This is a genomic window from Pseudoxanthomonas sp. JBR18 (assembly GCF_028198165.1).
Classification (GTDB): domain Bacteria; phylum Pseudomonadota; class Gammaproteobacteria; order Xanthomonadales; family Xanthomonadaceae; genus Pseudoxanthomonas_A.
The window spans coordinates 3,484,232-3,945,604 of the sequence record NZ_CP116339.1; the positions used below are offsets into that span (position 1 = coordinate 3,484,232).

A 461,373-nucleotide genomic window follows, 5' to 3' on the forward strand; every position below is an offset into this window, starting at 1 on the left:
CGTCGATTCGCGCGACGAGGACACCGGCTCGCGCCTGGATGACCTGGAAGACCCGTTCAAGCTGTACCGCTGCCACACCATCATGAACTGCGCGCGCACCTGCCCGAAGGGCCTGAACCCGGCCAAGGCGATCGCCGAGATCAAGAAGCTGATGCTGGCCCGCGCGGCCTGATCGCGGCGCCGCGACCGCACCACGCAACGCGCCCTCCGCCGGAGGGCGTTTTGCGTTCTACCGACTGGATACGCCCAATGAGCGAAGCTTCCGAGCCCACTTTCGACCCGGTCATCAAGCGCCTGCGCTGGCGCAGCCGACGCGGCATGCGCGAGCTGGACCAGCTGTTCGAGCGCTACCTGGACCATGCGTGGGCGAGCGATTCCGAAGCGCAGCGGGCGGTTTTCCTACGGCTGCTGGATTGCGAGGACGATAAGCTCTGGCGCTGGTTCATGGGCTACGAGGAGTGCCCCGATGCCGCGCTCGACCAGCTCATCGAACGGATCCGTCAGTTGCCGACTTGAGTGGCGGCCATCGCGGCTGTTGGCCGCTGCGCTGGTCCTGATCGGCGCGCTGGCCGTGCCCGCCGTACTGGCCAGTGCGTTGCCACGCGCGCTGGCGTGGGGCATGGCAGCCGTCGCGTTGGGCTACGCGATCTACATGGCGTGGCGCGAGCTGCACAGGCCCGGGCGCTGGCTGGTGATCCCGACGGGGGAGGGCGCGGTGCCGACGCTGGGCGGCGAGCCGCTGGTCCGCTGCCTGGTTCGGTGGCGCGGTCCGCTGGCGATCCTGGCCTGGCGCCTGCGTGATGGCCGGCGGGGCCGGCTGGTGTGGTGGCCCGATACACTCGCCCTGGCGCAGCGACGTGAACTGCGTCTGGCCGCTGGCGGCCTGGGGTTAACCGTCGACGCGGTGGCAATGGCACCATAGCGGGCCAACTGGGCCATGCGGCCCGATCACCTCGTCTTCCGCGGGACGCAATGTTCAAACCCATTTCTGTCGCCATCGGCCTGCGCTACCTGCGCGCCAAACGGCGCAACGGCTTCATCTCCTTCATCTCCATGGCCTCGATCATCGGCATCGCGCTGGGCGTGATGGTGCTGATCACCACGCTGTCGGTCATGAGCGGATTCCAGAAGGAGATCCGCGACCGCCTGCTGGAGATGACCGCCCACGCCACGGTGGAAACCGCCGGACAGCCGATGCAGCACTGGCAAGGCGCGGTGAAGCTGGCGATGGAAGACCCCCGCGTCGCCGGCGCGGCGCCCTACGTGGACAGCGAGAGCCTGCTGACAGGCAACGGGACCCAGAACATGGGGGCCATGGTGCGCGGCATCGTGCCGGTACAGGAAGCCCATGTCTCGGTGCTGGCCAAGAAGATGGACGCCGGTTCGGTCGATTCGCTGCAGCCGGGAAAGTTCAACATCCTGCTCGGCAGCGAGCTGGCCGCCTGGCTCAACGTGCGGGTCGGCGACAAGGTCACGGTGATCACCAAGAACATCCAGGGCTCGGTGGTCGGCGCATTGCCGCAGACCAAGCGCTTCACGGTGAGCGGGATCTTCACCGTGGGCTACAACGACATCGACAAGGGCATGGCCTTCGTCAACATGCAGGACATGCAGCGCCTGATGCGCATGGGTGATGGCGTGACTGGCGTGCGCCTGATGCTGCACGACATGGACCAGGCCTATGCGGTGGCGCGTGACCTGGCCGGGCACCTGCAAGAACTGGGTCCGTACCCGTATCGCATCCGTGACTGGAGCGAGGAAAACGCCAACCTCTACCAGTCGCTGAAGATGGAAAAGACCGTGATGGGCGTGCTGCTGTCGCTGATCATCCTCATGGGTGCCTTCACCCTGGTCAATTCGCAGGTGATGCTGGTCACCGACAAGCAGGCCGACATCGCCATCCTGCGCACATTGGGACTTACCCCGCGCGGGGTGATGCAGGTCTTCATGGTGCAGGGCTCGTTGATCGGGATCATCGGCACGGTGGTCGGCGTGATCAGCGGCATCGTGCTGACCATGAACCTGGAGCGGATCCTGGAATTGATCGAGCACACCTTCAACGTGGTGCTGCTGCCCTCGGACGTGTACTACATCACCGGCCTGCCGTACGTGCTGAATGCGCACGAGATCGTGGTGATTTCTCTCGTGGCCTTGACCATGAGCTTCCTGGCCACGCTGTATCCGGCCTGGCGCGCGGCCCGCACCGATCCGGCCGAGGCCCTGCGTTATGAGTGAGCCCATGCACGACAGCACCGTGATCCGCGCCGAGGCGCTGGCCAAGACCTACGCCGAGGGCAAGATGCGCACGCCGGTCTTCGACGGCCTGGGCCTGGCGGTGGAGGCCGGCGAAACCGTGGCCATTGTCGGAGCCTCCGGCGCGGGCAAGAGCACGCTGCTGCATCTGCTGGGTGGGCTGGATACGCCCACCTCGGGCGAGGTGTTCGTCGCCGGCCAGCGGATGTCCTCCCTGTCCAATGCCGCGCGCGGCAGGCTGCGCAACCGGTCGCTGGGCTTTGTCTACCAGTTCCACCACCTGCTGCCGGAGTTCACCGCGCTGGAGAACGTGATGATGCCGGTGGCGCTGGGCGGCGGCGACATGGCGCAGGCACGCGACCGCGCGGCCGCCTTGCTGGAGCACGTCGGCCTGGGGCATCGCCTGGAGCACAAGCCCGGCGAGCTGTCCGGCGGCGAGCGCCAGCGTGCCGCCGTCGCCCGTGCGCTGGTGAACAAGCCGGCCTGCGTGCTGGGCGACGAGCCCACCGGCAACCTGGACGAGAAGACCGCCGCCACCGTCTTCGAACTGATGCTCGAGCTCAATCGGTCGCAGAAGACCAGCCTGGTGCTGGTGACCCACGACCGCCGCCTGGCGTCCCGCCTGGACCGGACCCTGGAGCTGCATCAGGGACGTTTGCGGCCGCTGGCCGACTGAGCCGGTTCACCGGCGATGTTGGCAAGGCGCGCGCGCGGCCGGTAGAATGCGCGGGCCACGTGGGGCCATAGCTCAGCTGGGAGAGCGCGTCGTTCGCAATGACGAGGTCGGGAGTTCGATCCTCCCTGGCTCCACCATATTTCCGTCCTAGACGGTGCGACCAAGGCTGGAAAGTCCTGAAATCACAGGCTTTCCGGCCTTTTTCGTATCCAGAGCAGTCCAGCCCAGACCAGCCGAATCCGGCGGTAAGTGGCGGTAGATTTGGCGGTAGCCAGGGCACTCCCTTAGCCTGTTACCGTCAAGGAGCCGCCCAATGCCTCTCACCGATACCGCCATCCGCAAGGCGAAGCCCGCCGCCACGCCGCAGAAGCTGCGAGATGGCAACGGCCTGTACCTACTGCTACGACCTGATGGCGCACGCTGGTGGCGCTACGACTATCGCCGCCCTATCACGGGCAAGCGCAATACGATTTCATTCGGCACCTACCCGGAAGTGAGCCTTGCAGACGCACGCGAGAGGCTTGCAGAAGCACGCCGCCAGCTTGCAGCCAAGATCGACCCCGGCGAACAGAGGAAGGCCGTCAAGGCCGCTGGCGAGGCCGCAGCCGCCAACAGCTTCGAGGTCGTCGCCCGCGAATGGTTCGCCAAGCAGCAGAAGGAATGGAGCCCCCAGTACGCGGACAAGATCATCCGCCGTCTGGAGAGCGACATCTTCCCGTGGATCGGTACCCGCCCAGTTGGGGCCATCACTGCGCCAGAACTACTGAAGCATCTGGAGCGGATCGAGCAGCGCGGAGCCATCGAGACCGCCCATCGCGCCCTACAGACCTGCGGAGCGGTCTTCCGTTACGCCGTGAGGACTGGACGAGCCGACGGCGACCCGACCGGAGCCCTAAAGGGCGCGCTGACGCCCTGGCGCCCCATGCCATTCGCCGCCGCGACGACTCCGGCAGCGGCGACCGCCCTACTGAGGAAGATCGACAGCAGCACCAGCAGGCCGATTGTTCGGAGCGCGCTGCTCCTAGCCCCACTGCTGTTCGCCCGTCCCGGCGAACTTGTCCGCATGAGGTGGGCCGAGTTGTACTTGGATGTCGGCCAGTGGCGCTACTTCGTAACGAAGACCAAGCGCACCCACATCGCCGCGCTGTCCTCCCAGGCGGTGGAAATCCTGCGCGATCTACATCCCCTTACCGGGCGTGGTGAGTTCGTCTTCTCTGGCGGACGCGACCCGCGCAAGCACATATCCAGCAACGCCATCCTTGTAGCAGCACGACGCTGCGGCATCGAGAAGGGCGAAAGCACCATCCATGGCTTCAGGCACATGGCGAGCACGCTGCTCAATGAAATGGGCGGTTGGAACCCTGATGCAATCGAATCCGCGCTGACCCATAAGATGCCCGGAGTACGCGGCATCTATAACCAAGCGCAGTACCTAGACGAGCGCAAGAAGATGATGCAGACATGGGCAGATTGCCTTGATGCTCTGCGAGCAGAACCCGTTGACAAAATTGCAGGGCTCAAACGCAGAGCAGCGTAGCGGCCAGTCCGCCGACCTTGGAGTGCAACCGCTATGGACGGGGCTACCGAAGCGCGGTTTGCAGGCCTTATGATTGGGGCAAACGGACCATCTGGTGAGTTGACAAGACTCACCGCCACCGCATTAGGAATGCTGCGAGAAGGGGGGGATACATGGAATCAACGCGCCGTATAACTGTAGGCTTGGGGCAGCTCGACCTTGACGAATACAACCCTCGCCATGAGCCGGTGCAAGCCGAACGCGATGCCATTTCGATTCTCGTCGCGGACGAAAGGACTTTACCCTTAGCCAAGCACATCGCAAAACATGGTGCATTGAATCCGTTCCAGAACATCGGAGTTTTGCCGCATCCGACACTCGCTCGCCGCTACATCGTTGTAGAAGGTAATCGTCGAGTGGCTGCGCTGAAGATGCTGAACGACCCCACTAAGGCACCCGACGACGAGACACGTCGGGTAATCGAACGCGCACGAGCGAACGGAACTATTCCTGGCGGCCGCGTTGAGGTAGTCCTGTGCAGTGGCGAAGAAGAAGCCCATTTATGGAAAACGGTTCAACATCAAGGCCAGCAAGGCGGCATAGGTACGCGCCAATGGAACAGCAAACAGAAAACCCGAAATGCTCAGGCACTGGGAAAATCTCATCCCAACGCGCAGTCTGAGCAACTCCTGGCCTACGCGAAGGATCGCGGGTTACTCCCGGAAAATGATCTGGACGCCATCAAGATCACTACCATCACGCGATTCCTCAAAAACGCCGCACTCCGCAGTCAGATGGGGATTGCATCACGCCCTGATGCACTTGAAATTCATGTTGACCAATCGCAGTTCGACCGCGTCGCCACACAGTTCCTCAAGGACTCGATTGGACGAGGAGCTAAAGTCAATTCCCGCGCCAATGCACCAGAAATCGAGACCTACGCAGCCGGCTTGAAGGCAGGTGGATTTGCCCCGGCCACTTACGTGGATGAGCCATACTCCCCGCGCGCATCCCGAGCAGCCAGCAAAAGTCCCGCCCGTAGAAGAGCGCAACCGCACCCCGCTGACCGCGCCAAGGTCGTGCCTCCAATTTTCGTACCTCACTTTAAAGACAATCGCCTCGCCAGATTGTTCGTTGAACTGCGCAGCATCGATGCCGACCAATTTCCATACGCAGCTGCGTACCTATATCGCGCATTCTTAGAGACGCTGATTAAGCGATTCGCCATCAAGAAGGGCACGCCTGTTTCTGGCGACCTGGATGCATGGATGAAGGGCGTGTATCAGCACCTATTGAATGACGCCGCCCTTATCGCAACCCATGGAAAATCATCACTGAAGAACCGGCTTCATCCATTCTATTTGGCGGCATACCAACAGGATCATCGTAATAGCGCCAAGTACTTGGGCACACTGGTACATGGGGCAGTATTACCCACTAAAGCCGACCTCATTACCAACTGGGATGATCTGGATTTTCTGTGGCCGCTGCTTGTGGAAGGCCTGTAGCACATGCCAGTTACTGTCACCCCTCTTCGCTATCCTGGCGGCAAGTCACAGCTAATGCCGCTTCTGGTTGAAATATTGCGTGCAAACCAGCTGTTTCACTGCACCTACATTGAACCGTTCGCGGGCGGATGTGGACTTGCACTAGGACTACTACTAGAAGGCAAGGTCGCCCGACTTCATATCAACGACATTGATCCATCCATCCATGCTTTTTGGCATAGCGTCCTATACAAGACGGATGCCCTGCTAGATCGCATGTGGCGTACACCTGTCACCATAGAAGAATGGCATCGCCAGCGGCGCATCCAGACGGATGGGCGATCCTCAATGCTTACCCTTGGCTTTTCTACGCTATTCCTCAATCGTACAAATCGCTCCGGCATTCTCAAGGCTGGCGTGATCGGCGGATTATCGCAGCAGGGCAATTATCTGCTTGACTGCCGATTCAATAAGAATGATCTTGAACGAAAGATCGTTGAGATTTCTCAGTACAGAAATGCCATCGAACTCACGTCATTGGATGCGCTAGAACTAGTCGGTTCGCTGCAAAAAAAATACGGTGAACATACACTAGTTAATCTTGACCCCCCCTACTACAAACGCGGGCCCGAGCTATACACAAGCTTCTATGAGCATAATGATCATGCTTCATTAGCCTTCATGGTGCAGAAGCTCAAGCTGCCGTGGATGGTGACATACGATGACTGCGAGGCTATCCGCAATCTGTACGCTGAATCTTATTGCCAAACTATACCACTTCGATATAGCGCTCAAGAGAAGCGAAAAGCCACGGAACTACTAATAACGCCCCACGCACTTGCACTTCCGCTTGATTTTGCCTCAGAAAGAAGCCGGGCCGCCTAGTAATCGGCGGCCCTTCAATATCTTCGCATCTGAGAACCACCTATTGCCCGATGCAATAGAGCGAATGAATCGCGAGCACGCACAAGCCCCAGCCTTATTTCCGTGATGGCTTCCACAGGTTTATCCATGAAGTAAGCCACGTCTTCTGGTGATCCGATCATGCCTTCCAATACCTCAAGCTGCGTGCCGGCGATTAGTGAGTTTGCCACCTTGCCGTAACTGAGGGAGTCTGCGACGCTCTTGAGGCAGATTGCAATAAAGTAGATTTTCTCTGCAGCATCGGCCCCTGCTTTCGCAGCGACGAAATCCGCTTTGGACTTCACTGCGGAAGCAAGCACCTCCACCGCACTAATACTTTGACGGAATCTCCAGAAGCCCCAGAGGTAGCGCGCAAGCCAAAGGCCCGCTGCGCATATTGCCACTGTTCCTATGAACTCAAGCATTGCGCCTCCTGCGTCAACGGCATCTGTATCGTTTGGCGGCTACTGCTGACCGGGAGAGCCGGTGCACTGGAACTCGACTGTGACGCGCCTTGATCCGCAGTTTCCGAAGCCTCGGCGCGACAGGCACTCGGTGCTTTGCGATCCGAAAGGCTCCGCCGCTCTGTAGCCCCAGTTCTTGCACTTCTGCTCAGCAAGCTGGATTGCCTGCTGCTCGCTCATGTCGGGACGTTGGAACTCGTTGCGCTCGTACGAAAGCGCGACAACGCCGTCGGCCCGGCTGGCCTTGGTAACAAGCCAATCCGCATGAGTGGCGCACGCACTAAGAAGAAGCGCGGCCCCGGCCACGCTGCAAAGCTTCAACTTCATTGCTGACCCCCTTTTCCAGGATTTGTTGCGCAGGCGAGCGCTGACTGCGCTCGGATCGGATGATAAGGCGACCACGACCAAAATGTCACTTATAGAGGGTGAACTCATAGGGCGTGGCCCGATAGAGGGTGCACCGGCATCGTTTCCCAAAGCAGGAGGAAGCGATGCCCACAGATCCGCGTGTCCTGTTCGGACTGCGACTAGCCGAGGTCAGACGAGCCCGAGGACTCTCCCAAGAGCGCCTCGCGCTGGAGAGTGGGATTGCGCGCAGCTACCTGGGTGGCGTCGAGCGCGGGCAGCGCAACATTGCGCTGTTAAACATCCACCGCCTCGCCGAGGCACTGGGCGTACCTCCGGCCTCTTTGCTAGAGCCTCCATCCGAGGACAAACAAGCGAGCGGCGCCCCCCCCCGACCTCTCTAACTAGCTGATTTATATAGGCAGAGCGTTTTGGTACCCATACGACAGAGAAAAGCTCTCTCGTCGGCGCGCCTAGCCTAGGAAAAATCTGCTCCACGATGCCTACGTATGCGCGTCTCCCGTGACCTAACATGGAGACAGCAATGAATTACGACGCCACGCTTGAGCAATTCAGGCGCACCCCTCAGCAGCTTCTACCCACCGGCGACGTTCGGCTCGCTGACGCTTTGCAGCCCAGGGTGGCCCGCATCGTTCCGATTCGGGATAAGGGCCGGATTGAGCAGAGCCGCGAGCAGCACATCGCCACCCTTCGACTAGCGCTAGAAGTATCGGAACAGACACAACTTGACCCGGTGTGGATAGCGGACATCGGGCATGCAGAGCCTGTAGCCCCCGGCTTGTACCTAGTAGACGGACACCATCGCCTGACCGCCTATAGACAGGCTCGTCGAGATGCGATTCCCGCGAGCATTTTGCCGATGGACTGGCATGCCGCCGTCACCGTCTCGAAGCTGGTGAACTGCACTGGCAGATCGCTCGCCCTTCACAATGAGCAGCGCCGCGATGCGGCTTGGCAGTACCTTGCGATCCTGACACACCGAGGCGCCAACGAGCTTCCAAGGGGCGAGTCGTTACGCTCGGTCGCAGGCCGATTTGGCATCAGCAAGAACACAGTCAGCAGCATGCTGGCTTATTTGCCCCGCGTGGTCCCTACGGAGTTCAATTCACTGGCAATTGATCCTGGCACTGGCTGGCCGAGGTGGCGATGCGTGCGGGAGGCCAACAGCCCGTGGCAGACCAGCTTGCCCAGCTCTGACCAGCAGCAGCTAGACCGGGATGCGGAGAGGGTCGCGCGCAATATCGTCAAGCTGGTGGATGGCTCATCCCCAGCCGTACGTGCCAGGGCACTTGAGATGCTGGCAAACGACGAGGTGAGTGCCACCGACCAACTTGCGTCGGTGGAACTGCTCGTTCGCTTCAGCCCTGCACCATGTCTGCCCTGTCCCAATTGACCCACACGCTGTCCCAGCGCAACTAGCTCATCTGGACACCTGACAGCCCGGACCCGCGCTCGGCCGCCTTGCCGGCGGAAGAGTGCACCAGATTTTGTTGCGCAATTGCGCGGTACCCACTCCAACCACTGAAGGCTCCGTCGCCCCCGTGCCTCTCCATCAGACGGGGCCGGCGTCACCTACCAAAGGCTCGCTGCGCACCTGTGCAGCGGGCCTTTCTCATTTCAAGGAAGCCATGACAACTCAAACACAGACGACACTGTCGTATCACTTCATGCGCTTGCCCGAGGTCATCGCTACCGTCGGCGTGAGCAAGTCCACACTCTATGCCTGGACGGCTGCGGGCAAATTCCCGAAGCCAGTACAATTCCCTGGCGGCAACATCGCTGCCTGGGTGTCCACTGAAGTGGCGGCATGGATGGGCGCAGCGGTCACCGCGCGCGATGCCGGCCATAGCCTAGCCGCCTGACGTTGGCGGTAACTCTGGCGGTAACATCCAAGACGACAACCAAACAATCCCTTGCATTACAGCAAGTTGCAGCTATTATTTTGGAGACCCTGGCCCACCACGATTCAAGACAAAGCCGCCTTCGGGCGGCTTTGTTTTTTCAATGACTTAGCGTCTTTGATCGATGTTCTGGCGTGGACAGTGGCAGGACCAGGCTGATCCGCAGCCGAGCCCGCTTCGTCGAATGCTCCCGTTCTTGCACTTTCCGTGCACTTCGGAAACTCGCCCCGGGAATGCCGGGTGCCCTGACGAAGCGGGTCGTCGCTGGCGCGGGCCCGAGCCGGCGCACCTGAGAGATCCACGAGGGACCCGCTGTTTAGTGGCATCCGAGCGGACACAGCCTCGGTGGTCACCTGGGCGTGCGGGAAACGGCGGACTTTGGAGTTAACAGCGCATCTTTTGCTCTACCAAGCGAGGGATATGGCCTGGCAGACCGTCGCGGAGTGCGTTCAGGCAGCGGGGCTGGTCTGGCCAAGAAGCAGAAAGCCGGCATCAGGCTTCAGGGCTCCCTCGGTGAGCCATACGAAGGCCGGCCAAGGCTCGACCTAACAAGCGGAGCAAACGCGCTGCGGCGGCTGAAACAGGCCTGTTCTGCGCTGCCTTGATGCAGTGCGTCCGAATCGACGCGGCAAGGATGGGGGCTGATCGGCTTGCACAGCCGATGCATGTGGCCACGACGTTGCCGAAACTGAGAAGGCCGCCTTCGGCGGATCGGGATCGGGATGGAGCCACCTGCACGGCGCGCCTGCATGTGGCTGCATCGTGTGAGGATCGGCGGCGATTTGGCTCACACCTGATTACGGAAGCGTCCCTAGCTTCGATCCATGACTAGGACAACGCTTTCGTCCGAGCGCGTGGGGACCGCGCGCCCGGGCTTTCCCTCGCTGTCAGACCGAGTGCGGCAAGCGGTGCATTCGGTTCGTGACTTGCCCAGGCCCGGGGGTGGCGACACCTTGGGTCGCTGGCGTGCTCTAAGCGCATGGGGCGCCGAAAGCTTGCCGTTGGCCAAGATCCTGGAAGCGCATTACGACGCCCTCGCGATCCTCCAGGAAGCAGGAGAGCCTCTGGCGCCGCCCGGCACGGTGTGGGCGGTTTGGGCAGCAGGTGGCCCTGACGATTCGGTCCAGTTCGACGCAGGACGTGGGATCGTCAGCGGGATCAAGCCCTGGTGCAGCGCGGATGAGGCGGTGGTGACCCACGCGCTGGTCACTGTCCAAAGCGGGGCCAGCCGGCCGCTTTGCGCCGTCGCGCTCGAATCGCGTCACTTCCGGTTGAACGCCCACGAATGGCACGGCCCGGGGATGCGAGACGTTCCTACGGGGCAAGGGCGGTTCAGCGCCGCGCCCGCGCGCCTTGTGGGCGATGCAAGCTTTTACCTGGATCGACCGGGCTTCTGGCACGGCGGCGCCGGGATCGCCGCGTGTTGGTATGGCGCAGCGGCCGCCATCGCCAGCCGCGTCCGCGATTCCAATCGGGTCGCAAACAATCCTTTTTTCGCCGCACATCTGGGCGCGATGGACGAAGGGCTGACCGCCGCCCGCCTCATGCTCCATCACTTGGCTGGAGCCATCGATCGAAACCCGAGCGACAGCCACCGCCTGGCTGTCACCCGGCTGCGTTGCTTCGTGGATCGGATCTGCCGCGATGTCATGGAGCGTGCGGCCCTTGCACTGGGTCCGGCGTCGCTCTGCACCGATGCCGAGCACGCGCAGCGCTGCGCTGACCTTGCCGCCTTCATACGTCAGTGCCACGGCCAGCGCGACGAGCAGTGGATGGGCGAAGCCCTGCATCAGGACGGCAGCGAATGGGCGCTTTGAGAGGCGAGCGGATCGAGGGGCAGGGCGTGGATGAGGCGCAATGGGCGGCCTCGCGCCAGCTTGCCGCCCTCAAAAGCGTCACCCCGGACGCGTTGCTCGGCGATGCCAAGCGGCTGGTGGTCGTGGCTCCGCATCCGGACGACGAAGTGCTCGGCTGCGGTGGCTTCATGGCGCTTGCCCACCAGGCAGGCCTGCACGTCCTGGTGATATCCGTCACCGATGGAGAGGCTGCCTATCCGACCGAAACCGCCTGGCCGCCGGAACGGTTGGCCAGGGTGCGCCAGGCCGAGTTGATCACCGCGCTGGCGGCGCTGGGGATCGCGGAAGGCAGCATCGAGCGGCTCGACGCGGGCGACGGCGAGATTGGAGGGCAGGCCAGTGAGGTGGCCACGCGTTTGGCGCAGATCTTCGTTCCATCCGACCTGGTGCTGGTGACCTATTCGCGCGATGGGCATCCGGACCACGAAGCGTGCGCCGACGCCGCAGCCGATGCGGCGTCGCGATGCGGGGCGCGGCTCGTGCAATACCCGGTCTGGGCATGGCATTGGGACGATCCCGAGAACAGCTCGTTTTTGGATGCGGCGGTCCGACTGCCGCTTCCGGAAGCCACGCACCAGGCCAAATCGAAGGCCATCAAGGCCTTCGAATCGCAGACCGGTCACATCAGCCCCGCGCCTGGGTCTCCCGTCCTTCCCCCCTGGGCCCTGGCTCGGTTTCAGCGCCCGTTTGAGGTCTTCATCCGATGAACGCGCAAGAAAGAGCGGACTACTTCGACACGATCTACCAGCAGCAGGATCCGTTCGGATACGGCACCAGATGGTATGAATCGCGAAAGCGCGACATCTTGCTGGCCACCCTCCCACGTGCCGGATTTGCCCGAGCCTGGGAGCTGGGCTGCTCCAATGGCGAGACCACGCGCGGGCTCGCGGCCCGCTGCCAGACCCTGCTGGCCACGGATATGTCGGGCGAGGCGGTCGCGCAAGCCGCGCAACGGGTTGGCGCGCGCAGCAACGTGGAGATCGTGCAAGCGTGCCACCCCCAGCAGTGGCCCCACGGCAGTTTCGATCTCATTGTCGTGAGCGAGGTCGGCTATTACCTCCAGCCCGATGAACTGAAAGATCTGGTGGAGCGTGTGGAAGACAGTCTCACGCCGGAGGGCCTGCTGGTGGCCTGCCACTGGAAGCATGCGTTCGAGCAAGCCCACCAGGATGGCTTGGCCGTGCATCACTGCATTGGACACCTGCTATCGCTTCCGCTGGCCTACCGCTACGAGGACAACGACTTCCTCTTGGAAGCCTGGACAGCCCATCCCCTTTCGGTGGCCCAGCAGGAAGGCTTGAGGTGATTGGCGTCATCATTCCCGCCCACAACGAGGCCGAGTGCATCCAGGCCTGTTTGGCGTCGATCGGGGCCGCCATCGCGCATCCCAGACTCCACGAACGCGTGCAAGTCATTGTCGCCGTGGACCGATGCTGCGATGCGACTGCGGCGATTGCGATGTCCATGGGCGCGGCGATCGTGGACGTGGCGGCGCCAGGCGGCGTGGGCGCAGCCCGCGCAGCAGCGGCTGCCAAGGCCTTGGAACTTGGCGCGGATTGGTTGGCCGTGACCGATGCCGATTCGCGGGTGCCCGACGATTGGCTGGTTGGCCAGAGAAACACAGGCGCAGATGCCTTCTGCGGGATTGTCGAGGTTGAGGATTGGCTGGATTTCCCCGACGCCGTGCGCCTGGCTTTTGCTCACACCCAGGCGCGAGGCGTGGGGCACGGCCGGATCCACGGCGCAAACATGGGCGTCAGCGCCGCGATGTACAGCAAGTGCGGCGGGTTCCCTCTACTTGGATGTAACGAGGACGTCGGGCTGATCCGAGCCTTGGAGGCGCAATGCGCGCGGATCGCTTGGGCATCCGAACCGGTGGTGTGGACGAGCGCTCGCAGGAGCGCCCGCGCGCGTGGCGGCTTTGCTGACTTTCTCAAGACACTGGAGGCCGCCCAGATGCCGACGCTCAATGCTTCGACCCAGCCCATGTAAGGAGTAGCGCCATGAAGACCAGGAAATCGATGTCGAAATAAAGCGCAACGAAGCGCCGGCGGAAACCTTCCGCGCCAGCGCTTTCCCTTTCGGTCCCGCTCATAAGGAGAAACACGTGAACACGCCGACAACCGAACCCAACGACCACAGCGATCAGTCAAAGGGTCACACCCCAGACAAGGTTCTCAACGACGAAGAGGCCTTGAAGAAGAAGCGCGACAACCCGGACGATCCCGACCGACCCAAGGTCGATCCCGAGCACGATTACGCCGATCCAAGCGGTCAGCGCGATTGAGCGACTCCTTTTGCGCATCCCCTTGCGCCTGGATGGCGGCGACCGTCCTCAAACTTAGGAACATCCAATGAAGGCATTGACCTACCACGGATCGAAAGACGTTCGGGTCGAAACGGTCCCCGATCCCACGCTTGTCGAGTCAGACGACATCCTGCTCCGCGTCACCGCCACGGCCATCTGCGGCTCGGACCTTCATCTCTTTCATGGAAAGATCCCCGAAACCAAGCACGGGGACATTTTCGGCCACGAATTCATGGGGATCGTGGAAGACGCGGGCTCCGGGGTCTCGACGGTCAAGAAGGGAGACCGCGTGGTGATCCCCTTCGTGATTGCGTGCGGCAAGTGTTTTTTCTGCGAGAACGATCTCTTCGCGGCGTGCGAAACCACCAATCCCGATGAAGGCGCGAGCCTGCGCAAGCGGTCCAAGATGACACCGCCAGCGGCGCTCTTTGGCTATTCCCACCTTTATGGGGGCGTGCCGGGCGGCCAGGCGGAGTATGTGCGGGTTCCGAAAGCCAACGTCGGCCCGTTCGTGGTGCCCGGCAGCCTGGCCGATGAAAAGGTGTTGTTCTTGTCTGACATCCTGCCGACCGGCTACCAGGCCGTTCTCAATGCCAAGGTCAAGCCGGGGTCGACCGTTGCGATTTTCGGAGCAGGTCCGGTGGGCCTGATGGCGGCCGCGTGTGCCCGGATGCTTGGCGCAGAGCAGATCTTCATGGTCGATTCGGAGAAGTACCGCCTGGATTTCGCAGCTTCCACCTACGGCGTCATTCCGATCAATTTCGACGATGGCGACCCTTCGGAGCTGATTCTGGAGAAGACCCACGGACGCGGTGTCGCTGCCTCGATCGATGCCGTCGGGTTTGAAGCCAAGGGCAGTGCCACGGAGACGTTACTGGGCACGCTGAAGCTCGAAACAAGCTCGGGCGAAGTGTTGCGACAGTGCATTACGGCGACCCGTCGTGGCGGCGTCGTCAGCGTTCCGGGCGTCTATGCCGGCTTCATTCATGGCTTCCTGATTGGTGATGCCTTCGACAAGGGGCTGACCTTCGCCCTCGGCCAGACGCATGTGCACAAGTATCTGCCCGAGCTGCTTGAGTTCATCGAAAACGGAGACCTTGCGCCGGACATCATTATTTCCCACCGCATGAAACTGGCCGAAGCCGCCGAGGGCTACAAGCTCTTCGACGAGAAGAAGGACGACTGCCGCAAAGTGGTCCTGACGCCTTGAGTTGGCGTCAGCGGCGTTGGGAATGACTGCGCCGCAGAATGCGTGCGTCCAACGCAGGCAGGCACGTTGAAGCTAGCGAGTTCGGCGGCATGGAGCCAACACCTGCGTGGCCAATCTGTCGTATCGGCTGGATGAGGAAGCCGATACGATGGCGCTACAGCAGCTCAATGCCATCCATCAAAGGTGCGCCGGTCTGCTGTCCGGGCACGGTGCATTCCGGCCCGGGGTTGCTTAGTCGCCCGGTAGTGTCAGATCTGCAGGGGGCGCGCCGTCCGGGGCCTTGATTTCCTTGGTCACCACGTAGGTGTAGTAGCGCGCGATCCCGATCTCCTCGCTCAGCAGGCCCTCCATGAATTGCTGGTAGTGGTCGATATCGCGGCAGTGGATCATCGCGATGTAGTCGATGCCGCCACCGGTGGCGTAACAGAACGCCACCTCCGGCGCCTGGGCCATGCGCGCGGCGAAACGGCGCATGGCATCACCTCCGTGCATGCCCAGTTCGATCTGCACCAGGACCTGGCTGGTGCGGAACATCCGCTGCCAGTCGATCACCGCCTGGTAGCCCCGGATCAACCCGCGCTCTTCCAGCTTGCGGACCCGCTCCCAGGTCGCGCCGACCGAAAGGTTGACCGAGGCCGCCAGATTCGACTTGGTGACTCGCGCGTCGCTGGACAACACGCGCAGGATCTTCAGGTCGTAGCGATCCAGCCGCAGCGGAGCAGCGGAGCCGGGAGAGGGCGGTGTCGGGCGAGAGCTGGACATGAGGGCGTCGGTCAGGGGCCGAACATTGCGTTCGGTCCCCCCGGGCTCGGGCGGGCCTGCGCAGGCGGGGGGTGTGGCGTGGCGCGGAGGAAGGCGCGTGACATGGCGATTGGGGCGCAGCGCCCCTGTGCGTCCCGTACCCGCAGACTCAGCGCTGTGACAGCAGGGGCGCCAGCACCGGTTCAAGATGCTCGCGACGCCAGCCCGACAGCGCCGCCGGCCACTCGCCGCGCTCCATTAGCGCTTCCAGCCAGCGCCGCGACGCGAGGATGCCATCGGGCAGCTCCAGCTCGGCTGAAGTCCTGGAGACGGCGTCCTGCAGTTTCTTGAGGCGGTTGCGGTCGCTGTCGCTGGCCTTGGCCAGCGGCGCCTGGTCCTCGTCGGGCAGCGACGTATCCAGCGCCGTCCAGATCGGATCGGCGAGCTTGCGCGGCGCCTTGGGCAGGGTCTCGAAGAGCTTGGCCAGGGCCTCGCGGGTGGCCGGGGGCGTGCGCGCGAGGGTGGCGGCCAGCTCGTTGTCCAGGATCCAGCTCTTGGGCCGGTCGCTGCTGCGGGCCTGGGCTTCGCGCCAACGCAACAGGCGCAACAGACGCCGTTGCGCGGCGGCATCGAGGAACTGGGCGCTGCGCATGGACAGGTGTGGCCAGCGCTCGCCGTTGTCCTCGCTGGCCTGGGCGACCATGCGTGCGCAGTCGGCTTCCAACCAGGCGCTGCGCCCGCGCGCCTGCAGGCGGGAGGAGAGGGTCTCGTACAGTGCGCCCAGGTGGGTTACATCGTCGGCGGCGTATTCCAGCTGGGAGGCGCTGAGGGGACGCTTGAGCCAATCCGAACGGGTCTCGCCCTTGGACAGGGTGACGCCGGTGATCTCGGCCACCAGCTTCTGGTAGCCCATGCCGCCGGCCAGGCCGGACAGCGCCGCGGCGATCTGGGTGTCGAAGATCGGACTTGGCAGCACGCCGCAGGCGCAGCGCAGGGCGATCAGGTCCTCACTGGCGCTGTGCATCACCTTGACCACGCCGGTGTCGGTCAGCAGGGGGGCGAGTGCCTCGCACATCCCGGGGACCAGTGGATCGACCAGCAGCGTGGTGTCGCCGATCGCGATCTGGACCAATGCTAGCTGCGGCCAGAAAGTCTTTTCGCGGATGAATTCGGTATCCAGTCCCACCCAGGCGGGCAGCGTCTGCAGGTGCGCACGCAGCGCGTCGGGGGTGTCGATCCAAAGGGGCACGCGGGTCTCGAGTGGTGAATGCGGGGTTTGCCGGGTCAGGCGACAATAGCCTAACGTCCTTTGTCCGCCGGGACCCGGAAACATGATGGGAGGCACATTGCGGTACATCGCCCCGGGGCTGATCCTGCTGCTGCTGGCGGCCTGTGGCGAACGCCCGCAGGCCGTGGCGCCGGTCTCTTCGCCGCAGGCCTCGCCTGCCGCGCTGGTGACGACCTCGCGCACGCCCAGCGTCACCGTGCGCGACGACGACACCACCGATGCCGGCCTGAACTGGGATGCGCCGCAGGTGGAGATCGCCGACGACGCGGTCCGCCAGGCCCGACGCGACGCCGCCGCGGCGCTGCGTGCGGGAGATCTTTTCGAACAGCCGCGCGATGCGATCCCGCTGTATCTGGCCCTGTTGCGGCGCAATCCGGAGGACAAGGTCGCCAGTCGCGGACTGGCGCGTGCGGCCACCGCGCTGCTGGCCCAGGGTGCCAAGGCGGTGGCCGCGGCGGAGAACGATTCCGAGGCACTGGCCCGGGCGGTCAGGATCGCCGCGGTGGTGCGCACGGTCCTGCCGGACGACCCGCGCACCGATCCGTTCCTGTCCCAGGTCGACCTGGCCGAGCAGCTCGCCCGGCTCAACGCCACCGGAGAGAGCCAGTTGCGCCAGGGGATCCTGGGCGAGGCAGGAGGAGACGGCGCACTGACCACGTTCCGCAACGTGCTGCAGCTCGCGCCGGGACAGGCGCGGGCCACCCAGGGCATGGCGGCCACCGAGAGCGCCTTCATCGGACGCGCCGAGGCAGCCGCGCGGGCGTCGGATTTCGATGCGGCAGCGCGCTGGCTGGGGCTGGCGGCCAGCATCCGCAAGGACGCCCCGACCGTGGCCGATGCGCAGGCCCGGATCGAGCAGGAGCGCGCACGACAGATCGCGGCCCTGCGTGATGCGGGGCTGGCCGAACTGGGCACCCCCATGGGGCTGAAGAGCGCGCGGGAGAAACTGGCGGCCGCGCTGCGTATCGCCCTGCCGGGCGACCCGGTCGCCGCCGAGCTGCGCCAGCGCATCGACCTGGCCACCCATTACGGTCTGTTCCGTCCCGGACAGGCCTTCACCGATGCGATGTCCTCCGGTGGCCGCGCGCCGACCATGGTGGTGGTGCCGCACGGTGGCTTCCGCATGGGCGCCGAGGACGACGAGCCTGGCGCCAGCGACGCGGAGAAGCCGGCGCATTACGTCCGCTTCGATCGTGGCTTCGCGGTCTCGCGCACGCCGGTGACGGTGGCCGAGTTCCGGCGCTTCGTCCAGGCCACCGACTACCGCGCCCGTGCCACCCGGCGCGGGCATTCCATCGTCTACGACGAGCGCAGCGGCAACTTCGTGCGCCGCAGCGGGGTGGACTGGCAGTCCGGCTACGACGGCAGCAAGGCCGCCGACGACATGCCGGTGATCCATGTCAGCGTGCGCGATGCCGAGGCCTACGCCGACTGGCTGGCCGAGCAGACCGGGCGCGGCTATCGCCTGCCCAGCGAGGCGGAGTTCGAGTACATCCTGCGTGCCGGCAGCCAGGGGCGCTATCCGTGGGGCAATCAGTCGCCGCCTCCGGAGGGGGTAGCCAACCTGACCGGGGGCAACGATGCCTCGCCCAGCGGGCGCCACTGGGCCAACGCGTTCTTCGGCTATGGCGATGGGTACTGGGGACCGTCGCCGGTGGCGACCTTCAAACCCAACGCGTGGGGCCTGTACGACGTGGGCGGCAACGTGAGCGAATGGGTCGCCGACTGCTGGCATGCCAGCTTCCGCCGTGCCCCGGACGATGGCGTGGCGTGGTTCAATCCCGGCTGCCGGGCCCGTGTGGTCCGGGGAGGAGCCTGGGCCAGCTCGCCGCAGCAGTCACGCGCGGCCTGGCGCGGCTCGCAGGACTCGGACATGACCAGCGCCCGCGTCGGCTTTCGCGTGGTGCGCGGAATCTAGGGGAATCGCATGCAGAACCCGGCCTACGGCAACAGCGGCATGCGGCGTCGCCGCGGTGGGGGCATCCGCTGGTGGATCCTGCTGGCCTTTGCCGGCTATGCCGCCTTCAGCTGGTTCGGCAGCCGCCAGACCGATCCGTACACCGGCGAGGATGCCCACTATGGTGCCACCCCGGCCGAGGAATCCGAGCTGGGCGTGCAGGCCTACCAACAGGTGCTGGGCGAAGCCCGCCAGCAGGGCGCGCTGTTGCCGGCCAGTGATCCGACCAGCCAGGAGGTGGCGACCATCGCCCAGCGCCTGGTGGCGGTGGCCCCCCAGGTCGCGGCCGATCTGGCCAAGGCGCATGGTCAGCAGCCTCCGGACCTGTCCTCCTACCAGTGGCAGGTCAGCGTGCTGAATTCGGACCAGGCCAATGCCTTCTGCCTGCCGGGCGGCAAGATCGCGGTGTATACCGGGCTGATTCCGATCGCCCAGACCCGCGATGCGCTGGCGGTGGTGATGGGGCACGAGATCGCCCATGCGCTGCTGCGCCACGGTTCCCAGCGCATGGCCCAGCAGAAGCTGGTGCAGATGGGCCAGATCGCCGCGGGCATGTCTGGGATGGACCAGCAAACCATGGCCGCACTGGGCGCCGGCGTGCAGTACGGCGTGGTGCTGCCCTACGGGCGCGGGCACGAGACGCAGGCCGACGAGGTCGGCCTGATGCTGGCGGCGGCGGCCTGCTACGACCCGCGCCAGGCGATCCCGCTGTGGGAGCGGATGTCACAGCTGGACGGCGGCCAGCGCCCGCCGGAATTCGCCTCGACCCACCCCGATCCGGCCAACCGCATCGGCCACCTCCAGCAGCTGATGCCGCAGGCTCAGCAGTTCCATGATCGTTACTGCGGTGCAGGAGCCTTGCCGGCCGATCAGGCGCTGTAGATCGCCAGGGGTTTCAGAACCCCATGAACAAGCCGCCGTTGACCGGTAGGTTGGCGCCGGTGATGTAGCCGGCCGCGTCCTCGCAGAAGAACGCCACCGCGCGCGCGATGTCGGACGGCTCGCCCAGGCGCCCGACCGGGACGGCGGCCTGGGTCTTCTCCAGCACGTGCGCCGGCATCGCGGCGGTCATCGGCGTGCGCACATAGCCCGGCGACACGCTGTTGACGGTGATGCCCTTGGCCGCGACCTCGCGCGCCAGCGACATCGTCAGCCCGTGCAGTCCGGCCTTGGCCGCGGCGTAGTTGGCCTGGCCGAAGTTGCCGGTCTGCCCGCTGACCGAGCTGATGTTGACGATGCGGCCATGCCCGCGCTGGATCATGCCGTCGATGGCGTGATGGCACAGCTGGAAGGCACTGGTCAGGTTGACCTGCAGCACCGCATTCCACTGCGCCAGGTCCATCTTGCGCAGGGTCGCGTCGCGGGTGATGCCGGCGTTGTTGACCAGGATGTCGATGGCGCCTTCGGCGGCCTGGACGCGTGCAATCAGGTCGGCGCATTGCGCCTGGTCAGACACGTCGGCCGGTTCGAAGCGGACCGCGCCCCCGGTGGCGTCGGAAAAGGCGGCCACGCGCTCGGGCGCGGCCGGCAGGTCGGTGGCGATCACGCGATGGCCGGCATCGGTCAGCGCACGGCAGATGGCCGTGCCGAGGCCACCGATGCCGCCGGTGACCAGGGCGATGCGTTGGGTCATGGGAGTCCTTCTGTGCGGGGAAACAAAAAACCCGCCGTTGAGCGGGTCATGGAACGCGTGCGGGACGGGAGCGTCAGCGTCGCGACTTGCTGGACTCGCGCGGCGGCGGTTCCTTGGTGGCTGACGGACGCGCGGTGGGACGCCCCATGCCGGCGGTCATGTTGCGCTGGAACTCCTGCCAGATCTCCAGGTTGCGCTCGGTGAGCTGGTTCATCATCGCCCACGGCGTCTGCCCCAGCAGGTTGCCCATCTGCTGGCGGAACTGCGCCTGCTGGTCCATGAACATCTGCATGCTGCGCTCCAGGTAGTTGCCCATGAAGCCCTGCAGCGAGTCACCGTAGAAACGGATGATCTGGCTGAGCAACTGGGTGGAGAGCACCGGCTCGCCGTCCTGCTCCTGCTCGCTGATGATCTGCAGCAGGACCAGGCGGGTCAGGTCCTCGCCGCTCTTGGCGTCGCGGACTTCGAATTCCTCGCCGTCGACGATGAGCTGGCGGACGTCCTCGATGGTGATGTAGCTGGAAATTTCAGTGTCGTAGAGACGACGGTTGGGATATTTCTTGATGATTCGGGTCGCAGCCATGTAGCGGTCACCTCACTCAATGTGCGCGGAGCATGCGCCTGGGTTTTTTGCGGCGCAACCATACTTTTGGCGCGTCTGTGGTCCGGATGGTCCGGTTCCGATGTGCGTCGTGACAGGTTTCGGATGGGGCTGAGTCGGGCTCACCAGCCCATGTACTGGCCGCCATTGGCCGAGAGGTTGGCGCCGGTGATCCAGGCCGCCTCGTCGGGCACGAAGAAGGCCACCGCATAGGCGATGTCGTCGGGTGTGCCCAGGCGGCCAGTGGGGATCTGGGCGACGATCTTGTTGCGGATGTCCTCGGGGACGGCCATCACCATGTCGGTGCCGATGTAGCCGGGCGAGACGGTGTTGACGGTGATGCCGAACTTCGCGTTTTCCTGTGCCAGCGAGATGGTGAAGCCGTGCATGCCGGCCTTGGCTGCCGCGTAGTTGGCCTGCCCGTATTGGCCCTTTTGTCCGTTGATCGAGCTGATCTGGACGATGCGGCCCCAGCGACGCTCGCGCATGCCGCCGATCACCGGCCGGGTCATGTTGAACACGGAGGTGAGGTTGGTGTCGATCACCTCACTCCACTGGTCCGCTTCCATCTTGTGGAAGGTGGTGTCGCGGGTGATGCCGGCGTTGTTGATCAGGATGTCCACCGGGCCGAGCCGGCCGGTGACCTCATCGACCATGGCCTGGGCCTGGTCCCCATAGCGGACATCGCCAGGGACCAGCAGGATGTCTAGGCCTTCGGCGCGCATCTTCTCCTGCCAGGCCATGGCCCGGTCGCGATCGCGGTAGTTGGTGGCCACGCGGTGGCCCAGGGAGGAGAGCTTTCGGCAGATGGCCGTGCCGATGCCACCGGTGCCGCCGGTGACCAGTGCAACGCGAGACGTCATGGAGAGCAATCGCTGTAGAAAGGCGTGGGCCTGACGATTCTAGGGTGCGCCTGCAGCATGGCTATTGTGCGCTGCAGCGTAAAGGCCGGTGCTGCGCGGCAATAACGTCGGGTCAAAGTGCTCCGCCGCCGCTTGCAGTGCCTGCAATGGCCGCTCGGCGTGGTCCAGGGGGTAGGGTGCTTGCCCCAACTGCCGCCAAGCCGCGCGCAGGGCCGGCAGCGCCGTGGCCGGCATCAGGGCGTCGGCGCCATCGGACTTGGATAGCTTCTGGCCGTGCGCATCGAGCAGGAGCGGCAGGTGCAGATAGCGTGGCGTGGGCAGGTCGAGCGCGCGCTGGAGCAGGATCTGGCGCGGCGTGGAATCGAGCAGATCGGCCCCGCGCACCACGTCGGTGATGCCCTGCGCGGCATCGTCCACGACCACCGCCAGCTGGTAGGCCCACAGGCCGTCCGCGCGGCGCAGCACGAAATCCCCAACCTCATGCCCGACATGCTGTCTTTGGGGCCCTTGCAAGCCATCGTCGAAGGTGACAATGCAGTCACCGGGCACGCGCAGCCGCACGGCCGGATCAGGCCTGCGCCGGCGTGCCACGCAGTGGCGATGGATGCCGCCGGTGGCCGCCAGATCGGCGCGACTGCAGTGGCATTCGAAGGCCAGTCCACGCGCCAGCAGCGTGTCCAAGGCGGCTGCATAGGCGGCACTTCGGGTGTGTTGCCAGAGCACCGGCAGGTCGCTTGAAAACCCCATGATTTCCAGCAATTCCAGCTGTGCCCGGGCGGCCCCGGGCATCTCCCGCGGCGGGTCCAGGTCCTCGATCCGCAAGAGCCATTCGCCGTGTGCATGGCGGGCCAGCAGCCAGCTGCCGAGCGCGGCCAGCAACGAGCCGGCGTGCAGGGGGCCGGTGGGCGAGGGCGCGAAACGGCCGCGGTACGGAGCAGGGGACATGGCGGAAAACGGGCGGGAAATCGCTGAATGCGCGGTCAGCTTCCAGCTTGAAGTGAAAGGGGGGCGTCCACAAGATTCATGCCAGCCAACTTGCATTCCCGGAGTCCACCGTGTTCACCCGTATCGCGCTCTTCATGCTGACCAACCTGGCCGTGCTCGCGCTGGCCAGCGTCGTGATGTCGCTCTTGAACGTTAATCCGGCGAGCATGGCCGGGCTGCTGGTCGTGGCCGCGCTGTTCGGCTTTGGCGGCTCGATCATTTCCCTGCTCATGTCCAAGTGGATGGCCAAGCGCGCGACCGGCGCGATGGTCATCGAAACGCCACGCAACGAAGCCGAGCAGTGGCTGGTCCAGACCGTGCGCCGCCAGGCCGAGGCCGCGGGCATCGGCATGCCGGAAGTGGCCGTCTACGACGCCCCGGAGATCAACGCCTTCGCCACCGGCGCCAGCCGCAACAACGCGCTGGTGGCCGTCTCCACCGGCCTGTTGCGACAAATGAACCGCGACGAGGCCGAGGCCGTCCTGGGCCACGAAGTCAGCCACGTCGCCAACGGCGACATGATCACCATGGCCCTGCTGCAGGGCGTGCTGAATACCTTCGTGATCGTGCTGGCTCGCGTGATCGGCGGCGTGATCGACAGCTACCTGTCCGGCAACCGCGAAGGCAACAGCCGCGGCATCGCCTACTACGTCATCGTGTTCGCGCTGGAGATGGTGCTGGGGCTGTTCGCCACGATGATCGCGATGTGGTTCTCGCGTCGTCGCGAGTTCCGCGCCGACCACGGTGGCGCGACGCTGGCTGGCCGGCAGAAGATGATCGCCGCGCTGGAGCGTCTGCAGGCCAACCACGCCGCCAGCACGTTGCCCTCGCAGGTCGAGGCCTTCGGCATCGCCGGCGGCGTTGGCGAGGGGCTGAAGAAGCTCTTCTTGAGTCATCCGCCGCTGGAGCAGCGCATCGCCGCGCTGCGGGCGACGCAGGCGCGCGCGGCGACCGTGGCCTGAACCCCGTCTTCTTGATCCGAAAAATGAAAAGCCCGCCGATCAGGCGGGCTTTTTCGTACGCGGCCGCGATGCGGCGTCGACGCCGCCCAGGCACTAAAAGTCGAAGCTCATCTCGGGGGTGGCGTGTCCCACGAAATGCCCCTCCACGTAGTGCAGGCCGGCGCCGAACAGCAAGGACATGGTCGCCGGATCCTGCACATGCTCGGCGATGGTGAGCATGCCGTCGTTGGCCGCGCGCGCGGTGATCTCGCGGATCTTGTCCTGGCTTTCCACCGCGCGGGCGTGATCCTGGCTGAAGCTGCGGTCCAGCTTGAGAAAGCTCGGGGTGAAATGCGCCAGCAGCTGGAACGAGTCCAGGCCGGTGCCGAACTGCTCGAGGCCGACGCGGCAACCGAGACCCGCGGCGGTGGTCAGGAACTGCTGGGCGCTGCGCAGATGGGTAAACACCTTGGCCTCGGTGGTCTCCAGCCAAAGGCGCTCGCCCGGCACCCCATGGGCCGCCAACTCGCGGGCGATCACCTCGGTCAGGCGGGTGTCGGCGAAGGAGGCCTGGCTGACCTTCACCAGCAGTCGGGTGGGGCGCCCGGCGCGCTCGCGTTCGCCCAGGATGGTGATGGCGCGCGTGATCACCCACTGGTCGATCTGGGCCAGCAGTCCGGCGTCCTCGGCGATCGCCAGGAAGGTCACCGGGTTGACCTTGTCGCCGCCGCCCGATTCCAGGCGCAGGAAGGCCTCGTAGAAGTCGCCCGGCTCGCCCAGCAGCGGAATGATCGGCTGGAAGTGCAGGGAAAAGCCCTCGCCGGCCAGCGCGGCGTGCACCAGGTCCAGGATGCGCTGGATGCGTTCCTCTTCGGCGCGATCCACCGCGGAGGGGTCGAAGATCTGCACGCCGTTGCCACCCAAGCTGGCGACCGATGCGAGGTTCTCGCTGGCGCGGGCCAGGACCTGGCTGACGCTGGCGATCTTCTCGCCGATCTGCACGCCGCCCAGGCTGATGGTCACCGTGACCGAGCGCTGGCCGACCTCCAGCACATGGGAGGCGAAGGCCGCGCGCAGCGACTCGGCCAGCGCGGCGGTGCGTGCATGGTCGCCGCGGCACAGCACCGCGAAGCCATGCTCGGAGAAGCGGGCCGCGAGCATGTCCGGCTCCAGCGTGGCCGCGAACTTGGCGGCCATGGCCGCGATCAGCGCGTCGGCCGCGTCCAGGCCGATGTCCGGCAGCAGCCGCGCGTAGTGGTCCGGCTCGGCCAGCAACAGGCCGTACTGGCTGTCCTCGCCGACGCCGACCGCGGCCACGGCGTCTTCCAGCGCATGCAGGAAGGTCGGGCGATTCAGCAGGCCGGTGACCACGTCGCGCTGGCGCAGGTCCTCGACCTCGCGGGCCAGCTCGGTGTCCAGCTCGCGGCGGCGGAACACCACCTGCACGCAGGCCTCGCCCTCATAGGTGGCCGTGGCGAATTCCATCACCGCCGGGAACGCCTCGCCCTCCATCGTGCGGGCTTCGCATTCGTAGCGCGGCGGGGGCGGCTCGCCCTTGCCCAGGCGCTTGAGCAACTGCTTGAAGTCCTCCACGTCCTTGGGCGCGATCAGGTCGAGCAGGGACAGCCCCTCGACGTCCTCGAATTCCTGGAAGCCGAACATCTCCAGGTAGGCCTCGTTGGCCCGGATGTGCATGCCTTCGTGGATATAGGCGATCGGATCACGCGAGGAGGAAATCAGCGCATCGCAGCGGCGCTCGGTCTCGCGCAGCTGCGCTTCGAGCCGGCGCAGGCTGCGCCGGGACTCCAGGTCGCTCCATTCCTTGCGGGCCACCTTGAGTAGGTGGTCCGGGCGGCTGCGCATCGCCACGGCGCGGGCGCCGCCCACCAGGTCGTCGATCACGCTGGCATCGCCGACCGCATCGATCATCACGATGACCGGGATGTCCTTGCTGCCGGCGCCGACCTGGGCCAGCACGGTGGGTACCGGGATTGCCGAGGACCCCTTGGCCACCAAAATCAGGTCCACTGGCTGGTGGCTGAGCTGCTGGGCGAGCTCGGACGGGTCCAGGGGGCGCAGCGGCCGCACCGCAATGCCATCGTTGCGGAAGGTGCTCACGACGGCCTCGGCCGCTTCGCCGCTGTCGTCCACGATCATCAGCCGCACGGGGGTGTCTTTGCCGATCTGCATTGCGCTGGTTCTGTCGGGGGACGCCGTTTAATACAGCATGGCCGGCACAGCGTCCATTCCGGAACGGCCCGGGCGCGACCTGTCGCAGCGTCCGCCCGAGGCGCTCACAACGGGCGTTTGCCGGTGTCGCCGGGGATCTCTCGGACCAGTTTGGGCACCAGGTAGCCGGACAGCCTGGCCGACAGCTGGGCATGCAGCGCCAGCGCGGTCGCGTCATCGATCTCGAAGTGCGCCACGCCCTGGACCCGGTCGAGCTGATGCAGGTAATAGGGCAGCACGCCAGCTGCGAAGCCGCGTTCGGACAGGTCGGCCAGGGCCTGGACGCTGTCGTTCACCCCTCGCAGCAGCACGGCCTGGTTGAGCAGGCTGGCCCCGGTGCCACGCAACGCGGCCAGCGCCATATCGACCTCGGCGTCGAACTCGTTGGCGTGGTTGGCGTGCAGGACAAAGGCCACAGGCCACGGCAGCGCGGCCAGCCAGCGCAGCAGCGGCGCGTCCACGCGCTCGGGCAGGACCACTGGTAGTCGGCTGTGGAGGCGCAGGCGCTTGAGATGCGGGATCTGCTGCAGCGCGTCGGTGAGCTCGGCCAGCTTGGCGGTCGACAGCGACAGCGGATCGCCACCGGAAAGGATGACCTCCTCGATGCTGCTGTCCTGCCGCACGCGCGCCACGGCCTCGGCCCAGTGGCCGCGGGCGGCGGTCTGCTCGCCGTAGGGGAAGTGGCGGCGGAAGCAGTAGCGGCAGTGGATCGCGCAGCTGCCGGTGGACACCATGAGCGCGCGTCCCTGGTACTTCTGGATCACGCCGGTGGCCGAGCGCGCCGCGGCATCGCCCACGGCATCCAGGCCAAAGCCCTGTACCTGGCGCAGTTCTGCATCCAGCGGCAGGACCTGGCGCAGCAGCGGATCGTGCGGATCGCCGTGGCGCATCCGGCCGATGAAGCCGTGCGGCACCAGCAGCGGGAATTGCGCCGCCGCCTCGCCGGACATTGCCGGCACCAGGCCCTCCAGGCCCAGCAACGCCAGCAATTCGGCCGGGTCGCGGACGGCCTGGCGCAGCGCCTGCTGCCAGCCGGACGGCTGCAACGGGGCGGGCGAGGGAGCGGGCGTGGCCGGGACCGGCTGTCTGGAGACGTGTGCTGCGGGTATCATGGCGGTTTCAGAAAGCAAGCGCCCGCCGGTCGCGGCGGGCATTCCCATTGTATCCGGCCGGTCGCCCTGCGCGGCGGGTTAGCCACACCTCCAGGAGTTTTGCGCATGGCCAGTTACGGCATGAACGACGTCAAGAACGGGATGAAGATCCTGGTCAACAACGAACCCGCCATCATCACCGAAACCGACTACGTCAAGCCGGGCAAGGGCCAGGCCTTCACCCGCATGCGCTTCCGCCTGATCCGCTCGGGCCGCGTGCAGGAACTGACCCTCAAGAGCACCGATGCGATCGAAGCGGCCGACGTGGTCGATACCGACATGCAGTACCTGTACACCGACGGTGAGTACTGGCACTTCATGCAGCAGGAGACCTTCGAGCAGGTGCAGGCCGACGAGGCCGGCATCGGCGATGCCAAGAAGTGGCTCAAGGGCGAGGAGTCCTGCGTGGTCACCCTGTTCAACGGCAACCCGATCCAGGTGACGCCGCCGAACTTCGTCGAGCTGAAGATCACCGAGACCGACCCGGGCGTGAAGGGCGACACTGCCGGCACCGGCGGCAAGCCGGCCACGCTGGAAACCGGCGCGGTGGTGCGCGTGCCGTTGTTCGTGGGCACCGACGAGATCATCAAGGTCGACACCCGCACCGGCGAGTACGTTTCGCGCGTGAAGTGACCTGATGGCGCGGACGCCGCAGCGCGGCGTTCGCCTTTGCCATCACCGGCGGGGGCATGCCTCCGCCATCCCCGCCGACGTGGGGACGACGATCTGAAGGTTCGACGACGAACTGACTGCCTTCCGCTTCCTCGCCTTCCGCGGCCGGGAGGCACCACTTCCCAAGCGAGCCAGCATGAGCGAATCCACCGGCGTTCCCGAATCCTGTGACCTGTTGATCGAGGCCGGTTTCGTGGTCCCCGTGGAGCCGCATGCGGTGGTGCTGGAACAGCACGCCGTGGCCATTCGCGACGGGGCCATCGTCGCCATCCTGCCCACGGCGCAGGCCCGCGCCCGCTTCGAAGCCAAGCAGGTCGTGCAGCGTCCCGAGGCCGCGCTGATCCCAGGCCTGGTCAACGCCCACACCCACAACCCGATGACCCTACTGCGCGGCATCGCCGACGACCTGCCGCTCAAGGTCTGGCTGCAGCAGCACATCTGGCCGGTGGAAGCGGCGGTCATGGCGCCGGACTTCATCGCCGATGGCATCACCCTGGCGATCGCCGAGATGCTGCGCGGCGGCACCACCTGCGTCAACGAGAACTATTTCTTTCCCGACGTGCAGGCGGCCACCTACAAGCACCATGGGTTCCGCGCCCGCGTGGGCCTGCCGGTGATCGACTTTCCGACCGCCTGGGCCAGCAGCGACGACGAATACTTCGAGCGCGCCGGTGAGGTCCACGACCAGTGGCGCGACGATCCGCTGATCAGCATGGCCTTCGCCCCGCACGCGCCGTACACGGTCAGCGATGCCAGTTTCGAACGGGTCCGCATGCTGTCCGACCAGCTGGACGTGCCGGTGCACCTGCACCTACATGAGACCGCCCAGGAGGTGCAGCAGTCGCTGGACGACTACGGCCAGCGTCCGATCGCGCGCCTGGACCGCCTGGGGCTGTTCAACGACCGCCTGATCGCCGTGCACATGACGCAGCTGACCGAGGGCGAGATCCACCTGTGTGCCGAGCGCGGGGTGTCGGTGGTGCACTGCCCGGAGTCGAACCTCAAGCTGGCCTCGGGCTTCTGCCCGGCCTGCGCACTGGCCCGCGCCGGGGTGAACCTGGCCATCGGCACCGATGGCTGCGCCTCCAACAACGACCTGGACATGTTCAGCGAGACCCGCACCGCGGCGATCCTGTCCAAGGCCGTGGCCAAGGACGCCGCCGGCCTGGACGCCTTCGCCGCGCTGCGCGCCGCCACGCTGGGGGGCGCGAAGGCGATCGGCCTGGACGCGCAGGTCGGCACGCTGGAAGTCGGCAAGCGCGCCGACATCGCCTGCGTGGACCTGTCCGCGCTGGAGACCCAGCCCCTGCACCACGTGGTCAGCCAGCTGGTCTACGCCACTGGCCGCCACCAGGTCACCGATGTGTGGATCGATGGGCGCGCACGCCTGATCGAGCGCCAGCCGGTGGGGATCGACATGGCCGGCGTGGTCGCCAATGCGCGCCAGTGGCGCCAGCGCATCGCCGGCCTGCATCCGGGTTGATCACGCCTGGCGACGCGGCGACCCCGCATCCTGGTCGCCGTTTTCCGCAGCCACGCGCTGCGACGTTCCAAGAGGAATTGCGATGAATCCCGCTTCCAACGCCCACGCCAACTATCACCAGGCCGAGCTGGACAAGTTCGGCGCGCTGGCCACCCGCTGGTGGGACCCGGACGGCCCGCAGAAGCCGCTGCACGCGCTCAACCCGGTGCGCCTGCAGTACGTGGCCAGCCGCCTGCCGCTGGCCGGCAAGCGCGTGCTGGACGTGGGCTGCGGTGGCGGCCTGCTCAGCGAGGCCCTGGCCGCGGCGGGTGCACAGGTGGTCGCCATCGACCTGGCGCCGGAACTGCTGAAGGCCGCGCGTCTGCACAAGCTCGAATCCGGTGTTGAAGTGGACTACCGCGAGATCGCGGTCGAGGCCCTGGCCGAGGCCGAGCCGGAAAGCTTCGACGCGGTGACCTGCATGGAGATGCTCGAACACGTCCCTGACCCGGGCGCGATCATCGAGGCCTGCGCGCAGTTGCTCAAGCCGGGCGGGCAGCTGTTCCTGTCCACGCTCAACCGCACCCCGGCCGCCTTCGCCCTGGCCGTGGTGGGCGCCGAATACATCGCCAAGCTGCTGCCCAAGGGCACGCATCGCTATGCCGACTTCATCAAGCCCTCCGAGCTGGCCGCCTGGGTGCGCCGCAGCGGCCTGCAGATGACCGATGTCAGCGGACTGGTGTACGAGCCCTGGCGTGGCGTGGCCCGCCTGAGCCAGCGCACCGAGGTCAACTACCTGGCCTGCGCGAGCAAGCCCTGAGCCGGTCTTCGATGTCGCACGCCCGTTTTCCGAAGGTCGCCCTGTTCGACCTGGACGGCACGCTGCTGGACAGCGCGCCGGATATGCTGGCCACCGTCAACCGCATGCTGGCGATACGCGGGCGGGCGCCGATGACGCTGGACGCGATCCGGCCCCACGTGTCCAAGGGCGCAAGGGCGATGTGCGGGGCGGTGTTTCCCGAGCTGTCGATCGAGGCGCGTGACGCTCAGGTGCCCGAGTTTCTGTCGGTCTACGCCGAAGAGCTGGGCCGGCACGGCCGCCCCTTCGACGGGATCGCGCCGATGCTGGACGCGCTGGAGGCCGCCGGCAGCCGATGGGGCATCGTCACCAACAAGCCCGAAGGCCTGGCCCGCGACCTGATGCTGCTGCTGGGCTGGCAGGATCGTTGCGCGGTGTTGATCGGCGGCGACACCCTGCCCGAGCGCAAGCCGCATCCGCTGCCATTGCAGGAGGCCGTGCGCCGACTGGAGGCCGACATCGCCGACTGTGTCTACGTGGGCGACGACGAGCGCGATATCCAGTCCGCGCGTGCGGCCGGCATGGCGTCGATCGCCGCGCTGTGGGGGTATCGGCTGGCGCACGACGATCCGCGCAACTGGCAGGCCGATGTGATGCTCGAACAGGCCACCGAACTGCTCGACCCGACCGCCTGGCCGCAGGGCGGGGCGCACTGATGTCAGAAGCCCTGCATAGCTTCCTGGAGAAGTGGCGCAGCCGTTGGCCGGAGTGGCAGCTGGTGCAGACCTTCGTGCCCGAGCCGCAGCGCCGGCTGGCCGAGGCCTGGTTCGCGCTGTTGCAGGAGCTGTTCGACGCGATGAACATCGCCGGCGACCCGCTGCCCGCCGACGCCAAGCTGGCCTGGTGGGGCGAGGAGCTGCGCGACTGGTCCAGGCATCGCGCGAGGCATCCGCTGGGCCGCGTGCTCGAGCCGGTCACGGCCCCCTGGGAGGTGCTGGCCGACGCGCTGCCGGGCCTGTCGCTGATGCGCTCGCTGCCCGAATCCCCCGACGCGGCGCTGCCGCTGGTGATGCCGCTGGGCAGCGCCATCGCCCGGGTCGAAGCCGCGCTGTTCCCCGGCGCGCGCAAGACCACCGCCCTGGAGCCGATGGCCGCGCAGCTGCTGTTCGCGCGCTGGATGGAAGTGCCGCCGCATGCCGACACCTTCGCCTGGCGCGACGCGCTGCTGGCATGCTGGCCCGCCCGCATCGATGGCCCGCGCCCGCGCCGGCTGATGGCCGCGCTGCTGCGTCTGCGCCTGGCCAACCTGCACGCCGACGGGCAGGGCAGCACGCCGGCCAAGCCTTTCAAGCTGGTGTGGACCGCCTGGCGCGCGGCCAGTGGTGGGCAGTGACGCGACGGATTCGCGTAGAGCCGAGCTTGCTCGGCTGCGGCATGGCCGGTGGAACCCCAGCCGAGCAAGCTCGGCTCTACAGGAATCGACGAGTCCATGCATAGGCGTGCCCTGCGGGTGCGCCTACAACTTCATTCGCACTGCGCAAAATAAATAGGGTCCGATCAGTCCTCCGTCCCGAGCAGGAGGAAGTTGCCGGGCCTGGGGCCGTCATTGTCCAACAGGGTCGGCGCCTGCGCTTCGTCCTTGAGCTGCACGCCGGAGAGCTGGCGGCGCATGGCTTCGCCGAGCAGGTAGGCCAGCTTGTGCATGGCGGTGTCGTAAGACAAACCGGCCACGCGGATGTTGGAGATGCAGTTGCGGGCCGCGTCGGTCAGGCCCACGCGCGGGCCGAAGGTCAGGTAGGCGCCCAGGCTGTCGGGTGAACTCAGGCCCGGGCGCTCGCCGATCAGCACGACACAGGCCTGGGCGCCGAGCAGGTCGCCGATCTCGTCACCGATGGCCACGCGCCCCTGTTCGACCAGACAGATCGGTGCCAGCGACCACTGCTGCGCCAAGGCCAGGTCACGCAGGCGCAGCAGCATCGGGCCGGCGTGTTCGTGCACGGCCAGCGCGGACAGGCCGTCGGCCACCACGATGCACAGCGCGTGCGGCTGCTTGTCCAAGGCCGCGTGCGCACGCAGCGCCTGGGCGCCGTCCTGGTCCAGCTTGCGACCTAGATCCGGTCGCTGCAGGTAAGCATGCCGATCCGTCGCCGCGCTGTGCAGGGCGATGACCTCCAACCCCAGTTCGCCGATGGTGTGCTGCAGGTCAGCGACGTCCAGCGGCAGATGCACCGCGTCGCGCGCCTGCGCATGGGCGAACTGGAACTCCAGCTGGGCCTGGGTGGGCAGGCTGGTACCGGCGCGGCCCAGGGCGATGCGCGCCGGGGTGAGGCGTCGCAGCTGTGCCCAGGCGTCGGGCATGGCTAGGGGCGTTGGCGCGTCGCGCTCGCTCATAGCTGCGCCAGCGCCTTGCGGAATGGGGCAGGGACATCGCGCCCGAGCTCGAAGCGGCCATTGTCCAGCCGCAGGATCTGCATCTTTTCCAGCCAGGTCTCGAACTCCGGCGCCGGCCGCAGGCCCAGCACCTGGCGCGCGTAGAGCGCGTCGTGGAAGGAGGTGGTCTGGTAGTTGAGCATCACATCGTCGCTGCCGGGGATCCCCATGATGAAGTTGATCCCGGCCGTGCCCAGCAGGGTCAGCAGCACGTCCATGTCGTCCTGGTCGGCTTCGGCATGGTTGGTGTAGCAGATGTCGCACCCCATCGGCACGCCCAGCAGCTTGCCGCAGAAGTGGTCTTCCAGCCCCGCGCGGATGATCTGCTTGCCGTCGTAAAGATATTCCGGCCCGATGAAGCCCACGACGGTGTTGACGAGCAGCGGCTTGAACCGACGCGCGACCGCGTAGGCGCGCACCTCGCAGGTCTGCTGGTCCACCCCAAAGTGCGCATCGGCCGACAGCGCGCTGCCTTGCCCGGTCTCGAAATACATGACGTTGTCGCCGACGCTGCCGCGGCCCAGCGACAGGCCGGCCTCGTAACCCTGCTGCAGCAGCGCCAGGTTGACGCCAAAGCTGGCGTTGGCGGCCTCGGTGCCGGCAATGGACTGGAACACCAGGTCCACTGGGGCGCCGCGGTTGATCGCCTCGATGGTGGTGGTGACATGCGCCAGCACGCAGGCCTGGGTGGGAATTTCGTAGCCACGGATCACGCCGTCGAGCATCTTCAGCAGTTCGATGATGTCGCCGGTGCTGTCGCTGGCCGGGTTGATGCCGATCACCGCATCGCCGTTGCCGTAGAGCAGGCCGTCCAGCACGCTGGCGGCGATGCCGGCTGCGTCGTCGGTGGGGTGGTTGGGCTGCAGGCGCGTGGACAGCCGCCCGCGCAGCCCCAGCGTGTTGCGAAAGCGCGTGGTCACGCGCATCTTCTGCGCCACCAGGATCAGGTCCTGCACGCGCATCAGCTTGGACACCGCCGCGACCATTTCCGGCATGAGCCCCGGGGCCAGGGCCGCCAGGCTGGTCTCGGTGGCGTCCTCGCCCAGCAGCCAGTTGCGGAAGTCGCCCACGGTCAGGTGCGCGACCGGCGCGAACGCCGCGGCATCGTGGCTGTCCACGATCAGCCGGGTGACCTCGTCGTCCTCGTAGGGGATGACCACCTCGTCCAGGAAGTGTTTCAGCGGCAGTTCGGCCAGCGCCATCTGCGCGGCCACGCGTTCGCGGTCACTCTCGGCGGCCACCCCGGCCAGGCGATCCCCGGAACGCGCCGGGGTGGCCTTGGCCAGCAGGGTCTTGAGATCGGCGAACTGCCAGCGCTCACCGCCCGCGATCTGCTGGAAGCCGGACATCAGGCGCGGCTCATGCCCGTTCGACCATGGCATCGGGCTCCGGTCCGCCGCGGCGCAGGCTCAGCCAGCACACCAACATGCCCAGCGCCATCAGCACCACGAACACGCCGGCCACCTGCAGGTTGAACCACACCATCGCCACCAGGCAGACCACCGCCAGCGCCAGAGCGATGCCTGGCACCAGCGGATAACCGGGCGCCCGATAGCTGCGTTCGAGCGCCGGCTCGCTGCGGCGCAGCTTGAACAGGCTCAGCATGCTCATGATGTACATCACGATGGCGCCGAACACCGACATGGTGATCATCGCCGCGGTCAGGCTCATGCCCTGCAGGGTCACCACGCCGTCGCTGTAGATGGCGGCGATGCCGACCACGCCGCCGGCCAGGATCGCCCGGTGCGGGGTCTGGAAACGCGACAGTTTCGCGAGCCCATGCGGCAGGAAGCCGGCGCGGGCCAGGGCGAAGAACTGCCGCGAGTAGCCCAGGATGATGCCGTGGAAACTGGCGACCAGGCCGAACAGGCCGATCCACACCAGCATGTGTAACCAGCCCGAACTGTCGCCGACCACCGCCTTCATCGCCTGCGGTAGCGGGTCGTTGATGTTGCTCAGCGCCTTCCAGTCGCCCACGCCGCCGGCCATCACCATCGTGCCGAACGCCAGCGCCACCAGGGTCAGGATGCCGGCGATGTAGGCGCGCGGGATGGTGCGTCGTGGATCGCGGGCTTCCTCGGCGGCCATCGCCGCGCCCTCGATCGCCAGGAAGAACCAGATGGCGAACGGGATCGCCGCGAAGATGCCGGCGATCGCCGCGCCGCTGAAATGGTCCTGACCGGCCCAGCCGTTGGCCGCGAAGTTGGCGAAGCTGAAACCCGGCGCGACCACGCCCATGAACACCAGCAGTTCGATCACCGCCAGGATGGTCACCACCAGCTCGAAGGTCGCCGCGATGCTCACCCCCAGGATGTTCAAGGTCATGAACACCCCATAGGCGCCCACCGCAGCCAGGCGCGGATCCAGGTCCGGGAACTGCACGTTGAGATAGGAACCGATGGCCATCGAGATCGCCGGCGGGGCGAAGACGAACTCGATCAACGTGGCGATTCCGGCCACCATCCCTGCGGTATTGCCGAAGGCCCGCCAGCTGTAGGCGAACGGCCCACCGGCGTGGGGGATGGCGGTGGTCAGCTCGGTGAAGCTGAAGATGAAGCAGGTGTACATCGCCGCCACCACCAGCGTGGTGACCAGAAAGCCCAGTGTGCCGGCCACGCCCCAGCCATAGCTCCAGCCGAAGTATTCGCCGGAAATCACCAGGCCCACGGCGATCCCCCACAGGTGCAGGGTGCCCAGGGTGGGTTTGAGTTGTTCGTTCGACATCACGCGCATCTCCAAAGCAGGGGGGAGGAGATGGAGCGCGGCCCAGCCTGGACCGGCCCCGCGACGGCTGTTGCAACTGCGATAGGTCCCGCGCCGTGCCGGAGGTTCGTGGGGGAACGGCCAGGACGCGATGACATTTCGGTTATACAACCAAAGCGCCAGGCGTGCAGGCCCAGGCCGAGCCTTTAGGGCATCGGCGCCTGGTCAGCGTCGGGCTGGTCGCGACTGGCTACTGGCCCCGATCCAGAACCAGCAGCGGATCGATGCGGGTCTCGAACCAGCTCATGCCCCAGTGCAGGTGCGGCCCGGTCGCGCGTCCGGTGCTGCCGACCGCACCGATCACCTGGCCCTGTTCGACCCGATCGCCCACCTTCACGTCCAGGCGTGAGAGGTGCAGGAAGTTCGAGCTCACCCCGTAACCGTGGTCCAGCAGGATCGTGCCGCCGGTGAGGTACAGGTCCGGGTTGGCGAAGGTGACCACCCCGGCTGCCGGCGCCTTGACCGGGGTGCCGGTGGGCACGGCGATGTCCATGCCCGAATGGCCGGCCGGGGAGGGCTGTCCGTTGTAGACCCGGGCATTGCCGAAGCGGCCGCTGATGCGGCCGGTGACCGGCCAGATGAAGGGCTGGGCGAAATCGACGCGATCGTCATCGCGGTCGCGCGCGGCGCTGACTTCGGCCTGTTCGCGGGCGATGCGCGCGGCGATGGCCGGCGGCGGGTTGACGCTCTTGGGCGGCACGCCGTTGACGCGTTCGGTGGGCCAGTCGCGCGGGGTGACCGCGATCGACACGGTCTGCGGCGCGCCGCCGGGGGCGGTGACCTGGACCTGCAGCGGTCCGGCCTCGTTGCGGCCCACGCCGAACACCACGGTGCCATAGCCGGTCACCCGCAGGGTGCGTCCGGCGTAGCGCACATCGCTACCGGGCGCGACCTTGCCGAACACCAGCGCGCCCTGGGAGACCGAGGTCGGGAACACCACCTGCGCCTCGGCCTGTGCCCGTGCGGGCATGGCCGTGGACAGGGCCAGCGGGGCGCCGGCCGCGGCCAGCAGCAGGGCCAACAGTGCCGGCCTCATCGGTTGAACTCCAGCCGCATCCCGCGTGGGGTCCCCACCAGTTGCTCGCCGTTCCAGACCATGCGGCCGTTGACCCAGGTCGCCCCGATCCTGTGGTGGAAGGTGGTGTCTTCGAACGGCGACCAGCCACACTTGGACAGCACGTCCTCGCGCTGCACGGTGAAGTCCTCGTCATCGATCAGCACCAGGTCGGCCCAGTAGCCTTCGCGCAAGAAGCCGCGGTCGGCCACATCGAACAGCTGCGCCGGCGCGTGCGCGGTCTTGCGCACGACCTGGGTGATGCTGGTCTTCTTCTCGTGGACCAACTCGAGCGCGGCGACCAGCGCGTGCTGCACCAGCGGCAGGCCACCGGGCGCCTGGAGGTAGCCGGTCTGCGACTTCTCGTCCAGCGTGTGCGGCGCGTGGTCGGTGGCCAGCACGTCGATCACGTCGTCGTTCAGGGCCTTGATCAGCGCCAGGCGATCGGACCTGTCCTTGATCGCCGGGTTGCACTTGATGAAGTTGCCCAGGCGCGCGTAGTCGCCGCGTTCGAAATGCAGGAAGTGGATGCAGGTCTCGGCGGTGATCTGCTTGCGCGTGCCGTCCGCACCCACCAGCGGGCCCGCCTTGAACAGCGCCAGCTCCTCGGCGGTGGACAGGTGCAGCACGTGCAGGCGGGTGCCGTGTCGCTTCGCCAGCGACAGCGCCAGTTGCGTCGACTTGAGGCAGGCCTCGCGCGAGCGGATGTCCGGATGGAACTCCACCGGGATCTCATCGCCATACCGGGCCTGGTAGCGGGCGAGGTTGGCCTCGATCGTCGGGGTGTCCTCGCAGTGGGTGATGACCGGCACCGGCGTATCGCGGAAGATCGCCTCCAGCGTGGCCGGGTCATCGACCAGCATGTTGCCGGTGGAGGCGCCCATGAACACCTTCACTCCTGGGGTGGCCTTCGGATCGGTGCGCCGGATCTCGTCCAGGTTGTCGTGGCTGGCGCCCATGTAGAAGCCGTGGTTGCCCCAGGCGCGGCCCTTGGCCAGCGCGTACTTGGCTTCCAGCGCCTCGGCGCTGAGCGTGGGTGGGCGGGTGTTGGGCATCTCCATGAAGCTGGTCAGCCCGCCGGCGACCGCGGCGGCCGATTCGGTGGCGATGTCGCCCTTGTGGGTCAGCCCCGGTTCGCGGAAATGCACCTGACCATCGATCACGCCCGGCAGCAGCCAGCGCCCGCCGGCCTCGATCACCGTCTCGTTGGCCCCGACCTTGATGCTGGGGGCGATGCGGGTGATGCGACCGTGCTCGAACCGCAGATCAGCTTCGGCCACGCGGCCTTCGTTGACCAGGCGGGCGTTCACGATCACGGTGGCGGGCATCGGCAGGATCCTTTGGCTGAAGATGAATGGGGGGAGGGCGGCACTGGGTCGTAGCCGCCGGGATGCAGGGGGTGGCAGCGGCCGATGCGTTTGATCGCCATCCAGCCGCCGCGCGCCGGGCCAAACCGGTCGATGGCCTGCATCGCGTATTCCGAGCAGCTGGGCTCGAAACGGCAGCGTGGCCCCAGCAGGGGGCTCACGAAGCGCTTGTAGCCGCGCAATAGGGCGATGAGTCCGCGCCGGAGCATGCCCCCGATGATAAGCGATGCTTCCTCCACCCGGTTGCCCCCCCTGGCCGGGTAGGCTATAAAGGCCCGCTTTTCCCGGCCCGGGAATCATCAAGGACGCTGTTCGTGGCAGCCAAGAAACCCGCAAAACAGGCCGTCAAGGCCGCCAAGAAGCCCGCTGTTGCGAAGAAGGCACCCGTGGCCAAGGCTGCGGCCAAGCCGGCGACGCCGAAGAAGACCGCCCCTGTGGTCAAAAAGGCGGCGACTAAGGCGGCGCCTGCCAAGAAGGCCACGAGCACCGCGACCGCCGCCAGGAACGCGACGGTGAAGAAGCCGGCCCCCGCGCCGGCCAAGAAGGCCACGCCACAGACGGCCGCGCCCAAGTCCGTACCGAAGACGGCTGCAAAGTCCGCTCCGGCCAAATCCGCCACCGCCAAGGCCCCCGGCCGCAGCGAGGCCACCGTGGTCAAGAAAACCGCCGCGACGCCCGCGCCTGCTGCGTCCACCGCCAAGGCCGCCCCCGTAAAGAAGACTGTGCCTGCCTCCAAGACCCCATCCAAGACTGCCAAGCCCGCCGCCCCGGCCAAGCCGACCGCCTCGCGCGTGACCGGCAAGATCGCCGTGGCCGTCACCGCGCGCGCGGCCGAGCCCACCCCCAAGACCAAGCTGCGCAAGGTCGAGTACACCGTTGACGAGGCCACCGGCCGCCCCGTGCTGCCCGCCGGCTACAAGCCCAAGGCTGACGAGGAGTACATGAGCCCGTTGCAGCTGGAGTACTTCCGCCAGCGCCTGCTGGGCTGGCGTGCCGACCTGGTTGAAGAATCCAAGCAGACCATCGAGAACCTCAAGGACGAAGTGCGTGACGTCGGCGACGAAGCCGAACGCGCCACCCGCGAGACCGAGAACTCGCTGGAACTGCGCACGCGCGACCGCTACCGCAAGCTGATCGGCAAGATCGACAGCACCCTCAAGCGTCTGGATGCCGGTGACTACGGCTACTGCGTCGACACCGGCGAGGAGATCGGCCTGGAACGCCTGGAAGCGCGCCTGACCGCCGAGCGCACCCTGGATGCGCAGGAACGCTGGGAACACCTGCAAAAGCAGCAGGGCGATTGAGGTTTCGCCACGCCTCATGGCGTCTCAAACCCCTTTGGGGTCAATGAGATAGAGGATTTCTAAGGTTTCACTGAGTGTCACCGAAACCCATTAAATACCCCCAATCTGGGGGTATTTTTTGGGGTATCTCCCAGCCCGTTTCGCCGTAGCATCGAACGTCGTAGAGGACGTACGAGAGGTGGAGCATGGCCAGCGACAAATTGAACGCGCTCATGCTGCGGACGGCGCCGGTCGGCAAGCATTTCGACGGGGGCGGACTGTTCTTCGATGTCCAGCCCGGCGGTGGACGCTATTGGCGGATGAAGTACCGCTTCGGCGAGCTCGAGCGCCTGCTGGCGATCGGCGTGTACCCCGAGGTCTCCCTGGCCGAGGCGCGCCGACGCCGCGAACAAGCCCGCGCCTGCCTGCGCGATGGTCTCGATCCCATGGCCGCGCGCCGGGCCGAACAGCGCCACGCCGCCGCCCAGGTCGCGAACAAGTTCGAGGCCCTGGCCCGGGAATGGATCCTGGTCAAGGGCAAACGCTGGACCCAGGACTACCGCGTGGCGGTCCTGGACCACCTGGAGAAGGATGCCTTTCCCAAGCTCGGTCGCATGCCGGTCAGTGAGATCACGCCCGGCGACATCCTGGGCGTGGTCCGCGCGGTGGAGGCCCGCGGCGCGCTGACCGTGGCGGCCCGCGTGCTGGGGTGGATCCGCAACGTGCTCACCTACGGCGTGATCACCGGCCGCCTGACGGTTAATCCCGCGCGTGACCTTCAACAGGCGCTGGTCCCGCGAGAGCAGGGCCATCACGCGGCGCTGCCCTTCGAGGAAGTTGGCACCTTCCTGCCGGCGCTGGACACGCATCCGGGCAAGCTGGAAACGCGCATTGCCCTGGAGCTCGTCGTGCACACCTTCCTGCGTAGCCAGGAGGTGCGGCTGGCCCGCTGGAGCGAGTTCGACCCGGACGCGTGGAACCTAGCGGTGAAGGAACAGCAGTACTGGTGGATTCCTGGGGCGCGCATGAAGATGCGCCGCGACCACATGGTGCCGCTCTCGCGTCATGTCCGCCGGCTGCTGGCGCGGCTGCATCCGCTGACCGGGCAGGGCGAATTCCTGTTCCCGCACCGCTACGGGGGCAAGGGCATGTCCAAGTCGGGCTTGCGCAAGGCGATGGCCCATACCGGCTTCACCGAGGCGACCGTCCACGGGTTCCGCGCGCTGGCGTCTACCGAGCTCAACGAGCGGGGATTTCGGGAGGATGCGATCGAGCGGCAGCTCGCGCACGTGCAGATCAACAAGGTCAGACGAATCTACAACCGTGCCAAATACCGCCAGGAGCGTTGCGACATCATGACTATGTGGTCCGAGTTGCTGGAGCAGGAGAAGCAGACGGTGGCAATGATGCGGCACCTGAAGGCGATCGCGTTGGAGCCCCAGCCGGCCTGATGAGGTGACAGCGGGCGTTGATCGGCGCGTCAGCCGTAGGATTGCGTTGGCTCTGCTACGGAAGTACAATATGTACAGATTGTACAAAGAGGTGGATATGCGTACCGTGACAGCAAGTGAAGCGAGGCAGGGTTGGGCGGAGGTTATTGAGGCCGCCCGGCGCGAACCCGTTGTCATCCAACGCCAGAAACGAGACGTGGCGGTGGTGATGTCGATGGACGAGTACGAGCGTCTGGTACACCTGAACGTGGCCGAGTTCCAGCGCTTCAGTGATCGCGTGGGCGCCAATGCAAGGGAAGCTGGCATGACCGAGGACATGTTGCAGGATCTGCTGAGCGATGAGGGCTGACCGTAAGCTGGTGGTCGACACCAATCTCTGGATCAGTCGCCTGCTCATGCCGGGCGGAACCGCGGCCAAGGCAGTGGACCATGGGCTAGCTTGGGGCATCCCGCTGATGTCCGAGGAGACGCTGACGGAGCTGAGCGACGTCCTGTCCCGGAGCAAGTTCGACAAGTACGTCTCCCGCGAGGATCGGCAGCAGTTCCTGCGCCTACTGGGCGGGATCGTGCGAATAGTCCACATCACCCAGCGGATCGCAGCGTGTCGCGACCCTAAGGATGACAAGTTCCTTGATGTGGCGTTGAATGGAGGGGCGCAGGTCATCCTGACCGGAGACCAGGACCTGCTGGAACTGCATCCGTTCCATGGCCTTGAGATACTGAGGCCGGCCGACTTTCTGGATTGGCCTATCGATTGAGGAACAATTTGTTTCAGTCCGCCGCATGCTCGATACGACATGAAGAAAATACGCCCCTGTATCGAGCCAAGCCACCATGTTCATGGTGCCGCACGACAGTGCGGTCGAAGTGGAGGATCGCCAGGTAGTCGCGTCGCTGGATGATTGTGCACGGGTGTTGGGCTTTGTACCCAAGCACAGACGCTTGAAGTCCATGGTTTGTGCGTGCTCGTAAATCCAGAACGAGGAAGGCAGCGACGAAATCGAAAAGCTGATGATGCGGGCCTTCTCTTCCGGCAAAAGTGGCATTGCACTCGTAGTGGAAATTTGTTCTTGCGATGGTGCAGGTGGCGGGTAGTTTGAGACCTAGATAACAACCTCGACGATAGGTGCCCTATGCGAAGGTTCATCTTCTACGGCTGCATTGTGCTGGGCGCGAGCGTCGGGGGGCTCATTGGCGCCGACCAAGGAGGGTGGGGACTGGCGGTTATTTTTGGATTGAAGCTGGCGCTCGTCGGCCTTGCGCTGGGTGGACTGCTCACTTTTCTCGGAGGCAAAGCGATGAGTCGGAGGCAAGCCAAGTCGAATCACAGGCACGATGAGGGGTGGGAGCGCATAGCGGACGGGAGGCACGACGGGTTGGGCACCAGCCAGGAGGAGTTGGCTGGGAACGTCTCGATAGCCAAGGGGCACCATCCCATCAGCAACCCGGAGTACCTGGAGGATATTCGTAGGTCGGATGAGCTGATCAGGCACGCCACAGGAGACACAGGGCTTCCGCCGTTGATGGATCCATATGACTCCGATCCGGGGCGATGACGCACGAGGGCTTCATTCCTCGCCGAGTCTCTTCCTGATCGCTTCTCTGGCGCGTTGATAAAGCGATTGCGTTGCATCCTTGGCTTCTTCGGTCATGATGCGACCATCTTCGAATGCCTGCTTGCCAGACTGCATTCCCAATGACTTCCGGCTGGCGAGCGTGCCGTCCTCGGTCTCGACGATCTGCGCTTCGTCGTCGAACCCGTCTCGAACGCCCTCGGCCTGATGCCTGAGTCGCGCTCCCTGGCTGCGCACGTCATCGCGAAGGGTACTGGGCGCCGTGTCCATCTCGACGCTGTCGGGCGTATTGTCGAACGCGGAGACCGTCTTGCGATGCTGCTCGTGACTGCCGGCCACGCCGGTAGCCTGCGCGATAGCGTCGCGCTGCTCCGCGTGCCGTGCGTAGACGTTGTCGAAGGAGTCTGGTACTGCAGTTCCGTCGCTGAACGTCCGATTGGGCGATAGCCCTTGGCGTGCTAGTTCGAACTCCATCATCGCGAAGGCGGCGGCGCTATTGCCACCATATTCCTCCGCATACCGGCGGAACATCTCCAAGTTGTGGGGGTCCTGGGCGATGTCGATGGAGATTGATTCGCCGCGCTCGCGTGCGCTGGAGAGCCGCTCGGCATAGGTCAGGCGCTCGGCATAGCTGGCATCTGCGCGCTGTGACAAGGCAGTACTGGTGGAAAGTCGGGACGCCATTTCCTGTGCTTCGCGCCCATCGCTGGCAATAGCGTTGATCAGGCGCTGATCGTGGGACAAACGGTCGGCGAACTGTCGGAATTCCTGGATTTGTTCCCCCGTCATCGAATCTAGAACGTTGCGGTCGTCCTGGGATAGGCCCGATGTGTAGTTCTTTGCGGAGTTAGCGCTCATCCCGGAGGAGATACTGTGCGCTCCCTTCCGTTTGCCCCACTGATACGAGGTGGGCGTCCCAAACGCTGCGGTGGCGACCTGCATCTGCGTCAGTCCCGTCGTCTCAGCGACGCGTCGCGAGATGTTGTCCAATCGGTTGAGCGATTCGCCGAGTTGCTCGGAGCGACTGTCTGTGCGGCCTTCGCTGTGGCGGAAGGATTCGAGCTTGCTCAACCCACGGACGAACGTGTCGGTCAGCGCCGCGGATCGCTCGCGGTTGGCCGCGATTGCCTGGCTACGGGCGCTGTCAGCCATGTGGCTCGCCTCTGCGACGTCCTGTTCGGACACACGCATCGACACGACTCGCGAAGCGAAGCCTTCGTTGCGCAGCAGCGACATCGCGGCGCGACCGGTCAGGGCGTTGCTGGTCAGCGTATTGCCGCTGATGTCGTCCTGCAGGCTGCCCATGAACGCCGAGGTGCGGTTCGGAGACAGCCGAGTCTGGTCCATCGCAACGTTGCCCATGCTGACGTTCCCCGTGGCCGCAGCCCCGGTGGCGCCGGCGAGCGTGGCTTGCAGGCCGGACAGCCCGCCGACCAGCGCGGTGCCGAAGTTCTCCATGCGCTTGAGCGCAGACCAGGCGATGAAGGGAATGCTCATCGACAGGTAGCCGACTACCGCTTCGCCCGAGATCGCACGGGAGTAGATCGTCGATGCGGTCTGCAGTGCCAGCGACTTGGCGCCTGTCCCCAGATCGGCGGCGGCAGAAAGATCGTAGGCGGCATAGGTGGTCGCCTTGTAGTTCAGCACGGCGTACAGCGGCGGCCAGAGCTGGATCCAGATCAGGATGGCGGCATAGCCTTGAATGCCAGCATCGTTTCCTTGCCACTGGTCAGCAGCAACAACAGCACGAACAGCGGGAAGAGGATTGCCCGGCGCAGCAGCGTGCAGCACCTGGTCCCGCGTGCGCGGCCCAGCCTGGCGCAATTGCTGGAAGAGCTGATCTGATGTCCACCGTTGGCGACCGCCAGCGCTTCCTGATTCTCGGCCACGTCTATGCCATTGACGACCAGGGCTTCCAGGAAGCCTTGGCGCGCGTGTACGACAGTGGACCGAGGCCACGCTGCCTATGTCGCGGGGACGGCGTGGAAATGTACGTAGCGCGTCATGGTCGCTTCGTAGTCAAGCGCATGCCGGACACGGGTAGCCTGCACCATCCGGGTTGTCCCTCCTACGAGCCGGAAGCGGCACAGTCGGGGTTGGGCGAACTGGTGGGCGATGCGGTACTGGAACTGCAACCGGGTCAGGTCGAATTGCGGGTCGATTTCCCGTGGGCGCATACGCTGAGTACAGAATCCGCCCGCAATCGCGGCGAGCGGAGCGATCCGGGGGAAATTGAAGCGCCGCGGCGACGCATGAGCCTGCGGGCGGTGACCCACTATCTGTTCGAACGCGCCGGGTTCAATCGCTGGACGCCGGCGATGGCCGGGAAGCGCCGCCAGGCCGTCATCCAGAAATACCTGCTGGAAGCGGCGGCAGACATCTCGATCAAGGGCGAGCGCCTGGCGCAGCGGATGTACGTCCCCGAGGCGTTCAACGAGGCCACGCACGCCGAAGCGGCGCGACGGCGGCGCGAGAAGCTTGCGCTGCTGCAGCCGACGAACAACCGCATGCCGCTGGCGTTGTTGATCGGGGAGTTCAAGTCCGCCGAGGCTTCCGGCCCCAGCGTGCGAGTCTGGATCAAGCACATGCCGGACGTACCGTTATGGGCCGATCGCCAAGTCTGGGCGCGGATCGAGCGCACGTTCGCGGCTGTGTTCGAGGCCTGCGGTGCGGACGTGGAACCCAAGCCGCGGATGATCCTCAGTACGTTGATCCGAGCGCGCCGCGAGCATACCTACGAAATCGACACGGCCAGCCTGATGCTGACCAGCGAGCACTGGATCCCGGTCGAAGGCGTGCATGAGCTGTCGTTGATCCGGTCGCTGGTCGAGCAGGGACGGCGATTCGTCAAACTGCTACGCTACGATGCCGGCAATGCCGGGCGCTTTCCGAATGCATTGTTGCTTGATGCCGGCGCCAAGCCGGTGGCGCTGCACGTGACCAGTGCCTTCCTTCCGGCGGCCGAGCAGGCAGCGAAAACACGGACACTGGCGGCCGATTCGAATGCCAGCGACTTGCCGTGGGTATGGGCTTCGGATCAGCCGATGCCGCCGTTTCCGGCAGCAATGGAACATGCCTGAGCGAAAACTCCATTGGTCGTTTTCTACCGCAAGAAGAAATCAATCGGCGTACTCACCTCCACCGGGTTGCCGGGGATGTCTGTCGGGGGCGGGGGTAACGGACTCGCACGCTGTACGGCAGCCACAGCCTCGGCATCCAGCAGTTCGTGGCCACTGCTGGTGGCCAAGCGGACCGAGAGCACCTTGCCTTGCCGGTCCACGGCGTACTGCACGAGCACCGCGCCCTCGTAGCGACGGCGCTGCGCGGCGCGCGGGTAGCGCTTGAATTTCTCCAGGTGGCCAAGCAGCTGTGCCTGCCAGGTGACCATCGCCTGCTGGGAGATGCCGGAGAGGGACTGGCGGGCGGCATAGCGTGCGTCTGGTGGCGCTTGCAGGTTGGGCGGTGCGCTGGTCTGGGACACGTTGGTGTTGGCATTTTCCTCGTTCTGGCGTTCTCGTACCGGCTGAGGCAAGGCGACGTCGGCCCGTTCCTGTGGTTTCTGCTGCGGCTCCGGCTCGGATGTCGGTTCCGGTTGGACCTTGGGTTGGGTTTGACGTTGTTCTTGCTGTGGGGGGCCGGGCGCCAGATCGGTCGGCGGCGCTGGCGGCGCGCTTGGCAGGGGCGCCAGTTCCACCATCACCGCTTCGGCCGGTTCCGGCGGCGATTGCCGCAGCTCATACGAGCTCCACCAAAGGGCCGCGGCAATGATCGCCGCATGCGCAGCCAACACCAGGCCGAGACTGGCGCCCCAGCGCAGCGTCTGCCGATCCTGCTCCAGCACGATCATTCGCCAGCCTGCTCCAGCCCGACGAGCGCCACCTTGAGGTAGCCGGCCGTGCGCAGTGCGTTCATCGTCGACATCAACTCGCCATAGGGCACGCCCTTGTCGGCGCGCAGAAAGATACGCTCGTCGCGGTTGCCGTCCGTGAGCGCGTCCAACTTCGCGGCAAGCTCTGCCCCGACCACCTTGTCCTGATTGAGGCTGAGCGACAGGTCTTCCTGCACGGTCAGGTAGATTGGATCATTGTCCTTCTGCTGCGGTTGCGCGGTGCTGGCAGGCAGGTCGACCGGCACGTCCACCGTGGCCAGTGGCGCGGCGACCATGAAGATGATCAGCAGCACCAGCATCACGTCGATGAAGGGGGTGACGTTGATCTCATGGTTCTCGTCGAGATCGTCGTCGTCGCGGCTTGTCCGGATAGCCATCAGTTCGCCCTCAGTCCGCTGCCTGCACCGCGCTCAAGCCGGCCTTGGGCGATTCGCGCCGGTCCAGGTCGCGCGAAACCAACTGCTGCACGTCGGCCGACAGGTCGCCGAGGCTGCCCTTGGTGCCGCCCAGGGTGCGGGTGAAGTGGTTGTAGATCACCACTGCGGGAATCGCGGCGACCAGGCCCAGTGCGGTGGCCAGCAACGCTTCGGCGATGCCGGGCGCCACCACCGCCAGATTCGTCGTGTTCGATTTAGCGATGCCGATGAAACTGTTCATGATTCCCCACACGGTGCCGAACAGACCGACGAAGGGCGCAGTGGCGCCAATAGTGGCGAGGACGCCGGTGCCCACGCGCAAATGGCGCGTGTAGCTCAGCTCGATCCGCTCCAGCCGCGATGCGGTGCGCTCCTTGATCCCGGCCTTGTCGGTCAGGCCCGCCGACTGCTGCAGTTCCGTGCGTGCCTGTCCAAGCAGGTCGTGGGCGATACCCTCGGCCAAATGGGGGTTTGCCTCAGCCTCGGACAGATGCGATGCCTTCGCCAGTACCGCGCTGGCGGCACGCAGTGAACGCCCGATCCGGCGCAGCTCCCAAGTCTTGGCGACCAGCACGGTCCAAGTGACGATCGAGGCCAGCGCCAAGCCGATCATCACCGCCTGCACCACCCAGTCGGCGTGCAGGAACATCTGCCAGGGGCTGAGATCGGGGGATAGTTTTACGGTTGCAGTTTGCATGGTTCAATCCAATTCATCGGGACAGATAGGAAAAAAGGCGGGTGGCTGCGGCAGCAGTCCGGCAGGTCCGCTGCCCGCAAGATGAGTGCATGGGGCGACGGACCGATGCCGCAGGATGCGGCCAAGCCTGCACGAAGCCGGACCGGCCGTTTCCTGCTCACGGTTCCGGCCTGCACCACAGCCACAACAGCACGCAAGCCATGCAGCCGACGATGATCACCACGCTCGGCCGGTGCGGGATGGTCAGCGCCGCGAATATCCCGGCCAGGGCCATGGTCCCGGTCGCCGCCCACTTGGCCCGCCGCGGCAACCGGCCTGCCTGCCAGTGCGCCAGCAGCGGACCGAACACCCGGTGGCGCAGAATCCAGGCATGCAGCCGCGGTGAGCTGCGCGCCGCCGCCCAGGCCGCCAGCAGCACGAACTCGATCGTGGGCAGCCCGGGCGTCACCACGCCGACGAAGGCCACGCCCAGGCTGACCACGGCCAGAATCCGCAACAGGACGCGGCCCAGGCCACCGGTCGGCATCTGCACCGGAGCGGAGTCCAACGGTTTCATGGGCGCCCGGAAGCTGGAAACAGCCCGGCGGACGCCAGCGCCAGCCAGCCCAGGATGAAGCTCACCCCGCCTGCTGGCACCACATAGCGCGCGCTCCCCTGCGCCAGCGCCGGCCACCACAGATGCAGCGCGTAGATGCCGAACGAGAAGCCCACGATGGCGGCCAGGAACAGCACGCCGGCCAGGTGCAGCCAGGGACTGGACCGGATCTGGCCTGCCAGCGCCACGCCCAGCAGGGCCAGGGTGTGCACCAGCTGCTGCAATCCCTCCGAGCGGGCCTGCTCCAGCGCCCGTGGCAGCGGTTCCGGGGAAACCGACTGCGCCAGCCCGTGGCTGGCCCAGGCCGCAATCGCCACTGCCGAGGCCCCGGACAACCCAGCCAGGATGCTCCACAACCGCAGCGCGCCCGCGCCTTTCTCGTGCCGGCTCATCCGATCTCCTCCCGCACGTAGCCCTGCACGGCGCGGAAGGCGGCCTCGGCCCCCAGCACCATTTCACCTTCCTGCGCAGGCGACAGCGGCACGCTGTCCAGCACCTTGGTGAACTCGCGCCAATGCCGCGCCGCGCCGTCCGGATGCGCGGCGAGGTGGCTCGCGCCCAGGCCACTGCCCAATCCCAGCTTCTGGCTGGCCAGCTTGTAGAGGATGGTGCCGCCGAGGTTGGAGCCTTCCGCTACATACAGCCAACCCAATGCCGTCGGCAGTGACGTGCCATTGTCCAGCTTGCCCGGTACGGGCAATGGCAGCGCCTGTCTCAGGTCGCTCAAGTCAGTGGCGATCTTCAGGAGTCGGCGGCGTTCGCCCAGGTTTGGGATCAGCGCCACCAAGGCTTCGTTGCCATACAGCGCATCGATGTCGCGGTGGAAGCGGTACTGCACGCGCACGAACTTTGCGAACTTCTCACGGCTGGCGAAGATGTCGCGGGCCATGATGGTCTTGTCCAGACGGTCGTGGGTGGCGTGGGTGGCCGCCTTCAGGCGCTGGCTGCGGGCGGCGATGGATTCGAGGGCGGTTTCGTTCATGGCGGCGGCTCGTGGGAAAGCAGTGAATGGGAGGACGTTGGCGTACATGGGAGGAAGGGAGGACCGGTCATGAGGGGTCAGAACGTGCGTTCGAGCTTCAAGCTGACGACGTTCTTGTCGTAGCTGTAGAGCCAGTCGACGTTGCTGCTGACGTCGTTGCGGCGCAGGGTCAGCAGCGGCGTAAATCCGGCGAAAGACCAGCGCGTTGCCTTGACGATCAGAGTGATGTTGTCCTCGCGATCGTCGCGGCGAGCATCGAGCAGCGCGCTGTACGCGTCGTAGTCGCGCCAGCGGCGCGAGGAGAACAGCGTGCTGGTGAATCCCTCGGGCCACTGCAGCGACGCGCCCAGGCGCACGCCCTTTTGCAGGTAAGCATTCACCGCCACCGGGGCGTCGCTGTCGAGGATGTCCACACCACCGAAGACGGTCCAGCGCGCGCCCAGGCTGCGGAACCAGGTGGCATAGAGCGAGCGCAGTACACCGTCGTAGTTGCTGGCGAAATCGGCGCGGCGGTAGCGCAGGTCCTTCCAGTCGCCTTCGAGCTTCAACAACGACTTGGCCGAGGCGACATAGCTCCATTCGCCGTGCACGCCCCAGGCGCTGTATAGCGCCGCGTTGCCAAGCGCGTAGTAGTCGAACGACGGCGCCAGCGCGACAGTGTGGCGGCCGCTGCGGTAGGCGTAGCCGGCCTGGGCGTTGAAGTTGAGTTCGTTGTAGGCGCTGTTGTCGCGGTAGCTCTGACCGAACAGCAGCGAGCGCAAGTAAAGGCCGTGGTGGTCATGCAGCGCCCAGTGCTTGTCCAAGCTGGCGTCATAGTCGATGCCGGTCGAGACAATGGCATCGGGTGTGCGTCGTTCGATGAAACAGACGTCCTCGAGATTGAGCAGGCACATTCGGCTGGCCGACGTGCGGTTGACGTTGTCGCTCCAGGCTGGGCCGAGTGCGAAGGAGCCGTGCCAGGCGCTGCGGTTCTCCAAGGCATGGCGGAATGTGTCCAGGGTCCTGCGTACACCTTCGGTGGACGGATCAGCTGCGTCGATGCTCGCGGCGATGTCCTCGAACAGCGCGGTCGCTTCGCGGTCCTGTTGGTCCTCGAACAACACGCGCGCCAGTTCCAGGCGGCCGGGCAGGAAGTCCGGATGCAGTGCCAGCAGCGCACGGAATTCGCGTTCCGCCTCGCGGTAGCGTCCATGGATCCGGGCCAGCGCGCCTTGGGCGTAGTGGACCAGCTTCGGGTCGCGATCGGACAGGGTCAGATACTCGTCGAGAAAGCGTGCCGCCAGATCCCACTGCCGTTGCTGCAGCGACAGATACAGTGCGCGACCAACGTCGTTGGCATTGTGGTAGATGGTGTAGGTCTGACCATCGACGGTCAGGGTGGGGCGCGCGCCGTCCTGTTCGTTCTTGAGCAGTTCGCGCTCGCGCTCCAATGTTTGCCGCTGCAGGCGCTGGTCGAGGATGCGATGCATGTCGTCCTGGTCCTGGGCGTGCAGCGTCGAGCTCGCCAGGCAGGCCAGCAAGGTCAGGACAATCGCGCTTGCGCCAGGCGAGTGCGGGCGTGCCGTGGAGAAGCGAATTCGCATGCGTTGGGAGTACCGGGACAGTGGCAGGGGCTGGCAGAGACGGCTGACCCTTGCCGTATCGTCAAAAGAACTACAACTGGAAACGAATCAAGACCACCGATTCGTTACTTGGTGCCGCCAAAGGCGGTGTTGTAGGCGTGACCGGTGCCGAAGTTGGCGACACCTGCCAGCGCAGCGGCACTGGCACCGAAGAAGTTGCCGGTGGTCGTGCCGCTGGCGGCGCCCGCACTGCCCACGCCCGCTGCCGTCCCCGAGAAGCTGGCATTGGTGCTGTTGATGCTGGCGTTGACGGCGATAGACAACCCGCCGCCGGCCACGCTGCCGGTCAGGGTGTTGGTGCCGCCGAAGGTGGCGGTCAGCGTCCCGGTCAGGATGGTGCCGCGATTGGTGCCCTTGGCGACGTAGGTGGCCGTGCTGGTCGGCAACGTGGTGCCGGCGTTGTCGCCGACGTAGTACGCCTGGCGGTTGCTGTAGCCCGGGCTGCCGTCGGTGGACCACTCGCCGATCCAGACGTCGCCGGTGCCGACGCGGACGAAGTTGAAGTCGCCCAGGCCGTTGTGCGGCGGATCGTTCGGATCGCCGGGGGTGCCGGGCGTGGTCGGATCGTGCAGGTTGTACAGGGTGAAGTTGTTGCCCAGTGAGGTCGAGGTGCTGGAGGCGGTCAGGCCGTCGAAGTCCACCCTCAGGCCGCCGGCGAAGTTGGAGATGCCGATGCCTGCTTTGCCTGGCGTATGCGGGCCGCCAAGGACCTGCGACTCACCGACGGCGATCGACGGCGTGCCGCTGGTGGCGGTCTGTGTACCGACGATGGCGGCCTGGGCTGCACCGGCGATGGAGAAGACGGCGATGGCAGCCGCCAGCGTGGTCATGCGATTGCGGATGTTCATGGAAGGTTCCTTCCTTGTTTGATGGGAATGTCTTGCATGTTCCGATTGGATGAAGGATTGGGATGATTGATCTGGGCGGGGCTTTTCTCCTCTTTGGCGTCGGGGCGACGAAAATCAGAATCGGGCAGTCAGGCTCAACTTCAGCGTGCGGCCAGGAGCCGGCAGCAACGAGCGCGTGGCGGGATCGGCGTAGTACTGGTTGGTCAGGTTGGTACCGATCAGTTCAACCTGCAGCGCATCGTTGACGCGGTAGCTGGCGTAGGCATCCAGCAGCAGGGTGTCGTCCCACGAGAACGGCACGTTGAACACGCCCAGGTTCTGGTCGGTGACGGCAGCGAAGTTCTCCAGATCCTGGTTGGTCTTGCGCCTCTCGTAATAGGTGACGCGGCCACCGATCTCCAGGCGACGATCGAGGAAACGCCCGCCCAGCGACCAGTTGGCCGACAGCTCCGGGATGGCCTGGGTCAGCAGGTAACTGCCAATGAAACCCTGGTCCACGCAGGTGGGCACCCGCCCGAAGGTCGGGTCCAGCAGCAGCGCGGTGTTCTCGTCGCAGACCTCATTCTTCAGGATATGGGCCACGCCCAAGTCGGTGAAAAAGCGGCCGTTGTCGTAGCGGCCCTGGAACTCCAGTCCGCGTACGGTTTGCTTGTCGATGTTGTGGAAATAGAAGCTGTTGTCGCGTTCGATCAGGTCGTCGGTCTTGCGCGAGTACCAGGTCAGCTTGATGTCGGCGATGGCGTCGCTCGCCAGCAGGTGGCCGAGGTCGTGGATGTACGCAAGTTCGTAGTTGTAGACGTGCTCGGGCTTGAGTTCAGTAAATGGGTTGATGCTGGCGCTGAAGGCCAGCGTGCTCTCGAACATGCTGGGGTAACGCAGCAGCTCGTTGTAACTGAAGTAGCCGCGGCTGTAGTCGGAGAAGTGCGCCGTCGCGGAGAACGACGGCGTCCAGCCGTGGTCGCGATGCTTCCTGGCGGTGGCGTATCCGGACCAGACCAGGTTGGTGGCATAACTCATCCTGCATGGCCCCTCGGACATGACCGTGCTATTGACGTAGGGGTTGTCGGCCACACTGCCGTTGAGGCAGGCGTTGTCTTTGCGGTGGTAGTTGCCATTGGCGTCTGGCGTCCACGGGACAGAGCGCTCGATGCCATTCCAGTTGGCCAATGCGTCGTTAACTAAGGCATCAACCTGCTCATCGGTAAATCCAAAGAGGTCCTGGAAAATTTCCCACGTGGCACGCTGCGACGCTTCAAACTCGCCCAGCTCCTCCGGCGATTTGGTGTAGTAGCGGGCGCTGTAGCCGGAAATGGAGCTGCGAATCTCGTCCGGATGCGCGGCGACGAAATCGTCGTAGGCCCAGAACGAGGAGTAGCGTGCACCGGCCGTGACTGTCAAGAAGTCGACCGGCCGCCACTCGAAGTTGAAGTTGGCGTTCCATTCCTCGCGGCGGCCGGCGCGCGGGAACATGCGCCAGCTGGCGGTAGGGCCCAGGTACTCGTCGCGTGAGCGCAGTTTCTCGTGCTGGAAGTCGCCGCCGACGGTCAGGTCCAGCGTGTCGGCCAGGCGGAAGGTGTTGCTGAGGGTGAGGCCGTTGCGGGCGTTGTCGGTATCGGCAAGGCCGCCGTTGGTGATGACAGGATGGGTGCGGTCCCAGTAGTTGGGGTAGCTGCCGGCGGTGTAGGTGGCGCTGTCGGTTTCCGAGCGCCAGGCGTTGACGTACAGGTCGATCCAGCGGCTGTCTTCCGGATGCCACTTGTATTCCAGGTTCCAGGACTTGGCATCGACGCGGCTGAGCGGCCACTGCGGCAGGCCTTCTTCGGTCCGGTTGATGCGCGAAGGCATGATCTCCCCGGAGTGCGACAGGCTGTCGCGATAGCCCAGTTGCAGCTCCTGGTCGTCGCTGGGGCGCCAGGTCGCCTTGAACAGCCAGGACTCCATCTTGCTGGAGGTGTTGGTCACTTCCTCGCCGGGTCGCAGCCGGCTGGCCATTGTGGTGATGTAGTCGCCGATGCTGGCGTCTTCCGGCGGCTGCGAGTAGTAGCCGGCGTTGCGCTCGCCGGCGTAGTAGTTGCCGCGGTCGCGGTAGGCGTAGGCGGCAAGCAGGTCCACCGCGTCGGACTTCCAGCCCAGCGCCAGGCGGTAGGCGTAGTCCTCGCCGTCGAAGACGTTGTTGCCGCCACCGCCGGTGTGCGGCTGCACGCGCAGCGTCGGATCGTTGGCCGGCGTGGTCGTCGCCAGCTCGGGCACGTCGCGGTAGTCCTGGCCGGTATACAGCCGCGCCGGCGGTCGCGGCTCGACCGCGTTGCTGCTGCCCTCGACCTTGAACTCGCCGCCGAAGCGTTCGCCTTCGGGGACGATGTCGTCCACGTCCAGGGTCTCGATCACGACCGCGCCGCCGATGCCGCTGTTGACGTTGCGGGTCAGCGACGGCCCCTTGAAGATTTGCAGGCCGCCGATGAGGTTGGGGTCGATGTAATTTCGGTTGCTGACGCCGTTGTAGCCGCGCCACACGGTCAGCGCCTGCTCGGTGCCATCGATGGTAACCGGCACGCGGCCCGGCCCCTGGATGCCGCGGATGTTGACGTCCAGCGCGCCGCTGTTGCGGGCATCGCCGCTGAACACGCCGGCCACGCCGTTGAGCAGGTCCGAGGGCGTGGCGCCCTTGTAGCGTTCGATCTCCTTGCGGCCGACGTAGGCGGTCGACATGTCCAGGTCGTAGACGTTGTCATAGCCGCGGACGTCACGTTGCGCGCCGGTCGCACCTTCGTGCCGCGCGCCGGCCACACTCAGGGCGTTTGTGGCCACAACGCCGTGATCGCTGGCCTGTGAGGAAGGCACGTCCTGGCCGTTCTCCAGTGCCACGATGTCATCGTCCACGCGCCGCGCGACCAAGCCGGTACCTGCCAGGAGGCGTTGCAGGGCTTCGTCCGCGCTGAACTCCCCGACGACGGCGCTGGATCGCAGGTCGTCGGCGATCCGGCTCCGGAACACCACTTGCTGCCCAGAGACCCGGCCGTATTCGCGGGCGGCTGTGCCCAGCGGTTGGGCCGGGATGTCGTAATTGCGAACGGCGGTTTGCATCGTGGTCTGCGCATTGGCGGCAGGAGCGACGAAGGCTGGCGTCAGCGCAGCAGCGATGTAGACAGCAAGGACGACCGGCGCGATGGCGCGGCGGCGTGGCGCTGGAACGAACGGCACGGATGAAAGCTCCTCAAGCGATGGGACAGGGACACCTTCCGTGGGGATTGCCCATACGGAAGGTGGCGAGTTGTTTGGCTTGAGGAAACGCGGCGTTTTTCTCTGGCTATACCGTTAAAGACAAATGAGAATCGTTTTTGTCCACGCCGTACTGCGGGTGGAGTCGAGGGTCGTCCGGCCTGAATTTATCTTTCGTTCATTTCCGGATGATTCGTCCCCTCGCCCTGAACCGTGATGAGCGCGCGAGGCGGATCTGCGGGGCGAGCTGGTTCAGCTCGTCTGCTCAGCCCAATCCTGCGGTCAGCAGCAGCGCGCCCCCCGGCAGCTTGCGCACGGTCAGGCCTGCCTGATTGGCGACTGCCTGAATGGCCTCGTTCGGGCTGCGGGTATGGAAGATCGCGGTGATCGGCTCATCCGTGCCGTGGCTGCCGATGACCCAGACCGGTCCGCGCCGATAGCGGGCGATCTGGGCAATGGCCTGCCGGGCCGGTACGGTATCCAGCACGATTTCACCCTGCCGCCAGGGTGCGACGTCGTTGGTGGCGATCGCTTGCGGCGTCGAGGACATCAGTTCTCCCTTTCGGTACCGGATCTGCTGGCCCTGACCCAGTTGGACCCAAGGTCCTACGGGGACCGCAGCCACTTCGACCCGGCCCTCGCTGACGGCGGTGATGACTTGATCGTCCTCCAGCACGACCGAGAACGCCGTGCCGATGTCGTGGACGCTCCCGTCGAGGGCGGCCACCCGGAATGGCCGCGGTTCGTGGGAGACGTTGAACCAGGCCCGTCCGCGCAGCAGCTCGATGTCGCGGGCACTCTTGTCGAAGCGCAGGGCCATGGCGCTGTCGGCGTCTAGAAAGACCTCGCTGCCATCTTCCAGGGTGAAAGACTGCGGCTGGGCGCCGGTGCGCATGTCGCTGCGCGCCGCCAGCCACCATGCTGGCGACCACACGAATACCACTCCCAACGCCGCAGCGGTGGCCAACGCCAGCGCTGGCGAGCGCCAACGGCGCAGCCGGGGCGTGGGGCGTGCGGCGGTATGTGCCTCCCTCGCCAGATCCGGCAGCGCGGCCAGCACCACGGGGCGGGCCTGGTCAACTTTGTGCAGGAAGGATTTTTCCTGCTCAAAGGCGATGCGGTGGCGCGGATCGGCTTGCAGCCATGCTTCCAGTTGTCGGCGTTCGTGCGCGCCGAACTCGCCCGATCCTTGTCGGAGCAACCATCTCAAGGCTTGCCTGGCGTGACGCGGCGAGGGACGGGGCGTGTGATTCATGGACTGGAACCCGTTGGGCTGTCGGATGACAGTTCTATTGCTATGGACAGTTCAGTGAGGGGGTGTGTCCACACTTTTTTATGGGGCGATCGGCTCAACTGCCATGGTGCCGCCGGATTAACAGGGTGGCGCGCAGCACGTGTCTGGCGACCAGGCTCTTGGAAATGCCCATCCGGACTGCGATTTCTCGATCGGACAGGCCCAGGTAGCGGTTCAGGACGAACGCACGGCGGACCGGCTCGGGCAGGCCGAGGATGGTCTTGGCGATCTCGCGCAACTGGGCCTGGTCGATGCCGGTCTGCTCGCCGTCGAGACCTGGCAATTCGGCAAGTTCGCTGCTGTCGGACAGATGCTGGCGTTCGCGCGCCTCACTCTGTCCGCGGTTGATCGCGTGGTGGTAGGCCATCCGGTACAGATAGCCGCGTGTGTCCTGGATCGGCGGATCGCCCGGAACGGCGCAGGCCTTCAGGTACATGTTCTGAAGGGTGTCCTCGGTACTCGCCGGGTCGAGGTAGCGCCGGAGGAAGCGTGCCAGGGAACTGCGTTCGGAGATGAGCAACTCGACCAAGGCGAAGGCATTGGGCGACATGACGACGTCCTGCAGGCCGGATGGGTGGGGTGGGCGAGATGGCGATGATCCGGCAGTCGGGATTCTAGCCGATCCGCCTGATCGGGCTGCCTGCGACGCCGTCGGACCCGGCAATCGTTCGTCATAACGATATGTCCTCTGGCAGAGGCAGGCACGCGCCGTCGCGTGTTCTTGGGTTTGATGGGGCGAGAGGCCAAGAGAACATCGAATTGCCGATATGACTCGGTATTCCAGGCGTCACTCCATGAACACCATCCATCCGCTGGTTCCGTCCACGCTGCCGGCCACCGTGCTGGGGCAGGGGAACGTCCGTATCCCCACCGCCGGCAAGATTCGTGCGGGCATCAAGGTGTTGACCCAGAAGGCAGCGACGCAACCCAAGGCCCGCGCGCTGTATGAGCAGGGCGTGGCAGCCGGGAAGACGTTTGACCAGATCGAGCAGGCGATCGCGGCCACGTTGCCTGAATTGAGGCATCCGCTGGTGCCGCGCAACGTGCCGTGGTTCACCGTGCGCGGACAGGATTTTCCCAACCCGGTCTTGGCGCAGCAGATCCTCGATGCCTACGGCGAGGATCGCGGTGAGGGCCGGCATCTGTATCGCTTCCCGGTCGTGTTCCCGGCCGCGTCCTTGTCGACACGTAGCGCCCAGAGGCTTGAACGCTCGGATATGCGGGGCCATCGCTATGACCCCGGTCAAGCGGCTGCCGTTGTGTAACGCGTCTGCTGGAACCAATGTGTTGGGTTGATTAGGTCAGCGGACCCGCGTCGGATCGCTGGCGCTGCCGTCCCACAGGTTGGACATCGGTCCTTGTCGAACCGAATTCTGCACCACACCGTCTAGCCAGCAGCGGTGAGAGGGAAACCGGCTGCCTTGGATGAAAAGCGAAGTGATCAACGGGACCCCGCTGGAGACGTCGATCGTGCCGATGATCTCGTGCCAAATGAAAACCGAAGGACGCCGGCAGATCACATCGAACGGAGCTTTGGCCAACTGGTGCGGTTCGCCCTTGACGCCCCAGCGGAAGCGGATCCGCGAAGCATCGATGCGCCGTGTCGAGAATGGTTGATCGATGATCAGTGGTGGTGCCTGCAGACATGCCGGCAGGCTTGGCAAGCACTCCTTGCCAGCGTCGGTGTCCAGCGCACCGCGCAGTCCAACCGACAGCAGGTCGGCGCCACGGAAGGTGGCCTGCACCTGACCTTGGGAAAACAGCCGGTAACCCTTGCCCTCCGGCGGTGGCGCGCGGAACCGGTCCTGACTGGTCGGGTTCTCCTGGAATGACGCGTCGGTCGCCAGGGCCAGGCCATGCAGCGCAGCGTTGGCGGCGGTCGAGGAACCAGGAATGGGGATCGGGCCGATCGACGCGCTGCAGTCGAGCGAGCCGATGTTTGATCCGATCGTGGCGATGAAGCTCTTGCCGGTGATCTGGAACACCTTGGTTTGCGTTACTGGTCGCGGTGGAACTGGCACCGGAACAGGACGGCGCAGGCAGACCTGCACGCGGCGGTTGCGCGGACGATCCCCATCGGCGATCTGACTGCTCTCGCCACGGCTCAGCGGCATCATCGCCACCCCGGTGCTGCTGCCTGGCCGCATCCGTTCCAGGGTCTCCTGCAGTCCGCGCCTGACGCTTTCGGCGCGACGCAACCCCAGGGTGAAGTTGTTGATCTCTTCGCCCTCGCTGCTGGCGAAACCGGTAATCTCGACCAATCCGATCCGTTCGCGCTGGATACGCCGGGCCAGGGCGATGAGCTGGGTGTGGTGCGTCGGCAGCAGGGTGTCGCGTCCCTGAGCAAAGCCATCCAGGGTCGTGCAGTCGGTGGTATCACCGACGCCGCCGGAAGGTGCGGCCGGGACCAGCGACTGGTGGGTGGTGGCTGTCGATCCGCTGGCCTGGCGCAGGGCCGCTTCGGTCCGCGGCCCGACAATGCCGTCGGCGACCAGGCCCTGCTGTTGCTGAAAGGCAAGGATAGCCGCACGCGATTGCGCCCCGATGACGCCATCGACGGTGAGCTGGATCCCAAGCGCGCGGTTGAGCGCCTGCTGGATCCAACGCGCATCGACCGACTCGACCTCCTCGCTCCAGGAAGTCTGCTCATTGGGCAGGCGGGGCCGCAGCACCAGCGTGTCGGGAAGCACGCGTTGGGCGGTATCGGTGACCCTGCGCGCGAAGCGATCATCGCGCAGGGCCGGGCGGTGGCCTGGTTCGATGACATGGACAAAGCCGCCGTCACGATGCCTGCCTTCCAAGCGAAAGCCGTTTTCGCGCAGGGCCGGTCCACGCCACAGCCCTGGAGCGGCGAGCACCGACAGCTGTGCATGCGTACCGTCGCTGCGTCGTAACAGCCAATCACCGGTGGCCATGGCCGGTGCTTGTTGCCCAGGCGCGGCGACCAGGTCGAACTGCCTGGCCAAGGTGTCGGGCAGGCCCGGACGCCGACCGCTGAAATGATCGAACAGTCTGGCCGGCAGCCGGGCAGCGCCCGGCGCATCTGGATCGAATCGGTCGTGCTCGGCATGGGCGGCACGGGCCAGCAACTCGCTCACGAAGCGGGCAGACGATTGCGTTGGGGCCTCGGCTACCGCCGATTCGGCAATCTCGTCGTACTCGGCGGCCGGCACCGGCCAAGCGGTCGAGCGTGACCAGGCTTGGGCCTGGCGTCCATCATCGGCATCTTCGACTGCCTCGCCTGTGTACTCAAATGCATTGGCCGCCAGGTAGGAGTCCGCCGCCTGGGCGGCATCACGTTCGGTAACCAGCCACGGAGCCTCTTGCTCGACCGCGTCGGTGATGGTCGGTGCATCCGAGGCCACGGTCACCGGTACATCCGGGATCGGCGTGGGCGCGCCATGCGCGCAGGCGCATGGCGGCGGTGCGATGGGCGGACTTTGCGTCGGGGCCGTCGCCGGCGCTGCCGCTCCGACCGGGATGGCCAGTCCGATGCCTGATCCCATGGGCGTGACCAGCGCGGCGCCGACACCCCCGGGTCCGATCACCGGCGCGATGATCGGACCGGCCGCGCGCCGACGACGTACGACATACTCCACAGCGTCCTCCGGTGCGTCGTCGGCCTGCGTGTCGACCACGGCCTGGACCACTTCCAGCACCGCGCGTGCTTGCTGATCTGTCGGGATCGCGTCTGTCGGAGGGTGTGAGGGTGCAGCATTGTGGTCATCAGTCGGATGCAAGGTGTCCATGAGCTGCTCCTTGAGCAGGGAGGGGCGGGGAGTGGCGGTTGCGCGCAAGGCGGAGAGCGCGGCCCCGATATCCAGGCGTCCGGCGCCCGCGCGCAATCGATCGGCGGCGTTCAGCGTCCTGTATGGCGTGGCGCTGTCGCACAGCAGCGCGCGGATACGGGCATGGCCCAGGGTGGCGCCACCGGCCTGAAAGAGCAGCGCGGCCGCGCCGGTGACGTGCGGTGCGGCCATGCTGGTACCTGACATGCGCACCGCACGGGCCTGGCTCGGCTCGCGCCGGCTGGCCGAGCGCGCAGACAGCACGCGCACGCCAGGGGCGAGCAGATCGGGCTTGGTCCGACCATCGCGGGTCGGGCCAGAACTGCTGAATCGGGCGAGCGGAGCGTCGGCGGCACGTGCGTCGTAGGCACCCACCACCAAGGTGCGATGGCCATTGCAGATCGAGCCGGTGGTCGAGCCGGTCGCCGCGCGCGTGTCGGGAAAGTGGGACTGGCATGCGGCACATTGCGAATCGCGCTCGATCCACGCATGCCAGTGCCCATCGGCGATCTGGCGGCCATCCAGAGCGAGCGTCCATCGGCCGGCTGCGGCCGGCGCGTCCAGCCGCAGCGTGATCTGGTGGTCGCCGTTGTTGGGATCGTGGCGGCGATGGTAGAGCCGGCCTATTTCGATTCCGTTATCGATCACAGCGGCTTTCGCGCCGAGCGGGACGGTGCAGAGCATGCGGCCATCCGGCGCCATCACGCGCGCATCGACTGCGTCGCAGCCGCGGTACCAGATCTCGATGTCGTTGGCAGTGGTGTCGTTTTGATCGATCAGGATCGGAAGCAGCGCGGTCTGGCCATTTCCAAGGCGACCGCTGGCGTGGATCCGGCGCGCGAAATAATTGCCGGTGCTCTGCACCACGATGCGATCGGGTCGCGCCTGCAGAAACGCATCGATGCCTTGTTCGACCAGGGCAGTACCATCGTGCGGCCCGCAGTGGGTCCCCAGGCTCATGTTGATGCAGGCCGCGTCGGCGCCTGCCAAAGTGTCGATGAAGTGCAGGCCCTCCAGCACCGCAGGCGAGTCGGTGAGCGGTGCGCGGCCAGGCCGTCCATTGCTGGGAGCCAATTGGACGAAGGCAAGTTCGGCCTGCGGCGCCACCCCGACAGGTGCGACCCGTCCATTGCCTGCGGCGATCCCCATTACATGGGTGGCATGCGCGCCGGGGCCGTGGTCGCTGCGGCGCGGGTCGTAGCCCAGGGCGCGGAACGGAGCCTCGCTGGCCAGGGCACGGTCGATGTCCTGGCGCAGATGGATGCGGCCATAGCCATAGAGGTTAGGATGCGCCGGATCGTAGCTGGCGCTCTGATCCCACAACGCACGCAGACGCGTACTGCCATCGGGATGGCGAAAGTCCGGATGGGTGAAGTCAAACCCCCAGTCCAGTGCGGCGATCAGCACACCGTCTCCGGTCGGCCAGTCATCGCGGCGGCGCAGATCCGTTGCGTCGGCGACCGTGGTGTCGGTGGCCAGGCTTGCCGCCGGTTCGGGCATCAGTCGATACGGCGCCTTGAAGCTGGCCACCGCTTCGCAAGCGTAGGATTCGGCCACATCCCCGCGTCGCACGCGCACGGTGGCGATGTCACCGAAGCGGACGACGAGGCGGATGCGATCGGGCAGCGGGGCGAGTGGATCGAGACGGACGATCGCCGAGATCGCATCGTGCTCGTTGCCAACGCGGAGCAGTTCCTGCAGGGCCGGGTCCATTGCCGTGCTCGATGGTTGAAGGAAGGAAGTCGCGGGCGGCGCCAGGCCGCCCGCTGTGCGGTGCGCCGGGCCTGCCTCAGGACCGGGATGACTTGCCGGCCGGTGCGGGGAGCGTGCTTCCGGTCGCGGCCGAAGCCTCCGACGAGTCCTGATGCTCGGTCCCGGCCTTGCGCACGACCGGTGCTTGGCGATCGGCCATCGCATTGGCCAGGACCAGGCCAAGCACCGGCTGGGACATCAGCGCGGCGACCGCGCCGATGCGGAACTGGTCCGCCGGTTCCTCGATGCCCTTGCTGCGTGCGAGTTCCTTACCGATCAGTAACTGGATGAGCTGACTCATGGCGTGTTCCTCAGCGGTAGCGTGATGGGGCGGCTCACTTCTGCATCGCCATGACCAGCAGCAGCGGCAGGCCGATGCCGCCCAGCCCCGTGGTGTCGGTCGTGCCAGGCGATCCGGTCAGGCCGCCGCCGCCAGACATCAGCAGGATCGGCAGCATCCGGCTGAAGGTGTCGTTGGTCGGCACCAGGACCTCGGTGCCGCTGACATTGGCGGTCTTCTGGGTGCTCAGCAGCGGCAGCAGCATGGACACTTCGCGCAGGGACTTGACGTCGCCCTGGATTTCCTCCATCGCCTTGGCCTGGCGGCCGGTCTGCGTGGCGACGGTGTTGACCCGCGATTCGATCGACTTGATCGCGCGTGCGTTGGTGCCGATCTTCTCGTCCAGCCGGCGGCTGGCGTTGACCAGATCGGCATGGGTGACCGGACGGCTGGAATTGGCGGCGGGGACCACGTTGCCGCGACGTGGTACCGCGACCGGACGTGGCCGGAAGCGCGGCCTGGCCGCTTCGTCGTAGTCCTCGTATTCATCGTATTCGGCGATGGCGTCTTCGTACTCGTACATGGCAGATCTCCTTGCTGGGGAAAAGGCGCGGTGGCGCCGGTCAGTCGAGCGGCGCGGCGGCGGAGCCGCGGCCGGCGCGATCGGGGTCGGAATTGAAAGCGGGTGCTGCAACGAGAGCCGCGTCGCGGCTTGCCAGACGGCGCGCCGCGGGTGCCACCAGTCGTGCGTAGAGCGCCGGATCCGGCGGCTGCCAACCGCCACGACCACGGCCGGCGCAGTGTGGACAGTCGGTGCGCTCGCCCCAGCACGCCAAGCACGCGCCCAGCGCCGCGGCGCAGATCTCCAGGCGGTCCTGTTGATCCGTCAGCGCGCTACGCAGGGCCCGGGCGCTGCGGCGCAGACGATCATGGCGATCTTGCAGTTCCAGCAGGTCGTGCTCGCATTCGGTCTGGTCAGCTCCGTCCACGGCTTGCTGCGTTTGCAGTGTTTGCGCAGCCTGGGCCTGGCGTTGAGCGAACAATCGGCACAGCGCGGCCATGCGGGGATCCTCGCGCTCGAGCGTGGCCAATAGATCGCTCTGCATGTCCGGATCAATGCCGCCCTCGACTTGCGTGCCGGCCGACGATGCGTTGAGTAGATCGGCAACGTTCATGCGTAGGTCACCCGGTCATCGTCGTAGGCATCGGCCTGCTCCCAGTTGTCCTGCCAGTCTTCGTTCCATTGCTCGTCTGGGCCGGCCTGATCTTCGACGTAGAACGCTTCCTCGATCTGGCGGACATCGGCGTGTTTCGACGCAGATCGTGGTGGCCGCGTATTGGAAAAGAGCTGGGCGAGCCAATCGGCGCGCGCATCGGGATCGGCGGCATCCACGGCGAATTCGCCGGCGTCGTTCATGAGGTAGACCGGCATGGATTCGTCGGCGCCGCTCGACTCATGCGCGGCCTGTGCGAACAACGAGCCCAGCATGTTCATGACGGCGCTCGTTGGCACTGGCGTGCCACCGACGCTGACCTGCGTGCGGCCCAAGGGCCCAAGCAGTTGCGAGGTCAGCGCCCGTTGCACCTCCGGCCGCGCCAGCAAACCGGCGATCTGGCCACCGACGCCGCCGGGCCTTGACGCGATGGCCGCGCCGCCGGAAGTCATGCCGGCCAACGCGGGACCGGCAATCCTGGCGATCTGGCCGAGTTGTCCGGTGCGGGCCGTCGTTGCCGAGCGTGTCGCTCCGGCGATGCGCGCCGGACTGCCTGCGCCCGACGCACCGTGCCCGCCATCATGGCGTCCACCGCCACTGAGCGCGCTGCTGACGCCACCGATCGCCGCACCCGCCAGGGCGCCCCAAGGTCCGAGCGCGGCACCGGTCGCCGCGCCGGAGGCGATGCCGGGCAGCGCATTTCCCAGCACCGGCGCGGCCTGCCTGGCGACATGCGCCACACCGCGTCCGAAATTGGAGAACGCGTTGCCGATGCCGCCAAGGAAATCCTCGGCATCATTTGCGCTGACTCCCGGGCCATACAGATCGGTGACGACCTGTTCGATCACCTCATCGTCGACCTCGGCGTACTCGCTGCGCAGCGCGCCGCGCAGGATCTGGTAGTTCTGGCTCATCTGCTTGTCCTCGGTTGGAAAAGACCGGCACCGTGACCGCACCGGCGTGTGGTTCACGGCCGAACCGCGCCCTCAGGGGGTGTGCCCGTCGTCGGTGGGCTGGCGTGCGCGTTGATGAAGGCAAGTAGTCGTTCGTAGCAGCGGAAGTGCGTGGTGGCGCCGGTCGGAACGTGTTCGACATAGCCGCGCATGGCGGGCGCTCCGGTATCGCCGTGCTCGTGCCAGATCCTCACGATGAAGGCGGCACTGCGGTGTGGCGTCCCCGGCATCGGAAGGTCCTGCGCGATCCATGGCTTTACCCTGCGCCGCTTCGATCACCGCTCGATCACCGCGGGAACACCCCTGACTCACTTTTCGATCACCGCGCCGGCCAGCCGGCGTAAGGCACGCACACAAAAAGAAAGCGTCACGTAAGTGGCGCTTTTCCCGGGACCAGCGTGGTTCAGCGGCAGGAGATCGCCAGGACTTGGCGCAGTTGCATGTCAGCCGAATCCAGATGCTGACGGGCCAGGGTGACACAGGTACTCAACTGCGTCTGCGGCGCGATGTCGATAGCAAGGGTCGTTGCGACTGGCAACGGCACCATGTCCGCGACGCGGCAGACTGCCGCCTCGGCGATGTGCTGGTACATGGCGATCGTCTCGGGCATGGGTTGGATGGCCAACTCACGGCGCAGCAGCGCGCGACAGGTTTCGAACTGCAATAAGGCGGTCGCGCGTTGGCCGGCCGCCACATAGGCTCGCATCAAGGCGCGATGCACGTCTTCGCGCAATGGCTCGCGTGCCAGGATCGCCCGTCCGCATTCGATTACCTGACCATGTTCGCCAGCCTCAGCCGAGAGCGCCATCAGCCAACCCAACGCATCGAGCCAATTGCGCCGATAGCGCTCGCGTTCGCGCAGTGCCCAATCTTGGTCCATGCCGGTCAACAGATCCTCACCGCGCAGCGCGATCGCATCGCGCAGCCGCATACGGCGCTGAGCCGTGCTCAGGTCCGGAGCATGCGCTGCGGCCAGTGCCGATTCGAATGTCATCAAGTCCACCTGGACCTGCAAGGCTGGATTGAAGGACAAGGTGCGCCCATCGCAGTGCACGATGTCGCCGGCCCTGCGCAGTCGTTGGCGCAGGCGCCACAGTGCGGTATTGAACGAGCCCATGCGCGTGTCGTCGCCACGGTCGGCCCAGACCTGCTCAAGCAAGTCCGAGCGCGCCACCGCGCGTCCACGTCCGAGCGCGCCACCGCGCGTCCACGTCCGAGGGCGAGATAAGCCAGCAGATCGGCGCAGCGCCCGGCCAGCTCGATCGTGTGTGTGCCCATGGTCACGCTGACCGGGCCGAATAAGCGAATCGCCACGCACATTGCCGGATGACTCCTTGTAATGGCAATTCCTTGCGATTCGTGCCGCCCTCACGCTCGCTGTCGTTGCGTGGATAGTGACGTGGACATTGTGCAGAAGCGGACATCGCGGCCATGCGGCGATGCGTATTAGCGCAACGCAATGTGAGGTGCGCCTCAGTTCATGATGATGACCGTCATCATGAACTGAGCGTCGCGTGGCCGCCAGCGCCTGAGATGGGCGTCCGGCCACGCGTGGCAGCCGGTACAACGCGATCAATCCGGGTCGTAGTCCAGATTGGAGGCCAGCCAGCGCTCGACCTGGGTCAGCTCGACGCCCTTGCGCTTGGCGTAGTCCAGCGCCTGCTCCTTGGACACCCGGCCAACCACGAAATACTGCGACTTGGGATGGCTGAAGTAATAGCCGGAGACTGCCGCGGTGGGCAGCATCGCGAAGCTCTCGGTCAGGGTTATGCCGGCGTTGCCGGGCGCGTCGAGCAGGTCGAACAGCAGGCCCTTCTCGCTGTGTTCCGGGCAGGCCGGGTAGCCCGGGGCCGGGCGGATGCCGTGGTACTTCTCGGCGATCAGCGCCTCGTTGTCCAGCGTCTCGCCCGTGTCGTAACCCCAGAACTCGGTGCGCACGCGCTGGTGCAGGCGCTCGGCCAGGGCTTCGGCCAGGCGGTCGGCCAGCGCCTTGAGCAGGATCGCGTTGTAGTCGTCGTGCTGCGCCTCGAAGCGCGCCACGTGCGGCTCGATGCCGATGCCGGCGGTGACGGCGAACGCGCCGATCCAGTCCTGCTTGCCGCTGTCCTTCGGCGCGATGAAGTCGGCCAGGCAGAAATCCGGGCGATCGGCCGGCTTGTCGACCTGCTGGCGCAGGAAGCGCAAGGTCGACGGACCGCGCTCGTGCTGCAGCACCACGTCGTCGCCGATGCTGTTGGCCGGCCACAGGCCGAACACAGCCTTGGCCGTCAGCCACTTCTCCTTGACGATCTGCTTGAGCATGGCCTGGGCATCGGCGAACAACTCGGTCGCCTGCGGGCCGACGACCTCGTCGGTGAGGATGGCCGGATACTTGCCGGCCAGTTCCCAGGCCTGGAAGAACGGCGTCCAGTCGATCAGTGCCACCAGCTCGGCCAGCGGATAATCCTCGAACACCGTGATGCCCGGCTTGGCCGGCGTCGGCGGGGTGTAGCTGTCCCAGCCGCCATCGAATTTCTGACCGCGCGCCTTGCTCAGGGACACCAGGCGCTTGGCGTCGCCGCGGTTGGCGTGGCGCTGGCGGATCTCGGCGTAGTCTGCATCGTTGGCCGCGACGAAGGCCGCGCGCATGTCGCGCGAGATCAGTGACTGGGCCACGCCGACCGCGCGCGAGGCGTCCTTCACCCAGACCGTCGGCGCGCTGTAGTGCGGGTCGATCTTCAGCGCGGTGTGCGCGCGCGAAGTGGTGGCCCCGCCGATCATCAGCGGCATCTGGAAGCCCTGACGTTGCATCTCGCGCGCCACGTGGGTCATTTCCTCCAGCGAGGGCGTGATCAACCCGGACAGGCCGATGATGTCGGCGTTCTCCGCCTTGGCGCGGTCCAGGATGGTCTGGGTCGGCACCATCACGCCCAGGTCGACAACGTCGAAGTTGTTGCAGGCCAGGACCACGCCGACGATGTTCTTGCCGATGTCGTGCACGTCGCCCTTGACCGTGGCCATGATGATCTTGCCGTTGGACTGGCCGGCATCGCCGGTGCGCAGCTTTTCCTCCTCGATGAAGGGCAGCAGGTAGGCCACGGCCTTCTTCATCACCCGGGCGGACTTGACCACCTGGGGCAGGAACATCTTGCCGGCACCGAACAGGTCGCCGACCACGTTCATGCCATCCATCAGCGGGCCTTCGATGACGTCCAGCGGGCGGGTCGCCTCGGCCCGGGCTTCCTCGGTATCGGTCTCGACAAAAGCGTCGATGCCGTGGACCAGGGCGTGGGCCAGACGCTCGCGCACCGATTTGCTGCGCCAGGCCAGGTCCTCGACCTTCTTTTCGCCCTTCTTGCCCTTGTAGCGTTCGGCGATCTCCAGCAGACGCTCGGTGCCGTCCTTGCGGCGGTTGAGGATCACGTCCTCCACGCGCTCGCGCAGTTCCGGCTCCAGATCGTCGTAGATCGGCAGCGCGCCGGCGTTGACGATGCCCATGTCCATGCCGGCCTTGATGGCGTGGTACAGGAACACCGAGTGGATCGCCGCGCGCACGGTCTCGTTGCCGCGGAAGGAGAAGGACACGTTGGACACGCCGCCGGACACGTGGCAGTGCGGCAGGGTCTGCTTGATGATGCGCGTGGCTTCGATGAAGTCCACCGCGTAGTTGTCGTGCTCCTCGATGCCGGTGGCCACGGCGAAGATGTTGGGGTCGAAGATGATGTCTTCGGGCGGGAAGCCGACCTGCTCGGTGAGGATCCTGTAGGCGCGCGTGCAGATCTCGACCTTGCGCGCGCAGGTATCGGCCTGGCCGGTTTCGTCGAAGGCCATCACCACCGCGGCCGCGCCATAGCGCAGCACCTTGCGCGCGTGTTCGATGAAGGCGGCCTCGCCCTCCTTGAGCGAGATCGAATTGACCACGCCCTTGCCCTGCAGGCACTGCAGGCCGGCCTCGATCACGCTCCACTTGGAACTGTCGACCATCACCGGGATGCGGGCGATGTCCGGCTCGGAGGCGATCAGGTTGAGGTAGCGCACCATGGCCTTTTCCGAATCGATCAGGCCCTCGTCCATGTTGACGTCGAGGATCTGCGCGCCGCTCTCCACCTGCTGGCGGGCGACCTCGACCGCGTCTTCGTAGCGCTCTTCCTTGACCATCTTGCGGAACTGCGCGCTGCCGGTGACGTTGGTGCGCTCGCCGACATTGACGAACAGCAGCTGCGGGGTGATGACCAGCGGTTCCAGGCCGGACAGACGGGTATAGCGGGGAGAAGTCATACGGCGACCAGATTCGGGTAGCGGAGCAGGTGCATGAGGATCAGGCGGCGTCGGCCAGGCGCTGGGGCAGGGCGCGCGGGGCGATCCCGACCACGGCCTGGGCGATCGCGCGGATATGGTCCGGCGAGGTACCGCAGCAGCCGCCGACCAGGTTGAGCAGGCCGGCGGTGGCGAACTCGTGCAACGTCTCGGCCATTTCCTCCGGGGTCTCGTCGTATTCGCCGAAGGCGTTGGGCAGGCCGGCGTTGGGATGCGCGCTGACGTAGCAGTCGGCCACGCTAGACAGGGTTTCCACGTGCGGTCGCAGGTCCTTGGCACCCAGTGCGCAGTTCAGGCCGATCGACAGCGGGCGAGCGTGCATCAGCGAGGTGTAGAAGGCCTCGGCGGTCTGGCCCGACAGTGTGCGCCCGGAGGCATCGGTGATGGTGCCGGAGATCATCACCGGCAGCCGCGCGCCGCGCGCATCGAAGGCTTCCTCGATGGCGAACAGCGCGGCCTTGGCGTTGAGCGTGTCGAAGATGGTCTCGACCATGATCGTGTCGGCGCCGCCGTCGATCAGGCCGTCGACCGCCTCGCGGTAGGTCACGCGCAGCGCGTCGAAGCTGGTGTTGCGAAAGCCTGGATCGTTGACATCCGGGCTGATCGAGGCGGTGCGACTGGTCGGCCCGACCACGCCGATCACGAAGCGCGGCTTGTCCGGCGTCTTGGCTTCAATCGCGTCGCAGCATTCGCGCGCGATGCGCGCGCCTTCCTTGTTCAACTCGTAGACCAGGTGCTCCAGGTGGTAGTCGGCCTGGCTGACCGAGGTGGCGTTGAAGGTATTGGTCTCCAGCAGGTCGGCACCGGCTTCGAGATACGCGGTGTGCACCCCGGCGATGACCTGCGGATTGCTGAGCAGCAGCAGGTCGTTGTTGCCTTTGAGGTCATGGCCGTGGTCGCAGCCCGGGCCGTGCACGTGGCCTTCCTCGGCATGCTGGCTGTCGAAGCCGCCGGCGAAGCGTTCGCCACGGTAATCGGCTTCCTCCAGCTTGTGACGCTGGATCATGGTGCCCATCGCCCCGTCGATGATCAGGATACGGCTGGCCAGTGCGTCCAGCAGCTGCTGGGTACGGGCGGGGTTGAGCCAGGGCAGGGATTGGGTGGTGCTCATGCGGCGCTCCTCACGGCTTGATGCCGGTCAGCGAGATGACTTCGAAATGGGGCGGACGGCGTTCGCGGGTGACCACTTGCAGGCTGGCGACCTGCAGGCCGGCCTTGGTCGCGAAACGGCGCAGTTCGGCGTCGGAAAACCCCAGGTTGACGTGGCCGTAGGCGGTCACCACCGACTGGTGTTCGTGCTTGCCCAGGCTGGACAGCAGCAGCTTGCCGCCCGGGCGCAGCACGCGCGCGGCCTCGGCCACGGCCTTGGCCGGCTGCTCGGAATAGGTCAGGGCGTGCATCAGCACGACCAGGTCGAAGGTGTCGGCCTCGAAAGGCAGGGCATGCATGTCACCCTCGCGCACCTCCACATTTGGAAAGCGACGCAGGCGCTCGCCGGCGGCGGCGACCACGCGCGCGCTGGTGTCCACGCAGACATAGCGGTGCGAATGCGGGGAGAGCAGTTCGGCCAGCACGCCATCGCCGGAGGCGATGTCCAGCACGTCGCCGGTTTCCAGCAGCGGCAGCGCGGTCCGCGCCAGCGCCTCCCAGGTGCGGCCGGGCGAGTAATGGCGCTCCATGTCGCCGGCCACGCTGTCGGCCCAGTTCTGGGTGGCCGCGCGCGCGGCCAGGACTTCGGCCACGCGCTCTGCGTCCTGGCGCAGCAGAGGATCGTCGCTGCCGGCGCGCAGACTGCGCCACAGGTCGCGCTGGGACGGATCCAGGTTGTCCTCGTCGAAGCGGTAGTAGGCCGAGACGCCGGCGCGACGGTCGCGCACCAGGCCGGCATCCTTGAGCTTGGCCAGATGCGTGGACACGCGCGGCTGGGCCAGGCGGGTGATCGCCGAGAGCTCGGCCACGGTCAGTTCCTCGCCGGCCAGCAGGGCCAGCAGGCGCACGCGCGTGGCATCGGCAAAGACTTTGAGCCGGGCAGACCAGGCTTCGAGATCCATCATTTATCTCTATATCGCGATGGCGAGATATTTTGATGGCGAAGGCGCTCTGGGTCAATTCCATACGCAGCCGCATGGTGGTCGGCTACAATCGCGGCCACCGCAGCTTTTGGAAGGGAAAGACCGTGGATTTCGGATACACCGAAGAGCAGCTGATGATCCAGGACGTGGCCCGCCGGATCGCCCAGGAGAAGATCGCGCCCAGCGCCGAACATTTCGACAGGACCGGCGAGTTCCCGCTGGAGAACATCCAGCTGCTGGGCGAAAACGGCTTGATGGGCATCGAGGTGCCCGACGAGTACGGCGGCGCGGGCATGGATCCGATCTGCTACGTGCTGGCGATGATCGAAGTCGCTGCCGGCGACGCGGCGCACTCGACCATCATGTCGGTCAACAACTCGCTGTACTGCACCGGCCTGCTCAAGTTCGGCAGCGAGGCGCAGAGGCAGACCTATGTGCGCGCCATCGCCGACGGCAGCCAGATCGGTGCCTTCGCCCTGACCGAGCCGCAGTCAGGCTCGGACGCGACCGCGATGCGCTGCCGCGCAATCAGGCAGGCCGACGGGACCTTCGTGATCAATGGCAAGAAGAGCTGGATCACCTCCGGCCCGGTGGCCAAGTACATCGTGCTGTTCGCCATGACCGACCCGGACAAGGGCGCGCGCGGCATCACCGCCTTCATCGTCGATACCGAGCGTGCGGGCTTTGGGCGCGGCAAGACCGAGCCCAAGCTGGGCATCCGCGCCTCGGCCACCTGCGAGATCGAGTTCAACGATTACGTCGCCCAGCCGGCCGAAGTCGTCGGCGAGGAAGGGCAGGGTTTCAAGATCGCCATGGGGGTGCTGGACGCGGGCCGTATCGGTATCGCCTCGCAGGCCATCGGCATCGCCCGCGCCGCCTATGAAGCGACGCTGGCGTACGTGAAGGAGCGCAAGGCCTTCGGCGCGGCCATCGGCACCTTCCAGATGACCCAGGCCAAGATCGCCGACATGAAGTGCAAGCTGGATGCTTCGCTGCTGCTGACGCTGCGCGCGGCCTGGCTCAAGCAGCAGGGCAAGCCCTTCAGCAGCGAGGCGGCCATCGCCAAGCTCACCGCTTCGGAGAGCGCCATGTGGATTACCCACCAGGCCGTGCAGATCCATGGCGGCATGGGCTACTCAAAGGAAATGCCACTGGAGCGCTACTTTCGCGACGCCAAGATCACCGAGATCTATGAAGGCACTTCAGAAATCCAGCGCCTGGTGATTGCGCGCGGCGAGACCGGGCTGCGCTGAGCGGTTGCCGCGCGCCAGCACGTCGTCTTTCGACGACGTCTGCTGGAGCGCTCAACCGCGACGCCAAGATCACCGAGATCTACGAAGGCGCCAGCGAGATCCGGCGCCTGCTGATCGCCCGCGGAGAAACCGGGCTGCGCTGACACGCGCTTGTCATGATGGTGTGTCGATGGCGCCTGCGGGCGCCATCGGCGTGTCTGGGTGCTTGGAAACCGTGGTGCATTCGTGGGTTTGTGGCGACACGGCCGGACAGAATCGGCGGTTCCCCCGATGCAAAAGGAGTTGTCATGGCAACACGCACGACGCGTTCCACCCTCGCCCTGGCCGTGTTCCTTGCCCTCAGTGGGCAGGCGCATGGCGCGGTGTTCATCAACGAGCTGCACTACGACAACAGCGGCACGGACACCGGCGAGGCGGTCGAAGTGGTCGCCACCGCTGGTGAGTCGCTGGCCGGCTACCAGGTGGTCCGCTACAACGGTGGCACGCCGTACGGCACCGACACCTTATCCGCCGGCACGGCCGCCAGCTGCGGCAGTGCGACCATCGCCGCGCTCCGCTATCCCAGCAATGGATTGCAGAACGGCAGCGCCGATGGCTTGGCCCTGGTCGATGCGGCGGGCAATCTGGTCCAGTTCCTCAGCTACGAGGGCCAGATCACCGCCTCCAGCGGTCCGGCCGCCGGCGCGACCAGCACCAACCTGCCGGTGAGCGAAGGCAGCAGTACGCCGTCCGGCACATCGCTGCAACTGAGCGGCACGGGGTCGGAGGCTGCGGATTTCAGCTGGAATGCGGCGGTGGCCGAAACCTTTGGCGCCTGCAATGCCGGGCAAAGCTTCGATGGTGATGGGGGCGGTGGTTCGAGCAATACCGCACCGACGGTGGTCTCGACCACGCCGCTCGACGGCGCGACGGGCTTTCCGGCGGCGGGCGACCTGGAGGTCACCTTCAGCGAGCCGGTCACCCTGGGCAATGGCGCCCTGAGCCTGAGCTGCGCGAGCAGTGGTAGCGTCCCCCTGACTTATGCGAGTGCCAGTGGCAGCGGCTTTGCCGCCTCCACCGATACCGCGCTCTATGCGGGGGAAGCCTGCACCTTCACCGTCCTGGCCTCCGCGGTGAGCGATGCGGAGGGGGCGCATCCGGCGACGAACACGGTCGTCGATTTCACCGTGGCCGACGCCGGCGGCGGCGGCGGGAGCGACGGCTATTACAGCCGGGTCAACACCAGCAACGCGAGCCAGCTGCGGTGTTCGCTGCACGAAACCATCAAGGGCCACACCGCCTATCCGTACAGCGGCAGTGGGGCCAGCACCTGGTCGATCCTGGAGATCGCAGACGAGGACCCGACCGACAGCGGCAAGGTGCTGGACGTCTACAAGAACCATCGCTATACCAAGGGCAGCGACCGGGCAGGCACGGGCTCAGGGACGACCTACAACCGCGAGCATACCTGGCCCAACTCGTTGGGATTCGGTAGTGCCAGCGGCGACATGGGCCTGCCTTACGCGCCCTATACCGATACCCACATGCTGTTCCTGACCGACAGCAGCTACAACGCCAGCCGCGGCAACAAGCCCTATGCCGACTGCCCGTCGTCGTCCAACTGCAGCGAGCTGACCACCGAATCCAATGGTGGCCAGGGTGGGGGAAGCGGGACCTACCCGGGCAACTCCAACTGGGTGCGGTCGCCCGATGGCAATCAGGGCTCGTTCGAGGTCTGGGATGCGCACAAGGGCGACGTGGCCCGTGCGGTGATGTACATGGCGATCCGCTACGAAGGCGATGCCGATCCCAATACCGGTCAGTCCGAGCCGGACCTGGAGCTGACCGACGACCGCAGCAAGATCGTGATCACCTCGTCCTCGCCGGCCTACATGGGGCTGTTGTCCACGCTGCTGGCCTGGAGCGCGGCCGATCCGCCGGACGATGCCGAGCGCGCCCGCAACGAAGTGATCTACAGCTTCCAGGGCAATCGCAATCCCTTCGTCGATCACCCCGAGTGGGCCACCGCTGCCTTGTTCACCTCATCCAAGCCGGCGACCTGCCGGCTCGCCAACTGAGCGCTCGCCTGTTGCGCTGAAAAAGAAAGCCCCGGCTTGGCCGGGGCTTTTTTGTTTCTCGTCGGACCTGGCGATCAGTGGCCGCCGTGTCCTGGCGTGGCCTCGCCCGCATCCTGGTCGCGGTGGGTTTCCAGGTATTCCTTGGAGGGCTCGTCCATCTTGTCGCCCAGCAGGCGCCGCACCACGATGAAGAACATCGGGATCAGCAGCAGGCCCAGCACCGTGGCGAAGAGCATGCCGCCGATCACGCCGGTGGAGATGGCGTGGCGAGCATTGGCGCCTGCGCCGCTGGAGATCGCCATCGGCACCACGCCCATGATGAAGGCGAAGGACGTCATCAGGATCGGGCGCATGCGCAGGTGGGCGGCGTTGACGATGGCGTCGTGCAGGGTGCGTCCCTGCGCGCGTTCCATCACCGCGAACTCCACGATCAGGATCGCGTTCTTCGAGGCCAGGCCGATCACCGTGATCAGGCCGATCTGGAAGAAGATGTCGTTGGACAGGCCGCGCAGCATGGTGAAGGCCAGGGCGCCCAGGGCGCCCAGCGGCACCACCAGCAGCACCGAGACCGGGATCGACCAGCTCTCGTACAGCGCGGCCAGGCACAGGAACACCACCACCAGGGACAGCACCAGCAGCAAGGTCTGGCTGTTGCCGGCCAGGATCTCCTGGTAGCTCATGCCCGACCAGTCATAGCCGAAGCCGGCTGGCAGCTTCTCGTTGACCAGTTGCTCCATGGTGTTCATGGCTTGGCCCGAGGAGCTGCCCGGCGCCGCCGAACCATTGATGTTCACCGCCGAGTAGCCGTTGTAGCGCGCCAGCGACGGCGGCTCGGACTGCCAGCTGCTGGACACCACGTTGGACAGCGGGATCATCGCCGCGTTGCCGTTGGCATCGGTTTCGGTGGAACTGGGCGTGTAGAAGCGGTCCAGCGACTCGGGCCCGGTGCGGAACTGCGCATCGGCGCGCATGTTCACGCGCTTGATGCGGCCACCGTAGAAGAAGTCATTGACGTACACCGGGGCCAGCATCAGCTGGATGGAGGTGTAGATGTCGCTGACCGACAGGCCCATGGACTGCGCCTGCACGCGGTCAACCTTGAGCTGCAGCTGCGGTGCGTTCTCCAGCGTGTTGGGGCGGACCTGCATCAGGCTCTTGTCCTGTGCGGCCAGACCCAGCAACTGGTTGCGCGCGGCCATCAGCGCATCCTGGCCGGCGCCGGTGCGGTCCTGCAGCCACATGTCGAAGCCGCCGAACTGGCCCAGGCCCTGGATCGTGGGCAGGTTGACCACGAAGATCTGCGCGCCCTTGATCCCTTGCAGCGCCCCGTTGGCCTGGCCGATGAACTGGGTCACGCCACCCGGACGCTCATCCCAGGGCTTGAGCTTGATGAACGCCATGCCGACGTTCTCGCCCTGGCCCAGGAAGCTGAAGCCGGTGATCTGCAACATGCCCTCGAACCCGTCGATCTTGTCCAGCGTCCCGCGGATCTGGGTCATGACCTCGTTGGTCTTGTTCAAGGGCGTGCCCGGGGGCGCCTGCACGATGGCCAGCGCATAGCCCTGGTCTTCCTCGGGGATGAAGCTGCTGGGGATGCGGGTGAACAGGAACCCGGTCAGCACCACCAGCACTGCGAACAGGATCATCCAGCGCGGCGCATGCCGCACCTGCCGGCCGATCATGCCTACATAGCTCTTCTCGGTCTTGCCGTAGTACTTCTCGAAGGTGCGGAAGACGATGTTCTTCTTCTTCTCGTGGCTGTCGTGCGCATGCTGCTTGAGGAAGCTGGCGCACAGCGACGGGGTGAAGCCCAGCGCCAGGAACGCCGAGAAGGCCATCGAGATGGCGATGGTGAGCGCGAACTGCTTGTAGATCTCGCCCGAGGCGCCGCCCTGCAGCGCCGAGGGGATGAACACCGCCGCCAGCACCACGGTAATGGCCACCACCGCGCCGGTGATCTGCTCCATGGCCTTGATGGTCGCCTCCTTGGGGGGAAGCTTTTCCTCGGCCATGATGCGTTCGACGTTCTCGATCACCACGATCGCGTCATCGACCACGATGCCGATCGCCAGGACCATGGCGAACATGGTCAGCTGGTTGATGGTGAAGCCGATGATGTCCAGGCCCATGAAGGTGCCCAGCAGCGCCACCGGAATGACCAGGGTGGGGATGATCGTCGCGCGGAAGTTCTGCAGGAAGATCAGCATCACCAGGAACACCAGGATGATGGCCTCGATCAGCGTGTGGACCACTTCCTCGATGGAGATCGTGACGAAGGTGGTGGTCTCATAAGGCGTGAACCAGCTGACGCCGGGCGGGAAGCTGGCCGCCAGGTCGTTCATCTTGGCCTCGACCGCGTCGTACACGCTCAGCGCGTTGGCGCCCGGCAGCAGCTGGATGGCGAAAGCGCCCATCGGCTTGCCGTTGTACTGGGTGTCGAAGCCGTAGTTCTGCGGGCCAAACCCTACGCGCGCCACGTCCTTGAGCTTGACCGTGGTGCCGTCGGCATTGGCGCGCAGGATCACGTTCTCGAACTGAGACGGGTCGGTGAAGCGACCTTCCGCAGACACCGTGGCCTGGAAGGCCTGGCCGTCCGGCGCGGGGTCGGCACCGAGCGAGCCGGCGGCGAACTGCACGTTCTGCGCCTTCAACGCCGCCTCCACGGTGCTGGCCGACATGTTGTAGCCCTGCAGCTTCTCCGGGTTGAGCCAGATGTTCATGGCGTACTCGGAACCGAAGTGCTGGGTGCTGCCCACGCCCGGCACGCGCGCGATCTGGTCGAGCACGCGCGAGGCGATGATGTCGTTGAGGTGGTTGCGGTCGATGCTTGCGGTGTCGGAACGTACGCCAACCACCATCAGGAAGCCTGCGTTGGCCTTGGCCACCACCACACCCTGCGCGGTCACTTCCGAGGGCAGGCGTGGCTGGGCAAGCGAGACCTTGTTCTGGACCTGGACCTGGGCGATGTCCGCATCGGTACCGGTCTGGAAGGTCAGGGTGATGGTGACCCGGCCTGACGAACTGGAGGTCGAGCTGAAGTACAGCAGGTTGTCGATGCCGGTCAGCTGCTGCTCGATGACCTGGGTCACCGAGCGCTCGGCCGTCGAGGCACTGGCGCCCGGATAGCTGGCCGTCACCGTGATCTGCGGCGGGGCCACGTTGGGGTAGGACTCGACACCCATGTTGAGGATCGAGATCACGCCCGCAAGCGAGATCAGGATCGCCACGACCCAGGCGAAGACCGGGTGGTTGATGAAGAACTTGGGCATTGGGGGAATTCCTTACTGGGCCTGACCCTGGTCAGACTGCTTGGCGTCGCCGCCCGGCTGGTCGGAAGCGGAAGCATCGGCCGGAGCCGGTGCGCCGCCTGGCTGCTGGCCCTGTCCGGCACCGCCCGGCTGGGCCTGGGCCTTGGCCTGGTCGTAAGGAACCGCCTTGACCGGGGCGCCTTCGCGGGCCTTCTGCAGGCCCAGCGCGATCACCTTGTCGCCGGTCTTGAGGCCGCCGGTGACGATCCACTGGCCCTTGAGCGCGCGATTCTCGATCTGCACATCCTTGCGCGCGACCTTGCCATCGCTGCCCACCACCAGCGCATAGGCGCCGTTGGTGTCACGCTGCACGGCCGCCTGCGGTACCAGGAAGACGTCCTTGCGTGTCCCCAGGTTGACTTCGACGGTGACGAAGCTGCCCGGCAGCAGCACCTTCTGCGGGTTGGGCAGAGTGGCGCGCAGCGAGACCGCACCGGTGGCCTGGTCGACCACCACATCGGAGAAGTCCAGCGTGCCCTGCTGGTCGTAGCGAGTGCCGTTGTTCATCACCACATCAAGCTTGGTGTGGGCGGTATCTGACAGGTTGACCTCGCCCTGGCCCTGCGCCTGGCGCAGCGACTGCAGCTCGGACGAGCTCATCGAGAAGTTCACGTACAGCGGATCGATCTGATCGACGGTGGTCAGCAGGGTGACGCCCTCCGCGCCCACCAGCGCGCCCTCGGTGACCTGCTGCTTGCCAGCGCGTCCGGAAATTGGCGCGGTGACATCGGCATAGCCGAGATTGATCTTGGCATTGGTGACGGCGGCCCTGGCCTGCTGCAGCGAGGCAGCGGCGCTGCGCTCGGTGGCCTGGGCATTGTCCAGGTCGGACTGCGAGACATACTTCTGCGGCGCCAGCTGGCGCGCGCGCTCGGCGGCGACGTGGGCATTGGTGTAGGTCGCCTGGGCCGAGGCCAACTGGCCCTGCGCCGAGGAGAGGTCGGCCTGCAGCGGTGCCGGGTCGATCTTGAACAGCACCTGGCCTTCCTTCACGTCGGTGCCTTCTTCATAGGTGCGCTTGAGCAGCACCCCGGGCACACGCGCACGCACGTCGGCGCTGCGGACCGGCGCCAGACGCGCGCTGAAGTCGCGCACCAGCGGCACGTCCTGCGGCTGCACGGTGACCACGCCCACCTCCGGCGGCGGCGGGGCCTGCTGTTCTTCCTTCTTGTTGCAGGCGGCCAGTGCCAGCACGATGGCGGAGCCGAGCAGGAGCGAGCGGGTTGGGGCGGTCATGAGGAGGTGCTCCAGATAAAACGTTGGGTAGTGTTGTAATGAGTAGAAAGCCTGGCGTGGCGCTCAGCAGGCGGCCATGCGCGAGGTGGGGGCGAACGCTTTGAGGAAGGTGTCGGTGGCGAACTCCACCCAGGCCCGGCGTGCGGCCGGGTCGCGCTGGGACAGCGAGAAGCGCTGTCGATCCGCGTCCAGCCCGACGAGCATGCCCAGCAACAGCTCGGCTGCCGCGTGCGGTTGGTCATGCCGCAGCAGACCCGCGTCCATGGCCTGGCGCAGCCAGTCGGAGACGCGCGACACCAGCCGCTCGGCGCCTTCTTGCCAAAGGCTGCGCGCCTCGTCGGGATACTGGGGCGCCTCTGCACTGAGCAGCCGCAGGCTGGCGACCGCGCCCGGCTCGCTGATGCGCTCGATGTGCTCAAGGCCGAATCGGAGCAGTGGCTCGCGCAGGCGACCATCGAAGGACTCCAGTTGCGAGGTGGTCAATTCAAGGTGCTCGTGCATCAAGGCCTGCATCAACGCCTGCTTGCTGCCGAACTGTGCATACAAGGTCTGCTTCGAGCATCCCGCCCGCTGGGCCACCGCATCCATGCTCACGCGGAACCCGTGCTCGGCCATGAGCTCACGGGTGGCATCGAGCACCCGCTGGCGCCGCTCGGCGCCAAGAGGGGAGGGGTTAGGGGCGTTCATTGGGGCTGGACTATACCGTCCAGTTTAGAATTTGAATACCCCCAGAAGTCCTGACTTGGCGCCACTTCAGCCGGTTGTGAAACGCGCGTGATGTTGCCCTTACGACCCGGTCATCCGAGGTCAGTACCACTGGCAAAAAGGACCCTCACTTCATCGATCGGGCACCGCGTGTGCGGACCTTGCACGCAGATGAAAGCCCGTGCGTTTTTGATGCCGCGCAGCACGGTTGTCACGGGGGGCGGGCATACAATGGCCAATTACCTTCATTGTGTGTACGCACTGTTATGAGCACCACCGGCAGCAGCAGGCTCCGCGCGAAACCCGCCCCTACCGCCAAGGCCAAGCAGGCCGAGACCAAGGGCAGTCCCAAGGACACCAAGTCGAGCCGGCCGACGCCCGGCAAGCGGGTCGCCGATGCGGTGGCCCGCTCCACGCCCAAGGCGGGCGCGGCCCTGGTCGCCTTCTCCCTGCAACCCATCCATGACGCGCTCAAGGCGCGGTTGCCGGCGGCCAGACGCGAGCAGGCGCGTCTGTTCGCCGAGGCGTTCTACCGGCGCATGGAGCAGGACGAGTACCCGCACCACACGCCCGAGGGCTGGGCGGCGATGGCCACCGACATGCTGGAGTTCGCCCGGGTGCGCAAGCCGGGCACGGCGAACGTGCGCGTGTTCAACGCCACGGCCAAGGCCAATGGCTGGGAGTCGCCGCATTCGGTGCTGCAGATCGTCAACGACGACATGCCCTTCCTGGTCGACTCGGTGAGCATGGCGCTGGCCGCGATGGGCGTGGGTGTCCACGTGCTGGGCCATCCGGTGGTGCGCTTCGAGCGTGACAAGGCCGGCAAGATCACGGCGGTGGGCGAGGGCAAGGCCGAATCGCTGATGCTGCTGGAGATCGACCGGCAGCCGGCCGACGCCATGCCGCGCATCACCGCGCAGGTGCAGGCTGTGCTGGACGAGGTGCGCCAGATCGTGCGCGACTGGAGCGTGATGCGCGAGAAGATGCTGGCCGTGTCCGAGGACCTGGCCACGCGCCGCATGCCGGTTTCCGATGCGATGCGCCGCGAAACCCAGGAGTTCCTGCGCTGGGCGGCCAACGACCACTTCACCTTCTTCGGTTACCGCGAGTACCGCGTGCAGAAGCAGGGCGGCCAGGAGGTGCTGGTGCCGCAGGAAGACACCAGCCTGGGCATGCTGCGCGGCCACGCCTCCGGCCAGCCGCGACCAGTGCAATCGCTGGCCGCCAACCTGCTCAACGAGGCAGGCGAGGGCGAGGCGATGATCCTCACCAAGACCAACGCCCGCGCCACCGTGCACCGCAAGGGCTACATGGATTACATCGGCGTGCTGTCCTTCGACGGCAACGGCCGCATCACCGGCGAGCAGCGTTTCCTGGGACTGTTCACTTCCAGTGCGTACAACCGGCGTCCGTGGGAGATCCCGCTGGTGCGCGAGCGCCACGATCACGTGATGCGCCAGTCCGGCCTGTCGCCCAACAGCCACAGCGGCAAGGCGCTGCGCCATATCCTGGAGAGCCTGCCGCGCGAGGAGCTGTTCCAGTCCCGCCAGGACGAGTTGGCCCGCACGGCCATGGGCATCCTGGGCCTGCAGGAGCGCGTGCGCAGCAAGCTGTTCCTGCGGCGCGACCGCTACGGGCGCTTCTGGTCGGCGCTGGTGTACATCCCGCGCGACCGCTTCAACACCGAGCTGCGGCTGCGCATCGAAGCCTTGATGAAGCAGGCCCTGCACGGCGAGGCCGTGGACACCTCGGTCCAGCTGGGCGAGTCGCCCCTGGCGCAGCTGCACCTGACCGTGCGCCCGCGCGCGGGCGAGGAAGTCAGTGTGGACGCGGCCGAACTGGAATCCCAGCTGGCCCATCTGCTGCGCAACTGGCAGGACGATCTGCGCGAAGTGCTCATCCATCGCCATGGCGAGGCCCGTGGCCTGGTGCTGGCCTCCGCCTATGGTCGCGCGTTGCCGCAGAACTACATCGAGAACGTGTCGGTGCAGCTGGCTGCCGACGACGTGGAGCGGCTGGCCGCACTGGAAGGCCCCCACGACCTGCGCCTGAGCCTGTACCGCTCCAGCCTGCACCGCGCCGGCGAAGGCGCGCTGCGGCTCAACCTGTATCGCCTCGGCCACGACATTCCCCTGTCCGACGCGCTGCCGCTGATGGAGAACATGGGCCTGCGGGTCATCTCCGAGCACCCGTTCCGCCTGGAGGTCGACGGCCAGGTTGCCTATATCCAGGAGTTCGAGGTCGAGTCGGCCACCGGTGCCCCCATCGACGTGGTGGCCCGCGCGGCGGATTTCGACGAAGCCTTCGCCCGGGTCTGGCGCGGCGATGCCGAGAACGACCGTTTCAACCGCCTGGTGCTGCGCGCCGGTCTGGACTGGCGCCAGGTCGCGGTGCTGCGCGGTTACACCAAGTATCTGCTGCAGACCGGGGTGCCGTTCTCGCAAGGCTCGGTGGAAGACACCCTGGGCCGGTATCCGTTGCTGGCCGCGCTGCTGGTGCGGCTGTTCGAGGCGCGCTTCGATCCGGCGCTGGACCAGCCGGCCAAGGCACGCAACAAGGCGCGTGCCGAGGCGCTCGTCGCCCAGCTGCGGGCCTTGGGCGATGAAGCCGACGAAGACACCGCCAAGGTGCTGGCCCAGCTCGCGCAGGCGGCCGGCCAGGACCGCGCCGCGCAGGGCGAGGCCGTGCATGCGGCGCTGGTCAAGCTGCTCGACGGCGTCTCCAGCCTGGACGACGACCGCATCCTGCGCAGCATCATGGGCTGCATCGAGGCCACGCTGCGCACCAGTTATTTCCAGACCGGTGCCGATGGCGCGCCGGCGCACACCATCAGCTTCAAGTTCGACTCGGCCAACGTGCCGGACCTGCCGCGTCCGCGGCCGTATCGCGAGATCTTCGTGTGCGGACCCCGCGTGGAAGGCGTGCATCTGCGCTTCGGCGCGGTGGCCCGCGGCGGCCTGCGCTGGTCGGACCGGCGCGAAGACTTCCGCACCGAGGTGCTGGGCCTGGTCAAGGCGCAGATGGTCAAGAACACGGTCATCGTGCCGGTCGGCGCCAAGGGCGGGTTCTACGTCAAGCAGCCACCGGCCAGCGGTGAGCGCGAGGCGATCATGGCCGAGGGCATCGCCTGCTACAAGATGTTCATCCAGGGCCTGCTGGACATCACCGACAACATCGTCGGCGGCAAGATCGTGGCGCCGGCCGACGTGGTCCGCCATGACCAGGACGATCCCTACCTGGTGGTCGCGGCGGACAAGGGCACGGCGACCTTCTCCGATATCGCCAACGGCCTGGCCATCGACCATGGCTTCTGGCTGGGCGATGCCTTCGCCTCGGGCGGCTCGGTCGGCTACGACCACAAGGGCATGGGCATCACCGCCAAGGGCGCATGGGAGTCGGTCAAGCGCCACTTCCGTGCACTGGGGCGCGACAGCCAGACCCAGGACTTCACCTGCGTGGGCGTGGGCGACATGTCCGGCGACGTGTTCGGCAACGGCATGCTGCTGTCCGAGCACATCCAGCTGGTGGCGGCCTTCGACCACCGCCATATCTTCCTGGACCCCACGCCGGATGCGGCGCGCTCGTACGCCGAGCGCGCACGCATGTTCAAGCTGCCGCGCTCGTCGTGGGCCGACTACGACACCAAGCTGATTTCCGCCGGTGGCGGGGTGTATCCGCGCACGCTCAAGACCATCGCCATCACCCCGCAGGTGCGTGACGCCCTGGGCCTGGACGCGCAGGTCGCCAGCCTGTCCCCGACCGAGCTGCTCAGCGCCATCCTCAAGGCGCCGGTGGACCTGCTGTGGAACGGCGGCATCGGCACCTACGTCAAGGCCGCCTCCGAGTCGCATGCCGACGTGGGCGACCGCGCCAACAACGCCCTGCGCGTCAACGGTCGCGACCTGCGCTGCAAGGTGGTGGGCGAGGGCGGCAACCTGGGCCTGACCCAGCTGGGCCGCATCGAGGCCGCGCAGGCCGGCGTGCTGCTCAACACCGACTTCATCGACAACTCCGCCGGCGTGGACACCTCCGACCACGAGGTCAACATCAAGATCCTGCTCGACGGGGTGGTTCAGCAGAAGAAGCTGGCCGAGAAGGCCCGCAACACCCTGCTGGCACAGATGACCGACGAGGTCGGCCAACTGGTGCTCACCGACAACTACCGCCAGAACCAGGCGCTGAGCCTGATGGAGCGCATGAGCGTGCCGCGCCTGGGCTCCAAGCAGCACTTCGTGCAGGTGCTCGAGTCACGCGGCCTGCTGGACCGGCAGATCGAATACCTACCTTCCGATGCCGAGTTCGCCGAGCGCAAGGCGCGTGGTCAGGGCCTGACCCGTCCCGAGCTGTCGGTGCTGCTGTCCTACGCCAAGCTGGTGGCCTTCTCCGAACTGCTGGAGACCGACATCCCCGAGGATCCGTACCTGTCCAAGGAGCTGCAGCGCTACTTCCCGCAGCCGCTGCAGAAGAAGTACGCCGCGCAGATGGAGAAGCACCGCCTCAAGCGCGAGATCATCGCCACGGCGGTGACCAACTCGACCATCAACCGCATGGGCGCCACCTTCCTGATGCGCATGCAGGAAGACACCGGCCGCGACATCGGCGAGGTCGCCAAGGCCTATACGATCACCCGCGAAACGCTGGATGCGCGTGCCCTGTGGACCCAGATCGACGCGCTGGACGGCCAGGTCGCCGAGTCGGTGCAGATCGACGCCCTGCAGGTGATCTGGAGCCTGCAGCGCAGCTTTACCCGCTGGCTGCTGACTCGCCCAGGCGCGATTCCCGGCATCGCCACGGCGGTGGAGCGCTATCACGGCGGCTTCAACGACATCCGTGCGGCCGACGGCGTGCTGCCCGATTCGCTGCGTCCAGCCTATGAAGCCAGCCTGGCCGACTGGATCGCCAAGGGCGTGCCGGAGGCCCTGGCCGGCCAGCTGGCCGCATTGCCGTACCTGGAGCCGTCGGCGGACATCATCGAGCTGGCCCGTTCGCGCAAGCTCTCGCCGGTGGCCGTGTCCAAGGTCTACTACCGGCTGGGCGACGCGCTGCACCTGCCGTGGCTGTTCACCCAGATCGACGCACTGCAGGTCGATGGTCGCTGGCATGCCGTGGCCCGTGGCGTGCTGCGCGACGAGCTGGGTGCGCATCTGCGCGCGCTGACCCTGCAGGCCTTGGCCCTGCCGGGCGACACCGCCGAGGCCAAGGTGGCCCACTGGCTGGAGCGCGATGACCCGGCCCTGCGCTTCACCCTGTCCATGCTGGACGAGGTCGCCGCACAGCGGTCGCTGGACTATCCGACCGCCTCGGTGGCGGTGCAACGGCTTTCGCAGCTGACCTGATCGTCGCGGCCAGGGCGTGAACCAGCGCGGGGCGGGATGCGAGGCATCCCGCCCCGCGTGTTTGCGCGTGTCGGCCACACGTCATTGCACGCGTGGCGCGCTATCCTTCGCCGCATGACGCACCCCCGCCTTGCCTTCCTGGCCAGTCCCGCCCCCTCGGCGCAGCAGGCCCTCGAAACCCTGTCCGCCCGCTATGGGCAGCACCCGCCCGAGCAGGCCGACATCCTGGTCGCCCTGGGCGGCGATGGCTTCATGCTGCAGACGCTGCATCGGCACGCGCAGCTGGGCAAGCCAGTGTTCGGCATGAAACTGGGCACGGTGGGTTTTTTGATGAACCACCAGCGCGAGGCCGACCTGCACGAGCGCATTGCCGGCGCCGAGCCGACCAAGCTGCGTCCGCTGGAAATGACCGCCCAGACCGAGTCGGGGATCGAAGTGCAGTCGCTGGCCTACAACGAGGTCTCGCTGCTGCGCCAGACCCGCCAGGCCGCGCAGCTGCGCATTGACCTCAATGGCCAGACCCGTGTGGACGAGATGACCGGCGACGGCGTGCTGGTGGCCACCCCGGCCGGCAGCACCGCCTACAACTATTCGGCGCATGGCCCGATCCTGCCGCTGGCCAGCAATACCATCGCCCTGACCCCGATCGCACCGTACCGGCCGCGGCGCTGGCGCGGGGCCATCCTCAAGGCCGACACCGAGGTGCGCTTCACCGTCCTGGACCCCTACAAGCGGCCGGTCAGCGCGACCGCCGACTCGCACGAGTTCCGCGGGGTGACCGAGGTGACGATTCGCGAGTCGCGCGACCGTACCGTGACCCTGCTGTTCGACCCGGAACACAACCTGGAAGAACGCATCTTCAGCGAACAGTTCGTTTTCTAGCCTGATGCCCGACAACACGCCCCGCCTGCTGACCGTCGCAGTGACCTCGCGCGCGCTGTTCGACCTGGAGGAGAGCCACGCGCTGTGGCAGGCCGAAGGGCTGGAGGCCTACGCGGCCTACCAGCGCGCGCACGAGGACGACATCCTGCCGCCTGGGGTGGCCTTTACCGTGGTGCGCAAGCTGCTGGCGCTCAACCATGGTGCGCCCGAGGACAGTCCCCGAGTCGAGGTGATCCTGCTGTCGCGCAACTCGGCCGACACCGGGCTACGCATCTTCAACTCGATCCAGCACTACGGGCTGGACATCGTGCGCGCCACCTTCACTGCCGGCGAGCCGACCTGGCCCTACGTCAAGCCGTTCGGCACCGATCTGTTCCTGTCGGCCAACCCCGATTCGGTGCGCAGCGCGCTCAGCCACGGCATCGCCGCGGCCACCATCCTGCCCAAGCCGCCGGGCGAGCGCGCCGAGGAAGCCGCCGCCGCGGCCGGCGAATTGCCGGCCGGGCGCCTGTCCACCCAGCTACGCATCGCCTTCGACGGTGACGCGGTGATCTTCGGCGATGAGAGCGAGCGCATCTCGCGCGAGCAGGGCGTGGAGGCCTTCGGCCGGCACGAGCAGCAGAAGGCGCGCGAACTGCTCTCCGGCGGGCCGTTCCGCAACTTCCTCTCCGCGCTGCACCAGCTGCAGGCGGCGTTCCCGCCGGGCGAGGACGCGCCGATCCGCACGGCGCTGGTCACTGCACGGTCTGCTCCCGCGCATGAGCGGGTGATCCGCACCCTGCGCGAGTGGGGCGTGCGCTTGGACGAGGCGCTGTTCCTGGGCGGCCGCCACAAGGGGCCGTTCCTGGCCGCCTTCGGCGCGGACATCTTCTTCGACGACTCCCAGCACAACATCGACAGCGCCCTGCAGTACCAGAGCTTTGCCGGGCATGTCCCGCATGGGGTGGCAAATGAGTAGCGAGGCTGCTGCGTTAGTGGGCTTGCCGACGGGCAAGATGCAGCGTCATGGTCAGCAGTGCAATCAGGCCGCCAATGCTGCCGAGGATCAGGGCCAAGTCAGCACGTGTTGAAACAGAGAGCTGGTTGATGGGCATTTGCCATGGCAGGTAGACGCCTACGGCCGCTGAAGAAGCGGCCACAGCGAGGAAGGTGCCGCAAATACCCATTCCAAGCGCAGGCACAAAGCTCTGAAAGCGCAACGCAACCCAAAGCTGCAGCATCTGCAGCAAGAGAGACGCACCAACCACCTTGGCCAGTAGGGCGGCCTGCGCCAACATCTCCGAAAGCGAGAGCGCGGTAATGTCCGCGCCAAGCCGCGGTGCGAGCCACACATCCAGCAGCAAGCCGCCAAATAGCAGAGAACTCATGCACAGCACGATGGATAGCAGTGTGAGCGCTTTTGCTAGGAACAGGTGTGTCCGTTTTACTGGAAGTGCGAGCAGATAGTCCCAAGTAGCGTTTGTGTGCTCTATCTGGGCCAGTTGGCTGGCAATCGCGGTGGCAGCCATGGGGAGCATGAAGATTGCCCACAGCGCAGTTGCACCCTGTATGGCCTGTGGACCCGTCCAGGTCGTGCCTTGGCGCATCAGGTTGAACAGAGTGAACGCAATCAGCATGCCGGGTGCGACCATGATTAATAGCAGGATCAGCGAACGGCGCAGCTTGGCGAATTCGACTTGAAGCGCAATGATCATTGGGTGGCTCCCCCACGGCCTTCGGATTGAAGTTGGTTGTAGCGTGCTTCGAGCGCGGTTTCGCTGGGGGCGAGGTGCCAGATGGCAATGCCCGCCTTGACCAGCACGCAGGCCAACCTTTCGCACGCCGCATGTGGCGTCGTTTCGGGGGCAGACACCAGCATGCCTTTCGTATCGGCTTCTAGTGTTGTTTCCCATCCGAGTTGTGCCGTGACGAGTTCTCGCGTCTCGACGAGCCTGTCGGTTTGCAGCTCGATTCGGGTGCCATGAGATTGCCGAAGCCGATTCAGACTGTCCTGCAGCACGAGTTTTCCGCACCGGAGCACGCCAACGTGCGTGGCTGTCTGCTCAATCTCCCCGAGCAGGTGGCTGGAAAGCAGCACGGTCGTGCCGCACCTATTGGGAAGCGTGCGCAGGAAATGGCGCATGTCCGTAATGCCCTGAGGATCCAGCCCATTGCAGGGCTCATCCAGAATCAACAGTTTGGGCTGGCTGAGCAACGCCCTGGCGATCCCGAGGCGCTGGCGCATGCCAAGCGAATAGGTGGCCACAGGGCGCCTCAGATCCGCTGGGTGCAGTGACACGGTTTCGAGGACGCGGTTGATCGCATCCGGTCTGAGGCGGAGCAGGCGGCGGGCGAGATCAAGGTTCTCGCGGCCGCTCAGCCGCGGATAGAACGCACGCGCGTCAAGCAATGCGCCGCACTGTTGGGCGACCTGGGCATTTTGCCCGGTAAGCGGCTTTCCATCGAAGCTGATTTGCCCGGCACTGGGGCGGAGCAGTCCCAGAAGGAGTTTGAGCGTGGTGGTCTTGCCTGACCCGTTGGGACCCAGGAAGCCGTACACGGACCGCTCGGGAATCTGGAGCCTTAGCCGATCGAGAATAAGGCTGCCTCCTCGGCGGTAGGACAGGTCGCGCGTTTCAACCAGCAAGTCCATGCAGCACCAGAATTTAAGTCTTGATTAAATATCATTGCCGGAGCATCTTTAAGTCAAGCTTAAATTTAGGGGGTTGATCATGGCGCTTCCCGCCGCCTCATTGCGCTTGGCCCAGTTGCTCAAGCTAATGACCAGTGCTGTTCTGGTCGGGCTGCCGTTGTTGTTCATCCTGGTGGCTATTGCCTTCTGGAGGCAGGGCAATGAGCTTTCCGCTTCATTGCTCCTGCCTTTCGCCGTTCAGATGCTGCCCGCGTTGCCTTATCTGTGGGCGGTGTGTTCGGCGCGCCGGGCCGCGAATGGCCTTTTGAGGGGCGAACTGTTCGGGTCCGCGCTATCTGCGGGGCTGCATGGCATGGGTGCAGGCGTTTGCCTCGGCGCACTGATCAACCTGCTATTGGTGCCCAATGCGCTACGTTGGATGACGGGGCACGGCAGTTTTGCCTACTTCGACTTGTCCGGCATCGTGCTGACGCTCGTGGGCGTCCTGCTGTGGTTGCTGGGACAGGTAGTTGAGCGCGCTTCAAGGCTGCAGGCCGAGCTAGAGGGCTTTGTCTGATGCCAGTGGTGGTGACCTTGGATGCCGTGATCAGCGCATATGGGATCCGGGCCAAAGAGCTGGCCCGGCAGATCGGAATCAGCGAAACGCAGTTGTCACTCTTTCGATCTGGCAAGGTCAAAGGGTTGCGATTCCGCACGTTGGCTCGCATGTGTGCCGTACTGCAGTGTCAGCCGGGAGATCTGCTGAGATACCACTTTGATATTGCTGACCTCAGCGAGCAGAAGGATCCGGATAGTTAATCCTGGGACGCCAAGGGCAACCGGATATCCGTCAGCTTCCACACGACGCCTTGGCGGTCGAACACGAAGGTGAGCGTGCCGCCGCCGTCGGTCTGGGTGGTCGCGGTGAAGCGCGAGAGCGAGGTATAGCGGCCCTGGGCGTGCTCGAGCGGCTCGGCCGGGCGCGGTGGGCCGTAGGTGTCGCCGTTGGCGGTGTCGCCGCTGGCGCGCTTCCAGATCGCACGGCCCTGCAGGATCGCGGCGATGCCGGTCGGGGTGACCATCGCGTCCACGCCGAGCCCGGCGGCACCGCCGGCCAAGGACAGGGCTAGGGAGCCGAAGAAGCTGGATTGAGATTCAGCGCCGGCCGCGCGCACGATGCGGTCCTGCAGCTGCGCACGCAGGTTGGTGCGCAGGGTGGGAAAGTCCACGTAGCGCTCCAGCTTGTCGGTGTCCTGCTCGGCCAGGGCGGACTGGATGCCATGGATGGCGATGTACGGCCCGGCCGCGACGAAGCCGCCCAGGGCGAGCAGCACGACCAGCACCAGCGCGATCCACTTCTTCATCGTCCGCTCCGCTTCAGAATTCCAGGTCCAGCGCCGCGCATAGATAGTCCACGAACGGGCCCAGCGCAGCCAAGTCCGCAGCGAGGGTCTGGCGCAGCTTCGGCCCGGTCATCGTCGCATCATCCAGCGCCCGCCAGAACACGAAGTTCTTGTGTTTGAGGTCTTCGATGAACTCGAATTCGGCCGGAAATCCGCGCGGCGGACGGCTGAGCATCTCCGATTCCTCGAAATCGAAGCGCCTGCGGAAGGCCGGAGCATGCGCGGCGGCCTTCCAGGTCGCGGGGTTGTCGAAGATGAACTGGCGCAGCTTGCGCAGCGTGTCGCTTTCCGGATGCCACACGCCGGCGCCGACGAAGCTTTCGCCCGGCTGCAGGTGCAGATAGAACGACGGCGCAGGCACCTGCTTGCGGCGCTCGTGGTACAGGCGCGCGCCCTGCCACAGCTTGTAGGGCGACTTGTCGTTGGAGAAGCGCGCATCGCGATAGATGCGGAACAGTGAGCCGCCGACCGTCTTTGGGTCGGAGCGGAACTTGTCGCTGACCGCGGCCAGGTCCGGCTGCAGGTCGGTCAGCAGATGCAGGAACGGCTGGCGCACGTGGTCTTCGTACTGCTGCTTGTGCGCGTTGAACCAGGTCTTGTCGTTGTGGCGCGCCAGGGCCTTGAGGAACTTGAAGCTGGCGTCGGAGAAATAGGTACTCATGCAGCGCGGATCTTGAAGAAAGGGGACAGGGTGACGATGGCGGCAGCAAGGGCGCGTGGAAGGCTCAGAGCCCGGCCTGCAGCGCCCGTCCGTAGGCCTGCAGCTGGTCGAGCAGGGCCAGCCTGGCGCCATCGCCGGCGTGGGCCACGCGCAGTCCGTCGATTTCGGAGAAGAACTCAAGGAATCCATATTCGGACAGCGCGCTGCCTTCAGACAGGCGCTGTCTCCGGTAGTCGTCCCAGCGGGCGCGTTCGGCGGTCTCCAACGTGTCGGGCCAGTTGCGCGCGCGATAGCGGAACAGCAGTTCCTCCAGCCGCGCATCCTTGAAGCCGAACACGCGCGCGCCCAGTTGCGCCGGCGGGGTGCCGCGCACCTCGGCCAGCTTGCGTTTGTCGCCCTCGGCCAAGAAGCCGGCATAGATCGACGCATCCGGATCAGGCGTGTCGTGCGCGCGCTCGCTGGCGAAGACCTGGCGGACCTTTTCTGCCACCAGGCCGGCATGTTCGCGTAGCTGCGTAGCCTGGACCTCGATGGCGGTCGGGTCGATGCCCAGCCGCGCGAAGTCGGCCTCGCGCAGGTAGTGCCAGGGCACCAGGGCCGGGCAGCGGTTGAGGTGGACCTCCTTGAGCGGTACCCGGCGCACCCCTTCGGGCAGGTCGGCACGCGGCGTGTAGAGGCGATCGGCGATGTCCCCCGGGTCCAGGTCCAGCAGGGCCTGGCCGGCGTCATCCTCCAGGTCCAGCACGATCACCCGGCTGTCGATGTGCGGATGACGCGCCAGCGGCAGCACCGGCGCGGCGCACAGGCGCTGGGCGGGATAGCGCTGCGAGACGTGCAGCAGCGGCGTCATCGCCACGGTGTCCAGCAGGCTGGCGGCGAAGCGCTTGTTGCGCAGCTGCAGGGCGTAATCCCACAGTCGCGGCTGCGCGTTGCGCATGGCCCGGGCGATGCCCAGCGTCGCGCGCACGTCGGACATGGCCTCGTGCGCCTCGCCGACGCGCACCTCATTGGCCAGGGCCAGGTGTTCGAGTTTGAACGAGGTGCCCTTGCCGTCCTCGCGCTGCGGCCAGTGCACGCCCTCCGGGCGCAGGGCGTGGAACAGCCGTGCCACGTCCAGCAGGTCCCAGCGGCAGTTGCCGCCGCGCCACTCGCGTTCGTAGGGATCGAAGAAATTGCGGAACAGACCGTGGCGCACGAACTCATCGTCGAAGCGCAACGTGTTCCAGCCCAGCGTGCAGGTTTCCGGCCTGGACATTTCCTCGAAGATGCGTGCCATCGCCTCGCACTCGCGCACCCCGTCGGCCAACGCCTGCTGCGGGGTGATGCCGGTGATCAGCGTGGCGATCGGCGAGGGCAGCAGGTCGTCGGCCGGCTGCACGTAGAAGGTGACCGGGTCCTCGATGGGATTCAGCGCCGCATCGGTGCGCTGGGCGGCGAACTGGGCGATGCGCGTGCGGCGCGGATCCTGACCGAAGGTCTCCAGGTCGTAGAAGAAAAAACTCTCAGCCATTGCGGATACGGCGCGATGAACGGCCCCACAGTATGCCGCCGGCGCACACCGGCGGCCGAGCGAGCGATTTAAAGACTGAGATCAAACCTCAGTCCGGCGACCCAGGCATTGGGCAGGTCCCGCAGGCGACCCGGCGCGTTGAACTGGTCCGGATGCATCACGTAATGCAGGCTGGGGGCGATGCGCAGGTGCGGGTTGATCGCGATCCCGTAGCTCAGTTCCATCATCGTCTGTCCGCTGGGGGGCGTGCCGACGCCCCCGGCTGCGGCGCGGGCCAGGCGCAGGTTTTCCAGCGCCGCATCGCTGTACTGCTGGCGCGTGATCACAAACGCGACGTCGTCCTGCGGGCGGCGGGCGAATGTGCCCTTGTGCACTACGCCGGCCTGTGCGAACCAGTCTTCGATCAACTGGCCCGAGGTGCCCTTGAGCACGGCGCCGAACACGGTGAGTCCATGCGTGGCATCGGGCCCACTGACCTGCTGTTCGAAGCGCGCGTACATGCCGGAGCGGCCGTGCCGGCTGGCGTACTCCTGGCCGCTCTGCACGGCCGGCGTGCCGGTGGCGTCGTACAGCGGATCGCGGTAGGGGGCGTTGTCCTGCCAGCCGCCCAGTTCGTACATCGCCTTGTGGCGCGCGTCGGCCGGGCTCTGCCAGCCGACCGCATAGGGCACGATCCAGCCGGTGGCCTCGCGCGTGCTCCAGCGCAGGCCATGCTCACCGTCTTGCGCCTGGCTGGGGTCGATCTGATACGCACCGACGTGCACGTAGACCTGTGGGGTCACCCAGGCCTTGGCATCGGCCATCCAGCTGGACACCGGCCACCAGGTGAAGCTGCTGGTCCGGAACACATAGGTGGGATTGCCGCAGGCCGAGTTGCCCTGGAAGTACTGGCACAGGTCCGAGCCCAGGAAGTGGATGTTGGCGACGCTGCGCCCGGCCTCCAGCACCAGGCGGTCGTCGAGCAGCTTCTGTTCGATCGTCAGGTTGGCCAGGCGCGTGCCCTGGCCGCCGTAGATTTCCTGCACCGAGGTGCTGCTGCCCAGACTGCTGTTGACCAGGTTGGTCCCGTGCCGGTTGATGACGTAGGCCTTGAGCGTGGCGCCAGACCAGCCCATGGCCTTGTCCAGGTCGACGTCCATGCCGACCAGCGCCTGTCCAGCGTAGGCGCTGCCCGAGTCCTCGCCGCCGCCAAGCATCGCGGCGGCCTCGCCGGTGTAGGCCAGTTTGGGCGTCACGACGTCCTGCGCATGGGCCAGGGGGACCAAGGCCAGGGTCAGCGCGGCGGGCAAGGCGCGATGGAGGAGGGTGGACATGCGTGGGGGCTCCTGAAGAGAGAAAGGCGAAGAGAGAACGCGCGGCCGCGACGCCGCGCGAGGCAGTCGCTGCAAGCCGGGTTGGCGGGGGCGTCAGCCCTTGGCCGTGATCGGTTTCTTGAACAGGCCCAGGGCCAGGGCGGTGAGGACCACGCCAATGACCAGGGCCAGCAGGTAGATGCCCAGGTGCGTCACCGCGTTCGGGATCGGCAGCACGAACACGCCGCCATGGGGCACCTTGAGTTCGGCGCCGGCGGCCATCGAGATCGCGCCGGCCACGGCCGAGCCCAGCACCAGCGCGGGGATGGTGCGCAGCGGGTCGCGTGCAGCGTAGGGGATGGCGCCTTCGGTGACGAAGGCCAGGCCGAGGACACCGGCCGCGCCGGCGGTGCCGCGCTCCTCGGCGGTGAAGCGGCTGCGGAACAGCCAGGTCGCCAGCGCGATGCCCAGCGGCGGGGTCATGCCGCCGATCATGGTCGCCGCCATCGGCGTGTAGACCTGGCTGGAGATCAGCGCGGTCGAGAACGCGTAGGAGGCCTTGTTGACCGGTCCGCCCATGTCCACGGCCATCATGCCGCCCAGCAGCAGGCCGAGCACGATCGCACTGGTGCCCTGCATGCCGCGCAGCCACTCGGTCAGCCAGGCCAGCAGGTGCGCCACCGGGGTGCCGATCACGTACATCATCAGCAGGCCGACCAGCAGCGTGCCCAGCACGGGCAGGATCAGGACCGGCTTGAGCCCCTGCAGGCTGCGCGGCAGGCGCAGCACGCGGTTGATCCAGGCCACGCCGTAGCCCGCCACGAAGCCGGCCAGGATGCCGCCGATGAAGCCGGCGCCCATGTTCGCCGCGACCACGCCGCCGATCATGCCTGGCGCGATGCCGGGCCGGTCGGCGATGGAGTAGGCGATGTAGCCGGCCAGGGCCGGCACCATCAGCAGGAAGCCGCCCTTGGCACCGATCTGCAGCAGGCTCCAGGCCAGCGTGCCGCGATGCGCATCGTCGCCGGCGTAGATGCCGCCGATGGCAAAGGCCAGGGCGATCAGCAGGCCGCCGGCGGTCACGAAGGGCAGCATGAACGACACGCCGGTCATCAGGTGCTTGTACGGGCCGGCCGTCTTGGTCTTCTCGCTCGGTGCGGCCTGGTCGGCGCCGCCGGCCTGCACGCTGGCCTCGGCCAGCGCCTTGCGGATCAGGGCTTGGCCATCGTTGATCGCCGGCTTGGTGCCGCTCTTGAACACCCGCTTGCCACCGAAACGCGACAGCTCCACCTCGCGGTCGGCGGCGATCAGAACCAGATCGGCCTGGGCGATCTCCGCCGCGCTGAGCGTGTCCTGCGCGCCGACCGAGCCCTGGGTCTCCACGCGCAGGTGGTGGCCCAGCGCCGCGGCGGCCTGTTGCAGACCCTCGGCGGCCATGAAGGTGTGCGCGATGCCGGTCGGGCAGGAGGTGATGGCGACGATGTGCTTGCCGTCGCGCTGGGCGGCTGGCGAGGTCGCCGTCGTCGTCGTGCCGATCCAGCCGGCCAGGACGCCCTCGGGATCGTCCAGCACCGCGTCCAGGCTGACCTGGGTGATCGCGGCCTGGTCGAAGCGCGCGGGCGCGCCATCGCCATCCCCGACCAGCAGCACGGCGCTGGCCTCCTTGCACTGACCGGCCTGTAGGGCACCGGTGATGCCCTGGTCGCTGCGGATCTCGATGGCCGGTTCAGGACCGCGTTGACGCGCCGCCCGGCGCAGGGCCTCGGCGGCGAGGACCGCCTCGGTGCTGCGCGCGCCGGCCGCGATGACCACGATGGAAGCTTGCATGCGAGAACTCCTGGAAATCTGGGGTGTGCCGTCTGCCCGATGTCAGGCGACGCGTTCGATCTGGACCTCGCCGGCCCAGGCACGGACCTGGGCCGGGTCGAGCCGGCGGGCATCGCCGCTGTGCAGGCGGCTCATGGAAAAGGCCGTGGCCAGCCGCGCGCAGCCGGCCAGGTCGAAGGACGGCTCCAGCAGCGCGGCGGCGATGCCGGCCACCATCGCATCGCCCGCGCCGACGGTGCTGCCGTCGGCCAGGCGCGGCGGCCGGGCGAGCAGGGCACCGCTGCGGTCGAGGAACAGCGCGCCGTCGCTGCCCATCGAGACGGCGACCAGCGACACGCCGCGCGCCAGCAGGGCGCGGCCGGCGTCCAGCACTGCGTCGCGGTCGGCCAAGGTCCGGCCGGTCCAGGCTTCCAGTTCGTGGCGGTTGGGTTTGACCGCGAACGGCACCGTGTCGCCTTCCAGCGCGGCCACCAGGGCGGGCCCGCTGCTGTCCAGCAGCACGCGTGCACCGGCGGCCTGGACCTGGGCCAGCAGCAGCGCCCAGGCGGTGGGCGGCAGGCCGGCGGGCAGGCTGCCGGACAGGACCACCGGCATCTGCGGCCGTAACAGCGTCGCCAGACGCTGGGCGACCGCGTCGAGCACGCCTTCATCCAGGCACAGGCCGGGCAGGTTGATGTCGGTGGTGCGGCCGTCGCGTTCGACCAGTTTGACGTTGGTGCGGGTCTGCCCCGGCACGCGCAGGCAGGCATCGGCGATTCCGCGCAGCTCGAACAGACCGCGGAACACGGCCTCGTTGTCCACCCCGATCACGCCGAGCGCCGTTGTCGGGACACCCCAGTCGGCCAGGCAGGCGGCCACGTTGATGCCCTTGCCGCCGGCGTCTTCGCGGCTGCGTCCGGCGCGGTGTACATGGCCGGGTTCCAGCGTGGTCAGACGCACGGTCTGGTCGATCGCCGGATTCAGGGTGACGGTCAGCACGCGCGCGCTCATGCGCCGGCTCCGTCGAGGGCGCGCACCTGGGTGGCGTCGGCGCAGGCCAGGGCCTGCTGTGCCAGCGCCGTCAGGTCGGCCCGCGCCGCGGCGCGCAGGCGTGCCTTGACCGCGGGGATGTCGTTGGGCGTCATCGACAGTTCGTCCACGCCCAGGCCGGCCAGCAGGCAGGCGCCGAACGGATCGCCCGCCAGGCCGCCACACACGCCGACCCAGCGCCCGTGCGCGCGGGCGCCTTGGACCGTGCTGTGAATGGCGCGCAGCACGGCCGGATGCAGGCTGTCGGCCTCGGCGGCCAGTTCCGGATTCTGGCGGTCGATCGCCAGCACGTACTGGGTTAGGTCGTTAGTGCCGATGGAGAAGAAGTCGGCGTGCTGGGCCAGCATGTCGGCCCGGGCGGCGGCGGCGGGCACCTCGATCATGATGCCGATCGGCACCGGCGGGGCGTCCAGCTCGCCGCGCAGCCGCTCGCAGATCTCGCGCAGGGCGACCAGTTCGGGCACCGAGGTGATCATCGGGAACATGATCGACAGGCGCGCGCCTTGGCTCGCGGCGCGATACAGCGCGCGCAGCTGCGGTTCGAGCAGGTCCGGGCGGCGCAGCAGCAGGCGCGCGCCGCGCACGCCCAGGAACGGGTTTTCCTCGTGCGGCAGCTCCAGGTGCGCCACCTGCTTGTCGCCGCCGATGTCCAGCGCGCGCACGATCAGCGGGCGTCCGTCCAGCGCGGCCGCCATCGCCAGGTAGGTCTGCAACTGTTCCTCCTCGTCAGGCGTACTGCTGCGCTCCAGGAACAGGAACTCGGTGCGCATCAGGCCCACGCCCTCGGCGCCCTGTTCCAGCGCCAGCGGCACCTGGTCGGGCAGGTTGACGTTGGCGCCGATGTCGATGCGATGGCCGTCGGTGGTCTGCGCCGGCTGCGCCCGCTGCTGGGCTTCGCGTGTGCGCACCTGCTGTTGTTCGTCGATCCAGGCGCGCGCGGCGGCCAGGTCGTTGGCCGAAGGCGACAGATACAGGCGCCCGCTGTTGCCGTCGAGGATAGCCTCGGTGCCCGATGCCACGGCCAGCAGGTCGGCGCCGCCGGCCACCAGCGCCGGCACGCCGAGCGTGCGCGAGAGGATGGCGGTGTGCGAGGTGGGGCCGCCCTGTGCCGTGGCCAGGCCGAGCACACGCTGCGGATCCAGGTTGGCCGTGTCCGAGGGCGACAGGTCGGCGGCCAGCAGGATGCAGGGATGCTCGGGCAGCTCGGCCAGCCCGCCACCGGCGGCGCTGGGATCGAGCTGGGCCAGCACGCGCCGGCCAACATCGCGCAGGTCCGCGGCGCGTCCGGCCAGCACGGGGTTGCCCAGCGCCGCCAGGCCCGAGGCGGTCTGTTCGATCGCCTGGTGCCAGGACCAGGCCACGCCATGGCCTTCGACCATCAACTGGCAGGCGCGGGTGATCAGGTCAGTGTCGTCCAGCAGCGCGCCCTGCGCCTTGAAGATCGCCGCGTCCGCCGCGCCGAGGCGACGCTGGGTGTCGTCCTCCAGCGCCCGCAGCTGCTGGCGGGTGCGGCTGAGGGCCTCATGCAGCTGGGCACCGCCTTCGCCCAGCGGCGTGGGCCGGTCGGCCACCCCGGTCTGTGCGCTGGCCAGCACATGCACCGGCGCGATCGCCAGGCCCGGGCTGGCGCCGATGCCGACCACCGCCGCCTGCGCCTCGGGCGGCGTCCAGCCGTTGACCGGCGCGGCACGGCGCTGGGCGGCGCGTTCGGCATCGGCCTTTTCCTGCAGGATCAGCCCGTCCATCGCCTTGCGCAGCGCGGCCAGGGCGGCCTGCGCGTCCTGGCCCTCGGCCGAGACCACGATCTCATCGCCCTGGTGCAGGCCCAGCTGCAGCAGCGCCACCAGGCTCTTGGCATCGGCCGCCTGATCGCCGGCGCGCACCTGCAGGCGGGCCACGAAGCGGCGCGCGGCCTCGGCCCAGCGCGTGGCGGGGCGTGCATGCAACCCGTTGGGATAGGCAATGGTCCAGTCGAAGCGGTGTTCCAGGTCGGCGACTGGCGCGGCGGGCTGGCTGGCGGTGTCGCCGGAGAGCGCGGCGACGATCTGCTCCGCCTCGGCGGTGGTGAACAGGCGCTGCAGCGTCGCCTCGTCCTGGATCAGGCGCGTGAGCCGGCGCAGCAAGGTGATGTGGGTGTCGGACTGGGCGGCGATGCCGACCACCAGGTGGGTGACCTGGCCCGGATTCCATTCCACGCCCTGCGGCAGCTGCAGCACGGCGATGCCGTCGCGACGCACCAGATGACGGTCCTCGCCCAGGCCGTGCGGGATGGCCACGCCATGCCCCAGGAAGGTGTTGGCCAGTTCTTCGCGGCGGGACATGCTGGCCTGGTAGCCGTCGGCCACGCAGCCGCCGGCGGTGAGCAGTTGGGCCACCTGGGCGATGGCGTCGGCCTTGTCCCGCGCGCGGGCATCCAGGCGGATGAGCTCCAGCGCGACCGGAGCAGGGGAGGATTGTGGCGGCACGAGGAACTCCGAACAGATCGCTGGGATGCAATTGGGAACGTTCCCAATCAAAATTTCAATGTGCAGTGCACAAAAGCCCTGGGAGCGAGGCGCGATAAGCTTTTGCTGAGGCCAAGATGGCCGATATTGGCAACTTAACCAGGGAAACGATCCCAGTGAGCATCAGCATCAACGACGTGGCCCGGGTGGCGGGCGTCTCCAAGTCCACGGTGTCGCGCGTGATCGGCGGTGGCGCCGTCAGTGCCGAGGTCCGCGCACGGGTGGAGGCGGCCATCGCCCAGACCGGCTACCGGCTCAACCTGCAGGCCCGGCGCCTGCGCTCGCGCCACAGCGGCATCGTCGGGGTGATCGTGGCGGATATCCGCAATCCCTTCTTCACCGCCCTGATCCGCGCGGTGGAAGCGGTGGCCTATCAGCAGGGCCTGCGGGTCATGCTGTGCAACACCGACGAGGACCCCTCGCGCGAGGCGCTGTACCTGCAGATGATGCAGGAGGAGCGCATCAGTGGTCTGATCTTCGCGCCCACCCGCACCACCGTCGGCCGGCTCGATCGCATGCAGTGGGACTATCCCACCGTCCTGGTCGATCGCGCGCCGGCCGGCGGACGGCACGACAGCGTGGTGATCGACAACGTCGCGGCCATGACCGAGCTGGTCGCGCACCTGCTGGCGCAGGGCTATCGCCGCATCGGCGGCCTGTTCGGCAGCACCAGCACCACCGCGACCGAACGCCGCGACGGCTATCTGGCCGCCATGCAGGCGCACGGCCTGGCGCCGGACTACCGGGAGATCGAGCCCACTGCCGAGGCGGCGATCGCCACGGTCGGCCAGTGGCTGGCGCAGGACCAGCCGCCGCGGGCGCTGGTGGCCAGCAACAACCTGCTGCTGATGGGCGCGCTGAAGGCCGCCCGCGCCGCGGAGTTGTCCATTCCCGGCCAGCTGGCCCTGGCCGGCTTCGACAACGAGCGCTGGACCGAACTGGTCGAACCTGGCATTAGCGTGGTCGAACAACCCGTCGAAGACATGGGCCGGGCGGCCATGTCGCTGCTGCTGGAGCGGATGAAGTCGCCGGAGATGCCGGTGCGCCGGCTGGTGATGACCGCGCGCTGCGTGCTGCGCGGCTCGACCCGCGCACCGGCCTGAGCCGGCGCCAGGCGGTTCAGGCGATGTCGGTCAGCACGCTCAGGCGCGCATGCACCTGGGCGTCCAGCCAGTCCCAGTTCACCTGGGCCAGCTCGGTCTTGCCCGCGGTGGCCTCGATGAGCAGGGCGCGCTGGATCTGGGTCCGCGAGAACGCCAGCGCATAGGGAATGCGCATGAAGGTGACCATCGTGTAGTGCGGCACAAAGCGGCCCGGGTGGCGTTGCTGCAGCGCCTGTTCGAGCTGGCGCTGCAGCAGAAAGTCCGCGTCGTCCACGCGGTCGCGCATCTCGACGTAGTTCTCCAGCGCCATGGCCTGGATCGCCTCGGCGTTGGGCCTGCGCTCGGCTTCGAACGCGGCGAAGGCGCGGGCCAGGTCCTCGTGCGCGTCGAGCTGGTCGGCCAGCGCCACGCAGTCCTCGAACGCGCAGTTCATGCCCTGTCCGTGGAAGGGCACCATCGCGTGCGCGGCATCGCCCAGCAGCACCGCGCGCTCGCCCAGGCGCCAGCGATCCAGGTAGAGCGTGCCCAGCAGGCCCGGCGGATGGTGCTCCCAGTCGCGGACCAGGTTGGGGATCAGCGGAAGCGCGTCGGCGAAATCGCGTGCGAACAGCGCCCGTGCCTCGGCGCCGCTACGCACGGTCGCAAAACTGGTCGCACCCTCGTTGGGCAGGAACAGGGTGACGGTGAAGGTGCCTTCGTCATTGGGCAGCGCGATGCACATGTAGTCGCCGCGCGGCCAGATGTGCAGGGCATGGGGCTCGATGCGGAAGGCGCCCTCGGCGGCCGGCGGGATCTCCAGTTCCTTGTAGGAGTGATCGAGGAATTCGCTGCGCTCACCCAGCGGCGCGACGCGGCCCATGGCCGCGCGCAGCGCCGAGCCGGCGCCATCGGCCCCGATCAGGGTCTGGAAGCGGATGTCGTGCGGCGAATCGTCGCGGTCGTCGATGAAGCGCGCATACCCGGCCGGGAAGTCGACCGTATGCAGCCGGCGATAGAAGTGCACCTGCGCCCCGGCGGCCTCGGCCAGGTCCAGCAGGGCGATGTTGAGGTCGGCACGGTGGATCGACCAGATCACCTCGCTGTCGTCGCGCCCGTAGCGCTGCAGCTGCTCGCCCCCGTCCGCGAAGTGCACCATGCGCCCGCGCATCATCACCGCGCGCGCCATCACCGCCTCCTCGGCCCCGGCCTGGCGCAGGGCATGGCGCCCGCGTTCGGCGAGTGCCAGATTGATCGAACGGCCGGATTCGTAACCCTTGACGCGCGGATCGCCGCGACGTTCGTAGACGGTGACCTGCCAGCCGCGACGCGACAGCAGGATGGCCAACAGACTGCCGGCCAGGCCGGAGCCGATGAGGGTGATGCAGCGTTTTGGGTGGTTCAAGGCAAGGCCTGGTCGGTGGTCGAGCGCGGGGTCAGAAGCCCGCCCAGCTCTCCACTTCTTCCACGAAGCGGTAGACGTCCTTGAACGAGTTGTACAAGGGTACCGGCGAAATGCGGATCACGTCCGGTTCGCGCCAGTCGCCCAGTACGCCGACCGACACCAGGTAGTCGAACAGCTCTCTGCCGCGCTCGCGCCCGCCGGCCACGCGCAGCGACAGTTGACAGCCGCGACGCTCCGGTTCGGCAGGGGTGATGATCTCCAGCGTGTCCAGCAGGCGCGCCTCGATCAGTTCCTCCAGAAAGCCGGTCATCTTCTCCGACTTGGCGCGCAGGGCCGGCATGCCGCCGGCCTTGTCCACCAGTTCCAGTGAGGCCAGCAGCGGAGCCAACGCCAGCACCGGTGGATTGCTCAGCTGCCAGCCCTCGGCGCCGGGCGTGGGGGTGAACTCGGGCGCCATCAGGAAGCGGGTTTCCTTCTCGTGCCCCCACCAGCCGGCAAAGCGGGGCCGATCGGTGTGCGCGTGGCGCTGGTGCACGAAGGCGCCGGCCACCGCGCCGGGGCCGGCGTTGAGGTACTTGTAGTGGCACCACACCGCAAAATCCGCGTCGTCGTCGTGCAGGGTCAGCGGCAGGTTGCCGACCGCATGGGCCAGATCGAAGCCGGCCACCGCGCCAGCGGCGTGCGCCAGGCGGGCGATCTGGCCCAGGTCGAAGGCCTGGCCGGTGCGGTACTGCACGCCCGGCCACAGCACCAGCGCCAGGCGATGGCCGTGTTCGGCGATCGCCTGTTCGATGGCGGCCATGGAAATAGTGCCTTCCCCTTCATCCGGCTCCAGCTCGATCAGGTCGGTGGTCGGATCGAAGCCATGGAAGCGGATCTGCGACTCCACCGCGTGGCGGTCGGAGGGAAACGCGCCGGCTTCGATCAGGATCGCCGGCCGCTCGCGCGTGGGCCGGTAGAAGCTGACCATCATGAAGTGCAGGTTGGCGGTGAGCGTGTTCATGGCGACCACTTCACCGGGCAGCGCGCCGACCACGCGCGCCAGCGGGTCGCGGACCTGCTCGTGATAGGTCATCCACTGCGCCTGGCCGCGGAAGTGGCCTTCCACCGCTTCGTGCGCCCACTTGTCCAGCACCTGTTCGATCGCCTTGCGCGCGCCGCGCGGCTGCAGCCCCAGTGAGTTGCCGCAGAAATACGCCTGTTCGACGTTCTTGTGCCGGGGCAGCAGGAATTCGGCACGCAGCGCACGGAGCGGATCGGCGGCGTCCAAGGCGATGGCGTGAGTGCGGTGCAGGGTGTCGGTCATGGGTGAAGTGGTCGAAGTCACTGGAACATCGTCGCGCGCGACGGAGTGAGGCATCACGCACGAACCGTGCCATGGATGCTTCAAGCGCCGGGAAGTCTAGCCAGGTCCCGCGTTAGCGGCCGTGTCGGTGATCCGGTTTGGGACGTGCGTACCGCTGCGACGGAGCAGGTGGGTCAGGGTATCGAGGCTGTCGGCGATGCGGTCGGCGGCGTCGAGCAGCGCCGGCGTTGCGTCGTGGTCTTGCGGCAGCGCATGGGCCAGGCGCCGCTCGAACGGCCGCAGGGCGGGGATTTCCGAGAATTTCCCGGTCAGGCGCAGGTAGCGGCTCTGGGCGCCGAGCGCCTGGTCGACCGCGTCGGCATAGGCCTGGAGCTCGGGCAGGGCCGGCAGCGGCACGCCTTCGCGCAGTTGGGCTTCGAGGGTGAGCGGGGCGCGCATCAGGCGCGTGGCATTGGCCAGGAGGGACTCGGCCAGCTGGGCCTCGTCGCGGTTGCCGCCGCGGCGCGGTTCGGCCTTGAGCCGGTCGATGGACGCCTGCACGTTGGTGCGCGCCGCGCGTGCGGCGCTGCGAGTGTCGTCCAGGACGTCCACGCGCCCGGCCAGCAGCGCGGTCAGGTGACGCTGGTCGGCCTCCAGCAACGTGGCGAGCGCGGCGCGGCCGCGGCGGCCCTCCCAGGTTGGCCACAGCGCATAGCTGATCATCGCCAGCGCGCTGCCGATCAGGGTGGCGACCACGCGTGCACTGAGCGCATCGCCGGGCGCGTAGCCTTCGAAGGAGAGCAACATCACGACCATGCCGGTCAGCAATGCCACGCCCAGTCCATAGTTGACCTGCGCGGTCAGCCGGAAGCCAAAGCACAGCGCCCACAACAGCAGCAGCCGCACGAGGGTGCCGTCCATCGCGAAATGGATCAGCGCGGTGCCGATCAGCAGTCCGGCCAAGGTACCGGTCACGCGCGCCGCGCCGAAGCTCAGCGTGCCGCCGAAGTCCGGCTTGAGCACGATGGCGGTGGTCATGGGAATCCACACCCCGTGCGGCAGCTGCAGGGTGCGTTCCAGCAGCAGCGCCACGACCAGGCTGGTGCCACAGCGCAGGGCGTGGCGGAAGGCCACCGATGACAGGGTGAGGTTGGCGCGCAGCGTGATCCACGGCGAATTGGGGCGCAGGGCCGGTGGCAGGCGCGCCTCGGCCCGCTGGGCGTTGATCTGGCCCTGACTGCTGGCCCAGTAGCTGTTGCGCACCAGGGCGCGCAACTGGCCGGCCAGCCCCGCGACACGGCCGGCGGCCAGGCGCAGCAGGCGCGGGTCCCGCGTTCCCTGCGCGGTCTGCCGCGCCGCCTCCAGCGGCGGGGTGAAGTCCTGCAACTTGGCGACCTCGGCTTCGGCCCGCAGCGGCGCCGCGGCCTCGCGCATGGCGGCGGACAGGTGATCCAGGACCAGGGCGGCCTGCTTGAGCAGGCCTTCGATCGCCTCGCGGGCCGCGCCGCTCTCCAGGCGCGCATGCACATCGGCCAGGGCCAGCAGGTCCACCCGGACACGTTCGCAGATCTCGGCCATGATCCGGAACGACTGCAGGGCCACGCCGCGGGTGTGGTGCTGTCCATGCAGCAGCACCAGCGTGTCCTGCGCGGCCTGCAGGGTCGGCGAGGGCTGGCTGGCATCGGGCCGGGTGCGCGCGGTGATCGCCAGCTGCTCGAGGATGGTGGCCACGGCAAAGCGTTCGGGCCGGTAGCGCTGCAGCGGCCAGGCGGCCACCGCCATCACCATCTGCAGCAGGCCGCCGGCGAACACCAGCATGGCCACGCCCGGCGCCTGTGCCGGCGCCAGTCCCATGCTGGCGCAGATCATCAGCAGGATCATGCTGGCCAGTCCGTTGCGCGCGGCCAGCGGACCCAGCGAGACCACCAGTCCGCCCCCGAATCCAAATGCGAACACGGCCGGGACCAGCACCGCGGTGTGCCCGCCGATCAGGATGCCCAGGCCGGCCGCCAGCCCGGCGATCGCGGCGCTGAGCAGCATCCGCCGCATGCGCAATCGGTAGGCACCCGGCTGGTCGGCGAACATGGTCTGCAGCGCGCCGATGGCCACACCCAGGCCGATGGCCGGCTGCCCCAGCCATACGGCCAGGGCGAGCGGAGCGAACACCGCGAAGGAGTTGCGCAGTGCGACCCGGACCGGGACGTCACGCGGCTTGAAGCGGAGCAGGGTGCGCAGCACGGACGACGATGCTCAGGTGTCGGGCATCACGTAGCGATCCGGGGCTGGATGGAGATGCCCGCAGGCCTGGCAGGTCCGGTGCGCCAGCGAGGCGTAGAAGCGGTCGAACACCGGCGGGAAGTCGGTCTCGATGTTCCGCAGCGGGAAGTACTCCTCGTACAGCTTGTGGTTGCAGCGCTCGCAGAACCACAGCAGGCCGTCCTGCTCGTGCGGCAGGCGGCGACGTTCGACCACCAGCCCGACCGAGCCTTCCATGCGCTGCGGCGAATGCGGCACGCGCGGGGGCAGCAGGAAGATTTCGCCGGCGTTGATCGGGATGTCGCGTGCGGCGCCGTCCTCCTGGATCCGCAGGACCATCTGCCCTTCGAGCTGGTAGAACCACTCCGGCCCTTCGTCGTAGTGGTAATCGGTGCGGCGGTTGGGCCCGCCCACCACCATCACGATGAAGTCACCGGCGTAGATCACCTTGTTGCCCACCGGCGGCTTGAGCAGGTGGCGGTGTTCCTCGATCCAGGCCTGCAGGTTGAGCGGGGCGGGCAGCATAGCGGGGCTCTCCAGTCGACGTGCGACGGCAGCGACTACGCGTCGCGCTCGCCGGTGACCGGCATCTGCGCCAAGGCGCGCTCGTAGGCGGGCCGGAGATCCTCGGGGCCGGCCACATCCATGCCCAGTTCGCGCACGCGGCCATCGGACAGGGCATAGCACCAACCGTGCACGGCCACCTGCTGGCCGCGCGCCCAGGCGTCCTGCAGGATCGTGGTGTGGCACAGGTTGGCGACCTGTTCGATCACGTTGAGCTCGCACAGGCGCGCATGGCGCAGGGCCTCGGTTTCCACCCGTTCCAGCCGCGCGGCGTGCTTGCCCGCCACATCGCCCACATGCCGCAGCCAGTTGTCCACCAGCCCCAGGCGCATGCCGGTCATGCTGGCATGCACGCCGCCGCAGCCGTAGTGGCCGACGATGAGGATGTGCTCGACCTTGAGGACATCCACCGAGAACTGCACCGCCGACAGGCAGTTGAGGTCGCTGTGCACGACCACGTTGGCGACGTTGCGGTGCACGAACACCTCGCCCGGATCCAATCCCAGGATCTGGTTGGCCGGCACGCGCGAGTCGGAGCAGCCGATCCACAGATAGCGTGGCGATTGTTGCTTGGACAGGCGTTCGAAGAAGCCCGGATCGTCCTGGCGGACCTTATCGGCCCAGTCCAGGTTGTTGCGCAGCAGGTCGTTGAGGTTGCTCATGGCACGGATTATCGCAGAAGCTTTCGATCAGGCGGCGTGGAGGTGTGCTGCTTGATGGATCGGGCGCTTCGCTGCACCGCCGCGGCCGTGATGAAGCTTCCAGGCAGCGCCCCGCACATACACGCTAGTGCTGGCAATGCGCGCAGTCGTATAGCCGCCGGCCGGCCAGTTCGCGGCGGCGGATGCGCCTGCCGCACTCCGGGCACGGCTCGCCGGCGCGGTCGAACACCTTGAAGGCAAAGCCATCGGGCGTATCGGTGATGTATTCGGCACGCATGCCCGCCGTCTTGCGGATGCCGCGGCTCCGGTAGCTGCGGCGGGGGACCTCCAGCAGCGCGCTTGCCAGCAGTTTGCGCTCGTCCTGGCTCAGGCTGGCCGCATCGCGGGTTGGGGCGATGCCGGCTTCGAACAACACTTCCGAGCGCAGGTAGTTGCCCATCCCGGCCAGGAACGCCTGGTCCAGCAGCAATGCGGCCAGCGACATGCGCGCGAACCGGGACTCATGCAGGCGCCGGGCGACCTGCGCGGCGGTCAGGCGCTTGTCCAGCACGTCCGGCCCCAGCTTGGACAGAAACGGGTGGGATGCCAGTTCCGCGTCCTGCCACAGGGCCACGTCCGAGGCCGAATACAGCAGGATCGCGGTCTTCTCGGTCTCCAGCGCCACGCGCAGGCTGCGGTTGGTCTCGGGCCGCTCGCCGGCCTGCGCGATCATCCACACCCCGTAGAGCTGGTTGTGGCTGTAGAGCGTCAGCCCGTTGTCGAAGCGGGTGAGCATGGCCTTGCCATGGGTGTCGATGGCGGTGATGCGCGCGCCGACCAACTCGCGCTGGCGCGGCTTGAGCGAAGGCGCATGGAACCAAGCACTTTCCAGCGGCTGGCCGCCGACGGCCTTGAACAGGCGATCGGCGGCGCGTCGGATTTCGGGACCTTCAGGCATGGGCGCGATTGCAGCACGGGCCGCGTCCGTGGCGGATGACGATCCGCCTTCAGGAAGACATCAGATCGACTGCAAGCGCCCGCCGTCGACCGCCAGGCTGACGCCGGTGATGTAGCCCGCCGCCGGGCTGGCGAGGAAGGCGATGGCCGCGGCAATGTCGGCCGCCTCGCCGATGCGGCGCACCGGCACGCTGGCGGCGATGCCCTCGATCACCTGTTCGGCGCTCTGGCCGCTGGCGGCCACGCGGTCGGACACGATGTGGTCCATGCGCGCGGTGCGGGTGAAACCGGGCAACACGTTGTTGACGGTGATGCCGTCGGGGCCAAGTTCACGCGAAAGGGTCTTGGCCCAGCCGGCCACCGAGGCGCGAACGGTGTTGGACACGCCCAGGTTGGGAATGGGCTCGTAGACCGAGGTGGACACCACGTTGACCACGCGGCCCCAGCCGGCCGCGCGCATGCCCGGCAGCACGGCCTGCACGCGGGCGTGATTGGCCAGGGTGTGGTGGCGGAAGGCGGTGAGGTAGGCATCCAGGTCGGCGTCGATGGCCTTGCCGCCCGGCGGGCCGCCGCCGTTGTTGACCAGGATGTGCACCGGCTGGCGGGCGGCCAGGGCGGCAATGTCGGCCGACAGCGCCTCGGTCTTGCCATCGTCGCCGACCAGATAGCCGTGGACCTGTCCTTCAGCCTGGACCGGCAGTTCGGCCACGACCTGCTGCAGAGCGGCTTCGCGTCGAGCGAGCACGGTGACGCTGCAGCCCAGCAGCGCCAGTTCGATCGCGGCAGCCTTGCCGATGCCATCGGAGGCGCCGCACACCAGGGCGTGCTTGCCGGAAAGATTCAAGTCCATCGCAATACCTCGTATTTGGATCGCTGGGTCGTACTGTGCCGCCGCGCAGGTGACGGCGTCGAGTTCGGTCGGGTGGGAGCCGGCATGGCGGCGATGAGGCGTTATCGGCGAAGCCCCAATCGCCGCCATGGCGGCGCCCGCGGCGGGTCTGTCAGTCCGCTGCGTCAATCAAGCCGCGCATCAGTGTCGCAAGCGCGTGCGCCTCGGGGTCCGCACGTGCGGACAGGTCATCGACCACCGCCTGCTGGTTGGCGAGCGGGTGGTTCTGGCTGAGCTTGAACTTCAGCACGGGCAGGGTGACCTGCAGGCGAAACCCCACGATCCCGCGCAGCTGGCGCGCGTGATCCTCGCGTTCGGGATCGAAGCGCCAGTCGCGTCCGACCAGACTTTCGAAGTGCTCGCTCAGGCGCTGGACCAGCGGCCCCAGCGAAGCGGCATCATCGAAGCGCTCCAGCGCGCCGTGCAGGTGGGCGACCGCGTAATTCCAGGTCGGCACGCGGCCGGCCGCCTCCTTGTCCGGATAGACCGAAGGCGAAACGTAGGCGTGCGGGCCGTGGACGATGGCCAGCGCCGGCCCGGTGTGGGCGGCCTGCGGGTTGGGACGTGCCCAGTGGCCTTCGAGCAGGATCGCCTCACCCGAGCGCCGGTAGAGCACCGGCAGGTGACTGACCTGCGGGCTGCCGTCGGCGCCGGTGGTGACCAGGGTGATGAACGGATCGCGCGCGACCAGAGCGTCCAGCCGCGTCAGGTCGTCTTCGGCAAAAGCCCGCGGCAGGTACACCGTGGTGGCGCTCAGGCGCGACCGCCCAGCGACTGCACCATCAGCGGGCGCAGGGCGGCCTCGTCCTCGGCGAAGGGGGGCACGACCTCGTGCAGGGAGAAGCCGCGTCGCAGCGCATCTTCCTCGTCCAGGCCGTCGTAGGAGACGAACTCGGCATCGAACAGCGCGGCGCGGGCGCTGTCCTCGCTGTCGTAGGCCAGGGTGTTGCCATCGCTGTCCAGGACCTCGGCGGTGCCGGCGTCCTTGATACGCAGACGGGCCCAGATCAGGGTGCGGCCCAGGCTGGCCAGCCACCATTGGGTGTGGGGGGAGTCGCTCATTTGAAGACCTCGTAGGCCAGCCACAGCGCTCCTGCCATGCCCAGGCCGAAAATGATCACACCCGCGGAAATCCGTGCCGGCGTGGCCAGGCCGCTGAGGGATGCATCGCGCGCCTGGCGATAGTCGCCCCGGATCAGCCAGGCCAGGGCCGCGGGCTTCATGAAAGCTCCCGGTCCCAGGCGCGCGCCGATGTCTGGATGGCGGTCGCGCACGTGCACCAGGGTCAGCGGCCAGAAAATCACGAACGCACAGAACCCGGCGATGGCGGTGGCCACGAACAGCAGGGCGAAGAACAGGATCATCCCAGTGCCATCCGCACCAGCGAGGGCGCCGCCGCCGAGCCCACCGCCAGGGTCGCGGCCAGGATCAGGGGAACCCGCAAACCGCGCAGCGCGGCGCGGACCTGGGGATCATGCTTGGTCGCCTGCGCGTCCAGGCCCTGCTCCTGCTTGTGCACCAGCAGCTTCTGCAGGCGCAGGCTGCGCACGATGCCGATCACCCCCGCGGCAAAGGCACCCACGCCCAGGACGATGATGATCCACTGCGTGACCAGCTCAGGATGCATGCTCAGTACTCAGCGTTGCCCGGCGCGCGCGGGTAGGGGATGGCATCGCGGATGTTGCTCAGCCCGCAGACGTAGACCACCAGGCGCTCGAAGCCCAGGCCGAAGCCGGCATGCGGCACCGAGCCGTAGCGGCGGAAGTCGCGATACCAGCCGTAGTGCGAGGCATCCAGGCCGAACTGCGCCATGCGCGCATCCAACACGTCCAGGCGCTCTTCGCGCTGGCTGCCGCCGATGATCTCGCCGATGCCCGGGGCGAGCACGTCCATCGCCGCGACGGTCTTGCCGTCGTCGTTCAGGCGCATGTAGAAGGCCTTGATGTGCTCGGGGTAGTTGGTTACCACCACCGGGCGGCCGACGTGCTCCTCGGTCAGCCAGCGCTCGTGCTCGGTCTGCAGGTCCAGGCCCCATTCGACCGGGAAGTCGAACTTCTTGCCGGATTTCTGCAGCAGGCCGATCGCATCGGTGTAGTCGATGCGCTCGAACGGTGCGTTGATGAACGCCTCCAGCTTGGTGATCGCGGTCTTGTCCACGCGCTCGGCGATGAAGGCCAGGTCGTCGGCGCGCTCGTCGAGCACCGCCTTGAACAGGTACTTGAGGAACTCCTCGGCCAGGCGCGCGTCCTCGGCCAGGTCGGCAAAGGCGATCTCCGGCTCGATCATCCAGAACTCGGCCAGATGCCGGGTGGTGTTGGAGTTCTCCGCGCGGAAGGTCGGGCCGAAGGTGTAGACCTTGCTCAGCGCCAGGCAGTAGGCCTCGACGTTGAGCTGGCCGGAGACCGTCAGGAAAGTTTCCTTGCCGAAGAAGTCGCGCGAGAAATCCACCTCGCCCTTGGCGTTGCGCGGCAGGTTGACCATGTCCAGGGTGGAGACGCGGAACATCTGCCCGGCGCCCTCCGCATCGGAGGTGGTGATGATCGGGGTGGAGATCCAGTTGAATCCGTTCTGGTGGAAGAACCGGTGTACCGCCTGGGACAGGCAGTTGCGGATGCGGGTCACCGCGCCGAACAGGTTGGTACGCGGGCGCAGGTGCGCGACCTCGCGCAGGAACTCCAGCGAATGCGCCTTGGGCTGGATCGGGTAGGTCTCCGGGTCCTCGACCCAGCCGACCACTTCGACCGATTCGGCCTGGATCTCGAAACTCTGGCCCTGGCCCTGCGAGGCCACCAGGGTGCCGGTGGCGATCACCGCGCAGCCGGCGGTCAGATGCTTCACCTCCGACTCGTAGTTGGGCAGGGTGTTGGGGGCCACCACCTGGATCGGGGCGAAGCACGAGCCGTCGCTCACATTGACGAAGGACAGCCCCGCCTTGGAGTCGCGCCGCGTGCGCACCCAGCCACGGACCGTCACCTCGCCGCCGGCCGGGAGCTTGCCCGCCAGCGCATGTTCGACGCTTACCACCGTCATATCGTTGATTCCTGGCCCTGCCGGCCCGATGTAGGGGAGCGCGCAAGTCTACCGGTTGGCTGCGCGGGCGGCACGCCTGTTCAGCCGCCAGACGCGACGCTGTACTCGGTGCGCGCCTTATACTGACCCGGTGTCACTTGGAGGTTCGGTCATGTCCATCACGCTTACCCCGATCGCCCACCAGCGCGTGCAGCGGTTCGTCCAGACCACGCCCGGCGCGCTGGGGCTGCGTTTCGGCGTGACCCGCACCGGCTGCTCGGGCTGGGGTCATGTAACCGAGCTGGCCCGTGAAGCCCGTCCCGGCGACACGGTGTTCGAGCAGGACGGCGTGCGCATTTACGTCGACGCCGACAGTTTGGCCCTGGTCGATGGCACCACCATCGATTTCGGCAAGCGTGGGCTGGGCGAGGAATTTCTGTTCGCCAATCCCAATGCCACCGCCGAGTGCGGCTGCGGCGAGAGCTTCACGACCCAGGCCGACGCGGCCTGAGGCCGGGTAGGAGCGCGGGGGTCGCCACGCCCCCGTAGAGCGGACCTCGGTCCGCTGCTTTCCGCACCCCGTAGAAGCGGACCTTTGTCCGCTTTCCTTACAGAAGGGCTGATGCGAAAGCTCCAGCGGACCAAGGTCCGATCTACGGCCGGTGGCGGGGCGATTGCACGCAACTCCTTGACCTGACATAATTTCCTGCTCCCTGCGGCCGTCTACGGTTCGCGGGGCTCTTGCTCCACCGCATCCAGCGGGGGGCTGTCCGGTCGGTTCCGGTGGAATCGGCCTTCATCCGAAAGGGAACAACACATGCGTTTTTACGAGATCGTGTTCCTGGTCCACCCGGACCAGAGCGAGCAGGTGCCGGCCATGGTCGAGCGCTACAAGGGCATCATCGAGAACGGCAACGGCAAGATCGTGCGCCTGGAAGACTGGGGCCGCCGCCAGTTGGCCTACCCGATCCAGAATCTGGTCAAGGCCCACTACGTGCTGATGAACGTCGAAGTCGACCAGGCCACTCTGGCCGAGCTGACCGAGACCTTCCGCTTCAACGACGCCATCCTGCGTCACCTGATCATGAAGCGCGACGGCGACGTGGCCGACACCGAGATGTCGATCATCATGAAGAGCAAGGACGAGAAGAACGACAAGCCCGAGCGTGGCGAGCGTCGCCGTCGTGATGACGACAGCAACGACAGCAGCAACGAGTCCGGCAAGTCCGACGACGCCGACTCCTCCGAAGCCGCCTAAGGAACCCTGACATGTCCAAGTTCTTCCGTCGCCGCAAGTTCTGCAAGTTCACGGCCGAAGGTGTCAAGGAGATCGACTACAAGGATCTCAACACCCTGCGCCAGTACCTGACCGAGACCGGCAAGATCGTGCCGAGCCGCGTGACCGGCACCAAGGCGCGTTACCAGCGCCAGCTGCAGACCGCGGTCAAGCGCGCCCGCTTCCTGGCCCTGATCCCGTACACCGACAACCACGACGTCTGATCCGAGTCTCCTCGGAAGCGCCCGCACTCCCATGTGCGGGTTGCTCGAGGAAGCCCGGATGTCCGGGACGCCAGTCCCGGCGTCTTAATCCCGTCCTATTCGGACAGCAAGCGTTGCGGCGCCAGGTGTGCCGCTAACGAATAACGGAGCAATGAAATGGATCTGATCCTTCTGCAGAAAGTGACCAACCTGGGTGTCCTGGGTGACAAGGTCAGCGTCAAGCCGGGCTACGGCCGCAACTACCTGGTCCCGCAGGGCAAGGCCGTGCCGGCCACTGCCGCCAACCTGGCCGAGTTCGAGGCCAAGCGCGCCGACTACGAAGCCAAGGCCAAGAGCATCCACGACGAGGCGTCCAGCCGCGCCGCCAAGTTCGAGGACGCCAGCGTCACCGTCTACGCCAATGCCTCGACCGAAGGCAAGCTGTTCGGCTCGGTGAGCCCGCGCGATATCGCCGAGGCCTTCACCAAGACCGGCAAGCCGCTGGAGAAGAGCGAAGTGCTGCTGGCCGACGGCCCGCTGCGCAACGTCGGCGAGTACGACGTGCTGCTCAAGCTGCACGCCGACGTCGAAGTCACCGTCAAGGTGGTGGTCCAAGCCGAAGCCTGATTGTCCGGGTCTGCGGTTTGATGCAACGGGCGCCGCGAGGCGCCCGTTGTCGTTTGCGCCTGTGATCGCAGGCGGTGCGACGACAAGCGCACATGTTCTCCAGAGCTTATCCACAGCTTTGTCCATACCGGCCGGGCCGCCGGCTGACTACCATGGCGTGACGCCTGTGCGCGCCTGTTTCTTGCCCGAGAATCCACCATGGCTGCTCCCCGCCGCGATCGAAATCGCGATCGCGAATTCCGCAACGATCCCAGCGACTCGCGCATCGAACAGCTGCGCATGCCGCCGCACTCGATCGAAGCCGAGCAGGCGGTCCTCGGCGGCCTGATGCTGGTCACCGACGCCTATGACCGGGTCAACGACAAACTCACGCCCAATGATTTCTACCGGCGCGATCACCAGCTGATCTATCGCGCGATCAGCGAGCTGGCCGAGCGCAACCGGCCCTACGACGCGGTGACCCTGGGCGAATGGTTCGAAGGGCAGGGCCAGTCGGACCTGATCGCCGATGGCGCCTATCTGATCGAGCTGGCCAGCTCCACGCCCTCGGCGGCCAACATCGCCGCCTATGCCGAGATCGTGCGCGACAAGGCGGTGATGCGCCAGCTGATCGACGTGGGCACCGAGATCGTCAACGACGGCTTCCAGCCCGAGGGGCGCGAGAGCGCCGAACTGCTGGCCAATGCCGAGCAGAAGGTCTTCGCCATCGCCGAGGCGGGTTCGCGCGGGCGCACCGACTTCGTGGCCATGCCCAACGCGCTGAAGGACGCGTTCTCGGTGCTGCAGGACCGCTTCAACAACGGCGGCAACGTGACCGGCCTGCCGACCGGCTACACCGACTTCGACCAGATGACCGCCGGCCTGCAGCCGACCGACCTGCTGATCCTGGCCGCACGTCCGGCGATGGGCAAGACGACCTTCGCCCTGAACATCGCCGAATTCGCCGCGATCAAGTCCAAGAAGGCCGTGGCGGTGTTCTCCATGGAAATGTCCGCTGCGCAGCTGGCCCTGCGCCTGATTTCCTCCAACGGGCGCATCAACGCCCAGCGCCTGCGCACCGGCCAGCTGGAGGACGAGGACTGGAGCCGTGTCACCGCGGCCATCCGCATGCTCAAGGAGACCAAGATCTTCATCGACGACACGCCCGGACTGTCGCCGGACGTGCTGCGCTCCAAGTGCCGCCGCCTCAAGCGCGAGCACGACCTGGGGCTGGTGGTGATCGACTACCTGCAGCTGATGAGCGTGCCGGGCAACAGCGAAAACCGCGCGACCGAAATCTCCGAGATCAGCCGTTCGCTCAAGGGCCTGGCCAAGGAGCTCAACGTGCCGGTGATCGCCCTGTCCCAGCTCAACCGCTCGCTGGAGACGCGCACCGACAAGCGCCCGGTGATGGCCGACCTGCGCGAATCGGGCGCCATCGAGCAGGACGCCGACGTCATCGTTTTCATCTACCGAGATGACTACTACAACAAGGAAAATTCGCCGGACAAGGGCTTGGCCGAGATCATCATCGGCAAGCAGCGTAGCGGCCCGACCGGGTCGATCAAGCTCAAGTTCTTCGGCGAATACACCCGCTTCGACAATCTCGCGCACGACTCGGTGGGCAGCTTCGAGTAGCACGGCCGGTTTCACCGCCGCTGCAACGCGGCGCCTGCATGATGGCGCCGTTTTCTTCCCGGATCGATCTTGTCCATGGCCACTGCCCTGGTCTGGTTCCGCCGCGACCTGCGGCTGGCCGACAATCCCGCGCTGCATGCCGCGCTCGAGGCCGGGTTCGACCCGGTGCCGGTCTACATTCACGCCCCGCACGAGGAGGGCGGCTGGGCGCCCGGCGCGGCCTCCAATGCCTGGCGCCATCGCTCGCTCAAGGCCCTCAGCCAGGACCTGCACGCGCGTGGCTCGCGGCTGGTGGTGCGCCAGGGCGACAGCAGTGCGGTGCTGCAGGACCTGATCGCACAGAGCGGCGCGCAGGCCTTGTTCTGGAACCGCAAGTACGAGCCGACCACGCAACCGCGCGATGCGACGATCAAGAAGGCGCTCAAGGAACAGGGATTCGAGGTGCGCAGCTGCAACGCGGCGTTGCTGGCCGAGCCCTGGGACGTGGAAACCAAGAGCGGCGGACCCTACAAGGTGTTCACCCCGTACTACCGCAGCGTGATGGCCTCGTTGCCGCAGCGCAGCCTGCTGGAGGCGCCGCGCGCGTTGCCCGGTGTGTCCTCCAGGCTGCGCAGCGATGGCGTCGATGCCCTTGGACTGGCCCCCCGCCTTGGGTGGGACACCGGCTTCTGGGACATCTGGCAACCGGGCGAAGCCGGGGCGCACGAGGCGCTGGAGGTGTTCATCGACGGCGCCCTGCAGGGCTACCTGGAGCAGCGCGACCTGCCGGACCGTACCGGCACCTCGCGCCTGTCGCCCCATCTGCACTTCGGCGAGATCGCGCCGTGGCGGGTGATCGCGAAGCTGGAGCAGGTGCGCACAGCCAGGCTGGACAAGGACATCGACGGCTTCATCCGTCAGTTGGTCTGGCGTGAGTTCGCCTACCACCTGCTGCACCACTTTCCGCAGACGGTCGAGGACAACCTCAACCCGCGCTTTGCGCATTTCGACTGGGCCAAGGCCGAACCCGCCATGCTCAAGGCCTGGCAGCGGGGCATGACCGGCGTGCCGATCGTGGATGCGGGCATGCGCGAGCTCTGGCACACCGGCGTCATGCACAACCGTGTGCGCATGATCGTGGCCAGCTACCTGACCAAGCACCTGCGCATGCACTGGTTGGAAGGAGCGCGCTGGTTCTGGGACACCCTGGTGGATGCGGATCTGGCCAACAACACCCTGGGCTGGCAGTGGGTGGCTGGGACCGGCGCCGACGCCGCGCCGTATTTCCGCGTGTTCAATCCGGTGACCCAGGCGCAGAAATTCGACCCGCAGGCGCGTTACATCACCCGCTGGGTGCCGGAGCTGGAGACCCTGCCTGTCAAGGCGCGCTTCGCGCCTTGGGAGTCTGCGGATCTGCTCGCGCGCCTGGCGCCGACGTATCCGCGCCAGCCGATCGTGGGCCTGGCGGCGGGCCGGGAAGGCGCGCTGGCGGCCTACGCGGCGACCCGCTGAACCTTAATAGGGTCTTCGCGCGGCTGAATGGGGCCCGACGTGGAGGGACGGGGGTTCATGCTGCTTTGTCGCTTTTGCCGCTAGCGTGCGGACACCGCAACAAAGCCGGGCCGCCCCGGGGAGCGAGACACCATGCAGAACAAGATCCTTTCGCGCGCGCTGCTCTGCGGCGTGCTTTCGGCCAGCGTGCTGGCCGGTTGCGCCACCTATACCGGTCAGACCAACGATCCCAACGATCCCAACCGCACCCGCAATGGCGCGCTCATCGGCGCTGGCATCGGCGCTGCGGTCGGCCTGCTCAGTGGCCATGACGCCACCGAACGCCGTCAGCGCGCCCTGGTGGGTGCCGGCGTGGGCGGCTTGGCCGGTGGCGCCATCGGCGTCTACCAGGATCGGCAGGAGGCCGAACTACGCCGGCAAACGGCCGGGACGGGCATCGACGTCAGCCGCGATGGCGATGTCATCAAGCTCAACCTGCCTGATGGGGTGACCTTCGACTTCGGCAAGTCCAACCTCAAGCCGCAGTTCTACCCCGCGCTCAACAACGTGGCTTCCACCCTCAAGCAGTACAACCAGACCATTGTGGAGGTCAGCGGCCACACCGACAGCGTCGGCAGCGATGCGGCCAACCAGTCTTTGTCCGAGGCGCGCGCCAATACCGTGGCCGACTACCTGATCGGGCAGGGGCTGATGCGCCAGCGCTTCGAGATCATCGGCATGGGCGAGCGCTATCCGATCGCCAGCAACGATACAGATGCCGGCCGCGCGCAGAACCGCCGCGTGGAGATTCGCGTGGTGCCGGTGGAGCAGCAGGGTTCCTGACCCCCGCACTGCCAACGGATCCCCACCCTGGAACGGGCCGCGTATCGCGGCCCGTTTCGCGTTGCGGGGCGATTGTAGCGGAAGCCTGTCCACATGGCGGTGGCTTGGTGGACGCCGTGGCAGCGCTACGCAGAGAGCTGTCTTGGTGTCGTTCTTTTCCGGACCAGGCCATGAGGCATCTGTGTCCCGCCGATCTTCCGCCGCGCCGAGACCGTGCCGCGCGAGGATCGGGTTGGCGATTGAGCAGGGGAAGTGCGCTCGATGGGCGTGATGCCTGCGGCACGGGCGACCCGCGCTACCCGCGCAGGTCCACACCTGGCCGCGTTCAGGCCAGACCTGGGGCGAGCCTGGTTCAGGCCTCCCGGGCGGCGTGAAACCTTGCCCGGGTCGGACGGGTAGGCAAGCGGCGCGGGTCCGTGCACAATTTAGAACGATTTAAATGCACGGAAACCTTCCATCCCATGCTGATCGCTCCCATCGTGAGCTCCACGCTCTATGCCTGTTCCACGCTGGAAAGACCGCGCTTCCGGGCGCGAGGGAGGGCGCGCCATGTCGCCGGCTGAGGAGGCGGGCGTGACTGCGCCGGCACCCGTGCGCCTGGTCTGCTTCGGCGAGGTCCTGGTGGATCTGCTCGCTCAGCCGCCGGTCGAGGGACAGCCCAGGGCGTTTGCGCAGTACGCTGGCGGTGCCCCGGCCAACGTGGCCGTCGCCGCGGCGCGGCTGGGGGCGGATGCGCAGTTCGTGGGCATGCTGGCGCGCGACATGTTCGGAACCTTCCTGCATGACGAACTGGTCGCCGCTGGCGTCGGCGTGGACCACATTGTCTGGACCGATCAGGCGCGCACGGCGCTGGCCTTCGTCGCGCTGGACCAGACCGGCGATCGCAGCTTCAGTTTCTACAGGCCGCCCGCGGCGGATCTGCTGTTCCGTGCCTCGGATTTCGACGCCGGCAGCCTGTCGCGGGCCGACGTCTTCCATTTCTGCTCCAACAGTCTGACCGCCCCGGAGATCGCCGAAGCCAGCCTGGCCGGTGCGCGGTTGGCGCGCCAGGCGGGGGCTGTGGTCAGTTTCGACATGAACCTGCGTCCGGCGCTGTGGCCGCAGGGCATGGATCCGACGCCGGTGATCGAACAGGCGCTGGCCGAGGCCGACGTGGTCAAGTTCTCGCGTGAGGAACTGGCCTTCCTCGATGGCGGGCAGGGTGACGGGGTGGCCGTCGTGGCGCGGCTGTTGTCCGCGCGCGCGCGCCTGATCGTGGTGACCGATGGGCCCGGCGCGGTGCGCTGGACCACCCGCAACGGCTCGGGCATGGTGCCCAGCTTCGAGGTCACGGTGCGCGACACTACCGCGGCCGGCGATGCTTTCGTCGGTGGACTGTTGCTGCGCCTGGTCGAACTGGGAGGCGCAGGGCAGGGGCTCGATGGCTTCTGCGCTGATCCGGACAAAGTGGCCGAAGCCGTGGGATTCGGCACCGCCGTCGGCGCGGTGGCAGTCACGCGCGCCGGCGCTTTCGCGGCCATGCCGACCCGTAAGGACGTTCTCGCTCTCGTTTCAGGAATGCAATGACTACTCCCGATTTCCGTTCTGTCGATGTCCTGCGCGACCATGTCGCCCAGACGATGGCGTTCTACCACCCACGCGCGCTCGATCCGCGCGGCGGCTTTTTCCAGTATTTCAAGGACGACGGCACCGTCTACGACGCCGGCCACCGCCATCTGGTGAGCAGCACGCGCTTCGTCTTCAACTATGCGATGGCCTGGCGCGAGTTCCAGCGCCCGGAGTACTACGCGGCGATGCTGCACGGCCTGCGCTACCTGCGCGACGTGCACCGCAATCCAGCCAATGGCGGCTACATCTGGACGCTGCGCGATGGCGTGGCCGAGGACACGACCAACCATTGCTACGGCGTGGCCTTCGTGCTGCTGGCCTATGCCAGCGCGCTCAAGGCTGGCGTGCAAGAGGCGCGGGACTGGATGGACGAGACCTGGAACCTGCTGGAAGCGCGCTTCTGGGAGGCCGGTCCCGGGCTCTATCGCGATGAGGCCGACGCCGACTGGCATTTCAGCGATTACCGCGGCCAGAACGCCAACATGCACATGTGCGAGGCGATGATCGCGGCCTACCAGGCCAGCGGCGAGGCGCGCTACCTGGATCGCGCCCTGCTGCTGGCCGACCACATGACCCGGCGCCAGGCGGCCAAGGCCGATGGCCTGGTATGGGAGCACTACGACACCGACTGGAACGTGGACTGGGAGTACAACAAGGACGATCCCAAGCACCTGTTCCGTCCATGGGGCTTCCAGCCGGGGCACCAGACCGAGTGGGCCAAGCTGCTGCTGATCCTGGACCGCGAGACCCAGGCCGATTGGCTGGTGCCCACCGCGCGTCACCTGTTCGATACCGCGCTGGCGCGCAGCTGGGATCCGGTCCACGGCGGCATGGCCTATGGCTTCGCGCCGGACGGTAGCGTCTGCGACGACGACAAGTATTTCTGGGTTCAGGCCGAGAGCCTGGCTGCGGCGGCGCTGCTCGCCCAGCGCACCGGGGACGCCGGCTACTGGGCGTGGTACGACAAGCTCTGGCAGTACGCCTGGGCGCACATGATCGACCACCAATACGGCGCCTGGTACCGCATCCTGCATGCGGACAACACCAAGTACAGCGACGAGAAGAGTCCGGCCGGCAAGACCGACTACCACACCATGGGCGCCTGCTACGAAGTGATGGAAAGCCTGCGCGCCAAGCCGGCAGGCTGATCGGCCACCGGAGGTGCCCGGGCCGAGCGCCCGGGGCATCTTCCAATGGTCCCGCGCCGTGGCGTATCGCGCGCCGAGCAAAACAAAAAGGGCCTGATCATGCTGGAGCTTCCAGTCCGATCAGGCCCTTCGTGTTTGTTCGCCAGGACCGGCCGAACAAGGTGTTGGTGGAGGTGGCGGGAGTCGAACCCGCGTCCGAAGGCACTCCATCCCCGGTACTACATGCTTAGCTCACCGTTGGATCTCGTCCTGTGGCAGCACGGTGTGCAAAACGCACCCCAGGACCAGCCTGTTTTAGTTAAGCGATGACTGACAGGCAGCCGTCAAAGCCGGTTCCGTGATAATGACCCTACATCCACGAGCACGGGCACAAGTGGTTTCGGGGGTTCGCCTTAGGCGGCTGTAGAACTACAACTCAACACTGCTGTTTAGGCGGCGAGAGCGAAGTCCGAACCGTAGTTGTCGTCGTTGGCAACTAGAAGTTTGCAGCTGGATTTACGAGGAAAGCTACCCCCTCGGCATGCACCAGGTAATTTCGCAACCCCCGTCGAAGCCAGTGCACCCCCGGTTCGAACAAGGTCGGAAGATTGTCCCGATGCCGCCAGTGTAGGGGCCGGGGACACGAGTCACAAGGCGTGCGACGCAGCGGGGTTAGCCTGCGTTGCGTGGCCGCAGGCCCGCGTCGCGGGCGTTGAGGCTGACACATCGGCAGACAGGGAGGACTTCCAGGATGGCGACCAGGCGTACGACCGCTCCGCGGACCCCGGCACGCGCGCGACCGGGAAAGGGGCGCGCTTCCAATCCGGACCAGACCCAGGCCGCAGGGCGCACCGGCTATATGGCCACGGCCCAGGGGCGGGCAATGACCGTGGTGTACGTGCACGGCATCGGCAACAAGCCACCGGCCGAGGTGCTGCGCTGCCAGTGGGACAAGGCCTTGTTCGGCATGGCGATGGGCGAGCGCACGCGCATGGCCTACTGGGTCAATCGCGCGCGCTACCCGGTGCCGGAAGTGGCCACCTGCGCGCAGCGCGACGAGGGGCCGACCATCAGCCAGGCCGAACAGCGCCTGCTGTCGGTGTATGGGCTGCCACCGGGCCCCGGGGACCTACGAGACCTGGTGGACGACCTGGCGACCACGCCGCGTGAGCAGGCGGACCTTCGGGCGTTGCTGGACCAGATGCAGGCCGGCGCCGCCGCGCCGTCTGGTCCGGCTGCCAGCAGCCTGTGGTCCGGGTTGAACGAGATCCTGCTGCGCCTGGTCAGCGCGGCGCTGTTGCAGGACGTGCACGACTTCTTCTTCGTCCCCGCGCGGCGGCAGGCGATGGAGGAGAGCCTGCGCGAGCGCCTGCTCGCCGGTGGCGGGCCATTCGTGGTGATCGGCCACAGCCAGGGTTCGATGATCGCCTACGAGGTGCTGCGCAAGCTCAAGGCCAGCGAGTGTGACGTCGCCTTGTTCCTGACCCTGGGCTCGCCGCTTGGGTTGCCGGCGGTGCGCAGCATGTTCAAGCAGGACATCGGTAAGCGGAAGCTGCCGTTCCCCGCCTGCGTGCGGGCCTGGCACAACGTGGCCGACCGACGCGACCCGGTCGCCCTGGACGCGGACCTGGGCGACGACATCCAGGGCGCCAATGGGCGGTTCAGCAACGAGGCCGGGACTGGGATCAACCCCGATGGACCGCGCAATCCGCATTCCGGCTCTGGCTATCTGTCCATCGACTCGGTCCGGCAGCGCGTGCGCGGCGTGGTCGGGGCCGGCTTCGACCAGCCGGTGACCCAGACCGTCGTGCTCAAGGATCTGTCCGACCGCATGGAGGCGGAGGGCAATGCAGCCCGTCATGAGGTGTTGTTCGAACTGGACCAGTTGTCCGCCGGGTTGACGCAGGATGCGGTGCGGCTGGCCCTGGTTGAAAAAATCCGCGCCTTGGCCGGGCGCCAGACCGGGTTATCGGGTGAGGCGCTGGACGAGACGATCGTGCTGGAGGACACGCTGGAACGTTTCGTCTCCGCGCGCCTGACCCGGTTTGAGATCGAGTCGCTGCGCGACGACTATCAGGCACTGCATTTCAAGCGCCTGTGGCGTGACGCGGGCAAGCGGGCGCTGCTGGACCGCTCGCGCCGCGTCATCCAGGCCGATGCGGCGCAGGTGGCCTACCACGCCCTGGGCCAGGACATCGGCTGGGCGGTGCTGGACACGGGCATCGCCGCGGGCCATCCGCACTTCCACGCGGACAAGGCGCACCCGACCGTGGTGGCGCAGTGGGACTGCACGGTGCGGGGACGCCCGCGCCAACTCGGCCCAGACGATGGGCGCGCGTTCACGCACCTGGACCGGGCTGGTCATGGGACGCACGTGGCCGGCATCATCGCCGGGCAATGCAGTGCGCCGCTGCCCGGGGACAAGGGGGGAAAGCCGGTGGACTTCACCGCCGTCGCGCCGCAGGCGCGGCTGTACGGCTTCAAGGTGCTCGATGATGCCGGCAACGGGCGCGACTCATGGATCATCAAGGGCATCCAGCAGGTGGCGCGCATCAACGAACAGGCCGGTCAGCTGGTCATCCACGGGGTGAACCTGAGCCTGGGCGGCTGGTTCGATGCGGAGAGCTACGGTTGTGGCTTCACTCCGCTCTGCAACGAGCTGCGCCGGTTGTGGCGCCAGGGCGTGGTGGTGGTGCTGGCGGCCGGCAACGAGGGCCTGGCCTGGCTGGTGCAGCAGAATGGGATGGCGCTGGCCGCCAATATGGACATGACCATCGGCGACCCGGCCAACCTGGAGGAGGCCATCGCGGTCGGTTCGGTCCACAAGTCCAATCCGCGCACCTACGGCGTGTCGTATTTTTCTTCCAAGGGGCCCACCGCCGATGGGCGGCGCAAGCCGGATGTGGTGGCGCCGGGCGAGAAGATCATCTCGGCGCACTACGACTACCGGGTGCGCGATCGCTCCACCTGGATGGTGGAGATGAGCGGCACCAGCATGGCCGCCCCGCATGTGTCCGGACTGGTGGCGGCGTTCCTGTCGGTGCGGCGCGAGTTCATCGGCTTCCCCGACAAGGTCAAGGACGAGCTGCTGGCGCGCTGCAATGACATCGGCCGCGATCCCTACATGCAGGGCAGGGGCGTGCCGAACCTGGTCAAGATGCTCGCCGAGACCTGATCGCGGCCGAGTTCACGCGTCGCGGTTGTGCCGGCGCATCAGACGCTGCTTGTCGCGGGCCCACTCCCGGTCCTTCTCGCTGGCGCGCTTGTCGTGGGTCTGTTTGCCCTTGGCCAGGGCCAGTTCCAGCTTGACCTTGTTGCCCTTCCAGTACATCGCGGTGGGAATCAGGGTATAGCCGTCGCGCTCGACCTTGCCCACCAGCGTATCGATCTCGCGCCGGTGCAGCAGCAGCTTGCGGGTGCGGCGGTCGTCGGCCACGACGTGCGTGGAGGCCTGGATCAGCGGGGTGAACTGCGCGCCGAACAGGAACAACTCGCCCTGGCGCACCACCGCATAGCTCTCGCCGATGTTGGCGCGCCCGGCGCGGATGGACTTGAGTTCCCAGCCTTGCAATGCAAGACCGGCCTCCATCCGTTCCTCCAGGTGGTACTCGTGGCGCGCGCGTTTGTTCAGCGCGATGGTGCCCGTGCTGTTTGCTTTATCCTTGTCCGACTTCTTTGCCATCCGCCCATTGTCGCCGATGGGCCGATTCCCGGCGAGTAGAACTTTTCACAGGCCCACACGCACTCCCAAGATGCCCACCATTCGTCGCAGCGCCCTGGTCGAACATCCGGCCCAGTACATGTTCGATCTGGTCAACGACGTCCAGGCCTATCCACGACGTTTCGGCTGGTGTGACCGGGCCGAGATCCTGGAATCCAGCGATGAACGCATGGTCGCGCGGCTGGATCTGGGCCTGGGAGCCCTGCGCACCTGGTTCACCACCGAAAACACCTTGGAACGCCCGGGCCGCATCGACATGCAGCTCAAGGACGGCCCGTTCCGCAAGTTGCATGGGCTGTGGGAGTTCCAGTCGCTGGGCGACGATGTCAGCAAGGTCACCCTGACCCTGGATTTCGAGCCGTCCAGCCGACTGCTGGGCCCCGCCTTCACCCTGGGGTTCCAGGGACTGGCCGACCGCATGGTGGACGACTTCGTGCGGACCGCAGACCTGGGCGATTGAGCGGGGCATGCGGATCGAGGTGGTCCAGGCCCGGGCGCGTGGCTATGAGGCGGTCACACTGACGCTGCCCGAGGGGGCGACGGTCGGGGACGCGGTGCAGGCGTCAGGGCTTGGCGCAGGTCCGGCGCCGGCCGGTTTGGCGGTTTTTGGGGTGCTGGCGACTGCGGCGACACCGCTGGTCGATGGCGATCGCGTGGAACTGCTGCAGCCGCTCCAGGTCGATCCAAAGGAGGCGCGCCGACGGCGCGCTGCGAAGCTCTGAAGGCAAGGGCTTAAGGAGACGCCCTTGCTCTGGGTCCGGCGCTTGGCGGACGGCAGGCGGAGCGATCAGCCGCCGCCGTGGTCCTTCTTCTTGTCCTTGGCCAGGTTCGGGCCGAACTGCCGCACGCTATTGCGTGCCAGTTCGTCGTCCTGGTTGGGGAAGTAGTCGCCTTCCCACTTGCTGACCTTGTCGTTGTCGAAGAAGACGGTGAAGTTCTTCATCTGCACGTGGCCCAGGCGGTCGGTGCGCTGGGTGGAGGTGTAGTCCCAGCGCTGGGCGTGGAACGGGTCGGCCACCGAGGGCGTGCCCAGCAGGGCCAGGACCTGCTGCTTGCTCAGCCCGACTTCGAGCTGGTCGACGTCTTCCTTGTCGATCAGGTTGCCCTGATAGATCGGCTGCTTGTAGATGATGCCGCAGCCGGAAGTGGCCAGGCCGAGTGCGGCGATAAGCAGGAATTTGCGCATGAACAAGACGTCTGCAAGGGTCGGGAAGGAACCGCCCGATGATACACTGCGCCCCTCGCCGCGACCCAATCGCAAGGCAGCTGGCGCTAAACCGCCAATGAATGGGAGCCCCCGATGGAATCGCTCGATCTACGCAAGGCCGGCTTGAAGGTCACCCACCCGCGCCTGCGCATCCTGGCCCTGCTTGAAGAAGCCAAGCCCCGGCACATGACGGCCGAGGACATCTATCGCGCCTTGATCGGGGTGGGCGATGAGATCGGCCTGGCCACGGTGTATCGCGTCCTGACCCAGTTCGAGGCCGCTGGCCTGGTGCTGAAACACAATTTCGAGGGCGGCCAGGCCGTCTATGAGCTGGACCGGGGCGAGCACCACGATCACATGGTCGACATCGATTCGGGCAAGGTCATCGAGTTCTCCAGCGAGGAGATCGAGGCCCTGCAGGAGAAGATCGCCGCCGAGCACGGCTACGAGATCGAGGAGCACTCGCTGGTGCTCTACGTGCGCAAGAAGCGCAAGTAAGCCCACCGCCGTGAACGCAAAAAAGGCCGGGAGATCCCGGCCTTTTTGCATGGTGCCCGAGGCGTCAGTCGATGGCTTCGAGCAGCTTGCCGGCCGCGGCGCGGGCTTCGGCGCTGACCTGCACCCCGCCGAGCATGCGTGCCAGTTCCTCGCGGCGCGCCGGCGCATCCAAAGATTCGACCGAGGACTGGGTCATGCCCTCGACCGGCGCCTTGCTGACCCGGTAGTGGGCGTGGCCCTGCGCGGCCACCTGTGGCTGGTGGGTCACGCACAGCACCTGGCGCTGGCGGCCCAGGTCGCGCAGCTTCTTGCCGACGATGTCGGCCACCGCGCCGCCGATGCCGGAATCGACCTCGTCGAAGACCATCGTCGGCACCGCGTCCGAGCCCAGTGCGGCCACTTCGATGGCCAGCGAGATACGTGAGAGTTCACCGCCGGAGGCGACCTTGCGCAGCGGGCGCGCCGGCTGGCCGGCGTTGGCCGCCACCAGCAGTTCGACCCGCTCGGCGCCCTGTGGGTCGGGGCGCTCGGTGTCGACCGGTTCGAGCAGCACGTCGAGTTTGCCGCCGCCCATGCCCAGTTCGCCGATCAGGGCGCTGGTCTGTTTTGCCAGCGCCGCGGCGGCCTTGGTGCGGACCTTGGTGAGTGCGGCGGCGGCGGTCTTCCAGGCCTGGCGGGCGGCTTCGATCTCGGCGTTCAGGCCGGCCAGGCGCTCGCCGGCGCCCCGCAGGCTTTCGAGTTCCTGCTCGATCCGGCTCGCCACCTCGTCGAGTTGTTCCGGCGTGACCCGGTGCTTGCGCGCCAAGTCGTGCAGGCGGGTCAGGCGACGCTCGGCCTGTTCGAACTGGTCCGGGTCCACGTCCAGGTCGTCGCGGATCTGGTTGAGCAGGCCCAGCGCCTCCTCCAGCTGGATCTGGGCGCTGTCCAGCAGGGCATCGACCTCGCCCAGGCGCGGTTCGTGGCTGGCCGCGCGGGCCAGCTCGCCGCGGGTCTGCAGCAACAGCTGGCTGGCCGAGGGCGCATCCTCGCCGGACAACCTGCCCAGACTGTCGTCGCAGGCCTGGATCAAGGTGGCGGCATGCGCCTGCCGACGATGCGTGGCCACCAGGGCCTCGATCGACTCGGGGCCCAGGTCCTCGGCGCGGAGCTCGTCGAGCTGGTGCTGCAGGTAATTCAACCGGTCGGAGACGTCGCCCTGGGCGGTCAGTCGCTCGCGTTCGTCCAGGCGCTGGCTCCAGGCCGCGGCGGCGCGGCGCACGGCCTCGGCCTGCGGCTGGCAGTTGGCGAAGGCGTCCAGCAGGGCGAGTTGGCGCGGCCTGGAGAGCAGGGCCTGGTGTTCGTGCTGGCCGTGGATCTCCACCAGCAGCCCAGCCAGTTCGCTCAACTGCGAAAGGGTCACGCTGCGGCCGTTGATCCAGCTGCGAGAGCCGCCGTCGGCACGCAACACGCGGCGCAGCTGGCAGGCGCCGGCCTCGTCCAGAGCGTGTTCGACCAGCCAGGCCAGGGCAGGGGACTTGGGCGGCAGCTCGAATTCGGCCGACAGTTCGGCACGCTGGGCGCCGTGGCGCACCACGCCGGCATCGGCGCGCAGGCCGGACAGGAACCCGAGGGCGTCGACCAGCAGCGACTTGCCGGCGCCGGTCTCGCCGGAAATCACCGTCATGCCGGGGCCGAATTCCAGGTCCGTGGCGCGGACCACGGCGAAGTCCTTGATGGTGAGATGTCTGAGCATATGCGGCCGGCATTGTAGGGCCTGGCGGCGCACGTGCTGAGACCGTGCGCGGGCAGTTGCAAACCCCGGTCCGGGCCGTTATCTATCGGCCATGAGTTCCCGACGGCCAGAACTGGATGCGCGTGCACGGCAACTGCTGCGCACGCTGATCGCCCGCTACATCCATGACGGCGAGCCGGTCGGCTCGCGCACGCTGGCCCGGCATTCGGGCCTGGACGTGAGTCCGGCCACCATCCGCAACATCCTGGCCGACCTGGAAGATGCCGGCCTGCTCAGCTCGCCGCACACCTCCGCCGGCCGGGTGCCGACCGCGCAGGGTTACCGGGTCTTCGTGGACAGCCTGGTGCAGATGCAGCCGCTGGCCGAGCGCGAGGTCGCCCGCCTGCGTGCCGAGCTGCCGTCCGGCACCGGTACCCAGGCCCTGCTGGGCAATGCCTCCGAGCTGCTGTCGGCCATGACCCACTTCGTCGGCGTGGTTGGGGCGCCCAAGCGCGAGCAGTTCGCGTTCCGGCATATCGACTTTGTGCCGCTGGACGGGCGCCGGGTGCTGGCCATCTTGGTCTTCGCCGACAACGACGTGCAGAACCGGGTGATCGAGCCGCGCCGGCTGTACGACCCGTCCGAGCTGGAGCGGGTGGCCAATTACCTGAACGCGCATTTCGCCGGGCGGCCGATTTCCGAGATCCGGGCCACGCTGCTGCGCGAATTGCGTGCGGCCCGCTCGGAGATGGAAGGCCTGCTGGCCCATACCGTGGAACTGGCCGAACACGCCCTGGTGCCGTCCGACGACGACATGGTGCTGGCCGGCCAGACCCGGTTGATGGGCGTGCAGGACCTGTCCGACCTGGACCGCCTGCGCGAACTGTTCGAGGCCTTCGCCCGCAAGCGCGAGATCCTGCAACTGCTCGAACGCACGATCAGTGCCCCGGGCGTGCGCATCTTCATCGGCGAGGAAACCGGCCTGGCGCCGCTGGATGGCATGTCATTGGTCGCCGCGCCGTACCGGGCCAGTGGTCAGGTCCTGGGCGTGCTGGGCGTGATCGGGCCCACGCGGATGGCGTACCAGACGGTGATTCCGGTGGTCCAGGCGGCCGCCGATGCGCTCGGCGCGGCAATGCTGCGTCCCGGGGATGACTTGAATCCGTCCACGCCGGCCCCATAGCTGGGCCTTGCGGCGGACCAACCCCCGCCAACGACGGATCTGGAGCATGACTGCAAACGAATACACCGACGGCCAGCCGACGGCCGACACCACCTCCGCCGAGCAGACCACCGAGGCGCTGCTGCAGGCCGAGCTGGAAACCCTGCGCAACGAGCTGGACCAGGTCCGTGCCTCGGTCCTGCTGGATCGTGCCGACCTGGAGAACCAGCGCAAGCGCGTGGCCCGCGACGTGGAGCAAGCGCGCCGCTTCGCCAATGAAAAGCTGCTGGGCCAGTTGATGCCGGTCTTCGACAGCCTGGACGCCGGCCTGCTGGCCGCCGGCACCGAACCCAGCCCACTGCGCGAGGGCCTGGAACTGACCCAGAAGCAGCTGCTCAAGGTGGCCGACGACAACGGCCTGACCGTGCTGGACCCGATGGGCCAGCCGTTCAACCCGGAACACCACCAGGCCATCAGCCAGGCCGAGCCCAACGGCGCGGCCCCGGGCAGCGTGATCCAGGTGTTCCAGAAAGGTTACCTGCTCAACGACCGTCTGCTGCGTCCTGCGCTGGTGGTCGTCGCGCGTCACGACTGAGCGGGCACTGAGCGGCCGCAGGGCGGCCGGAAATTTGTGTTCCACGAGCGCTTGAAGCGCGTCACAGCGTCCTTATATCTGGTTCATCGGCCGGGCACGCACCCGGCCCCAACCCGACAAACCTTCGCTTTTACGGAGTAATCACCATGGGCAAGATCATCGGCATCGACCTCGGCACGACCAATTCGTGCGTGGCGATCATGGAAGGCGGCAAGGCCCGCGTCATCGAGAACTCGGAAGGCGATCGCACCACGCCCTCCATCGTCGCCTACACCAAGGACGGCGAAGTGCTGGTCGGTGCCTCGGCCAAGCGCCAGGCCGTGACCAACCCCAAGAACACCTTCTACGCGGTCAAGCGTCTGATCGGCCGCAAGTTCACCGACGCGGAAGTCAAGAAGGACCTGGACCTGGTGCCTTACGGCATCCTGGCCCATGACAACGGCGACGCCTGGGTGGCCACCGCCGACGGCAAGAAGATGGCCCCGCAGGAAATCTCCGCCCGCGTGCTGGAGAAGATGAAGAAGACCGCCGAGGCCTTCCTGGGCGAGACCGTCACCGAGGCGGTCATCACTGTGCCGGCGTACTTCAACGACAGCCAGCGCCAGGCGACCAAGGACGCCGGTAAGATCGCCGGCCTGGACGTCAAGCGCATCATCAACGAGCCCACCGCCGCGGCCCTGGCTTACGGCCTGGACAAGGGCGATTCGCAGGACCGCAAGATCGTGGTCTACGACCTGGGCGGCGGCACCTTCGACGTGTCGATCATCGAGATCGCCAACGTCGACGGGGAGAAGCAGTTCGAAGTGCTGGCCACCAACGGCGACACCTTCCTGGGTGGCGAGGACTTCGACGCGCGCGTCATCGACTATCTGGTCGACGAGTTCAACAAGGACCAGGGCATCGACCTGCACAAGGACCCGCTGGCTCTGCAGCGCCTGAAGGACGCCGCCGAGCGCGCCAAGATCGAGCTCTCCTCCTCGCAGCAGACCGAGGTCAACCTGCCGTACGTGACCGCCGATGCCTCCGGTCCGAAGCATCTGAACATCAAGCTGACCCGCGCCAAGCTCGAAGCCCTGGTCGAGGACCTGATCAAGAAGTCGATCGAGCCGTGCCGCACCGCGCTCAACGATGCCGGCTTGCGTGCCAGCGACATCGGCGAGGTGATCCTGGTCGGTGGCCAGACCCGCATGCCCAAGGTGCAGGCGGCCGTGGCCGAATTCTTCGGCAAGGAGCCGCGCAAGGACGTCAATCCTGATGAGGCCGTGGCGCTGGGCGCCGCGATCCAGGGCGGCGTGCTGGCCGGTGACGTCAAGGACGTGCTGCTGCTGGACGTGACCCCGCTGTCGCTGGGCATCGAGACCCTGGGTGGCGTATTCACCAAGATCATCGAGAAGAACACCACGGTGCCGACCAAGGCCTCGCAGACCTTCTCCACCGCCGAGGACAACCAGTCGGCCGTGACCGTGCATGTGTTGCAGGGTGAGCGCGAGCAGGCTCGCTTCAACAAGTCGCTGGCTCGCTTCGACCTGTCGGGCATCGACCCGGCGCCGCGCGGCATGCCGCAGGTGGAGGTGTCCTTCGACATCGACGCCAACGGCATCGTCCACGTGACCGCCAAGGACAAGAAGACCGGCAAGGAGCAGAAGGTCGAGATCAAGGCCGGTTCGGGCCTGTCGGACGACGAGATCCAGCGGATGGTCGCCGACGCCGAGGCGCATCGCGACGAGGACAAGAAGTTCCAGGAACTGGTCGTGGCCCGCAACCAGGCCGATGGCCTGATCCACGCCACCCGTACCGCGATCACCGAGCATGGCTCCAAGGTCGGCGGCGATGTGATCGGCAAGGTCGAAGCCGCGCTGGGTGAACTGGAAACCGCGATGAAGGGCGACGACAAGGCCCAGATCGAGGCCAAATCCAAGGCGCTGGAAGAAGCCGGCCAGTCGCTTTACGCCGCCGCCGCGGCGGGCGAGCAGGGCGGTGCGCCGGGTGCCGAGGGCGGCGCCGAGCAGGCCAACCGCGCGACCGACGACGTGGTGGATGCGGAGTTCACCGAGGTCAAGGACGACAAGAAGTAAGCGCAGCCCGATGCTGCAATAGGAACGCATGGAGGAGCGGGGCTACGGCTCCGCTCCTCCGGCGTTTCCGGCACCGCCCGCCGCAGGCCTTCGAAGGCCCGGCGTCGATGCCATGATTCCCCATTCAACGCAGGCTGCATCCGGCAATGAGCAAACGCGACTACTACGAGGTTCTGGGCGTCGCCCGCAACGCCAGCGACGAGGAGCTGAAGAAGGCCTATCGTCGTTGCGCGATGAAGTTCCACCCTGATCGCAACCCAGGCGATGCCACCGCCGAGGTGTCCTTCAAGGAGTGCAAGGAGGCCTACGAGGTCCTGTCCGACGGCGGCAAGCGTCGCCTCTACGACCAGCATGGCCACGCCGCTTTCGAGCACGGCATGGGCGGTGGCGGTCCTGGCGCCGGCTTCGGCGGCCCGGACATGGGCGATATCTTCGGGGACATCTTCGGCAACATCTTCGGTGGAGGCGGCGCGCGCGCGGCCCGGCGTGGCGCGGACATCGGCTACGTGATGGAGCTGGACCTGGAAGAAGCCGTGGCCGGCGTGGACAAGCGCATCGAGATCCCGACCATGGCCGCTTGTGAGCCCTGCCACGGCAGCGGTTCGGAAGATGGCAAGACCGAGACCTGCACCACCTGCGCCGGGCGCGGCCAGGTGCGCATGCAGCGCGGCATCTTCACCATGCAGCAGGCCTGCCCGCATTGCGAAGGCCGCGGCCAGGTCATCCGTAACCCCTGCGGGACCTGCCATGGCGCCGGTCGCGTGGAGGAGGAGCGGGTGCTGTCGGTCAAGATCCCGGCGGGCGTGGATACCGGTGACCGGATCCGCTTGGCGGGCGAGGGCGAAGCCGGTCCGGCGGGCACGCCGGCCGGTGACCTGTACGTGGAAGTGCGCGTGCGCGAGCACGAGATCTTCCAGCGCGACGGCGACGACCTGCACTGCGACGTGCCGATCCGCATTTCGCAGGCGGCCTTGGGTGATACGGTGCGTGTGCCGACCCTGGGCGGCGAGGCGGAGATCCGCGTTCCGGCCGAGACCCAGACCGGCAAGCTCTTCCGTCTGCGCGGCAAGGGCGTGCGGTCGGTGCGCAGCCGTTCCACCGGCGACCTGTTCTGCAAGGTCGTGGTGGAGACGCCGGTGAACCTCACCGCGCGTCAGCGCGAATTGCTGGCGGAGTTCGAGGCCACCTTCGGGGGCGACGACGCGCGCAAGCACTCGCCCAAGTCGGCCACGTTCCTGGACGGGGTCAAGGGCTTTTGGGACCGGATGACGTCCTGAGGGCACTTGGGACAGGCTTCGAGGCAACATGAAGAGCCGGCGCGAGCCGGCTTTTTCATGTCTGGATTCAGTGCGCGTGTGGATCGCTCGCGTCAGGCCGTGGCGGCGCCTGGCTGATCGGCAGGCTGCGCGCGACCCGGCCGATGGTCAGTCCCTGGACCAGGATCGAGAACACCACCACGACATAGGTGATGCCCAGCAGCATGTCGCGGGTCTCGCCGGCCGGCAGCGACAACACCAGCGCCACCGAGATGCCACCGCGCAGTCCACCCCAGGTCAGCACCTTCCATGACCCGCGCGGCAGGCCGAACCCGCTGCGCAGCACCGCGATCGGCGTGCCGACTGCCACCAGCCGCGCCAGCAGGGTGACCGCGATGGTCAGCGCGGCCGCGCCCAGCAGGGCCAGGCTGAAGGGAACCACCAGCACTTCCAGGCCGATGAGCACGAACAGCACGGCATTGAGGATCGAGTCGAGCAGCGCCCAGAACAGGTCGTGGTACTTGCGCGTGGTATCGGACATGCCCAGGCGCCGCCCGCGGTTACCGACGATCAGCCCGGCCACGACCATCGCCAGCGGCCCGGACACATGCAGGCGGTTGGCCAACGCGTAGCCACCCAGCACCGCGGCCAGGGTGATCAGGACTTCTTCCTGGTAGCTGTCGATGCTCTTGAGCAGGCGGTAGGTCGCATATCCCAGGATGCCGCCCAGCAGCAGGCCGCCGCCGACCTCGTGCACGGCCAGCTTGGCGACCTCGCCGGCACCCGGGGTATCGCCCATGGAGGCCGCCTCGAGCAGCAGCACGAACAGCACCACGCCCACGCCGTCGTTGAACAGCGACTCGCCGGAGATCACCAGCTCCAGGCTCTTGGGCGCGCGGGCCGACTTGAGGATGCCCATCACCGCGATCGGGTCGGTCGGGGAAATCAAGGCGCCGAAGACCAGGCACCACGGCAGCGCCAGCGGCAGGCCCAGCATCGGCAGCAACCAGTACAGCCCGTAGGCCACGATGATCGTGGAGACCAGCGTGCCGCCGACCGCCAGCAGGCCCACCTGCCAGCGATAGTTGTGCAGTTCGCTCAGGTCCACGTGCAGCGCGCCGGCGAACAGCAGCATCGAGAGCATGCCCTGCATCAGCACCTCGCTGAAGTCGACCGAGCGCAGCAACGCGGTCGCGTGCTCGCGGAAGGTCGCCACGCCCAGCGCGTCCAGCCCAATCAGCGAGAACGACACCAGCATGGCCACCACCATGACGCCGATGGTGTCGGGCAGGCCGATGAAGCGGCGGTTGACGTAGGCCATCAACGCGGTCACGACCAGGAAGACGACGGCGATCTCGAACATGGCGATCCTGGGGCAGCGAGCTGGCATCCATTGTCGCCGAGTGGCCCGCGCTGCGGTAAGCCCATCGTGCGCGTCGCGCTGGCCCCTTGCGGCGTGCTTGGCGAGGGCGCCGACATTGGGCATGATCTGAGGCGTTGGATCGAGATGCCCCCGGCGTGCAAGGCGCCGGGAACAGGGACGTCACAGGGGGAGTCAAAGGTGCGAACACTCGCGATGTTGGGCGTGCTGGCCATTGCGGCCGGCGTGGCGTATTGGCTGTGGTTCGGGCGCGACACATTGACCGAGGCCGATGTGCAGGCGTTCTATGTGGCGCAGATGGAAGCGGGGGAGGCGTTGGATGCGCCGGCACTGTGCGCGATGATGTCGGAGGACTACCTTCAGCGCGGGACAGTGTGGATCGAGGGCCGCTCGCGGCAGATGCAGCAGGATCGCGAGGAAACGTGCGATGGCATTACCCAATTGATCGGCCAGATGGCCCAGCTGCGCGCACGCAGCGGTGGCCGCTTCAAACCCGATTCCAGTCAGACCATTGTGTCGGTGGACGTGGCGCCCGATGGCTCTCGGGCCATCGTCAAGACCCGCAGCACCTTGTACATCGGCATGCTCGGGATGTCGTCACGCTCGACCGACACGGTGATCAAGCGCCGCGGACGCGTCATGATCACCGGTTCGCAGAGCATCAACTGGATGGGCGTCAATCGCTGAGGCCGCCTGCGGGCCCGCGCTTGCCTACAATGCGCGCTGCTCTTTGGACATGATCGCGCAGTATGCACAGCTCTTCTCCCGTCGTCGGCATCGTCGGCAGCGCTGGCGCCTACGGCCGCTGGCTCGCGCGTTTCCTGGAGCGCCACATGGGGCTGCGGGTGATCGGGCATGACCCGTCCGATCCTGCATCGCTATCCCCCGACGCCTTGCTGGCGCAGGCGCAGGTGCTGGTGTTCAGTGCGCCCATCCGGGTCACGGCCGAGGTGATCGCGCACTACGTGGCGCTGGCCGCCGGGCGTGAGTCCGGCCAGCTGTGGCTGGACCTGACCTCGATCAAGACCGAGCCGGTGGCCGCGATGCTGCGCTCGCGGGCCGAGGTGGTCGGCCTGCACCCGATGACCGCACCGCCCAAGTCCCCCACGCTCAAGGGCCGGCCGATGGTGGTCTGCGAGGCGCGCCTGGACGCGTGGCGCCCGTGGCTGCAGACCCTGCTCGACGCGCTGGAAGCCCAGTGCGTACGCACCACGCCCGAGCACCACGACCAGGTCATGGCCGTGGTCCAGGCCATGGTCCATGCCGGCCACCTGGCCCAGGCCGGTGCGCTGCGGCGGCTGGCGCCGGAGGTGGGCACCTGGGCCGAGCTGTTCCCGTATCGCTCTGCATCCTTCGAGATGGACGGGGCGATGATCGCGCGCATCCTCTCGCTCAACCCTGCGATCTACGAGGACATCCAGTTCGGTAATCCGCACGTCGGGCCGGCCCTTGAGACGCTGGTCGAGGAGTTGTCGGCGCTGCGCGACCAGGTCGTGGCTGGGGACGAGGCGGCCCGCGCCGCGTTCCGCCAGCGGATGCTGGCCGACAACCGCGACGCCATCGGCCCGGCGGCCTTGGCCGAGGGCAATTACCGCTTCGAGCGGATCGGCTACCTGCTGGCCGATCTGGCCGAGCCGCGCAGCCTGTCGGTGCACCTGCCGCTGGACCAGCCCGGCTCGTTGCGCGCCTTGCTGCATGTGTTCGAACGGCACGGCGTGAGCATCGCCTCGCTGCATTCTCTGCGCAATCCTGCCGGCGAGGTGCACTTCCGCCTGGGGTTCGACACCGGCACCTCACTGCAGGCGCTGACCGCGGCGGCGGCCGAGGTCGATGCCAGCGGGGCAGGGCGGGTGCTGTCCGGGAGCTTCGATGGCGTGCCGGCCCCCATCAACGTGACTTCGCTGCCGCAGGGCGTGATTCGGCGCGCGGCCCGTCCCGCAGACGTGCAGGCCCTGCTGGCGCTGCGCGAGACCACCATGCGCGAGCACATGGCCAACTCCGGCGCGGACACCTCGCAGGGCAACATGCTCGCGCGCCTGCTCAACGGCTACCAGCACGCCGATGTGCTGGAGCGCGATGGCCGCATCGTCGGCCTGCTCAAGCTGGACCGGACCGGCGCGGACTGGGTGGTCATGCAGATCCAGATCGCGCCGGAGCTGCAGGGGCAGGGCCTGGGCCGCCGCCTGCTGCTGGACTACATCGCCCAGGCGCAGGCAGGCGGACATGACGTGACCCTGCACGTGCTGAAGGCCAACCCGGCGCGCGGACTGTACGAGCGGCTGGGCTTCGTGGTCGAGGGCGAGGATCCGGAGGAGTTCCACATGCGCCTGGCGTGCCCGCGCGGCTGAGTGATCCCAGTCATCCACATGACATGTGGATGACCCTCGGCACAAACCTGTGGACAACCTTCGCAGGCCTTGTCCGGCAAGGCGCTCGATCGGTTTGGTGAATATTTCGCCAGCGACGGGTCGGCGATCCGGCCCGGTGCCTGCCGCAGCGCAGCGCGTCGGCGCACGGGCGCGCGCGGTATCCTTGCCGGCATGAACACTCCAATCGTGTTGTCCCAGCGCGCGCAGGCCCTGACCAGTTCGGCCATCCGCGAAATCCTCAAGGTCACCGAGCGTCCCGAGGTGATTTCCTTCGCCGGCGGCCTGCCTTCGGCGTCCACCTTTCCTGTCGAGCGCCTGCATGCGGCCACCGACAAGGTGCTGACCGATGCCCCGCAGGCCGCGCTGCAGTACGGCCCGACCGAAGGCTTCGCGCCACTGCGCGAATGGGTGGCCGAGCGGCTCACCCGCGCCGGTGCGCCGGTCCCGGCCAGCCGGGTGCTGATCGTCACCGGCTCGCAGCAGGGACTGGACCTGCTGGGCAAGACCCTGATCGACGAGGGCAGCAAGGTGCTGGTGGAGACCCCCAGCTACCTGGGCGCGCTGCAGTCGTTCTCGCTGTTCCGCCCGGCGTTCGCCTCCATGCCATCGGACGACGGCGGCATCGACACCGATGCGCTGACCCCGGCGCTGCTGGACGGCGCGCGTTTCATGTACTGCCTGCCCAACTTCCAGAACCCCACCGGTAAGCGTCTGTCGCTGGAACGCCGCAAGGCACTGGTGGCCAAGGCGCTGGCGGCTGGCGTGCCGGTGGTCGAAGACGATCCCTATGGCGAGCTGAGCTATGGCGGGGAGCATCTGCCCAGCCTGCTGTCGCTCAATCCCGAAGGCGGCATCTACATGGGGTCCTTCTCCAAGGTGCTCGCCCCGGGCCTGCGCCTGGGCTATGTAGTCGCGCCCGAGCCGCTGTACGCCAAGCTGGTCCAGGCCAAGCAGGCCGCGGACCTGCACACGCCCTCCTTCAGCCAGCGCATCGTGTACGAGACCGTGCGCGATGGCTTTCTGGACGAGCACATCCCGACCATCCGCGACCTGTACGCGCATCAGTGCCAGTTGATGCTGCAGGCGCTGGCCGAGCACTTCCCGCCGGCGGCGACCTGGACCCGTCCGGAAGGCGGGATGTTCATCTGGGTGACGCTGCCGCAGGGCATCGACACCACCGCGCTGCTGGCCCAGGCCATTGCCCGCAACGTGGCGTTCGTGCCGGGCGCGCCGTTCTACGCCACCGATCCCCAGGTCAACACGCTGCGCTTGTCCTTCGTGACCGTGCCGGCCGAGAAGATCGAAACAGGGATGAAGGTGCTGGGCGAACTGGTCAGCGAGGCCATCGCGGCCCTGCCTGCCAGCGCGGTCGCGGCATGAGGGTGGCCCGGTGAGCAACGCGGTGCGTGTGTTGATCCATGGCGCCTCCGGGCGCATGGGCCAGGCCCTGGTGCGCCTGGCCGCCGAACACCCGGGATTGGACGTGGTCGCCGCCGTGACCCGGCGGGCGCCGTCGCCGCGCGTGGTCGACGGGGTGGCGTTCTTCGCCGCGTCCGAACTGTCCGGCGTGCCGGCGTTCGACGTGGCGATCGATTTCAGCCTGCCGGAAGGCTTCGATGCGGTGCTGGCGCTGTGCGTGGCGCGCAAGGCCGCGCTCGTCTCGGGCACCACCGGCCTGTCCGAGGCCCAGCGTGCGGCACTGGCCGATGCGGCCGCTGGCATCCCGCTGGTCTGGGCCTCCAATTTCAGCCTCGGCGTGGCGGTGCTGGCCGAACTGGTCGAGCGCGCCGCTGCCGCGTTGCCGGGCTGGGACTGCGACATTGTCGAGTCGCATCACGTGCACAAGCTGGACGCACCGTCCGGCACGGCGCTGACGCTGGGGCAGGGGGCTGAAGCAGCCGGCGCCACGCCACGCTATGCCAGCCTGCGTGCCGGCGACATCGTCGGCGAGCACCTGGTGCAGTTCACCGGCCTGGGTGAACGGATCGAGCTGACCCACCGCGCCAGCAACCGCGACATCTTCGCGCGCGGCGCACTGCATGCCGCCAGCCGGCTGGCCGGACGCGCGCCGGGTAGTTATCGGGTGCGCGACCTGCTGGATTGAGCGCTCGCTCGGCGACAGCGTCGCTCAGTTCATCGCGATCATGCCGAAGCACGCGGCCGCCAGGAGGATCGTCAGGCCGCCGATGGTGGCCAGGATGCCGATGATGATCTTGGCCCAGGTCGGGAAGCCGGTCCGCTGCGGTGCCGGTGCAGGGGGAAGTTCGGGCGGAGGTGCCGTAGGCGAGGCGTCGTGTTCGTCCGGGAGATTCATGCCGTTGCTTCCTTGAGCGGTGTGCCGTCGACCCAGTCGCGCAGGGCGTCGAGCTGCTGGCGGCGGTCGTCGCGATAGAACAGGTTGTAGGTATCGAACGGCACGATCGTGCCATCGGGCTGGGCGATGTGCACGCAGCTCTTCTTCACCGAGCGCAGGTCGAAGCCCTCGGCGTCGATGAAGGCCATGATCAGCACGCGGAACACGTTGCGGTAGTCCAGCCCCTGCGGGGCCTGCACCTGCGGCAGGCAGCACAGCAGGTCGGCCAGCGAGCAGGCTTGCGACTGCGGCGAGTGGTTGGTGGCGAACAGCTTGAACACGGCCTCGCGCAGCGACGCGTCCTTTTCCACCACGATGCTGTTGCGGCCGCCCTCGATCAGCACCTCCGGCGGAATCAGGCCGGTCAATGGCAGGACGCGATCCTCCAGCTTCAACGCATAGGCCATCGCCAGCGCGTCGGGATGGCAAGGCACCGGGATCAGGTCCTCGGGGCGAAACAAGTCGCTCTGTTCGAGGATGCCGCGGCGGACCTCGGTCAGGGTCAGGCGGTCGCGCGCCGGGTCGTAGCCCTCGGTGCGGCCGGCATGCTGGATCGGCTGGAAGGTCACCCCGCGCACGCAGGGCTGGCGCCTGGCGAAGTCGATGATCTCGCCGAGCTCGCCGTCGTTGAGGCCTTTCTTGACCGTCACCACCAGGGTGGTGGAGATGTCGTGCCGGTTCAGCGCCTCCAACGCGCGTCGCCGGATCTCGCCCAGGCGCGCGCCGCGTAGTTCCTGATGGACCTCATCACGCAGCGAGTCGAACTGCAGGTACAGCTCGAAGCCGGGCATGTAGCCGGCCAGACGCTCGACGAACGCCGGATCCTTCGCGATCCGCAGCCCGTTGGTGTTGACCATGAGATGGCGGATCGGCCGCGCCTTGGCCGCGTCGAGGATTTCGAAGAACTGCGGATGTAGGGTCGGCTCGCCGCCGGAGATCTGGACCACATCCGGCTCACCCTCGTTGGCGACCACCGCATCGAGCATGCGTTCGATGGTGGCCAGGTCGCGGAAGCCGGGGCGATGCGGCCCCGAATCGGCATAGCAGATCGGGCAGCGCAGGTTGCAGTGGTCGGTGACCTCGATCAGGGTCAGGCAGCTGTGCTGCATGTGCTCCGGGCACAGCCCGCAGTCGTAGGGACAGCCCCAGCGCCGCTCGGTGTTGAAGCGCTGCGGCAGCTCGGGCGGCTTGATGAAGCGCTCGCGGCACAGGCGGTAGTAGTCGATGTCGTCGGCCACCAGCACCCGTTCGCGGCCGTGCTGTGGGCACCACTTCTCCAGGTAGACGCCGCCATCCTTGAACAGGATGGTGGCCTCCACCCGGCGCAGGCAGGTCGAGCACACCGACACGGCGGTGTCGTAGAACAGGTAAGGCCTTACTTTTGCCGCCATGCAGGGGTCCATGCGATGCGTGGGAGGTCGCGTACATGGTAGGCCACGCCCAGCACGCACAGCAGCTGCAGGCCTGACAGCAGGCCGAAGTAGTACACCGGGATGGGACGGATGGACTCGATGACCAGCCGGTACAGCAGGTAGCCGACCAGGAACAGCTTGAAGCGGTCGCCCGGGCGCGGCAGGCGATCGCCGTAGAGGGTCAGCAGGCCGCCCCAGAGCGCGACGAAGGCGATCTCGTAAAGCTGGGTCGGGTGGCGCGGGACGCCATCGCCGAAGTCCACGCCCCAGGGCAGGGACGTGGGATTGCCGTAGGTGTGGTCGGCCAGTCCGCCCAGGAAGCAGCCAATGCGCCCGATGATCATCCCGATGGTCAATGGCAGGACGAAGGCATCCCCGGTCGAACCGCGGATCCCGGCCAGGCGCTTGGCGATCTCCACACCGGCCCAGCCGCCGAGCAGCGCTCCGATGATCGACTTGCCCTCCAGCAGCCGGCGCAACGTCGGGAAATCGGTGAAGGCATAGGCCGGGTCGTAGAGCCAGTAGGCGATCTTGCTGCCCAGCGCCGCGCCCAGGACGGTCCCGCCGACCAGCAACAGGGCCTGGACCTTATCGGTCTGGCCGGGCAGGGGCAGGCGGCGGCGTTGGCGCAGGTAGAGCTGGAAGCCGACCGAATAGGCGGCCGCTTCCAGCAGCGTGTGGACCCAGTAGGCGTTCAGCGTCATCAATGCCAGTGTAGTCGCCGTTCCTGGCCGGTGGTTCTGCGTTGGCAGGCGCCAAACGCGCGTCCTGGCATGGTTTGCGCGAGGCTGCGGCGGCACGCTGGTTCCGACGGGGTTTGATCGGATCTCGTCCGGCCGCGTCATCCATGTGAAAAATACGGCTGGCGCCCGACCCCCCGGGTCCGTACAATTCGCACTCGCCTGATGACCACATCACCTCGGACCGGAGAAGCGCCGCGTCCGCGGTTTCTTGCAGCCGCAAGTTTGACGTGGGCACAGGGTTTTCCTCCATCCCCAAGGCGAACCTGCAGTGACCCAACCCGCAATCCTGGTCCTCGAAGACGGCACCGTATTCGAGGGCGAATCGGTCGGCGCAAACGGACTGTCCGTCGGCGAAGTGGTGTTCAACACCGCCATGACCGGCTATCAGGAGATCGTCACCGATCCGTCCTACGCGCGTCAGCTGGTGACGCTGACCTATCCCCATATCGGCAACACCGGTTGCACCGACCAGGACGACGAGGCCGCCAAGGTCTGGTCGGCCGGCCTGATCGTGCGCGACGTACCGCGCCGTCCCAGCAGCTGGCGCAGCCAGGTTTCGCTGCAGGACTGGCTGAGCGCACGCGGCGTGGTCGCCATTTCCGGCATCGACACCCGCAAGCTGACCCGCCTGTTGCGCGAGAAGGGCGCGCAGAACGGCGCGGTCATGGCCGGGCAGATCGACGTCGAGCAGGCACTGGAAGCCGCCCGCAAGTTCCCTGGCCTCAAGGGCATGGATCTGGCCAAGGTGGTCTCCACCGACAAGACCTATCCCTGGACCGAGGGTCAGCTGGACCTGGATACCGGCGCGCCGGTACAGGTCGAGGCGAAGTTCAAGGTGGTGGCCTACGACTACGGCGTGAAGCTCAACATCCTGCGCATGCTGGCCGAGCGTGGGTGCGAGGTCACCGTCGTCCCGGCGCAGACGCCGGCCGCCGAGGTGCTGGCGCTCAAGCCCGACGGTGTGTTCCTGTCCAATGGCCCTGGCGATCCGGAACCCTGCGACTACGCCATCGCCGCGATCAAGGAATTCGTCGCGCAGAAGGTGCCGACCTTCGGCATCTGCCTGGGCCACCAGCTGCTGGCGCTGGCCGCAGGGGCCAAGACCATGAAGATGGGTCACGGCCACCACGGCGCCAACCATCCGGTCATCGACCTGGACTCGGGCCGGGTGATGATCACCTCGCAGAACCATGGCTTCGCCGTGGACGAGGCGAGTGTGCCGGCCAACGTGCGGGTGACCCATCGCTCGCTGTTCGACGGCACCAACCAGGGCATCGCGCTGACCGATGCCCCAGCGTTCTCCTTCCAGGGCCACCCGGAAGCGTCGCCCGGCCCGCATGACGTGGCGCCGCTGTTCGACCGGTTTGTCGAGCTGATGGGAGCCCAGGCGCGCGGGTGAGCCCGCGCACCTGACTGCCTTGTCGGCATGGTCCAGGCCATGCCTTTCGATTCCAGCGTCGCCGCCGTTCGCGCGATGCCAACACGAGTAGCGAAATGCCCAAGCGCACCGACCTCAAGACCATCCTCATCATCGGCGCCGGCCCGATCGTCATCGGCCAGGCCTGCGAGTTCGATTACTCCGGCGCACAGGCCTGCAAGGCGCTGCGCGACGAGGGCTACCGCGTGGTCCTGGTCAACTCCAACCCGGCCACGATCATGACCGACCCGGAGATGGCCGACGCGGTCTACATCGAGCCGATCAACTGGCAGACGGTCGAGAAGATCATCGCCAAGGAGAAGCCCGACGCGCTGCTGCCGACCATGGGCGGACAGACCGCGCTGAATTGCGCGCTGGACCTGGCCGACCACGGCGTGCTGGAGAAGTACAACGTCGAGCTGATCGGTGCCAAGCGCGAGGCCATCCGCATGGCCGAGGACCGCGAGCTGTTCCGCGTGGCGATGGGCGAGATCGGCCTGGAGTGCCCCAAGGCCGAGGTCGCGCGCAGCTTCGAGCAGGCCGTGGAGATCCAGGCCAAGGTCGGCTACCCGACCATCATCCGCCCGTCCTTCACCCTCGGCGGCACCGGTGGCGGCATCGCGTATAACCGCGAGGAGTTCGAGGAGATCATCAAGCGCGGTCTGGAACTGTCCCCGGTGCACGAAGTGCTGGTGGAAGAGTCCGTGCTGGGCTGGAAGGAGTTCGAGATGGAGGTGGTTCGCGACACCGCGGACAACTGCATCATCGTGTGCTCCATCGAGAACCTGGACCCGATGGGCGTGCACACCGGTGACTCGATCACCGTGGCCCCGGCCCAGACCCTGACCGACAAGGAATACCAGCGCCTGCGCGATGCCTCCATCGCCGTGCTGCGCAAGATCGGCGTGGATACCGGCGGCTCCAACGTGCAGTTCGGCATCAGCCCGACCACCGGCCGGGTGGTGGTGATCGAGATGAACCCGCGCGTGTCGCGCTCCTCGGCGCTGGCCTCCAAGGCGACCGGCTTCCCGATCGCCAAGGTCGCCGCCAAGCTGGCCGTGGGCTACACCCTGGACGAGTTGAAGAACGAGATCACCGGCGGCAAGACCCCGGCCTCGTTCGAGCCGTCGATCGACTACGTGGTCACCAAGATCCCGCGCTTCGCCTTCGAGAAGTTCCCGCAGGCCGATGCGCGACTGACCACGCAGATGAAGTCGGTGGGCGAGGTGATGGCCATGGGCCGGACCTTCTCCGAGTCGGTGCAGAAGGCGCTGCGTGGGCTGGAGACCGGCAAGGTCGGCTTTGATCCCACCGGCCTGGACCTGTCCAACGAGGACGACCTGACCACCCTGCGCCGCGAGCTCAAGGCGCCGGGCCCGGAACGCCTGTTCTATGTCGGCGACGCGTTCCGCGCCGGCATGAGCGTGGAAGAGGTGTTCGCGCTGTCCTTCATCGACCCGTGGTTCCTGGACCAGATCCACGACCTGATCGCCGACGAGGCGCAGGTGGCGGCCGACGGGCTGGGCTCGCTGGACAAGACGCGCATGCGCAAGCTCAAGCGCGCCGGCTTTTCCGACGCCCGTCTGGCCCAGCTGACCGGCACCGACGAGAACGCCGTGCGCGTGTTGCGCAAGGCGCTGGGCATCAAGCCGGTGTACAAGCGCGTGGACTCCAGCGCGGCCGAGTTCGCCACCGACACCGCTTACCTGTATTCGACCTACGAGGACGAGTGCGAGGCCAACCCGACCAGTCGCGACAAGATCATGATCCTGGGCGGCGGCCCCAACCGCATCGGCCAGGGCATCGAGTTCGACTACTGCTGCGTGCATGCGGCGCTGTCCCTGCGCGAGGACGGCTACGAGACCATCATGGTCAACTGCAACCCGGAGACGGTCTCCACCGACTACGACACCTCCGACCGCCTGTACTTCGAGCCGCTGACCCTGGAAGACGTGCTGGCCATCGTCGAGCTGGAGCAGCCCAAGGGCGTGATCGTGCAGTACGGCGGGCAGACCCCGCTGAAGCTGGCGCGCGCGCTGGAAGCCAATGGCGTGCCGGTGATCGGCACCTCGCCCGATTCGATCGACCTGGCCGAGGACCGCGAGCGTTTCCAGAAGCTGGTCGACAAGCTGGGCCTGAAGCAGCCGCCGAACCGCATCGCCCGCAACGACCAGGAAGCCCTGCTGCTGGCGCGCGAGATCGGCTATCCGCTGGTGGTGCGCCCGAGTTACGTGCTCGGCGGCCGCGCGATGGAGATCGTCTACGGTGAGTCGGACCTGGCGCGCTACGTGCGCGACGCGGTCAAGGTCTCCAATGATTCGCCGGTGCTGCTGGACCGCTTCTTGGACAACGCCGTGGAAGTGGACGTGGACATCATCGCCGACAAGGACGGCCACGTCCTGATCGGCGGGGTGATGGAGCACATCGAGGAGGCCGGCGTGCATTCGGGCGATTCGTCCTGCTCGCTGCCGCCTTACTCGCTCTCGGCTGAAACCCAGGCCGAGCTGCGCCGCCAGGTGGTCGAACTGGCCAAGGCCCTGAACGTGGTCGGCCTGATGAACACCCAGTTCGCGATCCAGGCCGGCGAGAACGGCGAAGACATCGTCTACCTGCTGGAAGTGAACCCGCGTGCCTCGCGCACCGTGCCGTTCGTGTCCAAGGCCACCGGCATGCCGTTGGCCAAGATCGCCGCGCGCTGCATGGCCGGCAAGACCCTGGCCGAGCAGGGCGCCACCAAGGAAATCGTGCCGGAGTATTACTCAGTCAAGGAAGCGATCTTCCCGTTCGCCAAGTTCCAGGGCGTCGACCCGATCCTCGGGCCGGAGATGCGCTCCACCGGCGAGGTCATGGGCGTGGGCCGCAGCTTCGGCGCGGCGATGGCGCGTGCGCAGGAGGCGGGTGGCATCAAGGCCCCGCAGCCGGGCAAGGCCTTCGTCTCGGTCCGCGACCCGGACAAGCAGCGCGTGCTGCCGGTGGCCCAGGCCCTGATCGAGCGTGGCTTCACGCTGGTGGCCACGGTGGGCACGGCAAAATGGTTGCGTGAGCACGGTATCGAATGCGAGCAGGTCAACAAGGTCACCGATGGCCGCCCGCATATCGTCGATCTGATCAAGAACGGCGAGATCGTGTATATCGTCAACACGACCGAAGGCCGTCGTGCGATCTCCGATTCGTTCTCCATTCGTCGTGAGGCGCTGCAGCAGCGCGTTACGTATTCCACCACGATCGCCGGCGCCCGCGCGCTGGTGAACTCGCTGGAGTTCCGCGGCACCGGTCCGGTGCTGGCACTCCAGGAGCTGCACAAGGAGCTGCAATCATGAGAGCCCCCATCACCAAACAGGGTGCCCAGCGCCTGCGTGACGAGCTGGACCAGCTGAAGTCGGTCAAGCGCCCGGAGGTCATCGCCGCCATCGCCGAGGCGCGCGCGCACGGCGACCTGAAGGAAAACGCCGAGTACCACGCCGCCCGCGAACAACAGGGTTTCATCGAAGGCCGCATCAACCAGCTGGAGGCCGAGCTGTCCACGGCCGAGGTGATCGACGTGGCCGCGCTCAACGCCGGCTCGCGCGTGGTGTTTGGCGCCACCGTGGTCCTGGCCGACGTGGAGACCGACGAGGAAAAGAAGTACCAGATCGTCGGTGACCTGGAGGCGGACATCAAGCAGTCGCTGATCGCCATTTCCTCGCCCATCGCGCGTGCGCTGATCGGCAAGAACGAGGGGGACAGCGTGACCATCCAGGCCCCTGCGGGCGAGCACGAATACGAGATCGTCAGCGTCTCCTACGGCGCCTGAGTCCCTCGCAGGCATGGCCTCCGCCACGCTGTTGCTGCCGGCGCGCGCAAGGTTCGCCGGCGCCCTGCCGGCCCAGGTCGGCAAGGCCCTGGGCCGCGCCGACCGCGCCCAAGGCGAGTCAGGCGAACGCGCCCAGCTGCGCCGCCACTTCCAGCTTGTTCCCGACCACTGGCCCGTGGCGGCGCTGACCCGGCAGCTGGACGCCGGTGATGCCGCCGGAGGTCGCTGGTTGCGCGCCGATCCCGCCTATCTCGCCCCGGACATGACCGGGGCGCGATTGCTGGCCCACGGGCCGGCCCTGGGTCTGGATGCCAGCGATGTGGCCGCATTACTGCCCGCCTTGAAGCCGCTGTTCGGCGATGCCGGCCTGCTGCTGGATGCGCCGGAGCCGTCGCGCTGGTACCTGCGCCTGCCCTCGGACAGCCCGCTGCCGGACTTCGCCGCGCCGGAGGACGTGGTGGGCGACGACCTGTTCGGTCATCTTCCGCACGGTGAAACCGGGCGCCGGTGGCGCGCCTTGTTTACCGAGGCGCAGGTGCTGCTGCACCAGCATCCGTGGAATGCCCAGCGCGCCGCGCAGGGCAAGCCGGCGGTCAATGCGCTGTGGTTCTGGGGGCAGGGCGTGCTGCCGCAGTCGGTGCGCACGGTCTATCGACAGGTCCGCAGCCGCGACGACCTGTTGCGTGCCTTGTCGGGTCAGGCCGGCGTGCCCGAATCCATCGAAGAAGGCGTCGATGCCTTGGTGGACCTGCGGCACCTAAAGTCGCGCGCGATGTTCGTCGATGAGGCGCTCATGCCGCTGCTGGCCGAGTTGCGCGGCGGCAAGCTCGCGCAGGTGGTGCTGGATTTTCAGGACGGGACTCAGTTCACCCTGCGCACTGGCCAGCGCTGGCGACTGCTGCGCCGCGCTTTGCCGCAGCTGGACGCATGAGCGCAGCCACGCGGATCACCCGTCGCATCGCTGCGCCGGGTGGGCAATGGTCCGGCACCGTCCTGCCCCTGTTGCAACGGGTCTACGCCGGTCGCGGCGCGCTGGATGATGCCCGCGCGCGGCCGCGTCTGGCGCAGCTGCATGCGCCGGACCTGCTGACCGGGATGGACGCGGCGGTGGCCCTGCTGGCCGAGGCCATCGCCCAGGACCGCCACATCGTGGTGGTCGGCGATTTCGACTGTGACGGCGCCACCGCCTGCGCCACGGCCGTGCGCGGGCTGATCCTGCTCGGCGCGCGCCATGTCACCCCGGCCGTGCCCAACCGGGTCACCCATGGCTATGGGCTCTCGCCGGGGCTGGTGGCCGAACTGGCAGAGCTCAAGCCCGACCTGCTGGTCACCGTGGACCATGGCATCGCCTGTCACGCCGGCATCGAACAGGCGCGGGCGCTGGGCTGGCAGGTGCTGGTCACCGACCACCATCTGCCCGGGCCGCGGTTGCCGCAGGCCCATGCCATCGTCAATCCCAACCTGGCCGGCGACGGCTTCCCGAGTAAATCGTTGGCCGGGGTCGGGGTGATGTTCTACGTGTTGCTGGCGCTGCGGAAATATCTGCGCGAAGCCGGCCGGCTGCCGTCGCCGGAGCCGGATCTGTCCACGCTGCTGGACCTGGTCGCGGTCGGCACCGTGGCCGACCTGGTGCCGCTGGACGCCAACAACCGCGCCCTGGTCTCGGCTGGCCTGCGTCGGCTGCGTGCCGGACAGGGTTGCGCCGGCCTGCGCGCCTTGATCCAGGTCTGCGGGCGCCGGGCCGAAACCCTCACCGCCGCCGACATCGGCTTTGCCATCGGCCCGCGCCTCAACGCGGCCGGGCGCCTGGAGGACATGGCGTTGGGCATCGCCTGCCTGCTGTGCGACGAGGATGCGCCGGCGCGCGAGATGGCCGGCATCCTGCACGGCATCAACGCCGAGCGTCGCGGCGTACAGCAGCAGATGACCGACGAGGCCGAGGCCGCTCTGGCCAGGCTGGCCGCGCTGGAGGGTGATGCGCCACTGGCGGTGTGCCTGTTCGATGCCGAGTGGCATCCCGGCGTGGTCGGGCTGGTGGCCTCCAAGATGAAGGACCGCGTGCACCGCCCGGTGATCGCCTTCGCCCCGGCCGAGCCTGGCAGCACGGCGCTGCGCGGTTCGGCGCGCTCGATCCCGGGCTTCCATATCCGCGATGCGCTGGCCGCCGTCGATGCCCAGCACCCGGGCCTGATGCAGAAGTTCGGCGGCCACGCGATGGCGGCCGGCTTGAGCCTTGAACTGGAGCATCTGCCGGCCTTCCAGGCGGCCTTTGTCGCCCAGGTATCCGCCACCCTGGACGCCGCGCTGCTGCAGGCCGAACTGCTCAGCGACGGCGAACTGGCCCCGCATGAGTTCGATCGCGTCCATGCCGAGGCGTTGCGCGATGGCGGGCCGTGGGGGCAGGGGTTTGCCGAGCCGCTGTTCGATGGCGTGTTCGAGGTGATCGACTGGCGCGCGGTGGGCGAACGGCATCTCAAGCTGGTCCTGCGTTGCCCGCAACGCGCCGCGCCGCTCAACGCCATTCACTTCAACGGCCTCACGCGCGAGCCGCCGGCCGCACGCGTGCACCTGGCCTATCGCCTGGCGCCGGACGACTATCGCGGCGGCGATGCCATCCAGCTCATTGTCGAGCATTGCGTTCCGACCTGAATCAGGCCGCCTGCGGCTCAGCCAAACCGAGGTTTGGTCCCCCAGATCTGCGGCCAGATCGGCGGGATGTCGCGGCAGACGAAGATCTCGTAGCCGTTCGCCGATTCCTCGTTGGCCACCCCCTCGCGGTTGCGGAAGATGCCGTGCGAGCTGCACCTGGCGACACTCCCGCGCTGGTCCTCGGCGGTATTGCCCAGCTCGATGATCACGCTTGGCGGCGGGTCGCCATAACCGCGATACCAGGCCGAGTTGGTCCGGCTGATCACCGGCGGCAGGCCGAGCGCCGGGCCATATAGCGCCATGGCGCCGGCCTCGCCGTAATTGTTGGCCAGGATCGCCGCGTTGGCCCGCTCGGCGGCGGGCAAGCCACGGTAGATCGCAGCCACGCGCTGGGCCAGTTCCTGCCAGCCCACCTGCTCGGCGTAGTCCCCGTGCAGACGCCGGGTCAGCTGCCAGAGCGGGGAATTGACCGGCGCGATCGGCAGATGCAGCGCGGCGCCCAGCGGTAGGCCGACCGCCAGCAGGGCGGCGACCGCAATGCGCAGTCCACGCGCGCGACCGGCGGACATGGACGCACACCAGCGCTCAATGGCCACGTAGCCGGCCGCCAACAGCATCGGATAGCCCGGCGCCATGTAGTAGCCACGGCCGCGCGAGAGCGCGAACAGCAGCAACGGCACCGCATACATCCAGGCCAGCACGCGGTAACGGCGCATGGAACCGGCCAGCGTGAGGAACCCCAGCCCGGCCAGCCAGACCGGCAGGGTCAGCGCGCTGGCGTTGGCGTAAAGCTGCTCGGGGAAGAACAGGTCGGTGCGGCCGATGGCCACGTCGCGGGCGTGGATGTGGGCGACGAAGTCCAGGTAGATGAAGTCGTGCCGCACCTGCCAGACCACGTTCGGCAGGAAGATCACGAAGGCCACGCCCACGCCCAACCAGGGCCAGCGCGTGCGCAGTTGCGCGCGCAGCGGTCCGCCCAGCACGCCGACGGCCAGGCCCGCGGCCCAGAACACGATGGTGTAGCGCGTCATCAGCCCAAGGCCAAAGATCACCCCGAGCGCCAGCCACAGACGCGGATCGCCGTCCTTGGCCAGGCGCAGCACCAGCCACCCGGCCGCCACCACCCACAACAGGTCGGGACCGCAGTACATGAGGATGCTGCTGTTGACCAGGCCAAAGGGCATGCATGCGGTGGCCAGCGCCGCGCAGACCTGGGCGAAGCGCCGGCCGCCGAGCTCGGCGGCGATCAGCCCTGCCAGCACCATCGCACCGCACTGCGCGAGCGCGGCAATCACGCGAAAGCCAATGAGCGAGGTCCCGAACACCGCCAGCTCCACTCGCGCCAGCCACGGCACCAGCGGCGGGTAGGGCACATAGCCCCAGTCCAGATGGCGGGCGTCGTCCAGCACCTGCAGTTCGTCCCGGTGGAAGCCGTAGGCACCGTTGAGCCACACATGCACGAGGAAGCGCACGAGCGCCAGCACGAGCAGCAGCTTCAGTTCGGAGCGGCCCCGGGCTCCGTTCGAAGCGGTTTCATGCCGGCACGTGCGCTCAGGGCCGAGGGAGGAAGCGGTCGGGGACGCGTTCATGGCAGAGCATCGGCCGAAGAGGCGGGTAGTGTTTCCGCACTGTCCCAGGCCGAACCAGCCCAATGTGACCATCCGCCCCAGATTGGGGACCAACCGCGGACCTGCGGGGCCGGACGGGACCGCCGGGTCCCTTAGAATTGCGGCATGCAAGCATCGAGACCCACCGCCTACGAGCGGCTGCTGCCCTGGAAGCGTACGGTCGAGGTGGGATTCTGGGTCGTCTATATCGCCTGGAACGCCACCTTCAACAGCATCACGGTGGTCATGGACGTGCACAAGGCGGGTCTGGCGTTCGCCGACTGGGAGCCGGTGGTGTGGGAGTGGTCCAGCAACCTGGGCTGGCTGCTGTTGGTCTGGCCTCTGGTGCGCTTCACCGCGTGGCGGCCGTTGCGCTGGACGGGCGGGCTGCGCAAGGTGGCCGAGTATCTTCTGGCCAGCGTGGTCTTCTCGCTGCTGCACGTGGTCGGCATGTATGCCCTGCGTGCCTTGGTGTATCGCTGGATGGGCGGCGAGTACCGGTTCGGGGGCTGGCTGTCCGCCTGGCCCTACGAGTACCTCAAGGACGTGCGCAGCTTCTTCGTGCTGGTCGTCTTCATCGAGACCTGGCGCCTGCTGATACGGCGCCTGCAGGGCGAAGCGCAGCTGCTGGATGCGCCCGACGACGGCCCGCCAGTGGAGCCGGTCGAGCGCCCTGAGCGCTTCCTGGTGCGCAAGCTGGGGCGCGAGTTCCTGATTGCCGTGTCCGAGATCGAATGGGCGCAGGCCTCGGGCAACTACGTTAATCTGCGGGTGCGCGGGCATGACTATCCCTTGCGCAGCACCATGGCCGCGCTGGAAGCCCGGCTGGACCCGCAGTGCTTCGTGCGCATCCATCGCAGCTATCTGGTCAACCTGCGGCAGGTGGCTTCGATCGAGCCGCTGGAGAGTGGCGATGCGCGGGTGCATCTGCGCGAAGGCGTGCCGTTGCCCTGCAGCCGCAGTTATCGCGCGGCGCTGCGCGAGGCCGCCTGAGGCGAAGGATCCGGCATCCCCGTGCGTGTGGCTGGCCCGGCCGGCGGCTTCGCACGGCTGCTGGCGGCGCCGGATCCGTTGGCGTGCCGACGGCCATGGAGTCCCAGGACGAAGGCAAGGCGTCGCGCGACCGGCCGATCCGCTGTTCCCGGAATGGCCTGCCTTAGCCGCGCCGGGGACCGGAGGCCGGCCCCAGGTGGCAGTCTTGCTAGAATTGCAGTCTTGTCTCAGACCGTTGTCATTTCATGATCGAACTCAATCCCGTGCGCCAGCGCATCGCCGACCTGACCGGCCGCCTGGACTCACTCAGGGGGTATCTTTGACTACGACGCCAAGCGTGAGCGTCTGGAAGAAGTCGAGCGCGAGCTCGAAAACCCCGATATCTGGAACGACCCGGAACGCGCCCAGGGCCTGGGCCGCGAGCGCGCCCAGCTGGACCGGACCGTCAACGGCATCCGTGACCTGACCGAGGGCCTGACCGGCGCCAACGAACTGTTGGAACTGGCCGAGATGGAATCCGACGAGGACACCGCCAACGCGGTGGTTGCCGATGTCGAGCGCTTCGCCCGTGACGTGGACAAGCTGGAGTTCCAGCGCATGTTTTCCGGCGAGATGGACACGGCCAACGCGTTCGTCGACATCCAGGCCGGCGCTGGCGGCACCGAAGCCCAGGACTGGGCCGAGATCCTGCTGCGCATGTACCTGCGCTGGGCCGAAGGGCGCGGCTGGAAGGTCGAGTTGATGGAAGCCTCCGCAGGCGAAGTGGCCGGCATCAAGTCCGCCACCTTCCGCGTGGAGGGCGATTACGCCTACGGCTGGCTCAAGACCGAAATCGGCGTGCATCGCCTGGTGCGCAAGTCGCCGTTCGACTCGGACAACCGCCGCCATACCAGCTTCACCTCGGTCTTCGTCGCGCCGGAAGTCGACGACAACATCGACATCGAGATCAATCCGGCCGACCTGAAGACCGACGTGTACCGGTCCTCCGGCGCCGGCGGCCAGCACGTCAACAAGACCGAGTCGGCGGTGCGCATCACCCATGTGCCCACCAATACGGTGGTGGCCTGCCAGACCGAGCGTTCGCAGCACGCCAACCGCGACCGCGCCATGAAGATGCTCAAGGCCAAGCTGTACGAACTCGAAGTCCAGAAACGCAACGCGGAAAAGAACGCGCTGGAAGCCACCAAGGCCGACATCGGCTGGGGCAGCCAGATCCGCAACTACGTGCTGGACCAGAGCCGCATCAAGGACCTGCGCACCGGCGTGGAGCGTTCCGATACGCAGAAGGTGCTCGACGGCGACCTGGATGAATTCCTCGAAGCCAGCCTCAAGTCCGGCCTGGATGCCGGCGCCAGGCGCATCGACGCCTGACCTGCAACAGGGTGGGAGCCGCCATGGCGGCGAGGCGCTGGCCTGGTGCTTTCCGGGTTGCCCGCATCGCGGCCATGGCCGCTCCCACCGTTTCACTCCTACATTTCACACCTCAAATCCCACACCGCCATGACCGAACAGCCCCCCGTGCCGCAGCCCCCCGTCGACGAGAACAGCCTCATCGCCGAGCGCCGCGGCAAACTCACCGCGCTGCGCGGGCAGGGCATCGCCTATCCCAACGACTTCAAGCGCGACACCTACGCCGGCGACCTGCAGGCCGAGTTCGCTGATGCGCAGGCCTTCGGCGCCGAAGCGCTGGAAGGCCTGGGGCGCCAGGTCAAGCTCGCCGGGCGCCTGATGGCCAAGCGCGTAATGGGCAAGGCCAGCTTCGCCCAGATCCAGGACGAGTCCGGCCGCATCCAGCTGTTCCTGCAGGGCAATGTGCTGGGCGATGCCTACACGGCGTTCAAGGGCTGGGACGTGGGCGACATCATCGCGGTGGAGGGCGGGCTGACCCGCACCCGCACCGGCGAGCTGTCGGTCAAGGTCTCGGCCGTGCGTCTGCTGACCAAGTCGCTGCGCCCGCTGCCGGACAAGTGGCATGGCCTGAGCGATGTCGAGCAGCGCTACCGCCAGCGCTACGTGGACCTGATCGTGACCCCGGAGGCGCGCGAGGTCTTCATCAAGCGCTCCAAGATCATCCGCGCGATCCGCTCGTGGCTGGACAACCGGCGCTTCCTGGAAGTGGAGACGCCGATGATGCATTACATCCCCGGCGGTGCCACTGCCAAGCCGTTCACCACCCATCACAACGCACTGGACCTGCAGCTGTACCTGCGCGTGGCGCCGGAGCTGTATCTCAAGCGCCTGGTGGTGGGCGGGCTGGAGCGGGTCTACGAGATCAACCGCAACTTCCGCAACGAAGGCGTCTCGACCCGGCACAACCCCGAGTTCACGATGCTCGAGCTGTACGAGGCCTACGCCACCTACCACGAGGTCATGGACCTGACCGAAGGCGTGATCCGCGAGACCGCGCAGACGGTGCTGGGCACCACCCAGGTCGAGTGGGATGGCGCGCAGATCGATCTGGCCCCGGCCTTCCGCCGCTGGCGCATGGACGAGGCCGTGCGCCACCACAATCCGGAAATCACCGCCGAAGACTGCACTGACCGCGACGCGCTGGCCCGCCACTGCGAGCGGCTGAAGATCAGGATCAAGCCGTCCTACGGCTGGGGCAAGCTGCTGCTGGAGATCTTCGAGGCCACCGTCGAGCACACCCTGGTGCAGCCGACCTTCATCACCGACCACCCGGTCGAGGTCTCGCCGCTGGCCCGCGCCAGCGACACCGAGGCCGGTTATACCGACCGCTTCGAACTGTTCATCAATGGCAAGGAGATCGCCAACGGTTTCTCCGAGCTCAACGATCCGGAAGACCAGGCCGCGCGCTTCCGCGCCCAGGTCGAGGCCAAGGACAGCGGCGACGACGAGGCCATGCATTTCGACGCCGACTACATCCGTGCGCTCGAGTACGGCATGGCGCCTACGGGCGGTCTGGGTATCGGCATCGACCGGTTGGTCATGCTGCTGACCGGGACCGCTTCGATCCGGGACGTGCTGCTCTTCCCCTACATGCGCCCTGAAGCGCAGGGTTGAAAAGTGACGCGTGGGGGCAGCCAGTGGCGCCCACGCAACCCGGCCGTCATCGCGGCCAACGCCGGTCCGAGACGGCCCGCGGCGGGAGATCCTGCGGTTTTTAGGCGACCAATGTGCGCAATCGGTGGCGTTTTGCTGGTTTCATGGGAGGTGGGCAGCGTTCGGGATCGGTGGCATGCTTCCTGCTTAATGCTCACTATTCCGGACGTGCGGCGGCATCTGGGCCGCATTTTCGGCGCTCTGGCGTTTTCCTATCGTTCCCTGCAGCCTCGTAATCCCCCGAGAGGTGGCGTTCCATGCTCACCCCCAACCGCGTCTTCACGGCGGTTTCCTCACCCAAGGACCAGCAGCACTGGCCCAATGGGGCGGGGAGCGAACTGAACATCGTCATCGTCGACGATCAGGCGTCGGCGCGCACGATGCTGCGCCACGTGATCGAGGACATCGCCTCGGAACTGGCCGTTCACGATTTCGGCGATCCGCAGGTGGCCCTGGATTGGTGCAGCAATAACCGCACCGACCTGCTGCTGCTGGACTACCGCATGCCGGGGATGGACGGGCTGGAGTTCGCCCGCCGCTTCCGCCGCCTGCCGATGCATCGCGACATCCCGGTCATCCTGATCACCGTGGTCGGTGACGAGCCGATCCGCCAGGCCGCGCTGGAAGCCGGGGTCATCGATTTCCTGGTCAAGCCGGTGCGTCCGCGCGAGCTGCGCGCCCGCTGCCGCAACCTGCTGCAGCTGAGGCAGCAGTCCGAAAACGTCAAACAGCGCGCCCTGTCGCTGGAACAGCGCCTGCTGTCGAGCATGCACGAGGTGGAAGAGCGTGAGCGCGAGACGCTCTCGCGCCTGGCCCGGGCCATCGAATATCGCGATAGCGGCACCAGCGCATTCCTCGAACGCATGTCGCGCATCGCAGCGCTCATCGCCGAGCAACTGGGCATGGGCGAGGAGGATGTGCGGGCCATCGAGCTGGCCGCGCCCCTGCACGACATGGGCAAGATCGCCATCCCCGACGCGGTGCTGATGAAGGCCGGCCCCCTGGAGCCGGAAGAACAGGCGATCATGCGCCGCCATCCGAAGATCGGCCACGAGCTGCTCAGCGGTAGCCAGAATCGCCTGATCCAGGCCGGCGCGATCATCGCGCTGCGCCATCACGAGCGCTTCGATGGCAGCGGCTATCCGGATGGTCTGCGCGGCGAACAGATTCCCATCGAGGCCCGCATCGTGGCCGTGGCCGACGTGTTCGACGCGCTGATCTCGGCGCGCCCGTACAAGCCCGCCTGGACCCGCGATGCCGCGCTGGCCTACCTGTATGCACAGCGCGGCAAGCTGTTCGATCCGGTCTGCGTGGATGCGCTATTCCGTGGTCGCGAGCGGCTCGATGCCATCTGCGAACGTTATTCCACCGTGCAAGCCCGCCCAGGAATGGAGTAAGCCCATGGCCGCACTGCTGCAACAGCTCAAGGACAGGCTGGCCGTGCGCCGGGACAACGAGCACGGCCAGGCGGTTGTGCGAATCACCCTGATCAGCCTGATCCTGTTCTACGTGATGCTGCCGCCGGTCCGTGCCAGCATTCCGCAAGCCAAGTACGACGGCGTGGTGGCCATCGTCCTCACCGGCTTGGTCCTGGCCTGGTTGCTGCTGGCCTGGATGATGGCCCGGCCGACGCGATCCGATACGCGGCGGATCATCGGCATGCTGGCCGATTACGGCCTCATGGCCGCCGGCATGGTCCAGATGGGCGAGCCCCTGAGCTGGGTCTACGTGGTGGTGATGTGGGTGACGGTCGGCAACGGCCTGCGCTTCGGCCACCGCTATCTCTACCTGGCCGTGGCCATGGCGGTGGTCAGCTTTGCCACCACGGTGCTACTGAGCGACTACTGGTTGGCCAACCTCCGATTGGGCATCGGCCTGGTCGCCGGACTGGCAGCCGTGCCGCTGTATTTCTCCGGATTGCTGCGCAAGCTGACCCGCGCCAGCGCGGACGCCAAGCGTGCGAGCGAGGCCAAGAGTCGCTTCCTGGCCAATATGAGCCACGAGTTCCGTACGCCACTCAACGGCCTGTCCGGGATGACCGAGGTGCTGGCGACCACGCGCCTGGATGCCGAGCAGCGCGAGTGCGTCAACACCATCCAGGCTTCGGCCCGCAGCCTGCTGGCGCTGGTGGAGGAGGTGCTGGACATCTCGGCGATCGAGGCCGGCAAGCTGCGCCTGGACGAGGCTGAGTTTTCGCCGCACGAGCTGGTCCAGCACGTGGGGTTCATCATGCTTCCGCAGGCCAAGGCCAAGAAGCTCGACTACACGGTCAGCTTCGGGGCGGACGTGCCCAAGGTGCTGCGCGGTGACGCCCGGCACCTGCGCCAGATCCTGATCAACCTGGTCGGCAACGCGGTGAAGTTCACCGATCGGGGCGGGGTGCGCATCCAGGTCGCCTCGCAGCCTTCGACCGATGGCCGGCCGCGCCTGCGCTTCACCGTGATCGATACCGGGATCGGGATCCCGGTCCGGTTGCAGGGACGGTTGTTCGAGGCCTTCGAACAGGCCGATGTCAGCCTGAGCCGGCGCTATGGCGGCACGGGCCTGGGGGCGGCGATCGCCAAGGGTCTGGCCGAGGCGATGGGCGGCTCGATCGGGTTCGAAAGCGAGCTCGGCCTGGGCAGCACGTTCTGGGTGGAACTGCCGTTTGGCGAGGTCGACATGGCCGCCGCCCGTGCCGCGGCCGCCGTTCCGGCGATCCTGGAGCAGGACGATGCCGAGGCCGAGGCGACCGAAGTGTCCGCCGTTGCGCAGCCGTCACCGGCCTCGCAGGAAAACGTGATCGCGTTTTCCGATCCGTTCCTGCGCCACCGCGCGCGAGTCCGCAGCATGCAGATCCTGGTCGCCGACGACCACGAGGCCAACCGCATGGTGCTGCAGCGCCTGCTGCAGAAGGCCGGCCACAAGGTGACCTGTGTCAACGGTGGCGAGGAGGTGCTCGACGCCCTGGCCGCGTCGGATTACGACGCGGTGATCATCGATTTGCATATGCCGGGCGTGAGTGGGCTGGACCTGCTCAAGGAACTGCGCGTGTTGCAGGCTGGCGGTGCGCCGCGCACACCCGTGATGGTGCTGAGTGCCGATGTCACGCCGCAGTCGATCAGCAGCTGCGAACAGGCCGGGGCCTACGCCTTCCTGGCCAAGCCCGTGGTCGCCTCCAAACTGCTGGACACCCTCAACGAGATCGCCGTCAACGGCAACCTGCGCCAGCAGGCAAGGCTGACGGTGGTGCGCGGCAGTTCCGAAGCCGCTGCCGGGGAGGTGCTCGACCCCCAGGTACTGGACGAGTTGTCCCAGTTGGGCATGGGCGAGGGGTTCGAGCACGAATTCATCCAGCAGTGCCTGTCCGATGCCGACACGTGCTTGGTCGGCCTGCGTCGCGCTGGCGAGCAAAGCGACTGGCCGGTGATGCGCGAGCAAGCCCACGCCCTCAAGGGCGTGGCGAGCAACCTCGGCCTGACCCGGCTTGCCGATGAAGGGGGGCAGTTCATGCGCATGGCCGACTGGCAGATCCAGGCCGAGTGGCGCCATCGACTGGGCCAGATCGAGCAACAGATCGCACGCGGACGCGATGCGCTCCACGCGCGCGCGCAGCGACGCAAGACCAGCGACGGCAGCGGCGAGCGTTAAGAGACGACCGGGCCCGACGGGCGCGTCGGGCCGAAAGTCCCTTTCCACAGACCGCCCGGCATCAGGCGGCGTCGAGGCTGGCGCGACGTGTCTGGGCCTTGACCAGGCGATCCATCGTGCGCAGCGACTTCTCCCCCAGTGCCAGGGCGGTTTCCACCCAGACCTTGGTGATTTCCAGCAGTTCGTCGTAGCCAACCGCCTGGGCGAGGTTGCGTGCCTGGTTCATGGCCAGGTAGGAGTGCGGGATGCGGCGCTGCTGGCGGATCAGCTCCTCGGTCGCGGCGATGCCCTGGCCCTTGGGCACGAGCACATCCACCACGCCCAGCTTGTACATTTCCTCGGCGCTGTAGACCCGGCCTTCCAGGATGATCTTTTCGGCGACCTGCGGCGCCACGCGTCGGCACAGGAAGGAGTAGGCGCCCATGCCCGGGAACAGGCCGAACAGGACTTCCGGCAGGCCCATGCCGGCGCCTTCTTCGGCCACGATGGTGTGGCAGGCCAGCGCCATTTCCAGGCCGCCGCCCAGCGCGTCGCCCTGGATGAGGGCGATGCTGCGCACGTCGCCGCCGAAGCCGACATGCAGGTGGTGGACCCCTTCGACGCAGCGTTGCGCGTAGGACAGCAGACGATCGCGGTTGCCCTCGCGGATGAGCTGGGTGAACAGATTCAGGTCGCCGCCGAGGTTGTAGGCGCTGGCATCGGACGCCAGCACGAAGTGACGCAGTTCGCCGCTGCGGCGCTGGGAGGGGGCGCGGGTGACCTGGCTCATGAACGACCACATCTCATCGAGCATCTCCGGGCGGCAGCACGGACGGATCCCCTCGGCGGCGTCGGCGTGCATGTACAGCCAGTGAGCGCTGTCGTCGTGGGTCAGTTCGGTGCGGATGGTCGAGTAGGCGCGGGTGCGGGGGAGCTTCTCGATGTTGTTCATGGCGGCGTTCCTGGGATCGAAGGGGTAGGAGGCCACGTCGGGGGTCGCGGCGTAGCCGATCCTACACCTGAACCAGTTGTTAAATGCGACAAAAAAGTCGCTGAAGTCAACGACTTATGGCGCCTCGCGCCACCTCCAGATTTTATGTGACAGAAGTCACTAAATTGCGGGTGCGCGCTGGCCGCCCGCTGCGCGCAGCGGGCACACTCGATGAGTTAGGCGTCAGAGATTGGATGTCGCCGCACCGTACCGGTGCGGCGACGCCGAAGCGTTCAGTGCGCGGCGGCGGCCGGAGCGCGCAGCTCCTTGCGCAGGATCTTGCCGACGTTGGACTTGGGCAGTTCGCTGCGGAACTCCACGTGCCGTGGCTGCTTGTAACCGGTCAGGTTCTCGCGGCAGAACGCCTTGACCTCCTCCACGCTGAGCCCGCCGGCACGCTTGGGCACGATGAACACCTTGACCGCCTCGCCGGAGCGCTCGTCCGGTACGCCAATGGCCGCGACCTCCAGGACGCCGGGCATGCCGGCGACTACGTCCTCGACCTCGTTCGGGTACACGTTGAAGCCCGACACCAGGATCATGTCCTTCTTGCGATCCACGATGTAGAAGAAGCCGCGCGCGTCCATGCGGGCCATGTCGCCGGTGTGCAGCCAGCCCTCGGCGTCCATGACCTTGGCGGTTTCCTCTGGCTTGTTCCAGTAGCCCTTCATCACCTGAGGGCCCTTGATGCACAGCTCGCCCACCGCGTCCTCCCCCGCGGCGACGAGGTTGCCCTCGTCATCCTTGAGGCAGCAATCGGTGGACGGGACGGGCAGGCCAATCGACCCGTTGTAGTCGGCCAGGTCCATCGGATTGATGCAGGCCGCGGGCGAGGTCTCGGTCAGGCCGTAGGCCTCGATCAGGGTCACGCCGGTGACCTGCTTCCAGCGGTCGGCCACGCTGTGCTGCACGGCCATGCCGCCGCCCAGGGTCAGGCGCAAGGTGCTGAAATCGATCTTGTCGAACCCCGGCGTGTTGAGCAGGCCGTTGAACAGCGTGTTGACGCCGGTGATGGCAGTGAAGGGGGCCTTGGACAGCTCCTTGACGAAGCCCTTCATGTCGCGCGGGTTGGTGATCAGGTGGTTGAGTCCGCCGAACTTCATGAAGACCAGGCAGTTCGCCGTCAACGCGAAGATGTGATACAGCGGCAGCGCGGTGATGATGTATTCCTCGCCGGGCTTGGTCTTGATGCCGACCCAGGTCGAGGCCTGCTGCATGTTGGCCACCAGATTGCGGTGGGTGAGCATCGCGCCCTTGGCCACGCCGGTGGTGCCGCCGGTGTACTGGAGGAACGCGATGTCATCGGGTTGGATGTCCAGCTTGGGCAGCGGCTTGGCCTTGCCCATGGCCAATGCGTCGCGGAAGCGGGTCGCGCCGGCGATCTCATAGTCCGGCACCATCTTCTTGACATAGCGCAGGACGAAGTTCACCAGCGCGCCCTTGGCCCCGCCCAGCATGTCGCCCAGCCCGGTGGTGATCACGTGCTTGACCGAGGTGCCGGCGAGGGCCTCCTGCGCGGTGTCACCGAAGTTGTCCACGACGATCAGCGCCGCCGCGCCAGCGTCTTCGAGCTGATGATGCAGTTCGCGCGCGGTGTAGAGCGGATTGACGTTGACCACGGTCAATCCAGCACGAAGGATGCCGAAGATCGAGATCGGGTACTGCAGGCAGTTGGGCATCATGACCGCCACGCGGTCGCCCCGCTTGAGCTTGAGCCCGTGCAGCAGATAGCTGGCCATCTGCTGGCTCAAGACGTCGATGTCCGCGTAGGTCAGGACCTTGCCGAAGTTGGAGAAGGCCGGCCGGTCACGGTAGTCGGCGATCGCGGTCTCCAGGATCGAGACCACCGAGCGGTACTGCTCCAGGTCGATCTCGTGGGGAACGCCATTGGGATAACTCGCAAGCCAGGGCCGGTCCTGCATCATCGTCTGTGCCCCTCCCAGGGTGTTAAGGTCGGGCGCCGCCGGCGGATTCCGGCGTTTCCCCTGAAACGCTGATGAGCATAACGGCAGGCGCCGCAAACCGGAATCTTTCAATACCGCTGCGAATGGTGTTGGCCCTGTGTGCCGTCATGGCCGGCATCGCGGGTTGCCGCCGCGCCGAGCCGGAAGCGCAGCTGCGTGCCCAGGTCCAGGCGCTGCAGGAGGCCATCGAGCAGCGGGACACCGGCGAGGTGATGTCGCAGGTGGCGCAGGACTTCGCCGGCCCCGGCGGGATGGACCGCGAGGCCCTTCGCAATCTGGTACGGCTGCGTTTTCTCGGCAGTACGCGGGTCGGAACCACCTTGGGCCCGCTTGCGGTGACGTTGCAGGGCGACCACGCGACGGTCCGTTGCCGCGCGGTACTGACCGGCGGCACCGGCCGTCTGCTGCCCGACCAGGCCGGCGCCTACGAGGTCACCACCGGGTGGCGTCTGGTCGAGGGCGAATGGAAGCTCTACGTCGCCCAATGGGAATCCGCTGGAGCGCTTTAGCCGCTTTTGTGCATGACCTAATTGTCATGCTCGCGCCGCCTGTCATGCCCAACGCCCCGCATTACCGGGGCACTTAACCGTTGAGGTCGTACCGCACGGTCAACCGAGAAAATCGACGTGCGCGATCAAGGAACTTTCGATCCGATGATGCGGCACCTCGCGCAGGCGACCGTGACGGAGGGTGGGCTGGCGCGTTGGCGATCCAACGCGCTTTGTGCACCTTCGAAGGCCCTCGCGCTGGCGCGAGGGCCGGATGACGCCGGGTCCGAAGTCAGGCGGCCTTTTTGGCCGCCAGCTGGCGCAGCACGTAGTGCAGCAGGCCACCGTGGCGGAAGTATTCGACTTCCTTGGGCGTGAGCAGCAGGACGCGCACCTCGAACTTGACTTCGCTGCCGTCGGCCTTCTTCGCCACGACCTGCGCATTCTTGGAGGCGCCGTCCTTGAGGCCGGTGACGTCGATGACTTCCGAGCCATCCAGGCCCAGGGACTGGGCGTTCTGGCCGTCCTTGAACGCCAGCGGCAGCACGCCCATGCCCACCAGGTTGGAGCGGTGGATGCGCTCGAAGCTCTCGGCGATCACCGCCTTGATGCCCAGCAGGTTGGTGCCCTTGGCCGCCCAGTCACGCGAGGACCCGGTGCCGTATTCCTTGCCGGCCAGGACCACCAGCGGCACGCCGTCGGCCTTGTACTTCATGGCCGCATCGTAGATCGCCAGCTTCTCCGGCTCGCCGCCGGCCTTGGGGTAGTACAGCGCGTTGCCGCCTTCCTCGCCGCCGAACACCAGGTTCTTGATGCGAATGTTGGCGAACGTGCCGCGGACCATCACATCGTCGTTGCCGCGCCGGCTGCCGTAGCTGTTGAAGTCCGCTGGCTGCACGCCGCGCGCCTGCAGGAAGCGGCCCGCCGGCGAATCCTTCTTGATGTTGCCGGCCGGGGAGATGTGGTCGGTGGTGATCGAATCACCGAACAGGCCCATCACCCGTGCGCCATGCACGTCGTCGATGCTGCCCGAGTCCTTGGACATGCCCTCGAAGTAGGGCGGGTTCTTGATGTAGGTCGAGCCGTCGTCCCATTCGTACAGGCCGCCATCGGGCGATTCGATGCTGTTCCAGCGGCTGTCGCCCTTGAACACGTCGGCGTAGTTCTTGGCGAACATCTCCGGCCCGATCGTCTTGGCGATGAAGTCGCCGATCTCCTTGTTGGTCGGCCAGATGTCCTTGAGGAACACGTCCTTGCCGTCTGCGCCTTGGCCCAGTGGCTGGGTGGTCAGGTCGATGTCGGTGGTGCCGGCGATGGCGTAGGCCACCACCAGCGGCGGGGAGGCCAGATAGTTCATCTTGACCTCGGGATGCACGCGGCCCTCGAAGTTGCGGTTGCCCGACAACACCGAGCTGACGGCCAGGTCGCCGGCAGCGATGGCCGCGGAGACTTCTTCGGGCAGCGGGCCGGAATTGCCGATGCAGGTGGTGCAGCCGTAGCCGACCAGGTAGAAGCCCAGCTTCTCCAGGTCTTCCATCACGCCGGCCTTCTTCAGGTAGTCGGTGACCACCAGCGAGCCCGGCCCAAGCGAAGTCTTGACCCATGGCGCGGCTTTCAGGCCCTTGGCCACCGCGTTGCGTGCCAGCAGGCCGGCGCCCAGCATCACCGCCGGGTTGGAGGTGTTGGTGCAGGAGGTGATGGCGGCGATGACCACCGAGCCGTCCTTGAGCTTCCAGCCCGGGGCCGAAGCATCGCTGGATTCGCGATAGGCATCCTCGGCGCCCACCGCCGTGCCGCCGCCGCCTTCGTTGGCGTAGCGCTCGACTTGCTTGTCGTCGCTGCCGCGCTTCTTTTTCGCGCGTGCCTCGGCGAAGGGCGCGACGCTCTCGTTGAAGTTCTTCTGCATGTCACTGAGCAGCACGCGGTCCTGCGGACGCTTGGGGCCGGCCAGGGAGGGCTTCACCTCGCCCATGTCCAACTGCAGGGTGGCGCTGTACTCGGCGTGCGGGCTATCGGCGTCGTGCCACAGGCCCTGGGCCTTGGCATAGGCCTCGACCAGCGCGATCTGGTCCTCGCTGCGACCGGACAGACGCAGGTAGTTCAGCGACTCCTGGTCCACCGGGAAGATGCCACAGGTGGCGCCGTACTCGGGGGCCATGTTGCCGATCGTGGCGCGGTCGGCCAGCGGCAGATGCTGCAGGCCGGGGCCGAAGAATTCGACGAACTTGCCGACGACCCCGTGCTTGCGCAGCATCTGGGTCACGGTCAGCACCAGGTCGGTGGCGGTGGCGCCTTCGGGCAGCTTGCCGGTCAGTTCGAAACCGACGACCTGCGGGATCAGCATGGAAGACGGCTGGCCCAGCATCGCGGCCTCGGCCTCGATGCCGCCCACGCCCCAGCCCAGCACGCCGATGCCGTTGATCATGGTGGTGTGCGAGTCGGTGCCGAACACGGTGTCCGGGTAGGCGTAGGTCACACCGTCGGCCTCACGGGTCATGACCACCCGGGCCAGGTGTTCCAGGTTGACCTGGTGGACGATGCCGGTGCTCGGCGGGACGACCTTGAAGTCGTGGAAGGCCTTCTGGCCCCAGCGCAGGAAGCTATAGCGCTCGGCATTGCGCTTGAACTCGATCTTGCCGTTGAGGTCCAGCGCATCGGGCTTGCCGAACACGTCGACCTGCACCGAGTGGTCGATCACCAGCTCGGACGGAATCTGCGGATTGATCTGCTCGGCCTGGCCGCCCAGCTTGACCACCGCGTCACGCATGGCGGCCAGGTCGACGACGCAGGGCACGCCGGTGAAATCCTGCAGCACCACGCGTGCCGGCATGAAGGCGATTTCGGTGTCCGGCTCGGCCTTCGGGTCCCACTTGGCCACCGCCTCGATGTGCTCGGGCGTGACGCTGACGCCATCCTCGCCGCGCAGCAGGTTCTCCAGGAGGATCTTCATGGAGTAGGGCAGGCGGGTGATGTCGAACTGCTTGCCCAGGGTGGGCAGGCTGAAATAGGTGTAGGACGTCCCGCCCACGTCCAGCGTGGTCTGGGTCTTGAAGGAATCGCTCATGGGTTGGCTCCTTGGTGCTCGATGTGACGTGTGCCGGCGCGGTGCCGGCTCTGGCTGACCGATGCTGCAATCGCGTCAGTGTGACGCCCGCGAGGTGACAGGATAGTGGTTGCGTGCTCGGACCTCGTTGGCGGTACGGCAATGGAAGTATGTATAATTCATGCATACTTCAAGGGGTCCGCCATGGAAGCCACCGTCGCCGAACGCGGCCAGATCACCCTGCCCAAGGCCGTGCGCGATGCGCTGGGCCTGACCAAGGGGACGCTGCTGAAAGTCGAACTGGACGGCAGCCGCATCGTGCTGCGCAAGAGCGTGGATGACGCCATCTCCAAGGCACGCGGGCGTTTTGCCCTGGATGGTTTCGAATCGCCCGAGGCCGCCGTGCGCGCCAGTCGCGCCTCGTCCAAATCCTGATCCGGATCACCGCGCGCCGTGATCGCCATCGATTCCCCCGTCCTGGTCGACCTGCTGACCAATGGGCCGCAGGCCGATGCCGTCGAGGCCTGCCTGCGCCAGTGCCTGGCCAACGGGCGGGTCGTGCTCTGCGATGTCGCCCTGGCCGAGGTCTGCGGCGCACTGCGCAACGGCGCCGAAGCGTTGGGCGTGCTGGAGGAGATGGGCATCCATTTCAATGCGCTGGAGTCCAAATCGGCCCTGCGCGCGGGCGAAATGCAACGCCGCTACCGCCAGCGCGGCGGCGGCCCGCAGACCCTGCCGGATTTCCTGGTCGGGGCGCATGCGCTGTTGCAGTGCGACGCCCTGATCACCTACAGCCAGCCGTTCTATCGCGACTACTTCAAGGGCCTGCGCCTGATCGTGCCGCAGGCCTGACTCATCCATTTCAAACCGTACTCCCGGGAGTTGACCATGTTGGAAGCCTATCGCCACCACGTTGCCGAGCGCGCCGCGCTGGGCATCCCGCCGCTGCCGCTGACCGCGCAGCAGACCGCCGAGGTCATCGAACTGCTCAAGGCCCCGCCGGCCGGCGAGGCCGAATTCCTGGTCGACCTGCTCACCCATCGCGTGCCGGCCGGCGTGGACGATGCCGCCAAGGTCAAGGCCAGCTACCTGGCCGCCATCGCCTTCGGTACCGAAAAGAGCGAGTTGATCAGCCGCGCACGCGCGACCGAACTGCTGGGCACCATGCTCGGCGGTTACAACGTGCATCCGCTGGTCGAACTGCTGGATGACGCCGAGGTCGGCGCCATCGCCGCCGACGGCCTCAAGCAGACCCTGCTGGTGTTCGACGCCTTCCACGACGTCAAGGAAAAGGTCGACGCCGGCAACGTCAACGCCCAGGCCGTGCTGCGCAGCTGGGCCGATGCCGAATGGTTCACCAGCAAGCCGGAAGTGCCGCAGTCCATGACCCTGACGGTGTTCAAGGTGCCGGGCGAAACCAACACCGACGACCTGTCGCCGGCCCCGGATGCCACCACGCGGCCGGACATCCCGATGCACGCCCTGGCGATGCTGAAGAACAAGCGCGACGGCGCCCCGTTCGTGCCGGAAGAAGACGGCAAGCGCGGCCCGATCCAGGCCATCGCCGACCTGAAGAACAAGGGCCACCTGGTCGCCTACGTCGGCGACGTGGTCGGCACCGGCTCCTCGCGCAAGTCGGCCACCAACTCGGTGCTGTGGTGGACCGGGCAGGACATCCCCTACATCCCGAACAAGCGCTTCGGCGGCGTGTGCCTGGGCTCCAAGATCGCCCCGATCTTCTACAACACCATGGAAGACGCCGGTGCGCTGCCGATCGAGCTGGATGTGTCGCAGATGGAGCAGGGCGATGTGATCGAACTGCGTCCGTACGAGGGCAAGGCGCTGAAGAATGGCCAGGTCATTGCCGAGTTCAAGGTCAAGTCCGAGGTGCTGTTCGATGAGGTGCGCGCCGGTGGCCGCATCCCGCTCATCGTCGGCCGTGGCCTGACCGCCAAGGCGCGCGAGGCCCTGGGCCTGCCGGCGACCGACCTGTTCCGCCTGCCGCAGCAGCCGGCCGACAGCGGCAAGGGCTTCTCGCTGGCGCAGAAGATGGTGGGCCGCGCAATCGGCCTGCCGGAAGGCCAGGGCGTGCGCCCGGGCACCTACTGCGAGCCGAAGATGACCTCGGTCGGTTCGCAGGACACCACCGGCCCGATGACCCGCGACGAGCTGAAGGACCTGGCCTGCCTGGGCTTCTCGGCCGACCTGGTCATGCAGTCGTTCTGCCACACCGCCGCGTATCCCAAGCCGGTGGACGTCAAGACCCACCACACCCTGCCTGAGTTCATCTCCACCCGCGGCGGCATCTCGCTGCGCCCGGGTGACGGCGTGATCCACAGCTGGCTCAACCGCATGCTGCTGCCCGATACCGTCGGCACCGGTGGCGACTCGCATACCCGTTTCCCGGTGGGCATCTCGTTCCCGGCTGGCTCGGGCCTGGTGGCCTTCGCCGCCGCGACTGGCGTGATGCCGCTGGACATGCCCGAGAGCGTGCTGGTGCGCTTCAAGGGCAAGATGCAGCCGGGCGTGACCCTGCGTGACCTGGTCAATGCGATTCCGTTGTACGCGATCAAGGCCGGTCTGCTGACCGTGGCCAAGCAGGGCAAGAAGAACATCTTCTCCGGTCGCATCCTGGAGATCGAGGGCCTGCCGGACCTGAAGGTCGAACAGGCGTTCGAGCTCTCTGATGCCTCGGCCGAGCGCTCGGCCGCCGGTTGCACGGTGCACCTCAACAAGGAGCCGATCATCGAATACCTCAACAGCAACATCACGCTGTTGAGCTGGATGATCGAGCAGGGCTACAAGGATCCCCGCAGCCTGCAGCGCCGCATCGACAAGATGAAGGAATGGCTGGCCGACCCGCAGTTGCTCAAGGGCGACGAGGACGCCGAGTACGCGGCGGTCATCGAGATCGACCTGGCCGACGTGCACGAGCCGATCCTGGCCTGCCCGAACGACCCGGACGACGTGAAGACCCTGTCCGAGGTGGCCGGCGCCAAGATCGATGAAGTCTTCATCGGCTCATGCATGACCAACATCGGCCACTTCCGTGCCGCCTCCAAGCTGCTGGAAGGCAAGCGCGACATCCCGACCAAGCTGTGGGTCGCCCCGCCGACCAAGATGGATGCCGCCGAGCTGACCAAGGAAGGCCATTACGGCACCTTCGGCACCGCCGGCGCGCGCATGGAGATGCCGGGCTGCTCGCTATGCATGGGCAACCAGGCGCAGGTAAAGGAGGGCGCGACGGTGTTCTCCACCTCGACGCGCAACTTCCCCAACCGTCTGGGCCGCAATTCCAACGTGTACCTGGGCTCGGCCGAACTGGCCGCGATCTGCTCGCGCCTTGGCCGCATTCCGACCAAGGCCGAGTACATGGCTGACATCGGTGTGCTGGATGCCAGCAGTGCCGATATCTACCGCTATATGAACTTCGACCAGATCGAGGACTACAAGGCCGGCGAGAAGACCGCCGCCTGATCCAGGTTGAAGTGCTAAACGAAGAGCCCGGCGCAAGCCGGGCTTTTTCATGGGACTTCTGCCGTTCGGATGATGCTTGGCCCTTGGCCTGTTGCCTTGATCTGGCTTCTGGCTCGCAGCGCGGCCCCAGCGGGCATGTGTAGCGCGGAGCTCGCTCCGCTAGGGCTTTCCTCCGGGCGCTTGCTCGGCCAAGCGCCTTCCCTGCGCCCCGATCGTGGAGCAGCGGAGCAAGCTCCGCTCTACCACTCGCGGCGCGGTCCCAGCGGGCATGTGTAGCGCGGAGCTCGCTCCGCTGGGGCTTTCCTCGGGGCGCTTGTTGGGCTGGGCGCTTTTCCTGTGCCCCGATCGCAGAGCAGCGGAGCGGGCTCCGCTCTACAACACAGGAGGTCGTCCGGAGAGGCGATGGTTTGGTCGTGAGAAGCGCTGTGTACCGGTCGCCTGGGGCCTCCGACGAGGCGGTGAAGCCGGTCTGGCTGCGCATCTTCAGCTTCCCGAAGTCGGGGCAAGCCGGCTTTTCCTCGCCGTGACCGGTGGTGTCCGATCAGGCAGTGCGGTCGCTGATCCAGGTCTCCAGCGCGGCGGCCGGCAGCGGCTTGGAGAACAGGAAGCCCTGCAGCACTTTGCAGCCCAACTTGGCCAGCAGGTCGGACTGGGCCTGGGTTTCCACGCCTTCGGCCACCACGCGCTTGCCCAGGCTCTCGCCGATGCGCAGGATCGACTGGGTCAGATTGAGCGCGGACTGGCTGCGCTCCAGATCATGGACGAAGCTCATGTCCAGCTTGAGCTCGTCGATGGGCAGGCGATGCAGGTGACTCAGGCTGGAATAGCCGGTGCCGAAGTCGTCCAGCGACAGCGAGATCCCGGCGGCCTTGATGGATTCCAGATTGCTGAGCACCATCGGCAGCGGAGAGAGCATCACGCTTTCGGTCATTTCCAGAACCAGGTCGCTCGGCGCCAGGGCGTGCTGGCGCAGCAGCGCCTGTACGCGGTCGATCAGGCACGGATCCTCGAAGCTGACGGCCGACAGATTGACGGCCACGTGCGGCACCGGCACGCCACGTGCGCGCCATTGGCCCATCTGGCGGCAGGCATTGGTCAGGACCCAGCGTCCGACCTCGCAGATCAGTCCGCATTCTTCGGCCATGGGGATGAAGCGGCCCGGCGGGATCGGCCCAAGGTCGGGATGGGTCCAGCGCAGCAACACCTCCGCGCCAAGCAGGGCATGCGGTGCGGTGCTGCTCAGCTGCGGCTGGTAATACAGTTCGAGCTGGTCGCGGCGCAGGGCATCGCGCAAGGCGGCTTCGAGCGCCACGCGCTCCTGGGCCAGGCGGTTCATGTCGGCACTGAAGAAGCGCACGTTGCCGCCGCCCTCGGCCTTGCTCCGGTGCATGGCCAGATCGGCATGACGCATGAGCGTGTCGATGTCCTGCCCGTCGCCGGGATAGACCGCCACGCCGATGCTGGCGCTGGGCGAAAAGCTCATGTGGCCGACCGCGCAGGGTTCGGACACGCAGGCCAGGAGTCGTTCGGCGACGCCGGCCGCATGTTCGGCCGGGCAGCCGGGCAGGGCGATGACGAATTCATCGGCTGCCTGGCGTCCAATCAGGTCCGCCTGGCCCAGCGAGGCGCCGATGCGACTGGCCAGGTCGCGCAGCAGGCCGTCGCCGGCAGCGTGGCCTTGGGTCTCGTTGACGCGCTTGAAACGGTCGATGTCGAGGAACAGCAGCGCCAGCGCTTGTTGCTCCTGTTCGGCGCTGACCAGCATCTGCTCGGCCCGGGCGCAGAACATCATCCGATTGGGCAGTCCGGTCAGTGCGTCGTAGAAGGCCAGCTTGTGCATGCGCGTGCGGTACTGCTCGCGCTCCAGCGCCAGCGAACACAGATGCATGCAGATCTCGGCCAGCTTCACGTGCCACGGGTCGGGCTTGCGCGGTTGCCGGTAGTAGAAGGCGAAGGTGCCAAGCACGCGACCGGAGGCGGACTTGATCGGGCTGGACCAGCAGGCCCGCAGTCCGAAATCCTCGGCCACGAACCGATAGTCGCGGAACAGCGGGCTGGTGAGGGTGTCCTCCACGACGACCGTTCGCCCGCGCCAGGCCGCGGTGCCGCAAGCACCTGCGTTCGGCCCGGCCTTGGAGCCATCCACGCGCACGGCGTAGTCGAGGGGCAGGCCGTTGGCCGCCAGGGTCTGCAGTTGGCCGTCCTGGTCCACGGCGATCACCGAGCTCATCAGCGACGGCGCGACCCGCTCGAGCTCCCGGCAGATGATCGTCATGACCTCGGTCATCGGCTTGTCGTGCATGAGCGCGGCCAGCACGCTGCGATGCAGGACTTCATGCAGCTTGGCCTCGGTGATCTCGGTCAGCACCGCAATGTAGTAGGTGGCCCTGCCGTCGGCATCGGTAAACGGGTTGAACACCACCGAGGTCCACAATGAGCGGCCATCCTTGTCGTGCAGCAGCACGTCGGACTGGGTGGCCAGCAGCCGGTCGGCCCGATCCCGCAGTTGCTGGATCTCCGGATCGCTGTGCGTCCGGGCCAGGAAGTCCGAGGGCCGGCGGCCGATGACCTCGTCCAGGCCATAGCCAAACATGCGGGTAAAGCCGTCGTTGACGTGGACGATCCGAGACTGAGGATCGGTGATGATCATGGCGCTGTCGGCGCGCTGTAGCGCGTCGGCGAGCAGAGTCGTGGTCGCTGCCGGAATTGATCCCGCCGCTTGGCCCGGTGCGGTCGACGACGCTGCTTGGGCAGCGCGGTCCGCTGGGCCAGGCGGCGGATCTGCGTTCATTTGCCCTGGCCGGACAACGCCAGTAAGCGTTCTGCGACGCGTTCCAGGGGGACGACTTCCTGCGCGGCGCCCAGCTTGAAGGCGGCGCCCGGCATGCCCCACACCACGCTGGTGGCCTCGTCCTGGACCAGGGTGGGGGCGCCGGCTTCGCGCATCTCCAGCAGGCCGCGCGCGCCATCGTCGCCCATGCCGGTCAGGATCGCGCCAACCGCGTTGCCGGCGGCGTTTTGCGCGACCGAGCGGAACAGGACGTCGACCGCCGGCTTGTGCCGGTTCACCGGGTCGCCATCATCGATGCGGCAGCGCCAGCGGGCACCGTCACGGATGATGCGCAGATGCTTTCCGCCAGGCGGCAGATAGGCATGGCCGGGCAGGATGGCTTCGCCATCGGTGGCCTCACGCACGGACATGGCCGAATGGCGGTCCAGGCGCTCGGCAAAGGCCGTGCTGAAGCTGGCCGGCAGGTGCTGGGTCAGGACCACGGCGGGCGCATCGGCGGGCATCATCTCTAGCACCACACGCAAAGCCTCGGTGCCACCGGCCGAGGCGCCAATGGCAATCAGACGATCGGTCGTGCGGAAGGCGGGGCGCGTTACCGGGGCGGCCGGCCCCAGGGTCTGCTTGGGCGCGGATCGGGTCAGGGCCTGGACCCGGGCCTTGGCCGCGATCTTGACCTTGGCGACGATTTCCTCGGCGTACCCTTCCAGTCCGCGCGCCACGTCGAGCTTGGGCTTGGAGACGAAGTCCACCGCGCCCAGGGCCAGGGCCTGCAGCGTAGTGTCCGCGCCGCGCTCGGTCAGCGAGGAGATCATCACCACCGGCGTGGGCCGCAGGCGCATGAGGTTCTCCAGGAACGCCAGTCCGTCCATGCGCGGCATTTCGACGTCGAGGGTGATGACGTCCGGGTTGAGCTGCTTGATCTTGTCGCGAGCGATCAGCGGGTCGGAGGCCGCGCCGACCACCTCGATGCCGATGTCGCGGGAGAGGATCTCGGTGAGGATCTGGCGCACCACGGCCGAGTCGTCGACCACCAGCACGCGGATGGGAGCTTGTAGGGTCATTGGAACAACTCCACGCCGCCGGTGACCGGCGCCTTGGACAGGCTGGCACGCACGGCCGATTCGGTGGCGGCAACCTCGGCTTCGTGAGCATGTGGCAGCTTCTGCACCACGACCCGCCCGGTGGCCGGGAAGAACCAGATCTTGCGCGGATGGATGCCGCACAGGTCCTCGGCGACGACCGGGATGCGTTCGGCCTGCAGGTACTGGCGTACGAACTCGGCGTTGCGCGTGCCCACCGGGTTGCTGGTGAAGCCCTTGAGCACGTTGGCGCCCCCGAAGACCTTGGCCTCCAGCCGGCTGCGGTTGGCGCCGCGCTTGAGCAGGTCGTTGATCAACAGCTCCATGGCGTAGCTGCCGTAGCGCGCCGGTGCGCCGTCGCCGACCTGGCCCTCGGGCAGCAGGAAGTGGTTCATGCCGCCGATCTTGAGCAGCGGATCGCGCAGGCATGCCGCCACGCAGGACCCCAGGATGGTGGTCAGGGCCGTATCGTCGTCGACCACCAGGTACTGGGTGGGCAACAGCTTGGCGGCCATGGTCTGGAAGCGCGTGTCGTGATACCGCATGACCGCGTCCAGCGAGTGGGCGACGCTGCTCATGAGGCACTCGCGCGCTTGGCGCGGCGATACAGCGTGCGGCCGCATGGTTGGATGAGGTCGGCCGCGTGCAGGTAGTTCTCAGAATGTCCGGTATAGAGCAGGCCGTCGTCGGCCATGTGCGTGATCAGGCGCGAGAGAATCCCGTGCTGGGTCGGCTTGTCGAAGTAGATCATCACGTTGCGGCAGAACAGCGAGACGAACGGGCCGCCCACGTCATAGCGCGGGGCCAGCAGGTTGAGCGGGCGGAAATCGATCAGCTGGCGCAGCTCGGGGATGACCCGGCACTTGCCTTCGTTGGGGCCGCTGCCGCGCTGGAAATAGCGACGCTTGGTCGCATCGTCCAGGGAGGAGATGCGCTCCATGGCATAGACCCCGCGCGAGGCGGTGTCCAGCACCTGGGTGTCCACGTCGGTCGCCAGGATGCGCACCGGGGGGGTCAGGGTGCCGAAGGCCTCGCAGGCGGTGATGGCGATCGAGTAGGGCTCCTCGCCGGTGGAGGCCGCGCACGACCACAGCTTGAGCTGACCGGCGGCGGTGCCGCGGGCCTGCAGGTCCTGACGGAGCTTCTCGAAATGGTGCGGCTCGCGGAAGAACGAGGTCAGGTTGGTGGTCAGGGCGTTGGTGAAGGATTCCCACTCCTGCTCGTCGCCACCGGACTCCAGCTGGTCCAGGTAATCCTTGAACGAGCGCAGCCCCAGCGCGCGCAGGCGTCGCGACAGCCGGCCGTAGACCATGTCGCGCTTGGCCGGGGCCAGGGCGATGCCCACGCGTTTGTAGATCAGCTCGCTGACCCGTCGGAAGTCCTTGTCCGAGAAGTCGAATTCACGCGATTCCGGTGAAGCGGGGGAGGCTGCAGCCATGGTGATGCTCGGCGATCGGGTTGTACTTGGTATCGGCGGCCACCCGGTGCTTCTTGAGGACAATCGCCTGGCCGTCAACGCAACACGCCCCGGCTCGAGAGCCGGGGCGTGTTGGAGGTGGGACGGGCCGCCAGGGCTTAGAACTCTTCCCAGTTCCCCTCGGCCAGCGCTGGCTGGCTGGTCACCTCACGCGTCCTGGCCTTGGTCGCCGCCTGCTTGCCCTTCGGCGCGGCCGCCTTGGGCTTGCGCACGGCGGTGTGCGGGACCACGTTGGTGGGGGCCGGTTCGGGCTGGGTATCGGCGGCGTCGAGGCGGAAGACCGAGACCGCTTCGGCCAGGTGCCCGGCCTGCTCTTCCATCGAGCGCGCCGCGGCGGTGGCTTCCTCGACCAGGGCGGCGTTCTGCTGAGTGGTCTCGTCCATCTGGGTGATGGTCAGGTTGACCTGCTCGATGCCCGAGGACTGCTCCTGCGAGGCCGCCGCGATCTCGGCCATGATGTCGGTCACGCGCTGCACGCTGTTCACGATCTCGCCCATGGTCTTGCCAGCCTGGTCGACCAGGGCCGAGCCGTTGGCCACCTTGCTCACCGAATCGTCGATCAGGCCCTTGATCTCCTTGGCGGCATTGGCCGAACGCTGGGCCAGGGTGCGCACCTCGGAGGCGACCACGGCAAAGCCGCGGCCCTGTTCGCCGGCGCGGGCGGCCTCCACCGCGGCATTGAGCGCCAGGATGTTGGTCTGGAAGGCGATGCCGTCGATGACCGAGATGATCTCGGCGATCTTCTTGGAGGAGGTCTCGATGTCGGACATGGTGGTGACCACTTGACCGACCACCGCGCCGCCCTTGGAGGCCACGTCGGCGGCGCCGACGGCCAGCTGGTTGGCCTGGCGGGCGCTCTCGGCGTTCTGCCTGACCGTGGAGGTCAGTTCCTCCATCGAAGCGGCGGTCTCCTCCAGGTTGGCCGCCTGCTGCTCGGTACGGACCGACAGGTCACTGTTGCCGGCGGCGATCTCACCGGCGGCGGTGTTGATTGCCGTGGAGGAGTGCTTGATCCGGCCCACGATGTCGGCCAACTGGTCGGCGGTGGCATTGGCATCGTCACGCATGCGCGCGAAGACCCCTTGGAAGTCGCCTTCCATGCGCACGGTCAGGTCACCGCTGGACAGGGCGGACAGCAGGGTGGAGATCTGATCGATGCTGGCGGCGTTGGCATCCAGCAGGCCATTGAGCTGCTGGGCCAACTGCAGGAAGAAGCCATGCTTGCCGTTGGCGTCCACGCGGCCGCTCAGGTCGCCGGCTGCGGCCGCACGCACGATGCGGGCCACTTCGTCCTCGACCTGGGCTTCGATGGTGCGGTCGCGCCACTCGCAGACATCACCGGTCCATTGGCCCTGTTCGTTGCGGATGGCGGTCACCACCAGGTTGAACACGCCGTCGCCCAGACGCTCTTCGGTCTGTGCCACACCACTGCGTTCGAGTTCGGCCACGGTCTGCTCGACCGTGCGCTGGGACAGGCCGAAATACGACAGCTGCTTGCCGATCACGGCCTTGGCATCGAACTCGGGTGCGGCCTGGCGCAGATTGTCCTGGTGCTCACTGACATTCTTCAGGAAGGCGGCGTTGGCGTAGATGATGGCGCGCTGGTCGTCGGTGATGAAGGTCGGGTTGGAGGAGCTGTCCAGCGCGGTGCGGATGCGCAGGTTCTCGCCGGCGATCGCCTGGTCACGCTCGATGCGCTCGCGCAGGTCTTTCTGCATGCGCTGCAGGGCGTTCAGCAGTTCGCCGATCTCGTCGCGACGGTCGGTGACGATCCTGCTGTCCAGGTCGCCGGACGCAACCTGGTTGGCGATCTTCACCGCGCCGCCCATGGAGTTCGCCAGGGAGCGGGCGATCAGCCAGGCCAGGGTCAGTCCGCCCAGGACACTGGCGCCCAAGAGCACGAAGACCAGGGCGCTGGCGGTGTGATAGGACGACTGCGCCTGGTCCCTCGCTTCGCTGGCCTGGCGGTCGTTCTCCGCGATCAGGGTATCGATGTCCGAGACCAGCTCGGCATGTGCCTTCTGGTTGTCGCCGATGAAGCTGTCGATCGCATCATCGAGCAGGTCCAGTTCGACCATTTCGCTGACCGAGGCGTAGGACGCGCGCGTTTTCTTCCAGTCGGCCACGATCTTGTTGTACATCGCACGTTCGTGGTCGTTGGCGATGTTCTTCGGATAGGCCTTGAGCAGCTTGTCCAAGGTGGCTTCGATGACAAGCTTGCGGGCCTTGGCTTCCTGCTTGACCGTCTCGCTGCTGCGGATCAGGGCCTGGTAGCTGACATTGCGGTACTCGCCGATCAGGCTGCGCATCTCGCCCGCGGCGCGCACGCTGGGGACGGTCATGTCGCTCAGCTCACCGGCGACGCTGTTGATGGAGCGCATGCCGAAGTACGAGGCGACGCCCTGTACCAGCATGAGCGCGAGCACCAGGCCGAAGGCGATCATCAGCTTGGGTTTCAGTTTGAGGTCTTTGATCCACTGCATCGATCCGTTCCTTGTAGGTCGCCAGGCCATTCACCGAAACCCCACGGTGCCTGGAGCCGCCGTGGGATCGTGCCGGGACTTGGATTACTTGATCGTGGCCAGCTTCAGCTCGGAGGGCGAGCTGACTTCGATCTCGGCGCGTGCGCTATCGCGCTGGATCTTGCCGATGACGCAGATGTCCTTGCCTTCCAGCGTCTCGGGCGCGAAGCCGAACTTGGCGCGATCGGCGCCGGCGATGCGGGCGGAGAACTTGTGGCGCGGGAAGGCGCCGCCCATGTACAGGAAGGTCGGCTCACCCTCGGAGTTCTGGGCGTACTTGGCCTTCTCGACGTGTCCGCAGACCATGCCGTCCTTGCCGATGTAACGGGTTGCGACCTCGGCCGGGATCATTTCCTGTGCCTGGGCGAAGGTCTGGGCGGGAAGGGCGGACAGCAGGGTCAGGGGGACCAGGCAGAGCAGTGACTTCATGTTGGCGTTCTCCGTAAGAGTCAGTCAGGGCGAGTGGCGGGACGTGTTGTCCGACCGGCGACTGAATGGCTATCGGCAAAACCGTGAGCTTCTTAATAGGACAAAAGGTGATCCACTTGGCGTTTGCGTGATCCGAAATGAAAAAGGCCGCCGGGGGTGCCGGCGGCCGTTCGTGTCGAGGCGGGTCGGTGCAGGATCAGGCGGCTTCGTCGACCGGGGCGTGCACCAGGTCGGCGCTATCCAGCAGGGTCTCGATATCCAGCAGGATCAGCATGCGGTCGTCCTGGGTGCCGATCCCGCTGATGAAGCGGGTATCGACGGCGGCGCCGAACTCGGGGGTGGGGCGGATCTGCTCTTCCTTCAGCGGGATCACGTCCGAGACGCTGTCCACGACGATGCCGACCACGCGGTCCTCGACGTTGAGCACGATCATCACGGTGAAGGCGTCGTAGCGGGCTTCCTTCAGGCGCAACTTCAGGCGCAGGTCGATCACCGGGACGATGGTGCCGCGCAGGTTGATCACGCCCTTGATGTAGTCCGGCGCGTCCGGTACGCGGGTGACCTGGTCGTAGCCACGGATTTCCTGGACCTTGAGGATGTCCACGCCGTAGTGCTCCTCGCCCAGGGCGAAGCTGAGAAATTCGCCGCCACTCGCGGCGTCGGAAAGCTTGTCGTTCATGGGTCGCTCCACAGGCGATTGAAAGGGATGTGGTCGGTCTTGGCTGGATTGCTCACAAGCAACATCGGCCGGGTCGGGCGTGACTTTAGCGCCGCGCCTGGCATGGGTCAGGCGACCCCGTTTCTGCGGGCCGTGCGCTCGCGGTCCACGCGGAAAATGTAGCGCTGGATCAACTCGTCGGCCCCGCGCGGCAGTTGGCCGAACTGCAGGCCGATGCGCAGGAATTCCACCCCGCTCGGCAGGACCTGGCGTTGCTGGCTGCACACCATCAGCGGTACCGAGAACGGCTGATGGTCGGGCAGGGCCAGCTGGCATTCGGGGTAGGTGACATGCGTGGTGAGCCTGGGGACGTCGACGGGGAGCGCGACGGCCAGCCCACCACCGCTGATGTCCACCACCCGGGCCTCCAGCTCGATCGGGTCCGCCGCGCTGGAGTCGGGAATGCGCAGGATGCAGGTCGGGGACTCGGTGATCGGCGTCTCCAGCCGGTAGAACTCCCGACGCTGCAGGTAATACAGCGAGTCGGGTAGTGGGAAGCGGAAGGCGGTCCGGCCGTTCTGCTCGATCCGATCCAGTGCCTCGATCCGGAAGCGGACCCGGACCCGGTCCAACTGGGCGAAGCAGAGCAGGGTGCCGGCACGCTCGGCGGCCTGGTTGGAGGCTTCGTTGACGCTGCCATCCAGCAGGACCTGATCCTCGTCCTCGTCCACTTCCAGGATGGCGCTGGCGAAGGATTGATCGCGTCCCATCAGATGCACGGTGAGCGTGGCGCGCTGGTCGATCAGGGCCCTGAGCAGTCGCCTGATCTGCCGGGGATTGCGCAGCAGGTACTTGTCGTCGACCTCTTCGGTGGAGGCGTCGGGATGCGAATCGGTGGCGAGGCCTTCGGACATGGGATGGGTGAGGTGTTCCTGTGGACGGCGGCAGTCCTGCTGCTGCGCTCAGGATCGTTAACGGCAGGCGGCCGTGTGAATTGAGCCGCCTGTCCGTCGGCCAGCGCTGGCCGCCCTCAGAATTCCTCCCAGTGGGCTGCGGCGGCCACGCTGCTGGATTCCTGTTGCTTGCGTGCTGCGCCCGTCCGCGCCGCCGGCGCCTTTGGCTTGGTGGCGGATTTGACGGGCCCGGAAGCGGTGTTGGGGCGCACGCGGTTGGCGTCGAGCAAGCGGCTGACTTCGGACTTGGCGCCGGCCTGGGCGCGATGGGTGCGGAACACCGCCACGGTGTCGTTGAGTTGGCTCGCCTGCTCCTCCATCGCGCGCGCCGCGGCAGTGGCTTCCTCGACCAGGGCGGCGTTCTGCTGGGTGGTCTCGTCCATCTGGGTGATGGTCAGGTTGACCTGTTCGATACCCGAGGACTGCTCCTGCGAGGCCGCGGCGATCTCACTCATGATGTCGGTGACCCGCTGCACGCTGTTCACGATCTCGCCCATGGTCTTGCCGGCCTGGTCGACCAGGGCCGAGCCATTGGCCACCTTGCTCACCGAATCGTCGATCAGGCCCTTGATCTCCTTGGCGGCATTGGCCGAACGCTGGGCCAGGGTGCGCACCTCGGAGGCGACCACCGCAAAGCCGCGGCCCTGTTCGCCGGCGCGCGCGGCTTCCACCGCGGCGTTGAGCGCCAGGATGTTGGTCTGGAAGGCGATGCCGTCGATGACCGAGATGATCTCGGCGATCTTCTTGGAGGAGGTCTCTATGTCGGACATGGTGGTGACCACCTGACCGACCACCGCCCCGCCCTTGGAGGCCACGTCGGCGGCGCCGACGGCCAGCTGGTTGGCCTGGCGGGCGCTCTCGGCGTTCTGCTTGACCGTGGAGGTCAGCTCCTCCATCGAAGCGGCGGTTTCTTCCAGGTTGGCGGCCTGCTGCTCGGTACGCACCGACAGGTCGCTGTTGCCGGCCGCGATCTCACTGGAAGCGGTATTGATGTTGCCCGCCGCATCCTGGATGCGGCTGACGATCTCGGTCAGCCGCTCGATGGTGGCATTGCCGTCGTCGCGCATCGCGGCGAACACCCCATGGAACTCGCCCTCCATGCGATGGGTCAGGTCGCCGTCGGCGATGGCGCGCAGCAGACCGGACAGCTCGCCCAGGCTCTGCTCGCTGACCGCCATCATGTTGTTGAGGTTGCCGATCATCTCGGCGAAGTCGTAGTCGAAGCGATCCACCTCGCCGCGTGCGGTGAAGTCGCCCGCCGCCGCCGCCGCGGACAGCCGCTTGATCTCGGTATTGATGCCCAACATGCTCGTGCGCACGTCGTTGACCGCCTGGCTGACCACGGCCTTTTCGTTGGGCAGGTCTTCCATACGCTGGGACAGGTCGCCCATTGCATAGCGCTTGGCCATCTCCACCACGCTCATCTTGACGGCGATGTGGGTGGCGACCAGTACGTTGGTGCCACGGACCATTTCGCCGTACTGACCGGGGAAGGCGTCCTCGTCGATGCGATAGCTGATCCAGCCTTCGCCGTGCTGGCGGCCCATTTCCTGCTGCGCATCCAGCACGTTGTGGATGACCTGGCGCATGCTCAGCAGGTCGCGCATCAGCGCGCCGATTTCATCGCGCGAGGGCGGCTCGACCTGGGTCTCCAGGTTGCCCTGGGAGACGGCGCGCGAAAGGGTCACGGCCGCCTCGAGCTGGCGGGTGATGCCGCGCGAGATGAACCAGCCGATCGCAACGGCCAGCGCCACGACCAGCGCGAGCGTGAACAGGATCAGCATCTTGGTCTGACGCAGGTCCGCACGAGTCGCGTCCATTTCGCTTTTCAGCTTGGCCAGCGCATGGTCGCTCAGCGCAACCAACTGCTTGAACAGGTCGCGGCGCAGCGGACGCGACTGGTCATCGGAGATGGACTGGGCTGCTGCCACGTCCTGCCTGCGGATCGCCTCGTCCAGCTGGGCGCTGGCGGCCAGGTAGCGCCCCAGCGTGTCATTGGCCTGGGCGTACATCTCCTTTTCTTTCGGGTCGATTAGCGATTTCTCGATAACGCCCTGGGTCGCAGCCACATCGTCGCGGACCTTTTGTTTGCGCTTGAAGTAATCCTCCACGGCCTTGGGATCGTCGGCGCGGGCGATCTGGGCCAACTCGTAGGTGCGGAACTCGCCGAGCTGGGCGCGGATTTCCGCCATGGCCTGGGTGGCCGGCACCCAGTCGTTCTGGATGCGGTCGAATTCAGTGATCGAGGTCGCCGTGCGGCTGAAGGTGAAGGCCCCCAGCGCCATGGACAGCAGGGTGATGCCGGCAAAGCCGATCGCCAGCTTGACGCCGATCCTGAGGTCATTGAACCAGTTCATTGTGACGTCTCCTCGGCGCGGTTGGCCGGTTGCAGTGTTGTGGTGGTTTACCGGGCGGCCAGCGGCTGGGCGGCCGGCAGGCGGTAGGTGTCTTCGGTCAGGGCGACGATCGCCTTGAACAGGGCGCGGCGAAGCGGCTGGGCCTCGGCGATGGCGAGCTGGTCGGCCTTGGCGTGGTTGCCGTCGTGCACCGCGGCCTCGATGCGCGCATGGGCGTCCAGATAGGCGCGCAGGCGTTGCTTGACCTCCTGCACCCGTGGCGCGTGCTGCGCCGGCGGCTTGGTGGCTTCGTAGTCGGCCAGTGCCTGGGTGGCGCGCTTCAGGGAGGCGGCGATGCGCTTGTCGTAGTCGGCCACGGCTGCCGCATCGTCCCCATGGGAGACCTGGGCCAGTTCATAAGCGCGCATCTCGGCCAATTCGGCGCGCAGTTCGTGCAGGGCCAGGGTCGCGGGCGCCCATTGGGTCTGCAGGACGACCAGGCGGTCCTGTGTACGGTTCAAGGGGGCGGTGCCGAGTTCCTCCACCGTCACCAACAGGGCCATGACGGCCAGACAGATTCCGACCATTCCCAGGCGGATCTTGAGACGAACGCGGCGGTTCATGTGACGCTCCTGAGCGTGAGCTCTTCCAGTGAGTGCAGGGGTCGACGGCGAGTGTTAAGACGGTGTGACAACAGCAATATCGGCGTGCTGGCGCGCTTTCTTGAAGAACGCGTGAGACGTGGCAATCCGCGCTGATGTGCGTTGAATCACAGATTCGCGACGTCTTCGACCAAGGTCTTGTAGGTAGGGGGGCGTCCACGAAGCGGCTTGTGCTGGCGCCCAGCGACGCATCGGCACAACAAAAAGGCCGCCCCGGGAGGGGGCGGCCGATCTCGGTCCGGCGACGGCAGGCATCGCTGCCGCCTCAGAACTCCTGCCAATGCGCGCCGTCGGCGGCCTGGGTGGCGGTCGCCTTGGGCATCGCGCGTGGAGCCGGACGCGCCGCCGGAGGCGGAGCCTTGCGCGGCGGCGCGCTCCGGGTCGCGGCCACTAGCGTCGGCCGCGACGGCATGGCCGGTGCCGAGGCGCTCAGCTTGAATAGCGACACGGTCTCGCTCAGGCGCGTAGCCTGTTCTTCCATGGCGCGCGCGGCGGCCGTGGCTTCCTCGACCAGAGCGGCGTTCTGCTGGGTGGCCTCGTCCATCTGGGTCACGGTCAGGTTGACCTGCTCGATACCCGAGGACTGCTCCTGCGAGGCCGCCGAGATCTCGCCCATGATGTCGGTCACCCGCTGCACGCTGTTCACGATCTCGCCCATGGTCCTGCCAGCCTGGTCGACCAGGGCCGAGCCATTGGCGACCTTGCTCACCGAATCATCGATCAGGCCCTTGATCTCCTTGGCCGCGTTGGCCGAACGCTGGGCCAGGGTGCGTACCTCGGAGGCGACCACGGCAAAGCCGCGGCCCTGTTCGCCGGCACGGGCGGCTTCCACTGCGGCGTTGAGCGCGAGGATGTTGGTCTGGAAGGCGATGCCGTCGATGACCGAGATGATCTCGGCGATCTTCTTGGAGGAGGCTTCGATGTCGGACATGGTGGTGACCACCTGACCGACCACCGCACCACCCTTGGAGGCCACGTCGGCGGCGCCTGCGGCCAGTTGATTGGCCTGGCGGGCATGCTCGGCGTTCTGCTTGACGGTGGAGGTCAGTTCCTCCATCGAAGCGGCGGTTTCCTCCAGGTTGGCGGCCTGCTGTTCGGTACGTTGAGACAGGTCGTTGTTGCCCGAGGCGATTTCGGTGGAAGCGGTATTGATGCTGCCGGCTGCCTTCTGGATGCTGCCTACGATCTGCGCCAGCTTGTCGCAGGTGCCGTTGGCGTTGTCGCGGATCTGGGCGAAGACCCCATGGAAATCCCCCTCCATGCGTACGGTCAGGTCGCCGTCGGCCAGCCCCGAGAGCAGCTTGGAGATTTCATCCAGGCTGGTGGCATTGGATTCCAGCAGTTCGTTGAGCTGACGCGCCAGTTCCAGGAAGAAACCGTCCTTGTTGTCGGTGCGCACGCGCCGGTCCATCTGGCCGGCCGCCGCGGCCTTGACGATGGAGGCCACTTCTTCTTCGACCATCACCTCGGTGGTGCGGTCGGCCCACTCGACCACATACCCCTGGGTCTGGCCGGCCTCGTCGGTGATGGCGTTGATGATCAGGCGCATGGTCCGGCCGCCGACGCGGATCTGGGCACGGTGGGTGCCCTTGAGCTGGGCCAGCATCCGGGCCTGGTGCTCGGGATGCTTGTGGAACACGTCGATGCTGCTGCCCACCAGCGCGTCTGCGTTGAACTGGGGCAGGTCGCGGCGCAAGTCCTCCTGGGCCTCGCGCAGCATGGCCTGCAGCGGACTGTTGACGTAGACGATGGTGCGGTCGCGGTCGGCAATCATCACGTTGGTGGTGACGCTTTCCAGGGCCGAACGGATGCGCAGGCTCTCGCTGGCGATCACCGCATCGCGATCGATGCGCGATTTCAGGTTGGATTGCATGCGCTGCATGGACTTCATCAACTCGCCGACCTCGTCCTGCGCGGAGGTGTCGATGCGGCCGTCGAGCCTGCCTTCGGCCACGTCGTGGGCGATGGCGCCGGCGCGCGCCAGCGGGCGGCTGACCAGGCGCCGGGCGACGATGAAGACCAGGGTCGCCAGGGCCACGATCGCCAGCAGCGACAGGCCCAGCATGCGCAGCATCAGACCATGCAGGGTCGCGGTCAGGGCGGTGCGCGGCTCGACGCCGATCAGGGTCCATTTCCAGGGGCCGAACGGCTCGGCACTGGCCATGACCGGGACCGGCTCGGCGTTGGTCGAGGGTGCGAGCGCCAGGGTCGCGCTGCCGCCCTTGCCGTCGATCAGCGCGGCAAGGGCGGCCTTGTCCTCGGGGGCGACCAGGCTGTCCACGCGGGCGCCTTCCTGCCCGGAATGAACCACCAGGGTGCCTTGCTTCTCGCCGGCCGCGGTGTCGACGATCATGAAATAGCCGTCGTCCCCGACCTTCATGCCACGCACCTGCTCCTTCAGCGCGGCCAGGCCGGCGCCGTAGTCGACGCCCACGAACAGGATGCCGATGACCTTGCCGTCGGCGTCGGCCACCGGGCGGTAATGGGTCATGTAGTCGCGTCCGAACAGTCGCGCGCGCCCGGTGTAGGGCTTGCCAGCCAGCATCAGTGCGTAGGCGGGGTGGGTGTGGTCCAGCGCGGTGCCGATCACGCGCTCGTTCTTGTCGTTGGTCAGCGAGGTGGACAGGCGCACGAAGTCATCGCCGGTGCGGCTGAAGATCGTGGCCACCGCACCGGTGCTGGCGGTGAAGCGGTCCACCAGGCGGTAGTCGCCGCTCAACGGCTTGCCGCCAAAGGTGAGCTGGGGCACGGCGAACTTGCCCAACTCGACCACCGACGCCGCGTCGCTCGCGATCGGCCCCGCCGGCAGCATCGCGGCGAAGCCACCGGTGAGCCGTTCGGTGTCCTCGGTCAACGAGCGGTCGTAGAGGGCGATGGTGTCGTGCAGAACATGGGTGGCCGTCTCCAGGCCGCGCTGGGTCTGGGTCTCGTAGGCCGAGGCGGACTGCCGGTAGGCCAGCCAGGTCAGCAGCAGCAGGGCCGTGGCGGTTGCCGCGGTGACCATCAGCGCCAGGCGCAGGCCGATGGGGAGCTTGGAGAGTCTGTTCATGGAGGGAGTTCCATTGGCGGTCTGGCGCGGCGCGTGATCCGTGTCAGGCGGTTCCAGGTTTCTTGAGGGTGCGGGACGCCGCCCAGGGCGGGTTCGTGTTGCTTGAGTTATCGGCAGCGGTGCCTGGAACCTGATGCCGCCGCATGACGCGTTGTGCATCCTGTCCAGTGAGACTAACTGGTGCTCGATCTGACAGGTCCCGTGGCGTCGCGGCACGGACGGCTGTGGACCCCTCCACTTCGCAAAAAAGCCCGGCGAACCGGGCTTTTCAATGGCCTCAGAACTCCTGCCAGTGGGCGGTCTCGGCGGCCTGGGTCACGGCCGCCTTGGGCATCGCGCGTGGAGCCGGACGCGCCGCCGGAGGCGGGGCCTTGCGCGGCGGCGCGGCACGGGTTGCGGCAACCAGGGTCGGCCGCGACGGCGTGGCCGGGGCCGAGGCGCTCAGCTTGAACAGCGACACGGTCTCGCTCAGGCGCGTGGCCTGTTCTTCCATCGAGCGCGCGGCGGCCGTGGCTTCCTCGACCAGAGCGGCGTTCTGCTGGGTGGCCTCGTCCATCTGGGTGACGGTCAGGTTGACCTGCTCGATGCCCGAGGACTGCTCCTGCGAGGCGGCCGCGATCTCACTCATGATGTCGGTCACCCGCTGCACGCTTGTCACGATCTCGCCCATGGTCCTGCCGGCCTGGTCGACCAGGGCCGTGCCGTTGGCGACCTTGCTCACCGAGTCGTCGATCAGGCCCTTGATCTCCTTGGCGGCGTTGGCCGAACGCTGGGCCAGGGTGCGCACCTCGGAGGCGACCACGGCAAAGCCGCGACCCTGTTCGCCGGCACGGGCGGCTTCCACCGCGGCGTTGAGCGCCAGGATGTTGGTCTGGAAGGCGATGCCGTCGATGACCGAGATGATCTCGGCGATCTTCTTGGAGGAGGCTTCGATGTCGGACATGGTGGTGACCACCTGACCGACCACCGCGCCACCCTTGGAGGCCACGTCGGCGGCGCCGACGGCCAGCTGGTTGGCCTGGCGGGCGTGCTCGGCGTTCTGCTTGACCGTGGAGGTCAGCTCCTCCATGGAGGCGGCGGTCTCTTCCAGGTTGGCGGCCTGCTGCTCGGTACGTTGAGACAGGTCGTTGTTGCCCGAGGCGATTTCGGTGGAAGCGGTATTGATGCTGCCCGCCGCCTCCTGGATGCTGCCCACGATCTGCGCCAGCTTGTCGCAGGTGCCGTTGGCGTCGTCGCGCATGGTGGCAAAGACACCGTGGAACTCGCCATTCATACGCTGCGTCAGATCCCCTTCGGCGATCGCTCGGAGCAGCACCGACAGCGACTGGAGGCTGGTGTCTGCGGTGGACATCAGGCGGTTCAAGTCACCGACCATCACCCGGAAATCATGATCGAAGGCGCGCTCGTCGCCGCGGGCGGTGAAATCCCCCGAAGCCGCCGCGCCGGCCAGGCGCTTGATCTCGGTATTGATCGCCAGCAGGCTGGCCTTGGCGGCATCCATCGATTCGTGCAGGACGGCACGGCTGCCGGGCAGGCGGCGTGCGTCGCGGCGCAGGTCGCCATTGGCGTATTCGTTGAGGACGCCGATCGCATCGACGATGGCATCCAGGTGCTCGAACATCATCGTGTTGATGCCCTTGCTCAGTTCGCCATACACACCAGGAAAGTCCTCGGGCATGCGATGGGACATGTCCTTGTCGGCGTGCAGCTCGATCATGCGCGCGGTCTCGCTGGAGAAGCGCTGCAGCTGCAGCTGCATGCCGCCCATGGCCTTGAGCAGCCGGCCGCTCTCATCGTTGGCCTGGGTGCGCACATCATTATCCAGGTTGCCGGCGGCAATGGCCTCGGCGGCGCGGGTCGCGCGTGCCAGTGGCACCGTCAGGCTGCGCGTGATGGCCAGGGCAAGCAGGCTGCTGATGAGCAGCACAGCCACGCCGCCGCCGATCAACATCCATTTCCCGCGCTGCATGGAGGCCACGGCCTGGGCATAGCTGGCCGAACTCTGCTTTTCCTGCATGGCCAGGTTCTGGGCGATGCTGGCCTGCCAGGCCAGCATCGCTGGCCGAGCCTGCTCGCTCATCAACGTCTGAGCCTCGATATTCTTGTTCTGGAGGCCCAGCGCGACGACTTGATCGTTCAAGGCCCTGGCGATGTCGCGGTTACGGTCGATTTCGTCGCGATTCTTACGGGCCTCCGGCGAGGCAGGAAACGCCTCCATTGCGTCACGTGCAGCCTGGTAAGCGTCGCGTTCGCGCTTGATGGAGGCGATGGCTTGCTTGTTCAACTCCTCGGTCGTGGTCATGAGCAAGGTGCCCATGGCAATGAAGATGTTGGAATTCGCATCGCGCATCGCGCTCCCCAGGCGCGTTTTTTCAATATTGACCTTGACGATGTTGTCCAGCTCGCTCCGTGCGCTGGAGACAGTCATCAGGCCGACTGCGACCAACAGCCCCGATAGCAAGATAAGCACGCCGAAGGCTGCGCCAAGGCGGCGGCCTACGTTGTAACGTTGCAGGAAGTTGTTCATTTTCAGGTCCCAGAGCGAGCCATGAATGGAGGGTGTGAGCTGCGCAGAAATCCGCCCTTGTGAGAGCGAATATTCGCGTTGCTTTTTCAATAGCGACTCGCGTAAATCGAACTGAAGCTTGTCTTTCCATAGAATCAGAAATACACAACGCCATCTTTTTTGATGCGCTCAAGTCGCAACGAAAGACGCGCGATGTGCCGCATCGCTTCGAACACAAGATCCTTGCAGTCTTGAAAGCTGCTGGTCGTACAAGTCGGTGCGGGTACGGTCCCATGCGTGTCGCGCAGCGGGCCGTAAAAAGGCCGCACTCCCGGAGGGGCGCGGCCATAGGTCCATCGTCACGCCGGAAGCGTCGTCCTTAGAACTCCGACTCACTGGCTTCGGTGGCGGCCACCAGCTTGGGCTGGCCTTTGACGTGCGGCTTGGCTTTCGGCGCGGCGAGACCTGCACCCTTGGGCGGAGTGCTTTGCAGGGCTAATTGCGGGTTGTCGGTCAACCGGAACAGCGAGACTGTTTCGATCAACGCCTGAGCCTGCTCCTCCATCGAGCGCGCCGCGGCGGTGGCTTCCTCGACCAGGGCGGCGTTCTGCTGGGTGGCCTCGTCCATCTGGGTGACGGTCAGGTTGACCTGCTCGATACCCGAGGACTGCTCCTGCGAGGCGGCCGCGATCTCACTCATGATGTCGGTCACCCGCTGCACGCTGGTCACGATCTCGCCCATGGTCCTGCCGGCCTGGTCGACCAGGGCCGAGCCATTGGCGACCTTGCTCACCGAATCATCGATCAGGCCCTTGATCTCCTTGGCCGCGTTGGCCGAACGCTGGGCCAGGGTGCGTACCTCGGAGGCGACCACGGCAAAGCCGCGGCCCTGTTCGCCGGCACGGGCGGCTTCCACTGCGGCGTTGAGCGCGAGGATGTTGGTCTGGAAGGCGATGCCGTCGATGACCGAGATGATCTCGGCGATCTTCTTGGAGGAGGCTTCGATGTCGGACATGGTGGTGACCACCTGACCGACCACCGCACCACCCTTGGAGGCCACGTCGGCGGCGCCTGCGGCCAGCTGATTGGCCTGGCGGGCATGCTCGGCGTTCTGCTTGACCGTGGAGGTCAGTTCCTCCATCGAAGCGGCGGTTTCTTCCAGGTTGGCGGCCTGCTGCTCGGTACGCACCGACAGGTCGCTGTTGCCGGCGGCGATCTCACCGGCGGCGGTGTTGATTGCCGTGGAGGCGTGCGTGATCCGGCCCACGATGTCGGCCAACTGGTCGGCGGTGGCGTTGGCATCGTCGCGCATCGTGGCAAACACGCCCTGGAAGTCGCCTTCCATGCGCACGGTGAGGTCACCGGTCGCCAGCGCACTGAGCAGTCTTGAGACCTCGGCGATGCTGGCCGCGTTGGCGTCGAGCAGACCGTTGAGCTGCTGCGCCAGCATCAGGAAGAAGCCCTGCTTGCCCTGTTGGTCGATGCGCTGCGAGAGGTCCCCGTCGGCAGCGCTGCGCACCGCCGCTGCGATTTCCGCTTCCACCTGGGCCTCGTCGGTGCGGTCGCGCCATTCGCAGACAAAGCCCAGGTGCGCGCCGCCGGCGCCGCGGATGACGGTGATTTCCTGCGCGATGCAGACGTCGCCGTAGCGGACCTCGCGCTGTGCCGAGCCCTGGCGATCGAGCTGCTGGTAGATCTCCGCATCCTGCGAGTTGCCGACTTCCAGCAATGCCACCGGCTGGCCAAGCAGGGGCAGGGACCGGTCGAAGGCCGGCGCGCAGGCCTGGATGTCCTCGGCGTGGGTCTGCAGCAGGGTCTGCAGCGTGGTGTTGGCATAGATGATGGTCAAGTCGGGATCGGCGATGTACATGCCGGTCGAGGCGTTGTCCAGGGCCGTGCGGATGCGCAGGTTCTCGGCGGCGATGCTGCGCTCATGCTCGATCTGTTCGCGCAGCTGCCTTTGCATCCGCGCCAGCGCCGCCATCAGGCTGCGTCCGTGCTTGGCTGCGACCGGGATCGCCTGATCCAGGCGGCCTTCTGCGATGTGTTGCGCCGCGGTCATTGCCACACGCGGCTCACCGCCAAGCAGGTGCGCGATCGAGCGAATGATCCAGCCGGCGGCGACGGCCAGGCATAGCACCGCCACGACCACCGCGCCGGCCTGTTGCCAGGTCGCGCGCCGGCTCTGTTGTTCGGCGGCTTTTCGGCTTTGTTCGTTCAGCGCCACGATGCGGTCGCTGATCTCACTCATGCTGGTTTCCAGGCGAGTGAATTGGTCGGTGAAGTCGGTATAGGCAGCGCGGTTGTCGGCGTGGCTTTCGGTCAGCGAAAGCACCTTGTCGGCGGCAGTGATGTACCGCTGCAGGGTCGGAGTCACTGCCTCAAGCTGGGCGCGCAGAGCGGGATCCAGTGGCAGCTTGCGGTTTTCGGCCAGCGCCTGATGGAACTCGGCGGCGTGTTCGCCCAGCGAGTCACGTGCGGCCTTGAGGCCGTCCACATCTTGCTGCGTTGCGGCCAACATGGCGGCGGTCACGTCGCTGCGCAGCGCGTCGTGCATCATGTCGGCTTGCATGTGGTTGCGCAGCGCATCGGAAGACACGACCTGCGCGGAAACCGAACTCAGCAGGCCCTGCCGTGCGAAGTAGCCGACGCCGCTCAGTGCCAGCAAGGCCAGCACCGCCACCAGCACCAGGATGGCGAGCATATGCATGATCTTCATGGGTCCGGTCCCCTCAGAAGCGGAAGGACAGGCCCGCGCCGACCGCGTGGTCGGGCGAGCGGTCGTTGAGGCCGTGGCTGTAGACCACGTCCACCTGCACATCCTGGTTGAGCAGCCAGGCCGAACCGACATTCAGCTGGGCGAGGGTGCCGCCGTCGTCGTGATGCGCGATCTGCGGGAGTGCCACTTCCACGAACGAGCGGCTGCGTTCGCTCCATGCCTTGCCGAGCACCGCGCCGAAGATGCCGGCGGTGTAGTGGTGCCCATCCTCGTCCGCGTCGTGGATCAGGCCAGGCATGACGCCGGCCGAAACGCTGTCGCTGAGTTCCCACTCGGCCACCAGGCGCAACGACGGGCGTGCACCGCGGCCGCGCACGCTGTGTGCGCCGCTGGGCAGATCGACATGCAGCAGCCAGGCCAGTGTCGCGCCGCCGACCTCGCTGGTCAGATGACGCTTGACGCCCAGCGAGACGTCGGAGAATCCGGAGTCGCGCCCGCCGGCTGGGGCGTCCACGGTCTGCCAGCCGTCGGTTTCCAGGCGGAGTTCCCAGTCCGGGCCGATGCCGTAGCGAAACAGTGTCGGCGTGCTGTACCCGTCGAGGCCTTCATCGCGTTCCCAGGCCACGCTGGTTTCCACCTGCAGGCGGCGGTCGCCGACCGTCAGGCTGGATTCGACGAAATCGGGGCGGTCGGTGGCGATCGGTTCCGACTGGGCCTGGGCCAGGTTGGCGATACTGCACAAAGTCAGACAGCTGGCGAGTGCGAAGGGCTTCATGGCGACTCCAGACGTGGTTCGTGATGGAATGCGATGGGCCCCGGGCGCGCGAAAGGCGCGTGCGGTCGTCGTCCTTGCGCTTGCCCACTGGTGGTGCAGTGCTGGTTTCTGTATCGGCGCAGGATTGGCCCTCTTGAGCGTGTGACCCTGTCCGAAGGGGGCTGGCGCAACGCGTCAGCCCGTCGTGGTGGGTGAGGTGGCCATGTCGCGAGGCGCAGATAGCGCCTCGCGATGGCCGCCGCGCGACCTTACGGTTTTTAGAACTCCTGCCACTGCCGATCTTCCGCGGTCGCGACTGCACGCGATGCTGTGCGTGGCACGCGCGCGACCGGCCCGGAAGATTTGGGGGTGGCGTGGGTCTGGACGCGAGCGGGACGCTGCGCGGTCGGTGCGGCGGCGATGGTCGTGGCGGCATCGAGTTTGAACAGGGCCACGGCCTGGCTCAGTTGTCCGGCCTGCTGCTCCATCGAGCGCGCGGCGGCAGTGGCTTCCTCGACCAGGGCAGCGTTCTGCTGCGTGGCTTCGTCCATCTGGGTGACGGTCAGGTTGACCTGCTCGATGCCCGAGGACTGCTCCTGCGAGGCCGCCGAGATCTCGCCCATGATGTCGGTGACCCGCTGCACGCTGGAGACGATCTCGCCCATGGTCTTGCCGGCCTGGTCGACCAGGGCCGAACCATTGGCGACCTTGCTCACCGAATCGTCGATCAGGCCCTTGATCTCCTTGGCCGCGTTGGCCGAACGCTGGGCCAGGGTGCGCACCTCGGAGGCGACCACGGCGAAGCCGCGGCCCTGATCACCGGCGCGGGCGGCTTCCACCGCGGCGTTGAGCGCCAGGATGTTGGTCTGGAAGGCGATGCCGTCGATGACCGAGATGATCTCGGCGATCTTCTTGGAGGAGGTCTCGATGTCGGACATGGTGGTGACCACCTGACCGACCACCGCACCACCCTTGGAGGCCACGTCGGCGGCGCCGACGGCCAGCTGGTTGGCCTGGCGGGCGTGCTCGGCGTTCTGCTTGACCGTGGAGGTCAGCTCCTCCATGGAAGCGGCGGTCTCTTCCAGGTTGGCGGCCTGCTGCTCGGTGCGCTGTGAGAGGTCGTCATTTCCGGCGGCGATCTCGCTGGCGGCACTGTTGATGCTGAGCGCGGCGGTCTGGATGCGGCCCACGATGTCGGCCAACTGCTGGGCGGTGGCGTTGGCATCGTCGCGCATGGTGGCGAACACGCCCTGGAAGTCGCCTTCCATACGGGCGGTGAGGTCGCCGGCTGCGATGGCCTGCAGCAGGGTGGACAGGGCCTGCAGGTTGCCGTCGGCGGTGGCCATCAGCTGGTTGAGGCTGTCGACCATCAGCCGGAAGTCGTACTGGAAGCGCTCGGCGTCGCCACGCACGCTGAAATCGCCGCTGGCGGCCGCGCCCGACAGGCGCGAGATCTCCTGGTTGATCGCGGTCAGGTTGTGCTTGACCGTGTCCATGGTCTCGGTGAGTACGGCCTTCTCGCCGGGCAGGCGATCCATGTCCTCGGACAGGTCGCCGATGGCGTAGCGGCCCATGAGCTGTGCCAGGCGCATCTTGACCGCGATATGCGAAGCGGCCAGCGCATTGCTGTCGCGGACCATGCGCCCGTAGTCGCCGGGGAAGGCCGCCTCGTCCATGCGGAAGCTGATCTGGCCGGCGTCGTGGCGCTGGGCCATCTCCACCTGCGCGGCGAGCACCGCCTGCAACTGGCTCTGCATCTTGTCCATGCTCAGCAGCAGCACGCCCGCCTCGTCCTTGCTGCGCAGGTCGATTGAATTGTCGAGCTTGCCCCGGGAAATGGAATCAGCCACGCCAATGGCAGTGCCGAGCCGCTTGAGCAACTGCCGGCGGATCAGTACCGCCATGCCGATGGCGGCCGTGATGACCAGCAGGTTGCCCACCAGGACCGCCCACTTGTTCTGCGCGCGGACTTTGACCAGCGTTGCGCTGCGCTCGGCCAGCAGGGTGCGCTCTTCGTTGTCGAACGCGCTGAGGATCTCGCGAATCGACTTCATGACGGCGCGGTCGGGCGCCTGATTGAACTGGGAGGAGATCTGCGCCATGTCGCTGGAGTGTTCGCGCACGGCGATGATCTGCTGTTCCAGGCGGACCAGCTCATCGAACGCGGTATGCAGCTTCTGCAGCCGCGTCTGCTGATTCGGGTTGTCCTGGGTCAGGCGCTTGGCTTCGGCGAAGTTTTTCTCAAAGCTGGCCTGGCCGTCGGTGAAGGGCTGAAGACTCTCCTTTTCGCCTGACAGCAAGTAGCCGCGCGCGCCGGTTTCGACGTTGAGGGCGTCGGCTTTCATCAACTCGCCGGTGGCCAGCACCTTGTAGGTATGGTCGTTCATGTCTGCCGCCGCGTTCAGCGAGGACAGGCTGGTCAGACTGATGGTGCCGATGATCAGGGTGATCAGCACGATGGTGGCGAAACTGAGTGCCATCCTGGCGGAAAGACTGAGGTTCTTGAATGTCGTCATCGCAGTGGTCCAAATGAAAAGAGTTGGGGTGTTAGGAAGCGCGTCGTGTTCTTGGAGATGTCTTGTCTGTGATGGATCTGAACCGACAACTCCCGGTGAATTCATCTTGTTGTTTTTGATGAGGCGTTCCGGCTTGGCGTTTGGCCGGCTTGGTGCGCGCGTTCCCTGTCATCGCATTTCGAAAATTTCGGTCGCTTTAGTGTCACGTCTGCGGAGATGTGCGAGATGGCGCTAGGGACACGGCGGTTCGACATGCTCGACGCCACGCTCGATGGATCCAGGCGTTGCGTCCTTGCACGGCCATGCGCGTGTCGCGGTGCTTGATACCGGGCCGTCAAGCAACGGCCCCGTTTGCCATGTCCCATGACTCACTACCTGCATGGCAGGAGTCGATCATCGAGTTCTCAGAACGTCTGCCATTCGTTGCCGCTGGGCGCGGCAGCTGCGACCCGGTGTGCGGTCCTGGCGGGGGCGCCATGCTTGGCCTGTCGTCGCCCACGGACGGCCGCGACCTCTGCCGTCGGAGCGCTCGGCTGGCGTGAGGCGTTGGGCATCGGTGATTTGATCTTGAACACGGCCACCGCCGATGCCAGTTGCCCGGCCTGTTCTTCCATCGAGCGCGCGGCAGCGGTGGCTTCCTCGACCAGGGCGGCGTTCTGCTGGGTGGCCTCGTCCATCTGGGTGACGGTCAGGTTGACCTGCTCGATGCCCGAGGACTGCTCCTGCGAGGCGGCCGCGATCTCACTCATGATGTCGGTCACCCGCTGCACGCTTGTCACGATCTCGCCCATGGTCCTGCCGGCCTGGTCGACCAGGGCCGAACCATTGGCGACCTTGCTCACGGAATCGTCGATCAGGCCCTTGATCTCCTTGGCGGCATTGGCCGAACGCTGGGCCAGGGTGCGCACCTCGGAGGCGACCACGGCAAAGCCGCGACCCTGCTCGCCGGCGCGCGCGGCTTCCACCGCGGCATTGAGCGCCAGGATGTTGGTCTGGAAGGCGATGCCGTCGATGACCGAGATGATCTCGGCGATCTTCTTGGAGGAGGTCTCGATGTCGGACATGGTGGTGACCACCTGACCGACGACCGCGCCGCCCTTGGAGGCCACGTCGGCGGCGCCGACCGCCAGCTGGTTGGCCTGGCGGGCGCTTTCGGCATTCTGCTTGACCGTGGAGGTCAGTTCCTCCATCGAAGCGGCGGTCTCTTCCAGGCTGGCGGCCTGCTGCTCGGTCCGGACCGACAGGTCGCTGTTGCCGGCGGCGATTTCGCTGGAAGCGGTGTTGATGCTGCCCGCGGCATCCTGGATGCCGCTGACGATGTCGGTCAGCCGCTCGATGGTGGCATTGCCATCATCGCGCATGGTGGCGAACACCCCATGGAACTGGCCCTCCATGCGATGGGTCAGGTCGCCGTCGGCGATGGCGCGCAGCAGCCGCGAGAGCGCATGCAGGTTGTCATCGGCCGTGGCCATCAGCGTGTTCAACGCCTCGACCATGGCGCGGAAGTCGTACTGGAAGCCTTCCGCGTCGCCGCGCACGCTGAAATCGCCGCTGGCGGCCGCGCCAGACAGGCGCGAGATCTCCTGGTTGATCGCGGTCAGGTTGTGCTTGACCTCGTCCATGGTCCGGGTGATGACCGCCTTCTCGCCGGGCAGCCGCGTCATGTCCTGGCTCAGGTCGCCGATGGCATAGCGCTGGGCCAGCTCGATGATGCTCATCTTCACCGCGATATGGTCGGCCACCAACTGATTGGTATCGTCGACCATGCGGCCGTAGGCGCCAGGGAAGCGCGATGCGTCCATCCGGTGGCTGATGGTGCCGGCTGCGTGCTGTTCGGACATTTCGCGCTGGGCTGCGATCACCGACCTCAGCTGTTCCTGCATGGTGTCCATGCTGCGGGTCAACAGCCCGAGTTCGTCATTGGCACGCCAGCTGTTGATGGCCTGCAGATCGCCCTGGGCCATGCGCTGGGCGCTGTTGGACAGCGCCATGATCGGGGCGACGATGGCGCGCTTGAGCCACACTCCCAGCCCCACCAGCAGCGCCAGTGCGATCGCGATGGTGAGCAGCGCGGAGACCATCAGCTTGCTGCGCGCGTGCGCGACGTTGGCCACGACCGCGGCCTTGGCATCCTCGCTCAGCGCCTGGTTCAGGGCATCCAGGGTCTGAGTGGGCGGACGATCCATGCCGCGGACCAGCAGGTCGGTGGCGCGGGTGTCATAGGCATTGGACTGGAACTGCACCAGGGCGGCATCGTATTGGGCCTGCAGGGTTGCATGCTGTGCACCGAAGCGTGCGGCCAGGTCGGCGGCCTTGGCCTTGTCCGCCTGCCTTGCCTCGTTGGCGATCTGGGAGGCGGCATCCTGGACACGCTTGCCGCTTTCCTGGAAAGCCTTCAGGTATTTGTCGCGCAGGGACGCATCGCCCCCGCGGATCAGGACGTTCTTCCATTCCTGCACCTGGATCCTGAACTCGAGGGCGAGGGCTTCGCCCTTTTGCGCACGGTTGACCGCCGGAGGCACGGTATCGGACAGGCTGAACCATGCCGAGGCCAGCCCTCCCAGGGCGCAGATCAGGATCAACCCGAGCCCCAGGCCGAGCGCGGCGTGGATTTTGCTGCTGATGCTGGTCAGGCCAGTGGGGCGGTCGGTGGACATGGAAGCTCCAGAAGAGGATGGCGTGAAAAGGGGCAGCGGCATCCGTTCTCGCTGGGGTGCTGTAGTGCGACACGTCCGACGTCTTCCTTATCGGCCGGGTTGGTGTGGTCCTTGAGTCACATTCGGCATGTGCGGTTGTTTGCTGTTGTGTCGGCGAATACGGGTTGGCGGCGACGCGTCGCCTTTCCGCGCGACGCCCCGGTGGATCGGGGCGTCGCGCCAGCTCAGAACTCCTGCCAGTGGGTGTCGGCCGTCGCCACCTGTGCCTGCTGGGAGCGCGCCTGCGTGGAAGCGGCCGCGCGGGCCGGTCGCAGCGCGGTCACCGGCAGGGAGGGCACCGGGGGAGCCGACTTGGCCGTCTCGGGTTTGGTGCCGCTGGCACGTTGCCCGATGCGGAAGATCGACACGGCGGTCCCCAGCTGGGTGGCTTGATGCTCCATCGCCCGCGCCGCGGCCGTTGCTTCTTCCACCAACGCCGCGTTCTGCTGGGTGGTCTCGTCCATCTGGGTCACGGCCAGGTTGATCTGCTCGATGCCCGAGGACTGCTCCTGCGAGGCCGCGGAGATCTCGGCCATGATGTCGGTCACCCGCTGCACCGAAGCCACGATCTCGCCCATGGTCTGGCCGGCCTTGTTGACCAGCTCCGAGCCAACGGCGACCTCGGAAACCGAGGCGTCGATGAGCAGCTTGATCTCCTTGGCCGCGTTGGCCGAACGCTGGGCCAGGGTACGCACTTCGGAGGCGACCACCGCAAAGCCACGGCCCTGTTCGCCGGCACGTGCGGCCTCCACCGCGGCGTTGAGCGCCAGGATGTTGGTCTGGAAGGCGATGCCGTCGATCACCGTGATGATGTCGGCGATCTTGCGGGACTGCCGCTCGATGCCGGACATGGTGCTGACCACCTTGCCGACCACTTCTCCACCGCGCGAGGCGACATCGGCCGCGCCCACCGCCAATTGGTTGGCCTGGCGCGCGTTGTCCGCGTTCTGTTTGACCGTGGAGGTCAGTTCCTCCATCGAGGCGGCGGTTTCCTCCAGGTTGGCGGCCTGCTGTTCGGTCCGCGTGGACAGGTCGGCATTGCCCGCGGCGATCTCGGTGGCGGCGGTATTGATGTCGCCGGCGGCCTGCTGGATGCGGCTGACGATCTCGGTCAGGCGCTCGACCGTGGTGTTGGCATCGTCGCGCATGGTGGCGAACACGCCCTGGAACTGGCCTTCCATGCGCACGCTAAGGTCGCCCTGGGCCACCGCGCGCAGCAGGTGCGAGAGCGAGGCCAGGTTGCCGTCGGCGGTGGCCATGAGCTGGTTGAGGCTTTCGACCATGGCGCGGAATTCGAACTGGAAGCGCTCGGCGTCGCCCCGGGTGCTGAAGTCGCCGCCGGCCGCGGCCCCGGACAGGCGCGCGATCTCCTGGTTGATCGCCGTCAGGTTGTGCTTGACCTCGTCCATGGTCTGGGTGATGACCGCCTTCTCGCCGGGCAGGCGCGCCATGTCCTGGCTCAGGTCGCCGATCGCATAGCGCTGGGCCAGCTTGATGATCTGCATCTTGACCGAGATGTGGTCGGCCACCAGCTGGTTGGTGTCGGCGACCATGCGGCCGTACTCGCCGGGGAAGCGCTCGGCGTCCATGCGGTAGCTGATGGTGCCGGCGGCATGCTGGCTGGACATCTCGCGCAGCGCGGTCAACACGGCGGACAGCTGATTGACCGTGGCCTCGACATCGTTGCGCATGGCATCGAACACGCCATGGAACTGGCCGTCCATGCGCACGTCCAGCCTGCCGTCGGCCACGCCGCGCAGCACGCCGGAGATGGCCGCCAGGTTGACATCGGCGGTGGTCATCAGCGCGTTGAGGTTGTCGACCATCGCGCGGAAGTCGTACTGGAAGCGCTGGGCATCGCCGCGCTGGCTGAAGTCGCCCTGGGCCGCTGCGGCGCTCAGGCGGGAGATCTCCTGGCTGAGGTCGCTCAAGCTGCGCTTGACCTCGTCCATCGTGCGGGTGATGACCGCCTTTTCGCCGGGCAGGCGCGGCATGTCCTGGCTCAGATCGCCGATGGCGTAGCGCTGGGCCAGCTCGATGACCTGCATCTTGACCGCGATGTGTTCGGCGACCAGTTGGTTGGTGTCGGCCACCATGCGGCCGAACTCGCCCGGGAAGCTGGCCGCGTCCATGCGGTGGCTGATGGCGCCGGCCGCGTGTTGCTCGGACATCTCACGCTGAGCGGCAGTGACCGCCTTGAGCTGGTGCTGCATGCGCTGCATGCTCTCCAGCAGCAGGCCTGGCTCGTCACGCGACGTGCTGACGATGGCGTTGTCCAGGTTGCCCTGCGCGATGGCGTGCGCAACGCGCGCGGCCTGGCCCAGGGGCCGTGCAACGGTCCGGCTGAGGGCCCAGCCCAACACCGCCGCCAGCGTCGCGATCAGCGCCATCGCGCAGGCGAGGGCGGTCACGGTGGCGGTGTGATCGGTCTCGGAGGCCAGCACTTCCTCGCCTAGCTCGCGCATGTTGAGCTCGGACAGCGCCTTCAGCGCGGCGAACAGTTCACGACGGGCCGGACGCGACTGGTCGGCGGAAATCTCGCGCGCACTGGCGAAATCGCCCTTGGCCACCGCCGCGGCGATCCGCTCATGCGCGGCGAAGTAGGCACCGCGTGCGTTCTCGACCTTGGCGAACACGGCTGACTCGGCGGCCGAGGCGTCGGCGGACAGGGTGCGGTAGCCGGCCTCTTCCTCCAGGATCTTACGCTGGGTCTGCTCCAGCAATTGGTCGTACTCGCGGATCTTGGCCGCATCGCCATCCTGCGCGAGCTGGGAGATCTCGTAGGTGCGGTATTCGCCCAGCAGCGCGCGCATCTCGGACAGGTGTCCGACCGAGGGCATCAACTGGTGGCTGATCGCGCCAAGCTGGACGTTGGCAGTATGTAGACGCAGCAGCGAAAAGCCGCCCAGCGCCAGGGTCATCACCGTGGTCACGATGAAGGCCAGCGCGAGCTTCTTCGCGATGGGTAGGTTGCGGAACCAGTTCATGGGCACCTCGTCTGCGCTCGATGTTGGCGTGACGGGATGACGCGCAGCGCACGTGTGCAGTGGCGTTTTCACGTCGTGTCCCGTGCCATAAGTAACGGCCTGGGGCCGGCGCGCTTGAGCGAATTTGGTGCCCGTGCTCATTCGACTTTGGTCGATCCGGACACGAAAAAGCCCCGCGCGAGGCGGGGCTTTTCAGTGACTGGAGCGTTGGCTGTGTCAGGCGGCCTGTTGGACCTTGAGCGAGCGCACCAGGCCACCGATGTCCACGATCAGGGCGACGCGACCGTCACCCAGGATGGTGGCACCGGAGATGCCGGCGATGCGGCGGTAGTTGTTCTCGATGTTCTTGACCACCACCTGTTGCTGGCCGACCAGTTCGTCCACTTCCAGCGCGATCTTCTGGCCGTCGGCCTCGACCACCACCACCAGCGGGTCGGCCTGGACGGTGCGTCCGTAGCCGTAGGCATCGCTCAGGGACATGATCGGCAGGTACTCGCCGCGGACCCGCAGCACACGGCCTTCGCCGCCCATGGTGCGGATGTCCTCGGGCAACGGCTGCAGGGCTTCGAGCACATAGGCCAGCGGCAGGATCACCGTTTCGCCAGCGACCGAGACCGTCATGCCGTCCAGGATCGCCAGGGTCAGCGGCAGGCGGATCAACACCCGGGTGCCGTGGCCGGTGCTGCTTTCCAGCTGCACCTCGCCGCCCAGTGCCTGGATGTTGCGGCGGACCACGTCCATGCCCACGCCACGTCCGGACAGGTCGGTGACCGCGTCGGCGGTGGAGAAGCCCGGGGCGAAGATCAGGTCCCAGACCTGGCTGTCGGTGGGGTTGTCCGGCACCACGATGCCGCGCTCGGCCGCCTTGGACAGGATCTTCTCGCGGTTCAGGCCACGACCGTCGTCGCTGACTTCGATGACGATGTGCCCGCCTTGGTGTGAGGCGGCCAGGGTGATGGTGCCGGTCTCGTCCTTGCCCGCGCTGCGGCGTGCATCGGGCAATTCCAGGCCATGGTCGATGGAGTTGCGGACCAGGTGCACCAGCGGATCGGCGATCTTCTCGATCAGGCCCTTGTCCAGCTCGGTGCTCTCGCCGATGGTGCGCAGGCGCACCTGCTTGCCCAGGCGGCTGGACAGGTCGCGTACCAGGCGCGGGAAGCGGCGGAATACCGCGTCCACGGGCAGCATGCGCACGCCGATCACCGCTTCCTGCAGGTCGCGCGTGTTGCGCTCCAGCAGGTCCAGGCCGGCGAACAGCTGTTCGGCATGGGCCGGGTCGATGGCGCCGGAGACCTGCTTGAGCATGGCCTGGGTGATGACCAGTTCGCCGACCAGGTTGATCAGGGCATCGACCTTGTCGACGCTGACGCGGATGGAGCTTTCGGCTTCCTGGGCAGCGGCGTTGCCTGCCGGCGCGTTGGCGGCCACGGTCGCGGCCGGTGCAGCGGTGCTGGCGGTGGGCGCGGCGGTCAGCACCGGCGGCGGCTCGACGGCCAGGCTCGGCGGCGGCACATCGCGGATCTCCAGCTCGCAGTCGTCCTCGACCCAGGCGAAGGTGTCGGCGATCGCGCTGCGGGGAATCTTGCCGATCAGGCCCAGATCCCAGGCCAGATAGGCTTCCAGCGGATCCAGGTCCTTGAAGGCCGGCAGGCGCTCGCTGCGGCACGCCACTTCCAGCGGGCCGAGGTTTTCCAGCTCACGGATGATGCGCAGCGGGTCGTTGCCGCTCATGAACATGCCCGGCGCCGGCGTGAAGGCGATCTTCCAGGCTTCCGGCTCGGCCGGTGGCGGCGCGGCTTGCGCCTTGGCCGGGCCAGCGGCGGCGGCCGGGGTGCCATCCAGCGCCTGCTGCAGGCGATCACGCACGGCCTGGACGACCTGGGGATCGGCCGGGGTGCCGTGCTCGGCTTCACGCAGCAGGGCACGCAGGACGTCGACCGAGGCCAGGATCGCATCGATGGCGTTGCCTTCGACCTCGCGCTTGCCGGCACGCAGCTCGTCGAGCAGCGTCTCCAGCACGTGGGTCAGGCCGGCCATCGACTCGAAGCCGAAGGTGGCCGCGCCGCCCTTGATCGAGTGCGCCGCGCGGAAGATCGAGTTGATGACCTCCGCATCGCGGTTGCCCTGTTCAAGCGACAGCAGGCCGGCTTCCATGGCGTCCAGGCCTTCGCGGCTTTCCTCGAAGAAGGTGGCGTGGAAACGCTGAAGGTCCATGCTCATGGCGCGAGATCCGGTTCGGAAGAAGGGAGGGGTCAGCCCAGGACTTTCTGGACGGTGGCGACCAGCTGTTCGGGGTTGAACGGCTTGACCAGCCAGCCGGTGGCGCCGGCGGCCTTGCCTTCGGACTTCTTGTCGGCCGCCGATTCGGTGGTGAGCATCAGCATCGGCGTGAACTTGTAGTCGGCCAGCTGGCGCAGCTCACGGATCAGCGAGATGCCGTCCATGTTGGGCATGTTGACGTCGGTGACCACCGCGTTGAAGCGCGAGCCCTTGGCCCGGCCCAGCGCCACCGCGCCGTCTTCGGCCTCTTCGACGGCAAAGCCGGCCGAGGTCAGTGCAAAGCTGACCATCTGGCGCATCGACGCCGAATCGTCCACTACCAAGATGCGTGCGCTCATGCCGCGTTCTCCACAGATTCCAGTTTGTCGGGGGTGGCCGGCAGGCCGAGCGTGTCGCTGACCCCCAGCAGTCGCGCCGCGTCGCGGAGCGTGTCGTTACAGGTTTCGAAAGCCGTGGGCCGGCCTTCCTTGCGGCGGGCATCGAAGAAGGCGCACAGCACCTGGACCGAAGCGGTGTGGATGCGACGGACATCGCCGGCGCCCAGGTTCACCGCCGCATCCTGGGACAGGAGCGGTGCCAGCATCTGTTTGAGGTCGGCACTGGTCTCGATGCCGAGATCCTCACCGAGTTGGACTGTGCTCATCGTTGCTCCGCACGAAATGGTTCTCACGCTGTAGCGGCCGGATTGGAAGAACCTTTAGCGTCGGATTCGTCCGCCGGCCGGGCCGGTTTGAAGACAGACGCTCGCTGAATGGGGCGCGCAGGCGTCGGGGTTGCGGATTGGCACGCGCGCGGCTTGCGTGACGGCGCTGGCGCGGCGCGCAGTGAAGCCGCCGTGGGGTCGGCGCGGGTCGCGCGGGCACGCCGGGAGGCGCTCAGTGCAGCAGGCGTTCGGCGTCGAGCAGGATCATGGGGCGCTGAGCCAGGCGCGCGACGCCGCGGAACAGGTGGTTGGAAATTCGGCAGATGCGCGCGTTGTCCGGCGGCTCGATCTGGTTCTCGGTGAGGCTGGTGACATCTTCCACGGCCGACACACGCAGGCCCAGGGTCTCGCCGTTTTCCTCCAGCACCACGATGCGCGTCTGCGCGTCGCTTTCGATCGGGCTGGCGCCCAGGTGCAGCCCTAGATCGATGACCGGGACCACCTGGCCGCGCAGGTTCATGATGCCCAGCACCGAGGGACCCGTGCCGCGCAGGGCCAGCAGCGGCGCGGGCAGGACGACCTCCTGCACCTTCAGCAGTTCCAGCGCATAGGCCTGGCTGCCGCAGCGCAGGCGCAGCCAGCGCGAGCTGCGGTCGCGGGCGCGGCGGTGCGGGGTGTTGGCGCTTTCCAGCGGCTGGGAGGGCGGCAGGAAAGATTGCAGGTTGGACGGCACGTTGGCATGCGCCGCCTGGGGCTGGGGAGGCGTCGCACGGGCGGCCGGTGCGGCCATGATCGCGGCCAGCGCCGGATCGGATTCGGCCTCGGCCAGGATCGAGGCGGCGATGTCGTCCGCCGAGGGGCCGGCCGGCGCCGATGCGGCGGGCGCAGCCATGATCGCGGCCAGGGCCGGATCGGACTCGGCTTCGGCCAGGATGGAGGCGGCGATGTCGTCCGCCGAGGGGCCGGCCGGCGCCCGCGCGGCGGGTGCCGCCATAATCGCGGCCAGCGCCGGATCGGATTCGGCTTCGGCCAGGATCGAGGCGGCAATGTCTTCGGGCGAGGGGCCAGCCGGCACCCGCGCGGCGGGAGCGGCCATGATCGCGGCCAAGGCCGGATCGGATTCGGCCTCGGCCAGGATAGAGGCGGCGATGTCTTCGGGCGAAGGACCGGTCGGCACCCGCGTGGCGGGCGCGGCCATGATCGCGGCCAGCGCCGGATCGGTTTCGGCCTCGGCCAGGACCGAGGCGGCAATGTCCTCGGGCGAGGGGCCGGTCGGCATCGGTGTGGCGGGGGTGGCCATGATCGCGGCCAGGGCCGGATCGGCTTCGGCCTCGGCCTCGGCCAGGACCGAGGCGGCCACGTCCTCGTGCAACGGAGCGACCGGTGCGGGTGCGGCGACCGCCGCGACAGGCGCCGGCGTCTCCGGCGCGGCCAGGTCGTGCAGCAGGCCTTCCAGATAGTCGTCGATGACGCCTGGCGTGCTCATGCCGCTTCCTCCATGGCCACGGCACTGCTGGCCAGCAGCCAGGCAAGAGCGCGTTCGTAGGCGGCCTGGCCACGGCTGGGCTGGGCGTTGGAGACCACCGGCACGGTCAGGGACCTGATGTTGCAGATGCGGGTATCGACCGGGACGGCCTCGGTCCAGACCCGCTCGCCGTAGGTGTCCTGCATCTGGCGCAGGGTGTCGTGGCCAGCACGGGTGCGGCGGTCAAACAGGGTCGGCAGGATCGACTGGGGCAGGGGTCGGCGGCGCGAGCGCTCCACCATGTCCACGGTGCGCACCATGCTGGTCAGGCCATGCAGGGCCAGGGGCTCGGCCTGGGTGGGGATGATCACCCGGTCGGCGGCGGCCAGCGCATTGATCATCAGCAGCCCCAGGGTGGGGGGGCAGTCCAGCAGCACGTAGTCGTGCTGGCCTGCGTGGCGGGTCAGCGCCTGCTGCAGGGCCAGACCCAGGCCGGGCTGGTTGGCGCTGCGGCGCTCCAGCGTGGCCAGGGCGGTCTGCCCGCATACGTAGTCCAGGTGTTCGATCTCGCTGTGGTGCGCAAGCGTGGTCAGGTCCGCCGGCGGGGTGCCGAACAGTTCCACCACGCCGGCCGGCGGTGGGTCGAGCGGAATGTCGAAGGCCCGCGTCAGTGAGGCGTGCGGGTCCAGGTCGATCAGCAGCACGCGCTGGCCCTGAAGGGCCAAACCGCGCCCGAGCGCGAGGGTGGTCGTGGTCTTGCCGACGCCGCCCTTCTGGTTGGCAATGGCCCAGATGCGCATCAGTTCACTCCTTCAATTGCAGCAGGGACGACGGCCGGCGCCCGGGATGCGGGTGCGGCGTCGACGGGGGTAGGGGTGGCCGGCGCGCCGGTCGCCAGGACCGGCTGGGGCGCCGGATCCTGCACCGAGGCACCGCCATCGGCCAGGATCACCAGCAACACGCGGCGGTTGGCGTTGCGGCCGGCGGGGGTGGCGTTGTCCGCGCGCGGGCGGAACTGGCCATAGCCGATCATCGACAGGCGCGCCGGGTCCACGCCCTGGTCGGCGAACAGGTGCACCACCGTGGCCGCGCGGGCGGCCGACAATTCCCAGTTGGAGGGGAACTGAGCCGTGGCGATGGGGGTGTTGTCGGTATAGCCTTCCACGCGCACGCCGTTGGGCGCGTCGCTGAGGACCGCGGCCAATGCGTCAAGGGTCTGGCGCGCGTCGTGGCCCAGCGTGGCCGAGCCGGCGCCGAACAGGATGTCGCTGTTGATCTCCACTTCGATCCACAGCTCCGAGCGACGCACGGTGATGAGCTTTTTATTAATCAGTGGCGACAGGGCGTGGCTGAGCCGGCTGGCCACCGCATCGAGCTGGCGCTGGGCGCGATCCATCTGGCCGCTGTCGCGCAGGGACACCGGCGTGGTACGGCTGCTGGACAGGCGATTGGGATCAGGCACCGAGAGCGGCGGGCTGGACTTGATCGGGGTGGGACGCTCGCCGCCGGAGCCCTGCAGCGCCTGGTCGCCCACCTGCACCGGGGCCATGGTGTGCGGCTGGCCGCCGAACGCGGTGCGCATGGCATCGGCCATGACCCGGTACTTGGCCTCGTTGACCGTGGACAGCGCATACATGACCACGAAGAAGGCCAGCAGCAACGTCATTAGGTCGGCATAGGGAATGGCCCATGCCTCGTGGTTGGCGTGTTCTTCGTGGGAGCGCTTGCGGGCCATATGCAGGACCTAATGCAAGAACCCGGCCAATTTGGCCTCGATGTTGCGCGGGTTCTCGCCCTGGGCGATGGCGATCAGCCCCTCGATGAGCATTTCCCGCTCGCCGCTGCTGTGCTGGATCACGCTCTTGAGCTTGTTGGCCATCGGCAGGAACAGCAGGTTGGCCGAGGCGATGCCGTAGATCGTCGCGGTGAAGGCGGCGGCGATGCCGTGGCCGAGCATGCTGGGGTCGGCCAGATTCTTCATGACCGCGATCAGGCCCAGCACCGCGCCGATGATGCCCAGCGTGGGCGCATAGATGCCCATGCCCTCGAACACCTTGGCGGCGGCCAGGTCGCAATGCTCCTGGCCCTCCAGGTCGATCTCCAGCATGTGCCGGATGGCCTCGGGCTCGACCCCGTCCACCAGCATCTGCAGGCCCTTGCGCACGAACGGATCGGCCTGGCCGCCGACCTGGTCTTCCAGGCCCAGCAGGCCGCTGCGGCGCGCGGTGTTGCTCCACTCCACGATCTGGCCGAGCAGTGCGTCGCGGTTGTTGGCCGGCGGCTGGATCACCCAGCGGGCGATCTTGAAGGCCCGCCGGAACACCGCCGGCGGGGTATGCACCAGGATGGCCGCCACGGTCCCGACGATCACGATGACAAAGGCGGCCGGCGACCAGAGCGCGGCGATCCCCGCGCCCTTGAGAATGCTTCCCCCCACCAGCGACGCGATCGCCAGCAGCAGGCCGGTGAGACTGAGCTTATCCATGCAGACGGTATCGGCACCATGCGCGCTGACTTGATACGCAAGCCAGGCCGAGCGTGCGCGAGCGTCGGAAAACCGGCGCTGGGGCTCATGCCGCCGCGGCGCCGTCCGCTAGGTGCAAGCGAATCGCGAGCAAGCCCGGAAGCGCCCGGCATTGGTCCACACAATCTCGTCGATTATTCCTTAAAATCGAGATGCGTCAGCCGATCAACCCGCCGAAATGAGCCTGTGAGCCCCTCAATACGCACCGCCCCGTTCCGCTCAGCACAGACCTGCAGTCGTGGCGGTTCCACGCCGAATTGGACGAGTCATTGAGCAGACTTGCTGAATTGATGAGGTCGGGTGCGCGTTGATGGATGAGAGACAAGAGGTCGGTGGCGGAGGCTGCCGGCCGAAGTCCGGGCTCATGGCCAGGCGCGACCGACCGCTGAATTGGCGATCCGTTTGTCGGGCGCTGTTGGGCATCGGCCTGATCTGGCTGATGGTCGGGATGGCCTTGATGCCGTCCGCGATCTCCTTCAACCCGGGCCGCGGCTTCCAGCGCAGCCTGTTCGTGTTGCTCTATCTTCCTTCGTTGATTTTGGTGCTGGCCGACAGGGCGCAGGTCTGGAGGCGGGCCTGGCAGCAACCTGTGTTCAAGATTTATCTTCTGCTGTGCGCGTGGGCGCTACTGACCCTGGTGTGGGGCAAGGCCGAGCGGCCGGGCAATGAGATCGGTCGACTCTGCACCGTGACACTCTTCATCCTGGGATGGCGCGCCTGGGCGGGACAGAGCGGGGTGGCTGAGAAGCGCCTGCTGCTTTTGAGTGGTCTCTTGATCGGCGGCTGTGCGTTGTTCTACAGCATCCGGTTCATTCTGGGCATGCCGCATGCGGGCGAGGGTGCGCGCATCGCCGCCGCGGGGGTGGTAGGGACTCCGAACTATGCGGCCGCGTACATGGGTGTGGCCTGTCTGTGGTTAGCACAGGTGCCGCTGGGCCGGAAGGGCGGGGTGTGGCAGTGGTTGCGTGGCATCGCCGTAGCGGCGCTACTGGTGTTCATCGCGCTGACCCAGTCTCGCAGCATATGGGCGGCCTTGCTGGCCAGTGTGCTGCTGGCTCCCCTGTGGACCCCCGGCCGACGCAGCCGCTGGGTCGCGCTGACTGCGGCAGTGCTGGTTGTGCCAGCTAGCCTGGCGGCGCTTCCGATCCTTCTGCAGCGTGGCGTCTCGTTCCGGCCGCAGATATTCCAGCAGGCGATGAGTCTGGTCGGACACCATCCCCTGGGCGGTCAGGGCCTGGGAAGCGATTTCCTCCTGCACGTCGGGCGGGAATCTTTCACTCATAGCCACAATCTTTTCACGCAGGCAGCGATCCAGCTGGGTTTGCCAGGCTTGACCTTATTAGTTTCGCTCTGGGTGGCGGTGACGTGGCAAGGATGGCGCCATCGCAGGGACTGGCGCGGTCGGTTGATGTTGTCGCTGTGGTTGTTCGCTACGGTTGCCCTGCAATTCGACATGCCCCAGCTGCTCGACAGCCCACGACCGGGTTGGTTGTTGATCTGGTTGCCCGTGGCACTCGCGCTTGGGTTGGTCGATCGATCGCGCCCGCCGGATTGGTCACGGCGAGACGTGCAGTAAACTGGCCGCCATTTCGCTGGCATCGGATCTAGATCGACTGTCATGAGCAGAACATTGGTGACCGGCGGAGCCGGATTCTTGTGCTCAAGCTTGTGCGACCGGCTGCTGCAGGACGGGCATGACCTGTTATGCGTCGATAATTTCTACACCGGTTCCAAGCGCAACATCGCGCATCTAATCGGCAACCCCTATTTCGAGTTGATGCGACACGATGTGACTTTTCCGCTTTATGTGGAGGTCGATCGCCTCTTCAATCCGGCCTGCCCGGCTTCGCCTGTGCACTACCAGAACGACCCGGTGCAGACCACCAAGACTTCGGTTCATGGCGCTATCAATATGCTGGGTCTGGCCAAGCGCCGCGGCGCGCGGATTCCGCAGGCGTCGACGAGCGAGGTCTATGGTGACCCGGAGATCCATCCGCAGGAGGAAAGCTATTGGGGCCGGGTCAACCCGATCGGCGTGCGTAGTTGCCACGACGAGGGCAAACGCTGCGCCGAAACCCTCTGTTTCGACTACCACCGGCAACATGCGCTGGACATCAAGGTGGTGCGCATCTTCAACCCCTACGGCCCGCGCATGCAGCCCAACGACGGGCGGGTGGTCAGTAATTTCATCGTGCAAGCGTTGCGCGGCGAAGACATCACCATCTACGGCGATGGCAGCCAGACCCGCAGCTTCTGCTATGTCGATGACCTGATCGAGGCGATGGTCCGCACGATGGAAACGGGTCCGGAGTTCACCGGCCCGGCCAATATCGGCAATCCGAGCCAGTTCACGATCCGCGAACTGGCCGAGAAGGTGGTCAGCCTGGTCGGAGGCCGCTCGCGCCTGTTGTTCCAGTCATTGCCCTCGGACGATCCGCGCCAGCGGCAGCCGGATATTGCCCTGGCGCGCGAGGCGCTGGGTGGCTGGCAGCCCACGGTTCCGTTAGATGATGGGCTCAGGCACACGATTGCCTACTTCCGCGAGCTGCTCCACGCATGAGTCAGGCTCAAACCCCGTGCGTCTCGGTGGTTGTCACCAACTACAACTATGGCCACTTCGTCTGCGAGGCAGTGGACAGCGCGCTGGCGCAGCATCATCTGCCGTTGGAAGTGATCGTGGTGGATGATGGCTCTACCGACGGTTCGTTGGAACTGTTGCGCGAACGTTACGGCGAGGACGCACGGGTGAAGCTGTTGCCGGGTGTCAACGGCGGACAACTGTCCGCTTTTGTGCGTGGTCTGGCGCAGGTCCAGGGTGAATGGGTGTGTTTCCTCGATGCCGACGACCGCTGGGGCGCGGACTATCTGAGCAGCATCGTCGGTCTTATAGGACATCGCCCCGACGTGGACTTCGTGTTCTCTGATGTATGCCTGATCGGCAATGAGCAGGGTCGCCAAGGGTATGCCGATCAGGCACTGGACCTGGGCTACACTGCGTTGAGCACCTGGGTAACCGGCTACTGGCATGGCGCACCGACCTCGGCTCTGGCGATGCGGCGCACGCTGGCCCAAGAGGTATTGACGCTGCCGGCGGAGGTGGTCGCGCATTGGCGCATCTCGGCCGACAACGCCTTGGTGTTCGGGGCCAGCGTGCTGGGCGCGCGCAAGTACTATCTGCCGACCGGTCAGGTCGATTATCGCATCCATGGCGGCAATGGCTGGTGGCACGACCAGGCCAGGGCCGGTCAGTTTGCCGCCAAGTTCCGCTCGCGCAGTTTGATCAACCTCTATGCGCAGCGCATGCGGCTGGATGTGCTGGCACTGGATCTGGTCAAAATGGAGTTCCAGTCACGGCCCCAGACTGACTGGGTGCACGCCAGTCACTATGCCAGGATCGCGCTGCGCGGCAGCGCGCCCTGGTGGAAGCGTGTCGAGCGTGCGCTGGCGATCCTGCGACGTGGACTAAAGGGGCGACGCCGGGGATGAGGGTCTCCCTGATCATCCCAGTGTACAACTGGCCGCAGGCGTTGGCGCGCGTGCTGGACAGCGTAGCGGGCCAGCGCCGGCTGCCGGACGAGGTGATTGTGACCGACGATGGCTCAGGCGACGACACTTCGGCGCTGGTGGCCGAAAGCGCCCGCAGCTTCCCCGTGCCGTTGCGCTATCTGTGGCAGGACGATCTGGGCTTTCGCGCCGCTCGTGCGCGCAACCGCGGCATCGCGGCCGCATGCGGAAATTACATCATTCTCATCGATGGTGACATGCTGCTGCACCCTGCATTCGTCGCTGATCACCTGGCCTTTGCCGAACCTGGGTTTTTCCTCCAGGGAGGGCGGATCAAGGCCACCGATACCGCAACCGCGCGCCTCTTGGACGGCCAATCGCCTGTATTCGCTCCGTGGTCGGCCGCCGACTTCTCCGCCTCCGATGGTCTACGTCGGCATTACGCATGGCACGCTCCGCTACTGGCTCGCTGGAAGACGCGCAGCAGCAGTGGCGGCCGGGTGATGAGCTGCAACATGAGCTTCTGGCGCGAAGACCTGCTGAAGGTCAACGGCTTTGACGAGCGAATGGAAGGCTACGGCGCGGAAGATCGCGAGTTGGCGGCCAGGCTGGGCAACGCCGGGATCCGCCGGCGCGCGCTGAAGTGGGCTGCGCTGGCGGTGCACCTGGAGCACCGTTCCCGGGCACAGCCAGACGTGGACGATATGCGCCTGCCCAACAACCGCCTGTTCCGCGCCACCCAGCAGGAGGGCCTGGTCTGGTGCGAGCGAGGCATTGCCGATCACTTGGTCGAGCTCGGCGACGGTGATGCTTCAGACCGCGCATGAGACGGGCCCCAGGCGCCACGAGATAACGTCGATGGCCAGCAGGGCACCGAAGAACGCTGTCATGCGCGTCAAAGCGGCGCGGGATGGACTATTCACGACGGGTCGCGGCCTCGCTGAGATGCGGGGCCGCTTGAGGGTTCGGATCAGCTCCGCAGGCCGTCCACGTCCAGGATCAGGGCCAGGCGGCCGTCGCCGATGAGGGTGGCACCGGCATAGCCGGGCAGGCCTCGCAGGGAACGCGGCAGCGGCTTGATGACCACTTCCTCGCGGCCGCGGACCTGGTCGACGACCAGGCCGACGCGGGATTCGCCAGCCTGCAGTACCACCACGGTCAGCAGCGGGCAGCTTGGGGCATCCAGGCCCAGCCACTGGCGCAGGTCCACCAGCGGCAGGGTGTGCGAGCGGCGGTCAAGCACCGCGCGGCCGTCGAACCAGCCCAGCGAGGACTGCGGCGCGTGCAGCACCTCGACCACGCGGGCCAGCGGCAGAGCATAGACGTCCGCGCCAGCCTGGACCAGCAAGGTGGGCAGGATTGCCAGGGTCAGCGGCACGCGGATCAGGAAGCGGCTGCCGCGGCCCAGTTCGGACTGGATGGTGATCTGGCCGCTGAGTTCGCGGATGCGGGACTGGACCACGTCCATGCCCACGCCGCGTCCGGAAATGTCGGTGACCTCGGTCTTGGTCGAGAAGCCCGGCAGGAAGATCAGGTGCAGGCATTCCTCGGTGCTCAGGCGCGCGGCGGCTTCCGGATCGATCAGGCCCTTTTCGCGGGCCTTGGCGCGCAAGCGCTCGGGATCGATGCCGGCGCCATCGTCCTGCACCTCGATGCTGACGTAGTCGCCTTCCTGCTGGGCCGACAGGCGCACGTGGCCGCTGCGCGGCTTGCCCGAGGCCTCGCGCAGGGCGGGCGCCTCGACGCCATGGTCGATGGAGTTGCGCACCAGATGGACCAGCGGATCGGCCAGGGCCTCGACCAGGTTGCGATCCAGCTCGGTGTCGGCGCCGACCAGTTCCAGCTCGACTTCCTTCTCCAGGGTGCGGGCGACATCGCGCGCCACCTTGGGGAAGCGCGAGAACACCTTGCCGACCGGCTGCATGCGGGTGCGCATCACCGCGGTCTGCAGGCGCGCGGTGGCCACGTCCAGGCCGCTGACGGCGCGATCCAGTTCTTCGTCCTTGAGCCGGATGCGCAGGGTCTTGAGGCGATTGCGGGCCAGGACCAGTTCGCCGATCAAGTTGACGATGGCATCCAGGCGCTTGGTGTCCACGCGGACGGTGTGCTCGGCTTCGGCCGGTTTGGCCGCCGCGGCCTGGGCCTTGGGCGCGGCAGGCGCCGGCGCCGCCACGGGCGTGGGTTTGCTGGGCGCCGCGGCCGGGACGTCGCCGGCCGCGAACTGCGCGATCAGCGCCGGCGGGGCCGGCGTGAGCGGCTGTCCGCCGGAAAAGGCGTCCAGCATGTCCTTCAGGTAGTCCAGCGACTGCTGGGCGGCGTCGAAGTGGCGCGCCTGCAGCGTGGTCTGGCCGGCGCGCGCCATGCCCAGGGTTTCCTCGGCGGCGTGGCACAGCTCGACCATCGGGTGGATCGCCAGGAACCCGGCGCCGCCCTTGAGCGTGTGGAAGCCGCGGAACACGGCGTTGAGTTGCTCCGAATCACCGGGCGCCTGTTCCAGCGCGACCAGCTGCTCGCCCAGGCGCTCCAGGATTTCCTGGGCCTCGATGATGAAGTCGGCAGCGATGTCGTCGGGAACGGCGCTCATGGCTTACAACCCGAGGTTGGAGAGCAGGTCATCGGCGTCGTGCTGGGACACGCCGTGCTTGTCCAGGCCGGCCAGGGCAGGGCCCGCCAGGCCATTGGCCACCGGCGATCCCTCCTTGGGAGGCAGGCCCAGCGCGCCGAAGCCTTCATGCACACGGCGCACGATGCCGGCCACGCGGCGGATGATCTGTCCGGTCAGGTCCTGGAAGCTCTGGGCCAGGGCCATCTCGGTGAGGTTGTGGCGGATGCGGTCCAGGATTTCGCCCTGGTCGGCGTTCAGGCCGCCGGCGCGCAGCTGGTCGGCCAGGGTGCGGCATTCCTCGGCCAGGTCTAGGGTGCGGTGGCTGGCCTGTTCGGTCATGGCCACCACGTGGTCCAGGCGCGAGCAGGCATCGTCCAGCTCGCCGGCTTCGCTCGGCACGGTGGGCAGGTCGCCCAGGGCCTGGCCCAGGTCGCGTGCCAGCCGGCTCAGCCCCTGCATCATCGGCTTGGTGCGCCAGGCGGCCAGGGTGTCGATCTCCACCCGCCAGGCGCCCTCGTCGCCGCTTTCCAGCGCGTCCAGGGCCCGCTGCAGGCTCTCGATGAGCGCGCCGCGCTCGGTCGTGGCGTTCATCAGGCGGCCGCTCCCAGGCGTTCGAAGATCTTGCCCAGCTTTTCTTCCAGGGTCTGGGCGGTGAACGGCTTGATGATGTAGCCGCTGACGCCGGCCTGCGCCGCCTCGATGATCTGCTCGCGCTTGGCCTCGGCGGTGACCATCAGCACCGGTAGGTGCTTGAACTTGTCATCGGCGCGGATGTTGCGCAGCAGGTCGATGCCGGTCATGCCGGGCATGTTCCAGTCGGTGACCACGAAATCGAACGGCGATGCCCGCAGCGCCGCCAGGGCGCTGTTGCCGTCTTCGGCTTCGGCGGTGTTGGTGAAGCCCAGATCGCCGAGCAGATTCTTGACGATACGTCGCATCGTCGAGAAATCGTCCACGATCAAAATCCGCATGTTCTTGTTCACCGCTGACTCCTAGGTTCTTTAATCTTCGTCTTCGAGGCCGGAATCGGCCATTTCGAATGCCTTGAGGCGACCGCGCAGGCGCACGGTGGCCTGGCCGTGGATCTGGCAGACGCGCGATTCGCTCACCCCCAGTACGGCACCGATTTCCTTCAGGTTCAACTCCTGCTCGTAGTAGAGCGAGAGCACCAGCTGTTCGCGCTCGGGCAGCTGCGCGATGGCCTTGCCCAGCTCGCGGCCGAATTCCTGCCGTTCGAGCATCTGCTGCGGATTGGGCCCGCCCTTGGCGACGGTGTCCAGCTCGCCCTGGTCCTCGATGCGCGACTCCAGGCTGAGCACGTGCCCGCGCGAGGCGTCTTCCATCAGGCGCATGTAGTCCGGCAGGGGCATGTCCATCGCCGCGGCCACCTCGTTGGGGGCGGCGGCGCGGCCGGTGGCCTGCTCGATCTTGCGGATCGCGGCGGCCGCGTCGCGGGCGCGGCGATGCACCGAGCGCGGCACCCAGTCGCCGCGGCGGATCTCGTCGATCATCGAACCGCGGATGCGGATCGAGGCGTAGGTCTCGAACGAGGCGCCCTGGTCGGCGTCGTAGCTGCGCGAGGCCTCCAGCAGGCCGATCATCCCGGCCTGGATCAGGTCGTCGATTTCCACGCTGGCCGGCAGGCGCGCGGCCAGGTGATGGGCGATGCGGCGCACCAGGTCGGCGTGCTGGGTGATGTAGTCGTTGTCGTTGTTGCGCTGGACGGCGCGGTACTGGGCCAGGGCGCTCATGCGGCCACCCCCGGGCGGATCATCCGCTCGACGAAGAACTCCACGTTGCCGCGCGGGGCGGTCGGGGCCTGCCAGCGGGCGGTGCGGCGGGCGATTTCGGCGATGGCCTGGGCCGAGGGGCTGGCCGGGTAGGCCCTGACCACCGGCTGCTGGCGCTGCACCGACAGGCGCAGCCAGTCGTCCTGCGGCACGCAGCCCAGATAGTTGAGTGACACATCGCCCAGGAACTTCTCGCAGACCCGGCCGAGCTTGTCGTACAGCAGGCGGCCTTCGTTGGGGTCGCGGACCATGTTGGCCACGATCTGCACCCGGTCCACGCCGCGCTCGCGCGAGAGGACCTTGATCAGGGCGTAGGCGTCGGTGATCGAGGCCGGCTCGTCACAGACCACCACCACCGCATCCTGGGCGGCCTGACAGAAGGTCAGCACGCTGTCGGTGATGCCCGCGGCGGTGTCGATCACCATGACATCCAGGTCGCGCTCCAGCTCGGAGAAGACGTTGATCAGCCCGACGTGCTGGCCCGGGGCCAGCTCGGCCATGTGCCGGCGGCCGGAGGCGGCCGGGACCACCATCAGCCCATTGGGCATGTCGATGATCGACTCTTCCAGGGTGCAGCGGCCGGCGACCAGGTCGGCCAGCGTGTAGCGGGGCGTCAGGCCCAGCAACACGTCGACGTTGGCCAGACCCAGGTCGGCGTCGAGCAGCAGGGTCCGCTTGCCCATGTCCGCAAGGGCCATGGACAGGTTGACCGACAGGTTGGTCTTGCCGACACCACCCTTGCCACCGGTCACGGCGATGGTCCGCACCGGGCCCAGCGGCTCGGGTCGGGTCGCCGACAGGGGGAAGGCGTTGGTCAGCTTGGCGTAGTCACGCGACTGCATGGGTCTGCTCCGGGATACAGGGCTTATCGGCATCGCGCCGCAAATCTTCAAGGCGCAAAACCAGGCTGGGGGCATTGGCGCGGTGCAGGTCGTCCGGCACGTGCTGTCCATCGGTCACCCAGGTGATGGGGAGGCGGTGATCCACGACCACCGACAGGGCGCTGCCAAAGCGTCCGGTCTCGTCGAGCTTGGTCAGGATCACGCCCTGCGGCGCGGCCCCGGCGAAGCGGCGCACCACCTCGTCCAGGTCCGAAAAGTGGGCATTGGCCGGCAGCACCAGCAGCGAGCGGACCGTGCGCGAGGCGCGCAGCCAGTTCAGCTGGGCGGCCAGGGCGCGGTCGCGCTGGCCCAGGCCGGCGGTGTCGATCAGCACCAGCTTGTAGTCGGCCAGGCGCACCAGCAGCTGCTGCAGGGAGGCGTCGCTGTCGGCCTCGTGCACCGCGATGCCCAGCTGGCGGCCGTAGCTGTGCAGTTGTTCGCGGCCGCCGACGCGGATGGTGTCGGTGGTGACCAGGGCGATGTCGCGGGCGGCATGGGTCTGCAGGAAGCGCGAGGCCAGCTTGGCGATGGTGGTGGTCTTGCCGGCGCCGGTCGGGCCGACCAGGGCGATCACGCCGCCTTCTTCCAGCGGGTCGCCGTGGGCGATGGGCAGGCGCTGGGACAACAGGCCCAGCATCAGGCCGCGGCCGCGGTGCAGCTCCAGGTCGGCCGGGATCTGCATGACCACATCCCGGATCAGGCCGGCATCGAAGCCGTAATCGTCCATCAGCTCCAGGGCCTGGGCGCGCACGGGCGACCCGCGCAGGCGCTCGTCGGTGAGGCGGTTCATCTCACGCTCGATCATCTGGCGCATCAGGGCCAGCTCGTCGCGGAGTTGGCTGAGTTGGGCGTCATCCTGCGGCTTGGGGAACACCGGCGCGGCGGGAAGGGGGGCCACTGGAGCGGCGGCCACCGGTGCCGGGGCGGCAGTGGCGACCGGCGCAGCGGCCATGATCGCCGGCTCGGCCTGGACCGCGGGCGCTGCCTGGATCGGCGCGGGGGCCGGGACGGCGGGTGCCACCGGCGGGGCGGTGACCGGATCGCGCGGGAAGGCGGCCACGGCCGGGGCCGGCGCGGCGGCGGCCAGTTCCTGGGGCTGGACCGGCTGCATGTATTCGGCGAACGGGCGCGGCGCGGCGGGCGCGCGCACCGGGACGGCCGGCGACTCGACTTCGGCTTGGGCAACACGCGGAGCCGGCGCCGGCGCGACGGGGCGGGCCGGGCGGGAAGCCACGGTGGCCGTCGGTGCGGGGGCAGGCGCGGCCTGCTCGCGGGGCTGGCCGCCCAGGCGACGCTCGGTGATGGCCGCCATCATGGCCATGGCCGAGTTGGGGGCTGCCTCGGCGGGCACGCGCGGGGCCGGGTTGGCCGCCGAGTAGCTCACCTGCGGCGGCACCGGCGCAGTCGGGGCGGGCATCGGGGCGCTGGCCGGCTCCGGCCGCACCGCGTCCAGGGCGCGCTGGACCAGGGCCTCGTCGTAGTTGCTGGCGGCCACGATCTCGATGCCTTCCTCGGTGCGGCGATTGGAGAGGATCACCGCGTCAGGGCCATGTTCTTCGCGGACCATGCGCAAGGCGTTGCGCATGTCGGGAGCTACGAAGCGCTTGATCTTCATGAGCGGAAACCGGAATGGGTGGAAGGGAAGTGGAGCGGGGTGGAGCGCGGTGCGTGATCAGGGTGCGTCGATCTGAGGGCTGAGGGCGTCGCCGATGTCATCGTCTTGTCGTCTCCACGTGCCGGGCCGGGTGGCGGCGCCGGTTTTCAGTTGCACGGGGAGATCGTCAATCAGCTGATCGTCCCCACCAATTTCAAACGTTTGTCTTCTGGTACTTCGCTGTAGGACAGGACCGAGAGTGCCGGGACGCTGTGCCGGACCAGGCGGGCCAGGGCGGCCCGGACCTGGGCCGGGACCAGCACCACCGCCGGCTCGTTGCGGGCTTCCTGCTTGGTGACGCAGTCGGCCAGGCTCTGATGCAAGCGCTCTGCCAATCCGGGCTCCAGCGCAGCGCCGTTGCCTTGGGTGGAATCTTGCAAGACGCGTTCCAATTGCGGAGCCAGGGTGAAGACCGGCAGTTCCGGCGACATGCCGGCGATTTCCTGGACGATGAAGCGGCCCAGGGAGTTGCGCACGGCAGCGGTCAGCGCGCCGGGTTCCTGACTCTGCGGGGCATGCTCGACCAGGGCCTCGACGATCTTGCGCAGCTGGCGCACCGGGATCTTCTCGATCAACAGGTTCTGCAGCACGCGCACCACCACCGACAGCGGCAGCGCCTTGGGGGTGAGGTCCTCGACCAGCTTGGGCGCGCTCTTGGCCAGGGTGGCCAGCAATTGCTGGACTTCCTCGTGGCCGAGCAGCTCGGGGGCGTGCTCGCGGACCAGGTGGGACAGGTGGGTGGCGATGACGGTGGCCGGGTCGACCACGGTGTAGCCCATGGTCTCGGCGTAGGCGCGCTGGTGCGGCTGGATCCAGATCGCGTCCAGGCCGAAGGCCGGGTCCTTGCCGGGGATGCCGTCGATCTTGGCCAGGGCGCCACCCGGGTCCAGGGCCAGCTCGCGGTCGGGGTGGATGTCGGCGGTGGCCACCGGCACGCCATGGACCAGCAGGCGGTAGGCGCTGGCCTGCAGTTCCAGGTTGTCGCGGATGTGCACCGGCGGGATCAGGAAGCCGATGTCCTGGGTCAGCTTGCGGCGCACGCCCTTGATCCGGGCCATCAGTTCGCCGCCCTGGGCCTTGTCCACTAGCGGAATCAACCGGTAACCGACCTCCAGGCTCAACGGATCGATCGGGCGCAGCTCGTCCCAGCTCAGCTCGGCGCTGGCCTGGGCCGCGGCGGTGACCTCGGGCTTGTCGGGGGCGGACTTGGCCTGCTCAAGGGCCAGGCTGCGCTTCCACATCTTCCAGCCGATCAGGCCCAGGATCAGGGCCAGCGTCAAGAAAGCGACATTGGGCATGCCCGGGATCAGGCCGACCAGGCCCAGGATGGCCGCGGCCACGGCCAGCGCCTTGTGCTGGCCGAACACCTGGCCGACCATCGCCCCGCCCATGTCCTGCGAGCGCGAGGCGCGGGTGACCAGCATGGCCACCGCCGAAGACACCAGCAGCGCCGGCAGCTGGGCGACCAGGCCGTCACCGATGGACAGCAGGGTGTAGGTGGCCGCCGCCTCGGTGAAGGGCATGCCGTGCTGGAGCACGCCGACGGCCAGGCCGCCGAGCAGGTTGATGAAGAGGATCAGGATGCCGGCGATGGCATCGCCTCGGATGAACTTGCTGGCGCCGTCCATCGAGCCGTAGAAGTCGGCTTCCTCGCGCACTTCCTCGCGCCGGGCCTTGGCTTCCTCACGGGTCAGCAGGCCGGCGTTGAGGTCGGCGTCGATCGCCATCTGCTTGCCGGGCATGGCGTCCAGGATGAAGCGCGCGGTCACTTCCGACACGCGCCCGGCGCCCTTGGTGATCACCACGAAGTTGATGATCGTCAGGATGGCGAACACCACGATGCCGACCGCGTAGTTGCCGCCGATCACGAATTCGCCGAAGGCCTCGATCACCTTGCCGGCCGCGCCGTGGCCGCCCTGGCCGTTGAGCAGGATCACGCGGGTGGAGGCCACGTTGAGCGCCAGGCGCAGCATCGTGGTCATCAGCAGCACGATCGGGAAGATGCTGAACTCTAGCGGACGCTGCACGTACACCACCGCCAGCAGCACCATCAGCGAGATGGCGATGTTGAAGGTGAACAGCGCATCCAGGACCGGGGCGGCCAGCGGCACGACCACCATGGCCAGCATGGCCAGCACGATCAGCGGGGCGCCGAGCCCGTGCTTGATCATGTCCATGACCTTGCGCGGGTTCATCTGGGTGACGGGCTTGCTCATGGACGGCGGCTCCCCGGAGCGAATTCGTCAACGTCGATCGGTGGCAGGGGCGGCATCGGGCCGGCGCGCCAGGCGCGCAGCTGATAGACGTAAGAGAGGATCTGGGCGACGGCCGCGTACAGTCTCACGGGGATTTCCTTGCCGAGTTCCCCTTCTCTATACAAGGCGCGTGCCAAAGGCGGCGCCGTGACGATGGCCACCCGGTGCTGCTCGCCCAGTTCGCGGATGTTGAAGGCCACCTCGTCCACGCCCTTGGCCACCACGGTGGGCGCGCGCATCTTGCCGCCCTCGTACTTGAGGGCTACCGCGTAGTGGGTCGGGTTGACCACCACCACGTCGGCACTGGGCACCGCCTCCATCATCCGGCGCTGCGACATCTGCATCTGCATCTGCCGGATCTTGCCCTTGACCTCGGGGCTGCCCTCGGACTCCTTCATTTCGCGGCGGACTTCCTCGCGGGTCATCTTCAGCTTCCGCGTGTAGTTCCATTTCTGGTAGGGCGCGTCGATGGCCGCCAGCAGGGCCAGGGCCCCGGCGGTGAAGGCCAGCAGGCGCACGGTGAACCCCAGCCCGTGGGTCATGGCCTGCTCCAGCGGCAGGCGCAACAAGCCCTGCAGTTCGTCCAGGCCCCCGTAGATGCACAGCCCGGCCGCGCCGCCGACGAAGGCCACGCGCAGCAACGACTTGGTCAGCTCGGCCAGGCTCTCCGGGCCGTACAGGCGCTTGATGCCGTTGAGCGGGTTCAGCCGGTTCAGGTCCGGGACCAGGGACTTGCTGGAAAAGCGCAGGCCGCCCATCAGCACCGGCCCGACGAAGCCGGCGATCAGGCAGACGATCACCAGCGGCACGGTGATCCAGGCCAGGCCCAGCAGCAGGTGCCCGGCGTAGGCGAACAGTCCGTTGGGATCCTGGCGAATGCCGGCGATGTCCGGGCTGAGCGCGTCCTTCATCCACAGCACGGCCTTGGCTGCCAGGGTGTGGGACATGCTCATCATGGCGAAGATGCCGGCGCTGAACACTGCGGCGGTGGCCAGCTCCCGCGAGCGCGGGATGTTGCCCTGTTCACGGGCTTCGCGGAGCCGTTTTTCGGTTGGCTGTTCTGTGCGTTCGCCGGCGTCTTCGTTTTCGGCCATGGCAGCGGGGCAGCCTGGGAGGGGGAAGGATGCCCCTCATCTGCAAGCGCCGTTCCACACGCGCCCGGCGCGGGCCAGAACGACGCGTCAGGCGGTGATCTGGCGTGCCGCGTCGAAGGCCGCGTCGAACATGCGCTGCACCGGCGGGCCCATCTCGCCCACCAGCACCGCCAACAGGGCCAGGCCCAGGATCACCGCCACCGGCAGGCCAAGCTGGATCGGGTTGAGCGCCGGGGCAGCCTTGGACAGGGCGCCGAAGGCCAGGTTGACCGCCAGCATGGCCACCATCACCGGCAGGGCCAGGGTGACCGCGCCGCGGAACATGGTCATGACGAAATCCGGGGCGACCGAGGCCATGGCCTGCACATCGGGCAGGGCGGTACCGATCGGCAGCGCCTTGTAGCTGTCCACCAGCAGCTGGACCACGGCCAGATGACCGTTGGCGGTGAAGAACAGCAGGCCGAAGGCCAGGTAGAACCACTGCCCGATCACGCCTGAAGTGACCCCGCGCAGCGGGTCGGCCATCTGCGCGAAGCCCAGTCCGGTACTCTGCGAGACCAGTTCGCCGGCCACCGCGCCGGCCTCGAAGATCAGGCGCAGCAGGAAGCCCATGCTGGCGCCGACCGCCAGTTCGCGGGCCACGCTCAGCACCACCGCGGCATTGAAGCCGTCCCAGTTCGGGACCGGCGGCAGGATCGGGGCCAGGGCCATGCCCAGGGTGGCGGCCAGCATCACCCGGATCCGCACCGGCACCGCGCGGCTGCCGACCACGGGCATCACCAGCAGCATCGCGCCGATGCGCAGCATGGTCCACAGGATCGCCCCGACCATGGCGAAGGCCTGCTGGCCATCGATGACCATCTGGGTGGCCGAATCCATCGCCGGGCTATCCGATCAGATGGGGAATGCGATGGAACAGCAGGATGGTGTACTCGACCACGCGTCCCAGCAGCAGGTTGCCGATGGCGAAGAGCATGGCGGTCAAGGCGGCGACCTTGGCCACGAAGGCGATCGTCGGCTCGTTGAGCTGGGTGGCGGCCTGGAAGATGCCGATCACCACGCCGACGGCCAGCATGGCCAGCAGCAACGGGCCTGCAACCCACAGCAGGGTGATCAGGCCGCCGCGCAGTTCGGTCAGGGCAAGTTCGGGGGTCATGGCGTCAGACCGCGTTGAAGCTGGCGGCCAGGGTGCCGACGGTCAGGACCCAGCCGTCCACCAGGACGAACAACAGGATCTTGAACGGCGCCGAGACCAGCATCGGCGACATCATCATCATGCCCATGGACATCAGCACGCTGGCCACGACCAGGTCGATGATCACGAACGGGATGAAGATCAGGAAGCCGATCTCGAAGGCGGTCTTCAGCTCGCTGGTGACGAAGGAGGCCACCAGCACCGGGAAGGGGATCGCGTCCGGGCCGCTGTAGGTCCCGTTGCCGGCCATGCCGGCGAAGGTCATCAGGTCGGCCTCGCGCACCTGGGCCAGCATGAAGGCGCGCAGCGGCTGGGTGGTCAGGGTCCAGGCGGTGGAGAAATCGATCTGGCCGTTGAGATACGGGCTCATGCCCTGGCTCCAGGCCTTGTCCCACACCGGCATCATCACCAGCGCGGTCAGGAACAACGCCAGGCCCATCAATACCTGGTTGGAGGGCGTCTGGCCGGTGCCCATGGCCTGGCGCAGCAGGCCCAGCACGATGGTGATGCGGGTGAAGGCGGTCAGCACCAGCAGCATCGAGGGCAGCAGGGTGATGGCCGTCATCAGCAGCAGGGTCTGCAGCGGCAGGCTGACCTGGTCGCCGCCCACCTTGCCCACGTTGACGCTGGGCAGCGAGGGCAGGGTCGGGCCGGCCGGCGCGCTCGACGGCGCGGTCTGGGCGGTTTGGGTGGTCTGCGCGGCCTGGGCCTGGGCCAGGGCGGGCAGGGCCAGGGACGCGAGCAGCAGCAACAGGCACGCCGCGCGCAGGCAGCGGTTCCAGGAGGCGGACATGGTCATCAATCCTTGCGCAGCTTCTGTGAGAGCAGCTGGGCGAAGTCAGGGAGTTTCTTGAGGTTGGGCAACTGGGTGGGGGCGGCGGGCGGCAGGGGCTCGGGCAGCTTGTGCAGGGTGCGCACGCCACCGGCCGACACGCCCAGCAGCAGTTGCTCGCCATTGACGTCCACCACCACCACGCGCTCCTTGGCGCCGACATTGAGGCTGGCGACGACCTTCAGCCCTTCGGCGGGGCGGAAGCCACTGCCCGGCATGCGCTTGAGCAGCCAGGCCAGGCCGACGATCAGTCCCAGCACCAGCAGCAGGGCCAGCACCGCGCCGAACAGGCTCGGTGGCTGCGGGGCAGCGTTGCCGATTCCAGGCGCGCGCGTGGCGGCCCCCTGGACGGCAGCGGCGGCCAGGATCAGGTTCACCGCAGTCTCCGGATGCGCTCGCTGGGGCTGACCACGTCGGTCAGGCGCACGCCGAAGCGGTCGTTGATGGTGACCACCTCACCATGGGCGATCAGGGTGCCGTTGACGTAGACGTCCAGCGGCTCGCCGGCGCCGCGCTCCAGTTCCACCACCGAGCCCTGGTTGAGCTGCAGCAGGTTGCGGATCGGGATGCGCGAACGGCCGACTTCCAGCGACAGGGTCACCGGCACATCCAGGATCAGGTCCAGGTTGAGGTCGTTGCCGCCCATCGTGGTCGGCTCGGCCTGCAGGGTGTCGAACTGGGCGGTCTCGGCGTCGTTGGGTGCGGTCTGGCTCATGGGGCGTCTTCCTGGAGGGCGGGGCGGCGAGGCATGGCGCCCGGGGGTTGGTTGGACACGATCTTGATGGCGTTCTGACCGCGCGAGATGCCGAACTCACCGGTGAACAACGGCACGTCTTCCACGCACAGGGGGACCTGGGGTGACAGCTCGATGGGCAGGATGTCGCCGACCTTCAGACTGGTCAGCTCGCGCAGGCTCAGCTGCTTGCGCGCCAGCACGCTGGACAGGGTCACCTCGGCGCTGTTGAGCTGTTCGCGCAGCATGATGTTCCAGCTTTCGTCACGGTCGACCCGGTCGCTCTGGATGCCGGCATCGAGCAGTTCGCGGATCGGCTCGAGCATGGAGTAGGGCAGGGTGATGTGGATCTCGCCGCCACCGCCCTCCAGCTCCACATGGAAGCGGCACACCACCACGTACTCGCGCGGGGTGACGATGTTGGCGAAGTGCGGATTGATCTCCGAGTTGATGTACTCGAACTCCACGTCCATCACCGGCGACCAGGCTTCCTTGAGGTCGGCGAAGGTCTGCCTGAGCATCAGCTGGACCACGCGCATCTCGGTGGCGGTGAACTCGCGGCCTTCGATGCGCGTGTGGTAGCGCCCGTCGCCCCCGAAGAAATTGTCCACCACCGAAAACACCAGGGTCGGCTCGAACACGATCAGGCCGGTGCCACGCAGTGGCTTGAACTTGATCAGGTTCAGATTGGTCGGGACGTACAGCGAGTGCATGTACTCGTTGAACTTGACCAGGTCGATGCCGCGCACCGACAGGTCGGCCGAACGACGGATCAGGTTGAACAGACCGATGCGCCACAGGCGGGCGAAGCGCTCGTTGACCATTTCCAGGGTGGGCATGCGCCCGCGGATGATCCGGTCCTGGCTGGAAAAGTCGTACTGGCGCGCCTCGCCGGGGGCGGCCGGCTCCGGCTCGGTGTCCACCACGCCGGCATCGACGCCATGCAGCAGGGCATCGATTTCGTCCTGGGAAAGCAGGTCGCTCATGGCCGGTGCCTTACTGGGTGACGAAGCTGGTGAACAGGAGTTCTTCGATGCACTTCTTGCCGGTTTCGCCGGTCATGACCTTCTGCGCGTCGGCGAGCGCGGCGGCCTGCAGCTTCTGGCGGCCGGCGATGTCGGCGATGTCGGTCGCCTTGACCTGCGAGAACAACATCAGCAGGTGGGCCCGGATGGCCGGGGCGTTTTCCTCGATGTGCTTGAGCTCCTCCGGATCGCGGGTCATCAGCTGGACCTCGATCTGCAGGTAGCGCGGGCCGTCCTCGCCACCGTTGAGGTTGACCACGAAGGCCGGATCCATCGCGAAATAGCTGGCCGGCTTGGGCAGCTCGTGCTTTTCCTCGGCCTTGGCGTGGCCGTCGGCCGCGGGCTTCTTCAGGAAGAACCAGGCGGCCGCGCCGCCGCCGCCGAGCAGCACCACGGCTGCGATGACGATGATCAGCAGCTTTTTGGACTTGCCGCTCTTGGGGGCGTCCTTGGCGTCGTCGGACTTCTTCGATTTGTCGGGGGCGGACACGGATTGCTCCAGCAGGTTTCAACGTGCCCTGCTACATGCAATCAACGTGCCTAAATCGGTGATGCCGTGGACGGACTTTTGACGCGTCGTGGCAGGCGCCCCTCGCGTGTCCATCAAACGCCCGTACGACGGGGATTGGCGTCTTTCAGGGGCGCCGTGTCATGACCGCAACGGGTGGCCCGGCGCCAGGCGGAGGTGGCTGGTCAGGGGCCGATTCGGCCCCATCGGGTCAGGCGTAGGCGTCCAACAGGCCGCGCTGGCGCAGCACCACCGACGGAATCCCGGCGGGTGTCATGCCGTCCTCGGCCAACTCGCCGCCGGGACCGGCGCTGGTTCCGGATCCGCCCTGCGAGGGCGATTGCTGGTGCTGGCCGACATCGGCCTGGCCCAGCTGGAAGCCGTGCTGGCCGAGCATTTCGCGCAGGCGGGGCAGGCTGTTTTCCAGCGCGTGGCGCACTTCGGCGTGGTTGCTGCTGAAGGCGGCGTTGACCTGGTCGCCGCTCAGGTGCAGACGCACCTCGACCGGGCCCAGGTCGGCCGGGCTGAGCTTGATGTGGGCGTGGCCGATCTTCTGGTCGGCCAGCCAGCTCATGCGCGCGCCCATCGCATCGTCGAAGTTGTCCGCGTGCAGGTTGGGCGTCGGCGTCGGCGAGCCGGTGAACGGCGCGCCGACGCCGGCCACATCGCGCACCGGCGATTGCGGCACGGTCGTCGCCAGCAGATTGATCGGGTCGACCGCACCGGCATCGGCACCGCTCGCATCGTCAGCGGGCTTGCTGCCGATGGCCTGGGCCAGCGCGGCCGCGGCCAGTGCATTGCCTGCCTCGGCGGGCGCCTGCGCCGGCTGGGCGGCGGACTGGGACAGCAGGCTGGCGAACCCGGCGCCGGCCTGTTGATTCACGGCGGTGCTCGTGGCCGCGCTCGCCCCCTGCGCAAGGGCGGTGCCATCGGCCTGTGCCGCACCCGCAGCCAGGCCGGCCACCAGTGCGGTCAGGCCCGGCGTGCTCGCGCCGCCACCGGTGCCGATCGCCAGACCGTTGCCGCCCAGCGGCGTGGCCTGGCTGGCCAGCGCGGTGGGGGCCAGCGGCAGCAGGTTCAGGCCGAAGCCGCCCAGACCGGCCGGTGGCCATGCATCGTCCTTGTCGTCGGACTCGGTGGCGGTGTCCTTGCCGGAAGCCGGCTTGCCGGCGGGCTTGGCCTGCGCCACGGCGCGCTCGCCGGCCTCGGCGCTGGCGCCTTCGCGCGCGGGCGAGGTGGCCTGCTGATCCTGTGGATCGGTGTCCTGGGACGCCTGGCCGTCCTCGCGTGCCTGCGGACGCTCCTTGGCCTGCGGAGCGGCGCTGGCGCGGGATGCCTGGTTGGCCTGCTGGCCGGCGCCCATCATGCTGGCGAAATCCTGGCCCTGCGTGACCTGGTCGGCCGCGCCGCTGTCGTTGCTGGCGTTGGCCATCAGGCCGTTGCGACCGGCACCGCCGATCATGGAAAGACCGCTCATCGCTGCTGCTCCTTGTCTTCGTTGGCCGCGCCCAGCGACGGACGGGCCAGGCGGGCGCCGAGGTCGTCCATCTCACGCTGGCTGCGGCGGTCGGCGGCCTGGCGCTCCTGGGCGCGGTAGCTGGCGGCCAGCTGCTCGAGCACCTGCTTGTCGCGGCTGGCCAGCAGCAGGCGGCTGCGTTCCATCTCGACCTTCTCGCGGTTGCGGTCCACGGTCTGGCACTGCTGCTCGACGGCGCTGTTGAGGCGGTCCAGGAAGGCGCGCCGGTTGGCCAACTGGGCCGGGCTGGTGGCCGCCATCTGGCTGTTGGCGTATTCCTCGGCGTAGCGACGCAGTTCCTCCAGGCGCGACTCGTGCGTGCTCAGGGCGCGCTGGCGCTCGGCCAGGTCGCGGGCCACTTCGTCCTCGTGCTGCTGGGCCCGGCGGAGCAGGGGATCGATTCGCTGCGATTGCATCATGACTGGGTCTCACGTTCGACCAGGCGCCGCAACGCGGCCTGGCTATGGGGCAGATCGGCGGCCTTGGTGACGTCCTGGCCCAGGAATTCGACGATTTCCGGCCAGCGCTCCAGGGCCTCGTCCACGGCCGCGTCGTTGCCGCGCTGGTAGGCGCCGATGCTGATCAGGTCGCGGTTGGACGAATAGGCCGACACCAGCCGCTTGAGCGCGCGGATGCGCAGGCGCCAGGGCTCGTCGGCGATGTCCTGCACCACACGGCTGACCGAGGATTCGACGTCGATGGCCGGGTACAGGCCCGAATCGGCGACCCGGCGCGAGAGCAGGATGTGGCCGTCCAGGATCGCGCGCGCGGCATCGGCGATCGGATCCTGCGGATCGTCGCCTTCGGTCAGCACGGTGTAGAAGGCGGTGATCGAGCCGCGGCCCTTGGCGCCGTTGCCGGCGCGCTCGACCAGCGCCGGCAGCTTGGCGAACACGCTGGGCGGGTAGCCGCGGGTGGTCGGCGGTTCGCCCACCGACAGGCCGATCTCGCGCTGGGCCTGGGCAAAGCGGGTCAGCGAATCCATCAGCAGCAGCACGTTCAAGCCCTGGTCGCGGAACCATTCGGCAATCGCAGTGGCCCGGTAGGCACCGTGCAGACGGGCCAGCGGCGGGCGGTCGGCCGGCGCGGCCACGACCACCGCGCGGCGCAGGCCTTCCTCGCCCAGGGTGCTCTCGACGAAGTCGCGCACTTCGCGGCCGCGTTCGCCGATCAGCCCGACCACGATCACATCGGCGGCGGTGTAGCGGGTCATCATGCCCAGCAAGGTGGACTTGCCCACGCCCGAGCCGGCGAACAGGCCCACGCGTTGGCCGCGACCGATGGGCAGCAGGGCGTTGATGGCGCGCACGCCCACGTCCAGCGGGGTGGTGATCGGCTCGCGTGCCAAGGGGTTGATCGACACGCCGGCCATGCCCACCGCGCCTTCGGCACGGATCGGGCCCTTGCCGTCCAGCGGCACGCCGTCCGAGTCGATCACACGGCCGAGCAGGCCTTCGCCCACTTCCACGCCGCCACGCTGGTGGGAGGGCACCACGCGGGCATTGGGCAGCAGGCCGTGCATTTCGGCGCTGGGCATCAGGTAGGTGCGCTCGCCGGCGAAGCCGACCACCTCGGCATCCACCCAGCCGTCGTCGACCACCTGAACTTTGCACACCGAACCCAAAGGGGCCTCGCAGCCGACCGCTTCCAGGGTCAGGCCGACGGCGCGGCGCAGGATGCCCTCGCGGATCAGACCGCGACCGTTGGCTGGGTCCAGGTTGATGCGGCCCAGGCGCCCGGCCAGGCGCAGGTTGCGCGCCTCCAGCCAGTCGATCGGATCGGGAACGGCGCTCACAGGCCGGCTCCGGACCTGCGCATGATGGTCTCCAGCGCGGCGCGCAGGCGTGCCTCCAGGGTGCCGTCGATGCGCACGGCTTCGGCGTGGACGCGCAGGTCGCCGCGGGTCAACGACAGGTCCGGCACCAGCCGGTTGCCGTCGGCCAGCTGAAGCAGCGGGGTCAGGGCGATGATGTCGTCCGGATGCAGGCGCACCTCGACCTCGCGCTGGGCGCCGCCGACGGCGATCAGGGCCTCGTTGACCAGGTCGGCCAGCTGCGTCGGATCGGCCTGGTAGGCCGGGCCGACCAAGGCGCCGGCGATGCGCACGGCCAGTTCGCCCAGGGCGCCGACGACCTCGTTTTCCAGATGCGCCAGCGGACGGGTGAAGTTGTCCACGATGCCTTCGAACTGCGCGGCCAGGCGCCGCATCTCGGACTGGGCCTGGGCCAGACCCTCGGCATGGCCACGGTCGAAGCCTTCCTGGTGGGCGGCGTCCTGGATGGCCTGCAGTTCCTCCAGGCTCGGCGGACGCAGGACCGGGGCGGCGGCCTCGACCGAGATGTCCTCGGAGGTCTCGGTCTGGGCCGGGGCATCCAGCTCCGGAGCGAACCAGCGCACGGCGGCAGGCGTGTTCATACCATCGCCTCCGCACCGCTGCCGCCCAGGCTGATCACGCCCTCATCGGCCAGGCGCCGGACGATGGCCAGGATCTCCTTCTGCGCGGCTTCCACGTCGGCCAGACGGACCGGTCCGCGGGCCTCCATGTCCTCCAGCAGGATCTCGGCTGCGCGCTGGGACATGTTCTTGGTGATCTTCTCGCGGACCTTCACGTCGGCACCGCGCAGGGCCAGGCCCAGGCGCTCGCCGGAGACTTCGCGCAGCATGGTCTGCAGGGCGCGGTCGTCCAGCTCGACCAGGTTGTCGAAGACGAACATCAGGTCCTGGATGCGGCTGCCCAGTTCGGCGTCGATCTTGGTGATCGCCGCCAGCACGCCCTGGTCGGCGCCGGTGTCGAGGAAGTTGAGGATGTTGGCGGCCACCTTGACCCCACCGACGTTGGAGGACTTCATGCCCTGGTTGCCGGCGAACTGGCGCTCCATGATCTCGTTGAGCTCGTTCAGCGCGTTGGGCGGGATGCCGTCCAGGGTGGCGATGCGCATCAGCACGTCGGCGCGGGTGCGCTCGGGCAGCAGCTTGAGCGCCTCGGCCGCCTGGTCGTTGTCCAGATGCGCCATGACGATGGCGATGATCTGCGGGTGCTCGTTGCGCACCAGGTCGGCCACCGCGCGCGGATCCATCCACTTGAGCGTGTCCAGCCCGGTGGTGTTGCGGCCCAGCAGGATCCGGTCGATCAGGCCGCCGGCCTTGTCCTCGCCCAGGGCCTGGACCAGCACGTTGCGGATGTAGTCGTCGGCGCCCACGCCCAGCGAGGTCTTGCTGCCCAGCTCCGTATTGAATTCGTCCATGACCCGCTCGACCTGCTCGCGCGAGATGCCGGTCATGGTGGCCATGGCGATGCCGATCTTCTGCACCTCCTTGGGGTCCATGTGCTTGAGCACCTCGGCCGCGTCGGCCTCGCCCAGCGAGAGCAACAGCACCGCGGCGCGCTGCACGCCCTTGATGTCCGAATCAGGCTTCACTGGCCACCCAACCCTTGACGACCTGCGCCACGCGCTTGGAATCCGCCTTCACCGCCTCGCGGGCCAGGCGCAGACGCTCCTCGTAGGCGTCCGGCAGCGGCAGGGCGCCGCCCTTCTCACCGCCGGAGAGCCGGGCGGTGTCCTCGGCCAGGGACAGCAGCGGATCGTCGTTCTCCAGCATCGAGACGCTGCCGGTCGGCACGCCCTCGCCATCGGTCCCCTTCTTGCCCTTCTTGCCGCCCGCGCTGGCCGGACCGGCGATCTGGCGCAGCGCCGGGCGTAGCACGCCAAACAGCAGGGCCAGCACGATCAATGCACCCACGCCCAGGCGCAGCGCGTCGCGGATGCGCGGGTCTTCCCACCACTTGACCGGGTCCGGGCCATCGGTGGTGGTCTTGACGAACGGCGCGTTCATCACCGACACGGTGTCGCCACGGTCGGCGTCGAAGCCCACGGCCTGCTTGACCAGGGCCTCGACCTTGGTCAGCTCGGCGGCGCTGAGCGGCTGGTCGGTGAGCTTGCCCTTGGCATCCGGGCGCGGCACGTTGTCGATCAGGACCGCCACCGACACGCGCTTGATGCGCCCCGCCGGCTGGCGGGTGTGCTGCAGGGTGCGGTCCAGCTCGTAGTTGCGGGTGGCGCTCTTGGAGGTCTCGGTCGGGGTGGCCGCCGCAGCGGTCTGCTGCCCAGCGGCGCCGGTCGCGGCAGCGGCGGCGTTGGGCTGGCCGGCGGCCGGCGCTGGGGCATTGGCACCCTGGCCCGGGGAATTGCTGGTCGCACCGGGGACGCCCTGCGGGCCGTTGGCGGTGCTGCTGCTGTCGCTGACCTGCTCGCTGCGCAGCTTCGGCGGGTCGCCGTTGTACAGCTCGCGGGCTTCCTCCACGACCGAAAAGTCCATGTCCACGCTGACTTCCGGATTGACCCGGCCCGGGCCGGTCATCGGCTCGAGCAGCTCGCGGATGCGCTGGTTGTAGGAGCTTTCCTGGCGGCGCACCCGGTCGAACTGCGCCGCATTGAGCGCCGCATCGCTGTTGGGATCGGAGATGGTCAACATGCGCCCGCTCTGATCCACCACGGTGACCCGGTCAGGCGACAGATCCGGGATGCTGGAGGCGACCATGTTGACGATGGCGTCGACCTGGTTGCGCTCCAGGCTGTTGCCGCCGCGCAGCTCCAGCACGACCGAGGCGCTGGCGGCCTCGCGCTGGCGGGTGAAGGCGCTGGGCTTGGGGATGGCCAGGTGCACGCGCGCCTCCCGCACCGGGCGCAGCGAGGCGATCGTGCGGGCCAGTTCGGTTTCCAGCGCGTGCTGGTAGCGCGCGCTCTCGACGAACTGGCTCACACCGAAGCCCGGGTCTTTTTCCATCATTTCAAAGCCCATGCTGCCGTTGTCGGTCAGCCCGGCGCCGGCCAGCTTGAGGCGTGCATCGTAGACCTTGTCCTGCGGCACCGAGATCGCGCCGGTGGCCTGGTCCAGCTTGAACGGGATCTGCGCGGTGCGCAGCAGGTCGGCGGCCTCGGCCGTGCCTTTTTCGTCCAGGCCGGTGTAGAGCGGGGCGTAGTCGGGCTTCTGCGACCAGAAGAACACGAACAGGCCGGCGGCCACGGCCACGGCGATCATCGCCATCAGCCCCAGCCGACGGGTGATCTGCAGGCTCTGCACCCGGTCGAACCAGGCGCCGGCCTTTTCGCTGCTGAGAGAATCTTTGGAGAGGGCCAGGGCCATCGTCGTCTACCTTGCTTACAGCGGCATGTTCATCACGTCCTGGTACGCCTGGACGAGTCGGTTGCGGACTTCCACGGTGGCGCGGAACGCCACCTGGGACTGCTGCGCGGCCAGCATCACCTTGGCCAGGCCGGCGTTGGGGTCGCCCATTTCAAAGGCCTTGGCCAGGTTGGCCGCATTCTGCTGGGTCTCGTTGACGCCACCGATGGCCCCGCGCAGGGTGTCGCTGAAGCTCGGCCCCTGGGTGCCGGTGGTGCCGACCAGGCCCTGGATCTCGTTGCCACGGGCGACATCGCCCACCGGACCGGCCGCGCTCTGGCTGACCTGGCTCTGGTAGCTGCGGATCTGGGACAGGATGGAATTGATGGAGTCGCTCATCGCAAAACGCTCGCGCCAACGGGGCGTTCAACACGATGCAAGCGGTGTGCCTAAATGGCGCCGGATTTCCGGCAGGTGGCTGGATCGGGGCTGTGGCGCCGGCACGGGGGACGGCGAACCTCTTCATCCCGAAGGCGGCGCCAGCGGCGCCGTCACGCCCGCGGCGGCTTGAGTCAGCTAGCCAGCTCGGTCTGCTCGCGGTCGATGCCGTACTTGCGCAGCTTTTCGACCAGGGTGGTACGGCGCAGGCCCAATAGCTGGGCGGCGTGGGCGACCACGCCCTGGGTGCGGGCGAGGGCTTCGTTGATCAGGGCCAGCTCGATGTTGGCCATGTGATCGCGCAGGTCGATGCCGTCGTCGGGCAGGCTGCTGGCCACGGCGTCCAATTCGTGTCCATGGGGGGCGGGCTGGGGGGGTAGCTCGGGCGCCGGCATCCGGGCGGGCTCTGCGGTGACCGCTGTCGGGGCGGGTTCGGGGGTCGGGCTGTCCGGGAAGTCACCACGATAACGAGAAGGCAGGTCCTGGACGCGCACCAGGCCGCCGGGGTGGAGCACGGCAAGCCGCTCCACCAGATTGGTCAGCTCGCGCACATTGCCCGGCCATTCGTAGCTGCGCAGGGCCGTGAGCGCCTCGTCGGTGAAACGCACTTCGCCGCGCCCGGTCCGGGCCAACTGCGCCGCTACGGTCTGGACCAGGGCCGCCAGGTCGTCGGCCCGCTCGCGCAGCGCCGGCATTTCGATAGGAAAGACGTTAAGGCGGTAAAACAGGTCCTCGCGGAAATGTCCCTCGCCGATGCGCGCTTCCAGGTTGCGATGGGTCGCGGCGATCACGCGCACGTTGCAGCGGATCGTCTGGCCGCCGCCGACGCGTTCGAAGCTGCGCTCCTGCAGCACGCGCAGCAGCTTGACCTGCATCGGCAGGCTCATGTCACCGATCTCGTCGAGCAGCAGGGTGCCGCCCTCGGCCATCTCGAATCGACCCTTGCGCGCGCTCAGGGCGCCGGTGAAGGCGCCTTTCTCATGGCCGAACAGTTCGCTTTCCAGCAGGTCCGGCGGAATGGCGCCACAGTTGATGGCCACGAAGGGCCCGTCCCGACGCGGCGACTGATGGTGGATGGCGCGCGCGGCGACCTCCTTGCCGGTTCCGGACTCGCCCAGGATCAGCACCGTGGTGTCGAAGGCGGCCACCTGGTCGATCAGTCGGCGCAGGCGGGTGACCGCCTCGCTGTTGCCGGTGGGGCCCGTGTCCGGCTGGGTGCCCACGGCCTGGTGCTCGGCATCCAGGCGCTTGAGACTGGCCCGACGCAGCAAGGCCTCCAGCTGGGTGTGGCGCAGCGGGGTGTCCAGCGGCCAGACATTGGTCTCGTGCAGGCCATGGGCATGGGCGAAGGCGACCGGGTCGCCTTCCATCAGCAGCACGGGAGGAGCCAGCTTGGCCGCAGCCAGCCAGTCGAAGAACTTGTCGGCCTGGGCGGCATCCTCGGACGAGCCCACCATCACCGCCATCCATTCGTTCTGGCGGTGCTTGCCGGGATTGATGTCGGCGCCGTCGGTGACCCAGCGCGGATTGAAGTCCATGAATTCCAGGAGCGACACCGTCCGTTCGGCCCGGACCGCGTCGCTGTCGATCAGCAGGATGCGTGATTCACTCATTCCTGGCTCCTTCGGTCAGGCCCTCCAGGATCGGCATGACTTCCTGGATGTAGGACAGCTTGCTGACGAAGTTATCAGCCCCGGCACGCAATGCGTGTTCACGGTGTTCGGCGTCGTCGAAATGGCTGGCGATCACGATGTAGGGCGGATCGTCCTGGGTCTTGATCAGGCGGGTGGCCTGCAGGCCGCCCATCTCGGGCATGGCCAGGTCCATGAGCACTACCTTCGGACGCAGGGTTTCGGAGCGTTCGATCGCCTCCAACCCGTTGGCCGCGCTTCCCACGATGTCCAGCCAGTCGACCTTGCGGAAATGCCGCATTGCAGCGTTGATGAAACCTTCGTGGTCGTCGACCAGCAACACGGTGAGCTTGCTCATAGTTGTCCTTATCCTGCCCGTGCCAGCAGCGATTTGCTGCTCCTCCGGCGTTCGCGGGCTGGGGCAATGTCCAACTGCTCGCGATACTTGGCGACGGTGCGTCGGGCGATGTTAACGCCTTGGCGGGACAACAGTCCGGCAATGGCCTCGTCCGCCAGGGGCCGACCGGCTGGCTCGCTCTCGATCAGGCGGCGGACCATGGCCTTGACGGCCTGCCCGGAGACGCTGGCGCCCTCCAGGCGCACGGCGAAGAAGTGCTTGAGCTCGAAGGTGCCGCGCGGGGTCTGGATGTACTTGCCGGTGGTGATGCGCGAAATGGTCGACTCGTGCATGCCGATCTCCTCAGCGATTTCCTTGAGGGTCAGCGGCGCCATGGCTTCCTCGCCGCGGACCAGGAAGGCAGCCTGGCGCTCGACGATGGCGCGAGTGGCGCGCAGCAGGGTTTCGTAGCGCATGGACAGGCCGCGGGTGAGCCAGCGCGCTTCCTGCAGCATGTCGCGCAACGGCTGGGCCGCCTCGCCGGCCTCGGCCAGGGCGCGCTCGTGCATGGGATTGATGCTGACCCGGTGGGTGGTGGCCGGGTTGAGTGCGACCCGCCAGCTGCCGTCGGCGTGCCAGGCGAGCACGTCGGGAATCACCACCGCGTTGCTTTCCGGCAGCAGGTGTTCGCCCGGGCGGGGCTGCAGGGACAGGATCAGGCGCACCGCCTCGCGCACATCGGCTTCTTCGGCGTCCAGCTGGCGGGCCAGGCGCGGATAGTCGTGCTCGGCCAGGGCCGACAGATCGGTGTCCAAAATCCGGCCTGCCAGGTGCCGGGCGGGGACGCGGCCGGGCAGGGCGGCCAGCTGGGCCTGCAGGCATTCGCGCAGGTCACAGGCGGCCAGGCCTGTGGGGTCGCCCCGCACGATGCGCTGGCGGATGGCCTCCACCTCGCCGGCGGTCATGGCGAAACGGGCGCAGGCCAGCTTCTGCAGTGCATCCAGCGAGGCGGCCAGATAGCCGGCCTCGTCGGTCTGCTCCAGCCAGAACGCGGCCACGGCCAGAGCGCTGTCGTCCAGGTCGTAGGCCAGCTCACGGAGCACGCGCACATGCGGGTCGGTCGATTCGCCGGCCGCCACGCGCTGCATGCGGTCATCGTCGCCCTCGTTCCAACTGCTTCCGGCCACATCCCACATGGAGCTTTCCGGCAGTTCGTCGAAGGCGGCCACGTCGCTCGCGTCGGCGTCCTGGCGGGGCGCTTCCTCGGCTTCCTGCTCTTCCAGTTCCAGCAGGGGATTGGTTTCGAGCGCGCGCCGGATCTCCAGTTCCAGCTGCAGGCCGTCCAGTTGGAGCAGGCGGATGGATTGAAGCAGTTGCGGGGTCAGGTGCAGCTGCTGACCAAGCTGGGTCGAGAGCGATGCCTTCATGTGTCCATCCCCGGATGCGCCGACATATGGCGTTACGGAACACATCTTGCAGGCGGGTGTGACAACTTTATAATCAGGGCATCTGTAAGGAGTTGAGGGGGTTTACCCTACAAAATGTAGGGAATGGCCTTACAGGTGAAATGGAGGGAGACCCGCCGCCAAAGCGCTGACGCGGGTCTGCGTGATCTGCGTCACGCTCCGTTCCGGAGCGTTTGTGCCGCCTCAGCCAAGTTCGGCCAAGTGCTTGGCTGCCAGCAGGAGCAGGTCGTTGGCGCGTCGACAGCCCAGTGATTCCATCATCCGGGCCCGATGGGTCTCCACCGTCTTGATGCTGATGCCCAGGTCCGCGGCGATTTCCTTGGTGCTCTGGCCGCGGCCGATCTCACGCAGGATCTGGCGCTGACGCGGCGGCAGTGCGGCGACCCCTTGGAGCTTCTCGCGACCCAGCATCGGCGCCAGCATGCTGGAGGAGATCTGCGGACTGAGGAAGAGCTGCCCGGCAAAGGCCGCGCGCAGTGCCAGTTCAAGCTCGAGCGGTGCGGCATCCTTGACGATGAAGCCGGCCGCGCCACGGTCCAGTGCCTCGCGCACGTGGACCGGATCGTCGTACATGGACATCATCACCACACGCGTGCGCGGCATGGCGCGCAGGATGTCGCTCAAGGCATCCAGGCCACTGCGGCCCGGCAGGGACAGGTCCATGAGGACCACGTCGGGGCGATGCAGCAGGGTCATGTCCAGCGCGAGCTGGGCGGTGCTGGCCTCGGCGACGACGTCAATGTCGGCAAAGCCCTGCAGCAGGCGTGAAAGGCCGGCGCGGACAAGCGTGTGGTCATCAACAATGAGGATTCGCACGGGGGAATGCGCTGCGCCTGCGGATGACGCACCATAACGGAGCCGCCACGGCACGCCAACCTTGCAGGGTGAAGCGAAAGTCCACAGCGCCGGCGCGGGCTGGCCACGACGGCCGATACGCTGAGGTGCAGCGTGTTATCGCTCGCGGCGTGCTTCGGCGATCTGGCGACGGTGCAGGCGGAACAGGTGGCGCTCCAGCGCCGATTCCAGGCCCGGGCCCAATTCGCCAAATGCCAGCCAGACGAAGAAGCCACCGCTCCCGGTGGCGGCCTCGGCCAGGACGGTGACCGGCAGTTCGATCGGTTCGGGAAGCCAGTCGGAAGGCTGCAGGCAGACCACGCCGGCGGCGCCGGGTGCGGCACCGGTGCGCGCGCCCAGCTCCAGGCGGATGCCGCGGCGGGACCAGCGGACCGGGCGCAGGGCGGGGAAATCCTCGCCCTGGCGCACCAGCCGCCCGATGAGCGCCAGCAGCAGGTCGAGCTTGGCGTCCATGCGCTGCACCATCAAGGGCAGTTCGCCACGCTCCTCGGTACTGTCCTCGCTGCGCAGGTCCTCGATCTGGCCCAAGGCACGCAGCAGCGATTCGGCCGCGGCCTGGCGTCCGCCGCCACTGCCGGCGCGGAACTCGGCCGGCTGCAGCAGTTCGCAGCTCAAGGCATCGTCGAAGAGCTGCGATTCGGCCGGATGGTGGATGGCGATGCCTGAGTTCATTAAAGCCAGCCGCCCCGGGCATAGGCGCGCGCGGCGCGGGTCGCCTGGGACTGGGCGCGCATGAGTTCCAGGATCCGCGCCTGACGTTCACGCATGCGCCGGATCAGGTCGTATTGCATGGTGTTGAGCTGCTTCAGCTCGTCCCGCACCGCCTCCACGTCGGCGCCAGCGCAGTACGCGCGCAGGTGCTGGTCATGCTCGACAAGCATGTCCTTCATCTCGTCGAACTGGTCGTGCGCGAGCGCCGAGGCGAGCGCGGTGACCTGGGCCTGCAGTGACTGGACGGTGTGGGGCTGGAGGGTCATGCCGGTTCCGGGAATCCACGTTGGCCGGCCGGGATCGCATCCCAGGCCGAGTTGATCTCGCCGAGCAGCTCAAGGGCTTCCCCAAGCGCGGCCTCGTCGTTGTGCAGGTTGGCCTCGGTCAGCCGCTGCATCACGTATTCGTAGAGGGAGGACAGGTTGGTGGCGATCTCGCCGCCGGCCTCATGGTCCAGCGAGCCATTCAAGTGCCCCACGATCGCGCAGGCTTCGCCGATGGCCTTGCCCTTGCGGGCCTGGTCGCCCTGGGTCAGGCAGGCCTGTGCCAGGCGGATGCGCTGGCACGCACCGTTGAACAGCAGGGCGACCAGCTTGTGCGGATCGGCCTCGGTCACGCTGGTGGTGACGCCGACCTTGCGGTACTGCTCTGCGTATTGGCGACTTGAACCGTACATGGAGAACTCCTCGGGTGGTCCTGATCCCGTCCCGGGATCGCGTCGGCCGCCGCTGTGCTGGCCAAGCCCGAATGGACCGTGGTGGTGATGGTTGCCCAAGTTATCGGCCGCCAGCCCATGGGACTTGAGTGCTGGCGGCGCGCCGCACTCACGATTCCAGCAGGCTGCTCAGCGAACCGGCCGAGCTCTGCATCTGGGTGATCATGGTTTCCATCGCGGTGAACTGCGCGGTGTACTGGTTGCTGAGTTTGTCCATCCGCGCATCCAGCGCATCCATCTGGTCCGACAGGTCGGAGATCTGATCGTTGAGGCTGTTGGTGCGCATGACCAATGTGCCATTGGTCGAGTTGAGGTTGCTGTTGAGCATCGAGCTCAGGCCGGCGCTGTAGGTGCCGTCCTTGCCGAACATGTTCTTGGCCGCAAGCGGGTCGGCCGCTATGGCCGTATCGAGCGCGCTGGCGGAAAAGGACATCACGCCATCCTTGTCCAGGGTCAGGCCCAGCGCCTTGAGGTCGACCAGGTTTGCGCTGACCGAGCCACGCAGCTGCTGTTGCAGGCTGCGGATCAGCGAGTCGCCGGTGAGGGTGGAGGCGGTCTTGGTATCGGGGTTGTAGGCAGAGCTCGACTTGAGCAGGGTGTTGGTGGCGTTGTAGGCAGCGGCGAAGGCGGTCAGATTGCCCTTGAGGGCGCTGGTGTCCGAGGCGACGGTGAGGCTGAAATTGCTGCCCTCGGCGGCCTTGGTCAGGTTCAGGACCACGCCCGGCACCAGATCGGCCACCGTATTGCTGCTGGAGGTCCGCTCGAAGCCGTCCACCCGCACCACGGCGTCCTTGGCCGCGATCGTGGCGCTCAGGCCGCTGTTGCTGGTGCCGTCATAGGTCAGCCCGGCCAGACCGGTCGAATCGGCCGAGGCGGTCACGGTGAGGGCGCCGGCCTCCCCGGTATTGGTGGAGCTGAAGACCAGGTGCTGGCCGTCATCGGCGGTGACCACGCTGGCGGTGACGCCGACGCCGCCAGCGGCCTTGTTCACTGCCGCGGCGATGGTGGCCAGGGTGTCGTCGGCGCCGATGGTGACCTCGATGGTCTTGTCATCTCCGTAGCTGAAGGTCAGCGTCCCGCTGCCTACCGTGGCCCCACTTGCATAGGCGCCCGAGGACAGCTTCTGTGCGGTGGCCAACTGGACCACCTCGACGCTATAGCTGCCGGTGGCCGAGTTGCTGGTCGTGGTCGCGGTGAATCCTGCGTCGGCCTGCACCGTGGCTTTGTAGGCGGTCGTGTCAGCGCTGCTGATGACCTTGTTCAGCGCGCTCTGCAGCGTGGTCATGCTGCTCTTGACCTGGCCGATGGCGCTCAGCTTGGCGGTTGCCGCGCTCCCCGCGCTGTTGATCCGGGTCGCAGCGGGGGTCCGGGCGGCGGTGACCAGTTGACTGACCAGGGACGGGATGTCCAGCCCGGAACCGGTGACGGAGGAAGTGGCCATGTGTGGTCTACCTTGGGCTGTGAGACGGCGGCGCGGAGGTGGAGAGGTGCATTGCGGGTATCGGCCGGCGAGGGCCAGTCTTTAACGCAGCGGTGCTGCGGGTGTAATGCAATTTCCATGCCGGAATCGGCGTCAAACAAAAGAAGGCCCCTCCTGGGAGGGGCCTTTGCTTGCCTGGTGCGCCGGGGATGACCGGCGTGCCGCTGCTTACTGCAGCAGGCTCAGGACGTTCTGCGGGACCGACTTGGCCTGGGCCAGCATCGCGGTACCGGCCTGCTGCAGGATCTGCGTGCGGGTCAGCTCGGCGGTTTCCTTCGCATAGTCGGCATCCTGGATGCGGCTACGCGAGGCGGTCAGGTTCTCCGAGGTCGAGCTCAGGTTGGCGATGGTGGAGGTGAAGCGGTTCTGGATCGCACCCATGTCGGCACGCGAGGAGTTCACCGCGGTCAGCGCCTTGTCGACGATTTCCATGGCCTTCTGCGCGCCAGTGAAGGTCGAGATGTCCAGGTCCTGCAGGTGCACGGCGCTGCCCGAGTTGCCCGAGACCGCGTAGGAGGCGGTGCCGAAGTCAGCACCCAGGGTCACGCCGGTGCCGCCGGTCAGGGTGCCGGTGTCGAAGGACGTGAAGTCCTGGCCGGCCTTCAGCGAGGAAATGGTCAGGTTGGCGCCCGTGCTGTCCAGGGTGGCGTACATGCCGGTCTGGTCCAGCTTGTCGTTGATGGCGGCGGCGATCTTCTTGTTGACCGCGGCGGCGTCGTCGCCCACGTCGACCTTGACGTCGGCCAGCTTGATGGTCTGGGCGGTGCCGCTGGCATCGTTGAACTTGATTTCCATGCCCTTGATGGTGCCCGAGGCCGTCGCGCCGCTGGCCGAGGTGGCGCCCGCGCCGCTGACGGCGTCGGCGAAGCTCGCCTTGCCCAGCGAATCGACGTTGGCGTCGACGATGCTGTTGATGCCGATCGTCTGGCCGGCGTCGGCGCCGACCTGGAACAGGGCGCCGGAGAAGTCACCGTTCAGCAGCTTGGTGCCGTTGAAGCTGGTCTGGTTGGCCACGCGGTCGATTTCCGACAGCAGCTGGCTGACTTCCGAGTTCAACGCCGAGCGGTCGGTGTCGGAGTTGGTGGCGTTAGCCGACTGCACCGACAGCTCACGGATGCGCTGCAGGTTGTTGCCGATCTCGACCATCGCGCCTTCGGCGGTCTGGGCCAGCGAGATGCCGTCGTTGGCGTTGCGCGAGGCAACGTCCAGGCCGCGGATCTGGGTGGTGAAGCGCTGGCTGATCGCCAGGCCGGCCGCGTCGTCCTTGGCGCTGTTGATGCGCAGGCCGGACGACAGACGCTGGATCGTCGTGGCCATGCTGGAGCTGGTGGTGTTCAGATTGCGCTGAGCGTTCAGCGACATCACGTTGGTGTTGATGACCTGTGCCATTTGATATCTCCTCTAAGCGATTTTTTCCGGCATGCGATTTGGCCGGAGCCTGTCGCAGGGGGGCCATCATTTGGCCGTTGCCGCTGCTGGTATAGATAACGGCGCTGTGTCAACAACCTTTAGAACTTTTCTTCCGAAAACCCTGGAAATTTCAGGGTATTTTCGCGGCCGACACAGGCGCGAACAGAGAGTTTCGGCCAGGGTCCGGCAAACTTTAGAGATTCGTCGGGATGAGGCGGCGATAGGGCAAGGTGGTTGTGGACCCCACACATGCAAGGCCCGGCGACGCGAAGCGTGCCGGGCCCGGAAGGCGTGGCGGGAGGGACGGGGCTTACCCGAGCTTGTTGAAGAGCGACATCGACTGCATCTGGGTAAAGAGGGTCTGCGCGGCCGACAGCGCGGATTGCTCGAGCTGGTACTCGCCGATGGCCTGTGCATAGTCCAGGTCGCGGATCGAGGACAGGGTGGTCTTGAGCGTGACTTCGTTGGCCGCGCGCACCTCGCCTGCGTCGTCGATGGCGGCAAGCTGGGCGCCGCCGGCGGCGCGGGCGTCGATCATCTTGGAGGAGGCCTGGCTGATGTCGCGCATCGAGGCCTGCAAGGTATTGGTCAGCGCCGCCTTGTCGCTGGCGGTCACCGGGTCGGAGCTCAGGGCCGTCACCAGATCGTCCAGGGTGGAGAAGACGTCCTTGTTGGTCGAGGCGCCAATCTGGAAGCTGTCGCCCGTCGCCGGCGCACCGTCGATGCGCATGTTCAATCCGCCGAAGCCGATCGACTCGCCCGCTGCGTAGGTCCCGGTCTTGACCACGTTGCCGCCATTGTCCAGGACCTCGTAGCTGTCGGCCGCCGTGAACGAGACGGTATAGCTGCCACCGTTCCAACTACCGGAAGAAGCATCGCGGCCATAGTCCAGCAGCAGCCCGGTGCCGGTGTTGCCGCCGGCGGCATGCGCGTCCACGGTGCCGTCGCCGGTGCGGATGCGCATGAAGATCTCGCTGCCAGGCAGGGTGTCGGAAATCTGCGTGTCGGCCGCCACTTCCACCTTGCGCTGGGTCTGGTCGCCGCTGTAGACCACCTGGCCGCCGACGATGGAAAACGGGGCGCTGTCGTCGGCGGTCCCGGCGAACAGATAGCGGCCGGCGCCATCGGTGCTGTTGGACAGGCTCAGCAGGCTGTCCTTGAGGGTCTTGATCTCCGAGGCGATCGCCTTGCGGTCGTCGGTGGTCATCGTGGCGTTGTTGGCCTCGATCACCAGTTCATTGACCCGGGACATGACCTCGCCGGCCGAGGACAAGGCGTTCTCCTGCAGTCCCAGGCGGTTCTGTACGGTGTTGGCGTTCTCGCCGAAGCGGGTCAGCTCGGCCAGGGCCCGGTCCAGGTTGACCGCCGTGCCCGAGGCGACCGGATCGTCGGCGGCGCTCACCAGCTTCTTGCCGGTGGCCAACTGCTCCTGCAGGTGTGACAGCTTGGCCTGCTTGCCCAGCATCTGGTTGACCGACTGGCTGTACATCATGCTGGTGGAGATGCGGGTGCTCATCGGATCGCACTCAGGATGGACTGAAACATGTTGTCGGCCGTGGAGATCAATTGTGAAGCGGCCTGGTAGGCCTGCTGCAGGCGCAGCATGTCGGCCGCTTCCTCGTCCAGGTTGACGCCGGAGATCGAATCGCGCGCATCCTGGGCGTTGGTGTTGATGGCTTCCTGCGCATCGGCGGCCAGGGAGGCCTGCCGTGCCGAGGAGCCGACAGCGGTCGTCAGGCCGGACACCGCGCCGTTGAGGGTGATCGTCTTGCCGTTGAAGGCCTTCGCGTCATCCAGGTTGGACAGGATCAACGCGTTGCCGTTGTTGCTGGAGCCGGCACCGGTCGGGCCGACGGTGAACGCGTCGCCGGCCACCGGCGCGCCATCCAGGGTCAGACTCCAGCCGTTGGCGCTGATGGTCTGGCCGGCGGTATAGGCGTAGGGGCCGGCGCCGTCGATCGTGAACTGGTTGGCATCGATGAAGCTGATGCTGGCCGGCGTCAGCAGATTGGCGTTGCCCGCATCGGTGACGGTCATGCGGCTGGCCACGCCCGTGCCCAGGTTGGCCAGGTCCGAGGACACGCTGACCGGGGTCGCCGCGGCGATGCGCGAGGGGTCGTTGATGGCCACCGACAGTCCGGTGACCGCCGTGGCCGTGGGCTGCAGCAGGAACTTGTCGCCCGCTGCGGCGGCGCCGGACAGCTGCAGCGCCACGCCATTGACCATGAACGGATCGGCGGCGGTGCCGCTGCCGGTCATGGCCACGTTGGCGCCGGTATCGGCGCGGCTGGCGCTCCAGTTGGTGCCGTCGAACTTCAGCAGCAGGTTCTGCCCGTCGAGCTTGCTCAGGTCCTGGACGCTGGCGCTGAAGCTGGCCGTGCCGGTGTTGGCGCTGTTGCCGGTCACCGATGGGGCGGGCAGGTTGAAGAAGTCGCCGCCCAGGTTGCCGTACAGGTCGACACCGGCGTGGTGCTGCTGGTTGTAGGTGACCGCCAGGCCGGTGGCGATGCGGCCCAGCTCAGCCGTGGTCGGCTCCAGCACGGAGCTGCGGAACTCCAGCAGGCCGCCGATCTGCCCGCCCATGGAGCTGCTTCCCAGAGTGACGGTGTTGCCCTGGGTCTTGATGGCGACCTGCAGCTTGCCCGGCTGGTAGGGGTCGGCAACGGTGGTCAGGGTCGCGGCGCTGGTGCCCACGACCATGGCCTGGCCGCCCGCGGTGTAGACGTTGATCGCACCGCCGTCCTGGCTGACCGCCGTTCCGCCGGTGTAGCCGACCAGCTCCTTGATCAGCTGGTCGCGCTGGTCGAGCAGATCCGGGGCGGCGCTGGCGGCGTTGCTGCCGATCTTGCCGTTGAGCTTGGCGATCTCGCTGGCCAGGCGGTTGGCTTCGTTGGTGGTGGAGAGCAGCCCGTTGTTGACCTCGGTATTGAGCGAGTCCAACTGGCCGTTGAGCTGCTTGAAGCGGGTCACCAGCGCGTTGGCGTTGTCCAACACGTTCTGTCGGTTGGCCGTGCCGGCCGCCTCCGAGGACAACCCGGTCACCGCGTCGAAGAAATTGGACCACTGGCCGGCGATGTTGGTGGCCGAATCGGAGAACAGCGTGTCCACGCGGTCCGAGAGCGATGACAGCTGCTGCAGGCGCGCCAGCTCGCCGGTGCTGTCCAGCAGGCGGGAGGTGGCCAACTGGTCGCCCACGCGGGCGATATCGGTGATCTGGGTGCCGTTGCCGATGTACTGCGACCCAAACAGGGTCGGCGTCTGGGTGGCGAAGGACACCTTCTGCCGGCTATAGCCCTCGGTGTTGATGTTGGCCACGTTGTGGCTGACCGTGGCCAACGCTCGCTGAAAGGCGAGCAGGGCACTGGTGCCGGTGGACATGACGGACATGGCGGGCCTTTAGCGCAGAAGGGGGGTGGAGCCGGTGGCGGCAAATACGCGCTCGATGCCGCCCATGGCCGCGTTGCTGATGGCCTCCACCGCGCGACCGATGGTCGGGCCGCCGGCGATCGCGGCGATCTTGGCCGCGTAGGACGGGTCGGTGGCGTAGCCGGCGCGCTGCAGACCCTGGGCGAAGCCCTTGATGTCGGTGCCGGCCTTGAGCGCATGCTGGTAGCGCGGATTGTTCTTCAGCAGCCGCACGTAGTCGGCGAAGCTGGCCTCGGCCGAGTCGTAGGCGCGGAAAGCGGCGGTCTCGGTGGTCTTGACCCCGTTGACGTATTCGTGGGTGCCGGTGGTGACGCTCTCGCCGCTCCAACCGATGGCCTTGATGCCGAACAGGTTGTTGGAATCGCTGCCGTTGCCGCGCGAGATGCCCTTGCGGCCCCAGCCGGTTTCCAGCGCCGCCTGAGCGACCAGCGCGCGCGGGTCCACGCCCAGTTCGCTGGCTGCCTTCTTGGCATGGGTCCAGATCTTGGCCACGAAGCCTTCGGGGGTGCGCTCGCCCAGTTCGGCGACCGCGGCGCTGGCCGCCTTGCGGGTTGCCGCCAACTCGGCGCTGTCGGCCGCGTTGACGCCGCTCCAGCGGTCGTCGCCGGAAGCCCAGGTCGTGTCGACGCCCTCGTTGCCGGGGTTGCTGGACGTGGTGCCCGCCGGACGCCCGGCGATCATGTCCAGCAGCTGGTCCATCGGCGACTGGGTGGCGGTGGGCTGGATCTGCGACACCTGGCGCTCGCCGGCGACCAGCGAATAGGCCTTGGCCGCCTGCTTGCCGACCAGCGAGGTGTCGGTGGCCGGGGCGTCGGCCTTGTCGCCACCGCCCAGCTGGCGGGCGATGATCGCCTGCAGGCCCAGTCCCTTGCCTTCGGTCATGGACTTGGCCAGCTGCTGGTCGTACATGTCGCGGAAGGTCTGGTTTTCGCCAGGGAACAGCGAATCGCCGAAGCTCGCATCGCGCATGCTCTTGACCAGCATCTGCGCGAACTGGCCCTCGAGCTGGCGCGAAACCTGCTCGATCTTGGCCGGGTCCTTGGCCGTGTTGACGGCCTGCAGGTCGATGGAAGCGGCGGAGATGCGCATGTCAGATCACCTCGAGCTCCGCGCTCAGTGCGCCGGCCTGCTTCAGGGCTTCCAGGATCGCGATCAGGTCGCCGGGGGCGGCGCCGACCTCGTTGACCGCGCGCACGATCTGGTCGAGCGTGGTGCCGCCCTCGAACTTGAACATGCGGCTGCCTTCGCTGGTCGCGGTGATCGTGGACTGCGGCGCGGCCACGGTCTGCCCGTTGGAGAACGCGCCGGGCTGGCTGACGCTGGTGCCTTCGGTGATGCTGACCGTCAGCGAGCCATGCGAGATGGCGGCCGGGCTGACCCGCACCTGCGAGCCGATGACCACCGTGCCGGTCCGCGCGTTCACCACGACCTTGGCCGGGGCCACGCCCGGGGAAACTTCGAGGTTCTCGATCCGCGCCAGCAGGCCGATGCGCGCGCTCGGGTCGGTCGGCGAGCGCACGGACACCGTGCCGCCGTCCACGGCCTGGGCGGCGCCCGGGCCGAAGGCGCTGTCCAGCGCGGCCACCATGCGCGAGACAGTGGTGAAATCGTTCTGGTGCAGGTTGAGGGTGATCTGGTCGCTGGCGCCGAACACATCCGGCAGGGCGCGCTCGACCGTGGCGCCATTGGGGATGCGGCCCACGCTGGGCACGTTGACCGAGATGCGCGAACCATCCTTGCCCTGCGCGCCGAAGCCGCCGACGATCAGGCTGCCCTGGGCGATCGCGTAGACCTGCCCGTCGGCGCCCTTCAACGGCGCCATCAGCAGCGAACCGCCGCGCAGGGACACGGCGTTGCCGATGGAGGACACGGTCACGTCGATGGGCTGGCCGGGCTTGGCGAACGGCGGCAGCTCGGCCTGGATGGCCACGGCGGCGACGTTCTTCAACTGTGGGTTGACGTTGGCCGGCACGTTGACGCCCAGCTCGCCGAGCATGTTCTTCAGGCTCTGCACGGTGAAGGGCGCCTGGCTGGTGCGGTCGCCGCTGTTGTCCAGGCCCACCACCAGGCCGTAGCCGACCAGCTGGTTGTTGCGCACGCCACCGACCTGGGCCAGGTCCTTGATGCGTTCGGCATGGGCCGGCGCGGCCAGCGCGCAGGCGGCCACGACCAGGGCGAGCAGACGGCAGGGCAGGGAAGACAGGTTCATAACGCGGCGGCTCAGTAGGGCGACAGGCGCGAATTGAAGAAGCGGCTCAGCCAGCCCATCGCGTTGGACTGGGCGACCGCGCCGCGACCGCCGTAGGCGATGCGGGCCTCGGCGACCTTGCTGGAGGGGATGGTGTTGTCCGGGGCGATGTCGGCGGCGCGGACGATGCCCTGCACCTGGACCAGTTCGTCGCCCTGGTTCAGGCGCATGTTCTTCTGGCCCTGGACCACCAGGTTGCCGTTGGCCAGGCGCTGGACCACGGTCACCGTGATGCTGCCCTGCATCTTGTTGCTCTGGGCGGTGTTGCCCTTGCCGGCGAAGCTGCGATCGCCGGCGGTGTTGTTGTTGAGGATGCCCAGCCCGCCCACGCTCAGCGGTGCGCCCAGCAGGGTGGGATTGGTCATGTCGACCGAGTCGGACTTGGTGATGGCCGTATTGGCGGTGGAGGAGGCGGTGGTGCTTTCCACCAGGGTGATCGTCAGCAGGTCGCCCACGTCGCGGGCGCGACGATCGCCGTAGAGGTTCAGGCCCGGACCGGCGGCGTAGATCGCCCCGGCGCTGGGCTGGGCGACCGGCATGGCCACCGGCACGATCGGTGCCATCGGCGCGTAGGGGCGCACATCGCCGGCGGCCACGCAGCCGGAAAGCAGCGCGCTGGCGGTCACGGCGAGGACCACGGCAAGGGAGGATGGACGGATCATGGCAGGAGGTCCTGGCAGCGCCTTAGACGTTGTTGTTGAGGTAACCGAGCATCGAGTCGGTGGTGGAGATGGCCTTGGCGTTCATTTCGTAGGCGCGCTGGGTCTCGATCATGCTGACCAGCTCCTCGACCACGTTGACGTTGCTGCCTTCCAGGGCGCCCTGCACGGTGGTGCCCAGGCCGTTGAGGCCCGGAGCGCCGTTCTGGGCCGGGCCCGAGGCGGTGGTTTCGGCGTAGAGGTTCTCGCCCTTGGCCTGCAGGCCGGCGGGATTGATGAAGTCGGTCAGGGTCAGCGAGCCCACTTCCAGGGCCTGGGCCGAATCGGCCATCTGCACGGTGATCGTGCCGTCGTTGCCGATGGTCAGCGACTGGGCGCCTTCGGGGATCTGGATGCCTGGCTGCACCGGATAGCCGGAGTTGGTGACCAGTTCGCCCTGCGAGTTGATCTGGAAGCTGCCGTCGCGGGTGTAGGCCGAGCTGCCGTCGGGCATCAGGACCTCGAAGAAGCCGCGGCCATTGACCATCACGTCCAGGGCGCGGCCGGTCTGCTGCTGGTTGCCCTGTTCGAAATCCTTGGAGGTGGACACCACGCGCACACCGGTGCCCAGCTGCAGGCCCGAGGGGAGCTGGGTCTGGGCCGAGGTCGAACCGCCGGGCTGGCGCACCTGCTGGTACAGCAGATCCTCGAAGCTGGCGCGGTCGCGCTTGAAGCCGGTGGTGCTGGTGTTGGCCAGGTTGTTGGAGACGACCGACATGCGCGTCTGCTGCGCATCCAGTCCGGTCTTGGCGACCCACAAAGCCTGATTCATGACCCGATTCCTCTCAGTGATGGCCCCGCGTCTGGCGCCGGGCAATGAACCTGATGCACGCGCCGTGCCAGAACAGGCGACGGCTTTCCGGCGGGCCGCGGCCTTAGCCGCTCAGGCGCAGCAGGGTGTTGGCGGACTGCGCGTTGTCATCGCCATGCTTGATGACCTTGACCTGCATCTCGAACTGGCGCTGCAGCTGGATCATCTGCACCAGGGCGCCGGCGGCGTCGACGTTGCTGCCTTCCAGCACGCCGCTGTTGAGGGTCTTGCCCGGCGCCTGGGCGAAGGCCTGGGCCGGATCGGTGCTGACATTGCGCATCAGTCCGTCCAGGCCGCGGGTCAGGCGCTCGGGCGTGGCTTCCACGACCTTCATCTGGCCCACGATGGTCATCGTGGCCGGGCCTTCGCCCTGCGGGATGATCGAGATCGTGCCGTCGTTGCCGATTTCCAGCGACTGGTGCGGCGGGATCGTCATCGGATTGCCGTCCTGGTCCAGGACCGCGCGGCCGCTGGCGGTGACCAGTTGCCCGTTGGGCGTCAGGGCCAGCTCGCCGCCGCGGGTGTAGGCCTCGCTGCCGTCGGCCGACTGCACGGCCAGCCAGCGGTTGTCCAGGAACGAGACATCCAGCGGGTTGCCGGTGACCTGCTGGGAACCGACGTCGCGGTCGAAGCCCTGGTCCACATGCAGCGCATCGATGCGCGAGGGGTAGCCCGCACCGGGGATCTTGTAGGCCTCGGTGTTGGCCAGGGCCGCCTTGAAGCCGGCGGTGTCCACGTTGGCCAGGTTGTGCGAGACGGTGGCCTGCGCCTGCAGGGAGGCGCGGGCGCCGGTCATCGCGACATAAAGTGCCTTGTCCATGCGCTGCTCCGGATCGGATCAGCCGCCCAGGGCCATCATCAACGGATGTTGATGATGGTCTGGGTGACCTGGTCCTGGGTGGAAATCATCTGCGAATTGGCCTGGAAGTTGCGCTGGGCCACGATCATGTTGACCAGCTGTTCGGTCAGGTCCACGGTTGAGGACTCCAGGGCCCCGGACTGGATGTCGCCGAAGTCCGAGGTGCCCGGGGCACCGGAACGCGCGCCGCCCGAGGTGGAGCTCTCGGCCCAGATGTTGTCGCCCAGCGAGCTCAGGCCCTGCGGATTGACGAAGTTGGTGATCGCCACCTGGCCCAGCGCCTTGTCGGCGTTGTTGGAGTAGCGCGCGTAGACCACGCCGTCTGCGTCGATGCTGATCGAGTTGAGCTTGCCGCTGGCAAAGCCGTCCTGGCGCGCATCGCGCAGGGCGAAGGCCTCGCCGTACTGGGTCGAACCGGTGATGTCCAACGTCATGTTCAAGGTGCCGGCGCCGGTGCTGGGCGTGAACGTGCCCAGGGCGATGCGCCCATCGGCCGGGGTCACCAGCGCGCCGCTGTCGGAGAACTGCAGCGTGGACGCGGCGCCCACCGCGGTGCCGTCGACATAGTTGTAGACCTGCCATTCGTTCGGATTGGCGGTCTTGACGAAGTACGAGGTCTGGGTATGGGTCACGCCCAGCGAGTCGTAGACGGTGATGCCGCCGGTGGAGTGGTTGTAACTGTTGGCATCGGTCGGATCGAACGGGGTCACGCTCGGCCCGGAGGCGTTGCCGGGCAGGGTGACCATCAGGTTGGCGATGCTGGTCTGCTGCGGGGCGCTGTCGGTGGTGAGCAGCTGCAGGTCGGTCAGCGAGCCGACCGCGAACCCAGTGCCGTTGGCATTGGGTGGATACACCTGCAGGCGCGCACCCTGCGGATTGACCACATAGCCGTTGGCATCGGTCTGGAAATTACCGGCGCGCGAATAGACCTTGGCGCCGTTGACCGTCAGGGTGAAGAACCCTTCGCCGGAGATGGCCAGGTCCAGGTTGCGTCCGGTCGGATCGACGTTGCCCTGCGAGAACTGCTGGGCCACGTTGCTCACCCGCACGCCCGAGCCCACCGCGTTGCGCGCCAGGCCGTAGCCGGTGGAGGAGAACAGGTCGGCGAACTCGGCGCGCGACTCCTTGAAGCCGGTCGTGTTCACGTTGGCGATGTTGTTGGCGGTGACATTCAGGTCGGTGTTGGCCGCCTTGATGCCGGACAGCGAAGTGTTGAAACCCATGATGGACTCCTGTGTGGTTGTCCGGCGTCAGCTGACGCGGAGCACGTTGGCGAGCGGGGCGGTGCCCAGCCCGGTCAGATCGAGATAAATGCCGTCCGAGCCGACCGTCGCGCTTTCGACGGTCGCCTTGACGTAGGTGGACAGATCCGTGTCGGTCCCGCTGCTGTCGGTATAGGTGGCCGAGATGGAGTACTTGCCTGATGCCAGCCGCGTGCCATAGGCATCGGTGCCGTCCCAGTCGAAGGCCACCTCGCCGGCATCGCTGGCCTTGGCGGTGATCTGCTTGACCGCATTGCCGTTCGCGTCGGTGATGGTGAAGTTGACCGTGCCGGCGCCGGGCGCGGCGACCACGCCGGTGGCATGGCCGCCATCGGCCAGGGCCAGGTTGGGGGAGGGCACCAGCACCGAATGCCCGACCAGGGTCGAGGCACGCAGGATCTGGTCGGCCCCCAGCGAGCTGGAAAGGCCGGTGACGGTGGTGTTGAGGTCGCCGATGCCCTGCACGGTGGACAGCTGGGCCATCTGCGAGACCATCTGGCTGTTGTCCATCGGCTTGAGCGGGTCCTGGTGCTGGAGCTGCTCGGTCATCAGCTTGAGGAAGTCGGCCTGGCTGAGGGTGTCCGACTTGCTGGTCGACTTGCTGCTGCTGTTGGATGCGCCGGTCAGTCCCAGGCTGGAATAGACGTCGTTGGAAACGGTGCTCATGGGAAGGTCCTAGGACGGATGTGCGGGAAACGGGCGCGGCTAGCGGCCCATCGTGAGCGTGGCAAGGGCAAGCTCCTTGGCGGTGTTGAGCACCTCGACGCCGGCCTGGTAATTGCGCGAGGCCGAGATGAGGTTGACCATCTGCGAGACCGGATCGACGTCGGGCTGGTAGACGTAGCCGTCGGCATCGGCCAGCGGGTGGCCCGGCTCGTAGCGTTTGATCGGCGGGTCCTTGCTCTGGGAAATTTCCTTGACGTTGACCCCGGTCAGGCTCTTGTCCTGGGAATTGGTCACCGCCTGGAAGATCGGTTCGATCGGCTTGTAGGCGGCCTCGGCCGAGCCGGCCACCGAATCGGCGTTGGCCAGGTTGGAGGCAATGGTGCTCATGCGCACCGACTGGGCCTGCAGGGCGGAGCCGGCGACATCGAAGATGGGCAGGTTGCTCATGGCTTATTGCCCCGTGATCGCGGTGAGCATGGTGCGGACCTTGCCCTCGACAAAGCTCAGCGAGGCGCGGTATTCCAGCGCCGCGCGGCCGTAGGCGGCGCGTTCTGCGTCGGGATCGACCGTGTTGCCGTCCAGGCTGGGCTGGCTGGCTTCGCGGGTGAACTGGAAGGGGTTCAGCCCGTCGCCATTGCCGCCGATGGGAAAGTGGCGCGTGTCGGTAACCTCCAGCCCGCTACCGTCACGCTGGCCCTGTGCCGCGCGCATGGCCGCATCGAAATCCAGATCCTGGGCCTTGTAGCCCGGGGTATCGACGTTGCTGAGGTTGCTGGCGATCAGCTTCATCCGCTGCTCGCGCAGCGGCAGGGCGTCGCCACTGACGCCCAGGAAGGATGAGATCGGATTGGACATGACGCGCTCCCGCGATGTGGTGCAGGAGAGCGAGGCAAGAGCTGTGCCAGAACGCGGGGAGGGGCCTGCGTCGGATGTCCGGCGCGGATCGGCGACCGGGTTTGAGCCGTAACCCGGTTGGAATCAGGCCGCCTGGCTGGTGGCGACGGTGCGCAGGCGGGCCAGAACGTAGTCGGCCAGCTCATGGGGGCTGTACTTGGCCACGAAGGCATTGGCCCCCACACGCTCGACCATGGCGTTGTTGAACACCCCTGACAGCGAGGTGTGCAGCAACACGTACAGGTCCGCCAGCCCGGCGTGGCGCCGGATTTCCGTCGTCAGGGTGTAGCCGTCCATCGCCGGCATCTCGATATCGGAGATGACCATGGCGTAGCGATTGGCCGGGCGCTCGCCCGAGGCATGGATCTGCAAGAGGTGGTCCAGCGCCTGGCGGCCATCGGAGAGCAGGGTCGCGCCAACGCCCAGCTGGTCGAGCACGCTGCGGATCTGCTGGCGGGCCACGCGGGAGTCGTCCACGACCAGCACCTGCAGCTGCGGACCGTCCGGACCAAACGCCAGGGAGGGATCGATCCGGGCTTCCACGCGGGTCTGTGCGATGTCGGCCAGGACGCTTTCCACGTCGATGACCTGGATCAGCTCGCCCTGGAAACGCGTCACCGCGGTCAGGTACGTGGATTCGGCGCCGAGTTCCGGCGGCGGATGGATGTCCTCCACCGCGATGTTGACGATGCGCTCGACGCCGCTGACCAGGAAGCCCTGGACCGAGCGGTTGAATTCAGTGACCACCAGGTATCCAGGGGCCCGGTCGGCGTCCGGCTCGCGCTCGGGGTGGCCGATGGCCATGCCCAGGTCCAGGACCGGGACCGACCGGCCCCGCACGTCGGCCACGCCGGAGAACTGCATGGGCAGGCCGGGGACCTGGAACAGCTCCGGGCGCCGCAGCACTTCCTGCACCTTGAAGACGTTGACGCCAAAAAGCTGGCGCCCGCCCAGCCGGAACAGCAGCAGGGCCAGCCGGTTATGGCCCGCCAGGCGGGTGCTCTGTTCGATGCGGTTGAGCAGATCGTGCGACATGGCGTTCATATCGGCCCCTGCGGGAACAAACTTGAGCGCGACAGTCGGGTTTGGCCGCGGGATTACGGCACGCCGCTTGCATCGGCCTGGCATGTTTCGCTTTAGGGCTGCCACGATGCGCCTGCTGCTCCTTATCACTGTTCTTATGGTGGCCGTGCCGGCCTGGGCATCGGATTTCCAGTCGATCGAATCGATCCGGGCCGCCGCCCTTTCCACGATCGGCCCGGACGCCGAGGCCGAGGCTACCCTGGACCCCGCCATGCGGATGCCAGCCTGTGGTGCGCCGCTGGAAGCCCACCCGACCGGCACGACGACCGTGGAAGTCAGCTGCCCGCGCGAGGCGGGCTGGCGCCTGTTCGTGCCGGTGAAGATCCGGCGCCTGCAGCATGTGCTGGTCCTGGCCCGGGGCGTGGCTGCTGGAGAAACGCTGGGGCCGGCCGATATCGTGTCCGAGACCCGCGACGCCGCCCGGATCGTGGGCGCGCCGCTGCACACCCTGGACGACGCGGTGGGCAAGGTGGCCCGGCGCACGTTGCCGGCTGGCAGCCTCCTGTCGGGCAGTGACCTGGTCTCGCCGCGGCTGATCCGCCGGGGTGACAATGTCGCCCTGGTCGCCCGCAATGGCGGCCTGGAAGTGCGGATGGCCGGGCGCGCCCTGCAGGATGCCGGGCAGGACGACCGGGTCAGCGTGGAGAACCTCTCCTCGCATCGGATCGTGCAGGGAACGGTGGCGCAGAACGGGGATGTCGTGGTCAGTCGCTGAAACCCCTAAAGTTTGTCCAGGCGACGCCGTTATCCCTATCGAACCCGATGACAGGACCCCACCGATGAGCCAGAAAATCGAAGGAAGCGTGCCGACTCCGGCCAGTCTTCGTACCTCATCCGTCAATACCAAAGCAGCCACTGGCGTGTCCGACGAGGGCAAGACCCGCGCGGTCGACGCCACCGCCTCGGCCGACAGCCTGAGCCTGACTGGGCAGGCCTCGGGCCTGCAGACCCTGCAGCGCGAGCTGTCCACCGCTCCGGCCGTGGACAGCAGCCGCGTCGAGGCGGTCCGCCAGTCCCTGCAGGACGGCAGCTACAAGATCAATCCCGACGCGATCGCCAGCCGCATGCTCGAGCTGGATCAGCAACTCGGCGGATGAACACCTCCGCCGCCAGTTCCGGCCTGCTGGACCAGCTCGGCGTCGCCCTCGCCGACGAGCGCCAGGCATTGCTCGACCACGACGTCGAAGGCCTGATGCGTGCCACGAGCGCCAAACTGGCGGCCCTGAAGGCCCTCGAATTCGACCTGCCCACAGAGGCCGAGGCCGGTGGACGCCTGCGCGAGCTGGCCGAAGCCAACCGGGCCAATGGCGCACTGTTGTCGCGCCGCCGCCGCGAGGTCAATTGGGCGCTGCGCCACCTTGGGCGCAGCGAGAGCGCGCCGTCCTACGACGCCAAGGGCCAGTCGAACACACTCCAGGCCAGCCGCTCCCTGGCGGTCGCCTGATTCACGGATCCTGCGTTCGCGCAGGGGGACGCGTGGGCCGCTCGGCGGCTTCAGCCGGTATATTGACGTCCGGTCCACTGCCTGAACGACTTCGTGAATTCAATCTCACCCGACAAGACCGGGCCGGCCACCTTCCCTGATCGCGATGTGCTGCTCGCCCTCGGCGAGCTCATGCACGAAGGCGCCATGCTGTTCCAGGCCGATGGCCACCTGCTGTGGTCCAACGACGCGGCCCGCACGCGCCTGTGCGAGCGTGACGACAGTGATCCGCGTCCGCTGGGCGAACGATTGACCCAGCGGCTGCCTGCCGACGCGCTGACGCAGGCCCGCTCGACCGGCCGCTGGGGTGGCAGCCTGCCGGTGGACGACAAGATCGTCCTGGCGCATCTGTACTTCCATGCCGGGACCACCGAGGGCGAGGGCTACTTCCTGGCCCTGATCCAGGAGGTCAAGGGCGCGCAGGAATTCGAAGAAGAGCTACAGCTGCGGCACGCCGAGCTGCGCCAGGCCTACATGCGCCTGAGCGGTGCCCAGGACAAACTCCTGCAGTCCGAGAAGATGGCCTCGATCGGCCAGCTGGCCGCCGGCGTGGCCCATGAGATCAACAACCCGATTGGCTACGTGCATTCCAATCTTGGCAGTCTGCAGGAATACCTGCGCAGCCTGTTCACCCTGATCGAAGCCTACGAGCGCGCGCTGCGCGCGCCGGATCCCAAGGCGATGATCGATGAGATCGACGACATCCGTGAGCGCTTCGACATCGACTTCATCAGCCGCGACCTGCCGCAGCTGATGTCCGAGTCGCGCGAGGGCATCGAGCGGGTCACCCGCATCGTGCGTGACCTGAAGGACTTCTCCTACTTCGACCGGGCCGAGTCCTGGAAGCTGGTGGACCTGCACATGGGGCTGGAGTCCACGATCAACATCATCTGGAACGAGCTCAAGTACAAGGTCACCCTGGAGCGGCGCTATGGCGAACTGCCGATGGTCGAGTGCCTGCCCTCGGAATTGAACCAGGTCTACATGAACCTGCTGCTCAATGCGGGCCAGGCCATCGGCGAGCGCGGCACCATCGCCATCAGCACCGGGGTGGACGACGATCACGTGTGGATCGAGTTCAAGGACTCCGGGCCGGGCATTCCGCCGGACCTGCTGCAGCGCATCTTCGACCCGTTCTTCACCACCAAGCCCGTGGGCAGTGGCACCGGGCTGGGTCTGTCGATCTCCTACGGCATCATCAACAAGCACCACGGGCGCATCGACGTCAGCAGCCCGGCAGGCGAGGGGGCATGCTTCCGCATCGTGCTGCCGATCCGCCAACCCGCGCGTGCCGATGCCGCCAAGGGCGCGACCTGAGGGTTGCGCCAACGTCCTAGTGATGGCCGGGCCGGCTCAGGAGGGAGGATCGCGCCGCTGATCCTCGTGGGTCCTGAAGGCCTGGCGGATGTGCTTGCGCAGTTCCTCGTCGTTCCATGGCTTGGTCAGGAAGCGGTAGATCGAGCCGCGGTTGATCGCATCGGTGACCGTGGTCAGGTCCGTGTAGCCGGAGAGCACCAGCCGGATGGTGTCCGGATAGAGCATCTTCACCCGGCCCAGGAATTCGGTGCCGCTCATGTCGGACATGCGCTGGTCGGAAAGAATCACCTGCACGTCGTTGGTAGCCAGCAGGTCGAAGGCGTCGCGCACGTTGCCCGCCGCCAGGATCCGGTAGCCGTCGCGGCGGAACAGCCGGACCAGTGAGCGCAGCACGTTCTCCTCGTCATCCAGCAGCAGCAGAGTCTTGTCCGGACTGGATTCGGCGAAGGACTCCGGGCGGATGTAGCGTCGGCGCAGCACCGTGCCGGCGGCTTCGGCCGACATCGGCTCACCGAACAGGTAGCCCTGGAACACGTCGCAGTCGCTGCGGCGCAGAAAGCCCAGCTGGGCCTGGGATTCGACACCGTTGGCGATGACGGTCATGCCCAACTGGTGGCCCATGGCGATGATGGTGCGGGCGATGGCCGCCTCGCGGTTGCCGGCCGGGGCGCTGTTGATGAAGCTGCGGTCGATCTTGAGCCGGTCGACCGGGTAGCGCACCAGGGCGCCCAGGCTGGAGTCACCGGTCCCGAAGTTGTCCAAGCTGAGACTGACGCCCTCGCTGGAAAGCTTGGCCAGGGTCTCGTGCACGAAGTTCACGTTCTTGGTCAGGGCGCTTTCGTTGATCTCCAGCACCAGGGTCTGGGCCGGTACGCCGGTGGCCTGCAGGACCTGCATGACTTCGGAATAGAAGGTCGGCCGCAGCAACTGCAACGTGGAGACATTGACGGCGATGGTGAAGTCGTCGAAACCCTGGTCGCGCCACTGCCGGGCCTGACGCAGGGCGCCCTCCAGGACCCAGGTGCCGATCTGCACCACCACGCCCAGGCGCTCGGCGGTCAGCATGAAGCGCTCGGGCACCAGCATGCCCAGGCTGGGTGACTGCCAGCGCACCAGCGATTCCATGCCGACCACGCGCCCGTCGCGCGCGCTGACCATCGGCTGGTAACGCAGACGCAGTTCGCCGTTGGGGATGGCGTCGACGATCTGGCGGGAAATGACCCGGTCGTTGTGCGCGCTCGGCGGCCCCCCCCGCTCGAACATCCGCACCACGTTGCCGCCCTCGCGCGCGGCCTGGAGGACCGCCTGTTCGGCCAGGTCCATCAGCGGGGAGAGTTCGTCAGCGTGGTCGGGGTAGAGGCTGACCCCGATCTTGCCGGTCATGAACAGGTTGTAGGGCAGCACCGACAGCGGCAGTTCGATCTGCTGCCGGATTTCCTCGGCAAACGCCTCCGGGCCGGGGACGCCGGGCAGGCACGGCACCGCGATCAGCAGTTCGTCGCTCCCGTGGCGCCACAGCAGGCCGCGCCCGGCCAGGTGCTCGCGTAGCCGCGCGGCCAGCAGCGCCAGCGCCTGGTCGCCGACCTCGTCGCTCATGGTCTCGTTGATCGAAGCGAAGTGGTCGATGTCCAGGTGCAGCAGCATCAAGCCATGTTCACCCTCGCGTGCCCGCGCCAGCATCTCCTCCAGCGCCGGATGCCCCGCGCCCAAGCGCGCAGGCAGGCTGCCTGGAGGGTTGGCAGGAGCATCCGGGTTCCACATGGGGTCAAGATCCGAGGACATCTGACGAAGCCGACACCATGGCATAAGGCAGGTGGAGCGTCACCCGGGTACCGTTCCCGGGAGCGGAGTCGATGTGCAAGGTGCCGCCGGCGGTCTGTGCGCGTTCGCGCATCACGATCAGGCCCAGTCCACGTGGTCCGGCCGGGTCGAACCCCTCGCCGTCGTCCACCACCTCCAGGCGCAGTTGCCGGTGTCCGGCTGGCTTGAGACGCAGGGTGACCGAGCCGGCGCGCGCGTGGCGCAGGGCGTTGGTCAGGCTTTCCTGGGCGATGCGGAAGCAGGCCTGTTCGGCCTCTGCATCGGGGCGCTCGGGCAGGGGATCGATGTCCAGCTGCAGCTCCACCTGCGAGGCGCGGAACAGCATGCCGGCCTGCCAGCGCACCGCCGCCTCCAGGCCCAGGGCATCCAGTTGGGGCGGACGCAGCAGCATGGCGAGATTGCGGAGCTTGTCGATGCTCGCATCGGCGAGCTGGACGATGTGGGCCAGGTCGTCGCGCTGCCTGCCCGGGTCGGTTTCCCCCTGCGCGGCGTGGGCCGAGAGTTTCATGGCGGTGATCGCCTGCCCGACGTCGTCGTGCAGGTCGCGGGAAAGCGCCCGGCGCTCATCCTCCTGCAGGGAAAACAGGCGGCGTGCCATGGCCTGCAGTTCGCGGTTGCTCTGCTCCAGCGCATCGCGCATGCGCTCGGGTTCGCTGAGGTCGCGCACGATCAGCAGGCGGCAGTCGCGGCCGCTGTAGCGGACCTCGCCCAGCGACAGGCCCGCGTGGAAGACGCTGCCGTCCTGGCGGCGCATGCGCAGGGCCGTGCCGATCCCGACGGTGGTGTCCGGTCGGTGCATCTGGTCGCGGACATGTTCCAGATCCTGGGCGGGTACCAGACGCTCCAGCGACTCGCCCAGCAGGGTTTCACTGGTGTATCCAAGCTGCTGGGCGCAGGCCGCATTGGCATAGAGCACGTGCTCGCCATGCAGGATCAGCACGCCGTCGGGCAGCACGCGAACCAGTTCCTTGAACTGCGCTTCGCGCTCGTGCAGCAGGCGACGCGCGTCCTCGCGCTCGGTCACGTCCTGCAGCGTGCCACGCACCGCCGATCCGCTGTCGCGTTGGGATGCGTTGGCGCGCAGGTGCACGGTGAGCGCGCGTCCATCGGCGGACTGCAGTGGCACCAGCGCGTCCATGCAGACCGGACCGGCCCCGCGCAGCGGGGTCAGCAGCGCCTGCAGCTGGGCCGCGCCCTGTGCATCGCCAGCCGAGAGCAGATCTTCGAACCGATGCCGCCGCAGCGCGTCCGGCGGCGGGCGGCGCCCAAGCATCCGGTAGATCTGCTTTGAGTAGACCCCCAGCCCGGTGTCCGGATCGAACTCCCACCAACCCAATCGGGCGATGTCCTGGGCTTCCTCCAGTCGCGCCAGCGCCTGGTCCCGTCGCGCGCGCGCATCCTGCTCGGCGGTGCGATCGTCGATCACGACCAGTCGTGCATCGCGGCCTTCGCGACGCATGGGCGCATCGCGAACCTCGACCACGCGTTGGCGACCGTCGAGCAGCACGGCCTGGCCGGTTCGCAGGTGTTGGCCCTCCGCGTTCGCGACGATCGGTTGGTCCACGCCAGACCACAGGCCGTCCAGCGACCGGCCCAACAACTGGCTGCGCGAGAAGCCAAAAAAAGCGAGCGCCGCGGGGTTGGCGTCGACGATCCGCAGCTCGGGCATCTCACAGACCAGCATCGGCCCAGGATTGGTCCGGAACATCCGTCGGTAATCGGTCTTGGTCGCCGCCAACCGACGATGCGTGCGCGTGATGCGGCGGACGAGGGCGCGCAGCACGATCGAAAGTGCCAGGGTGCTGACCGCCATGAACACCAGGCCGCTGCCCAACTGGATCGCCGTCCAGCGCCCCGGCGCTCCCGTGCCGGCCCCGATCAGCAGCGGGCCGCCGATCGCCCAGGCCAGTCCCAGCGCGCCGTACACGGTGACGATCCGACGCGTCCAGCGCGTGAGCGCGTAGTGGAGCCGGCGTTCGGAGCGGTACGGGCGCGCAGCGTGGGGGGAAGCTGGAGGGGTCGCCATCGTCCGCCCATCCGGGCCGGCAAGTCACGTGTGGTCGTGATCTTAACGGCAAGCGCCGACGGGCCCAACGGGCTCAACTAAAAGCAGGGGCGGCCGATATGACTTTCGTCCGTCAGCGTCCCAGGCGGTTCAGAAGGAGCACTCCGGCGTGGATCACGGCGTCATTGCAAGCTTGCTGCGGCATCCGGTTGGGTCGGCCTTCGTCCTGTTGGACGTCGAAGGCCGCCCGCTGGCTTCCAACGGCGCGGCCCAGGCCATGGGCCTTCCCGGCGCCATCGAGGCCTACATGGATCTGCTGGCCCAGGCCGGCGGGCCCTCGCTCGCGGCCGGACGCATGGTGCCTTGCGTGTTGCCGGGGCCGCAGGCCGCCTCCCTGGAGGGGTGGCTGAGCGCGGTGCATGACGAGCACGGCCAGATCCTGGCCTATACCTTGAGCGTGCCGGAGGCATCCCCGGGCGCCGGTGCGCGGCCTGCGGTGCCGGCGCGCCTGCAGGCCCAGCTGGGGGAACAGGAAGTCATGCTGCGCGAGGCCCAGCGCATCGCCGGCATGGGCGACTGGTCGTGGGAGCTGAGCAGCGACAAAGTCGTGCTGTCCGGCGAACTGCCGACGGCGCATGGCCTGGCCACCGATCCGATGGGCGGCCGCCAATTTCTGCAACTGCTCACCCGGGCGTCCGCCGCAACGTTGGTCCGCGCGATCAGGCGCATGAAGCAGGAGTCGGTGCCGATTTCACTGGACCTGGAACTGGCCGTGCGGCGGGAAGCGCTCATGCAGGTCCGCGTCTGGGGCCGCCCGGTGCATGCGCCCGACGGACGCCTGTCCCGGATCGTGGGGCAGGTTCTCAACATCACCGCCCAGCGCCAGACCGACGCACTGATCCGCTGGCGCACTGAACTGCTCAATCGCGTCTCGGCCCTGGGCAAGATCGGAGGGTGCGAGATCGAGGTCGACACCCGCGACCTGCAATGCACCGAGGAGTGCTACCGCATTCACGGCTTGCGCAAGGAGGCGGTGTCGCTGGACCAGCTGTTGTCGCTGTATACGCACGAGTCGCGGGAGGCCTTCCAGGCCGCGCTGGCCCAGATCGCGCACGGCAGCCTGCCCGAGCAACTGGACCTGTGCTTCCACCGCCCCTCCGGACTGCGGGTCTGGGTCCAGGTCCTGATTGAACTGGACAAGCGCGACGGCCTGCCGCCGCGCTTCGTCGTGCTCTTCCGCGATATCTCGCGCGAGCGCGAGGCGAGCGAACGGATCGATAAGCTGGCCCACTACGACCTGCTCACCGGGCTTCCCAACCGCGCCCTGCTGCGCGAGCAGGCCGAGGACGCCATCCGCGAGGCGGTGGAGCAGGGCAGCACCCTGGCGGTGCTGTTCGTGGACCTGGACGGCTTCAAGAACATCAACGATTCCTATGGCCACGCCACCGGCGACATGCTGCTCAAGCTCGCGGCCGGGCGGATGCACCAGCACCTGCGCACCAGCGACCTGTTCAGCCGCTTCAGCGGCGACGAGTTCGTCATCGTGCTGCGCGACCTGGCCGATCCCGGCGATGCCGGCCATGTGGCCCGCAAGCTGATCGCGGCCCTGGCCGAGCCGCTGGAGTGGGGCGATGGGATGATCAAGCTGAGTGCGAGCATCGGAATCGCCCTGGTCGACGCCAACCACCAGGACTTCGATGGCCTGCTGCGTGCCGCCGACGCGGCGATGTACGCGGCCAAGGAGTCCGGCCGCAACACCTCCCACTATTACAGCCAGGACGTCCTGCTGCGCGCCCAGCGCCGGCGCGAGATCGAGAACGCGCTGCACGGCGCGCTGGAGCGCGAGGAGTTTTCGCTGGTGTACCAGCCGTTGGCCCACACCGCCGGCCAACGCGCCCCGGCGGTCGAAGCGCTGCTGCGATGGCACCGTCCGGGGCACGGGTTCTGCAGCCCCGCCGAATTCATTCCCATCGCCGAGCGCTGCGGTGAAATCGTGCGCATCGGCGATTGGGTGATCAGTGAGGCGTGCCGCCAGGCGGCCGCCTGGGATGCGGCCGGCCTGCGCTTCGACCGCATCTCGGTCAACGTCTCGGCCATGCAGCTGCGCGACCGCGGATTTGCCGAGCGCGTGCTGGCCATCTGCCATGCCCATGGCTGGTCGCCGACCCGGCTGGAGCTGGAGCTCACCGAGTCGGCGCTGATCCGCGACACCGAGGCCCTGCGGCACTGCTTCGATCTGTTCGAAAAGCACGGCGTACCGCTTGCCGTGGACGATTTCGGGACCGGCTTTTCCAACCTGCACTATCTCAACCGGTTCCCCGTGCACCGCCTGAAGATCGATCGCAGCTTCGTGCAGGACATGCTGCATGACCTGGGGACGGCCAAGGTCACCCAGGCCATCATCCAACTGGGGCATGCGCTGGGGATGCAGGTGGTCGCCGAGGGCGTGGAAACCGTGCAGGAAGACGCGCTGCTGCGCGAACAGGGCTGCGACGAGATCCAGGGCTACCTGTACTCGCGGCCGTTGCCGCCGCGGGAGATGTCGATCTTTCTGCGCGGTCGCCAGGACAGCCTGGTGACCGTTGCGCCGACCATGGCCGTCGCCGAGCACTAAGCCACACGCGTCAACATGGTTGCGTCGCCCGAAGAAGCCCGCGCCTTGCGCGGGCTTCGCGTTTGAGAGCGCCTAAGACGGGGCTGACCGATTAGCTGGGGTTTGCGCCGCGCGGCGCTTCGGATGGGCTTCGTTGGCCTGCGCGCCGCAAGCGAACGCGGGATATCACGGTCCATGGTCTTGACCGCTCCATGGGTAGCGGCCAGGCGCGGGCGAGGATCTGCTCACTCAGCGCCGCCCGGCGCATTGATGCCAGAACAGGATCCGGCTGTTGCCGGGTTCATCCCAAGGAGGGCGATGCGCCGATGTCGAATGTCGGGGCCGGCGCCCAGGCGATGCCGACGCCCAGGCGCATCTGCCGCGTGCGCTTCACGATCAGCGGACAGCTGCGCGCAACCCGCCGGATTCAGTCGTTCTGAACATCCGCCGGCCAGGCGTGGCGGGCTTCAATCCGTTCCTGGCCTTCAATCGGCCCGGTTGCCTTATTGGCTGTCCGTGGTCGCAACACCCATGGCCTGCAGGGCATGGCCATCCAGGCCCAGATCCCACGCCAGGGAGGCGAGGACCGGGTCGAGCTTGGCCTGCGGCGGCGTGCTTGCGGTGGCCTGGGCGCGTAGCTGGCCCAGTTCCGCGCGGGCCAGGGCCTCGAGCCGCTGGAGGGCCGGGGCGTCATCGGAAGGCACGGATTCGTTGGGCTGGCGGGTGAAGGCTTGGATCATGGGAGGCGATGGCCGAAACCAGTGCGCAGAGGGGAGAGGTCGGGGATGACGGGGGTCGATGCCGTCAGCATTGCTGACGTCCAACGGACGAACGACCCGGCCAGGCGCAGGGCCGGACCGGGTCGCTCGATGCCGCGGATCTTGCGTGGGCGCTGGCTCAGAACAACTCCACCGTGCCCGCGCCCATGTCCTGCTGTGCAACCGGCTTGTGCGGCGGACGCTCCCACTCCACGCGCATCTCGCGCAAGCGGGTCCCCACCCGCTGCAGTGCCGCGATCAGTTCGCCGTCGAACACCCCGCCACTGCGATGCAGCAGTTCCTGCAGGCCGACCGCCTCGCGGTTGATCGCGGTCAGGCGGTCCAGGTGGGTGTGGACGCCGCCCAGGGCCTGGGTGGCGATGTCCTCGAACTGCAAGGCGCGCACGGCTTCGGCGACGCTGCTGTCGATCGAGCGGCCGCACTCGGAGATCTCGCGCACGCCCTCGCCCAGGGAGCGGTTGATCGCCGCGACGTTGTCCAGCATCGCCGCTGCCTCGTGACGCGCTTCACGTGAGCGGTCCATGTCGCGCGAGGCCATGTTGGAGACCGTCTCGCGGACCTTGGCAATGGCGTCCTTGGAGCTGTGCGCCAGTTTGCGGATCTGCTCGTTGAAGCTGGTCGAGCGCTCGGACAGGTTGCGGACCTCGTCGGCGACCACCGCGAAGCCGCGCCCGGCTTCACCGGCGCGCGCCGCTTCGATCGCCGCGTTCAGCGCCAGCAGGTTGGTCTGGTCGGCGATCGACTTGACGTCCTCCAGCAGGGCGAAGATGCCGTCCAGGTGCTGGGCCATCTCGTCGATGTGCTGGACCGTGGTGCTGCTCTGGCCGCTGACCTGCTCCAGCGCCTCGACCAGTTGTTCCATGCGCGAACTGGCATGCTGGGCGAAGCGGGCCACGTCGATGCCCGACCCGCCTTCCTCGCCGGTCCGGTCCACGATGCGGGCCAGCGCCTGGCTCTGCTGGCGCGACTTGCGGTTCATGGCCTCGAAACTGCCGCCCAGACCGGACACCGCCTGGCGGATCAGCTCGCGGGCACGCTCGATCTCGCTACGCGAGCCGTCGATCTCGTTGCTGACGAAGCTGCGCAGGTCCGAGAGCAACTGGTCCTGCTCGCGCATCGCCTTGCTTTGCTCCGGGGAGCGGCGTGAGTGGCTGTAGGTCACCCAGCCGGCATAGCCCAGCCAGCTCAGTGTCATGGTGGTGAGGATCGCCCAGCGCATGGCGGCGGGCCAATCCAGCGCCGTGGCCAGGGGGAAGAGCAGCGTCAGGACCAGCGGAGCGGCCAGACGGATGAGGAGGCGTGAGTACATGGTCGTTCTCGGCAGAGTCACGATTGCTGTATCGGCCGCCCCCCCTGGGTCTTTAGTCGGCCGGGTGCATCTGCGACGCCGTTCGCACCGCGTTCCAGCGCATTGGGGCGTGCGCTGGAGATGACGAAATTGAAAGGCGCGCTGCGCGATCCGCCGCTTGGTGCGTTGCGCGGCTTACGCCCCCAGCCAGCTGCGTGCGGCCTGGACCATGGCCTTGCGCGAGAACACGAAGTCCCAAAGGCTGCCCCCCAGCTGACGCCACAGCACCGCGGCGCGCACGGCCGCCAGCAGGATTGCGCGGATCTCCGAGACCACGCCGGGTTGGCCCAGGTAATGCGGGTTTCCCTGGATCATCACCCGCGGCCGCAGGTGACTGATCGTGTCCGAGTAGAGCGTGCCCAGAGCCGTCAGGACATCCGGATGGGTGCTGCCGCGCTCGGCGGCCTGGGGGGCGATTTCCTCCAGGCCACCGCTCACGGCGCGGACCGTGTCGGTTTCCCGGACGAAGCGGCGTTCGACCTGCAGCACCGAGAGCGCCAGGCGGGGCAGGGACGCGTCCTTGTTCTGGCCTTCGAAGTAATCACGCAGCAGGCGCAGCCCCGGCGCCAGGGACGAGGCACGGGCGTAGACGGCCTCCGTGGAAGCGGCATCGACACGGAACACACTGTCCAGCACCGCGCTGGCCGCACCGTCCTCGGACTGCCCGGTTTCGGCGATCCGACGCACCTGTGCCAGCGATTGGGCCAGGGCGGCCAACGCGAGCACGCGCTCATTCAGTGGCGCGCTCATGCCGCCTGCTCCCGCAGACGCAATTCCAGCGGCGCGTTGGTCGAGGCGATCACCGCCCCGCCCAGGCAGTCCTGCCCGTCGTACAGCACCACCGATTGGCCGGGGGTGACCGCGCGTTGTGGGCGTGCAAATTCGATATCCAGTGTTCCGTCCTCAAGTACATGCACCGTGCAGGGCTCTGCGGCCTGCCGGTAGCGGGTCTGCGCACTGCAGTCGATGCGGGCGGCGGGCGCGGCGCCGGCGACCCAATGCATCGATTCACTGCGCAGGCGGGTGGAGTGCAGATAGGGACTGGCGGTGTCCTGATCGACATAGAGCACATTGCCGGTCACGTCCTTACCCACGACATACCAGGGCGCCGCGGCACGCCCGCGGACGCCGCCGATGTTCAGCCCCTCGCGCTGCCCCAGGGTAAAGAAGAACACGCCGGGATGCTGGCCGATGACCGCGCCATCCGGGTCGCGCATCTCCCCGGTCTTGGCTGGCAGGTACTGGCCGAGGAACTGGCGGAAATCGCGCTCGCCGATGAAGCAGATGCCGGTCGAATCCTTCTTGTCGTGGACCGGCAGCCCAGCCTGGCGTGCGATTCCGCGCAGATCCGGCTTGTGCAGGTGGCCGATCGGAAACAGGGTCGCGGCCAGCTGCTCCTGCCCGAGCTGATGCAGGAAGTAGCTCTGGTCCTTGGCCGTGTCCACCCCGCGCAGCAGGTGCCAGCGGCGTCCCCGCTGCTCGACCCGGGCGTAGTGGCCGGTGGCGATCTTCTCGGCGCCCAGTTCACGGGCCGCGTCGATGAAATGCTTGAACTTGACCTCGCGGTTACACAGCACGTCCGGGTTGGGCGTGCGCCCAGCGGCGTATTCCGCCAGGAAATGCGCGAACACCCCATTCCAGTATTCCTGCGAGAAATCGCGAAAGTGAAAGGGCAAGCCCAGCCGCCCGCAAACCGCCACCGCGTCGCGCCGGTCGTCCTCGGCGCGGCAATCGCCGCTGCCGTCGTCGGACCAGTTCTGCATGAACAGCCCCGCGGCCGGAACCCCCGAGCGGACCAGTTCCAGCGCGGCCACCGACGAGTCGACCCCGCCGGACACACCGACCACCACGCGCGGGGCGGTGCTCATGCCAGCTGCGCCACCGCGGACAGCGGCAAGCGGCGTCCGGCCAGGTAATCGGCGGCCACCCGCCACACCAGCGGACTGCGATGTCGCGCCTGCGCCTGGCGCAGTTCGTCCGGCGTCATCCACAGTGCCCGGACGATGCCCTCGTCGAGCGCGCGCGCCGCGTCGTGGGAGACCGGCTCGCCTGCGAAAGCAAAGCGCAGGTAGTGCCGGCCGGTTTCGGCCTTCCACTGGTAGGCGCCTACGAAATGGGTCAGGCGCACCGTCCAGCCGCTTTCCTCGAGCGTCTCCCGCAAGGCGGCGTCCTGCAGGCTCTCGTCTGGCTCGAGGTGGCCGGCTGGCTGGTTCAGGACCAGTCGTCCCTCGGCGTGCTCCTCGACCAGCAGCAGGCGCCCGTCGCGCACCACGATGGTCGCCACCGTGGTATCGGGCTGCCAAAAACGGTCATCCGGGAAGCTCATCGTGATCCATTCCTTGTCGACATTGGCCCGATATTGGGACAGTCGCAGGTGAAATCATCCTGGCGGTAAAACGGGCGGGCAGGGCACATCGTGCAAATTGTGCGTGCGCGGACGCAGCCCGTCCATTCCGTATAATTGCCGCATGCCCCGCACCCCCGAACACGAGCAAGACCATGGCGTCCTGGTGGAAACCGGAAAGCCGGAGGTCACCCCGCCGCCCCTGTATCAGGTCCTGCTGCTCAACGACGACTACACACCGATGGATTTCGTGATCACGGTGCTGCAGCAGTTCTTCAACATGGACCTGGAGAAGGCCACCCAGGTGATGCTGCACGTCCACACCCGCGGACGCGGCGTGTGCGGCGTCTACACACGCGAAGTGGCAGAGTCGAAGGTGGCCCAGGTCAACGAGTATTCGAGGATGAGTCAGCATCCTTTGCTGTGCACGATGGAACAGTCCTGAGCCAGCCGCCCGTATCGCGCAACCCGCGCTGAATAGGTCAGCGCAAGGCAGTTGTGGAAATTCCCGCTACAGGCCGCATATTGTTGGCAACAGCAGTTGGGAGCGACCCATGTTCAGCAAAGATCTCGAGCAGACGATCGGCCAGTGCTACAAGCGTGCCCGCGAGGCGCGGCACGAATTCATGACGGTCGAACACTTGCTGCTCGCCCTCCTCGACAACCCGTCCGCGCAGGCGGTCCTGAAGGCCACCGGCGCCGACACCGGGCGTTTGCGCCTGGATCTGGACCAGGCGGTCGAGGCCTCGGTCTCGCGCCTGGCCGAGGACGATGGACGCGACACCCAGCCCACGCTGGGCTTCCAGCGCGTGCTGCAGCGGGCCGTCTACCACGTCCAGTCCTCCGGCAAGAAGGAAGTCACCGGCGCCAATGTGCTGGTGGCGATCTTCGGCGAGAAGGATTCCCACGCGGTGTACTTCCTGAATCAGCAGGACGTCACCCGCCTGGACATCGTCAATTACCTGTCCCACGGCATCGCCCGGCAGGGCGAGGGCGAGGCGCAGGGATCGGCCGAACCCGGCGAGGGCAAGGCAGAAGGCGGCGAAAGCGAAGCCAAGGGCGACGCGTTGGCCGAATACGCCAGCAACCTCAACGACGCGGCCCGCAACGGCAGGATCGATCCGCTGGTCGGGCGCGGCGAGGAAATCGAGCGCACCATCCAGGTCCTGTGCCGCCGCCGCAAGAACAATCCGCTCTACGTCGGCGAGGCCGGCGTGGGCAAGACGGCCCTGGCCGAAGGTCTGGCCAAGCGCATCGTCGACGGCGAGGTGCCCGAAGTCCTGGAGGATGCTGTCATCTATTCGTTGGACCTGGGCGCGCTGGTTGCGGGGACCAAGTATCGCGGCGACTTCGAAAAGCGTCTCAAGGCCGTGCTGAGCGCGCTGAAGAAGGTGCCCAATGCGGTGCTGTTCATCGACGAGATCCACACGATCATCGGCGCCGGATCGGCCTCTGGCGGCACCATGGATGCCTCCAATCTGATCAAGCCGGCCCTGGCGTCGGGCGAGCTGCGCTGCATCGGGTCGACCACCTTCCAGGAATATCGCGGCATCTTCGAAAAGGACCGCGCCCTGGCGCGCCGTTTCCAGAAGATCGACGTGGTCGAGCCGACCATCAGCGAGACCTACGAGATTTTGCTGGGCCTGAAGGCCAAGTACGAGTCGCACCACAACGTCAGCTACGCCGACGAGGCGCTGCAGGCCGCGGTGGACCTGTCGGTCAAGCACATCGGGGACCGCTTGCTGCCGGACAAGGCGATCGACGTGATCGACGAAGCCGGTGCCCGACAGCGCCTGCTGCCTGAAGAGCAGCGCAAGACCCTGATCGACGTGGAAGAGATCGAGACCATCGTGGCCAAGATGGCGCGCATCCCGGCCAAGCAGGTCAGTGCGACCGACAAGGACGTGCTGCAGCATCTGGATCGCAACCTGAAGATGGTCATCTTCGGCCAGGATCCGGCGATCGATTCGCTGGCGTCGGCCATCAAGCTGGCGCGCAGCGGCCTGGGCAATCCGGACAAGCCGATCGGCAACTTCCTGTTCGCGGGCCCGACCGGCGTGGGCAAGACCGAGGTGACCCGCCAGTTGGCCATGCAGCTGGGCATCGAGCTGGTGCGCTTCGACATGTCCGAGTACATGGAGCCGCATTCGATCAGCCGCCTGATCGGTGCGCCTCCCGGCTACGTCGGATTCGACCAGGGCGGTTTGCTGACCGAGAAGATCGTCAAGACGCCGCACTGCGTGCTGCTGCTGGACGAGGTCGAGAAGGCGCACCCCGACATCTTCAACATCCTGCTGCAGGTCATGGACCGCGGCGTGCTAACCGACACCAACGGGCGCGAGGCCAACTTCAAGAACGTGATCCTAGTGATGACGACCAATGCGGGTGCGGCGCAGGCCTCGCGTCGGTCGATCGGCTTCACCAAGCAGGATCACTCCACCGATGCGATGGAAGTCATCCGCCGCGGCTTCACCCCGGAATTCCGCAATCGCCTGGATGCGATCGTGCAGTTCCAGGCACTGGGCTTCGACCACATCCTGCGCGTGGTCGACAAGTTCATGATCGAACTGGAGATGCTGCTACACGAAAAGCACGTCACCCTGTCGGCCACGCCCGAGGCGCGCGACTGGCTGGCCCAGCATGGTTTCGATCCGCAGATGGGCGCCCGCCCGATGGCCCGCGTGATCCAGGACAAGATCAAGCGTCCGCTGGCTGACGAGCTGCTGTTTGGCAAGCTGATAGAGGGCGGCAAGGTCAGCATCGACGTCAAGGACGACGAGCTCGTCGTCACCGCCCAGCCCGAGCCCGAGCGGCTGCTGCCGGCGACCGTGGAGGACTGATCTTCGGTCCATCTGGCGCCGGCGATTGGCCAAAGCCAATATAAGAAGAAGGGAAGGCGGCCTTGCGTCGTCTTCCTCGTTTTCCAGGCTGAGAGGCGGATCCGTGCGCCGTCGTTTGCAGCGGTGCCAGGGGCGCGCTCCTCGACGTAACGCAAAAAGGCAGCCTCTCGGCTGCCTCTGCGGTCGGCGCTGCAAGCGCGGCCCGTTATTTCATGCGGTAGGTGATGCGGCCCTTGGTCAGGTCGTAGGGCGTCATTTCGACCTTCACCCGGTCACCGGTCAGGATGCGAATGTAGTTCTTGCGCATGCGGCCGGAGATATGGGCGATGATCTCGTGGCCGTTTTCCAGGCGCACGCGGAACATGGTGTTGGGCAGCGTCTCGGTGACGGCGCCTTCGAATTCGATTGAATCGTCTTTCGACATGGATGCCTGCTGAGAGTGCGGGCGGACCGGGCGGGCCCGCGAAGCCAGTCATTATAACCTGAAGCTGGTGTCACCGCAAAAAATGCGTTAAGCCACGCACAGTGTGGCGGCTGGCAGATGACCCACCGGCGTGGTCCAGGGGCCGATCCGGCCCTCCTGCTTCACCAAGCCTGCAATCTTGCGCAGGAAGCGGTCTCGTGGCATCGGCTCGGCGCCCATGCGGGTCAGGTGATCGTTGGCGACCTGGGCGTCGATCAGCGGCCAGCCCCAGCCCCGCAGCACGTGGGACAGGCCTGCGAGGGCGGCTTTCGAACCTCCCGAGCATGCCGAGAACATGCTCTCCCCGAAAAACATGCGACCGATCGCCACGCCGTAGATGCCGCCGACGAGCGTGCCGGTGTCATCCCAGAACTCCAGCGAATGCGCGTGTCCGAGACCATGTCCTGCGGAATCGTCTCCATCAGGCGCACGCCTGCATCGAACCCCTATTCCACGACATCGACGAGACGTCCTTCCGAAACCAGATCGAGCTCGACGTCGGGATAGCGATCCAGGAACGGAGGCACGACGTGTCTCGGGAGGATACGGGCACCGCTCTTGTTGGCATTGATCCGCAGCGTGCCGGTCGGCATGCCGCGCTCCTCAGAAAGGGTATCGAGCGCCTGATCGAGATCCTGAAGAACCGGGTGGAACCGGGTGGAACCGAGCGAGCATCCGGGCGCCAGCCTGGGTCAGTGACACGCGGCGTGTCGTCCGGTCGAAAAGCCGGATGCCCAGTTTGCCCTCGAGTCCGATGATCGTGTGGCTGAGCGCGGAGCGCGAGACCCCCATGACGTCTGCCGCCCTGCGAAAGCTGAGGTGACTGGCCACTGCCGTGAAGGCGGCCAGGTCATTCAGGCTGGGACGCACCATTCGTGATTATTCCTCACCACCTCATCCCATATTGAAGATCTTATAACACCAACCCCCGTGATTTACATTCGCAGACTTGCAAACGGGTAATCGCCTGAAGAAAACATGGTTCATCACCGGCAGGCACTCGAGGCGCAGTGGGAAGTCGCCCATTCCACCGACCGCCAGGCTCCGTGAAGTCGCCGCAACCTAGACACCAGGAACAGAGGAAAAAACATGTCTATTCGTCCCGTCATGCTGGCGCTCGCCCTCGGCACCTTGTCCTCATTCGCCTTCGCACAGACCAGCGCTGAAAATCAGGTACTGGGCACATGGAAAATGGTATCGGCGACGATTGACCCTGCCGGAAAGAATATTACCGCCTATGGAGAAAAGCCCAACAGTCTCCTCGTCTTTACGCCCGATATGCACTTCGTGGAGGTACTTACCGACGCCGACACGCCTCGTTTTGCGTCCAATGCGCGCGGTGAGGGGACGGATAAAGAGAACCGTATGGCGATGTCACGCAGTATCGGATTCTTCGGCACCTATACTGTCGACAGCAATGGAGAATTTAGCGGAAACCGTGTCTTGGGTTCGACATTCCCAAATTGGGTGGGCAGCGTGCGGACCCGTGACGATCTGACGCTTACTGTTGATGGTGACCGCATGTCCGAGAGATTTCGGCGGCCCGAGGGCACCGAGATCCAGATCGAATGGCGACGCGTCAAATAAGGTGAGAGGCCGCAGGACTGCGGACGGCAAGGCCCCCTTCATCGAGTTGAACAATCATGCAGCACATCCAGAAGCCTTTGGCAAAGGTCATCCTCATCACAGGCGCTGGACGCGGCATCGGCGCTGCGCTCGCTGTCGCGGCTGCGTCCGAGGGGCACTATGTCGCTGTAAATTATCGCTCTCAGAGCGCCGAAGTCGATCAGTTGGTGTCTTGCTTGAATGACGGCATCGGTATTCGGGCGGATGTCAGCATCGCCGAGGATGCTCAGCGGCTTATTAATGAAACGCTCGCGCACTTCGGTCGCATCGACTGCGTGATCAACAACGCGGGCATCGGCGAAGTATGCCCGATCGACCGTCTCGATCTCGCGCATTTCCAGAAGACGCTTCATGCAAACTTGACGAGCGCTTTTCTTGTCTCGCAAGCGGCATGGCCTCACATGACGCGAGACGGTGGCCGGCTTATCTTCATGTCGTCCGCCGCCGCCCGCACCGGCGGGGGACTTTCAGCCGCCTATGCCGCTTCGAAAGGCGGCGTCGAGAGCCTGATGCATGCCTATGCCACTGCACTGCGCCAGCACCGCATTACCGCCAACGCCATAGCCCCCGCGTTGATCGAAAGCAGAATGGCCAAAGCGATTGCTTCAGGTCCCACCGAAAACCTTCCACTAGGGCGTTTGGGTCGCCCTGAAGAACTCTGGCCGGCGACACGGATGATCATCGAGACCGAATATCTAACAGGCCAAACCATTCATGTCGATGCCGGCAGATTCATGACCTGAATGCGTGGCGAACGGGCCGCCAGCGATCCAAAAAAGATAAATCACATTGATCCAGGAAGACCGGTTATGTATGCGCATCACTTCTATGAGTCAAGCAAAGGGCATGGCCTTCAACATGACCCCTTGAATTCGATCGTCGCGCCACGCCCGATTGGCTGGATCAGCACCCTAAGCGAGGACGGGAAAGCGAACCTGGCTCCATACGGCTGTTAAGCCACGCACAGTGTGGCGGCTGGCAGATGACCCACCGACGTGGTCCAGGGGCCGATCCGGCCCTCCTGCTTCACCAAGTCTGCGATCTTGCGCAGGAAGCGGTCTCGTTGCATCGGCTCGGCGCCCATGCGGGTCAGGTGATCGTTGGCGACCTGGGCGTCGATCAGCGGCCAGCCCCAGCCCCGCAGCACGTGGGACAGGCCTGCGAGGGCGGCTTTCGAGCCTCCTGAGCATGCCGAGAACATGCTCTCGCCAAAAAACATGCGGCCGATGGCGATGCCGTAGATGCCGCCGACGAGCGTGCCGCTGTCATCCCAGACCTCCAGCGAATGCGCGTGTCCGAGTCGGTGCAGCTGTCCGTAGGCGTGCGCCATGTCCGCGGTGATCCATGTGCCGTCCTGGCCGGGACGCGGCGCGGTGGCGCAGGCCTGGAGCACTTGGTCGAACGCGGTATCGGCACGTAGGACCCAGGCACTGCCGCGCAGCTGGCGGCGGAATCGGGAGGACAGGAGAACGCGGCCGGTGGAAAAGACGGTGCGCGGGTCCGGGGACCACCACAACGGCGGCTGGCCGTCCGAGAACCAGGGAAAGATGCCAGCTCGATAGGCGTTGAGCAGGCGCGGTGGTGACAGGTCACCGCCCACGGCCAGCAGGCCGTCGGGTTCCGTGAGCGCCAGGGAGGGGTCGGGAAAGGGGGCGTCCTGCGCGGGGCCGAGCAGGAAGGGCAGGGATCGGGGCGCCATGGGGCCGGTCACGCCAGCGGCGAGCGGAACGGGGAGCGTTGTGCGAGGATCAGCGCGTGCTCGCGCACCGAGGCGTCCTCCTCGGCGCACCAGCGCGCAAGCGCCTCGCGAAAAGCCTCATCGCCGATCCAGTGGCGGCTGCGCACGAAGCTCGGCAAGAAGCCCCGCGCGATCTTGTGCACGCCCTGGGCCCCGGGTTCGAAGTGGGTCAGACCCTCGCGCAGGCAGTAGTCGATCCCCTGGTAGTAGCAGGTCTCGAAGTGCAGCCCGGCCAGGCTGGCGTCCGCGCCCCAGTAGCGGCCATAGAGGCTGTTCCCACCGCGCAGGCAGAGGGCGCCGGCAACCGGGCGCCCTTCGTACTCGGCCAGAAAGATCACCAGCGCACGCGGCATGCGCAGGGCCAGGGCCTGCAGGAATTCCAGGGTCAGCGCAGGCGAATTGCCGTACTCGTGGAAGGTCTGCAGGTAGAAGCCATACATCGCCTCCAGGTCGTCATCGCTGGCCTCGTCGCCGTGGACCACCCGGAAGCGCACGCCGGCGCGCGCCACCTTGGCCCGTTCCTGGCGGATGTTCTTGCGATGCTTGTGGTCCATTGCGGCCAGGAAGTCATCGAAGGTCCGCCAGCCGGCCGTATTGCGCCACTGGTACTGCACGTCGGTACGCGCCAGCCACTCGGCGCCGAACGCGGCGTCCTCGGCCTCGTTATAGAAGTTCACGTGCGCCGAGGACAGTCCGTGGCGCCCGACATGCGCCTGCATGGCCAGCAGCAGCGCCTGGCGCAGCGTTGGGGTGGGTGCGAGCAGGCGCGGGCCGGTCACTGGCGAATAGGGCACCGCGCACAGCCACTTGGGGAAGTAGTCCTGGCCATAGCGCGCATAGGCATGGGCCCAGGCATGGTCGAACACGAACTCGCCATGCGAGTTGGTCTTGAGATAGCCCGGTGCGGCGGCCACCAGCCGATCGCCTTCCCACAGGGTCAGGTGCTGCGGTGTCCATCCCCAATCAGTCCGCAGGCACCCGGTCTGTTCCAGGCCTGACAGGAAAGCGTGGTGGAGGAAGGGGTTGCTGCCGTCGTGCAGCGCATCCCACTGTGTCGCTTCAAGCCCGTCCAGCGCCCGGATCCAGCGTGCTTCCATCAAGACCGCTCCGGCGCCGCTGCCCCATGCGCCCCCGGTTCCACGCCGTTCTCCCGTGCCGCGACCTCCTGCAGGCGCTTGCGGTCCGGGGCAAAGTCCATGTGCTGCAGCGCCCGGTCCAGGGACAGGCCGGCATGGAGATGCGCCGACCGGCGCATGGGGGCGTAACCAGAGGCCGCCAGCGCCGCATAGGCCTTCTGCAGGCGAACCTGGACTTCGAGCGAGGTGGCCGCCTCACGTGAGATCAGTGGAAACACGTCGTCGAACATGTCGGTTTCGTCCAAGGGGGCGACGTGGACGCGGGGGTACTTCACCTCCGGCATCTCGCCCTGTGCGCACTTGCCTGCCCAGCCGGACAGCAGCCGCACGCAGGTGCCGACCACGTCGATGCAGGTGCCGGGGTCGTTGATCGCCGGGGACATCGCCCGCAGCGCGATCTCGGTCAGCACCACCAGGCCGTAGCGGGGATCGTTCTCGATCGTGCGTGCGTCGGCCAGGCTGATGGCGGCACGCAGCTGCTCGGTGAGTTCCTGATCGGGCTGGCCTTGGATATGGAGCAACGGACGGTCCGGGGTGGCGAAAGTGCCGGGCTGGCAGGCCACGTGCACGGTGAGGTCGTGTTCTTCGGCCAGGGCGTGCAGTCGCGCGGTATCGATGTGCTCCACATAGCCGACCTGGCGCGCGCCGATCGGCTGGGTGTCGGCGGGAAGGGCATCGAGGCAATGCATGCCGCCCAGCAGCGGGTCCTCCGCACGCCGCTGCATCGCTGCCCGCGTGGCGCGCTCGACCAAGTCCACGGTTTCGCCCATACGCCCGAAGCGCGAGAGCTGTTCGATCGAGCGCAGCAGGGTGACGGTGATCAGCACGATCACCACGATGGTGGCGCCGAACAGCACCAGCCGCCCACTGTCGCCGTAGATGCCCGTGCTGAGCGCAATCAGGCCGACGATGGAAAACAGGAAGGCGCCGATGAAGGTGGCCAGCGCCCCTTGCGCGCGCGTGTCCTCGATCAGCAGGCGCGCGGCGCGCGGCGTGGCACTGCTGGAGGCCGAGCCGTAAGCCGAGACCATGGTGGACAGGGAGAAGGTGGTCACCGTCAGCATCGAGGCGGCCAGGATGCCCAGGATGTTGCCGACCGAATCCGCGCCGATCTTGCCGGCCAGGCCGACGGGCAGCAGGAACTTCACGAAGGCACCGGCCAGCGCGGTCACCACGCCGAGCGCCCCGTAGAGCGTGGCGCGGAACCACATCCTGCGCGTGATCCTGGCCCAGGCCAGCTTCCACTTGGACATCATCGGGGCAGGGTGGACCAGCAGCGGAGACAGTCCACAGTATGCCCAGCCTCATCGCGAGCGGGGTGTAGAAGGTGGTGCTGCACGGAGTGGAAACGTCTAGGGACGCAGTTCGAGCAGGTCGATCACGGGAGGATCGAACAACCGCACCGGCAAGCCGCTCTCGCCCAGGCCGGAGGTCGTGTAGACGCGGATGCGTCCACGCGGGCCCGCATACCATTGCTCGCCCCGATCGAAGCCATGGCGCACCGGGAGCACCTGCCTGTACAGCCACGGGATCCGCAGTTGACCCCCGTGCGTATGTCCGGCCAGAAGCAACAGGTGTTCACGCGGCTGCAGGCGATCGGCGCTGTCCGGGCTGTGCGCAAGGACCAGCAGGGGCCGGCTGGACGGGATCCGGGCGAGAAAACCGGCATCGTCCTTGCCGGCCCAGCGATCTCCCAGTCCGGCAAGCTCGAACCCGTGCAACTGCGTCGTGCGTCCTTCGATCACCGCGACGCCCTGCGCGCGCAGGGCCGCACGCAAGGCTAAGTCGATCTCCGGACCAGGCTTTTGCTCATCGTGATTGCCCAGGACCGCGTAGGTCGGGGGCTTGAGGGCGGCCAGTGGCGCGAACAGGGTATCGAGCGACTGCCCCTGCGGTTCGTAGGTCAGATCGCCGGCGATCAACACCGCGTCGGCCTGCAGGGGATTGATCCGCGCCACGACGCGCCGCAGGAAGTCGGCGCCCTTGAACATGCCCAGGTGCGGATCGGCGATCAGCACGATGCGTGCCGCGCCGCCGGTGCCGTGCAGCACGGTGTGACGAACCACGATCAGGTTGGGCTCGGCAAACCGTGCCCACAGGAACAGCAGCGTGGCGGCGCATAGCCCTGCCAGGGCGACGCGCGTCTTGCGCTGCCTGCATCGCCACAGGCCAATGAGCAGCAGGGCGGCGGCCGGCCAGGCCAGCCAGCCGCCGTGGAGCACGGCCGCGCGCAGAACGTCGTGGGAATCCATTCCCAGCGAGATCACCGTGTGTTCCGGCTCAGGCGCCCTTGTCCAGAAAGCGCTCGGCGTCCAGCGCGGCCATGCAGCCGAAGCCGGCCGAGGTGATGGCCTGGCGGTAGTGCTGGTCGGCCACATCGCCGGCGGCGAACACGCCCGGCACCGTGGTCTGGGTGGCGTTGCCGTCCAGGCCCGACTGGATGGTCAGGTAGCCATTGTTCATGCCCAACTGGCCGTCGAACAGGCTGGTATTGGGCGTATGGCCGATGGCCACGAAGAAGCCATGCACCTTCAGGTCCTGGGTGCTGTCGTCCAGCACCGACTTGACCCGCAGGCCGGTCACCCCGGCCTCGTCGCCCAGCACCTCGTCCACCACGTGGTGCCACACCGGGACGATCTTGCCGGCGTCGATCTTGGCCTGCAGCTTGTCCTGCATGATCTTTTCCGCGCGCAGGGTGTCGCGACGGTGGACCAGATAGACCTTGTTGGCGATGTTGGACAGGTAGAGGGCCTCTTCCACGGCGGTGTTGCCGCCGCCGACCACGGCCACGTCCTGGTCGCGGTAGAAGAAGCCGTCGCAGGTCGCGCAGGCCGAAACGCCGCGGCCCTTGAAGGCTTCCTCCGACGCCAGCCCCAGGTACTTGGCCGTGGCGCCGGTGGCGATGATCAGTGCGTCGCAGGTGTACTCGCCCGAGTCGCCGGACAGCTTGAACGGACGCTGGGACACATCGGCGGTATGGATGTGGTCGAAGATGACCTCGGTCTCGAAGCGCTCGGCGTGGGCCTGCATGCGCGCCATCAGGTCCGGGCCCATCAGGCCGTGGGCATCGCCCGGCCAGTTGTCCACTTCGGTGGTGGTCATCAGCTGGCCGCCCTGCTGCAGGCCGGTGATCACCACGGGCTTGAGATTGGCGCGCGCGGCGTAAACAGCGGCGGTCCATCCGGCCGGACCGGAGCCCAGGATCAACAGGCGGCTGTGCTTGGAAGTGCTCATGTATACTCGAAATTTGTGGCGAAAAAGCGCGGAACGGACGCGAACAGGCCCGTTGTGCAGGCGCATAGAGTGGCGGTGCGGGCAGGACGAATCAAGGCGCGCCGATGGAATGCTCAGGCCGATCCGCTCGGATCGACGCGGCGTTCCGCCCTCGGCGGTCCGATCCCGTGCCAGGGCCATGACAGCACTGATTTCCCTTTCAGATTCGTTTAGTATCAAACACTAACGAAGTATTTCTGAGGTCGGATCCCAAGGTGGCAAAAGCGCTCCCGGAACGCGGCAAGTCAAAGGACGCCCCCAAGGCGCGCCGCAACACGCCGACATCGCCACCCAATCCCGGTCGCCAGCGCCTGTGGCGTGATCTGGCACTGATCGTGATTGCGCCGGTGCTGCTGTATCTGCTGGCGTGCCTGTTCACGTATTCGCCCCAGGATCCCAGCTGGTCCAAGGCCGGCAGCCTGACCACGCCGATCCACAACCTGGGCGGGCACGTGGGGGCGATGGTCGCCGACATGCTGTTGGGCTTCTGCGGCTACGTGGCGTTCGTGCTGCCGGTGATCCTGGGAGCCATCGCCTGGATCGCCCTGTTTGGCATGGACAAGGGCGAGCAGGGCGAGGCCGACCTGGGGCCGGCGCTGCGCCTGGTGGGGATGGTGGGCTTTTTGATTTCGGCGTCGGGTCTGCTGCATATGCGCGGCCTGGCGGCCAACGATTTTTCGGCGGGCGCGGGCGGCATCCTGGGCCGGTTGGTCGGTAACTCGCTGACCACGCTGTTCGGCGCGCTCGGCTCCAGCCTGTTCCTGCTGGCTCTGTTTCTGGTGTCGATCACCCTGGCGACGGGGCTGTCGTGGTTCGCGGTGATGGAGCGTATCGGGGCGGGGGTCGTGGCCCTGCCGGCGTTGTTGCGGCGGGGCAGCAAGCAGGCCGAGGACTGGCAGAAGACCCGCGCGATCCGCGAACAGCGCGAGGAGGTCCGCAAGGCCGACACCGTGGCCCGGGCCAAGCGCGAGCCGGTCAAGATCGAGGCCCCCGTTGCCGTGGTGGTCGAGAAGAGCGAACGGGCCAAGCGCGAGACCCAGATCCCGCTGTTCCACGGCACCGGCGCCACGGCCGACGGACTGCCGCCGCTGGCCCTGCTGGACGATCCCAAGCCGCAGGCCAAGGGCTATTCCGAGGAAACCCTGGAGACCCTGTCGCGGCAGATCGAGTTCAAGCTCAAGGATTTCCGCATCGACGTGCAGGTGGTCGGGGCCTATCCCGGCCCGGTCATCACCCGCTTCGAGCTGGAGCCGGCGCCGGGCGTGAAGGTCAGCCAGATCAGTTCGCTGGACAAGGACCTGGCGCGTGGCCTGTCGGTCAAATCCGTGCGCGTGGTGGACGTGATCCCGGGCAAGACCGTGATCGGCCTGGAAATCCCCAATACCAGCCGCGAGATGATCTATCTCTCCGAGCTGCTGCGCTCACGCGAGTACGACAAGTCCGCCAGCCACCTGACCCTGGCGCTGGGCAAGGGCATCGCCGGGCAGCCGACCGTGGCCGACCTGGCGCGCATGCCGCACCTGCTGGTAGCCGGTACGACCGGTTCGGGCAAGTCGGTGGCGGTCAACGCCATGGTGCTGAGCCTGCTGTATAAGGCCAGCCCGAAAGACCTGCGGATGCTGATGATCGACCCGAAGATGCTGGAGCTCAGCGTCTACGAGGGCATCCCGCACCTGCTGGCGCCGGTGGTCACCGACATGAAGGAGGCTGCCAACGGCCTGCGCTGGTGCGTGGCCGAGATGGAGCGTCGCTACAAGCTGATGAGCGCGGTCGGCGTGCGCAACCTGGCCGGCTTCAACAAGAAGGTCAAGGACGCTCTGGAAGCCGGGCAGCCGCTGATGGACCCGCTGTTCAAGCCCAACCCGGACCTGGACGAGATGCCACGGCAGCTGGAGCCGCTGCCCTTCATCGTGATCTTCATCGACGAATTCGCCGACATGATGATGATCGTCGGCAAGAAGGTCGAAGAACTCATCGCGCGCCTGGCGCAGAAGGCGCGCGCCGCCGGCATCCACCTGATCCTGGCCACCCAGCGCCCGTCGGTGGACGTGATCACCGGCCTGATCAAGGCCAACATCCCCACGCGCATCGCCTTCCAGGTCAGCTCCAAGATCGACTCGCGCACCATCCTCGACCAGTCCGGCGCCGAAACCCTGCTCGGCCATGGCGACATGCTGTACCTGCCCCCCGGCACGGCGATGCCGGACCGCGTGCACGGCGCCTTCGTCTCCGACGAGGAAGTGCATCGCGTGGTCGAGCACCTCAAGGCCAGCGGCCCGGTGGATTACATCGAGGGCGTGCTGGAGGAGGTCCAGACCATGGGCGACGGCGTGGTGGTCGGCGCGACCGGCCTGCCCGAGACCAGTGGCGGCGGCGGAGATGAAAGCGATCCGCTCTACGACGAGGCGGTCAAGGTGGTCACCGAAACCCGGCGTGCGTCGATCTCCGGCGTGCAGCGGCGGCTGAAGATCGGCTACAACCGCGCCGCGCGGTTGGTGGAAGCCATGGAGGCGGCCGGGGTGGTCAGTCCGCCCGAACACAATGGTGATCGCAGCGTGCTGGCGCCGCCGCCGCCACGGTGAACCTCGCCGACTTTGCATCCGTCCGGCCGGGAACCAAACCGGGGGCGCGGACTCCAATGCCGCTCCCCCGATCCGGAATCCCGCTCATGCGCCGACTGCTGATCCTGTGTTGCGTCTGGCTGTGCTGGCCAGCGCTGGCCCAGACCGGCGACGGCGAAGCGGGCAGGGCGCCCGCCGATGAAGCCAGCACCAATTTCAGCTTCGTCCGCTCCCTGGCCGACTACGTCGTCGCGCCCGATTACACCAGTACGCAGACCGACGAATACGAGATCCTGGTGCGGACCAAGGCTGGCGTGGATGCCTGGAGCCAAGTGCGCCTGAGCTACAGCGAGAAAATGGAGCGCCTGAAGGTCCTGGCCGCCTACACGGTGACCCCGGACGGCGTACGCCATGACGTGGCACCGGACCGCATCTACACGCAGGAAAGCTATTCCAGCGCCTCGGCGGCGATGTATGCCGACCGCAAGGTCAAGGTCATCGTCTTCCCGAACCTGGCGCCGGGCACGCGGCTGGTCTATCGCTACAGCACCCATCAGGTGCAACCGTACTTCCCGGGTTACTTCAGTCTGTGGGAGAGCTTCCCGCGGATGCAGCAGTTCGACCAGGCCAAGGTCACGCTGACCGCGCCGGCGGACATGCCGATGTTCCTGCACGCCACCGGGATGCAGGGCGGCGCGCGGACGGTGAAGGACGGCCAGGCCCATTGGACCTGGACCTATCGCAATCCCACGCCGATGGAGCCGCAGCCGTGGAGCGTGCCGGCCTGGGAATACAGCCCGGGGATCACGGCCAGCACCTTCCAGACCTGGGGGCAGCTGGGGCGGGCCTACCAGGTGGCCGCGGGCAAGGCCGCGCAGGTCACGCCCGCCATCCAGCGCCAAGCCGATGCGATCACGGCGGGGATCGACGACCGCCAGGGCCAGGCGCGGGCCCTCTACGAATGGGTCGCCACCCATATCCGCTACGTCGCGGTGTACCTGGGCAACGGCGGGCTGGAGCCCAACCCGGCCGACGCGATCCTGGCCAACCGTTACGGCGACTGCAAGGACCACACCGTGATCCTGGAGGCGCTGCTGGCGGCCAAGGGCATCGCCAGTTCGCCGGTGCTCATCGGTGCCGGCGGCGGTCCGGTCCTGCCGCCTGGCGTGGTGCTTGGGCGCTTCAACCATGCCATCACCTGGGTGCCCGAGTTCGGCCTATACCTGGACTCGACCGATCCTTATGCGCCTTTCGGGCAATTGCCTGCGTCCGACCTGGACGCGCCGGTGGTGCATACCGCCGATGGCCTGGTGGCGCGCACCCCGCCGAACGACCCTTCGCGCAGTGCCTACCGCGCCATCAGCACCTTCGATTACGACGACAAGGGGAATGTCAGCGGGCATACGCAGATCGATAGCGGTCCGACGGGGGAGATCGGCCTGCGTGGCACGTTCTCGCAACTGACCGTGCAGAACCGCCAGCGCATCGAAGACTCGATCATGGCCGGCTCGGGGCTGGACGGCCAGGGCCACCTGCAGTTGCGTGGCCGCGCCGACGACCTGGAGCATCCCTTTGGCTACGCGTTCGACTTCAGCGCGCGTGACGAGGTCGATTTCTCCACCGTCGGTGGCATGACCCTGCCCGACATGCCCGGTGCCGACTCCATGCGGGGCCTGTATGCCAAGGCCGTGGCCCCGACCAATCTCACGCCCTTCCAGTGCAACCAGACCCTGCGTGAGGAAACCTACGTGCTGCGCTTCCCGGACTCGGTGCCGATCATCGCCATCCCGCGCAGCGCCCATTACGCCAACGCGGCCGGACGCTACGAGGTGACCTGGACGCGGGACGGGCAGCAGATCACCGCCACCCACCGCCTGCAGCTCAACGCGATGCGCGGGCCGGATCAGCGTTGCCAGCCGCAGGACTACGCCGCGTTCCGTGCGCTCTACCAGGACGTGCGCCGCGGCTTCCGCGGGCAGGTGCTCTATGGCGACCTGTCCACGGTGCAGACGGCCTCCGGCGCGTCGCGCTGAACATCCGGACGCGTCCTGCCCGGGGATGGAATGCCGATTCAGGCACGCCGCGTCACACTTGGCACCGGAAATAACACGACAGGGGTTTCCCATGATTCGCACACTGCGACTGGCCGTTCTGGGAACGGTCCTGCTGGCCGGCACCGCCCTGGCCGGCGCGCGTGACCAGCTGACTACCTTCACCAGTGGCCTGAAGGGCCTGGATGGGCAGTTCACGCAGAAGGTCTACAACGGCAACGGCGGGCTCAAGGAACAGTCGAGCGGGCGCGTGGCGCTGTCGGCACCGGACCTGTTCCGCTGGGAATACGCCAAACCCTACGAGCAGCTCATCGTGGCCGACGGCAAGAAGGTCTGGATTTACGAGCCTGACTTGCAGCAGGCCACTGTGCGTGCGCAGGGCAACGAAGCCCAGACCAGCCCGCTGGCCGCGCTGATGAAGCCGGCCGAGCTGGACAGCAAGTTCGATGTCAGCCAGGGCCCGGACGAAGCCGGCCTGGAATGGATGACGCTCACCCCTAAGCGCAGCGACGACAGCAGTGGCTTCGAGGTGGCGCGCCTTGGCTTTGCCGATGGGCAGCTCAAGCGCATGGAGTTCACCGATGCGGTGGGACAGCGCACCGAGGTCGCCTTCAGTGGTTGGAAGCGCAATCCTTCCTTCCCGAGCGGGACCTTCCGTTACGCGCCGGGCAAGGACGTGGACGTGGTGGGCGACGTCAACTGACGCCGTCCAACGGCGGCGTGCTGGCGCGGGCGTCGTGAGCCTGCCGCGCCAGCAATCCGTCGGAATCGGCAGGCCGGGGCTGCCAGTTTCGACAGGGCATTTGCGGCGCCGCGATACAATGCCGGCGTGGCCAGAGCCAAGACCTTTCCCGATGACGCGCCCGACCTGCTGAGCGTGGACCGTAGCGCCATGCAGCCGCTGGCCGAGCGCATGCGGCCGCAGACGCTGGACGAGATGGTCGGTCAGCGCCGGCTGCTGGCGCCGGGCACTGCGTTGCGGCGTGCGGTCGAATCCGGCCGGGTGCATTCGATGATCCTGTGGGGGCCGCCGGGGTGCGGCAAGACCACCTTGTCCCTGCTGTTGGCCCAGTACGCCGATGCCGAGTTCAAGGCGATCTCCGCCGTGTTGTCTGGTTTGCCGGAGGTGCGCCAGGTGCTGGCCGAGGCCGCACATCGCTTTGCCCAGGGACGGCGCACGGTCCTGTTCGTCGATGAGGTGCATCGGTTCAACAAGGGCCAGCAGGACGCGTTCCTGCCGCATATCGAGCGCGGCACGATCCTGTTCGTCGGCGCGACGACCGAGAATCCCTCCTTCGAACTGAATTCCGCGCTGCTCTCGCGTTGCCGCGTGCACGTGATGGAGGCGGTCTCGCCGGCCGACATCGCCCAGGCGCTGCGCCATGCGCTGGGCGATGCCGAACGCGGCCTGGGCGGACAGGATCTGCGGATCTCCGACGAGGCCCTGCTGCAGATCGCCGGGGCGGCCGATGGCGACGTGCGCCGCGCGCTGACCCTGCTGGAAATCGCCGCGGAACTGGCGGTGGACGAGGGTGGCGAAATCACCGAGGCCACCCTGGTCCAGGTCCTGGCCGACCGCACGCGCCGCTTCGACAAGGGTGGGGAGCAGTTCTACGACCAGATCTCGGCACTGCACAAATCCGTGCGCAGCTCGAATCCGGACTCGGCCCTGTACTGGCTCACGCGCATGCTCGATGGCGGCTGCGACCGCGCCTACCTGGCCCGGCGGCTGACGCGCATGGCGATCGAGGACATCGGCCTGGCCGACCCGCGCGCGCAGCAGATGGCACTGGAAGCCTGGGACATCTACGAGCGCCTGGGCAGTCCGGAAGGCGAGCTGGCGCTGGCCCAGCTGGTGCTGTACCTGGCGGCCACGGCCAAGTCCAATGCCGGCTATTCCGCCTTCAACCTGGCCAAGGCCGAGGTACGCCAGACCGGGACCCAGGAGGTGCCGATGCACCTGCGCAACGCGCCGACCAAGCTGATGAAGGGCCTGGGCTACGGCGACGGTTACCAGTACGACCACGACGCCGAAGGCGGCATCGCCCTGGACCAGACCGGCTTTCCCGATGCGATGGGCGAGCGGGTCTATTACGAGCCGGTCGAGCGGGGCATGGAGATCAAGCTCAAGCAGAAACTCGATGCGCTGCGCGCGGCGCGGGCGCAGGCGCGGGCTGACAAGGGCCGCTGAGCGTCGGTATATTGCGCGGCCACAGGAGATGGCATTCCTCCTTGAACCGCCGGCGTGACCCGTCGTGCTGATGATGCCTGCCAACCCCCACGCCGGGGCGGCAGGCGCGTGCCCCGGCATTCCGATCCCAAGGAGACCGTCATGCCGCAACACGCTTCGCTTCTTCCGTCCTTCTCGTCGGTGTGTGTCGGGAGAAACGCATGAACCCCGCGATCTGGTGGCAACAGCTGGCGCTGGTGATGTGCGGCGGCGCGATTGGGGCCGCTACGCGATTCTGGGTGGGTGGGCAGCTTGTGCGGCACTTCGGCGCCGGGTTTCCATACGGCACGATGGCGGTGAATTTCCTCGGATCGCTGGTAGGCGGCTTCCTGCTGGTCTGGCTGGAGGATCGCGGACCGGCCGCGCTCTACCTGCGCGCCTTCCTCATCGTGGGAATCATGGGCGGCCTGACCACGTTCTCCTCGCTGATGATGGAGAGCCTGATGCTGCTGCGCGAGGGCCGCGGTCTTGCGGTGCTGGCCAACCTGGGCGTCAGCATTGCCGGCGGATTGCTGCTGGTCGGCCTGGGCGCGTGGTTGGCCATGCAGCTTCGTCCGGCCCCCTGATCCAGGGTCGCGTGGCGCCGGTGTCGCTGGACACCGGCGCTGGGCAGCTCAGCGCTTGAAGCGATAGTGGGCGACCATCCACTCATTGCCGCCCGAGTAACCGAACAGCTCCGCACAGGCCATCCAGAACATGCGCCAGCGCTGGTACCAGCGCCCGGCATCGGCCACGCCGTAGGTCTGGCGCATCAGGCCCATGACCTGGTCGCGATTGGCATCCTGCTTTTCCAGCCAGGCGTTGGCGGTCTTCTCGTAATGCGTGCCCGACAGCAGCCAGCGCTCCTCGATGGTCAGCTGGTCCTGGAACTTGAGCAGCGTATCGGCGGCTGGCATCAGCCCGCCGGTAAAGAAGTGTCGTCCCATCCAGTTGTCACTGCCCTCGGTCTCGAACAGATACAGCAGTTCGCGGTGGCAGAAGATGTGCACGAACAGCTTGCCGCCGGGCTTGAGCCAGCCGGCGACCTTGGACAGCAGCGCCTGGTAGTTGCGCATGTGCTCGAACATCTCGATCGAGATCACCCGGTCGAACATCTCGGCGGGCAATTGCAGGGCGTTGACGTCGGCGGTGATGACCTCGACGTTGAAGACGGCGCGCTCCCGGCAGCGGGCCTCGATGAAGGCTTTCTGCGAGGCCGAGTTGGAGACCGCCGTGATCATCAGCTGCGGATAGCGTTCGGCCATCCACAGGGTCATCGAACCCCAGCCGCAGCCCAGCTCCAGCACGCGGCTGGCATTGGCCAACTGGGCGTGCTCGCAGTACAGACGCAGCATCTTTTCCTCGGCCTGGGTCAGGTCGCGGGTCGAGTCGTCCCAGAAACAGGCGCTGTACTTGAGGTGCTTGCCCAGGCACAGGCGGAAGAACTCCGGCGGCAACTCGTAGTGTTGGCGGTTGGCGGCCTCGGTCTCGACCGCGATGGCGTCCTCGCGCAGGCCATCCAGCCAGGCCTGCTGACGCGCGAAAACGGCCTCCGGGCCGCCCTTGCGCTCGTCCTTGAGGCGTTGGGCGCACAGGCGGCGGATGCCCATGCGCAGCAGCGGGTCGGGCAGGCGGCCGGACTCGGCCAGGCGCGTGGCCAGGCTCTCGCGGGTGGGGGCTTGTTCGGTGAACGGGGTGGGTGCGGACATCGTCTGATTCTCTCCAGCTCGATCAACGTTTGGGTGGGCGCGGGAAGAAGGCGCTGGTCGTGCGCTGGTAACGCGCATAGTCCTCGCCGCGGCTGCGCAGTGATTGCGCTTCTGTGTATGGGATCCCGGTGACACGGTACAGAAAGGCCAGCATCAACGCCGGGCCGCACAGGCTGCCCAGGACCCAGCCCCAGGGCAGGCCGACGGCCAGGCACACATAGGCGAACCAGTGCAGCCATTCGAAGAAATAATTCGGATGACGCGAATAACGCCACAGCCCGTCCCGGCAGGTCTCACCTTTGTGAGCGGGGTCGCGCTTCCAGGCCGCCAGTTGGCGGTCGGCCAGGCTCTCACCCGCGACCGACATGGCCCAGATCAGGACACCCAGCGTGGTCCACAGGCTCCAGTCGCCGCGTGGGTTGTGGGCGACGATCCAGAACGGGATCGACAGCAGCACGATCATCAGCGCCTGGGCCAGGAAGAACAGCAGGAACTTGCCCTGGGCATCGTCCCAATGCTTGCGCAGGTACGCGTAGCGCCCATCCTCGTGTGCATCGCCGAACACGCGGGTGCCCAGGTGCCAGGCCAGGCGCAGGCCCCAGGCGCCGCCGAGCACGGCCACCAGCAGCCGGGGCAGCAAGGCTCCGTCGAGCAGCACGGCGTAGGTCATCGCACTGGCGGCCATGCCGAACGACCACACCACATCGACCACGCCCGCGTTGCGGGTGCGCAACTGCCAGGCCCATGCCAGCAGCATCAGCGCGACGGCGCCCAGGAAAATCCAGAGCAGGGGCCAGGCGTTCATGAGGGGCCCACCGGGTGGACGCGGGGGACGCGTGGCGTGTGCAGGGCTGCCATGGCCAGCACCCCGGTTGCCGCGGCCCAAAGCGCGCCGAGTGTCACCAGGCCGGCAAAGGTCGGGGCAGAGAATCGCACCGCATCGAATCCGCTCTGCGCGCCAAGGTAGGACACCGGTCCGCCGATACCCATGACCAGCACTGCCAGCGGCGGGCGACGCATCAGCCAGGCCAGCGAATGGCGAAGCGTGAGCGCCAGGCCCGCCCACAGCGCCAGGATCCAGGCCGGCGCCAGATGCGACCAGGGCAATGGCGCGGCGTAGTGCACCAGGCCACTGGCCGCCATCACCGAATCGACCAGGGCGCCCAGCAACACCGCCAGTCCCACCAACCCGGCCTCACGGCGCAGCGAACCGCCAAGGGCGACATGCACCAGGGCGAAGCCGGCCAGCGCCACCAGAGACGGCCACCACAGGCCGCGACCCGCACCCCAGACCGCGAAGAGCCACTGGGCCTGCAGCGCGAGATAGTTGACCAGATGGCGCGAGGTCGGCATCACACGTGCGCCAAGGCGTAGGGATACTGCGCCGCGCGCGCACCGGGCTTGGTGAGCCACAGGTGCACATCGCCGATGGAGCGCTCCAGGAAGCCCGCCTCGCAGTACACCAGGTAGAACTCCCACATCCGGATGAAGCGTGCGTCGTAACCCAGCGCCCGCACCTGGTCGAGCTTGCCCAGGAAGCGCTGGCGCCACGCACGCAGGGTCAGCGCGTAGCTGGGCCCGATGTCCTCCAGGTTGAACAGGCGCAGGTCGCTGGCGCGGGCGATGGCGCCGGTCATGGCCGCCACCGAGGGGATAAAGCTCCCCGGGAAGATATGCCGCTTGATGAAGTCCACCGAGTCGCGCGCCTGCGCGTAGCGGTGGTCTTCGATGGTGATGGCCTGGATCAGGGCCTGGCCGTCGGGGGCGAGCAGGTCGGAGACCTTGGCGAAATAGGTGTCCAGGTACTGATGGCCGATGGCTTCGATCATCTCGATCGAGACGACCCGGTCGAAGCAGCCCTCCAGATCGCGGTAATCCTGCATCAGCAGGGTGATGCGCTCGCCCAGGCCGGCGGCGGCGATGCGCTGGGCCGCTAGGTCGTGCTGCTCGCGCGAGATCGTGGTGGTGGTGACATGGCAGCCGTACTTGCCCGCCGCATGCAGGGCGAAGCCGCCCCAGCCGGTGCCGATCTCCACGACGCGATGCTCCGGGCCGAGCTGCAGCTTCTGGCAGATGCGGTCCAGCTTGCGGGTGGCGGCGGTTTCCAGCGACTCGTCGGCGTGTTCGTAGATGGCCGATGAGTACATCAGGTTCTCGTCCAGGAACAGCGAGAACAGCGGGTTGCCCAGGTCGTAGTGCGCGGCGATGTTGCGTCGGCTGCCGGTGCGGGTATTGCGTGACAGTGCGTGCAAGGCCTTCATCGCCACTGCGCCTACCCGCGCGGTGCCGCTGTCGAGCGCATCGAGCAGGTCGCGATTGCGCACCAGCATGCGCATCAGGGCGACCAGATCGTCGCAGTCCCACAGGCCTTCCATGTACGCCTCGCCGGCGCCGACGCTGCCGTTGAGTGCGGCCATGCGCCAGAACGCCGGGGCGTGGACGCGCATATGTGCCTGCAGCGGAGTGGCTCCTGTGGCATCGGGCTGGCCGAGCACGTGGACTTGGCCGGCGTCCTCCACCACCAGGCGGCAGCCGCGCAGGCCCGAGAGCGTGTCCAGCAGGCGGCGGCGCAGGATCCGTTCGGCCATCGAACCGCGCGCGGCCGGGGGCGTGGCGACGGGCGTGGTGGCGGCATCGATGCGGCTCATGGCGTGGGCCTCTTGTCGGGATGGTCGTGAACGGGGTTGCCGCGCAGCCACAGGCGCAGCGCATGCCAGTGGATCGCCAGGACGACCTGTACGGTCATCAACGGATAGCGCAGCAGGACGGCGGCCATCTCTGCGGAGCGCATCCGGCGACGCTGCAGGCTCAGCGTGGCATCGAACCGCTTCGGCGCGAGGTTTCCGGCGTGGTCCGGCCGGCAGAGGACATCCATGTGCACCCGCAGCGTCCCGGCCGGCAGCTCGAAACGCCATGCGTAGTCATGGTCCATGCCCATGAACGGGGACACATGGAAGGTCTTGTCGAAGCGCCAGGACAAGCGCGCCCCGTCCCGTTCGGCGGTCGAGGCGGGCAGCACATAGGTGTGGCGCTGCTTCCACGGCGTATTGGTGATCTGTGCGACCAGCGTCTCCAGGGTGCGGCCATCGGCGGCGAAGCAGTAGTAGAACGTCACCGGATTGAACACATGGCCGAACATGCGCAGATGGGTGAGCATCCGCACTGGACCGTCGGGGCGATGTCCGGTCTCAGTTTCCACGCAGTCGCGGACCGCCTGGTCCAGCGGCACGGACGGATCGCCCAGATAGTCCGAGCGGCGGAATTCGACCACGTTGCGTCGGCCCACCGACCACAGCCAACGCCGTGCGAACACACGGTCCAACTCGCCCAGGTCCAGATAGGCCATGAACAGCGGCCAGTTGAAGGCATGCGGCCTGGGCGCGTGGCGGCGATGCCGCACCTGGCCGACATACAGGGCGCTGGCCAGGCTTGCGTCGGACACGGTGCCCGCCGCAGCGACTCCACGGGAGAGCTCGTCTGTGTCGCGGCCGGAGCGCAAAGGGGCCCGCAGCTGGTTCATGGCCATGCCGCGCCCAACGCCCGGGCGACCTGGATACCGCTGCGCAGGCCGTCTTCATGGAAGCCAAACCCCCAGCCCGCACCGGCGTGCCACACATGACCGCGTCCCTGGATCTCCGGCAGCGCCGCCTGCGCGGTGACCGTGGCAGGGGTCTGGTGTGGATGGCGGTAGTGCATGCGCCGCAACACCTTGGTCGGGTCGATGTCGGCGGCCTGGTTGAGGCTGACGATAAAGTCCTGTGGCGCATCGAGCGACTGCAGGGCGTTCATCCAGTAGCTCACCGTGCACGGGGCGTCTGGTTGCGCGGGGACGCGCGCATTCCACGCCGCCCAGGCGCGTCGGTCGCAGGGCAGGACACGGCGGTCGGTGTGCAGCAGGGTCTCGTTGGACTGGTAGGTAATCCCGCCCAGCACCGCGCGCTCCTGGTCGTCGGCATCGGTCAGCAGGGTGAGTGCATCGTCGGCATGGCAGGCCAGGACGACCTCGTCGAATGCATGCTCCTCGGTGCCGGCATACAGCTGCACGCGGCCATCGATGCGGCGCACCTGCTGGACCGGACAGCCCAACTGCAGGTCCACCTTCCAGAGCCGGCGCAACGCATGCACGTACTGGCTGGAGCCGCCGCTGACCACGCGCCACGCCGGGCGGCCGGTGAGCTGCAGCATGTGGTGGTTGTCCATGAAGCGCACCAGGTGCTGCATGGGAAAATCGAGGATCGTCGAGGAGGGCGAGGACCACAGCGCCGAGGCCATCGGCACGATATGCGCGTCGCGGAACATCATCGAGTAGCCGCGCAGGGCCAGATAGTCCCCCAGGGTCGGACCGGGCGCAGGCTCGGCCAGGACGGCGGGGGCCTGCCGGTAGAAGCGCCGCAGGTCGGCCAGCATCCTCCAGAACGCGGGGCTGACCAGATTGCGCTTTTGGCAGAACAGCCCCGCCAGGTCGCCGGCGTTGTACTCCAGACCGGTGCGCGCATCACTGACCGAAAAGCTCATCGTGGTCGGCTGCGAAGCGACGTCCAGCTCTTCGAACAGCCGGCTGAGCAGCGGATAGTTGTCCGGATTGAACACGATGAAGCCGCTGTCCACCGCGTACTGGCGATCGCCCAGGACGATGTCGTGGGTATGGGTGTGCCCGCCGAGGTCATCGCCCGCTTCGAACAGCGTGACCGCGTGCTGGCGAGACAGGGCCCAGGCGGCTCCCATGCCGGCGATGCCGCCGCCGACCACGGCGATCCGGCTCATTGCCGGCTCCGCGAGGTCCTGACCAGCCCGGCGGGGACCGGCTTGAGATCTCGGACCAGGCCCAGCCAGCTCAGGAGCTTCAGCCCGTACCAAGTCAGGTCGACCTCCCACCAGCGGAAGCCCTGCCGGGCGGAGCCGGGGAAATAATGGTGGTTGTTGTGCCAGCCTTCGCCGAAGGTGAGCAGCGCCAGCATCCAGTTGTTGCGGCTGTCGTCGCGCGTGTCGAAGCGCCGCGACCCGAACCGATGCGACAGCGAATTGATGGTGACCGTGGCGTGGAACAGCACGATGGTGGAGACGAAGAAACCCCATACCAAGAGCTGCCAGCCGTTGGTCTCCAGGCCGGGCGCGGCGTCTTCCAGCCAGGCGCCCAGGGCAAATAGACCCAGGGCCAGCAGGACCGGCATCAGGATGTCAAAGCGGTCCAGGAAGCGCAGTTCCGGGAAGCGGCGAAGGTCGGGGATGGCGTCCCAGTTGGTGCGAAACCCGCGCGGGGTGAGGAACCACCCCATGTGGCTCCACCAGAACCCATGCTGGCCGGGCGAATGCGGATCGGCGGGCGTATCGGTGACCCGATGATGGTGTCGATGATGGGCGGCCCACCACAGCGGTCCGCGTTGCACGCTGCTGGCGCCGATCGCGGCGAACACGAACTGCACCGGCCGCGAGGTCTTGAATGCCTTGTGCGAGAAATACCGATGGTAGAAACCGGTGATGGCGAACATGCGTACCGCGTACAGCGCGACCGCCACTGCGACCGCAAACCAGGACGCCTCCACCCAGATGACCGCCAGGCAGGCCACATGCATCAGGGCGAAGGGCAGGGCGCGCAGCCAGTCGATACGGTCGGCGCCGGCCTCGTTCAACGTCGTTGGCCCGGCCGTGTCGAACCAGCGCACCACGCTGGCCCACCATCCTGTCGGCCGCGCGGGCAAGCGAGCCTGCGCGTTTAGGGAAGGGGCATTGAGCGGCGAATCCGGCACACAGGCTCCTTGGATGCCCTGGGGAATGCAACATGTACGACGGCCGCGCGCGTTCGGATGCAGTCCGGCCGTCAGGGACTGAGAGCAAGCGCCGTGATACCACCCTTGGCCACGACCGCACCGGTGGCCACGCCGCCGGGCGCGCCGCCCGGCGGTTCCATGGTCACCGCCAGCAGGGCGTCGGTACTGAGCAGATCCCGCAGGCGGGCAGGCAGGGTGTGCTGCTGCGGATGGTCCGGATCGAGCAGGCCCATGGAGATGGCCTTGCCGCCCTTCGGGATGATCCACAATTCGGGCACGCGGCCCGGCTCACGAGCCGGGTGCATGGGCATGATCGTCATGCGTCCGCTGCGGGTATCCATCGTGGCCACATAGCCGGTCTGTCCGTCGTCGCTGGCCAGCGAGGCGACCATCTGCGGGATCGGCTGAGCGGGCGGTGTCGGCGCCTGCTGCGCGACCGGAGGCGTTGCGGTCGGGGGTGCCTGGCGCAGGAGCGAGACCAGGGCCAGCACCGCCACCATCGCCGTGGCCAGCCCGCCAATGCCAACGCCGCGCCACAGCCCAAGATTGTTCCAGAAGCCGGTGCGCGGCGATGATGCGGTGGCATGTCCGCCTCTGTCAGGCGCCGGTTGCAGCAGCCCCAGCGCGCTGCCGATACGGATCCAGAGATAGTCGGGCACCTCGATCGGCGCCACCTGGTCGACCAGCGGGGCAAGATGTTGCTCCCATCGCTGCACGTCGGCGGCGAAGGCGGGATCCTGTTCAACCCGCGCGCGGGCGGCGGCATGCGCCTGCGGCTCCAGCACACCGAGCACGAACTCGCCGGCCAGGACCGATTCGCCAGGCGGATCCTGCTCGATGGTGTCAGGGGTCATGTTCATCGTTCCAGGCACGCCTTGAGCTTGGCCAGGCTGCGGCGGATCCAGCTCTTGACCGTCCCCAAGGGCGTGCCGCTGCGGGTGGCGAGTTCTTCGTAGGTGCTGCCTTCGAAGAAGGCGGTGCGCACCAGGAGTCGACGGCGCGGCTCCAGCTCTTCCAGGCAGACGTCCAGGCCGTGGGCGTCCTGCGCGGCCTCGGTCACCTGATCGGCCCGCGGCGCGCCGTCCACCAGTTCCGGGCCAAGGTCGATCGGGATGGCGCCGCGCTCCATGCGCGAGGCGCGCAGATGGTCGATCGCACGGTTGCGGGCCATCATCGCCATCCAGGTCAGGCCGCTGGCCTTGGCCGGATCGAACTGGCCGGCCTTGCGCCAGACATTGCTGTAGACCTCCTGCAGCACGTCCTCGGCTTCGCTGCGCTGGGACAGCAAGCGCATGCAGACCGCGAACAGCCGTGGCGAGGTCATGCGATAGAGACGTTCAAAGGCGACCCCGTCGCCGCGTGCCGTGGCCAGCAACAACTGGTCGGCTTCGTCGGCAGCCCGGCTGCGCTCGGTGGAGTCCGCCATGCGGTGTTGGCCTTGTGAGGTCGTGGTGGCTTGTGGGTTCCGCGATCCTACAGAAATCACCGTCAACCCCGCCTCGACATCTTCATGTGTGCTTGTTGCGCCATCGCAGGAACAGGGCCAGGCCGGAGAGGAACAGCACCCATTCGGCCGCGGCCAGCCCGATGGTCGTGGACTCCAACGGCCCATAACGGCTGATCGCGTAAGCCCGCCAGGCCACGATGGGTGCGTAGAACACCATCCCCAGGACCAGTCCGTTGCGTGGCTGCCGGCTGACGGCGAAGTAAGCAAAGAGGACGCCGATCCCGAATTCCATGCCGCCATAGACCGCCAGGAACTCGGTCTGGCCAGACGGCGTGAGCGCGGTGAAACCCACCGCATGGGCAGTGGCATCAGGCGCGACCGTGCACCAGATGGCCAGGCCGATGTAGAGCAGGGCGTTGAGCCACAGGTAAACGTTGACCATGTCGATCCTCCCAATGAAAGCTGACGCGAAGGCCGCATCAGCGGCTGATACGCCTGCGATGCGTGAGGCGCGGTGTCACGGGCGATTGGCGCAAGCCTACGCGGCACAGGTGCTCACCAGTGGCATGGAGGATGCTTCCTGCATCTGGGCCTGGGTCGCGGTGCCAACCGTGTTGGCCGGAAATTCGATCCGGACCTTGGGATAGCGGCCCTTGGCATCGCGGATATTGCCGACGCCTTCGAAACGCAGCAGGCGGCGGCTGTCATTGTCGTAAGTGACGGTGATGCTGGGTGCGATGCCGCCGTACCACGCGTCCAGGGTCAATCTGAATTGGCGGGTCCGGTCCTTGGCGGCGCCCGCCGCGATGCGCAGGTCCAGGTTGGCCTGCCGCGCGGGCACCAGAAATGCGATCCGGGTGTCCTGGTCCTTGGCCAGCGCCGTCCAGTGGTCGCGCACGTAGCGGTCGAAGCCCGCATCGATGACCTGGGCCGAGGCGCGCGGCAGCACCGCGGAGCGCTCCTTGCCGTCGGTGGCGCTGAAGACCTTTCGTGCGCTGCCGTGGCCACGCACGCCTTCGCGATATCGGGACCGTGCGTCGACCAGCTCGAAATCCGGTGCCGCGCTGCCGTCGGACACCCGCTTGCGCGCGAAGGGCTGGCCGTTTGGGCAGCGATAGAGCACGGTGCGTTGGCCGCCTTCGCCAATCCAATGCGATTCGGTGTACAGCATCCTGCCCGAGGCCGCGTACGCCTTGCCTTCGTAATGCGTGACGCCGGGCACGGCCGGGTCGGCCGCGGCCACCAGCGTCAAGGCGAGCGCTGTCAGCTTGAACATGTCCCACCTGTGCGATCTGCGATGCCCTGCTTACGCAGCCGGCGTCGGCTTGGATGCAGCCGGGCGGTTGTCTGACCCGCCGGCAGGCCTGGCCCCGATGGCGCGTTGGCGTCCTCGCCCTGAAGCTGGCAGCACCCAGGCGTGCAAAGGAGTGCCGCGATGAAGATGCTGCTGATCGTCGGGCTTTGCCTGATGGCCGGACATGGCGCTGCGCAAACGGTCTACAAATGTCGCCACGCGAACGGCGAAGTGGTCTACCAGTCCGCGGTCTGCCCGGGATTCACCGAGAAACAATGGACGGCCACTCCAGCGCCTGCAGCAGGAAGCGGCGCCTCCCTGGCGCGTGCAGCGGCCGAACGCAGCATCGAGCGCGACCGCCAGTCCCTGAAGGACAGCAACCGCGCCGCCCCCGTGCGCCCAGGCCGTCACGCCAAGATGCGCGCCACGCGCAGGGCGCCCACTGCATGTGAACGCGCACGCCTCGCACGCGCAGCCGCGCACGAGCGGCGTGGCGTGCGCTGGTCCTTCGACGATGCCTCGAGGTCCGATGCGCGGGTGTTCAAGGCTTGCCGATGAAACCTGGCCATGATTTGACTGGCTTGATCATCGCGACGCGACGCACCCGATGGCCAGAGCCTCAGACGCCGGCCCGTTGGACAGCGTCGCTGCGGCGGGCCGGTCATTGCGTCCAGGCCAGCGCAACCAGGTTGGCGTGTTCCCGGAAGAACACGCCGGGGATCGACGCTACTGAAGCACTGCTTCCATCAATTCGGCTTCAGCCGGCGGGCTGCCCGCTGTCCTGCGCACCGCCGCCTCGATGATCGGCGTAATGATCAGGATGGAACTGCGTCGCAGCAACTCCGTGTGGAGGGTTGGCAGGCGCACGGTCTCGATGCCAGGGCAGAGTTCAGCCCAGCGCGTTGCAGTGCGCGGACTGAGCTCTTCGCTGAGCACCAACAGTGCTGGGCCCTCGAACGGGAGTGGATGCCAGCGCTCCAGGGCGCTCAGTCGGAAGCGCCAGATCAACGAGCGCTGGCAGCGCACGACCCAACTGGGCCGCAAGCGTTCGAGCGCGGCCATGACCAGCCGACGACCGAGGCGGGTGGCGCCCATCAGATGCAAGGCAAAGGTGCTCCAGTCGCGATACCGCTGGCGCCATTTGGCCGCGTCGGGCACCACCGGCGTGTCGAAAATGCCGAGCCACGCGACACGGCGCCCGGAGGATCTCAGCACGTGAGCGGCCTGGACGGCAGCGGCACCTCCGAAGCTGTAGCCCGCCAGAAAGAGATCGCCCGTGGGAGCGACGCGTTCAATCTCCGCGACGCCAAGCGCAGCGGTGGCAACCAGATCGGTCAGCACGGCGGTGGGCGCATCGAGGCCAGGCGGCTCGATGGTGTGAAAGCGGACCCGGTCTCCGAACGAGCGCCTGAATTCAGCCAGCATCGGCTCATCGCCGAAAATCCCGGTAAACAGGAAGATCGTCACCACGCCTTCGGCCGTGGTACGGGGTGCACCACCCGTGTTTTCGGTGGAGCTTCCCAACGAGCTTGCCAGTTCGATCGCCGTCAACTGCGGGTCGAATTGATCGTATGAAAGCCTGCGGCCGAGTGCCTTCTCCAGCCCCAGCAGCAGGTGCAAGGTGCACAGCGAATCGCCGCCGGCATCCTCCCAGCTTTGCGTCTCATCGCAGGGAAACCCGAGCACTTCGCTCCAGACTTCCTGGACCGTCGTCAACAGCTTTGGCTGTTCTATCGAGCGCACTGGGGTATTCATGCGATGCTGACCGAGACGTCAGGCGTGTTGAGGCGGGCCAGCAACGACAGGCCGTCGAGCTTGCCGTTCGGCAATCGCGGCATGGCATCGACCACAAGGATCCTGGAAGGGATCATGAAGCTGGGCAGCACACGCCGTAGTTCGGCACGCAACAGCGCGGGCAGCTTCGCCCCGTCGCACCGCGGGTCGGCAACGACGAAGGCCAGCAGTCGCGGCCCTTCGCTGCGGGGTTCGACGACGACTTCGGCTTCGCGGACTTCGGGCAATGCACGCAGGGCCACTTCGATCTCGCCTGGCTCCAGACGCTGGCCATTGACCTTGATCATCCGATCCTTGCGGCCCAGGACGGTAAAGACACCATCCCCGTGGTAACGGGCCACATCGCCCGTCTTATAGATGCGTGAGCCAGCGTCGTCCTGGTCCGGCAACAGGCGCCCTGGGACCAACTGGTCATCGTTCCATTCGCCGAGCGCATTGTATCTGCTGCGAATCCACAGTTCGCCCGGTTCGCCGTCGCTGCAGCTGATGCCATCGTCGCCGACGATGGCGGCCATGGTGTCCGGTTGAAGGATGCCGGCCGCCACGCGCACCGGGTCGTACGCATCGTCATCATCTGCAAACCACTGCAGACCGCTCGATTCAGTCGCGCCATACGTGGACCGGATGAAGCATCCTTCCGGCAGCGACTGGCGCAGCGCCACGACGTCGGCCTTGAGCAGCGGCTCGCCGTAAGCGTGCACCACGCGCAGGCCTGCGAAGCTGCTGCGTGCTTCGGGAAGGCGCGCCAGGCCGCGCAGCATCGAGGGTGCTGCGCGCAGTTGGGTGACCGGCCTGGACGCCAAGGTCTCGAGCAGGCCGCCGAGCCCAGCGCTTTTGATATCCACGACCTGGGTGGCCGCAGCGGCCAGCGGCGCGCTCAGGAACCCCGCGAAACCGGCCAGGGATGCGGGCGACGACAGCGACAGCATCCGGTCGTGATGGGTCAAGTGCACCGAATCATGGTGAATGCGGACCCAGTTCATCATCGCGCGTTGGCTGTGCACGATCAGCTTGGGGCGACCCGAGCTGCCCGAAGTGCAGACGATGACGGCAGGAGCGTCCAGATCGACCGGGAGGGTCTGGAACTCGGGCTGCGAGCCGCAGGCAACGCGTGGATCGACCGCCAGCACCAAGGCTCCCGCATACGCGGAACGGTGATGATGCGGCTCGGCCAGCACCAGCTTGATGCGGGCCCGTTCGACGATGTCCATATTGCGCGCATCGGGCGAAGCCGCATCGAGTGGCACCATGACCCGACCCGCCATCAGGCAGGCGAACACGGCGACCATGTAGGCAGCGCCGGCCGGCAGCAGAAGGCCGACATGGGAGTCCTCTGGCACGGCGTGGGTGATCTGGCCAGCCAGCCCCGCGGCGCGTTGCCAAAGGTCCTCCAGGGTCGTCACGCCGCCAGCTTCTTCGACTGCGATGGCTTCGGGCCACTGGACAACCATCTCTCGCAGGCTGTCGACCAGGGGGCGCCCAGTCGCCGGATCGCCAAAAGGCTGGTAATCGTGGTCGACCGGACCACGGTGGTCCGGCGGGATGTGGGGCGTCGCAATCCAGTGCATCGGGGCGTTGGTCATTTTTTTATATTGTGTCGCAGTCGAAAATTTTTATGTGAAGCCAGCTTGATGCGCCGCGAGCCTGACTGGCCGTATGTGCGCCCCCGGGTATGGGGAACGCATTTAGCGTCGGAATCCTGACAAGTTGGACAGAATCGAAATGGTCCAGCCATTGGACCGGCCAGGAATCAGCCGCGCTAACGCAGCCGAGCGTCGCCGGCGGTCCGCGCCAGGCGCGCACCGACTGACCGGGACGAGGGATGCGCGGCAAAGCCCAGCGGCGCTGGCCGCGCGAGACGGTGAGGGCCGGCGCCGGACAGTGGTTCTAGACGTATCGATCGACGGGGCGATACCTGCAAGCCAACGTAGGGCTGCCCAGCAGCGCAGATCACGACGGTCTTCAGGAGGGCTCGATCTTTCACCACGACCGCGTTCTTACCGCCCATTCCCAGGCACGCACCGGTGCTTCGACTGATGCATATGCATCCATATGACCCATGACGTTGCGCGATGCGACAGGGCACGCAATGGGCGATCCGCTCCCAGGATCGGGGGCCATGCGCGCCCTCGGATTCACGCATGCCTGACCCTGGTTGGTGGAGGCTAGGGCATCACGCAAATCCCCCACCCAGCTAGAGGACTAGCCAGGCATGAACAATCCCTTGCACGACCTCAAGATCACCCGTCGCGAAATGATCGCCGCCAGCGGGGTTTCGGCCGCCGGCGTTGCGGCAGGCAGCATGGTCGCTGCCCCCGTGCAGGCGATGGTCGCCAGGGCCCCCAGAGCCGAGACCGTCTCAACCGCCAAGGTCACGCTGGAGGTCAACGGCAAGCCGACCACGTTGGAACTGGACACACGCACCACGCTGCTCGACGCACTGCGTGAGCACCTCAAGCTCACCGGAACGAAGAAGGGCTGCGATCACGGCCAATGTGGGGCCTGCACGGCCATCGTCGATGGCCGCCGCATCAATACCTGCCTGACCTTCGCGGTCATGCACGATGGCGCGAAGATCACCACGATTGAAGGGCTGGGCCAGCCCGATGCGCTGCATCCCATGCAGGCGGCGTTCGTCAAGCACGACGGCTATCAGTGCGGCTACTGCACCCCGGGCCAGATCTGCTCGGCGGTGACTGTGCTGGAAGAGATCAAGCAGGGCATTCCCAGCCACGTCACCGAAGACCTGAACGCCCCTGGCAAGTTCACGCCGGAGGAAGTGCGCGAGCGCATGAGCGGCAACATCTGCCGCTGCGGTGCGTACTCCAACATCCTGGATGCGATCAGCGAAGTGGCGGGGGAGAACGCATGAAAGCCTTCACATACGCGCGCGCGAGCTCCGCAGCCGAGGCCGCGCAGGCGCTGACGGACCATCCGGATGCGAAATTCATCGCCGGCGGGACCAACCTGATCGACCTGATGAAGCTGCAGATCGAGACGCCGACCCATCTGGTGGATGTCAACGCCTTGGAACTCGATGCGATCGAGCCGATCGAAGACGGCGGCCTGCGGATTGGCGCACTGGTTCGCAACACCGACCTGGCCGCCGATGCACGGGTGCGCAAGGACTATCCGCTGTTGACCCGCGCCCTGGTGGCCGGCGCGTCCGGTCAGCTGCGCAACAAGGCCACGACAGCCGGCAATCTGCTGCAGCGCACGAGGTGCCCGTATTTCTACGACACCAACCAGGCCTGCAACAAACGCCTGCCGGGCAGTGGCTGTGCCGCCGCGGAAGGCTTCAACCGGCAGCTGGCCATTGTCGGTGCCAGCCCCGCATGTATCGCCACCCATCCCAGCGACATGGCCGTGGCCATGCGCGCACTGGACGCCAAGGTGGAGACGGTCAAGCCGGACGGACAGACCCGCGTGATTGCCCTGGACCAGTTGTATCGCGCACCGGGGACCACGCCGCACCTGGAGACCACGCTGGAGCGCGGTGAACTGATCACCGCGGTGACCCTGCCCAAGCCGGCGGGCGGCAAGCAGGTCTACCACAAGGTCCGCGACCGCGCGTCCTATGCTTTTGCCCTGATCTCCGTGGCCGCGATCGTGCAGCCCGACGGCACCGGCGCGGTCGCACTTGGCGGCGTGGCCTATAAGCCGTGGCGCGACCCCGCCGCCGACGCCCAGATGCCCAACGGGGCCAAGGCCGTGGTGGACACCCTCCTGGCCGGCGCCAAAACCACCGAACACAACGCCTTCAAGCTGCCGCTGGTGGAGCGGACGCTGGGCGCCATCCTGGCCGAAGCGAGGGCATGAGATGAAATTCGACACGCCAGCCACGACCAACCCCATCGATAAGGGCCGGATCGTCGGCAAACCCCACGACCGCATCGATGGTCCGCTCAAGACCACCGGCACCGCGCCCTACGCGTACGAGCGCCACGACGTGGCCCCCGATGCCGCCTACGGCTACGTGGTCTGTGCCGCGATCCCCAAGGGACGCATCCGTGCGATGGATCTGGCCGCCGCCAAGGCTGCGCCGGGCGTACTGGGCATCGTCACCGCGCAGAACGCGGGCAAGCTGGGCAAGGGCCAGTTCAATACCGCCACCTTGCTCGGAGGGCCCGAGATCGAGCATTACCACCAGGCGGTCGCCATCGTGGTGGCCGAATCCTTCGAGCAGGCCCGGGCAGCGGCCGCCCTGGTGAAGGTGGATTACGTGCGCCAGCAGGGAAAGTACGACCTGGCGGCCGCGCGCGACACCGCGAAGATGCCTGAAGGCGACAGCAACAAGGACACCGCGGTCGGCGACTTCGCCGGGGCCTTCGCCGCGGCGCCCGTGCAGTTGGACGCGACCTATCACACCCCGGACCATTCCCACGCGATGATGGAGCCGCATGCCTCCATCGCCCGGTGGGACGGCGACAAGGTGACCCTGTGGACCTCGAACCAGATGATCGCCTGGGGGCGTGGGGATGTGGCCAAGACGTTGGGCTTGCCGAAGGAGAACGTCCGCCTGATATCGCCTTACTTGGGCGGCGGTTTCGGCGGCAAGCTGTTCGTGCGCACCGACGCCATCCTGGCCGCGCTCGGGGCCAAGCACGTGGGGCGTCCGGTCAAGGTGACCCTGGCCAGACCGCAGGTGTTCAACAACACGACCCACCGGCCGGCCACGCTGCAGCGCCTGCGCATTGGCGCTACCCGTGACGGCAAGATCACCGCCATCGGCCATGAGAGCTGGTCCGGCAATCTGCCGGGCGGCGATCCAGAAACCGCCGTCGCCCAGACCCAGTTGCTCTATGCCGAGCCCAATCGGATGACCGCCATGCGTCTGGCGATGCTGGACCTGCCGGAGGGCAATGCCATGCGCGCGCCCGGCGAGGCCCCCGGGCTGATGGCCCTGGAGATCGCCATGGATGAAATGGCCGAAAAGCTGGCCATGGATCCGGTCAAGTTTCGTGTGCTTAACGACACCCAGGTCGATCCGGCCAAGCCCGAGCGCCCGTTTTCCCAGCGACGCCTGGTGGAATGCCTGGAGCAGGGGGCCGAGCGCTTCGGCTGGGACAAACGCACCAAGCCTGCGATGCGCCGCGAAGGACGCTGGCTGATCGGTATGGGCATGGCAGCGGCCTTCCGCAACAACCTCAACATGAAATCCGGCGCGCGGGTCACGCTGGACAACGCCGGTCTGGTGACGGTGGAAACCGATATGACCGACATCGGGACCGGAACCTACACCATCATCGCCCAGACCGCGGCGGAAATGATGGGCGTGCCCATGTCGCAGGTGAAGGTCGTGCTGGGCGATTCGGCGTTCCCCGTGTCGGCCGGCTCGGGCGGGCAGTGGGGTGCCAACAGCTCCACGGCCGGCGTCTATGCGGCCTGCATGAAATTGCGCGAAGCGGTCGCGGCCAAGCTCGGTCTCGATCCTGCGCAGGCGGATTTCAGCGACGGCATGGTGCAGGTGGGCGCACAGCGCAAGCGGCTTGCCGACGCCGCCAGTGCCGGCCCGCTGACCGTCGAGGACACCATGGAATACGGCGACCTGGCCGAGCGCTACCAGCAATCGACCTTCGGCGGACACTTCGTCGAGGTCGCGGTGGACAGCTATACCGGCGAGATCCGCATCCGGCGCATGCTGGCGGTGTGCGCGGCCGGTCGCATCCTCAATCCCAAGTCGGCGCGCAGCCAGGTCATCGGGGCCATGACCATGGGTGCCGGTGCGGCCCTCATGGAGGAACTGGTGATCGACAAGCGGCTTGGGTATTTCGTCAACCATGACCTGGCCGGCTACGAGGTGCCCGTGCATGCGGACATCCCGCACCAGGAAGTCGTCTTTCTCGAAGAGACGGATCCGACCAGTTCGCCGATGAAGGCCAAGGGCGTCGGGGAATTGGGCATTTGCGGCGTCGCCGCTGCCGTGGCCAATGCGGTCTACAACGCCACCGGCGTGCGGATCCGTGATTACCCAGTGACGCTGGACAAGCTGTTGGACAAGCTGCCTCGGCCGGCGTTGACGGCTTGACGCAGCGGACGCGGGTCTTTCAGGGACCCGCGTTTTCCCGCCGACACGGCGCAGACGCCTGGCTGAATTGTAAGGGGGCGGTGGACACCGCCGACCTAGCACCAGGGTCCATTTTTCCTGGATTGGCAGGCGCCGCGGCGCGTGGAAACGCGATCCATCCCTGGTCAGGATGATGAAGGTTTTGTTTATGCTTTTCTGCCCATCATCTGACACTGTATTTGCAACATGCGCGGCCGATATCGTGCATGCCGGTTCGGATACATGGATGCAGGATGTGGCGTCAGCCACGCGGGGATGGAGTGCGACCGGGGTGGCCGTGCCTTGACAGGGGGAAATCGTGATGAAGCTTTGCCTGCGCCTGGTGGCGCTGTTGTGTCTGGTATGCCTGGCCATTCCCGTGCTGGCCGCGGAAAGCACCATCGATGATGGGCATGTCGCGCTGGTCAAACAGGCGCGCGGGTCGGTGACGATCACGCGCGGTGGCAAGACGCTCGAGGCGGCCGGAGGCGCGCAACTTGAGGTCTCCGATCGGGTGGTCACCGGCGCAGGTGCCACCGCATCGATCGTGTTCCGTGATGGCACGTTGCTGACGCTGGGGCAGGACGCGGACATCGTGGTGCGCGATTACGTCTTCGCGCCGAAGGAGGACAAGTTCTCCTTCTCGCTCTACATGACCCGCGGCTCGGCGATCTACGAGTCCGGCAAGATCGGCAAGCTTGATCCTGAGTCGGTGAAGATCGAGACGCCCAAGGCCACTGTGGGCGTGCGTGGTACCCGGTTCCTCATCGAAGCCAACTGAGCTAACCATGTCTGTCATGCGATTCCGTGGCGCCGGGCGACTGGCCCTGTCGTGCGTGGCGGCAATGACGCTGGGCGCCTGCGCCTCGGCGCCCACGCGGGTGACGCTGCTGCCCGACCAGGAGGGGCACGTCGGCGCGGTCGTGGTGTCCAACGGCCAGGGCAGCCAGCGCATCGACCAGGCATACGCCGCTGTGGAAATCGCGCCGTCCGCCGCCGCGCCCAAGCCGCCGCACGCCCAGGATCAGGCGCGCTTCGACGCGGCCCATCGGGCCCTGCTGGATGCCCAGCCCACCCCGCCGCGCAGCTTCGTACTGAATTTCCTATTCGACAGCATGGAATTGACGCCCGAATCCAAGCGCCTGCTGCCGCAGGTGCTGGAAGCCGTGCGCGACCGTCTGCCGACCGAGGTGACCGTCTTCGGCTACGCCGATGCGGCGGGCACGGCGGCGTACAACCTGTCGCTGTCGGCCCAACGCGCCCGTGTCGTGGCCAAATTGCTTAAGCAGATCGACCCGGAGCTGCCGGTGGATGTGCAGTATTTCGGTGACAAGGCACCGCTGGTCCCGACGCGGCCGGGGGTGCCCGAGCCCCGCAATCGCCGTGCGGAAATCGTGATCCTGTGAGTCCGCACGCGCCATGAGCACCTTCATCCCTACCGCCCCCGTGCCACGGCGCACCATCGTCGCCTGCCTGTTGGCCGCGCTTGGCGTCGCCGCCCTGATCGGGCTGGCTGGACGCAGTGGCCTGGGTCCGGCTGGCGCGCTGGATCGTTGGTTGCTGGACACCTTGCTGGTGCGCAGCGCCTCGCAGGCACCGGCGCCGGACGTGGTCGTGGTCGATATCGACGAGGTCAGCCTGGCCTCGGTCGGGCAGTGGCCGTGGCCGCGCTATCGGGTCGCCTCCCTGGTGGAAGGCGTCGCCGCCGCCAAGCCGGCCGCCCTCGCGCTGGATGTGTTGTTCCCGGAGCCGGACCGGACCTCGCTGGTCGATATCCGGCAGGCATTCAAGCGGGATTTCGACCTGGACATCGGGATCCCGGGCGTCCCCGAAGGCCTGCAGGACAATGACGGCTACCTGGGGCAGGCGATGGCCCGATCCGACGCGATCGGCGCGCGCTACTTCTATTTCGACCACCAGACCGCGCCCCGGGCGCTGCGGCCTGGGTTCGGGTTCGATGGCCGGCTGGACCTGATGACGCTCGAGCAGGCCCCCGGGGTGATGGAGAACACGCCGGCCGTGGCCGCGCAGACCCGGGTGAGCGGCTTCGTGAACAGCCGCCTGGATGCGGACGGGGTGCTGCGTAGGTTGCCGCTGCTGATCGAACACCAGGGGGTGGTCTATCCGAGTCTGGCGCTGGCCGCGACGATGCGGGCGCTGGGTGTCCAGTCCGGGACGGTGGAAGCCGGCCGCGATGGGCTATCGCTGAAGATCGGCGAGCATCGCATTCCCATCGATCGGAGCGGCTACGCGCTGTTGCGTTTCAATGGCCCCTCGCGCGTGTACAGCAGCGTGCCGGCGGTCGAGGTGCTCAGCGGCCAGGTCCGACCGAAGGATCTGGCCGGCAAGATCGTCTTCATAGGATCCTCCGCGGTCGGCTTGAACGATGTCCATGCCACGGCCGTCGACGCGGAATTCTCCGGTCTCAAGATCCAGTCGGTCATGGCCCAGAACATCCTGGACGATGCCTTGGTGCGCGTGCCTGTGTGGGGTGGCGGCCTCGCACTTGCGTTGGGCCTGCTGGTGGCGGCGGTGTTCGGTCTGCTGTGCGTCTCCGGCTATCGCCTGACGGTGGTGAGCCTGGCCACGGTGATGGCCGCGTCCGCGCTGCTGGGAAGCATGGCCATGGCCTTCCAGCACACGGGCCTGTTCCTGCCGATGGGCGGGCCGCTGCTGACGCTGTGTGTCGTGCTGGTGGGCGGTTTCGCGTTGCGCTTTGTCTTCAGCCAGCGACAGGCGCTGCGCTGGCGCAGGCAGCTGGCCAATGCCCGGCAGGTGGCCATCGAGTCGATGGCCGCGGTGGCCGAAACGCGGGACCCGGAAACCGGCGCGCATATCAAGCGCACCCAGCACTACGTGCGCGCCATCGCCGAGGAGTTGCGCAGGACCAAGCAGCATCCCGCGCTACTGACCGAGGAATACATCGAGCTGCTGTTCCTGTCCGCGCCGCTGCATGACATCGGCAAGGTCGGTGTGCCCGACCACATCCTGCTCAAGCCCGGTCCGCATACGCCCGAGGAGCGGGAGATCATGCGCGGACATGCGCATTTCGGCCGCAAGATCATCTACAGCACTGCGCGCAGCATCGAAGGCGACAACTTCCTGCGCATCGCCGGCGAGATCGCCGCCACCCACCACGAGAAGTGGGATGGCACCGGTTATCCGGACGGCCTGCAGGGCGAGCAGATTCCCCTGTCGGGCCGGATCATGGCGGTGGCCGACATCTACGATGCGCTGATCAGCCGGCGCTGCTACAAGGACCCGTATCCGCACGAGCGGGCCAAGGCGATGATGCAGGAACTGCGTGGGACGACCTTCGACCCTGCGGTCCTGGATGCGTTCTTCGCCATCGAAGCGCAGGTTGTCGCCATCGCCGAGCGGTATCGGGACGACGACGCGCCGCTCCCGGTCGCCACGAAGGCCGTGGAGGCCACGGGCGCACGGCTGGTGCCAGGCTGAGGTCGGGTGGCAGCGCGGAGCACGGAAGCAGCCGCTTCGCCTCACCCGCTCCGCGGCGCAGGACCCGTGGTCAAGGTGCCACGCGCAGGCGACCGAACCTAAACTCCACATTGCGTCCGACGTTGCTGAGCTGGGCGATCTCGCCATCGCCCAGGTCGTACAGGGCCGGCCAGCTGTGGAGGAAGCCGACGGGACCCGGCGCCGACGGCAGGGGCCGCCACTTGGCGCCAGCGTCCTGGCTGGCCTCGATCCGGTTGGCGCAGGACGTCGCCAGGAGCGTGCCTTCGAGCGCCAGCACCGAAGGCGCGCAGCGCAGGCCGCCCATCGGCATGCCCAGGCCCTCGTCCCAATGGACGCCATCGTCGGAATATTTCATCGACACCGGGCATTGCGGATCGCGGCCGCAGATCTCGAACGCCATCAGCCATCGGCCATCGACCAATCGGGTCATCACCGGCATGCCCGGGCGCAGGTGGCCGCCGCCGGGTTCGGCGGCGACCACCCGGCGATCGTCCCAGCTGCGTCCACCGTCTTCCGAGATGCGCTGCGCGACCACCTGGGCGTAGGCGGGGCTGGCGTCGGCCAGGGTTTCGTCGGCATAGAGCACCGTCAGCCGCCCGTCGGGCAACAGGTAAAGCTTGGGCTCCCATACGCCGCGATCGGTGCGTCCCCGCGGCTCCTCGTTGCGGGCGATCACGCTCAGGGGCTGCCAGTGAAGGCCTTGATCGTCACTGGCGTAAAGCACCAGCCGATAGGAGCGATGCTCGATGAGTGAGCGCATCGCCAGCAGGATGCGGCCGTCCGGCAATTGCAGCAGTTCGCCGTTGTCCAGTCGGCGTCCGGCCTCGACCACTTGCCCGCGGAGCGTCCAGGTGCGGGCACGGTCCTCGCTGATGCGCAGCTCCAACGGCGTACCCTCCTGCGCGACGCCGAAGCGGGTATTCACCGCCAGCCAGCGGCCGTCCTGCAGCCGCGTCATCCGGCCCCAGCCAGCGCCGTCGCGGGCCAGCACCGCGCGTCGGCCCCAATCAACCCGGACGGCTTCCGCGGCCGCGGCGGACCACGGCAGGGCCATGTGCGCCAGCACCATTCCAGCGAGCGCCACGCCTGCGCGCCATCGCGCCGCGAGCGGGCTCACCAGAAGGTCACGTACAGCGCCGTCAGGATCGCCACCACCGCAAGCGCGGCCACGTTGAACGAGGGCGTGGTGTGGTAGCTGACATCACGGGTCTGGATGCGGTCGCGGTCGCCGCTGGCCTTGGTGACCAGCGACACCACGATCGCCAGGACCAGTGACAACAGGAAAACCAGCCCGATGCGGTTCATGAACGGCACGTCCGGCAGCGCCACCTTGAGCACCAGGGACAGGACAAACGAGGCGATGGCGGCGGTCAGGGCGCCGGCTTCGTTGGCCCGTTTCCAGAACATGCCCAGGAAGAAGATCACCACGATGCCCGGGGTGAAGAAGCCGGTGAACTCCTGGATGTACTGGAAGCCCTGGTCGAAGCCGCCCAGCAGCGGCCGGGCGGTCAGCACGCCGATGACGATCGCGGTGATCGCGGTGATGCGTCCGACCATCACCAGGCGCTTCTGCGACGCCTCGGGGGCGCGCTTGGCATAGAAGTCCAGGGTGAAGATGGTCGCCACCGAATTGATCTTGGACGCCAGCGAGGCCACGATCGCGGCGATCAGCGCGGCGAAGACCAGCCCCAGCACGCCGCTGGGCAGCAGCCGCATCATCGTCGGATAGGCCTCATCGGGGCGCTCCAGCCCCGGGGCCAGCATCACCGCCGCGATGCCCGGCAGCACCACGATCACCGGGATCAGCAGCTTGAGGAAGGCGGCGAATACGATGCCCTTCTGCGCTTCGGGCACGTCCTTGGCGGCCAGGGCGCGCTGGATGATGTATTGGTTGAAGCCCCAGTAGCTCAGGTTGGCGATCCACAGCCCACCGATCAGCACCGACAGGCCCGGCAGGTCCTTGTAGAAGGGGTTGTCGGGCTTGAGGATCATCTGGAAGCGGCCCGGTTCCTGCGCCAGCAGGGTGGTGAAGCCGGCCACCACGCTGCCATCCCCGATCTTGCTCAGCGTAATGACCGTGACCATCATGCCGCCGATGACCAGCAGCGAGACCTGCACGATGTCGGTCAGGGCCACGGCCTTGAGTCCGCCATAGAGCTGATAGAACAGGGCGAAGGCGCCCAGCAACACCAGCGCCAGCATCTGGTCCATCCCGGTGACCTGGGCGATGGCGATCGAGCCCAGCCACAGGATCGAGGTGAGGTTGACGAACACGTACAGCGCTAGCCAGAAGATCGCCATGACCGTGCGGATGCGCGTGCCGTAACGCTCCTCCAGGAACTGCGGCATGGTGGTGATGCGGTTGCGCAGGAAGATCGGCAGGAACCACTTGCCGACGATCAGCAGGGTCAGGGCCGCCATCCACTCGTAGGAGGCGATGGCCAGGCCGATGGCATAGCCCGAGCCGGACATGCCGATGATTTGCTCGGCCGAGATGTTGGCCGCGATCAGCGAAGCGCCGATGGCCCACCAGGGCAGGCTGCGGCTGGCCAGGAAGTAGTCCTGAGCGGACTTCTCACGGCCACCCTTCTCGCGCGAGACCACTTGGGCCAGCACGAAGATGCCGGTCAGGTAGACCAGCACGATGGTGATGTCGAGGGGGGAAAGACGCATCGGGGAAACTCTCCGCAGGTCGGATCGGGATCAGGAGCGCAATGCGGCGTTGGGATCGCCGGCAAAGCGCGCTTCGGGCAGGCCGCGCACGCCGGCCGGCGCGGCGAAGACATCGCCGGCGGCTGGATCACGGTCACTCCCCACCAGGCCGTCGTGGGCACTGGTGATGTACAGCGTGGACAGGTCCGCACCACCCAGCGCCGGCCGTGTGGGCTGGGCGGTAGGGAGATGGATATCGCGATCGTGTTGGCCGTCGGGCAGATAGCGCGTCACCCGGGCCGCGCCCCATTGCGCGCTCCAGAGGCCGCCTTGGGCGTCCACCGCCGCGCCGTCCGGCTCGCCGGGGTGATCGGACAGGTCGACGAACGTGGCGGGCACACCCAGCGTGTCGCCATATGCGACGTGCTGGATGCGCCGGTCCAGCGAATCGCAGAAGTACATCGTGTCGCCAGCCGGGCTGAAGGCGATGCTGTTGGAGATCGCCACGCCGGGCAGCGGCAGCGCCTCCAAAGTCAGATCCGCATTGAGCCGGAAGAAGCCGCCGACCTTGTGCTTGGGACCCTGCGCCGGCTCGTGCAGCGTGCCGAACACGAAGCGACCCTGCCGGTCGCCGCCCCCATCGTTGGCGCGCGTATCGGGCGCACGTGGGATGTCGCATAGCGGGCGTAGTTCCCCAGTGTCCAGGTGAAAGAAGGCAAGCCTGGAGGCCAGCGCCAGCAGCAGCCAGCCATCGGCCTGGCACAGCGCGAACGAGGCCAGCCGCTCGGGCATCGGCCATTGCTGCGTGTGACCGGTGGCCGGGACGTGGCGCCACAGCACCGCGTTGTGGATGTCCGTCCACAGCAGGGCGCCGGTGCGCTCGCACCACACCACGCCTTCGCCCAGGCGGTTGCCGGCAGCCACGACCGTGCGTGCGTCGTCGCTCACACCCAGCCCCCATCCACGATGAACTGCTGGCCGGTGCACATGCGGCTGTCGTCGGCCGCCAGGAACAGCGCCATCCGCGCCAGGTCCTCGACCTGCAGGTAGCCGGGCAGGCACTGCGACTGGGCGATCTGCGCCTTGCCGGCATCGTCCAGCCACAGGCGACGCTGCTTGTCGGTGATCACCCAGCCGGGCACCAGCGCGTTGATGCGGATGCGGTCGGCGCCCAGCTCGCGGGCCAGGCCGTTGACCAGGCCGTGCACGGCCGACTTGGCCATGGCGTACATCGGGTAGCCGGCATTCTTGATCATCCAACCGGTGGAACCCAGGCAGATGACCGAGCCACCACCGGCTGCGCGCATGTCGCCGACCACCGACTGGGTGGCGAAGTACTGGTGGCGCAGGTTGACCGCGATGTTGCGTTCGAACTCAGCCGCGGTGGTCTGACCGAAACGATGGCGCACGTCATTGGCCGCGTTGTTGACCAGCACGGTGATCGGCCCGAGCTGCGCACGGGCCTCGGCGATCGCCGTCTCTAGCGCCTCCAGATCCGTGGCATCGCAGTGCCGGTAGAGCGGGACGTGTTCCGCATCGGCCAGGGTGGCCTGCAAGGCCTGCGCGCCGGCGTCGTCGATGTCCAGGAACGCTACGCGCGCGCCCTGCCGCGCGAAGTGCGCGACGAAACCAGCGCCGATGCCGGTGGCGCCGCCGGTGACCAGCACCGTCCTCCCGGCCAGGCTGGGGTAGCGCGCCATCGACGCGGTCTCGGTGTGTTCGATGTCCTCCCTCATCGCACTCACCACTCGGCCACGCTGCCATCGGCATGCCGCCAGATGGGGTTACGCCATCGGTGGCCCTCGGCGACGCGTTCGTCCACATAGGCCTGGTTGATCTCGATGCCCAGGCCCGGGCCGCCGGGGATGGCGACATAACCGTCCTGGTAGGCGAACGGCGAACGGTCCACCAGGTAATCCAGCAGATCGTTGGAGGCGTTGTAATGGATCCCCAGGCTTTGTTCCTGGATGAAGGCGTTGTAGCAGACCGCGTCGATCTGCAGGTTGGCCGCCAGCGCGATGGGCCCGAGCGGGCAATGCAGGGCGAGCGCCACGTCGAAGGCTTCGGCCATCGCGGCGATCTTGCACGTCTCGGTGATGCCGCCGGCATGCGAGGGATCGGGCTGGATGATGTCCACGCCGCCGGTGGTGAGGACGCGCTTGAAGTCGTAGCGCGAATACAGGCGCTCGCCCAGCGCGATCGGGGCAGGGGAGAGCGCGGCCAATTCTGGGATCGCCTCCAGGTGATCGGAGAGCACCGGCTCTTCGATGAACATCAGGTCGAAGGGCGCCAGCTCGCGCATGAGCACCTTGGCCATCGGCTTGTGCACGCGGCCATGGAAGTCCACGGCCAGGCCGATGTCCTTGCCGACCGCATCGCGCACGGCCTGCACGTTTTCCAGCACGCGGGTGACCTTGTCGTGGGAATCGACGAACTGCACCTCCTCGGTGGCGTTCATCTTGACCGCGCTGAAACCGCGCTCCACCGCCGCGGTGGCCGCGCGCGCGGTGTCGGCTGGGCGATCGCCCCCGATCCACGAGTACACACGCATGCGCTGGCGCACCGGGCCGCCCAGCAGCGCGTGCACCGGCTGGCCCAGGGCTTTGCCGTGGATGTCCCACAGGGCCTGGTCGATGCCCGCCAGGGCACTCATCAGGATCGGGCCGCCGCGATAGAAACCGCCGCGGTACAGCACCTGCCAGTGGTCCTCGATGTGGCGCGGGTCCTTGCCGATCAGGTAATCGGAAAGTTCATCGACGGCCGCGGCGACGGTCTGCGCGCGGCCCTCGACGACCGGTTCGCCCCAGCCGCTGATGCCGGCATCGGTATCGATGCGGACGAACAGCCAGCGCGGCGGAACCAGAAAGGTGGTGATGGCAGTGATTTTCATGGGGTGGGGGCCCTGTGGGTCGTTTTGTTCCAGGCGTCGATGAACGTGCGGGCACGCGCGCCGACCTCGGCGGCTGGCGTGCCCGGCTTGTACAGCGCCGAGCCGATGCCGAAACCACGGGCTCCGGCGGCGAGGTAATCGGCCATGTTGTCCGGGGTGATGCCGCCGACCGGCAGCAGGGCGGTGCCCTTGGGCAGCACGCTCAGCCAAGCCTTGAGCACGGCAGGAGGGAGCTGTTCGGCGGGGAAGAGCTTGAGCGCGTCGGCGCCCGCGGCCAGCGTGGCGAAGGCCTCGGTCATGGTTGCCACGCCGGGGGCGCAGACCATGCCGGCGGCCTTGGCTTCGGCCACGACCGCCGTGTCGCCATGCGGCATGACGATGAGCCGGCCGCCAACGCGGGCGATGTCATGGACCTGGGCTGGGGTGGTCACTGTGCCGGCACCGACCAGACAGCGATCACCGAAGGCCTCGGCCAGCAGGCCGATGCTCTCCAATGGGTCGGGCGAATTGAGCGGGACTTCCAGGGTGCGGAAGCCGGCATCGACCAGTGCGGTGCCGACGCCGATCGCGTCCTGCGGCGTCAGCCCCCGCAGGATCGCAACCAGTGGAAGAGGTTGCAGCCATGCGGTGCTCATGCGGACTCCGTCAGGTTTAAGTGGCTTTGCTGCGCGAACGGCGCCGGATGTTGGCGCGTGAATCGACGATCATCCCGGCCATGGCTTCGCGCGCCGATTCCGGGCGCTTGAGCCGGATCGCGTCGTAGACGGCGAAGTGGCGCGGCAGCGAATACTTGAAGTCGGCCGCCTTGCGCGCCGACAGCAAAAAGTAGGTGCCCAGCGCGGTCTCGATCACCGAGAACAACGAGCCCATCAGCTCGTTGTTGGAGGCATCCAGCACGGCCTCGTGGAACTGCAGGTCCGCCTTGGTCCAGGCGTCCTGGTCCACGGCCGCGTCCATCGCCTCGTAGGCCTGCTTGATGCGGGCCAGCTGCTCGGCGGTGCGCCGCTTGGCGGCCGCCGCAGCGGCCGCCGGCTCGATGATCGCGCGCATCTCGACCAGCTTCTCCACGAAGTCCTCGGTGGGCATCGAGGCGCAGCGCCATCCCAGGATGTCGGCGTCCAGCTGGTTCCAGTAGCGCGGGTCGCGCACCCGGGTGCCGGTCTTCTGCTTGGTCTCGATCAGGCCCTTGGAGCCGAGCACCTTGAGCGCCTCGCGTAACGCCGAGCGGCTGACCGCCATGCGCTGGGCCAGCGCCTCCTCGCGCGGCAGCAGCTCGCCAGGCTTGATCTCGCCGCTGATGATGAGCCGGCCGATCTCCTGGATCACCTGGTCGTGCAGGTTGCGCACCGCGATCTGTCTCACTGGAAATCCTCTGTCCAGACGCACGAGATGGCGCCGCTGACAGTATTATCCGACAAAATCTAGAACGCACGCGCGCGATCTCTGCCTGGGACGGTGTTCCGGTCATGGCGTCAGTCCCAGGATGTCCAGATGGTCATAATCCAGCGGGCGCTCCGGGTTGCTCAGCACCAGCGTGTTGGCGCCGCGCTGCAGCGGGACCGTCCAGCTCGCGAGCTGCCAGCCCTTGCCGTCCGGTGCTGGCGAAGCGTCTGGCGTCGCCAGCGCTCCATTGACCTGCAGCACGGGGATGGCCGGAAAGCCGACGGCCTCATAGCGCACCTGTACGCGCTGCCTGCCCGCGGTCCCGACCTGCACCTTGAAGCGCAGGGCCGCATCGGCATTGCTGGATAGGCGCATCTTGCGCCCGGCCGAGGCGTCGTCGGTCTGGATCTGCGCGGCGTCGTGGCGCTCGGCGTCCTCGGCCTCGTAGCGGTGCAGCGCAAGCGTTGCACGGGCATAGAGGATCTCGTTGGCGTCCTCACGGTCCGGGGCTGTCGGCGTGGAGGATGAGGTCACATGCAGCAGGCGCCCGTCCGGCAAGGGCACCAGGGCCTGTGTCCAACCCGCATGGATGTTGCCGGTCTGCTTCTGCACCGGCGCGACCACTTCCCACCACGGCCCGCGGCCACCGGTGTCGTTGCGGTAGAACGTGCGCCCACCGGCATCGCCACCACCGCCGGCGCGCTGCGCCGCGACGATCAGGGTGCCCTGGTCGGTGGGGCCCGGCATCCACAGCACGGTCGGGCAGGCCGATGGCCATGCGCCCGAGACCGTCTGGATCGCCACGCCGTGGTCCTCGGGCGCCCCCCAGTCCAGGCCGTCGGTGCTGAACTTCATGTGCACCTGGCCGTTGTGGGGTGCCTGGGTGTTGTCGATGTTCTCGAACACCATGACGTAGCCGTGGCCCGGCACGTGCTCGACCACCGCCATGCCCGGGCGCTCGACGCCACCGGGGAAGGCCACGTCGAACACTTCCTCGCCCCAGGTCCGCCCGCCGTCGCTGGAGACCTTGTGGGCGAGCAGCTGGTTGTACCCTTGCGCCTTGTGGCGCTCGGTCGAGTAGTAGGCCACCAAGCGTCCATCGTCGAGCCGCACGATATCCGGCTCCCACACGCCCTGGTTGAGGCGGTCCGAGGGCTGGCCGTCGCCGTCGACGATACTGCTGCGGTAGTGCCAGCTGGCTCCGCCATCGGTGCTGGCATAGAGCTGCAGGTCCTGCGCGATCAGGTGCTCCCCGGCGTCGCGGCGGATGGCGTTGGCGGCCAGCAGCAGGGTGCCGGGCTTGAGGTCTCCGCTGGCGCCGGCCAGCTCGCTCAGGTGGGGTTGCCAGCGCAGGGTCCACTCGGCGGATTGCCCATGGGCCTGGTCGGTGACGTGGCCGACCTGCCGCCAGTGATCACCGGCGTCGCGGCTCTCGTACAGGGGCAGGCTTTCCGGACCAGCAGGTTCGAACACCAGCAACAGGCGACCGTTGTCGGTCGCCCGCGCCTGATGGGACAGGCGCACGGCCGAGGCATAGCCGACGCCGTCGGCCAGGTGCCGTGCCGCCACCGCGGTATCGGCGTCCGCCGCACTGGCGAGGCCGATCGGCAGCATCGGCGTCAACGCGGCCAGCAGGAGCAGGGCAGGCCTCACAGCTTGAACCTGATGCCCACGCCGTAGGTCTTGTCCTGGAAGCGGATGTCGCGCGGCCGCGTGGTGCCGTCCCCCCAGAACTGATGGAAGTCGTTGCCGAGCAGGTTGGTTGCCGACAACACCATGGTCACGTGCGGGTTGAAGTCGTAGCTGAAGGAGAAGTCCAGCGAGTTGGCCGGTTCCACGTAGTCCTCGTTGCCCGATACCGTGTCCTGGGTGAAGCCGTCGATGTATCGGCTGCGGTAGCCGTAGGCCAGGCGCGCGGAGATGCCGAAGTTCTCGTAGAAGAGCACCGCGTTGTAGTTGTTCTTCGAGACGTTCTGCAGCGGACGGGTGATGATCGGGCCACCCACCGAGGCCGGCGCCTTGGTCTCGCCTTCGATGTAGGTGTAGTTGAACTGCGCGCCCAGGCCGCTCCACGCGCCGGGCAGGAAGTCGAAGGTCTGCTGCCAGGCCGCTTCCACGCCCTGCAGGTAGCCGCTGCCGGCACTGAGCGGGATGGTCAGCTGGTACGGATCGCCGCCGATGGTAGTCGCGGTGGTGTAGGTCTGGATGTAGCCATCGATGTCGCGGCGGAACAGGCCAACGCTGGCATAGCCGACCTGCGAGAAATACCACTCCAGCGAGGCGTCGTAGTTCTTCGATTCGATCGGGGTCAGCTCGGGGTTGCCGCTGGCGGCCTGGCCCTCGCGATTGATGGTGCCCGGGTTGAGCGACAACGACGGGTTGAGCGAACCGAAGTCCGGATAGCTCAGCGTCTTGGCGGCGGCGAAGCGCAGCTGCCACGCCGGGCCGAAGTGGAAATTGGCGCTGACGTTGGGCAGCACGTTGAGATCGCTGGTGTTCTCGCTCAGGGGGCTGTAGGTCGCCGTGGCCGCGTCGTAGCTGAAGGCGTCCAGGTTGCGCCGGACCTTCTCGGCGCGCACGCCGACCAGGCCGTCGACGTGGACCGTCTCGCCCAGGTCAATGTCGTACCGGGCCTGAAGATAGCCGGCCAGCTTCTTTTCGCCGATATCGAAGTAGCGGCCCGGGTTCTCCGCGGCAATGCCATCGGGCAGGCCGTAAAGCTCGCGCAATGCGTCGGCGTTCTTGATCAGGTAGTCGTAGCAGGGGACCAGCCAGTCCTGCTTCATCGCCGCGTTGCTGCCCATCGTGCACATGAAGTCGCTTCCCAGGCGGGTGACCTGGTTGTCCAGGTTGGGATCTGCGGTCGAGCCCTGGCCGCCTGGCGGCGGGGTGGAGATCTGCGTGCTGCCACGCGCCAGCGCCTCTCGGTCGGCGTAACGCAAGCCGAACTGGATGGAGGCGATCGGGCCGTCGAGGAAATCGAAGTGCCCGTCGCCGTGCCAGGCGTTTTCCTCGCCGTAGGTGTAGCTCCAGGTCTGGAACAGGCCGGCCAGGTAGAAGTTCTGCGGGTTCAGCGCCGGATCGCCATCCAGATACCAGTTGACGTGGTTGCCACCAGTGCCGGCCCAGACGGTGCTGATCGGGCCCTGAAGATAGGTGTCGATGATGAAGTTGCGGTCTCGGTAATATCCGGACGTGCGCGAAATTTCGGTGGACAGGTGCAGTTGTTGGCCATCCCACTTGAAGCCAAGCGCGTTCTGGATGTCCTGGCCGCGCTGCTTGTGCGCCTGCATGCTGGTGGCCGCATAGCTGTCACCGTCCCAGGTGCCGCTGGCCGCGTCGCAGATGGTCTGGCCCTGGTAGTCACCCGCCAACTGGTTGGCATAGCAGTTGTCGGTCACCGACAGCGAGGTCGGCGGGATCACCCCGACCGGGAAGCTGAAGTAATACGCCTGCCCGTAGCGATCGCGCACGTAGTCGTACAGGCCTTCCAGGTAGACCTCGGTGTTGTCGCTGGGCTTCCACTGCAAGGCGTAGTTGAAAGCCCCGCGGCGGCGGTTGCCGTCGTTGTAGGCGGTGCCGAAGCCATTGGGCGCGGCGATCAGGTTGCCGTCGTCGGTGCGGATCGGGTTGGTCCCATCGGTGAGGACCTTGGGGTAGTCCGACCAGACCGCGTCATAGGCGTACTCCTTGGCCATGTAGCCGAAGTTCACCAGCGCGCCGATCTTGCCGATATCGGTATCCCAGGTGTTGCTCAGCAGCAGGCTGGCGTTGGGATCGTGCTTGCCACCGTAGTTGCTGTGGGTCAGGTCGTAGGTCGCGGCGACCTGCGGCCCTTCGAAGTCGAACGGCCGCCGCAGCTGGATGTCGACCAGGCCGGCGATGCCGCCCAGGGGCAGGGAGGCCTCGCTGGTCTTGTACACGCTGAGCGTCTTGACCGCGGTGGCGGGCAGGTTCTGGAACGCATAGCCGCGTCCGGAGCCGCTGAAGATCTCGCGGCCGTTGACCGTGCTGATGATGTTGGGCAGGCCGCGGATCACCACGCCGGTGGTCTCACCCTGACTGCCCTGGGCGATCTGCACGCCGGTCACGCGCTGCAACGCATCGGCGACCGAGTTGTCCGGCAGCTTGCCGATGTCCTCGGCCACGATCGAGTCGACGATCATGTCCGCGCCTTGCTTGAGGTTCTGCGCGGTCTGCAGGCTCTGCCGCAGCGCGGTCACCTTGACCGCATCCAGGTCGGTTGGTGACGGGGTGGTGCCGTCCTGCGCGTTCGGTTCGGCAGGCGCAGCCGTCTGCGGCGCATCCTGCGATTGGGCGGTGGTGGACTGCTGTGCGTGGGCCAGCGCCGGGAGCAGCAGGGCCGACAGGATGGATACCGACAACAGCGTGCGTGCAGGCCGTTGGGACATGAGGTCTTCTCCGGATGAAGTCTGTGGAACGCCGACGGCCTTGGGTCAGTGCAGGCACAAGTGCGGCGGTGGCGATGCGGGGGACGTGGTGCGATCAAGCGTGCGAAGCGTCTGGCGCGGGCAGGTCGCGCCGTGGATCCGTCCTTGCCAGTGCAGCAGCTCCAGGCATGCCTCCGGCTTCCGCACCGGCAGTGAGCCGGCACGTCGCGGGGAATCGGTGGGATGGACGTCCGAGGCAGCGCCGCGTCAGCGGCCCGCGGCGGCGTCCTTGTCGGTGGTGAAGCGGTAGACGATGCGGTTGACGTAGGTCTTGCCCGGATCCAGGCGCGCCGCGGCCGGGCCGAAGCTCGCTTGGTTGGGGGTATCGGGGAACAGCTGCGGCTCAAGCACGAAGGCATCGCCCTGGCGATACAGGTGGCCGGACTTGCCCACCGTGGTGCCATCCAGGAAGTTGCCGGAATAGAACTGCAGGCCCGGCTGGTCGGAGACCAGGGACATCACACGACCGCTCTTGGGATCATGGACCCGGGCAACCTCGCGTGGCTTGGCCGCGCGCGTCTTGCTGATGACCCAGTTGTGGTCATAGCCGCGGCCCAGCGCCAGCTGTGGTTCCTTGCCGGCGTCACGCACGTCGCGGCCAATCGGCTTGGGGCTGCGGAAGTCGAACACCGTGCCGGCCACCGGCGTGATTTCACCGGTTGGGATCAGCGTGGCATCGACCGGGGTGTAGGCATCGCCATGGATGGTCAGCTCCTGGTCCATCGCCGAGCCCGAGCCTTCGCCGGCCAGGTTCCAGTAGGTGTGGTTGCTGAGGTTGACGACGGTGGGCTTGTCGGTGGTAGCGCGGTACTCGATGGCCAGCGTGCCGTTGCCTTCCAGCGTGTAGGTCGCGGTGACCGTGAGCTTGCCGGGAAAGCCCTGGTCGCCGTCCGGGCTGACGTGGCGCAGGGTGGCGCGATCGGGCTTGGCCTCCACGACATCCCACACCACCTTGTCCAGGCCTTGCTTGCCGCCGTGCAGGCTGTTGGGACCGTCGTTGAGTGGCACCTGATAGGCATGCCCATCCAGCGTGAAGCGGCCCTTCGCCAGCCGGTTGGCAAAGCGACCCACGATCACGCCGAAGTACTGCGGATTATCCAGGGTCGCCTTGAGCGTGGCGTCGCCCAGCACCACGTCGCCGGGCTTGCCGTTGCGGTCGGGCACGTCCAGCGCATGCAGGGCCGCACCGAGCGTGCTGATCGTGGCCTGCATACCGTGGCCATCGTGCAGCGTGATCGTCTCGACCTTGGTGCCTTCCGGCGTGGTGCCGAGCACCGCGCGTTCCTGCGCATCCGCCGCGGCGGACGTGGCCAGCAAGCCGGCCGCGCACAGCATCGCCCCTCTCACGACATTCCCCATCGAACCATCCCTCCAGAAGTTGTGAGTCTACTAAACCATATTATCGGACAATTAAAACGCTGCACTGCAACAGCGCCATTGGCGGCTGCGCCCATTCATGCGGCCATGCATCGATCCAGTTCGACGAATCCCATCGCCACGGCGTCCTGCGAAGGCACGATGCTGGCGCTCTCGCCGAGTACCTCCAGCGCTGCGCGGTAGAGCGCACACACCGGTCCGGAGCCCACCAGCGGAATCGGACCGGCGTCGAAGCCACCGAACACCGACCGCGCATCGGCGATCTCTGCCCCGATCAGCAGTCCGCGCAGGTAGCTGCTGGCATCCTCGAGGGCCAAGCCCTGGCGGATGGCGCGGGCGCGCACGCCGAACAGCAGTGCGCCCAGTCCCAGGCCGCCGGACGCGCCTTCGCGCACCCCATCGGCGAAGGCCGCCCCAACCTGGCCGGGACCCCGCAGGATCGACGACAGCGCACCGCCGTTGGAGAGACGGTCATGCAACTCCCCGGACAGGGTGGTCATGAACTCCGCGATCCGTCCGTCCCGCACGCTGACCCACTTGGTGTGCGTCCCCGGCAGGGCCACCACTGGCGCCTGCCCAAGTCGACCGGCGGCCAACAGGCCAAAGAATTCGGTCTCCTCGCCGCGCATGATGTCCGGCGCGCCGTCGCGGGCACGGACGCAGGCCAGGCCGGGGACGATCTTCATGTCCAGCGTGCCGATGCGCACGTCGACCAGCCGCGCGGCCACTTGGGCCACGTCGGCCGGACACGGGACATAGCCCGCGTCGGTCCAGCCGATGTTGGAGCCGATCATGCCGGCGGCGTAGACATGCTCGACCTGCGGCCAGCGGGTGCGGACCTGATGGGCGAGCGCGGCCATTCCGTCGCGGTCCAGGGTCGCCACGCCGGCCGCGACTTCCAGCGCATCCTCGATGCCGGCATCGGGCGCGATCCGGTAGGCGCGGAAGTTGGTGCTGCCCCAGTTGATGCCGACAATGCTGTCGGTGCGGGTCTCGGTCATATGGTGGAATTCCGGTAGAAGGCGAGGATCACGGGCCCACCACCGGGCGGCCGTGGGTCCAGTCCAGAGGCAGGATGTAGAGCGCACGGTAGCGCGACCCGCCGGGTCCGGCCGGCCGCCAGCCGTGGAAGGCGATCCAGTCGCGCCCATGGGCGTGGAAGACGCTCTGGTGGCCCGGTCCGACCAGCGCCGGCGGCCCCGGTCGACTGGACAGGATGGGATTCTCCGGCGCGTCGTGGCATGGGCCGAGCGGTCCGTCACAGCGCGCATAGCCGGTGGCATAAGCACCGGAGCCATAGTCGTTGCCGGCGTAGAACAGATACAACTGGCCGGCGTGCAGGACGAACTGCGGCGCCTCGATGACATGGCCTTCCCATGGCGCATCGTTGGCGATGCCGGCCAATGCCTGCGGCTGTCCGGCCAGCGACAGTCCGTCGCCCGCCAAGCGCTGGACCAGGAAGCGGGTGGTCACCCCGCAGCAGTTGCCGTCTGTCTTGTAGATCAGCCACAGCCGCGCGTGTCCTGCGGCATCGGTGTCGCGATACGGGCTGGCATCGATGACGCCGTAGGTTCCGCCGCAGGTCAGCGGCTCAGGCTGCGGCACGAACGGCCCCTGCGGCGTGTCCGAGGTCGCAGCGCCCAGGCACAAGGTGAGGCCATCAGGGCGCTGCCGGGTGGCATGCCGAGCGGTGAAGTACAGGACATAGCGCGTGCCGATCCTCATGACTTCCGGTGCCCAGATATCCGGACGTCCGGCCCGCGCCCATGGGGGCGGGGAGGGCATCGCATCGACCGGTGCGGTCCAGTGCAGGCCATCTGCCGAGGTGGAGTGCGCGACGTGGATCGGCGCACCTCCAGGCCCGGCGCGGTTGGTCGCGTAGGCCGCCAGCGAACCGTCCTCCAGCGGAAGGATGAAAGGATCGGCAAAGCCGGTGTCGAGCACGGGCGTGACGGTCAGTGTCTGCATGCGCTGCGGCGGCGTGGCGCAGCCGCCCAGAAGCAGCGCGGCCAAGGTGATCGATGCCAGGCGGCGGCGCTTTTCGGCAAGAGTTGAAAAAATCATATTGTCGGATAATATGCGCGAACGCCGGCCTGTCAAAGGTCGGATCAGTTTGTCGGCATCAGCGCAACGCCTTGGGAGGGGACATGCGCGTCACGACCACCCTATCGGCGCCGTCCCGGCGTCGCATGTCCGCCAATGCTTCCGTGGCACGGCCTGCACCACGTGCGTGGTGCCCGCGCGGAATCCTACGTTGATGCCCGCCGGACTGCGGCACGGCACGCGTCCGCCCGCGTTGACGCCCCGCCGCGTCCGCGAATGGACATGCATCCCAGCGATCAGACACCCCATCCGCCTGCCTGCCGCCCATCCGGCGTACAGGCCGGCTCACCGCACCTGAAACCCAGACCGGAGCACCTCATGCCCTCACGCCCCCTTGCCGTCCTGCTCTTGAGCGCCGCTCTTGGCGCCGCCTGTGTCCTGCCGGCCGCCGCCCGTCCCGCGCCCGAGGGCGCCGCCGCGGTCGTCGACGCGCCTGGGCGCTGGAGCACCGAGCGCGCCAATGCCTGGTACCAGGCCCAGCCCTGGCTGGTGGGCAGCAACTACATCCCGGCCGATGCGATCAACCAGCTGGAGATGTTCCAGGCGGCGACCTTCGACCCGGCCCGCATCGACAAGGAGCTGGGCTGGGCACATGACCAGTTCGGCATGAACACCATGCGCGTCTACCTGCATGACCTGCTGTGGACGCAGGATCCCAAGGGCCTGATCAAGCGCCTGGACCAGTTCCTGACCATCGCCGACAAGCATGGCATCCGCCCGGTCTTCGTGCTGTTCGACAGCTGCTGGGATCCGGACCCGGTGCTGGGCCCGCAGCACCGGCCGATTCCCGGCGTGCACAACTCCGGCTGGGTGCAGAGCCCGGGGCGCCATGCGCTGGTCGACCCGGCCAACGACCCGCATTTCCGCAGCTATGTCCAGGGCGTGGTCGGTGCGTTCGCCAAGGACAAGCGCGTGCTGGCCTGGGACATCTGGAACGAGCCTGACAATCCCGGCGGCGGCAACTACATGGACAAGCAGTTGCCGGGCGAGCAGGAACGCATCGCCGAACTGCTGCCCAAGGCGTTCGCCTGGGCGCGCAGCCAGTCGCCCATCCAGCCGCTGACCAGCGGCGTGTGGATCGGCAAGGACTGGTCGCCCGGTGCACCGGACCTCAACGCGATCCAGCAGGCGCAGCTGTCCAACTCGGACGTGATCACCTTCCACAACTACGAGCAGCCGGAGAACTTCGAGGCGCGCATCGCGCAGCTGCGCCCGTACGGCCGCCCATTGATCTGCACCGAATGGATGGCGCGCGGTAGTGGCTCGGCCGTGGACACCATCCTGCCGATCGGCCATCGCGAACACGTCGGGATGATCAACTGGGGCCTGGTCGACGGCGCCATCCAGACCCGCTTCCCGTGGGACAGCTGGGAGCGGCCGTACACGATGAAGGAGCCGGTGCTCTGGTTCCACGACCTCATCCACGCCGACGGCACCCCGTATCGCGCCCGCGAAGCCCAGCTCTATCGCCAACTCGAGGCCGAGCAGGCCGCGACGGCACAAGCCGCGGCGCGCTAACTCGACGCAGCAGGCACCACCGAACACAGAAGGCCCCCACGCCCTCTCACGCGGCCACCAGGCCCCCTCCGGAGTTCCGGCATGAACGTACGTATTTCCCGCCCCGTCGCCACCGTGCTGGCCAGCGCTGTTGCGCTGGCCCTGATGAGTCCCGCCACCGCGCAGGAAACAAGCACGAGCGACCCGGCATCCGCCCCAGCGACTTCCACGGCCACCCCGCGCGAAGACACCTTACAGCCTGCCCAGGCCCAGGACGTCACGCCCGAGCAGGTGGACGCGCAGGAACTGGCTGCGGTGAAGGTGGTCGGCCTGCGCGCCAGCCTGCAGACCGCCCAATCGATCAAGCGCGATGCCACCCAGATCGTCGATTCGGTGGTCGCCGAAGACCTGGGCAAGCTGCCCGACGTCACCGCCTCGGCGTCCCTGGCGCGCGTGACCGGCGTGCAGGTGACCCGCGCGGCGGGCGAGGCCGCCGACGTCCAGGTGCGCGGCCTGCCCAACCTCACCACCACCTACAACGGGCGGGAGATCTTCACCGCCGAGAACCGCAGCGTGGCCCTGCAGGACTTCCCGGCCGGCGGCGTGGCGGGGCTGGATGTCTACAAGTCCAGCACCGCCGACCTGGTCGAACCCGGTATCGCGGGCCTGATCGACGTGCGCTCGCGCCGGCCATTCGACTTCGAGGGGCGCGAACTGTCCGGCTCGCTCAACTACGCCTATTTCGACCAGTCCGACAAGGGCGATGCCAACGGCAATTTTCTTTTCAGTGACCGCTGGGACACCGAAGTGGGCGAGATGGGCTTTTTGGTCAACGCGGCCTGGAATCGCCTGCGCTTCCTGGATTCGACCCGCGAGAACTCGCTGGTGATGGGCGTGGCCCAGCCCAGCCAGACCGACCAACCCGGCTTCCGTTTCCCCGACGGCATCGGCACCTTCTACGGGCAGGGCATGCGGACGCGCCCGTCGATCAACAGCGCCTTCCAGTGGAAGCCCAACGAAAGCTGGGAGCTCAATGCGGATTTCCTCTACCAGGGGTTCCGCAGCCACGACAACGACAGCTACATGTTCGTGCCGCTGTATACAGCCGAAACGCAGTTCTCCAACGTGGTCACCGTGCCGGGTGAATCGGGTCCACAGGCGCAGAGCCTGACCGCCACGGGAGGCCTGCGCCCGGAGGGATACCAGGCGTCGACCAACGCCAGCACCAACACCTACCAGATCGGGCTGGGCGCGGTGTACCACGAAGGCGGCGTGCGCTGGTCCACGGACCTGGCCGCGACCAATTCGAAGTACAAGCTCAAGCAGGCCAACATCGATTACGCCTTTGCGTATGCGCCGACCGTGGACGTCAACTACGCCGTGCCTGGCAGCGACGGCGGAGGCAGTTACGGCTTCCGAGATTTCGACCTGAGCAACCCTGAGAATTTCATCTTCCGCGGGCTTTACGACCGCAACTACGAAGCTTCGGGCAAGGATCTCCAGGCCCGGACCGATTTCGAGTTCGTCCCGCAGACCGGCATCATCAGCGCCTACCAGGCCGGCCTGCGCTTCACCAACCGCGACGCCGAGCGCAAGAGCGGCGATCGCTATGGCTATGTGGAGGGGGCGGGGCTCACCTATCTGGACCTGCCGGTCGACCTGTCGATGACCGGAGGTGGTTTCGAGGGCGACGACCACGCGCCGCCGACCCGCTGGATTTCGCCCACCCGGGACAGCATCCGCGACAACATCAATGCCCTGCGCGAACTCACCGACGCGTTGCTGCCGGCGGACAACCACGATTTCGACGCCATCGGCCTGCCGGCCTTCAATCCGCTCAATACCTTCAACGCCAACGAAAAGGCCACCACCGCATATGCCCAGGTCAAGTACGTCCTGGACACGACGATCCCGATCGACGGTGCGCTGGGCCTGCGGGCGGTCCACACCAAGACCCAGGTGGACGGCACCTCACGCGATGACCAGACCTCGACCTATTCCCCGATCAGCAGCAGCAACAGCTATACCGACTACCTGCCCAATGCCAGCATCCGCTTTCGCCTGACCGACAGCTTCCAGATCAGGGCGGCGGCGACCAAGACACGTACGCGCCCGAACTTCGACCAGCTCAATCCATCCACGATCGTCAACTCGCCGCAGGGCGCGTGCAACATCGATCCTGGCAGCGTGAACTGCTTCCGCACCGCTTCGAGCGGCAACCCCGGGCTGTCCCCGCTGGAGTCGGAGAACTACGACCTGTCCTTCGAGTATTACTTCTCACCGACCGGCTCGGCCACGCTGGCGTTGTTCCGCCGCGATGTGAAGGGGTTCATCTCCAATGTCACCACCGATGTGGCCGATGCCGAATACGGCACCCTGCGCCTGACCCATCCGGAGAACGGCGGCGAAGGCAAGCTGCAGGGCACCGAGTTCGCCTTCACCAGCTTCCTGGATTTCGACGCCTTGCCCGAATGGGCGCGTGCCTTTGGCGTCCAGGCCAACTACACCTATATCGACAACGGCGCCGAACAGGGCCCGACCGTGGCCGCTTCGATCCCCGGCAAGCCTCGCGTGCCCGGGGTATCGAAGAACTCTTACAACCTGGTCCTGATGTACGAAAAGCCCGAGTTCTCCGCGCGCCTGGCCTACAACTGGCGCTCCAAGTGGGTCCAGGAGTACTCCCAGGTCTACGACGTCGCCCTGGATGCCAACGGCCCGTTCATGCCGCTGGTGCAGGACGATCGCGGCGTCCTGGACATGTCGCTCAACTGGACCCCTGTCGAGTCGGTGACCTTTGCCTTCGATGTGTCCAACATTCTGGGCGATCCGATCACCAACTCGCGCACCTACAACGTGCAGGGCGACACCTATGCGCGCCAGGTCAAGTACCTGGAAACGGTGTATTCACTCGGGATGCGGGTGCGGTTCTGAAGAAAGCCTCCGCAAGGTGGGGCGCCTGGAATGGGCGCCCCGCAGGCGTTTCGCGGCTGGTGCGTGGCTTGTCGGCCGGTCAGCGGGACATCCCGGGCCACCGAATTGACCCCATGCCGGGTCGTGGCGCTCAGGCCAGTACAGGCGCCACGTTCCAGCGCTCGATCACCGGGGTCATCGCATGGCGCGCATCCAGCGCCAGCAGGCTGAGCGTCGCAGGCTCCAGCACCAGGTGGGCGCCGGCCGCGACCGGCAGGCCGAGCCAGCGTGTGGCCAAGACCCGGCCGAAGTGTCCGTGCGAAAACAGCGCGATATCGCCAGACAGCCCGCGCAGGCGCCGCACCAGACGGTCGGCCCGCTCGGTGACCGCCGCCGGGCTTTCGCCATTCGGGCAGCCATCGCGCCAGATGTCCCAGTCCGGTCGCTCGGCCCGGATCTCGATCGAGGTCCGGCCCTCGTCGTCGCCGTAGTCCCACTCGGCCAGGTCGGGCTCCACCTCGGCCTGCGCTTCCAGGCCGGCCAGCGCGCAGGTGCTGCGCGCACGCATGCGGGGGCTGGTCAGGACGGTGGAAAACGCGGTGGCGCCCAACAGCGGGACCAGGGCGCGTGCCATCTGCTCGCCCCGCGCGGTCAGGGGGATCTCGCTGCGGCCGGTGTGCCGACCTGTCCGCGACCATTCTGTTTCGCCATGCCGCATGAGGTGCAGGCGGGGAGGGTGGGCGATCGGCGGCGTGGCGGCGTCATGGTCGGGAACGGACATCGGAAAGCTCGACGGAATAGGGCGGGGGAGCATCGCATGACCTCCATGAATAGGTGTCCGGCGCGAGTGCCCGTGGAGCAAAAGATGCCTTGGGATACCATGACCGGCTGCTCGACTCCTGATTCCGACGCCCCCCGTGACTGACTCCATGCGCCTTGACATCACCCGCCCCGACGACTGGCATCTGCACCTGCGCGACGGCGAGACGCTCGCCTCCGTCATCGGGCACACCGCCGCGCGCTTCGCCCGCGCCATCGTGATGCCCAATCTCAAGCCGCCCGTGGCGACCGTGGCCCAGGCCGAGGCCTATCGGGAGCGCATCCTGTCCAGCTTGCCGGCCGGGTCGGACTTCCAGCCGCTGATGACCCTGTACCTCACCGAGGACACCGCACCGGAGGAGATCGTCCGGGCCAAGGCCAGCGATGCGGTGTTCGCGGTCAAGTACTACCCGGCCGGAGCTACAACCAATTCGCAGTCCGGCGTGCGTGACCTGGCGCGCGTCAATGCCGTGCTCGAGGCAATGGAAGAACACGAGCTGCCGTTGCTGCTGCATGGCGAGGTCACCGATGCAGACATCGACATCTTCGATCGCGAACGGGTGTTCATCGAGCGCCATCTGCTGCCGCTGCGGGCGCGCTTCCCGGGGCTGCGCATGGTCCTCGAACACATCACCACCAAGGACGCGGTGGAGTTCGTGACCGCTGCGCCGTCCAATGTGGCCGCCACCCTGACTGCGCACCACCTGCTGCTCAACCGCAACGCGCTGTTCGAAGGCGGCATCCGCCCGCACAATTACTGCGCGCCCATCCTCAAGCGCGAGACCCATCGCCAGGCGCTGCTGCAGGCCGCGACCAGCGGCGATACGCATTTCTTCCTCGGTACCGACAGTGCGCCGCACGCGCGCGAAGGCAAGGAAACCGCCTGCGGCTGCGCCGGCCTGTACACCGCGCATGCGGCCATCGAGCTGTACGCCGAAGCTTTCGAGCAAGCCGGCAAGCTGGAGAACCTGGAGGCGTTCGCCAGCTTCAATGGCCCGGACTTCTACCGCCTGCCGCGCAACACCGGCCGCATCGTGCTGGAGCGCAAGTCCTGGACCGTGCCAGGAAGTTATCCATTGGCTGGTTCGGCTGTGGTGCCGATGCGCGCGGGCGGGACGGTGGGCTGGTCGCTGGTCGACACGGACGTTTGACGCGTCGGGCTGTGTCCATGGCGGGGAGGGCGGTTCTAGCCTACTCCGAGCCCCGCTCCGATGCCTTTGGACATATGGCGTCCAGGTCACAGTGACGGCCGTGCGATAGCGGAAGACCGTCATGTCGTCAGAGAACATGGCGTGCGCCAAGCCGCGCGCTCTTGCATCCTGCCCACACGGGTGCGCTCCTTCTTCAGGCTCCTGAAACAAGGTCCGACTCGGCATCTTTCCAGCAGCGGCAACGCCGATCCATGCCGGGTACCGGGAAGGCTGGGGCACAAGGTCTTTTGCCACTGCGCACTGCCGCAGCGTGTGCCTTGGCACGGCTGCGCGACCTCGCGAGCTTCCTGTGAAGCGACGCGCCTACAAGCGTGGCCGACGTGGGGAGCCGGGCGCGCTCGACCATTCGCCGAACGGCAAGCCGCTAGAACGCGGCGTTGAAACGGGGTCGCTCATCCGCCGGCTTCGACGCGCAAGTCATGGGGCAACACCTGCTGCGTCCATCGAAATGGACCGATTTCAGCGTGCTTGGCTAACAGACGGAAGCCGAGGCGACTGCCGCCTTGTACGGCGGCCGACGATGAGCGGCCTTGACATTTGTTTTCCGGCAAACATACTTGTTTGATGGCAAACAAAGTGAACAGTGCACAGCACGATTCGGTCGCCGCATGGGCCAAGCGCTGCTATCTCACAGGGCGCTCCGTGATGGATGCCGCGCTTCGTCCGTACGGCATTGGCTCTACGCAGTGGTATGTGCTGCATCAGTTGGCGCACGAAGGGCCGACCATGCAGCGCGAGCTGATGCGTCTTCTTCAGATCGAGCGTGCGACGTTGAGCATCGTGGTGGGGGCTCTGGTACGCAAAGGACTGGTCGAGCAGGTTGCGGACAGCATTGACCAACGACAGAAGTTGCTGCGGATGACCAAGGCCGGCACCAAGCTGTGGAAAGCGCTCCCGGATCTCAACTTCATCCGCGCCGTGGCCTTCGACGGCCTAGACCCGGCCGAGGTCGCAACGGCCATCAAGGTGCTCAAGACCGCGACCGAACGCCTTCTAGAACATGGGACCAACACATGACGCTCCTGATCACTGGCGCCAGCGGACTGGTGGGCGCGCGTCTGCTGCCGCGCCTCGTCCTCAACGGAGAAACCTGCCGGGCACTCGTTCGGGCCGGAAAGGAAGTGCCTGCCGGCGCGACGGCCGTCGAAGGCGACTTGCTCGATCCGGCTTCGCTTGCGCGAGCGGTGGAGGGCGTTTCGGCGATCATCCATCTCGCCGCGGTATTTCGCACGCAAGACACCGACCTGATCTGGAAAATCAATCTGGAAGGAACGCGCAACCTGATTTCCGCGGCGAAAGCGCATGCGCCCGAGGCGCGATTCATCATGGCCAGTACCACCCATGTCTATGACCAGGACAATGCCCATCCCGGTCGTGAGGATGACGCCACCGCTCCCACGCTGGCGTATCCGGCCAGCAAGCTCGCTGCGGAAAAGGAACTGCGCCAAAGCGGTCTTGGTTGGTCGATTCTGCGGTTTGGCTTCGTCTATGGCGACAAGGATGGGCATCTTGAATCGCTGCCCAGGCATGCCGCCCACGCCAGGTTTCACCCGGCCAAGACGATGAGCCTGATTCATCATCGCGATATCGCCGTTGCCATGCAGCTTGCGCTGTCCGGCGTCATGGATGGCCACATCGTCAACCTCACCGATGAGGCACCGACTTCGCTTTACGAGTTGGCCTCGCTGGTCGGCGAGCCGATGGCATCCTCGTCCGAGCCATTGACCAATCCCTGGCATCTGCACGTGGACGGATCGCTGGCGCGCCGACTCGGCTTCCAACCCCGCGTGAGAACCATCCACCAGGCCGTGGCAGAGCAGCTGCTGTGACGCGGGAGGGAGCGGCCTGCAAGATTGGCCGTTCGCGCCTCGCCAAGCGGGGCAAGGTGGGCAGCCTGGGATTCAGAGCCGAGGCCAAGGCGGGATCGCGATGAAGAGACGGCTTCGGGCTGATGCCGTCGAATCCTGCCTCGAAATCCAGTCAGGTCAAAGCGCTGTTTTCAAGCTGTCGAAGGCGTCCCGGAGGAATTTGGCGGCAGGCTTCCGTGGCCCGGTCTGCTCTCTCCACGCCTGAAGCGCGATTTTCATGGCACCGATGGAGACCATCGCCACCATCCGCAGCGCAGGACGGCGTTCGGGCTGGCGCCAGACCTCGCACAGCGCATTGAAAAGCGCCTGCTCCTGCACCGCATAGTGGGCCTGCTTGCGCGCGATCAGCGACGCGCTCGACAGCATGAGGTTGTCCACGGCCATCATCTGTTCGCTCGTGTAGTGCGCGATGTGCTTCACCATCACGTCGCGCACCGCGGCGAGCGGCGGCACGTCAGGCGATGTCGTGAGCAGGCTGGCGATCAGGTTGGCCCCATCGGCTTCCAGCCAGAAGAAGATGATGTCGTCCTTGGATTTGAAGTAGGAGAAGAAGGCGCGGCGAGAGATGCCTGCTTCGGCCGCGATCGCGTCCAGTGTCGTGGCTTCGTAGCCGTTCGTGAGGAAAAGCCGCTGACCAACCTCGGCAATGCGCTGACGTGTTGCGCGGCGCTTGCGCTCACGCGGGCCTTCCGCGGCCGTCGCGCCTGCTGACTGGAGGATTTCTGACATGTGCGTAGCCTATTGCATGCGCGGACCAAGTGCAATAATGTCTGCACTCGGTGCATATTTATTGGCATCAGGTGCAACATCACTCTTTCAGGCAGGCAAGGCTCATGACCCACTGGACAGCATCGAACATTCCTCCGCAGCAAGGTCGCTCGGCCATCGTCACAGGCACCGGCGGTCTTGGATACGAGACCGCCCTGGCGCTGGCACGGGCTGGCGGCGAGGTCATCATTGCGGGGCGCAACCGCCAGAAAGGCGAGCAGGCGATCTCAAGCATCCTCGCCGCAATCCCGTCCGCGTCCGTTCGGTTCGAGCAGGTCGATCTTGCCAGCCTCAAGTCCATCGTCGCGTTCAGCGAGCGGCTACGGAGCCAGAGAGATCACCTCGATCTGCTGATCAACAACGCCGGCGTCATGGCGCCCCCGCAGCGTCGGGAGACCAGCGATGGCTTCGAGTTGCAGTTCGGCACCAACTATCTCGGCCACTTTGCCCTCACTGCCGGCCTCCTCCCCCTGCTGCGAAAGGGCAGGGAGCCGCGTGTTGTCACCTTGTCGAGCATCGCCGCGCGTTCGGGCACGATCAATTTCGACGATCTCAACGCGCGGAAAAGCTACCGCGCGCTTCCGGTCTATAGTCAGTCCAAGCTCGCCTGTCTGATGTTTGCCTTCGAACTGCAGCGACGCAGTGTGGCCGGTGGATGGGGCTTGGCCAGTCTCGGCGCACATCCCGGCGTGAGTCGCACCGACCTGATCGTCAATGGCGCCGGCGCGCGGAGCATGAGCGGGTGGGTTCGGCGCTATCTGCCTTTCCTCTTTTCTCCCGTATGGCAGGGCGCCTTGCCGACGCTCTACGCCGCAACGTCACCGGAGGCTGAGCCCGGCGCCTACTACGGGCCGAATCAGCTGAGCGAGACGCGTGGCTATCCCGTTGTGGCCAAGGCCCCCAAGGCGTCGCTGGATAGGCAGGTTACGGCACGGCTATGGGACGAGTCCGAACGGTTGACGGGTGTGGTCTTTCCCACCGGCGAGGAATTGTAGCCGTCAGTCACGGCGCATCCGATACGCTCCCTGTATGGATGAAGCGGCAAGTCTGATAGTGCTGGAGGCCAGCACCGGCCGCCGTCGTGCGCACCGGGCCTACACGCAGGCGCAACAATGGCGGCAGGGACCGCTGGCTTCGCGGCCCGGGCCTTATGTGATGCGTCTGCTGGGTGTGACCGCGACCAATTGAGCCAGCGCGAGAAGGTTGGCCTGCCCGACTACCGAGGTTTGCGACCAATGACGGTGGGGCGTCGAACTCTTCACGCCTCACCGTTTCAAAGCGCGCATGATCCGGGCCTTGGCAGCGCTCACGCTGCAGGGAAGTATCAAACATGCTTCCACCTTGGAGGACGTTCCTCTCGGCGTTTTCGAATTGGCGCTCGGAGGCACGCAAGTCGCGGGAAGCGACGCCGAGCCAGGTCCCGATTTCACTTGCCTCGATACGAGATGCGCTCTTTGGCGACGAGCAGATGGAGGCCTTGGGCGAACAGCTCGGCCAAAGTCATGTCCTGCATCGCGAGCAGGGCAGGGAACTCCTACTCGCGCGCCTGAAGTCCAACGAGCGCGCCCTGTTTCTGTCTGCCGCGAGCCTGACCAAGGCGGCGACCGATGGACGGCGAATCCAGCCCGCCGGTGAATGGCTACTCGACAACTTCTATCTGGTCGAAGAGCAGGTGCGGGTGGCCGGCCTCCATCTTCCTGTCGGATATAGCCGCAAGCTGCCCAGGTTGAAGGCGGGGTCCGAGATTGGCGTGCCACGCGTCTACGAGCTTGCCAGGTTGGTCGTGGCGCATGGCCACGGGCGCGTAGACGCGATCACGCTGAGCCGCTTCATCGCCGCCTATCAACGTCGATCGCCGTTGATGCTGGGGGAATTGTGGGCCATTCCCATCATGCTGCGGTTGGCCTTGATCGAGGACATCCGCCGCGCCTCCGATATCGTCATGCGCGACGGCGAGCAGCAGCGTCTCGCGCAAACATGGACTTCCCTTCTCAATGAGACCGCCGCGCGCACGCCGGAACACGTGGTGCTCGTCGTGGCGGACCTGGCCCGTTCGGATCCGCCCAAGACGGGAGCTTTCGTTTCCGAATTGACGCGCGGCATCCAGGGGCGCGGTCCCTTGCTCAATGTGGTGAGCACATGGGTCGAACAATGGCTTGCCACTGACGGCCAGCGACTGGACCAGCTGATTCACGCGGAGAGCCAGCGACAGGCGGCCGATCAGGTCTCGATCAGCAACAGCATTGGCAGCTTTCGCTTCCTCAACAACATGGATTGGCGTGAGTTCGTCGAGACCATGAGTGTTGTCGACCAGCGATTGCGCGAGGATCCGGCAAATGTCTATGCGCGCATGGATTTTCAGACGCGCGATGCCTACCGACGCGTCGTCGAACGCCTGGCGCAGCGCGCCGGGATGGCCGAGCTCGAGGTGGCCCAGGTCGCCATCGGGCTTGCACGCGACGCAAAGGGCGCTCCGGAGATCGCCGGGCACGTCGGCTACTACCTGTTGGATGCAGGGCTGGCAGGGCTTCGGACAGCCATCGGCAGCAAGCCCGACATCGGCGCCAGACAACTTTCCTCCTCCAGAGCGCCGTTAGCGCTTTATTTGCTTCCTATCGCGTTGATCGCAGGGGTCTGGAGCATTGTCCTGATGCGCTGGGCGCCTGGGTCGGAGAACGGAGCCCTGTGGTGGACATGCGTGTGCCTGGCCGTGTTGTGCGCGAGCGAGCTGGGGGTTGCCATCGTCAACTGGATCGCGGCGCTGGTGTTCGTGCCGGTCCCCCTTGCGCGCATGGACCTGCGTAGCGGGATTCCGGCGGACTGCCGGACCTTGGTGGTCATGCCCAGCATGCTCGCCAGCCTGGCGGCGATCGATGAACTGATCTCGGCGCTGGAAGTCCATCACCTCGCCAATCGGGACGATCAGCTGCGGTTTGCGCTTCTCACCGATTTTCTTGACGCAGGCCAGAAGCTGCAACCTGACGATCAGGCGCTGCTGGAACACGCCGCTGAACAGATCGGCATGCTCAATGCGCGCTACGCGCCGGAACGCGGGGGGCTCTTCTTCCTGTTGCACAGGGACCGCAGCTGGAATGCCGCTGAAGGCTGCTGGATGGGGCACGAGCGCAAGCGCGGAAAGCTGGAGGCGCTCAACCGGCTGCTGAGCGCTGAGGACCTCGAGGCGCAATCGCTGATCGAGTTCGCGCGTGCCTGCGGCGATCTGATCGGTCTGGCCCATGTGCGATACGTGATCACGCTCGATAGCGATACCCAGCTCCCACGCGATGCTGCACGGATCCTGGTGGGCGCCATGTCGCATCCGTTGAATGCGCCGCGACTCGACACGTCCGGCCAGGTCGTCGAGGCCGGTTACGGAATCCTGCAACCCGGGCTTGGCACCGGAATGCGTGGCAGCGCCGAGTCCCGCTTCGCGCGCATGTTCGGCGTGGAACCCGGAATCGATCCCTATACGCGCATGGTGTCCGATGTCTACCAGGACCTGTTCGGGGAGGGCTCGTTCATCGGCAAGGGAATCTACGAGGTCGCCACGTTCGAGCGGGTCGTCGCGGGAAGGTTTCCGGAGAACCAGGTGCTCAGCCACGACCTGTTGGAGGGCTGCTATGCGCGGGCCGGGCTGATCAGCGATGTCCGGCTTTACGAGGCCCACGCACAGCGCTATGCGACGGATATCCAGCGCCGCATCCGTTGGGTGCGGGGCGATTGGCAACTGCTGCCGTGGCTTCTTCCCTGGGTGCCGACCGCGACGCGCCGCTACGCACGCAATCCGCTGTCCTGGCTGTCGCGAGGCAAGTTGCTGGACAACCTGCGTCGCAGCCTGGTGTCGCCTGCGGCCATCGTGCTGCTGCTGATCGGCTGGGGATGGTCTTCCGCGCCGGTTCGATGGACCTGCTGGTGGCTGCTGCTCTGGGTGCTACCGAGTGTGCTTTCGGCGCTATACGCGTTGCTGCGATTGCCGGCTGGCACGTCCATGCGTTTCCATGCCGTCCAGGTATTCGGATCATTGCGCAGGCAGCTGCTACGGGCCGGGGTGCTCATCGCTTGCCTCCCTTACGAGTCGGGCGTGCAGCTGTTGGCGATCGCGCGGACGCTGTTCCGCCTGCTGGTCTCGCGGCGTCACTTGCTGCAGTGGAATCCCTCCAGCGAAGTGGAACGCCAGCGGAGCGGGTCGCAGCCAGAGTTGCGGCAGATGGCGGTTGTGGGCCTGTGTGCCGCAATGGTCGGCGTGGCCATCGCCGTTTGGACGCCTGGCGCCCTGTGGGTCGCCCTGCCGTTGGCGGCTGCATGGCTGGCGGCACCTTGGCTGATGCGCTGGCTGGGCCTACCGCCAAGCCCGCCCAGTGCCAAGCTTTCTTGCGAGCAGCGGGCCTTCCTTGGGCGGCTTTCGTGCCGGACCTGGGATTTCTTTGAAGTGCATTGCAACGCCCAGCATCACTGGCTGCCGCCGGACAACGTGCAGGAACATCCGGTTGCCGTCGTGGCCAACCGGACTTCGCCCACCAATATCGGCTTGGCATTGCTTGCCAACCTGGCCGCCTACGATCTGGGATATCTGAGTCTCTCGGGCGTGCTCGATCGCACATCCAACAGCTTGGCAACCCTTGAGAAGTTACCGCGCTACCGCGGCCACTTCTTCAACTGGTACGACACGCAGTCCCTGATTCCATTGCCACCCCGGTACGTCTCCAGCGTGGACAGCGGCAATCTGGCGGGCCATCTACTCACGCTGCGGCAAGGCCTGCTCGCGATGGTGGATGCACCGGTGGTGTCCAAGGCCGTCTTCAGTGGACTCGCAGACACCCTGTCCCTGTTGCGCGACTCGCACGCTTCGCATTGCGAGGCCGTCGAACGCGGTATCGCCTTGTTCGGCCATACCCTGAACTCGGTGAGCGCGTTGCCGGAGCCGAGCCTGCGCCAGATGGGCGAGGCGTTCGCCACCATGCTCTCGCAAAGCGAACACATCGTGGCCGCACAGCGGTCAGCGCCGATGGAACATGAGGGCCAATGGTCGGTGCGACTTGTCGAGCGGTGTCGCGCCGCGCGTGATGATCTCTTCCATTGCGCGCCCTGGCTGGCTGGAACGCCCCCGCTGGCGGAAGACGTCGTTTCACGCGGGATTCCCAGCCTTCGGGAACTGCATCGCGCCAGCGGCATTGTCAGCGTCAGGTCCTGGGCAGGCGAGCACATCCATCAGCTGGAGCGGTTGGCACATGTGGCCGGACAGCTGTCTCTGATGGACTACGGCTTGGTTTACAGCCGTTCCAGGCACCTGATGTCGATCGGCTACAACGTCGACGAGCGACGACTGGACGAGGGCCACTATGACCTGCTGGCGTCCGAAGCCAGGCTGGGGAATTTCGTGGCGATCGCACAGGGGCAGCTGCCGCAGGACAGCTGGTTCGCACTCGCCCGCACCCTGACCCACACCGATACCGAGCCCACGCTGCTGTCATGGAGCGGCTCGATGTTCGAGTATCTGATGCCCCAACTGGTCATGCCCAGCTACCCGCAGACCCTGCTCGCACGCACGTCCACCGGCGCGGTACGTGCTCAAATCGCATATGGCGACTTGCGCGGGGTTCCCTGGGGGATCTCCGAGTCCGGCTACAACACCGTCGATACGCGCAGGAACTACCAGTATCGCGCCTTTGGCGTCCCCGGCCTGGGCCTGAAGCGGGGACTCGGCCGGGATCTGGTGATTGCCCCCTATGCCAGCGCGATGGCCCTGATGGTCGCACCCGATGCGGCATGCAAGAACCTGCAGCGCCTGGATGCACTGGGTTTCGGTGGCCGCTTTGGTCTGTACGAGGCCATTGATTACACACCGTCACGTGTGCCGCGAGGTGAATCCTGCGCCGTGGTCCGTTCGTTCATGTCGCACCACCAGGGCATGAGCTTGCTTGCATTGGACTACGTCTTGCGCGATGCGCCCATGCAAAAGCGTTTCGTGGCCGATCCCGAGTTCCAGGCGACGCTCCTGCTGTTGCAGGAGCGTGCGCCCAAACTCAGCGGGGTCTACGCCAAGGGCTTGGCTCGGGTCACCGAAAGCGCGAAGCCGGAAGATCTCGGAATACCGTTGCGTATCTTCCGGGATCCCGGGCAAGCGCGGCCGGTCGTGCAACTCTTATCCAACGGCCGCTATCACGGCATGCTGACAAGCGCCGGGGGCGGCTACAGTAAATCTCGTGACATGGCCGTGACCCGATGGCGCGAGGACGGCGTGCGGGACCACTGGGGCACGTTCTGTTATCTGCGTGACATCGACAGCGGCGCGTTTTGGTCGGCGACCCATCAGCCCACCTGCGTCGAGGTGGAGCGATATGAGGCGATCTTCTCCGATGCCAAGGCCGAGTTCAAAGGCAGTCATCTCGGCTATGACACGCACCTGGAGATCGCAATCTCGGCTGAGGACGACGTCGAGCTGAGAAGGCTGACGCTGCGCAACCGCTCGCGGGTCACCCGGGTCATCGAGATCACCACGTACGCTGAGGTCGTATTGGCGCCTGGATTGGCCGATGAAATGCATCCGGCCTTCAGCAACCTCTTCATTCAGACCGAGGTGCTGGCCGAAAAGCAGTCGCTCCTGTGTACCCGGCGTCCGCGTGCCCAAGATGAAGCGCAACCGTGGATGTTTCACCTGGTCGCCGTGCACGATGCCGACGTGGCCTCCATTTCCTATGAGACAGATCGATCGGCCTTTGTGGGCCGGGGACGCACGACACGCCGGCCCGCGGCGCTGGTGGGTCCGCATGAACTGTCCGGCACGGTCGGCTCGGTGCTGGACCCGATCCTGGCAATCAGATGCAGGATCGCGCTTGCGCCAGGCCAGCGAGCGCAGGTGGACATGGTGTATGGCATCGGCGAGCAGCGAGAGATCTGCCAGGGTTTGATTGACAAGTATCGCGATCGCCGACTCGCCGATCGGGTCTTCGATCTGGCGTTGACGCAGAGCCAGGTGGTCCGGCGGCAGATCGATGCGTCGCTTGAAGACGCCCTGCTTTACGAGCGCCTGGCCGCGGCCGTGCTGTTCGTTGATCCGCAGATGCGCGCGGACGCAGACGTGCTGCTGCAGAACCGTCGAGGTCAGTCCGCGCTTTGGAGTCATGCGATTTCAGGAGATTTGCCGATCGTGCTGCTGAGGGTGGCGGACAGCGACAGCACGCACCTCGCGCGGCAGATGGTGCAGACGCATGCGTACTGGCGGCTCAAGGGGCTACGGGTGGACCTGGTGATCTGGAACGAAAGTCAGGCCGGATATCGCCAGGCGCTGCAAGACAACCTTGTCGCGTTGATTTCTTCTGATCCCGAGGCGAACGTGCTCGACCGTCCGGGGGGCATTTTTGTCCGCTCGATCGAGCACATCGCCCAGGAAGACCGCGTGCTGCTACAGACGGTCGCGCGGGTGATCCTCAATGACGCGCACGGCACGCTTGCGGCCCAGCTTGAGCAACTGACGGCGGCCCTGCAGCTTCCACCCGTCCTACAGCCCAGTTCGGCGAACTCCACTCCACGGCTTGAACATCGAGATGCGTCCCATGCCGACCGCCCATCCTTGGACGCGGCCCCAGGCGAAGTGGTCCAGTTCGATAATGGATTGGGCGCGTTTGTCCAGGATGGCAGCGAGTACCGCATCGTGTTGGAGGAGGGCGTTTGCACGCCTGCGCCTTGGTGCAATGTGATGGCCAATGCCCAGTTCGGGACCGTGGTCAGCGAGAGCAACCCGGGCTACACCTGGGCCGAAAACGCGCACGAGTTTCGCCTGACGCCTTGGCACAATGATCCGGTCAGTGATGCAAGTGGCGAGGCCTTCTACCTTCGCGACGAGGAGAACGGACAGGTCTGGTCGCCCACGCCCCTGCCGTGCAGAGGTCGCGGGCGCTACGAGGTGCGGCACGGCTTCGGCTATAGCGTCTATCGGCATGTGGAGCAGGGCATCTCGAGCGAACTATGGGTCTTCGTCGACCTCGAGCGCGCGGTCAAGTACAGCCTGCTACGACTCGAGAACCTGTCCGGGCAGCCGCGTCGCCTGAGCGCAACCGGATACGTCGAGTGGGTGCTGGCGGACATCCGTGCGCGCTCGCAGCTTCATGTGGCGACCGAGCTGGACCTGGCTGGCGGAGTGCTCATCGCCTGGAATGCATTCAACACCGCGTTCGATGGACGTGTGGCGTTCTTCGATGTCGATGCGCCATCCCGCAGTGTGACCGGCGACCGCAGTGAATTCTTGGGGCGCAACGGCTCCCTGGCCGATCCGGCGGCGCTGCGGCGTCAACGGCTTTCGGGGCAGGTCGGCGCGGGGCTGGACTCGTGCGCGGCCCTGCAGATTCCGGTCGATCTGGCCGCCGGTCAGGTCTTCGAGACGGTCTTTCGCCTCGGTGCAGCGAGCGGGCGCGATGCAGCGCTTTCCCTGGCCTCGCAAGTCCGCGGAGTGCCTGCCGCGCAGGCGGCATTGGAAGCGGTGAGGCAGCACTGGCACCAGGTGCTTGGCGTGGTGCAGGTTTCCACGCCGGACCCGGCCGTGAACCTCCTGGCTAATGGTTGGCTTCTGTACCAGACCATCGCATGCCGCTACCTGGCGCGCAGCGGCTATTACCAGTCCGGAGGTGCGTTCGGCTTCCGCGACCAGTTGCAGGACAGCATGGCCATGGTCCACGCGCGGCCGGCGTTGGCACGCGCGCATCTGCTTCGGTGTGCGGCCCAGCAGTTCGTGCAGGGCGACGTGCAGCATTGGTGGCATCCGCCGCAAGGCCACGGCGTGCGCACCCATTGCTCCGATGATTTCCTCTGGCTGCCGCAGGCGCTATGCCGATACCTGGACAGCACTGCCGATGTGGCGGTGCTCGAAGAACAAGTCGGCTTCATTGAAGGCCGTGCGCTCAATGCCGACGAAGAGTCCTACTACGACTCGCCGCGACCCCTCGGTCCGCCTCAGACGCTGTACCAGCACTGCAAACTGGCGCTGCAGCATGGCTTGCTGCGTATGGGGACACACGGGCTCCCGTTGATCGGGAGCGGAGACTGGAACGATGGCTTGAACCGTGTTGGCAAGGAGGGGAAGGGCGAGAGTGTCTGGCTGGCCTTCTTCCTCTACGACACCCTGAAGCGCTTCGCGCCGGTCGCCGCTCGTCAGGGCGATCAAGCCTTCTCTGATCGCTGCCTGCACGAAGCCTCAGGATTGCGCGAGTCTGTGGAGACGCACGGCTGGGACGGGCAGTGGTACAGAAGGGCCTGGTATGACGACGGCACGCCGTTGGGATCCACAGCCTCGGTCGAATGCCAGATTGACTCGCTCTCGCAGAGTTGGGCTGTGTTGTCCGGCGCAGGCCGTCGATCGCGCACCCAGCAAGGGATGGACGCCGTACAAGCGCAGCTTGTGGATCTGGATGCGGGCCTCATCAAGCTGCTGACGCCCGCCTTCGATCGGACGACCGATGATCCTGGCTATATCCGCGGGTACGTGCCGGGTGTGCGGGAGAACGGAGGTCAGTACACGCACGCAGCGGTGTGGGTCTCCATGGCGTTTGCGGCGTTGGGTGACAGTCGCCGGGCCTGGGAGATGGTCGACCTGATCAACCCGATCCATCACGCCCATGACGCCGTCTCTCTCCAGCGCTACAAGGTCGAGCCCTACGTCATGGCCGCCGATGTGTACGCGGCGGTTCCTCATCAAGGACGTGGTGGATGGAGCTGGTATACCGGTGCGGCGGGCTGGATGTATCGATTGCTGACCGAGTCCTTGCTCGGCCTTGGCCGGGAGGGCGACCGCATGCGGATGACCCCGTGCATGCCCCTGCACTGGGATCGCTACGAGATGACCTACCAGATGGGCGCCAGCAACTACCGGATCGTCGTGCGACGGCACGCCGGGGGCACGGCTTCAATGTCGGTGGACGGCGTTGTGATGAGCGATCCGAGTTTTGCCCTGGTGGACGATGGCGCCCGCCACGAGGTGTTGGTGGAAATTCCGGAAGCGGGCTGATGCACAGTAGCCGCCCGCAGCTGGAGACGAGGCTTGATCAACTCAGCCAGATGCTTCCCATCTGGTTGGAGAAACTTCGGCATCCGGCCGGATTCTGGCCTCAGTTTGATGCCTTGGCACAACAGATCATTGATGACACACCGGCCGAACTGCTCTGGTGCGTGAGGCTGCGACTCACCGACATGCTTGCCGAGCATGGTCTGGAACACCCACTGGATACCCGAGCCTCGCCAGGCCGACCAGGCCGTCAAGGAACCGCGGGGTCTTGGTGTACGAGTACCAGCGGCCAAGGACCCCGCCGCCCCTCCGAATTCCCAGGGGTCACTTGGAAATCAGTGTAAGGTCGAGGCCATGGATCGAGCGTTGCAATTCATCTCCGAGTATTCGTCATGTCCCCGGCCTTGAAGCCCGACGTGTACGCGTCAGCAAGAAGGCCATGCTAAGGCACGTGCATATGCATCGCTTTGTTCTGCGTCTAGGGCGGCAACAATCGATAGGGCCAGCCCGGCTGGGCACAATCTGGCGGGATGTGTGCGGCTCACGCCTGGGGAACGTCTGCAGGTTGGGAGATGCCGATACCAAGAGCGGTGTCTCCTATCTGTTGATGATGCCCTCCGACACCCTGCTGCCTGAGATCGAACAGCGCATGCGTCTGGCACTGATTGCTGAAGGACTCTCTGTCCGCATGAGCCGCACGAGCTGACGCATTTGTCGAGACGGAGTTCGAGACCTTGCCGGCTTTTCACTTGTCTGCACTGTTCGTCCGAATCCATGGATTGTCCGACTGGATGAACATGACCCAGCGTACTGCGCATCGTGCGAAGCATGATGTGCCGCCAGCATTCGCCGCACCTGGCGCGTGCCTGCGACCGGAGCAGGTAATGCCCGAACCCCGGCCCAGAGCCGCCCCAAGTCAAGGCAACAGCCACAAGCGCAGCACGCCGGCAACCGCGCTGAGCACCAGGACACTGGCTAACCAGATGCCTGCCAGCCAGGCGAGGCGCTTCCATAGGGGGGAGTGGATCCGTTGCATCAGTGGTATCCCTCCGTGCCGACCTTTCCCCTGAAGATCCAGTAGGACCAACTGGTGTACGCAATGATCACGGGGATGATGGTCGCCGCGCCGAACAGCATGAACCTCTGGCTCCCGAGCGGAGCGGCGGCCTCCCAGATGCTGATCGATCCTGGCACGACATACGGGAAAACGCTGATCAACAGCCCGATGAAGCCCAGCAGGAACAATGCCAGCGCCATGAGGAAGGGCACACGTTCGCGGCCGCGTCGCAGGCTGCGAAACAATACGAACGCGGCGATCAGCGTGAGCAGCGGCACCTGCGCGGTGAGCAGGACGTTGGGCATGGCCATCCAGCGACGCGCATATTCAAGATCCAGGAACGGTGTGGCGACACTGACCGCGGCAATGGCGAGCAGCACTACGACGAGCAGCCAGGAAGCCAGTCGCCTGGCATGAGATTGGGCGCTGCCTTCGGTCTTGCCCACCAGCCAGGTCGAGCCCAGCAGTGCGTAACCGGCCAACAAGGCGAAGCCGGTCATCAGGGAGAACGGACTGAGCCAGTCGAGCCAGCCACCGGCATACGCGAGGTTTTCGACGTCAATGCCTTGCAGGATGGCGCCCAGCATGACGCCCTGGGCAAAGGTGGCCGTGATCGAGCCCAGGCAGAACGCCCAGTCCCAGAACGCGCGGTGTCGCGGATCACGCCAGCGAAACTCGAAGGCCACCCCACGGAACACCAGGCCCAGCAGCATGGCGATCACCAATGGATAGGTGGCTGGCAGGATGATCGCGTAGGCCACCGGAAAGGCGGCCATCAGCCCGCCGCCGCCCATGATCAGCCAGGTCTCGTTGCCATCCCAGACAGGGGCGATGGAGTTCATCGCCTGGTCGCGCTCCTCGCCGACGGCAAAACTGGGGAACAGAATGCCGATGCCCAGGTCGAAACCGTCCATCACGACGTAGGCGAATACCGCAAGGGCAATGATGCCCGCCCAGACCACCGTCAGATCGATGCCCTCCATCTCAGTGCTCTCCCGGAAGCCGTTGGACCCCGGCGGCCGGGGTGATGCCGGCTGCGTGCTGGGGGACCCGATCCGGCTCGCTCTCATGCGGCCGCGGTGGTTTGGACATCAGGCGCAGCAGGTAGTAAGTCCCGGCGCCGAAGGCAAAGAAATACACGATCACAAAAGCCAGCAGCGATGCCGCCAGGGCCGGTGCATGCAGCGGCGAGGCCGAGTCGGCCGTCCGCAGCAGGCCGTAGACGGTGAAGGGCTGACGGCCCACCTCGGTGGTCACCCAGCCGGCGATGACAGCCACGAATCCGGCAGGCCCCATGGCCACCGCCGCACGATGCAGCCAGGGCCAGGCATACAGGCGCTTGCGCGCACGCGCCAGCAGACTGAACAGCCCAAGCCCCAGCATGGCCATTCCCAGCCCGACCATGATCCGGAACGACCAGAACACCACCGGCGTTGGCGGCCACAGTTCGCGTGGATAGTCGGTCAGCCCGGGCAGGGGCGCATTCGGGTCGTGCTTGAGGATCAACGAGCCAAGCTTGGGAATGGCCACTTCTGCGTGGACCTTGGCTGCATCGTTGTCTGGCAGCCCGAACAGGATCAATGGCGCGCCTTGCGGGCTGGGGTGGTAGTCACCCTCCATGGCCAGGACCTTCATCGGCTGGTGCTCCAGCGTGTTCAAGCCATGCGCATCGCCCACCAGGATCTGGATTGGCGCGGCAATGGCCACCATCCACATCGCCATCGAGAACATCTTGCGTGCGCCGGCATTGCCGCGGTCCTTCAGCAGATGCCAGGCGCCCACGCCGCCCACGACCAGGGAGGTGGTCAAGAACGCGGCAATGACGGTGTGGACAAGGCGATAAGGGAAGCTCGGGTTGAAGATGATCGGCAGCCATGATCCGGCCGGCACGAACTGCCCGGCAGCGTTGATGGCATAGCCGGTCGGCGTCTGCATCCAGCTGTTGGCGCTGATGATCCAGGTCGCCGAGATCAGGGTGCCTAGCGCCACCATGCAGGTGGCGAAGAAATGCAGCTTCGGGCCCACCTTGGAGATGCCGAACAGCATCACTCCCAGAAATCCCGCCTCCAGGAAGAACGCCGTCATCACCTCGTAGGCCATCAGCGGCCCGATGATCGGACCGGCCTTGGCAGAGAACACCGACCAGTTGGTGCCGAACTGGTAGGACATCACGATGCCAGAGACCACGCCCATCCCGAACACCACCGCGAAGATCTTCAGCCAGTAGCGGTAGAGGTTGGCGTAGACCCCGCTGCCGGTGCGCAGCCACAGCGCTTCGAGCACCATCAGAAAGCTGGCCAGACCGATGGAAAACGCCGGGAAGATGAAATGGAACGAAATGGTGAACGCGAACTGCGCGCGTGCGAGTAACAGGGCGTCCATCAAGTCTTCCCCGTCCCGTCGCGTTCCGGCGCAGCCTTGCGCAGGACACTGACCTTGTTCTTGAGCTCAAGGATCCGCGAGACGCCACGACCCAGGGTCAAGAGCTGGCGCAAGCTTTGGTCATCCAGCTTGCGCACGTCGTCCAGCCAGAACGTCAGCAGCTCGATGAACTCGTGCATTTCCCGCATCTTGGCCTGTGCGTGCCGCTCCGCGGTGGAGGCAGGCTTCTCCAGCAGCACGTCCCGCAACAGCGTCAGGGTCGGGTCGATCTCGCGACGGCGGCGTTCTTCGGCCAGCGTGCGTACGATCTGCCAGATGTCGTCGGGCGCCTCGAGGTAGTCGCGTCGGTCGCCGGGGAGATGACGCTTGCGCACCAGATTCCACGCATCCAGCTCCTTCAGCCCCATGCTCACATTCGAGCGCGACATCCCCAGGGTCTCGGTGATCTCATCGGCCGTCAGCGGCCGATCCGAGAGGAACAGCAGCGCATAGATCTGGCCGACCGTGCGGTTGATGCCCCAACGGCTCCCCATTTCACCGAAGTGAAGGATGAAGCGCTGGATCGAGGGAGGGAGGTCGTGCATCACGGAATCCTGTTATTTCAGAAATAACTGAAATTATTGTACATTAGTTGCGGGGCCGCCGTTGCCGGCGTGGCCTAGGAGCAGTCCGGGGCACCAGATTCCGCCGCATTGTGATTGCCGCAATCGCAAACGACAGCGCACATGGCCGCGGGCCGTGCATGCTTGAGCGAGCCGGGCACGCGTTCGCGCGAGCGGGAACCTCGAAATCAGCTCAGGACTGAAGTGCCGGGTATGCGCGACTCGCTCTGCCGCTAAGGCTTACCTTCACCCCCGGTCAATCTGCTCACTGACCACGCCGCCTCCTACGGGATACGACCAAGCAGGCGAGGGTGTCCGCTTGAGAGCGCGCTTTGGGGTCAGCGGATGGCGTGCACTGCGGATCGTGGCGAGACCGCGCTCGGCGCTCCCGTTGTCAGGGGCCTTGAGGCGATGAGGAAGAGCAATCTCGAAGCTTTGCGATGGAGATTGACCTCACGACTGGAAACGCAATTGATTGACGAAATGCGTTGAATGGGAGGTTGTGCCGGCCGGATCCTCCAGATGGGGCGTATGCCCGCAATCGTGCATCGAGACGACAGTCGTTGGGCCGTTTGCTAAGGCCGACACATGATGTGCCTGATCGATCGTTCCATAAGGATCTTTCGACCCGTGAAGCAGCAGGATCGGGCAGGCGATCTGCGTCAGAAGTTGGTCAAGGTTCCAATCGTCGAACCAGGGAGAAAGCCAGGTTTCGATCCAAGTGTCGAGCACCCAACGTGCCCGGCAGCCGTGGTGGCGCTCGAGTCGTCCAAACTGCGCAGGGTCCTGGAAACGCAGGCGCGCAGCCTCGACGCCACGGCGCGTGCAGTTCTCGACGAAAGCATGGCCTGACTCGGACACGACGCCGACGCAGCGCTCACCCAACTGGGCGGCAGCAGCCAGCGCCATTGACCCGCCGGTGCTGTGGCCGAAGCCGATGAATCGGTCGACCTGCAGCGCTTCCAACAGTGGCAACACGGTGCCTTCCGCCTCATCGGTGATGAAGCCACGGTTCGGGCGGCGCCTGGATGGAGTCGACTGCCCGTAGCCGATGCGGTCGTAGGCGATCACAGCGCGCCCTGTCGCCGCACACAGCTGGGAGGGAAAGTCCCGCCACATCGTCGTGCAGCCCAGCGATTCATGGAACAGCAGGAAGGGCGCCTGCGCGGCGCCGGATTCAACTGCCTGCCAGCGCCGGACGAAGACCGAATGTGAGCCGAGGGCAACGTGTTGGTCGCAAAAGGAAATGGGGTCCATCGGTTGGACAAGGTAACGCATGGCTGCCTTGGTGATATGGCGCCGTGGACGCCCGGCGGGGTCTGTCACGGTCGATATGGTGGATCATCCAATCTGATGTTGTGGATAATTAATCATTACTTGTTCTGATCGGACCCCTCTTTGTAGAGTCGATCCGTCAACTCTCTGCTGCCAGGTGTGGCGGAGTGATGAGAACGCCAACAGACGCACGCCACGTGCGTCGACACCGGGAGGGTGTGATGTCCGATGGGACCGCGAAAGCGGGCATATCGTCGTGCGCGGATAGCGCCGCCGATCTGTTCGTCAGCAGCCTGGCGCGAGCCGGCGTGCGCTATTTCTTTGCCAATGGCGGCACCGATTTTCCGCCGATCGCGGAGGCTTTCGCCAGGGCGGCCGGCGCCGGCACGCCGATGCCCCGGCCGATGGTCATTCCGCACGAGAACGTCGCGGTGGCCATGGCCCACGGCAGCTATATGATCGACGGCCAGCCGCAGGCGGTGATGGTCCACGTCAACGTCGGCACGGCCAACACCATCAACGCCGTGCTGGATGCCAGCCGCGACCTGACGCCTGTGCTGCTGTTCGCCGGGCGATCGCCATATTCCGAGCGCAGCCGCCACGGCACGCGGACGCGGTACATCCACTGGGCGCAGGAAATGTTCGACCAGGCCGGCATGATCCGCGAAGCGGTCAAGTGGGACTACGAACTGCACCTGCCTGAGCAGGCGGGCGATATCGTGCAGCGGGCATTGCAAGTCGCGATGACTTCGCCGCGCGGGCCGACCTACGTCACGCTGCCGCGCGACGTGCTGGCCGAGTCGGTGGGCGAGCACCTGTCGACACCGCAGCCGCTGAAAGCGCCGTCGCCGCCGCTTCCGGATCCCCAGGACATCGCGACGCTGGCCGGCTGGATCCGTCAGGCCGAGCGACCGGTGCTCGTCACCGCCAGCGCCGGTCGCACCACCGCGGGTTTCGAGGCGCTCGCCACTTTTGCCGAGCGCTTCGGCATTCCAGTCGCGGTGTTCCACCCGCGTTTCCAGAACATCTCCACCGACCACCCGCTGTTTGCCGGCTATGACCCGGCGCCGCTGGTGGCCACAGCCGACCTGATCATCGCGCTGGACTGCGACGTGCCATGGGTGCCGGCGGTGCAGGCGCCGCCGGCCGATTGCCGTGTCGCCCATCTAGGCGAAGACCCGGCGTACGTGCGGTACCCAATGCGCAGCTTCCGCACCGATCTTGCGTTATCCGGCATGACCGAGGTGCTGCTGCGCTCGCTTACCCATGCCATCGACGCCATGGGCGGTATCGCAGAGGAAATCGTGCAGTCGCGCACCGAACGGTGCAGCAAGAAGACCGCCGAACTGCGCAGCCAGTGGCGACTGGCTGCCGCACAACCGTCCGGGGCGATCACTCCAGAATGGATCAGCGCCTGCCTTCGCGAGGCGGCTGGCGATGAAGCGATCATCGTCAACGAATATCCGCTGCGCCAGCAGCAGTTCCCACAGACCCAGCCGAACACTTACTTTGGGCTAAGCCCGGCCGGTGGCCTGGGCTGGGGCCTGGGCGCGGCACTTGGCGCAAAACTGGCTGCGCCGGACAAGCTGGTGGTGGCCACGCTTGGCGATGGTGCCTACATCTTCGCCAATCCGACAGCCTGTCATTGGGTGAGCGAGGCGCACGCCCTTCCGGTGTTGACGGTGATCTTCAACAACGCCCTCTACGGCGCGGTGCGCAATTCAACCAAGGCGATGTACCGCGATGGGCATGCCTCGCAGGAAGCACATCGCATGCTGGCCGACTTGTCGCCATCACCGCGCTTTGAACATGCGGTGGAAGCCAGCGGCGGGTTGGGCATTCGCGTCGAACGCGCCGACGAACTCCCAGCCGCGCTTGCGCGCGCGGTGGAGGCAGTCCGCGGGGGGCGCCAGGCGCTGGTCAACGTCCTCTGTGAGTACTGAGCAGGCCCTGGGCATGACGACGCCTGCAGCCCCTCATGCGACGCGCGGGTGGGGCACTGGTGGCCTGAGTGGCGCCGCGGCCTCGCTTCGCCGCCGCTATCCAGCCATTGATGACCTGGAGCGCGGGGCACGTCGGCGTGCCCCGCGATTTGCCTACGATTTCGTCGCTGGCGGACTCGGCGACGACGTCTGCCTGCTGCGTAACCGTGCGGCGCTGGACGCGGTCCAGATCACCCCGCGCTATGGCTTGGACGTGGCGGGCGTGGATACCGGTGTGGACCTGTTCGGTCGTCATTACGCCATGCCGATCGGTATCGCGCCGATGGGCTTGGCCGGGCTGCTGCGCAGCGGCGCAGATGAATCCCTGGCCGCCGCGGCGCAAGCGGCGAACATTCCCTATACCTATTCGTCGGTCGGCAATTCCACGATCGAGCGCATCGGCCAACTCGCGCCGGATGTGTTCTGGTACCAGCTCTATGGTGTTCCGGCCAATCAGCACCGCGTGTCCCTGGACCTGATCCGCCGCGCCGACCATGCCGGCGCACGCGTGCTGGTGGTGACGCTGGACGTGCCGGTGCGGGCCAAGCGTGCGGGTGATGTACGCAACGGGTTGGTCGTGCCATTCAAACCGCGCGTGCGGACCGTGCTGGATGTCGTGCGCGCGCCCCGCTGGGCGCTGGACATGCTGCGACACGGCCAGCCGCGCTTCGGCAATTTCGAGCCCTACGTTGGTCCCAAGCCGAGTACGCAGGATCTGGCGACCTATGTCTTCCAGCAGATGGCCGGGCCGATGACCTGGGACGCACTGGCTCGCCTACGCGAGGCCTGGCCACGCGCAATGGTGGTCAAAGGCGTCCTCCATCCCGATGACGCGGAGCGCGCAGTTCAGCTGGGCATGGATGGCGTGCTGGTTTCAAACCATGGCGGACGTCAGTTCGATGCCTCGCCAGCTGCGGTGGATGCGCTGCCGGCCATCGTCCAGCGCATCGGTGACCGCGCGACGGTGCTGGTCGATGGTGGCATGCGCCACGGCGTGGACGTGTTGCGGGCGCTGCACCGCGGCGCCCATGCGGCGCTGTCCGGCCGTGCGTTCCTGTGGGGCCATGGTGCAGCCGGTGCGGCGGGCGCTGCCCACGTCGCGGCATTGTTCAACGAAGAATATCGGATCGCGCTGGCTCAGTCCGGTGCGCGCGGCACGCAGGAAGCTCGCGCAGGAGGCGCCGCAACACCGCACTGAATCAGCCCGCGGTCAAGCGACCGCGGTCCACCGCATATTGATTCGCGTCATGACGCTTTCCTGGGAGGGGAGGAAATGAAACCGAAGCAAACGATAGACGCAGGACTTGTCCGATACGTACTGGCGGAGGGTCGCGCACATGCATGAGGCCCGATGGTTCGTTCTCGCCGGCGTGGCGGCCTACATGGTGGCGCTCAGCCTGGTCAGCTTCTGGTCGCTGCGCTATTCGCGTAACGCCGGTTCGTACACCTCCGGTACCGGGCATGGTCAGCGCACCATACCAGCGGCGTTGATCGGCCTGCTGTTGATGTCCGAGTTCATCGGCACCACAGCCAGCGTCGGCACCGCGCAGTACGCCTACCAGTACGGCATCTCCGCCGGCTGGAACATCGCGGTGCTTGGTATCGGCTTCCTGATTTTTTCCTTCCTGTTGGCGCGCAAGTACAAAGAGCTGGGCGAGAACACGATCTCGGGCGTGCTCGACAGAACCTATGGTCCGCGGGTGAAGGTTGCCACGTCGATCATCATGATTTTCGCGCTGCAGATCGTGGCGGTGTCGACCTATGCCAGCGGCGGCGCGGTCCTGGCACCGCTGTTGGGCGTCGATCGAAAGCTGGGGACCATCGTGATGGGCGCGCTGGCGGCGATCTATGTCGGCGTAGGTGGCATGCGCTCGGTGATCTATACCAACGTCATCCATGGCGTGGTGATCTTTACCGGCATCTTCTTCGCCCTGTGGTTTGGCGTGGACCAGGTCGGTGGCTGGCAGGCGCTACAGGCCAAGGTGCCGCCGGAGTTCTGGTCGTTGACCAAGGTCGGTTGGCCGCAGATCATCGCGTGGCTTGTGGCCGGCGCTGGCGCGACCTTCGCCACCCAATATGTGATCCAGGCCATCGCCACGGTCAATGATGGCGGCAAGGCACGGGTGGCGTCGGTCTTCGCCTCGCTGTACCTGATCCCGTTCGGCTTTGCAGCGGCACTGTGCGGCATGTGCGCGCTGGTGTTGTATCCGGATGTCGCGCCGCTGCAGGCATTTCCGTCACTGGTGTCCGGCATGGATCGCCTGCTTGCGACCTTCGTGGTGGCCGGCCTGACAGCGGCCGTGTTTGGCACGATCTCCGCGCTCAACATCGGCACGGCTACGCTGCTGCTCAAGGACTTCTACCTGCCGATCACCAAACGCGACGCCGAGCATCCACGCTCGCTGCTGTTCGTGCGTGCGGCCACGGTGCTGGTCGGCGTCCTCCCTCTGCTGCTGGCGCTGTTCGCGGCCGACGTAGTCAAGGTGACCTTCTTGGCCAAGGCGCTGAGGGCCTCGCTGGCGGTGCTGGTGTTCATGGCGTTCTACTCACCGCGTTTCGGCACCCGTACCGGCGCCATCATCAGCATCGCGCTGTCACTGATCGGCACGATCGGCTGGTTCTTGGCCGGTAACCCCTTCGGGATCGATAACGCTTATGTCGCTCTGGCCATCCCGTTGGTCGTGATGACGTTGAGCCACCTGTTCGGCGGCAAGCCGGTCGCAGGCCCGTTAAGCGCAAAGGCAAGATGAACCCGCTTGACACGCTCGAGCACGATGCGTCGGTGACGCCCGGTCAATGGACTGGGCGCTCGCTGCCTCGCGTGGAAGACGCCGCCCTCCTGACCGGGCGTGGCCGCTATTTCGATGATGTCGGCGTGCCGCCGCGCACGCAGCACGCGGCCATCCTTCGTTCGCCCCACGGCCACGCGCGCTTGGTCAGCATCAATGTGGATAACGCCCGTGCGCTGGACGGCGTGTCGGCCGTGCTGACCGGCGAGGACATTCAGGCGCTCACCACCAGCCTCGTGGTCGGGGTCAAGGCGCCGATTGAATGCTGGCCCATCGCGACCGACCGCGTGCGCTATGTCGGCGAGCCGGTGGCGATCGTGGTTGCACGAGATCGCTATCTGGCTGAAGACGCCATGGATCTGATCGAGGTCGAGTACGAAGCGCTGGACGCGGTGGTCGATCCACAGCGGGCCGTCGCCACCGACGCGCCGGTGCTGCACGAAGGGCTGGGCAGCAACATCGCCAGCGAGCGGTCGTTCCGCTATGGCGATCCGGAAGCAGCCTTTGCGCAGGCGCCGCACCGCGTGTCGGTGGACGTGCGCTATCCGCGCAACAGCTGCACGCCGATCGAGTGCTATGGCGTACTGGCCGAGTACGACCCTGGCATCGACGGCTACGACGTGCTGGCCAACTTCCAGGGCCCTTTCAGCATCCACGCAGTGATCTCGCGGGCGCTGAAGGTACCTGGCAACCGCCTGCGCCTGCGCACGCCACCCGAGTCCGGTGGCAGCTACGGCATCAAGCAGGGCATCTTCCCCTACATCGTGCTGATCGCCGCCGCCGCGCGTGTGGCGCGGTGCCCGGTGAAGTGGGTCGAGGACCGGCTGGAGCACCTGTCCGCCTCGGTCTGCGCGACCAACCGCGACACCACCTTGGAGGCCGCGGTCGATGCCGAAGGCCGCGTACGTGCCCTTGCTTGGGACCAGCTGGAGGATTGCGGCGCGCACCTGCGCGCGCCCGAACCGGCCACGCTGTACCGCATGCACGGCAACATGACCGGCGCATACGCGATCGAGCACGTGTCGATCCGCAACCGCGTGGTCCTGACCAACAAGATGCCGACGGGCCTGAACCGTGGCTTTGGCGGTCCGCAGGTGTACTTCGCGCTGGAACGGCTGATGCAGCGTATCGCCGTCGAACTCGACCTCGATCCGCTCGAGGTGATCCGTCGCAACCTGGTGCCGGCCGAGGCGTTTCCGTATCGCACTGCGACCGGCGCGCTGCTGGATTCCGGCGACTACCTCACCGCGGTGGATCGCGCGGTGGAAGCGGGGGGCTTGGCCGAGCTGATCGCGCGCCGTGACGCCGCGCGCGCCGAGGGGCGGCACTATGGCATCGGCTTCACCGCCGCGGTCGAGCCCAGCGTGTCCAACATGGGCTACATCACCGCGGTGCTCACGCCCGAGCAGCGCGCCAAGGCCGGTCCGAAGAATGGCGCGCAGGCCACCGCGACGATTCAGATCGACGCGGTCGGTTCGGTCAGCGTGCACGTGGCCTCGGTGCCGCAGGGCCAGGGCCATCGCACCGTGATCTCGCAGGTGGTCGCCGATGTCTTCGGCTTGACCCCGCGCGAGATCCGCGTGGTCACCGAGATGGACACCGCGCGCGATGCCTGGTCGATCGCCTCGGGCAACTATTCCAGCCGTTTCGCCGCCGCCGTGGCTGGCGCCGCGCATATCGCCGCCACGCGCTTGCGCGAGAAGCTGGCAAAGATCGCCGCCGCGCAGCTCAAGTGCGAGTGGGACGAGATCGAGTTTGCCGACGGCACGCTGCGGCGGAAGGACAGCGAAGCCAAGCCGCTGCCCTTCGCGCGCGTGGCATCAAGCAGCCACTGGGCACCTGGCACGCTGCCGGACGACGTCGATCATGCGATCCGCGAGACCGCATTCTGGACGCCGCCGCAGCTCACCGCGCCGGATGCGCAGGACGGCGTCAACAGCTCGCTGTGCCACGGCTTCATCTTCGACTTCTGCGGCATCGAGATCGACCGCGACACCGCTGAAGTTCGCATCGACAAGTACGTGACCATGCACGACTGCGGCCGGATCCTGCATCCGGGCATGGTCGAGGGGCAGGTCAACGGCGGCTACGCGCATGCGCTGGGCGCGGCGCTGTACGAAGAACACAGCTACGGTGCCGACGGCAGCTTCCTTTCCGGCACCTTCGCCGACTACCTGGTGCCGACCACCATGGAAGTGGTCTCGCCGCTGATCCTGCATCACGAGACGCCGTCGCCGTTTACGCCGCTGGGCGCCAAAGGCGTGGGCGAGGGCAACTGCATGTCCACGCCGGTGTGCCTGGCCAATGCCGTCGCCGATGCGCTGTCCATCAGTGACGTCGAGTTGCCGTTGCTGCCCTCGCGCCTAGCGTTGCACCTGCACGGTGAGGAAGCACCGCCCAAGCGGCCGTTGGCCAAGAAAGCCGCGCCGCCGGCCAAGCCCGGCGAGCGCAAGCTCACCGGCGAAGGCATCGCCAAGGTGTCCGCCCCGCGCCAGCAGGTGTGGGAGATGCTGCTGGACCCGGATACGCTGGCCTCGGTGATTCCCGGCGCGCACGGCATCGAGAAGCCGTCACCGACCGAGTTCACTGCCGACGTCACCCTCGGCATCGGTCCGGTCAAGGGGCGCTACAAGGCCAAGGTTGGCCTGTACGACTTGAACGAGCCCGAGTCGCTCACGCTCAAGGGCACCACCACCGGCGCGCTGGGCTTCGGCAACGGCAGCGGTGCAGTGACCCTGAAGGAACCGACGCCCGGCCAGACCGAAATCCATTACCAGTACGAGGTTGTCATCGGTGGCAAGGTCGCGTCCATCGGCGGGCGCCTGCTGGACGGCGCGGCCAAGGTGGTGATCGGCCAGTTGTTCGACGGGCTTGCGTCCAAGGCCGGCGGCGGCCGCGGTGGCCTTGTCGGCTGGTTCAAGCGCGTGCTGCGCAAGTTCGGGGTCAACTTGTGAAGCCCGCGCCGTTCGACTATCTCCGCGCCGAATCGCGCGAGGACGTGCTGGCGCAGCTGCACGAGCACGGCGACCAGGCGCGCATCATCGCCGGTGGCCAGTCGCTGGTGCCGATGCTGAGCATGCGCCTGGCCAAGCCGGCGCTGCTGGTGGACGTGATGCACGTCGAATCGCTCTCGAAGATCGAAGCGACTGACGCCGGTATCCGTGTCGGCGCCGGCGTGCGCCAGGCCAGGCTGCTGGACTGGGCCACGCGCGATCCGCGCTTGCCCCTGCTGGCCAAGGCGTTGCCGTGGGTCGGCCACGCGCAGACCCGCAACCGCGGCACCGTGGTCGGTTCGGTTGCTCATGCCGATCCCAGTGCCGAGCAGCCGCTGTGCCTGCTGACCCTGGGCGGCACGCTGCAGCTACGCCATCGTAAGAAAGCGCGTTCGATCCCGGCCTCGGAGTTCTTCGTCGGCATGATGGCCACCGCGCGTGGCGACACTGAGCTGATCGAGTCGGTAACGTTCCCCGCCGCACAGCCGGGCACCGGCTATGCGTTCCGTGAGGTCGGCCGTCGCCACGGCGATTTCGCCATCGTCGCCTGCGCCGCAGTTGCCACCCATACCGGCGTGCGCCTGGGCGTCGGCGGCGTCGCCGACATTCCCAACGTTCGTGAGCTGCCGCTGCCCGGCGCATCGGATTTCGACGACGCCCTCAACCAGTACGCCTGGGACCTAGAAGCCCGCGACGACCTGCACGCCACCGCGCGCTATCGCCGCGAGCTGGTGCGCCGCCTGGGCCGCGAGACCATCGAGGAGGCACTGCGATGCCGAAACTGATTGCCAGCATGCGCCACGCGGTCAGCCTCACCCTCAACGGCCGCAAGGTCGAAGGGCAGGCCGAACCGCGGATGCTGTTGTCCGACTTCCTGCGCCACCAGCTGGGCGCCACCGGCACCCACGTGGGCTGCGAGCACGGTGTCTGCGGTGCCTGCACCGTGCTGATCGATGGTCTGCCGGCCCGCTCATGCCTGGCGCTGGCTGTGCAGAGCGACGGCGCTGACGTGAAGACCATCGAGGGCCTCTCGCCCGACGGAGGCCACACGCTGGGTGTGCTGCAGGAGGCCTTCCGCGAACACCACGGTCTGCAGTGTGGCTTCTGCACGCCGGGCATCCTGATGTCGCTGGATGGCTTCCTACGCGCGCAGCCCGACGCGAGCGAGCGTGAACTCAAAGAAATGTTGTCCGGGCACCTGTGCCGGTGCACGGGTTACGCCACCATTATCAAGGCCGCCTTGCATGCGCAGCAGCGGTTGAAGGAGGAACGCGCATATGCTTGATCTCGGCACCAGTTTCCTGGCCAGCGTCGAACGCAATCCCAAGGCCCTCGCCATCGTCGACGGCGATACCCGCCTGAGCTACGAGGCGTGGTACCACGCCATCTCGTCCGTCGTGGCCGCGCTGGACGCGGCGGGCGTCAAGCACGGCGATCACGTGGTCAGCGTGCTGCGCAACCGCTGGGAAGCGGCGACGCTGCACTGGGCCTGCCAGTTCGCCGGTGTCATCCTCACCCCGCTCAACTGGCGCGCAACGGCCGAGGACGTGGGTTTCTGTGTGCACGACGCCGAGGCGCGCGTCATCGTCTATGAAGACGCGCCTTCAAAGTCGATTGCCGCCGCCGGCCTGGACGAATCGGTGCTGCATGTGACCCTGGACATCGATCGGCCGGGCGCGCAGCGCTTCGCCGATTGGCTGGAGCTGGATGCGCCGCCGGCCCCGCCGCGTGCCAGTGCCGACGATTGGTCGCTGATGCTCTACACCTCGGGCACCACGTCCAAGCCCAAGGGCGTGCCGCGCCGGCACCGCGCCGAGCGCGCCGCGGCCATCGCCCACGTCGCTCAGAACCTCTATGGCAACGGCGAGCGCACGCTGGGCGTGATGCCGCTGTATCACACGATGGGCGTGCGCTCGTTGCTGGCCAGCTCGATCACCAATGGCGTCTTTGTGTGCCTGCCCAAGTTCGACGCGGCCGGTGCGCTGAAGCTGATCGCCAAGGAAAAGATCGACAACCTGTACCTGGTGCCGACGCTGTACCACGATCTTGTGCACCACCCGAGTTTTGCCGACACCGACGTAGCCTCGGTCCGCAAGCTGGGTTATGCAGGTGCCTCGATGACCGATGGCTTGTTGCGGAAGCTGGACCAGGCCTTCAGGCCCGACCTGTTCGTCAATCACTATGGTTCCTCGGAGGTCTATACCTTCACCATCGAGGACGACGCGGCCGGCAAGCCGGGCAGCGCCGGACGCTCAGGCATCAACCAGATGATCCGGGTGGTCAAGCTGGAGGCGACCTCGGGCGACGAGCGCGCCGCGGTCAACGAGGAAGGCCAGATCGTCGCGCTGCTGGCCGGCGACGAGGCCTTCGAGGGCTACTGGCGCCGCCCGGATGCCGATGCAAAATCGCTGCGCGACGGCTGGTATTTCACCGGCGACACCGGCTATGTCGACGAGGAGGGCGATTTGTTCGTCACCGGCCGCGTCGACGACATGATCATCTCTGGTGGCGAAAACGTCTCGCCGGTGGAGATCGAGAGCCATCTCTCGCTGCATCCCAAGGTCGACGAGGTGGCCGTGGTTGGCCTGCCCGACGAGCGCTGGGGCAGTGTGGTCACCGCCTTCATCAAGGCCAGCGCTCCGGTCACCCAGGAAGAGCTCGACGCCTGGTGCCGCGACTCAAAACTGGCCAACTTCAAGCGTCCGCGCCGCTTCGTGTTCGTACAGGACATCCCCAAATCGCCGGTCGGCAAGCTGCTGCGCCGCAAGCTCACCGCGGGCGAATACGCTCCGGCCCCTTGAGCCGTTACCTTTCACGTTCCCACAAGGCAGAACCCCATGTCCAAGACCACCGAAACCCACGACGGCTTCCGCATCGAAGTCGACGCCGACGCTCAGCGCGGCGACATCGTGCTGGAACGCGCGCCGTTCAACACGATCAGCATGGAGCAGCGCGACGCGCTGCGCTTGGCATTCGAGCAGCTCGATGCCGATGACCGCGTGCGCGTGATCGTGCTGCGCGCCGAAGGCGAGCACTTCTCCTCCGGCGGCTACATCATGGGTTTCCTTGAAGCTTCGCCCGAACACGTCTCGCATCTGGCCTGGAACATTGCCGCCCCCGCGCGCGCCAAGAAGCCGGTGATCGCGGCCAACCGTGGCTACACCTTCGGCGTGGGCTTTGAGATCTCGCTGGCCTGCGATTTCCGCATCGTCTCCGAGACGGTCGAATACGCGCTGCCCGAGCAGAAGCTCGGCCAGATCCCGGGGTCGGGCGGTTCGGCGCGCTTGCAGAAGATCGTCGGTATCACCCGCACCAAGGACATCGTCATGCGCTCCAAGCGCATCAAGGCGCAACAGGCCTATGACTGGGGCATCGCCACTGAACTGGTCGCCGATAGCGAGTTGGAGGCTGCCACCGACGCGCTGGTCAAGGAGCTGGTCGGCTTCTCGCCACTGGCCCAGCGCACCGCCAAAAAGCTACTCAACGATACCGAAGATTCTTCGCTGTCCATCGCCATCGAGCTGGAAGGTCACTGCTATAGCCGCCTGCGCAGCTCGGACGATTTCCGCGAAGGCGTCGAGGCGTTCCACGCCAAGCGCAAGCCGAATTTCCAGGGTAGCTGATCGCTTCGCCCGCCAGGCGCGACCGCGCATGCGCGCCGCGCCGTCGTCCCACGCGCGTGCGGCGCGCGTGGATTTTTTTCCAGGCCTGCGCCGCGTGGCGCGGGCCGCGGAGGGGAGTGCGATGACGCAGGTGTTCGATGAGGTGATCGTCGGCGGTGGTTCGGCGGGCTGCGTGCTTGCCAACCGGCTTTCTGCCGATCCCTCCCGACGCGTGCTACTGGTCGAGGCCGGCGTCGACACGCCGCCGGGCAACGTGCCTGCGGCGCTGCTCGACAGCTATCCGATGGCGCTGTTTCACGGAGCGCGTTATATCTGGCCGGGCCTGTCGGCCTCGACCACGCGCACCTCGGAAGGCCGCACCTTGTCGCGCGCCTATGAACAGGCCCGGGTGATGGGCGGCGGCTCGTCCATCAACGTGCAGGCGGCCAACCGCGGTCTGCCGCGCGATTACGACACCTGGGCCGCGCTGGGCGCCAAGGGATGGGACTGGAGTGGCGTGCTGCCTTACTTCCGCCGGCTCGAACGCGATCTCGACTGCAACGGCCCGTTGCATGGCGCTGAAGGCCCCATCCCGATCCGGCGGATCAAGCCTCAGGATTTCCCGCCCTATGCCGTGGCGGTGACCCAGGCGCTGTCGGCCAGCGGACTGTCGATGCGCCTGGACCAGAACGGCGACTTCGACGACGGCCTGTTCCCGCCAGCGTTCTCCAACGAACACGACCGGCGCGTCTCCAGCGCGATGGGGTACCTCGACGCGGGTGTACGCGCGCGCCACAACCTGGAGATCCGCGCCAACGCACGCGTGGTCGGCCTGAGGTTTGAAGGCCGTCGCGTGGTCGGCGTCGAGCTGGAGCGCGCCGGCGCGCGCGAGGTGGTGCGGGCAGGGCGGGTCAGCCTTACCGCCGGCGCGCTACAGTCGCCCGCGCTGCTGATGCGTGCCGGCATCGGGGAAGGCAGGACGCTGGCGGCTCTGGGAATCGACGTCGTTGCCGATCGCCCAGGCGTCGGCCGCAATCTGCATGATCATCCCGCGCTGACGCTGTGCCAGTACCTGCCGCGTGCGCTGCGGCTGCCGGCCAGCTACCGCCGCGCCAGCTTCGTCGCCATGCGCTACAGCTCCGGCATTGAGGGCGGAACCGCATCTGACATGTATCTGACTGCATCGGCCCGCGCCGGTTGGCATGCGCTGGGCCAGCGCCTGAGCTTGTTGTTCCTGTGGTGCAACCAGCCGCAGTCGCAGGGCAGCGTGCAGCTGGTGTCGGCTTCGCCCGATGACTATCCCAGGGTCGATCTGAACCTGCTGTCCGCGCCGGCCGATCTGCAACGGATGATGCACGGCGTGCGCCAGCTGGTACGCCTGGCGGTGTGCGAGGCGCTCAATCCCAGCCTCGACGACCTGTTCCCGGCCGGCTTCACGCCCGCCATCAAGAAGCTCAGTGCGGTCACGCGTCGCAATGCGCTGCTGACGCAGGTGCTGGGGGCGATTTTGGATGTGCCGGCGGGGCTGCGTGGGCCGGTGTTGCGGCGCTTCATGAACGGTGGGCGGTCGATGGCGGCGGTGCTGGCCGATGATGCGCAGTTGGAGGCGTTCGTGCGCGCCAACGTGTTCGGCGTGTGGCACGCCAGTGGGACCTGCCGGATGGGGCAGGCGGGCGACCCGGAGGCGGTGGTGGATCATGCTGGCCGGGTGATCGGAATGGAGAACCTCTATGTGGCCGATGCATCGGTGATGCCGCGACTGCCATCGGCCAATACCAATATTCCGACGATCATGATTGCGGAGAAGATCGCGGAAGGGATGCTGCGGGCTTGATGCTTGTCACGTCTAGCTCGGCATGGCATTTGGGTGTTGGATGGTCGTTTGCTTCGCCTTCTTCTGAGCGTTACGTGCGATGCAGGCGCAGGTCAAAGGCAAGATCAAGGGCTTTCGGGCCGCGAAGCGGCACGAAAGCCTTTGCTCTTAGCCAACAACCCAAACAAAGGTGAAAAGCGTAGGTCACACGGCCGAAGCCGCGCGACAGCCTTCGCACTGAGAACGTCGGCAGCAAAAGCCAGGGAACTGCGGGCTCATCGAGGTGACGAACGCCCATCGCCAACACCCGCAAGCAGCGCCAATCACCACGTCACGGCAACCAACACGTGACCGCTAGTTCTCCTCGCTCACCGCGACATCCACTCCCTGCCGCCACCGCTTCACCGTCCCCGTCTCAATCTCGAACAGATCCAATACCCGGCCGACGGTGTGGTCGACCATCTCATCGATCGACGACGGCCGCGCGTAGAACGCTGGCACCGGCGGGGCGATGATCGCGCCCATCTCCGACAGCTGGGTCATGCTGCGCAGGTGGCCGGTGTGCAGCGGCGTCTCGCGCACCATCAGGACCAGGCGGCGGCGCTCCTTGAGCACCACGTCGGCGGCGCGGGTCAGCAGGCTGGAGGTCACGCCGGTGGCGATCTCGGACATCGAACGCATCGAGCACGGGGCGATGATCATGCCGCGCGTGCGGAACGAGCCCGACGAGATGCCCGCGGCGATGTCGTGATGCGCGTGGACCTGCGTGGCCAGCGCCTTGACGTCGGCAATCTTCAGGTCGGTCTCGTGGGCGATGGTGATCTCGGCGGACTTGGACATCACCAGGTGCGAGGGAATCTGCAGGGCCTTGAGCATTTCCAGCAGGCGCACGCCGTAGATCACGCCACTGGCGCCGGAGATGCCGACAATCATCGGCGGATTCTGGTGCGGGTCTGCACGCATCGGGTTTTCTCCTGAGTCGGCCATTACAGGCCGGTGCCGGCCACGCCCGGCGCCTGGTAGATGTGCTTGAGTTCGGTGAAGTCGGCCAGCGCGTCGTAGCCATGCAGGCGGCCCAGGCCGCTCTGTCGATAGCCGCCGGTTTCCACCTCGGCCAGCAGCTTGTTGTGCTCGTTGATCCACACCGTACCGTTGCGCAGCGCACGCGCCACGCGCAGGGCACGCGCGCCGTCGTGGGTCCACACGCTGGCCGACAAGCCGAACACCGTATGGTTGGCCCGCGCAATCGCCTCGGCTTCGTCCTCGAAGGATTCCAGCACCAGGAAGGGTCCGAAGATCTCCTCCTGAACGAAATCCGCGCTGCTGTCGCGGTGATACACCAGCGAGGGCTTGAAGAACGCACCGGCGGCCAGCGCGCCGTCGGGCACGCCGCCGCGCAGCAGCACTTCGTCGGCGTGCTCGCAGGCCTTGGCGACCTGTGCGGCGACGGTGTCGCGCGAGCGGCGATCGATCAACGGGCCCACCTGCGTGGCCGGATCGATGCCCGGGCCGAGGCGTAGGGCGTCGAGCGCGCCGGCCAGGGCCTGCTTCATTTCCGCCAGCTTGCTTGCATGCACCAGCACGCGACGCGCGGCGGTGCACTGCTGGCCGGAGATGATGGTGGCGGCCGCGGCGAGCTTGGGCGCGACCGCGTTCAAGTCCGCGTCGGGGAACACCAGGCAGGCCGAGTTGCCGCCCAGTTCCAGCGAGAGTTTCTTCATGCTGTCGGCTGCGTTGCGCATGATGGTCTTGCCCACCGCGGTCGAGCCGGTGAAGCAGATCACGTCGACGTTGTGCGAGGTCGCCAGCAGCGAGGCGCCGGCGCTGCCGGCCTCGCTGAAGACGTTGACCACCCCGGCCGGCAGCTGCGGATGCTGCAGCAGCGGGGCGAGGATCGCGGCATTGAACAGCGTGGTCTGCGCGGCCGGCTTGACCACCACCGTGCAGCCGGCGGCCAGCGCCGGGCCAAGCGCGCGAACCAGCAGCACCGCCGGCGCATTCCACGGCACGATGATGCCGGCCACGCCGGCCGGCTCGCGCAGCACCGTGGAGAGCACGCCGGGCTCGGGCTCCAGCACATGGCCGGGGATGTGACGGGCCAGGCCGCCGTAGTACTCCACTTCGGAGATCGCCCCGGCCACTTCGCCGCGCGATTGGGCGATGACCTTACCGTTCTCATGGGTCAGCAATTCGGCGAGTTCACCGGCACGCGCCTGCAGCGCAGCGGCCCAGTCCAGCAGCACGCGCTGGCGCAGACGCGGCGAGGCGGCCCAGGCGCTGTGGTCGAACGCGCGCCGCGCCGCGTTGATCGCGGCCTGCGCTTCGGCGGTGCCGCCATCGGCGTACTGGCCGAGGACCGCGCCGTTGGCCGGGTCTTCGCTGGGGAGGGAGACGGTGCCGACGGCGGTGCCGTCGATCCAGTGCTTGGCGGGAAAACGGGTCACGGAGGCGGTCCTGTGTGCGTGGCGCACGACGATCCGGACGCGTCGGTGGCAGGACGCCTGGTGCGTAACGGCAACGGCCCGCGGCCGCGTCGATGCACGCTGCATCCCACCGCGCCTCCCGACCGCCGCGCCCCGAGGAATCGAAGTTCGGCGGCGGCACGCCCGCGGATGGCGCGCCACTCCCAGAGGCGACGCTAGCGCGGCACTATCATCAAGTCTAATAATCAGTCCTTATCTTTTTTATCAGATGATCTGATGAGAATCGGCTCCAGCGATGCGCGAGTGTCGTGCAGCGCATCGCGCAGGCGCTCGACCAGCAGCGTGGCTGCCGGACCCAACGGGTGACGCGCCTGGTGGATGACCACCAAGTGGCGGGTGATGCGGGAGCGACCGATCGAGTAACCGACCAGGGAGCCGTCCAGCAGCTGCCGGTGCACGGCGATGCTGGGCAGTACGGTGAACCAGTCGCTGCGTGCGACCAGGTCGGCGATCGAGTCGGTCGAGTCGATCTCCAGTTGCGGTTCCAGTTCGACCGTGAGACCGGCCATATGGCGCTCCAGTTCGGCGCGCAGGCCGTGGCGCTTGGACGGCAGCACCAGCTTCAGCGCGGTCACGTCGCCGAGCGAGCGGATCGGCGGCGGCACGTTGCCGCGCGCGCCGACCAGGACCATCTCTTCTTCCAGCAACGGGATCATCTCCAGGCCCAGGCGCCGCGCCGGCCGGTTGATCACCGCCAGGTCCAGGCGCCCCGTGTTGACCCACTCGATGAAAGTCTGCGAATAACCATCGGCGATGGAGATGCGCACCTCGGGATAGTCGGCCGAGTAGGCCATCAGCACCGCGGGGATCACGCTGCGCGTGACCGAGGACAGCACGCCGATGGACACCTCGCCCGAGACCGTGCCGGACAGGTTGGCCATATGCGTCATCGCAGCGGCCAGGTCGCGCTGGATCGGCGTCACCAGCCGATGCAGGGTGCGGCCGGCCGCGGTCGGCACCATGCGTTTGGGCGTGCGCTCGAACAGTTTCTGTTCCAGCTCCCGCTCCAGCTTGGCGATCTGCATCGACAGCGCAGGCTGGACCACGTTCATGCGCTGGGCCGCGCGCGTGACGCTGCCTTCTTCGTACAGCGCCAGGAAGTAGTTGATCTGCCGCAGGTCCATCGCCCCCTCCCGGGATGAAGTCAGAAAATTTGATGGATCATATCTAAATTCATTATTTGGAATTATCGATTGCCTGGGCGAGGCTGCGGCCATTGCCCCTTCCGGGGTGCGCCCGTCGGGCAGGCCAACGCCGCAAGGCGCGATGCCCATGCGGCCTTGGCCGCGCACGGCTACAACTTGAGCAACGTTCATCCATTTCCGAGGAGGGGAAACATGAGCGGAACCATGACCTCGCCAGGCGGGGCGGCGGAGGCGGCTGCGCCCATTCCACCGCGCAAGGTGCTGCTCGCAGCATTTGCTTCCACCTTCGGGTGGGCGCTCGACCTGTTCGACCTGTTTCTGCTGCTGTATGTCGCCCCGATCGTGGGCCGGCTGTTCTTCCCCTCGCATACGCCCACGCTGTCGCTGGCGGCGGTCTACGCCTCTTTCGCGGTGGCGCTGCTGGTGCGTCCGCTGGGCTCGGCCGTGTTCGGTGCCTATGCCGACCGCAAGGGCCGCAAGATCGCGCTGATGGTGGCAATGGTCGGCGTCGGCCTGGCCACCGCCGCCTTCGGCGTGCTACCGACCATCGAGCAAGTCGGATACCTGGCGCCGGTGCTGTTCCTGGCCCTGCGCGTGGTGCAAGGCCTGTTTGTCGGCGGCATCGTGGCTTCCACCCACACCATCGGCACCGAATCGATCCCACCGCAGTACCGCGGCCTGGTGTCCGGCCTGGTCGGCGGAGCCGGCGCGGGAATCGGCGCGCTGATGGCCTCGGTCGCGTACTTCGTGCTGTCGGGCATCTTTCCCGATGCGCAGTTCGATCAATGGGGCTGGCGCTTCATGTTCTTCACCGGCCTGATCAGCACGGCCTTCGGCCTGATCATGTTCAAGTTTCTGGAGGAATCTCCGGTCTGGAAGCAGCTGCAGGAGGCCAAGGTCAGCGGCAAGGTCGCGGCGGCACCCAAGCTCTCGCCGGTGCGCCGCGTGTTCGGCCGTGAATACCGCAAGATCATGCTGGTCAACCTGCTGATCACCTTCGGTGGCGGCGCCACCTACTACCTGACCTCCGGCTATCTGCCGACGCTGCTCAACCTGGTCGCCAAGGTGCCGCACGGGCAGAGCTCGCACATCCTGATGTGGGGCTCGGTGGCAGTGATCGTCAGCTCGCTGTGCTTCGGTTGGCTCAGCGACAAGGTCGGCCGTAAACCGAGCTTCCTGGTCGCCGGCCTGGCCGCGATGGTCTGCCTGCCGCTGCTGTTCCATGGCGTCAGCGGTGTAGCCGGATCGGTCGACAGGGTGCTGCTGTACGCGGTGGCGATCTCGCTGATCGGCGGCGCGGCGATCGCGCCGATCATGATCTTCCTCAACGAGCGCTTCTCCACCGATCTGCGTGCCAGCGGCACCGGCTTGAGCTGGAACATCGGTTTCGCGCTGGGCGGCACCATGCCGACCTTCGTCTCCCTCGCCAGCGCCACGCCTGAGCAGATCCCGACTGTGCTGGCGGTGTTCACCGGCGTGATCGGGCTGATCTACCTGATCGGCGCGGTGGTCATTCCCGAAACGCGCGGCAAGACGCTCTGACGCCGCAGGATCGCGCGGCGCATGGCGTCCGGGCGATCCCCCTGCAATTTCCCGCCGGCACAGGGGCGTGCCGGTGTTCACACACCACGTGCGCAGTCCCTGGCGCGCGGCAGAACGATGGAGTCAACCATGGCTGATTCGAATTCCCAAACCGTGCGTACGAGTGGTGCGCTGTCGCTGCGCGAATGGCTGGACCGCCTATCCGAGCGTGGTGCACTGGCCGTGGCGCGAGACGGGCTCAAGCTGCGCCACCAGATCGCCGCGGTCGCGCACAAGCTGGATGGCCGCCAGGCCACGTATTTCCCCAATCCCGATGGCGCACATGCGATCCCGGTCATCTCCGGCATCGTCTCCGACCGTGGATGGATGGCCGAGGCCCTGGGCGTGGCGCAGGAGGATCTGTTGGCCCGCTTCCAGCACGCCGCATCCAATCCGATCCCCTTCAAGGAAGTCACCGACGCGCCGGCGCAAGAGGTCGTGCACACCGACGTCGACCTGCTCAAGCAGCTGCCGATCCCGACCCACAACGAACACGACAGCGGCGCCTACATCACCGCCGGCCTGCTGATTTCGCGCAGCCCGGAAACCGGCATCCAGAACGTCGCCATCCACCGCTGCCAGATCAGCGGCAAGAACCGCATCGGCGTGCTGCTGCTTCCGCGCCATACCGACCACTACTACCGCATGGCCGAAAAGGACGGCAAGCCGCTGCAGATGGCAATCGCCATCGGCGTGGACCCGGCCACGTTGCTGTCCTCGCAGGCAATCGTGCCGGTTGATCACGACGAATTGGAGATCGCCGGTGCGCTGCATGGCCAGCCGCTGGAGGTGGTCAAGTGCACCACCAACGAAGTGCGCGTGCCGGCGCATGCCGAGATCATCATCGAAGGCCGCCTGCTGGCCGACGAACGCGAGGAAGAAGGCCCGTTCGGCGAGTTCCCCCAGTATTACGGCGAGCGCGCGCGCCGCCATGTGATCGAGGTCGATGCGATCACCCATCGCCGCGACGCGATGTTCCACACCATCGTCGGCGGTGGCCTGGAGCATTTGCTCCTGGGTGCGATCCCGCGCGAGGCCACCATCCTCAACGAACTGCAGCGCAGCTTTCCCGGCGTGCAGGACGTACATCTGGCGCTGGGCGGCGTCGGCCGTTACCACCTGTACGTCAAGCTGGCCAAGCGCCAGAACGGCGAGGGCAAGAACGTCATCCTCGGCGCGTTCGCCGCGCACTACGACATCAAGCATGTCGTGGTGGTGGATACCGATGTGGATATCCACAACCCGCAGGAAGTCGAGTGGGCGGTGTCCACGCGCTTCCAGGCCGACCGCGACCTGGTCGTGATCGGCAACTCGCAGGGTTCCAAGCTCGATCCGTCTACCGACGATGGCGTGGGCGCAAAGATGGGCCTGGACGCCACGATTCCGGTCGATGCCCCGGAGATGAAATACAAGCGCATCCGCATCCCCGGCGAAGACACGCTGGACCTGGATGCGGTGATTACCAACAACCACGACTGGCGCGGAGCATCCAACCGCGTCGCATGAAGACCTTCGGGAGGGGGAGCGCCGTGCACAAGCGCAAGATCACGCTATTCATCACCATTGCCATGGCGGCGGGCGCGCCCACCGCGCAGGCGCAGGTCGCCAGCAAGGATGCGGGGTATCCGCTGGCCGCGCAGGGCTGGGGCGGCAAGACCGGTGCCGACACCTGGTTGTCGCGCTACGTCGAGGACTGGTCCGTGCTGCGCGATCCAGCCAAGCGCACCGGGATGTTCGACGGGCTCAAGTACATCCCGTTCAACGACAGCGGTAGCGCCTATCTCAGCCTGAGCATGGAGCAGCGCTTCCGTGGCAACTACTACAGCGCCATCGGCCTGCGCGACGGCGCGGCCTCGCAGTCGCCTTGGCTGTATCGCGCCTTCCTCGGCGCGGACCTGCACGTGGGCGAGCATTTCCGTGCATTTACAGAATTGGCGCACGGCAGCTACGACGGCCGCAACGTCACCAGCAAGCCGGTCTCACAACAAGACGACGCCACGCTGCAGCAGGCCTTCGTCGACCTGACCGGCAAGTGGGGCGATGCCGATGTCGGTATGCGCGTGGGACGCCAGGACTTCCAGGATGGTCCGCAGTGGCTGGTAACCACGCGCGAGAATGCCAACACCCGCATCACGTTCGACGGCGTGCGTGCCTGGGCGATCGGCGCGGACAAGCGCCTGGACGTGTTCGACTACCGCTACGTGGACCAACAGAGCGGCTACTTCGACGATGGCACGCTGTCGAGCAAACGTTTCAGCGGCGTGCTGGCCGGCTTTCGGCTGGCGGGCACTGGCCTGTACCTGGACCCGTTCTGGTTCCACGCCAGCGATGACAACAAGGCCTGGGGCGGCAAGGCCGCCAAGGAGACGCGCGACTACTTCGGCGTGCACTTCTACGGCACGCACGGCGCGCTGACCTTCGACACCGCGGCGATCTACCAGACCGGCGACTTCGGCGACCGCGACCTGCGCGCCTATTCGGCGTACTCGACCTTCAACTGGAAGCTGTCCACGCAGGGCTGGTCACCGCAACTCGGCTTCCACGCCGACCTCAGCTCCGGCGGCGGCGCCTACGGCACCGGCACGCTGCACAACAGTTCGATCCTGTTCGGCAGTGGCCCGTATCACAGTTGGGGAACCTGGTTCGGCGCATCGAACTACATGGCGTTTGCGCCGATCTTCCAGTTCGCGCCGACCAAAACCACTAGCGTGCAGCTGCAGTACCAGCGGGTTTGGCGCGAGGACACCCGCGATGCCGTCTACACCAGCACCGGCGCGCCGTACGCCGGTACTCAGCTGATCGGTGGCAAACACACCGGTGACCTGTTGCGCCTCAACACGACCTGGAAGGTCAACCGCTACGTATCTTTCACCGCGCGTGCCGAGCGGTTCCTCGCTTCGTCATCGATGGAGGATGCCGGGTTCGGCGATGCCACGTTCTTCGGCGGCTGGATGACCTTCAGATTCTGAAGTCCAAGCAGCGATAAAACGCTTGACCTGCCTGCAATCACTTATCAAAGGCGCCCGGTAATGCGGGCGTCTTTTTTTTATCACATCTAACTCGGCCGTTACTTCTCCAGCGGGAGACCAATTGAGTTTGAAGGCAAGGCCGGCATGGCCTAGATGTTTTCATAACGCTCGCGGAGTCACTGAGGAGCCGCAGGTGCTGTACGTGGCAAGCGGGGCAGGGCTGGACACCAATGGCGATCCAAGCGAGAGCGGTCGCCACTGCGTGATCGAGCAGAACAGGGCTCATGACATGAGTGAGCCTGAGTGCCAGAGTGTCACGCGCGTCGGCCCGACCATCACCCATGCTGTGAGCCCCGCCAGGAGGCTCGGCAGCAGGCCTTGGCAGGCGTTCCAATGGTTCCAATAGCCAGCCTAAGTATCTCTATCGTCGCCATGACTTATGGCTCCGAGACATCTACGAAGGGCCGGCCGATACAAGGACGCTGATTAGGGCGCGTTATCGCAGGTAGAAAGGCCTGCCCTTAAGCTGTTCGTACTTCATCGTGATTGCCTGCTATGGCTGCCTTTACGGCTGTCAAACTGCGGGGATGTCGAAGCCGCAGATTCAAGCAACTACTGGCGGCAAGCGAATGGCGATGCCTTCCTGCTCCATAGTCTGCGCCAGCATGTGTCGGGAAAGCGCATCCCAACCGGCATCATGTGCGTGCCGCGCCATGCGGCCACGCTCGGCTTCTGTCACTTCGGAGAGTGCCGTTCCGCTTAACTGTGTAGCGTCCATCAGCCATGGAAGAAACGCATGGCGAAGGATGCATTTGCGCCTTATATGTGCCGCAATCCGGAAACCGCCCTGGTCGATGTCGCCCCAGTGATAGACCAAGATGCGCGGTGGAATGGATTCTAGAATCGTGGCGTAAGCGCGGCACCAACTGGGGGATGGCATCCCGCCTGTGTAGAGGATCAGGCCAGCGTCGGCATCCGGGTGCTGGCTGGCCTGATGGAACGTGGTCAGATTCTCGATGCTCAGAACCCACGCCGGCATACCTGCATAGGCAATAACGTGCCTGCCTGAAACGCCGATGTAGGGTTTTGCGACGGGACAGCCCTGCGTTGATTCGAGCGTAAGACTGCCGGTGCCGGCCATCAGGAAGGGCCGAGGTTCCTTGACCAGCCCCAGTGCGCCGAACACTTCTTCCTGCTGCCGCGTAGGTGAGCTGAGCTGCTCTGCCGTGAGCAGGTCGATATGGCGCACCAGTGCCTCGATTCGCTTGCTGTCACGGAACAGACGACGGCTGAAGGCGCGGACGATCTGGTCCTCGCCCTGTTCGAGTTGTAGCGCATCGAGCACCAGCAATGCAGCCGCGACATCAGGGGTGCTTTCCGCCCCCAGTCCACGCGGCGTCTTCAGGTGTTTCCAGGCATCCAGCAATTCGATCACGCGAGGATGCGTCGCCAGCCAGGGGGTCAAGGTCTCGCGTGATTTCTGCAGCGTTTCGGATCGGCTGGCGATGCCAAGAAATGCCGCCAGCTTGTCCGCATCCAGCAAGCGAATGTTTTCCAACGGACGGTCGTCGCCACCTTGCCTCGCCCAGCGCAATTGCACGGCCCCCGCGTGTTCGGCAGCGGAAAAACGGACATGCACGTGCTGCCGCTGTGCATAGCCTAGTCGCCAATAGGGCGAGTCCTCGTTGGTGAACGTGGTCTGGATGGCGCGGTTGGAGCCCCGGAGGCGCGCGCGTTCGCCTCGCGCGAGCAGACCTGATAGCACCTCGTCAGCCAGGGTCATGTTCGGTTTCCGCCATGTCCTTCATGGCCATGTCCAGAAGTTCCGGATGCAGCAGGTAATTGTCGCTTTGCAGAAGTTCGCGGGCCTCGTCGAGCACGACGTTCCTTGTCAACTGCACGGTGCGCGACCCATAACGGGCCATGTCGTAGTAGATGTTGAGAAACGAGGACATCTTGGCCTGATCCGCCTCGGGCCCGGCCATGACCAGTTGCAAGCCGAGGGCATTGAGATAGTCGGCTGTGGCGCGAACGTTTTGCGCATCCATTTTTTCGAAAGCTTCGTCCAGCAGCATGATGCCGCCGCTGGTCTTCGCGCTGCGCGACTTGCCGTACGCCGCTGCCAGTGCAGCACCGAAGATCACATACAAAGGAGTGCGATGCTCACCGCCGGAGCCAGGTCCAAGACGTTTGCTCAGCAGCCCGATGGACGTGCTTCCAGTAAGTATTTCCACGTCGTAGCTGAAGAAGCGGCGGTGATCGTTGAGCGGGCTGGTTTCATTCAGAAGTTCGGAGCTGGCATCGCCTTCGACCAGTGCCTTGAAGTCGTCGGGCACTTTGCCTGCACCGCCGAAGATGTCTTCCTCCGCATTACCGTGCTCGCGTACGCGCTTGAGGAAGTCGTACAGCGCACGATGCTGTTCGACCGGCGTGTGCTTGAAATGATAGCGCTCGCCGTTGCTGAACTCCGGCGCGTGCTTCAACACGTCGTTAAGACCATCGATCTGTTCCTTGATAGCGTCAAAGCCTTCCAGCAGGGTTTGTGCCACGTCCGTGCGAAACACCTTGACCGCCGCTTCATAGGCCTCTTTTGATCGTGCTTCCTGCTCAGCCAGTTCCATGTCTTCCAGGCGCTGCCGATCATTGAGGATGAAGCCGTACGCGCGTTCCCACTGGCTGCTGGCGATATCGGTGTTCTGCAACTGGAAGTCACGGATATAAAAACTGAATTTTTCCCATGCTTCACGATCATGGTTCTCCGCGGCCGTTTCGGCGTTGCGGATGGCACTTTGCAAAGCAGCCAGCAGTTCGTTCCAGCGGTCGCCGTGGCGCTCGTCATAGCGTTCGCGGTGACGCTGCACCTCGTTGGCGTTGTACAGCGGCTGCTGACGCGTTTTGGTTTCATCCAGCACGGCAAGGTCTTGCTGCTCGGTCAACCCCTTAATGCGGTCCTGAGAGTTACGCAATTCGCTTTCCAGCGTTGATTTGAGTTCGATCAACCGCTTTTCGCCAGCATCCGCATCGGATAGCCGCTTGCCTGCCAATTCAAAGTTTTCATTCAGGCTGGCCAGTTGACCGGACTGGGTGGCAAGCAGTGCATTGCGCAGATCCTGCAATTCGCGGTTACCTTCGGCCGCGGCAGTGAACAGGGCGTCCAGTCTTGGCGACGTGGTGCCAGCATCCGCAAACAGGGACAGGCGCTGTTCGACCGGCGTGACGTGTGCGACCTGTGCGGTGGCGCTGTCCAGCGCAGCCTTGGCGTCGTCAAGAGCCAATTGCGCCCCGTGACGATGCGCGTCAGTGTCACTGCGGCCAATCAGCCACTCATTGCGGGCAGGAGGGCGCAAGCGCTCGACGCCGCCGCCGGAGCTGACCATGCCCTCAACGGAAAGCGCCTTGACGCCAGTCTGTAGTTGCTCGGCGCTAGTGGCCAGCGACAACTGACCCAGCTCCCCTTGCAGGTAGCGCACGGCCGCCTTGTCTTCACCCTCGATCAATTGTGCAGCGAACTTGCCGCCACCCCGGGCTACCCAGGCGCGGCCACGCGAGGGCAGGGCCAGCTTCACTCGGAAGATGGTTCGCGCCTCCTTATGCTCCTTGTAGATGCGGATGGCATCCAGTTCCCGCGCTTCCGGTACCAGCAGTGCATCGACATGGATGCCCAGATAGGCCTCCAGCGCCGGCTGCCACTGTGGATCAGCGATCCTCACCCGATCGCAGACCGGCTGGGCATCAATGCCGGCGTCAGCCAATAAGCGTTGCAGCGCGATCACCGGCGGGCGCAACGTGGTCAGACCACGCCGGTTGCGCTCCCATGCACTACGTGCATCGCGCCATGCGTCACGGGCTTTTTCAACTTCGCGATCGGCATGGGACAAGGCCTTGTTGACTAGGCCGCGCACGTGGGCCATGGCCAGCATCGCGGACTGAATGGCGACCGGTTCCGGCACGGCAAGTGCTTCGGCGTGCTGCTGCAGGTCGAGCAACTGATGGACAACGTCTTCGAAGTCGCCCTGATGGTCGGCCATCACCGACAGTTTTCCAGCGCTAACGGCCGCTTCCAGCGCCAGCTTCAACAGGTTGCCCAGTTCCCTGTGCTTTTCGGCGTGCTGCTTTTCTTTGTCCTTCAAGCGCTCGGTTTCACCAGCCTGCTTCAGGTACTCCGGATCAATGCTGCGTAGTTCGAAGGCACGATCGCGCGCCTCTTGAGCCTGCCTCTTCTCGGTGGTTGCACGTTTCAGGTCCAGCCCGGCTTTTTCCAGCTGGCGCGCCACTTCTGCGGCCTTCTCCTGCTGTTCGCTCAGCGCTTCACCGATGCGCTCCGTTTCGTATGCCGCACGCAATGCATCCAGGTTGGTGTGGATGGTGCGTTCGCGCTTCACCTGTACGTATTTGTCGACCACCACACCGGCCCGCTCAATGCGATCGATCAGGCGACGGATCATCTCGCGCACTTCGCGGAACTGTTCCAGCCGCGTTCGGAACGCCTTCACGTTGGTCAGGCGCTGCTCGATCAAATGCTGGCGCAAGGTCTCGTTGAGATCGTCCACGTCCTTGTTGAGCTTGAGCGAGCGTGCGAAAGCCGAGCGAATGGCGCGCGTGTTGGGACGCTCGCCGGGCGAAGCCAGATGGCCAACGAAAAGCTGGCGCAGAAAGTCTTCACGGTTCTGGGTGAAAACCGGCGTGGTGCCGACCAGCGTGCAGGCGTCCTTGGCAACATGCTGGAACTTACGCCAAGGCAGGATGGTTTCCCGGTCGGCCTCGGGATCCATATGGTCCCGGGTGGCCAGCGCCACACCCGGCAGGATGTAGAGACTGTTGAAGGTGTGATCCGGGTCGCCGACGCTGGCCGAGAGCGATACCCCCGCCGTGACCGGCACGCCCGTTTCCGGATCGCGGAATACCAAGTTGATGTATGTGTTGGCCGAGGGGCGGCAGCGTTCGGCATCGCTTTGCCCGTACACACCCAGGCAATACTCGCGCAAGCTGCGGGCGCGCTTCTTGCTCTCACCGGAGGCGTTGAAGTGGGTCCTGTTGCTGTCGGCAGCCAGCAGCACGATCTGGAAGGCATCCAGCAACGCGGTCTTGCCGGTGCCGTTCGGTCCGAGAAAGGCGGTATTGCCGCCCAGCTGCAGATCCTCTCGCTCGTACAGGAAGTACTGCACCAACCCCAGCGACTCAAGCTGTTTCATCGGATGCGTCCTCTTCCGGTGCATTGGCATGTGCGGCCAGTTGCAGCAGGGCGGCTTCGCCCAACACGTCGACGATGCCGGGGCGGATCACCACCTGCTGACGCTGCTCGTCATGCGTGTCCTCCAGGCGGGCGATGCCGTAACGCTTCATCGCCTGCAATTGCTCGTTGAGCGCAGAACTGGCTGGCAGTTCGCGGTTGAGGAGATCCTTGTAGGCGCGCTCCAGCTCGATCATGTCGACGAAGGCCTCACCACCGACGATCTCGGCAACATGCATCTTGTCGTCGTACAGGCGGCGCAACACCAGCGCCAGTCGTGTTTCAGAGAGGCGCATCTTGTCGGCAACATACTGGCTGGGTGTGGCCACCACGTAACCCATATGCGGGTTGTGGGTGATAGTCATGCCGAGCTGGGCGAGCAGGGCGTCGTAGTCCTTGCGGTGCCGGACGATCAACTCGTACGCGGTGCGGCTGCGCGAATCGCCGGCATAAAGCACGTGCTCCATGACCAGCCGGTAGCCGGCTTTCTGGTAGTCGCTTTCAGCATGGATCTGGCTTTGGGTGGCCAACCGCTCCCAATGGCTCATCGGACAAGCTCACGCTGGATGTGGAACCGGGGATGTTCGAGATAGGGGTTGGACGTCGTGCCATTGGGCATGAACTCGATGCGTACGCTCCTGAGCATTTGTAGTTGCGGATCAGATCGCCGCTGCGATGGCGGACACGCATCATGCGCGGCGATCAGCAGCAGGCGCTGATAGCAGCACAGGTCGTTGATTGACTCGATGCCCAGTTCGTCGGAGGTCACCGAGATGCGATCACGCAGGTGACGGCCGACGTAGTTGGCCAGCTTCACTCTGTCGACCAGGCGGTTGTCAGCCATGCGCTTGCGCAACTGCTCCATGGCCAGTTCCCGCAATGTGGGTGGGCGCTTCTCCACGGCGGTGGCCACCGCTGGCCTGGTTGCGGTACGGGGCTTCGCCAGCAGCTCCGGCCCCGCGTGCCGGAATCCGGAGGCTGCGGGCAATGCCACGTGGCCTTCATCGAGCTGGTTGGTGGCCTGCATGGCGCGCGCAAGCAGCTTGTCCAGTTGCTTGGGCGCGCGCATCTTGTATTCGATGAAGGCAATGGCTCGCTGGTTGGCATCGCGGATCTCCTCATCCAACCGCTGCAACTGTTCGTCCACGTCCTTCAGACGCATCAGCAGGCGGGTGTCGCGCTCGTACAGATACTCCGCGCGGTTACGGTCACCGCCGGCTTTCTTCTCCTGGTACCAGGCGAGCAAGGCCTCGTGCTGTTTCGCGTCATGCTGGAGCTGCAAGGTCATGGCCACGATCTGCGAACGATGCTGCAGTGGATGATCCTTGGTGCGCAGCTCGCTGTAATCGGCAATGAAGATCTTTTCGACGTATTCCTCGAAGAAGCCGCGCACGAACTCGCCTGGCGATGCGAGCTTCATCAACGCATCCATCAGATCCTGTACCCGGCAGCCGGTATTGGCAATGTAGGCCATGCACTGCTTGGCCTGCTTGGCAGCTTCGGCATATTGGTCTTGGTCACCGCTGAACGCGGCGCGCAGATTCAGGAAAATCGAGCGCACCTTGCTGCCGAGAAATTCGGGCTCGTGTTGCGCGAATTCGCACAACACGGTGTGGAACTGGGCGATGACCGGACGCACAGTAACCATCTCTGCCACACCCCGGCGGCGCAGGCTCAGCCAACCCGAATCGACGAGAAAGCGGGCAATGTCATGCGCGCGGATGGTGATGGGCGTTTCGAGTTCTTCGTCCCATGGGTCGTCGGCGGCCAACAGGGTTTCGATCTGGCGTATGACCACCGGCTTCGGCGCTTCCTCGCCCGGCGAACGGCCACCATCGCCCCACATCTCGCCGATCAGGCGGCACAGCATGATCCAGTAGCGACGCCCGTTGCTGGCAGCCAACGGACGGAAGAGCTCCAATGGCAGGCGATCGAACAGTGGGGGGACATCATCTAGTCCTGCCTGAGTGAACGAATTCATCGCGATCCTTGGCAATCTCCCTTCGCCTCATTCTATACGGCCCAGTCTTGAGAACTGAGATTTGCCTCGGTCAAGAGCGGGTGTGGCGGAGCGGGTGGTAAGAAGGGGCAGGGAGGGATAGGGCTGTGGTATCTGGATCAGCGACTAGGCTGTGTTATGAAGGGTAGGGAAGGGAAAGATTCAGACCGCGGATTACGCGACCCTTTGCCAATGACCGTAGGGCAGCCTACCACTGTGACCAATCCGGTATTCAAGTTAGACCTCCGAATGCCGATGAGAAGCACTTAGCCCTTGGCTTGCGTCGCCTGATGGACTTGGCGCACTACGTGAATCTTGCCGCGTTCATGGTGTAGAAAATTCCTTGGTGTGAGATGATTCAGTCTGTATAGCCCCGCGGAAAGATTACTGGTTCGTCTGGAAAAAGACCTTTCGGCATCGGATACATACAAGGAAAGTAAATGGCAACGACTAGGAATATCCTCAGCAGCTTCCGCTATGAAGTAGCCAAGGCCGCGCGAACTTGTGACGTCAGTTCAAAACACAAAATCGTGGCGGACGAAAAGCACTTTGCTTACGAACCAGTTCCGGGACAGCGCAAAAACATTTGCATGGCATGTGCGCCTGCCATCATTAAAAAAGCACAAGATTATCTTGCCAAGATTGCCAGCGAGCTCTCTTGAGGCGCGAGCGGCCAGGCCCCGCTTCAGTTCCGCCAACGCAATTAGCGCCGACTTTAGCTCTGACGGCTTGAGAGTCAGTCGACACGACAACCTAAGCCACATGCTTATTGAATTCGTAAGGCAGGGACGATGATTAGATCAATCAGCATAGAGAACGTCAGGGGGATTAAGAATCAAACGTTTTCCCTTGACATCATCCCCAACAAGCCGTCACTGCTCGTCGCCCCTAACGGGTTTGGCAAAAGCTCACTTGCCGCAGCTTTTTCGGCGCTCAGAACCAAGCGAATGGAGCTGCCGAAGGAGTAGCATCACCTTGGAGATGAATCGTTAGCTCCCAAGCTAGCCGTGACCGTCAAGCAAGGTGATCAGACCTTTACCGTGACCACAGATGGCAATAGCAATGCCATTGCCGGCACTTTTGATGTCCACGTGGTTACAAGCAGGCTTCGTGCAAAAGCAACTAAGCACAATATGGGCAAGTTTACGACCGCAACGGCATCGCTTGAGATCAGCGAGCTCGTATTGGTCCAGACCGTCCCTCTGAAAGTACAACACGTCTATGATGTGACAGCGATGCGGGGCCGCTTTGGGGTGTCCGGCAAGGCCTTTCGGAATCTCGACAAAGCGCTCGGGAATCCAACATTGGCAGACGGACTGATTGATCTCTTTGGCCTGATGGACAAGGTAGAGGGCGTACGGATTCAAAATGACATCCGTGCGATGACCGAAAGAAGAGGTGTGGCGCTAAGCGTTGCACGGTACAAGATTGCGGAAACTGGGGATACCAGAGCGCGTACGTTGCAGATTGGGGTGCCTTGAGTGCAGGCATTGAGGAGGGTTAGCGCGGCCGCTGGGGACTGAAGGATGCGGTCAACACATAGCCGCAATTTCAGTGCCAGCCACTCCTTGAGCAGCGCCCATACGAAACTTCGCATAATGTATATTATGTTCAAGCGCTGGCTGAGGCGACGTGCCCAAATGATGTCGGCATTCCTAATTCGTGTCATTTGGTCCTAGTTCGCGCCCCTCGTTGAATTTAAAGCCTTTTCTAGCTCTCTATTGACACGAACTAGGCCCTGACCATATCCGCGAATGCCCCGAATCGCTGTCCCGTCAAGCCCATCGGCTACGACATGTGTCTTCGCACAGGGCTGCGCCCTTGCGTGCGGGCTCGGCTATGACAAAGAATTGCGCTATGAACCGCAATCAAGCTCTCGCAGACGGAATCGAGTTCGATTTGACGCACTTCCACCGTCACCGTATGGCTCGCCGCGCTGGGCTGCAGATGCAGCTGCTGCGGGATGCACGAAATGCCCAGACCATTGATGAAGACCGCGTCGCGATGCTCAGGAAAGCTCTTAGCGAAACTGGTCGGAACAGATTTAATACGGTGCTAACTGTTGAGGAGGTAATCCAACCTCTACGCTGCGGCGTTGAGATCTCCGCAATTGCACTGGCAGATGCTTACATGGCTGACCCTGTAAACCAACGCCCATGTCAGCCATCTCGAGCCGTGTGACCACACACAAAATGGGGAGGTCACGATAATTTGCCACGCTTGAGCGCGCGTGCGGCCGTCTTCTTTGCGCCTCCGGTAGTTTATTTCCGCGCTTTCGCCGTACCCGCTGCGGTGTTGCGTGCGGCGCTCATCGAATTTAATGAAGAGGAATAGCCAAGAGCTATTCGGAGCGTGAGCGCAGGCGGCGCCGGATGATCGCCCTCTGCTTGGGAGTGAACGCGTCAACATGCTGCTGAAGGAGCTCCAGGATCCGAGCGTGTGCAGCTGCAGTGCGGCGCTCGAGCTCTAACTTCGCTGCGCGCTCAATCGCGCACCAGTCCGGCTGGGCGCCTTGGCCAGGCTTAATGTTCACGTGGAGGTCCCCTGCTTTAGACTGCCTTTCTTACGTGCACTTCCTGCTGTCCCACGTGTACTTCGGGGGCGTACCGGCTTAGGGTCCTCGGCGCGATCTTGGTCGGCACGCTGACGCCATGCAGCTTCCAATGCCGCGGGCAGGTCCCGCAAATTGCCCAGTTGGGCTTCCAGTGCGTCTGCCCTGGTCTGTTGAACCGTCAATTCCTGACGCATGCTGGCAGCACTGGCCTGGGTGCGCTCAAGGAGTTCGTGATGGTGGCGCTCTGCCCGCGCCGCCTCCTTCTGGAGTGCCGCCAGCTGCTGCTGCATCTCTCTGGACTCCTGGCGGGCTCGGTCAACCTCGGTATGTGCACGGTCTTCCGTGGCGCGCACATACTGGATCAACGTGTCACGTTCAGCTCGCGCGGCGTCCTGTACCTGCCGCAGCTGCACTTGAAGGGAGTCGCGAGCGCCTTCCGCCTCCGAGGCCCGCGCTGCTGCTGCGTTGCGCTGCTGGCCGAGTTCATCCAGTTGGTGCTGGAGGTGCGCAACGAGCCGTTCGAGTTCGGCGCCACGCGCAGTCGCGAGGCGCTCAGCTTGGAGAGCCGCTTGAAGGTCGCCTTCCTTCTGGGTCAGCGCTTCACGCATGCCGCGTCGATCATGTTCCAGGTCATGCTGCGCATCGAGCAGGGTGGCGCGATCAGTGGCGACGGCGTCCTCAGCAAGGGTGCGCGCTTGGTCCAAGGCTAGCGTCCACCACTGCCCTGCCAGGGCAGCGACGGCCTCAGGCACGTTGGCGGTGGCAATGCGGGCCTCGCGATTGCTGGCGATGCGATCCCCGAGGCCTTGCCACCAGGTTTCGAGCCACCGCACCACCGTATTTGGAGAGCCGGTGCCCAGATGGGCTCGGATACGCTCCACCGTGGGGCGTTCCCCGGCGGCAACAAGGGCGTCGGCCGCGCCGTGCACGTCCGCTTCGGTGATGCCTCTAGCCATGGAATTGCCTCCTGTGTCGGCGCCCTGCCCTGCAATTGAAGTACTCGCGATAAGTGATGATTATCGTCAGTACATGCCTTATTTCATAACGCGTATTACATAGTATGAAGAAAAATAGCACATTGTCCTCCCTGCCGGCGACGGCCACCCATCTGGTACTGCCGGAGCAGCTGGCCCAGCAGGCTGCCGAGGCGGTGCGCGAACTACTCGCCGAAGCGGCCGCCGCCAACACCACTCGCAGCTACGCCACCGCTCTGCGTTACTGGGCCGGCTGGCACCAGGCCCGTTACGGCGTCGAACTGACCTTGCCGACGGGCGAGGCCATGGTCATCCAGTTCCTGGTCGACCACATTCAGCGCAAGAACACGACCGGCCTAGTCAGTGAGCTGCCGCCGGCGATTGATCAGGCGTTGGTGGCCGCCGGCCTCAAGGCCAAAGTCGGGCCGTTGAAGCTGTCGACCGTGGTCCAGCGCGTGGCGGTGCTGTCTACGGCGCACAAGCTCAAGCGCCTGGCCAACCCGTGCGAGTTGCCCAGTGTCAGGACGCTGCTGAGCCGCGCCCGCCGAGCCTCAGTCAAGCGCGGTGAGCGGCCGACCAAGAAGACCGCCATCACACGCCCTGAGCTCGAGGCCATGCTGGCGACCTGTGACGACAGTTTGGAAGGGCTGCGTGATCGTGCCCTACTCTGCTTTGGCTTTGCCAGTGGCGGGCGGCGGCGCAGCGAGATCGCCGCCGCAGATATGCGGGACCTGCGTAAGGTCGGCGAGGACGGCTACATCTACCGGCTGGAGTATTCCAAGACACAGCAGGCTGGGGTGAAGGCGGATTCGACGCCGGACAAACCGATCCTGGGGCGCAGTGCTAGGGTGCTCTCCGCCTGGCTCGAAGCTGGGGGGATAACCGAGGGGGCGATTTTCCGGCGAATCTGGAAGGATCGGGTGGGCCCTGCCCTGCTCCCCGGCTCGGTGGCTGCGATCGTGAAGCGCCGGGCGGCCATGGCGGGGCTGGAGGGGGACTTTGGTGCTCATAGCTTACGCTCGGGCTTCGTCACGGAGGCGGGCAAGCAAGGCGTGCCATTGCCAGCGGTGATGGCGATGACCGAACATCGCTCGGTGGCGAGCGTGATTGGGTACTTTCAAGCAGGTGCGGTAGAAGACAATCCAGCGGCTCGCCTGCTGAAGTAGTCAAGCACCAATGGCGTCATCGAAGGAAACACCGTGAAGCTGTTCGTCTCGGGCGTCGACTTCCCGGCTGAGCTGCCGCTTTCTGCGGCAAACGGGGCTCAGTAAGACAACCAGAAGGAAGAAATCCAGGGGGATGTATGATCAATCGCGGTTCCGAATGGCATCGATGGGAGCCGCATATCCATGCGCCCGGCACCCTGTTCAACAACCAGTTCAAAGGCCCGAACGCCTGGGGCGACTATCTCACCAGCCTCGAGCAGGCGACCCCCGTTATCCGCGCGATCGCGCTGACCGACTATTACTGCACCGACACCTATCAGCACGTTGTGCGCGAGATGAAGGAAAACGGCCGCCTGCCGGAGGTCGCGCTCGTCCTCCCCAATGTCGAGCTACGGCTCGATGTAGCGACTGTGAAAGAACGCTGGACCAACATCCACCTTCTCGTCTGCCCCGACGACCCGAACCATGTGGCGGAGGTAGAGCGTTTTCTCAGCCGGCTGAGATTTGAAGCCTTCGGCGATAACTTTGCCTGCTCGCGAGAAGACCTCATCAAGCTTGGACGAAAATCCAAGCCTGAGCTGAGCGATGAGCGGTCCGCGTTCCGCCACGGCGCTTCGCAGTTCAAGGTCAACTTCGGAAAATTGCGCGAGGAGTTCGGCAAAAGCGATTGGGCCAAGGAGAACATCCTGGTCGCAGTCGCCGGCGCCGAAACCGATGGCACGTCCGGCATTCGCGATGCCAATGACGCGACGTTGCGACAGGAAATCGAGAAGTTCGCGCACGTCATTTTTGCCAGCAGTCCAGCGCAGCGCGATTTCTGGCTGGGGCGGAAAAGCGGCGTCGGAGAGGACGTGCTTCGCGAGCGTTACGACGGCTGCAAGCCCTGCCTACACGGCAGCGACGCTCATGAGCAAGCGACCGTCGCCAAACCCGATGGCGACCGCTATTCATGGATCAAGGGCGCGTTGGAATTCGATGCGCTGCGCCAAGCCTATATCGATCCCGCCGGCCGGGCCTATGTCGGCTCCCATCCCCCGTTTCGGGCCACCCCCGCACGTGTCATTGCGGAGCTAGAATTGACGGGAGCGGACTGGGCGCAGACGCCGAAGCTCGCCCTCAATCCTGGTCTGGTCGCCATCATTGGCGCGCGGGGCTCGGGCAAGACCGCGCTCGCGGATGCGATCGCGGCAGGCTGCGACGCCACGAAAGGCCGCTTGAGCAATGCATCGTTCATCGTGCGGGCGCGTGAGCATCTCGACGGCGTCGGTGTCCGGCTGACCTGGGAGACCGGGGCCCCATCTGTGCGCCCTTTGCTCGACGATGCCTTCGATCCGTCGCTCTATCCGCGGGCGCGCTATCTCTCACAGAAATTCGTCGAAGAGCTGTGCTCGGCCGATGGGCTCAATGACGAATTGCTGAGCGAGATCGAGCGGGTCATCTTTGAAGCCCACAGCACGCTGGAACGCGACGGCGCGACAGATTTCGGGGAATTGCTGGAACTTCGGACGACGGTGTTTCGCGACAACCGCAGCCGCGACGAGGACGCCATCGCCACCCTCTCCGATCAGATCGGGCTCGAACGCGAGAAGCAAAGCCAGATCACCGGCCTCAAGTCGCAAATCACTCACAAGGAAGCGCTGATCGCCGGCTACATCAAAAGCCGAGACAAATTGGTGACGACAGGCGGCGCGGAGCGAATCGCGCGGCTGAACGCGCTGACCGAAGCAGCCGATCACGCCCGGACCCAAATACGGTTGTGTTCGCAGGAAAGCCAAGCCCTGCGGTCTTTACAGAACGACGTGTCTGATTTCCGGACCAATCGCGCGCCGATGGCGCTGCGGACGACCAAACAGAACTTTGTCGGCGCGCACCTGGATGACAAGGCGTGGGAGGTATTCCGGCAAACCTACGCAGGCAATGTCGATGGGACGTTGACCGACCGACTGGCCAAGGCCGAGCAGGAAACGGCCGGGTGGCGGGGTAAGGAGCTGCCACGTAAAGTGAGCGACCAGGAGCCCTATGTGGCGGACGACGCTGACCTTAAGCGATTGTCGCTGGGCGAACTTGAGGCCGAGATCGGCCGCATTCAGCGCCTCATCAACATCGATACCGACACGGCCAATCGCCTCCGAGCGATCACCACCAAGATCGGGGACGAAAACGCTGCGCTCAAGCGCCTGAAGGAAGCGCTGGCGGATTGCGAAGGCGCGGCGGCGCGGACCGCTCAACTCCAAACAGATCGAGAGCAGGCTTATTTACGGGTCTTCGAGTCCATCGTCGCGGAAGAGCAAGTGCTGCATGCGCTGTATCGCCCGCTCATGGATCGGCTGGCGCAGGCGTCCGGTACGCTGCACAAGTTATCGTTCTCGGTGTCTCGACATGCGAACGTGCATCGCTGGGCGACTGAGGGCGAAGGCTTGTTCGACAAGCGGCGCACCGGCCCTTTCAAAGGCGTGGGCACGTTGGAGACCTGGGCAGACGCGCTGCTGAAGCCCGCGTGGGAATCGGGTGATCCGATCGCCGTCGCCGAGGCGATGGCTGAATTTCGTCAGGCCCACCAAGCCGAGCTTCTCAATCTATCCGAGGTGCCGCGATCACAGCAAGCTGATTATCGCTCCTGGCTGAGACGGTTCGCCAAGTGGCTCTATGGCACCAGCCATATCGAGATCAGCTACAGCATCGACTATGAATCCGTCGACATCCGCAAGCTCTCTCCGGGCACGCGCGGCATCGTCCTGCTATTGCTCTATCTCGCCTTGGACGATAGCGATGACCGCCCGCTGATCATCGACCAGCCGGAAGAGAACCTGGATCCGAAGTCAATCTTCGACGAGCTGGTCGAGCTGTTCATCGCCGCGAAGAATGTGCGCCAGGTCATTATGGTGACGCATAACGCAAACCTAGTGGTGAACACCGACGCCGATCAGATCATCGTTGCGTTTCCCGGGACTCATACGCCCGGCAAGCTGCCGCCCATCCGCTACCTGTCGGGTGGGCTCGAAAGCGCGGAGATGCGCAAGCATGTCTGCGACATCCTCGAAGGCGGCGACCGCGCCTTCAAGGAGCGCGCACGGCGACTTCGCGTCCATCTCGATCGATGAGGACGGACGACAACATGGACAGCGAATTAGATCCCGATCGCATTGGCCGCATCGGTGAACGGCAGTTCAAAGTGCTCTGCGAGCGCGCAGGCCTCTACTGCAACAAGAGCGTCGTCGACGTAATGGGGTGGGATTTCATTGTGGAGTTCCCGATGGTGCCGGCCGGCCAGGCGCTACCTCTCGATCAACGCCCCACCAACGCCGCTCGCGTTCAGTTGAAGTCGACACTCGGCCGCGCCGGCAATCGTATCCGCCTCAGCCTGTCTGCCATCGATCGCTTGGCCAAGGACCCTCGGCCGGCGCTCATCGTCGTGTTTCGGCTGCGAGCCGATGGCGAACTCCAATCCGGTTATCTTGTCCACCTTATCGGCAATGAGCTCGCGCGCGTTCTCAGGCGATTGAGACGGGCGGAGGCCCGCAAGGCCCACGACATCAACCACACCGATATCAGTTACGATTATGAGAAATTGGGGGTGCGCTTCGAGCCGAATCCCGCCGACTTATTAGCAGCCTTGAGTGCAGCCTGCGGACAAAATCCTGGCGCCTACACAATCGACAAGCAACGGCAACTCGCCGAGCTTGGCTATGAGAACGGCCAGTTCGAGGCCGAGGCACTTATCCAGATCGAGGGTCCGGAGCATTTCAGCAGTCTATTGCTCGGCCTCGCGCCCTTGAAGCCGCTCCGAATCCGCGTGTTCGACAACCGGTTCGGCATACGCCTTCCTTATCAAGGAACCTTGTTCGACGACATAGAAGAGCTAAGGCTTACGCCTCCCACTCTGGGTTTCTGCGAGATTTCGATCCGCGGACCCGGCTTCGGACAAGCGACGCGGTTCGACGGCGAAATGTTCATCGGGCCGCCGATGGCCGAGCCGCATGGAGCAGAGCTCCTCATCCGCACTTCAGACTTCCTCATTCGGCTGACACCACCGGCGCTCAAGTTCGAGAGCGTCGGCTCGATCGATGACATGGAGCATTCCCTGGAGGAGTGGGCGGAGCTGCTTCGCGCGTTCACGCTCATGGCGATAGGGCGAGCGACCCTGACGATTGCCGGAAATGACCGCATCCCATCGATTACCTTCCCGGTCGATCAACCCATCACTGGACCGTACCTCGAAGAGATTCCGCTGATCTCCGGATTCTTGGACGGGTGGCTTCAGCTTCTCACAAATGCAGGCCTTCGCTCCACGGCTAGGTTCAAGTTCGATGCGTTCTGGGAGGCAAACGGAGCCCGTATGGCGGTGGACATCCTGCTCAATCCGAAATCGCAGACTCGCTTCGAGTTCCAGACCCTCGAGATTGAAGAACGGTCGTGGCCGCCCGAAGGCCTGTATTTCAACAACTCGGTATTTGCCGACACCAGTATAACCTTCAGCGCGAAGGTTTTTTTTGAGAAGTCCGATGATCCGGAATGGCAGTATCGGTCGACCCACTTCGAAGCTCTCGATGTACGACCGAAGGTCGACGACCTTGAAGAATACGGAATGGACCAGGCGACCGCCTGCGATTTGAAGCTCCTCATCGACCCGAGGAACATGACATTGGGGTCTCCGAGGGACACCACCGAACCGCCCGCTAAATCCCAACACCGAGAGTGAAAGACGGCGACGGCCGGCTAAGGAACGAGCACCAAATGAGCATGCAATGGTTATTGGAAAAAGCGCCCGGATCTCAGGCGCTAAGCGACCTGGGCTAGCCCTCGTGGAGAGATGTGTATGAGAGATCCCGAACTACTAGAAATCTATCTGAAACTGGCCGGCGACACCCGCAATGCCGCGGATGATGCTGTCCTGCTAGCTCGCTTGGCTGAGCTTGCCCGCGAGATGCCTACCGAACCGGGATCGGACCACCTGAATTGTGGCCCAATGGCCGATGCCCTGCATGCGATCGCTCACTCCCCGGTCCTATTCCCAATCGCTATTTCTGCATGGCTTTCGAGCGAGGAAGACGTCCCGCTTGGCAAGGCGCTGCTGCATCAGGTAAGCGTAGCCCATCTTAGCCAAATCTATCCCCAGCCGTATGACCTGGCAGGGGTCGATGAGCAGCAGGCGGTGATAGCCGCCCGGCGTCTGTGCGCACTCGCGGCTGCACCAGCAGTTTCGCTGGGTTGGGCGCTGAGTTTGGCGCACCAGTTCTCGCAGAGCGCCCTCGTCGCAGGGGCTCTGCCCGACTTACTCGACTATCACGTCTTCGAACTGCCCAGCAGCACGCATAAGCTTTTGGCGTCAAATGAGTCGGTATTCCAGGAGCTTGACGCCTCTATCACAACCTTGGATCGCTTGGATCAGCAAGATGCAGATTTGAACGCGCTTCCTCATCTTCAAGAGTTCGAGATGACAGCGGACATGCGGTTGATCTTCTCCACGTTGAAGCGAAGCGAGCACCGTGAAATACATCGAAAAGCCGATGATCGATCCATACTTGGTCTGATCGCTCGCCGCATCAATCTCAAATACGGCGGACACCCCGTCGTGGAAGTCAGAGGAAAGGCAGGCAGCACCGAAACGACAATGGAGATGTTCTCGCATGAGCTCTCAATTGAGCTCCCGCTCTCGGAGGGCACCGACCCGGTGCTGGGCAACATGAAGCGCAATCGCCTGTGGAAAGGGGGAGGCGCATGAGCTTGCAACTGGTCCTGCAGAACTATCTAGCTAGTCTCAAAGAACGCGATGAGCTCGATGCGCTACTGCCGGAACTGCTCATCGCGATGGGACATTCCGTGCTGAGCCGTCCGCAAGTGGGCGTGGTACAGGCGGGCGTAGACATCCTTTCCAGCTATACCGATGCCGACGGGAACGAAGAGCTCTACCTGTTCATCATCAAGTTTGGCGATATTGGGAGGGAGGACCTGTTCACCGGGAAGCAGGCAATCCTGCCTTCAGCACGTGAGGCCTACACCGACTTTGCCAGGCATCGGCTTACCGAAGCTCAAAAGGCGCTGCCCAAGCGGGTGGTGATTGTGTCCAGCGGCGTTGTAAAGCAGGAAGCCACATCCGGCTTTGCTGGAATGGCAGATGAAGTGAACGCACAACCAGGTTTTACCTTCGACTTCTGGGGCATAGACCAGCTGACACCACTGATTGAAAAGTATGTCTTTGACGAGTCTTTGCTCTTGGCCAATGGCAAATCAGACCTGCGTGCAGCCCTGGCCGGTTTGGAGGATTCGCAATCTTCAATTCACCGATTTTTCCGCTTTATCGAGACGTCCGTGGCTACTCCTGAGAGCGAAGCCAATGACAGTGCCCCCACGCGCCGACGCAAGTTCTTGCGGCGGTGCGCAGCGGCCGCCATGGGACACGGCGTGCTCGTGGTGTGGGGCAAGTCAGAGAACAACTTGAAGCCGGCCGTGGTGGGTGGTGAGTATCTTGCGCTACGCTTGTGGGCCAAGGCTGTGGATCTGGGCCTCACCGAGGATGAAGAGTTCCAGGAACGTCTGGCGGCAACGCTCGGAGTCCATCTGCAGGCCCTGTTTGACTACTTCGAGAAAGTGCTTGCTGTCCTTAAGAATCAACGGGCCTTGGTCCAGCACCGGCCCAACCCTGTTTTCTATGCTCAGCTGGTTTTCGAAGAGCTGGGACGCTTGGCGACCCTGCTACTTCTCATTCAGCATGACCCGGCCAGTCAAGAGATGCGTAAGGTCGTCCTGGATGAGCTGATCGAGGTGATCAATGCGAACTCTATTTCCCTTCGACCTTTGCTAGATGGTCAAGGTATCGACTTGTCGCTAGTCTTCTCGGCCCTAATGGGAGAAGGCGCCATAGACGCAGCGCGCAGTTTGTTGAGGGGCGTGTTAATCCAACTGCGAAACGCCTTGGTGCGCAATGAGCGCCTGCCGGTGGATACCGACTTGATGGAGGATGCCATTGCCGTGCATTTTACCGGCGATGCCGAAGGACGCGACTTCTTCCAAAACTCTACCTTGATCCCCATGCTGGCCAGCGTGGCGGCGGTCCTTAACGATGACGAAGACCTGAACTTCCTGAGGGGACTCGGCCCCCAACTTGAAGGGGTAACGTTGGAGCGCTGGTATCCCACCAACGAAATCGAACGCTTCACCGGCGCCAACCGCAGTCTTAACGAGATAAGTGTCTCGCGCGTAGTGGATGGCTTCCAACAGGATGCAGCCGCCGAAGTGCAAGCTTCTCTTCGTATCCCCGCCAACGCCGGCGAGCCTGCCGGCCTCAAGTGGTCTGGGAATCCGTGGGAGGTCCTGACCGCGCTCTCAGCTCGGCTGCACAGGCACCCTCTGCCGACTTGGTATCTGGCGAGTTCGCTTGAACGTGTTGCGACATCGCAAGAGCCCGAGTCCGTCCCACCAGCCGAAGGCAGTTCAACCGCACCACAAGCCGGACCAGGAACCGGTTGAAAGCAACAAAGCTCCTGTTTAGTTTCTTGCAGCTTCGGCCAAGTCAGTCAGGACCACTTCGGGGCGTGGCCGGGGGGTTCAGTGGCGGCTCTGGGTCGAAAGCCGCCCCTCCTTACCCTCGATAAATCAATCTAATCTCCCTCCGACACTGGTCCGCCACAAGCCAGTGGCAGCTATGCAGGGAAAGATAATCAAGGGACTACACACGCGCCTTCTGCTTGCGCTCAAGGGAGATTTCAGGCTCGCCAATGACTTGGCGCGGTATCCACACCAGCACCGCCGGAAAAGCAGCGAGCACGAAGAACGCCCACCCCCCCATGTGTTCGGATAGCAGCGGAAAAATCAGCGGCATGGCCAGAATAGAGATCGCATAGCCGACTACGTAGCCGCTTTGCACCGACGCGGCACTGCGCCTCCGCAAGCACGCGCTCACGTACTCGCTGACCAGGACCGCGCCGATCGCAGCCCCAATCCCCTGCAGCACTCCGGTGATCAAGAGGTGCCAGCACGCGGAACACAGTCCCACCAGCAGGGTCGAAGCCGCCACCCACACTACCGTGATCTGCAGGACGTGCACTCGCCCCGAAACGGTCAGCCAGCAACTCGGCCATCTAGCCGCCCAAGCCGGCACCGATCAGCGAGACCGAGCCCAGCACCCCGGCCTGCGCCTTGGTGATGCCCAGGATCGTGATCAGCACCGGCATCACCAGCGCGTAGATCGTGATGTCCATCGAGTCCAGCCCCAGGCCGCCGAAGCAGGCCCAGAAGGTCCGTCGCTCGTTCTTCTGGAGTTGTGAGTACCAGCCCAGTCGCATGCTTCCTCCGTTCGCGATCCGGCGGCTTGGACTCAGCCTTGCGGCCAATACAAGCGCATGGGGTTGTCCACGAGCAGCCTGTGCTGGAGGTCGGCCGTGGTTGCGATTCTCGGGATGAAATCGACCAGCTTGCCGTCATCAGGGGCATGGGTGGTCATGTTGGGATGCGGCCAGTCGGTGCCCCACAACACGCGGTCGGGGAACCGGTCGACCAGATACTTTGCATACGGAACGACGTCGTCGTAGCCATCCGGGCCCACCTTGGACAGGCGCTCCGGGCAGCTGACCTTGGTCCATACGTGCTCGTGTTCGGCCATCAATCGCACGAACCGCTGGAACTCCGGGCCATCCACCGGCTTGGTCACGTCCGGTCGCCCCATGTGGTCGACCACCACGGTGGTCGGCAGCGAGGTGAAGAAGTCCCAGCGCTCTTCCAGATCCGCCGCCTCGAAATAGATCACCACCTGCCAGCCCAGCGGCGCGATGCGCTCGATGATCGCGTGGTAGTACGCGTCCGGCTTTGGATCGACCAGCCGGCGCACGAAGTTGAAGCGCACGCCGCGCACCCCTGCGGCATGCAGCTCCTGCAGCTCCGTATCGGTCACGGTATCGCGCACCGTGGCGATGCCGCGCGCGCGACCCTGGCTGGCCCGCAGCGCGTCGACCAGCGCGCGGTTGTCGGCGCCATGGCAGGTCGCCTGGACGATCACGTTGCGCTCGACACCGAGGAAATCGCGCAGCGCGAACAACTGCTCCTTGCCGGCATCGCAGGGCGTGTACTTACGCTCCGGCGCATACGGGAAGACATCGCCCGGCCCGAACACGTGGCAATGCGCGTCCACCGCGCCCGGCGGCGGCACGAACGCTGGCTTGCTCGGATTCGGATGGAAATCGATCCAGCTCGCGTCCTTCTCAAACGTTGCCATTACAGATCCCTCGCCTTCAGCTGCGCATCCAGCCGTGGATAGACCCGGCGTGCATTGCCGGAGAACACCTTCTGCCTGTCAGCCTCTGAGATGGCCAGCGCGTCGATGTAGCGCTTGGTGTCATCGAAGTACTGGCCGGTCTGCGGGTCGATGCCGCGCACCGCGCCGACCATCTCCGAGCCGAACAGGATGTTGTCGATGTCGATCACCTCGAACAGAAGGTCGATGCCCGGCTGGTGGTAGACGCAGGTGTCGAAGAACACGTTCTGCATCACGTGCTCGGCCAGCGACGGCTTGCCCAGCATGTCGGCCAGCCCGCGGAAGCGGCCCCAGTGATACGGCACCGCGCCGCCGCCGTGCGGGATGATGAAACGCAGCTGCGGGAAGTCCTTGAACAGGTCGCCCTGCAGGAACTGCATGAAGGCGGTGGTGTCGGCGTTGAGGTAGTGCGCGCCGGTGGCGTGGAAGTTGTGGTTGCAGCTGCCCGAGACATGCACCATCGCCGGCACGTCCAGCTCAACCATCTTCTCGAAGAACGGATACCAGGCCTTGTCGGTCAGCGGCACGCCGGTCCAGTGGCCGCCGGACGGATCCGGATTGAGGTTGCAGCCCACGAAGCCCAGCTCGTTGACGCAGCGCTCCAGCTCGGCGATGGAATGGTCGATCGGCACGCCCCGGGACTGCGGCAGCTGGCACACGCCGATGAAGGTCTCCGGATACAGGCCGACCACCCGCGCGATCAGGTCGTTGCAGTGGCGCGTCCATTCCTGGCTCACCGCCTCGTCACCGACGTGGTGGGCCATGGTGCTGGCGCGCGGGGAGAAGATGGTCATGTCCGCGCCGCGCTCGCGCAGCAGGCGCAGCTGGTTGGATTCCACGCTCTCGCGCAGCTCGTCATCGGAGATGACCGGGTAATGCGCCGCGGGCAGCGACGGATCCTTGAAATGCGCGACCTGCGCCTTGCGGAAGGCGTCGTGGCCGGCGGGGGCGGTCGTGTAGTGACCGTGGCAGTCGATGATCATGCAGCGTCTCTCGTGGGGAGGGAGAAGAGGTTCACCAGCCCATCAGCTTGGCGAACTGCACGTCGACCCGGACGCCGACGATGAGCGCATCGGGAATGTCGGTCGTGCGGGTCGGTGCGTAGATGGGATCCGGGTTGATGACGTATTGGAGGTTGGGCAACAGTCGCAGGCCCGGCCGCAACTGCCAGCCATAGTTGATCTCGCCAACGACTTCATCGTTGTGCGGCGTTCCGGTCCCGCCGTGGCGGATGCGGCGGTCGCGCAGGTAGGCCATCTCCAGGTCATCGAAGTGCGTGTTGGACACGAACATCGAGAAGGTGTCCTTGTCGCGCCCGGCGAAAGTCCCGGTCTTGACGAAGCCGGTGGAGGCGAACCACTTGATGGCGGCCGCGTTGCCGGTGTTGACGAAGTACCGACCAAACACGGCCAGGTTGCGCTGCCCCTCGCCGCGCAGCACGGTCTGGTCGCCCATGACATACCAGCCCATGCGTGCGCCATCCTGGGTGGCGGTGGCCTTGCCTGTCAGCGCGGCTGAATTGCTATTGGCGTCGTAATAGGGGCTCTTGCCGCCGTCATCGTTGCGGTAGAACCCCAAGCGGAAGCGGCGCGGCAGGCGGGCATCGGCGAAGCTGGTCTCGTAACCGACCTCACCCGGCACCACCGTGCCGGTCCCCTCGTTCCAGGAGAAGTCGATGCCGTTCTTGCCCGCCACATTGAGCTTGTTGTTGTAGTCGAATGCGCCGGTCTGCACGTACCAGTGATTCTTGAAATCAAATCGCACCAGCCCCGCCCAGGAGGAGTTGGGATAGGCGGTGATGCCGATGTCGGCGATGGGACCGTACGTGGTCAGGCACATCGCGTTGCTCATGAACACGCAGTTGAGCGGCGAGTTGTTGAAGTAGCTGTTGACCGGTGCGCGCCCGGCCATGATTGTCAGGCCGTTGTCGAATTTGTGGGTCAGGGTCAAGCGGGTCAGCCGGCCGCCGTCCACCGGCCGCCAAGTCTGCTGGGCGCTGATCGAGCTGCCGACTTTCTCCCGTACCAGGTTGCGCCCGGCGAACCAGGCGGCCTGTGTATCCAGCGTGGTGCCGGTCCAGCCCCAGAGCTTGCCCAGGTCGAACTTGCCCTGAGCCATGAACCAGTAGGAGCCCTCGGTCCCGTGCTCCACGCCGCCTACCGGGTTGCTGGCGACGTTGCCAACGAAATCCAGGCTCAGGTCGACGCCGTTAGGCAGCTTGTGTTCGGTCGACGGGACCGATGCCGGAGCAGCCGCCTGCACGGCCAGTGCGGGCGAGGTGGTGAACGCGGCCAGGACGGCCAACGTCAGCTTGCTTGAACGATGCATGGCGATACGCTCCTGTGCCCGGCGCACGGCGCCTGGGCAATTGAGAAGATGGCGTGGGCCGCGCGTGCCGGCTGGCGCGACGCGGCATCGGGCTCGGATCAGGCCTTGGTGCTGGCCAACTGGTGTCGGCGCTGCTGGGCGCGGCTGCCGATGGTCTGGGCGAGCAAAGCCTGGTCGAGCTTGCCTTCCCATTTGGCGATGACCACCGTGGCCAGCGCATTGCCCACCAGGTTTACGAAGGTCAGACCTTCGGCGAGGATGCGGTGGATGCCCAGGATGAGCGCGATGCTGGCGACCGGGATGGTGCCGGTCGTCGACAGCGTCGCGGCCAGCACGACAAACGCCGCACCGGCAACCCCAGCCGCCCCCTTGGAGGTCAGCAGCAGTACCGCGATCAGGCCCAGCTCATGCCAAAAGGTCAGGTGCGTATTGGTTGCCTGCGCCAGGAACACCGCCACAGTGGTCAGGTACAGACACGTGCCGTCCAGGTTGAACGAGTACCCCGCCGGGATGACGAAGCCCACCACGCTTTCCTCGCAGCCGACCTTTTCCAGTTTCTGGATCAGGCGGGGCAGCACGGTCTCGGTGGAGGTGGTGGCAGCCACCACCACGATCTCATCGCGGATGTAGTAGAGCAGACGCCACAGGCTGACCCCGCACCACCAGGCCACCGTGCCCAGCACGACGATGGTGAATACCGCACACACCACGAAGAACTCCAGGATCAACTCACCCAAGGAGGCCAGCGAGCCGGCGCCGAACTTGCCGACGGTGAAGGCGATCGCACCAAATGCACCGATGGGTGCGAAATACATGATGTAGCCGATGATCTTGAAGAGCGCCTGCGAGGCACCTTCGATCACCACCATCACCGACTTGCCCTTCTCGCCGATGGCGGCCAGGGCCACGCCGAACAGGACCGAAACGAACAGCACCTGCAGCACATGCGGCTCGGTAAGTGCGCTGACCAGCGTGGTCGGGATGATGTTCATCAGGTAGCCGGTGACCGACTGGTCATGCGCGGTATGCACGTAGCTCTGGATCGAACCGGTGTCGATGGTGGACGCATCGATGTTCATGCCCACGCCCGGCTGCCACAGGTCCACGCCAACCAAACCGATCACCAGGGCCAGGATGGTGATGGCCTCGAAGTAGATCAGCGACTTGAGCGCCACGCGCCCGACGCTCTTCATGTCGTTCATGCCGGCGATGCCGTGGACGACGGTGACGAAGATGATTGGCCCGATCATCATGCGGATCAACTTGATGAACGCATCGCCCAGTGGCTTCATCGCCGCACCAGCGTCGGGCGCGAGCCAGCCAACCAGGATGCCGATTGCCGTGCCGGCCAGCACCTGGAACCACAGTTGTCCCAGCACGCCGAAGCGGCTGCGTGTCGAAGTACCCATGTTGCAATTCCCTCCCGGAAATCGAGTGTGCGCCACGCCGAATGGCGGGGCGGTCTGTGTCTCAGCCGAACAGCGTCCCGTCGAACAGCTTGCGGGCCGTGCGGACGGTGGCGGCGCTGACCACGGCGCCGCTCTGATCGAGCGCGATCACGCAGGTCGCCGCGCCGCTGGGATGTTCAATATCGAGCGTCTTGCGGTGCCCCTTCGACACCTGGGCCAGCGCCGCTGCGGGCGAACCTTCGAGCAGGCAGGCCGTGGCCACGGTGACCGCCGCCAGCACGCCGATGGAGGCGTGGCAGCGATGCGGGATGAAAGAGCGGGTACTGATCGCACCACCGTCGCGTGGTGCGGACACCAGCGTCATTTTCGGTACCGACTGTTCGCTGACATCGCCCAGGCGCATCAACGGGCCGGCCTGCAGGCGTATCTGTTCCAGGCGCGCTTTCAGCGAGGGGTCCGCATCGAGCGTGTCGCGGTCCTCGGTACCATCCAGGCCGAAGTCTGACGCACGCAGGATCACGCACGGCATGCCGTTGTCGATCAGGGTCACCTGGAGACCATCTATCTGATCAACCGCATTGCCAGTCGGCAGCAGGGCCCCGCAGGTGGAGCCAGCGATATCGGCGAACGCCAGCGGCACCGGCGCGGACGTGCCCGGCACGCCATCGATGCGCGCCTTTCCGTCGTAGGACACGGCGCCGTCCGGGGTGCACACCGTGGCGGTGGCCAGCTTGCCGGTGTTGACCATGAAGATGCGCACCGGTGTTTCCTCACCGGCCACCTGCACCAGCCCGCGCTCGATCGCGAACGGTCCCACGCCGGCCAGCATGTTGCCGCAGTTCTGGGCGTCGCTGACCAGCGCCTGGTCGACGAAGACCTGCAGGAACAGGTAATCCACGTCCGCGTCATCACGCGCCGAAGGCGACACGACGGCGACCTTGGAGGTCAGCGGGTCAGCACCGCCCATGCCGTCGATCTGGCGCGCGTCCGGCGAGCCGAACGCACGCAACAAGAAGGCATCGCGTGCGGTCGCGTCGGCCGGCAGGTCCGAGGCGAGGAAGAAGCCGCCCTTGGACGTGCCTCCGCGCATCCACATCGCACGCACGCCCTCAGACATACTGCAGGCCCTTGGCCGCCAGGCGCTCGCGCATGGCGTAGATGTCCAGGCCGAGCTCGCCCTTGGCCAGGCGCTCGCGCTTTTCCGCTTCCCCGGCCTCGCGGGCCTGCGCTTTGGCCAGCACGCGTGCCGCGTCAAGGCGCGGCACGACGCACACCCCGTCGTCATCGGCGATGACCACATCGCCCGGGTTCACCAATGCCGCGCCGCAGACCACCGGCACGTTCACCGAACCCAGGGTTTCCTTGACCGTGCCCTGCGCATGGATCGCCCGGCTCCACACCGGGAAGTTCATCTGGGTCAGGTCGCGCACGTCGCGCACGCCGGCGTCGATCACCAGCCCGCGGCAGCCGCGCGCCTGGGCCGAGGTGGCCAGCAGGTCGCCGAAGTAGCCATCGGTGCATTCGCTGGTCGGGGCCACGATAAGGAGGTCGCCGGCCTGCAGCTGCTCGATGGCCACGTGCATCATCCAGTTGTCGCCCGGCGGCACCGAGACGGTCACGGCCGACCCGGCAATTCGTGCACCGGCGTAGATCGGGCGCAAGCGCGGATGCAGCAGGCCGCCTCTGCCCTGGGCCTCATGTACCGTGGCCACGCCGGCTTGTGCAAGCTGGTTAATGACCATGGCATTGGCGCGTTCTAATTGGGTAATGACCTTGGCCATCCATCATCCTCCGCTATGGGTGGCGCAGTCTGTTCAACATGGGCACAGACGCCAAGATGGATTTGCGACACGCCAATTCGGTTTGGTTATAGTTAGAAAATATAGAACTTAGACTTTAGTCGATGACCGCACTGTCCGAACTGAACCTGCGGCACCTGCAGGCGCTGACCGCAATTGCCCGCCAAGGAAGCATTGCGGCTGCTACGCACGAGGTCAGCCTCTCGCAACCGGCCCTGACGCAGGCCGTGGCGCGCCTGGAGCGCACACTGGATCACACCCTGTTCGAGCGCCATCCCGGCGGAATGAACGCCACGCCAGCAATGGCGCTGCTGCTGCCGCGCATCGATCGCGCCACAGGCTATCTGGCCCGCGGCGTGCAGGCCGCGCGGCGCACGCAGCGGCTGCCGACCCTACCGGCTCTCGCGCGACGCCTGACCCTGTCCCAGCTGCGTGCGTTGATCGCGGTCGAAGAGGCCGGCAGCCATTCGCTGGCCGCCACGCGCAGCGGTGTGTCGCAGCCGGCGATCCATCGCGCCATCCAGGAGCTGGCTACATTGATCGACGTGCCCCTGCTGTCGCGTCACGGTAAGACCGTGCAACCCACGCTGGCAGCCACGCGCCTGCTGCGTTTCGCGCGCTTAGCGATGTCCGAGCTGTCTGCCGGGATGGACGAGCTGGCCGCGCTCAAATCCGAGGGCGCCGGCCACCTTCGGATCGGCACACTGCCGCTGGCGCGCGCGATTCTGCTGCCTCAGGTCCTGTCGCGCTTCTCAACGCGCTTTCCGCACGCGGTCGTACAAGTCGTCGAAAGCCCCTACGCCGAACTGCTCGCCCATCTGCGCGAAGGAAGCCTAGATCTACTTGTCGGCGCGATGCGGCATCCAGCGCCGGTGCGCGATGTTATAGAGGAGCCGCTGTTCGACGATGATCCGGTGATCGTCGCGCGCAGCGGTCATCCGCTGGCCGGCCAAGCGCTGCAGTTCCAGCGGCTGCTGGAATATCCCTGGGTCATTGCTGCATCTGGCGCACCTGTGCGGTCGCGCTGGGAGCAGATGTTCCGCGACCAGCATCTGGAGCCGCCACTGCTGCGGATCGAATGCGGCTCGGTCCTAGTCGTGCGCGGCCTGATGCTGGAGGACGACTGGCTGACGCTAATGTCGCGGGACCAGTTCCTGTTCGAGCGTCGCTCCGGGTTGCTGTGCGAACTGGGCACTGCCGGGCAAGCAGTTCGGCGTGAGATCGGGCTGACCACCCGCAACGATTGGCGTCCTACTGAGCTACAGCGACAGCTCGTCAAGCTCTTCCGAGAAGTCAGTCGCGAGCGCGGCAGTGCCGCGCCCGCTTGGCCGTTCCGCTATGGCTGATTGCTGGGATTAACGAGACTGCCTTGGTTCTGCAGGGATGCAGAGTTATAACTCTGCCCACATTCATCGCGTCCTCGTTTGCCTAGGGCATGCCCCGATATGCCAATAGCCGACTTCCCCACCCCTGATAACGCCTCCTAAACCCCCGCGCCATTGATGTCAGTGACCCACCCGGCTAAATCTCCCTAATCGCTCGTGCACGCCTATGAGACAAGGCCAAGAAGGAGAGGAAACGATCGGTAGACAATTCGGAATAGCGCTACGGGACGAGTTACAAGAACGGGCGGTTCAGGCCAAAACATAATACAGTGGCGCGCTACGAGATCCGTGCGGATCAGCTGGTAGACGAGGTCGATACGGGCCTGAACCCGGTCATGGTCCATCGCTAGAAAGCTCCCCGCAACGCGATCTCGAGCAAGTCGAGCTCCGTCGCGGGGGCCTTATCAAATTGGGCCACATCACCACTTCGCAGATCTATTTCGTCTCCACTACTCCGCTAACTACGATCAGGGTTCAGCTGGCGCCTTCTTGGTCGCTCCTGCGCCTGGACCGGCTCCGAGATCTGCACCGGTGGTTGGATCTCCTTCAGGATCGGAGGCCGTCCGCTTGCTGAAGGCTTCAAGCGCAGCCTGCTGGGAGGGCTTCAATGCAACCGAAGCGGAACCGTCGCCACCGTCCACGGCAGACTGGGCGTCACGATCTTCGACGACCTCCCACTGGGCCCCCTGGTTCCAGGGACCGCGCTCGTTGCCAGCCCCTTGAGACATGTCGAAATAGAGGTCGGTAAATGCGGGATCGCCTGGCGCCTTCCCCGGCGGAAAATTGTCCTTAATCGCGTACAACGCTTTCTCGAACGACTTCTGGTGAGCGATTTCGCGGGTCATCAGGAACGTCAAGGCATCTTTGATTCCTGGATCATCAGTGACTGAGATCAGACGCTCATACACCATCTTCGCGCGCGCCTCTGCGGCGATATTTGAACGCAGATCCGCGGTTGGTTCGCCGATTGTGTCGACGTACGCTGCCGACCACGGCACGCCGCTGGAGTTCACCAGAGCCGGTCCATTGCCATAGAGGATCGCTTCGGTCTGACTCGTACTGCCACCGGTCAGGAATCGCATATCGGCTGTCTCAACCATTCCCTCTGAAAGTTCGGCCTTCGCGCCCTTGTTGAGCATGGTCACGATCGATCCGATGATTTCGAGATGACTCAGCTCTTCGGTCGAGATGTCGAACAGCATGTCCTTGCGTCCCGGATCGTCTTCAGCAAGGGCCTGTGTGAAATAGCGCATGGCAGCCGCCAGTTCACCTTGAGGCCCGCCGAATTGCTCGAGCAGCAAGGTGGCCAGTTGTGGGTTCGGCTCCGACACGCGCACCGTGTATTGCAATCGCTTGTTATGCATGAACATTGCGCTTCTCCTGCCTTGGGCATGAGCCTCCATCCTAGGCATTCGCGGTTAGGCGGCGATCAGTGCATGCCCGCATCACCTTCATCAATCTTTTCGGCCTGGCCCTGGTCATGCGGAAGATGCGGACACGCGCTCGCGGACACTTGTCGGGGTTGTGATCAGCGGCGTCGCAGATGTCCGCTAGAGCCTCAGCCAGAAGCGCAGGAAGGCGGCGACCAACCCCAGCGTGAGCCCACTGGCCAGCCAGATTCCTGCCATCCAGGCCAGGCGTCGCCATCGCCCGGCGTGCGCACGCATGATCAGTGATACCCCTGAGCGCTGACCTTGCCCCGAAAAACCCAGTAAGACCAGCCGGTGTAGGCGATGATGAGCGGAACGATGATCACGGTCCCCATCAGCATGAACGTCTGGCTCTCCGGCGGTGCTGCAGCCTGCCAGATGCTGACCGAGCCGGGGACCACGTATGGGTAGACGCTGATCAAGAGGCCGGTAAATCCCAGCAGAAAAAGCGTCAATGCCATTAAGAACGGTACACGCGGTTGGCGCTTCCTCAAACCCCGCATGAGTAGCAACACGGCGATCACGGTCATTAGCGGCACCTGGGCGGTCAGCAGCACGTTTGGCATTTCCAGCCAGCGTCTGGCGTATTCAAGATTGAGAAAGGGCGTGACCACGCTGATCACGGCCAAGGCCAGCAGGACGACCCACGCCAGTCGTTTCGCCAGTCGACTGGCGTGGGCGAGCCCAGACCCTTCCGTCTTGCCGACCAACCAAGTGGACCCGAGCAAAGCGTAGCCGGCCACTAGGGCGACACCGGTCAACAGGGAGAACGGACTCAGCCAGTCCAGCAAGCCGCCCGCGTAGGCCCCACCTTCGACGTGAATGCCCTGGAGGATGGCGCCGAGCATGACGCCTTGGGCGAGCGTCGCGGCCGCCGAGCCGATACAGAACGCCCAGTCCCAGAAGGCACGATGAGCAGGGTCGCGCCAGCGGAACTCAAACGCCACCCCTCGAAACACCAAGCCAAGAAGCATGGCGATGACCAACGGGTACGTCGCCGGCAGGATGATCGCGTAGGCCATAGGGAAGGCAGCCATCAGCCCGCCACCCCCCATGACCAGCCAGGTCTCGTTACCGTCCCAGACCGGAGCGATGGAATTCATGGCCTGATCGCGCTCCTCTCCTACCGCAAAGGTTGGGAACAGGATACCGATGCCGAGGTCGAAGCCGTCCATGATCACATAGGCGAACACGGCGAAGGCAATGATCGCGGCCCATACGTTTGTCAGGTCCAGGTGGGCCATCTCAGCGCTCCTTTGGAGGTCCGTCGACCGCGGCGGCTGGAGTGATGCCGGCCGCCCGATGCGGAACGTGCGGCGGTTCGCTTTCGTGCGGCTGTGGGGGCCTGCCCATCATGCGCAGGATGTAGTACGTCCCGGCGCCAAAGGAGAAAAAGTAAACGATTATGAATCCAGCCAACGAGGCCGCAGGAGCTGACGCGTGCAGCGGAGACGCTGACTCCGCAGTCCTCAGCAGGCCGTAGACCGTGAAAGGTTGCCTTCCTACCTCAGTCGTCACCCAGCCGGCGATGACGGCCACGAAGCCAGCAGGGCCCATTGCGACCGCGGCACGATGCAGCCAGCGGCACTCGTATATATTTTTCCGAAATCTAGCCAACAGGCCGAAGGCTCCCAGCGCGAGCATTGCAAGGCCAAGCGCCACCATGATGCGAAATGACCAGAAGACCACAGGAGCTGGCGGCCACAAATCGTGCGGGAAGTCGGTGAGACCGGGCAGTGGCGCATTCGGGTCGTGTTTCAAGATCAATGAACCCGCCTTCGGAATCGCTACTTCATAGCGAACTTTCGCCAGATCGTTGTCCGGCAAGCCGAACAGGATCAGCGGAGCACCGTCGGGGCTCGGATGATAGTCGCCCTCCATCGCAAGGACCTTAGCGGGCTGATGCTCCAGCGTATTGAGCCCGTGGGCGTCGCCGACGAGGATCTGAACGGGCGCCGCGACGGCGAGCATCCACATGGCCATGGAAAACATCTTGCGAGCGCCAGGGTTGGTGCGGTCCTTGAGCAGATGCCATGCGCCCACGGCACCGACGACTAGGGACGTCGTCAAAAACGCGGCGATCACCGTATGGATCAGGCGGAAGGGAAAACTGGGATTAAAGATGATGGACAGCCACGAACCCGCCGGGACGAACTGTCCGGACTCGCTGATCGCGTAGCCGGCTGGCGTCTGCATCCAGCTGTTCACGCTGATGATCCACGTTGCCGAAATGAGCGTCCCGAGCGCCACCATGCAGGTGGCGAGGAAATGAAGCCGGGGGCCGACCTTGGAGATGCCGAAGAGCATGACCCCGAGAAAACCAGCTTCAAGAAAGAACGCGGTCATGACTTCATAGGCCATGAGCGGGCCAATGATGGGTCCGGCTTTCGCGGAGAACACCGACCAGTTGGTGCCGAATTGGTAGGACATGACGATGCCCGATACCACCCCCATGCCGAAGACCACGGCAAAGATCTTGACCCAGTAGCGATACAGGTTGGCGTAAAGCCCGCTACCCGTGCGCAGCCACATGCCCTCAAGCACCATGAGATAGCTTGCCAGGCCAATCGAAAATGCAGGGAAGATGAAATGAAACGAGACGGTAAACGCAAACTGCGCCCGAGCCAGCAACAACGCGTCCATCATGTTGAGTCCTCTTCAATAAACTTCACCCGGCTCGCCGTGGGGGAACGCGTGCGGATCAGTCCAGGGGCGGTGGTGCGCCCTGCCCGGCCCGATGCGGGATCACAGGCTGGTGTTGCCCTTGCTGGTGACAGAAGGCAAATGCAGGCCGAACTCAGGAAACCGACGCCTAGCCAGCAAGCCAGTGGGGAATGGAACGCCCCTTCGGATCTTTAGAAGCCGCCCCCATATCAACGCAAACATTTCGCGCATTTCCTCTTCACTCAAGATCCGATCATGTTCGGCTGCAAGGGGTGCATACAGCTCAAGCGCCTCCTGCGAGGTCGCACGCGGACGAGAGATGAACAGGTAGTACACCGCCTCGATCAGCGGCCAGCACTCCACGAACGTGTCACCGACGCGCGCGCACGGCAACGTGTGGAACTTATCCTCCCAATGTGCACGTTCGGCATCAAGGTCCAGCCACTGAGGGACTTGCCCTGTCGTAACTGTTGACTGACGCATCTGGCTCCTCTCCGGTTGTCCGAAAGCGACGGGCACCGCGCCATTGCTGGTTGAAGATCACCATGAATGGCCGCCACGGCCCCAGCGTGACCACGCGCCACGGCACCCTTGTGAGCAGCACGCTCGCGCGCGCTTCTGCGGCAGGCCTGATGATATCCATGCCGCCTAGGGGCAAGGCCGCCGACGCTCCGTTGTGTCCCTAAACCAAGGCAGCCCTTGGACGAGACAGGCGCCTTGGTGGCTTAGGTGCTGTCATCGCGGTTGTCCGCTCTCTTTCCATGGAGAATGCGATGCGGCCGGCTTCAGGCACTGTAGCGAATCATGCTAGTTCCTAGAGGACGGCCTGCGCGCCAGCGATCGTGATCAAAGCGCCCGAGGTGTAGCTCGAGCTGTCCGCGGCCAGCATGACGTAGGCCGATGCAAGTTCTGCGGGCTGGCCCGGGCGACCGAACGGAGTCTGCGAGCCGAAGCTCTCCACCTTATCCTTGGCCATGCCCGCGGGGATAAACGGCGTCCAGATCGGCCCCGGAAGCACCGCATTCACCCTGATGCCCTTATCCGCCAGAAGGCTGGCCAAGCCGACGGTCATATTGGCCACGGCGCCCTTGGTGGTCGAGTAAGGCAGGATGTTCGGCGTGGGATCCTTTGAGTTCACCGATGCGGTGTTGATGATCGAGCTGCCCGGGCCCAGGTGGGCGACCGCACGCTGCACCATGTGGAAGGTGGCATGGACGTTGGTGTCGAAAGTCTTGGTCCACTCCTCCAGCGTGATCTCTTCAAACGAATCGAAGTAGCGCTGATAGGCGGCATTGTTGACCAGAACATCCAGGCCTCCGAGGCCATCGACGGCCTCCTTGATCAAGCGCTTCACCTCACGGGGCTGGCTGATGTCGCAAGGGATGGAAATCGGCTTGCGGCCCGCCTGTTCGATCAGAGCCACGACCTGCGCTGCATCGTCGGCTTCCTCCGGAAGATAGGCAATGGCAACGTCGGCGCCTTCGCGCGCATATGCAAGGGCTACGGCAGCGCCGATACCGCTGTCGCCGCCGGTTACCAGAGCTCGCTTTCCCTTCAATTGACCATGCCCCACATAGCTTGATTCGCCGATATCGGGCCTGGGCTCCATTTGGCCGGTCTTGCCGGGGAAGTCCTGCTGCTGCGCTTTGAATGGAGGGGTCGGGTAATTGGGGATGGGCATCGTGGGCTCCGTATTTGTATGGACATAACCGCGGCAGGGACCAACGACTGCTCGATCAACTCCAGCCCTAAGCCGCGCCCTTCGTGTTCGCGTTGGCTATGCATTGCAAGCCATGTCGGCGACAGGTCAAGTGAAATCTGGACCGGACATGGCATCACCCGAACTTGATATGCGCTGGGCATCGGGTGCTGTCGCGATCGGTGACGCGCACGTGCCTCGAGGCCTGGCGTGCGGGTCGTGAGGCGCCGCGGGCAGGACGCACGCGACGCCGGTTGCGTCTTGACATGCTTGCCCGAAGGAATTGGCTGAGTCCTGCACACCAGCATCCATGCCGCCTCAATCAACCGGCCGCGTCTTAGACCTTTGCTCTGCGCGCCCTGATTGGCGGAGCGAGCTCAGCTGCGCATGGTGCGTTGGACCGACAGGCTGGAGTAACCTCGCTTCGAGAGCCATCCGTCGACGACCACTTCGAAGCGTGCGCGCAGATCGGGAGCCAGCTGGCAGCGGAGCGTGTCATACAGCTCCAGCACGAAATCCCACCATGCTGCGTCGCTCTCGGCCTTCCCGAGCCGATGTTCAATCTCGACTTCGAATGCCGAAAGCGCGGCGTCGATGGTCATGGTCTGATGGGAGGCGCCGGCGCCGTGCATGGCGCGCCTAGCAGACGATGTCCCGGTCACGGCGCCTCGCTCGCTTGGTCACTGCTCGCCATGACCTTGTCTGGCGTGATCGGCGTGCTGCGGATGCGGTTTCCCGTGGCGTGGAAGATGGCGTTGCAGACTGCGGCCGACACACCAACCATGCCGATCTCGCCAACACCCTTAGCGCCCAACGCGCTGACAACCTCATCGTGTTCGTCTGCGAAGAGCACGTCGATCTGGTGGATATCGGCGTTTGCGGAGATGTGGTACTGGGCGAAGTCATGGTTCATGAACCTGCCGAAGCGGTGATCGGCTTCGGTGTGCTCATGCAGGGCCGCGCCGATGCCCCACACCACCCCGCCGATGATCTGGCTGCGCGCGGTCAGAGGGTTGAGGATGCGGCCGGCTGCGATCGCGCTGACGACCCGGGTCACCCGCACGGTTCCCAGTTCCTCGTCGACACGCACTTCGGCGAACACCGCGCCGTGGGTGGCCCGCGTGAACTTGCGCTGCTTGGCCATGTTGGGAAGCAGCAGGTAGCGGGCTTCCACCTGCGGGCTGTCGGTGCGTTGGAGCAGTTCGACCAGGCTGATGCCGCGGCTGCGGTCGGCCGCCAGGCGCAGCATGCCCTCTTCGAAGACCACCTGATCGGCTTTCAGCGACTTGAACGGGCTTTCGGGCAGCGACTGTGCTTTTGACAGCAAGGCCTTGCGGAGTTTGAGGCAGGCGCCGTGTACCGCCGAACCCACGGTGGCCACATGTGAGGAGCCGCCCTCGATGGGGGCCACCGGCAAAGTGGAGTCACCCAGCTCGAAGCAGACACGCTCCATCGGCAATCCCAGTGCTTCGGCTGCGATCTGGGTCATGACCGTATAGGTGCCAGTGCCGATGTCGCTGGCGGCGCTGCTCACGACCAGGCGGCCGTCGGCGTGCAACACGGCTTGCGCCCGCGCGAACATCTGCATGGCGTCCCACTGGCCGGTGGCCATGCCCCACCCGACCCACTCGCGTCCCTCCTTGCGTGACCTTGGGGCAAGCGGGCGTTGCGACCACCCGAAGCGCTCCGCGCCCAGCCGATAGCACTCGCGCAGCGCCTTGGAAGAAAAAGGCTTGTCGTCGGCCGGATTGACCTCGGCATAGTTGCGCAGCCGCAGCGCCAGCGGATCGATGCCGACCGTATAGGACAGCTCGTCCATGGCCACTTCCAGCGCGTGCACGCCGTGTGCGGCTCCGGGCGCGCGCATGTCCAGCGGCGTGTAATGGTCCAGCGGTACGAGGTGATACCCCAGATGCACGTTGTCGCAGGCATACAGTTGCCCGCTCCAGTTCACCACCACCTCGACATAATCCTCGATGCGGGAAGTCTCGGCCCACGCCTCGTGCAGCACTGCCTGCAGCCGCCCTTCCGCGTCAGCGGCCAGTCGCACGTGCTGCCAGGTTTCGGGGCGATGGCCGAAGGTGAACATCTGTTGCCGGGTCATCACCACGCGCACGGAGCGCTCCAGGGCGATCGCGCCCATGACCGCTAGCGGCAGCTGGTACTGCGGACGCAGCCCGGAGCCGAAGGCACCCCCGACATAGGGATTGCGCACCGTGACCATGCGCTTTGGCAACCCCAGCACGTGCGAGACATACCAACGGCTGTTCTGCGAACCTTGCGTCTTGTCGTAGACCGTCAGGTGGCCATCCTGGGCGCGGACCACGGTGGTGGCGAACAGCTCCATGGGATTGTGATGCTCGGTTCCGCTGTAATAGTGCGCATCGGTCCGGAACCGGGCATTCCGCCAAGCCGCGTCCGGCTCGCCCTTGTCCTTGGGCGGTGCCGAAAAGCCGGCCTTGAGTGGCTTGGGCTTCCTCGCCCTTTCCAGGTTGTCCATCAGATTGGTCTGGTGGGGCGATACCTCATAGTCCACCTGCACCAGCGTGGCGGCATGGCGCGCGGCCTCGAAGGTCTCGGCGATGACCAAGGCCACCGGCTGTCCGCTGTAGATCACTTCGCCGTCGTAGAGCGGCCGGAACGGCTTGCCCGCCGGAGCGATCATGTCCTTGTAGAACAGTCCCGTGCCTCGCATCTTCGGCCTGTTCTCGTGGGTCATGACCATTAGCACGCCCGGCACGGCCTCGGCAGCGGACGTCCTCAATGCGGTGATCCGCCCGCGCGCGATCGTGCTGTTGACCACCACCCCGAAGGCCAGGTCCGCGGCCGGCCACTCGGCGGCGTAGCGCGCCTGGCCGGTGACCTTGTCGACGCCGTCCACGCGATGCGCCGGCGTTCCGGTCGGTCGGGCACCGGTGCCCTCCGGTGCACGCGGTGGGACCAGGGGCGCGAGTGCGTCTTTCATGCCGGTTCCTCCACGGTCGAGCGATTTCGTACAGTGCCGGCATGCGCCAGTTCCAGGGCGCGGACCACTGCACGGCGTGCCATTGTGAGCTTGAAGTCGTTCTGGCCCTGGCCCCGGGCGCCGTCCAACACCGCTTCGGCCAGGCCTTCGAAGGCCGTGGCGGACGGTGCGCCGCCGATCAACGCCTGCTCCGCTTCGCGGACGCGCCAGGGCTTGTGGGCCACGCCTCCCAGCGCCACCCGCACGTCACGGATTTCACCAGCGGGCCCCAGGTCCAATGCGGCGGCCACCGAGACCAGCGCGAATGCGTAGGACAGGCGCTCGCGGATTTTCAGGTAGCTGCTGTGTCCGGCCAAGGCGTCGGCCTGCGGCAGGTCGATCCGGGTGATCACCTCATCCGGCGCCAGGTGCGTATCGAATTGCGGGGTTTCGCCCGGCAGACGATGGAAATCCTCGAAGGCGATGCTGCGCTCTCCTTCCGGCCCCACCACCTGCACCACCGCGTCCAGGGCGCGCAGGGCCACGCACATGTCCGAAGGGTGGGTCGCAATGCAGGCGTCGCTGACCCCAAGGATGGCGTGATACTTGGTCAGTCCGCCGATCGCCGAGCAGCCGGTTCCTGGCTCACGCTTGTTGCAGGGGGTGGCGCGATCGTAGAAATAGGTGCAGCGTGTGCGCTGGAGCAGGTTGCCCCCATTGGAGGCCATGTTGCGGATCTGCGGCGAGGCACCCGCCAGAATCGCCGCGGCGAGCAGCGGATAACGACGTTCCACCTCAGGGTGGTAGGCGGTCGCGGCATTGCGGGCCAGGGCACCGAGGGACAGACCTCCGTCTTTCCGGAGTGAGATGCCGGACATCGGCAGCCCATTGAGGTCGGCCAGCATGCGGGGGCGCATGATGCCGAGCTTCATCAGGTCCAGCAGATTGGTTCCACCGGCAATGGGCCTGGCCTGGTCCGCCTGCGCATCGCCGCCACCGCGCAACAGCAGGGTGACCGCTTGCGCGATGGTGTCGGGGCGCTGATAGGTAAAGGGGTTCATGCCGGCACGGTCCCGGGTTCCCACGCGTTTGGATCGGCATCGCCGCGGTCTTCCATCGGCAGTTGGGCGACCGACATGAGGGCGTCGGTGATCTGGGGATAGGCGCCGCAGCGGCAGAGGTTTCCGCTCATCAACTCGCGTACTTCCGCACGGGTGCGCGCCTTGCCTTCGCCGATCAGGCCCACCCCCGAACACAACTGGCCAGGCGTGCAGTACCCGCACTGGAAGGCGTCGTGCTCGATGAAGGCCTGTTGCAGCGGATGCAGGGCATCGGGCTGGCCCAGGCCCTCCACCGTGGTCACCTCCTTCCCCGCGTGCATCACCGCCAGCGTCAGGCAGCTATTGATGCGCACACCGTCGACCAACACGGTACAGGCCCCGCATTGACCGTGGTCGCAGCCCTTCTTGGTGCCGGTCAGTTGCAGGCGGTCCCGCAGCAGGTCCAGCAATGACACCCAGGGCGCGACCTCCAACGTGTGCGCCTGATCATTGACCCGCAGCCGAAGCGCGACGCGGTCCGTTTCAGGTTCGGCGTTCTTCATTATTCCAAGGCTTCCTCGCGGGATGGCCTGAAACATCACGCACGCTGGGTTCACGTCGGGTGATAGCGCATCGAACCTGTCCACACGTTGTGGAAACCTGCTTGTACCGAACCCGGGCCCCGTAAGGCGCCCGACCTTCATATGGCGTCAACGGACGCGCGGATCGATGAACACGCCATTCACGGCGGCGCCCCTAGCGTGCGCGTCATGCCCCCCTCTCAACAGTACGCCGCGAGCAGGAGTGCCGGCCCGCAAGGCGTGCCGGTCGCCGCGTCGCTCACCGACAAGGCGAATGCCTGGCTCGGGCGTCATCCCGCGCTCCCCTATCCCGGACGAGGCCAGACACTCGCCCGCTGGCAGGTGCTGGCAGCCATTGCAGCGGACGACCTGTGCGTGGCCAAGTTGCTCGAAGCCCACTACGACGCTCAGGCCATCCTGCATGAACTTCATGCCCCGGCGACGCAGCCCGGCCAGCTGTGGGCGGTGTGGGCGGCCGAGCCACCGGGCCTGGCGCTGCGCTTCGATCCGGTCACCGCCACGCTCAGTGGGACCAAGGCCTGGTGCTCGGGCGCGCGCCTGGTGAGCCACGCCTTGATCACGGCCACGCATGCACAGGAAGACGCACAGGGCCTGTACGCCGTGGCATTGGACAGCGCCGGCATCGAGATCGACGACAGTGGCTGGGTCGGCCTGGGAATGCAGGACATCGCCACCGGCACCCTCACCTTGAGCACCGTGCCCGCCAGACAATTGGCCGATGCCGGCGCTTATGTGGAACGGCCAGGCTTCTGGCATGGCGGCGCGGGCATCGCGGCATGCTGGTATGGCGCGGCGACCGCGATCGCCGAAAGGCTGCGGCGCGACGCGAGGGCGATGCGCGACCCGCATGCCGCGGCGCATCTGGGCGCCATCGATGTGCAGCTGGCGGGTGCGGGTGCCCTGCTGCGTCAGCTCGCCTCTCGCATCGACGCCGCGCCGGACGATCCGCATCAGCGCGCGGTACAGCAGGTTCGCCAGCTGCTCGACGATGTCTGCCGGGACATCATCGATCGCGTAGGTCGTGCCCTGGGCCCGGGCCCGCTCTGCGGGGATCGCGCACATGCCCGGCGGGTGGCGGACCTGGAGGTCTTCACGCGCCAGAGCCATGCCGAACGCGAGCTCGAGGGCGTCGGTCGGCATTGCGCCGGGCTGGAGGGCGATGCATGGACGCTCTGAGGGGACAGGAGATCCACGGCGAGGGAACCCCGGAATCGGCTTGGCTGGGCGCGCCAGCCATCGCTGCGATGCCGACCGTGACCGTGGAAGCGCTCCTGGGCGCCAGCCAACGTCTGGTGGTCGTGGCACCGCACCCGGACGACGAGATCCTGGGGTGCGGCGGCCTGCTCGCGGCGGCGTGCGAGATGGGGCATGAAGTCCTGCTGATCTCGCTGACCGATGGGGAAGGCGCCTATCCCACCGATCCGGCATGGCCGCCAGCGCGCCTGGCACCGGCGCGTCGTCAGGAGCTTGTTTCAGCTGCCGGTCGGCTGGGCGCCACCCCGCGGAACGTGGTCCATGCCGGTTTCGACGATGGCAGGCTGCGCGATCACGAGCGACAGGTGCAGGACTGGCTGCACGCGCGGCTGCGCCCGGGCGATCTGGTCTGCGTCACCTGGCATCGCGATGGGCATCCCGACCACGAAGCCGCCGCCGAGGCGGCCCTGGCCGCCGCTGGCGCGCGCGGTCTGCCGGTCCTGCAATATCCGATCTGGGCCTGGCACTGGGGCGATCCCGATGTATTCCAGGGCCGGGCGACACGGCTGGAGCTGGCGCCTTCCTGGCAGGCGCGTAAGCGCGCGGCGATCGATTGTTTCGCCACCCAGCTGGGAACCAGCACACCGCCGCCGGCCGCGCCCATCCTGCCGCCCCACGTGACTGCGCGCTTCCAGCGCACCTTCGAGGTTTTCCTCCCATGAGCCAGCCCTCGCAGGTTGCCGAGCGCTTCGATGCCATTCACGCCCAGCTGGATCCTTTTGGCTACAGGACCCGCTGGTACGAGCGCCGCAAGCGCGACCTGGTGTTGGCGTGCCTGCCGCAGCCGAGCTTTTCAAGAGGATGGGAAATCGGCTGTTCAATGGGCGAACTGTCGGCCGCGCTGGCTGCGCGTTGCGACGCCCTGCTCGCCACCGATGCCTCGTCCAATGCGCTGTTTCAGGCCCGCGCCCGCCACGGCGCGCTGGCGAACGTCCGCTTCGAACAGGCGATCCATCCAGGTGACTGGCCCACTGGCGCGTTCGACCTCATCGTCCTGAGCGAGATTGGCTATTACCTGGCGCCGTCCCTCCTGGTGGAGACGATCGAGCGGATCGGAGCGTCACTAACCCCGGACGGCGTCCTGGTCGCGTGTCACTGGAAGCCGGCGTTCGAAGGCGCCTACCAGGACGGCGCGCAGGTACACCAGGAGATTGGCCGCACGCTCGCATTGCCCGCCGGATTTCGCTACGAGGACAGCGACTTCCTGTTGGAAGGCTGGAGCCAGGTTTCCACCTCGGTGGCGCAGCGCGAGGGCCTGCGATGATTGGGGTGATCGTGCCGGCGCGCGATGAGGCCCAGAGCATCGCAAGATGCGTGGCTTCGATCATGACTGCGGCTTCGCACTTGGACCTCGATGGCGAGCAGGTCGTCGTCATCGTGGTGGCCGACCATTGCCAGGACCAGACCGCCGACATCGCACGGCGCTGTGGCGCGCAGGTCCTGCAGGCGCCATCGCCTGGCGGCGTAGGCGTTGCCCGGGCGACGGGCGCGCAGCATGCGCTGCAAGCGGGCGCGCGATGGCTTGCAACGACCGATGCCGACACGTGCGTCCCCCCGGACTGGCTCGCCAGGCAGCTGGCGACCGGGGCCGAGGTGGTCTGCGGGACGGTGGAAGTCGAGGACTGGAGTGGTTACCCGCCCGAAATGGCGCAGGCCTTCATGCAGCACGAACAAGGCGTTCGAGCCCATCGACACGTGCACGGCGCCAACATGGGCATCTGCGCCCGCCGCTATGTCCTGAGTGGCGGATTCGGCACCCTGGCGTGTGGCGAGGACGTGGCCCTGGTGGAGGCTGCCGTGCGGAGCGGCGCGAGGGTCGCCTGGCCGGTCGATCTGGTGGTGACGACCAGTAGTCGAAAGCAGGCGCGCGCGCCAGGCGGCTTTTCGAGCTTTCTGATCGCACTGGAATCGCGTTTGAGCGACGTGCTGGTGGCACCGGTGGCTGGTGAGCCAGACCACGACCGCGTGGCGTCGGTGCCTTGAAGCCCAGCCGCCCTGGATCGCGGGACGTGGAATGGCGCGACGGAAGCCAGGCAGATGCCAGTATCTGCCGCTCCGTTGTTCCTGACATGCGTCACGCGGGGTCGGACTCAGGGCCTGGACTGAAGCCTGCTAGGAAGGGTTTGCGCGTTCTAACGTGTCTTCCAGCGACCTGGCGGCTTTGAGATGGTTCTGGACGCTGGTCCGGGTATTCATGAGATGGGCTTTGACCCCTTCGGCCTCGGCCTGCGGCAGCAGCGTGTTCTGAAGCAGGTCCAACGCCTTGACGTGCTCCTTGACCATCGCTTCCATGTACGCCCGCGAGTAGTCCGCGTCGTGCGCTGCAAGCGCGGACTCAAGCGCCTGGCCCTCGGCAAGTCCGGCCTGGCTCCGCTCGCTTGCCACCGGTGTTCCCAGCCGTTCGATCTCCTTCTGATTGGCCGAATGGTCCTGAATCATCATCGATGCATAGTTGCCCACGCCGGCCGCGAGCTTGCGTGACCGTGCCTGTTGCGCAATGGCGATCTCGTTGTGATTGATCGCGCTGACCACGGACAGGATCTGGGCATCGGACCTGGAGACCGCCTGCGCAGCGTGGGGACCAACGGTCGAGTGTGACCGGCCGTCCTTGGATGGTGAGGTGCATCCGGTCGCGAGCATGAGCACGACCGTACAGCTGAGCAGCGTTCGCATGGGGTATTTCCGCGCGTGGGGGCAGACATTCGATCCTAGGCCGGCGGCGTTAAACATGGATGCGTTCCTCCTCGCGTGCGCCTTCAGCAAAATTAACGTTCCGGCGCGCTGGAAGGCCATCACGTCGTTGCGTGCGTAAGGTCATGTCAACACCGCGCGGCCCGCGCTGCACGTCATGGATACCCGCCCACGCACTAGGGTAAGGATGGGCTCCGCGATCGCATGCAGGCGATTGCGGACATCTCTCATCTCTCCCGTTTCTCGCCGCGTGAGGCACACATGACCACAACCGTTGCCGATTTCCTCGTCGAAAGGCTGCATGCCTGGGGAATCCGACGCATCTTCGGCTACCCCGGCGATGGCATCAATGGCGTCTTCGGCGCCCTCGCCCGCGCTGGCAATATCGAGTTTGTCCAGGCCCGTCACGAAGAGATGGCCGCGTTCATGGCCTCGGCGCACGCCAAGTTCACCGGTGAGCTTGGTGTGTGCATCGCCACTTCCGGCCCGGGGGCGGCGCATCTGCTCACCGGGCTCTACGACGCGCGGCTGGATCATCAACCGGTGCTGGCCATCGTCGGACAGCAGGCACGCTCGGCGCTCGGTGGCCATTATCAGCAGGAACTCGATCTGGTCTCGATGTTCAAGGATGTCGCCGGCTCGTTCGTGGAGCAGGCCAGCGTGCCCGCGCAGGTGCGACACCTGGTCGACCGGGGCATCCGGACCGCGTTGGGCGAGCGTCGCGTCGCCGCGCTCATCCTTCCGAACGACCTGCAGGACGAGGCCTATGCGCCGCCAGCGCGCAAGCATGGAACCCTGCACTCGGGCGTGGGATTCCTTCCGTCCCGCCTGATCCCCTACCAGGATGATCTGCAGCACGCCGCCGATGTGCTCAATGCAGGCAAGAAAGTCGCGCTACTCGTCGGCGCCGGCGCGCTCGATGCCATGGACGAGGTCATCGCCGTGGCGGGTCGGCTCGGCGCAGGTGCCGCCAAGGCGCTGCTGGGCAAGGCCGCGCTGCCGGATGACCTGCCCTGGGTAACGGGATCCATCGGACTGTTGGGCACCGAGCCCAGCGACCGGCTCATGGCCGAGTGCGACACCCTGCTGATGATCGGATCCGGGTTTCCTTATGCGGAATTCCTCCCCAAGGAGGGCGCAGCGCGCGGAGTCCAGATCGATATCAAGCCCGACATGCTGGGCCTTCGCTATCCGATGGAGGTCAACCTGCTTGGCGACGCCGGCGAAACGTTGCGCGCCTTGCTCCCGCTATTGCGACCTGCGCAGGACGAGCAGTGGCGTAAGCAGATTGCCGGCTGGACGTCGGCATGGTGGAAGACGCTGGACGCGCGGGCAAAGATGTCGGCAGTCGATGGCACCAATCCCCAGCGCAGTGTGTCCGAGCTGTCGTCGCGGATTCCTGCCGACGCCATCGTCACCTCAGACTCCGGCTCCTGCGCCAACTGGTATGCCCGCGACCTCAAGGTCCAGCGCGGCATGATGTGCTCGCTCTCCGGCGGGTTGGCGTCCATGGGTGCAGCGGTGCCCTACGCCATCGCCGCAAAGTTCGCGCATCCGGATCGTCCGGTGATCGCTCTGGTCGGCGATGGCGCCATGCAGATGAACAACATGGCCGAGCTGATCACGGTCGCCAAGTACTGGCGGCAATGGTCCGACGCCCGCTGGATCTGCATGGTCCTGAACAACTCGGATCTCAACCAGGTGACCTGGGAGCAACGGGTCATGGAAGGCGATCCGAAGTTCGAGGCTTCGCAGACGATTCCGTCTGTTCCGTACCACCGGTTTGCCGAGATGATCGGCCTTCGCGGCGTCTACGTCGATGACGACGAGGCGCTCGGGAATGCGTGGGACATCGCACTGCAGTCGGACCGGCCGACCGTGATCGAGGTCAAGGCGGATCCGGATGTGCCGCCGCTGCCCCCGCACCTGACGCTCGCGCAGGTCAAGGCCTTCGCACAAAGCGTTCTCAGGGATCCGGACAGGACCAACATCCTGCGCAATACCGCGCGGCAGGTATTTGCGGGAATACGTCCGCCTACCCGAGGGGGCCAATAGCCGCATCGAGCGTGGAAATCGCAGGCCAGGTCCCAGGCCATTTCTTCAGCAGGAAAAAATCCCCACAGCCCAGGAGTCAGTCCAATGAATCCCAGCTCCCAAGAGCAACGCGACATCCTCGAAGCGATCAAGGCGGGCAAGCATGTCACCGGTGACCAGGCCAACTGGGCCGTGTTCAACGGTCTCGCGACCCAAGGGGAAGACGGCAATACCGACCTGACCTCGCGCGGCGCGGAAGCGCTAGGCGGTGGCAAGGCGTGAACGGCGCGATTCCCCCTTCCCGGCCTGAACGACGAGGACACATGATGATCCGCACTGCGACATCCATCGCCCTTCTAGCGTTGGTCTTTGCTCTGCCGCCTGCGGCCTACTCGGCACCGTCCGGTGCGGATGCGCATGACGCGTCCCGTCCGGCGGACGAAGCAAGCCTGGCAGACGTGCACGCCTTCAATCTGCAGCAGATCAAGCTGTCCGAGCTGGTTCTGCGTCGCCCTGCATCCCGGGACGTCCAGGCCATTGCCGACAGGCTCAAGCGCGAGCACCTTCAGAACGAGCAGCGGTTGGCTGCGCTCGGCATCAAGACAAAATCCTCAGATGCGGACCGCCAATTCACGTCGTCACTCGATGACGAATACCAGAAACTCGAACAAATGCCCCCGGGTGATTTCGAGGCCGCATATCTGGGTAAGCTGACCGACCGCTATGCGCGTTTCCAGGAAGAGCTCACCCATCGCGCTCCCATCGCGCATTCTGGTGCGGTGCGCACTTATCTGTCCCAGACTGCACGGGAGCTTCATGACCAGTACTCAGCGCTGCGATCACTTCAAAAAGCAGCCATAGGCCAGTAGGGCAACCGAACTAAGGGAGCTGGCGTGTCCCAAGGGTCAGCCGCGGGGGTGAGGTTGATCGAGGACGATCGATGGCCCGGTGACCGGAATCGCGTGCGAGCCGCTTGCCCAGCGTTCCGACCCACTCGGCTCGCCCCTCTCCTGCGCCTCCGACGGTCCGTCTCGTCGCAAAACGGGGATCGCGGCGTCTTCAGCTGAGCGCCGAGGGCTGTTCATAGGGCAGCAACTTGGCGCCCGCCGACTGCACCGCGGCATCGGCCACCTGCAGCAGCGGCGGCTCGGCATCCACGATCACCAGCACGCGTCCGCTTTCGATCTCCTCCTCGAAAGTACGGCGCACAGGGTCGGGAACCGAAGCCCCGACCAGCGCGGCCGACCACGAGCCGACCGCGGCGCCTGCCAAGGCCATCGCGCCTGCGCCCGCCAGTGTGAGACCCAGGGGCGGAACGGCCACGCCGATCAGGCCGGCAACCAGTCCTGCAGCCCCGCCCCCGACAGCGCCGCGGATCGCCCCGTGCTTGAGGTCGGTGTCGGCATCGATCATCGAGTCGGGGAACTGTTCCACTTCGAGCTCGCCGTTGGCAATCAGCGCAACATCGTCACGCGGAACGCCCGCCCCCAGGGCGGCCTGAATGCAGGCCTTGGCGTCCTGTACGTCGCGCGTGGAGTAGACATGCCGGCTTTTCATCGAGGCCTCCAGGAGGACAGACGAGTTGTGAGCCTGGGAGGTCCTTCGTTATCCGTAGGTGATCGCGAGCGCGCGCTTGCAGTGATCGGCAGCTCCCAGCCGGCCCGCGTTCGGCAACGGCCCTCGCCAATCAGCGCCGGACGGAATTTCCCGGGGTTTCAGGCGTCGGCATCTGCTCCATCGGTCGCGGCAGCGGCGGCGCGCGCACGCTCCAGGAACGCCCAGCCAAAGCCGGGAAGTTCCAGGGTGTGCTCCTCGCGACGCGCGGCGGCCCTGGCGGTCTCGGCGATGCGCCACCCATGCGATAGCGGCAGCTGGGCAGCAGCCGGGGAAAGATTGAAGACGCACAGGAGGGCGTGGTGCCCATGCCCGCGGACGAAAGCCAGTACGGGTTCGCTCGTCTCCCACAGTTCCACGCCGCGTTCGCCCAACGCGGGCTGCGTACGGCGCCAGGCAATGACTTCGCGGTAGGCGTTGAGCAGCGAATCCTTGTCGTCCCACTGTCGGTCCACCGCCAGGGGGAGATGCTCGGCTGGCACCGGCAGCCAGGGTGTGCCGAGGGTGAAGCCGCCGTTCGGCGCGTCGGCCTGCCAGGGCATCGGCGTGCGGCAGCCATCGCGACTCTGGACCACCCCCCAATTGGCGATTCCGAACGGATCGCGCAGCTGCTCCAGGGTCAACTGTGCTTGCGGCAGGCCCAGTTCGTCGCCCTGATAAAGGCAGCAGCTTCCTGGAAGCGCGATCAAAAGGGAAAGCAGCAGCTGATCCAGACGCTGCTCCAGCTCGGGCGTGTGCTGGCCGTGCCGCGACCAGCGACCCTTGAGCCTTGGAAAATCGTGGGTGCCTAGTGTCCAGCAACAGTGACCGTCCACGAACCGGGTCCGCACCGTCTCGATCAGTCCACGCAGATGCGAAGCGGTGAACGGCGCATCGCTCACCAGCGCCGAATTGTATGCGGTATGCAATCTGCCGTTGCCAGCGACGTAATCGGATGCGGTGACGAGTGCATCCTCTGCGCTGGAGATTTCGCCAAGGGTCATCGTACCAGGGTAAGTGTCCATCAGTTCCCTGATGTGACCCAGCATCTGCAAGGTCGCATCACGACTGACGGTGCCGGCGTTGATGTGTTCGAAGTATGGATCGTGTACAGAGGCACCTGCCGGGCGCGCCCGTTCGGGCGGTCTGGCTGGATTGTCGGCAAGGCTCCGGTCGTGGCAGTAGAAATTCACGACGTCCAGGCGGAAACCATCCACGCCGCGTTCCAGCCAGAACCGGCCAGCCTCGAGCAGGGCGGCGCGCACATCCGGGTTGTACCAGTTCAGGTCCGGCTGCTGCTCGAGGAAATTGTGCAGGTAATACTGGCGGCGGGCCGGGTCGAAACTCCATGCACTCCCGCCGAACGTGGCCCGCCAGTTGTTGGGCGGGCCCCCATCGGGCGCCGGATCGGCCCACACGTACCAGTCGGCCTTGGGGTTGTCGCGGTCGGCACGGCTTTCGAGGAACCATGGATGCTGGTCGGAGGTATGGTTCCACACCTGATCCATCAGCACCCGCAGTCCAAGGGCGTGGGCCTTGGTCACCACTGCATCGAAATCCTCGAGCGTTCCGAACATCGGTTCGACCGCACAATAGTCGGAGACGTCATAACCGAAGTCGCGCATGGGCGAGCGCACGAACGGGCAGATCCAGATCGCGTCGGCACCCAGGTCACGCACATACGGCAAGCGCTGCGTGAGGCCACGCAGGTCGCCAACGCCGTCGCCATCGCTATCGGCGAAGCTGCGGATGTAGATCTGGTAAATGATCGCGTTATGCCACCAGTCGCTTTGAGGGAGTAAGGCCACAATCTGCTCCTTTGGATGGGAGTTCAGGCGTCGAGTTGGGCGAAGAACGCGCCCCAGGCCGGCAGCGTCAGGTGCTTACCATCCCAGGTCGACCCTTCCACCAGCCCGCTGACTTGGGAGGCGACCGACAGCCCGGGCAGGGTCGAGCGCGCTAGCCTGTCTGACAGGTTGAACACGCACAGCAGGCGCTGGCCGGAGGCCCGCCGCACGAGCCCCACCAGCGGGGCGCGGAGGCTGATCAGCTCGGTCGCGCCGTGGAGCAGGGCCGGCTGGCCCCGCCGCCAATGCAGCAACTGGCGCCAATGGTTGAGCAAAGACTCCGGATCGAGCGACTGCCGGCGTACAGACCGCTCCAGATGCCGGGCGGGAACAGGCAACCAGGGCGTGCCCGTGGTAAAGCCGGCCGCATGCACGCGCTCGTCCCACGGTATTGGCGTGCGCGCGCCGTCACGACCTTTCAGCCGTGGATAGAGCAACTTCCCAAACGGATCCTTGATCTCGCGCTTGGGGATTTCGGCAGGAATCCGGGCCTCGGGCAGCCCAAGCTCGTCTCCCTGCCACAAAACAAGCGCGCCCGGCAGGCACACCAGCAGCATGGCCACCAGACGATAGAAGTCCTCACCAAGGTCACGCTTCTTTCCGCCCCACTGCGTGCGCAGCCGACCGTAGTCATGATTGCCGACGATCCAGCAGGCGCCGCTGTCGCCGAACTCGTCCAGCACCCTCTTCATCAATCCCCGTAAGAGAGGGGCGCGCAGCGGCGCGTCGGACAGCAGGCCGCTGTGGTAAGCGAGGTGCAAACGCTTGCCGCGCGTATACGTGGCCGCCAGTTTGATCGAGTCTTCGCACAGCGTCACCTCGCCTAGCAGCACAGTTCCTGGATACTGGTTGGCCAGGTCACGCATCGGGCCCAGATATTCCAGGGTCTCCGGACGGTTGAAGCTGTTGATCATGCGTTGTCCTGCCAGCGGGTTGATCACGTCGATCCCGTCAGGACGCCGATCGTTGCGGCGTCGCCGCGGGTTATCGCGTAACCGAGAATCCTGCGCGAAGAAGTTCACCGCATCCACGCGGAATCCGTCGATTCCGAGATCCAGCCAAAAGCGCATGCTGCGCAACACTGCATCGCGCACTTCGGGATTTTTCCAGTTCAGGTCCGGCTGGCATGGCAGGAAGCTAGCCCAGTAGTACTGCCCCCGCGGATGGTCCAAGTGCCACCCGGATTCGCCACTGAACGCCGACCGCCAGTTACTGGGTGCCCCGCCATCCGGCGCTGGATCAGCCCAGACGTACCAGTCGGACTTCGGATTGCTGCGACTTCCGCGGCTTTCGACAAACCACTCATGCTGTTCCGAAGTGTGATTCCAGACGCCGTCCAACAAAACCCGCAAGCCCCTCCGGTGCGCCAGATCCAACAGCAGACGAAGATCTTCCATGCTGCCAAAGGCGCTACCGACGCGGCGCAGATCGGTGATGTCGTAGCCGAGATCTCCCATCGGCGATGGGTTGATCGGCGTCAGCCAGATCGCGTCCACTCCGAGCGAGGAAATGTAATCGAGCCGCGCGATGATCCCTTGAAGATCCCCGGTTCCGCTCCCAGTCGTATCCTGAAAGCTCCATGGGCAGATCTGATAGATCACCGCTTCGCGCCACCACTGCGAGTCATTCCGACAGCTAATGGGACGCATCTTTAGGTCATCGCGCCACCAAGGGCGCTCGCCTTCCTCCATTCAATGCCTCCATGAGCGCACGTAGCCTGAAGCGCGTTCGTTGCACCAAGCATGCTATTTGAACTCACGTAAGCACTCTGTCTAAGGCACGGTTCAAATTTTTCCTGAGTGGACCGTCCTCGGGTGTTAGGAAGGCTACCGTGCGTACTGTCTTTGAGACTCGATTGGTTGACATGGGGAAAAAAATTCCCAAACCTAAGGCCACAGGGGGCAATAGCAGCGTTCTTTTGATGGTGCTGGGATGACAAAGAACTTTGTCTTTCGCCCGCTTCCGGGTACGCACGTGGAGAGCTCAGAACAGCTCTTTGAAAGAGTCGTGGAGATGAGCACGGAACTGCTTCTCGACGAGCATATTGAGGATTTTAATCCCATGGTGGGAAGCCGATGGTGTGATCAAGGTGGCCCCGCGGTCGTGATGCCGATCCATGGCCCACCGGGATGGCATTTCCATCGAGAAACAGCACTGAAGCGCCATGGATTGGCATGCATGCCCTATCCGTAGAACACGTTGCACCGCCTGGCCGCAGGGTCTTTTCGGATTCCAAAACGATGACGCAATGGACCGAGCACACGCCCCAAGCGTAGAGACGGCTCTATTGTGCTCCCGTAGACGGCCATCCAGCCGTGGGGTTCAACCCTACGGTGTGCAGACTCAATGCCCTGCTGAGCACTGCTAGCCAAGGGGGCGTCACTTCCTCCCCGGGTGCGGATTAATCAGGTGACTGGCCCGAATTCTCGTGCGCGCTCTATCGTGGCGCCCTGCCGGCAGCACATGATGGAGGCAGACACCGGTCATCGATAGCGGCCTGACACGTGGATCGTCAGCCTGCGCTCGCCAATTCCGTGCTTACCGGCTTTGGGACGTGGGTGGCTGTCTGTGCCAGGCGTACATCCTTAGCCCATGCCGTGGATAGTCAGGCTGGAGGCTTCCAGCGAGACGAATGACGTGCATAAGGGGACTTGTCCAGGTCCTCTGCCATCGTTCTGACGGCTGGGGCTAGTCTGCGAACCGCTCATGCTCAGAGCGGCATTTAAGCCAGCGGGTCATTCTACGGTGAGGTCTAAAACTCTGTCTTCAGTCTAGTTTTCGACTCCGACGAGCCATCCAAGAAGACCCATGACAAAGACGCATAGCAGCGTGACCCCTGCCGCCAAGATATATTGGTCCAAGCCTACGGCGATACCGATGGCAGCTGACATGATCAAGCCAGCCGAGGTCGTAAGCCCTTGATCTTGTCACGCGCGTGACTTCGGAAGATATTGCCCGCCGCCAGAAAGCCCACGGCCGATACAGTGGCTTCGATTAGGCGAACCGGGTCCACCCGGAGCATGGCGCGATAGTCTTCGGAGCTGAATCGCTGCGCGAGCACGTCGCCCAGCCCAACGATCAGTGCAGCGGCGCCGGCTACGAGCATGTTGGTCCGGAGGCCGGCGGAGCGGTTCGAGGCTTCACGCTCTAGGCCCAACATTGCTCCCAACACCATCGCGGTGGCCACGCGCCCGAGCAAGGCAAAATTTTGAATGACATCGTTGTCGACTGACATCTACACCTCCGGCCCTCGCTGGTTCTGACTCCGGGCATGTAGATCCCAACGTGCCCGGGGACTGCCTCGCTTTTGGCCAGTGCCCCGCCTAGCTGCGCCTCTCAGCCCCAATGAACTCGAGACCCCTTGCGCCTACCGTGTCGCAGACTTATTTTCAAAGATCCATCGACGCCCATGGCCTCAGCGGTCACCAACCCAGACCAGAAACGCGACAGTGCAGTCAACGGCGATGCCACCTGCCATCTTCGCCCTTTTGGTAGCTCTTCTTTACCGCCGCCCATGCGACACGATGCGAGGCCTCTTCGCGGGATTCATCGCCGCGCCGCTCAGAAGAGTTTTCGTACTGTTCCCAAGCGCTATTGAACGCATCCTTATAGATCACCTGGGCGTGGCTAGGCGTATGGCTCTTGACTGACTCTGGCAGTTCTTCTCTGGTCTTATAAGGCATTGCAGAGACTCCTTGATACGGATGCTAGAAGAACGGGCAGCGATGCAGCATCGCCCAGTGGCTACCACATAAGGAAGCGCACTGGACGTGTTACGGGAATGAAAGTTCAGCGTCCGCGTCGTACACACCGCGTTTAGGTCTGCGCGTTCAGGCGCGGCCAGGACAACGTCACGTAAGGCGGTCATCTGCACCACCCGGATCACCCTCCGCCAGGCTTGGTAGCGCTGCATCGACCAGCCCACCACGCACTGCGAAGAGATTCGGAACTATGCAAAGATAGACCTGGATCGGGTTCGACGCCTCCTCGGGAGGCGGAGCGCGAACCGGACTGCTCGGGAGAAGGCCGGCGAAGCTTGGGGGATGAAGCAGAGCGCTTGCTGGCGCCGATGGAGCGGGATTTGATCGGCGCCATCCGCCGGCAATGATCATCCGCTCCTGGACAAATGCCTAGAGGCATCAAGAATCGGATACGGCCAAGGTGACGCTTCGACTACTTCACGGCTACGCAACGTGGCGGTGACGCCGAGACCTTCAGACCGTCAGTCTTATCACGCTATCGGCGATGCATAGGGTTCCAGCCTCGATGGCAAGCGCGGAGTCTGGTGCTTTGAAGGCACCGGAAGCCATTTGAACTGAGGTGCAGTGCTTTCCGTGATCCCTTTCAATGTCCGCTTTCGGGCAGATGCGGACAGCCGCCCTACCCTCGATAACGCCCCCTAATCGCGCCATCAGCTCCAGAAAATGATGAAGCAGGTGGGGGGATAGCGGTCGCGCTTCCGGATGGGGGGATGGCGGTCGCGCCTCTCAGCGTTCCAGCTTTCGCAATCGAGCCGAGCGAGCTTGCCAGCGTGCACTGGATATCGTCGCGGTAATTCCGGCGATCTTCGAGGCACAATCGTCGTATCCGCGTAATCGCCAGCGCCTCTGCAGCCAGAGCCATGCTTCGGGCGGCCACTGTGGGAGCGCGGTGGCCACGCCTTTTCGTATGGCGAGCCAAGCCTGCCATGCGGCGTACAAAGCTGACAAACGATCTGCCGGGGCTAACATTCCAATCCTGCTCGGAGTTCCAGATTTGTAAGAGTGTCTCAGACCCGTCCTAATCCATCCCTTCTCTGCAAGAACCCATTCATAACCAGCACTGGCAGTTGGACCCCACTCAACTCCCCAGTTCCGCCCAGCTGCCAGAGCCAAGTCCCTGCGCAGCAAGCGTTCAATGAAGCCGAGTCGACTGCTATCGCGCCATTCTTCTAGCCATTCGTTCCAGCATGACAGTTCGGTGTCCCTGGCGATGCTGATCTGTTCTGTGGGAGCACGATGGCAAAGAAGCAGCCCATGCTCCATGCAGCAGATGGTCCTCACATCGATCCAATGCGCGAGCACAGGGTGCCGAACACCGGATTGCGCCTCTGCTACACACAGAGGGCAGCAGATTTTCCGCCATTCAGGGGCGATTCGACAATCAACGGATATGTCGAGCACGCGTCCCAATCCCACAGGCAAGCCCGACCAGGCCTTTTTACGCATTGGCCGCTCAGGCTCTCCGGGATCGCAGCCACACCACGACCACCACTCAGTCTCTTCAAGTGCGAGGCGAAGTCGAGTAGCGTCAAGCCAGGAGTGTACGCTCTCCCCCTTATAGACACTTGCAAATACTGGAAGGTCCGATATCTCCATATCAGTATTCTCCGCCAAGATGTCCGTGATTTAGTGAGATCTCGAGTAGATCAAGATCAATTCGCGGCAGCTTTTTTCTTACCGCTATCCTCTTGGCTCCAGAAATCACCTCTAAAATCTTCGCCGTGGAGCAGCAGCCATGCGCCATCAGCCACCTAACGGTGGCCTGGTCATCTAGTCCTGACGATTGAGGTAGACCTAGTTCTTTGTCGACGCTGATTAGAAACGATCGAAGTGCCTGGGACTCTACCCATATCGGAATTTCAATGCGCATGAAACGAGAATGCAATTGCTCGTCAGCGGCCAGTACGTTGACTAGGTTCATGGTGGAGGCGATAGAGATCGTCACTCCGCGATTAGATATTGCCTTAATTAAAGCTAAGGTTTGCTGCTGCGTCGACCTGCCTGCATTAAGGAGGTTACCCGCCTCATCTATCAATACTTGCTTGACTCCCGACGATGTGAGCAAGTTCAGGGCTGTTTCGCAAAGCGCGGATGGTCTTCTAACCACATATCCACCTGGCAGACACGCGTCTATGAGCGAACGCGCCAGTTTGCTATGGTGCCCGTCGAAAGGAGCTTCAACGTAGATGACCTCCTTTTGCCTAGCTCCAGGTTCGTCCGATGGTGGGGCCACTTGCTCCAGATAGTGCATCTGTATACGCGTCTTCCCGCAGCCTGGCGCTGCAGCGAGATGAACGCACTTTGGGCGATCCCGCCCAGCTTCAGACCTTCGTAGGTGGCTGGCGATCTTGAGATAGGTGACCGCCGCAGGGTGTGGAATGAAGCGAAACATGTGTTCGAGATTGCTCGTTGTTCCGCATGATGGACCGCCTGGATCGGTCGAAACCTCCCGTTTGCTTCGCATCATTTGACCAACCCATCATTCCAGTCAAACGCGGTGACTACTTTGGTGTAGTCGACCTCTGGAACGGATGATTCCGACTCCAGCGCGGGGGTTCTAGCGATCTTTCTCCTGGCCGCTTTAGATGTCGATTCCGCCTGGAGCTGAATTCCCCTCTGTCTACGAATGGATTCAAAAAGCTCACTCTCTTCGGATGCGAGCTTTCCCTTCGCTTTCAATTCAGCCCTGGCCTCCCGCAACTCCCAGAGCGAGAACGCTCCTTGCGATCTGTCTAATAGCGGAACATCTAGAAATCCATTGCCCTGCTGCAAGTAAATCTTGGTGAGGTCTCGTTGACTGAAGTGAATTCGATGATCTTTATGATCGTTGATGAGGGGCGTTAAGCAAGGGTCCCAGTACTGGAGCCCATGAATCATTATTCCTGCCCGACTGACTTTTCGGAGGGCGGAGGGTAGAAACCCGGTCACAAATGATCGGGCATCACCGATCATGGCAGGAATAATCGGATGGCCATCAGCGCTGCGCCACGCCGCATCCCATGCCGCAGCTGGCGTCAGCCCGCCCAGCCCCTTATGTGGCCGATTATGATATTTTCCGGCGACCTCCTCCGCAAGCCATCGCTCAAGATCGCGGAACGACATCGTCGCTCGCTTTTCAGACTGATAGCTTCCCCTCGCCTTTACGTTAGAGAAAGTCGTTCCCGGCAAAAGATGGACTGCCCCCATCATTGTGCCAATCACACGTTCGACATACGCACCGTAATGAGGACTCTTTACCGGGCGCTCTTGGATGCGGATTCCATAGCGCTCGCACTGGGCCTTTACATCCTTCGCCTGAAACGTCTTTGCATTGTCCCAATGAATGCATTCAATCTTCCCGAACATCGGGTAGGTGACATCAAGCCCAAGCCGCTTAAGCCACGATTGCTTCGGAAAAGACGCATGCTCTAATGCATGCGCGACAGACGTCTGATTAGGCACATCAAAGCTTAAATAGTATCCGAGAATGCAACGGGTATAGACATCGATCGCTACAGTTATCCAGGGCCTGCCGATTGGCTTCCTAGTCACTGCCGAAACGACGATAAGATCAATCAAGGCATGGTCGATCTGTACCGCCTCCAGTGATCTTGAAACCTTTAATCCCGAGATTGACGGCGCCTGCAATGCATGAGCATCGTGTCTTCCCAGACGCGCTTTCGCGATATGCATCGGTTCCTGGCTGGCGATTCGCACACGCACAGCCTTCCTGCTAGGTGCACGGACCCCCGCCTCGCGCGCCAGTTCTTCCGCGCGGCGGACGACAGACATGAAGCTACGCCGCTCCCGGGCCAAATAGACTTCATTGATTGCGCTATCGATCAAGCTCTCAACGATCGGTGCTAACCGTCGACTCCCCGGAGTTGGTCCTGGAGTTGATGCGAGCTGCGACGCTGGCATTGGGTTCTCACGATGAGCCCTCAACCGGCGTCGGACGGTGCGCGGATGCACGCCCATTTGGCTAGCAACTTCAACGCAATCTGCCAGTTTGACAGTACCGGTACTTTTCTCTAACAAGCTCACAAGCGCCTCATACCACTTGGTTGCCTCACGTTCCTTCTCTGGGTCTGAATCACTTGGGGCTCTGATGCTCTTTTGCGGGGTAGGTGAGCGGAAGGGCTCGATCATGCTGACATCCGCCCAGATGAACTCGGACGTGCCTTCGACCCTTAGATGGACGCGCCCTTTGGCATGAACGCCCACTACCACTACCGCCCGACCTCCACATACAGCGAGCAGGCCTTTCTTGATCCGCAAATCTGGAGCAACTCTGGCAACTCGATTTGGTCTCACCATCGTTCAGCCCTCAGGCCGAAGACAGAAACCGCCCAGCCCTCTTGACGACGGGAGACTAAAGTGGGAGGCTGAAATCAATCGGGCAACGAACCGATGTTTTTCTGAATGGCTCGGGCGGCAACCCGGGCCATTTTTCATTTCAGCCGGGACGGCTGCTGAATTAGGCCACGCTAATGACTCCCGACGCTTTGGTTTCGGGCGTGATAGCACATGGCAGGCGCGCGATCAAATACAAGCCGTTGAAACGCATGTATTTTTTGCCAAGTTTTGCTGAAAAAGTGAATGCTTTTTCCAATATCGATATCTGGGCGATATCACTTACGGCGACAGGCCCATCACGTTCCAAGATCGCGTCCTTGTTCGCAGATTCGCGCTAAGTTGCCGCCCCTGCCTTTTAGATGCACGAAGTCAGTTGGTCCGTCATGGAGCAATAGCGATTCTAACTTACTGTTTTATAAGTTAAATTTCGCCAGTGACAGAGATTAGGAACAGCGACAGTTTGCGTGCGCTTGCCGGATTGACTGGACCAGACTCCAGACTTCGCATACTTGATGTCCTTCCTTGCTCACGTGTGCTGTGCCCATGGATGCTCCGCGCCATCCCGTCTCTGTTGGTCGACGACGCTTTGTCACGGGCGCTGGTGGCTTGCTCGCCGTCGGTCCGTCCTTGCTGCCCGGGCTGGCGCGAGCCAAGGCGCCAATTTCGCCGTCCGCGCCGGAAGTTCCTGTTCTGTCTGGCACCGAGTTCAAACTGTCCATCGGCGCATTGCCGGTCAACATCACCGGCAAGCCTGCCCATGCGGTGGCCATCAATGGCTCCTTGCCAGGTCCGACGCTGCACTGGCGCCAAGGCGACCAGGTCACCTTGCAGGTCTCCAACCAGCTTGGGGTCGACACCTCGCTGCATTGGCACGGCATCATCCTGCCGGCGACGATGGATGGCGTCCCGGGCCTGAGCTTCCGTGGAATATCCCCTTCAGAATCATATCTTTATCGCTTCAACTTGAACCAATCCGGGACGTACTGGTACCACGCCCATTCCAGCCTGCAGGAGGCCAAGGGCGCCTACGGCGCGATCGTGGTCAAGCCTGATGGTCCGGACCCGGATGGGGCCACGCACGACCACGTACTGCTCCTATCGGACTGGAGCGACGAGGATCCGCACGCCATCGTGCGCAAGCTCAAGCTGCAGGCCGATTACTACAACCGCCACAAGTGCACCGTCGGTGATTTCATCCACGACGCGCGCGCCGGGGGCCTCAAGGCGGCGCTGGATGACCGTCTGATGTGGGGCTCGATGCGCATGAGCCCGACTGATCTGGCCGACGTCACCGGCCTCACCTATACCTACCTGGTCAACGGGGCCAGCCCGGATGCGAACTGGAGCGGTCTGTTCCAGCGCGGCGAGCGGGTCCGCCTGCGCTTCATCAATGGCGCGGCGATGACTTTCTTCGATGTGCGCATTCCCGGCTTGAAGATGACGGTGGTCGCCGCCGACGGGCAGCCCGTGCATCCGGTGAGCGTGGACGAGTTCCGCATCGCGGTCGCACAAACCGTCGATGTCATCGTCCAGCCGGACCAGGACCAGCCCTATACGGTTTTCTGCCAGTCGATGGACCGCAGTGGTTATGCACGCGCCACGCTCACGCCCCGCCCCGGCCTGCAGGCGCCGATCCCGCCCATGGATCCGCGTCCGATCCTGACCATGGCCGACATGGGCATGGGGGGAATGGGCCACATGGGCATGGGCGGCATGTCGATGCCTGCCACGTCTGCGCCCTCCTCGTCCGCAAGCCCGCACCAGATGGCGATGGGACATGGCCAGAAGGGGCACCACGACATGGCGGGGATGGACCACGGCAACATGCAACACGGCGCCATGGCCGGGATGGATCACGGCAACATGCAGCAAGACGGAATGATCCAGCACCCGGCCAGCGAGTCCAACAATCCGGCGGTGGACATGCAGACCATGACCCCGACGCGGGCCCTGGACCAACCCGGCATCGGCCTGCGCGACAACGGCCGCCGGGTGTTGACCGATGCCGACCTGCACAGCCGCTTCGACGATCCCGATCCGCGCGAACCGGGCCGCGAGATCCAGTTGCACCTGACCGGCAACATGGAGCGCTACGTGTGGGGTTTCGACGGCATCCCGTTCTCCAAGGCCGCCCCGATCCGGCTGAACTACGGCGAACGCGTGCGCATCGTGCTGGTGAACGACACGATGATGGAACATCCCATCCACCTGCACGGGATGTGGAGCGACCAGGAAAGTGCCGATGGCCAGTTCCAGGTCCGCCGGCACACCGTCAGCGTGCCGCCTGGCAGCATCCGCAGCTATCGGGTCAGTGCCGACGCGCTCGGGCGCTGGGCGTATCACTGTCATATGCTTCTGCACATGGAACTGGGCATGTTCCGCGAGGTGCACGTCGCATGAGCCGCCTCCCGACTCGTTCCTTGCTCGCCGCTACGTTGGCGCTTTTCGCAGGTGAAGCCCTGGCGCAGCAGCACGATCATGCCGCCATGCACATGCAGGATGTGACGCCGCAGGATGACGCATCCACGGCATCGGTCGATGCCGATCAGGCGTCATCCACCTCCGCCCATTCGCATCACGCTGGCATGCCGATGCCGATGCCGATGCCGATGCAGCATGATGACCAGCCGCAGGCAGCACAGACACCGCCGCCCATGCCGGCAGAACACGCCATGCACGAGGGCATGGACATGCACGACATGCATGCCGTTCCCGCCGCCCTGCCCCGGCCCACACCTGAGGAACTGGCCGCGGCGTTCCCGGATGTGGGCGACGCCCACATGGCCACGCACATGGATGACGACCCCACCGTGGCCGTGTTCCGGGGCGATCGCCTGGAGCGAATGGACGGCGGCATCGCGGCCTGGGACGCACGCGTCGGCATTGGCGGCAGCTTCGACAGGTTCTGGCTGCGCGCCGAAGGCGAGCGCCCGCGCGGCGGCCCTGGCGAGGGCGATGTCGAATTGCAATGGACCCACGCCACCGGCCCGTGGTGGGACCGCGCGGTGTCGCTGCGCCACGATTTCGGTCCCGGCCCTTCACGGCAATGGCTGGGCGTGGGCGTGATCGGGCTGGCGCCGTACAAGTTCGAGCTCGAGGCACACGTCTATGTCGGCAGCCATGGGCTGGCTGCGCGCACCGAAGCCGAGTACGAGGTGCTGCTGACCAACCGGCTCGTCCTGACCCCGCGCGTGGAACTCAACGCCTTTGGTCGCGACGACCGGGCCAATGGCATCGGCAAGGGCCTGAGCAACGGTGAAGCGGGTCTGCGCTTGCGCTACGAATTCACCCGTGAATTCGCGCCCTACGTGGGCTACAGCTGGACGCGCAAGGTCGGCAACACTGCCGATCTTGCGCGCGAGACCGGCGAGCCGGTGCTCGACCATGGCTGGGTCGCGGGCGTGCGTCTCTGGTTCTAACGCGTCACCACCGGCGGCAGAAGCCGCCTGTTCCTTGAAGTTCGTTCGCTGCCATCGCGCTGCCGCTCCGCAGCCCTGCCACAGGTAGTGCAGGCGCCGGCCATCCCCACGCGTCGCCCGCCTCACGTTCGACGCTGAACGCGCGAAGGCCAAACTCTTGACTCTTGACCAGACTCAAGGGTGAGACTACGTGTCTACCCTTGGAGGAGCCGCGCATGAACATCGGCCAGCTTTCGCGCCAGACCCAGGTGCCAATCGACACGATCCGCTACTACGAGCGCCAGCGCCTGCTGCCCGAACCACCGCGCTCGCCCGGCGGCTACCGTCGCTATGCCGACGACGACGTCGCCCGCCTGAACTTCATCCGCCGCGCCAAGACCCTGGGCTTCACCCTGGAGGAAATCGGCGAGCTGCTGGCCATCAGCCACGGGCGCGGTGACGTGGCGGCGATCAAGCAGGCGGCCAGCCGCAAACTGGAGCAGGTCCAGCAGCGCATGGATGAACTGGCCCGCGTGCGCGATGCGCTGGAGGTCATGGTCGAGGCCTGTCCGGGCCATGGCGCACTGCGCGACTGCCCGATCGTCTCCGCACTGACCCGGGACAGCTGAGATGGCGCATTCAAACGATCACGGCTGCGGTTGTGGCGCCACGGCCCCAGCCGCCCACCAACCCGCCATCGATCCGGTCTGCGGGATGACGGTCGATCCGGGAACGGCTCGGTATCACGCGGATCTGGATGGGCTGCGCTATGTCTTCTGCTCAGCCGGCTGCCGCGAGGCATTCCTGGGCGACCCGCCGCGATATCTGAAATCCGGAGGCGGCGATGCCGCAGCAGGGGGCGGATGCTGCGGTCCCGCCCGGGCGCAGTCCGGAAATGGCGCAGCAGATGCCGCCGCCACCGACCCCGTCTGCGGCATGGTGGTCGATCCGAGGACCGCGAAACACCGGGCCGACATCGATGGCACCGAGTTCTTCTTCTGCTCGGCCGGCTGCCGTCAGAAGTTCCTGGATGATCCACAGCGGGACCTTTCGTCCGCCCATGCCGCAGCGTCCGCTGCGTCTGGTGGATGCTGCGGCGGGCGCGCCGGGGGCGGCAAGGAGGAGGCACAGCACACGCAGGCGAAGGACCCGGTCTGCGGCATGACCGTCGACCCTGCCACGGCCAGGCATCGCACCCAACTCGATGGCACCCCCTACGTCTTCTGTTCGGATGGATGCCGGACGAAATTCGAAGAGCATCCGCAGCGCTACCTGCATCCGGAACAGCATCCCGCCCCGCCCGCTCCGCCTGGCAGCCAGTACACCTGCCCAATGCATCCGGAGATCGTGCAGGACGCCCCGGGCACGTGTCCGCTGTGCGGCATGGCACTGGAGCCGATGACGCCCTCGCTGGAGGATGGCGAGAACCCGGAGCTGACCGATTTCCGCCGGCGCTTCTGGTGGACGCTGCCGCTGAGTGTGGTCACCGTCGCCCTGGGCATGGCTGGCCACTGGCTGCCCGGCGTGTCGCCTGGCGTGCTGGGCTGGGCGCAGGCCGTGCTGGCCACCCCGGTCGTGTTGTGGGCGGGCTGGCCATTCCTGCAGCGCTGGGTGCAGTCGATCGCCAACCGCAGCCCCAACATGTGGACGCTGATCGGGACCGGCGTGAGTGCCGCTTACCTCTACAGTTGGGTGGCCTTGCTGGCGCCGCAGGTGTTCCCGCCATCGTTCCAGGTGGACGGACGCGTCGAGGTCTACTTCGAGGCCGCCGCTTCGATCATCAGCCTGACCCTGCTGGGGCAGTTGCTGGAGCTCAAGGCCCGCGAGCAGACCTCCTCGGCCATCCGTGCCCTGCTCGGCCTGGCGCCACGCACCGCCCGGCGCATCGAGGCCGATGGCGAGGAACACGACGTGCCGCTGGACGCGCTGCACCCGGGCGATCGCCTGCGTGTACGCCCCGGCGAAAAAGTCCCGGTGGACGGTGTGGTCCGCGAAGGCCGCTCGCATCTGGACGAATCCATGCTCACCGGCGAACCGGTGCCGGTGGCCCGTGGCCCGGGCGAGCCGGTGATCGGCGCCACCCTCAACGGCAATGGCGCGCTGGTGATCGAAGCCACGCGCACCGGCGCGGACAGCACGCTGTCGCAGATCGTGCAGCTCGTCGCCCAGGCCCAGCGCACGCGCGCGCCGATGCAGGCCATGGCCGACCGGGTGTCGTACTGGTTCGTGCTCGGCGTGGTCGGCGCGGCGCTGCTGAGCCTGCTGGCCTGGGGATTGTTCGGCCCGCAACCGGCGTGGACGCATGGGTTGCTGCATGCAGTGGCCGTGCTGATCGTGGCCTGCCCCTGCGCATTGGGGCTGGCCACGCCGATGTCGATCATGGTCGCCAGCGGACGGGCCGCGCAGGCCGGCGTGCTGTTCCGCGATGCCCAGGCGATCGAGCGCCTGGGCACGGTCGATACCCTGGTGGTCGACAAGACCGGCACCCTCACCCGCGGGCAGCCCACCTTCGACAGCATCCAGGCCGTTGCGCCCTTCGAGGACATTGAAGTGCTGCGTCTGGCGGCCAGCCTGGATGCCGGCAGTGAACACCCACTCGCCCAGGCCATCGTGGCCGAGGCACGCCGCCGTCAGATGTCCTTGCCGCCCGCGCAGGACATGACCTCCGATACGGGCCTGGGCGTGCGCGGGCAGGTCGAAGGCCGTCGCCTGGCGCTGGGCAGCCAGGCGCTGATGCAGGCTGAGGGCGTGGACGTGCAGCCACTCGCCGAAGGCGCCGAAACCCTGCGCCAGGGTGGCGCCAGCGTCGTGTTCCTCGCGGTCGATGGCGCCCTGGCCGGTGCCTTGGCGGTCTCCGACCCGATCAAGGACGGCGTGGCTGAGGTGGTCGCCGCCCTGCGCACGCAAGGCGTGCGCGTGGTCATGGCCAGTGGGGATGCCGACAGCACCGCGCAGGCTGTGGCCACCCGGGTCGGGATCGATGAAGCACATGGTCAGACCAGTCCGCAGGACAAGGCCGCGCTGGTCGAGCGCTTGCGCGGCGAGGGCCGTGTGGTTGGCATGGCCGGCGATGGCATCAACGACGCCCCGGCGCTGGCCTCGGCCGATGTGGGCATCGCCATGGGCACGGGCACCGACGTAGCCATGTCCAGCGCCCAGGTCACCCTGGTCAAGGGCGATCTGGCCGGCATCCTGCGGGCTCGCACCATCTCGCGTCAGACCGTGCGCAACATGCGCCAGAACCTGGGCTTCGCCCTGCTCTACAACGGCCTGGGCGTGCCGCTGGCTGCGGGCGTGCTCACCCCGTGGCTGGGCTGGAGTCTGTCGCCCATGTTTGCCGCGCTGGCGATGAGCCTGAGTTCGGCTTCTGTGGTCGGAAATGCATTGCGGCTGCGGTCCAAGGGCACCGCTGCCGGCACCGCGGATCATTGAAGCGCAAGGCCGCGCAAAATGCTTGCGGAACCACATTCCGGTCATTAGAATGCCGTGCTCCCAAGACACCGGGGCCATAGCTCAGCTGGGAGAGCGCCTGCATGGCATGCAGGAGGTCGGCGGTTCGATCCCGCCTGGCTCCACCACGTTTCAAAGGGTTGCAAGCACTAGGCCTGTTTGCAATTGCTGCATCGGTTAGACAGCGTCCCCATCGTCTAGAGGCCTAGGACACCACCCTTTCACGGTGGCGACCGGGGTTCGAATCCCCGTGGGGACGCCAGCTTCAAACAAGAAGCGCAGCGCGCAACCGCTGCGTTTTTTCTTGGCAACATCGGGGCCATAGCTCAGCTGGGAGAGCGCCTGCATGGCATGCAGGAGGTCGGCGGTTCGATCCCGCCTGGCTCCACCAATCCAAGGTCCAGCGCCACGCGCGGACCATGCGACGGATACCAGATCCGTCCCCATCGTCTAGCGGTTAGGACACCACCCTTTCACGGTGGCGACCGGGGTTCGATCCCCCGTGGGGACGCCAACTTGCATCATGCAGACGCAGCGGATCTCCGCTGCGTTTTTTTTCGCCTCGAAATCGGTGTGGCATGAAGACCGCGTGCACAGACCTTCATCGGATCAACATCGCTGCTTCAGGAAACTAAACAGGCCCGCCCATCTATCGCCTGCCTGAGGAGCATTGATGTCCAGATCGTCCCGGAACCCGGCTTCACGCCATGAGTCCGCTTTCGCAAGTTGGATCCGCCGCAACGGGTATTCGCCCAGCGAGGCGATCGAACACTTCCTGGAGCGGTCCGACTATTTTCGCAGTGAACTCCAGCAACTCGGCGACGAGGCGCGCAGGTCCTTGACCGAAGAAGCCCGCGAGTTCCTGCGCCAGCGCAGTGAGGAAGACAGCTTCGCGATGCAGTTCCCCACCGTCTACATGTGCAAGGACAAGCACAGCAGGCAGCTGCGCTACACCGTCACGATCACCATCGGCGAAGACCATGCCGAGTGGATCGGGCGAGTCTGGGCGGACAATGACTATCTCGGTGAGGTGACCGGCTCGGGCGGAGGCCCGAAGGCGAACTATCTGGCCCTGGCGCGCATGCACATCGAATCCCAGGTGGACTGCCACGACGCCATCGTCAAGCGACCGCTGCCCGATTCCTGGTAAATCTTGGGCGCAAGCCGCCCGCCAAAGCTCCGCTCAAACCAGCGGCGTGACCGGTTGCGGTGCCGATTCGGCGACACGATGCAAGGTCGCCACGCCGTGGCCGCGTTCGGCCAGGTATTCCAGCCACTTGCCCAGGAAGGTGTTCATCCGCATGCGGTGGCTGATGAGCTCGGCCGGTGGAGGGAACATGCCGATGACATCCTGCCAGCGGCGCCCGACGTAGCAATGTGTTGCCTCCGCCTGGCGGGCATCACGATACACGCGTACGAACGCCGAAGGATCAGGCTCGCCGCTGACCGGGTCGATGATGCCGTAGGTCAGTCGCAGCTCGACGGTGTAGCGATGGGTTTCGATGACATCCACGCGCAGGTCCAGCCCATCGCCGATGCTGGACACATAGTGCCCTGGCTCCAGGTCGGTCGGCACGAACAACCGGTCCAGCCGCGCGTAGTTCTCCGCATAGAGCGCCATCAGCCAGCCGAAGCGGCCAAGCTTGGGTAAGTGCGCGGTGCGGGTGGCGGTCGTGTGCATGACCCGATGCTACACGTCTTCCAGCGCTGACGTCAGCATTGACGGGGAGCCGCACAAGCCTCTAATTTGGGGATCGGCCTGCCCCGCCCCCGCGGCTCAGAACATCTCCCGCTGCAGGCCCAGGGTGGACATCACCTTGCTGGCGATCTCTTCGATCGAAGTATGGGTGGTGCTCAACGTCGGCAGGCGCTCGTGGGCGAACATGCCTTCTGCGGCGACCACCTCGCGCCGGCACGTCTCGGGCTTGGCGTAGCGGGAGTTGGGCCTGCGTTCCTGCCGGATCTGGCACAGACGCTCGGGATCGATGGTCAGGCCGAACAGCTTCTTGCGGTACGGACGCAGGCGTGGCGGCAGCCGGTCGGTCTCCAGATCTTCGTCGGTTAGCGGGTAGTTCGCCGCCTTGACCCCGTAATGCAGCGCCAGATAGACGCACGTTGGCGTCTTGCCCGCGCGCGAGACCGCGACCAGGATCAGGTCGGCCTCGTCGTAATTGATCGCGATGCCGTCGTCGTGGCTCAGCGCGAAGTTCATCGCGTTGATGCGCCGGTGGTAGGCCTCGAAATTGACGATGCCATGGGCCTGCCCCACTCGCGACTGTCGGACCGCCCCCAACTCCAGCTCCATCGGATTGATGAACGGAGCGAAGACATCGAGCATCAATGCGCCGCTCGAGGCCAGCAGCTCGGCGATCGCCGGGTCGACGATCGAATGGATGACGATGGGCCGCGCATCGTGGCGGACGCCCGATTCGCGGATCCGCTCGGCCGCCTCGACCGCCTTGTCCAGCTCGTCCACGAACGGAATGCGGTCGGTGATGAAGGAAAAGCCCGAGAACTGGGTCAGCAGGCTGTGCCCGATGGTTTCAACCGTGATCCCGGTTCCATCCGAAACATAGAAGACCGGCCGGACACTCGACATCGTTTTCATCCTTTTGGGGTGACACTGACAAGACCAATATCGCACCATTGCTTGTGAAGCGCGATATGGCCCTGCATCATAAGTACAACCTCCCCCCTCTTTGCGGACGGCGATCGACGGCCTCCGCGAGCGAAAAAACCCACGTCCTTCAAGGAGCACAGCGCTTGAACCAGAACATCCTGTGGCTGCATGAGCTTGGCCTGTCCGACCTTGCCCGCGTCGGCGGCAAGAATTCCTCCCTTGGCGAGATGATCGGCAATCTGGCCCAGCTCGGCGTCTCGGTGCCCGGCGGCTACGCGACCACGGCGGAGGCCTTTAAGGACTTCATCGCCCACAATGATCTGTCCAAGCGCATCTTCGACAAGCTTGCGACCCTGGACGTGGACAACGTGGCGGCACTGACCGCAGCCGGCAAGGAAATCCGTGGCTGGGTCATCGACGCGCCGCTGCAGCCGTCGCTGGACCAGGACATCCGCTCGGCCTACGCCAAGCTGTGCGAGGAGAACGGCGGAGGCGAGGTCGCCGTGGCCGTGCGCTCCTCGGCCACCGCCGAGGACCTGCCCGACGCGTCCTTCGCCGGGCAGCAGGAGACCTTCCTCAACGTGACCGGTGCCGACGATGTCGTGCTGAAGGTCAAGGAAGTCTTCGCCTCGCTCTATAACGATCGCGCCATCGCCTATCGCGTGCATCACGGCTTCAAGCACGAGGACGTGTTCCTGTCCTCGGGCGTGCAGCTGATGGTCCGCTCGGATGTGGGCGCCTCCGGCGTGCTGTTCACCCTGGACACCGAATCGGGCTTCCGCGACGTGGTGTTCGTGACCTCCTCCTTCGGCCTGGGCGAGATGGTCGTGCAGGGCGCGGTCAACCCCGACGAGTTCTACGTCTACAAGCCCACGCTGCGGGCCGGCAAGCCGGCAATCCTGCGCCGCTCGCTGGGCAGCAAGCAGCTGCGCATGGTGTATTCGGACGTGCCGGGCGAGCGGGTCAGGACCGAGGACACCCCGGCCGAGCTGCGCAACACCTTCTCGATCAGCGACGAGGACGTGCAGGAGCTGTCCAAGCAGGCGCTCATCATCGAAAAGCATTACGGCCGCCCGATGGACATCGAGTGGGCCAAGGACGGAGTCAGCGGCAAGCTGTTCATCGTCCAGGCACGGCCCGAGACGGTGAAGTCGCGCAGCCACGCCACCCAGATCGAGCGCTTCGCCCTGTCGGCCACCGGTGCCAAGGTCCTGGCCGAGGGCCGCGCGGTGGGTGCCAAGATCGGCGCCGGTGTCGCGCGCGTAGTGCGCTCGCTGGAGGACATGGACCGCGTGCAGCCCGGCGATGTGCTGTTCGCCGACATGACCGACCCGGATTGGGAGCCGGTGATGAAGCGCGCCAGCGCCATCGTCACCAATCGCGGCGGCCGCACCTGCCATGCCGCGATCATCGCGCGTGAGCTCGGCGTGCCGGCCGTGGTCGGTTCGGGCAACGCCACCGAACTGGTCAAGGACGGCCAGGAAGTCACGGTCAGCTGCGCCGAAGGCGATACCGGCTTTATCTACGATGGCATCCTGGAGTTCGAGCGCACCACCACGGATCTGGGCAACATGCCGCCGGCGCCGCTGAAGATCATGATGAACGTGGCCAACCCCGAGCGCGCGTTCGACTTCGGCCAGTTGCCCAATGCCGGCATCGGCCTGGCGCGCTTGGAAATGATCATCGCCAGCCACATCGGCATCCACCCCAAGGCGCTGCTGGAGTACGACCAGCAGGATGCGTCGACCAAGAAGAAGATCGACGCCAAGATTGCCGGCTACGGCAAGCCGGTGGACTTCTACATCAACCGCCTGGCCGAGGGCATCGCCACGCTGACCGCCTCGGTCGCGCCCAACCCGGTGATCGTGCGCCTGTCGGACTTCAAGTCCAACGAGTACGCCAACCTGATCGGCGGCACGCGCTACGAGCCGGAAGAAGAGAACCCGATGATCGGCTTCCGCGGTGCCAGTCGTTACGTCGATCCATCCTTCACTGACGCCTTCGCCCTGGAATGCAAGGCGGTGCTGAAGGTGCGCAACGAGATGGGCCTGGAGAACCTCTGGGTGATGATTCCCTTCGTGCGCACCCTGGAGGAAGGCCGCAAGGTGGTCGAGGTGCTGGAAGCCAACGGGCTCAAGCAGGGCGAAAACGGCCTGAAGATCATCATGATGTGCGAGCTGCCCTCCAACGCGCTGCTGGCCGATGAGTTCCTGGAGATCTTCGACGGCTTCTCGATCGGCTCCAACGACCTGACCCAGCTGACCCTGGGCCTGGACCGCGATTCGTCGATCGTGGCCCACCTGTTCGACGAGCGGAACCCCGCGGTCAAGAAGCTGCTGTCGATGGCCATCAAGGCCGCCCGCGCCAAGGGCAAGTACGTGGGGATCTGCGGCCAGGGTCCGTCCGACCATCCCGACCTGGCCGAATGGCTGATGCAGGAAGGCATCGAATCGGTGTCGCTGAACCCCGACACGGTCGTCGATACCTGGCTGGCGCTGGCCAAGACCAAGGCGGCTTGATCTCCGCCACACGCGGGGACGGCTAACGTCTCCCGGTGCCCGGGCCCCGCTTCGGCGGGGTTCGGCGTTTTTGAAGACATCACATGAGAGGAGATCACGCCGTGGAATGGTTTTCTGCCGCCAGGCAAGCAGGTTGGGAAGCGCTGGCGATTGCCGTCGGCATCCGCGTCGGATTGGCGCTGATCGGACTGTGGATCGGTCTACGGCTGTCCAGATGGCTCACCAACGTCGCGTCGCGTGGCCTGCTGCGCGCCGACATCGAGGCCACGGCCGTGGATTTCCTGCGCCGCGTGATCTATGTCGCGCTGGTGGTCATGGTGCTGCTGACCATCCTGCAGTCCTGCTTTGGGGTCAATCCCACCGCGTTCATGGCGCTGCTGGGCGCCGCCGGCCTGGCGATCGGCCTGGCGCTGAAGGACTCGCTGTCCAACGTGGCGTCGGGCGTCATGCTGATCACGCTCAAGCCCTTCCGTGTGGGCGACATCGTCACCTTGAACGGGCAGACCGGCAAATGCGAATCGGTGAGCATCTTCCAGACCCGGCTGCGCGGCGCGGACAACCAGACCATCGTGCTGCCCAACAGCACGATCACCAACAGCGAGATCATCAATCTCACGCCCGACGTGCGTCGTCGCGTCGAGCTGGTGATCGGGATCGGCTACAGCGACGACATCGACAAGGCCAAGAGCCTGATCACCGCGCTGTTCGATGACGAACGCATCCTCAAGGATCCGGCGCCGGATGTGGTGGTGTATTCGCTGGGCGACAACAGCGTCAACCTCGGCGTGCGCGTGCACGTGGCCAACAACGACTGGTTCGGGGTGAAGTGCGATCTGACCGAGAGGATCAAGAAGAGCTTCGATGCCAACGGCGTGAGCATTCCCTTCCCGCAGCGCGATGTGCATGTCTATCACCATCTGAGCGCGGATGGGCAGGCCATTCCGGCTGCGGCGCTGACGACGGTTCCGGTGGAGGCGTTGCAGCCGCCGGGGAAAGATGATCAGGCGCCAGGCAAAGGCCCCTGATCGGAATCGAAGACACTGTCAGGCGCGCGCCGGGCGCCGATCCAGCGCCCGGCGTCTCTCATGGAGCCGGCTATGCCGGCCCCATGTGCTCAAGCGGACTGATCCAGCCCCAGTGCCGCCATGTGCTGCCGGTAGTGACGCAGCTCGTTGATGGAATCATGCACGTCGCTCAGTGCGGTGTGCGAAGCCTGCTTCTTCAGGCCATCGAGCACCTGGGGCGCCCAGCGCCTGGCCAGTTCCTTGAGCGTGCTGACGTCCAGGTTGCGATAGTGGAAGTAGCGCTCCAGGCGCGGCATCAGGCGGTGCATGAAGCGCCGATCCTGGCAGATCGAGTTGCCGCACATCGGCGAGGCATTGGCGGGTACCCAGTCCATCAGGAACGCGACCGTGGCCGACTCGGCCTGTCCCATCGTGGTGGTACTGGCGACCACACGATCCCACAGGCCGGAACGACGATGCTGGGTGCGATTCCACTCGTCCATCGCCTCGAGTGCGTCGACCGGATGGCCGATTGCAAACTCCGGCCCCTCGGCCAGGATGTTCAACTGCGAGTCGGTCACCACCGTGGCGATCTCAAGAATCGAATCACTGTCGGTATCCAGCCCCGTCATCTCCAGATCGATCCAGATAAGATGGGTGGGATGCGCGGCTGCAGTCATGAGGTCAGGCTTCCTGAATGGGCTTGCATGATATCGCAGGAGTCCACCGTCCTCGCCTGATAAAATTTGCACTGGTTGCGCTTGCGCGCGCCGGCCATCAACACCACCTCTGGAGCCAGGCATGCAGCCCTCCCCCACTCTGCAGGCTGCGGCCGGACTCGCCGCGGCTCAAGCGGACGTCCCGCGCGCCGCCCATGTTCCACCAAGCGCTGTCTCCCAGAAGCAGCACATGCCAGCGTTGGACGGCCTGCGCGGCTTGGCCGCCATTTCGGTGGTGATCTCGCACCTGCCCACCAAGACCCCGTTCTGGGGCACGGTCAATTTCGGCGAGTGCGGCGTCTTCTTGTTCTTCGTGCTGAGCGGCTTCCTGATGGCGCATCTGCATCTGCAGCAGCCCTTCACGGGGCCGGCGCTGCGACGCTTCTGTGTGGCCCGGATCGCGCGCATCGTGCCGCTCTACTACACGGTGGTGCTCATCTCGTTCCTGGTCACGCAGGTGTGGAATCCCGAATTCCACTACACGATGAGCGTGACCCAGTTGGTCCGGCAGCTGGCGTTCGTCGGATCGGTCGGGGTGTTCTGGTCGGTGGGCCCGGAATTCCAGTTCTACGGATTCTTCCTGGTGCTGTGGGCGATTCCACAACTCCAGGGAGGGATGCGCACGCTGGCGCTCATCCTGCTGGCCCTGTTCGCGCTCGCTTGCTACGCGACCTCACCCTATCTGCCTGGCGTGTTGTTCGTTTCCAAGCTGCATATCTTCCTGGGCGGTGTCGCCGTGGCGATGACGCGCTGGTGGCTCGCCAATCGCGCTGGACCCAACACCGCGATGGTCCGCGCGCTGCAACTGGCCGCATGCGCGGCCGTCGTGGGCCTGCTGCTGCCCTACCCGCACATGATGCTGCCCGTCTTCCCGGCCGCGGACGTGAGCGAGATCAGCAAGTGGTACTACACCGACCTGCCCCGGGTCGTGCTGGCCGGCGTGGTCGTGCTGGGATTTTCCTATCGCACCGCCATGTCCGACGCGCTGCTCGGCAATCGGCTGGTCAGCGAATTGGGGCGATCCAGCTTTTCGATCTATCTGCTGCACATGCCGGTCATGGACGTCATGCACCACTTCGGGCTGTTCGAGCGACTGGGCCCGTGGGGCTCCAGCCTGTGCTGTATCGCCGCGGTCGTCCTGCTGTCCTCGCTGGTCAACCGAATGTTCGAATCCCCGGCGCGACGCTGGGTCACCGAGCGCCTTGGTCCTGCCCGTCAGAGACAGCCCGCGACGACCTGACGCATCGGCCTCACGGCAGGAGCGCGCGACCTCGCTTGGCGCGGAAGTAATTGGTCAGGCGGCGGCTGGCCTCCTCCGCCAGGACGCCGCCGGTCACCTCGACCCGATGGTTGTGCCGAGGATCGGCGAGCAGGTCGAAGACGCTGCCGGCCGCCCCGGTCTTGGGGTCGGCCGCGCCATAGACCACACGCGCGAGCCGCGCATGGATCATCGCCATCGCGCACATCGCGCAAGGCTCCAGGGTGACGTAAAGGGTACAGCCGACCAGGCGATGGTTTCCCAGGCGCGTGCCGCCCTGGCGCAGGGCCACGATCTCGGCGTGCGCCGTGGGGTCATGATCGCAACGGTTGCGGTTGCCTCCTTCGCCGATCACCTTGCCATCAGGGTCCAGCAGCACGGCACCGACGGGGATCTCGTCCAGGTCACGCTGCGCCGCCTCCGCGATGTCGAAGGCGTGGCGCATCCACTGCGCGTCGAGCTGAGCCCGATGCGCCTCAAGCGCGTCGATGGAATCGTACTGGCGCGGCTCACTCATCGAGGCACGCACACGAAGGATCTAGCCCCTCTCGATCATCAATCGGGCGTGTAATCCCAATTGATAAAGTGGCTGTGATCGACATCGGCCTGTACCGTTGCGTTTACATCATGAGCGCGGGCGCTATTGCCAGCGCAGGACATGGAACGATGCGCGACGGAACGGCGTTCCGGGCTTCATCGTCCACCCTGATCAAGGATACAGGACGTCGCAAAACCCTGTCTGCTCGCTGCGGTCAGAGTGCAGGAATGATGTCGTCGGTGGAGAGCATGCCCTCTGCATGCTGGCGGGTGCGCAGCTTGTCCTGGAGACCGCTGGCGAAATCCGGAACGTTCTCACTCAGCAGCCTCCCCAGCTCCGTCTCAAGCGCTTGATGCATCACGCCGTTCATCTGTGCAAGAAGCGCATTGGGCGCCGGGCGGGGGCTGCCCGCGTCGGTCCATATCTGCCACTGCGCCTCCATGATCGCCGTGTATAGCGTCAGTGCGCCCGAGGGCCATCCCTGCCAGTGGCCATGCTCGGGTCCAAGGATCTGCAGGTGCTCGTTCATGTGCGCTCCGACCAATTCATTCAGTCACCCGACTATGCGCCAGTGATGCCAAGCTTTCCCTGAAGATATCCAGGGAAGTGATGATCGAGGGGCACCTCAAGCATCGTCTGATGCGGTCAGGAAGACTCCGGCTGCTCTGGTGATTGAGCAGATATGCGCGTGGAAGTGGCGTGTGCCGAGCATGAAAACTTTCGAAGAGCGACCGCCAGCTTCAAAGAGCACAGGTTCTTTTCCTCTCTCTGATGGCGCGCCTTGGCACGATGACAGGCCTTCCCTCATCCGCCCCAGATCTGGGGCGTGCTCTTGCAATAGCGATCGATAAACGCCTGTTGCATGGGCAACCCCGCGACCGCTTGCTGGATCGGCGCCCGGATCGAATCGATGAGTCCGCGCAGGTTGGCGTCCGACAATGCACGAGGCAAGGGATGGTGCTGCTGAGGCATGTCCCCCTGCCCCAGCAGGACGTGCACCCAGGAATCGGTGCGGAACAGCTCGTTGGAACTCTGCCAGACGTGCGCACATTCCTTCCACGCGCGCAGCCGAAGCTCCAACGAGGAAGGCAGCGCCATTTCCCGGCAGTGCTGCCACATGGCTTCGGAGCGCTGGTTGGCGTGATAGTGCAGGATGATGAAATCGCGTACGTGCTCCATTTCGGCACGACTGACTTCGTTGTAGATCTCGATCTGCGACGAGGCGATCCCCTCGAAGGGGAAAAGCATGAGCAGGCGCATGACCGCGGCGATGGTCAGCTGAATGCTCGTGGACTCCAGGGGCTCGATGAAGCCACTGGCCAGCCCCAGGGCCACCACGTTCTTGTTCCAGACCTTGCGCCGCCGCCCCGTGCAGAACGGCACCAGACGCGGGTCGTTGATCGGCCTACCGCCGACCGCCTGCAATAGGTGGGCCTGCGCCTGGTCGTCGGACATAAAGCGACTGGCATACACCAGTCCATTGCCCACCCGATGCTGCAATGGGATCTGCCAGCGCCAGCCCGCCTGATGGGCGATGGCGCGTGTGTAGGGCAGCGGCGCCTGTGTCGATTCGGTCTGGACGGCGACGGCCCGGTCGCAGGGGAGCCAATGACTCCAGTCTTCGTATCCGGTCTGCAGGGTTTGCTCGATCAGCAGGCCGCGGAATCCCGTGCAGTCGATGAACAGATCCCCTTCGATGCGCTGGCCATCCTCGAGGATCAGTGCCTGGATGGCACCGTCGCGCTGGTGTTGGCTGACATGCGCAATCCGCCCTTCGATGCGCCTGACCCCATGACGCTCCGAGATGCCGCGCAGGAAGCGCGCATAGAGGCCTGCGTCCAGGTGGTAGGCATAGTTGAGCGGCGGACGCTGCTGCAACGCGAACCGCCCCTGACGCGACGCCTGAGTTTCAAGGCAGAACTCATCAAAATCCGAATGCATTCCGCGCCGCAGGGACTCAAGCCAGAAGTGGTGAAAGGCGCAGACCTGCGTGCCCTGGCCGACGATGCCGAATGGATGGATGTAGTGCTCTCCATCGCGCCTCCAGTTTTCGAAGGAGATGGACAGCTTGAACGTCCCGGCGACCGCGCGCAGAAACTCGCGCTCGTCGATCTGAAGGAACTGATGAAAGCTGCGGATGGGGGGAATGGTGGATTCCCCAACGCCCACCGTTCCGATCTGCTCGGACTCGACCAGGGTGATCTCCAGCTCCGTGCGGAACTGGTGCGACAGGGCGCATGCGGCAATCCACCCAGCCGTGCCACCGCCGGCGATGACCACCCTGCGAATCCGATCCGTCTCGCTCATGGCCGTTGACTCATGCAGGCATTCCCCCGGGTCCTTCAACGGTTCAGTCGATTGATCAGCAGGGCGCGCAGCTGGCGCGAACTTGCTTCGTCCAACGGCCCCAAGACGTTGCGCGCGGATTCTGGCAGGTGTTCCCCGGCGCGCTCGGCCGGGCCGAACACGTAGTATTCGAACACTTCACGCCAGGCCTGTTTTTCTCGCTCCGGTCGATCGCGGATGGCCCAGAGCGCGTGATACATCGCAAGCGTCGGTGCGGGCAGATAGGCTGGCGCGCCGCTCCACCAGTAGTTCACCAGTACGTTGAACGGCGCGAGCGCCTGGACGTGGTGCCACCACATGCTGGGGATGAAGACCGCGTCACCCGGCTCCAGGATCGCGCTACGCGCGTGCGCCAGTGCTTCGCGGAAACGCGGGTGGCGCGTGAAGTCCGGGCGGGTGAAATCAACCATGCTGACGACCTGCCCGCCTGGCGTCGGCTCCAGCGGCCCGGGATAGAGGTTGTGGATCTGCTCCGGCGGCAGCACCGTGATCCGGCGGCGACCCACCGCGCAGCACGCGATGTTGTTGGGCGCATCGTAATGGCAGGACGCAATCGTGCGGTTGCCGATCCAGATGCTCGGACGCGACACCACCCCGCAAGCCGCCAGATCCAGCGCGTTGTCCGCCAAGAATCCGGGCATATGCTGGTCCAGCAGCAATGAGGCCAGATAGAAGGTGGGCGGACTGGGATCTTCCAGATGCGCCGCGATCTGTCCCAGCAGTTCCTGTAGCGTGCCGCGACGCACCTGCGTGTTGAGGCCCGTTGCACTGTCATCGTAGAAAGGGCGGCCGTGGATCTCCGGCCCCCCATAGGAATACTGCACGGGCCGCCCGACGTCGTACTGCAGCAACGCCGACATGGCAGGCGCCGGCCCGGCCATGCCCTGCCTGACCAGACTCCAGTCCCGCGCGATGCCGCGCAGCACGACGGGCGTGCCTGCGTCCACGAGCGACTGGACCGGAAGCGCACCGGGAGCGTGGCCCGTCAGTTCCTCGATGTCCGGCAGCGACGACATGATCACCCCGGTAGCGGCGCGGCGGCCGGCGATGTCTCGGCTTCACGCAGGCGGCGCTGCTTCTCCGCCATCAGGCGCCGCACGTTGTGGAGCGAGGACAGCATCAGGAAGGCGCCCTCCAGATAGCCAGCGCGATGAAGTCCGTGCAGCGTGGTCGCATCCAGTGCCGCCAGGCATTCGCGATCGATGCCGTACAGGCCGGACAGACTCACGCCATGTTCGCCGTCCAGCCGCAGCGCCAGTTGGGTGGGCTGGATCAGCCCAGCCGCATCGAGCGCGGCGAACATGTCGCGGCCGGCGGCGTCGCCATCCCGGATGCCACGCAGGATGGTGATGATGTGCTCCAGGTATGGGCTCTGCCCCCCCTGTGGCAGAAACACCGCTTCGCCCTGCCCTGTCTGCAAGCGTGGGTGATCCAGATCGACGTGGATCACCGGCTCATTGACCAGCACCCCGTCGATGCGCTGCTCCTGGAATCCGATCAGGAACGGCCCCTTGGCCACAATCCCGGGGACGTAGGACGCATTCCAGCGCTGCCCCTGCAGGAACAGGTTCTCGCCCGCCTCGAATCCCAACACCGCCACGGCCTGGTAGCCACCGCCGTCCGGCTCCTTGCGCAGGAAGATGGGGTACTCGCGTTGGAGCTCGGCGAATTCGGTTGGAAACGCCTGCACCAGGCCGACCTGGTCGCCGAAGGCGGTGCCAAAGCGCAGGTCCACCCTCAGGTCCTGATGCGCCACATTGTTCAGTAGTTCGTATCTTGCCACCGGCCCCTCCAGCCAATTGCAACATGGTCGGGCACATCACCGCCTGACGGGCCCTGCGGGAGCATGCCTGATCGACCGCCGTGTCTCCATGCGACTAACGTGTCGCCTGTCCGCGGCCTAAAGGCTGCCAGCGGCGCGGAAAAGAGAAAGCCGCTGCCCTGGGCGATGCCATGGACAGCGGCTTGTCGACACGCGATCGCTCAGAAGTTGTAGCGCACCCCGAGGGTATAGCGCGGATCCTGATCGATCAGCTTGATCACCTGCTTCTCCGAGCGGCCATGCCACCGCACGTCTTCACCGGTGAGGTTGATCGCCTCGAAGCCGATCGAGAAGTGATCATTGAACGCGTAGTTGACGCTCAGGTCCCACTGCTCGTACGGTTCGACGTAGTACGGATTGCGATTGGCGCCATTCTGGTTAGCCGCGATCAGGTACTCGTCGCGCCAGTTGTAGGCCAGACGGGCAGACCAGCCGTACTTCTCGTACATGAACATCACGTTGGCCGTGTCGCTCAGCCCCAGCAGCGCGAACTGGTCTCGGTCCAGCACGTTGTTGTCGAAACCGACGTCCCCCTCCACGATGGTGTAGTTGGCGTAGATGCCAAAGCCGGTGTCGGCGAAGAAGTACTGGCCACCCAGTTCCCAGCCATGGATGTTGGCCTTGTTCTGGTTGACCGGGCGCGAAACGTCGAACAGATACAGCGGATCGTCCGCCTCGCCGGTCAGGTCATAGGCGTTTTCCAGTGCCAGGGTCTGCGCGGAGCTGCCGTTGTAAGCCGCCAGACCACCGGTCTCCGCAGTATTACGCAACAGCGCGGTCGCCGCGAACAACGCGGTGTCGTTGGCCGAGCAGGCGGAGGCCACGTCGTTGCCTGCCGCGCCCACCTGCGCCGCGCACGCACCACTCTGCAGGAAGGCCAACGCCGCCTGCGCGTCCGGTCCGGAGGTCGGATCGGTCAGGCCATAAAGCGATTCGCGGCTGACCGTGTTACCGATGAAGTTGTTGACCCGCTTGTTCCAGAACGTGGCCGACACGTAGCTGGCATCGGCGAAGTACCACTCCAACCCCAGATCCAGGTTGTCCGACTCGAGGGGGTCAAGCTTTGGGTTCTGAGAACTTCCCGCGCCGCGCGTGGAGGGATTGATCAGGATCGAGCCAGTGGGTGCGCCGGGGCTGGGGCCCGCAAAGAGATTGGAATACGGCGCGCGTGCGATGGTCTGGCCGAACGAGACGCGTCCTTTCAGGTCGCTGGTGATGTCGATGCTGAAGTCCAGGTTCGGCAGCACGTAGTTGTAGGACGTCTTCTCGCTGAAGGGCTGCAAATCACTGGAACGCACGATCTGGAAGTCGTTATTGGCTTGCCAGAGGATCGCATTCGGCGTGGCCACCTGCGAGGTGGAAACCACCTCAGTTTTCTCGTAGCGCAGTCCGAGCCGGGTATTGGTGGTCATGCCGCCGAGCTCGCCGGGCAGCTCGAGCTGCACGTAGGCCGAGCGCGTCTTTTCCTCAACGTGGTTGTTGTCGCTGTACTGCGGGTTATAGCGCGTCGTGGCGCCGTACTGGTTGCCCGCCCAGAGGGCAAGTTGGTCAGCATTGCCCCGCCACGCAGTCGACGGCGTGCCGTTAACGCTGTAATCGTCGAACATGCCGGTGATGTCGACGGGCTGAAGCAAGTCGGTCAGCCCCGGCTCGTTGCCTGCATTGGCCACGCTCCAGTCGCCCAGGGTCGAATAGGTGTCGCTGATCTGTCGATCCATCGTGGTCTCAGTCGACCCGATGCCGAACTGGAAGCGTCCGTTGTCCAGGTCCCAGGTGCCGTCGAAGCGCCCTTCCTTGACCTCGGTCACCTGGCGTTGATAGTAGATGCGCAAGACCTGCGAGCCCAACTCACCCTCGGTGAAGGGCCGGCTGGGGTCGCCGTTGGTGCCGGCGATGGAATCGGCCGCGGTGGGATACCAGGTGCGCACGCCAGTGGGCAGACCGTTGTTGAAGCTCAACTCCTGTGCCCATTGCCCCCCGCAGTTGGGACCATTGGTGCAGTTGTTGGTGCCGGCCAGGCTGAAGTAGGTGGCACTGCCGCCGGTGACCGGATCGTTGGGCAATGCCTGGGTCTTGGAATTGTGGGCGTCGAAAGACAGATTCAGGCGATCGGTGGCCTGCCAGTTGGCATTGAAGCCCAGGGAGCCCAGCTTGTATTTCTGCATGTTGCGCTGCTGCTCCAGGCCGAAGTCCTTGGCTCCGGTCGGGACGTCGCGCAGGTAAACCGGCGTGGCCACGGTCTGGCCGGTGTCGAACTCCAGATTGGTGAAGCTGTTGGCCCGCTGCAGCCAGATCGCTTGCTCACCGCGCTCCTCGCGGATCTCGTTGGTCGAGTAGGTGTAGTCCAGGGTCAGGGTCAGGCTGTCGGTCGGGGCGAACTGCAGCACCGCCTGGCCATTGATGCGCTCGCGCTCGAAGTCGGCAAAGGCATAGCGCAGATCGTTGGGCATGCCATAGAGCTGTCCGATCTGTGGCGCGTTGACTACCACCGCATCGGGCCGCAGCGCTGGGTCGCTGCCGGTCCACTGCTGGATGTTCCAGGTGTTCTCGGTGGCCTGGACCGAGCCGCCGTGGCGCTTCTGGTAGCTACCGCTCAGGCCGATGCCCCAGACCTTGTCGGGGCTGGTGTAGCTGAAGATGCCCGAGACCTCTGGTGTTATGTCGTTGCCGAACGGTTGCGACTCATCGTAAGCGCCTTTCACGCCGGCACTGGCCACCACGCCCTGGTGGTTGAACGGACGGTCGGTCTGGATATTGATCGTGGCGCCGATGCCGCCGCTGGGTGCGGTGGCCCGACTGGTCTTGTAGACCTCGATGCCGGTGATGGCCTCGGATGCCAACTGCGCAAAATTGAATGCGCGCGTGCCGCCATCCACGCCACCGATCGGCGTCTGGCCGGGTGCGCCGAATGCGTCGGCGCCCGGGATCAGGCGCCCGTTGAGGGTGACGGTGTTGAACTGCGGACCAAAGCCACGTGCGGTGACCTGCGCACCTTCACCATCGCGGCGCTCGATCGAGATGCCGGTGATGCGCTGCAGGGACTCGGCCAGATTGGTATCGGGGAACTTGCCGATGTCCTCGGCGCTGATCGCATCGACCACGCCGGCGGCATCGCGCTTGATCCCCATCGACTGGTTGAGGCTGTTGCGGATGCCGGTCACCTGCACGCGATCCAGCGTGGTGGCATCGGTCTGGGCTGCCTCCTGCGGATCGGGCGTAGCGGTGGTCGCGTCCTGTGCAAAGGCCGGGTTGATGACGAGCACGCCACCAACGAAGGTGAACATGGCCCGCGACTTGAATTTCTTCAGCTTGTGATTCATCCGTGTGTCCTGTGGTCTGTGGCCGAACGGCCGGTGGCGCCAGCGGCAAGCGGCACGTGCCGCGCTGTTCTCGTAACTGGTACGTGAGCCAATAACTTGTGACGTCGCATTGGTCCCCTCCCCTCGTGGATCGATGGACCACCCCCCCGGACGGCAGCCACCGGCGGCCCTTGGCCGCAATCCCGCGTCGCGCTATGGAGCGACCGTTTCCGAAGATGGAAACGGATGCACCGAGCGCGCCGGTGGCCGAACCGCTCGGGCACCCGCTGGTGCCACTGCGCCTCCGCCCCCTCCTTCGTGTTCGCGACCTTATTTACGTGTTAGCGCTATCACAAAGTGGCGCCACATAATCATCAATGTCGCTGCTTGTCACCGTGCGTTGCAGCATGTGTAGCCGCTGACATCGGCTGTAACCGTTATCAACCGATCACTGCTTGGACTTTATGAAAAGACCAGCTCAAACCAGGCTTGCACACGCTCGCCAGGCAGCAGCACATCACTGCGCAGATTGAAGGCGTCGGGCGGCCCGGTTTGCGGCTCCAGGCATGTCGCGTGGGGTGTTTCGTCGTACAAAACCCAGTGGTCGCAGCTGGCGGTGAGCAGTAGTCGCTGCCCCGCGCGCTCCAGGGCCGCTGCCTCGCCACTGATGTAACAGTCGTCCAGCGGACCCGGCGGCCGGGCCAGTGGCAGCGTGGCGATCCCTTGCTCGTCGCGCGGATAGAACGCGCGCGGATTGAAGGCGATGCGCTCGGCCTTGTGGAACCATGGATGCCAACCCAGCACCGGACATGGCATCGCCCGCTGCCCCGCGCTGAAACTCAACTCCATCCGCAACCGGTTGGCCGACAGCGCGATTCGATGGATGGCCTCGCCGCCAAACGGCCAGCGCGGATCGTCTTCCAGCGACAGGGCCAAGGTCAGTTCAGTGCGTTGCTGCTCCAGCACACGCCATGGCCGGTCGAAGGCGACCCCGTGGATCGCATGCGGGCCCAGGTTGACCGGCAGCGCATGGTCCCGCGCCTCGAATTGGAAACGTCCGCTGCGTATCCGCCCCGCCCACGGCAGCATGGGATAGCAGCCCCAAGAGATCGCACCGGGGAAGCCCTGATCCGGGCCCACCAGCCAGTCCACCCCTTCGTACCGGATCGCCGACAAACGTCCACCGGCGTGTAAGGCCACCTCCACTGCCAGACCGGCGTCCTCCAGGCCGATGCAAGGGCCTGGCGGCAAGGGATCCAGCGCTGGATCAGTCGTCTTTTCCATAGGGATACACCGTGACGATGCTGCCATCGGGCGCATGCTGCAGTTCGACCACCTTGATCGACCGCAAGTGCGTAATCCCGCCAGAGTACAGGGCGTCGTGGTAATACAGCCACCAGCGCCCGCCGAAGGCGACGATCGAATGATGTGTCGTCCATCCCACCACCGGCGCGAGCACCCTGCCCTGATAGGTGAATGGACCATACGGACTGTCACCGGTGGCATAGCAAACGTAATGCGTATTCCCTGTGGAATAGGACAGGTAGTAACGGCCTCCGTGGCGATGCACCCAAGGCGCTTCGAAAAACCGACGCGCGTGGTCGCCGGCGAGCAGAGGCTGGCCATCCTGGTCCAGGATCTGGACCTCCCGGGTCGGCTCGGCGAACTGTTTCATGTCTGCCGACAGTCGCGCGATGCGCGGCCCCAGCGCCGGCTGATCCTCGGCCGGTTCGTCGTAGTCGACGTGGTACTGATCATCGCGATAGTGCTGGAGTTGCCCTCCCCAAATACCGCCGAAGTAAATGTAATGTGCGTCGCCGTCTTCCAGCACCGCCGGATCGATGGAATAACTGCCGACCATGGGCTCCGGCTCGGCCACGAAGGGGCCCTCCGGACGCTCGCCCACCGCCACGCCCAGTTGGAATCTGCCATCGGCACGCTTGGCCGGGAAGTACAGGTAATACCGACCGTCGCGGCATGCCGCATCCGGCGCCCACATCTGCCTTGAAGCCCACGGCACGTCCTTGACGTGCAGCGCCATGCCGCAATCCACCGCCTCTGCGTCCGGACCGTCCATGCGAAAGACGTGGTAGTCCTCCATCGCGAAGTGGTCGCCGTTGTCGTTGAACGCCGCGCCGCCCTCGATGTCGTGCGAAGGATAGATATAGAGGCGCCCCTCGAAGACGTGGGCTGACGGGTCGGCGGTGTACAGGTGGGTGACAAGCGGCGCCGAGACGGCCCTGTCAGCCAGCGCTTCGAGTTCGGTCGGATCAGTCAATTCGGTCATTGCATCGCCAGGGCAAGGGGGAGGAAGGCCAAGTCAGGCGCTCGATGCCGCACTGGCCCGGCGCAGTTCCAAGTCGTGTTCGATCCGCTTCTCAGTGGACTTGTTGATTTCGTAGCGGAACAACAAGGCGATCCCGAGCAGGAAGGGGATGGCGCAATAGACACTGACGGTCAGGCGGATGCCCTGCACCACCGAAGGCGACTGCACGGCCGCGTCTCCGTCGTAGCCATAGGCGGCCAGGATCGCCGCCACCAGTGCGCCGCCGATGCTTAGGCCAGTCTTCAGGCCACACAACATGGCCGAAAAGATGATCGCCGTGGCGCGACGGTGGTTGCGCCATTCCGAGTAATCGGCGACATCGGCGATCATCGCCCACAGCAATGGCGTGCTGATCCCGTAGAAGAAACCATGGAGCATGTAGGACAGCATCACCAGACCCACCGCGTCGGGTGGATAGAACGCGTAGGCCAGCAGACAAAGCGTGGACAGGAACAGCGAGCCACCGAAGACATCGCGCTTGCCGTAGCGATCGGCCAACCGACGCGAGAAACAAATGCCGCCGATCATGCACAGCACGCCGCCGGCACTGAACACGCTGAAGGCCGAGGTAGGCGCGTCCTGTGGCCAGTGGAAACCGGCCAGTCCCATGCCGATCAAACCACGGTTGAGGCCCTCGATGGCGCGATTGACACCGACCGCATCGACGAAATGGGCCAGCGCCCCGGGATCCAGGTAGTACTTGAAGTAATAGACGTACATGCCTCCCTTCAACGCCAGGGTGACAAACACCAGGATGGTCAACAGCAACATGACGCGCCATGGACGGTTGCGCATCAGGTCGGTCAGGTCCTGGCGAATGCTCGACCCCTCCCCTGACACCGGCACCACCCGCTCGCGAGTGGTGAAGAAGGTGATCAAGAAGAACACCGTGCCGATCACGGCAAACAGGGCCATCGTGTACTCGAAGCCGCGCGCCTTGTCGCCATTACCCAGGATCAGCACCAATGGCAGCAGCAGGACCTGGATGATGAACTGGGCAATCATCACCGCCACGAAGCGATACGAGGACAAGCTGTTGCGTTGATCCATGTTGCCGGTCAGCACGCCACTGAGCGCCGAGTACGGCAGGTTGTTGGCCACGTAAACCAGCATCAGCAAGGTGTAGGTGGCCAGGGCGTAGGCCGTCTTGCCAGCCTGGCCCAGGTCCGGCGTGGTAAAGGCCGACAGCGACAGCACCCCGAACGGGATCGCGGTCCACAGGATCCAGGGCCGGAACTTGCCCCAGCGCGTGCTAGTGCGGTCAGCCAACACGCCGATGACGGGGGTGAAAACGAACGCCCCCAGCAGGCCGACCACGAAGATCACCTTGGCCGCGCTGGCCGCCGGGATGCGATAGACGTCGGTGTAGAAGAACGCGAGGAAGGTCACCAGGGTCTGGAAGATCAGGTTGGCTGCCAGATCGCCCAGGCTGTAGCCAATCTTCTCGCGGACCGAGAGCTTGCCCGTGGCGTCGGTCATGCGCATCTATCCCTCAAGGCCAGCGTAGGTCGATCGAGTGGATCGTGTCGCATGTCCCCTTTCAACGCCATTGTTTGCGCCACCTCACCGCTCCTGTGTTGGCGAATCCGCAGCAGGATTGCCCGCTTTGGCGGTCCCCGCACCTCGCTGCGCGCAAATTATGATAGCGCTATCATTCAAGGGTCACGCTGCGCAGCAGCAATCGGTTGTGTCTCGCAAACGTTGTCCCCCATGGACGATGCCCTGCCCCTTGCTTTCAGGCTCCGTCCCTATCGCCGCGCAAACGCCCGGGCGCCTGCGGTGCCCTTGATCGAATGATCCATCCAGCCACGGAGCTTGCCGAATGCCGCAACCATCCCAGCCCTCCCTGCCCCACTGCATCGTGCGGCCTGCCGCCAGCGCAGCCAGGACCCTGACCTCGACGCGATCGCGCCTGGGCCGCCCTCGTCTGGCCGTGCTGTCCGCCACCCTGATCGCACTCGCCAGTATCACAGCCAGTGCCGCACAGCCCCAGAGTCCTCAGACCTTGAAAGACGCCTATCGTGGTGATTTCAACGTGGGTGTCGCCATCGGCGATGGCGTGGTCAGCGGGAAAGACACCTGTGCCCGCCAGGTGGTGCTCTCGCAGTTCGACAGCATCAGCCCGGAAAACACGCTCAAGCCCGAGGTGCTGCATCCCAAGCCTGGCGTCTACGACTTCAGCAAGGGTGACGCGTATGTGGACTTTGGGCGCGCACATGGCATGTTCGTGGTCGGGCATACGCTGCTGTGGCACATCCAGACCCCGGCATGGATGTTCACCGATGCGCAAGGCACCTCACTCGATGCCGATGCCCAACTCGCTCGCTTGCGCGACTACATCCAGCGGATTGCCGGCCACTATGCGGGCCGCGTGCAAGGCTGGGACGTGGCCAACGAAGTCATCGACGAGTATGGCGGTTACCGGGAGAGTCCGTGGCTGAAGAATGTCGGCGACGGTGATCGCCTCCTGCGCGAAGCCTTCCAGGCCGCCGCCCGCCATGCGCCGCAGACCGAGCTGTACTACAACGACTTCGATACTTACAAGCCGGACAAGCGCGCCGGGATCGTGCGCTTGGTCAAGATGCTGCAGGCGGCGGGATTGCGCATCGACGGCGTCGGCATGCAGGGCCACTGGGGCCTGGATCGCCCCTCGATCGCGGAAATTGAACAGACCATCGACACCTTCTCCGCGCTTGGGGTCAAGGTCATGATCACCGAGCTGGATATCGACGTCCTGCCGCAGCCTGCCCAGACCGAAGGCATGCCCGCGGACCAGCGACTGGCGCTTCCCACCGACGCGGTCGCGCGCCGCAAGCTGGACCCTTACCCGGATGGCCTGCCCGATGACATGCAACGACGCCTGGCGCAGCGTTACGCCGACCTGTTTGCGCTATTCCATCGCAAGCGCGCGGCCATCTCCCGGGTGACCTTCTGGGGCGTGCAGGACGGCGGCTCCTGGAAAAACGATTACCCGGTCCAGGGCCGCAGCAACTATCCCTTGCTGTTCGACCGCCAGTGCATGCCCAAGCCCGCGCTCGACGCGGTCCTGCGCGTGCCGACACAGCACACCCCCTAGATCCCTGGCGCGGGCGCGAAGGCTGCCGCGCCGTAGATAAAATGCGGAGGCGACGATGCCGGCGTCCCGGGGAGGAACCCGCCGACATCGCCGCACCCGCGCCGGTCATCGCGCATGCGCGGTGACCGGCCGAACGGCGTGATGGTTCAGTCGCTTTCCACGGTCAAGCCGGTGCTGGCGCGAATGTCCGCACTGGATGCGCCAACCTGCACCTCGTAAGTACCCGGTGTCACCACATAGCCCGCAGCGGCCTCGTCGTAGTGGCGCAGGTCCTTGGCCGGCGTGAGTGCAAAGCGCAACTCGCGCGTCTGGCCCGGCTGCAGGTGGACGCGCTGGAAGCCACGCAGGTCCTTCAGCGCCCGTCCCGGCGTTGCCTGGCGTGGACGCAGGTACAGCTGCACCACTTCGTCGCCCGCACGCTGGCCTTGGTTGGTGACCTTGACCGTGGCGGTGAACGTCTCGCTCTGGCCGACGCGATCGTGGTCCAGCGACAGCTCGGAATAGCCGAACTGCGTATAGCTGAGCCCGAACCCGAACGGATACAGCGGTTCGCCGTCGAAGTACCTGTAGGTGCGCCCGGCCATGGCGTAATCGTCGAACGCAGGCAGCGTTTCCTCGGCCTTGTAGAAGGTCACCGGCAGGCGACCGGCCGGGTTGATCTTGCCGAACAGCACGTCGGCCACCGCATTGCCGCCGTCCTGGCCGGGATACCAGGCCACCAAGATCGCTGGCAGATGCGCCTTGGCCCAATCAACGCCCAGCGCCGACCCCGTGGTCAGGACCATCACCACCGGCTTGCCGGTGGCCTGCAGCGCCTCGAGTAGCGCCTGCTGGGTGGCTGGCAGGCGGATGTCGGTGCGGTCGCCGCCGGCAAAGCCCGGGTAATCGACCTTCATCTCCTCACCTTCCACGTCACCGGTCAGGCCGCCGACGAACACCACCACCTCCGCGTCGCGCGCCGCATCCAAGGCCTGCTGCAAGGCCGGCTTGGCGCCCGGCATCGCCCAGCCCAGGCGCACGCCGGCATCGCGTTGCCCGTCGTAGTACTCGAGCTTGATCGCGTAGGCGCGACCGGCTACCAGGGCAAGCGTGGTGCTCTCGGCCTGCATCCGGTCACTGTCCTGCCAGTGGTCCAGCACCAGCTTGCCGTCAAGCCACAGCCGCACGCCGTCGTCGGCGGCTGCCTCGATCCGGTAATCACCGGACACCGGGGGCAGCAGCTGTCCGGTCCAGCGGATGCTGAAGTCGTCGTTGGGCAGCGCCTGTTCGCCGCTGGCCTCGCCACGCGCCATCAAGGTGTCCGTCGGCGAACCGCGGTCCCAGCGGAAGCCGATCTGCGTATCGGTCCGCACCAATGCCGGCGTGCCGGACAGCGTCCGGTTGCGGAAGTACTCACCGCGCAAGCCGCGCTCGGTGGAATCCTCCGACGGACGTAGATACTGCGGTTCGATCAGCGGCGTCGCCGAAGGATCATCGCGGCCCGGCACCAGATCGGCGCCGCGTGCATAGACCACCTGTGCCTGCGGCGCCGCCGCGCGGATGCCCTGCAGGATGGTCACCGGGTTGGCCGGGGTGCCGTAGTAGTTGCCCAGCAAGGCCATGGTGTCGTCGGCGGTTGGGCCGATCACCGCGATGCGGCGCGTCGCTGGCGAGAGCGGCAACACGCCCTCGTTCTTCAACAGCACGATGGATTCCTGCGCCGCCTTGCGCGCCAGCACGTCGTGCGCCGGCGACTGGACCACCGAATAAGGGATCGCGTTCCAGCGCACCTGCTGCGGCGGGTCGAACATGCCAAGTCGCATGCGTGCGGTGAACAGCAAGGTGGCAGCGGCGTCGAGCTCGGATTCGGGAATCAATCCCTTGCGCACCGCCACCGGCAGTGCCTTGGCATAGGTGCTGCCGCAGTTGAGCTCATCGCCGTTCTTCACCGCCAGCGCGGCGGCCTCTTCGGGTGTGGCGACGATCTTGTGGTTTTCCCAGATATCGCGAATGGCCCAGCAGTCGGACATCACGTACCCGGTAAAGCCCCAGTCCTTGCGCAAGGTGTCGCGCAGCAGGAACTGGCTGGCGCTGGCCGACTCGCCATAGACCCGGTTGTAGGCGCCCATCACTGCGTCGACCTGGCCTTCCTTGACCAGGGCTTCGAACGCCTGCAGGTAGGTCTCGTAAAGATCGCGCCTGGACGGATGCACATCGAAGTGGTGGCGGTCGGCTTCAGGTCCGCTATGCACCGCGAAGTGCTTGGCGGTGGCATCGAGCTTGCGGTACACCGGGTCATCGCCCTGCAGTCCGCGCACGAAGGACACCCCCATGCGCGCGGTCAGGTACGGGTCTTCGCCATAGGTTTCCTGGCCGCGGCCCCAGCGCGGGTCGCGGAAGATGTTGATGTTGGGCGACCAGAAGGTCAGCCCCTGGTAGCGGCCACGTTCACCCTGGGCGCTGAAGCGGCTGTACTTGGCCCGCGCCTCGTCGCTGATCGCGCTGGAGACCTGGTCCATCAGCGGAATATCAAAGGTGGCCGCCATGCCGATGGCCTGTGGGAACACAGTGGCGCTGCCTGCGCGCGCCACGCCGTGCAGCGCTTCGTTCCACCAGTCGTAAGCCGGCACGCCCAGGCGCTCGATGGCCGGCGCATCGTTCTGCATCTGCGCGGCCTTTTCTTCCAGCGTCATCGCCTTGACCAGCAACGCGGCGCGCTGCTCGAAGCCCTTGCTGGTGTCCATCCAGGGCCGCTCGGCGTTGGCCTGTGCGTGTACGAGCGATGGCAACGCCAGCAGCGCCAAGGCCAGCGCGCCCGCGCGCAGCCGTGGATGGACCCGCCCTTTCGCTGAAAGCCTCGACGTCGTGGGCGCGCCAAGGCGGACGAAGTATGGGTTGTGCATGTCAGAGATCCTTTCCGCTGGATGGGCGCGGACGTTCGTCGCGGGCGTAAGGCCCGATCATGGCGCCGACAAAACCGCCGGCAACCTCGGTGCTGAGCAGGGTTCCGTCTGCGTCCTGTACCAGCCACTGCAGGCCGTGCCCGTCGTCGTATCCAAAGCCATAGGCGCCGCCGTCGGCCTGCATCTTCAATTGCACGCGCTCGTTGACTGGCTGAAGTCGGTGGCTGGCCACCACCGTGGCCGGCGCATCGCCGCCGCGCTTCTCCAGGAACACCTCGGCATGTGCGCCCGTGCGGCGCACGCCCAGGAAATACCAGAAGCGCTCGTTCTGGAACGCCGCGATTCCCGCAGCGGTGCCGGGCGGCGGCAGCGCCAGCGCGGTGCTGGATTCGAACGCCAGGTGCTGCTGGCGACGGGCCAGGAATGAGGGATTGCCCAGCGTGTCCAGGCCTGCGGCGAGCGGATGGATGGTCAGGCATCCCGGCTGCTTGCGCAGATCGAACCACGGCGCCTTGGGCATCCGCACCTGCATCCAGGCACGCCCAAGTGTTGGCTCATCGAAGTCGTCGCGCCAGCTGAAGTTGCCGGTGTTGGGCGCCTGATCCTGTTCGCCGGCCATGAACGCAGGCCCAGGCACTACGTAGGGAATGGCCTTGCCGTGCGCCAGGATCCGCGGCCAGCCGTCGGTCCAGGTCACCGGCAGCAGATAGGTCTCCCGACCGGTGTTGTAGTGCACGCCGGCATAGTTGCGGCTGGCCAGGAACACCGCCCACCAGCTTTCATCGGGCCCCTGCACCAGATCGGCATGCCCGGCGTTGGTGATCGGCAGGGCGCGCCCGGGCGGCAGGTCACGCTGGGTCAGGATCGGGTTGTCCGGATTGGGCTGATACGGCCCCCATACCTGGCGGCTGCGCAGCACCACCTGCGAGTGCTGCGGGCCGGTGCCGCCTTCGGCCGCGGACAGGTAATACCAACCATCGCGCTTGTACAGATGCGGACCCTCGATCCAGATCGGCTGCTTGGCGGGCTCGACGCCACCATCGATCAGTACCTTGCGTGGACCAAACGGGGTCCGTGTAGCGAGGTCGATCTGCTGCATCCAGATGGCGCGATGCCCCTCATAGCGCGGCGTGCCCTCCGGCGCATCGTTGTTGATCACATAGACCTTGCCGTCGTCGTCGAAGAACAGCGACGGATCGATCCCCTCGATCGACTTGAGCCAGATCGGATCGGACCATGGCCCTGCCGGATCGGTCGCGGTGGCGATGAAGTTGCCCCCACTGTCCACCGCGGTGGTGATCACATAGAAGGTGCCGTCGTGGTAGGAGATGGCCGGCGCGAAGATGCCGCGCGACACGCTGAGCCCATCTAAGTCCAGCTGTGAGGGGCGTTCGATCACGTTGCCGATCTGGGTCCAGTGCACCAGGTCATCGCTTTGGAAGACCGGAATGCCGGGGAAAAAGGTGAAGCTGGAATTGACCAGGTAGAACTTGCCCCTGGCCGCCACCACGCTGGGATCGGCATGGAACCCGGCCAGGACCGGGTTGCGGAAGCTGCCAGGCGGCACCGTGCCTTCGAAGGCCACGTCACGACCGGTGTACGCAAACCAGTCGAACACCGCATCCGGCGCTGGCGGATCGGACGATGGCGCGCCGGCCCAGGCAGCGCCAAGCGCCGCGACAAGCACGACGCCCAGCACGCGCGCGGCCCATCGGCGAGGTCGCGATGATCGTCTGGTGGGACGTGGCCCTGCCGCGCCACGCCGGGCGGCGGGTGCAATGAAGCCAGTCGATTGGGCGATCGGGGTTGCGCTGATGGTCATGGCAGTGCCGCGGCCTTCATGGGATGGGAAGTTCGAACGGCCCGGCCGGCAAGCCGTTTCCGTCGTAAAGGGTGACCACCGGGCTGTCGGCCCAGCCATAGCGCACGCGGGTGGCCTGGTCAGCCTGTTCGGCGCGCAGCAGCACCTGGTCGCCCTCGATCCGGGCACTGGCATAGCGGCAACTGGCCTGGGTGGCGCCGCAAACCTCGAACCCCACCGGACCCAGACCGCCATAAGCGACCAGTCCGGCTTCCACCTGGCCAAAGCGCACCGAGACCGCATCGCCTTCGTGCCGAGCCGTCAGCGGCACCGGGCCGGACGCCGGCATCGCTTCGCCATAGACCACGTGCCGCGCCGCGCGCGCCAGCCGCCGGCCCAGCTCCTGCTTGTTTGCAGGATGGATGTCGCCACGCTCGCCAATGTCGATGGCCACGGCCAGCGCCGAATGGGCGTCCTGCGCCACTGTTGCGCGCTGCGCCTCGCGCAGTTGTGCCCATTCGCTGGCGCCAGGCCGGATCGGCGCCGGGCCGAAATTGGCCAGTTGTACGACCAGCAGCGGCAAGTCCTTGCCGAAGTAGGCGCGCAGGTCGCTGCGATAGTGGTCCAGCAACCCGGCATAGCGCGACGCTTCGCCCGTATTGGACTCGCCCTGGTACCAGAGCGCGCCACGCAGGCCGTAACCCGCCAGGGGCGCGACCATGCCGTTGAACAAGGTGCTCATGCCCGAGGCCGACATCCACGGCGCCGTTGGCGGATTTCCAATTTCCTTGGGAACGGTGCGGTAGTGCCAGTCGGCCAGCGGCACGCGCGTCCCGTCGGCCAGCACCAAGGCCTGGCGCGCGGCCGGGCCGCCGATCCCGCCCAGTCGATAGGTGTTGACGACGTTGACCACCACCGTGTTCCGGCCCGCATGCAGGGTGCCGCTGGGCAAAGGGTAATGCCGGCCGCTATCGGCTCCGTAGCCGCTGCCGGCCACGACGCCATTGACCCAGGCCAGGTCGATCTCATCGACCGGCCCCAGTTCCAATGCCGCCGCCTGCGCGGCCTGGCCGGCATCGAGTTCCACCATGGCGCGATACCAGGCCACGCCGACCACGTCCGCCAGTGCCGGCGCCAGCCACTGCGGGGAAGGCGTGGCCGCGGTCCACGGCCCTGGCGCATCCGGCTTCCACGGCGCATCAGTGGCCTGACCAGCAAGGCCTTGCCACCAGTGTTGCCACAGCGCCCCCCAGCGTGCCGTGCCGGCCGCCGGATCGCGCGCGTACAGGGACAGCACGTCCAGCGCCGCATCGTGGCCGCCCGCCTGACGCAAGGCGTCCTCGCTCATCCAGGCCTCGATTCTCGAGCCTCCCCAGGACGCATTGATCAGCCCCATGGGCACGTCCTGGTGCTGCTGCAGCTCGCGCGCGAAGTAGTAACAGGCCGCGGAGAAGTCCGCCACGCTTTGCGGCGTCACGGGCTTCCAGCTCAGCGCCGCCTCGAACCCAGGCTTGGGCATGGGGCTGCTGATCTTGGGAATGGTCAGCAGGCGCATGCGGTCGTTGCCGGCGCCACCAATTTCCGAAAGCGCGTCCAGGCTGCGATTGACCGGTAGTTCCATGTTGGATTGGCCGCTACACAGCCACACATCGCCGACCAGCAGGTCTTGGACACGCTGCACCTGTCCTGCGGCCTTCACTTCCAGTTCGTAAGGACCACCGGCGGCCAGGGCCGGGAGTTGCGCCCGCCACGCGCCGTTGCGATCGGCACGCACACGGACCGTGCGATCGGCCATGCGCAGCTGGATGTTTGCGCCAGCCTCCGCTTGGCCCCAGACCGGGATGGGTTGGTCGCGCTGCAGGACCGCATGGTCCTGGAAGGGCGCTGCCAACAACGACGCGGCGCTGGCCGGGAGGGTGGCCAGCGCCGCACCGAGGACAACCAGGTGAGCCACAACGCGGCAAGGCAAGGCACGGGGAAAGCCGCTCATTGGGTGTTCCCCGGCGCAAACGGAAAGGACAACGACGTGTAGTAGGACAGCGGGTGCGATGGTGCTGGCTCGCCAGGCGGCAACGGACGCTGGCTGAGGCTCTGGAAGTACGCCACGCAGGCATCGCGCCACCACATGGCCTCGCGCTGCTGGATTGCCAGGAAGGCGGCCACTTCGTCATGGCGCTGCGGATCGATCTGGCCAGAGAGCGATGCCCAGGTCGCGCGCATGGCCTTGACCTCATCCACGCCGTGCCCGTAGCGCTGCACCAGCGCGGCCCATAGGGTCTGGCCGGAGCGCATGCGATAGTCCCAAGGCAGGTGGTGAAACCACAGCAGATATTGCTCGGGCACCTGGGACAGGTCGGCAAACCGACGCGCCACGGGCGCGGCGTACTGGGCCACGGCGTTGCTGCCGCTGGCGGTGCGGTCAAAGCCGATCCCCCGCGCGTCGGCCCGGTGGTAGTACACCGGATCCCAGTCGGGCCGCTCGCTGCCCGCGTCCCATGGTGCCGGGCCGTAGTGATGACCACGGCCCATCAGGTGCGCCAGCCCCAGCGGCGTCATGTAGTCGACCGCCGCCTCGCGCGATCGCATCATCATCGACACCACCGGCTGCACCACCTGCGGCGCGTTGGAGAAGGTCATGCGCACCCAGTCATCGGCCACCTGGCGCGCGTCGGCCATCGGGTTCCAGGCCATGCGGCCGAACACATACCAGTTGGCCTGGTCGAACTGCGAGCCGGTCCAGTTGCGGTCGCTGCCGACGTTGGCTACGCCCGCCATGCCGCTGATGCCGGCCTGCTGCAGCGAGCCGTCGATCACCCGTGCCACCGTCGACCCCCTGCCCTGCGCGTAGGTATCGGCGCGCAGCGTCTCCTGATACAGCGGCCCCAGGTACACCAGGTGCGTGGCGAACCCCAGGTACTCCTTGGTGATCTGGAACTCCATCATCAGCGGCGTGCGCGGCATGGCACCGAACAGCGGATGAAAGGGCTCGCGCGGCTGGAAATCGATGGGGCCGTTCTTCACCTGCAGCAACACGTTGCGACGGAACTCGCCATCCAGGGGCACGAACTCGTCGTAAGCCTGCTTGGCACGATCTCCTGCGTCTTCGTGCGCATAGACGAACGCGCGCCACATCACCACGCCATGATGCGGCGCCAGTGCATCGGCGAGCATGTTGGCGCCGTCGGCGTGGCTGCGACCGTAGTCCTGTGGGCCCGGCTGCCCTTCGGAATTGGCCTTGACCAGCAGCCCGCCGAAATCCGGAATGGCGCGATAGATCGCGCTGACCTTGTCGCGCCACCAGCGCCGCACCTGCGGGTCCAGCGGGTCGGCCGTGGTCAGCCCGCCGATCTCCATCGGTGCGCTGAACCTGGCGCTCAGGTAGATGCGGATGCCGTAGGGGCGCATCACGCGCGCCAATGCCGCGGCCTTGGCCAGGTACTGTGGCGTCAGGCTCTGGGCACTGGCATTGACGTTGTTCAGCACCGCGCCGTTGATGCCAATGGACGCGTTGGCGCGTGCATAGTCGGTATATCGAGGATCCAGCCAATCGGGCAGTTTCTGCCAGTCCCAGAGCGACTGTCCGGCGTAGCCGCGCTCGACGCTGCGGTCCAGATTGTCCCAATGGTCGAGCACGCGTAGTTGCAGGTCGGGGCGTTCGCGGACCGCCAGCGTCTGCGACAGCTGCGTGGTCTGCAGCAGCCGCAGCAGGTGGAACACACCATAGAGCGTGCCGATGTCGTCGTTGGCTGCCACCACGATGGCGGCATGGCCGTCGATCTTCGCGCTGCGGATCAGATAGCCCTCGCGGCCCAGGCCCTCCAGCGGCAGCTTGAGCGTGGCGATGTCGGGAGAAGACGCCGGTGTGCCCACCACGATGGCGCCGCCAGCCTTCACCGCGTCGAGCCGCTCGGGCCCTTGGTCAAGCAGTCCTTCAAGACCGCGCAGCAATTCATCGCGTGCGGCCCGCTGGGTCGCTGTTTCAGCCGGCGCCAGCACGCCACGCGCAAGCGCACGGTATGCAGGCAGGACCGTGGCCGGCAGCGACCGATAGCGTAGCCACAGGTCGTAGCCGTCCTCGGCGTGGGCCGATTGAACCGACATCAGCAAGGCCACCGCCAACAGGCAGGTGATGCGCCAGACGCGTCGGCAGCAGCCCTGGTTCACGGAAATCCCCCCTCCGCACGGGCCAGGCAGGCCGGGAAACTGTCGCCGCTGAAAGCCGCTCCCGCTACCATGGATTTGCCAGGGACCGACCGGCCGGTCCCCGGCCACCGGCACCGCCTGCCCTCGCCCGTCCCCAACCCCGCAGCTCTGCTGCGCCGGCGCCAACGAACTACCTGGAAGGTCCTGCCTTGAACATTCCCAAGAAATCCGTCCGTCGCAAGGGCCGCGCCACCACCATCGACGAGGTCGCCGTGCTGGCCAAGGTGTCGCCGATGACGGTCTCGCGTGTGGTCAACGGCAAGGGCAATGTCCGCGAGGCCACCCGTGCCCGGGTGCTGCGCGCCGTGGACAAGCTGGGTTACACGCCCAACCTGGCCGCCAGCACGCTCGCGGCTGCTCAGAACACGCGCATCGCGTTGATCTACACCAATCCCAGCGGCGCCTACCTCCGTGAACTGCTGGTGGGCGTGCTGCACGTCGCCTCGCGGACCGCCATCCAGCTGGTCATCGACTACTGGGACGGCCTCGACCCGGAAGGCGAGCGGCTTGCCGCCCGCCGCCTGGCCCGCGGGGTATCCGGCGTCATCCTGCCGCCGCCGCTGTGCGAGTCCGAAGCCGCCGTACACGAATTGGTGCGGGCCAAGGTGCCCGTGGTGGCCATCGCCTCGGGACGCTTCAGTGACCGCATCAGCTGCGTGCGCATCGACGAATTCGGCGCCGCGCGCGAGATGACCGAGCACCTGATCGCCGCCGGCCACCGGCGCATCGGCTACATCCGCGGCCGTAGCGACATGACCGCCAGCGAGCATCGCTTCGAGGGTTTTCGCGCCGCGCTCGATGCGGCGGGCATTCCCTTGGACCGACATCTGGTGCAGCCCGGCGAGTACACCTATCGCTCCGGCATGCTGGCCGCGGAAAAGCTCCTGTCCCGCCGCATCCCGCCCACCGCCATTTTCGCCAGCAACGACGACATGGCCGCCGCTGCGGTGTCGGTGGCCCATCGGCGCGGACTCGACGTGCCGCGCGACCTGTCGGTGGTGGGCTTCGATGACAGCTCCTCGGCCACGACGGTGTGGCCGGAACTGACCACGGTTCGCCAACCGATCGAGACCATGGCCGACTCGGCCGTGGACATTCTGCTGCGCAGCATCCGCAGCGGCGAGTCCAGCGAACGCAACATCGTCAACGAAGTCTTCGCCCATCAACTGGTGCAACGTCAGTCGGTGGCACCGCCGCTCGACGCGGCGGTCCCCAAGGGCGGCAAGTAGCGAAAGCGCCATGGCCGCTCCCTGCAACGCTCAGCGCAGCAGGTATTGGTTGACCAGGTTTTCGTAGGCTTCCTGACGGCCGCTGGTCTGCGCCGGCTCGCCGTTGCCGCGTGCGTGCTCTGCCAGTGCGGCCAGATCCAGCTTGCCCGACGCGAAATCCGCACCGGCGCCGCTGTCGAAGCTGGCATAGCGTTCCTTGCGCCAGGCTTCCAGCGGCGAGGACTCCAGCAGGGCATGAGCCACCTCCAGGCCGCGTGCGAACGCATCCATGCCGCCAATGTGCGCGATGAACAGGTCCTGCGGATCGGTCGACTCACGCCGCACCTTGGCGTCGAAGTTGAGCCCGCCCGGCGCCAGGCCACCCTGGCGCAGCACCACCAGCATGGCACCCACGGTGTCGTACAGGTCGCTGGGGAACTGGTCGGTGTCCCAGCCGTTCTGCGGGTTGCCGCGGTTGGCGTCGATGCTGCCCAGCATGCCGGCATCGGAGGCCACCTGAAGGTCATGCTCGAAGCTGTGTCCGCTCAGGGTGGCGTGGTTGGCCTCGATGTTGAGCTTGAAGTCCTGGTCCAGGCCGTGCTGGCGCAGGAAGCCGATCACCGTGGCGCTGTCGAAGTCGTACTGGTGCTTCATCGGCTCCATCGGCTTGGGCTCGATCAGGAAGTTGCCCTTGAAGCCAATGCTGCGACCGTAGTCGCGGGCCATGGTCAAAAAGCGCGCCATGTTGTCCTGCTCGCGCTTCATGTTGGTGTTGTGCAGGCAGGCATAGCCTTCGCGGCCGCCCCAGAACACGTAGTTCTCGCCGCCCAGTTCCACCGTGGCCTCGATGGCCGCCTTGACCTGCACGCCGGCGCGCGCGACCACATTGAAATCCGGGTTGGTCGACGCGCCATTCATGTAGCGCGGGTGGCTGAACAGGTTGGCCGTGCCCCACAGCAGCTTCATGCCGCTGGCGTCCTGGCGCCGCTTGGCCTGGGCCACCATGTGCTTGAGGTTGGCCTCGTACTCACCGATGTCTTCGGCATCGGGCGACAGGTCGATATCGTGAAAGCAGTAGTACGGCACGCCGAGCTTGGTGAAGAACTCGAACGCCGCGTCGGCCTTGGCCTCGGTGCGCTCCAGGGGCTTGCCGGGCGCATCCCACGGATAGTTGCGGCTGCCCGGGCCAAACGGATCGGCGCCGTTGCCGCAGAAGCTGTGCCAATAGCACACCGCAAAGCGCAGGTGCTCGGCCATGGTCTTGCCGCCGAGCTTCTTGCCCGCGTCATAGACCTTGAAGGCCAGCGGGTTGTCCGAGCCCAGCCCTTCGAAGGGGATCGAGCCGATGCCGGGGAAGTATTCTTTGGCGCCAATCAGGATGTTGCTCATGTCCGTATCCTCGTGTTCTTAGGGGAATGCCATCAGGCGTCGCGCGGGCTGATCGCCCGCAGATTTGAAAGGAAGTGCTGGTAGGCATCCCGATACGCTTTCGCGCGGCCCGGGTCGGGCTGTGTGGACAGGGAGGCATCCACCTGCAGATGCTCCAGCACCACCGTCGCGAGTTCGTCGTCGCCATCGCCGCAGGCCCACAGCGCCTGCAACGCCGCGCCAAACGCCGCGCCTTCGGGCTGGTTGGGCACGTGTACCGGCAGTTCGAATACATCGGCCACCATCTGGCGCCACTGCGCGCTCTTGCTGCCGCCACCAGTGAGCAGGATCGTGTCGAACTGCAGTCCGGCGTCGACGAAGGCGTCAAAGCCATAGCGAATGCTGAAGGTGGCCCCTTCCATGGCGGCGCGATACATGTGCGCGGCGGTGCCGTTGTGAGGATTCATGCCGAACAGGCAGCCGCGCGCCTGCGGTAGGTCCGGCGTCCGCTCGCCGTTGAGGAAGGGCAACATCGATAGGCCGTCGGCACCCGGTGCCGTGCCTGCGATCGCGTCCTCGCACTGTGCGCGGCTCATGCCGAACATGCGCATGACATGTTCGGTGGCCACGGTGCAGTTCATGGTGCAGATCAGGGGCAGCCAGCCGCCACTGGACGAGCAGAACGCGGCCCAGCGCGCCGCTTGATCCACCACGGGCCGGTCGGCATACGCGAACAGGGTGCCCGACGTGCCCAGACTCATGGTCAGCCGTCCCAACGTGACATTGCCCGTCCCAATGGCCGCCATCATGTTGTCGCCACCGCCGGTGGTCACGCGCACATCGCCCGGCAACCCCAGTGCGCTGGCGGCGGAGGCGGAAAGCGGGAACGTGGTCCCCGCCTCGACCAGGGCTGGCAGGGCCTGGCGCAGATCGCGCTCCGGATCGATGGCACGCAGCATCTCCTGTGACCACGTGCGGGTGCGCACATCCAGCCAACCGGTGCCCGATGCATCGCCGGCCTCCATGAATCGCTCGCCGGTGAGCCAGAAGTTGATGTAGTCATGCGGCAGCAGCACGGTGGCCATGGCCGCATAGGCCTCCGGCCGGTGCTGGCGTGTCCAAAGCAATTTGGAGGCCGTGTAGCCGGTCAAGACCGGGTTGCCGGCGAGCGCGACACTGCCCTGCGCGCCGCCCAGCGCGTCCATGATCTCCTTGCACTGCGCGTGGGTGCTCGTATCGCACCACAGCTTCACCGGCGCGGTGACCTGGCCATCGGCCGCGACCGGGACAAAGCCGTGCTGCTGCCCCGAGACCGCGATCCCCCGCACGCGATCGCGCAGTTCCGGCGCGACGGCGCCGAAGCAGTCGATGATGCCGTCGATCCACCACTGCGCCAGCTGCTCACGGGTTCCGTCGTCTTCACTGATCAGCTCCAGCGCAGACGAGGTGGTGGCCACCACTTCACGCAACTTGGGGTCGTAGACCACCAGCTTCACGCTCTGCGTGCCCACGTCCAGGCCGACATACAGGCTCATGCCATCTCGCCCTTCTGCCCGATCGAAATGCCCCTCGCCCGGAAAACTGTTAGCGCTATCATTTGCTCCTCCAAAAAAAGACGGAAAGACCTGCCATCCGCCGCGGATCGATACTTGCCAAGACGCGACTCTAAGCAAGAAGCCGGCAAAAGCCATGCTGCAGCGCGCCAACCGCGCTTGGTGGCCCTTCCGCTTGGGCCCGGGTAGAACAGCGCCGTTCGACCCGTCCACCGCATCAGCCGCGGATCGACGTCATGACCCCATCGGATCTGATCGAGCCTCTCAATCCAGGGCGGGCACGGCATGCAACGCCCGAAAGAATTCGGATTCGTTCACGTGCCGAATTCAGCGTGCTTGCCGTGACCGGGGCGGAAGGTGCGCGAAGAATGCAATGGCTCAAGCCGGGCAGCGCGTTCCCGCGGGCCCGGCTGCTAAAGCTGCCCTTGATGGACGCCATGCGTTCGGCAGCAGATGTCCATCGAGCACCGAGTCGTCGAAGCGGATGTCCAAGTCCTGCCCGCCTTCCATCGGCTATCCAGGCGTTAGCCGGGGAACGCGGAAAGCGACCTCGACACGGGCGGGAATGCTCAGAGATGGCTGGACGGCATTGTGCAATTTGATCAGAATATTACCCGATTCGGCCAGCGGCCTCACCTCCAATGCGAGGATCAACACACACCATGTCCAGTGTTGCCATTAGTGACGTGATTGTGCCCAGGGACGTCGACAGCGTCCCTCGCCCCGTCGTGGCCTTGAGCGCCACATCGGTGACAAAGGACTGGGAGAATGCGCAGCATCGGCACCACAAGGCGCAGCTGATCTACTCCGTTCGCGGCGTCCTGAACTGCGAAATCGAAGACGGTGTCTGGATCGTGCCGCCGCAGTGCGCGATATGGATACCGGGAGACCTGTCCCACGCGGCGCGGGGTGCGGGTGAGACGGAATGCTATTGCCTGTTCGTCGAGCCAGACGCCGCACCGGATCTTCCGAAAACCTGCTGCACGATTTCGGTATCGCCCTTGCTCCGCGAGTTGCTATTGAAGGTCGCCGGCTTTCCTGAGCTATACGCACTGGGGGGACGGGAAGACCGATTGATTGCCGCGTTACTCGATGAGTTGGTGGCAGCGCCGGTGGAAGACCTGCATCTGCCCATGCCGCGCGACCCACGGTTGCGCCGCCTCGCCGAAATGATGCTGGCCGATCCCACGGACAAGACCTCAAAGGCCGATTGGGCTATCCGCATTGGCATGAGTGAGCGAAGCATGAGCCGTCTCTTGCTGCACGAAATTGGAATGAGCTTCGGGCGCTGGCGTCGGCAACTGCATGTAATTCTTGCGCTTCAACGCTTGACCAAGGGCGAGAGCGTGCAAACCGTGGCCTTGGAACTGGGGTACGA

General features: G+C 66.1%; 385 protein-coding genes, 5 tRNA genes, 1 other RNA gene, 6 pseudogenes and 1 riboswitch (2 of these 398 only partly in view). Of the genes and pseudogenes, 154 read left to right on the plus strand and 243 right to left on the minus strand.

Annotation, left to right across the window (positions count from 1 at the left end; translation table 11 throughout):
* The 9 genes from PJ250_RS15825 to PJ250_RS15865 all read left to right on the plus strand — a co-directional run.
* Nucleotides 1–172 carry the final stretch of a succinate dehydrogenase iron-sulfur subunit gene (locus tag PJ250_RS15825; RefSeq protein ID WP_271645529.1) on the plus strand. 608 nt of this gene lie to the left of the window's left edge, so 172 of the gene's 780 nt are visible here — the last part of the coding sequence; the start codon falls outside the window, past its left edge; it ends in the stop codon at nt 170–172.
* 77 nt (nt 173–249) lie between these two features.
* The gene (locus tag PJ250_RS15830) at nt 250–516 is read left to right on the plus strand and encodes an FAD assembly factor SdhE (RefSeq protein WP_271645530.1); all 267 of its coding nucleotides are present in this window, start codon (nt 250–252) and stop codon (nt 514–516) included.
* Nucleotides 467–922 (plus strand): hypothetical protein, encoded by a 456-nt coding sequence (locus PJ250_RS15835; RefSeq protein ID WP_333909485.1) that lies wholly within the window; start codon nt 467–469, stop codon nt 920–922. Before PJ250_RS15830 ends, PJ250_RS15835 begins: the two co-directional genes overlap by 50 nt.
* A 50-nt stretch (nt 923–972) precedes the next feature.
* Complete coding sequence (locus PJ250_RS15840) at nt 973–2,235, plus strand: lipoprotein-releasing ABC transporter permease subunit (RefSeq protein ID WP_271645532.1); 1,263 nt, start codon at nt 973–975, stop codon at nt 2,233–2,235.
* A complete protein-coding gene (gene lolD / locus PJ250_RS15845) occupies nt 2,228–2,929 on the plus strand; it encodes a lipoprotein-releasing ABC transporter ATP-binding protein LolD (protein WP_271645533.1) in 702 nt (233 codons plus the stop codon). Before PJ250_RS15840 ends, lolD begins: the two co-directional genes overlap by 8 nt.
* A gap of 61 nt (nt 2,930–2,990) precedes the next feature.
* Nucleotides 2,991–3,066: transfer RNA gene (locus tag PJ250_RS15850), tRNA-Ala, on the plus strand.
* A 176-nt stretch (nt 3,067–3,242) separates the two neighbouring features.
* Nucleotides 3,243–4,466 (plus strand): tyrosine-type recombinase/integrase, encoded by a 1,224-nt coding sequence (locus PJ250_RS15855; protein ID WP_271645535.1) that lies wholly within the window; start codon nt 3,243–3,245, stop codon nt 4,464–4,466.
* Between the two features lie 152 nt (nt 4,467–4,618).
* The gene (locus PJ250_RS15860; protein WP_271645536.1) at nt 4,619–5,953 is read left to right on the plus strand and encodes a ParB N-terminal domain-containing protein; all 1,335 of its coding nucleotides are present in this window, start codon (nt 4,619–4,621) and stop codon (nt 5,951–5,953) included.
* A 3-nt stretch (nt 5,954–5,956) separates the two neighbouring features.
* The gene (locus PJ250_RS15865) at nt 5,957–6,817 is read left to right on the plus strand and encodes a DNA adenine methylase (protein WP_271645537.1); all 861 of its coding nucleotides are present in this window, start codon (nt 5,957–5,959) and stop codon (nt 6,815–6,817) included.
* Between the two features lie 14 nt (nt 6,818–6,831).
* Here the strand turns inward: PJ250_RS15865 and PJ250_RS15870 are convergent, their stop codons facing one another.
* Both PJ250_RS15870 and yecR read right to left on the minus strand, forming a co-directional pair.
* Entirely contained in the window at nt 6,832–7,260 is a 429-nt protein-coding gene (locus PJ250_RS15870) for a hypothetical protein (RefSeq protein WP_271645539.1), read from the minus strand.
* Nucleotides 7,261–7,299: 39 nt separating this feature from the next.
* The gene (gene yecR / locus PJ250_RS15875) at nt 7,300–7,626 is read right to left on the minus strand and encodes a YecR family lipoprotein (RefSeq protein WP_271645540.1); all 327 of its coding nucleotides are present in this window, start codon (nt 7,624–7,626) and stop codon (nt 7,300–7,302) included.
* Nucleotides 7,627–7,790: 164 nt separating this feature from the next.
* Here yecR and PJ250_RS15880 point away from each other — a divergent pair, with 164 nt between their 5' ends.
* From PJ250_RS15880 to PJ250_RS15920, 9 genes are all read left to right on the plus strand, one after another.
* Complete coding sequence (locus PJ250_RS15880) at nt 7,791–8,048, plus strand: type II toxin-antitoxin system RelB family anti-toxin (RefSeq protein ID WP_271645541.1); 258 nt, start codon at nt 7,791–7,793, stop codon at nt 8,046–8,048.
* Between the two features lie 140 nt (nt 8,049–8,188).
* Nucleotides 8,189–9,058 (plus strand): ParB/RepB/Spo0J family partition protein, encoded by an 870-nt coding sequence (locus PJ250_RS15885; RefSeq protein ID WP_271645542.1) that lies wholly within the window; start codon nt 8,189–8,191, stop codon nt 9,056–9,058.
* 82 nt (nt 9,059–9,140) lie between these two features.
* Complete coding sequence (locus PJ250_RS15890; RefSeq protein ID WP_271645543.1) at nt 9,141–9,527, plus strand: helix-turn-helix transcriptional regulator; 387 nt, start codon at nt 9,141–9,143, stop codon at nt 9,525–9,527.
* Nucleotides 9,528–10,567: 1,040 nt separating this feature from the next.
* The gene (locus tag PJ250_RS15895; RefSeq protein WP_271645544.1) at nt 10,568–11,383 is read left to right on the plus strand and encodes an acyl-CoA dehydrogenase family protein; all 816 of its coding nucleotides are present in this window, start codon (nt 10,568–10,570) and stop codon (nt 11,381–11,383) included.
* Entirely contained in the window at nt 11,371–12,129 is a 759-nt protein-coding gene (locus tag PJ250_RS15900) for a PIG-L deacetylase family protein (protein WP_271645545.1), read from the plus strand. Before PJ250_RS15895 ends, PJ250_RS15900 begins: the two co-directional genes overlap by 13 nt.
* Nucleotides 12,126–12,728 carry a class I SAM-dependent DNA methyltransferase gene (locus PJ250_RS15905; RefSeq protein ID WP_271645546.1) on the plus strand — a complete coding sequence of 201 codons (603 nt, stop codon included), beginning with the start codon at nt 12,126–12,128 and terminating at the stop codon, nt 12,726–12,728. The genes PJ250_RS15900 and PJ250_RS15905 overlap by 4 nt, the downstream gene beginning before the upstream one ends.
* Nucleotides 12,725–13,414: a glycosyltransferase family 2 protein gene (locus tag PJ250_RS15910; RefSeq protein WP_271645548.1), complete on the plus strand. Its 690-nt coding sequence runs from the start codon at nt 12,725–12,727 to the stop codon at nt 13,412–13,414. Before PJ250_RS15905 ends, PJ250_RS15910 begins: the two co-directional genes overlap by 4 nt.
* 115 nt (nt 13,415–13,529) lie before the next feature.
* Nucleotides 13,530–13,709 carry a hypothetical protein gene (locus PJ250_RS15915; protein WP_271645550.1) on the plus strand — a complete coding sequence of 60 codons (180 nt, stop codon included), beginning with the start codon at nt 13,530–13,532 and terminating at the stop codon, nt 13,707–13,709.
* Between the two features lie 67 nt (nt 13,710–13,776).
* Complete coding sequence (locus PJ250_RS15920; RefSeq protein ID WP_271645551.1) at nt 13,777–14,940, plus strand: zinc-dependent alcohol dehydrogenase; 1,164 nt, start codon at nt 13,777–13,779, stop codon at nt 14,938–14,940.
* Between the two features lie 231 nt (nt 14,941–15,171).
* Here PJ250_RS15920 and PJ250_RS15925 read toward each other — a convergent pair whose 3' ends face one another.
* Entirely contained in the window at nt 15,172–15,702 is a 531-nt protein-coding gene (locus PJ250_RS15925; RefSeq protein WP_271645553.1) for an Lrp/AsnC family transcriptional regulator, read from the minus strand.
* A 148-nt stretch (nt 15,703–15,850) separates the two neighbouring features.
* On the minus strand, nt 15,851–16,930 hold the full coding sequence (gene rnd, locus PJ250_RS15930) for a ribonuclease D (protein ID WP_271645554.1): 1,080 nt from the start codon (nt 16,928–16,930) through the stop codon (nt 15,851–15,853).
* A gap of 85 nt (nt 16,931–17,015) precedes the next feature.
* Here rnd and PJ250_RS15935 point away from each other — a divergent pair, with 85 nt between their 5' ends.
* The gene (locus tag PJ250_RS15935; RefSeq protein ID WP_271645555.1) at nt 17,016–18,887 is read left to right on the plus strand and encodes a formylglycine-generating enzyme family protein; all 1,872 of its coding nucleotides are present in this window, start codon (nt 17,016–17,018) and stop codon (nt 18,885–18,887) included.
* A 9-nt stretch (nt 18,888–18,896) separates the two neighbouring features.
* Nucleotides 18,897–19,808: a M48 family metallopeptidase gene (locus PJ250_RS15940; RefSeq protein WP_271645556.1), complete on the plus strand. Its 912-nt coding sequence runs from the start codon at nt 18,897–18,899 to the stop codon at nt 19,806–19,808.
* A 13-nt stretch (nt 19,809–19,821) separates the two neighbouring features.
* Here PJ250_RS15940 and phbB (PJ250_RS15945) read toward each other — a convergent pair whose 3' ends face one another.
* From phbB (PJ250_RS15945) to gluQRS, 4 genes are all read right to left on the minus strand, one after another.
* The gene (phbB, locus tag PJ250_RS15945) at nt 19,822–20,559 is read right to left on the minus strand and encodes an acetoacetyl-CoA reductase (protein WP_271645557.1); all 738 of its coding nucleotides are present in this window, start codon (nt 20,557–20,559) and stop codon (nt 19,822–19,824) included.
* 73 nt (nt 20,560–20,632) lie between these two features.
* Nucleotides 20,633–21,142: a polyhydroxyalkanoate synthesis repressor PhaR gene (phaR, locus tag PJ250_RS15950; protein ID WP_271645558.1), complete on the minus strand. Its 510-nt coding sequence runs from the start codon at nt 21,140–21,142 to the stop codon at nt 20,633–20,635.
* A 140-nt stretch (nt 21,143–21,282) separates the two neighbouring features.
* A complete protein-coding gene (gene phbB, locus PJ250_RS15955) occupies nt 21,283–22,023 on the minus strand; it encodes an acetoacetyl-CoA reductase (protein ID WP_271645559.1) in 741 nt (246 codons plus the stop codon).
* Nucleotides 22,024–22,062: 39 nt separating this feature from the next.
* Nucleotides 22,063–22,968, minus strand: coding sequence for a tRNA glutamyl-Q(34) synthetase GluQRS (gene gluQRS / locus PJ250_RS15960; RefSeq protein WP_271645560.1), 906 nt, complete (start codon nt 22,966–22,968; stop codon nt 22,063–22,065).
* A 110-nt stretch (nt 22,969–23,078) separates the two neighbouring features.
* Here gluQRS and htpX point away from each other — a divergent pair, with 110 nt between their 5' ends.
* Nucleotides 23,079–23,969, plus strand: coding sequence for a protease HtpX (gene htpX, locus PJ250_RS15965; RefSeq protein ID WP_271645561.1), 891 nt, complete (start codon nt 23,079–23,081; stop codon nt 23,967–23,969).
* A 93-nt stretch (nt 23,970–24,062) separates the two neighbouring features.
* Here htpX and PJ250_RS15970 read toward each other — a convergent pair whose 3' ends face one another.
* Both PJ250_RS15970 and epmB read right to left on the minus strand, forming a co-directional pair.
* On the minus strand, nt 24,063–26,138 hold the full coding sequence (locus PJ250_RS15970; RefSeq protein WP_271645562.1) for an EAL domain-containing response regulator: 2,076 nt from the start codon (nt 26,136–26,138) through the stop codon (nt 24,063–24,065).
* Between the two features lie 104 nt (nt 26,139–26,242).
* Complete coding sequence (epmB, locus tag PJ250_RS15975; RefSeq protein ID WP_271645563.1) at nt 26,243–27,289, minus strand: EF-P beta-lysylation protein EpmB; 1,047 nt, start codon at nt 27,287–27,289, stop codon at nt 26,243–26,245.
* 105 nt (nt 27,290–27,394) lie between these two features.
* Between epmB and efp the strand changes: the two genes are divergently transcribed.
* The 5 genes from efp (at nt 27,395) to PJ250_RS16000 (ending at nt 31,654) form a co-directional block, all read left to right on the plus strand.
* On the plus strand, nt 27,395–27,961 hold the full coding sequence (efp, locus tag PJ250_RS15980) for an elongation factor P (RefSeq protein ID WP_271645564.1): 567 nt from the start codon (nt 27,395–27,397) through the stop codon (nt 27,959–27,961).
* Between the two features lie 175 nt (nt 27,962–28,136).
* On the plus strand, nt 28,137–29,483 hold the full coding sequence (locus tag PJ250_RS15985; protein WP_271645565.1) for a TRZ/ATZ family hydrolase: 1,347 nt from the start codon (nt 28,137–28,139) through the stop codon (nt 29,481–29,483).
* Between the two features lie 82 nt (nt 29,484–29,565).
* Nucleotides 29,566–30,282: a bifunctional 2-polyprenyl-6-hydroxyphenol methylase/3-demethylubiquinol 3-O-methyltransferase UbiG gene (ubiG, locus tag PJ250_RS15990; RefSeq protein ID WP_271645566.1), complete on the plus strand. Its 717-nt coding sequence runs from the start codon at nt 29,566–29,568 to the stop codon at nt 30,280–30,282.
* Between the two features lie 11 nt (nt 30,283–30,293).
* Nucleotides 30,294–30,977 carry a phosphoglycolate phosphatase gene (gene gph / locus PJ250_RS15995; RefSeq protein WP_271645567.1) on the plus strand — a complete coding sequence of 228 codons (684 nt, stop codon included), beginning with the start codon at nt 30,294–30,296 and terminating at the stop codon, nt 30,975–30,977.
* The gene (locus PJ250_RS16000; protein ID WP_271645568.1) at nt 30,977–31,654 is read left to right on the plus strand and encodes a phytoene/squalene synthase family protein; all 678 of its coding nucleotides are present in this window, start codon (nt 30,977–30,979) and stop codon (nt 31,652–31,654) included. Before gph ends, PJ250_RS16000 begins: the two co-directional genes overlap by 1 nt.
* A 164-nt stretch (nt 31,655–31,818) precedes the next feature.
* Here PJ250_RS16000 and eutC read toward each other — a convergent pair whose 3' ends face one another.
* The 6 genes from eutC to yidD all read right to left on the minus strand — a co-directional run bounded on the left by eutC (nt 31,819) and on the right by yidD (nt 38,084).
* Nucleotides 31,819–32,619 (minus strand): ethanolamine ammonia-lyase subunit EutC, encoded by an 801-nt coding sequence (gene eutC / locus PJ250_RS16005; protein ID WP_271645569.1) that lies wholly within the window; start codon nt 32,617–32,619, stop codon nt 31,819–31,821.
* Between the two features lie 29 nt (nt 32,620–32,648).
* The gene (locus PJ250_RS16010; protein ID WP_271648675.1) at nt 32,649–34,040 is read right to left on the minus strand and encodes an ethanolamine ammonia-lyase subunit EutB; all 1,392 of its coding nucleotides are present in this window, start codon (nt 34,038–34,040) and stop codon (nt 32,649–32,651) included.
* A gap of 10 nt (nt 34,041–34,050) precedes the next feature.
* Nucleotides 34,051–35,424 (minus strand): ethanolamine permease, encoded by a 1,374-nt coding sequence (eat, locus tag PJ250_RS16015; protein ID WP_271645570.1) that lies wholly within the window; start codon nt 35,422–35,424, stop codon nt 34,051–34,053.
* Nucleotides 35,425–35,644: 220 nt separating this feature from the next.
* Nucleotides 35,645–36,490 carry a M23 family metallopeptidase gene (locus PJ250_RS16020; RefSeq protein WP_271645571.1) on the minus strand — a complete coding sequence of 282 codons (846 nt, stop codon included), beginning with the start codon at nt 36,488–36,490 and terminating at the stop codon, nt 35,645–35,647.
* Nucleotides 36,487–37,836 carry a dihydroorotase gene (locus tag PJ250_RS16025; protein ID WP_271645572.1) on the minus strand — a complete coding sequence of 450 codons (1,350 nt, stop codon included), beginning with the start codon at nt 37,834–37,836 and terminating at the stop codon, nt 36,487–36,489. The genes PJ250_RS16020 and PJ250_RS16025 overlap by 4 nt, the downstream gene beginning before the upstream one ends.
* On the minus strand, nt 37,821–38,084 hold the full coding sequence (yidD, locus tag PJ250_RS16030) for a membrane protein insertion efficiency factor YidD (protein WP_271645573.1): 264 nt from the start codon (nt 38,082–38,084) through the stop codon (nt 37,821–37,823). Before yidD ends, PJ250_RS16025 begins: the two co-directional genes overlap by 16 nt.
* Nucleotides 38,085–38,189: 105 nt before the next feature.
* Between yidD and dksA the strand changes: the two genes are divergently transcribed.
* The 5 genes from dksA (at nt 38,190) to PJ250_RS16055 (ending at nt 42,165) form a co-directional block, all read left to right on the plus strand.
* Nucleotides 38,190–39,179, plus strand: coding sequence for an RNA polymerase-binding protein DksA (dksA, locus tag PJ250_RS16035; RefSeq protein WP_271645574.1), 990 nt, complete (start codon nt 38,190–38,192; stop codon nt 39,177–39,179).
* Between the two features lie 185 nt (nt 39,180–39,364).
* Nucleotides 39,365–40,609, plus strand: a complete 1,245-nt coding sequence (locus PJ250_RS16040; RefSeq protein ID WP_271645575.1) for a tyrosine-type recombinase/integrase — start codon at nt 39,365–39,367, stop codon at nt 40,607–40,609.
* Nucleotides 40,610–40,679: 70 nt separating this feature from the next.
* Complete coding sequence (locus tag PJ250_RS16045) at nt 40,680–40,958, plus strand: type II toxin-antitoxin system Phd/YefM family antitoxin (RefSeq protein ID WP_271645576.1); 279 nt, start codon at nt 40,680–40,682, stop codon at nt 40,956–40,958.
* Entirely contained in the window at nt 40,948–41,367 is a 420-nt protein-coding gene (locus PJ250_RS16050; RefSeq protein WP_271645577.1) for a putative toxin-antitoxin system toxin component, PIN family, read from the plus strand. The genes PJ250_RS16045 and PJ250_RS16050 overlap by 11 nt, the downstream gene beginning before the upstream one ends.
* 375 nt (nt 41,368–41,742) lie before the next feature.
* On the plus strand, nt 41,743–42,165 hold the full coding sequence (locus PJ250_RS16055) for a hypothetical protein (RefSeq protein WP_271645578.1): 423 nt from the start codon (nt 41,743–41,745) through the stop codon (nt 42,163–42,165).
* Nucleotides 42,166–42,177: 12 nt separating this feature from the next.
* Here the strand turns inward: PJ250_RS16055 and PJ250_RS16060 are convergent, their stop codons facing one another.
* Nucleotides 42,178–43,974, minus strand: a complete 1,797-nt coding sequence (locus PJ250_RS16060) for a conjugal transfer protein TraG N-terminal domain-containing protein (RefSeq protein ID WP_271645579.1) — start codon at nt 43,972–43,974, stop codon at nt 42,178–42,180.
* A 53-nt stretch (nt 43,975–44,027) separates the two neighbouring features.
* On the opposite strand from PJ250_RS16060, the gene PJ250_RS16065 reads away from it, so the two are divergent.
* Nucleotides 44,028–45,263: a DUF1173 family protein gene (locus tag PJ250_RS16065; protein WP_271645580.1), complete on the plus strand. Its 1,236-nt coding sequence runs from the start codon at nt 44,028–44,030 to the stop codon at nt 45,261–45,263.
* 23 nt (nt 45,264–45,286) lie between these two features.
* On the opposite strand, the gene PJ250_RS16070 is transcribed toward PJ250_RS16065, so the two are convergent.
* The 11 genes from PJ250_RS16070 to PJ250_RS16120 form a co-directional block, all read right to left on the minus strand.
* A complete protein-coding gene (locus tag PJ250_RS16070) occupies nt 45,287–46,030 on the minus strand; it encodes an energy transducer TonB (protein ID WP_271645581.1) in 744 nt (247 codons plus the stop codon).
* Nucleotides 46,027–46,449, minus strand: coding sequence for a TonB system transport protein ExbD (gene exbD / locus PJ250_RS16075; RefSeq protein WP_271645582.1), 423 nt, complete (start codon nt 46,447–46,449; stop codon nt 46,027–46,029). The genes PJ250_RS16070 and exbD overlap by 4 nt, the downstream gene beginning before the upstream one ends.
* Nucleotides 46,450–46,459: 10 nt before the next feature.
* Nucleotides 46,460–47,185, minus strand: coding sequence for a tonB-system energizer ExbB (gene exbB / locus PJ250_RS16080; protein WP_271645583.1), 726 nt, complete (start codon nt 47,183–47,185; stop codon nt 46,460–46,462).
* 157 nt (nt 47,186–47,342) lie between these two features.
* Nucleotides 47,343–47,741, minus strand: coding sequence for a YbaN family protein (locus tag PJ250_RS16085; RefSeq protein WP_271645584.1), 399 nt, complete (start codon nt 47,739–47,741; stop codon nt 47,343–47,345).
* Nucleotides 47,738–48,172 (minus strand): DUF423 domain-containing protein, encoded by a 435-nt coding sequence (locus PJ250_RS16090; RefSeq protein WP_271645585.1) that lies wholly within the window; start codon nt 48,170–48,172, stop codon nt 47,738–47,740. The genes PJ250_RS16085 and PJ250_RS16090 overlap by 4 nt, the downstream gene beginning before the upstream one ends.
* Nucleotides 48,169–48,762, minus strand: a complete 594-nt coding sequence (locus tag PJ250_RS16095) for a biliverdin-producing heme oxygenase (RefSeq protein ID WP_271645586.1) — start codon at nt 48,760–48,762, stop codon at nt 48,169–48,171. Before PJ250_RS16095 ends, PJ250_RS16090 begins: the two co-directional genes overlap by 4 nt.
* Before the next feature lie 77 nt (nt 48,763–48,839).
* Entirely contained in the window at nt 48,840–50,345 is a 1,506-nt protein-coding gene (locus tag PJ250_RS16100; RefSeq protein ID WP_271645587.1) for a surface lipoprotein assembly modifier, read from the minus strand.
* Between the two features lie 104 nt (nt 50,346–50,449).
* Entirely contained in the window at nt 50,450–51,232 is a 783-nt protein-coding gene (locus PJ250_RS16105) for a Slam-dependent surface lipoprotein (RefSeq protein WP_271645588.1), read from the minus strand.
* A 114-nt stretch (nt 51,233–51,346) separates the two neighbouring features.
* Nucleotides 51,347–54,433 (minus strand): TonB-dependent receptor, encoded by a 3,087-nt coding sequence (locus PJ250_RS16110; protein WP_271645589.1) that lies wholly within the window; start codon nt 54,431–54,433, stop codon nt 51,347–51,349.
* Nucleotides 54,434–54,716: 283 nt separating this feature from the next.
* Nucleotides 54,717–55,706, minus strand: a complete 990-nt coding sequence (locus PJ250_RS16115) for a FecR family protein (RefSeq protein WP_271645590.1) — start codon at nt 55,704–55,706, stop codon at nt 54,717–54,719.
* Between the two features lie 94 nt (nt 55,707–55,800).
* Entirely contained in the window at nt 55,801–56,295 is a 495-nt protein-coding gene (locus PJ250_RS16120) for an RNA polymerase sigma factor (protein ID WP_271645591.1), read from the minus strand.
* Between the two features lie 244 nt (nt 56,296–56,539).
* Between PJ250_RS16120 and PJ250_RS16125 the strand changes: the two genes are divergently transcribed.
* A complete protein-coding gene (locus PJ250_RS16125) occupies nt 56,540–57,010 on the plus strand; it encodes a recombination directionality factor (protein ID WP_271645592.1) in 471 nt (156 codons plus the stop codon).
* Nucleotides 57,011–57,046: 36 nt separating this feature from the next.
* Here PJ250_RS16125 and PJ250_RS16130 read toward each other — a convergent pair whose 3' ends face one another.
* The 10 genes from PJ250_RS16130 to PJ250_RS16175 form a co-directional block, all read right to left on the minus strand.
* Entirely contained in the window at nt 57,047–61,246 is a 4,200-nt protein-coding gene (locus PJ250_RS16130; protein ID WP_271645593.1) for a S8 family serine peptidase, read from the minus strand.
* 76 nt (nt 61,247–61,322) lie between these two features.
* Nucleotides 61,323–61,586 carry a hypothetical protein gene (locus tag PJ250_RS16135; protein WP_271645594.1) on the minus strand — a complete coding sequence of 88 codons (264 nt, stop codon included), beginning with the start codon at nt 61,584–61,586 and terminating at the stop codon, nt 61,323–61,325.
* Between the two features lie 34 nt (nt 61,587–61,620).
* Nucleotides 61,621–62,148 carry a hypothetical protein gene (locus PJ250_RS16140; RefSeq protein ID WP_271645595.1) on the minus strand — a complete coding sequence of 176 codons (528 nt, stop codon included), beginning with the start codon at nt 62,146–62,148 and terminating at the stop codon, nt 61,621–61,623.
* Nucleotides 62,149–62,188: 40 nt separating this feature from the next.
* Nucleotides 62,189–62,740 carry a hypothetical protein gene (locus PJ250_RS16145; protein ID WP_271645596.1) on the minus strand — a complete coding sequence of 184 codons (552 nt, stop codon included), beginning with the start codon at nt 62,738–62,740 and terminating at the stop codon, nt 62,189–62,191.
* Nucleotides 62,737–63,693 carry a hypothetical protein gene (locus PJ250_RS16150; RefSeq protein WP_271645597.1) on the minus strand — a complete coding sequence of 319 codons (957 nt, stop codon included), beginning with the start codon at nt 63,691–63,693 and terminating at the stop codon, nt 62,737–62,739. Before PJ250_RS16150 ends, PJ250_RS16145 begins: the two co-directional genes overlap by 4 nt.
* A gap of 53 nt (nt 63,694–63,746) precedes the next feature.
* Nucleotides 63,747–63,962, minus strand: coding sequence for a hypothetical protein (locus PJ250_RS16155; protein ID WP_271645598.1), 216 nt, complete (start codon nt 63,960–63,962; stop codon nt 63,747–63,749).
* Nucleotides 63,963–64,135: 173 nt separating this feature from the next.
* Nucleotides 64,136–65,050, minus strand: a complete 915-nt coding sequence (locus tag PJ250_RS16160; protein WP_271645601.1) for an AfsR/SARP family transcriptional regulator — start codon at nt 65,048–65,050, stop codon at nt 64,136–64,138.
* 254 nt (nt 65,051–65,304) lie between these two features.
* Nucleotides 65,305–67,989 (minus strand): methionine synthase, encoded by a 2,685-nt coding sequence (metH, locus tag PJ250_RS16165; RefSeq protein ID WP_271645602.1) that lies wholly within the window; start codon nt 67,987–67,989, stop codon nt 65,305–65,307.
* Between the two features lie 40 nt (nt 67,990–68,029).
* Entirely contained in the window at nt 68,030–69,139 is a 1,110-nt protein-coding gene (locus tag PJ250_RS16170) for a homocysteine S-methyltransferase family protein (RefSeq protein WP_271645603.1), read from the minus strand.
* Between the two features lie 10 nt (nt 69,140–69,149).
* Entirely contained in the window at nt 69,150–70,079 is a 930-nt protein-coding gene (locus tag PJ250_RS16175) for an ArsR/SmtB family transcription factor (protein ID WP_271645604.1), read from the minus strand.
* 125 nt (nt 70,080–70,204) lie between these two features.
* Here PJ250_RS16175 and PJ250_RS16180 point away from each other — a divergent pair, with 125 nt between their 5' ends.
* The 3 genes from PJ250_RS16180 (at nt 70,205) to PJ250_RS16190 (ending at nt 73,410) form a co-directional block, all read left to right on the plus strand.
* Nucleotides 70,205–71,353 carry an acyl-CoA dehydrogenase family protein gene (locus PJ250_RS16180; protein ID WP_271648676.1) on the plus strand — a complete coding sequence of 383 codons (1,149 nt, stop codon included), beginning with the start codon at nt 70,205–70,207 and terminating at the stop codon, nt 71,351–71,353.
* Nucleotides 71,350–71,496, plus strand: coding sequence for an acyl-CoA dehydrogenase family protein (locus tag PJ250_RS16185; RefSeq protein WP_271648677.1), 147 nt, complete (start codon nt 71,350–71,352; stop codon nt 71,494–71,496). Before PJ250_RS16180 ends, PJ250_RS16185 begins: the two co-directional genes overlap by 4 nt.
* A gap of 144 nt (nt 71,497–71,640) precedes the next feature.
* On the plus strand, nt 71,641–73,410 hold the full coding sequence (locus tag PJ250_RS16190) for an endonuclease (protein WP_271645605.1): 1,770 nt from the start codon (nt 71,641–71,643) through the stop codon (nt 73,408–73,410).
* Nucleotides 73,411–73,484: 74 nt separating this feature from the next.
* Here PJ250_RS16190 and PJ250_RS16195 read toward each other — a convergent pair whose 3' ends face one another.
* The 3 genes from PJ250_RS16195 to PJ250_RS16205 all read right to left on the minus strand — a co-directional run bounded on the left by PJ250_RS16195 (nt 73,485) and on the right by PJ250_RS16205 (nt 78,641).
* Nucleotides 73,485–76,679: a multidrug efflux RND transporter permease subunit gene (locus PJ250_RS16195; RefSeq protein ID WP_271645607.1), complete on the minus strand. Its 3,195-nt coding sequence runs from the start codon at nt 76,677–76,679 to the stop codon at nt 73,485–73,487.
* Nucleotides 76,680–76,691: 12 nt separating this feature from the next.
* A complete protein-coding gene (locus tag PJ250_RS16200; RefSeq protein ID WP_271645608.1) occupies nt 76,692–77,954 on the minus strand; it encodes an efflux RND transporter periplasmic adaptor subunit in 1,263 nt (420 codons plus the stop codon).
* 63 nt (nt 77,955–78,017) lie between these two features.
* Nucleotides 78,018–78,641, minus strand: coding sequence for a TetR/AcrR family transcriptional regulator (locus PJ250_RS16205; protein ID WP_271645609.1), 624 nt, complete (start codon nt 78,639–78,641; stop codon nt 78,018–78,020).
* 458 nt (nt 78,642–79,099) lie between these two features.
* Here PJ250_RS16205 and PJ250_RS16210 point away from each other — a divergent pair.
* The 3 genes and pseudogenes from PJ250_RS16210 to PJ250_RS16220 all read left to right on the plus strand — a co-directional run.
* A pseudogene (locus PJ250_RS16210) lies at nt 79,100–83,995 on the plus strand (NAD-glutamate dehydrogenase domain-containing protein); the annotation flags it as partial.
* Nucleotides 83,996–84,109: 114 nt separating this feature from the next.
* Nucleotides 84,110–84,877: an NAD kinase gene (locus tag PJ250_RS16215; protein WP_271645611.1), complete on the plus strand. Its 768-nt coding sequence runs from the start codon at nt 84,110–84,112 to the stop codon at nt 84,875–84,877.
* A 4-nt stretch (nt 84,878–84,881) separates the two neighbouring features.
* Nucleotides 84,882–85,835, plus strand: coding sequence for a 5'-nucleotidase (locus tag PJ250_RS16220; protein ID WP_271645612.1), 954 nt, complete (start codon nt 84,882–84,884; stop codon nt 85,833–85,835).
* Between the two features lie 13 nt (nt 85,836–85,848).
* Here PJ250_RS16220 and PJ250_RS16225 read toward each other — a convergent pair whose 3' ends face one another.
* Both PJ250_RS16225 and PJ250_RS16230 read right to left on the minus strand, forming a co-directional pair.
* Complete coding sequence (locus tag PJ250_RS16225) at nt 85,849–86,571, minus strand: ABC transporter permease (protein ID WP_271645613.1); 723 nt, start codon at nt 86,569–86,571, stop codon at nt 85,849–85,851.
* Nucleotides 86,568–87,509, minus strand: a complete 942-nt coding sequence (locus PJ250_RS16230) for an ATP-binding cassette domain-containing protein (RefSeq protein WP_271645615.1) — start codon at nt 87,507–87,509, stop codon at nt 86,568–86,570. The genes PJ250_RS16225 and PJ250_RS16230 overlap by 4 nt, the downstream gene beginning before the upstream one ends.
* 79 nt (nt 87,510–87,588) lie before the next feature.
* Here PJ250_RS16230 and PJ250_RS16235 point away from each other — a divergent pair, with 79 nt between their 5' ends.
* Together PJ250_RS16235 and PJ250_RS16240 are read left to right on the plus strand one after the other, a co-directional pair.
* The gene (locus PJ250_RS16235) at nt 87,589–88,065 is read left to right on the plus strand and encodes a hypothetical protein (protein ID WP_271645616.1); all 477 of its coding nucleotides are present in this window, start codon (nt 87,589–87,591) and stop codon (nt 88,063–88,065) included.
* Complete coding sequence (locus PJ250_RS16240; protein ID WP_271645617.1) at nt 88,065–88,307, plus strand: helix-turn-helix domain-containing protein; 243 nt, start codon at nt 88,065–88,067, stop codon at nt 88,305–88,307. The genes PJ250_RS16235 and PJ250_RS16240 overlap by 1 nt, the downstream gene beginning before the upstream one ends.
* Here PJ250_RS16240 and PJ250_RS16245 read toward each other — a convergent pair.
* From PJ250_RS16245 to ptsP, 7 genes and pseudogenes are all read right to left on the minus strand, one after another.
* A complete protein-coding gene (locus tag PJ250_RS16245; protein ID WP_271645618.1) occupies nt 88,304–88,852 on the minus strand; it encodes a DUF2939 domain-containing protein in 549 nt (182 codons plus the stop codon). The two genes, PJ250_RS16240 and PJ250_RS16245, sit on opposite strands and share 4 nt — an antisense overlap.
* Nucleotides 88,853–88,865: 13 nt before the next feature.
* Complete coding sequence (locus tag PJ250_RS16250) at nt 88,866–89,552, minus strand: DUF2461 domain-containing protein (protein WP_271645619.1); 687 nt, start codon at nt 89,550–89,552, stop codon at nt 88,866–88,868.
* Nucleotides 89,553–89,616: 64 nt separating this feature from the next.
* Complete coding sequence (gene sbcB, locus PJ250_RS16255; protein WP_271645621.1) at nt 89,617–91,062, minus strand: exodeoxyribonuclease I; 1,446 nt, start codon at nt 91,060–91,062, stop codon at nt 89,617–89,619.
* Between the two features lie 68 nt (nt 91,063–91,130).
* Nucleotides 91,131–92,397 (minus strand): annotated as a pseudogene (locus PJ250_RS16260) (carbohydrate porin); the annotation flags it as partial.
* 71 nt (nt 92,398–92,468) lie between these two features.
* Entirely contained in the window at nt 92,469–94,181 is a 1,713-nt protein-coding gene (locus tag PJ250_RS16265; protein WP_271645625.1) for a PTS fructose transporter subunit IIC, read from the minus strand.
* A 42-nt stretch (nt 94,182–94,223) separates the two neighbouring features.
* Nucleotides 94,224–95,171: a 1-phosphofructokinase gene (gene pfkB / locus PJ250_RS16270; protein WP_271645627.1), complete on the minus strand. Its 948-nt coding sequence runs from the start codon at nt 95,169–95,171 to the stop codon at nt 94,224–94,226.
* A complete protein-coding gene (gene ptsP, locus PJ250_RS16275) occupies nt 95,168–97,675 on the minus strand; it encodes a phosphoenolpyruvate--protein phosphotransferase (RefSeq protein WP_271645629.1) in 2,508 nt (835 codons plus the stop codon). Before ptsP ends, pfkB begins: the two co-directional genes overlap by 4 nt.
* Before the next feature lie 155 nt (nt 97,676–97,830).
* On the opposite strand from ptsP, the gene PJ250_RS16280 reads away from it, so the two are divergent.
* A complete protein-coding gene (locus PJ250_RS16280; protein ID WP_271645631.1) occupies nt 97,831–98,817 on the plus strand; it encodes a LacI family DNA-binding transcriptional regulator in 987 nt (328 codons plus the stop codon).
* Nucleotides 98,818–98,833: 16 nt separating this feature from the next.
* On the opposite strand, the gene PJ250_RS16285 is transcribed toward PJ250_RS16280, so the two are convergent.
* The 12 genes from PJ250_RS16285 to asnS all read right to left on the minus strand — a co-directional run bounded on the left by PJ250_RS16285 (nt 98,834) and on the right by asnS (nt 109,820).
* Nucleotides 98,834–100,198 (minus strand): FAD-dependent oxidoreductase, encoded by a 1,365-nt coding sequence (locus PJ250_RS16285; RefSeq protein ID WP_271645633.1) that lies wholly within the window; start codon nt 100,196–100,198, stop codon nt 98,834–98,836.
* A 31-nt stretch (nt 100,199–100,229) separates the two neighbouring features.
* Nucleotides 100,230–101,504: a kynureninase gene (kynU, locus tag PJ250_RS16290; RefSeq protein WP_271645634.1), complete on the minus strand. Its 1,275-nt coding sequence runs from the start codon at nt 101,502–101,504 to the stop codon at nt 100,230–100,232.
* A 96-nt stretch (nt 101,505–101,600) separates the two neighbouring features.
* Nucleotides 101,601–103,721 (minus strand): FUSC family protein, encoded by a 2,121-nt coding sequence (locus PJ250_RS16295; RefSeq protein ID WP_271645635.1) that lies wholly within the window; start codon nt 103,719–103,721, stop codon nt 101,601–101,603.
* 12 nt (nt 103,722–103,733) lie between these two features.
* On the minus strand, nt 103,734–104,264 hold the full coding sequence (locus tag PJ250_RS16300; RefSeq protein ID WP_271645637.1) for a 3-hydroxyanthranilate 3,4-dioxygenase: 531 nt from the start codon (nt 104,262–104,264) through the stop codon (nt 103,734–103,736).
* Between the two features lie 35 nt (nt 104,265–104,299).
* Nucleotides 104,300–104,965 (minus strand): carbonate dehydratase, encoded by a 666-nt coding sequence (can, locus tag PJ250_RS16305; protein ID WP_271645638.1) that lies wholly within the window; start codon nt 104,963–104,965, stop codon nt 104,300–104,302.
* A gap of 124 nt (nt 104,966–105,089) precedes the next feature.
* Nucleotides 105,090–105,902, minus strand: a complete 813-nt coding sequence (nei, locus tag PJ250_RS16310; RefSeq protein WP_271645639.1) for an endonuclease VIII — start codon at nt 105,900–105,902, stop codon at nt 105,090–105,092.
* Nucleotides 105,903–105,962: 60 nt separating this feature from the next.
* Complete coding sequence (locus tag PJ250_RS16315) at nt 105,963–106,751, minus strand: SDR family oxidoreductase (protein WP_271645640.1); 789 nt, start codon at nt 106,749–106,751, stop codon at nt 105,963–105,965.
* A gap of 151 nt (nt 106,752–106,902) precedes the next feature.
* Entirely contained in the window at nt 106,903–107,532 is a 630-nt protein-coding gene (locus PJ250_RS16320; protein WP_271645642.1) for an FMN-binding negative transcriptional regulator, read from the minus strand.
* Nucleotides 107,533–107,543: 11 nt separating this feature from the next.
* A complete protein-coding gene (locus PJ250_RS16325) occupies nt 107,544–107,852 on the minus strand; it encodes a hypothetical protein (protein ID WP_271645643.1) in 309 nt (102 codons plus the stop codon).
* Entirely contained in the window at nt 107,849–108,154 is a 306-nt protein-coding gene (locus PJ250_RS16330) for a hypothetical protein (protein WP_271645644.1), read from the minus strand. Before PJ250_RS16330 ends, PJ250_RS16325 begins: the two co-directional genes overlap by 4 nt.
* Entirely contained in the window at nt 108,151–108,417 is a 267-nt protein-coding gene (locus PJ250_RS16335) for a hypothetical protein (RefSeq protein ID WP_271645645.1), read from the minus strand. The genes PJ250_RS16330 and PJ250_RS16335 overlap by 4 nt, the downstream gene beginning before the upstream one ends.
* A 2-nt stretch (nt 108,418–108,419) precedes the next feature.
* Nucleotides 108,420–109,820 carry an asparagine--tRNA ligase gene (gene asnS, locus PJ250_RS16340; protein WP_271645646.1) on the minus strand — a complete coding sequence of 467 codons (1,401 nt, stop codon included), beginning with the start codon at nt 109,818–109,820 and terminating at the stop codon, nt 108,420–108,422.
* A 151-nt stretch (nt 109,821–109,971) separates the two neighbouring features.
* Between asnS and PJ250_RS16345 the strand changes: the two genes are divergently transcribed.
* The 9 genes from PJ250_RS16345 to PJ250_RS16385 all read left to right on the plus strand — a co-directional run bounded on the left by PJ250_RS16345 (nt 109,972) and on the right by PJ250_RS16385 (nt 118,591).
* Nucleotides 109,972–110,310, plus strand: coding sequence for a HesB/IscA family protein (locus PJ250_RS16345; protein ID WP_271645647.1), 339 nt, complete (start codon nt 109,972–109,974; stop codon nt 110,308–110,310).
* Nucleotides 110,311–110,616: 306 nt separating this feature from the next.
* Entirely contained in the window at nt 110,617–111,057 is a 441-nt protein-coding gene (rpsF, locus tag PJ250_RS16350; RefSeq protein WP_271645648.1) for a 30S ribosomal protein S6, read from the plus strand.
* An 11-nt stretch (nt 111,058–111,068) separates the two neighbouring features.
* Nucleotides 111,069–111,299 (plus strand): 30S ribosomal protein S18, encoded by a 231-nt coding sequence (rpsR, locus tag PJ250_RS16355; RefSeq protein ID WP_093137332.1) that lies wholly within the window; start codon nt 111,069–111,071, stop codon nt 111,297–111,299.
* Nucleotides 111,300–111,455: 156 nt separating this feature from the next.
* Nucleotides 111,456–111,905, plus strand: coding sequence for a 50S ribosomal protein L9 (gene rplI, locus PJ250_RS16360; RefSeq protein ID WP_271645649.1), 450 nt, complete (start codon nt 111,456–111,458; stop codon nt 111,903–111,905).
* Between the two features lie 198 nt (nt 111,906–112,103).
* Complete coding sequence (locus PJ250_RS16365; RefSeq protein ID WP_271645650.1) at nt 112,104–113,522, plus strand: replicative DNA helicase; 1,419 nt, start codon at nt 112,104–112,106, stop codon at nt 113,520–113,522.
* Between the two features lie 75 nt (nt 113,523–113,597).
* Nucleotides 113,598–115,013, plus strand: coding sequence for a cryptochrome/photolyase family protein (locus PJ250_RS16370; RefSeq protein WP_271645651.1), 1,416 nt, complete (start codon nt 113,598–113,600; stop codon nt 115,011–115,013).
* Nucleotides 115,014–115,145: 132 nt separating this feature from the next.
* Nucleotides 115,146–115,835, plus strand: a complete 690-nt coding sequence (locus tag PJ250_RS16375) for a YiaD family glycine zipper/OmpA-like lipoprotein (RefSeq protein ID WP_271645652.1) — start codon at nt 115,146–115,148, stop codon at nt 115,833–115,835.
* Between the two features lie 549 nt (nt 115,836–116,384).
* Entirely contained in the window at nt 116,385–117,401 is a 1,017-nt protein-coding gene (locus tag PJ250_RS16380) for a carbohydrate kinase family protein (protein WP_271645653.1), read from the plus strand.
* Nucleotides 117,398–118,591, plus strand: coding sequence for an AGE family epimerase/isomerase (locus tag PJ250_RS16385; protein ID WP_271645654.1), 1,194 nt, complete (start codon nt 117,398–117,400; stop codon nt 118,589–118,591). Before PJ250_RS16380 ends, PJ250_RS16385 begins: the two co-directional genes overlap by 4 nt.
* A 165-nt stretch (nt 118,592–118,756) precedes the next feature.
* Here PJ250_RS16385 and ssrA read toward each other — a convergent pair.
* Nucleotides 118,757–119,157: a transfer-messenger RNA gene (gene ssrA, locus PJ250_RS16390) on the minus strand.
* A 164-nt stretch (nt 119,158–119,321) separates the two neighbouring features.
* On the opposite strand from ssrA, the gene PJ250_RS16395 reads away from it, so the two are divergent.
* On the plus strand, nt 119,322–121,745 hold the full coding sequence (locus PJ250_RS16395) for a S8 family serine peptidase (RefSeq protein WP_271645655.1): 2,424 nt from the start codon (nt 119,322–119,324) through the stop codon (nt 121,743–121,745).
* 12 nt (nt 121,746–121,757) lie between these two features.
* On the opposite strand, the gene smpB is transcribed toward PJ250_RS16395, so the two are convergent.
* Nucleotides 121,758–122,252, minus strand: coding sequence for an SsrA-binding protein SmpB (smpB, locus tag PJ250_RS16400; protein WP_271645656.1), 495 nt, complete (start codon nt 122,250–122,252; stop codon nt 121,758–121,760).
* A gap of 70 nt (nt 122,253–122,322) precedes the next feature.
* On the opposite strand from smpB, the gene PJ250_RS16405 reads away from it, so the two are divergent.
* Together PJ250_RS16405 and PJ250_RS16410 are read left to right on the plus strand one after the other, a co-directional pair.
* Nucleotides 122,323–122,751, plus strand: a complete 429-nt coding sequence (locus PJ250_RS16405) for a type II toxin-antitoxin system RatA family toxin (RefSeq protein WP_271645657.1) — start codon at nt 122,323–122,325, stop codon at nt 122,749–122,751.
* Between the two features lie 7 nt (nt 122,752–122,758).
* The gene (locus PJ250_RS16410) at nt 122,759–123,013 is read left to right on the plus strand and encodes an RnfH family protein (protein WP_271645658.1); all 255 of its coding nucleotides are present in this window, start codon (nt 122,759–122,761) and stop codon (nt 123,011–123,013) included.
* 65 nt (nt 123,014–123,078) lie between these two features.
* Here PJ250_RS16410 and PJ250_RS16415 read toward each other — a convergent pair whose 3' ends face one another.
* Nucleotides 123,079–123,477, minus strand: coding sequence for an outer membrane protein assembly factor BamE (locus PJ250_RS16415; protein ID WP_271645659.1), 399 nt, complete (start codon nt 123,475–123,477; stop codon nt 123,079–123,081).
* A 114-nt stretch (nt 123,478–123,591) separates the two neighbouring features.
* Here PJ250_RS16415 and fur point away from each other — a divergent pair, with 114 nt between their 5' ends.
* The gene (gene fur, locus PJ250_RS16420; RefSeq protein ID WP_271645660.1) at nt 123,592–123,996 is read left to right on the plus strand and encodes a ferric iron uptake transcriptional regulator; all 405 of its coding nucleotides are present in this window, start codon (nt 123,592–123,594) and stop codon (nt 123,994–123,996) included.
* A gap of 64 nt (nt 123,997–124,060) precedes the next feature.
* Here fur and recN read toward each other — a convergent pair whose 3' ends face one another.
* Nucleotides 124,061–125,728: a DNA repair protein RecN gene (recN, locus tag PJ250_RS16425; RefSeq protein WP_271645661.1), complete on the minus strand. Its 1,668-nt coding sequence runs from the start codon at nt 125,726–125,728 to the stop codon at nt 124,061–124,063.
* 91 nt (nt 125,729–125,819) lie between these two features.
* Between recN and hrcA the strand changes: the two genes are divergently transcribed.
* The 4 genes from hrcA (at nt 125,820) to dnaJ (ending at nt 130,816) form a co-directional block, all read left to right on the plus strand.
* Nucleotides 125,820–126,890 (plus strand): heat-inducible transcriptional repressor HrcA, encoded by a 1,071-nt coding sequence (gene hrcA / locus PJ250_RS16430; RefSeq protein WP_271645662.1) that lies wholly within the window; start codon nt 125,820–125,822, stop codon nt 126,888–126,890.
* A gap of 46 nt (nt 126,891–126,936) precedes the next feature.
* Entirely contained in the window at nt 126,937–127,464 is a 528-nt protein-coding gene (gene grpE / locus PJ250_RS16435; protein WP_271645663.1) for a nucleotide exchange factor GrpE, read from the plus strand.
* 146 nt (nt 127,465–127,610) lie between these two features.
* Nucleotides 127,611–129,539, plus strand: a complete 1,929-nt coding sequence (dnaK, locus tag PJ250_RS16440) for a molecular chaperone DnaK (RefSeq protein WP_271645664.1) — start codon at nt 127,611–127,613, stop codon at nt 129,537–129,539.
* A gap of 146 nt (nt 129,540–129,685) precedes the next feature.
* Nucleotides 129,686–130,816 (plus strand): molecular chaperone DnaJ, encoded by a 1,131-nt coding sequence (gene dnaJ / locus PJ250_RS16445; protein ID WP_271645665.1) that lies wholly within the window; start codon nt 129,686–129,688, stop codon nt 130,814–130,816.
* Nucleotides 130,817–130,883: 67 nt separating this feature from the next.
* Here the strand turns inward: dnaJ and PJ250_RS16450 are convergent, their stop codons facing one another.
* Nucleotides 130,884–132,158, minus strand: a complete 1,275-nt coding sequence (locus PJ250_RS16450; RefSeq protein ID WP_271645666.1) for a cation:proton antiporter — start codon at nt 132,156–132,158, stop codon at nt 130,884–130,886.
* 198 nt (nt 132,159–132,356) lie between these two features.
* On the opposite strand from PJ250_RS16450, the gene PJ250_RS16455 reads away from it, so the two are divergent.
* The 5 genes and pseudogenes from PJ250_RS16455 to dapB all read left to right on the plus strand — a co-directional run bounded on the left by PJ250_RS16455 (nt 132,357) and on the right by dapB (nt 136,649).
* Nucleotides 132,357–132,863, plus strand: coding sequence for a hypothetical protein (locus tag PJ250_RS16455; RefSeq protein ID WP_271645667.1), 507 nt, complete (start codon nt 132,357–132,359; stop codon nt 132,861–132,863).
* 62 nt (nt 132,864–132,925) lie between these two features.
* Nucleotides 132,926–134,032: pseudogene (locus PJ250_RS16460) on the plus strand (prephenate dehydrogenase); the annotation flags it as partial.
* Between the two features lie 168 nt (nt 134,033–134,200).
* Nucleotides 134,201–134,524: a GNAT family N-acetyltransferase gene (locus PJ250_RS16465; protein ID WP_271648678.1), complete on the plus strand. Its 324-nt coding sequence runs from the start codon at nt 134,201–134,203 to the stop codon at nt 134,522–134,524.
* A gap of 192 nt (nt 134,525–134,716) precedes the next feature.
* On the plus strand, nt 134,717–135,925 hold the full coding sequence (locus tag PJ250_RS16470; protein ID WP_271645668.1) for an aminotransferase-like domain-containing protein: 1,209 nt from the start codon (nt 134,717–134,719) through the stop codon (nt 135,923–135,925).
* A 10-nt stretch (nt 135,926–135,935) separates the two neighbouring features.
* Nucleotides 135,936–136,649: a 4-hydroxy-tetrahydrodipicolinate reductase gene (gene dapB, locus PJ250_RS16475; protein WP_271645669.1), complete on the plus strand. Its 714-nt coding sequence runs from the start codon at nt 135,936–135,938 to the stop codon at nt 136,647–136,649.
* A gap of 24 nt (nt 136,650–136,673) precedes the next feature.
* Here dapB and PJ250_RS16480 read toward each other — a convergent pair whose 3' ends face one another.
* From PJ250_RS16480 to PJ250_RS16490, 3 genes are read right to left on the minus strand one after another with little or no spacing between them, the layout of a single operon-like run.
* A complete protein-coding gene (locus PJ250_RS16480) occupies nt 136,674–136,859 on the minus strand; it encodes a hypothetical protein (RefSeq protein WP_271645670.1) in 186 nt (61 codons plus the stop codon).
* Complete coding sequence (locus PJ250_RS16485; protein ID WP_271645671.1) at nt 136,856–138,289, minus strand: radical SAM protein; 1,434 nt, start codon at nt 138,287–138,289, stop codon at nt 136,856–136,858. The genes PJ250_RS16480 and PJ250_RS16485 overlap by 4 nt, the downstream gene beginning before the upstream one ends.
* Nucleotides 138,274–139,014 carry a prolipoprotein diacylglyceryl transferase gene (locus tag PJ250_RS16490; protein ID WP_271645672.1) on the minus strand — a complete coding sequence of 247 codons (741 nt, stop codon included), beginning with the start codon at nt 139,012–139,014 and terminating at the stop codon, nt 138,274–138,276. Before PJ250_RS16490 ends, PJ250_RS16485 begins: the two co-directional genes overlap by 16 nt.
* Nucleotides 139,015–139,321: 307 nt before the next feature.
* Here PJ250_RS16490 and carA point away from each other — a divergent pair, with 307 nt between their 5' ends.
* The 5 genes from carA to recJ all read left to right on the plus strand — a co-directional run bounded on the left by carA (nt 139,322) and on the right by recJ (nt 146,912).
* Complete coding sequence (carA, locus tag PJ250_RS16495; protein WP_271645673.1) at nt 139,322–140,452, plus strand: glutamine-hydrolyzing carbamoyl-phosphate synthase small subunit; 1,131 nt, start codon at nt 139,322–139,324, stop codon at nt 140,450–140,452.
* A gap of 95 nt (nt 140,453–140,547) precedes the next feature.
* On the plus strand, nt 140,548–143,790 hold the full coding sequence (carB, locus tag PJ250_RS16500) for a carbamoyl-phosphate synthase large subunit (RefSeq protein ID WP_271645674.1): 3,243 nt from the start codon (nt 140,548–140,550) through the stop codon (nt 143,788–143,790).
* Nucleotides 143,787–144,263 carry a transcription elongation factor GreA gene (greA, locus tag PJ250_RS16505; protein ID WP_271645675.1) on the plus strand — a complete coding sequence of 159 codons (477 nt, stop codon included), beginning with the start codon at nt 143,787–143,789 and terminating at the stop codon, nt 144,261–144,263. The genes carB and greA overlap by 4 nt, the downstream gene beginning before the upstream one ends.
* Nucleotides 144,264–144,276: 13 nt before the next feature.
* Complete coding sequence (locus PJ250_RS16510) at nt 144,277–145,194, plus strand: phosphoglycerate mutase (protein WP_271645676.1); 918 nt, start codon at nt 144,277–144,279, stop codon at nt 145,192–145,194.
* On the plus strand, nt 145,191–146,912 hold the full coding sequence (recJ, locus tag PJ250_RS16515; RefSeq protein WP_271645677.1) for a single-stranded-DNA-specific exonuclease RecJ: 1,722 nt from the start codon (nt 145,191–145,193) through the stop codon (nt 146,910–146,912). Before PJ250_RS16510 ends, recJ begins: the two co-directional genes overlap by 4 nt.
* Before the next feature lie 17 nt (nt 146,913–146,929).
* Here recJ and PJ250_RS16520 read toward each other — a convergent pair whose 3' ends face one another.
* Nucleotides 146,930–148,396 carry a glycosyltransferase family 39 protein gene (locus PJ250_RS16520; protein ID WP_271645678.1) on the minus strand — a complete coding sequence of 489 codons (1,467 nt, stop codon included), beginning with the start codon at nt 148,394–148,396 and terminating at the stop codon, nt 146,930–146,932.
* A 249-nt stretch (nt 148,397–148,645) separates the two neighbouring features.
* Between PJ250_RS16520 and PJ250_RS16525 the strand changes: the two genes are divergently transcribed.
* The 5 genes from PJ250_RS16525 to PJ250_RS16545 all read left to right on the plus strand — a co-directional run bounded on the left by PJ250_RS16525 (nt 148,646) and on the right by PJ250_RS16545 (nt 156,205).
* Nucleotides 148,646–149,512, plus strand: a complete 867-nt coding sequence (locus tag PJ250_RS16525; RefSeq protein WP_271645679.1) for a LytTR family DNA-binding domain-containing protein — start codon at nt 148,646–148,648, stop codon at nt 149,510–149,512.
* 245 nt (nt 149,513–149,757) lie between these two features.
* Nucleotides 149,758–150,883 (plus strand): peptide chain release factor 2 gene (gene prfB, locus PJ250_RS16530; RefSeq protein ID WP_271645680.1). Its coding sequence is split into 2 segments (ribosomal slippage): nt 149,758–149,832 and nt 149,834–150,883, totalling 1,125 coding nucleotides; the frame shifts between segments, so codons are not numbered across the junction.
* Between the two features lie 129 nt (nt 150,884–151,012).
* Nucleotides 151,013–152,536 carry a lysine--tRNA ligase gene (gene lysS / locus PJ250_RS16535; RefSeq protein WP_271645681.1) on the plus strand — a complete coding sequence of 508 codons (1,524 nt, stop codon included), beginning with the start codon at nt 151,013–151,015 and terminating at the stop codon, nt 152,534–152,536.
* 296 nt (nt 152,537–152,832) lie between these two features.
* On the plus strand, nt 152,833–153,972 hold the full coding sequence (locus PJ250_RS16540; RefSeq protein ID WP_271645682.1) for a response regulator: 1,140 nt from the start codon (nt 152,833–152,835) through the stop codon (nt 153,970–153,972).
* Between the two features lie 4 nt (nt 153,973–153,976).
* Nucleotides 153,977–156,205: an ATP-binding protein gene (locus tag PJ250_RS16545; protein ID WP_271645683.1), complete on the plus strand. Its 2,229-nt coding sequence runs from the start codon at nt 153,977–153,979 to the stop codon at nt 156,203–156,205.
* A 61-nt stretch (nt 156,206–156,266) separates the two neighbouring features.
* On the opposite strand, the gene PJ250_RS16550 is transcribed toward PJ250_RS16545, so the two are convergent.
* Nucleotides 156,267–157,136 (minus strand): crotonase/enoyl-CoA hydratase family protein, encoded by an 870-nt coding sequence (locus tag PJ250_RS16550; protein ID WP_271645684.1) that lies wholly within the window; start codon nt 157,134–157,136, stop codon nt 156,267–156,269.
* Between the two features lie 272 nt (nt 157,137–157,408).
* On the minus strand, nt 157,409–159,100 hold the full coding sequence (locus PJ250_RS16555) for an AMP-binding protein (RefSeq protein WP_271645685.1): 1,692 nt from the start codon (nt 159,098–159,100) through the stop codon (nt 157,409–157,411).
* A 146-nt stretch (nt 159,101–159,246) separates the two neighbouring features.
* On the opposite strand from PJ250_RS16555, the gene PJ250_RS16560 reads away from it, so the two are divergent.
* Nucleotides 159,247–159,648, plus strand: a complete 402-nt coding sequence (locus PJ250_RS16560) for a YybH family protein (protein WP_271645686.1) — start codon at nt 159,247–159,249, stop codon at nt 159,646–159,648.
* 271 nt (nt 159,649–159,919) lie between these two features.
* Here the strand turns inward: PJ250_RS16560 and acnA are convergent, their stop codons facing one another.
* Nucleotides 159,920–162,691 (minus strand): aconitate hydratase AcnA, encoded by a 2,772-nt coding sequence (acnA, locus tag PJ250_RS16565; protein WP_271645687.1) that lies wholly within the window; start codon nt 162,689–162,691, stop codon nt 159,920–159,922.
* Nucleotides 162,692–162,874: 183 nt separating this feature from the next.
* On the opposite strand from acnA, the gene PJ250_RS16570 reads away from it, so the two are divergent.
* Genes PJ250_RS16570 through PJ250_RS16580 form a run of 3 tightly spaced genes read left to right on the plus strand, consistent with a single transcriptional unit; the run spans nt 162,875 to nt 166,147 of the window.
* Entirely contained in the window at nt 162,875–163,105 is a 231-nt protein-coding gene (locus PJ250_RS16570) for an AbrB/MazE/SpoVT family DNA-binding domain-containing protein (protein ID WP_271645688.1), read from the plus strand.
* A gap of 18 nt (nt 163,106–163,123) precedes the next feature.
* On the plus strand, nt 163,124–163,522 hold the full coding sequence (locus PJ250_RS16575; protein ID WP_271645689.1) for a type II toxin-antitoxin system VapC family toxin: 399 nt from the start codon (nt 163,124–163,126) through the stop codon (nt 163,520–163,522).
* Nucleotides 163,523–163,558: 36 nt separating this feature from the next.
* Entirely contained in the window at nt 163,559–166,147 is a 2,589-nt protein-coding gene (locus PJ250_RS16580; protein ID WP_271645690.1) for a bifunctional aconitate hydratase 2/2-methylisocitrate dehydratase, read from the plus strand.
* Between the two features lie 541 nt (nt 166,148–166,688).
* Here PJ250_RS16580 and PJ250_RS16585 read toward each other — a convergent pair.
* The 24 genes from PJ250_RS16585 to PJ250_RS16700 all read right to left on the minus strand — a co-directional run bounded on the left by PJ250_RS16585 (nt 166,689) and on the right by PJ250_RS16700 (nt 203,154).
* On the minus strand, nt 166,689–168,938 hold the full coding sequence (locus tag PJ250_RS16585; protein ID WP_271645691.1) for an EAL domain-containing protein: 2,250 nt from the start codon (nt 168,936–168,938) through the stop codon (nt 166,689–166,691).
* Nucleotides 168,935–169,999 carry a protein-glutamate methylesterase/protein-glutamine glutaminase gene (locus PJ250_RS16590; RefSeq protein WP_271645692.1) on the minus strand — a complete coding sequence of 355 codons (1,065 nt, stop codon included), beginning with the start codon at nt 169,997–169,999 and terminating at the stop codon, nt 168,935–168,937. Before PJ250_RS16590 ends, PJ250_RS16585 begins: the two co-directional genes overlap by 4 nt.
* Entirely contained in the window at nt 169,996–170,595 is a 600-nt protein-coding gene (gene cheD, locus PJ250_RS16595) for a chemoreceptor glutamine deamidase CheD (RefSeq protein WP_271645693.1), read from the minus strand. Before cheD ends, PJ250_RS16590 begins: the two co-directional genes overlap by 4 nt.
* The gene (locus PJ250_RS16600) at nt 170,592–171,455 is read right to left on the minus strand and encodes a CheR family methyltransferase (protein WP_271645694.1); all 864 of its coding nucleotides are present in this window, start codon (nt 171,453–171,455) and stop codon (nt 170,592–170,594) included. The genes cheD and PJ250_RS16600 overlap by 4 nt, the downstream gene beginning before the upstream one ends.
* Before the next feature lie 137 nt (nt 171,456–171,592).
* Nucleotides 171,593–173,977 (minus strand): methyl-accepting chemotaxis protein, encoded by a 2,385-nt coding sequence (locus PJ250_RS16605; protein WP_271645695.1) that lies wholly within the window; start codon nt 173,975–173,977, stop codon nt 171,593–171,595.
* 84 nt (nt 173,978–174,061) lie between these two features.
* Entirely contained in the window at nt 174,062–174,445 is a 384-nt protein-coding gene (locus tag PJ250_RS16610) for a hypothetical protein (RefSeq protein ID WP_271645696.1), read from the minus strand.
* A gap of 196 nt (nt 174,446–174,641) precedes the next feature.
* On the minus strand, nt 174,642–175,124 hold the full coding sequence (locus tag PJ250_RS16615; protein ID WP_271645697.1) for a chemotaxis protein CheW: 483 nt from the start codon (nt 175,122–175,124) through the stop codon (nt 174,642–174,644).
* Between the two features lie 107 nt (nt 175,125–175,231).
* The gene (locus tag PJ250_RS16620; RefSeq protein ID WP_271645698.1) at nt 175,232–176,017 is read right to left on the minus strand and encodes a flagellar brake protein; all 786 of its coding nucleotides are present in this window, start codon (nt 176,015–176,017) and stop codon (nt 175,232–175,234) included.
* A 116-nt stretch (nt 176,018–176,133) separates the two neighbouring features.
* Complete coding sequence (locus PJ250_RS16625) at nt 176,134–178,413, minus strand: methyl-accepting chemotaxis protein (protein WP_271645699.1); 2,280 nt, start codon at nt 178,411–178,413, stop codon at nt 176,134–176,136.
* A gap of 47 nt (nt 178,414–178,460) precedes the next feature.
* Complete coding sequence (locus PJ250_RS16630) at nt 178,461–179,015, minus strand: Tar ligand binding domain-containing protein (RefSeq protein WP_271645700.1); 555 nt, start codon at nt 179,013–179,015, stop codon at nt 178,461–178,463.
* Between the two features lie 304 nt (nt 179,016–179,319).
* Nucleotides 179,320–182,103 carry a methyl-accepting chemotaxis protein gene (locus tag PJ250_RS16635; RefSeq protein ID WP_271645701.1) on the minus strand — a complete coding sequence of 928 codons (2,784 nt, stop codon included), beginning with the start codon at nt 182,101–182,103 and terminating at the stop codon, nt 179,320–179,322.
* A 277-nt stretch (nt 182,104–182,380) separates the two neighbouring features.
* Entirely contained in the window at nt 182,381–184,630 is a 2,250-nt protein-coding gene (locus PJ250_RS16640) for a methyl-accepting chemotaxis protein (RefSeq protein ID WP_271645702.1), read from the minus strand.
* A 358-nt stretch (nt 184,631–184,988) separates the two neighbouring features.
* Nucleotides 184,989–187,328: a methyl-accepting chemotaxis protein gene (locus PJ250_RS16645; RefSeq protein WP_333909486.1), complete on the minus strand. Its 2,340-nt coding sequence runs from the start codon at nt 187,326–187,328 to the stop codon at nt 184,989–184,991.
* A gap of 13 nt (nt 187,329–187,341) precedes the next feature.
* Nucleotides 187,342–188,103 carry a transporter gene (locus PJ250_RS16650; RefSeq protein WP_271645703.1) on the minus strand — a complete coding sequence of 254 codons (762 nt, stop codon included), beginning with the start codon at nt 188,101–188,103 and terminating at the stop codon, nt 187,342–187,344.
* A 257-nt stretch (nt 188,104–188,360) separates the two neighbouring features.
* Nucleotides 188,361–190,598 (minus strand): methyl-accepting chemotaxis protein, encoded by a 2,238-nt coding sequence (locus tag PJ250_RS16655; RefSeq protein ID WP_271645704.1) that lies wholly within the window; start codon nt 190,596–190,598, stop codon nt 188,361–188,363.
* Nucleotides 190,599–191,002: 404 nt separating this feature from the next.
* On the minus strand, nt 191,003–193,255 hold the full coding sequence (locus tag PJ250_RS16660; RefSeq protein ID WP_271645705.1) for a methyl-accepting chemotaxis protein: 2,253 nt from the start codon (nt 193,253–193,255) through the stop codon (nt 191,003–191,005).
* 224 nt (nt 193,256–193,479) lie between these two features.
* Nucleotides 193,480–196,281 (minus strand): methyl-accepting chemotaxis protein, encoded by a 2,802-nt coding sequence (locus PJ250_RS16665; RefSeq protein WP_271645706.1) that lies wholly within the window; start codon nt 196,279–196,281, stop codon nt 193,480–193,482.
* A gap of 216 nt (nt 196,282–196,497) precedes the next feature.
* Nucleotides 196,498–198,501 (minus strand): chemotaxis protein CheA, encoded by a 2,004-nt coding sequence (locus PJ250_RS16670; protein ID WP_271645707.1) that lies wholly within the window; start codon nt 198,499–198,501, stop codon nt 196,498–196,500.
* 32 nt (nt 198,502–198,533) lie between these two features.
* Complete coding sequence (locus PJ250_RS16675; protein ID WP_271645708.1) at nt 198,534–198,899, minus strand: response regulator; 366 nt, start codon at nt 198,897–198,899, stop codon at nt 198,534–198,536.
* Entirely contained in the window at nt 198,896–199,204 is a 309-nt protein-coding gene (locus PJ250_RS16680) for an STAS domain-containing protein (protein ID WP_271645709.1), read from the minus strand. The genes PJ250_RS16675 and PJ250_RS16680 overlap by 4 nt, the downstream gene beginning before the upstream one ends.
* 232 nt (nt 199,205–199,436) lie before the next feature.
* On the minus strand, nt 199,437–200,690 hold the full coding sequence (locus tag PJ250_RS16685) for a chemotaxis protein CheW (RefSeq protein WP_271645710.1): 1,254 nt from the start codon (nt 200,688–200,690) through the stop codon (nt 199,437–199,439).
* Nucleotides 200,687–201,469 carry a ParA family protein gene (locus tag PJ250_RS16690; protein WP_271645711.1) on the minus strand — a complete coding sequence of 261 codons (783 nt, stop codon included), beginning with the start codon at nt 201,467–201,469 and terminating at the stop codon, nt 200,687–200,689. Before PJ250_RS16690 ends, PJ250_RS16685 begins: the two co-directional genes overlap by 4 nt.
* On the minus strand, nt 201,469–202,404 hold the full coding sequence (motD, locus tag PJ250_RS16695; RefSeq protein WP_271645712.1) for a flagellar motor protein MotD: 936 nt from the start codon (nt 202,402–202,404) through the stop codon (nt 201,469–201,471). The genes PJ250_RS16690 and motD overlap by 1 nt, the downstream gene beginning before the upstream one ends.
* Nucleotides 202,405–202,413: 9 nt before the next feature.
* Entirely contained in the window at nt 202,414–203,154 is a 741-nt protein-coding gene (locus PJ250_RS16700) for a flagellar motor protein (RefSeq protein WP_271645713.1), read from the minus strand.
* Nucleotides 203,155–203,557: 403 nt separating this feature from the next.
* Here PJ250_RS16700 and PJ250_RS16705 point away from each other — a divergent pair, with 403 nt between their 5' ends.
* The 4 genes from PJ250_RS16705 to PJ250_RS16720 are packed head-to-tail and all read left to right on the plus strand — an operon-like array spanning nt 203,558 to nt 207,524.
* Nucleotides 203,558–204,769 (plus strand): O-antigen ligase family protein, encoded by a 1,212-nt coding sequence (locus PJ250_RS16705; RefSeq protein ID WP_271645714.1) that lies wholly within the window; start codon nt 203,558–203,560, stop codon nt 204,767–204,769.
* Nucleotides 204,770–204,811: 42 nt separating this feature from the next.
* Nucleotides 204,812–205,753, plus strand: a complete 942-nt coding sequence (locus PJ250_RS16710; RefSeq protein WP_271645715.1) for a UDP-glucuronic acid decarboxylase family protein — start codon at nt 204,812–204,814, stop codon at nt 205,751–205,753.
* Nucleotides 205,750–206,679, plus strand: a complete 930-nt coding sequence (locus PJ250_RS16715) for a glycosyltransferase family 2 protein (protein WP_271645716.1) — start codon at nt 205,750–205,752, stop codon at nt 206,677–206,679. The genes PJ250_RS16710 and PJ250_RS16715 overlap by 4 nt, the downstream gene beginning before the upstream one ends.
* Complete coding sequence (locus PJ250_RS16720) at nt 206,676–207,524, plus strand: glycosyltransferase family 2 protein (protein ID WP_271648679.1); 849 nt, start codon at nt 206,676–206,678, stop codon at nt 207,522–207,524. Before PJ250_RS16715 ends, PJ250_RS16720 begins: the two co-directional genes overlap by 4 nt.
* Before the next feature lie 143 nt (nt 207,525–207,667).
* On the opposite strand, the gene PJ250_RS16725 is transcribed toward PJ250_RS16720, so the two are convergent.
* The 43 genes from PJ250_RS16725 to PJ250_RS16935 all read right to left on the minus strand — a co-directional run bounded on the left by PJ250_RS16725 (nt 207,668) and on the right by PJ250_RS16935 (nt 248,851).
* A complete protein-coding gene (locus tag PJ250_RS16725; protein WP_271645717.1) occupies nt 207,668–209,281 on the minus strand; it encodes a chemotaxis protein CheA in 1,614 nt (537 codons plus the stop codon).
* Nucleotides 209,282–209,284: 3 nt separating this feature from the next.
* A complete protein-coding gene (locus tag PJ250_RS16730; RefSeq protein ID WP_271645718.1) occupies nt 209,285–209,893 on the minus strand; it encodes a protein phosphatase CheZ in 609 nt (202 codons plus the stop codon).
* Nucleotides 209,893–210,285, minus strand: coding sequence for a chemotaxis response regulator CheY (gene cheY, locus PJ250_RS16735; protein ID WP_271645719.1), 393 nt, complete (start codon nt 210,283–210,285; stop codon nt 209,893–209,895). The genes PJ250_RS16730 and cheY overlap by 1 nt, the downstream gene beginning before the upstream one ends.
* A gap of 18 nt (nt 210,286–210,303) precedes the next feature.
* A complete protein-coding gene (locus PJ250_RS16740) occupies nt 210,304–211,053 on the minus strand; it encodes an RNA polymerase sigma factor FliA (RefSeq protein WP_271645720.1) in 750 nt (249 codons plus the stop codon).
* Nucleotides 211,050–211,934, minus strand: a complete 885-nt coding sequence (locus PJ250_RS16745) for a MinD/ParA family ATP-binding protein (RefSeq protein ID WP_271645721.1) — start codon at nt 211,932–211,934, stop codon at nt 211,050–211,052. Before PJ250_RS16745 ends, PJ250_RS16740 begins: the two co-directional genes overlap by 4 nt.
* On the minus strand, nt 211,921–213,588 hold the full coding sequence (gene flhF / locus PJ250_RS16750; RefSeq protein ID WP_271645722.1) for a flagellar biosynthesis GTPase FlhF: 1,668 nt from the start codon (nt 213,586–213,588) through the stop codon (nt 211,921–211,923). Before flhF ends, PJ250_RS16745 begins: the two co-directional genes overlap by 14 nt.
* A 170-nt stretch (nt 213,589–213,758) precedes the next feature.
* Nucleotides 213,759–215,822 carry a flagellar biosynthesis protein FlhA gene (gene flhA / locus PJ250_RS16755; RefSeq protein ID WP_271648680.1) on the minus strand — a complete coding sequence of 688 codons (2,064 nt, stop codon included), beginning with the start codon at nt 215,820–215,822 and terminating at the stop codon, nt 213,759–213,761.
* Nucleotides 215,823–215,839: 17 nt separating this feature from the next.
* Nucleotides 215,840–216,976, minus strand: a complete 1,137-nt coding sequence (gene flhB, locus PJ250_RS16760; RefSeq protein ID WP_271645723.1) for a flagellar biosynthesis protein FlhB — start codon at nt 216,974–216,976, stop codon at nt 215,840–215,842.
* Nucleotides 216,977–217,063: 87 nt separating this feature from the next.
* Nucleotides 217,064–217,855 carry a flagellar biosynthetic protein FliR gene (gene fliR / locus PJ250_RS16765; RefSeq protein WP_271645724.1) on the minus strand — a complete coding sequence of 264 codons (792 nt, stop codon included), beginning with the start codon at nt 217,853–217,855 and terminating at the stop codon, nt 217,064–217,066.
* A 7-nt stretch (nt 217,856–217,862) separates the two neighbouring features.
* On the minus strand, nt 217,863–218,132 hold the full coding sequence (locus PJ250_RS16770; RefSeq protein ID WP_271645725.1) for a flagellar biosynthetic protein FliQ: 270 nt from the start codon (nt 218,130–218,132) through the stop codon (nt 217,863–217,865).
* A gap of 4 nt (nt 218,133–218,136) precedes the next feature.
* A complete protein-coding gene (gene fliP / locus PJ250_RS16775) occupies nt 218,137–218,964 on the minus strand; it encodes a flagellar type III secretion system pore protein FliP (protein WP_271645726.1) in 828 nt (275 codons plus the stop codon).
* A 5-nt stretch (nt 218,965–218,969) separates the two neighbouring features.
* Nucleotides 218,970–219,380, minus strand: coding sequence for a flagellar biosynthetic protein FliO (gene fliO, locus PJ250_RS16780; RefSeq protein ID WP_271645727.1), 411 nt, complete (start codon nt 219,378–219,380; stop codon nt 218,970–218,972).
* Nucleotides 219,377–219,649, minus strand: a complete 273-nt coding sequence (fliN, locus tag PJ250_RS16785; RefSeq protein WP_271648681.1) for a flagellar motor switch protein FliN — start codon at nt 219,647–219,649, stop codon at nt 219,377–219,379. The genes fliO and fliN overlap by 4 nt, the downstream gene beginning before the upstream one ends.
* Before the next feature lie 65 nt (nt 219,650–219,714).
* Nucleotides 219,715–220,722 (minus strand): flagellar motor switch protein FliM, encoded by a 1,008-nt coding sequence (gene fliM, locus PJ250_RS16790; protein ID WP_271645728.1) that lies wholly within the window; start codon nt 220,720–220,722, stop codon nt 219,715–219,717.
* A gap of 10 nt (nt 220,723–220,732) precedes the next feature.
* The gene (locus PJ250_RS16795; protein WP_271645729.1) at nt 220,733–221,251 is read right to left on the minus strand and encodes a flagellar basal body-associated FliL family protein; all 519 of its coding nucleotides are present in this window, start codon (nt 221,249–221,251) and stop codon (nt 220,733–220,735) included.
* A 229-nt stretch (nt 221,252–221,480) separates the two neighbouring features.
* Nucleotides 221,481–222,746 carry a flagellar hook-length control protein FliK gene (locus PJ250_RS16800; RefSeq protein ID WP_271645731.1) on the minus strand — a complete coding sequence of 422 codons (1,266 nt, stop codon included), beginning with the start codon at nt 222,744–222,746 and terminating at the stop codon, nt 221,481–221,483.
* Complete coding sequence (gene fliJ, locus PJ250_RS16805; protein ID WP_271645732.1) at nt 222,743–223,204, minus strand: flagellar export protein FliJ; 462 nt, start codon at nt 223,202–223,204, stop codon at nt 222,743–222,745. The genes PJ250_RS16800 and fliJ overlap by 4 nt, the downstream gene beginning before the upstream one ends.
* Nucleotides 223,201–224,580 carry a flagellar protein export ATPase FliI gene (gene fliI / locus PJ250_RS16810; RefSeq protein ID WP_271645733.1) on the minus strand — a complete coding sequence of 460 codons (1,380 nt, stop codon included), beginning with the start codon at nt 224,578–224,580 and terminating at the stop codon, nt 223,201–223,203. Before fliI ends, fliJ begins: the two co-directional genes overlap by 4 nt.
* On the minus strand, nt 224,577–225,200 hold the full coding sequence (locus PJ250_RS16815; protein ID WP_271645734.1) for a FliH/SctL family protein: 624 nt from the start codon (nt 225,198–225,200) through the stop codon (nt 224,577–224,579). Before PJ250_RS16815 ends, fliI begins: the two co-directional genes overlap by 4 nt.
* A complete protein-coding gene (gene fliG, locus PJ250_RS16820) occupies nt 225,197–226,186 on the minus strand; it encodes a flagellar motor switch protein FliG (protein ID WP_271648682.1) in 990 nt (329 codons plus the stop codon). The genes PJ250_RS16815 and fliG overlap by 4 nt, the downstream gene beginning before the upstream one ends.
* A gap of 7 nt (nt 226,187–226,193) precedes the next feature.
* Complete coding sequence (gene fliF, locus PJ250_RS16825; protein WP_271645735.1) at nt 226,194–227,930, minus strand: flagellar basal-body MS-ring/collar protein FliF; 1,737 nt, start codon at nt 227,928–227,930, stop codon at nt 226,194–226,196.
* 15 nt (nt 227,931–227,945) lie between these two features.
* A complete protein-coding gene (gene fliE, locus PJ250_RS16830; protein WP_271645736.1) occupies nt 227,946–228,308 on the minus strand; it encodes a flagellar hook-basal body complex protein FliE in 363 nt (120 codons plus the stop codon).
* Between the two features lie 173 nt (nt 228,309–228,481).
* Nucleotides 228,482–229,960, minus strand: coding sequence for a sigma-54 dependent transcriptional regulator (locus PJ250_RS16835; protein WP_271645737.1), 1,479 nt, complete (start codon nt 229,958–229,960; stop codon nt 228,482–228,484).
* Nucleotides 229,953–230,336 (minus strand): response regulator, encoded by a 384-nt coding sequence (locus tag PJ250_RS16840; protein WP_271645738.1) that lies wholly within the window; start codon nt 230,334–230,336, stop codon nt 229,953–229,955. Before PJ250_RS16840 ends, PJ250_RS16835 begins: the two co-directional genes overlap by 8 nt.
* An 8-nt stretch (nt 230,337–230,344) precedes the next feature.
* Nucleotides 230,345–231,742 (minus strand): RNA polymerase factor sigma-54, encoded by a 1,398-nt coding sequence (rpoN, locus tag PJ250_RS16845; RefSeq protein ID WP_271645739.1) that lies wholly within the window; start codon nt 231,740–231,742, stop codon nt 230,345–230,347.
* 222 nt (nt 231,743–231,964) lie between these two features.
* A complete protein-coding gene (locus tag PJ250_RS16850) occupies nt 231,965–232,597 on the minus strand; it encodes a response regulator transcription factor (RefSeq protein ID WP_271645740.1) in 633 nt (210 codons plus the stop codon).
* Nucleotides 232,598–232,732: 135 nt separating this feature from the next.
* Nucleotides 232,733–233,308 (minus strand): PilZ domain-containing protein, encoded by a 576-nt coding sequence (locus tag PJ250_RS16855; RefSeq protein WP_271645741.1) that lies wholly within the window; start codon nt 233,306–233,308, stop codon nt 232,733–232,735.
* A complete protein-coding gene (locus PJ250_RS16860) occupies nt 233,308–233,613 on the minus strand; it encodes a hypothetical protein (RefSeq protein WP_271645742.1) in 306 nt (101 codons plus the stop codon). Before PJ250_RS16860 ends, PJ250_RS16855 begins: the two co-directional genes overlap by 1 nt.
* Nucleotides 233,610–234,023 (minus strand): flagellar export chaperone FliS, encoded by a 414-nt coding sequence (gene fliS / locus PJ250_RS16865; RefSeq protein WP_271645743.1) that lies wholly within the window; start codon nt 234,021–234,023, stop codon nt 233,610–233,612. Before fliS ends, PJ250_RS16860 begins: the two co-directional genes overlap by 4 nt.
* A gap of 148 nt (nt 234,024–234,171) precedes the next feature.
* Nucleotides 234,172–235,503 (minus strand): flagellar filament capping protein FliD, encoded by a 1,332-nt coding sequence (gene fliD / locus PJ250_RS16870; RefSeq protein WP_271645744.1) that lies wholly within the window; start codon nt 235,501–235,503, stop codon nt 234,172–234,174.
* A 207-nt stretch (nt 235,504–235,710) separates the two neighbouring features.
* Nucleotides 235,711–236,931 carry a flagellin gene (locus tag PJ250_RS16875; RefSeq protein ID WP_271645745.1) on the minus strand — a complete coding sequence of 407 codons (1,221 nt, stop codon included), beginning with the start codon at nt 236,929–236,931 and terminating at the stop codon, nt 235,711–235,713.
* A 331-nt stretch (nt 236,932–237,262) separates the two neighbouring features.
* Nucleotides 237,263–238,468: a flagellar hook-associated protein FlgL gene (gene flgL / locus PJ250_RS16880; RefSeq protein WP_271645746.1), complete on the minus strand. Its 1,206-nt coding sequence runs from the start codon at nt 238,466–238,468 to the stop codon at nt 237,263–237,265.
* Complete coding sequence (flgK, locus tag PJ250_RS16885) at nt 238,465–240,339, minus strand: flagellar hook-associated protein FlgK (RefSeq protein WP_271645747.1); 1,875 nt, start codon at nt 240,337–240,339, stop codon at nt 238,465–238,467. The genes flgL and flgK overlap by 4 nt, the downstream gene beginning before the upstream one ends.
* 9 nt (nt 240,340–240,348) lie before the next feature.
* On the minus strand, nt 240,349–241,467 hold the full coding sequence (gene flgJ / locus PJ250_RS16890; RefSeq protein ID WP_271645748.1) for a flagellar assembly peptidoglycan hydrolase FlgJ: 1,119 nt from the start codon (nt 241,465–241,467) through the stop codon (nt 240,349–240,351).
* 1 nt (nt 241,468) lies between these two features.
* The gene (locus tag PJ250_RS16895; protein WP_271645749.1) at nt 241,469–242,587 is read right to left on the minus strand and encodes a flagellar basal body P-ring protein FlgI; all 1,119 of its coding nucleotides are present in this window, start codon (nt 242,585–242,587) and stop codon (nt 241,469–241,471) included.
* Nucleotides 242,588–242,598: 11 nt separating this feature from the next.
* Entirely contained in the window at nt 242,599–243,288 is a 690-nt protein-coding gene (gene flgH / locus PJ250_RS16900) for a flagellar basal body L-ring protein FlgH (protein WP_271645750.1), read from the minus strand.
* Between the two features lie 22 nt (nt 243,289–243,310).
* Entirely contained in the window at nt 243,311–244,096 is a 786-nt protein-coding gene (gene flgG, locus PJ250_RS16905; RefSeq protein WP_271645751.1) for a flagellar basal-body rod protein FlgG, read from the minus strand.
* Nucleotides 244,097–244,199: 103 nt separating this feature from the next.
* Nucleotides 244,200–244,955: a flagellar basal-body rod protein FlgF gene (locus PJ250_RS16910; protein ID WP_271645752.1), complete on the minus strand. Its 756-nt coding sequence runs from the start codon at nt 244,953–244,955 to the stop codon at nt 244,200–244,202.
* Nucleotides 244,956–244,993: 38 nt separating this feature from the next.
* Nucleotides 244,994–246,217, minus strand: a complete 1,224-nt coding sequence (gene flgE / locus PJ250_RS16915; RefSeq protein WP_271645754.1) for a flagellar hook protein FlgE — start codon at nt 246,215–246,217, stop codon at nt 244,994–244,996.
* Nucleotides 246,218–246,244: 27 nt separating this feature from the next.
* Nucleotides 246,245–246,922 carry a flagellar hook capping FlgD N-terminal domain-containing protein gene (locus PJ250_RS16920; RefSeq protein ID WP_271645755.1) on the minus strand — a complete coding sequence of 226 codons (678 nt, stop codon included), beginning with the start codon at nt 246,920–246,922 and terminating at the stop codon, nt 246,245–246,247.
* 39 nt (nt 246,923–246,961) lie between these two features.
* Nucleotides 246,962–247,369 carry a flagellar basal body rod protein FlgC gene (flgC, locus tag PJ250_RS16925; protein ID WP_271645756.1) on the minus strand — a complete coding sequence of 136 codons (408 nt, stop codon included), beginning with the start codon at nt 247,367–247,369 and terminating at the stop codon, nt 246,962–246,964.
* 3 nt (nt 247,370–247,372) lie between these two features.
* Nucleotides 247,373–247,777, minus strand: a complete 405-nt coding sequence (gene flgB, locus PJ250_RS16930) for a flagellar basal body rod protein FlgB (RefSeq protein ID WP_271645757.1) — start codon at nt 247,775–247,777, stop codon at nt 247,373–247,375.
* Between the two features lie 123 nt (nt 247,778–247,900).
* Nucleotides 247,901–248,851, minus strand: coding sequence for a chemotaxis protein (locus PJ250_RS16935; RefSeq protein WP_271648683.1), 951 nt, complete (start codon nt 248,849–248,851; stop codon nt 247,901–247,903).
* Nucleotides 248,852–248,966: 115 nt separating this feature from the next.
* On the opposite strand from PJ250_RS16935, the gene flgA reads away from it, so the two are divergent.
* The 4 genes from flgA to PJ250_RS16955 all read left to right on the plus strand — a co-directional run bounded on the left by flgA (nt 248,967) and on the right by PJ250_RS16955 (nt 251,699).
* Nucleotides 248,967–249,614 carry a flagellar basal body P-ring formation chaperone FlgA gene (gene flgA / locus PJ250_RS16940; RefSeq protein ID WP_271645759.1) on the plus strand — a complete coding sequence of 216 codons (648 nt, stop codon included), beginning with the start codon at nt 248,967–248,969 and terminating at the stop codon, nt 249,612–249,614.
* A 64-nt stretch (nt 249,615–249,678) separates the two neighbouring features.
* Nucleotides 249,679–249,996, plus strand: a complete 318-nt coding sequence (gene flgM / locus PJ250_RS16945) for a flagellar biosynthesis anti-sigma factor FlgM (RefSeq protein ID WP_271645760.1) — start codon at nt 249,679–249,681, stop codon at nt 249,994–249,996.
* Nucleotides 249,993–250,343 (plus strand): flagellar protein FlgN, encoded by a 351-nt coding sequence (locus tag PJ250_RS16950; protein ID WP_271645761.1) that lies wholly within the window; start codon nt 249,993–249,995, stop codon nt 250,341–250,343. Before flgM ends, PJ250_RS16950 begins: the two co-directional genes overlap by 4 nt.
* Before the next feature lie 171 nt (nt 250,344–250,514).
* On the plus strand, nt 250,515–251,699 hold the full coding sequence (locus PJ250_RS16955; RefSeq protein WP_271648684.1) for an ATP-binding protein: 1,185 nt from the start codon (nt 250,515–250,517) through the stop codon (nt 251,697–251,699).
* Nucleotides 251,700–251,735: 36 nt separating this feature from the next.
* Here PJ250_RS16955 and PJ250_RS16960 read toward each other — a convergent pair whose 3' ends face one another.
* Both PJ250_RS16960 and PJ250_RS16965 read right to left on the minus strand, forming a co-directional pair.
* Nucleotides 251,736–253,460, minus strand: coding sequence for an EAL domain-containing protein (locus PJ250_RS16960; protein ID WP_271645762.1), 1,725 nt, complete (start codon nt 253,458–253,460; stop codon nt 251,736–251,738).
* A 4-nt stretch (nt 253,461–253,464) separates the two neighbouring features.
* Nucleotides 253,465–255,546 (minus strand): PAS domain-containing sensor histidine kinase, encoded by a 2,082-nt coding sequence (locus PJ250_RS16965; RefSeq protein ID WP_271645763.1) that lies wholly within the window; start codon nt 255,544–255,546, stop codon nt 253,465–253,467.
* A gap of 148 nt (nt 255,547–255,694) precedes the next feature.
* Here PJ250_RS16965 and PJ250_RS16970 point away from each other — a divergent pair, with 148 nt between their 5' ends.
* The gene (locus PJ250_RS16970) at nt 255,695–258,139 is read left to right on the plus strand and encodes a putative bifunctional diguanylate cyclase/phosphodiesterase (RefSeq protein WP_271645765.1); all 2,445 of its coding nucleotides are present in this window, start codon (nt 255,695–255,697) and stop codon (nt 258,137–258,139) included.
* 482 nt (nt 258,140–258,621) lie between these two features.
* Here PJ250_RS16970 and PJ250_RS16975 read toward each other — a convergent pair whose 3' ends face one another.
* The 5 genes from PJ250_RS16975 to PJ250_RS16995 form a co-directional block, all read right to left on the minus strand.
* Nucleotides 258,622–258,858: a hypothetical protein gene (locus PJ250_RS16975; RefSeq protein ID WP_271645766.1), complete on the minus strand. Its 237-nt coding sequence runs from the start codon at nt 258,856–258,858 to the stop codon at nt 258,622–258,624.
* Between the two features lie 157 nt (nt 258,859–259,015).
* Nucleotides 259,016–260,206, minus strand: coding sequence for a methyl-accepting chemotaxis protein (locus PJ250_RS16980; RefSeq protein WP_271645767.1), 1,191 nt, complete (start codon nt 260,204–260,206; stop codon nt 259,016–259,018).
* 174 nt (nt 260,207–260,380) lie between these two features.
* Nucleotides 260,381–260,995, minus strand: coding sequence for a high frequency lysogenization protein HflD (gene hflD, locus PJ250_RS16985; protein WP_271645768.1), 615 nt, complete (start codon nt 260,993–260,995; stop codon nt 260,381–260,383).
* A complete protein-coding gene (gene mnmA, locus PJ250_RS16990; protein WP_271645769.1) occupies nt 260,992–262,113 on the minus strand; it encodes a tRNA 2-thiouridine(34) synthase MnmA in 1,122 nt (373 codons plus the stop codon). Before mnmA ends, hflD begins: the two co-directional genes overlap by 4 nt.
* The gene (locus PJ250_RS16995; protein ID WP_271645770.1) at nt 262,110–262,571 is read right to left on the minus strand and encodes an NUDIX hydrolase; all 462 of its coding nucleotides are present in this window, start codon (nt 262,569–262,571) and stop codon (nt 262,110–262,112) included. The genes mnmA and PJ250_RS16995 overlap by 4 nt, the downstream gene beginning before the upstream one ends.
* Before the next feature lie 142 nt (nt 262,572–262,713).
* Here PJ250_RS16995 and clpS point away from each other — a divergent pair, with 142 nt between their 5' ends.
* Nucleotides 262,714–263,034, plus strand: coding sequence for an ATP-dependent Clp protease adapter ClpS (gene clpS, locus PJ250_RS17000; protein WP_271645771.1), 321 nt, complete (start codon nt 262,714–262,716; stop codon nt 263,032–263,034).
* Between the two features lie 109 nt (nt 263,035–263,143).
* Nucleotides 263,144–265,429: an ATP-dependent Clp protease ATP-binding subunit ClpA gene (gene clpA / locus PJ250_RS17005; protein WP_271645772.1), complete on the plus strand. Its 2,286-nt coding sequence runs from the start codon at nt 263,144–263,146 to the stop codon at nt 265,427–265,429.
* A 205-nt stretch (nt 265,430–265,634) separates the two neighbouring features.
* On the opposite strand, the gene infA is transcribed toward clpA, so the two are convergent.
* The 4 genes and pseudogenes from infA to PJ250_RS17025 all read right to left on the minus strand — a co-directional run bounded on the left by infA (nt 265,635) and on the right by PJ250_RS17025 (nt 266,765).
* Nucleotides 265,635–265,853 (minus strand): translation initiation factor IF-1, encoded by a 219-nt coding sequence (infA, locus tag PJ250_RS17010; protein ID WP_271645773.1) that lies wholly within the window; start codon nt 265,851–265,853, stop codon nt 265,635–265,637.
* An 87-nt stretch (nt 265,854–265,940) separates the two neighbouring features.
* Nucleotides 265,941–266,294: pseudogene (locus tag PJ250_RS17015) on the minus strand (leucyl/phenylalanyl-tRNA--protein transferase); the annotation flags it as partial.
* Between the two features lie 44 nt (nt 266,295–266,338).
* On the minus strand, nt 266,339–266,485 hold the full coding sequence (locus tag PJ250_RS17020) for a type 2 periplasmic-binding domain-containing protein (protein WP_271645775.1): 147 nt from the start codon (nt 266,483–266,485) through the stop codon (nt 266,339–266,341).
* Nucleotides 266,486–266,495: 10 nt separating this feature from the next.
* On the minus strand, nt 266,496–266,765 hold the full coding sequence (locus PJ250_RS17025) for a LysR family transcriptional regulator (protein WP_271645776.1): 270 nt from the start codon (nt 266,763–266,765) through the stop codon (nt 266,496–266,498).
* Between the two features lie 216 nt (nt 266,766–266,981).
* Between PJ250_RS17025 and PJ250_RS17030 the strand changes: the two genes are divergently transcribed.
* The 3 genes and pseudogenes from PJ250_RS17030 to PJ250_RS17040 all read left to right on the plus strand — a co-directional run.
* Nucleotides 266,982–267,479 (plus strand): lipocalin-like domain-containing protein, encoded by a 498-nt coding sequence (locus tag PJ250_RS17030; RefSeq protein ID WP_271645777.1) that lies wholly within the window; start codon nt 266,982–266,984, stop codon nt 267,477–267,479.
* A 56-nt stretch (nt 267,480–267,535) separates the two neighbouring features.
* A complete protein-coding gene (locus PJ250_RS17035) occupies nt 267,536–268,261 on the plus strand; it encodes an SDR family NAD(P)-dependent oxidoreductase (protein ID WP_271645779.1) in 726 nt (241 codons plus the stop codon).
* Between the two features lie 66 nt (nt 268,262–268,327).
* A pseudogene (locus PJ250_RS17040) lies at nt 268,328–268,465 on the plus strand (flavin reductase family protein); the annotation flags it as partial.
* 5 nt (nt 268,466–268,470) lie between these two features.
* Here PJ250_RS17040 and aat read toward each other — a convergent pair.
* From aat to trxB, 5 genes are all read right to left on the minus strand, one after another.
* The gene (gene aat / locus PJ250_RS17045; protein ID WP_271645780.1) at nt 268,471–269,217 is read right to left on the minus strand and encodes a leucyl/phenylalanyl-tRNA--protein transferase; all 747 of its coding nucleotides are present in this window, start codon (nt 269,215–269,217) and stop codon (nt 268,471–268,473) included.
* 8 nt (nt 269,218–269,225) lie between these two features.
* Nucleotides 269,226–270,353, minus strand: coding sequence for a GNAT family N-acetyltransferase (locus tag PJ250_RS17050; protein WP_271645781.1), 1,128 nt, complete (start codon nt 270,351–270,353; stop codon nt 269,226–269,228).
* Entirely contained in the window at nt 270,353–271,645 is a 1,293-nt protein-coding gene (locus tag PJ250_RS17055) for a DUF2254 domain-containing protein (protein ID WP_271645782.1), read from the minus strand. The genes PJ250_RS17050 and PJ250_RS17055 overlap by 1 nt, the downstream gene beginning before the upstream one ends.
* A 99-nt stretch (nt 271,646–271,744) precedes the next feature.
* Nucleotides 271,745–272,644: a metallophosphoesterase gene (locus PJ250_RS17060; protein WP_271645783.1), complete on the minus strand. Its 900-nt coding sequence runs from the start codon at nt 272,642–272,644 to the stop codon at nt 271,745–271,747.
* A 28-nt stretch (nt 272,645–272,672) separates the two neighbouring features.
* The gene (gene trxB / locus PJ250_RS17065; protein WP_271645784.1) at nt 272,673–273,626 is read right to left on the minus strand and encodes a thioredoxin-disulfide reductase; all 954 of its coding nucleotides are present in this window, start codon (nt 273,624–273,626) and stop codon (nt 272,673–272,675) included.
* 254 nt (nt 273,627–273,880) lie between these two features.
* On the opposite strand from trxB, the gene PJ250_RS17070 reads away from it, so the two are divergent.
* From PJ250_RS17070 to crcB, 5 genes are all read left to right on the plus strand, one after another.
* On the plus strand, nt 273,881–276,247 hold the full coding sequence (locus tag PJ250_RS17070) for a DNA translocase FtsK (RefSeq protein ID WP_271645785.1): 2,367 nt from the start codon (nt 273,881–273,883) through the stop codon (nt 276,245–276,247).
* A gap of 86 nt (nt 276,248–276,333) precedes the next feature.
* Nucleotides 276,334–278,259 (plus strand): DUF3857 domain-containing protein, encoded by a 1,926-nt coding sequence (locus PJ250_RS17075; RefSeq protein WP_271645786.1) that lies wholly within the window; start codon nt 276,334–276,336, stop codon nt 278,257–278,259.
* A 91-nt stretch (nt 278,260–278,350) separates the two neighbouring features.
* On the plus strand, nt 278,351–278,980 hold the full coding sequence (gene lolA, locus PJ250_RS17080; RefSeq protein ID WP_271645788.1) for an outer membrane lipoprotein periplasmic chaperone LolA: 630 nt from the start codon (nt 278,351–278,353) through the stop codon (nt 278,978–278,980).
* Between the two features lie 189 nt (nt 278,981–279,169).
* Nucleotides 279,170–280,468, plus strand: coding sequence for a replication-associated recombination protein A (locus tag PJ250_RS17085; RefSeq protein ID WP_271648685.1), 1,299 nt, complete (start codon nt 279,170–279,172; stop codon nt 280,466–280,468).
* 15 nt (nt 280,469–280,483) lie between these two features.
* Nucleotides 280,484–280,555, plus strand: a riboswitch (Fluoride riboswitch).
* 113 nt (nt 280,556–280,668) lie between these two features.
* Nucleotides 280,669–281,073, plus strand: a complete 405-nt coding sequence (gene crcB, locus PJ250_RS17090; protein ID WP_271645790.1) for a fluoride efflux transporter CrcB — start codon at nt 280,669–280,671, stop codon at nt 281,071–281,073.
* A gap of 48 nt (nt 281,074–281,121) precedes the next feature.
* On the opposite strand, the gene PJ250_RS17095 is transcribed toward crcB, so the two are convergent.
* The 11 genes from PJ250_RS17095 to PJ250_RS17145 form a co-directional block, all read right to left on the minus strand.
* Nucleotides 281,122–282,195, minus strand: a complete 1,074-nt coding sequence (locus PJ250_RS17095; protein ID WP_271645791.1) for an SAM-dependent methyltransferase — start codon at nt 282,193–282,195, stop codon at nt 281,122–281,124.
* 22 nt (nt 282,196–282,217) lie between these two features.
* Nucleotides 282,218–283,000, minus strand: a complete 783-nt coding sequence (locus PJ250_RS17100; protein WP_271645792.1) for a DUF1295 domain-containing protein — start codon at nt 282,998–283,000, stop codon at nt 282,218–282,220.
* Nucleotides 282,997–283,548: a DUF2878 domain-containing protein gene (locus tag PJ250_RS17105; protein WP_271645793.1), complete on the minus strand. Its 552-nt coding sequence runs from the start codon at nt 283,546–283,548 to the stop codon at nt 282,997–282,999. The genes PJ250_RS17100 and PJ250_RS17105 overlap by 4 nt, the downstream gene beginning before the upstream one ends.
* Nucleotides 283,548–284,783 carry an SAM-dependent methyltransferase gene (locus tag PJ250_RS17110; protein WP_271648686.1) on the minus strand — a complete coding sequence of 412 codons (1,236 nt, stop codon included), beginning with the start codon at nt 284,781–284,783 and terminating at the stop codon, nt 283,548–283,550. The genes PJ250_RS17105 and PJ250_RS17110 overlap by 1 nt, the downstream gene beginning before the upstream one ends.
* A 56-nt stretch (nt 284,784–284,839) precedes the next feature.
* Complete coding sequence (locus tag PJ250_RS17115; RefSeq protein WP_271645795.1) at nt 284,840–285,715, minus strand: DUF1365 domain-containing protein; 876 nt, start codon at nt 285,713–285,715, stop codon at nt 284,840–284,842.
* Nucleotides 285,712–286,959 carry an NAD(P)/FAD-dependent oxidoreductase gene (locus PJ250_RS17120; protein ID WP_271645796.1) on the minus strand — a complete coding sequence of 416 codons (1,248 nt, stop codon included), beginning with the start codon at nt 286,957–286,959 and terminating at the stop codon, nt 285,712–285,714. The genes PJ250_RS17115 and PJ250_RS17120 overlap by 4 nt, the downstream gene beginning before the upstream one ends.
* Nucleotides 286,956–287,861: an acyl-CoA desaturase gene (locus PJ250_RS17125; RefSeq protein WP_271645797.1), complete on the minus strand. Its 906-nt coding sequence runs from the start codon at nt 287,859–287,861 to the stop codon at nt 286,956–286,958. The genes PJ250_RS17120 and PJ250_RS17125 overlap by 4 nt, the downstream gene beginning before the upstream one ends.
* Nucleotides 287,862–288,013: 152 nt before the next feature.
* A complete protein-coding gene (locus tag PJ250_RS17130; protein WP_271645798.1) occupies nt 288,014–288,817 on the minus strand; it encodes an anti-sigma factor in 804 nt (267 codons plus the stop codon).
* 2 nt (nt 288,818–288,819) lie between these two features.
* On the minus strand, nt 288,820–289,389 hold the full coding sequence (locus PJ250_RS17135) for a sigma-70 family RNA polymerase sigma factor (protein ID WP_271645799.1): 570 nt from the start codon (nt 289,387–289,389) through the stop codon (nt 288,820–288,822).
* Between the two features lie 82 nt (nt 289,390–289,471).
* Nucleotides 289,472–289,852, minus strand: coding sequence for a DUF4345 family protein (locus tag PJ250_RS17140; protein ID WP_271645800.1), 381 nt, complete (start codon nt 289,850–289,852; stop codon nt 289,472–289,474).
* Between the two features lie 96 nt (nt 289,853–289,948).
* The gene (locus tag PJ250_RS17145; RefSeq protein ID WP_271645801.1) at nt 289,949–290,686 is read right to left on the minus strand and encodes a hypothetical protein; all 738 of its coding nucleotides are present in this window, start codon (nt 290,684–290,686) and stop codon (nt 289,949–289,951) included.
* Nucleotides 290,687–290,845: 159 nt separating this feature from the next.
* Here PJ250_RS17145 and PJ250_RS17150 point away from each other — a divergent pair, with 159 nt between their 5' ends.
* On the plus strand, nt 290,846–291,262 hold the full coding sequence (locus PJ250_RS17150) for a DUF4124 domain-containing protein (RefSeq protein WP_271645802.1): 417 nt from the start codon (nt 290,846–290,848) through the stop codon (nt 291,260–291,262).
* 168 nt (nt 291,263–291,430) lie between these two features.
* On the opposite strand, the gene PJ250_RS17155 is transcribed toward PJ250_RS17150, so the two are convergent.
* Both PJ250_RS17155 and PJ250_RS17160 read right to left on the minus strand, forming a co-directional pair.
* Nucleotides 291,431–292,459: a thioesterase domain-containing protein gene (locus tag PJ250_RS17155; RefSeq protein WP_271645803.1), complete on the minus strand. Its 1,029-nt coding sequence runs from the start codon at nt 292,457–292,459 to the stop codon at nt 291,431–291,433.
* Nucleotides 292,456–294,081 (minus strand): AMP-binding protein, encoded by a 1,626-nt coding sequence (locus tag PJ250_RS17160; protein WP_271645804.1) that lies wholly within the window; start codon nt 294,079–294,081, stop codon nt 292,456–292,458. Before PJ250_RS17160 ends, PJ250_RS17155 begins: the two co-directional genes overlap by 4 nt.
* Nucleotides 294,082–294,722: 641 nt before the next feature.
* Between PJ250_RS17160 and paoA the strand changes: the two genes are divergently transcribed.
* The 6 genes from paoA to PJ250_RS17190 all read left to right on the plus strand — a co-directional run bounded on the left by paoA (nt 294,723) and on the right by PJ250_RS17190 (nt 302,003).
* A complete protein-coding gene (gene paoA / locus PJ250_RS17165; RefSeq protein WP_271648687.1) occupies nt 294,723–295,370 on the plus strand; it encodes an aldehyde dehydrogenase iron-sulfur subunit PaoA in 648 nt (215 codons plus the stop codon).
* Nucleotides 295,367–296,317, plus strand: a complete 951-nt coding sequence (locus tag PJ250_RS17170; RefSeq protein WP_271645805.1) for an FAD binding domain-containing protein — start codon at nt 295,367–295,369, stop codon at nt 296,315–296,317. Before paoA ends, PJ250_RS17170 begins: the two co-directional genes overlap by 4 nt.
* Nucleotide 296,318: 1 nt before the next feature.
* Nucleotides 296,319–298,526 (plus strand): aldehyde oxidoreductase molybdenum-binding subunit PaoC, encoded by a 2,208-nt coding sequence (paoC, locus tag PJ250_RS17175; RefSeq protein WP_271645807.1) that lies wholly within the window; start codon nt 296,319–296,321, stop codon nt 298,524–298,526.
* A 340-nt stretch (nt 298,527–298,866) separates the two neighbouring features.
* Nucleotides 298,867–299,325, plus strand: a complete 459-nt coding sequence (locus PJ250_RS17180) for a FecR family protein (protein WP_271645808.1) — start codon at nt 298,867–298,869, stop codon at nt 299,323–299,325.
* 7 nt (nt 299,326–299,332) lie between these two features.
* Nucleotides 299,333–299,950, plus strand: a complete 618-nt coding sequence (locus tag PJ250_RS17185) for an OmpA family protein (RefSeq protein ID WP_271645810.1) — start codon at nt 299,333–299,335, stop codon at nt 299,948–299,950.
* Between the two features lie 13 nt (nt 299,951–299,963).
* Nucleotides 299,964–302,003, plus strand: a complete 2,040-nt coding sequence (locus PJ250_RS17190) for a CHASE2 domain-containing protein (RefSeq protein ID WP_271645811.1) — start codon at nt 299,964–299,966, stop codon at nt 302,001–302,003.
* Between the two features lie 70 nt (nt 302,004–302,073).
* On the opposite strand, the gene PJ250_RS17195 is transcribed toward PJ250_RS17190, so the two are convergent.
* The 12 genes from PJ250_RS17195 to PJ250_RS17250 form a co-directional block, all read right to left on the minus strand.
* Nucleotides 302,074–303,108, minus strand: coding sequence for a sialidase family protein (locus tag PJ250_RS17195; RefSeq protein WP_271645813.1), 1,035 nt, complete (start codon nt 303,106–303,108; stop codon nt 302,074–302,076).
* 29 nt (nt 303,109–303,137) lie between these two features.
* Nucleotides 303,138–304,697 carry a sodium/sugar symporter gene (locus tag PJ250_RS17200; RefSeq protein WP_271645814.1) on the minus strand — a complete coding sequence of 520 codons (1,560 nt, stop codon included), beginning with the start codon at nt 304,695–304,697 and terminating at the stop codon, nt 303,138–303,140.
* A 30-nt stretch (nt 304,698–304,727) separates the two neighbouring features.
* Nucleotides 304,728–305,624 carry an SMP-30/gluconolactonase/LRE family protein gene (locus PJ250_RS17205; protein WP_271645816.1) on the minus strand — a complete coding sequence of 299 codons (897 nt, stop codon included), beginning with the start codon at nt 305,622–305,624 and terminating at the stop codon, nt 304,728–304,730.
* Nucleotides 305,621–306,412, minus strand: a complete 792-nt coding sequence (locus tag PJ250_RS17210) for an SDR family NAD(P)-dependent oxidoreductase (RefSeq protein ID WP_271645817.1) — start codon at nt 306,410–306,412, stop codon at nt 305,621–305,623. The genes PJ250_RS17205 and PJ250_RS17210 overlap by 4 nt, the downstream gene beginning before the upstream one ends.
* 5 nt (nt 306,413–306,417) lie before the next feature.
* The gene (dgoD, locus tag PJ250_RS17215; protein ID WP_271645818.1) at nt 306,418–307,566 is read right to left on the minus strand and encodes a galactonate dehydratase; all 1,149 of its coding nucleotides are present in this window, start codon (nt 307,564–307,566) and stop codon (nt 306,418–306,420) included.
* The gene (locus PJ250_RS17220) at nt 307,563–308,201 is read right to left on the minus strand and encodes a 2-dehydro-3-deoxy-6-phosphogalactonate aldolase (protein WP_271645819.1); all 639 of its coding nucleotides are present in this window, start codon (nt 308,199–308,201) and stop codon (nt 307,563–307,565) included. The genes dgoD and PJ250_RS17220 overlap by 4 nt, the downstream gene beginning before the upstream one ends.
* Before the next feature lie 16 nt (nt 308,202–308,217).
* Nucleotides 308,218–308,928: a FadR/GntR family transcriptional regulator gene (locus tag PJ250_RS17225; protein ID WP_271645820.1), complete on the minus strand. Its 711-nt coding sequence runs from the start codon at nt 308,926–308,928 to the stop codon at nt 308,218–308,220.
* 102 nt (nt 308,929–309,030) lie between these two features.
* Nucleotides 309,031–310,602, minus strand: coding sequence for an exo-alpha-sialidase (locus tag PJ250_RS17230; protein WP_271645821.1), 1,572 nt, complete (start codon nt 310,600–310,602; stop codon nt 309,031–309,033).
* Nucleotides 310,599–313,361, minus strand: coding sequence for a TonB-dependent receptor (locus tag PJ250_RS17235; protein WP_271645822.1), 2,763 nt, complete (start codon nt 313,359–313,361; stop codon nt 310,599–310,601). Before PJ250_RS17235 ends, PJ250_RS17230 begins: the two co-directional genes overlap by 4 nt.
* A 246-nt stretch (nt 313,362–313,607) precedes the next feature.
* Entirely contained in the window at nt 313,608–314,759 is a 1,152-nt protein-coding gene (locus PJ250_RS17240) for an aldose epimerase family protein (protein ID WP_271645823.1), read from the minus strand.
* 95 nt (nt 314,760–314,854) lie between these two features.
* The gene (locus PJ250_RS17245; protein WP_271645824.1) at nt 314,855–315,778 is read right to left on the minus strand and encodes a 2-dehydro-3-deoxygalactonokinase; all 924 of its coding nucleotides are present in this window, start codon (nt 315,776–315,778) and stop codon (nt 314,855–314,857) included.
* A gap of 28 nt (nt 315,779–315,806) precedes the next feature.
* Nucleotides 315,807–316,790: a glycoside hydrolase family 43 protein gene (locus PJ250_RS17250; RefSeq protein WP_271645825.1), complete on the minus strand. Its 984-nt coding sequence runs from the start codon at nt 316,788–316,790 to the stop codon at nt 315,807–315,809.
* Between the two features lie 408 nt (nt 316,791–317,198).
* Between PJ250_RS17250 and PJ250_RS17255 the strand changes: the two genes are divergently transcribed.
* Together PJ250_RS17255 and PJ250_RS17260 are read left to right on the plus strand one after the other, a co-directional pair.
* On the plus strand, nt 317,199–318,398 hold the full coding sequence (locus PJ250_RS17255) for a cellulase family glycosylhydrolase (RefSeq protein ID WP_271645826.1): 1,200 nt from the start codon (nt 317,199–317,201) through the stop codon (nt 318,396–318,398).
* A gap of 81 nt (nt 318,399–318,479) precedes the next feature.
* Nucleotides 318,480–321,308 (plus strand): TonB-dependent receptor, encoded by a 2,829-nt coding sequence (locus PJ250_RS17260; RefSeq protein WP_271645828.1) that lies wholly within the window; start codon nt 318,480–318,482, stop codon nt 321,306–321,308.
* A 130-nt stretch (nt 321,309–321,438) separates the two neighbouring features.
* On the opposite strand, the gene PJ250_RS17265 is transcribed toward PJ250_RS17260, so the two are convergent.
* Nucleotides 321,439–322,068 carry a histidine phosphatase family protein gene (locus PJ250_RS17265; RefSeq protein WP_271645829.1) on the minus strand — a complete coding sequence of 210 codons (630 nt, stop codon included), beginning with the start codon at nt 322,066–322,068 and terminating at the stop codon, nt 321,439–321,441.
* A 148-nt stretch (nt 322,069–322,216) separates the two neighbouring features.
* Between PJ250_RS17265 and pyrC the strand changes: the two genes are divergently transcribed.
* From pyrC to PJ250_RS17280, 3 genes are all read left to right on the plus strand, one after another.
* The gene (pyrC, locus tag PJ250_RS17270; protein ID WP_271645830.1) at nt 322,217–323,257 is read left to right on the plus strand and encodes a dihydroorotase; all 1,041 of its coding nucleotides are present in this window, start codon (nt 322,217–322,219) and stop codon (nt 323,255–323,257) included.
* Between the two features lie 624 nt (nt 323,258–323,881).
* The gene (locus PJ250_RS17275) at nt 323,882–324,334 is read left to right on the plus strand and encodes a MarR family winged helix-turn-helix transcriptional regulator (protein WP_271645831.1); all 453 of its coding nucleotides are present in this window, start codon (nt 323,882–323,884) and stop codon (nt 324,332–324,334) included.
* The gene (locus PJ250_RS17280) at nt 324,331–325,146 is read left to right on the plus strand and encodes an NAD-dependent epimerase/dehydratase family protein (protein WP_271645832.1); all 816 of its coding nucleotides are present in this window, start codon (nt 324,331–324,333) and stop codon (nt 325,144–325,146) included. The genes PJ250_RS17275 and PJ250_RS17280 overlap by 4 nt, the downstream gene beginning before the upstream one ends.
* 156 nt (nt 325,147–325,302) lie before the next feature.
* Here the strand turns inward: PJ250_RS17280 and PJ250_RS17285 are convergent, their stop codons facing one another.
* Nucleotides 325,303–325,914, minus strand: a complete 612-nt coding sequence (locus PJ250_RS17285; protein ID WP_271645833.1) for a TetR/AcrR family transcriptional regulator — start codon at nt 325,912–325,914, stop codon at nt 325,303–325,305.
* 104 nt (nt 325,915–326,018) lie between these two features.
* Between PJ250_RS17285 and PJ250_RS17290 the strand changes: the two genes are divergently transcribed.
* Nucleotides 326,019–326,948: an SDR family oxidoreductase gene (locus PJ250_RS17290; RefSeq protein ID WP_271645834.1), complete on the plus strand. Its 930-nt coding sequence runs from the start codon at nt 326,019–326,021 to the stop codon at nt 326,946–326,948.
* 335 nt (nt 326,949–327,283) lie between these two features.
* On the plus strand, nt 327,284–335,950 hold the full coding sequence (locus PJ250_RS17295) for a GH36-type glycosyl hydrolase domain-containing protein (RefSeq protein ID WP_271645835.1): 8,667 nt from the start codon (nt 327,284–327,286) through the stop codon (nt 335,948–335,950).
* A gap of 913 nt (nt 335,951–336,863) precedes the next feature.
* On the opposite strand, the gene PJ250_RS17300 is transcribed toward PJ250_RS17295, so the two are convergent.
* The 5 genes from PJ250_RS17300 to PJ250_RS17320 all read right to left on the minus strand — a co-directional run bounded on the left by PJ250_RS17300 (nt 336,864) and on the right by PJ250_RS17320 (nt 341,266).
* Nucleotides 336,864–336,983 carry a DUF2474 family protein gene (locus PJ250_RS17300; RefSeq protein WP_271645836.1) on the minus strand — a complete coding sequence of 40 codons (120 nt, stop codon included), beginning with the start codon at nt 336,981–336,983 and terminating at the stop codon, nt 336,864–336,866.
* On the minus strand, nt 336,983–337,987 hold the full coding sequence (gene cydB / locus PJ250_RS17305; RefSeq protein ID WP_271648688.1) for a cytochrome d ubiquinol oxidase subunit II: 1,005 nt from the start codon (nt 337,985–337,987) through the stop codon (nt 336,983–336,985). Before cydB (PJ250_RS17305) ends, PJ250_RS17300 begins: the two co-directional genes overlap by 1 nt.
* A gap of 1 nt (nt 337,988) precedes the next feature.
* Nucleotides 337,989–339,386, minus strand: coding sequence for a cytochrome ubiquinol oxidase subunit I (locus PJ250_RS17310; RefSeq protein WP_271645837.1), 1,398 nt, complete (start codon nt 339,384–339,386; stop codon nt 337,989–337,991).
* A complete protein-coding gene (locus PJ250_RS17315; RefSeq protein WP_271645838.1) occupies nt 339,386–339,970 on the minus strand; it encodes a GbsR/MarR family transcriptional regulator in 585 nt (194 codons plus the stop codon). The genes PJ250_RS17310 and PJ250_RS17315 overlap by 1 nt, the downstream gene beginning before the upstream one ends.
* A gap of 471 nt (nt 339,971–340,441) precedes the next feature.
* On the minus strand, nt 340,442–341,266 hold the full coding sequence (locus PJ250_RS17320) for an alpha/beta fold hydrolase (protein ID WP_271645839.1): 825 nt from the start codon (nt 341,264–341,266) through the stop codon (nt 340,442–340,444).
* A 218-nt stretch (nt 341,267–341,484) separates the two neighbouring features.
* On the opposite strand from PJ250_RS17320, the gene PJ250_RS17325 reads away from it, so the two are divergent.
* The 9 genes from PJ250_RS17325 to PJ250_RS17365 all read left to right on the plus strand — a co-directional run bounded on the left by PJ250_RS17325 (nt 341,485) and on the right by PJ250_RS17365 (nt 354,463).
* Nucleotides 341,485–343,206 carry a thiamine pyrophosphate-requiring protein gene (locus tag PJ250_RS17325; RefSeq protein ID WP_271645841.1) on the plus strand — a complete coding sequence of 574 codons (1,722 nt, stop codon included), beginning with the start codon at nt 341,485–341,487 and terminating at the stop codon, nt 343,204–343,206.
* A 13-nt stretch (nt 343,207–343,219) separates the two neighbouring features.
* The gene (locus tag PJ250_RS17330) at nt 343,220–344,443 is read left to right on the plus strand and encodes an alpha-hydroxy acid oxidase (RefSeq protein WP_271645843.1); all 1,224 of its coding nucleotides are present in this window, start codon (nt 343,220–343,222) and stop codon (nt 344,441–344,443) included.
* A 139-nt stretch (nt 344,444–344,582) separates the two neighbouring features.
* Nucleotides 344,583–345,995: a sodium:solute symporter family protein gene (locus PJ250_RS17335; protein ID WP_271645844.1), complete on the plus strand. Its 1,413-nt coding sequence runs from the start codon at nt 344,583–344,585 to the stop codon at nt 345,993–345,995.
* Nucleotides 345,992–348,988, plus strand: coding sequence for a xanthine dehydrogenase family protein molybdopterin-binding subunit (locus PJ250_RS17340; RefSeq protein WP_271645845.1), 2,997 nt, complete (start codon nt 345,992–345,994; stop codon nt 348,986–348,988). Before PJ250_RS17335 ends, PJ250_RS17340 begins: the two co-directional genes overlap by 4 nt.
* Nucleotides 348,985–349,812, plus strand: coding sequence for an FAD binding domain-containing protein (locus PJ250_RS17345; protein WP_271645846.1), 828 nt, complete (start codon nt 348,985–348,987; stop codon nt 349,810–349,812). The genes PJ250_RS17340 and PJ250_RS17345 overlap by 4 nt, the downstream gene beginning before the upstream one ends.
* Nucleotides 349,800–350,312 carry a (2Fe-2S)-binding protein gene (locus PJ250_RS17350; RefSeq protein ID WP_271645847.1) on the plus strand — a complete coding sequence of 171 codons (513 nt, stop codon included), beginning with the start codon at nt 349,800–349,802 and terminating at the stop codon, nt 350,310–350,312. The genes PJ250_RS17345 and PJ250_RS17350 overlap by 13 nt, the downstream gene beginning before the upstream one ends.
* Nucleotides 350,305–351,828, plus strand: coding sequence for an AMP-binding protein (locus PJ250_RS17355; protein WP_271645848.1), 1,524 nt, complete (start codon nt 350,305–350,307; stop codon nt 351,826–351,828). Before PJ250_RS17350 ends, PJ250_RS17355 begins: the two co-directional genes overlap by 8 nt.
* Nucleotides 351,829–351,864: 36 nt before the next feature.
* Complete coding sequence (locus PJ250_RS17360) at nt 351,865–352,650, plus strand: enoyl-CoA hydratase/isomerase family protein (RefSeq protein ID WP_271645849.1); 786 nt, start codon at nt 351,865–351,867, stop codon at nt 352,648–352,650.
* Nucleotides 352,651–352,771: 121 nt separating this feature from the next.
* Nucleotides 352,772–354,463 (plus strand): GMC family oxidoreductase, encoded by a 1,692-nt coding sequence (locus tag PJ250_RS17365; protein WP_271645850.1) that lies wholly within the window; start codon nt 352,772–352,774, stop codon nt 354,461–354,463.
* A gap of 333 nt (nt 354,464–354,796) precedes the next feature.
* Here PJ250_RS17365 and PJ250_RS17370 read toward each other — a convergent pair whose 3' ends face one another.
* From PJ250_RS17370 to PJ250_RS17380, 3 genes are all read right to left on the minus strand, one after another.
* Nucleotides 354,797–355,405: a UbiX family flavin prenyltransferase gene (locus tag PJ250_RS17370; RefSeq protein ID WP_271645851.1), complete on the minus strand. Its 609-nt coding sequence runs from the start codon at nt 355,403–355,405 to the stop codon at nt 354,797–354,799.
* Between the two features lie 23 nt (nt 355,406–355,428).
* Nucleotides 355,429–356,886 (minus strand): aldehyde dehydrogenase family protein, encoded by a 1,458-nt coding sequence (locus PJ250_RS17375; protein ID WP_271645852.1) that lies wholly within the window; start codon nt 356,884–356,886, stop codon nt 355,429–355,431.
* A gap of 224 nt (nt 356,887–357,110) precedes the next feature.
* Complete coding sequence (locus tag PJ250_RS17380; RefSeq protein WP_271645853.1) at nt 357,111–358,049, minus strand: LysR family transcriptional regulator; 939 nt, start codon at nt 358,047–358,049, stop codon at nt 357,111–357,113.
* A 213-nt stretch (nt 358,050–358,262) separates the two neighbouring features.
* Between PJ250_RS17380 and PJ250_RS17385 the strand changes: the two genes are divergently transcribed.
* The 3 genes from PJ250_RS17385 to PJ250_RS17395 all read left to right on the plus strand — a co-directional run bounded on the left by PJ250_RS17385 (nt 358,263) and on the right by PJ250_RS17395 (nt 362,620).
* Nucleotides 358,263–359,612, plus strand: coding sequence for an MFS transporter (locus PJ250_RS17385; RefSeq protein WP_271645855.1), 1,350 nt, complete (start codon nt 358,263–358,265; stop codon nt 359,610–359,612).
* Between the two features lie 129 nt (nt 359,613–359,741).
* The gene (locus PJ250_RS17390; protein ID WP_271645857.1) at nt 359,742–361,157 is read left to right on the plus strand and encodes a UbiD family decarboxylase; all 1,416 of its coding nucleotides are present in this window, start codon (nt 359,742–359,744) and stop codon (nt 361,155–361,157) included.
* Between the two features lie 23 nt (nt 361,158–361,180).
* The gene (locus PJ250_RS17395; RefSeq protein WP_271645858.1) at nt 361,181–362,620 is read left to right on the plus strand and encodes an alginate export family protein; all 1,440 of its coding nucleotides are present in this window, start codon (nt 361,181–361,183) and stop codon (nt 362,618–362,620) included.
* A gap of 604 nt (nt 362,621–363,224) precedes the next feature.
* On the opposite strand, the gene PJ250_RS17400 is transcribed toward PJ250_RS17395, so the two are convergent.
* Genes PJ250_RS17400 through PJ250_RS17415 form a run of 4 tightly spaced genes read right to left on the minus strand, consistent with a single transcriptional unit; the run spans nt 363,225 to nt 369,831 of the window.
* Nucleotides 363,225–364,403: a Wadjet anti-phage system protein JetD domain-containing protein gene (locus PJ250_RS17400; protein WP_271645859.1), complete on the minus strand. Its 1,179-nt coding sequence runs from the start codon at nt 364,401–364,403 to the stop codon at nt 363,225–363,227.
* Nucleotides 364,390–367,812: an SbcC/MukB-like Walker B domain-containing protein gene (locus PJ250_RS17405; RefSeq protein ID WP_271645860.1), complete on the minus strand. Its 3,423-nt coding sequence runs from the start codon at nt 367,810–367,812 to the stop codon at nt 364,390–364,392. The genes PJ250_RS17400 and PJ250_RS17405 overlap by 14 nt, the downstream gene beginning before the upstream one ends.
* Nucleotides 367,799–368,398, minus strand: a complete 600-nt coding sequence (locus PJ250_RS17410; protein WP_271645861.1) for a DUF4194 domain-containing protein — start codon at nt 368,396–368,398, stop codon at nt 367,799–367,801. Before PJ250_RS17410 ends, PJ250_RS17405 begins: the two co-directional genes overlap by 14 nt.
* Nucleotides 368,395–369,831: a Wadjet anti-phage system protein JetA family protein gene (locus PJ250_RS17415; protein ID WP_271645862.1), complete on the minus strand. Its 1,437-nt coding sequence runs from the start codon at nt 369,829–369,831 to the stop codon at nt 368,395–368,397. Before PJ250_RS17415 ends, PJ250_RS17410 begins: the two co-directional genes overlap by 4 nt.
* A gap of 458 nt (nt 369,832–370,289) precedes the next feature.
* On the opposite strand from PJ250_RS17415, the gene PJ250_RS17420 reads away from it, so the two are divergent.
* From PJ250_RS17420 to PJ250_RS17430, 3 genes are all read left to right on the plus strand, one after another.
* Entirely contained in the window at nt 370,290–370,511 is a 222-nt protein-coding gene (locus PJ250_RS17420) for a hypothetical protein (protein WP_271645864.1), read from the plus strand.
* Between the two features lie 345 nt (nt 370,512–370,856).
* Complete coding sequence (locus PJ250_RS17425) at nt 370,857–371,330, plus strand: hypothetical protein (RefSeq protein WP_271645865.1); 474 nt, start codon at nt 370,857–370,859, stop codon at nt 371,328–371,330.
* Between the two features lie 376 nt (nt 371,331–371,706).
* Complete coding sequence (locus PJ250_RS17430) at nt 371,707–372,030, plus strand: hypothetical protein (RefSeq protein WP_271645866.1); 324 nt, start codon at nt 371,707–371,709, stop codon at nt 372,028–372,030.
* A 348-nt stretch (nt 372,031–372,378) separates the two neighbouring features.
* Here the strand turns inward: PJ250_RS17430 and PJ250_RS17435 are convergent, their stop codons facing one another.
* Nucleotides 372,379–373,359 carry a DNA-binding protein gene (locus PJ250_RS17435; protein WP_271645867.1) on the minus strand — a complete coding sequence of 327 codons (981 nt, stop codon included), beginning with the start codon at nt 373,357–373,359 and terminating at the stop codon, nt 372,379–372,381.
* 104 nt (nt 373,360–373,463) lie between these two features.
* Here PJ250_RS17435 and PJ250_RS17440 point away from each other — a divergent pair, with 104 nt between their 5' ends.
* The 5 genes from PJ250_RS17440 (at nt 373,464) to PJ250_RS17460 (ending at nt 382,010) form a co-directional block, all read left to right on the plus strand.
* Nucleotides 373,464–374,543: a site-specific integrase gene (locus PJ250_RS17440; RefSeq protein WP_271645868.1), complete on the plus strand. Its 1,080-nt coding sequence runs from the start codon at nt 373,464–373,466 to the stop codon at nt 374,541–374,543.
* 137 nt (nt 374,544–374,680) lie between these two features.
* Nucleotides 374,681–377,644 (plus strand): TrlF family AAA-like ATPase, encoded by a 2,964-nt coding sequence (locus tag PJ250_RS17445; protein ID WP_271645869.1) that lies wholly within the window; start codon nt 374,681–374,683, stop codon nt 377,642–377,644.
* 14 nt (nt 377,645–377,658) lie between these two features.
* Complete coding sequence (locus PJ250_RS17450) at nt 377,659–379,242, plus strand: hypothetical protein (RefSeq protein ID WP_271645870.1); 1,584 nt, start codon at nt 377,659–377,661, stop codon at nt 379,240–379,242.
* A gap of 117 nt (nt 379,243–379,359) precedes the next feature.
* Nucleotides 379,360–380,265, plus strand: coding sequence for a hypothetical protein (locus PJ250_RS17455; RefSeq protein WP_271645871.1), 906 nt, complete (start codon nt 379,360–379,362; stop codon nt 380,263–380,265).
* Nucleotides 380,262–382,010 (plus strand): hypothetical protein, encoded by a 1,749-nt coding sequence (locus tag PJ250_RS17460; RefSeq protein ID WP_271645872.1) that lies wholly within the window; start codon nt 380,262–380,264, stop codon nt 382,008–382,010. The genes PJ250_RS17455 and PJ250_RS17460 overlap by 4 nt, the downstream gene beginning before the upstream one ends.
* A 199-nt stretch (nt 382,011–382,209) precedes the next feature.
* Here PJ250_RS17460 and PJ250_RS17465 read toward each other — a convergent pair whose 3' ends face one another.
* From PJ250_RS17465 to PJ250_RS17500, 8 genes are all read right to left on the minus strand, one after another.
* Entirely contained in the window at nt 382,210–382,641 is a 432-nt protein-coding gene (locus PJ250_RS17465) for an MFS transporter (RefSeq protein WP_333909488.1), read from the minus strand.
* The gene (locus PJ250_RS17470) at nt 382,622–382,825 is read right to left on the minus strand and encodes a hypothetical protein (RefSeq protein WP_271645874.1); all 204 of its coding nucleotides are present in this window, start codon (nt 382,823–382,825) and stop codon (nt 382,622–382,624) included. Before PJ250_RS17470 ends, PJ250_RS17465 begins: the two co-directional genes overlap by 20 nt.
* A gap of 32 nt (nt 382,826–382,857) precedes the next feature.
* On the minus strand, nt 382,858–383,751 hold the full coding sequence (locus tag PJ250_RS17475) for an amidohydrolase family protein (RefSeq protein ID WP_271645875.1): 894 nt from the start codon (nt 383,749–383,751) through the stop codon (nt 382,858–382,860).
* Nucleotides 383,751–384,773: an amidohydrolase family protein gene (locus PJ250_RS17480; RefSeq protein ID WP_271645876.1), complete on the minus strand. Its 1,023-nt coding sequence runs from the start codon at nt 384,771–384,773 to the stop codon at nt 383,751–383,753. The genes PJ250_RS17475 and PJ250_RS17480 overlap by 1 nt, the downstream gene beginning before the upstream one ends.
* Before the next feature lie 31 nt (nt 384,774–384,804).
* Nucleotides 384,805–386,118, minus strand: coding sequence for a carbohydrate porin (locus PJ250_RS17485; RefSeq protein WP_271645877.1), 1,314 nt, complete (start codon nt 386,116–386,118; stop codon nt 384,805–384,807).
* A gap of 98 nt (nt 386,119–386,216) precedes the next feature.
* Nucleotides 386,217–387,527: a C4-dicarboxylate transporter DctA gene (gene dctA, locus PJ250_RS17490; protein WP_271645878.1), complete on the minus strand. Its 1,311-nt coding sequence runs from the start codon at nt 387,525–387,527 to the stop codon at nt 386,217–386,219.
* A gap of 61 nt (nt 387,528–387,588) precedes the next feature.
* Nucleotides 387,589–388,644, minus strand: coding sequence for a 4-oxalomesaconate tautomerase (locus PJ250_RS17495; protein ID WP_271645880.1), 1,056 nt, complete (start codon nt 388,642–388,644; stop codon nt 387,589–387,591).
* Complete coding sequence (locus PJ250_RS17500; protein ID WP_271645882.1) at nt 388,637–389,308, minus strand: 4-carboxy-4-hydroxy-2-oxoadipate aldolase/oxaloacetate decarboxylase; 672 nt, start codon at nt 389,306–389,308, stop codon at nt 388,637–388,639. The genes PJ250_RS17495 and PJ250_RS17500 overlap by 8 nt, the downstream gene beginning before the upstream one ends.
* Nucleotides 389,309–389,430: 122 nt before the next feature.
* Here PJ250_RS17500 and PJ250_RS17505 point away from each other — a divergent pair, with 122 nt between their 5' ends.
* The gene (locus tag PJ250_RS17505) at nt 389,431–390,672 is read left to right on the plus strand and encodes a LysR family transcriptional regulator (RefSeq protein ID WP_271645883.1); all 1,242 of its coding nucleotides are present in this window, start codon (nt 389,431–389,433) and stop codon (nt 390,670–390,672) included.
* 506 nt (nt 390,673–391,178) lie between these two features.
* On the opposite strand, the gene PJ250_RS17510 is transcribed toward PJ250_RS17505, so the two are convergent.
* The 10 genes and pseudogenes from PJ250_RS17510 to PJ250_RS17555 all read right to left on the minus strand — a co-directional run.
* A complete protein-coding gene (locus PJ250_RS17510) occupies nt 391,179–392,081 on the minus strand; it encodes a manganese catalase family protein (protein WP_271645884.1) in 903 nt (300 codons plus the stop codon).
* A 180-nt stretch (nt 392,082–392,261) separates the two neighbouring features.
* Nucleotides 392,262–392,378: a DUF2474 family protein gene (locus tag PJ250_RS17515; RefSeq protein WP_271645886.1), complete on the minus strand. Its 117-nt coding sequence runs from the start codon at nt 392,376–392,378 to the stop codon at nt 392,262–392,264.
* A gap of 2 nt (nt 392,379–392,380) precedes the next feature.
* Nucleotides 392,381–393,376: a cytochrome d ubiquinol oxidase subunit II gene (gene cydB / locus PJ250_RS17520; protein WP_271648689.1), complete on the minus strand. Its 996-nt coding sequence runs from the start codon at nt 393,374–393,376 to the stop codon at nt 392,381–392,383.
* Between the two features lie 10 nt (nt 393,377–393,386).
* Nucleotides 393,387–394,784, minus strand: coding sequence for a cytochrome ubiquinol oxidase subunit I (locus tag PJ250_RS17525; RefSeq protein WP_271645887.1), 1,398 nt, complete (start codon nt 394,782–394,784; stop codon nt 393,387–393,389).
* 102 nt (nt 394,785–394,886) lie between these two features.
* Nucleotides 394,887–395,288, minus strand: coding sequence for a hypothetical protein (locus tag PJ250_RS17530; RefSeq protein ID WP_271645888.1), 402 nt, complete (start codon nt 395,286–395,288; stop codon nt 394,887–394,889).
* A gap of 331 nt (nt 395,289–395,619) precedes the next feature.
* The gene (locus PJ250_RS17535) at nt 395,620–396,486 is read right to left on the minus strand and encodes an SDR family oxidoreductase (RefSeq protein WP_271645889.1); all 867 of its coding nucleotides are present in this window, start codon (nt 396,484–396,486) and stop codon (nt 395,620–395,622) included.
* Between the two features lie 395 nt (nt 396,487–396,881).
* On the minus strand, nt 396,882–397,106 hold the full coding sequence (locus PJ250_RS17540; RefSeq protein WP_271645890.1) for a hypothetical protein: 225 nt from the start codon (nt 397,104–397,106) through the stop codon (nt 396,882–396,884).
* A 56-nt stretch (nt 397,107–397,162) separates the two neighbouring features.
* Complete coding sequence (locus tag PJ250_RS17545; RefSeq protein WP_271645891.1) at nt 397,163–399,469, minus strand: xanthine dehydrogenase family protein molybdopterin-binding subunit; 2,307 nt, start codon at nt 399,467–399,469, stop codon at nt 397,163–397,165.
* Entirely contained in the window at nt 399,466–400,533 is a 1,068-nt protein-coding gene (locus PJ250_RS17550) for an FAD binding domain-containing protein (RefSeq protein ID WP_271645892.1), read from the minus strand. The genes PJ250_RS17545 and PJ250_RS17550 overlap by 4 nt, the downstream gene beginning before the upstream one ends.
* Nucleotides 400,506–401,015 (minus strand): annotated as a pseudogene (locus tag PJ250_RS17555) (2Fe-2S iron-sulfur cluster-binding protein); the annotation flags it as partial. The gene PJ250_RS17550 and the pseudogene PJ250_RS17555, both read right to left, overlap by 28 nt.
* A 243-nt stretch (nt 401,016–401,258) precedes the next feature.
* Between PJ250_RS17555 and PJ250_RS17560 the strand changes: the two are divergent.
* From PJ250_RS17560 to PJ250_RS17575, 4 genes are read left to right on the plus strand one after another with little or no spacing between them, the layout of a single operon-like run.
* Nucleotides 401,259–402,266, plus strand: coding sequence for an acyl-CoA dehydrogenase family protein (locus PJ250_RS17560; protein WP_271645893.1), 1,008 nt, complete (start codon nt 401,259–401,261; stop codon nt 402,264–402,266).
* Complete coding sequence (locus tag PJ250_RS17565; RefSeq protein WP_271645894.1) at nt 402,254–403,006, plus strand: PIG-L deacetylase family protein; 753 nt, start codon at nt 402,254–402,256, stop codon at nt 403,004–403,006. The genes PJ250_RS17560 and PJ250_RS17565 overlap by 13 nt, the downstream gene beginning before the upstream one ends.
* Nucleotides 403,003–403,608 (plus strand): class I SAM-dependent DNA methyltransferase, encoded by a 606-nt coding sequence (locus tag PJ250_RS17570; protein WP_271645895.1) that lies wholly within the window; start codon nt 403,003–403,005, stop codon nt 403,606–403,608. Before PJ250_RS17565 ends, PJ250_RS17570 begins: the two co-directional genes overlap by 4 nt.
* On the plus strand, nt 403,605–404,327 hold the full coding sequence (locus tag PJ250_RS17575) for a glycosyltransferase family 2 protein (RefSeq protein ID WP_271645896.1): 723 nt from the start codon (nt 403,605–403,607) through the stop codon (nt 404,325–404,327). Before PJ250_RS17570 ends, PJ250_RS17575 begins: the two co-directional genes overlap by 4 nt.
* A 129-nt stretch (nt 404,328–404,456) precedes the next feature.
* Here PJ250_RS17575 and PJ250_RS17580 read toward each other — a convergent pair whose 3' ends face one another.
* A complete protein-coding gene (locus PJ250_RS17580; RefSeq protein WP_271645897.1) occupies nt 404,457–405,017 on the minus strand; it encodes a DUF4142 domain-containing protein in 561 nt (186 codons plus the stop codon).
* Nucleotides 405,018–405,296: 279 nt separating this feature from the next.
* Between PJ250_RS17580 and PJ250_RS17585 the strand changes: the two genes are divergently transcribed.
* From PJ250_RS17585 to PJ250_RS17595, 3 genes are all read left to right on the plus strand, one after another.
* Nucleotides 405,297–407,090: a thiamine pyrophosphate-requiring protein gene (locus tag PJ250_RS17585; protein WP_271645898.1), complete on the plus strand. Its 1,794-nt coding sequence runs from the start codon at nt 405,297–405,299 to the stop codon at nt 407,088–407,090.
* An 84-nt stretch (nt 407,091–407,174) separates the two neighbouring features.
* Complete coding sequence (locus PJ250_RS17590; protein WP_271645899.1) at nt 407,175–407,351, plus strand: hypothetical protein; 177 nt, start codon at nt 407,175–407,177, stop codon at nt 407,349–407,351.
* 41 nt (nt 407,352–407,392) lie between these two features.
* Complete coding sequence (locus tag PJ250_RS17595) at nt 407,393–407,938, plus strand: DUF4142 domain-containing protein (protein WP_271645900.1); 546 nt, start codon at nt 407,393–407,395, stop codon at nt 407,936–407,938.
* A 190-nt stretch (nt 407,939–408,128) separates the two neighbouring features.
* Here PJ250_RS17595 and PJ250_RS17600 read toward each other — a convergent pair whose 3' ends face one another.
* The 9 genes from PJ250_RS17600 to PJ250_RS17640 all read right to left on the minus strand — a co-directional run bounded on the left by PJ250_RS17600 (nt 408,129) and on the right by PJ250_RS17640 (nt 418,912).
* Nucleotides 408,129–408,626: a hypothetical protein gene (locus tag PJ250_RS17600; protein WP_271645901.1), complete on the minus strand. Its 498-nt coding sequence runs from the start codon at nt 408,624–408,626 to the stop codon at nt 408,129–408,131.
* Between the two features lie 158 nt (nt 408,627–408,784).
* Nucleotides 408,785–410,470 (minus strand): alpha-glucosidase, encoded by a 1,686-nt coding sequence (locus tag PJ250_RS17605; RefSeq protein ID WP_271645902.1) that lies wholly within the window; start codon nt 410,468–410,470, stop codon nt 408,785–408,787.
* Between the two features lie 23 nt (nt 410,471–410,493).
* Nucleotides 410,494–412,200, minus strand: coding sequence for an alpha-amylase family glycosyl hydrolase (locus PJ250_RS17610; protein ID WP_271645903.1), 1,707 nt, complete (start codon nt 412,198–412,200; stop codon nt 410,494–410,496).
* 1,080 nt (nt 412,201–413,280) lie between these two features.
* A complete protein-coding gene (locus tag PJ250_RS17615; RefSeq protein ID WP_271645904.1) occupies nt 413,281–413,400 on the minus strand; it encodes a hypothetical protein in 120 nt (39 codons plus the stop codon).
* A 2-nt stretch (nt 413,401–413,402) separates the two neighbouring features.
* Nucleotides 413,403–413,744, minus strand: coding sequence for an MgtC/SapB family protein (locus PJ250_RS17620; protein WP_271645906.1), 342 nt, complete (start codon nt 413,742–413,744; stop codon nt 413,403–413,405).
* 220 nt (nt 413,745–413,964) lie between these two features.
* Nucleotides 413,965–414,192, minus strand: coding sequence for a putative cation transport regulator ChaB (chaB, locus tag PJ250_RS17625; RefSeq protein WP_271645907.1), 228 nt, complete (start codon nt 414,190–414,192; stop codon nt 413,965–413,967).
* Between the two features lie 1,675 nt (nt 414,193–415,867).
* Nucleotides 415,868–416,737 carry a TniB family NTP-binding protein gene (locus tag PJ250_RS17630; protein ID WP_333909489.1) on the minus strand — a complete coding sequence of 290 codons (870 nt, stop codon included), beginning with the start codon at nt 416,735–416,737 and terminating at the stop codon, nt 415,868–415,870.
* Nucleotides 416,734–418,398, minus strand: a complete 1,665-nt coding sequence (locus PJ250_RS17635; RefSeq protein ID WP_271645909.1) for a TnsB C-terminal domain-containing protein — start codon at nt 418,396–418,398, stop codon at nt 416,734–416,736. The genes PJ250_RS17630 and PJ250_RS17635 overlap by 4 nt, the downstream gene beginning before the upstream one ends.
* 328 nt (nt 418,399–418,726) lie before the next feature.
* Complete coding sequence (locus PJ250_RS17640) at nt 418,727–418,912, minus strand: hypothetical protein (protein WP_271645910.1); 186 nt, start codon at nt 418,910–418,912, stop codon at nt 418,727–418,729.
* 236 nt (nt 418,913–419,148) lie between these two features.
* Here PJ250_RS17640 and PJ250_RS17645 point away from each other — a divergent pair, with 236 nt between their 5' ends.
* The 9 genes from PJ250_RS17645 to PJ250_RS17685 all read left to right on the plus strand — a co-directional run bounded on the left by PJ250_RS17645 (nt 419,149) and on the right by PJ250_RS17685 (nt 426,603).
* Entirely contained in the window at nt 419,149–421,005 is a 1,857-nt protein-coding gene (locus tag PJ250_RS17645; protein ID WP_271645912.1) for a copper resistance system multicopper oxidase, read from the plus strand.
* 86 nt (nt 421,006–421,091) lie between these two features.
* The gene (locus tag PJ250_RS17650; RefSeq protein WP_271645914.1) at nt 421,092–422,024 is read left to right on the plus strand and encodes a copper resistance protein B; all 933 of its coding nucleotides are present in this window, start codon (nt 421,092–421,094) and stop codon (nt 422,022–422,024) included.
* 215 nt (nt 422,025–422,239) lie between these two features.
* The gene (locus tag PJ250_RS17655; protein WP_271645915.1) at nt 422,240–422,632 is read left to right on the plus strand and encodes a MerR family transcriptional regulator; all 393 of its coding nucleotides are present in this window, start codon (nt 422,240–422,242) and stop codon (nt 422,630–422,632) included.
* Between the two features lies 1 nt (nt 422,633).
* A complete protein-coding gene (locus PJ250_RS17660; RefSeq protein WP_271645916.1) occupies nt 422,634–425,435 on the plus strand; it encodes a heavy metal translocating P-type ATPase in 2,802 nt (933 codons plus the stop codon).
* A 70-nt stretch (nt 425,436–425,505) separates the two neighbouring features.
* Nucleotides 425,506–425,581 (plus strand) — tRNA-Ala (locus PJ250_RS17665).
* 58 nt (nt 425,582–425,639) lie between these two features.
* Nucleotides 425,640–425,715: transfer RNA gene (locus tag PJ250_RS17670), tRNA-Glu, on the plus strand.
* Nucleotides 425,716–425,768: 53 nt separating this feature from the next.
* Nucleotides 425,769–425,844: transfer RNA gene (locus PJ250_RS17675), tRNA-Ala, on the plus strand.
* 48 nt (nt 425,845–425,892) lie between these two features.
* Nucleotides 425,893–425,967 (plus strand) — tRNA-Glu (locus tag PJ250_RS17680).
* Nucleotides 425,968–426,126: 159 nt separating this feature from the next.
* Entirely contained in the window at nt 426,127–426,603 is a 477-nt protein-coding gene (locus PJ250_RS17685; RefSeq protein WP_271645917.1) for a hypothetical protein, read from the plus strand.
* 33 nt (nt 426,604–426,636) lie between these two features.
* Here the strand turns inward: PJ250_RS17685 and PJ250_RS17690 are convergent, their stop codons facing one another.
* Both PJ250_RS17690 and PJ250_RS17695 read right to left on the minus strand, forming a co-directional pair.
* Nucleotides 426,637–427,134: a DUF1249 domain-containing protein gene (locus PJ250_RS17690; RefSeq protein WP_271645918.1), complete on the minus strand. Its 498-nt coding sequence runs from the start codon at nt 427,132–427,134 to the stop codon at nt 426,637–426,639.
* Between the two features lie 96 nt (nt 427,135–427,230).
* A complete protein-coding gene (locus PJ250_RS17695) occupies nt 427,231–428,052 on the minus strand; it encodes a posphoenolpyruvate synthetase regulatory kinase/phosphorylase PpsR (protein WP_271645919.1) in 822 nt (273 codons plus the stop codon).
* A 164-nt stretch (nt 428,053–428,216) separates the two neighbouring features.
* Between PJ250_RS17695 and ppsA the strand changes: the two genes are divergently transcribed.
* Together ppsA and PJ250_RS17705 are read left to right on the plus strand one after the other, a co-directional pair.
* Complete coding sequence (ppsA, locus tag PJ250_RS17700) at nt 428,217–430,592, plus strand: phosphoenolpyruvate synthase (protein WP_271645920.1); 2,376 nt, start codon at nt 428,217–428,219, stop codon at nt 430,590–430,592.
* A gap of 101 nt (nt 430,593–430,693) precedes the next feature.
* Entirely contained in the window at nt 430,694–431,617 is a 924-nt protein-coding gene (locus tag PJ250_RS17705; RefSeq protein WP_271645921.1) for a mechanosensitive ion channel family protein, read from the plus strand.
* Nucleotides 431,618–431,706: 89 nt separating this feature from the next.
* On the opposite strand, the gene orn is transcribed toward PJ250_RS17705, so the two are convergent.
* Entirely contained in the window at nt 431,707–432,276 is a 570-nt protein-coding gene (gene orn / locus PJ250_RS17710; protein WP_271645923.1) for an oligoribonuclease, read from the minus strand.
* A 229-nt stretch (nt 432,277–432,505) separates the two neighbouring features.
* Between orn and PJ250_RS17715 the strand changes: the two genes are divergently transcribed.
* Nucleotides 432,506–433,555, plus strand: a complete 1,050-nt coding sequence (locus tag PJ250_RS17715) for an acyltransferase family protein (protein ID WP_271645924.1) — start codon at nt 432,506–432,508, stop codon at nt 433,553–433,555.
* 10 nt (nt 433,556–433,565) lie between these two features.
* Here the strand turns inward: PJ250_RS17715 and tadA are convergent, their stop codons facing one another.
* The 9 genes from tadA to PJ250_RS17760 form a co-directional block, all read right to left on the minus strand.
* Nucleotides 433,566–434,090, minus strand: coding sequence for a tRNA adenosine(34) deaminase TadA (gene tadA, locus PJ250_RS17720; RefSeq protein ID WP_271645925.1), 525 nt, complete (start codon nt 434,088–434,090; stop codon nt 433,566–433,568).
* 235 nt (nt 434,091–434,325) lie between these two features.
* Nucleotides 434,326–434,640 (minus strand): hypothetical protein, encoded by a 315-nt coding sequence (locus PJ250_RS17725; RefSeq protein ID WP_271645927.1) that lies wholly within the window; start codon nt 434,638–434,640, stop codon nt 434,326–434,328.
* Between the two features lie 275 nt (nt 434,641–434,915).
* Nucleotides 434,916–436,418, minus strand: coding sequence for a tryptophan halogenase family protein (locus tag PJ250_RS17730; RefSeq protein ID WP_271645928.1), 1,503 nt, complete (start codon nt 436,416–436,418; stop codon nt 434,916–434,918).
* 35 nt (nt 436,419–436,453) lie between these two features.
* Nucleotides 436,454–437,473: a cupin-like domain-containing protein gene (locus PJ250_RS17735; RefSeq protein ID WP_271645929.1), complete on the minus strand. Its 1,020-nt coding sequence runs from the start codon at nt 437,471–437,473 to the stop codon at nt 436,454–436,456.
* Between the two features lie 2 nt (nt 437,474–437,475).
* Complete coding sequence (locus PJ250_RS17740; RefSeq protein WP_271645930.1) at nt 437,476–438,240, minus strand: SapC family protein; 765 nt, start codon at nt 438,238–438,240, stop codon at nt 437,476–437,478.
* A gap of 200 nt (nt 438,241–438,440) precedes the next feature.
* Nucleotides 438,441–441,599: a TonB-dependent receptor gene (locus tag PJ250_RS17745; protein WP_271645931.1), complete on the minus strand. Its 3,159-nt coding sequence runs from the start codon at nt 441,597–441,599 to the stop codon at nt 438,441–438,443.
* 441 nt (nt 441,600–442,040) lie between these two features.
* A complete protein-coding gene (locus PJ250_RS17750; protein ID WP_271645932.1) occupies nt 442,041–442,862 on the minus strand; it encodes an aldose 1-epimerase in 822 nt (273 codons plus the stop codon).
* A complete protein-coding gene (locus PJ250_RS17755; protein WP_271645933.1) occupies nt 442,846–443,865 on the minus strand; it encodes a glycoside hydrolase family 43 protein in 1,020 nt (339 codons plus the stop codon). Before PJ250_RS17755 ends, PJ250_RS17750 begins: the two co-directional genes overlap by 17 nt.
* A 33-nt stretch (nt 443,866–443,898) precedes the next feature.
* Nucleotides 443,899–445,383: an MFS transporter gene (locus PJ250_RS17760; RefSeq protein WP_271645934.1), complete on the minus strand. Its 1,485-nt coding sequence runs from the start codon at nt 445,381–445,383 to the stop codon at nt 443,899–443,901.
* Between the two features lie 526 nt (nt 445,384–445,909).
* Here PJ250_RS17760 and PJ250_RS17765 point away from each other — a divergent pair.
* Nucleotides 445,910–446,980 (plus strand): endo-1,4-beta-xylanase, encoded by a 1,071-nt coding sequence (locus tag PJ250_RS17765; RefSeq protein WP_271645935.1) that lies wholly within the window; start codon nt 445,910–445,912, stop codon nt 446,978–446,980.
* A gap of 146 nt (nt 446,981–447,126) precedes the next feature.
* On the opposite strand, the gene PJ250_RS17770 is transcribed toward PJ250_RS17765, so the two are convergent.
* The 4 genes from PJ250_RS17770 to PJ250_RS17785 all read right to left on the minus strand — a co-directional run bounded on the left by PJ250_RS17770 (nt 447,127) and on the right by PJ250_RS17785 (nt 455,794).
* Complete coding sequence (locus PJ250_RS17770) at nt 447,127–449,862, minus strand: glycoside hydrolase family 3 C-terminal domain-containing protein (RefSeq protein WP_271645936.1); 2,736 nt, start codon at nt 449,860–449,862, stop codon at nt 447,127–447,129.
* Between the two features lies 1 nt (nt 449,863).
* Complete coding sequence (locus tag PJ250_RS17775) at nt 449,864–451,549, minus strand: glycoside hydrolase family 43 protein (protein ID WP_271648690.1); 1,686 nt, start codon at nt 451,547–451,549, stop codon at nt 449,864–449,866.
* Between the two features lie 151 nt (nt 451,550–451,700).
* Nucleotides 451,701–453,653 carry a sialate O-acetylesterase gene (locus tag PJ250_RS17780; protein WP_271645937.1) on the minus strand — a complete coding sequence of 651 codons (1,953 nt, stop codon included), beginning with the start codon at nt 453,651–453,653 and terminating at the stop codon, nt 451,701–451,703.
* Nucleotides 453,650–455,794, minus strand: coding sequence for an alpha-glucuronidase family glycosyl hydrolase (locus PJ250_RS17785; RefSeq protein WP_271648691.1), 2,145 nt, complete (start codon nt 455,792–455,794; stop codon nt 453,650–453,652). The genes PJ250_RS17780 and PJ250_RS17785 overlap by 4 nt, the downstream gene beginning before the upstream one ends.
* A 221-nt stretch (nt 455,795–456,015) precedes the next feature.
* On the opposite strand from PJ250_RS17785, the gene PJ250_RS17790 reads away from it, so the two are divergent.
* Nucleotides 456,016–457,095, plus strand: coding sequence for a LacI family DNA-binding transcriptional regulator (locus PJ250_RS17790; RefSeq protein WP_333909490.1), 1,080 nt, complete (start codon nt 456,016–456,018; stop codon nt 457,093–457,095).
* 30 nt (nt 457,096–457,125) lie between these two features.
* On the opposite strand, the gene xylA is transcribed toward PJ250_RS17790, so the two are convergent.
* Together xylA and xylB are read right to left on the minus strand one after the other, a co-directional pair.
* Nucleotides 457,126–458,463, minus strand: a complete 1,338-nt coding sequence (gene xylA, locus PJ250_RS17795) for a xylose isomerase (protein ID WP_271645938.1) — start codon at nt 458,461–458,463, stop codon at nt 457,126–457,128.
* 32 nt (nt 458,464–458,495) lie between these two features.
* On the minus strand, nt 458,496–459,977 hold the full coding sequence (gene xylB / locus PJ250_RS17800) for a xylulokinase (protein WP_271645939.1): 1,482 nt from the start codon (nt 459,975–459,977) through the stop codon (nt 458,496–458,498).
* Between the two features lie 680 nt (nt 459,978–460,657).
* On the opposite strand from xylB, the gene PJ250_RS17805 reads away from it, so the two are divergent.
* Nucleotides 460,658–461,373 carry the 5' portion of an AraC family transcriptional regulator gene (locus PJ250_RS17805; RefSeq protein WP_271645940.1) on the plus strand. It continues 136 nt past the right edge of the window, so the window shows 716 of its 852 coding nt (coding positions 1–716); its start codon is at nt 460,658–460,660; its stop codon lies beyond the right edge, outside the window.

Excerpts from the sequence above, each read along its gene's own strand:
- PJ250_RS15830 (WP_271645530.1), top strand. The coding sequence starts at position 250 with ATGAGCGAAGCTTCCGAGCCCACTTTCGACCCGGTCATCAAGCGCCTG.
- PJ250_RS15835 (WP_333909485.1), top strand. The coding sequence starts at position 467 with ATGCCGCGCTCGACCAGCTCATCGAACGGATCCGTCAGTTGCCGACTT.
- PJ250_RS15840 (WP_271645532.1), top strand. The coding sequence starts at position 973 with ATGTTCAAACCCATTTCTGTCGCCATCGGCCTGCGCTACCTGCGCGCC.
- lolD (WP_271645533.1), top strand. The coding sequence starts at position 2,228 with ATGAGTGAGCCCATGCACGACAGCACCGTGATCCGCGCCGAGGCGCTG.
- PJ250_RS15855 (WP_271645535.1), top strand. The coding sequence starts at position 3,243 with ATGCCTCTCACCGATACCGCCATCCGCAAGGCGAAGCCCGCCGCCACG.
- PJ250_RS15860 (WP_271645536.1), top strand. The coding sequence starts at position 4,619 with ATGGAATCAACGCGCCGTATAACTGTAGGCTTGGGGCAGCTCGACCTT.
- PJ250_RS15865 (WP_271645537.1), top strand. The coding sequence starts at position 5,957 with ATGCCAGTTACTGTCACCCCTCTTCGCTATCCTGGCGGCAAGTCACAG.
- PJ250_RS15870 (WP_271645539.1), bottom strand. The coding sequence starts at position 7,260 with ATGCTTGAGTTCATAGGAACAGTGGCAATATGCGCAGCGGGCCTTTGG.
- yecR (WP_271645540.1), bottom strand. The coding sequence starts at position 7,626 with ATGAAGTTGAAGCTTTGCAGCGTGGCCGGGGCCGCGCTTCTTCTTAGT.
- PJ250_RS15880 (WP_271645541.1), top strand. The coding sequence starts at position 7,791 with ATGCCCACAGATCCGCGTGTCCTGTTCGGACTGCGACTAGCCGAGGTC.
- PJ250_RS15885 (WP_271645542.1), top strand. The coding sequence starts at position 8,189 with ATGAATTACGACGCCACGCTTGAGCAATTCAGGCGCACCCCTCAGCAG.
- PJ250_RS15900 (WP_271645545.1), top strand. The coding sequence starts at position 11,371 with ATGGGCGCTTTGAGAGGCGAGCGGATCGAGGGGCAGGGCGTGGATGAG.
- PJ250_RS15905 (WP_271645546.1), top strand. The coding sequence starts at position 12,126 with ATGAACGCGCAAGAAAGAGCGGACTACTTCGACACGATCTACCAGCAG.
- PJ250_RS15920 (WP_271645551.1), top strand. The coding sequence starts at position 13,777 with ATGAAGGCATTGACCTACCACGGATCGAAAGACGTTCGGGTCGAAACG.
- PJ250_RS15925 (WP_271645553.1), bottom strand. The coding sequence starts at position 15,702 with ATGTCCAGCTCTCGCCCGACACCGCCCTCTCCCGGCTCCGCTGCTCCG.
- PJ250_RS15935 (WP_271645555.1), top strand. The coding sequence starts at position 17,016 with ATGGGAGGCACATTGCGGTACATCGCCCCGGGGCTGATCCTGCTGCTG.
- PJ250_RS15940 (WP_271645556.1), top strand. The coding sequence starts at position 18,897 with ATGCAGAACCCGGCCTACGGCAACAGCGGCATGCGGCGTCGCCGCGGT.
- phbB (WP_271645557.1), bottom strand. The coding sequence starts at position 20,559 with ATGACCCAACGCATCGCCCTGGTCACCGGCGGCATCGGTGGCCTCGGC.
- phaR (WP_271645558.1), bottom strand. The coding sequence starts at position 21,142 with ATGGCTGCGACCCGAATCATCAAGAAATATCCCAACCGTCGTCTCTAC.
- phbB (WP_271645559.1), bottom strand. The coding sequence starts at position 22,023 with ATGACGTCTCGCGTTGCACTGGTCACCGGCGGCACCGGTGGCATCGGC.
- gluQRS (WP_271645560.1), bottom strand. The coding sequence starts at position 22,968 with ATGTCCCCTGCTCCGTACCGCGGCCGTTTCGCGCCCTCGCCCACCGGC.
- PJ250_RS15970 (WP_271645562.1), bottom strand. The coding sequence starts at position 26,138 with ATGCAGATCGGCAAAGACACCCCCGTGCGGCTGATGATCGTGGACGAC.
- epmB (WP_271645563.1), bottom strand. The coding sequence starts at position 27,289 with ATGATACCCGCAGCACACGTCTCCAGACAGCCGGTCCCGGCCACGCCC.
- efp (WP_271645564.1), top strand. The coding sequence starts at position 27,395 with ATGGCCAGTTACGGCATGAACGACGTCAAGAACGGGATGAAGATCCTG.
- PJ250_RS15985 (WP_271645565.1), top strand. The coding sequence starts at position 28,137 with ATGAGCGAATCCACCGGCGTTCCCGAATCCTGTGACCTGTTGATCGAG.
- ubiG (WP_271645566.1), top strand. The coding sequence starts at position 29,566 with ATGAATCCCGCTTCCAACGCCCACGCCAACTATCACCAGGCCGAGCTG.
- gph (WP_271645567.1), top strand. The coding sequence starts at position 30,294 with ATGTCGCACGCCCGTTTTCCGAAGGTCGCCCTGTTCGACCTGGACGGC.
- PJ250_RS16000 (WP_271645568.1), top strand. The coding sequence starts at position 30,977 with ATGTCAGAAGCCCTGCATAGCTTCCTGGAGAAGTGGCGCAGCCGTTGG.
- eutC (WP_271645569.1), bottom strand. The coding sequence starts at position 32,619 with ATGCCCGACGCCTGGGCACAGCTGCGACGCCTCACCCCGGCGCGCATC.
- PJ250_RS16010 (WP_271648675.1), bottom strand. The coding sequence starts at position 34,040 with ATGTCCGGCTTCCAGCAGATCGCGGGCGGTGAGCGCTGGCAGTTCGCC.
- eat (WP_271645570.1), bottom strand. The coding sequence starts at position 35,424 with ATGCGCGTGATGTCGAACGAACAACTCAAACCCACCCTGGGCACCCTG.
- PJ250_RS16020 (WP_271645571.1), bottom strand. The coding sequence starts at position 36,490 with ATGAGGCCGGCACTGTTGGCCCTGCTGCTGGCCGCGGCCGGCGCCCCG.
- PJ250_RS16025 (WP_271645572.1), bottom strand. The coding sequence starts at position 37,836 with ATGCCCGCCACCGTGATCGTGAACGCCCGCCTGGTCAACGAAGGCCGC.
- yidD (WP_271645573.1), bottom strand. The coding sequence starts at position 38,084 with ATGCTCCGGCGCGGACTCATCGCCCTATTGCGCGGCTACAAGCGCTTC.
- PJ250_RS16040 (WP_271645575.1), top strand. The coding sequence starts at position 39,365 with ATGGCCAGCGACAAATTGAACGCGCTCATGCTGCGGACGGCGCCGGTC.
- PJ250_RS16045 (WP_271645576.1), top strand. The coding sequence starts at position 40,680 with ATGTACAGATTGTACAAAGAGGTGGATATGCGTACCGTGACAGCAAGT.
- PJ250_RS16050 (WP_271645577.1), top strand. The coding sequence starts at position 40,948 with ATGAGGGCTGACCGTAAGCTGGTGGTCGACACCAATCTCTGGATCAGT.
- PJ250_RS16055 (WP_271645578.1), top strand. The coding sequence starts at position 41,743 with ATGCGAAGGTTCATCTTCTACGGCTGCATTGTGCTGGGCGCGAGCGTC.
- PJ250_RS16065 (WP_271645580.1), top strand. The coding sequence starts at position 44,028 with ATGTCCACCGTTGGCGACCGCCAGCGCTTCCTGATTCTCGGCCACGTC.
- PJ250_RS16070 (WP_271645581.1), bottom strand. The coding sequence starts at position 46,030 with ATGATCGTGCTGGAGCAGGATCGGCAGACGCTGCGCTGGGGCGCCAGT.
- exbD (WP_271645582.1), bottom strand. The coding sequence starts at position 46,449 with ATGGCTATCCGGACAAGCCGCGACGACGACGATCTCGACGAGAACCAT.
- exbB (WP_271645583.1), bottom strand. The coding sequence starts at position 47,185 with ATGCAAACTGCAACCGTAAAACTATCCCCCGATCTCAGCCCCTGGCAG.
- PJ250_RS16085 (WP_271645584.1), bottom strand. The coding sequence starts at position 47,741 with ATGAAACCGTTGGACTCCGCTCCGGTGCAGATGCCGACCGGTGGCCTG.
- PJ250_RS16090 (WP_271645585.1), bottom strand. The coding sequence starts at position 48,172 with ATGAGCCGGCACGAGAAAGGCGCGGGCGCGCTGCGGTTGTGGAGCATC.
- PJ250_RS16095 (WP_271645586.1), bottom strand. The coding sequence starts at position 48,762 with ATGAACGAAACCGCCCTCGAATCCATCGCCGCCCGCAGCCAGCGCCTG.
- PJ250_RS16100 (WP_271645587.1), bottom strand. The coding sequence starts at position 50,345 with ATGCGAATTCGCTTCTCCACGGCACGCCCGCACTCGCCTGGCGCAAGC.
- PJ250_RS16105 (WP_271645588.1), bottom strand. The coding sequence starts at position 51,232 with ATGAACATCCGCAATCGCATGACCACGCTGGCGGCTGCCATCGCCGTC.
- PJ250_RS16115 (WP_271645590.1), bottom strand. The coding sequence starts at position 55,706 with ATGAATCACACGCCCCGTCCCTCGCCGCGTCACGCCAGGCAAGCCTTG.
- PJ250_RS16120 (WP_271645591.1), bottom strand. The coding sequence starts at position 56,295 with ATGTCGCCCAATGCCTTCGCCTTGGTCGAGTTGCTCATCTCCGAACGC.
- PJ250_RS16125 (WP_271645592.1), top strand. The coding sequence starts at position 56,540 with ATGAACACCATCCATCCGCTGGTTCCGTCCACGCTGCCGGCCACCGTG.
- PJ250_RS16130 (WP_271645593.1), bottom strand. The coding sequence starts at position 61,246 with ATGGACCCGGCCCTGCAGGAACTGCTCCGCGTTGGCAACGAGCACGAT.
- PJ250_RS16135 (WP_271645594.1), bottom strand. The coding sequence starts at position 61,586 with ATGAGTCAGCTCATCCAGTTACTGATCGGTAAGGAACTCGCACGCAGC.
- PJ250_RS16140 (WP_271645595.1), bottom strand. The coding sequence starts at position 62,148 with ATGTACGAGTACGAAGACGCCATCGCCGAATACGATGAATACGAGGAC.
- PJ250_RS16145 (WP_271645596.1), bottom strand. The coding sequence starts at position 62,740 with ATGAACGTTGCCGATCTACTCAACGCATCGTCGGCCGGCACGCAAGTC.
- PJ250_RS16150 (WP_271645597.1), bottom strand. The coding sequence starts at position 63,693 with ATGAGCCAGAACTACCAGATCCTGCGCGGCGCGCTGCGCAGCGAGTAC.
- PJ250_RS16155 (WP_271645598.1), bottom strand. The coding sequence starts at position 63,962 with ATGCCGGGGACGCCACACCGCAGTGCCGCCTTCATCGTGAGGATCTGG.
- metH (WP_271645602.1), bottom strand. The coding sequence starts at position 67,989 with ATGACTTCTCCCCGCTATACCCGTCTGTCCGGCCTGGAACCGCTGGTC.
- PJ250_RS16170 (WP_271645603.1), bottom strand. The coding sequence starts at position 69,139 with ATGAGCACCACCCAATCCCTGCCCTGGCTCAACCCCGCCCGTACCCAG.
- PJ250_RS16175 (WP_271645604.1), bottom strand. The coding sequence starts at position 70,079 with ATGGATCTCGAAGCCTGGTCTGCCCGGCTCAAAGTCTTTGCCGATGCC.
- PJ250_RS16190 (WP_271645605.1), top strand. The coding sequence starts at position 71,641 with ATGGCAACACGCACGACGCGTTCCACCCTCGCCCTGGCCGTGTTCCTT.
- PJ250_RS16195 (WP_271645607.1), bottom strand. The coding sequence starts at position 76,679 with ATGCCCAAGTTCTTCATCAACCACCCGGTCTTCGCCTGGGTCGTGGCG.
- PJ250_RS16200 (WP_271645608.1), bottom strand. The coding sequence starts at position 77,954 with ATGACCGCCCCAACCCGCTCGCTCCTGCTCGGCTCCGCCATCGTGCTG.
- PJ250_RS16205 (WP_271645609.1), bottom strand. The coding sequence starts at position 78,641 with ATGAACGCCCCTAACCCCTCCCCTCTTGGCGCCGAGCGGCGCCAGCGG.
- PJ250_RS16215 (WP_271645611.1), top strand. The coding sequence starts at position 84,110 with ATGACGCACCCCCGCCTTGCCTTCCTGGCCAGTCCCGCCCCCTCGGCG.
- PJ250_RS16220 (WP_271645612.1), top strand. The coding sequence starts at position 84,882 with ATGCCCGACAACACGCCCCGCCTGCTGACCGTCGCAGTGACCTCGCGC.
- PJ250_RS16225 (WP_271645613.1), bottom strand. The coding sequence starts at position 86,571 with ATGATCATTGCGCTTCAAGTCGAATTCGCCAAGCTGCGCCGTTCGCTG.
- PJ250_RS16230 (WP_271645615.1), bottom strand. The coding sequence starts at position 87,509 with ATGGACTTGCTGGTTGAAACGCGCGACCTGTCCTACCGCCGAGGAGGC.
- PJ250_RS16235 (WP_271645616.1), top strand. The coding sequence starts at position 87,589 with ATGGCGCTTCCCGCCGCCTCATTGCGCTTGGCCCAGTTGCTCAAGCTA.
- PJ250_RS16240 (WP_271645617.1), top strand. The coding sequence starts at position 88,065 with ATGCCAGTGGTGGTGACCTTGGATGCCGTGATCAGCGCATATGGGATC.
- PJ250_RS16245 (WP_271645618.1), bottom strand. The coding sequence starts at position 88,852 with ATGAAGAAGTGGATCGCGCTGGTGCTGGTCGTGCTGCTCGCCCTGGGC.
- PJ250_RS16250 (WP_271645619.1), bottom strand. The coding sequence starts at position 89,552 with ATGAGTACCTATTTCTCCGACGCCAGCTTCAAGTTCCTCAAGGCCCTG.
- sbcB (WP_271645621.1), bottom strand. The coding sequence starts at position 91,062 with ATGGCTGAGAGTTTTTTCTTCTACGACCTGGAGACCTTCGGTCAGGAT.
- PJ250_RS16265 (WP_271645625.1), bottom strand. The coding sequence starts at position 94,181 with ATGCAAGCTTCCATCGTGGTCATCGCGGCCGGCGCGCGCAGCACCGAG.
- pfkB (WP_271645627.1), bottom strand. The coding sequence starts at position 95,171 with ATGAGCGCGCGCGTGCTGACCGTCACCCTGAATCCGGCGATCGACCAG.
- kynU (WP_271645634.1), bottom strand. The coding sequence starts at position 101,504 with ATGACCGACACCCTGCACCGCACTCACGCCATCGCCTTGGACGCCGCC.
- PJ250_RS16300 (WP_271645637.1), bottom strand. The coding sequence starts at position 104,264 with ATGCTGCCCGCCCCGCTCAACCTGCAGGCCTGGATCGAGGAACACCGC.
- can (WP_271645638.1), bottom strand. The coding sequence starts at position 104,965 with ATGAGCAACCTCAACGACCTGCTGCGCAACAACCTGGACTGGGCCGAT.
- nei (WP_271645639.1), bottom strand. The coding sequence starts at position 105,902 with ATGCCTGAAGGTCCCGAAATCCGACGCGCCGCCGATCGCCTGTTCAAG.
- PJ250_RS16315 (WP_271645640.1), bottom strand. The coding sequence starts at position 106,751 with ATGGACTTGAATCTTTCCGGCAAGCACGCCCTGGTGTGCGGCGCCTCC.
- PJ250_RS16325 (WP_271645643.1), bottom strand. The coding sequence starts at position 107,852 with ATGAGCGACTCCCCCCACACCCAATGGTGGCTGGCCAGCCTGGGCCGC.
- PJ250_RS16330 (WP_271645644.1), bottom strand. The coding sequence starts at position 108,154 with ATGATCCTGTTCTTCGCCCTGCTGTTCGTGGCCACCGCCATCGCCGGG.
- PJ250_RS16335 (WP_271645645.1), bottom strand. The coding sequence starts at position 108,417 with ATGCATCCTGAGCTGGTCACGCAGTGGATCATCATCGTCCTGGGCGTG.
- asnS (WP_271645646.1), bottom strand. The coding sequence starts at position 109,820 with ATGACGGTGGTAAGCGTCGAACATGCGCTGGCGGGCAAGCTCCCGGCC.
- PJ250_RS16345 (WP_271645647.1), top strand. The coding sequence starts at position 109,972 with ATGTCCATCACGCTTACCCCGATCGCCCACCAGCGCGTGCAGCGGTTC.
- rpsF (WP_271645648.1), top strand. The coding sequence starts at position 110,617 with ATGCGTTTTTACGAGATCGTGTTCCTGGTCCACCCGGACCAGAGCGAG.
- rpsR (WP_093137332.1), top strand. The coding sequence starts at position 111,069 with ATGTCCAAGTTCTTCCGTCGCCGCAAGTTCTGCAAGTTCACGGCCGAA.
- rplI (WP_271645649.1), top strand. The coding sequence starts at position 111,456 with ATGGATCTGATCCTTCTGCAGAAAGTGACCAACCTGGGTGTCCTGGGT.
- PJ250_RS16365 (WP_271645650.1), top strand. The coding sequence starts at position 112,104 with ATGGCTGCTCCCCGCCGCGATCGAAATCGCGATCGCGAATTCCGCAAC.
- PJ250_RS16370 (WP_271645651.1), top strand. The coding sequence starts at position 113,598 with ATGGCCACTGCCCTGGTCTGGTTCCGCCGCGACCTGCGGCTGGCCGAC.
- PJ250_RS16375 (WP_271645652.1), top strand. The coding sequence starts at position 115,146 with ATGCAGAACAAGATCCTTTCGCGCGCGCTGCTCTGCGGCGTGCTTTCG.
- PJ250_RS16380 (WP_271645653.1), top strand. The coding sequence starts at position 116,385 with ATGTCGCCGGCTGAGGAGGCGGGCGTGACTGCGCCGGCACCCGTGCGC.
- PJ250_RS16385 (WP_271645654.1), top strand. The coding sequence starts at position 117,398 with ATGACTACTCCCGATTTCCGTTCTGTCGATGTCCTGCGCGACCATGTC.
- PJ250_RS16395 (WP_271645655.1), top strand. The coding sequence starts at position 119,322 with ATGGCGACCAGGCGTACGACCGCTCCGCGGACCCCGGCACGCGCGCGA.
- smpB (WP_271645656.1), bottom strand. The coding sequence starts at position 122,252 with ATGGCAAAGAAGTCGGACAAGGATAAAGCAAACAGCACGGGCACCATC.
- PJ250_RS16405 (WP_271645657.1), top strand. The coding sequence starts at position 122,323 with ATGCCCACCATTCGTCGCAGCGCCCTGGTCGAACATCCGGCCCAGTAC.
- PJ250_RS16410 (WP_271645658.1), top strand. The coding sequence starts at position 122,759 with ATGCGGATCGAGGTGGTCCAGGCCCGGGCGCGTGGCTATGAGGCGGTC.
- PJ250_RS16415 (WP_271645659.1), bottom strand. The coding sequence starts at position 123,477 with ATGCGCAAATTCCTGCTTATCGCCGCACTCGGCCTGGCCACTTCCGGC.
- fur (WP_271645660.1), top strand. The coding sequence starts at position 123,592 with ATGGAATCGCTCGATCTACGCAAGGCCGGCTTGAAGGTCACCCACCCG.
- recN (WP_271645661.1), bottom strand. The coding sequence starts at position 125,728 with ATGCTCAGACATCTCACCATCAAGGACTTCGCCGTGGTCCGCGCCACG.
- hrcA (WP_271645662.1), top strand. The coding sequence starts at position 125,820 with ATGAGTTCCCGACGGCCAGAACTGGATGCGCGTGCACGGCAACTGCTG.
- grpE (WP_271645663.1), top strand. The coding sequence starts at position 126,937 with ATGACTGCAAACGAATACACCGACGGCCAGCCGACGGCCGACACCACC.
- dnaK (WP_271645664.1), top strand. The coding sequence starts at position 127,611 with ATGGGCAAGATCATCGGCATCGACCTCGGCACGACCAATTCGTGCGTG.
- dnaJ (WP_271645665.1), top strand. The coding sequence starts at position 129,686 with ATGAGCAAACGCGACTACTACGAGGTTCTGGGCGTCGCCCGCAACGCC.
- PJ250_RS16450 (WP_271645666.1), bottom strand. The coding sequence starts at position 132,158 with ATGTTCGAGATCGCCGTCGTCTTCCTGGTCGTGACCGCGTTGATGGCC.
- PJ250_RS16465 (WP_271648678.1), top strand. The coding sequence starts at position 134,201 with ATGCTCGCGCGCCTGCTCAACGGCTACCAGCACGCCGATGTGCTGGAG.
- PJ250_RS16470 (WP_271645668.1), top strand. The coding sequence starts at position 134,717 with ATGAACACTCCAATCGTGTTGTCCCAGCGCGCGCAGGCCCTGACCAGT.
- PJ250_RS16480 (WP_271645670.1), bottom strand. The coding sequence starts at position 136,859 with ATGAATCTCCCGGACGAACACGACGCCTCGCCTACGGCACCTCCGCCC.
- PJ250_RS16485 (WP_271645671.1), bottom strand. The coding sequence starts at position 138,289 with ATGGCGGCAAAAGTAAGGCCTTACCTGTTCTACGACACCGCCGTGTCG.
- PJ250_RS16490 (WP_271645672.1), bottom strand. The coding sequence starts at position 139,014 with ATGACGCTGAACGCCTACTGGGTCCACACGCTGCTGGAAGCGGCCGCC.
- carB (WP_271645674.1), top strand. The coding sequence starts at position 140,548 with ATGCCCAAGCGCACCGACCTCAAGACCATCCTCATCATCGGCGCCGGC.
- greA (WP_271645675.1), top strand. The coding sequence starts at position 143,787 with ATGAGAGCCCCCATCACCAAACAGGGTGCCCAGCGCCTGCGTGACGAG.
- PJ250_RS16510 (WP_271645676.1), top strand. The coding sequence starts at position 144,277 with ATGGCCTCCGCCACGCTGTTGCTGCCGGCGCGCGCAAGGTTCGCCGGC.
- recJ (WP_271645677.1), top strand. The coding sequence starts at position 145,191 with ATGAGCGCAGCCACGCGGATCACCCGTCGCATCGCTGCGCCGGGTGGG.
- PJ250_RS16525 (WP_271645679.1), top strand. The coding sequence starts at position 148,646 with ATGCAAGCATCGAGACCCACCGCCTACGAGCGGCTGCTGCCCTGGAAG.
- lysS (WP_271645681.1), top strand. The coding sequence starts at position 151,013 with ATGACCGAACAGCCCCCCGTGCCGCAGCCCCCCGTCGACGAGAACAGC.
- PJ250_RS16540 (WP_271645682.1), top strand. The coding sequence starts at position 152,833 with ATGCTCACCCCCAACCGCGTCTTCACGGCGGTTTCCTCACCCAAGGAC.
- PJ250_RS16545 (WP_271645683.1), top strand. The coding sequence starts at position 153,977 with ATGGCCGCACTGCTGCAACAGCTCAAGGACAGGCTGGCCGTGCGCCGG.
- PJ250_RS16550 (WP_271645684.1), bottom strand. The coding sequence starts at position 157,136 with ATGAACAACATCGAGAAGCTCCCCCGCACCCGCGCCTACTCGACCATC.
- PJ250_RS16555 (WP_271645685.1), bottom strand. The coding sequence starts at position 159,100 with ATGATGCAGGACCGGCCCTGGCTTGCGAGTTATCCCAATGGCGTTCCC.
- PJ250_RS16560 (WP_271645686.1), top strand. The coding sequence starts at position 159,247 with ATGGCCGGCATCGCGGGTTGCCGCCGCGCCGAGCCGGAAGCGCAGCTG.
- acnA (WP_271645687.1), bottom strand. The coding sequence starts at position 162,691 with ATGAGCGATTCCTTCAAGACCCAGACCACGCTGGACGTGGGCGGGACG.
- PJ250_RS16570 (WP_271645688.1), top strand. The coding sequence starts at position 162,875 with ATGGAAGCCACCGTCGCCGAACGCGGCCAGATCACCCTGCCCAAGGCC.
- PJ250_RS16580 (WP_271645690.1), top strand. The coding sequence starts at position 163,559 with ATGTTGGAAGCCTATCGCCACCACGTTGCCGAGCGCGCCGCGCTGGGC.
- PJ250_RS16585 (WP_271645691.1), bottom strand. The coding sequence starts at position 168,938 with ATGAACGCAGATCCGCCGCCTGGCCCAGCGGACCGCGCTGCCCAAGCA.
- PJ250_RS16590 (WP_271645692.1), bottom strand. The coding sequence starts at position 169,999 with ATGACCCTACAAGCTCCCATCCGCGTGCTGGTGGTCGACGACTCGGCC.
- cheD (WP_271645693.1), bottom strand. The coding sequence starts at position 170,595 with ATGAGCAGCGTCGCCCACTCGCTGGACGCGGTCATGCGGTATCACGAC.
- PJ250_RS16600 (WP_271645694.1), bottom strand. The coding sequence starts at position 171,455 with ATGGCTGCAGCCTCCCCCGCTTCACCGGAATCGCGTGAATTCGACTTC.
- PJ250_RS16605 (WP_271645695.1), bottom strand. The coding sequence starts at position 173,977 with ATGCAGTGGATCAAAGACCTCAAACTGAAACCCAAGCTGATGATCGCC.
- PJ250_RS16610 (WP_271645696.1), bottom strand. The coding sequence starts at position 174,445 with ATGAAGTCACTGCTCTGCCTGGTCCCCCTGACCCTGCTGTCCGCCCTT.
- PJ250_RS16615 (WP_271645697.1), bottom strand. The coding sequence starts at position 175,124 with ATGAACGACAAGCTTTCCGACGCCGCGAGTGGCGGCGAATTTCTCAGC.
- PJ250_RS16620 (WP_271645698.1), bottom strand. The coding sequence starts at position 176,017 with ATGTCCGAAGGCCTCGCCACCGATTCGCATCCCGACGCCTCCACCGAA.
- PJ250_RS16625 (WP_271645699.1), bottom strand. The coding sequence starts at position 178,413 with ATGAACTGGTTCAATGACCTCAGGATCGGCGTCAAGCTGGCGATCGGC.
- PJ250_RS16630 (WP_271645700.1), bottom strand. The coding sequence starts at position 179,015 with ATGAACCGCCGCGTTCGTCTCAAGATCCGCCTGGGAATGGTCGGAATC.
- PJ250_RS16635 (WP_271645701.1), bottom strand. The coding sequence starts at position 182,103 with ATGAACAGACTCTCCAAGCTCCCCATCGGCCTGCGCCTGGCGCTGATG.
- PJ250_RS16640 (WP_271645702.1), bottom strand. The coding sequence starts at position 184,630 with ATGAACAACTTCCTGCAACGTTACAACGTAGGCCGCCGCCTTGGCGCA.
- PJ250_RS16645 (WP_333909486.1), bottom strand. The coding sequence starts at position 187,328 with ATGAAGATCATGCATATGCTCGCCATCCTGGTGCTGGTGGCGGTGCTG.
- PJ250_RS16650 (WP_271645703.1), bottom strand. The coding sequence starts at position 188,103 with ATGAAGCCCTTCGCACTCGCCAGCTGTCTGACTTTGTGCAGTATCGCC.
- PJ250_RS16655 (WP_271645704.1), bottom strand. The coding sequence starts at position 190,598 with ATGACGACATTCAAGAACCTCAGTCTTTCCGCCAGGATGGCACTCAGT.
- PJ250_RS16660 (WP_271645705.1), bottom strand. The coding sequence starts at position 193,255 with ATGTCCACCGACCGCCCCACTGGCCTGACCAGCATCAGCAGCAAAATC.
- PJ250_RS16665 (WP_271645706.1), bottom strand. The coding sequence starts at position 196,281 with ATGAACTGGTTCCGCAACCTACCCATCGCGAAGAAGCTCGCGCTGGCC.
- PJ250_RS16670 (WP_271645707.1), bottom strand. The coding sequence starts at position 198,501 with ATGAGCATGGACCTTCAGCGTTTCCACGCCACCTTCTTCGAGGAAAGC.
- PJ250_RS16675 (WP_271645708.1), bottom strand. The coding sequence starts at position 198,899 with ATGAGCGCACGCATCTTGGTAGTGGACGATTCGGCGTCGATGCGCCAG.
- PJ250_RS16680 (WP_271645709.1), bottom strand. The coding sequence starts at position 199,204 with ATGAGCACAGTCCAACTCGGTGAGGATCTCGGCATCGAGACCAGTGCC.
- PJ250_RS16685 (WP_271645710.1), bottom strand. The coding sequence starts at position 200,690 with ATGAGCACGCCAGGCGTCATCGACGACTATCTGGAAGGCCTGCTGCAC.
- PJ250_RS16690 (WP_271645711.1), bottom strand. The coding sequence starts at position 201,469 with ATGCGCATCTGGGCCATTGCCAACCAGAAGGGCGGCGTCGGCAAGACC.
- motD (WP_271645712.1), bottom strand. The coding sequence starts at position 202,404 with ATGGCCCGCAAGCGCTCCCACGAAGAACACGCCAACCACGAGGCATGG.
- PJ250_RS16700 (WP_271645713.1), bottom strand. The coding sequence starts at position 203,154 with ATGGATAAGCTCAGTCTCACCGGCCTGCTGCTGGCGATCGCGTCGCTG.
- PJ250_RS16705 (WP_271645714.1), top strand. The coding sequence starts at position 203,558 with ATGGCCAGGCGCGACCGACCGCTGAATTGGCGATCCGTTTGTCGGGCG.
- PJ250_RS16710 (WP_271645715.1), top strand. The coding sequence starts at position 204,812 with ATGAGCAGAACATTGGTGACCGGCGGAGCCGGATTCTTGTGCTCAAGC.
- PJ250_RS16715 (WP_271645716.1), top strand. The coding sequence starts at position 205,750 with ATGAGTCAGGCTCAAACCCCGTGCGTCTCGGTGGTTGTCACCAACTAC.
- PJ250_RS16720 (WP_271648679.1), top strand. The coding sequence starts at position 206,676 with ATGAGGGTCTCCCTGATCATCCCAGTGTACAACTGGCCGCAGGCGTTG.
- PJ250_RS16725 (WP_271645717.1), bottom strand. The coding sequence starts at position 209,281 with ATGAGCGCCGTTCCCGACGACATCGCTGCCGACTTCATCATCGAGGCC.
- PJ250_RS16730 (WP_271645718.1), bottom strand. The coding sequence starts at position 209,893 with ATGAACGCCACGACCGAGCGCGGCGCGCTCATCGAGAGCCTGCAGCGG.
- PJ250_RS16740 (WP_271645720.1), bottom strand. The coding sequence starts at position 211,053 with ATGAGCGCCCTGGCCCAGTACCGCGCCGTCCAGCGCAACAACGACAAC.
- PJ250_RS16745 (WP_271645721.1), bottom strand. The coding sequence starts at position 211,934 with ATGCAGTCGCGTGACTACGCCAAGCTGACCAACGCCTTCCCCCTGTCG.
- flhF (WP_271645722.1), bottom strand. The coding sequence starts at position 213,588 with ATGAAGATCAAGCGCTTCGTAGCTCCCGACATGCGCAACGCCTTGCGC.
- flhA (WP_271648680.1), bottom strand. The coding sequence starts at position 215,822 with ATGAACCCGCGCAAGGTCATGGACATGATCAAGCACGGGCTCGGCGCC.
- flhB (WP_271645723.1), bottom strand. The coding sequence starts at position 216,976 with ATGGCCGAAAACGAAGACGCCGGCGAACGCACAGAACAGCCAACCGAA.
- fliR (WP_271645724.1), bottom strand. The coding sequence starts at position 217,855 with ATGGATTCGGCCACCCAGATGGTCATCGATGGCCAGCAGGCCTTCGCC.
- PJ250_RS16770 (WP_271645725.1), bottom strand. The coding sequence starts at position 218,132 with ATGACCCCCGAACTTGCCCTGACCGAACTGCGCGGCGGCCTGATCACC.
- fliP (WP_271645726.1), bottom strand. The coding sequence starts at position 218,964 with ATGTCCGCCTCCTGGAACCGCTGCCTGCGCGCGGCGTGCCTGTTGCTG.
- fliN (WP_271648681.1), bottom strand. The coding sequence starts at position 219,649 with ATGGGCGGCAACGACCTCAACCTGGACCTGATCCTGGATGTGCCGGTG.
- fliM (WP_271645728.1), bottom strand. The coding sequence starts at position 220,722 with ATGAGCGACCTGCTTTCCCAGGACGAAATCGATGCCCTGCTGCATGGC.
- PJ250_RS16800 (WP_271645731.1), bottom strand. The coding sequence starts at position 222,746 with ATGAGCGGTCTTTCCATGATCGGCGGTGCCGGTCGCAACGGCCTGATG.
- fliJ (WP_271645732.1), bottom strand. The coding sequence starts at position 223,204 with ATGATGCAATCGCAGCGAATCGATCCCCTGCTCCGCCGGGCCCAGCAG.
- PJ250_RS16815 (WP_271645734.1), bottom strand. The coding sequence starts at position 225,200 with ATGAACACGCCTGCCGCCGTGCGCTGGTTCGCTCCGGAGCTGGATGCC.
- fliF (WP_271645735.1), bottom strand. The coding sequence starts at position 227,930 with ATGGCCCTGGCCCTCTCCAAAGATTCTCTCAGCAGCGAAAAGGCCGGC.
- fliE (WP_271645736.1), bottom strand. The coding sequence starts at position 228,308 with ATGAGCGACTCCATCAATTCCATCCTGTCCCAGATCCGCAGCTACCAG.
- PJ250_RS16835 (WP_271645737.1), bottom strand. The coding sequence starts at position 229,960 with ATGAGTGAATCACGCATCCTGCTGATCGACAGCGACGCGGTCCGGGCC.
- PJ250_RS16840 (WP_271645738.1), bottom strand. The coding sequence starts at position 230,336 with ATGAGCAAGCTCACCGTGTTGCTGGTCGACGACCACGAAGGTTTCATC.
- rpoN (WP_271645739.1), bottom strand. The coding sequence starts at position 231,742 with ATGAAGGCATCGCTCTCGACCCAGCTTGGTCAGCAGCTGCACCTGACC.
- PJ250_RS16855 (WP_271645741.1), bottom strand. The coding sequence starts at position 233,308 with ATGAACTCAGGCATCGCCATCCACCATCCGGCCGAATCGCAGCTCTTC.
- PJ250_RS16860 (WP_271645742.1), bottom strand. The coding sequence starts at position 233,613 with ATGACCCTCCAGCCCCACACCGTCCAGTCACTGCAGGCCCAGGTCACC.
- fliS (WP_271645743.1), bottom strand. The coding sequence starts at position 234,023 with ATGTACGGTTCAAGTCGCCAATACGCAGAGCAGTACCGCAAGGTCGGC.
- fliD (WP_271645744.1), bottom strand. The coding sequence starts at position 235,503 with ATGGCCACTTCCTCCGTCACCGGTTCCGGGCTGGACATCCCGTCCCTG.
- PJ250_RS16875 (WP_271645745.1), bottom strand. The coding sequence starts at position 236,931 with ATGGCACAGGTCATCAACACCAACGTGATGTCGCTGAACGCTCAGCGC.
- flgL (WP_271645746.1), bottom strand. The coding sequence starts at position 238,468 with ATGAGCACCCGCATCTCCACCAGCATGATGTACAGCCAGTCGGTCAAC.
- flgK (WP_271645747.1), bottom strand. The coding sequence starts at position 240,339 with ATGTCCGTCATGTCCACCGGCACCAGTGCCCTGCTCGCCTTTCAGCGA.
- flgJ (WP_271645748.1), bottom strand. The coding sequence starts at position 241,467 with ATGCGCATCTCCGCCGCTTCCATCGACCTGCAGGCCGTCAACACGGCC.
- PJ250_RS16895 (WP_271645749.1), bottom strand. The coding sequence starts at position 242,587 with ATGAACCTGTCTTCCCTGCCCTGCCGTCTGCTCGCCCTGGTCGTGGCC.
- flgH (WP_271645750.1), bottom strand. The coding sequence starts at position 243,288 with ATGATCCGTCCATCCTCCCTTGCCGTGGTCCTCGCCGTGACCGCCAGC.
- flgG (WP_271645751.1), bottom strand. The coding sequence starts at position 244,096 with ATGAATCAGGCTTTGTGGGTCGCCAAGACCGGACTGGATGCGCAGCAG.
- PJ250_RS16910 (WP_271645752.1), bottom strand. The coding sequence starts at position 244,955 with ATGGACAAGGCACTTTATGTCGCGATGACCGGCGCCCGCGCCTCCCTG.
- flgE (WP_271645754.1), bottom strand. The coding sequence starts at position 246,217 with ATGGGTTTCAACACTTCGCTGTCCGGCATCAAGGCGGCCAACACCGAC.
- PJ250_RS16920 (WP_271645755.1), bottom strand. The coding sequence starts at position 246,922 with ATGAGCACCGTTTCCAACGACGTCTATTCCAGCCTGGGACTGACCGGC.
- flgC (WP_271645756.1), bottom strand. The coding sequence starts at position 247,369 with ATGAGCAACCTGCCCATCTTCGATGTCGCCGGCTCCGCCCTGCAGGCC.
- flgB (WP_271645757.1), bottom strand. The coding sequence starts at position 247,777 with ATGTCCAATCCGATCTCATCCTTCCTGGGCGTCAGTGGCGACGCCCTG.
- PJ250_RS16935 (WP_271648683.1), bottom strand. The coding sequence starts at position 248,851 with ATGTCGCACGATCTGCTCAACCGCATCGAACAGAGCACCCGCCTGGCG.
- flgA (WP_271645759.1), top strand. The coding sequence starts at position 248,967 with ATGCGCCTGCTGCTCCTTATCACTGTTCTTATGGTGGCCGTGCCGGCC.
- flgM (WP_271645760.1), top strand. The coding sequence starts at position 249,679 with ATGAGCCAGAAAATCGAAGGAAGCGTGCCGACTCCGGCCAGTCTTCGT.
- PJ250_RS16950 (WP_271645761.1), top strand. The coding sequence starts at position 249,993 with ATGAACACCTCCGCCGCCAGTTCCGGCCTGCTGGACCAGCTCGGCGTC.
- PJ250_RS16955 (WP_271648684.1), top strand. The coding sequence starts at position 250,515 with ATGCACGAAGGCGCCATGCTGTTCCAGGCCGATGGCCACCTGCTGTGG.
- PJ250_RS16960 (WP_271645762.1), bottom strand. The coding sequence starts at position 253,460 with ATGTGGAACCCGGATGCTCCTGCCAACCCTCCAGGCAGCCTGCCTGCG.
- PJ250_RS16965 (WP_271645763.1), bottom strand. The coding sequence starts at position 255,546 with ATGGCGACCCCTCCAGCTTCCCCCCACGCTGCGCGCCCGTACCGCTCC.
- PJ250_RS16975 (WP_271645766.1), bottom strand. The coding sequence starts at position 258,858 with ATGATCCAAGCCTTCACCCGCCAGCCCAACGAATCCGTGCCTTCCGAT.
- PJ250_RS16980 (WP_271645767.1), bottom strand. The coding sequence starts at position 260,206 with ATGTACTCACGCCTCCTCATCCGTCTGGCCGCTCCGCTGGTCCTGACG.
- hflD (WP_271645768.1), bottom strand. The coding sequence starts at position 260,995 with ATGAGCGCGCCACTGAATGAGCGCGTGCTCGCGTTGGCCGCCCTGGCC.
- mnmA (WP_271645769.1), bottom strand. The coding sequence starts at position 262,113 with ATGAGCACCGCCCCGCGCGTGGTGGTCGGTGTGTCCGGCGGGGTCGAC.
- PJ250_RS16995 (WP_271645770.1), bottom strand. The coding sequence starts at position 262,571 with ATGAGCTTCCCGGATGACCGTTTTTGGCAGCCCGATACCACGGTGGCG.
- clpS (WP_271645771.1), top strand. The coding sequence starts at position 262,714 with ATGCCCCGCACCCCCGAACACGAGCAAGACCATGGCGTCCTGGTGGAA.
- clpA (WP_271645772.1), top strand. The coding sequence starts at position 263,144 with ATGTTCAGCAAAGATCTCGAGCAGACGATCGGCCAGTGCTACAAGCGT.
- infA (WP_271645773.1), bottom strand. The coding sequence starts at position 265,853 with ATGTCGAAAGACGATTCAATCGAATTCGAAGGCGCCGTCACCGAGACG.
- PJ250_RS17020 (WP_271645775.1), bottom strand. The coding sequence starts at position 266,485 with ATGCCGACCGGCACGCTGCGGATCAATGCCAACAAGAGCGGTGCCCGT.
- PJ250_RS17025 (WP_271645776.1), bottom strand. The coding sequence starts at position 266,765 with ATGGTGCGTCCCAGCCTGAATGACCTGGCCGCCTTCACGGCAGTGGCC.
- PJ250_RS17030 (WP_271645777.1), top strand. The coding sequence starts at position 266,982 with ATGTCTATTCGTCCCGTCATGCTGGCGCTCGCCCTCGGCACCTTGTCC.
- PJ250_RS17035 (WP_271645779.1), top strand. The coding sequence starts at position 267,536 with ATGCAGCACATCCAGAAGCCTTTGGCAAAGGTCATCCTCATCACAGGC.
- aat (WP_271645780.1), bottom strand. The coding sequence starts at position 269,217 with ATGGCGCCCCGATCCCTGCCCTTCCTGCTCGGCCCCGCGCAGGACGCC.
- PJ250_RS17050 (WP_271645781.1), bottom strand. The coding sequence starts at position 270,353 with ATGGAAGCACGCTGGATCCGGGCGCTGGACGGGCTTGAAGCGACACAG.
- PJ250_RS17055 (WP_271645782.1), bottom strand. The coding sequence starts at position 271,645 with ATGTCCAAGTGGAAGCTGGCCTGGGCCAGGATCACGCGCAGGATGTGG.
- PJ250_RS17060 (WP_271645783.1), bottom strand. The coding sequence starts at position 272,644 with ATGGATTCCCACGACGTTCTGCGCGCGGCCGTGCTCCACGGCGGCTGG.
- trxB (WP_271645784.1), bottom strand. The coding sequence starts at position 273,626 with ATGAGCACTTCCAAGCACAGCCGCCTGTTGATCCTGGGCTCCGGTCCG.
- PJ250_RS17075 (WP_271645786.1), top strand. The coding sequence starts at position 276,334 with ATGCGCCGACTGCTGATCCTGTGTTGCGTCTGGCTGTGCTGGCCAGCG.
- lolA (WP_271645788.1), top strand. The coding sequence starts at position 278,351 with ATGATTCGCACACTGCGACTGGCCGTTCTGGGAACGGTCCTGCTGGCC.
- PJ250_RS17085 (WP_271648685.1), top strand. The coding sequence starts at position 279,170 with ATGCAGCCGCTGGCCGAGCGCATGCGGCCGCAGACGCTGGACGAGATG.
- crcB (WP_271645790.1), top strand. The coding sequence starts at position 280,669 with ATGAACCCCGCGATCTGGTGGCAACAGCTGGCGCTGGTGATGTGCGGC.
- PJ250_RS17095 (WP_271645791.1), bottom strand. The coding sequence starts at position 282,195 with ATGTCCGCACCCACCCCGTTCACCGAACAAGCCCCCACCCGCGAGAGC.
- PJ250_RS17100 (WP_271645792.1), bottom strand. The coding sequence starts at position 283,000 with ATGAACGCCTGGCCCCTGCTCTGGATTTTCCTGGGCGCCGTCGCGCTG.
- PJ250_RS17105 (WP_271645793.1), bottom strand. The coding sequence starts at position 283,548 with ATGCCGACCTCGCGCCATCTGGTCAACTATCTCGCGCTGCAGGCCCAG.
- PJ250_RS17110 (WP_271648686.1), bottom strand. The coding sequence starts at position 284,783 with ATGGCCGAACGGATCCTGCGCCGCCGCCTGCTGGACACGCTCTCGGGC.
- PJ250_RS17115 (WP_271645795.1), bottom strand. The coding sequence starts at position 285,715 with ATGAACCAGCTGCGGGCCCCTTTGCGCTCCGGCCGCGACACAGACGAG.
- PJ250_RS17120 (WP_271645796.1), bottom strand. The coding sequence starts at position 286,959 with ATGAGCCGGATCGCCGTGGTCGGCGGCGGCATCGCCGGCATGGGAGCC.
- PJ250_RS17130 (WP_271645798.1), bottom strand. The coding sequence starts at position 288,817 with ATGACCCCTGACACCATCGAGCAGGATCCGCCTGGCGAATCGGTCCTG.
- PJ250_RS17135 (WP_271645799.1), bottom strand. The coding sequence starts at position 289,389 with ATGGCGGACTCCACCGAGCGCAGCCGGGCTGCCGACGAAGCCGACCAG.
- PJ250_RS17140 (WP_271645800.1), bottom strand. The coding sequence starts at position 289,852 with ATGGTCAACGTTTACCTGTGGCTCAACGCCCTGCTCTACATCGGCCTG.
- PJ250_RS17145 (WP_271645801.1), bottom strand. The coding sequence starts at position 290,686 with ATGTTCAAGCTGACAGCGCTCGCCTTGACGCTGGTGGCCGCGGCCGAC.
- PJ250_RS17150 (WP_271645802.1), top strand. The coding sequence starts at position 290,846 with ATGAAGATGCTGCTGATCGTCGGGCTTTGCCTGATGGCCGGACATGGC.
- PJ250_RS17155 (WP_271645803.1), bottom strand. The coding sequence starts at position 292,459 with ATGAATACCCCAGTGCGCTCGATAGAACAGCCAAAGCTGTTGACGACG.
- PJ250_RS17160 (WP_271645804.1), bottom strand. The coding sequence starts at position 294,081 with ATGACCAACGCCCCGATGCACTGGATTGCGACGCCCCACATCCCGCCG.
- PJ250_RS17170 (WP_271645805.1), top strand. The coding sequence starts at position 295,367 with ATGAAAGCCTTCACATACGCGCGCGCGAGCTCCGCAGCCGAGGCCGCG.
- paoC (WP_271645807.1), top strand. The coding sequence starts at position 296,319 with ATGAAATTCGACACGCCAGCCACGACCAACCCCATCGATAAGGGCCGG.
- PJ250_RS17180 (WP_271645808.1), top strand. The coding sequence starts at position 298,867 with ATGAAGCTTTGCCTGCGCCTGGTGGCGCTGTTGTGTCTGGTATGCCTG.
- PJ250_RS17185 (WP_271645810.1), top strand. The coding sequence starts at position 299,333 with ATGTCTGTCATGCGATTCCGTGGCGCCGGGCGACTGGCCCTGTCGTGC.
- PJ250_RS17190 (WP_271645811.1), top strand. The coding sequence starts at position 299,964 with ATGAGCACCTTCATCCCTACCGCCCCCGTGCCACGGCGCACCATCGTC.
- PJ250_RS17200 (WP_271645814.1), bottom strand. The coding sequence starts at position 304,697 with ATGCGTCTTTCCCCCCTCGACATCACCATCGTGCTGGTCTACCTGACC.
- PJ250_RS17210 (WP_271645817.1), bottom strand. The coding sequence starts at position 306,412 with ATGAGGGAGGACATCGAACACACCGAGACCGCGTCGATGGCGCGCTAC.
- dgoD (WP_271645818.1), bottom strand. The coding sequence starts at position 307,566 with ATGAAAATCACTGCCATCACCACCTTTCTGGTTCCGCCGCGCTGGCTG.
- PJ250_RS17220 (WP_271645819.1), bottom strand. The coding sequence starts at position 308,201 with ATGAGCACCGCATGGCTGCAACCTCTTCCACTGGTTGCGATCCTGCGG.
- PJ250_RS17235 (WP_271645822.1), bottom strand. The coding sequence starts at position 313,361 with ATGTCCCAACGGCCTGCACGCACGCTGTTGTCGGTATCCATCCTGTCG.
- PJ250_RS17240 (WP_271645823.1), bottom strand. The coding sequence starts at position 314,759 with ATGGGGAATGTCGTGAGAGGGGCGATGCTGTGCGCGGCCGGCTTGCTG.
- PJ250_RS17245 (WP_271645824.1), bottom strand. The coding sequence starts at position 315,778 with ATGACCGAGACCCGCACCGACAGCATTGTCGGCATCAACTGGGGCAGC.
- PJ250_RS17255 (WP_271645826.1), top strand. The coding sequence starts at position 317,199 with ATGCCCTCACGCCCCCTTGCCGTCCTGCTCTTGAGCGCCGCTCTTGGC.
- PJ250_RS17260 (WP_271645828.1), top strand. The coding sequence starts at position 318,480 with ATGAACGTACGTATTTCCCGCCCCGTCGCCACCGTGCTGGCCAGCGCT.
- PJ250_RS17265 (WP_271645829.1), bottom strand. The coding sequence starts at position 322,068 with ATGTCCGTTCCCGACCATGACGCCGCCACGCCGCCGATCGCCCACCCT.
- pyrC (WP_271645830.1), top strand. The coding sequence starts at position 322,217 with ATGCGCCTTGACATCACCCGCCCCGACGACTGGCATCTGCACCTGCGC.
- PJ250_RS17275 (WP_271645831.1), top strand. The coding sequence starts at position 323,882 with ATGGCAAACAAAGTGAACAGTGCACAGCACGATTCGGTCGCCGCATGG.
- PJ250_RS17280 (WP_271645832.1), top strand. The coding sequence starts at position 324,331 with ATGACGCTCCTGATCACTGGCGCCAGCGGACTGGTGGGCGCGCGTCTG.
- PJ250_RS17285 (WP_271645833.1), bottom strand. The coding sequence starts at position 325,914 with ATGTCAGAAATCCTCCAGTCAGCAGGCGCGACGGCCGCGGAAGGCCCG.
- PJ250_RS17290 (WP_271645834.1), top strand. The coding sequence starts at position 326,019 with ATGACCCACTGGACAGCATCGAACATTCCTCCGCAGCAAGGTCGCTCG.
- PJ250_RS17295 (WP_271645835.1), top strand. The coding sequence starts at position 327,284 with ATGCTTCCACCTTGGAGGACGTTCCTCTCGGCGTTTTCGAATTGGCGC.
- PJ250_RS17300 (WP_271645836.1), bottom strand. The coding sequence starts at position 336,983 with ATGCAACGGATCCACTCCCCCCTATGGAAGCGCCTCGCCTGGCTGGCA.
- cydB (WP_271648688.1), bottom strand. The coding sequence starts at position 337,987 with ATGGAGGGCATCGATCTGACGGTGGTCTGGGCGGGCATCATTGCCCTT.
- PJ250_RS17310 (WP_271645837.1), bottom strand. The coding sequence starts at position 339,386 with ATGGACGCCCTGTTACTCGCACGCGCGCAGTTCGCGTTCACCATTTCG.
- PJ250_RS17315 (WP_271645838.1), bottom strand. The coding sequence starts at position 339,970 with ATGCACGACCTCCCTCCCTCGATCCAGCGCTTCATCCTTCACTTCGGT.
- PJ250_RS17320 (WP_271645839.1), bottom strand. The coding sequence starts at position 341,266 with ATGCGTTACCTTGTCCAACCGATGGACCCCATTTCCTTTTGCGACCAA.
- PJ250_RS17325 (WP_271645841.1), top strand. The coding sequence starts at position 341,485 with ATGTCCGATGGGACCGCGAAAGCGGGCATATCGTCGTGCGCGGATAGC.
- PJ250_RS17330 (WP_271645843.1), top strand. The coding sequence starts at position 343,220 with ATGACGACGCCTGCAGCCCCTCATGCGACGCGCGGGTGGGGCACTGGT.
- PJ250_RS17335 (WP_271645844.1), top strand. The coding sequence starts at position 344,583 with ATGCATGAGGCCCGATGGTTCGTTCTCGCCGGCGTGGCGGCCTACATG.
- PJ250_RS17340 (WP_271645845.1), top strand. The coding sequence starts at position 345,992 with ATGAACCCGCTTGACACGCTCGAGCACGATGCGTCGGTGACGCCCGGT.
- PJ250_RS17350 (WP_271645847.1), top strand. The coding sequence starts at position 349,800 with ATGCCGAAACTGATTGCCAGCATGCGCCACGCGGTCAGCCTCACCCTC.
- PJ250_RS17355 (WP_271645848.1), top strand. The coding sequence starts at position 350,305 with ATGCTTGATCTCGGCACCAGTTTCCTGGCCAGCGTCGAACGCAATCCC.
- PJ250_RS17360 (WP_271645849.1), top strand. The coding sequence starts at position 351,865 with ATGTCCAAGACCACCGAAACCCACGACGGCTTCCGCATCGAAGTCGAC.
- PJ250_RS17365 (WP_271645850.1), top strand. The coding sequence starts at position 352,772 with ATGACGCAGGTGTTCGATGAGGTGATCGTCGGCGGTGGTTCGGCGGGC.
- PJ250_RS17370 (WP_271645851.1), bottom strand. The coding sequence starts at position 355,405 with ATGCGTGCAGACCCGCACCAGAATCCGCCGATGATTGTCGGCATCTCC.
- PJ250_RS17380 (WP_271645853.1), bottom strand. The coding sequence starts at position 358,049 with ATGGACCTGCGGCAGATCAACTACTTCCTGGCGCTGTACGAAGAAGGC.
- PJ250_RS17385 (WP_271645855.1), top strand. The coding sequence starts at position 358,263 with ATGAGCGGAACCATGACCTCGCCAGGCGGGGCGGCGGAGGCGGCTGCG.
- PJ250_RS17390 (WP_271645857.1), top strand. The coding sequence starts at position 359,742 with ATGGCTGATTCGAATTCCCAAACCGTGCGTACGAGTGGTGCGCTGTCG.
- PJ250_RS17400 (WP_271645859.1), bottom strand. The coding sequence starts at position 364,403 with ATGACCCTGGCTGACGAGGTGCTATCAGGTCTGCTCGCGCGAGGCGAA.
- PJ250_RS17405 (WP_271645860.1), bottom strand. The coding sequence starts at position 367,812 with ATGAAACAGCTTGAGTCGCTGGGGTTGGTGCAGTACTTCCTGTACGAG.
- PJ250_RS17410 (WP_271645861.1), bottom strand. The coding sequence starts at position 368,398 with ATGAGCCATTGGGAGCGGTTGGCCACCCAAAGCCAGATCCATGCTGAA.
- PJ250_RS17415 (WP_271645862.1), bottom strand. The coding sequence starts at position 369,831 with ATGAATTCGTTCACTCAGGCAGGACTAGATGATGTCCCCCCACTGTTC.
- PJ250_RS17420 (WP_271645864.1), top strand. The coding sequence starts at position 370,290 with ATGGCAACGACTAGGAATATCCTCAGCAGCTTCCGCTATGAAGTAGCC.
- PJ250_RS17430 (WP_271645866.1), top strand. The coding sequence starts at position 371,707 with ATGAACCGCAATCAAGCTCTCGCAGACGGAATCGAGTTCGATTTGACG.
- PJ250_RS17435 (WP_271645867.1), bottom strand. The coding sequence starts at position 373,359 with ATGGCTAGAGGCATCACCGAAGCGGACGTGCACGGCGCGGCCGACGCC.
- PJ250_RS17440 (WP_271645868.1), top strand. The coding sequence starts at position 373,464 with ATGAAGAAAAATAGCACATTGTCCTCCCTGCCGGCGACGGCCACCCAT.
- PJ250_RS17445 (WP_271645869.1), top strand. The coding sequence starts at position 374,681 with ATGATCAATCGCGGTTCCGAATGGCATCGATGGGAGCCGCATATCCAT.
- PJ250_RS17450 (WP_271645870.1), top strand. The coding sequence starts at position 377,659 with ATGGACAGCGAATTAGATCCCGATCGCATTGGCCGCATCGGTGAACGG.
- PJ250_RS17455 (WP_271645871.1), top strand. The coding sequence starts at position 379,360 with ATGAGAGATCCCGAACTACTAGAAATCTATCTGAAACTGGCCGGCGAC.
- PJ250_RS17460 (WP_271645872.1), top strand. The coding sequence starts at position 380,262 with ATGAGCTTGCAACTGGTCCTGCAGAACTATCTAGCTAGTCTCAAAGAA.
- PJ250_RS17470 (WP_271645874.1), bottom strand. The coding sequence starts at position 382,825 with ATGCGACTGGGCTGGTACTCACAACTCCAGAAGAACGAGCGACGGACC.
- PJ250_RS17475 (WP_271645875.1), bottom strand. The coding sequence starts at position 383,751 with ATGGCAACGTTTGAGAAGGACGCGAGCTGGATCGATTTCCATCCGAAT.
- PJ250_RS17480 (WP_271645876.1), bottom strand. The coding sequence starts at position 384,773 with ATGATCATCGACTGCCACGGTCACTACACGACCGCCCCCGCCGGCCAC.
- PJ250_RS17485 (WP_271645877.1), bottom strand. The coding sequence starts at position 386,118 with ATGCATCGTTCAAGCAAGCTGACGTTGGCCGTCCTGGCCGCGTTCACC.
- dctA (WP_271645878.1), bottom strand. The coding sequence starts at position 387,527 with ATGGGTACTTCGACACGCAGCCGCTTCGGCGTGCTGGGACAACTGTGG.
- PJ250_RS17495 (WP_271645880.1), bottom strand. The coding sequence starts at position 388,644 with ATGTCTGAGGGCGTGCGTGCGATGTGGATGCGCGGAGGCACGTCCAAG.
- PJ250_RS17500 (WP_271645882.1), bottom strand. The coding sequence starts at position 389,308 with ATGGCCAAGGTCATTACCCAATTAGAACGCGCCAATGCCATGGTCATT.
- PJ250_RS17505 (WP_271645883.1), top strand. The coding sequence starts at position 389,431 with ATGACCGCACTGTCCGAACTGAACCTGCGGCACCTGCAGGCGCTGACC.
- PJ250_RS17510 (WP_271645884.1), bottom strand. The coding sequence starts at position 392,081 with ATGTTCATGCATAACAAGCGATTGCAATACACGGTGCGCGTGTCGGAG.
- PJ250_RS17515 (WP_271645886.1), bottom strand. The coding sequence starts at position 392,378 with ATGCGTGCGCACGCCGGGCGATGGCGACGCCTGGCCTGGATGGCAGGA.
- PJ250_RS17525 (WP_271645887.1), bottom strand. The coding sequence starts at position 394,784 with ATGGACGCGTTGTTGCTGGCTCGGGCGCAGTTTGCGTTTACCGTCTCG.
- PJ250_RS17530 (WP_271645888.1), bottom strand. The coding sequence starts at position 395,288 with ATGCGTCAGTCAACAGTTACGACAGGGCAAGTCCCTCAGTGGCTGGAC.
- PJ250_RS17535 (WP_271645889.1), bottom strand. The coding sequence starts at position 396,486 with ATGCCCATCCCCAATTACCCGACCCCTCCATTCAAAGCGCAGCAGCAG.
- PJ250_RS17540 (WP_271645890.1), bottom strand. The coding sequence starts at position 397,106 with ATGACCATCGACGCCGCGCTTTCGGCATTCGAAGTCGAGATTGAACAT.
- PJ250_RS17545 (WP_271645891.1), bottom strand. The coding sequence starts at position 399,469 with ATGAAAGACGCACTCGCGCCCCTGGTCCCACCGCGTGCACCGGAGGGC.
- PJ250_RS17560 (WP_271645893.1), top strand. The coding sequence starts at position 401,259 with ATGCCCCCCTCTCAACAGTACGCCGCGAGCAGGAGTGCCGGCCCGCAA.
- PJ250_RS17565 (WP_271645894.1), top strand. The coding sequence starts at position 402,254 with ATGGACGCTCTGAGGGGACAGGAGATCCACGGCGAGGGAACCCCGGAA.
- PJ250_RS17570 (WP_271645895.1), top strand. The coding sequence starts at position 403,003 with ATGAGCCAGCCCTCGCAGGTTGCCGAGCGCTTCGATGCCATTCACGCC.
- PJ250_RS17575 (WP_271645896.1), top strand. The coding sequence starts at position 403,605 with ATGATTGGGGTGATCGTGCCGGCGCGCGATGAGGCCCAGAGCATCGCA.
- PJ250_RS17580 (WP_271645897.1), bottom strand. The coding sequence starts at position 405,017 with ATGCGAACGCTGCTCAGCTGTACGGTCGTGCTCATGCTCGCGACCGGA.
- PJ250_RS17585 (WP_271645898.1), top strand. The coding sequence starts at position 405,297 with ATGACCACAACCGTTGCCGATTTCCTCGTCGAAAGGCTGCATGCCTGG.
- PJ250_RS17590 (WP_271645899.1), top strand. The coding sequence starts at position 407,175 with ATGAATCCCAGCTCCCAAGAGCAACGCGACATCCTCGAAGCGATCAAG.
- PJ250_RS17595 (WP_271645900.1), top strand. The coding sequence starts at position 407,393 with ATGATGATCCGCACTGCGACATCCATCGCCCTTCTAGCGTTGGTCTTT.
- PJ250_RS17600 (WP_271645901.1), bottom strand. The coding sequence starts at position 408,626 with ATGAAAAGCCGGCATGTCTACTCCACGCGCGACGTACAGGACGCCAAG.
- PJ250_RS17610 (WP_271645903.1), bottom strand. The coding sequence starts at position 412,200 with ATGGAGGAAGGCGAGCGCCCTTGGTGGCGCGATGACCTAAAGATGCGT.
- PJ250_RS17615 (WP_271645904.1), bottom strand. The coding sequence starts at position 413,400 with ATGTCAGCTGCCATCGGTATCGCCGTAGGCTTGGACCAATATATCTTG.
- PJ250_RS17620 (WP_271645906.1), bottom strand. The coding sequence starts at position 413,744 with ATGTCAGTCGACAACGATGTCATTCAAAATTTTGCCTTGCTCGGGCGC.
- chaB (WP_271645907.1), bottom strand. The coding sequence starts at position 414,192 with ATGCCTTATAAGACCAGAGAAGAACTGCCAGAGTCAGTCAAGAGCCAT.
- PJ250_RS17630 (WP_333909489.1), bottom strand. The coding sequence starts at position 416,737 with ATGATGCGAAGCAAACGGGAGGTTTCGACCGATCCAGGCGGTCCATCA.
- PJ250_RS17635 (WP_271645909.1), bottom strand. The coding sequence starts at position 418,398 with ATGATCGAGCCCTTCCGCTCACCTACCCCGCAAAAGAGCATCAGAGCC.
- PJ250_RS17645 (WP_271645912.1), top strand. The coding sequence starts at position 419,149 with ATGGATGCTCCGCGCCATCCCGTCTCTGTTGGTCGACGACGCTTTGTC.
- PJ250_RS17650 (WP_271645914.1), top strand. The coding sequence starts at position 421,092 with ATGCACATGCAGGATGTGACGCCGCAGGATGACGCATCCACGGCATCG.
- PJ250_RS17655 (WP_271645915.1), top strand. The coding sequence starts at position 422,240 with ATGAACATCGGCCAGCTTTCGCGCCAGACCCAGGTGCCAATCGACACG.
- PJ250_RS17660 (WP_271645916.1), top strand. The coding sequence starts at position 422,634 with ATGGCGCATTCAAACGATCACGGCTGCGGTTGTGGCGCCACGGCCCCA.
- PJ250_RS17685 (WP_271645917.1), top strand. The coding sequence starts at position 426,127 with ATGTCCAGATCGTCCCGGAACCCGGCTTCACGCCATGAGTCCGCTTTC.
- PJ250_RS17690 (WP_271645918.1), bottom strand. The coding sequence starts at position 427,134 with ATGCACACGACCGCCACCCGCACCGCGCACTTACCCAAGCTTGGCCGC.
- PJ250_RS17695 (WP_271645919.1), bottom strand. The coding sequence starts at position 428,052 with ATGTCGAGTGTCCGGCCGGTCTTCTATGTTTCGGATGGAACCGGGATC.
- orn (WP_271645923.1), bottom strand. The coding sequence starts at position 432,276 with ATGACTGCAGCCGCGCATCCCACCCATCTTATCTGGATCGATCTGGAG.
- PJ250_RS17715 (WP_271645924.1), top strand. The coding sequence starts at position 432,506 with ATGCCAGCGTTGGACGGCCTGCGCGGCTTGGCCGCCATTTCGGTGGTG.
- tadA (WP_271645925.1), bottom strand. The coding sequence starts at position 434,090 with ATGAGTGAGCCGCGCCAGTACGATTCCATCGACGCGCTTGAGGCGCAT.
- PJ250_RS17725 (WP_271645927.1), bottom strand. The coding sequence starts at position 434,640 with ATGAACGAGCACCTGCAGATCCTTGGACCCGAGCATGGCCACTGGCAG.
- PJ250_RS17730 (WP_271645928.1), bottom strand. The coding sequence starts at position 436,418 with ATGAGCGAGACGGATCGGATTCGCAGGGTGGTCATCGCCGGCGGTGGC.
- PJ250_RS17735 (WP_271645929.1), bottom strand. The coding sequence starts at position 437,473 with ATGTCGTCGCTGCCGGACATCGAGGAACTGACGGGCCACGCTCCCGGT.
- PJ250_RS17745 (WP_271645931.1), bottom strand. The coding sequence starts at position 441,599 with ATGAATCACAAGCTGAAGAAATTCAAGTCGCGGGCCATGTTCACCTTC.
- PJ250_RS17750 (WP_271645932.1), bottom strand. The coding sequence starts at position 442,862 with ATGGAAAAGACGACTGATCCAGCGCTGGATCCCTTGCCGCCAGGCCCT.
- PJ250_RS17755 (WP_271645933.1), bottom strand. The coding sequence starts at position 443,865 with ATGACCGAATTGACTGATCCGACCGAACTCGAAGCGCTGGCTGACAGG.
- PJ250_RS17760 (WP_271645934.1), bottom strand. The coding sequence starts at position 445,383 with ATGACCGACGCCACGGGCAAGCTCTCGGTCCGCGAGAAGATTGGCTAC.
- PJ250_RS17770 (WP_271645936.1), bottom strand. The coding sequence starts at position 449,862 with ATGCACAACCCATACTTCGTCCGCCTTGGCGCGCCCACGACGTCGAGG.
- PJ250_RS17780 (WP_271645937.1), bottom strand. The coding sequence starts at position 453,653 with ATGAGCGGCTTTCCCCGTGCCTTGCCTTGCCGCGTTGTGGCTCACCTG.
- xylA (WP_271645938.1), bottom strand. The coding sequence starts at position 458,463 with ATGAGCAACATCCTGATTGGCGCCAAAGAATACTTCCCCGGCATCGGC.
- xylB (WP_271645939.1), bottom strand. The coding sequence starts at position 459,977 with ATGAGCCTGTATGTCGGCCTGGACGTGGGCACGCAGAGCGTGAAGCTG.